The 461373-nt window shown below is 35.2% G+C and carries 454 protein-coding genes, 5 tRNA genes, 1 other RNA gene, 6 pseudogenes, 1 riboswitch and 1 other annotated feature (2 of these 468 only partly in view); of the genes and pseudogenes, 382 read left to right on the top strand and 84 right to left on the bottom strand.

Annotated features, from left to right (window positions below):
- Both pknB and rpsO read left to right on the top strand, forming a co-directional pair.
- Positions 1–844: the 3' end of a Stk1 family PASTA domain-containing Ser/Thr kinase gene (pknB, locus tag MKX45_RS10820; protein ID WP_340817196.1), read on the top strand. Its footprint begins 1040 nt before the window's first position; the window shows 844 of its 1884 coding nt (coding positions 1041–1884); its start codon lies beyond the left edge, outside the window; the stop codon is at positions 842–844.
- 181 nt (positions 845–1025) lie between these two features.
- Positions 1026–1295, top strand: a complete 270-nt coding sequence (gene rpsO / locus MKX45_RS10815) for a 30S ribosomal protein S15 (protein WP_015427039.1) — start codon at positions 1026–1028, stop codon at positions 1293–1295.
- A 77-nt stretch (positions 1296–1372) separates the two neighbouring features.
- Here rpsO and proC read toward each other — a convergent pair whose 3' ends face one another.
- Positions 1373–2161, bottom strand: a complete 789-nt coding sequence (gene proC, locus MKX45_RS10810; RefSeq protein ID WP_057720516.1) for a pyrroline-5-carboxylate reductase — start codon at positions 2159–2161, stop codon at positions 1373–1375.
- Between the two features lie 227 nt (positions 2162–2388).
- Here proC and glmU point away from each other — a divergent pair, with 227 nt between their 5' ends.
- The 21 genes from glmU to ileS all read left to right on the top strand — a co-directional run bounded on the left by glmU (position 2389) and on the right by ileS (position 23648).
- The gene (gene glmU / locus MKX45_RS10805) at positions 2389–3765 is read left to right on the top strand and encodes a bifunctional UDP-N-acetylglucosamine diphosphorylase/glucosamine-1-phosphate N-acetyltransferase GlmU (RefSeq protein ID WP_057720515.1); all 1377 of its coding nucleotides are present in this window, start codon (positions 2389–2391) and stop codon (positions 3763–3765) included.
- Between the two features lie 104 nt (positions 3766–3869).
- Positions 3870–4454: an NUDIX hydrolase gene (locus tag MKX45_RS10800; protein WP_057720514.1), complete on the top strand. Its 585-nt coding sequence runs from the start codon at positions 3870–3872 to the stop codon at positions 4452–4454.
- The gene (gene macP / locus MKX45_RS10795) at positions 4447–4725 is read left to right on the top strand and encodes a cell wall synthase accessory phosphoprotein MacP (RefSeq protein WP_015427035.1); all 279 of its coding nucleotides are present in this window, start codon (positions 4447–4449) and stop codon (positions 4723–4725) included. The genes MKX45_RS10800 and macP overlap by 8 nt, the downstream gene beginning before the upstream one ends.
- 31 nt (positions 4726–4756) lie before the next feature.
- Positions 4757–5437 (top strand): 5'-methylthioadenosine/adenosylhomocysteine nucleosidase, encoded by a 681-nt coding sequence (locus MKX45_RS10790; RefSeq protein WP_012898438.1) that lies wholly within the window; start codon positions 4757–4759, stop codon positions 5435–5437.
- Between the two features lie 114 nt (positions 5438–5551).
- Complete coding sequence (gene yqeK, locus MKX45_RS10785; protein WP_445667036.1) at positions 5552–6088, top strand: bis(5'-nucleosyl)-tetraphosphatase (symmetrical) YqeK; 537 nt, start codon at positions 5552–5554, stop codon at positions 6086–6088.
- Positions 6089–6216: 128 nt separating this feature from the next.
- On the top strand, positions 6217–7527 hold the full coding sequence (gene pepC / locus MKX45_RS10780; RefSeq protein ID WP_340817193.1) for an aminopeptidase C: 1311 nt from the start codon (positions 6217–6219) through the stop codon (positions 7525–7527).
- Between the two features lie 81 nt (positions 7528–7608).
- Positions 7609–8013, top strand: coding sequence for a MerR family transcriptional regulator (locus tag MKX45_RS10775; protein ID WP_003130788.1), 405 nt, complete (start codon positions 7609–7611; stop codon positions 8011–8013).
- Between the two features lie 15 nt (positions 8014–8028).
- Positions 8029–8907, top strand: a complete 879-nt coding sequence (locus tag MKX45_RS10770; protein WP_057720511.1) for a LysR family transcriptional regulator — start codon at positions 8029–8031, stop codon at positions 8905–8907.
- A gap of 165 nt (positions 8908–9072) precedes the next feature.
- On the top strand, positions 9073–10401 hold the full coding sequence (locus tag MKX45_RS10765) for an MFS transporter (protein WP_340817191.1): 1329 nt from the start codon (positions 9073–9075) through the stop codon (positions 10399–10401).
- An 11-nt stretch (positions 10402–10412) separates the two neighbouring features.
- A complete protein-coding gene (locus MKX45_RS10760) occupies positions 10413–11258 on the top strand; it encodes an aldo/keto reductase (RefSeq protein WP_057720509.1) in 846 nt (281 codons plus the stop codon).
- Between the two features lie 129 nt (positions 11259–11387).
- On the top strand, positions 11388–12506 hold the full coding sequence (locus MKX45_RS10755; protein WP_057720508.1) for an NAD(P)/FAD-dependent oxidoreductase: 1119 nt from the start codon (positions 11388–11390) through the stop codon (positions 12504–12506).
- 146 nt (positions 12507–12652) lie between these two features.
- Positions 12653–13381, top strand: coding sequence for a 23S rRNA (guanosine(2251)-2'-O)-methyltransferase RlmB (rlmB, locus tag MKX45_RS10750; protein WP_057720507.1), 729 nt, complete (start codon positions 12653–12655; stop codon positions 13379–13381).
- A gap of 112 nt (positions 13382–13493) precedes the next feature.
- Positions 13494–14363: a DegV family protein gene (locus MKX45_RS10745; RefSeq protein ID WP_042230783.1), complete on the top strand. Its 870-nt coding sequence runs from the start codon at positions 13494–13496 to the stop codon at positions 14361–14363.
- 160 nt (positions 14364–14523) lie between these two features.
- Positions 14524–15894 (top strand): cell division protein FtsA, encoded by a 1371-nt coding sequence (ftsA, locus tag MKX45_RS10740; RefSeq protein ID WP_003132393.1) that lies wholly within the window; start codon positions 14524–14526, stop codon positions 15892–15894.
- Positions 15895–15924: 30 nt separating this feature from the next.
- Complete coding sequence (gene ftsZ, locus MKX45_RS10735) at positions 15925–17178, top strand: cell division protein FtsZ (protein WP_057720506.1); 1254 nt, start codon at positions 15925–15927, stop codon at positions 17176–17178.
- A gap of 3 nt (positions 17179–17181) precedes the next feature.
- Entirely contained in the window at positions 17182–17859 is a 678-nt protein-coding gene (locus MKX45_RS10730) for a YggS family pyridoxal phosphate-dependent enzyme (RefSeq protein WP_015427025.1), read from the top strand.
- Between the two features lie 33 nt (positions 17860–17892).
- A complete protein-coding gene (locus tag MKX45_RS10725; RefSeq protein ID WP_003132390.1) occupies positions 17893–18483 on the top strand; it encodes a cell division protein SepF in 591 nt (196 codons plus the stop codon).
- On the top strand, positions 18483–18758 hold the full coding sequence (locus tag MKX45_RS10720) for a YggT family protein (protein ID WP_010906174.1): 276 nt from the start codon (positions 18483–18485) through the stop codon (positions 18756–18758). Before MKX45_RS10725 ends, MKX45_RS10720 begins: the two co-directional genes overlap by 1 nt.
- On the top strand, positions 18755–19546 hold the full coding sequence (locus MKX45_RS10715) for a YlmH family RNA-binding protein (RefSeq protein WP_340817190.1): 792 nt from the start codon (positions 18755–18757) through the stop codon (positions 19544–19546). The genes MKX45_RS10720 and MKX45_RS10715 overlap by 4 nt, the downstream gene beginning before the upstream one ends.
- Positions 19547–19602: 56 nt before the next feature.
- Positions 19603–20535, top strand: coding sequence for a DivIVA domain-containing protein (locus MKX45_RS10710; RefSeq protein WP_015427023.1), 933 nt, complete (start codon positions 19603–19605; stop codon positions 20533–20535).
- A gap of 314 nt (positions 20536–20849) precedes the next feature.
- Positions 20850–23648 carry an isoleucine--tRNA ligase gene (ileS, locus tag MKX45_RS10705; RefSeq protein WP_003132382.1) on the top strand — a complete coding sequence of 933 codons (2799 nt, stop codon included), beginning with the start codon at positions 20850–20852 and terminating at the stop codon, positions 23646–23648.
- A gap of 57 nt (positions 23649–23705) precedes the next feature.
- Here the strand turns inward: ileS and MKX45_RS10700 are convergent, their stop codons facing one another.
- Both MKX45_RS10700 and MKX45_RS10695 read right to left on the bottom strand, forming a co-directional pair.
- Positions 23706–23822, bottom strand: coding sequence for a DUF4044 domain-containing protein (locus tag MKX45_RS10700; protein WP_014570713.1), 117 nt, complete (start codon positions 23820–23822; stop codon positions 23706–23708).
- A 58-nt stretch (positions 23823–23880) separates the two neighbouring features.
- Entirely contained in the window at positions 23881–24063 is a 183-nt protein-coding gene (locus MKX45_RS10695) for an SPJ_0845 family protein (RefSeq protein ID WP_057720503.1), read from the bottom strand.
- 242 nt (positions 24064–24305) lie between these two features.
- On the opposite strand from MKX45_RS10695, the gene tuf reads away from it, so the two are divergent.
- Positions 24306–25493 carry an elongation factor Tu gene (gene tuf, locus MKX45_RS10690; RefSeq protein WP_003132374.1) on the top strand — a complete coding sequence of 396 codons (1188 nt, stop codon included), beginning with the start codon at positions 24306–24308 and terminating at the stop codon, positions 25491–25493.
- A gap of 94 nt (positions 25494–25587) precedes the next feature.
- Here the strand turns inward: tuf and MKX45_RS10685 are convergent, their stop codons facing one another.
- Positions 25588–25932 carry a DUF1831 domain-containing protein gene (locus tag MKX45_RS10685; protein WP_015427022.1) on the bottom strand — a complete coding sequence of 115 codons (345 nt, stop codon included), beginning with the start codon at positions 25930–25932 and terminating at the stop codon, positions 25588–25590.
- Positions 25933–25955: 23 nt separating this feature from the next.
- On the bottom strand, positions 25956–27083 hold the full coding sequence (locus MKX45_RS10680; protein WP_057720502.1) for a cysteine desulfurase family protein: 1128 nt from the start codon (positions 27081–27083) through the stop codon (positions 25956–25958).
- Between the two features lie 240 nt (positions 27084–27323).
- On the opposite strand from MKX45_RS10680, the gene MKX45_RS10675 reads away from it, so the two are divergent.
- Positions 27324–27755: a universal stress protein gene (locus MKX45_RS10675; protein ID WP_340817189.1), complete on the top strand. Its 432-nt coding sequence runs from the start codon at positions 27324–27326 to the stop codon at positions 27753–27755.
- A gap of 121 nt (positions 27756–27876) precedes the next feature.
- On the opposite strand, the gene MKX45_RS10670 is transcribed toward MKX45_RS10675, so the two are convergent.
- Entirely contained in the window at positions 27877–28842 is a 966-nt protein-coding gene (locus tag MKX45_RS10670) for a ribose-phosphate diphosphokinase (protein ID WP_012898422.1), read from the bottom strand.
- Positions 28843–29204: 362 nt separating this feature from the next.
- Between MKX45_RS10670 and MKX45_RS10665 the strand changes: the two genes are divergently transcribed.
- The 11 genes from MKX45_RS10665 to MKX45_RS10615 all read left to right on the top strand — a co-directional run bounded on the left by MKX45_RS10665 (position 29205) and on the right by MKX45_RS10615 (position 41312).
- Positions 29205–30350, top strand: a complete 1146-nt coding sequence (locus tag MKX45_RS10665) for a hypothetical protein (protein WP_010906169.1) — start codon at positions 29205–29207, stop codon at positions 30348–30350.
- A 283-nt stretch (positions 30351–30633) separates the two neighbouring features.
- Complete coding sequence (pnp, locus tag MKX45_RS10660; protein ID WP_047206815.1) at positions 30634–32952, top strand: polyribonucleotide nucleotidyltransferase; 2319 nt, start codon at positions 30634–30636, stop codon at positions 32950–32952.
- 207 nt (positions 32953–33159) lie between these two features.
- Positions 33160–33930: a hypothetical protein gene (locus MKX45_RS10655; protein ID WP_128267878.1), complete on the top strand. Its 771-nt coding sequence runs from the start codon at positions 33160–33162 to the stop codon at positions 33928–33930.
- A 106-nt stretch (positions 33931–34036) separates the two neighbouring features.
- A complete protein-coding gene (gene cysE / locus MKX45_RS10650) occupies positions 34037–34636 on the top strand; it encodes a serine O-acetyltransferase (protein WP_003132365.1) in 600 nt (199 codons plus the stop codon).
- Positions 34637–34649: 13 nt separating this feature from the next.
- The gene (locus MKX45_RS10645; RefSeq protein ID WP_340817188.1) at positions 34650–35243 is read left to right on the top strand and encodes a TMEM175 family protein; all 594 of its coding nucleotides are present in this window, start codon (positions 34650–34652) and stop codon (positions 35241–35243) included.
- Positions 35244–35255: 12 nt separating this feature from the next.
- Positions 35256–36602, top strand: coding sequence for a cysteine--tRNA ligase (gene cysS / locus MKX45_RS10640; protein WP_057720498.1), 1347 nt, complete (start codon positions 35256–35258; stop codon positions 36600–36602).
- Positions 36595–36996, top strand: coding sequence for a Mini-ribonuclease 3 (locus MKX45_RS10635; protein WP_003132362.1), 402 nt, complete (start codon positions 36595–36597; stop codon positions 36994–36996). Before cysS ends, MKX45_RS10635 begins: the two co-directional genes overlap by 8 nt.
- Positions 36997–37111: 115 nt before the next feature.
- Entirely contained in the window at positions 37112–37480 is a 369-nt protein-coding gene (locus MKX45_RS10630; RefSeq protein ID WP_012898417.1) for a DUF1033 family protein, read from the top strand.
- A 132-nt stretch (positions 37481–37612) separates the two neighbouring features.
- Positions 37613–38188, top strand: a complete 576-nt coding sequence (locus tag MKX45_RS10625) for a hypothetical protein (RefSeq protein WP_042230594.1) — start codon at positions 37613–37615, stop codon at positions 38186–38188.
- Positions 38189–38561: 373 nt separating this feature from the next.
- Positions 38562–40439 carry a tRNA uridine-5-carboxymethylaminomethyl(34) synthesis enzyme MnmG gene (gene mnmG / locus MKX45_RS10620; RefSeq protein ID WP_015427015.1) on the top strand — a complete coding sequence of 626 codons (1878 nt, stop codon included), beginning with the start codon at positions 38562–38564 and terminating at the stop codon, positions 40437–40439.
- A gap of 168 nt (positions 40440–40607) precedes the next feature.
- Positions 40608–41312, top strand: a complete 705-nt coding sequence (locus MKX45_RS10615; protein WP_340817187.1) for an HAD family hydrolase — start codon at positions 40608–40610, stop codon at positions 41310–41312.
- Between the two features lie 10 nt (positions 41313–41322).
- On the opposite strand, the gene MKX45_RS10610 is transcribed toward MKX45_RS10615, so the two are convergent.
- Both MKX45_RS10610 and MKX45_RS10605 read right to left on the bottom strand, forming a co-directional pair.
- On the bottom strand, positions 41323–41871 hold the full coding sequence (locus MKX45_RS10610) for a hypothetical protein (protein WP_139008772.1): 549 nt from the start codon (positions 41869–41871) through the stop codon (positions 41323–41325).
- A gap of 18 nt (positions 41872–41889) precedes the next feature.
- Positions 41890–42018 carry a hypothetical protein gene (locus MKX45_RS10605; protein ID WP_257590494.1) on the bottom strand — a complete coding sequence of 43 codons (129 nt, stop codon included), beginning with the start codon at positions 42016–42018 and terminating at the stop codon, positions 41890–41892.
- A gap of 250 nt (positions 42019–42268) precedes the next feature.
- Positions 42269–42394 (top strand) — a sequence feature (ribosomal protein L20 leader region).
- Positions 42395–42480: 86 nt separating this feature from the next.
- Between MKX45_RS10605 and infC the strand changes: the two genes are divergently transcribed.
- The 11 genes and pseudogenes from infC (at position 42481) to MKX45_RS10550 (ending at position 53214) form a co-directional block, all read left to right on the top strand.
- Positions 42481–42975 carry a translation initiation factor IF-3 gene (gene infC / locus MKX45_RS10600; RefSeq protein WP_003132354.1) on the top strand — a complete coding sequence of 165 codons (495 nt, stop codon included), beginning with the start codon at positions 42481–42483 and terminating at the stop codon, positions 42973–42975.
- A gap of 128 nt (positions 42976–43103) precedes the next feature.
- On the top strand, positions 43104–43304 hold the full coding sequence (rpmI, locus tag MKX45_RS10595; RefSeq protein WP_003132353.1) for a 50S ribosomal protein L35: 201 nt from the start codon (positions 43104–43106) through the stop codon (positions 43302–43304).
- 161 nt (positions 43305–43465) lie between these two features.
- Positions 43466–43825: a 50S ribosomal protein L20 gene (rplT, locus tag MKX45_RS10590; protein ID WP_003132352.1), complete on the top strand. Its 360-nt coding sequence runs from the start codon at positions 43466–43468 to the stop codon at positions 43823–43825.
- 225 nt (positions 43826–44050) lie between these two features.
- Positions 44051–45067, top strand: coding sequence for a murein tripeptide/oligopeptide ABC transporter ATP-binding protein OppD (gene oppD, locus MKX45_RS10585; protein ID WP_340817186.1), 1017 nt, complete (start codon positions 44051–44053; stop codon positions 45065–45067).
- A complete protein-coding gene (oppF, locus tag MKX45_RS10580; RefSeq protein ID WP_021468831.1) occupies positions 45064–46023 on the top strand; it encodes a murein tripeptide/oligopeptide ABC transporter ATP-binding protein OppF in 960 nt (319 codons plus the stop codon). The genes oppD and oppF overlap by 4 nt, the downstream gene beginning before the upstream one ends.
- Positions 46004–46963, top strand: a complete 960-nt coding sequence (gene oppB, locus MKX45_RS10575) for a murein tripeptide/oligopeptide ABC transporter permease OppB (RefSeq protein WP_021722649.1) — start codon at positions 46004–46006, stop codon at positions 46961–46963. The genes oppF and oppB overlap by 20 nt, the downstream gene beginning before the upstream one ends.
- 9 nt (positions 46964–46972) lie before the next feature.
- Positions 46973–47857 (top strand): murein tripeptide/oligopeptide ABC transporter permease OppC, encoded by an 885-nt coding sequence (oppC, locus tag MKX45_RS10570; RefSeq protein ID WP_340817185.1) that lies wholly within the window; start codon positions 46973–46975, stop codon positions 47855–47857.
- A gap of 105 nt (positions 47858–47962) precedes the next feature.
- Positions 47963–49760, top strand: a pseudogene (locus MKX45_RS10565) (oligopeptide ABC transporter substrate-binding protein).
- Positions 49761–49962: 202 nt separating this feature from the next.
- Positions 49963–50709, top strand: a complete 747-nt coding sequence (locus tag MKX45_RS10560; protein WP_340817184.1) for a tyrosine-protein phosphatase — start codon at positions 49963–49965, stop codon at positions 50707–50709.
- Between the two features lie 71 nt (positions 50710–50780).
- Positions 50781–51782: a choloylglycine hydrolase family protein gene (locus MKX45_RS10555; RefSeq protein ID WP_015427006.1), complete on the top strand. Its 1002-nt coding sequence runs from the start codon at positions 50781–50783 to the stop codon at positions 51780–51782.
- 139 nt (positions 51783–51921) lie between these two features.
- Positions 51922–53214 carry a hemolysin family protein gene (locus MKX45_RS10550; RefSeq protein ID WP_023189079.1) on the top strand — a complete coding sequence of 431 codons (1293 nt, stop codon included), beginning with the start codon at positions 51922–51924 and terminating at the stop codon, positions 53212–53214.
- 55 nt (positions 53215–53269) lie between these two features.
- On the opposite strand, the gene MKX45_RS10545 is transcribed toward MKX45_RS10550, so the two are convergent.
- Positions 53270–53707, bottom strand: coding sequence for a universal stress protein (locus MKX45_RS10545; protein ID WP_010906159.1), 438 nt, complete (start codon positions 53705–53707; stop codon positions 53270–53272).
- A gap of 228 nt (positions 53708–53935) precedes the next feature.
- On the opposite strand from MKX45_RS10545, the gene MKX45_RS10540 reads away from it, so the two are divergent.
- From MKX45_RS10540 to MKX45_RS10495, 10 genes are all read left to right on the top strand, one after another.
- Positions 53936–56311 carry an ATP-dependent DNA helicase DinG gene (locus tag MKX45_RS10540; protein ID WP_164875362.1) on the top strand — a complete coding sequence of 792 codons (2376 nt, stop codon included), beginning with the start codon at positions 53936–53938 and terminating at the stop codon, positions 56309–56311.
- A gap of 135 nt (positions 56312–56446) precedes the next feature.
- Positions 56447–56890, top strand: coding sequence for a cell wall elongation regulator TseB-like domain-containing protein (locus MKX45_RS10535; RefSeq protein WP_003130291.1), 444 nt, complete (start codon positions 56447–56449; stop codon positions 56888–56890).
- Complete coding sequence (locus MKX45_RS10530; RefSeq protein WP_057720492.1) at positions 56887–58068, top strand: pyridoxal phosphate-dependent aminotransferase; 1182 nt, start codon at positions 56887–56889, stop codon at positions 58066–58068. The genes MKX45_RS10535 and MKX45_RS10530 overlap by 4 nt, the downstream gene beginning before the upstream one ends.
- Positions 58065–58376, top strand: a complete 312-nt coding sequence (locus MKX45_RS10525; RefSeq protein WP_057720491.1) for a hypothetical protein — start codon at positions 58065–58067, stop codon at positions 58374–58376. Before MKX45_RS10530 ends, MKX45_RS10525 begins: the two co-directional genes overlap by 4 nt.
- Positions 58377–58585: 209 nt before the next feature.
- Positions 58586–59929 (top strand): asparagine--tRNA ligase, encoded by a 1344-nt coding sequence (gene asnS / locus MKX45_RS10520; RefSeq protein WP_340817183.1) that lies wholly within the window; start codon positions 58586–58588, stop codon positions 59927–59929.
- 166 nt (positions 59930–60095) lie between these two features.
- Entirely contained in the window at positions 60096–60527 is a 432-nt protein-coding gene (locus MKX45_RS10515; protein WP_012898401.1) for a hypothetical protein, read from the top strand.
- A 24-nt stretch (positions 60528–60551) separates the two neighbouring features.
- Positions 60552–60899 (top strand): nucleoside triphosphate pyrophosphohydrolase family protein, encoded by a 348-nt coding sequence (locus tag MKX45_RS10510; RefSeq protein ID WP_012898400.1) that lies wholly within the window; start codon positions 60552–60554, stop codon positions 60897–60899.
- The gene (locus tag MKX45_RS10505; protein WP_015426998.1) at positions 60896–61531 is read left to right on the top strand and encodes a thiamine diphosphokinase; all 636 of its coding nucleotides are present in this window, start codon (positions 60896–60898) and stop codon (positions 61529–61531) included. The genes MKX45_RS10510 and MKX45_RS10505 overlap by 4 nt, the downstream gene beginning before the upstream one ends.
- Before the next feature lie 31 nt (positions 61532–61562).
- Complete coding sequence (locus tag MKX45_RS10500; protein ID WP_015426997.1) at positions 61563–62480, top strand: Gfo/Idh/MocA family protein; 918 nt, start codon at positions 61563–61565, stop codon at positions 62478–62480.
- A gap of 429 nt (positions 62481–62909) precedes the next feature.
- Positions 62910–64259: an amino acid permease gene (locus MKX45_RS10495; protein WP_057720489.1), complete on the top strand. Its 1350-nt coding sequence runs from the start codon at positions 62910–62912 to the stop codon at positions 64257–64259.
- Positions 64260–64272: 13 nt separating this feature from the next.
- On the opposite strand, the gene MKX45_RS10490 is transcribed toward MKX45_RS10495, so the two are convergent.
- Complete coding sequence (locus tag MKX45_RS10490; protein ID WP_010906152.1) at positions 64273–64587, bottom strand: GIY-YIG nuclease family protein; 315 nt, start codon at positions 64585–64587, stop codon at positions 64273–64275.
- Entirely contained in the window at positions 64584–65108 is a 525-nt protein-coding gene (locus tag MKX45_RS10485; RefSeq protein WP_057720488.1) for a histidine phosphatase family protein, read from the bottom strand. The genes MKX45_RS10490 and MKX45_RS10485 overlap by 4 nt, the downstream gene beginning before the upstream one ends.
- A gap of 68 nt (positions 65109–65176) precedes the next feature.
- Here MKX45_RS10485 and MKX45_RS10480 point away from each other — a divergent pair, with 68 nt between their 5' ends.
- From MKX45_RS10480 to MKX45_RS10470, 3 genes are all read left to right on the top strand, one after another.
- Positions 65177–65815 carry a hypothetical protein gene (locus tag MKX45_RS10480; RefSeq protein ID WP_340817182.1) on the top strand — a complete coding sequence of 213 codons (639 nt, stop codon included), beginning with the start codon at positions 65177–65179 and terminating at the stop codon, positions 65813–65815.
- A 297-nt stretch (positions 65816–66112) separates the two neighbouring features.
- Complete coding sequence (gene uvrA / locus MKX45_RS10475) at positions 66113–68935, top strand: excinuclease ABC subunit UvrA (protein ID WP_057720486.1); 2823 nt, start codon at positions 66113–66115, stop codon at positions 68933–68935.
- 328 nt (positions 68936–69263) lie between these two features.
- On the top strand, positions 69264–69845 hold the full coding sequence (locus MKX45_RS10470) for a uracil-DNA glycosylase family protein (protein ID WP_340817181.1): 582 nt from the start codon (positions 69264–69266) through the stop codon (positions 69843–69845).
- 46 nt (positions 69846–69891) lie between these two features.
- Here the strand turns inward: MKX45_RS10470 and MKX45_RS10465 are convergent, their stop codons facing one another.
- The 3 genes and pseudogenes from MKX45_RS10465 to MKX45_RS10455 all read right to left on the bottom strand — a co-directional run bounded on the left by MKX45_RS10465 (position 69892) and on the right by MKX45_RS10455 (position 72084).
- Entirely contained in the window at positions 69892–70335 is a 444-nt protein-coding gene (locus tag MKX45_RS10465; protein ID WP_057720484.1) for a GNAT family N-acetyltransferase, read from the bottom strand.
- Positions 70336–70481: 146 nt separating this feature from the next.
- Positions 70482–70934, bottom strand: a complete 453-nt coding sequence (locus MKX45_RS10460; protein ID WP_340817180.1) for a site-specific integrase — start codon at positions 70932–70934, stop codon at positions 70482–70484.
- Positions 70927–72084 (bottom strand): annotated as a pseudogene (locus tag MKX45_RS10455) (IS3 family transposase). Before MKX45_RS10455 ends, MKX45_RS10460 begins: the two are co-directional and overlap by 8 nt.
- A 69-nt stretch (positions 72085–72153) precedes the next feature.
- Here MKX45_RS10455 and MKX45_RS10450 point away from each other — a divergent pair.
- From MKX45_RS10450 to MKX45_RS10440, 3 genes are all read left to right on the top strand, one after another.
- The gene (locus tag MKX45_RS10450; RefSeq protein ID WP_340817278.1) at positions 72154–73230 is read left to right on the top strand and encodes an SIR2 family protein; all 1077 of its coding nucleotides are present in this window, start codon (positions 72154–72156) and stop codon (positions 73228–73230) included.
- 579 nt (positions 73231–73809) lie between these two features.
- A complete protein-coding gene (locus MKX45_RS10445; RefSeq protein WP_012897999.1) occupies positions 73810–74235 on the top strand; it encodes a universal stress protein in 426 nt (141 codons plus the stop codon).
- Between the two features lie 750 nt (positions 74236–74985).
- A tRNA-Ser gene (locus MKX45_RS10440) sits at positions 74986–75046 on the top strand.
- A gap of 169 nt (positions 75047–75215) precedes the next feature.
- On the opposite strand, the gene MKX45_RS10435 is transcribed toward MKX45_RS10440, so the two are convergent.
- Positions 75216–75587 (bottom strand): membrane lipoprotein lipid attachment site-containing protein, encoded by a 372-nt coding sequence (locus tag MKX45_RS10435; RefSeq protein WP_015426971.1) that lies wholly within the window; start codon positions 75585–75587, stop codon positions 75216–75218.
- 1251 nt (positions 75588–76838) lie between these two features.
- Here MKX45_RS10435 and MKX45_RS10430 point away from each other — a divergent pair.
- The 8 genes from MKX45_RS10430 (at position 76839) to yjeM (ending at position 85858) form a co-directional block, all read left to right on the top strand.
- Positions 76839–76922, top strand: a tRNA-Leu gene (locus MKX45_RS10430).
- A gap of 329 nt (positions 76923–77251) precedes the next feature.
- Positions 77252–78367, top strand: a complete 1116-nt coding sequence (locus tag MKX45_RS10425) for an AI-2E family transporter (RefSeq protein ID WP_033899895.1) — start codon at positions 77252–77254, stop codon at positions 78365–78367.
- A 120-nt stretch (positions 78368–78487) separates the two neighbouring features.
- On the top strand, positions 78488–79825 hold the full coding sequence (locus tag MKX45_RS10420; RefSeq protein WP_015426970.1) for a hemolysin family protein: 1338 nt from the start codon (positions 78488–78490) through the stop codon (positions 79823–79825).
- A gap of 217 nt (positions 79826–80042) precedes the next feature.
- Entirely contained in the window at positions 80043–80837 is a 795-nt protein-coding gene (gene pflA, locus MKX45_RS10415; RefSeq protein WP_003130318.1) for a pyruvate formate-lyase-activating protein, read from the top strand.
- Positions 80838–81040: 203 nt separating this feature from the next.
- Positions 81041–81985: a manganese-dependent inorganic pyrophosphatase gene (locus tag MKX45_RS10410; protein WP_057720749.1), complete on the top strand. Its 945-nt coding sequence runs from the start codon at positions 81041–81043 to the stop codon at positions 81983–81985.
- Positions 81985–82782 carry a DUF1803 domain-containing protein gene (locus MKX45_RS10405; protein WP_057720748.1) on the top strand — a complete coding sequence of 266 codons (798 nt, stop codon included), beginning with the start codon at positions 81985–81987 and terminating at the stop codon, positions 82780–82782. Before MKX45_RS10410 ends, MKX45_RS10405 begins: the two co-directional genes overlap by 1 nt.
- A gap of 28 nt (positions 82783–82810) precedes the next feature.
- A complete protein-coding gene (gene pepT / locus MKX45_RS10400; protein ID WP_015426966.1) occupies positions 82811–84052 on the top strand; it encodes a peptidase T in 1242 nt (413 codons plus the stop codon).
- A gap of 279 nt (positions 84053–84331) precedes the next feature.
- Positions 84332–85858: a glutamate/gamma-aminobutyrate family transporter YjeM gene (gene yjeM, locus MKX45_RS10395; RefSeq protein WP_057720747.1), complete on the top strand. Its 1527-nt coding sequence runs from the start codon at positions 84332–84334 to the stop codon at positions 85856–85858.
- Positions 85859–85893: 35 nt separating this feature from the next.
- Here yjeM and recQ read toward each other — a convergent pair whose 3' ends face one another.
- Positions 85894–87672 carry a DNA helicase RecQ gene (recQ, locus tag MKX45_RS10390; RefSeq protein WP_139008520.1) on the bottom strand — a complete coding sequence of 593 codons (1779 nt, stop codon included), beginning with the start codon at positions 87670–87672 and terminating at the stop codon, positions 85894–85896.
- Positions 87673–87867: 195 nt separating this feature from the next.
- Here recQ and adhP point away from each other — a divergent pair.
- Positions 87868–88890 (top strand): annotated as a pseudogene (gene adhP / locus MKX45_RS10385) (alcohol dehydrogenase AdhP).
- A gap of 20 nt (positions 88891–88910) precedes the next feature.
- Positions 88911–89171 carry a hypothetical protein gene (locus MKX45_RS10380; RefSeq protein WP_012898367.1) on the top strand — a complete coding sequence of 87 codons (261 nt, stop codon included), beginning with the start codon at positions 88911–88913 and terminating at the stop codon, positions 89169–89171.
- A gap of 78 nt (positions 89172–89249) precedes the next feature.
- Here MKX45_RS10380 and MKX45_RS10375 read toward each other — a convergent pair whose 3' ends face one another.
- Positions 89250–90701, bottom strand: coding sequence for a UDP-N-acetylmuramoyl-L-alanyl-D-glutamate--2,6-diaminopimelate ligase (locus tag MKX45_RS10375; RefSeq protein ID WP_128267517.1), 1452 nt, complete (start codon positions 90699–90701; stop codon positions 89250–89252).
- A 209-nt stretch (positions 90702–90910) separates the two neighbouring features.
- Here MKX45_RS10375 and MKX45_RS10370 point away from each other — a divergent pair, with 209 nt between their 5' ends.
- Complete coding sequence (locus MKX45_RS10370; RefSeq protein WP_057720743.1) at positions 90911–92584, top strand: putative polysaccharide biosynthesis protein; 1674 nt, start codon at positions 90911–90913, stop codon at positions 92582–92584.
- Between the two features lie 69 nt (positions 92585–92653).
- Positions 92654–92959: an MGMT family protein gene (locus tag MKX45_RS10365; RefSeq protein WP_057720742.1), complete on the top strand. Its 306-nt coding sequence runs from the start codon at positions 92654–92656 to the stop codon at positions 92957–92959.
- Between the two features lie 53 nt (positions 92960–93012).
- On the opposite strand, the gene pepO is transcribed toward MKX45_RS10365, so the two are convergent.
- Positions 93013–94896, bottom strand: coding sequence for an endopeptidase PepO (pepO, locus tag MKX45_RS10360; RefSeq protein WP_340817176.1), 1884 nt, complete (start codon positions 94894–94896; stop codon positions 93013–93015).
- A gap of 112 nt (positions 94897–95008) precedes the next feature.
- Positions 95009–95683, bottom strand: a complete 675-nt coding sequence (locus tag MKX45_RS10355; protein ID WP_340817175.1) for a helix-turn-helix domain-containing protein — start codon at positions 95681–95683, stop codon at positions 95009–95011.
- Positions 95684–95916: 233 nt separating this feature from the next.
- Here MKX45_RS10355 and MKX45_RS10350 point away from each other — a divergent pair, with 233 nt between their 5' ends.
- From MKX45_RS10350 to sufB, 14 genes are all read left to right on the top strand, one after another.
- Positions 95917–96525, top strand: a complete 609-nt coding sequence (locus MKX45_RS10350; RefSeq protein WP_340817174.1) for a transcriptional regulator — start codon at positions 95917–95919, stop codon at positions 96523–96525.
- A 265-nt stretch (positions 96526–96790) separates the two neighbouring features.
- On the top strand, positions 96791–100381 hold the full coding sequence (rpoB, locus tag MKX45_RS10345) for a DNA-directed RNA polymerase subunit beta (protein WP_340817173.1): 3591 nt from the start codon (positions 96791–96793) through the stop codon (positions 100379–100381).
- Positions 100382–100489: 108 nt separating this feature from the next.
- Entirely contained in the window at positions 100490–104113 is a 3624-nt protein-coding gene (gene rpoC / locus MKX45_RS10340; RefSeq protein ID WP_340817172.1) for a DNA-directed RNA polymerase subunit beta', read from the top strand.
- Between the two features lie 144 nt (positions 104114–104257).
- Positions 104258–105166, top strand: coding sequence for a diacylglycerol/lipid kinase family protein (locus MKX45_RS10335; protein WP_128267519.1), 909 nt, complete (start codon positions 104258–104260; stop codon positions 105164–105166).
- 147 nt (positions 105167–105313) lie between these two features.
- Positions 105314–106000, top strand: coding sequence for an amino acid ABC transporter permease (locus MKX45_RS10330; protein ID WP_004255158.1), 687 nt, complete (start codon positions 105314–105316; stop codon positions 105998–106000).
- Positions 106000–106734 (top strand): amino acid ABC transporter ATP-binding protein, encoded by a 735-nt coding sequence (locus MKX45_RS10325; protein ID WP_004255171.1) that lies wholly within the window; start codon positions 106000–106002, stop codon positions 106732–106734. Before MKX45_RS10330 ends, MKX45_RS10325 begins: the two co-directional genes overlap by 1 nt.
- A 129-nt stretch (positions 106735–106863) precedes the next feature.
- On the top strand, positions 106864–107565 hold the full coding sequence (locus MKX45_RS10320) for an adaptor protein MecA (RefSeq protein ID WP_004255173.1): 702 nt from the start codon (positions 106864–106866) through the stop codon (positions 107563–107565).
- Between the two features lie 2 nt (positions 107566–107567).
- Positions 107568–108899, top strand: a complete 1332-nt coding sequence (locus tag MKX45_RS10315; protein WP_015426955.1) for a glycosyltransferase family 4 protein — start codon at positions 107568–107570, stop codon at positions 108897–108899.
- Positions 108900–109074: 175 nt separating this feature from the next.
- Complete coding sequence (gene sufC, locus MKX45_RS10310; protein ID WP_004255181.1) at positions 109075–109845, top strand: Fe-S cluster assembly ATPase SufC; 771 nt, start codon at positions 109075–109077, stop codon at positions 109843–109845.
- A 137-nt stretch (positions 109846–109982) separates the two neighbouring features.
- Entirely contained in the window at positions 109983–111239 is a 1257-nt protein-coding gene (sufD, locus tag MKX45_RS10305) for a Fe-S cluster assembly protein SufD (protein ID WP_015426954.1), read from the top strand.
- Complete coding sequence (locus MKX45_RS10300) at positions 111239–112456, top strand: cysteine desulfurase (protein ID WP_057720738.1); 1218 nt, start codon at positions 111239–111241, stop codon at positions 112454–112456. The genes sufD and MKX45_RS10300 overlap by 1 nt, the downstream gene beginning before the upstream one ends.
- Position 112457: 1 nt before the next feature.
- Positions 112458–112940 carry a hypothetical protein gene (locus tag MKX45_RS10295; protein WP_095348240.1) on the top strand — a complete coding sequence of 161 codons (483 nt, stop codon included), beginning with the start codon at positions 112458–112460 and terminating at the stop codon, positions 112938–112940.
- Between the two features lie 115 nt (positions 112941–113055).
- The gene (gene sufU / locus MKX45_RS10290; protein WP_057720737.1) at positions 113056–113514 is read left to right on the top strand and encodes a Fe-S cluster assembly sulfur transfer protein SufU; all 459 of its coding nucleotides are present in this window, start codon (positions 113056–113058) and stop codon (positions 113512–113514) included.
- A gap of 233 nt (positions 113515–113747) precedes the next feature.
- The gene (gene sufB, locus MKX45_RS10285) at positions 113748–115160 is read left to right on the top strand and encodes a Fe-S cluster assembly protein SufB (protein ID WP_004255207.1); all 1413 of its coding nucleotides are present in this window, start codon (positions 113748–113750) and stop codon (positions 115158–115160) included.
- A 140-nt stretch (positions 115161–115300) separates the two neighbouring features.
- On the opposite strand, the gene MKX45_RS10280 is transcribed toward sufB, so the two are convergent.
- Genes MKX45_RS10280 through MKX45_RS10250 form a run of 7 tightly spaced genes read right to left on the bottom strand, consistent with a single transcriptional unit; the run spans position 115301 to position 119904 of the window.
- Entirely contained in the window at positions 115301–116146 is an 846-nt protein-coding gene (locus MKX45_RS10280; RefSeq protein ID WP_057720198.1) for an NAD(P)H-dependent flavin oxidoreductase, read from the bottom strand.
- A gap of 22 nt (positions 116147–116168) precedes the next feature.
- A complete protein-coding gene (locus tag MKX45_RS10275; protein WP_240664825.1) occupies positions 116169–116750 on the bottom strand; it encodes an SDR family NAD(P)-dependent oxidoreductase in 582 nt (193 codons plus the stop codon).
- Complete coding sequence (locus tag MKX45_RS10270; protein ID WP_340817168.1) at positions 116722–116913, bottom strand: SDR family NAD(P)-dependent oxidoreductase; 192 nt, start codon at positions 116911–116913, stop codon at positions 116722–116724. Before MKX45_RS10270 ends, MKX45_RS10275 begins: the two co-directional genes overlap by 29 nt.
- Positions 116910–117203 (bottom strand): hypothetical protein, encoded by a 294-nt coding sequence (locus tag MKX45_RS10265; RefSeq protein ID WP_057720197.1) that lies wholly within the window; start codon positions 117201–117203, stop codon positions 116910–116912. Before MKX45_RS10265 ends, MKX45_RS10270 begins: the two co-directional genes overlap by 4 nt.
- On the bottom strand, positions 117178–117528 hold the full coding sequence (locus MKX45_RS10260; protein WP_057720196.1) for a hypothetical protein: 351 nt from the start codon (positions 117526–117528) through the stop codon (positions 117178–117180). Before MKX45_RS10260 ends, MKX45_RS10265 begins: the two co-directional genes overlap by 26 nt.
- A complete protein-coding gene (locus MKX45_RS10255; protein WP_128267520.1) occupies positions 117525–118673 on the bottom strand; it encodes an acetyl-CoA C-acyltransferase in 1149 nt (382 codons plus the stop codon). Before MKX45_RS10255 ends, MKX45_RS10260 begins: the two co-directional genes overlap by 4 nt.
- Positions 118663–119904: an AMP-binding protein gene (locus tag MKX45_RS10250; RefSeq protein WP_057720194.1), complete on the bottom strand. Its 1242-nt coding sequence runs from the start codon at positions 119902–119904 to the stop codon at positions 118663–118665. The genes MKX45_RS10255 and MKX45_RS10250 overlap by 11 nt, the downstream gene beginning before the upstream one ends.
- A 143-nt stretch (positions 119905–120047) precedes the next feature.
- Here MKX45_RS10250 and MKX45_RS10245 point away from each other — a divergent pair, with 143 nt between their 5' ends.
- The 22 genes and pseudogenes from MKX45_RS10245 (at position 120048) to MKX45_RS10140 (ending at position 141403) form a co-directional block, all read left to right on the top strand.
- Positions 120048–120617, top strand: coding sequence for a biotin transporter BioY (locus MKX45_RS10245; RefSeq protein WP_015426947.1), 570 nt, complete (start codon positions 120048–120050; stop codon positions 120615–120617).
- Positions 120618–120622: 5 nt separating this feature from the next.
- On the top strand, positions 120623–121594 hold the full coding sequence (locus MKX45_RS10240; protein ID WP_057720193.1) for a biotin--[acetyl-CoA-carboxylase] ligase: 972 nt from the start codon (positions 120623–120625) through the stop codon (positions 121592–121594).
- A gap of 16 nt (positions 121595–121610) precedes the next feature.
- Positions 121611–121916: a CHY zinc finger protein gene (locus tag MKX45_RS10235; protein ID WP_029344297.1), complete on the top strand. Its 306-nt coding sequence runs from the start codon at positions 121611–121613 to the stop codon at positions 121914–121916.
- A gap of 35 nt (positions 121917–121951) precedes the next feature.
- A complete protein-coding gene (gene tenA / locus MKX45_RS10230) occupies positions 121952–122608 on the top strand; it encodes a thiaminase II (protein WP_057720191.1) in 657 nt (218 codons plus the stop codon).
- 380 nt (positions 122609–122988) lie between these two features.
- Positions 122989–124167 carry an SLC13 family permease gene (locus tag MKX45_RS10225; RefSeq protein WP_015426943.1) on the top strand — a complete coding sequence of 393 codons (1179 nt, stop codon included), beginning with the start codon at positions 122989–122991 and terminating at the stop codon, positions 124165–124167.
- A 172-nt stretch (positions 124168–124339) separates the two neighbouring features.
- Positions 124340–124903, top strand: a complete 564-nt coding sequence (locus MKX45_RS10220; protein ID WP_057720190.1) for a GNAT family N-acetyltransferase — start codon at positions 124340–124342, stop codon at positions 124901–124903.
- Between the two features lie 103 nt (positions 124904–125006).
- Positions 125007–125405, top strand: a complete 399-nt coding sequence (locus MKX45_RS10215; RefSeq protein WP_057720189.1) for a hypothetical protein — start codon at positions 125007–125009, stop codon at positions 125403–125405.
- A gap of 104 nt (positions 125406–125509) precedes the next feature.
- Entirely contained in the window at positions 125510–126442 is a 933-nt protein-coding gene (locus MKX45_RS10210) for an ABC transporter ATP-binding protein (protein WP_015426941.1), read from the top strand.
- On the top strand, positions 126439–127800 hold the full coding sequence (locus MKX45_RS10205; protein WP_128267522.1) for an ABC transporter permease: 1362 nt from the start codon (positions 126439–126441) through the stop codon (positions 127798–127800). Before MKX45_RS10210 ends, MKX45_RS10205 begins: the two co-directional genes overlap by 4 nt.
- Positions 127801–127859: 59 nt before the next feature.
- The gene (locus MKX45_RS10200) at positions 127860–128507 is read left to right on the top strand and encodes a ComEA family DNA-binding protein (RefSeq protein WP_057720187.1); all 648 of its coding nucleotides are present in this window, start codon (positions 127860–127862) and stop codon (positions 128505–128507) included.
- A pseudogene (locus MKX45_RS10195) lies at positions 128488–130697 on the top strand (DNA internalization-related competence protein ComEC/Rec2). The gene MKX45_RS10200 and the pseudogene MKX45_RS10195 overlap by 20 nt, the downstream one beginning before the upstream one ends.
- Positions 130698–130981: 284 nt before the next feature.
- Positions 130982–131758: an alpha/beta hydrolase gene (locus tag MKX45_RS10190; protein WP_015426937.1), complete on the top strand. Its 777-nt coding sequence runs from the start codon at positions 130982–130984 to the stop codon at positions 131756–131758.
- 184 nt (positions 131759–131942) lie between these two features.
- Entirely contained in the window at positions 131943–132158 is a 216-nt protein-coding gene (locus MKX45_RS10185) for a F0F1 ATP synthase subunit C (RefSeq protein ID WP_004255250.1), read from the top strand.
- Positions 132159–132202: 44 nt separating this feature from the next.
- The gene (gene atpB, locus MKX45_RS10180) at positions 132203–132916 is read left to right on the top strand and encodes a F0F1 ATP synthase subunit A (RefSeq protein WP_004255255.1); all 714 of its coding nucleotides are present in this window, start codon (positions 132203–132205) and stop codon (positions 132914–132916) included.
- Positions 132917–132930: 14 nt separating this feature from the next.
- A complete protein-coding gene (gene atpF / locus MKX45_RS10175) occupies positions 132931–133437 on the top strand; it encodes a F0F1 ATP synthase subunit B (protein WP_128267525.1) in 507 nt (168 codons plus the stop codon).
- Position 133438: 1 nt separating this feature from the next.
- Positions 133439–133966, top strand: a complete 528-nt coding sequence (locus MKX45_RS10170) for a F0F1 ATP synthase subunit delta (protein ID WP_340817161.1) — start codon at positions 133439–133441, stop codon at positions 133964–133966.
- A 186-nt stretch (positions 133967–134152) separates the two neighbouring features.
- Positions 134153–135655: a F0F1 ATP synthase subunit alpha gene (atpA, locus tag MKX45_RS10165; RefSeq protein ID WP_004255265.1), complete on the top strand. Its 1503-nt coding sequence runs from the start codon at positions 134153–134155 to the stop codon at positions 135653–135655.
- A 15-nt stretch (positions 135656–135670) separates the two neighbouring features.
- The gene (locus tag MKX45_RS10160; RefSeq protein WP_128267526.1) at positions 135671–136540 is read left to right on the top strand and encodes a F0F1 ATP synthase subunit gamma; all 870 of its coding nucleotides are present in this window, start codon (positions 135671–135673) and stop codon (positions 136538–136540) included.
- A gap of 132 nt (positions 136541–136672) precedes the next feature.
- Positions 136673–138082, top strand: coding sequence for a F0F1 ATP synthase subunit beta (gene atpD / locus MKX45_RS10155; RefSeq protein ID WP_021469102.1), 1410 nt, complete (start codon positions 136673–136675; stop codon positions 138080–138082).
- 184 nt (positions 138083–138266) lie between these two features.
- Positions 138267–138692, top strand: a complete 426-nt coding sequence (locus MKX45_RS10150; protein WP_015426932.1) for a F0F1 ATP synthase subunit epsilon — start codon at positions 138267–138269, stop codon at positions 138690–138692.
- 116 nt (positions 138693–138808) lie between these two features.
- Entirely contained in the window at positions 138809–139456 is a 648-nt protein-coding gene (locus tag MKX45_RS10145; RefSeq protein WP_340817159.1) for a hypothetical protein, read from the top strand.
- Entirely contained in the window at positions 139457–141403 is a 1947-nt protein-coding gene (locus MKX45_RS10140; protein WP_336270280.1) for a hypothetical protein, read from the top strand. It abuts the gene before it with no gap.
- A 75-nt stretch (positions 141404–141478) separates the two neighbouring features.
- On the opposite strand, the gene MKX45_RS10135 is transcribed toward MKX45_RS10140, so the two are convergent.
- Entirely contained in the window at positions 141479–142222 is a 744-nt protein-coding gene (locus MKX45_RS10135; protein WP_003132766.1) for an amino acid ABC transporter ATP-binding protein, read from the bottom strand.
- 15 nt (positions 142223–142237) lie between these two features.
- Positions 142238–144382, bottom strand: a complete 2145-nt coding sequence (locus MKX45_RS10130; protein WP_340817157.1) for an amino acid ABC transporter substrate-binding protein/permease — start codon at positions 144380–144382, stop codon at positions 142238–142240.
- A gap of 380 nt (positions 144383–144762) precedes the next feature.
- Between MKX45_RS10130 and MKX45_RS10125 the strand changes: the two genes are divergently transcribed.
- The 19 genes from MKX45_RS10125 to recD2 all read left to right on the top strand — a co-directional run bounded on the left by MKX45_RS10125 (position 144763) and on the right by recD2 (position 164212).
- Positions 144763–145419 carry a VTT domain-containing protein gene (locus MKX45_RS10125; RefSeq protein WP_340817156.1) on the top strand — a complete coding sequence of 219 codons (657 nt, stop codon included), beginning with the start codon at positions 144763–144765 and terminating at the stop codon, positions 145417–145419.
- A gap of 166 nt (positions 145420–145585) precedes the next feature.
- On the top strand, positions 145586–146446 hold the full coding sequence (locus MKX45_RS10120) for a shikimate dehydrogenase (RefSeq protein ID WP_057720181.1): 861 nt from the start codon (positions 145586–145588) through the stop codon (positions 146444–146446).
- Positions 146443–147513, top strand: coding sequence for a 3-dehydroquinate synthase (gene aroB, locus MKX45_RS10115; protein WP_057720179.1), 1071 nt, complete (start codon positions 146443–146445; stop codon positions 147511–147513). The genes MKX45_RS10120 and aroB overlap by 4 nt, the downstream gene beginning before the upstream one ends.
- Positions 147514–147623: 110 nt before the next feature.
- Entirely contained in the window at positions 147624–148547 is a 924-nt protein-coding gene (locus MKX45_RS10110; protein ID WP_057720177.1) for a DMT family transporter, read from the top strand.
- 110 nt (positions 148548–148657) lie between these two features.
- Positions 148658–149257, top strand: a complete 600-nt coding sequence (locus MKX45_RS10105) for a DUF1054 domain-containing protein (RefSeq protein ID WP_015426925.1) — start codon at positions 148658–148660, stop codon at positions 149255–149257.
- A gap of 4 nt (positions 149258–149261) precedes the next feature.
- The gene (locus MKX45_RS10100) at positions 149262–149858 is read left to right on the top strand and encodes an HAD family hydrolase (protein WP_128267527.1); all 597 of its coding nucleotides are present in this window, start codon (positions 149262–149264) and stop codon (positions 149856–149858) included.
- A gap of 30 nt (positions 149859–149888) precedes the next feature.
- Positions 149889–151055 (top strand): chorismate synthase, encoded by a 1167-nt coding sequence (gene aroC, locus MKX45_RS10095; protein WP_015426923.1) that lies wholly within the window; start codon positions 149889–149891, stop codon positions 151053–151055.
- Between the two features lie 117 nt (positions 151056–151172).
- Positions 151173–151532 carry a YxeA family protein gene (locus MKX45_RS10090; RefSeq protein ID WP_340817153.1) on the top strand — a complete coding sequence of 120 codons (360 nt, stop codon included), beginning with the start codon at positions 151173–151175 and terminating at the stop codon, positions 151530–151532.
- Between the two features lie 188 nt (positions 151533–151720).
- Positions 151721–152500 carry an ABC transporter ATP-binding protein gene (locus MKX45_RS10085; protein ID WP_057720169.1) on the top strand — a complete coding sequence of 260 codons (780 nt, stop codon included), beginning with the start codon at positions 151721–151723 and terminating at the stop codon, positions 152498–152500.
- A complete protein-coding gene (locus tag MKX45_RS10080; RefSeq protein WP_015426920.1) occupies positions 152493–154496 on the top strand; it encodes an FtsX-like permease family protein in 2004 nt (667 codons plus the stop codon). Before MKX45_RS10085 ends, MKX45_RS10080 begins: the two co-directional genes overlap by 8 nt.
- Positions 154497–154676: 180 nt before the next feature.
- Positions 154677–155741 (top strand): VanZ family protein, encoded by a 1065-nt coding sequence (locus MKX45_RS10075; protein WP_340817150.1) that lies wholly within the window; start codon positions 154677–154679, stop codon positions 155739–155741.
- Between the two features lie 2 nt (positions 155742–155743).
- Entirely contained in the window at positions 155744–156415 is a 672-nt protein-coding gene (locus tag MKX45_RS10070) for a response regulator transcription factor (RefSeq protein WP_340817148.1), read from the top strand.
- Complete coding sequence (locus tag MKX45_RS10065; protein WP_003132784.1) at positions 156402–157277, top strand: sensor histidine kinase; 876 nt, start codon at positions 156402–156404, stop codon at positions 157275–157277. Before MKX45_RS10070 ends, MKX45_RS10065 begins: the two co-directional genes overlap by 14 nt.
- A gap of 2 nt (positions 157278–157279) precedes the next feature.
- Positions 157280–158344: a prephenate dehydrogenase gene (locus MKX45_RS10060; protein ID WP_340817146.1), complete on the top strand. Its 1065-nt coding sequence runs from the start codon at positions 157280–157282 to the stop codon at positions 158342–158344.
- A 125-nt stretch (positions 158345–158469) separates the two neighbouring features.
- Entirely contained in the window at positions 158470–159762 is a 1293-nt protein-coding gene (gene aroA / locus MKX45_RS10055) for a 3-phosphoshikimate 1-carboxyvinyltransferase (RefSeq protein ID WP_057720166.1), read from the top strand.
- Positions 159763–159785: 23 nt separating this feature from the next.
- On the top strand, positions 159786–160274 hold the full coding sequence (locus MKX45_RS10050) for a shikimate kinase (protein WP_340817145.1): 489 nt from the start codon (positions 159786–159788) through the stop codon (positions 160272–160274).
- A 1-nt stretch (position 160275) separates the two neighbouring features.
- Positions 160276–161115, top strand: coding sequence for a prephenate dehydratase (pheA, locus tag MKX45_RS10045; RefSeq protein WP_014570689.1), 840 nt, complete (start codon positions 160276–160278; stop codon positions 161113–161115).
- Positions 161116–161117: 2 nt separating this feature from the next.
- Entirely contained in the window at positions 161118–161711 is a 594-nt protein-coding gene (locus tag MKX45_RS10040) for a histidine phosphatase family protein (RefSeq protein ID WP_015426914.1), read from the top strand.
- On the top strand, positions 161708–164212 hold the full coding sequence (gene recD2 / locus MKX45_RS10035; protein WP_057720164.1) for an SF1B family DNA helicase RecD2: 2505 nt from the start codon (positions 161708–161710) through the stop codon (positions 164210–164212). The genes MKX45_RS10040 and recD2 overlap by 4 nt, the downstream gene beginning before the upstream one ends.
- 92 nt (positions 164213–164304) lie before the next feature.
- On the opposite strand, the gene rpsT is transcribed toward recD2, so the two are convergent.
- On the bottom strand, positions 164305–164538 hold the full coding sequence (gene rpsT, locus MKX45_RS10030; protein ID WP_010906113.1) for a 30S ribosomal protein S20: 234 nt from the start codon (positions 164536–164538) through the stop codon (positions 164305–164307).
- A 332-nt stretch (positions 164539–164870) separates the two neighbouring features.
- On the opposite strand from rpsT, the gene MKX45_RS10025 reads away from it, so the two are divergent.
- Together MKX45_RS10025 and MKX45_RS10020 are read left to right on the top strand one after the other, a co-directional pair.
- Complete coding sequence (locus MKX45_RS10025) at positions 164871–165383, top strand: HD domain-containing protein (protein WP_003132795.1); 513 nt, start codon at positions 164871–164873, stop codon at positions 165381–165383.
- Positions 165384–165539: 156 nt separating this feature from the next.
- Positions 165540–166454 carry a diacylglycerol/lipid kinase family protein gene (locus tag MKX45_RS10020; protein ID WP_057720162.1) on the top strand — a complete coding sequence of 305 codons (915 nt, stop codon included), beginning with the start codon at positions 165540–165542 and terminating at the stop codon, positions 166452–166454.
- A gap of 120 nt (positions 166455–166574) precedes the next feature.
- Here MKX45_RS10020 and MKX45_RS10015 read toward each other — a convergent pair whose 3' ends face one another.
- Positions 166575–167786 carry a tyrosine-type recombinase/integrase gene (locus MKX45_RS10015; RefSeq protein WP_340817143.1) on the bottom strand — a complete coding sequence of 404 codons (1212 nt, stop codon included), beginning with the start codon at positions 167784–167786 and terminating at the stop codon, positions 166575–166577.
- A gap of 74 nt (positions 167787–167860) precedes the next feature.
- Positions 167861–168358 carry a helix-turn-helix domain-containing protein gene (locus MKX45_RS10010; protein ID WP_163687300.1) on the bottom strand — a complete coding sequence of 166 codons (498 nt, stop codon included), beginning with the start codon at positions 168356–168358 and terminating at the stop codon, positions 167861–167863.
- A gap of 140 nt (positions 168359–168498) precedes the next feature.
- Between MKX45_RS10010 and MKX45_RS10005 the strand changes: the two genes are divergently transcribed.
- From MKX45_RS10005 to MKX45_RS09910, 20 genes are all read left to right on the top strand, one after another.
- The gene (locus MKX45_RS10005) at positions 168499–168690 is read left to right on the top strand and encodes a helix-turn-helix domain-containing protein (RefSeq protein ID WP_023164457.1); all 192 of its coding nucleotides are present in this window, start codon (positions 168499–168501) and stop codon (positions 168688–168690) included.
- Between the two features lie 98 nt (positions 168691–168788).
- Positions 168789–169529, top strand: a complete 741-nt coding sequence (locus tag MKX45_RS10000) for a Rha family transcriptional regulator (RefSeq protein ID WP_340817141.1) — start codon at positions 168789–168791, stop codon at positions 169527–169529.
- A 75-nt stretch (positions 169530–169604) separates the two neighbouring features.
- On the top strand, positions 169605–169799 hold the full coding sequence (locus tag MKX45_RS09995) for a DUF1655 domain-containing protein (protein ID WP_340817140.1): 195 nt from the start codon (positions 169605–169607) through the stop codon (positions 169797–169799).
- Between the two features lie 4 nt (positions 169800–169803).
- Positions 169804–170094 carry a hypothetical protein gene (locus MKX45_RS09990; protein ID WP_340817139.1) on the top strand — a complete coding sequence of 97 codons (291 nt, stop codon included), beginning with the start codon at positions 169804–169806 and terminating at the stop codon, positions 170092–170094.
- Between the two features lie 11 nt (positions 170095–170105).
- Positions 170106–170243: a hypothetical protein gene (locus MKX45_RS09985; protein WP_278217062.1), complete on the top strand. Its 138-nt coding sequence runs from the start codon at positions 170106–170108 to the stop codon at positions 170241–170243.
- On the top strand, positions 170240–170509 hold the full coding sequence (locus MKX45_RS09980; RefSeq protein ID WP_025016968.1) for a hypothetical protein: 270 nt from the start codon (positions 170240–170242) through the stop codon (positions 170507–170509). Before MKX45_RS09985 ends, MKX45_RS09980 begins: the two co-directional genes overlap by 4 nt.
- 9 nt (positions 170510–170518) lie before the next feature.
- Entirely contained in the window at positions 170519–172216 is a 1698-nt protein-coding gene (locus MKX45_RS09975; protein ID WP_340817137.1) for a hypothetical protein, read from the top strand.
- Positions 172217–172575: 359 nt separating this feature from the next.
- Positions 172576–172758, top strand: a complete 183-nt coding sequence (locus tag MKX45_RS09970) for a hypothetical protein (RefSeq protein WP_010906213.1) — start codon at positions 172576–172578, stop codon at positions 172756–172758.
- A gap of 37 nt (positions 172759–172795) precedes the next feature.
- Entirely contained in the window at positions 172796–172984 is a 189-nt protein-coding gene (locus tag MKX45_RS09965) for a hypothetical protein (RefSeq protein WP_278215642.1), read from the top strand.
- Between the two features lie 161 nt (positions 172985–173145).
- Positions 173146–173718: a hypothetical protein gene (locus tag MKX45_RS09960; protein WP_340817135.1), complete on the top strand. Its 573-nt coding sequence runs from the start codon at positions 173146–173148 to the stop codon at positions 173716–173718.
- 15 nt (positions 173719–173733) lie between these two features.
- Positions 173734–174096, top strand: coding sequence for a hypothetical protein (locus MKX45_RS09955; RefSeq protein ID WP_340817134.1), 363 nt, complete (start codon positions 173734–173736; stop codon positions 174094–174096).
- Positions 174097–174275: 179 nt separating this feature from the next.
- Complete coding sequence (locus MKX45_RS09950; protein WP_047686857.1) at positions 174276–174446, top strand: hypothetical protein; 171 nt, start codon at positions 174276–174278, stop codon at positions 174444–174446.
- A 173-nt stretch (positions 174447–174619) separates the two neighbouring features.
- Positions 174620–175864 (top strand): hypothetical protein, encoded by a 1245-nt coding sequence (locus tag MKX45_RS09945; RefSeq protein WP_340817133.1) that lies wholly within the window; start codon positions 174620–174622, stop codon positions 175862–175864.
- 225 nt (positions 175865–176089) lie between these two features.
- Positions 176090–176269, top strand: a complete 180-nt coding sequence (locus tag MKX45_RS09940; protein WP_340817132.1) for a hypothetical protein — start codon at positions 176090–176092, stop codon at positions 176267–176269.
- A gap of 198 nt (positions 176270–176467) precedes the next feature.
- Positions 176468–176920, top strand: a complete 453-nt coding sequence (locus MKX45_RS09935; RefSeq protein WP_230579356.1) for a Panacea domain-containing protein — start codon at positions 176468–176470, stop codon at positions 176918–176920.
- A complete protein-coding gene (locus MKX45_RS09930) occupies positions 176920–177303 on the top strand; it encodes an MAG6450 family protein (protein WP_029344147.1) in 384 nt (127 codons plus the stop codon). Before MKX45_RS09935 ends, MKX45_RS09930 begins: the two co-directional genes overlap by 1 nt.
- Before the next feature lie 73 nt (positions 177304–177376).
- A complete protein-coding gene (locus MKX45_RS09925; RefSeq protein WP_167593515.1) occupies positions 177377–177520 on the top strand; it encodes a hypothetical protein in 144 nt (47 codons plus the stop codon).
- A 751-nt stretch (positions 177521–178271) separates the two neighbouring features.
- Positions 178272–178925, top strand: coding sequence for a hypothetical protein (locus MKX45_RS09920; protein WP_340817131.1), 654 nt, complete (start codon positions 178272–178274; stop codon positions 178923–178925).
- Between the two features lie 208 nt (positions 178926–179133).
- Positions 179134–179217, top strand: a tRNA-Leu gene (locus MKX45_RS09915).
- A gap of 289 nt (positions 179218–179506) precedes the next feature.
- Positions 179507–180220 (top strand): Bax inhibitor-1/YccA family protein, encoded by a 714-nt coding sequence (locus tag MKX45_RS09910; protein WP_015426911.1) that lies wholly within the window; start codon positions 179507–179509, stop codon positions 180218–180220.
- 73 nt (positions 180221–180293) lie between these two features.
- Here the strand turns inward: MKX45_RS09910 and MKX45_RS09905 are convergent, their stop codons facing one another.
- The 4 genes from MKX45_RS09905 to MKX45_RS09890 all read right to left on the bottom strand — a co-directional run bounded on the left by MKX45_RS09905 (position 180294) and on the right by MKX45_RS09890 (position 184249).
- Positions 180294–180977: a LutC/YkgG family protein gene (locus tag MKX45_RS09905; protein ID WP_003130398.1), complete on the bottom strand. Its 684-nt coding sequence runs from the start codon at positions 180975–180977 to the stop codon at positions 180294–180296.
- A gap of 2 nt (positions 180978–180979) precedes the next feature.
- The gene (locus MKX45_RS09900) at positions 180980–182452 is read right to left on the bottom strand and encodes a LutB/LldF family L-lactate oxidation iron-sulfur protein (protein WP_015426910.1); all 1473 of its coding nucleotides are present in this window, start codon (positions 182450–182452) and stop codon (positions 180980–180982) included.
- Positions 182453–182461: 9 nt separating this feature from the next.
- A complete protein-coding gene (locus tag MKX45_RS09895; protein WP_023188577.1) occupies positions 182462–183232 on the bottom strand; it encodes a (Fe-S)-binding protein in 771 nt (256 codons plus the stop codon).
- Between the two features lie 180 nt (positions 183233–183412).
- Positions 183413–184249, bottom strand: a complete 837-nt coding sequence (locus MKX45_RS09890) for a Cof-type HAD-IIB family hydrolase (RefSeq protein WP_003130402.1) — start codon at positions 184247–184249, stop codon at positions 183413–183415.
- Between the two features lie 306 nt (positions 184250–184555).
- On the opposite strand from MKX45_RS09890, the gene MKX45_RS09885 reads away from it, so the two are divergent.
- The 17 genes from MKX45_RS09885 (at position 184556) to phoU (ending at position 203910) form a co-directional block, all read left to right on the top strand.
- Positions 184556–185977, top strand: coding sequence for an NCS2 family permease (locus MKX45_RS09885; protein ID WP_057720158.1), 1422 nt, complete (start codon positions 184556–184558; stop codon positions 185975–185977).
- Positions 185978–186186: 209 nt separating this feature from the next.
- Entirely contained in the window at positions 186187–187035 is an 849-nt protein-coding gene (locus MKX45_RS09880) for an alpha/beta hydrolase (RefSeq protein ID WP_128267530.1), read from the top strand.
- Positions 187036–187187: 152 nt separating this feature from the next.
- The gene (locus tag MKX45_RS09875) at positions 187188–188273 is read left to right on the top strand and encodes a YdcF family protein (RefSeq protein ID WP_057720154.1); all 1086 of its coding nucleotides are present in this window, start codon (positions 187188–187190) and stop codon (positions 188271–188273) included.
- A gap of 73 nt (positions 188274–188346) precedes the next feature.
- Positions 188347–189336, top strand: a complete 990-nt coding sequence (locus MKX45_RS09870) for a competence protein CoiA (protein ID WP_015426906.1) — start codon at positions 188347–188349, stop codon at positions 189334–189336.
- Positions 189337–189398: 62 nt separating this feature from the next.
- Positions 189399–191204 (top strand): oligoendopeptidase F, encoded by a 1806-nt coding sequence (gene pepF / locus MKX45_RS09865; RefSeq protein ID WP_340817130.1) that lies wholly within the window; start codon positions 189399–189401, stop codon positions 191202–191204.
- A gap of 2 nt (positions 191205–191206) precedes the next feature.
- Complete coding sequence (locus tag MKX45_RS09860) at positions 191207–191890, top strand: O-methyltransferase (protein WP_057720148.1); 684 nt, start codon at positions 191207–191209, stop codon at positions 191888–191890.
- Positions 191891–192043: 153 nt separating this feature from the next.
- Positions 192044–192970, top strand: a complete 927-nt coding sequence (locus MKX45_RS09855) for a peptidyl-prolyl cis-trans isomerase (protein WP_340817129.1) — start codon at positions 192044–192046, stop codon at positions 192968–192970.
- Positions 192971–193235: 265 nt separating this feature from the next.
- Positions 193236–195854, top strand: a complete 2619-nt coding sequence (gene alaS, locus MKX45_RS09850) for an alanine--tRNA ligase (RefSeq protein ID WP_057720146.1) — start codon at positions 193236–193238, stop codon at positions 195852–195854.
- A gap of 104 nt (positions 195855–195958) precedes the next feature.
- Entirely contained in the window at positions 195959–196516 is a 558-nt protein-coding gene (locus tag MKX45_RS09845; protein WP_042230561.1) for an SGNH/GDSL hydrolase family protein, read from the top strand.
- A gap of 31 nt (positions 196517–196547) precedes the next feature.
- Positions 196548–197015: an SsrA-binding protein SmpB gene (smpB, locus tag MKX45_RS09840; RefSeq protein ID WP_003130878.1), complete on the top strand. Its 468-nt coding sequence runs from the start codon at positions 196548–196550 to the stop codon at positions 197013–197015.
- A gap of 277 nt (positions 197016–197292) precedes the next feature.
- Entirely contained in the window at positions 197293–198189 is an 897-nt protein-coding gene (locus tag MKX45_RS09835; protein ID WP_015426900.1) for a phosphate ABC transporter substrate-binding protein, read from the top strand.
- A 346-nt stretch (positions 198190–198535) separates the two neighbouring features.
- Positions 198536–199387, top strand: a complete 852-nt coding sequence (locus MKX45_RS09830; protein ID WP_017864882.1) for a phosphate ABC transporter substrate-binding protein — start codon at positions 198536–198538, stop codon at positions 199385–199387.
- Positions 199388–199507: 120 nt separating this feature from the next.
- Positions 199508–200431 carry a phosphate ABC transporter permease subunit PstC gene (gene pstC, locus MKX45_RS09825; protein WP_015426898.1) on the top strand — a complete coding sequence of 308 codons (924 nt, stop codon included), beginning with the start codon at positions 199508–199510 and terminating at the stop codon, positions 200429–200431.
- Positions 200431–201324 carry a phosphate ABC transporter permease PstA gene (gene pstA / locus MKX45_RS09820; RefSeq protein WP_015426897.1) on the top strand — a complete coding sequence of 298 codons (894 nt, stop codon included), beginning with the start codon at positions 200431–200433 and terminating at the stop codon, positions 201322–201324. The genes pstC and pstA overlap by 1 nt, the downstream gene beginning before the upstream one ends.
- A 33-nt stretch (positions 201325–201357) precedes the next feature.
- Positions 201358–202167 carry a phosphate ABC transporter ATP-binding protein PstB gene (pstB, locus tag MKX45_RS09815; RefSeq protein ID WP_003130885.1) on the top strand — a complete coding sequence of 270 codons (810 nt, stop codon included), beginning with the start codon at positions 201358–201360 and terminating at the stop codon, positions 202165–202167.
- A 165-nt stretch (positions 202168–202332) separates the two neighbouring features.
- Complete coding sequence (pstB, locus tag MKX45_RS09810; RefSeq protein WP_003130886.1) at positions 202333–203094, top strand: phosphate ABC transporter ATP-binding protein PstB; 762 nt, start codon at positions 202333–202335, stop codon at positions 203092–203094.
- A gap of 162 nt (positions 203095–203256) precedes the next feature.
- Positions 203257–203910, top strand: a complete 654-nt coding sequence (gene phoU, locus MKX45_RS09805; protein ID WP_003130887.1) for a phosphate signaling complex protein PhoU — start codon at positions 203257–203259, stop codon at positions 203908–203910.
- A 94-nt stretch (positions 203911–204004) separates the two neighbouring features.
- Here phoU and MKX45_RS09800 read toward each other — a convergent pair whose 3' ends face one another.
- Both MKX45_RS09800 and MKX45_RS09795 read right to left on the bottom strand, forming a co-directional pair.
- Complete coding sequence (locus MKX45_RS09800) at positions 204005–204574, bottom strand: histidine phosphatase family protein (RefSeq protein ID WP_057720142.1); 570 nt, start codon at positions 204572–204574, stop codon at positions 204005–204007.
- Positions 204575–204595: 21 nt separating this feature from the next.
- On the bottom strand, positions 204596–205570 hold the full coding sequence (locus tag MKX45_RS09795; protein ID WP_340817128.1) for a S66 family peptidase: 975 nt from the start codon (positions 205568–205570) through the stop codon (positions 204596–204598).
- A 414-nt stretch (positions 205571–205984) separates the two neighbouring features.
- On the opposite strand from MKX45_RS09795, the gene MKX45_RS09790 reads away from it, so the two are divergent.
- From MKX45_RS09790 to MKX45_RS09775, 4 genes are all read left to right on the top strand, one after another.
- Positions 205985–206134, top strand: coding sequence for a hypothetical protein (locus tag MKX45_RS09790; protein WP_340817127.1), 150 nt, complete (start codon positions 205985–205987; stop codon positions 206132–206134).
- 140 nt (positions 206135–206274) lie between these two features.
- On the top strand, positions 206275–207435 hold the full coding sequence (locus MKX45_RS09785; protein ID WP_128267536.1) for a radical SAM/SPASM domain-containing protein: 1161 nt from the start codon (positions 206275–206277) through the stop codon (positions 207433–207435).
- Positions 207428–208612, top strand: coding sequence for an MFS transporter (locus MKX45_RS09780; RefSeq protein WP_128267537.1), 1185 nt, complete (start codon positions 207428–207430; stop codon positions 208610–208612). Before MKX45_RS09785 ends, MKX45_RS09780 begins: the two co-directional genes overlap by 8 nt.
- A complete protein-coding gene (locus tag MKX45_RS09775) occupies positions 208599–209276 on the top strand; it encodes a hypothetical protein (RefSeq protein ID WP_340817126.1) in 678 nt (225 codons plus the stop codon). The genes MKX45_RS09780 and MKX45_RS09775 overlap by 14 nt, the downstream gene beginning before the upstream one ends.
- A 155-nt stretch (positions 209277–209431) precedes the next feature.
- On the opposite strand, the gene serS is transcribed toward MKX45_RS09775, so the two are convergent.
- Together serS and MKX45_RS09765 are read right to left on the bottom strand one after the other, a co-directional pair.
- Positions 209432–210703, bottom strand: a complete 1272-nt coding sequence (serS, locus tag MKX45_RS09770) for a serine--tRNA ligase (protein WP_340817125.1) — start codon at positions 210701–210703, stop codon at positions 209432–209434.
- Between the two features lie 383 nt (positions 210704–211086).
- The gene (locus tag MKX45_RS09765) at positions 211087–211446 is read right to left on the bottom strand and encodes a DUF956 family protein (RefSeq protein ID WP_021722151.1); all 360 of its coding nucleotides are present in this window, start codon (positions 211444–211446) and stop codon (positions 211087–211089) included.
- A gap of 160 nt (positions 211447–211606) precedes the next feature.
- On the opposite strand from MKX45_RS09765, the gene MKX45_RS09760 reads away from it, so the two are divergent.
- The gene (locus tag MKX45_RS09760) at positions 211607–212302 is read left to right on the top strand and encodes a YitT family protein (RefSeq protein WP_340817124.1); all 696 of its coding nucleotides are present in this window, start codon (positions 211607–211609) and stop codon (positions 212300–212302) included.
- 24 nt (positions 212303–212326) lie between these two features.
- Here the strand turns inward: MKX45_RS09760 and MKX45_RS09755 are convergent, their stop codons facing one another.
- The 5 genes from MKX45_RS09755 to MKX45_RS09735 form a co-directional block, all read right to left on the bottom strand.
- Positions 212327–212710: a DUF956 family protein gene (locus tag MKX45_RS09755; protein ID WP_003130895.1), complete on the bottom strand. Its 384-nt coding sequence runs from the start codon at positions 212708–212710 to the stop codon at positions 212327–212329.
- A 142-nt stretch (positions 212711–212852) separates the two neighbouring features.
- The gene (locus tag MKX45_RS09750) at positions 212853–213776 is read right to left on the bottom strand and encodes a PTS system mannose/fructose/sorbose family transporter subunit IID (RefSeq protein ID WP_015426887.1); all 924 of its coding nucleotides are present in this window, start codon (positions 213774–213776) and stop codon (positions 212853–212855) included.
- 18 nt (positions 213777–213794) lie between these two features.
- A complete protein-coding gene (locus MKX45_RS09745) occupies positions 213795–214607 on the bottom strand; it encodes a PTS mannose/fructose/sorbose transporter subunit IIC (RefSeq protein ID WP_057720129.1) in 813 nt (270 codons plus the stop codon).
- Positions 214608–214685: 78 nt separating this feature from the next.
- Complete coding sequence (locus MKX45_RS09740; protein ID WP_340817123.1) at positions 214686–215675, bottom strand: PTS sugar transporter subunit IIB; 990 nt, start codon at positions 215673–215675, stop codon at positions 214686–214688.
- 268 nt (positions 215676–215943) lie between these two features.
- Positions 215944–216147 (bottom strand): ferredoxin, encoded by a 204-nt coding sequence (locus MKX45_RS09735; RefSeq protein WP_057720127.1) that lies wholly within the window; start codon positions 216145–216147, stop codon positions 215944–215946.
- Positions 216148–216193: 46 nt separating this feature from the next.
- Between MKX45_RS09735 and MKX45_RS09730 the strand changes: the two genes are divergently transcribed.
- From MKX45_RS09730 to arcC, 8 genes are all read left to right on the top strand, one after another.
- Entirely contained in the window at positions 216194–216712 is a 519-nt protein-coding gene (locus MKX45_RS09730) for an SAG1386/EF1546 family surface-associated protein (protein ID WP_128267539.1), read from the top strand.
- Between the two features lie 82 nt (positions 216713–216794).
- Positions 216795–217457, top strand: a complete 663-nt coding sequence (cmk, locus tag MKX45_RS09725) for a (d)CMP kinase (RefSeq protein ID WP_015426883.1) — start codon at positions 216795–216797, stop codon at positions 217455–217457.
- A gap of 77 nt (positions 217458–217534) precedes the next feature.
- On the top strand, positions 217535–218938 hold the full coding sequence (locus MKX45_RS09720) for an LCP family protein (protein WP_015426882.1): 1404 nt from the start codon (positions 217535–217537) through the stop codon (positions 218936–218938).
- Positions 218939–219266: 328 nt separating this feature from the next.
- Positions 219267–220097 carry a LuxR C-terminal-related transcriptional regulator gene (locus tag MKX45_RS09715; RefSeq protein ID WP_225513417.1) on the top strand — a complete coding sequence of 277 codons (831 nt, stop codon included), beginning with the start codon at positions 219267–219269 and terminating at the stop codon, positions 220095–220097.
- 233 nt (positions 220098–220330) lie between these two features.
- Positions 220331–221353 carry a putrescine carbamoyltransferase gene (gene ptcA / locus MKX45_RS09710; protein ID WP_057720121.1) on the top strand — a complete coding sequence of 341 codons (1023 nt, stop codon included), beginning with the start codon at positions 220331–220333 and terminating at the stop codon, positions 221351–221353.
- Between the two features lie 15 nt (positions 221354–221368).
- Positions 221369–222730: an APC family permease gene (locus MKX45_RS09705; protein ID WP_057720119.1), complete on the top strand. Its 1362-nt coding sequence runs from the start codon at positions 221369–221371 to the stop codon at positions 222728–222730.
- Between the two features lie 10 nt (positions 222731–222740).
- Positions 222741–223841, top strand: a complete 1101-nt coding sequence (aguA, locus tag MKX45_RS09700; RefSeq protein WP_340817120.1) for an agmatine deiminase — start codon at positions 222741–222743, stop codon at positions 223839–223841.
- Positions 223842–223865: 24 nt separating this feature from the next.
- Positions 223866–224813: a carbamate kinase gene (arcC, locus tag MKX45_RS09695; RefSeq protein ID WP_340817118.1), complete on the top strand. Its 948-nt coding sequence runs from the start codon at positions 223866–223868 to the stop codon at positions 224811–224813.
- Positions 224814–225123: 310 nt separating this feature from the next.
- On the opposite strand, the gene MKX45_RS09690 is transcribed toward arcC, so the two are convergent.
- From MKX45_RS09690 to MKX45_RS09680, 3 genes are all read right to left on the bottom strand, one after another.
- Positions 225124–226299: an NADH-dependent flavin oxidoreductase gene (locus MKX45_RS09690; RefSeq protein ID WP_340817117.1), complete on the bottom strand. Its 1176-nt coding sequence runs from the start codon at positions 226297–226299 to the stop codon at positions 225124–225126.
- Between the two features lie 91 nt (positions 226300–226390).
- Complete coding sequence (locus MKX45_RS09685; RefSeq protein ID WP_003130388.1) at positions 226391–226693, bottom strand: ArsR/SmtB family transcription factor; 303 nt, start codon at positions 226691–226693, stop codon at positions 226391–226393.
- 64 nt (positions 226694–226757) lie between these two features.
- Positions 226758–227576, bottom strand: a complete 819-nt coding sequence (locus MKX45_RS09680; protein ID WP_057720112.1) for an LssY C-terminal domain-containing protein — start codon at positions 227574–227576, stop codon at positions 226758–226760.
- 220 nt (positions 227577–227796) lie between these two features.
- Between MKX45_RS09680 and MKX45_RS09675 the strand changes: the two genes are divergently transcribed.
- Positions 227797–228072: a bacteriocin immunity protein gene (locus MKX45_RS09675; protein WP_003130384.1), complete on the top strand. Its 276-nt coding sequence runs from the start codon at positions 227797–227799 to the stop codon at positions 228070–228072.
- Positions 228073–228182: 110 nt separating this feature from the next.
- Positions 228183–228719 carry a YagU family protein gene (locus MKX45_RS09670; protein WP_012898278.1) on the top strand — a complete coding sequence of 179 codons (537 nt, stop codon included), beginning with the start codon at positions 228183–228185 and terminating at the stop codon, positions 228717–228719.
- A gap of 32 nt (positions 228720–228751) precedes the next feature.
- On the opposite strand, the gene MKX45_RS09665 is transcribed toward MKX45_RS09670, so the two are convergent.
- From MKX45_RS09665 to MKX45_RS09640, 6 genes are all read right to left on the bottom strand, one after another.
- Entirely contained in the window at positions 228752–229309 is a 558-nt protein-coding gene (locus MKX45_RS09665) for a hypothetical protein (protein ID WP_057720108.1), read from the bottom strand.
- A 1-nt stretch (position 229310) separates the two neighbouring features.
- On the bottom strand, positions 229311–230255 hold the full coding sequence (locus MKX45_RS09660) for a hypothetical protein (protein WP_057720106.1): 945 nt from the start codon (positions 230253–230255) through the stop codon (positions 229311–229313).
- Between the two features lie 5 nt (positions 230256–230260).
- Entirely contained in the window at positions 230261–231256 is a 996-nt protein-coding gene (locus tag MKX45_RS09655; protein WP_128267541.1) for a hypothetical protein, read from the bottom strand.
- Between the two features lie 160 nt (positions 231257–231416).
- A complete protein-coding gene (locus MKX45_RS09650; RefSeq protein ID WP_015426871.1) occupies positions 231417–232283 on the bottom strand; it encodes a sugar ABC transporter permease in 867 nt (288 codons plus the stop codon).
- Positions 232284–232288: 5 nt separating this feature from the next.
- The gene (locus MKX45_RS09645; RefSeq protein WP_081037435.1) at positions 232289–233671 is read right to left on the bottom strand and encodes a carbohydrate ABC transporter permease; all 1383 of its coding nucleotides are present in this window, start codon (positions 233669–233671) and stop codon (positions 232289–232291) included.
- Between the two features lie 77 nt (positions 233672–233748).
- On the bottom strand, positions 233749–234975 hold the full coding sequence (locus tag MKX45_RS09640) for an extracellular solute-binding protein (RefSeq protein ID WP_340817116.1): 1227 nt from the start codon (positions 234973–234975) through the stop codon (positions 233749–233751).
- Between the two features lie 367 nt (positions 234976–235342).
- On the opposite strand from MKX45_RS09640, the gene MKX45_RS09635 reads away from it, so the two are divergent.
- From MKX45_RS09635 to MKX45_RS09540, 20 genes are all read left to right on the top strand, one after another.
- Positions 235343–237097: a glycoside hydrolase family 13 protein gene (locus MKX45_RS09635; protein ID WP_340817115.1), complete on the top strand. Its 1755-nt coding sequence runs from the start codon at positions 235343–235345 to the stop codon at positions 237095–237097.
- Between the two features lie 236 nt (positions 237098–237333).
- Positions 237334–238929: a glycoside hydrolase family 13 protein gene (locus tag MKX45_RS09630; protein ID WP_340817277.1), complete on the top strand. Its 1596-nt coding sequence runs from the start codon at positions 237334–237336 to the stop codon at positions 238927–238929.
- Positions 238930–238955: 26 nt separating this feature from the next.
- Complete coding sequence (locus MKX45_RS09625; RefSeq protein ID WP_021470128.1) at positions 238956–239561, top strand: sugar O-acetyltransferase; 606 nt, start codon at positions 238956–238958, stop codon at positions 239559–239561.
- Positions 239551–241125 carry an alpha-amylase family glycosyl hydrolase gene (locus MKX45_RS09620; protein ID WP_340817114.1) on the top strand — a complete coding sequence of 525 codons (1575 nt, stop codon included), beginning with the start codon at positions 239551–239553 and terminating at the stop codon, positions 241123–241125. The genes MKX45_RS09625 and MKX45_RS09620 overlap by 11 nt, the downstream gene beginning before the upstream one ends.
- Before the next feature lie 42 nt (positions 241126–241167).
- Positions 241168–242877, top strand: coding sequence for an alpha-glucosidase (locus MKX45_RS09615; protein WP_057720097.1), 1710 nt, complete (start codon positions 241168–241170; stop codon positions 242875–242877).
- Between the two features lie 22 nt (positions 242878–242899).
- Complete coding sequence (locus MKX45_RS09610) at positions 242900–245155, top strand: glycoside hydrolase family 65 protein (protein ID WP_340817113.1); 2256 nt, start codon at positions 242900–242902, stop codon at positions 245153–245155.
- Between the two features lie 152 nt (positions 245156–245307).
- The gene (locus MKX45_RS09605; RefSeq protein ID WP_003130365.1) at positions 245308–246282 is read left to right on the top strand and encodes a LacI family DNA-binding transcriptional regulator; all 975 of its coding nucleotides are present in this window, start codon (positions 245308–245310) and stop codon (positions 246280–246282) included.
- Positions 246283–246459: 177 nt separating this feature from the next.
- Complete coding sequence (locus tag MKX45_RS09600; protein WP_021722129.1) at positions 246460–247128, top strand: response regulator transcription factor; 669 nt, start codon at positions 246460–246462, stop codon at positions 247126–247128.
- Positions 247129–247221: 93 nt separating this feature from the next.
- Positions 247222–248592 carry a sensor histidine kinase gene (locus MKX45_RS09595; protein WP_042230545.1) on the top strand — a complete coding sequence of 457 codons (1371 nt, stop codon included), beginning with the start codon at positions 247222–247224 and terminating at the stop codon, positions 248590–248592.
- Positions 248593–248739: 147 nt separating this feature from the next.
- Complete coding sequence (locus tag MKX45_RS09590; RefSeq protein WP_010906088.1) at positions 248740–250482, top strand: 1-deoxy-D-xylulose-5-phosphate synthase; 1743 nt, start codon at positions 248740–248742, stop codon at positions 250480–250482.
- 116 nt (positions 250483–250598) lie between these two features.
- The gene (gene yidD, locus MKX45_RS09585; protein ID WP_012898265.1) at positions 250599–250865 is read left to right on the top strand and encodes a membrane protein insertion efficiency factor YidD; all 267 of its coding nucleotides are present in this window, start codon (positions 250599–250601) and stop codon (positions 250863–250865) included.
- Positions 250866–250986: 121 nt separating this feature from the next.
- A complete protein-coding gene (locus MKX45_RS09580) occupies positions 250987–252420 on the top strand; it encodes a 6-phospho-beta-glucosidase (RefSeq protein WP_021722126.1) in 1434 nt (477 codons plus the stop codon).
- Positions 252421–252678: 258 nt separating this feature from the next.
- On the top strand, positions 252679–255384 hold the full coding sequence (locus MKX45_RS09575) for a YhgE/Pip domain-containing protein (RefSeq protein ID WP_340817112.1): 2706 nt from the start codon (positions 252679–252681) through the stop codon (positions 255382–255384).
- A 97-nt stretch (positions 255385–255481) separates the two neighbouring features.
- The gene (locus tag MKX45_RS09570) at positions 255482–256222 is read left to right on the top strand and encodes a demethylmenaquinone methyltransferase (RefSeq protein ID WP_015426856.1); all 741 of its coding nucleotides are present in this window, start codon (positions 255482–255484) and stop codon (positions 256220–256222) included.
- A 36-nt stretch (positions 256223–256258) separates the two neighbouring features.
- Positions 256259–257092 (top strand): Rgg/GadR/MutR family transcriptional regulator, encoded by an 834-nt coding sequence (locus MKX45_RS09565; RefSeq protein WP_057720087.1) that lies wholly within the window; start codon positions 256259–256261, stop codon positions 257090–257092.
- A 321-nt stretch (positions 257093–257413) separates the two neighbouring features.
- A complete protein-coding gene (locus MKX45_RS09560; protein WP_242404127.1) occupies positions 257414–257608 on the top strand; it encodes a lactococcin family bacteriocin in 195 nt (64 codons plus the stop codon).
- Between the two features lie 17 nt (positions 257609–257625).
- On the top strand, positions 257626–257940 hold the full coding sequence (locus MKX45_RS09555; RefSeq protein ID WP_340817111.1) for a bacteriocin immunity protein: 315 nt from the start codon (positions 257626–257628) through the stop codon (positions 257938–257940).
- An 81-nt stretch (positions 257941–258021) separates the two neighbouring features.
- On the top strand, positions 258022–258291 hold the full coding sequence (locus MKX45_RS09550; RefSeq protein ID WP_057720085.1) for a hypothetical protein: 270 nt from the start codon (positions 258022–258024) through the stop codon (positions 258289–258291).
- Between the two features lie 21 nt (positions 258292–258312).
- Positions 258313–258546: a hypothetical protein gene (locus tag MKX45_RS09545; RefSeq protein ID WP_128267548.1), complete on the top strand. Its 234-nt coding sequence runs from the start codon at positions 258313–258315 to the stop codon at positions 258544–258546.
- 168 nt (positions 258547–258714) lie between these two features.
- Positions 258715–260253: a ClC family H(+)/Cl(-) exchange transporter gene (locus MKX45_RS09540; protein WP_057720083.1), complete on the top strand. Its 1539-nt coding sequence runs from the start codon at positions 258715–258717 to the stop codon at positions 260251–260253.
- Positions 260254–260277: 24 nt separating this feature from the next.
- Here the strand turns inward: MKX45_RS09540 and menA are convergent, their stop codons facing one another.
- Positions 260278–261237: a 1,4-dihydroxy-2-naphthoate polyprenyltransferase gene (menA, locus tag MKX45_RS09535; RefSeq protein ID WP_340817110.1), complete on the bottom strand. Its 960-nt coding sequence runs from the start codon at positions 261235–261237 to the stop codon at positions 260278–260280.
- 657 nt (positions 261238–261894) lie between these two features.
- Between menA and MKX45_RS09530 the strand changes: the two genes are divergently transcribed.
- On the top strand, positions 261895–262494 hold the full coding sequence (locus MKX45_RS09530) for a transglycosylase (protein ID WP_003130347.1): 600 nt from the start codon (positions 261895–261897) through the stop codon (positions 262492–262494).
- A 136-nt stretch (positions 262495–262630) separates the two neighbouring features.
- Here the strand turns inward: MKX45_RS09530 and MKX45_RS09525 are convergent.
- Both MKX45_RS09525 and MKX45_RS09520 read right to left on the bottom strand, forming a co-directional pair.
- Positions 262631–262703: transfer RNA gene (locus tag MKX45_RS09525), tRNA-Arg, on the bottom strand.
- A gap of 57 nt (positions 262704–262760) precedes the next feature.
- A complete protein-coding gene (locus MKX45_RS09520; RefSeq protein WP_057720079.1) occupies positions 262761–263741 on the bottom strand; it encodes a Gfo/Idh/MocA family protein in 981 nt (326 codons plus the stop codon).
- Positions 263742–264038: 297 nt separating this feature from the next.
- Here MKX45_RS09520 and udk point away from each other — a divergent pair, with 297 nt between their 5' ends.
- From udk to MKX45_RS09505, 3 genes are all read left to right on the top strand, one after another.
- Entirely contained in the window at positions 264039–264659 is a 621-nt protein-coding gene (gene udk, locus MKX45_RS09515; protein WP_010906081.1) for a uridine kinase, read from the top strand.
- A 216-nt stretch (positions 264660–264875) separates the two neighbouring features.
- The gene (gene pta, locus MKX45_RS09510) at positions 264876–265856 is read left to right on the top strand and encodes a phosphate acetyltransferase (protein ID WP_003130342.1); all 981 of its coding nucleotides are present in this window, start codon (positions 264876–264878) and stop codon (positions 265854–265856) included.
- Positions 265857–265990: 134 nt separating this feature from the next.
- Positions 265991–266383, top strand: coding sequence for a hypothetical protein (locus MKX45_RS09505; RefSeq protein ID WP_003130340.1), 393 nt, complete (start codon positions 265991–265993; stop codon positions 266381–266383).
- A 44-nt stretch (positions 266384–266427) separates the two neighbouring features.
- Here MKX45_RS09505 and MKX45_RS09500 read toward each other — a convergent pair whose 3' ends face one another.
- Positions 266428–267213: a Cof-type HAD-IIB family hydrolase gene (locus MKX45_RS09500; RefSeq protein WP_003129459.1), complete on the bottom strand. Its 786-nt coding sequence runs from the start codon at positions 267211–267213 to the stop codon at positions 266428–266430.
- Positions 267214–267392: 179 nt separating this feature from the next.
- Between MKX45_RS09500 and MKX45_RS09495 the strand changes: the two genes are divergently transcribed.
- The 7 genes from MKX45_RS09495 to MKX45_RS09465 all read left to right on the top strand — a co-directional run bounded on the left by MKX45_RS09495 (position 267393) and on the right by MKX45_RS09465 (position 275633).
- Positions 267393–269672, top strand: a complete 2280-nt coding sequence (locus MKX45_RS09495; protein ID WP_057720075.1) for a DNA translocase FtsK — start codon at positions 267393–267395, stop codon at positions 269670–269672.
- Complete coding sequence (locus MKX45_RS09490; protein WP_057720073.1) at positions 269669–270244, top strand: hypothetical protein; 576 nt, start codon at positions 269669–269671, stop codon at positions 270242–270244. Before MKX45_RS09495 ends, MKX45_RS09490 begins: the two co-directional genes overlap by 4 nt.
- A 6-nt stretch (positions 270245–270250) precedes the next feature.
- On the top strand, positions 270251–271255 hold the full coding sequence (gene holA, locus MKX45_RS09485) for a DNA polymerase III subunit delta (RefSeq protein WP_340817109.1): 1005 nt from the start codon (positions 270251–270253) through the stop codon (positions 271253–271255).
- A gap of 52 nt (positions 271256–271307) precedes the next feature.
- Positions 271308–271694: a cell division regulator GpsB gene (gpsB, locus tag MKX45_RS09480; protein WP_003129453.1), complete on the top strand. Its 387-nt coding sequence runs from the start codon at positions 271308–271310 to the stop codon at positions 271692–271694.
- 134 nt (positions 271695–271828) lie between these two features.
- Positions 271829–272212, top strand: an RNA gene (gene rnpB, locus MKX45_RS09475) — RNase P RNA component class B.
- Positions 272213–272327: 115 nt separating this feature from the next.
- Positions 272328–273482, top strand: coding sequence for a THUMP domain-containing class I SAM-dependent RNA methyltransferase (locus tag MKX45_RS09470; RefSeq protein ID WP_003129451.1), 1155 nt, complete (start codon positions 272328–272330; stop codon positions 273480–273482).
- Between the two features lie 147 nt (positions 273483–273629).
- A complete protein-coding gene (locus MKX45_RS09465; RefSeq protein ID WP_139008505.1) occupies positions 273630–275633 on the top strand; it encodes a cell division site-positioning protein MapZ family protein in 2004 nt (667 codons plus the stop codon).
- Between the two features lie 200 nt (positions 275634–275833).
- Here MKX45_RS09465 and MKX45_RS09460 read toward each other — a convergent pair whose 3' ends face one another.
- Complete coding sequence (locus MKX45_RS09460; protein ID WP_057720067.1) at positions 275834–276922, bottom strand: M24 family metallopeptidase; 1089 nt, start codon at positions 276920–276922, stop codon at positions 275834–275836.
- Between the two features lie 214 nt (positions 276923–277136).
- On the opposite strand from MKX45_RS09460, the gene ccpA reads away from it, so the two are divergent.
- The 16 genes and pseudogenes from ccpA (at position 277137) to uriT (ending at position 293136) form a co-directional block, all read left to right on the top strand.
- The gene (gene ccpA / locus MKX45_RS09455) at positions 277137–278135 is read left to right on the top strand and encodes a catabolite control protein A (RefSeq protein WP_128267556.1); all 999 of its coding nucleotides are present in this window, start codon (positions 277137–277139) and stop codon (positions 278133–278135) included.
- A 138-nt stretch (positions 278136–278273) separates the two neighbouring features.
- Entirely contained in the window at positions 278274–279239 is a 966-nt protein-coding gene (locus MKX45_RS09450; RefSeq protein ID WP_057720064.1) for an NAD(P)/FAD-dependent oxidoreductase, read from the top strand.
- Positions 279240–279398: 159 nt separating this feature from the next.
- The gene (locus tag MKX45_RS09445) at positions 279399–279959 is read left to right on the top strand and encodes a CvpA family protein (RefSeq protein ID WP_057720062.1); all 561 of its coding nucleotides are present in this window, start codon (positions 279399–279401) and stop codon (positions 279957–279959) included.
- A gap of 44 nt (positions 279960–280003) precedes the next feature.
- Positions 280004–282334, top strand: coding sequence for an endonuclease MutS2 (locus tag MKX45_RS09440; protein WP_017864836.1), 2331 nt, complete (start codon positions 280004–280006; stop codon positions 282332–282334).
- A gap of 96 nt (positions 282335–282430) precedes the next feature.
- A complete protein-coding gene (trxA, locus tag MKX45_RS09435; RefSeq protein ID WP_003129442.1) occupies positions 282431–282745 on the top strand; it encodes a thioredoxin in 315 nt (104 codons plus the stop codon).
- Between the two features lie 243 nt (positions 282746–282988).
- Positions 282989–283192 (top strand): DUF2969 domain-containing protein, encoded by a 204-nt coding sequence (locus MKX45_RS09430; protein ID WP_010906074.1) that lies wholly within the window; start codon positions 282989–282991, stop codon positions 283190–283192.
- Between the two features lie 94 nt (positions 283193–283286).
- Positions 283287–283358 (top strand) — tRNA-Gln (locus MKX45_RS09425).
- 96 nt (positions 283359–283454) lie between these two features.
- The gene (aroD, locus tag MKX45_RS09420) at positions 283455–284135 is read left to right on the top strand and encodes a type I 3-dehydroquinate dehydratase (protein WP_015426838.1); all 681 of its coding nucleotides are present in this window, start codon (positions 283455–283457) and stop codon (positions 284133–284135) included.
- Positions 284136–284332: 197 nt separating this feature from the next.
- A complete protein-coding gene (gene purB / locus MKX45_RS09415) occupies positions 284333–285628 on the top strand; it encodes an adenylosuccinate lyase (RefSeq protein WP_015426837.1) in 1296 nt (431 codons plus the stop codon).
- Positions 285629–285761: 133 nt separating this feature from the next.
- Positions 285762–286745 carry a LacI family DNA-binding transcriptional regulator gene (locus tag MKX45_RS09410; RefSeq protein ID WP_039115737.1) on the top strand — a complete coding sequence of 328 codons (984 nt, stop codon included), beginning with the start codon at positions 285762–285764 and terminating at the stop codon, positions 286743–286745.
- Between the two features lie 10 nt (positions 286746–286755).
- Positions 286756–287658: a ribokinase gene (gene rbsK / locus MKX45_RS09405; protein ID WP_010906072.1), complete on the top strand. Its 903-nt coding sequence runs from the start codon at positions 286756–286758 to the stop codon at positions 287656–287658.
- Between the two features lie 21 nt (positions 287659–287679).
- Positions 287680–288078 carry a D-ribose pyranase gene (rbsD, locus tag MKX45_RS09400; protein WP_015426834.1) on the top strand — a complete coding sequence of 133 codons (399 nt, stop codon included), beginning with the start codon at positions 287680–287682 and terminating at the stop codon, positions 288076–288078.
- 18 nt (positions 288079–288096) lie between these two features.
- Positions 288097–289575: pseudogene (locus MKX45_RS09395) on the top strand (sugar ABC transporter ATP-binding protein).
- Positions 289576–289616: 41 nt separating this feature from the next.
- Positions 289617–290519, top strand: a complete 903-nt coding sequence (locus tag MKX45_RS09390; protein WP_003129433.1) for an ABC transporter permease — start codon at positions 289617–289619, stop codon at positions 290517–290519.
- Positions 290520–290530: 11 nt separating this feature from the next.
- Positions 290531–291505: a substrate-binding domain-containing protein gene (locus MKX45_RS09385; protein WP_057720056.1), complete on the top strand. Its 975-nt coding sequence runs from the start codon at positions 290531–290533 to the stop codon at positions 291503–291505.
- A 200-nt stretch (positions 291506–291705) separates the two neighbouring features.
- Complete coding sequence (gene uriT / locus MKX45_RS09380; RefSeq protein ID WP_340817108.1) at positions 291706–293136, top strand: uridine transporter UriT; 1431 nt, start codon at positions 291706–291708, stop codon at positions 293134–293136.
- A gap of 46 nt (positions 293137–293182) precedes the next feature.
- Here uriT and MKX45_RS09375 read toward each other — a convergent pair whose 3' ends face one another.
- Entirely contained in the window at positions 293183–293866 is a 684-nt protein-coding gene (locus tag MKX45_RS09375; RefSeq protein ID WP_340817107.1) for a GntR family transcriptional regulator, read from the bottom strand.
- 167 nt (positions 293867–294033) lie between these two features.
- Between MKX45_RS09375 and MKX45_RS09370 the strand changes: the two genes are divergently transcribed.
- The 16 genes and pseudogenes from MKX45_RS09370 (at position 294034) to dapA (ending at position 313178) form a co-directional block, all read left to right on the top strand.
- Positions 294034–295668, top strand: a complete 1635-nt coding sequence (locus MKX45_RS09370; RefSeq protein WP_340817106.1) for a mannitol dehydrogenase family protein — start codon at positions 294034–294036, stop codon at positions 295666–295668.
- Between the two features lie 288 nt (positions 295669–295956).
- Complete coding sequence (gene uxuA, locus MKX45_RS09365) at positions 295957–297033, top strand: mannonate dehydratase (RefSeq protein ID WP_015426778.1); 1077 nt, start codon at positions 295957–295959, stop codon at positions 297031–297033.
- A 184-nt stretch (positions 297034–297217) separates the two neighbouring features.
- The gene (locus MKX45_RS09360; RefSeq protein ID WP_057720051.1) at positions 297218–298744 is read left to right on the top strand and encodes an MFS transporter; all 1527 of its coding nucleotides are present in this window, start codon (positions 297218–297220) and stop codon (positions 298742–298744) included.
- Between the two features lie 59 nt (positions 298745–298803).
- Entirely contained in the window at positions 298804–299697 is an 894-nt protein-coding gene (locus tag MKX45_RS09355; RefSeq protein WP_057720049.1) for an aldose 1-epimerase family protein, read from the top strand.
- Positions 299694–301109 (top strand): glucuronate isomerase, encoded by a 1416-nt coding sequence (uxaC, locus tag MKX45_RS09350; RefSeq protein WP_340817105.1) that lies wholly within the window; start codon positions 299694–299696, stop codon positions 301107–301109. Before MKX45_RS09355 ends, uxaC begins: the two co-directional genes overlap by 4 nt.
- Complete coding sequence (locus MKX45_RS09345) at positions 301109–302059, top strand: sugar kinase (protein WP_057720045.1); 951 nt, start codon at positions 301109–301111, stop codon at positions 302057–302059. The genes uxaC and MKX45_RS09345 overlap by 1 nt, the downstream gene beginning before the upstream one ends.
- 2 nt (positions 302060–302061) lie before the next feature.
- Positions 302062–302703, top strand: a complete 642-nt coding sequence (locus tag MKX45_RS09340) for a bifunctional 4-hydroxy-2-oxoglutarate aldolase/2-dehydro-3-deoxy-phosphogluconate aldolase (protein WP_017864827.1) — start codon at positions 302062–302064, stop codon at positions 302701–302703.
- A 173-nt stretch (positions 302704–302876) separates the two neighbouring features.
- Positions 302877–304817 (top strand): BglG family transcription antiterminator, encoded by a 1941-nt coding sequence (locus MKX45_RS09335; RefSeq protein WP_057720041.1) that lies wholly within the window; start codon positions 302877–302879, stop codon positions 304815–304817.
- Between the two features lies 1 nt (position 304818).
- Positions 304819–305118 carry a PTS sugar transporter subunit IIB gene (locus MKX45_RS09330; RefSeq protein ID WP_012898229.1) on the top strand — a complete coding sequence of 100 codons (300 nt, stop codon included), beginning with the start codon at positions 304819–304821 and terminating at the stop codon, positions 305116–305118.
- 60 nt (positions 305119–305178) lie between these two features.
- A pseudogene (locus MKX45_RS09325) lies at positions 305179–306563 on the top strand (PTS ascorbate transporter subunit IIC).
- A gap of 180 nt (positions 306564–306743) precedes the next feature.
- Positions 306744–308720 carry a transketolase gene (gene tkt / locus MKX45_RS09320; protein WP_015426770.1) on the top strand — a complete coding sequence of 659 codons (1977 nt, stop codon included), beginning with the start codon at positions 306744–306746 and terminating at the stop codon, positions 308718–308720.
- A gap of 94 nt (positions 308721–308814) precedes the next feature.
- Positions 308815–309069, top strand: coding sequence for a hypothetical protein (locus tag MKX45_RS09315; RefSeq protein ID WP_038601548.1), 255 nt, complete (start codon positions 308815–308817; stop codon positions 309067–309069).
- 371 nt (positions 309070–309440) lie between these two features.
- The gene (locus MKX45_RS09310) at positions 309441–310304 is read left to right on the top strand and encodes an MIP/aquaporin family protein (protein ID WP_057720035.1); all 864 of its coding nucleotides are present in this window, start codon (positions 309441–309443) and stop codon (positions 310302–310304) included.
- 94 nt (positions 310305–310398) lie between these two features.
- Positions 310399–311475 (top strand): aspartate-semialdehyde dehydrogenase, encoded by a 1077-nt coding sequence (locus tag MKX45_RS09305; protein WP_057720033.1) that lies wholly within the window; start codon positions 310399–310401, stop codon positions 311473–311475.
- 10 nt (positions 311476–311485) lie between these two features.
- Positions 311486–311941, top strand: a complete 456-nt coding sequence (locus tag MKX45_RS09300; protein WP_057720032.1) for an NUDIX hydrolase — start codon at positions 311486–311488, stop codon at positions 311939–311941.
- Positions 311942–312008: 67 nt separating this feature from the next.
- A riboswitch (Lysine riboswitch) is annotated at positions 312009–312184 on the top strand.
- A gap of 100 nt (positions 312185–312284) precedes the next feature.
- Positions 312285–313178 (top strand): 4-hydroxy-tetrahydrodipicolinate synthase, encoded by an 894-nt coding sequence (gene dapA, locus MKX45_RS09295; RefSeq protein WP_057720030.1) that lies wholly within the window; start codon positions 312285–312287, stop codon positions 313176–313178.
- A gap of 39 nt (positions 313179–313217) precedes the next feature.
- Here the strand turns inward: dapA and MKX45_RS09290 are convergent, their stop codons facing one another.
- A complete protein-coding gene (locus tag MKX45_RS09290) occupies positions 313218–313889 on the bottom strand; it encodes an MgtC/SapB family protein (RefSeq protein WP_010906063.1) in 672 nt (223 codons plus the stop codon).
- Between the two features lie 347 nt (positions 313890–314236).
- Here MKX45_RS09290 and MKX45_RS09285 point away from each other — a divergent pair, with 347 nt between their 5' ends.
- The 3 genes from MKX45_RS09285 (at position 314237) to ffh (ending at position 320827) form a co-directional block, all read left to right on the top strand.
- A complete protein-coding gene (locus tag MKX45_RS09285; RefSeq protein ID WP_003129410.1) occupies positions 314237–315949 on the top strand; it encodes a ribonuclease J in 1713 nt (570 codons plus the stop codon).
- 48 nt (positions 315950–315997) lie between these two features.
- Positions 315998–319192 (top strand): leucine-rich repeat domain-containing protein, encoded by a 3195-nt coding sequence (locus tag MKX45_RS09280; RefSeq protein ID WP_340817104.1) that lies wholly within the window; start codon positions 315998–316000, stop codon positions 319190–319192.
- Between the two features lie 78 nt (positions 319193–319270).
- The gene (gene ffh / locus MKX45_RS09275; RefSeq protein WP_003129408.1) at positions 319271–320827 is read left to right on the top strand and encodes a signal recognition particle protein; all 1557 of its coding nucleotides are present in this window, start codon (positions 319271–319273) and stop codon (positions 320825–320827) included.
- A 28-nt stretch (positions 320828–320855) separates the two neighbouring features.
- On the opposite strand, the gene MKX45_RS09270 is transcribed toward ffh, so the two are convergent.
- Both MKX45_RS09270 and MKX45_RS09265 read right to left on the bottom strand, forming a co-directional pair.
- On the bottom strand, positions 320856–321398 hold the full coding sequence (locus MKX45_RS09270; protein WP_015426765.1) for a GNAT family N-acetyltransferase: 543 nt from the start codon (positions 321396–321398) through the stop codon (positions 320856–320858).
- Positions 321399–321479: 81 nt separating this feature from the next.
- Complete coding sequence (locus MKX45_RS09265) at positions 321480–322055, bottom strand: NADPH-dependent F420 reductase (protein WP_015426764.1); 576 nt, start codon at positions 322053–322055, stop codon at positions 321480–321482.
- A 174-nt stretch (positions 322056–322229) separates the two neighbouring features.
- Here MKX45_RS09265 and MKX45_RS09260 point away from each other — a divergent pair, with 174 nt between their 5' ends.
- Both MKX45_RS09260 and MKX45_RS09255 read left to right on the top strand, forming a co-directional pair.
- The gene (locus MKX45_RS09260) at positions 322230–322937 is read left to right on the top strand and encodes an AzlC family ABC transporter permease (RefSeq protein ID WP_057720022.1); all 708 of its coding nucleotides are present in this window, start codon (positions 322230–322232) and stop codon (positions 322935–322937) included.
- Positions 322924–323250 carry an AzlD domain-containing protein gene (locus MKX45_RS09255; protein ID WP_042230490.1) on the top strand — a complete coding sequence of 109 codons (327 nt, stop codon included), beginning with the start codon at positions 322924–322926 and terminating at the stop codon, positions 323248–323250. Before MKX45_RS09260 ends, MKX45_RS09255 begins: the two co-directional genes overlap by 14 nt.
- Positions 323251–323312: 62 nt before the next feature.
- Here the strand turns inward: MKX45_RS09255 and MKX45_RS09250 are convergent, their stop codons facing one another.
- The gene (locus tag MKX45_RS09250) at positions 323313–324347 is read right to left on the bottom strand and encodes an Ig-like domain-containing protein (protein WP_057720021.1); all 1035 of its coding nucleotides are present in this window, start codon (positions 324345–324347) and stop codon (positions 323313–323315) included.
- Positions 324348–324366: 19 nt separating this feature from the next.
- Positions 324367–328707, bottom strand: a complete 4341-nt coding sequence (locus MKX45_RS09245; protein ID WP_340817103.1) for a beta strand repeat-containing protein — start codon at positions 328705–328707, stop codon at positions 324367–324369.
- A gap of 230 nt (positions 328708–328937) precedes the next feature.
- Here MKX45_RS09245 and proB point away from each other — a divergent pair, with 230 nt between their 5' ends.
- A complete protein-coding gene (gene proB / locus MKX45_RS09240) occupies positions 328938–329744 on the top strand; it encodes a glutamate 5-kinase (protein ID WP_340817102.1) in 807 nt (268 codons plus the stop codon).
- A 17-nt stretch (positions 329745–329761) separates the two neighbouring features.
- On the top strand, positions 329762–331003 hold the full coding sequence (locus tag MKX45_RS09235; RefSeq protein ID WP_057720015.1) for a glutamate-5-semialdehyde dehydrogenase: 1242 nt from the start codon (positions 329762–329764) through the stop codon (positions 331001–331003).
- 82 nt (positions 331004–331085) lie between these two features.
- Here the strand turns inward: MKX45_RS09235 and MKX45_RS09230 are convergent, their stop codons facing one another.
- Together MKX45_RS09230 and MKX45_RS09225 are read right to left on the bottom strand one after the other, a co-directional pair.
- Positions 331086–332000: a cation diffusion facilitator family transporter gene (locus MKX45_RS09230; RefSeq protein WP_057720013.1), complete on the bottom strand. Its 915-nt coding sequence runs from the start codon at positions 331998–332000 to the stop codon at positions 331086–331088.
- Complete coding sequence (locus MKX45_RS09225; protein WP_003129394.1) at positions 331990–332289, bottom strand: ArsR/SmtB family transcription factor; 300 nt, start codon at positions 332287–332289, stop codon at positions 331990–331992. Before MKX45_RS09225 ends, MKX45_RS09230 begins: the two co-directional genes overlap by 11 nt.
- Positions 332290–332384: 95 nt before the next feature.
- On the opposite strand from MKX45_RS09225, the gene MKX45_RS09220 reads away from it, so the two are divergent.
- The 5 genes from MKX45_RS09220 to MKX45_RS09200 all read left to right on the top strand — a co-directional run bounded on the left by MKX45_RS09220 (position 332385) and on the right by MKX45_RS09200 (position 337502).
- A complete protein-coding gene (locus MKX45_RS09220; protein WP_042230483.1) occupies positions 332385–333083 on the top strand; it encodes a M50 family metallopeptidase in 699 nt (232 codons plus the stop codon).
- A 260-nt stretch (positions 333084–333343) separates the two neighbouring features.
- Complete coding sequence (pyrR, locus tag MKX45_RS09215) at positions 333344–333865, top strand: bifunctional pyr operon transcriptional regulator/uracil phosphoribosyltransferase PyrR (RefSeq protein ID WP_010906054.1); 522 nt, start codon at positions 333344–333346, stop codon at positions 333863–333865.
- A 94-nt stretch (positions 333866–333959) separates the two neighbouring features.
- The gene (locus MKX45_RS09210; protein ID WP_057720011.1) at positions 333960–335252 is read left to right on the top strand and encodes a uracil-xanthine permease family protein; all 1293 of its coding nucleotides are present in this window, start codon (positions 333960–333962) and stop codon (positions 335250–335252) included.
- A gap of 182 nt (positions 335253–335434) precedes the next feature.
- Positions 335435–336379 (top strand): aspartate carbamoyltransferase catalytic subunit, encoded by a 945-nt coding sequence (locus MKX45_RS09205; RefSeq protein ID WP_057720009.1) that lies wholly within the window; start codon positions 335435–335437, stop codon positions 336377–336379.
- A 49-nt stretch (positions 336380–336428) separates the two neighbouring features.
- The gene (locus MKX45_RS09200; protein ID WP_180305489.1) at positions 336429–337502 is read left to right on the top strand and encodes a carbamoyl phosphate synthase small subunit; all 1074 of its coding nucleotides are present in this window, start codon (positions 336429–336431) and stop codon (positions 337500–337502) included.
- Positions 337503–337607: 105 nt separating this feature from the next.
- Here MKX45_RS09200 and MKX45_RS09195 read toward each other — a convergent pair whose 3' ends face one another.
- The 8 genes from MKX45_RS09195 to MKX45_RS09160 form a co-directional block, all read right to left on the bottom strand.
- Positions 337608–338336 carry a tyrosine-type recombinase/integrase gene (locus MKX45_RS09195; protein WP_340817096.1) on the bottom strand — a complete coding sequence of 243 codons (729 nt, stop codon included), beginning with the start codon at positions 338334–338336 and terminating at the stop codon, positions 337608–337610.
- Between the two features lie 90 nt (positions 338337–338426).
- Positions 338427–338762 (bottom strand): hypothetical protein, encoded by a 336-nt coding sequence (locus MKX45_RS09190; RefSeq protein WP_340817094.1) that lies wholly within the window; start codon positions 338760–338762, stop codon positions 338427–338429.
- A gap of 114 nt (positions 338763–338876) precedes the next feature.
- Positions 338877–339689: a hypothetical protein gene (locus MKX45_RS09185; RefSeq protein WP_340817092.1), complete on the bottom strand. Its 813-nt coding sequence runs from the start codon at positions 339687–339689 to the stop codon at positions 338877–338879.
- A gap of 105 nt (positions 339690–339794) precedes the next feature.
- Positions 339795–340334 (bottom strand): PH domain-containing protein, encoded by a 540-nt coding sequence (locus MKX45_RS09180; protein ID WP_139917215.1) that lies wholly within the window; start codon positions 340332–340334, stop codon positions 339795–339797.
- A gap of 53 nt (positions 340335–340387) precedes the next feature.
- The gene (locus tag MKX45_RS09175; RefSeq protein WP_058205866.1) at positions 340388–340588 is read right to left on the bottom strand and encodes a hypothetical protein; all 201 of its coding nucleotides are present in this window, start codon (positions 340586–340588) and stop codon (positions 340388–340390) included.
- 14 nt (positions 340589–340602) lie between these two features.
- Positions 340603–341190 (bottom strand): hypothetical protein, encoded by a 588-nt coding sequence (locus MKX45_RS09170; RefSeq protein WP_340817089.1) that lies wholly within the window; start codon positions 341188–341190, stop codon positions 340603–340605.
- Positions 341191–341199: 9 nt separating this feature from the next.
- Positions 341200–341718 carry a helix-turn-helix domain-containing protein gene (locus MKX45_RS09165; RefSeq protein ID WP_254255734.1) on the bottom strand — a complete coding sequence of 173 codons (519 nt, stop codon included), beginning with the start codon at positions 341716–341718 and terminating at the stop codon, positions 341200–341202.
- A gap of 328 nt (positions 341719–342046) precedes the next feature.
- Positions 342047–342661: a hypothetical protein gene (locus MKX45_RS09160; RefSeq protein WP_128267992.1), complete on the bottom strand. Its 615-nt coding sequence runs from the start codon at positions 342659–342661 to the stop codon at positions 342047–342049.
- 155 nt (positions 342662–342816) lie between these two features.
- On the opposite strand from MKX45_RS09160, the gene MKX45_RS09155 reads away from it, so the two are divergent.
- Positions 342817–343062, top strand: a complete 246-nt coding sequence (locus MKX45_RS09155) for a hypothetical protein (RefSeq protein WP_128267650.1) — start codon at positions 342817–342819, stop codon at positions 343060–343062.
- Here the strand turns inward: MKX45_RS09155 and MKX45_RS09150 are convergent.
- On the bottom strand, positions 343054–343383 hold the full coding sequence (locus MKX45_RS09150) for a hypothetical protein (RefSeq protein ID WP_128267651.1): 330 nt from the start codon (positions 343381–343383) through the stop codon (positions 343054–343056). The two genes, MKX45_RS09155 and MKX45_RS09150, sit on opposite strands and share 9 nt — an antisense overlap.
- 131 nt (positions 343384–343514) lie before the next feature.
- Between MKX45_RS09150 and MKX45_RS09145 the strand changes: the two genes are divergently transcribed.
- The 4 genes from MKX45_RS09145 (at position 343515) to MKX45_RS09130 (ending at position 345227) form a co-directional block, all read left to right on the top strand.
- Positions 343515–343763 (top strand): helix-turn-helix domain-containing protein, encoded by a 249-nt coding sequence (locus MKX45_RS09145; RefSeq protein WP_021468383.1) that lies wholly within the window; start codon positions 343515–343517, stop codon positions 343761–343763.
- A 14-nt stretch (positions 343764–343777) separates the two neighbouring features.
- On the top strand, positions 343778–344521 hold the full coding sequence (locus MKX45_RS09140; RefSeq protein ID WP_254255735.1) for an ORF6C domain-containing protein: 744 nt from the start codon (positions 343778–343780) through the stop codon (positions 344519–344521).
- A gap of 13 nt (positions 344522–344534) precedes the next feature.
- Positions 344535–344873, top strand: coding sequence for a hypothetical protein (locus MKX45_RS09135; RefSeq protein WP_003130869.1), 339 nt, complete (start codon positions 344535–344537; stop codon positions 344871–344873).
- 150 nt (positions 344874–345023) lie between these two features.
- Positions 345024–345227 (top strand): Thoeris anti-defense Tad2 family protein, encoded by a 204-nt coding sequence (locus MKX45_RS09130; protein WP_340817086.1) that lies wholly within the window; start codon positions 345024–345026, stop codon positions 345225–345227.
- On the opposite strand, the gene MKX45_RS09125 is transcribed toward MKX45_RS09130, so the two are convergent.
- Positions 345220–345597: a DUF2513 domain-containing protein gene (locus MKX45_RS09125; protein ID WP_340817085.1), complete on the bottom strand. Its 378-nt coding sequence runs from the start codon at positions 345595–345597 to the stop codon at positions 345220–345222. The two genes, MKX45_RS09130 and MKX45_RS09125, sit on opposite strands and share 8 nt — an antisense overlap.
- Positions 345598–345704: 107 nt before the next feature.
- Between MKX45_RS09125 and MKX45_RS09120 the strand changes: the two genes are divergently transcribed.
- The 17 genes from MKX45_RS09120 to MKX45_RS09040 all read left to right on the top strand — a co-directional run bounded on the left by MKX45_RS09120 (position 345705) and on the right by MKX45_RS09040 (position 352683).
- Positions 345705–345932 (top strand): hypothetical protein, encoded by a 228-nt coding sequence (locus tag MKX45_RS09120; protein WP_340817084.1) that lies wholly within the window; start codon positions 345705–345707, stop codon positions 345930–345932.
- Entirely contained in the window at positions 345929–346105 is a 177-nt protein-coding gene (locus MKX45_RS09115) for a putative transcriptional regulator (protein WP_032943269.1), read from the top strand. The genes MKX45_RS09120 and MKX45_RS09115 overlap by 4 nt, the downstream gene beginning before the upstream one ends.
- Positions 346106–346208: 103 nt before the next feature.
- The gene (locus MKX45_RS09110; protein WP_340817083.1) at positions 346209–346604 is read left to right on the top strand and encodes a hypothetical protein; all 396 of its coding nucleotides are present in this window, start codon (positions 346209–346211) and stop codon (positions 346602–346604) included.
- Positions 346605–346614: 10 nt separating this feature from the next.
- The gene (locus MKX45_RS09105; RefSeq protein WP_340817081.1) at positions 346615–347226 is read left to right on the top strand and encodes an ERF family protein; all 612 of its coding nucleotides are present in this window, start codon (positions 346615–346617) and stop codon (positions 347224–347226) included.
- Positions 347223–347573, top strand: coding sequence for a single-stranded DNA-binding protein (locus MKX45_RS09100; protein WP_057720728.1), 351 nt, complete (start codon positions 347223–347225; stop codon positions 347571–347573). The genes MKX45_RS09105 and MKX45_RS09100 overlap by 4 nt, the downstream gene beginning before the upstream one ends.
- 133 nt (positions 347574–347706) lie before the next feature.
- Positions 347707–348507 (top strand): helix-turn-helix domain-containing protein, encoded by an 801-nt coding sequence (locus MKX45_RS09095; protein ID WP_340817079.1) that lies wholly within the window; start codon positions 347707–347709, stop codon positions 348505–348507.
- A complete protein-coding gene (locus tag MKX45_RS09090) occupies positions 348491–348763 on the top strand; it encodes a hypothetical protein (RefSeq protein WP_128268044.1) in 273 nt (90 codons plus the stop codon). The genes MKX45_RS09095 and MKX45_RS09090 overlap by 17 nt, the downstream gene beginning before the upstream one ends.
- A complete protein-coding gene (locus MKX45_RS09085) occupies positions 348753–349172 on the top strand; it encodes a RusA family crossover junction endodeoxyribonuclease (protein WP_340817078.1) in 420 nt (139 codons plus the stop codon). Before MKX45_RS09090 ends, MKX45_RS09085 begins: the two co-directional genes overlap by 11 nt.
- 322 nt (positions 349173–349494) lie before the next feature.
- Positions 349495–349788, top strand: coding sequence for a hypothetical protein (locus MKX45_RS09080; RefSeq protein ID WP_340817076.1), 294 nt, complete (start codon positions 349495–349497; stop codon positions 349786–349788).
- Positions 349781–349930, top strand: coding sequence for a hypothetical protein (locus MKX45_RS09075; protein WP_340817075.1), 150 nt, complete (start codon positions 349781–349783; stop codon positions 349928–349930). Before MKX45_RS09080 ends, MKX45_RS09075 begins: the two co-directional genes overlap by 8 nt.
- Positions 349923–350639 (top strand): DUF1642 domain-containing protein, encoded by a 717-nt coding sequence (locus MKX45_RS09070; protein ID WP_340817074.1) that lies wholly within the window; start codon positions 349923–349925, stop codon positions 350637–350639. Before MKX45_RS09075 ends, MKX45_RS09070 begins: the two co-directional genes overlap by 8 nt.
- Positions 350636–351055 (top strand): dUTP diphosphatase, encoded by a 420-nt coding sequence (dut, locus tag MKX45_RS09065; RefSeq protein WP_021722227.1) that lies wholly within the window; start codon positions 350636–350638, stop codon positions 351053–351055. Before MKX45_RS09070 ends, dut begins: the two co-directional genes overlap by 4 nt.
- A 2-nt stretch (positions 351056–351057) precedes the next feature.
- The gene (locus MKX45_RS09060) at positions 351058–351342 is read left to right on the top strand and encodes a hypothetical protein (protein WP_340817073.1); all 285 of its coding nucleotides are present in this window, start codon (positions 351058–351060) and stop codon (positions 351340–351342) included.
- Positions 351335–351721: a hypothetical protein gene (locus MKX45_RS09055; protein WP_340817072.1), complete on the top strand. Its 387-nt coding sequence runs from the start codon at positions 351335–351337 to the stop codon at positions 351719–351721. The genes MKX45_RS09060 and MKX45_RS09055 overlap by 8 nt, the downstream gene beginning before the upstream one ends.
- A gap of 11 nt (positions 351722–351732) precedes the next feature.
- Entirely contained in the window at positions 351733–352173 is a 441-nt protein-coding gene (locus MKX45_RS09050; RefSeq protein ID WP_340817071.1) for a hypothetical protein, read from the top strand.
- Positions 352174–352225: 52 nt separating this feature from the next.
- Positions 352226–352519: a hypothetical protein gene (locus MKX45_RS09045; protein ID WP_340817070.1), complete on the top strand. Its 294-nt coding sequence runs from the start codon at positions 352226–352228 to the stop codon at positions 352517–352519.
- The gene (locus MKX45_RS09040) at positions 352516–352683 is read left to right on the top strand and encodes a DUF1660 family phage protein (RefSeq protein WP_340817069.1); all 168 of its coding nucleotides are present in this window, start codon (positions 352516–352518) and stop codon (positions 352681–352683) included. Before MKX45_RS09045 ends, MKX45_RS09040 begins: the two co-directional genes overlap by 4 nt.
- 52 nt (positions 352684–352735) lie before the next feature.
- Here the strand turns inward: MKX45_RS09040 and MKX45_RS09035 are convergent, their stop codons facing one another.
- Complete coding sequence (locus MKX45_RS09035) at positions 352736–352945, bottom strand: hypothetical protein (protein ID WP_340817068.1); 210 nt, start codon at positions 352943–352945, stop codon at positions 352736–352738.
- A 317-nt stretch (positions 352946–353262) separates the two neighbouring features.
- Between MKX45_RS09035 and MKX45_RS09030 the strand changes: the two genes are divergently transcribed.
- The 28 genes from MKX45_RS09030 (at position 353263) to MKX45_RS08895 (ending at position 380672) form a co-directional block, all read left to right on the top strand.
- Positions 353263–353535, top strand: coding sequence for a DUF1359 domain-containing protein (locus tag MKX45_RS09030; protein ID WP_340817067.1), 273 nt, complete (start codon positions 353263–353265; stop codon positions 353533–353535).
- A gap of 22 nt (positions 353536–353557) precedes the next feature.
- Positions 353558–353956, top strand: coding sequence for a beta-sandwich lipoprotein (locus MKX45_RS09025; protein WP_010905370.1), 399 nt, complete (start codon positions 353558–353560; stop codon positions 353954–353956).
- Between the two features lie 327 nt (positions 353957–354283).
- Positions 354284–354709, top strand: coding sequence for a RinA family protein (locus MKX45_RS09020; protein ID WP_058211293.1), 426 nt, complete (start codon positions 354284–354286; stop codon positions 354707–354709).
- 474 nt (positions 354710–355183) lie between these two features.
- Positions 355184–355702 carry an HNH endonuclease gene (locus MKX45_RS09015; protein WP_340817274.1) on the top strand — a complete coding sequence of 173 codons (519 nt, stop codon included), beginning with the start codon at positions 355184–355186 and terminating at the stop codon, positions 355700–355702.
- A gap of 127 nt (positions 355703–355829) precedes the next feature.
- Positions 355830–356285: a phage terminase small subunit P27 family gene (locus MKX45_RS09010; RefSeq protein WP_340817065.1), complete on the top strand. Its 456-nt coding sequence runs from the start codon at positions 355830–355832 to the stop codon at positions 356283–356285.
- Entirely contained in the window at positions 356275–358185 is a 1911-nt protein-coding gene (locus MKX45_RS09005; RefSeq protein ID WP_340817275.1) for a terminase large subunit, read from the top strand. The genes MKX45_RS09010 and MKX45_RS09005 overlap by 11 nt, the downstream gene beginning before the upstream one ends.
- Entirely contained in the window at positions 358154–358363 is a 210-nt protein-coding gene (locus MKX45_RS09000) for a DUF1056 family protein (RefSeq protein WP_340817064.1), read from the top strand. Before MKX45_RS09005 ends, MKX45_RS09000 begins: the two co-directional genes overlap by 32 nt.
- A complete protein-coding gene (locus tag MKX45_RS08995) occupies positions 358360–359538 on the top strand; it encodes a phage portal protein (protein WP_340817062.1) in 1179 nt (392 codons plus the stop codon). Before MKX45_RS09000 ends, MKX45_RS08995 begins: the two co-directional genes overlap by 4 nt.
- 45 nt (positions 359539–359583) lie before the next feature.
- On the top strand, positions 359584–360294 hold the full coding sequence (locus MKX45_RS08990; RefSeq protein WP_340817061.1) for a head maturation protease, ClpP-related: 711 nt from the start codon (positions 359584–359586) through the stop codon (positions 360292–360294).
- An 11-nt stretch (positions 360295–360305) separates the two neighbouring features.
- Complete coding sequence (locus MKX45_RS08985; protein ID WP_340817060.1) at positions 360306–361547, top strand: phage major capsid protein; 1242 nt, start codon at positions 360306–360308, stop codon at positions 361545–361547.
- Between the two features lie 15 nt (positions 361548–361562).
- Positions 361563–361883 (top strand): head-tail connector protein, encoded by a 321-nt coding sequence (locus tag MKX45_RS08980; protein WP_340817059.1) that lies wholly within the window; start codon positions 361563–361565, stop codon positions 361881–361883.
- The gene (locus MKX45_RS08975) at positions 361861–362211 is read left to right on the top strand and encodes a phage head closure protein (RefSeq protein WP_340817058.1); all 351 of its coding nucleotides are present in this window, start codon (positions 361861–361863) and stop codon (positions 362209–362211) included. The genes MKX45_RS08980 and MKX45_RS08975 overlap by 23 nt, the downstream gene beginning before the upstream one ends.
- 1 nt (position 362212) lies before the next feature.
- Positions 362213–362719 carry an HK97 gp10 family phage protein gene (locus MKX45_RS08970; RefSeq protein ID WP_063282431.1) on the top strand — a complete coding sequence of 169 codons (507 nt, stop codon included), beginning with the start codon at positions 362213–362215 and terminating at the stop codon, positions 362717–362719.
- Complete coding sequence (locus tag MKX45_RS08965; RefSeq protein ID WP_340817057.1) at positions 362716–363111, top strand: DUF806 family protein; 396 nt, start codon at positions 362716–362718, stop codon at positions 363109–363111. Before MKX45_RS08970 ends, MKX45_RS08965 begins: the two co-directional genes overlap by 4 nt.
- Positions 363112–363141: 30 nt before the next feature.
- Positions 363142–363765 (top strand): phage tail protein, encoded by a 624-nt coding sequence (locus MKX45_RS08960; RefSeq protein WP_340817056.1) that lies wholly within the window; start codon positions 363142–363144, stop codon positions 363763–363765.
- A gap of 111 nt (positions 363766–363876) precedes the next feature.
- A complete protein-coding gene (locus MKX45_RS08955) occupies positions 363877–364293 on the top strand; it encodes a phage tail assembly chaperone (protein ID WP_021214451.1) in 417 nt (138 codons plus the stop codon).
- Between the two features lie 224 nt (positions 364294–364517).
- Positions 364518–369458, top strand: coding sequence for a phage tail tape measure protein (locus MKX45_RS08950; protein ID WP_340817055.1), 4941 nt, complete (start codon positions 364518–364520; stop codon positions 369456–369458).
- On the top strand, positions 369455–371101 hold the full coding sequence (locus MKX45_RS08945; protein WP_340817054.1) for a distal tail protein Dit: 1647 nt from the start codon (positions 369455–369457) through the stop codon (positions 371099–371101). Before MKX45_RS08950 ends, MKX45_RS08945 begins: the two co-directional genes overlap by 4 nt.
- Positions 371101–372870, top strand: coding sequence for a hypothetical protein (locus MKX45_RS08940; RefSeq protein ID WP_340817053.1), 1770 nt, complete (start codon positions 371101–371103; stop codon positions 372868–372870). Before MKX45_RS08945 ends, MKX45_RS08940 begins: the two co-directional genes overlap by 1 nt.
- A gap of 15 nt (positions 372871–372885) precedes the next feature.
- On the top strand, positions 372886–374007 hold the full coding sequence (locus MKX45_RS08935; protein ID WP_340817051.1) for a hypothetical protein: 1122 nt from the start codon (positions 372886–372888) through the stop codon (positions 374005–374007).
- Positions 374007–374180, top strand: a complete 174-nt coding sequence (locus MKX45_RS08930; protein ID WP_023189746.1) for a hypothetical protein — start codon at positions 374007–374009, stop codon at positions 374178–374180. Before MKX45_RS08935 ends, MKX45_RS08930 begins: the two co-directional genes overlap by 1 nt.
- Positions 374155–376224 (top strand): hypothetical protein, encoded by a 2070-nt coding sequence (locus tag MKX45_RS08925; RefSeq protein WP_445667038.1) that lies wholly within the window; start codon positions 374155–374157, stop codon positions 376222–376224. Before MKX45_RS08930 ends, MKX45_RS08925 begins: the two co-directional genes overlap by 26 nt.
- A 15-nt stretch (positions 376225–376239) precedes the next feature.
- Positions 376240–376476: a hypothetical protein gene (locus tag MKX45_RS08920; RefSeq protein WP_340817049.1), complete on the top strand. Its 237-nt coding sequence runs from the start codon at positions 376240–376242 to the stop codon at positions 376474–376476.
- Between the two features lie 119 nt (positions 376477–376595).
- Positions 376596–376946 carry a hypothetical protein gene (locus MKX45_RS08915; RefSeq protein ID WP_025016889.1) on the top strand — a complete coding sequence of 117 codons (351 nt, stop codon included), beginning with the start codon at positions 376596–376598 and terminating at the stop codon, positions 376944–376946.
- Entirely contained in the window at positions 376943–378232 is a 1290-nt protein-coding gene (locus tag MKX45_RS08910) for a LysM peptidoglycan-binding domain-containing protein (RefSeq protein ID WP_340817048.1), read from the top strand. Before MKX45_RS08915 ends, MKX45_RS08910 begins: the two co-directional genes overlap by 4 nt.
- Positions 378233–378332: 100 nt before the next feature.
- Complete coding sequence (locus MKX45_RS08905; RefSeq protein WP_340817047.1) at positions 378333–378803, top strand: hypothetical protein; 471 nt, start codon at positions 378333–378335, stop codon at positions 378801–378803.
- A complete protein-coding gene (locus tag MKX45_RS08900; RefSeq protein WP_340817045.1) occupies positions 378803–379147 on the top strand; it encodes a hypothetical protein in 345 nt (114 codons plus the stop codon). The genes MKX45_RS08905 and MKX45_RS08900 overlap by 1 nt, the downstream gene beginning before the upstream one ends.
- A gap of 1312 nt (positions 379148–380459) precedes the next feature.
- A complete protein-coding gene (locus tag MKX45_RS08895; RefSeq protein ID WP_340817044.1) occupies positions 380460–380672 on the top strand; it encodes a hypothetical protein in 213 nt (70 codons plus the stop codon).
- Positions 380673–380960: 288 nt separating this feature from the next.
- On the opposite strand, the gene MKX45_RS08890 is transcribed toward MKX45_RS08895, so the two are convergent.
- Positions 380961–381875: an LPXTG cell wall anchor domain-containing protein gene (locus tag MKX45_RS08890; RefSeq protein ID WP_340817043.1), complete on the bottom strand. Its 915-nt coding sequence runs from the start codon at positions 381873–381875 to the stop codon at positions 380961–380963.
- A gap of 683 nt (positions 381876–382558) precedes the next feature.
- On the opposite strand from MKX45_RS08890, the gene MKX45_RS08885 reads away from it, so the two are divergent.
- From MKX45_RS08885 to MKX45_RS08815, 15 genes are all read left to right on the top strand, one after another.
- Complete coding sequence (locus tag MKX45_RS08885; RefSeq protein ID WP_015426752.1) at positions 382559–383395, top strand: metallophosphoesterase; 837 nt, start codon at positions 382559–382561, stop codon at positions 383393–383395.
- Positions 383396–383507: 112 nt separating this feature from the next.
- Positions 383508–384419 carry a CHAP domain-containing protein gene (locus MKX45_RS08880; protein WP_128267568.1) on the top strand — a complete coding sequence of 304 codons (912 nt, stop codon included), beginning with the start codon at positions 383508–383510 and terminating at the stop codon, positions 384417–384419.
- A 226-nt stretch (positions 384420–384645) separates the two neighbouring features.
- A complete protein-coding gene (locus tag MKX45_RS08875; protein WP_057720003.1) occupies positions 384646–385008 on the top strand; it encodes a TIGR02328 family protein in 363 nt (120 codons plus the stop codon).
- 81 nt (positions 385009–385089) lie between these two features.
- On the top strand, positions 385090–385554 hold the full coding sequence (locus MKX45_RS08870) for a hypothetical protein (protein WP_029344120.1): 465 nt from the start codon (positions 385090–385092) through the stop codon (positions 385552–385554).
- A 155-nt stretch (positions 385555–385709) separates the two neighbouring features.
- A complete protein-coding gene (locus tag MKX45_RS08865) occupies positions 385710–385955 on the top strand; it encodes a type B 50S ribosomal protein L31 (RefSeq protein WP_003130760.1) in 246 nt (81 codons plus the stop codon).
- A gap of 130 nt (positions 385956–386085) precedes the next feature.
- Positions 386086–386616 (top strand): DUF177 domain-containing protein, encoded by a 531-nt coding sequence (locus tag MKX45_RS08860; RefSeq protein ID WP_057720001.1) that lies wholly within the window; start codon positions 386086–386088, stop codon positions 386614–386616.
- 155 nt (positions 386617–386771) lie between these two features.
- Positions 386772–387464: a response regulator transcription factor gene (locus MKX45_RS08855; RefSeq protein WP_003130756.1), complete on the top strand. Its 693-nt coding sequence runs from the start codon at positions 386772–386774 to the stop codon at positions 387462–387464.
- An 8-nt stretch (positions 387465–387472) separates the two neighbouring features.
- A complete protein-coding gene (locus MKX45_RS08850; RefSeq protein WP_057719999.1) occupies positions 387473–388948 on the top strand; it encodes a HAMP domain-containing sensor histidine kinase in 1476 nt (491 codons plus the stop codon).
- Between the two features lie 182 nt (positions 388949–389130).
- Positions 389131–390372 carry an ammonium transporter gene (locus tag MKX45_RS08845; RefSeq protein WP_057719997.1) on the top strand — a complete coding sequence of 414 codons (1242 nt, stop codon included), beginning with the start codon at positions 389131–389133 and terminating at the stop codon, positions 390370–390372.
- Between the two features lie 131 nt (positions 390373–390503).
- Complete coding sequence (locus tag MKX45_RS08840) at positions 390504–390845, top strand: P-II family nitrogen regulator (protein WP_010906046.1); 342 nt, start codon at positions 390504–390506, stop codon at positions 390843–390845.
- Positions 390846–391176: 331 nt separating this feature from the next.
- Complete coding sequence (gene murD, locus MKX45_RS08835; RefSeq protein WP_057719995.1) at positions 391177–392529, top strand: UDP-N-acetylmuramoyl-L-alanine--D-glutamate ligase; 1353 nt, start codon at positions 391177–391179, stop codon at positions 392527–392529.
- A gap of 209 nt (positions 392530–392738) precedes the next feature.
- Complete coding sequence (gene murG, locus MKX45_RS08830; protein ID WP_003130746.1) at positions 392739–393812, top strand: undecaprenyldiphospho-muramoylpentapeptide beta-N-acetylglucosaminyltransferase; 1074 nt, start codon at positions 392739–392741, stop codon at positions 393810–393812.
- Positions 393813–394991 carry a cell division protein FtsQ/DivIB gene (locus tag MKX45_RS08825; protein ID WP_057719992.1) on the top strand — a complete coding sequence of 393 codons (1179 nt, stop codon included), beginning with the start codon at positions 393813–393815 and terminating at the stop codon, positions 394989–394991. It abuts the gene before it with no gap.
- 149 nt (positions 394992–395140) lie between these two features.
- Positions 395141–396454 carry a GTPase ObgE gene (obgE, locus tag MKX45_RS08820; protein ID WP_057719990.1) on the top strand — a complete coding sequence of 438 codons (1314 nt, stop codon included), beginning with the start codon at positions 395141–395143 and terminating at the stop codon, positions 396452–396454.
- 27 nt (positions 396455–396481) lie between these two features.
- A complete protein-coding gene (locus tag MKX45_RS08815; RefSeq protein ID WP_012898204.1) occupies positions 396482–396652 on the top strand; it encodes a hypothetical protein in 171 nt (56 codons plus the stop codon).
- Between the two features lie 12 nt (positions 396653–396664).
- On the opposite strand, the gene MKX45_RS08810 is transcribed toward MKX45_RS08815, so the two are convergent.
- Positions 396665–397282: a hypothetical protein gene (locus MKX45_RS08810; RefSeq protein WP_015426742.1), complete on the bottom strand. Its 618-nt coding sequence runs from the start codon at positions 397280–397282 to the stop codon at positions 396665–396667.
- 346 nt (positions 397283–397628) lie between these two features.
- Here MKX45_RS08810 and MKX45_RS08805 point away from each other — a divergent pair, with 346 nt between their 5' ends.
- The 8 genes from MKX45_RS08805 (at position 397629) to MKX45_RS08770 (ending at position 407923) form a co-directional block, all read left to right on the top strand.
- Positions 397629–397934, top strand: coding sequence for a hypothetical protein (locus MKX45_RS08805; protein ID WP_057719989.1), 306 nt, complete (start codon positions 397629–397631; stop codon positions 397932–397934).
- Between the two features lie 60 nt (positions 397935–397994).
- Complete coding sequence (locus MKX45_RS08800; RefSeq protein WP_057719988.1) at positions 397995–398840, top strand: WxL domain-containing protein; 846 nt, start codon at positions 397995–397997, stop codon at positions 398838–398840.
- A 28-nt stretch (positions 398841–398868) separates the two neighbouring features.
- On the top strand, positions 398869–399660 hold the full coding sequence (locus tag MKX45_RS08795) for a WxL domain-containing protein (RefSeq protein WP_012898201.1): 792 nt from the start codon (positions 398869–398871) through the stop codon (positions 399658–399660).
- A gap of 37 nt (positions 399661–399697) precedes the next feature.
- A complete protein-coding gene (locus MKX45_RS08790) occupies positions 399698–400456 on the top strand; it encodes a WxL domain-containing protein (RefSeq protein ID WP_057719985.1) in 759 nt (252 codons plus the stop codon).
- A gap of 37 nt (positions 400457–400493) precedes the next feature.
- Entirely contained in the window at positions 400494–401249 is a 756-nt protein-coding gene (locus tag MKX45_RS08785) for a WxL domain-containing protein (protein ID WP_340817040.1), read from the top strand.
- A 36-nt stretch (positions 401250–401285) separates the two neighbouring features.
- A complete protein-coding gene (locus MKX45_RS08780) occupies positions 401286–406235 on the top strand; it encodes a beta strand repeat-containing protein (protein WP_340817039.1) in 4950 nt (1649 codons plus the stop codon).
- Between the two features lie 122 nt (positions 406236–406357).
- Positions 406358–407530, top strand: coding sequence for a DUF916 and DUF3324 domain-containing protein (locus MKX45_RS08775; protein WP_340817038.1), 1173 nt, complete (start codon positions 406358–406360; stop codon positions 407528–407530).
- A gap of 81 nt (positions 407531–407611) precedes the next feature.
- A complete protein-coding gene (locus MKX45_RS08770; RefSeq protein WP_340817037.1) occupies positions 407612–407923 on the top strand; it encodes a helix-turn-helix domain-containing protein in 312 nt (103 codons plus the stop codon).
- Positions 407924–407999: 76 nt separating this feature from the next.
- Here MKX45_RS08770 and queA read toward each other — a convergent pair whose 3' ends face one another.
- A complete protein-coding gene (gene queA / locus MKX45_RS08765; RefSeq protein ID WP_057719977.1) occupies positions 408000–409037 on the bottom strand; it encodes a tRNA preQ1(34) S-adenosylmethionine ribosyltransferase-isomerase QueA in 1038 nt (345 codons plus the stop codon).
- Between the two features lie 296 nt (positions 409038–409333).
- Here queA and MKX45_RS08760 point away from each other — a divergent pair, with 296 nt between their 5' ends.
- The gene (locus MKX45_RS08760) at positions 409334–410296 is read left to right on the top strand and encodes an alpha/beta hydrolase (protein ID WP_057719975.1); all 963 of its coding nucleotides are present in this window, start codon (positions 409334–409336) and stop codon (positions 410294–410296) included.
- A gap of 151 nt (positions 410297–410447) precedes the next feature.
- Positions 410448–411155 (top strand): glucosamine-6-phosphate deaminase, encoded by a 708-nt coding sequence (locus MKX45_RS08755; RefSeq protein WP_015426732.1) that lies wholly within the window; start codon positions 410448–410450, stop codon positions 411153–411155.
- A gap of 59 nt (positions 411156–411214) precedes the next feature.
- Here the strand turns inward: MKX45_RS08755 and MKX45_RS08750 are convergent, their stop codons facing one another.
- The gene (locus MKX45_RS08750) at positions 411215–412369 is read right to left on the bottom strand and encodes a hydroxymethylglutaryl-CoA synthase (protein WP_057719973.1); all 1155 of its coding nucleotides are present in this window, start codon (positions 412367–412369) and stop codon (positions 411215–411217) included.
- A 307-nt stretch (positions 412370–412676) separates the two neighbouring features.
- On the opposite strand from MKX45_RS08750, the gene MKX45_RS08745 reads away from it, so the two are divergent.
- The 20 genes from MKX45_RS08745 (at position 412677) to MKX45_RS08650 (ending at position 431281) form a co-directional block, all read left to right on the top strand.
- Positions 412677–413816, top strand: a complete 1140-nt coding sequence (locus MKX45_RS08745; RefSeq protein WP_010906036.1) for a thiolase family protein — start codon at positions 412677–412679, stop codon at positions 413814–413816.
- Positions 413817–413896: 80 nt separating this feature from the next.
- Positions 413897–415129, top strand: coding sequence for a hydroxymethylglutaryl-CoA reductase, degradative (locus MKX45_RS08740; RefSeq protein ID WP_057719968.1), 1233 nt, complete (start codon positions 413897–413899; stop codon positions 415127–415129).
- Between the two features lie 88 nt (positions 415130–415217).
- Complete coding sequence (gene rpsP, locus MKX45_RS08735; RefSeq protein WP_003130711.1) at positions 415218–415490, top strand: 30S ribosomal protein S16; 273 nt, start codon at positions 415218–415220, stop codon at positions 415488–415490.
- Positions 415491–415585: 95 nt separating this feature from the next.
- Positions 415586–415825 (top strand): KH domain-containing protein, encoded by a 240-nt coding sequence (locus MKX45_RS08730; RefSeq protein ID WP_003130710.1) that lies wholly within the window; start codon positions 415586–415588, stop codon positions 415823–415825.
- A gap of 261 nt (positions 415826–416086) precedes the next feature.
- Positions 416087–417031 carry a ferrochelatase gene (gene hemH, locus MKX45_RS08725; RefSeq protein ID WP_340817035.1) on the top strand — a complete coding sequence of 315 codons (945 nt, stop codon included), beginning with the start codon at positions 416087–416089 and terminating at the stop codon, positions 417029–417031.
- Positions 417032–417144: 113 nt separating this feature from the next.
- Positions 417145–417999, top strand: coding sequence for an alpha/beta hydrolase (locus MKX45_RS08720; protein ID WP_057719965.1), 855 nt, complete (start codon positions 417145–417147; stop codon positions 417997–417999).
- Positions 418000–418171: 172 nt separating this feature from the next.
- Entirely contained in the window at positions 418172–418687 is a 516-nt protein-coding gene (gene rimM / locus MKX45_RS08715; RefSeq protein WP_012898171.1) for a ribosome maturation factor RimM, read from the top strand.
- A 4-nt stretch (positions 418688–418691) separates the two neighbouring features.
- Positions 418692–419435: a tRNA (guanosine(37)-N1)-methyltransferase TrmD gene (gene trmD, locus MKX45_RS08710; RefSeq protein WP_015426727.1), complete on the top strand. Its 744-nt coding sequence runs from the start codon at positions 418692–418694 to the stop codon at positions 419433–419435.
- Positions 419436–419560: 125 nt separating this feature from the next.
- The gene (locus MKX45_RS08705) at positions 419561–419953 is read left to right on the top strand and encodes a DUF1149 family protein (protein ID WP_015426726.1); all 393 of its coding nucleotides are present in this window, start codon (positions 419561–419563) and stop codon (positions 419951–419953) included.
- Positions 419954–419970: 17 nt separating this feature from the next.
- Positions 419971–420816: a DegV family protein gene (locus tag MKX45_RS08700; RefSeq protein ID WP_015426725.1), complete on the top strand. Its 846-nt coding sequence runs from the start codon at positions 419971–419973 to the stop codon at positions 420814–420816.
- Between the two features lie 100 nt (positions 420817–420916).
- The gene (gene dapB / locus MKX45_RS08695) at positions 420917–421699 is read left to right on the top strand and encodes a 4-hydroxy-tetrahydrodipicolinate reductase (RefSeq protein ID WP_057719961.1); all 783 of its coding nucleotides are present in this window, start codon (positions 420917–420919) and stop codon (positions 421697–421699) included.
- A gap of 48 nt (positions 421700–421747) precedes the next feature.
- Complete coding sequence (locus MKX45_RS08690) at positions 421748–422284, top strand: GNAT family N-acetyltransferase (protein ID WP_015426723.1); 537 nt, start codon at positions 421748–421750, stop codon at positions 422282–422284.
- A 209-nt stretch (positions 422285–422493) separates the two neighbouring features.
- Positions 422494–423690 (top strand): CCA tRNA nucleotidyltransferase, encoded by a 1197-nt coding sequence (locus MKX45_RS08685; RefSeq protein ID WP_015426722.1) that lies wholly within the window; start codon positions 422494–422496, stop codon positions 423688–423690.
- Positions 423691–423805: 115 nt separating this feature from the next.
- Entirely contained in the window at positions 423806–425230 is a 1425-nt protein-coding gene (locus MKX45_RS08680; RefSeq protein ID WP_057719959.1) for a C69 family dipeptidase, read from the top strand.
- A gap of 114 nt (positions 425231–425344) precedes the next feature.
- Positions 425345–425881: a hypothetical protein gene (locus MKX45_RS08675; protein ID WP_057719956.1), complete on the top strand. Its 537-nt coding sequence runs from the start codon at positions 425345–425347 to the stop codon at positions 425879–425881.
- A 103-nt stretch (positions 425882–425984) separates the two neighbouring features.
- Positions 425985–427067: an iron-containing alcohol dehydrogenase family protein gene (locus tag MKX45_RS08670; RefSeq protein ID WP_057719954.1), complete on the top strand. Its 1083-nt coding sequence runs from the start codon at positions 425985–425987 to the stop codon at positions 427065–427067.
- A gap of 90 nt (positions 427068–427157) precedes the next feature.
- Positions 427158–428117, top strand: coding sequence for a LysR family transcriptional regulator (locus tag MKX45_RS08665; protein WP_015426719.1), 960 nt, complete (start codon positions 427158–427160; stop codon positions 428115–428117).
- Between the two features lie 103 nt (positions 428118–428220).
- Positions 428221–430092: an ABC-F family ATP-binding cassette domain-containing protein gene (locus tag MKX45_RS08660; protein WP_057719952.1), complete on the top strand. Its 1872-nt coding sequence runs from the start codon at positions 428221–428223 to the stop codon at positions 430090–430092.
- A 6-nt stretch (positions 430093–430098) separates the two neighbouring features.
- The gene (locus tag MKX45_RS08655; protein ID WP_015426717.1) at positions 430099–430281 is read left to right on the top strand and encodes a hypothetical protein; all 183 of its coding nucleotides are present in this window, start codon (positions 430099–430101) and stop codon (positions 430279–430281) included.
- Between the two features lie 25 nt (positions 430282–430306).
- Positions 430307–431281, top strand: a complete 975-nt coding sequence (locus MKX45_RS08650) for a Gfo/Idh/MocA family protein (RefSeq protein ID WP_057719950.1) — start codon at positions 430307–430309, stop codon at positions 431279–431281.
- A 9-nt stretch (positions 431282–431290) separates the two neighbouring features.
- Here MKX45_RS08650 and msrA read toward each other — a convergent pair whose 3' ends face one another.
- Positions 431291–431842: a peptide-methionine (S)-S-oxide reductase MsrA gene (msrA, locus tag MKX45_RS08645; RefSeq protein WP_003130680.1), complete on the bottom strand. Its 552-nt coding sequence runs from the start codon at positions 431840–431842 to the stop codon at positions 431291–431293.
- A 140-nt stretch (positions 431843–431982) separates the two neighbouring features.
- Between msrA and MKX45_RS08640 the strand changes: the two genes are divergently transcribed.
- The 22 genes from MKX45_RS08640 (at position 431983) to MKX45_RS08535 (ending at position 451281) form a co-directional block, all read left to right on the top strand.
- Positions 431983–432918, top strand: coding sequence for a dihydroorotate oxidase (locus tag MKX45_RS08640; RefSeq protein WP_057719948.1), 936 nt, complete (start codon positions 431983–431985; stop codon positions 432916–432918).
- Positions 432919–433034: 116 nt separating this feature from the next.
- A complete protein-coding gene (locus MKX45_RS08635) occupies positions 433035–433742 on the top strand; it encodes a putative ABC transporter permease (RefSeq protein ID WP_023164325.1) in 708 nt (235 codons plus the stop codon).
- 59 nt (positions 433743–433801) lie between these two features.
- Positions 433802–434071: a bacteriocin immunity protein gene (locus MKX45_RS08630; RefSeq protein ID WP_057719946.1), complete on the top strand. Its 270-nt coding sequence runs from the start codon at positions 433802–433804 to the stop codon at positions 434069–434071.
- A 111-nt stretch (positions 434072–434182) separates the two neighbouring features.
- Positions 434183–435229, top strand: a complete 1047-nt coding sequence (locus tag MKX45_RS08625; protein WP_057719944.1) for a zinc-dependent alcohol dehydrogenase family protein — start codon at positions 434183–434185, stop codon at positions 435227–435229.
- A gap of 179 nt (positions 435230–435408) precedes the next feature.
- Entirely contained in the window at positions 435409–437730 is a 2322-nt protein-coding gene (locus MKX45_RS08620) for a cell wall anchor protein (RefSeq protein ID WP_340817032.1), read from the top strand.
- Positions 437731–437772: 42 nt separating this feature from the next.
- Complete coding sequence (locus MKX45_RS08615) at positions 437773–438450, top strand: hypothetical protein (RefSeq protein ID WP_057720812.1); 678 nt, start codon at positions 437773–437775, stop codon at positions 438448–438450.
- A 40-nt stretch (positions 438451–438490) separates the two neighbouring features.
- The gene (locus tag MKX45_RS08610) at positions 438491–438892 is read left to right on the top strand and encodes a hypothetical protein (RefSeq protein WP_227150039.1); all 402 of its coding nucleotides are present in this window, start codon (positions 438491–438493) and stop codon (positions 438890–438892) included.
- Between the two features lie 193 nt (positions 438893–439085).
- On the top strand, positions 439086–439538 hold the full coding sequence (locus MKX45_RS08605) for a hypothetical protein (protein ID WP_057720811.1): 453 nt from the start codon (positions 439086–439088) through the stop codon (positions 439536–439538).
- Between the two features lie 95 nt (positions 439539–439633).
- On the top strand, positions 439634–440473 hold the full coding sequence (locus MKX45_RS08600; RefSeq protein WP_015426710.1) for a thymidylate synthase: 840 nt from the start codon (positions 439634–439636) through the stop codon (positions 440471–440473).
- Between the two features lie 104 nt (positions 440474–440577).
- Positions 440578–441024 carry a MarR family winged helix-turn-helix transcriptional regulator gene (locus MKX45_RS08595; RefSeq protein WP_015426709.1) on the top strand — a complete coding sequence of 149 codons (447 nt, stop codon included), beginning with the start codon at positions 440578–440580 and terminating at the stop codon, positions 441022–441024.
- Positions 441021–442394: an MFS transporter gene (locus tag MKX45_RS08590; RefSeq protein WP_057720810.1), complete on the top strand. Its 1374-nt coding sequence runs from the start codon at positions 441021–441023 to the stop codon at positions 442392–442394. The genes MKX45_RS08595 and MKX45_RS08590 overlap by 4 nt, the downstream gene beginning before the upstream one ends.
- Before the next feature lie 224 nt (positions 442395–442618).
- The gene (locus tag MKX45_RS08585; protein ID WP_340817031.1) at positions 442619–443371 is read left to right on the top strand and encodes an SDR family oxidoreductase; all 753 of its coding nucleotides are present in this window, start codon (positions 442619–442621) and stop codon (positions 443369–443371) included.
- 13 nt (positions 443372–443384) lie between these two features.
- On the top strand, positions 443385–443753 hold the full coding sequence (locus tag MKX45_RS08580) for a DUF2255 family protein (protein ID WP_340817030.1): 369 nt from the start codon (positions 443385–443387) through the stop codon (positions 443751–443753).
- A gap of 25 nt (positions 443754–443778) precedes the next feature.
- The gene (locus MKX45_RS08575; RefSeq protein ID WP_057720807.1) at positions 443779–444093 is read left to right on the top strand and encodes a carboxymuconolactone decarboxylase family protein; all 315 of its coding nucleotides are present in this window, start codon (positions 443779–443781) and stop codon (positions 444091–444093) included.
- Positions 444094–444105: 12 nt separating this feature from the next.
- The gene (locus MKX45_RS08570) at positions 444106–444399 is read left to right on the top strand and encodes an antibiotic biosynthesis monooxygenase family protein (protein WP_057720806.1); all 294 of its coding nucleotides are present in this window, start codon (positions 444106–444108) and stop codon (positions 444397–444399) included.
- Between the two features lie 15 nt (positions 444400–444414).
- On the top strand, positions 444415–444816 hold the full coding sequence (locus MKX45_RS08565) for a cupin domain-containing protein (RefSeq protein ID WP_015426703.1): 402 nt from the start codon (positions 444415–444417) through the stop codon (positions 444814–444816).
- A 143-nt stretch (positions 444817–444959) separates the two neighbouring features.
- The gene (purC, locus tag MKX45_RS08560) at positions 444960–445670 is read left to right on the top strand and encodes a phosphoribosylaminoimidazolesuccinocarboxamide synthase (RefSeq protein WP_057720805.1); all 711 of its coding nucleotides are present in this window, start codon (positions 444960–444962) and stop codon (positions 445668–445670) included.
- A 55-nt stretch (positions 445671–445725) separates the two neighbouring features.
- Entirely contained in the window at positions 445726–445989 is a 264-nt protein-coding gene (gene purS / locus MKX45_RS08555) for a phosphoribosylformylglycinamidine synthase subunit PurS (RefSeq protein WP_057720804.1), read from the top strand.
- Positions 445989–446660, top strand: a complete 672-nt coding sequence (gene purQ, locus MKX45_RS08550) for a phosphoribosylformylglycinamidine synthase subunit PurQ (RefSeq protein ID WP_029344078.1) — start codon at positions 445989–445991, stop codon at positions 446658–446660. Before purS ends, purQ begins: the two co-directional genes overlap by 1 nt.
- Before the next feature lie 219 nt (positions 446661–446879).
- A complete protein-coding gene (purL, locus tag MKX45_RS08545) occupies positions 446880–449099 on the top strand; it encodes a phosphoribosylformylglycinamidine synthase subunit PurL (RefSeq protein WP_057720803.1) in 2220 nt (739 codons plus the stop codon).
- Positions 449084–450547 (top strand): amidophosphoribosyltransferase, encoded by a 1464-nt coding sequence (gene purF / locus MKX45_RS08540; protein WP_340817029.1) that lies wholly within the window; start codon positions 449084–449086, stop codon positions 450545–450547. Before purL ends, purF begins: the two co-directional genes overlap by 16 nt.
- A gap of 110 nt (positions 450548–450657) precedes the next feature.
- On the top strand, positions 450658–451281 hold the full coding sequence (locus MKX45_RS08535) for an NAD-dependent epimerase/dehydratase family protein (protein WP_340817028.1): 624 nt from the start codon (positions 450658–450660) through the stop codon (positions 451279–451281).
- A gap of 32 nt (positions 451282–451313) precedes the next feature.
- On the opposite strand, the gene MKX45_RS08530 is transcribed toward MKX45_RS08535, so the two are convergent.
- Positions 451314–452654 (bottom strand): hypothetical protein, encoded by a 1341-nt coding sequence (locus tag MKX45_RS08530; protein ID WP_057720801.1) that lies wholly within the window; start codon positions 452652–452654, stop codon positions 451314–451316.
- 233 nt (positions 452655–452887) lie between these two features.
- Between MKX45_RS08530 and clpB the strand changes: the two genes are divergently transcribed.
- From clpB to MKX45_RS08510, 4 genes are all read left to right on the top strand, one after another.
- On the top strand, positions 452888–455491 hold the full coding sequence (clpB, locus tag MKX45_RS08525) for an ATP-dependent chaperone ClpB (protein ID WP_057720800.1): 2604 nt from the start codon (positions 452888–452890) through the stop codon (positions 455489–455491).
- A 182-nt stretch (positions 455492–455673) separates the two neighbouring features.
- A complete protein-coding gene (purM, locus tag MKX45_RS08520; protein WP_171052490.1) occupies positions 455674–456696 on the top strand; it encodes a phosphoribosylformylglycinamidine cyclo-ligase in 1023 nt (340 codons plus the stop codon).
- 28 nt (positions 456697–456724) lie between these two features.
- On the top strand, positions 456725–457273 hold the full coding sequence (gene purN / locus MKX45_RS08515; protein ID WP_057720799.1) for a phosphoribosylglycinamide formyltransferase: 549 nt from the start codon (positions 456725–456727) through the stop codon (positions 457271–457273).
- A gap of 167 nt (positions 457274–457440) precedes the next feature.
- Positions 457441–459030: an ATP-binding cassette domain-containing protein gene (locus MKX45_RS08510; protein ID WP_254255799.1), complete on the top strand. Its 1590-nt coding sequence runs from the start codon at positions 457441–457443 to the stop codon at positions 459028–459030.
- Between the two features lie 50 nt (positions 459031–459080).
- On the opposite strand, the gene MKX45_RS08505 is transcribed toward MKX45_RS08510, so the two are convergent.
- On the bottom strand, positions 459081–459611 hold the full coding sequence (locus tag MKX45_RS08505; RefSeq protein WP_057720797.1) for a TetR/AcrR family transcriptional regulator: 531 nt from the start codon (positions 459609–459611) through the stop codon (positions 459081–459083).
- A gap of 130 nt (positions 459612–459741) precedes the next feature.
- On the opposite strand from MKX45_RS08505, the gene MKX45_RS08500 reads away from it, so the two are divergent.
- Positions 459742–460779 (top strand): NAD-dependent epimerase/dehydratase family protein, encoded by a 1038-nt coding sequence (locus tag MKX45_RS08500; RefSeq protein ID WP_340817025.1) that lies wholly within the window; start codon positions 459742–459744, stop codon positions 460777–460779.
- Between the two features lie 136 nt (positions 460780–460915).
- On the top strand, positions 460916–461373 hold the 5' portion of the coding sequence (gene hpt, locus MKX45_RS08495) for a hypoxanthine phosphoribosyltransferase (RefSeq protein ID WP_003130055.1). 85 nt of this gene lie beyond the right edge of the window; the window shows 458 of its 543 coding nt (coding positions 1–458); its start codon is at positions 460916–460918; its stop codon lies off the right edge, out of view.

Genomic DNA, 461373 nt, shown 5'->3' with positions numbered 1-461373 from the left:
TTTAGTTGTTGGCGGTGCTACTTTGGCTTGGGTTGTCTCAACACCAACTAATGTTAAGATACCTAATGTGACAAACTCGACACTTAGCCAAGCAAAAAGCAAAATTAAAGATGCAAAACTTAAAGTAGGAACAGTTCATAAACAACAAAGTTCAACGATTGCTGAAGGAAATGTTATCAAGACTGTCCCAACTAGTGGAACAACCGTGAGATCTAATAGCTCCGTTGATATTTATGTTTCTACGGGAAATGAAGATATCATCAAAATGAAGGACTTTGTCGGTGAAAAGATTGATGAGGCGATGGCAACATTACTTAAGGATTATGGTATTGATGAAAGCCAAGTCACTCAAACTTCCGTTCCTAGTGATTCTTACCCAGCAGGTACAATCATTAAACAAAGCCCTAAAAAAGGTTCTAGTTTTGATACCAAAGGGAGTGAAAAAATTACCTTTGAAGTTTCAAGTGGAAAACAAGTTGAAGTTCCGGATTATAAACCGAACGGTCAATATATGACTTATTCACAGTATCAAGCTGCTTTAAAAGCTGCAGGATTCACTAATATTACACTAGACCCTCAAGCAACAACGAGTCAACAAGCTGACGGTTATGTATATTCTGTTTATCCGACTGTTGGAGCGTCTGTTGATCCAACTCAAGAAATTGTAGTCACTTATAGCGTCTATACTGCTCCAAGTTCAAGTTCAACAACTTCTGAATCAACAACGACGCCTGAAACTTCGTCAAGCACAACTTCAAGTACTTCAAGCTCTACAACAAGTCAGCCGTCAACAGATAACAACAATAGCAACAAAGAATCTTCAACAACGTCATCAAGTAGTTGAGAAAAATAGACTAGGAATCTCGTGTTCCTAGTTTTTTGATAAATAAGTTAATTTACAAGAAGCTTGTAAAATTAGGCAAAAAAGTGTATCATGGTAGAGTAGTTTTTTACAACCCGTTCTTGGTTTCATGCTTGCCAAGCTGTCACTCGGACTGGGCAATACAAATAAAGGAGAAAAACTCATGGCAATTTCAAAAGAAAAAAAACAAGAAATCATCGCTCAATACGCTCGTAAAGAAGGCGATACTGGTTCACCTGAAGTACAAATCGCTGTATTGACTTGGGAAATTAACCACCTTAACGACCACATCAAATCTCATAAAAAAGACCACGCAACTCAACGTGGTTTGATGAAAAAAATCGGTCACCGTCGTAACCTTCTTGGATACCTTCGTGAAAAAGACGTTCAACGTTACCGTGAACTTATCGCTTCATTGGGACTTCGTCGTTAATAAAAAATGCCATATGGCATTTTTTATTTTATAAAATAAAAACTAAAAGGAGCATTTTCCTTCTAGTTTTTTTATTTTTAAAGATTTTTTTCTTTTTCGATAGTAGCGCTAATAGCATCAATAACTGTTCCGATAAAATGGTTTTGTTCTAAACTCACTACACCAGCGACAGTAGTTCCACCAGGACTTGAGACTTTATCAACTAATGACCAAGGATTTTCACTACTTTGGAGAATCATTTCAGCTGAAGCGCGAACCGTTTCGGCAACAATTGCTGTGGCTTGATCTTTAGGAATACCATGCAATACACCGGCACGTGCCATGGCATCAATGAACATATAAATAAAAGCAGGGCTTGAACCGGCAATTGCTGCAAATGTTGAAAAATCTTTTTCAGCAATTTCATGGACAGAACCAGTTGATTTAAAAATTTCTTGAACTGTAGCATAAGCAGAATCATCAACAAATTCATTTTTGACAATGGCTGATGTTGACTGACCGATTTGTGCATTGATATTTGGCATCACTCGGATGATCGGTTGATTTTCTGAATCAGCCAGATGTTTCAAGTCAGATAAAGTGAGTCCCGCAGCAATTGAAATTAATGTTTTATCTTTAGTTAAATGATTGATTAATTTACTTAAAACAGAGGGAAGTACTTGAGGTTTAACTGATAGAATGATAAAATCAGATTCTTGAACAAGTTCTTCATGATTACTTGCAGCCGTAACATTAAGAGTTTCCGCTTGATTTCGAGTTTTTGTTAAATTGTGTCCGGAAATAATGATTTTGAATTTATTTTTGTCAAGTCCAGAAATAATAGCTGTTGCCATTTTTCCAACTCCAATAAAACCTATTGTTTTCATAAATAAAATCCCTTCTTTTCTTTTCGTCCATTTTATCATAAAAAGTAATAATAAATCACTTTAGTAGCATCGTAAAATAAATCAGATTTTTTTTAAATCTTAGTACTAGCCTGTATATTTAGCGCATATTGAGAGGATTTGAATTAAAAAGATAACGAAAATGCCCCTTGATTATGGTATAATTAGGTAAACATTTTATTTTATTTGTAATAATAAAGGAGAAATCTATGAATAAATTCGCAATTGTCCTAGCGGCTGGTAAAGGAACTCGTATGAAATCAGCACTTCCGAAGGTCTTACATCAAGTGGCTGGAAAATCAATGCTTGCTCATGTTCTTACAAGTGTTTCTGAAGTAGAAATTGCTAAAAATGTAGTGATTGTTGGTCATGAAGCGGCTCGTGTAATTGCAACTTTACCAAAAGGGACTCAATTTGTGAAACAAGTTGAGCAATTGGGAACGGGTCATGCCGTTCGGATTGCTGCGGATTTATTAGCAAATGAAGATGGAGCAACTCTTGTTATTGCTGGTGATACACCATTAATTACTGGACAAACGTTAGAAGCACTTTTTGATTATCACTTTGCACAAAATGCAACAGCAACTATCTTGACAGCAATTGCACCAAATCCAACAGGATATGGACGAATTATTCGTGATGAAAATGGCTCAGTAGAAAAGATTGTTGAGCAAAAAGATGCGAATGATTTTGAAAAATCAATTACCGAAATTAATACTGGAACTTACATTTTTGATAATAAGTCACTTTTCAAAGCCTTGAATGAAATCACAACTGATAATGCCCAAGGAGAGTATTATTTAACAGATGTCATTGAAATTTTCAAAAAAGCTGGTCAAACGGTAGCGGCTCATATTCTTGATGATTTTGACGAAAGTTTAGGAGTTAATGACCGTGTTGCCCTTTCACAAGCTGAGTTGACGATGCGCAAACGAATCAATCATCAACATATGGTCAATGGTGTAACGCTTATTGACCCTGCGACAACTTATATTGACAGTGAAGTTAAGATTGGTGAAGAAACTGTGATTGAAGCAAATGTAACAATAAAAGGAAATACCTTTATTGGTAAAAATGTTTTGATTACAAATGGTAGCCGTATTGAAAATTCAGAAATTCATTCAAATTGTGAGATTCGTAATTCAACGGTTGAAGAAAGCAGAATGAGTGTTGGAAGTAATGTAGGGCCTTATGCTCACTTGCGTCCCGGAACTGTTTTGAGCGAAGAAGTTCATGTTGGAAACTTTGTCGAAATTAAAGGTTCAACGCTTGGTAAAGGTACAAAAGCTGGTCACTTAACTTATATTGGAAATGCAACGGTTGGTGAGAAAGTGAACTTTGGTGCTGGAACAATTACAGCAAACTTTGATGGTAAAAATAAATTCAATACTGAAATTGATGACTTTGCCTTTATTGGTTCGAATTCAACAATTATTGCTCCATTGCATATCGGTAAAAATGCCTTAACAGCAGCAGGCTCTGTTGTAACAGAAGATGTACCAGATGAAGCAGTTGAAATTGGACGTGGAAAACAAGTGAATAAACTTGGACGTGCTAAAAAAATGCCACATTATCGTGGTCAATAATTAACAAATAAAAGAAAGAGTTTCTCCTGAAGCTCTTTCCTTCGATTTTGATGAGAAAACTATTCTTTAAATTCTTTAAAGAAGTTTTCGGAAGAAAGGACACAATGTTAAATTTTGATGATAAAAAATTTGAAGAAAAAACTTTAGCTAGAGAAGAAATTTTTAGTGGGAAGATTTTTCATGTTGTAAAAGATGTAGTTTCTTTGTATGATGGGCAAGAGAGTTTTAGAGAACTTGTTTTTCATAATGGAGGAACAGCGATTGCACCTGTTCACAACAATAAGATGATTTTAGTTGGTCAATATCGTAAAGCATTGGAAAAATTTATTTTTGAAATTCCGGCAGGAAAACTTGAAAAAGGTGAAGAAAAAGATCCCAAAGCTGCGGCCTTAAGAGAGCTCGAAGAAGAGACTGGATATCTGGCGCAAGATTTGACAGAAATTACAGCTTTTTATGGGACACCCGGTTTTTCATCAGAGAAAACATTTGTCTATTTCTCATCAAATTTAACAAAAGTGGAACATCCAAAACCCGCTGATGATGGTGAATTTTTGGAACAAATTGAAGTCACTTTAAGCGAAGCAAAAAAAATGATTGAACTTGAACAAATTGCGGATGCAAAAACAATTATGGCTATTTGGTATTGGGAAATGCAATATTTGAAAAAGGAGCTTGAAAATAATGCCTAAACCTCTTTTAACAGATGAAGTAATTGAACAAGCAAAACAGGATAAGAAAAATCTTGAACGCAGATTGCAAAGAGAGCTTGAAGAAGATACTGAAATCGCTGAAAAATACGATAGTATTGAGAAAAATTTAAGCAAAAATGCTGTTTATAAAAGTCGAAGAATTGAAAATGCCAAGGCTCAAAAACGTGGGAAAGTAATTAATAAATGGCTTTTCATCGTTACATTAATTGTTGTTCTATTGGCAGTAGCTTTCTTTTTGTACTACTTTTAGAGAGTAAAAAGATTAGAAAAAAGGTAAAAAAATGAAAATAGGAATTATTTGTGCGATGGATGAAGAAATTCGCATACTTGTTGAAAACTTAGAAAATGCAGAAAAACATACTCGTCATGGTTTAGTTTTTCATACAGGTTCAATTGGCCGGCATGAAGTGGTCCTTGTCCAATCTGGAATTGGTAAAGTGATGTCTGCTTTGGCAGTTGGATTTTTGGTTGACATTTTTGATGTCGACGCCATTATCAATACCGGCTCAGCGGGAGCAGTTGCTCAAGGTTTAGCAATTGGTGATGTTGTGGTTGCTGATAAACTTGCTTATCATGATGTTGATGTTACTGCTTTTGGTTATGCTTATGGGCAAATGGCTCAACAACCTTTATACTTTGAATCAAGTAAGTATTTTGTTTCTGAATTGAAAAAAGTTTTAGAAAATGTGCATGTTGGATTGATTACTAGTTCGGATAGTTTTATCAGTAGCTCTAGTAAAATTGCTGAGATTAAAGAGCATTTTCCAGATGTTTTAGCCGTTGAAATGGAAGGGGCTTCTATTGCTCAAGCTGCAACAGCACTTGGAAAACCATTTGTAATTATTCGTGCGATGTCTGATACTGCTGACCATGATGCTAATGTTAATTTTGATAAATTTATTATTGAAGCAGGGAAAAAATCAGCTGAGGGCTTGATTCGTTTACTCGAAGAAATGGTATAAAATTGGAATCTATCTTTTGATAGATTTTTCTTTTTATGAGAACTAAGAGGAAGTGAAATGTGAAAAATCAAGGATAAAAGGTTAGAACTCTTAATTGAGGAAGTTAATATTTTTTTGAATAATGACCAATTGTTTGAGCACTGTTTGGCAGTAGCAAAGACGGCTGAGGCACTGACAGAAGAATTAACTGATTCTAATGAAAGACGTTCGCAAGCTTTTATTGCAGGACTTTTACATGATATTGGTGGAATTTATCCAAATGATCAAAGAGTAGAAAAAGCAGAAATTTTTAATATCGAATTACTGACAGAAGAGCGTGAATTTCCATTAATTATTCATCAGAAACTTTCTAAGTATTTGGCGAGCCAACATTTTAAAATTACTGATGAACAAGTTCTGTCAGCAATTGAATGTCATACTACCCTAAGAAAAAATTTTACAGAATTGGACTTGATTGTTTTTCTTGCTGACAAAATTAGCTGGGATGGTGGAGATAATGCGCCATTTAGGCAGGGATTACTGACAGCTCTGTCAGTAAATTTGCAAAGTGCGGCACTTTATTATATTAATTTCATTATTGATGATGGATTGAAAGTTGCCCACCCATGGCTTTTAGAAGCAAAGAAAGATTTAGAAAATCAGCTTTACTAGCTGATTTTTTTGATAATTTAGATTATAATAGAAGAATATAAAAAATAATAGAATATCATTATTAAAAATTGATAATGATTATTTTTATCGAAACTTTTGTCAGAAGTTTCGATTTATTGGGAGGTATTATGACAGTAACATCAGATTTCACACAAAAACTATACGAAAATTTTGCAGAAAATACAAAATTGCGTGCGGTAGAAAATGCCGTGACTAAAAATGGTTTGCTTTCATCACTCGAAGTCCGTGGTTCGCATGCTGCAAATTTGCCTGAGTTTTCAATTGACTTGACAAAAGACCCTGTAACGAATCAAAAACAATCTGGACGTTGCTGGATGTTTGCTGCTTTGAACACTTTCCGTCATAAATTTATCAATGAATTTAAAACAGAGGATTTTGAGTTTTCACAAGCTTACACTTTCTTCTGGGATAAATATGAAAAATCAAACTGGTTCATGGAACAAATTATTGGTGATATTGAAATGGACGATCGTCGTTTGAAATTCCTTTTACAAACACCACAACAAGATGGCGGCCAATGGGATATGATGGTTGCAATTTTTGAAAAATATGGAATTGTTCCCAAAGCTGTTTATCCTGAATCACAAGCTTCAAGTAGCTCACGTGAATTGAATCAATACTTGAATAAACTACTCCGTCAAGATGCTGAAATTTTGCGTTATACAATTGAGCAAGGTGGAGATGTTAAAGCAGTTAAAGAAGAACTTTTACAAGAAGTCTTTAATTTCCTTGCGGTAACTTTAGGTTTGCCACCACAAAATTTTGAATTTGCTTTTCGTGATAAAGATAATGAATACAAAAAATTTGTTGGTAGTCCAAAAGAATTTTACAATGAATATGTTGGAATTGATTTGAATAATTATGTGTCAGTAATCAATGCTCCAACTGCTGACAAACCTTATAATAAGAGCTACACAGTTGAGTTTCTTGGAAATGTTATCGGTGGTAAAGAAGTGAAACATTTGAATGTTGAAATGGACCGCTTTAAAAAATTGGCCATTGCCCAAATGCAAGCTGGTGAAACAGTTTGGTTTGGTTGTGACGTGGGTCAAGAATCAAATCGTTCAGCAGGACTTTTGACAATGGATTCTTATGATTTCAAATCTTCATTGGATATTGAATTTACTCAAAGCAAAGCAGGACGTCTTGATTATGGTGAGTCGTTGATGACGCATGCCATGGTTTTAGCGGGTGTTGATTTAGATGCTGACGGAAATTCAACTAAATGGAAAGTTGAAAATTCATGGGGTAAAGATGCCGGTCAAAAAGGATATTTTGTTGCCTCTGATGAATGGATGGATGAATATACTTATCAAATTGTTGTCCGTAAAGATCTTTTAACTGAAGAAGAATTGGCTGCTTACGAAGAGAAACCTCAAGTACTTCTACCATGGGACCCAATGGGTGCTTTAGCTTAATTTGCAAACAAAGAACATTTAACTTTAGGTTAAATGTTTTTTTATTGACTTAAAGTTCACTTCAAGTGTTAAAATAAAAGAATGAATATAAAAAAAGCTGCTGAATTATCGGGGATAAAAACAGATAATATAAGGTATTATGAAAGAATTGGGCTGATTCCTAAAATTACACGGACAGAATCTGGAATAAGAAATTTTACAGAAGCTAATATTAGAACTTTGAAATTTGTCAAACACATGCGAGATGCAGGTGTGCAAGTTGAACCTTTGACCCGTTATATGGCATTAGTGAATGAGGGAAATCCCGAAACGAAAGAAGAAAGAATTGAAATTTTGAAGAACCAGGTTGAACAATTGAGAACAGAAATTATTGAAAAGCAATCTGCCTTGGATTATTTGACATTCAAAATTGAAAATTATGATGAAGTGATGTTGCCAAATGAAATTAATTTGAACCAAAGTTCAAAAGAAACAATCAAGATTTAAATAGGAAAAGAATAAATGGAACTTCGATTATTAAAATATTTTTGGACAGTTGCAACTGCTGGAACAGTATCCAAAGCTGCTGAACAGTTATATATTACGCAGCCAACATTATCTAGACAAATTAAAGAACTTGAACGCGAACTAGATACACAACTTTTTATGCGTGATGGGAAAAAACTGATCTTAACTGAAGATGGACAATTTCTTAAAATTAAGGCTGAGGAAATTTTACAGCTGACCAGTAAAACAGTACAAGTTTTTGAAGACCGAAAAAATGCAGAATTATCTGGTCATCTGACGATTGGTGCTTTAGAAGGTTGGACAACTTCCAGTATCGCTAAAACGCTCCAAAGACTGACAAATAAATATCCATCAATTACTTTTACAATTTTGTCAGGGAATGCTGATGATATCAAATGGAAGATTGACAACGGACTAGTTGATGTTGGTTTTTTGTTAGAGCCAACATCAACTGAAAAATATAATGTTGAAAAAATTGGCTTTCCTGAACGTTGGATGATGCTCACTCAATCCGATTCAGAACTTGCAGAATTAGATGAAGTAAGTCCAGAAATATTTAAAAAGCAAAGAATATTAATTTCAGAACGACCAGAAGTTCGTCAATTTATAGCCGATTGGGCAGACTGCCAAGTGAGTGATTTAGAAATTATTGGCGGCTTTAATCTCGGTTTTCATCTTTTTGAAATTGCTCGTGCAGGAATTGGCGAAGCAGTTGTTACAGAAGGGGCGCTTATTCGAGATTATCCTGATTTAAAAGCTATTCCATTGAGTCCGGAAGTGAAAACTTTAAGTGTGCTTGCTTGGAAAAAAAATATTCCACTGACTCCTCTTACAAGAGCATTTATTAAGCAATATCTTCAAGATAATGAATAAAAAGTTACTGACAGAAATTAGAGCATATTTGTAAAGACTAAAGTGTCAACAGCTATTCTCAGACAGCTCTGTCAGTAACTTTTTTGTCAGTATTATGCTTACAAAGCATAATAAGAACTAAAATAAGCATTTCTAATCAGTGAATTTTTATTTTAAAATAAATCTATGAAAAATAAAAAAACATTTGGTCTTATCCTTTTTATTATTTTGTTTTCCTATTTCCTTATTTTAATGGATAACTCAATAATATTTACAAGTAGCTTAAAAATTTCTCAAGATTTAAAAATGAATGAATCAACTTTATCTTGGGTTTCTAATGCTTATACGATTACGTTTGGTGGTTTTCTTTTATTAGCAGGACGCCTGGGTGATTTATTAGGGCGAAAAATAATTTTCCTTCTTGGACTTTTCATTTTTGGATTTTCTAGTTTAGTTGTCGGTTTGTCAACTTCTTCAGAAATGATGATTATTGCCAGAGCAGTTCAAGGGATTGGTTCGGCTATTCTTGCTCCAACAAGTTTAGCTTTATTAATGGATACATATAAAGGGGATTTAAGAGTTAGAGCTATCTCATATTATGGAGCAACTGCGGGAATTGGCTCAAGTTTTGGACTTATTCTAGGTGGCTGGCTCACTTCGGCTCTTTCATGGCGTGTTGGCTTTTTATTAAATGTTCCTTTTAGTTTATTATTAATTATCCTAACTCTTGTTAATGTTCATCAAAGCGATATCAAAGCTAGCAAAATTGACTTTTTGGGAAGTTTTCTGTCAGTCCTTATCTCAGTCCTATTTGTTTTCGGAATTACGGTAAGTAATTTGTTCATCATTATCCTCTCATTCATTTTAATTATCTTATTTATACTTTGGGAAAAAAAGTTAACTTATGCATTAATTCCTTTAGAATTATTTAAAAATAAAGTACGGTCGGGTTCGTATGTTGCACGCTTTGCCTTTATGATGGCAATGTTGACTTACTGGTTTATTCTGCTACAGATTATGCAAAAAATGTATCATTTTTCACCATTGCAATCCGGACTTGCTTTTCTTCCTTTAACAATCGTAAATTTTATCGCGGCTCTTTTTCTTCCTAGATTAACTAGAGCATTAGGAAATAGTAAAGTAATGATCCTAGGACAAGTGATTTTACTGACAGGAATGATTTTGTCATTAGTTTCGCAACCAGAATGGGGATATTTCTATGCGATGATTTTTCAAATGATGATTATTGGATTAGGGCAAGGTTGGCTTCTTGCTCCGCTGACGGCAGCGGGAGTAGAAGAGGTCAGTCCAGAATTATCAGGAGCTGCATCAGGTTTGACAAATATGATGCATCAACTTGGAGGACCTGTTGGTTTATCTATTGTTGTGTTATTTAGCTCAAATATTGTTGACTTAAGTGCTTATTATCATTTGGTCATGGGATTCATCACCGCTTTTCTGTCAGTAGGCCTTCTTGTCTTAATTTTTACTAGACCAGACAATAATAAAAAATAAAAGGAGAAAAAATGCAAACAAAATTAACATTAAATGATGGCAATGTCATTCCCCAATTCGGTTTGGGACTTTATCAGCTTCCAGAAGGAACAGAAACGCAAAATATTGTAAAAACTGCCTTGGAATTAGGTTATCGTCATCTGGATACGGCACACGCTTATCAAAATGAAGCTTCTGTCGGTCAAGCAATTCAAGACTCAGAAATTTTAAATTCTGAAATCTGGATTACAAGCAAGCTTTGGCCTTCTGATTATGAGCAAGCACAAGAAGCAATTGAGCGAATGTTAAAACGTCTAAAAGTTGAACAAATTGATTTACTCTTATTGCATCAACAGGTTGGAAATTATCGAAAAGCATGGATTGCTTTAGAAAATGCTGTAAAAGAGGGAAAGGCGAAATCAATTGGAATTTCAAATTTTGATGGAGAAAGATTAATTGATTTATTTAATTTTGCTGATATCAAACCGAGTGTCATTCAAGTAGAAACTCATCCTTATCATCAACAAGTGGAATTACGGGAATTTTTGAAACCTTATGGTACAAAAATTGAAAGTTGGTATCCTCTGGGACATGGCGATAAAAACTTACTTGAAGAAAAAATATTTAAAAAAATGGCTAAAAAATATAATAAAACAGTCGCACAAATCATTTTGCGTTGGCATATTCAAGAGGGAATTATTGTTTTTCCACGCTCAACGCAAAAAGAACATTTAGCAGAAAATATAAATATTTTTGATTTTGAATTATCTTGCTCCGAAATAAAAGAAATTCGTAAGTTAAATAAAAAACAACCTTATTTTACGATGACCTATGAGGAGCAAGAAAAAAACTTTTTGTCATGGAAACTAGAAGACTAAAGCACAGATTCTCATGCTTTTATGCAAAAGTGATATACTTTAGAGAGTTAGAACTTTTAAAACAAAAAATAAAATCAAGCCTAGATGGTCTTGATTTTTTCTATATTTCATTGAAAAAAGGAGAATGTGATGAAAAAAATTGCAATTATTGGTGGCGGAATAATCGGTATGACCTTAGCCAATTATTTAGATACTGATAAATTTGATATTAGTCTTTTTGATGATGAAAAAAATCAGGCAACTAAAGCAAGTGCTGGGATTATTTCTCCTTGGCTTTCTAAAAGAAGAAATAAAAAATGGTATCAATTGGCAAAAGATGGTGCAGCTTTTTTTGAAAAAATGAAAAATGATTTTGAGTTAACTGAAGATGTTTATGAAAAATGTGGCACTCTTTTTTTGCGACAAAAATCAGACTTAATTGAGTTAGAAAAGTTGGCAATTGAAAGAAAAAAAGAAGCTCCCGAGATGGGTGAGATTAAGAGACTCTCGGAGGAAGAAACTGTTGCTTTATTTCCATTATTAAAACCAAGAGAAAGTTTGTATCTTTCAGGAGGTGCAAGATTAGATGGAAAAGCTTACTTATCGTCATTAAAAAAGCGAGCTCAAAAAAGAGGGGTCAAATTTTATTCAGAGCGGGCAACAATTGCTCGAGCGTTAGATAAATGGCAAGTCATTCATGAAGGTGTGACGGAAGTGGTAGATGATTTAGTTTTATGCCCGGGGCCAGCTTTAAAAGAACTTTTGGAATCAATTGGCACACAAGTGGATGTCAAGCCACAAAAAGGACAATTAATTTCATTTCAAACGGATTTTGAAACAAAAAATTGGCCAGTTTTATTTTTAGAAGGGGCTGCAGATATCATTCCCTTTCAACATGGTCAAGTTCTTTTGGGAGCAACCCATGAAAATGAAGAGGGTTGGGATTTGTCAGAGAGTCAGGAAGCTTTTGAAAGTTTGACAGAGGGGGTCAAATCTTACTTATCGGATACAAAACTAATTGACTTTCCATATCATTATCGTGTGGGAACACGTGCTTATTCTTCTGACTTTTCGCCTTTTTTTGGTCCGCACCCTGACTTTTCTTCATTAGCTTTTGCTAGCGCTTTGGGGTCATCTGGATTAACTACTGGTCCTTACATCGCCTATTTACTTGCCCAATATTTTAATCATCCAGAAATTTCTTGGGATAGTTCAAATTATCAAAAAGACATAAAAAATTATATTAATATAGAAAAAACGAGCAATTAAAAGGCTTATTATCACACTAAAAAATTATGTAAATCATCAGAAGAAGAACTTTTGGTGTTTTACATAATTTTTTTTGTCAGATACATAATGATCCAAAGTAACGAATTGAGTCAGGTTTTTTTGTCTAAAAATGATATAATGATTTCATGGAAAATACAGATTTGATTTACGGACTACATGCGGTCACGGAAGCTTTAAATGGAGACCTTGTCAACAAACTTTACGTTCAAGAAGATTTGCGTGGTAAAAATGTTGAAAAAATAAAAGAATTAGCACGACTAAAAAAAGTTAATATTTCATGGACACCCAAAACAGAATTAAATAAATTAACAGAAAACGGTGTTCACCAAGGCTTTATGGCAAGAGTGTCCGAATTTGCTTATGCAGATTTAGAAAAGATTCTCCCAGCATTAGCCGAGAAATCTGATGCCACAATTTTAATTTTAGATGAGTTAACAGATCCTCATAATTTAGGGTCAATTGCTCGGACAGCTGATGCTACAGGAGTCGATGCAATTATTATTCCTAAACACCGTGCAGTTGGAATTACTCCGACGGCTGTCAAAGCTTCAACTGGTGCTTTACAACACGTCCCTATTGTCCGTGTTACTAATCTTTCTCAGACCATGGATAAACTTAAAGCTGCTAATTTCTGGGTTTTTGGAACGGACATGGACGGCACAGTTTACAGTAAGTGGAATACCAAAGGTAAAGTTGCCTTGATTATCGGAAACGAAGGGCATGGAATTGGTCAAAATCTTAAAAAACAAGTTGACGAAATGATTACAATTCCAATGACAGGACACGTTCAAAGTTTAAATGCATCAGTAGCAGCAAGTATTTTGATGTACGAAATTTTTAGAAATCGACTATAAAAATTACTGATGAAAGCTTTAGCGCTTGGAATCATTAAAGCCCAAACGTATGACTAATCTGTCAGTAAATTCAAGAAATTATCAGCAAGTTGAAACAGCAGAAAGGATTATTATGACTTTTCAAATCATGACAGACTCAACAGCAGACCTGAGTCCGTATTATATTAAAAAACATCATCTTACAGTTTTGGGAATGACTGTAACTGTTGGAGAAGAAACTTATGAAACTATAGGTGAAGCCGCATTAGATAATTCCACGCTTCTTGCAGCAATAAAAAAAGGAGCTACTGTCCACACGTCCCAAATTAATTCAGGACAATTTTTAGAAGTTTTTAAAAAATTTGCATCTGCAGATGAAGAACTCCTTTACCTTGCTTTTTCGTCAGGACTTTCTGGGACTTATCAATCAGCTCTGATTGCTCAAGATATGGTTTTAGAAGAATTCCCTTCTGCAAAAATCACTGTTGTTGATACACTGGCAGCAGCTTCTGGAGAAGGTTTTCTTGTTGAAGAGACTGTAAAGTTGCGTGACTCTGGAAAAACACTGACAGAAACGCTTGAAGTTTTGTCAGATATTATTCCACGTTTACAAAGTCGCTTCATGGTTGACGACTTAAACCATTTGGCAAGAGGTGGAAGAATTCCTAAAGCTGTTGCTCTCGTTGGAACAATGGCAAATATCAAACCTCTTCTTGATGTTGACCCTGAGGGAAGACTTCGGCAAGTGACCAAAGTTCGAGGAAAGAAAAAAGCAATTAATCAACTCCTTGAAAAGAGTCTTGATGAGATGGATACAGCCTATCCCCGCCTACTTATCTCTTATTCTGGAACAGATGAAATAGCACAAGAAATTAAAAAACAAGCCATGCAAAAAAAGGGGATTAGTGATGTCGATGTTCGTCCACTTAGTCCAACAATTGTAACTCATACAGGTGACGGGACAATCGCAATTTTTTCAATAAGTAGAAAAAGTAGAGAATAATTCAATAAAAAACGAAAAAAATCACAGCTAAACTCTTGTTTTACTGTGATTTTATGTTAAAATAATTAATGAGTGTAATTGTATACAAAATTATCTGTACACTTACCTAATTTATTAAAAAAATATGAATCGTGATGTGTGAGGGAAAGGAGTCGCTTTTATGGCCAAAAGTGGACTTTATACAGGCGTAGATATCGGGACAAACACAATAAAGGTGCTTGTTGCTGAATACGTCTCAGGTGAAATGAATATAATCGGTGTCGGAAATGCAAAATCCGATGGCCTTAAAAATGGAATTATTGTAGATATTGAGAAGGTGGCACAAGCATTGCGTAAAGCTGTAAATGCTGCCGAAGAACGCGCAGGAATCACGATTGACAGAATTAACGTGAGCATCCCAGCGAATTCCCTCGAAATGGAACCTTGCCAAGGAATGGTTCCTATTGTCAGTGATACTAAAGAAATCACGGATAACGATGTTATTCAAGTTGTTCAAAATGCTTTGATGCGTGGGATTGTTCCTGAAAGAGAAATTATCGCTGTTGAAACGAAAGAGTTTACAGTTGATGGATTTACAGGTATTTCAGACCCTCGTGGAATGTTTGGTGTACGTCTTGAGATTCGTGGGGTCGTTTACACTGGACCTAAAACTCTTGTTCATAATGTTCGCAAAGTTGTTGAACGCGCAGGATTGCTCGTTGACAATATTGTAATTGCTCCTTTGGCAATGGCACAATATGTGCTTACAGAAGGTGAACGTGAGTTTGGAACAATCATGGTTGATTTGGGTGCTGGACAAACAACAGTTAGCATCGTTAAAGAACAATCATTAAGATTTACACATACTAGCCCCGAAGGTGGCGATTATGTAACTAAAGATATTTCAACAGTTCTTAACACCTCTGTTTCTGCAGCGGAAGATTTGAAAGTCAACTATGGTGAAGCAAGTACAGAACGTGCTAGCCAAGATGAGTACTTCCTTGTTGATGTTGTAGGTAAAGAAGAACCAGAACAAATTACAGAATATTATCTTTCACAAATTATTGAAGCACGTATGACTCAAGTTTTTAATCGTGTACGTCAAGATTTGGAACACGGACATACTTCAGAAACTCCTGGAGGTTTGATTTTGGTCGGTGGAACGGCTGCAATGCCTGGTGTTGTTGATTTAGCAACAAAAATCTTAGGAATAAATGCTCGACTTTTTGTTCCAGGCGAAATGGGATTACGTAATCCAGCATTTGCTCAAGTGATTAGTGTTGTTAATTACATTGGAAATCGTAGTGATATTGATATTTTAGTATCTCAAGCATTTTCTGGTGATTATGCTTATACGACGACAGAAGAAACTTATGTTGCTCCTGTTCCAACAATTACACCACAAGCAACAACAGTTGCTGACGTAGAAAATGATTTCTACGTTGAACCTCAGGCACGTCCAGTAGTAGCTCAAAAAGCTTCTGAGCCTGAAGAAGAAAAAGAAGGTCTCGTTGACCGTGCCAAGAATTTCTTTGGCAATCTCTTTGATTAATCTGAAAGTAAAAAACGGAGAAATAAAAACATGGAATTTTCATTTGATACAGACTTAACTTCTGGTGCTGTAATTAAAGTTATCGGTGTTGGTGGCGGTGGTGGTAATGCCATCAATCGTATGATTGAAGAAGGTGTTTCTGGCGTTGAATTTATCGCCGCTAATACTGACGTACAAGCATTGCGTAGCTCAAAAGCAGATACAGTTATTCAACTTGGGCCAAAATTGACTCGTGGTTTGGGTGCTGGTGCACAACCTGAAGTTGGTAAACGCGCAGCTGAAGAATCAGCTGAAACAGTATCACAAGCCCTTGAAGGCTCAGATATGATTTTCATCACTGCCGGTATGGGTGGTGGAACTGGTACAGGTGCTGCACCAGTTATCGCACAAATTGCTAAAGAACTTGGCGCTTTGACTGTGGGTGTTGTTACTCGTCCATTTGGTTTTGAAGGATCAAAACGTTCATACTTTGCAACTGAAGGAATTGAAGCTCTTCGTGCAAATGTTGATACACTTCTCATTATTTCAAACAATAACTTGCTTGAAATTGTTGATAAGAAAACTCCTTTAACTGAAGCTTTGCGTGAAGCTGATAATGTTTTACGTCAAGGTGTTCAAGGGGTAACTGACTTGATTACTAACCCAGGAATGATTAACCTTGACTTTGCCGATGTTAAAACAGTAATGGAAAACAAAGGTGATGCCCTTATGGGTATCGGTGTTGCGACTGGTGAAGAACGCGTTATTGAAGCAACTCGTAAAGCAATTTACTCACCACTTCTTGAAACTACAATCGAAGGCGCAGAAAATGTCCTTTTGAATGTTACTGGTGGTATGGATATGAGTTTGATTGAAGCACAAGATGCTTCAGAAATTGTTATCCAAGCAGCTGGTAATGATGTTAATATTATGTTGGGTACAGCGATTGACCCTAACCTTAAAGACGAAATCCGTGTAACAGTTGTTGCAACTGGTGTTGCTAAGGAAGATGCTGACGAAGCTTTGGGTTTGCAACCTGAACCACGTCGTCAACCTAACTTGACTCACAATTCTAATATGCAACATGCTCAAACAAGCCGTCCAATGCAAAGTCAACAACAAACGCAAGTGTCTCCACAAGGGCAAAATCAATCTTCTGCATTTGGAGATTGGGATATTCGTCGTGAAACTTCAACACGTCAAAACGTAAGTAACACACGTGATACTTCTTCAGTAACAAGTTTCGGCGGAGTTCCAACAACAGATGAAGATCTTGACACACCACCATTCTTCCGTAAAAACTAACCAATGACGATTAAAGAGAATGTTAAAAGAATACTGAGTAATGTAGATGCGGCAAAGGCTGCGTCTTCTTATTCTAATCAGTCAGTTTCAGTCGTCGCTGTGACCAAATCTGTTGATGCTAATCTTGCACGTGAAGTTTTTGAAAATGGAGTTTCACATTTAGCGGAAAATCGAACAGAACTTTTTTTGGAAAAATACGAAGCTCTTAAGGATTTAGAAATTACTTGGCATTTAATTGGTAATTTACAAAGACGTAAGGTTAAACAAGTTATTAATTATGTTGATTATTTCCATGCTTTAGATTCTCTGAAATTAGCACAGGAAATAAATAAACGTGCTGAACACACCATTAAATGTTTTATTGAACTTAACATTTCTGGTGAGGAAAGTAAACATGGATTTTCTGTCAATGAACTTATGGAAATATTACATGAGTTTTCTGAATTGGAAAATATTGAGATTGTTGGTTTGATGACAATGGCTCCGTTTGATGCGACTGAAAGTGAATGTAATGACATTTTTGGACGAATGAAAAAATTACAAGTTGAAATATCCGAAATGAATCTTTCAAGAATTCCTTGTACTGAATTAAGTATGGGAATGAGTAGAGATTATGAGATTGCCATTAAAAATGGTGCAACTTTTGTTCGAATCGGTACAGAATTTTTTAAAAATCTATAAGTCTTAAGATTAACGTAAACAACGGAGGAAAATATGGCATTTAAAGATTGGATGAATAATCTACGTGATTATTTTGTAGAGGATGATGAAGAGTTCAATGAACCTGCACGTCCTGTGCAAGAATCTAGGCCAACGGTGGCATCTACGCCAAAACCAAAGGTTGAGGAACGCAAAGCACAGCCGGAATATCAGACTCGTCGTCCTGCACAATCAACTTCAAAAGCACAAACACAAACAGCAGCGCCAAAACGCGCTGGTTCAACATTCACAAAACCTATGCCTGAAAAAATCGTACAACAACAAACCGTTTCACAATCTCAATCAGTGGCTGCAACGGTTTCTACTATTGCAATTAAAGAACCACGTGCCTATGCAGACATCATGGAATCAGCACGCATCGTGAAAAACGGTGAATGTGTCCTTGTTAATTTTAAATTTATGGGTGACGCCCAAGCGCGTCGTTCAATTGACTTCATGACTGGGGTGGTCTTTACTCTTGATGGTGATATTCAAAATGTTGGTGGTCAAATTTTCTTGATGACTCCAGCAAATATCACAGTCGATGCAGCGAAAGAAATGTCTATCTTAGCTGGTCAAAATTTTGAAAGTTACGATATTTACTAATGCTTATTACACTTACAATAATAAATTGGCTTTTACGCTTACTTGATGTTTATTCAATTATTCTAGTTATTTACGCCTTAATGAGTTGGATACCAACTCTTTATGGAACTTGGTTTGGACGTATAATTGTTAAAGTTTCTCGTCCCTACTTAAGTTTATTTGAAAATTTACCTTTACAATTTTGGGGATTAGATTTTTCAATCGTTATTGCTTTTATTGTTTTGAAATTTATTCAAAGATTTATTGTTATTGTATTTAACGGAGTATTCTATTGATTACTGAAAATGTCTATCAACACTTTCAAGAAAAGGAAAGGCATTTTATTGATCGTTGTTTAGAATGGATAAATCGAGTAGAAGAATCTTATTCGGTGATAAGTACATTTTTTCTTAATCCCCGAGAAGTGGATATTTTAAAAACACTGGCAAATAAGAGAAATGTTCAGATTTTTTCTAGTGAGGAACTAGCAAGAACGGAATTAGTCAAAATAATTTTGGCGCCAGATTTTTATGTTCTTGACAGAGAAGACTTTGATATTTCTTTGCTTGAAATTAATTATGCTTCAAAATTTGTAGAACTTTCACATTCCCAAGTCCTTGGAACTTTTTTGGGACAGGCTGGTGTTAAACGGCAAGAATTGGGTGATATTATTGTTAGTGACAATAAAATTCAAGTTTTTGTCAGTAAACATCTTGTTGAGAGTTTTAAAGCAATAGAAATAATTGGGCGAGCAGCGGTCAAAATTCAAGAAATTTCTTTGGAAAGCTTAGTTGAAGAAACAGATAAAGCTGTCAGAGAAGTTGTTCTTGTGGATAACTTAAGAGTTGATAAAATGATTGCAGTCGCTTTCAAAATTTCTCGCAATATTGCTACAAATATGTTAGAATCAAAGAAGGTTAAGGTTAATTACCTAGAAATTGATAAAAAAGATTTCTCTGTTGGTCTTGATGATTTGATTAGCGTTCGAGGTTTTGGGCGTATCAAAATATTAAGGATTTTAAATTTTACTAAAAAAGGAAAACAGAGAGTTGAAATAGAACTTATAAGAAATCGAAAAAAATAGATTCTAAGATGAAAATCAGATTTATAAGATTTTCTAAGGATAAAGAGGAGTGATTGATGACATTAAATAGTTTAGATGTTCAAAACAAAACTTTTAATCCACAATTTCGCGGCTTCAGTAAACATGAAGTTGATGAATTTTTGGATATCGTTGTTCGAGATTATGATGAATTCGCTCAAACAATTAAAGATCAAGAACGAGAATTAAAGGCATTACGCGAACGCGTGAAATATTTTGATGACATGAAAGATTCACTGAACAAGTCAATTGTTGTTGCTCAAGATGCTGCTGATAATCTTCGTGAACAAGCCAAAAGTGAAGCTGATACGCTTAGAATTAATTCTGAAAAAGAATCTGCTGATATTATTGCAAATGCAGGACAAAAGAGTTCTTTAATTATTGAAGCGGCTAAAAAAGAAGCTGGATTTATTTTGAATGCTGCTTCTGATGATGCTCGTAAATTAGTACGTGATACTGATGATTTGAAACGTAAAATGCGTCTCTATCACCAACGAATGACTTCAATTATTGAAAATCAACTTGCGTCTATTCAATCGGATGACTGGGCTGAAATCTTTAGACCTACTCAAGATTATGCAATCAATCCTGAAGAAAAATTGCAATCAATCATTGAAGAACATTTGGAAAATGCTGAAACTACTTTGGCAAAAACCCAAGCAATTAAACCTTTAACAGATGAAGATATTGCACAAGCAAATGAAACATCTGATGAACCTGAAACAGAAACAATTGTTTCAGAGGAAATTGTTGTTGAAACCGAAGTACCTGACGAAGTAAAAGAAGAAGTAGAAATTACTGACGAAGCTAATACTACTGATGATTCTAACGAAGAGTCAGAAGTTGAAGCTCCAAAAGCAGATGATTCAGAAATTTTCCCAGAATTAGATTCAAAAGCACCAGCTGAAACAGCTGAGGTTGTTGAAAAAGATAATCAAGAAACAATTGATTTAAGCGAATTAAAAAATTAAAAATCAGACCAAGATAAGAAAAAATATAATTCAAGCAAGCGAGTGATGATGGAAGACTCGTATTCCCTATTTTTCTTATTATCAGCTGATTGGAATTCTAAAGTTACTGACAGAATTTATTTTCTCAAAGAATTTTTAGAAAAATCTTGGACTGAACTAAAAGTAAGTTCAAGCGTCTTGCACGTTACGCAAAAGAGTTTCTGTCAGTAAATTTTACTGACAGAAAAAATGAAGGTGGTACCACGGTTTTTCGTCCTTTGCGAAAAATCGTTTTTTTTATTCAATAAAAACAAAATCGAAAGAAAGAAGAAAATATGAAAATCAAAGATACTTTGAATTTGGGGAAAACAGCTTTCCCAATGCGTGCAGGCTTGCCAAATAAAGAACCAAACTGGCAAAAAGACTGGGCAGATGCGACACTTTATGAGAAACGTCAAGAATTAAATGAAGGAAAACCCTCATTTATGCTTCATGATGGGCCTCCTTATGCGAACGGAAATATTCACCTCGGACACTCTTTGAACAAAATTTCAAAAGATATTATTGTTCGTTATAAATCAATGGCAGGATTTCGTGCTCCTTATGTTCCAGGTTGGGATACTCATGGTTTGCCAATTGAGCAACAACTTGCTAAAGCAGGCATGAAGCGTAAAGAAATGGATTTGCTTGATTATCTTGAGGAATGTCGTAAATACGCGATGAAACAAGTAGATATGCAACGTTCAGATTTCAAATCCCTTGGTGTTCTTGCTGATTGGGACCGTCCATATTTGACACTATTGCCAGAATATGAGGCAGCTCAAATTCGCGTTTTTGGTAAAATGGCTGAAAAAGGATATATCTATAAAGGACAAAAACCAATTTATTGGTCACCTTCATCAGAAAGTTCACTGGCTGAAGCTGAAATCGAATATCAAGATGTTCGTTCAGCATCAATTTTTGTGGCATTTAAAGCTAAAGATACTAAAGGTAAATTACCAGAAGATGTAGAATTTGTAATCTGGACAACAACACCATGGACAATTCCATCAAATTTGGGAATCTTTGCTCATCCTGACTATGATTATTCAGTTGTAGCAGTTAATGGTCGTAAATTTGTGATTGCCTCAGAAATGCTTGAAGCTGTTGCTGAAAAATTAGAATGGGAAAATCCAGAAGTCCTTCAAACGATTAAAGGTTCTGAATTAGAATATATGGTTGCAAAACATCCATTCTATGACCGTGAAACTTTAATCATGAATGCAGATTATGTTACTCTTGATTCTGGGACTGGCCTTGTACACGTTGCCCCAGGACATGGTGAAGATGACTACTTTGCAAGTCGTAAGTATAAATTGCCTGTTCTTTCACCAATAGATAACCGTGGTTATTATACTGATGAAGCTCCTGGACTTGAAGGACTTTTCTACGATGAAGGAAATAAAGTTGTCAGTAAATGGCTAGAAGAAAAAGATGCTTTATTGAAACTCGAATTCTTCACTCACTCATATCCACATGACTGGCGTACTAAAAAACCAGTAATTTTCCGTGCAACACCACAATGGTTTGCTTCAATCGATGACTTCCGTCAAAATATTTTAGATGAAGTTGAAAGAGTAGATTGGGTAATTCCATGGGGGAAAACTCGTTTATTCAATATGGTTCGTGACCGTGGCGATTGGGTCATCTCACGTCAACGTGCTTGGGGGGTTCCATTACCAATTTTCTATGGTGAAAATGGAGAACCAATTATCACACCAGAAACAACAGAACATGTAGCTAAACTTTTTGCTGAATTTGGTTCAAAAGTTTGGTTTGAACGTGAAGCAAAAGACCTTTTACCAGAAGGATTCACTCATCCAGCGTCACCAAATGGTGAATTTACAAAAGAAAAAGATATCATGGACGTTTGGTTTGACTCAGGTTCTTCTTGGAATGGTGTCCTTAACGAACGTGACTACCTTAGCTTTCCTGCAGACCTTTACCTTGAAGGTTCAGACCAATACCGTGGTTGGTTTAATTCATCAATTACAACCTCAGTTGCGGTAAATGGCGTTGCACCATATAAAGCAGTTCTTTCACAAGGATTTGTTTTAGACGGTAAAGGACGTAAGATGTCTAAATCAATTGGAAATACAATCGTGCCAAAAGATGTCACTAAGAAATTTGGTGCTGACATTCTCCGTCTTTGGGTGGCCTCAATTGATACTGAATCAGATGTTCGGGTATCAATGGATATTCTCAGTCAAGTTTCTGAAGTTTACCGTAAAATCCGGAATACATTGCGTTTCTTAATCGCTAATACATCTGATTTTAATCCAAAAGAAGATGCAATTGATTTTGCAGAACTTCGTCCAGTAGACAAATATATGCTTGTGAAATTTAATGAACTTGTAAAACAAATTCGTACAGCTTATGATAACTATAGCTTTATGACTGTTTACAAATCAATCATTAATTTCATCACAAATGATTTGTCATCTTTCTATCTTGATTTTGCTAAAGATGTTGTTTATATTGAAGCAGCAAATTCACCAGAACGCCGCTCAATGCAAACAGTTATGTATGTTATTTTGAAAGATTTAGTGAAAATTCTTGTACCAATTTTGCCACACACGGCAGAAGAAACATGGACTTACTTGGAACATGAACCAGAAAATTTTGCTTATCTTGCAGAAATGCCAGAAGCAGCAGAAATTCCTGGAAGTGAAGAATTGTTAGGAAACTGGCAAGAATTTCTTGATTTCCGTGATAAGATTTTGAAAGCTTTGGAAAGTGCTCGTGAAGCAAAATTGATTGGTAAATCATTGGAAGCAACAGTAACTATTTATCCAAATGAAGTTGTGCGTACTTTATTGACGGCAATTGATGAAAATGTTGCTCAACTTTTGATTGTATCAAACTTTGTAGTTGCCAACGAACCAGTAAATAATGCCCCAGAGTCTGCAATGAAATTTGATGACCTTGCAGTTCTTGTTGAACATGCGGCTGGAGAAGTTTGTGATCGTTGCCGTAGAACAGATGAAACAGTTGGACACAATGCTAATGAACATCTCAAAATGCTTTGTGAACATTGTGCACACATCGTTGAAACAGAATTCCCTGAAATCCTTGAAGAAGGTTTTGAAGATTAATAAATAAAAAAAGTTACTGACAGTTTTGTCAGTAACTTTTTATTTTAAAATTAATAATTACAATACCGCAAGCATTGATGCAAGTACGCTGAAAAGCGTAAGAACAACCATGATAATCACAACGACCATGGTTACTTTTTGGAAAGTACTTTTTTGTGGTTTTTTATATGCCATAAGTTCCTCAATAAAAATATTTTTAACTAATTGTAACAAGAAAAAGAAGACTTTTCAATTAGTTTGAGTCTTTCTCCTTATTATTTTCTTTTGGAGTCAAAAATTTAGCAAATGGATCTTCCATTTTTTCAGGAGAAGGAACGCTTTTTTTATCATCATCAGTCACTAAATCAACAGTTGAGATGCCTAAATCGTCCATCATTTTATCAAAATCATCACGTTTTCTAAAAGTTAAGCCCATTGTGGTCTCCTTGAAATAAAATATTTAACAGTGCTCAAAAAGAGAAGAGCAATACTAGAACTATTTTACTACTTCATAGATAAAAAAGCTAGATATTTGAAAAAACTTCTTGAAAAAATGCGATTAAAAGCTGATAAGACTTGCATTTCAAAACTATTTTAAGTATAATGATAAAGAACGGTAGTTTGCTTTATGCAGACTACCTATAATAAAACAAATTCCCCAAAGGAGACATTTTTAAAATGGCTAAAGAAGTATACGACCGTAGCAAACCACACGTTAATATTGGTACTATCGGACACGTTGACCATGGTAAAACTACCCTCTCAGCTGCAATCTCTAAAGTATTGTCTGACAAAGGTTACTCTAAAGCGACTGACTTCGCATCTATCGATGCTGCTCCAGAAGAACGCGAACGTGGTATCACAATCAACACTGCTCACATCGAGTACGAAACTGAAAAACGTCACTATGCCCACATTGACGCTCCAGGTCACGCGGACTACGTTAAAAATATGATCACTGGTGCTGCCCAAATGGACGGTGCAATCCTCGTTGTTGCTGCAACTGATGGACCAATGCCACAAACTCGTGAACACATCTTGCTTTCACGTCAAGTTGGTGTTAAATACCTTATCGTCTTCCTTAACAAGGCTGACCTTGTTGATGATGAAGAATTGATGGAACTCGTTGAAATGGAAGTTCGTGACCTCTTGAGCGAATACGACTTCCCAGGTGACGATATTCCTGTAATCGCTGGTTCAGCACTTGGTGCTTTGAACGGTGAACCACAATGGGTTGCTAAAGTTGAAGAATTGATGGACATCGTTGATGAATACATCCCAACTCCAGAACGCGACACTGACAAACCACTCCTTCTTCCAGTCGAAGACGTATTCTCTATCACTGGTCGTGGTACAGTTGCTTCAGGACGTATCGAACGTGGTACTGTTAAAGTTGGTGACGAAGTTGAAATCGTTGGTATCAAAGAAGAAACTAAAAAAGCTGTTGTTACTGGTATCGAAATGTTCCGTAAAACACTTACTGAAGGTCTTGCTGGTGATAACGTCGGTGCACTTCTCCGTGGTATTCAACGTGACGAAATCGAACGTGGTCAAGTTATTGCTAAACCAGGTTCAATCACTCCACACAAACTTTTCGAAGGTGAAGTTTACGTATTGAGCAAAGAAGAAGGCGGACGTCACACTCCATTCTTCGACAACTACCGTCCTCAATTCTACTTCCACACAACTGACGTTACTGGTTCAGTTAAACTTCCAGAAGGAACTGAAATGGTAATGCCTGGTGACAACGTGCATATCGACGTTGAATTGATCCACCCAGTTGCGATTGAACAAGGTACTACTTTCTCTATCCGTGAAGGTGGACGTACTGTTGGTTCAGGTATCGTTGCTGAAATCAAAGCTTAATTATAAATCTAAGCAAATTGGAGCTGTCATTTATGACAGTTCTTTTTTTATTTAAAATTTTTCTTAAAATAAAAACTCCCCTTGGGGAGTTTTTTTAAATTTCTGATTTTGTAAATACACCGCGGTCAACAAGTGCATCCATTTGGAAGTAAAATTTATTTTGAATCATTTCACTCGCATTTTTAAAAATATCAACATTTCGTAAACCGGATTTGTCAGTAACTGAAAGTTTAAAACCACTTAAATCTGGATTAACAATAATTTTCAATAAAAATCCTTCGTTTGAATTTGGAACTTCTTCAAGAAGTCTTTTAAATTCAAAATTACCAATTTTAGTTTGAATAAAAGTTGTATCTTTTAAAGTGAATTTTTTAACAGTAGGCGCAAGTTGATAAACATATTTGCTACCTTCCAAATGTTTTTCGGTGATAAATGCCATTGTGAGTCTCCTAAATAAATTGTTTATTTTTTTAAAATAGAACTAAGTTTCTCAACGAAGAGATTAACTTCATCAATTGTATTCATTTCTGAAAAAGAAATACGTATGTTTTCTTTTAGTTTTTCAGAATTTTTCCCGTAAACAGCTTCAAGAACATGGGAAGGTTCGATTGTACCGGCTGTACAAGCAGAACCGGTTGAGATTGCGAAACCAGCTAAATCAAGTTTGGTCAAGAGTAAATCATGATTTTCATTCGGAAAAGCAAGATTTAGAACGTGAGGCATACTTGGACCAAAATTATTTTTATAAAATGAAATCTTTTGTTCTTCTAGTTTAGTTAGTAAAGTTTCATTAAGTTTTTCAACTGCTTGATAATTTGATTCAATATTTTCAAGGGCAAGTTCTAAGGCTTTAGCTAAACCAACAAGAGAATGGAGATTTTCTGTACCAGCCCGTCTTTTTTCTTCTTGTTCTCCCCCATGAATCAAAGCATCAAAATGTAGCTTTTCGTTATAGTACAAGAAGCCGACCCCTTTTGGTCCATGAAATTTGTGCGCTGATGCTGAAAGGAAATCAGCCGAAACATCCAGAGGATGCACTGAAATTTTTCCCATTACTTGAGTAGCATCAACATGAAAAACGGATTGATGTTGCTTCAAGAGCTCTCCGACTTCCTTTACTGGAAGAAGTTGGCCTGTTTCATTATTAGCCCACATCATGCTGACTAAAATTGTATCAGGACGCAAGTTTTCTTCTATAAGTGAAGCTGGGAATGTTCCGTCTGCTTTTGGTTTTACAAAGCTAACATCAAATCCATAACGGTCATGAAGATATTGAACAGTATTTAGAACAGAAGGATGTTCAATAGCTGTTGTGATGATATGATTTCCTTTATCTTTATTAGCCAGTGCATAACCAATTAAGGCTTGGTTATTAGCTTCGCTAGCACCAGAAGTAAAAATGATATTGCGACTTGGAACTTCTAGAGCATTTGCCACAGTTTCACGGGCTTTACGAACAATCTGACTTGAAGCACGTCCGAGGCTGTGAATACTAGAGGGGTTTCCAAAATTAGCGGATAAACTTTCTGAGATTGCGGTGATAACATCAGGAAGTAGAGGTGTTGTAGCAGCGTTATCTAAATATATAATTTGATTTTCCTACCTTTCATAGTAATTGCTGGATATTTTATAAGGAAATCATTTAATTCCATCAGGATTAAAAGTCCCCTTATCTGTAAGCTCTATTTTACCATTTTTTTATTCTTTTTATATGAAAAGCAATGAGATTATTATTTAAATATCTTATAATCTTATTCAGATCAATTAATGTGATTTATTGATGGTATATTTCTAATAATAATTATATAATATTCTTAGGGAGGTTTTATTATGGTTGAAGAATATAAAAATATCTTAGTTGCAGTAGATGGTTCAGAACAAGCTTATGATGCCCTTCGTGAAGCGATTGACACAGCAAAATTAAATCATTCACATCTGAAAATATTGTATGTTTTAAATGATAAGTTAGCAAATATTCCAGTACATTTAGACACAATGACCTTGTATAAAAGTGTACAGGAGCATTCTGATTATGTTGTAGAGCAAGTTCAAGAATATCTTAAAGGCACAGAAGTTGATTTTGAGATTGTACGTTTAATTGGCAGCCCTAAAAGAGAAATTATTAATTATACAAACGAAAATAATATCGATTTAGTTGTAATTGGGTCAACTGGTCTTGATGCGATTGATCGTTTTATCATTGGTTCAACAACACAGTATATTGTTAACCATGCCTCTTGCAACGTAATGGTTATTAAATAAAGAAAAGAAAAAGTCGTCAATTGAGATGACTTTTATTTTATAAATTAATATATCAAAAATAAAAATACCAACTTAGTGTTGGTATTTTTTAATTGCTTAAAGTGTTTCTATAAGAATTACTTTAATCTTGAGGTTTTTCATGTTCAAAAAGTGGAGAAACTGGGCGTCCTTCGTGGATACGAAGAATAGCACTGGCTAAGTATTCAGCTGCACTCAAATATTTTACGTTTAAAGGTTTGCGATGGTTTGTTACAACAGAATCTGTGACCAAAATTTCTTTGATATCTGCTTTTTCAAGAACATCAGCGGCTCCGCTAGTAAATAATCCGTGGCTGGCAACTGCATAAATTTCACTTGCTCCCGCTTCGCGTACAACATTTGCAGCGTTGGCAAAAGTGACCCCAGTGTTCAAAATATCATCGATAAGAATAACTTTTTTACCTGAAACATTACCGATAACATATCCGTTTTCACGGTTTTTGTCATCATCTTCATAGTCAACAATGGCAATTGCTGACTCTAAGTATTCAGCAAGTGAGCGTGCACGTTTAATCCCAGAATTTTTTGGTGCAACAACAATCACGTCATCACCAAATAATCCACTCTTACGGTAATAGTCAGCAAAAAGTGGGACAGTAAACAAGTTGTCTACAGGGATATCAAAGAAACCTTGTACTTGGACAGCGTGAATATCGAGGGTTAATAAGCGGTCAGCTCCAGCTTTAACAATCATATCAGCAACTAATTTAGCTGTGATTGGTTCACGAGAAGTCGCAGTACGGTCTTGACGAGCATATCCAAAGTATGGGATAACAACATTAATTGTACGAGCAGAAGCACGTTTACATGCGTCAATCATGATTAGTAATTCCCAAAGGTGATCGTTAACAGGGCAGCTTGTTGATTGAACAATAAAGATGTCTTGACTACGGACACTTTCTTCCATGTTAATCATAATTTCACCGTCGGAAAACTGTTTTGAAGAAAGTTTTCCTAGAGGAACTCCTGTAAACTGGCTAATTTTCTCAGCAAGACCAGGGTTTGAGTTTAAGGCAAAAAGCTTTAAGTGTGAATCAGAGTAAACCACGATTTCTCTCCATTTTCTTTTATGAAATAATATAGTTCTATTTTAGCAAAATAATAGTGATTTTCCTAGTCTATATCTGTAAATATCTTTGTGAATTAATTTGAAAATAAAATTTGAGAGTATTTTGAATAATTTTTTCAAGCAAAAAATTTTTCACAAACTTAAAATTCTAATAAATTACAAAAGCGCTTTAAAGGTTATGTGTATGTAATTGAAAACATTTTCAAAAAAACGAGAATACAAAGTTTGTGAAAGTTCATGCAAAGTCTTGCGTTTGCAAAAGCGAAGTGTTACAATGGTTCTGTAAGGTTCGTGAAAGCTAAGTGTTACGAACAAATTATTTATTTTTAGGGGAATTAAAAATGAAAAAAACAAAAGTGATCTCACTTCTTGCAGTTTCAGTACTCTCAGTTTCTTTACTTGCCGCTTGTGGAAGTAATAACTCTTCAAGTAGCTCTGATAAAAAAACAGAACAATCATCAAAAGCAGAAGTTTTTGCTGGTGCAACTCAAGGAACAAACAACTTCTCTGATTTGCAAAAAGGCTTTGCTAAAAACGGAGCTTGGTTGAATGCAACTAAAGGTGATATGGATGCTTCTGGGAAAACTTTGACTGTTGAAGGTCTTTTCTTAGGTGACGGACAAGTCGCTCGTAAATTGGCAATCTACAATCAAGATAGCAGCCACAAAATTACTGACCGTTATACTTTGACAGTTGATAAAATTGAAGTGAAATCTCCTGGTTTCTATATTTCAAATGGTACTGTTAAAGGGAATGTTGATGTATTTGCAACTGGCTTCCACGGACAAACCGGTACAGGTGTTGAAGGACAAGCAACAATTGATGGTAACTTGACTTTTGCTAGCCAAGACCTTCTTGATGCTTATAATAAATTACCAGATGCTCAAAAAGTTAAAGTAACTGGTACAACTTCAGTTGTTAAAGGCGATGTTGTTTCATTCAAACCTGGTGGAATTACAGCTGGTGCTCACGGAAATGTAACTTATTCATTTGAAGGAAATGGTACAGATACAGAAACTGGGGCAACAACTGGTACTGCTGATGTTTCAGTATTGAAAAAAGCACTCGGTAAAAATGGTGCTTGGCTTGTAGCTACTAACGCTGATGTTGATGCTTCAGGTAAAGACCTTACAATTGATGGTACTTTCCTCAATGAAAAATCAGCTGTTCAACGTACACTTGCAATGATTAAACAAAATGATCAACACCAAGTCACTAAATCTTATACTTTGACAGTTAAACGCTTGATTGTTAACTCACCTGCTTTCGATCTTGAAGGTGGTAATATCAAAGGTGACGTTTATGTCGGTAAAGATGCTTCAATTATGGCACGCGACATGAAAGGGACTGATGGTCAATCAATCCAATCTGAAATCACTGGAAATCTTTACTTTGCAACTCAAGAACAACTTGATACTTACAAAGCTCTTCCAGCTGCAAACCAATTTAAAGTCTCTGGCGAAGTTGCTGTAAAAGCCGCTAACTAATGAACTAAAAATTGTCTAAAAGGCTCTCTATGAGCCTTTTTTTCTTACTTAAAATATAGTATAATGGGACATACGTGTAGTTCTATACAAAAGTGAATCTGTCAGTAAAAAAGTTACTGACAGAAAATAAAAAAGTTTTTGTCAGTGAAAAATTACTGACAAGAGGTTCAGTAATGACAGATTGATTTTTGTTTAGAAAAACATAAAGCTAAAATATATTACAAAAGCAGGAGACTGGACTGTTAGAGAAAGTTCATAGCATTTCAAGTCAAGGAGAAAAACATTGGCAAAAGAAACATTTTCAATCGAATTTGCAGGTCGGACATTAACTGTTGAAACAGGTCAAGTTGCAAAACAAGCAAATGGTGCTGTTGTTGTACGTTATGGAGATACAACTGTTTTAACAGCCGCTACAATGGGTAAAATGGCTACAGGTGATTTCTTCCCACTTCAAGTGAACTATGAAGAAAAAATGTATGCTGCTGGTAAATTCCCAGGAGGTTTCAACAAACGTGAGGCACGTCCGTCGACTGATGCGACATTGACTGCTCGTTTAATTGACCGCCCAATTCGTCCTATGTTTGCTGAAGGTTTTCGTAATGAAGTTCAAGTCATTAATACTGTTCTTTCTTATGATGAAAATGCTTCTGGCCGCGTGGCAGCTATGTTTGGCTCTTCTTTAGCGCTTGCAATTTCTGATATTCCATTTGATGGACCAATTGCAGGTGTTGAAGTTGCTTATATTGATGGAGAATATATCATCAATCCAACTGTTGCAGAAAAAGAGGCATCAAGTTTGGAGCTCTCTGTTGCGGGAAATATCAACGCAATCAATATGGTTGAATCTGGAGCCAAGGAACTTTCAGAAGAAGTGATGCTTGGTGCACTTTTGGCAGGACATAATGCTGTTAAAGAATTAATTGAATTTCAAAATGAAATTGTTGCAAAAGTTGGAAAAGAAAAAGCTGAAGTTGAACTTTTGCATGTTGATGAAGATTTAAAAGCCGAAGTGATTGCAGCTTACAATTCAGATTTGCAAAAAGCAGTTCAAATTGAAGAAAAATTGGCGCGTGAATCTGCGACAAAAGCAGTTAAAGAGGCGATAATTTCTGTTTACAGTGCAAAATATGAGAACGATGAAAATCTATCAATCATTTTGCGTGATCTTGCTGAAATTCTTGAAGGAATGGAACATGCGGAAGTTCGTCGCTTGATTACTGAAGATAAAATCCGTCCTGATGGACGTAAGATTGATGAAATTCGCCCGCTTGATGCTGAAATTGACTTTACCCCACGTAATATTACACATGGGACAGGTTTATTTACTCGTGGTCAAACCCAAGCTTTATCAACATTGACTTTGGCACCAATGAATGAAGCACAAATCATTGATGGTTTGAATGATGAATATAAAAAACGTTTTATGCATCATTATAATTTCCCACAGTATTCTGTTGGGGAAACAGGACGTTACGGGGCACCTGGACGTCGTGAAATTGGTCACGGAGCGCTCGGTGAACGTGCTTTAGAACAAGTATTGCCTTCTTTAGAGGAATTCCCTTATGCCATTCGTTTGGTCGCTGAAGTTTTAGAATCAAATGGTTCGTCATCACAAGCTTCAATCTGTGCAGGAACACTTGCACTGATGGCTGGTGGTGTACCAATCAAAGCACCAGTTGCTGGGATTGCGATGGGCTTGATTTCTGACGGAACAAATTATACTGTTTTGACAGATATTCAAGGGCTTGAAGACCATTTTGGTGATATGGATTTTAAGGTTGCGGGAACTCGTGACGGGATTACTGCGCTACAAATGGATATTAAAATTTCAGGAATTACACCAGAAATTCTTGCCGAAGCTCTTGCACAAGCAAAAACTGCACGTTTCCAAATTCTTGATGTAATTGAAGCAACAATTGCACAACCTCGTGAAGAGTTGGCACCGTCAGCACCTAAAATTGATACAATTACAATTCCTGTCGATAAGATTAAAGTTGTCATCGGTAAAGGCGGCGAGCAAATCGATAAAATTATTGCTGAAACGGGCGTAAAAATTGATATTGATGACGAAGGACTTTGTTCAATTTTCTCTTCTGACCAAGCAGCGATTGATCGTGCTAAAGAAATTATTGCTGAACTTGTTCGTGAAGCAAAAGTTGGTGAAATTTACGATGCAAAAGTGGTTCGTATTGAAAGTTTTGGTGCTTTTGTAAATCTATTTGGTAAGCAAGATGCAATGGTGCATATTTCTGAAATGGCTTGGGCTCGGACAGAAAATGTTGAAGATGTTGTGAAATTGGGTGACACTGTCAAAGTTAAAATCATGAAAATTGATGACAAAGGTCGCGTAGATGCATCAATGCGTGCTTTAGTTGAGAAACCAGAAGGTTATGTTGAACCTGAGCGTAAACCAAGAGAACGCCGTGAAAATGGTGACCGTCGCAAAGGTAACGGAAATAACCGTGGTAATGGTTTTGACCGTCGTAATAATGACCGTAATAACCAGGGAAATAAAGTTGGAAACCACAGTTTTGAGCGCCGTGAACGTAAATCACATATTGATGAAGAGTTTCCAGAACTCTCAACTAAAAAACCAGAATAAGCTCAATCATAAAATGGAAAAGCTGTAAAAATAGACCTTGAAATAAAATAAAATTTACTGATAAAAATGCTAGTCTATCCAGAAGTCTTAGAGGGATAATGGATAGATGATAACCGAAATGTGATTATTCATGCTTGGATTTCTGTCAGTAAATTATTTGTTTATTTAGCTCGTAAATAATCACTGACAGGTCTGTCAGCAAAAAATATGTCAAATTATAATCTCAATCCAGAACTAGATGAACGTTTGCGAGTTTCATTAGCGAATCCAGGCTCATTTATGGAAGACCTCTCATTGGTCTATGCTTTTCATCAATTTCCAGTATTGGCACCAAAATCAGTTTTCTTCGTTCCGATTGAAGACCACAAGGCACTACCTGTTTTTACAACAGAAGAAGAACTTGAAGTTTTCCTGTCAGAACTGACAGACTTTGAGACGGAATGGGAATTGCACTCATTAATTGAAATTTTAGACCAATTAATGGAAACGGATATTGATATTTTAGCAATCAATCCTAAATTACCTCAAGATGAAGATAAAGGCAACACCGTTTACTTTGGGACACCAGAATTAATGCAATTTTTAGTTCATTATACTGAAATTTTGAATAAAGTTTTTAGTCCGGAAAATCTTGAGGCTGAACAAAGAGAAAAATATTATTTCGTCCCAGCTTTCGTCACAACAAGTGGTCAAAGAACTTTCCCTAATCTAATCAATCAGGACAATGAAGAATATCTTCCTTTGTTTGATAATTTAGATAGTTTGGCTAAATGGCACAATGAAGCCTACTTTAGCCAAGCCTTTAAGGAAAATAATGGACAAGTTCTACTTTTAAAAATTGATGAATTATTAAATGGAGAAGATGAAGTCATAAATGACTTAGGAAAAAGCCTAGGAATTACGGTAAATCCTTTGGACTACTCACAAGAAGAAGTTCAAAATTCAATGGTCACTTGGGAAGAATTAACAAGGGATTAAATCAATTGAAAGCTTGATTTAGTCAATTACACGTTTTTGAATCAACAAGGCCCACAATGCTTATGGTATAATTTACTATAAGTATTTTTTAACGAAGTAGGAAAAAATGAACGAAAAAAAGAAAGGTTTTTGGTCTGAAGCAATTCGAGTGACCAAAGAAAATGATCCGGCAGCTAGAACTGCCCTGGAAGTCTTTTTGACCTATCCAGGAGTAAAAGCTCTTGCAGCTCACCGAATTTCACATTTTCTTTGGCGTCATCATTTGAAACTTTTGGCTCGGATGCACTCACAATTTTGGCGATTTTGGACTCAAATTGAAATTCATCCAGGAGCAGAAATTGCCCATGGTGTCTTTATTGACCATGGTTCTGGATTAGTTATTGGTGAAACTGCCATTGTTGAAAAGGACGTCAAACTTTATCACGGAGTTACCTTGGGGGGGACAGGAAAAGATAAAGGGAAACGTCATCCAACAATTAGACAAGGGGCATTAATTTCTGCCCATTCTCAACTTTTAGGCCCTATTGAAGTTGGAGAAAATGCAAAAGTAGGGGCGAGTGCTGTTGTGGTAACAGATGTTCCGCCAGAAGTAACTGTTGTTGGAATACCTGCAAAAGTTGTTCGAGTTAAAGGTAAAAAAGATGTCGAGCGCATCACAAGCCTTGAAGAAAAAAGAGAAGCAAGCTATCATTCATCACATTTGTGAGGAGAAATGAGAAGTGAAAAAGAGAAAAGTAGCGATTTATGAGGGACATGTACTTGCAACTTTAAAATCATTTACAGATGCTGTTATGTCTATCATTGCAACGATTATGGTTTTAGAATTTCCTTTACCAAAACTTATTGGCAATAATCAGTATGATTTTCGTGAAACAAGCAGCTCACTCATTATTTTCTTTGTGAGTTTTCTGGTTGTTGTTTCTTATTATTTTCAATTTGGTAAGTTTTTTGGACGTATAAAGAAAATTAGTGGTTGGCAGATTTTTGCTTATACAATTTTTCTCATGCTTGTCTCACTTTTTCCCTTTATGACCCAAATTGATAATGGAATTCATCCCGCATACTTCACAATCATCTATGTTTTATATATTATTGTGACCTCACGGTTTGCTTCTTTGATTATCAAATATACTTACCGCCTGAATGAAATAATAATCAGTAGACATCAGTCACGAAAACCTTGGGATTTGATTGTGATGTCTGCTCTTGCTATTGTGATTTCGAGTATTGGATATCCTGCTTATACGGGGATTCCATTGCTCTATTTACCAATACGTTCTCTTATCACCTCTATTGTTTATGATGAAGATTAAGAAGGAAATAGAATGAAAATATATAATACTTATAGTCGACAGCTAGAAGATTTTCAGCCGATTGAACCTGGAAAAGTAAAAATGTATGTCTGCGGACCGACCGTTTATAATTACATCCATGTGGGAAATGCTCGTTCTGTTGTTGCTTTTGATTTGGTTAGAAAATATTTGGAATTTCGAGGATTTGAAGTTCAATATATCTCTAATTTCACAGATGTCGATGATAAAATTATCAACGGTGCAAAAGCTGCAAACATGACTACGACAGCTTTTTCTGAACGTTATATTGCTGCTTTTTATGAAGATACTGATGCTTTAAATGTTAAAAGAGCCAGTCAAAATCCGAAAGCAACAGAATTCATCGAAGCGATGATTGAGTTTATTCAAGAACTTGTGGATAAAGAATTTGCTTATGTTTCTCAAGGAGACGTATATTTCCGTGTATCTAAATCTAAAGATTACGCTAAATTAGCGAATAAAAATCTTGCAGATTTACTTGCAGGGGCTTCTGGACGTACGGATGAAGAAACAAAACTTAAAGAATCACCAGCCGATTTTGCTCTTTGGAAATCCGCAAAAGCTGATGAAGTTTCTTGGCAAGCGCCCTGGGGATCTGGCCGTCCAGGCTGGCATATTGAATGTTCAGTCATGTCAACTTCACTATTAGGCGAAACAATTGACATTCATGGTGGAGGAGCAGATTTAGAATTTCCACACCATACAAATGAAATTGCACAATCTGAAGCAAAAACTGGACAAAGGTTTGTTAATTATTGGATGCACAATGGATTCGTAAATGTTGATGGTGAAAAAATGTCTAAATCACTAGGCAATTTCACAACTGTTCATGAACTCCTTCAAGTAGTTAATCCACAAATTTTACGTTTCTTTTTAGCAACTACTCATTATAGAAGACCAGTCAATTTTACTGATGATGCACTGACAGAAGCTGAAAATAATATCAAAAAAATTGAAAATGCTTATCGTCATTTGGATGAGCAAGCTGAGTCTAATTTGTCAGCACTTACGACTTTCAGAAATGATTTTGTTGCTGCCATGGATGAAGATTTCAATATTGCCAATGGAATGACTGTTTTTTATGACTTTGTTTCTTGGGTTAATAAAGGAAACGGTGGGCCTGAGGTCAAAGAATTTTTTGACCAAGTTTTAGAAATTTTAGGGATTAAATTTAAATTTGAGCAAAGTTTGGACAGCGAAATTGAAGCCATGATTGAAGCAAGACAATTGGCACGAGAAGTCCGTGATTTTGCGAAGTCAGATGAAATTCGTGACGCTTTGAAAGCTCAAGGGATTGTTCTTGAAGATACAAAAGACGGGGTACGGTGGCATCGTGAATAAGCAACAAGCAGAACTTTTGAATGGTATTGCATTGGCCTATATTGGGGATGCGATTTATGAGGTCTTTGTGCGTGAGTACTTATTAGATAAAGGCCTGACAAAGCCCGCCATGCTTCAAAAAAATGCAACGAAATTTGTGTCAGCTAAAGCACAAGCAAAAATTATTTCTGCAATGGATGAAGTTGATTTTTTGACTGAATATGAATTGACTTATTTTAAAAGAGGGCGTAATGCTCATTCTAAAACGACGGCCAAAAATACCGATGTTGTTACTTACAGAATATCAACGGGTTTTGAAGCTGTTGTTGGAATTCTCCATTTAACGCAACAAAAAGAGCGACTTCAAGAATTTTGGGATTTTTCCCTTAAAACAATTGAAGCAGATCTGGTTTAAAGTTTATTAATTACAAAGATCAAAGTATTAAGCAAATTATTTTAAAAAAAGAAAAAAATCCGCTAGAATAGGTATGCAAAGATACAAAGAAAAAAATCAGCGGAAAGAAGAAGAGATGTATAGAGTAGTTACAATGTACGGCACCGATGAACCATGGTGGTTCTTCGACGGCTGGAAAGAAGATATAGTTTCAGTAGATGAGTTTGATGATTTTTATAAAGCTTTAAAATGTTATAAAAAAGAATGGTTTGAAATGGCTGAGAATTTTAAAGAATTCACTAGCAAGTCTGGCTTGCAAACAGCATTTTGGAAAAACGGAGATGAAGAATGGTGTGAAGACTGTGTAGGTTATTTACAGCGCTATCACAGCATTGCTTTGTTGGAAGACTGGCATGCGATTCCGCTAGAGAAAAAGCGCTCAGGTTATAGTAAAAAATCTGGAGAACTCCCAGAACGTTTCTGTTCAATGAAAACTGAAAATTAAAAAATGAGAAAGTTTACTGACTGAGTAAGCTTTCTTTTGTTCTGATAGAATAATCGTAAGCATTTCATTGGTAAGAAACTTGAAATTATATTATAATTATTTTATAATATAAATCTAATGTTAGGAGGCGCTATGAAGAAACCGTTAATTATATTAGATGGATTTTTAATATTACTTATCGCAGTTCTTGGACTGGCATTATTTCATAATGTTCAGGAACAATCTAAAGAGCATTCACTATCGAATTCAACAGCAAGCACACAAAATTCGACTGAAAATAAAACAGAAACAAATAATACAGGAATCAAAATAAACACCAAAGAAATCAAAAAAGAAAATTTTATGACACTATCAGGTCTTTGGAAGAATAGCTCAATTGCTAAGAAAACTAAAACTCTTGTTATTTCAGGTCCTTCGGCAACTTTTGAGGGTCAACAATATGACTTAACTTTGGAAGGCGTGAGTTCTGAAAATGAGCTACCTTATTTGAAGTTGATAGGTGAAGGAATTAACTCAGGGAAGTTTATAGGTATTTATCCACAAGGGAGTGCTATTCCAGTAAGATTAGCTAATGGTAAAATTGATTACGCAGGTCAATATGATCCTACTGACAAGAAGAAAGATCGTATCATTCTTTTTAATGATTATATGTCTGCTCAAGATATCATTGAGCAAGTTTTATACCGTGAATTGGAAGAAATCTTTTAAAAACAGTCTAAGATTTAAAATGATAAGAAAATAGTCTTGAAAAAATGTTTAAAATGAGTTAAAATATCATTATCTTAGATAAGAACTCGATGGTCAAAGCTCGGGAAAATATGACAAGGGACTTTTAAAAGTTACTGACAGAAAAATCAATTGTGATTATTTTCTGTCAGCAACTGATGAGAGGATTTTTTGACATATTTTTCACGGCTTTGGCTTTTTTATTTGCAAAATATTTACTGACAGCTTTTAACAAGGCTAATTAAGGACTATAAAAGCTGTCAGTAAAAGAATGATTAATAACTCTGTCAGTATTTTTGCAAGAACTTTTATCAAAATATAAAGAAAGGCGAATTTAAAAAATTCGTAGTAAAAAATGAATTTTCAAGAAAATTATGATGTTGTTGTCATTGGAGGAGGACATGCAGGGGTTGAAGCTTCACTAGCAGCTGCACGGATGGGCTCTAAAACATTACTCATGACGATTAATCTTAATATGGTTGCCTTTATGCCATGTAATCCATCAATTGGTGGCTCAGCTAAAGGAATTGTTGTCAGAGAAATTGATGCGCTCGGTGGTGAAATGGGTCGCAACATTGATAAGACTTATATTCAAATGAAGATGCTTAATACCGGAAAAGGTCCAGCAGTTCGAGCTCTTCGTGCTCAAGCCGATAAAGATGAATATGCCGCTTCAATGAAGAATACAGTTTCTGACCAAGAAAATTTGACACTCCGTCAAGGAATGGTTGAAGAACTTATTCTTGATGAAGAAAAGAAAAAAGTCATCGGAATCAAGACTTCGACAGGAACTAAATATGGTGCTAAGGCAGTAATTATTACTACAGGAACAGCTTTGCGTGGTGAAATTATTATTGGAGAACTTAAATATTCTTCAGGACCCAATAACTCTCTTTCATCAATTGGTCTAGCAGATAATTTACGTGAAATTGGATTTGAAATTGGTCGTTTTAAAACCGGAACTCCTCCACGCGTTTTGGCAAGTTCTATTGATTACGATAAAACAGAAATTCAACCAGGTGATGAAGCGCCTAATCATTTTAGTTTTATGAGCTCTGATGAAAATTATCTAAAAGATCAAATTCCATGCTGGCTCACTTATACTACTGAGAATAGTCATACTATTTTGCGTGATAATTTACACCGAGCACCACTCTTTTCAGGAATTGTTAAAGGAGTAGGGCCACGTTACTGTCCTTCAATAGAAGACAAAATTACTCGCTTTGCTGACAAACCTCGTCATCAACTCTTCCTTGAACCAGAAGGACGGAATACAGAAGAAGTCTATATCGGTGGCCTTTCAACTTCAATGCCTGAAGATGTCCAATTTGATTTAGTTAAATCAATTCCAGGACTTGAAAATGCTCAAATGATGCGTCCGGGTTATGCTATAGAATACGATGTGGTGATGCCTCATCAACTCCGTCCAACACTTGAAACAAAATTGGTTTCTGGACTATTTACTGCGGGACAAACCAACGGAACCTCAGGCTATGAAGAAGCAGCAGGGCAAGGCTTAGTAGCTGGAATAAATGCAGCCCTTAAAGTTCAAGGAAAGCCTGAATTTATCTTAAAACGTAGTGAAGCCTATATTGGGGTAATGATTGATGATTTGGTAACTAAGGGAACGCTGGAACCATATCGTCTTTTGACATCACGTGCAGAATACCGTTTAATTCTTCGCCATGATAATGCTGACCGCCGTTTGACTGAAATTGGCCGTCAAGTGGGCCTTGTTTCAGATGAGCAATGGGAACATTACCAAGCAAAAATGGCTCAATTTGATCGTGAAATGAAACGATTGAATTCAGAAAAACTCAAACCTTTGCCTGACACACAAGAAAAATTAGGAAAATTGGGCTTTGGACCAATTAAAGATGCGCTGACCGGTGCAGAATTTTTAAAACGACCTGAAGTTCACTACAATGAAGTCATCGATTTTATCGGACAAGCACCAGAAAAGATTGATCGTACCGTCATTGAATTGATTGAAACTGAAATTACTTATGAAGGTTACATCAAAAAAGCAATGGACCAAGTGGACAAAATGCATCGCTTGGAAGCGAAAAGAATTCCTAAAAATATGGATTGGGATAAGCTTGACTCAATTGCTACTGAAGCCCGTCAAAAATTCAAAAAAATAAATCCAGAAACGCTGGGACAAGCGAGTCGGATTTCAGGTGTAAATCCTGCTGACATCAGTATTCTCATGGTTTACCTTGAAGGAAAATAATTAAAAATTTAAATTTTACTGACAAAAAGTTACTGACAGAAAATTTTGGGGAGAGTCCTTGTGTTTTGGCACTGAGGAAGCAACTTAAAATTTTCGTCAGTAACTTTTTTTCTTGTGGAATACTTTAAAAGTTGATAAAATAGGCTTAAACAAGGAATGAGGAAAGAGATGACAGAAATAAAAAATATTATTTTTGATTGGGACAATACACTTTTCCCTTTTAAAGAAAAATATTGGGAATTAGCTCACCGCCAACTTTTTTCAGAACAATTAGGACCATTTACTGACCAAGAACTCAATCATTTCATGGAGAAATACCATGAATTTGATGAATTGCTTTGGCCACAAGTCCATCAAAGAAAAATGACGATTGAAGAGCTAAGAGAAGAAAGATTAAGTTTGACTATCGAATATTTTGATTTGAAAGTCGATGAAAATTATCTTACAGGCTTTTTCAAAAAATTCTTGAATAGATTGTTTGAATTGATAGAGCCTGATGAACAACTCATCCAAAATCTAAAAAACCTTTCCAAAAACTACAAACTTGCCCTATTAAGTAATGGGGGTCATGTGGAGCAGAGAGAAAAATTACGTCGTTCTCAAGTTGAAAAATTATTTTCGGTTTACATCTCTGGTGAAACAGGCTATCTGAAACCAGATGCGCGTGCCTTTAAAAATGTGCTCACTCAAGAAAATTTCCAAGCGTCTGAGACCTTAATGGTTGGAGATCTTCTCGAACATGACATCAAACCCACCCAAGAGTTGGGAATGAAGACAGCATATATTGGACCTGAAAAAGAAACGATTGCTGATTATGAATTTACAAACATTCAAGATTTTTTTGATTCATTTATAGAAAAAAACGGTGATTAACCGTTTTTTATTATTGGACTAGTTTTAAAGAGTCAGCAGTTAAATAAAGTCTGTCAATAGGCTTGTTAGACAACCGATAAATTCCATTTTTGTTAAAAGTAATCTTTTTTTCTTCAAAAGTTTCGTTAGGACTTTCAAGGTAAAAAGTAAAATCACCAACAAGATTACCAGTAATAACAAGAGCTATGTTATTTGAACCACGTATAACCTTTAACCAACTATTAGAATTTAAAATATATTGGATGCCCGCTTCGTCATCAAAAGATAGAATATGTGAAAATTGAATAGAGGGACAAGTTGTTTTATGATTTTCGACCATTTCCTCAAAAATCGAAATTTCATCATATTCAATCAGCTGGTCAAGAACTTCACTGACCAATTGCGCAGTTAACAAACGGTCACTTGCAGGAATAATTGAATGTTCATTTTCGTTATTTGAACCATCAGTAATATAAAGCTCATGCATTAAACCCATGGCATACATTCTTTTCCGATGAATTGACCAGTTTTTTGTTTTTTTGATATCTTCAGTAAGATGAGTTAAATCTAGTGGAGTCATAGATAATCCTTTCTATTTTTAATTTGATGCTGATGACACTTGAAAAAGTCGTAGAGAATTGTCATCCATCACTTGATAGGTTTTGAGTTGATTGGGAGTTTCTGTAGCACTGGTAATAAAAATTGTAATGAGTTGAATATCTGACATTTTATTCTCCTTTCGATAATTTTAGTTTATTATAATCATTTTATCATTTTATTTTCATTTTATTGAATGATATGGTGTTTGAAATTATAGAAAAAATGCTGAATTGACAAGATTAAAGCCATATTCTAAAATTGTATTCTATAAGTGTCAAAAAATTAGAATTATAATCAGAATTAGAGATAAATTTTACTATAAATAATTAAAAAAATTAGGACTTGACAAGTCTTTAAATAATTGATAGAATAATAGAGTTGAAAAGCAGAAGCACCCGCTTCTCGCCTTAGAGGTTATAGCCCTGGGCAAACGAATGGAATTATTCAAAAACGAATGTTTTCATGAGCGGGGCGAGATTGTCGTTCCGCTTTTGTTTTTCTTTAAAAAAGAAGTTGCCTAAATCTTAGTCAACTTTCACATCATATTAGAAGGAGAACGAACATAGCTAAACAAGACAATAGAAAACCTATGATGAACGGTGCAATCCGTGCTCGTGAGGTTCGTCTCATTGGCGCTGAGGGTGAACAATTAGGTGTCACACCAACGTCTGAGGCGCTAATGCAAGCTGAAAATCTTAACATGGACTTGGTTTTAATTTCAAACCAAGAACCACCTGTTGCAAAAATCATGGATTATACAAAATTCATGTTTGAGCAAAAGAAAAAACAAAAAGAAGCAAAGAAAAAACAAGCTGTTGTTTCTGTAAAAGAAGTCCGTTTGTCACCAGTAATTGACCAAAACGACTTTGATACAAAGCTTCGTCAAGCCATCAAGTTTCTTGAAAAAGGCGATAAAGTTAAGGTTTCAATCCGATTTAAAGGTCGGATGATTACTCACCAAGATGTGGGGCGTCAAGTAATGGACAAGTTCGCGCAAGCAACAAAAGAAGTTGCTGTTGTTGAACAAAGAGCCAAAATGGATGGTCGTCAAATGTTCTTGCAACTTGCACCTATTAAAAAATAGGTCTTAACAAGACAACCATCTGAAAGGTTAACCTTTCACCTCTCTATTCATTGAAAACGAATGTTTAAAATGAATAGAGGTGCAGAATAATTTTTTCTGCCAACTGATATAAATTAAGGAGAATTACAATGCCAAAACAAAAAACTCACCGCGCATCTGCTAAACGTTTCAAACGTACAGGTAACGGCGGTCTTAAACGCTTCCGTGCTTACACTTCTCACCGTTTCCACGGTAAAACTGTAAAACAACGTCGTCAACTTCGTAAATCTTCTATGGTTTCTAAAGGGGACTTCAAACGTATCCGTCGCATGGTTGCGACAATGCGTTAAGCGAACATTGTTCGCTGCATTGGAGCAATCCTCGCAGGAGCGTAAGCGACTAAGAGGGACAATGAAATAAGTCATCTAATTTTCTTGCTCCAGCTCAATAAAAAAATAAATTTGTCATTATGACAAAATTGAAATCTACTAAGAATTAAAGGAGAACACACATGGCACGTGTTAAAGGTAGCGTTGCAACTCGCAAACGCCGTAAACGTATTTTAAAGCTCGCTAAAGGTTACTACGGAGCTAAACATAAACTCTTCAAGACTGCTAAAGAGCAAGTCATGAATTCATACTACTACGCATTCCGCGATCGTCGTCAAAAGAAACGCGACTTCCGTAAATTGTGGATTGCACGTATCAACGCAGCTGCACGTATGAATGGTCTTTCATACAGCAAATTGATGCACGGTTTGAAATTAGCTGATATCGAAGTAAACCGTAAAATGCTTGCTGACATCGCAATCGCTGATGCTGCTGCATTTACTGCACTTGCTGAAGAAGCAAAAAAAGCTTTGGCTAAATAATTATCTTAAAAAATCTGCTGGTTTTCTAGCAGATTTTTTATATTTTAAGCAGACGCTCTCTTAATTATGACATTAGGAAAGTGTTTTTTTATTCCGAATATACTAAATTGTTGCAAAAATTAATAAAAAAGAATATAATACCATAAGTCCTTGTTTTGAAATAAAAGTAATTTGTTTTCAATAAAAGACATTTAGTATAAATAAGAATACAGGATGGAGGTAAATGTGGAAAGTGAAAATATTTTGGAAGCAAAACAAGTGAATGTTGCTTTTCGGATTGCTGGTAAATTTCAAAAAGCAATTTATGATATTGATTTAAGTCTTAGACGTGGAGAAGTTTTAGCCATTGTTGGGGAATCAGGTTCTGGGAAGTCAACTTTTGCAACTGCTGTTATGGGATTACATAACCCAAATCAAACTCAAATTACAGGCTCCATTTTATTGGATGATGAAGAAGTGATTGGTAAAACGGGTGATTCCATGGCAAATATTCGAGGAAGTAAAGTTGGAATGATTTTTCAAAATCCACTCACTGCGCTTAATCCATTGATGAAAATTGGGCAGCAAATCAAGGAAATGTTGGCCGTGCATGATGTTTATCCAGAAAATCAGTATGAAAGTAGAATCTTTCAACTTTTAGAACAAGTAGGAATTCCAAATCCTAAAAGAGTCGTTAATCAATTTCCCCACCAACTTTCAGGCGGGATGAGACAAAGAGTAATGATTGCAATAGCCATTGCCAATGACCCAGATTTGATTATTGCTGATGAGCCAACGACTGCTTTAGACGTTACCATTCAAGCTCAGATTTTAGACTTGATTTTAGAAGTACAAAAGAAGAAGAATGCTGGGGTTATTCTAATTACTCATGATTTAGGGGTTGTTGCTGAAGTTGCCGATACAGTGGCGGTGATGTATGCTGGACAACTCGTCGAAAAAGCTTCTGTTGAAGAGATTTTTCAAAATCCCAAACATCCATACACCCGGTCACTTTTGCGTTCAAATCCATCTGCCGAAACAGTTTCGGATGATTTATATGTGATTCCAGGGTCTGTGCCTTCTCTGTCAGAAATTGAATATGACAAAGATTTATTTCTCGCTCGAGTGCCTTGGATGAAAGAAGAAGCTCAAAAAGTAATTTCGGAAAAAATGACTGAAATTTCTCTAAATCATTTTGTTCGAGGTCAGGCTTGGAAAAAATTTGAATTTCCAGATCAAAAATTGAAAGGGGGTGAAAAGTGAGCGAAATTCTTAATTTAAAGGACTTAAAAGTTTATTATCCTATTCGATCTGGTTTCTTTAATCGAGTGACAGATAATGTTTTAGCCGTTGATGGAGTAGATTTAACGATTCATGAAGGAGAAACTGTCGGTTTAGTTGGTGAATCTGGCTCTGGAAAATCAACGATTGGCAAAACAATTGTTGGTTTAGAACAAATGACATCAGGACAATTGATTTACAAAGGACAAGATGTCAGCAAAAAAAAGATAAGAAACCACCTCAAATACAATAAAGATGTTCAAATGATTTTTCAAGATGCATTTTCGAGTTTGAATCCACGGAAAACAATTTACGATATCATTGCGGAGCCTATTCGAAATTTTGAAAAATTAGATGCTAAGACAGAAAATAAACGGATTCATGAATTATTGGATATTGTTGGACTACCTAAACAAGCTTTAGAACAGTATCCTTTCCAATTTTCTGGAGGTCAACAACAAAGAATTGGAATCGCACGGGCAGTTGCTACTAATCCTAAGTTAATTGTGGCAGATGAACCAGTTTCGGCATTAGACTTATCTGTTCAAGCTCAGGTTTTGAATTTCATGAAGCTCATTCAAAAAGACTTGGGAATTGCGTTTCTTTTTATTTCTCATGATTTAGGGGTTGTCCGCCATATGACCGATAATATTGCAGTCATGCACAACGGTCGAATTGTCGAAAAAGGAACACGAAGAGATATTTTTGATGAGCCACAGCACATTTATACTAAACGACTCTTATCTGCTATCCCTTCGATTGATGTTACAAGAAGAGCGGAAAATCGGAAAAACCGTCTAAAAGTTGAACAAGACTTTGAGGATAAAAAAGCAAACTTTTATGATAAAGACGGACACGCTTTGCCCTTACAAAAATTAAGTGAAAGTCATTGGGCTGCTTTGCCAAAAGGAGGGGAAAATGTGGAAAGTAATTATTAGACGTATTTTATTGATGATTCCTCAATTATTTATCTTGAGTATTCTTATTTTCTTCTTTGCTAAATTGATGCCTGGTGATCCTTTTTCAGGGTTGATTGGTCCTCATACCGACCCACATGAAGTTGAAGCATTAAGACGGGCAGCAGGTTTATATGACCCTTGGTGGGAGCAGTATCTCAGGTGGCTAGGGAATGCCATACATGGGAATTTAGGAATGTCCTATAATCTCAAAGAGCCCGTGATGACTGTCATTGGACATAGAGCGGTTAATACTTTTTGGATGTCACTTTTGTCAGTTATTTTAACTTACTTATTTGCTATTCCAATGTCGATAGTTGCAGCTCGAAATGAAGGAAAATGGCAAGACCAATTGTGGTTGACCTATAATTCAATTACTTTTGGTATTCCACCTTACGTATTCTATCTCTTGATTATCTTTATCTTTGGTTATAGTCTTAATTGGTTTCCGACAGGTGGGACGGTAAGTCCAAATGCGATGGGAACCATTCCTGTTTTCTTTAGTAAGATTTATCACATGATTCTTCCGGCTTTTAGTTTGGCGGTCTTTGGAACAGTTGGAATCTTTACTTACTTCCGGTCAGGAATTTTAGATGAACAAACACAAGATTATGTACGAACGGCTCGAGCCAAAGGGGTTAAGGAAAAAGTGATTTTTAGACGTCATATTTTGAGAAATGCCTCATTACCAATTGCTTCTAATTTTGGATTTGTGATTACTGGACTCTTGGGAGGAGCAATCTTTGCTGAAACAATTTTTGGCTATCCTGGCTTAGGACAACTTTTTATTACTTCAATCACTGGGCGAGATTATTCAATGATTACGGCTTTGATTTTATTAAATGGTTTTTTGGGACTTCTTGGAGCCCTCCTGTCGGATATTATCATGGCAATGGTTGACCCACGAATTCGGATTCAATAAGGAGTGAAAATGACAGAAAAAAAACACAAAAATTCTTTATCATTAGTTCACTCAATCAAAGAAGAACTAAAGAATGACAAATTAGCACTGATTTCAGCACTTTTCCTAGTTGCTGTCTTTCTAATCGTTTATATTTACTCGATGTTTTTAAAACAATCAAATTATGTTGATGTTAATATTATGGACCAGTATCTTGCACCACTGACAAATGGACATTTACTGGGAACTGATAATGGTGGTCGAGATATCATCATGATGTTAATGATTTCTGCACGAAACTCTTTCAATATCGCTTTTGCAGTTACACTTATTACTTTATTTGTAGGAAATATCTTAGGGGTAATAACGGGCTACTTTGGCGGGAGGTTTGATCTAATCTTCATGCGTTTCACTGATTTTGTCATGATTTTACCATCATTGATGATTATTATTGTTTTTGTAACTATCATCCCACGGTTTAATTCTTGGTCTTTGATTGGGATTATCAGTATCTTTAGTTGGATAGGGACAACGCGTCTGATTCGGGCAAGAACAATGACGGAAGTCAATCGAGATTATGTTCGAGCATCAAAAACTTCGGGAACCTCTGATTTTAAAATTATGTTTCGGGAAATATGGCCCAACTTGTCCACCTTAGTCATTGCTGAAGCAACGCTTGTTTTTGCTGGAAATATTGGTTTAGAAACAGGGCTTTCTTTCTTAGGTTTTGGACTTCCAGCAGGGACACCATCTTTGGGGACAATGATAAATGAAGCGACTAATCCAGAAACAATGACTGATAAGCCTTGGACTTGGGTTCCAGCAACAGTGGTCATCCTAATTGTGGTGCTTGCCATTATCTTTATTGGAAATGCGCTAAGACGAGTGGCTGATCAAAGACAAGCTACAAGATAAACAACATTCAAGAGTGATAAAAATGTTTATCTATTAAAAATGGATATGATAAATTAAATATTATATTGAAGTAAGAAATAAAAAGAAATTATTGGAGAAACTAAGATGAAAAAATTAAAAGTAACTTTATTGGCAAGTGGTGTAGTTTTAGCAGCTGCCCTCTTAAGTGCTTGTGGCTCTAACCAAAGCTCAAGTACAAGTACGAAAAAATTAAAAGCGGGGAATTTTGATGTTGCTTATCAAAACCCGGACAAGGCAATCAAAGGTGGAGATTTAAAAATCGCTTATCAAAGTGACTCACCAATGAAAGCTGAATGGTTGGCTCCACTTTCAGATGACGCTACCTTTGGTTCTATGTCTGGTCCTGGTGGTGGGCAAGATGGTCTCTTCTTTACCAACAGTTCATTTAAATATATCAATGGTGGGCCTGCTAATGTAAGTCTTGACAAAAATGCAAAAACAGCAACGATTACCTTGCGTAAAGATTTGAAATGGTCTGATGGCTCAGAAGTGACAGCTAAAGACTATGAGTTCAGTTATGAGCTTACCGCTAATCCTGCTTATGGTTCCGACCGTTGGACTGATTCTCTGGCAAATATTGTTGGCTTGAGTGATTATCATGCGGGTAAAGCTAAAACAATCTCAGGGATTACTTTCCCAGACGGTGAAAACGGAAAAGTCATCAAGGTTCAATTTAAAGAAATGACGCCTGGAATGAATCAAACAGGAAATGGTTATTTTCTTGAGACTGTAGCTCCTTATCAATATTTGAAAGATGTCGCCCCTAAAGATTTGGCTTCTAGTCCAAAATCGACAACAAAACCTTTGGTTACAGGCCCTTTTAAACCGGAAAATGTTGTTTCGGGTGAATCTATTAAATATGTCCCAAATCCTTACTATTGGGGTGAAAAACCAAAATTAAATTACTTATGAAATTGTATCAACCGCTAAATCAGTCGCGGCCCTTTCTGCTCACAAATATGATTATATCAATGATATGCGCGCAAGCCAGTATAAACAGGTGAAAGATGTCAAAGGCTATAAAGTTTTGGGTCAACAAGAATTATATATTAGTTTGATGTATTATAATCTTGGTCACTATGATGTGAAAAAGTCAATTAGTGTTCAAGACCGCAAAACACCTTTGCAAGATCAAAATGTTCGTGAAGCCCTTGGTTATGCTCGAAATGTCGCAGCAGTTCAAGCAAAATTCTCTAATGGACTTGCCACACCTGCTAATGGATTGATTCCACCAATCTTCAAAGAATTTACTAGCCCATCAGTTAAAGGTTATGAAAAACAAGATCTTGCTAAAGCGAATAAACTTTTAGATGAAGACGGTTGGAAATTGAATAAATCTACAGGCTACCGTGAAAAAGATGGAAAAGAATTATCGCTTGTTTATGCAGCTCGTGTAGGTGATGCAAACTCCGAAACCATTGCCCAAAACTACATCCAACAATGGAAGAAAATTGGTGTGAAAGTTAGTCTTTATCATGGAAAACTGATGGAATTTAATTCTTGGGCTGACCATATGATGACTCCGCCAGGTTCAGATGACTGGGATATCACTGACGGTGCATGGTCACTCTCAGGAGAGCCTTCTCAACAAGATTTGTTCTCAGCAGCAGCACCTTATAACTTTGGTCACTTTAATGACCCTGAAATTACAAAAGATTTGAATGATATTGACTCGACCAAAGCTGAGGATTCAACTTATCGTAAAGCTGCTTTTATTAAATATCAAGAAGATATGAATAAAAAGGCCTATGTTATTCCAACGGCTTATGCTATCAACTATACCCCAGTTAACAAACGGGTAGTTGGGATGACGCTTGACTATGGTGCAATGAATACTTGGTCAGAAATTGGTGTTTCATCTGATAAGATGGCAACCAAATAGTTTTGTTTAACTTTTGTTTACAAGTTTTTTTGTAAAAATACCCTCACTTTAGTTTTCGCAATTCTAAAGTCAAAGAAGCTCAAATTTATGATTTGAGCTTCTTTTTTTTGATGATTTTTAAGATTTGAACTTACGAATTTAAAAATTAATTAATTTAAAAATGCTATAATAAGCCTAACTAATAATTAATCGAGGGGGCAATATGCTAGTAAATTTTAGAGATATTCAGGCACAAAACTCAAAAGAATCCGGACTAAAAAAGAATATATTTTTTAGAGGAGGTCAGTTGACCGATTTAACAGCTGAGGATAAAAAAATTCTTACGAATAAATTCCAAATTGGGAAAATTTATGATTTTAGGGGGCAAGAAGAGGTCACTACTCAACCAGATGTTGAACTCAAAGGAATTAAATATGAAAATATAGATATTTTAGCTTCTGAAACTTCAGGAAATAATGGCTCTTTACAGGATATGATTATTAATGCCACAGATATTAGTGAAGCGATGATGAAAACTTATGAAAGTATCGTCATCAGTAAGTCTGCTTTAGAAGGATATCGAGCTTTTTTACTGGATCTTTTAGAGCAAAAACAAGCTGTTTATTTTCATTGTTTAGCTGGAAAAGATAGAACTGGATTTGCTGCTGCCTTGCTTTTAAGACTGGCAGGAGCTTCTGATGAGGAGATTCTGAAGGATTATCTCAAAACGAATATTGCTCGCAAAGAGGTGAATCAAGAAATTATCAATTCATTGAAAGAAAAACTCACTGAAGACCAAATCGAGGGATTACAGATTGCTCTTACTGTGGATAAGAACTATTTATTTCATGCCAGAGAAATAATGAATGAAAATTTTGGTTCTTTTGAGGGCTACTTAAGTGAAGGACTCTCACTTGAGAAGGATTATATCGAGCATTTTCAAAGCCTCTATTTAAATTATAAATTATAAAAAAGTGATTTTGAACTCTTTTGCTAATTGATGTATAATTAAGTTAATAGAATACATTGGAGGTACAAAAGATGATTGGATGTAGTAGTTTTACACTAGAGAGTCAAGATAATAAACATTTTCTTTCTCGTACAATGGATTTTCAAATAGAAATGGCGGAACAAATTCTTTTTATTCCAAGAAACAAGGAGATAGGAATTGCCCACTCTAATGAAGAGACAATTGAAACATCCTATGCTTGTTTAGGGATGGGTGCGATGGAAGAGGGGCATCCAGTACTCTTTGATGGAATCAACGAAAAAGGGTTAATGGGTGCGACTTTGTATTTCCCAGGCTATGCTGACTATAGTGAGAATATCCAAAAAAATCAAAAGGGAATTTCACCTGATATGGTTATTCCAACGGTCCTCACTCAAGCTAGTAATTTAGAAGAAATCATTGATTTATTTGATAAGAAATTTGTTATTATTAATGATACTAATCCAACCTTAGGTCTTACGCCTCCTTTACATTTTATTTTTTCTGATTCTAGTGGTCAAAGTTTGATTATTGAACCAAGGCAAGGTGGACTTTCAATTATAAAAGATTCAATTGGAGTGATGACAAATAGTCCAGATTACCAATGGCACGAAACTAATTTAAGAAATTATCTTTCTTTTACACCTAATCAAAAAGAAAGTATCGAACTATTAGGAAAGACATTAAAACCATTTAGTCAAGGTTCAGGTACTTTTGGCTTTCCAGGAGATTTTACGCCTCCTTCAAGATTTGTTAGAACAGCTTATTTAAAAAACTACGCTGAGAAACCAAGTAATGAATTAGCCGCTATTACGCTTTGTCATCATATATTAGAATCTGTAAGTATTCCAAAAGGAATTGTTATAACTGAGCATGGAGCAAATGATTTCACTTGTTATTCGGCATATATGTGCTCAGAAACTCTAAGTTATTATTTTTCAACTTATGGTAATCAAAGAATCAGGAAAATAAGTTTGTCAGAATCCTTGAAAAATGAGAAGGAATTTAAAAACTTTCCTATTGTCAATGAGGAAGATATTTTAGAGTTAAATTGATAAATATTTAATCGAGTAAATAGGAGGGATATTCATTAAGTTCTTTGAATTCAAGAAGTATTTTTTAAATATTAGTTTTAAGTATAGCAAACCTAAAAAGAAATTCGAGAAATAATAGAGAGAAATTAAGGAAAAAATAGTGATTTTAAATTTATTTATAATAGTTTTAATGATTTTTCTTACGGCATTTTTTGTTGCGGCTGAATTTTCGCTGGTAAAAATACGTAAAAGTCGTTTAGAAACATTAGAAAAAGAAAATAATAAAAGGGCAAAATTAGCACTTAATATCGTCAATCACCTTGATTCTTATTTAAGTGCCTGTCAACTTGGAATCACTTTGACTTCGTTAGCAATTGGGTGGGTAGGTGAAAGTACAATGCATAGTATTTTAGCTCCCCTCTTGTCTTATGTTCCTCTACCTTCTGCGTTATTAGACAGCTTGTCTATTATCTTAGCCTTTTTATTAATTACTTTTGTTCATGTGGTAATCGGAGAACTTATTCCAAAATCTTTAAGTATTACAAAAACTGAAGGAGTTGTCTTAACGGTTGCTGCTCCGCTCCATTATTTTTATAAACTTACCTATCCTTTTGTGTGGTTATTAAATGCTTCAGCAAGTTCAATTGGTAGATTGTTTAATTTAAGTTTGGCTACTGAAGGTGATGAAATCCATTCAGAAGAAGAGTTAATTTTAATTGCTAATCAAAGTTTTATTAAAGGGGAAATCAACGAAAAAGAGTACGAATATCTCAACAATGTCTTTGAATTTGATGATTTGATAGCTAAGGATATCATGGTGTCGAGATTAGATATGGAGACGATTCCCGTTGATGTTTCGATTGAAGAAGCTTTAAAATTTGCGATTAAAAAAGGGCACACTCGTTTCCCTATTATTGCTAAAACTAAAGATGATATTCTAGGCTATGTTACGCTCCAAAATTTGATTAAAGAGTATTTAACTGCTCCTGGTCAAGAAATAAAGAAAATCATGCAAGAACCTATTATATTTATTGATACTATTCCTGTAAAGTTATTACTCTCAGAGATGCAAAAAGAGCATAAACATTTTGCTATTTTATTGGACGAGTATGGTGGGACAAGTGGACTTGTGACAATTGAGGATATTCTTGAAGAGTTAGTTGGTGATATTCAGGATGAAGAAGATCATGAGAAAGAATTGGTAATAAAGCTTTCTCCGACTACTTATCAGGTAGATGGTAAATTGCTTTTATCTGAATTTGAAGAACTGTTTAATATTGATTTGGCTCAAAATAATTTAAGTAAAACGATTAGTGGGTTTATTACAAATTATTCACTAGAGCAAAATGAGCCACTTGAGGTAGGACAGACTTTCGAATTTGATAATTTAAAAATTACTATTATTGAAATGGATAAAATTACTCCTCATATTTTAGAAGTTAAACGAGTGTAGATTGTATTTGAGGTATAAAAAAACGGAGCTTTAAGAGGCTCCGCTTTTTTTTATTTTATTGACGAACGACGAGGACATCGCATGGTGCATTTTTGATAATGTAATCCGCCACTGAACCGATAAAGATACGTTCAATGTAAGAAAGACCAGTAGCTCCAAGAACAATGAGGCTAATTTCTTCTTCTTTTGGAAGAGTTTGGCCAAGCATGACTTTTGGAGAACCAAATTCAACACGAGTTTTGACTTTTTTAACGCCAGCTTTTTTTGCTTCGTCAGCAAAGTCATTAATGAGGTTTTCAGCACCTTTGTGTGTATCATCAGCAACAACTGAATCATAGGCTGAGATAGATTGGAAGGCACGAAGGTCAATGACGTTAGCGATAACGAGTTCAGCATCGTTACGAAGTGCTGTTGCAACTGCTTTGTCAAAAGCTTTAGTAGCTTCTACCGAACCATCAATACCAACAAGGATTTTCTTATAGTTATCTAACATAGGCGACTCCTTCATAAGTTTTTATCTATATTTTAATTTTACTCTTATTTTGTCAATTTGTAAAAAGAAAACTGTTAAAAAATAGTTTATGGTATAATTGATGAAGTGAATTTCTTTAAAATAGTGGAAAAAATTACTGACAGAAATAGAAGTTCTCTATTGAAAGTCTGTCAGCAAATTTTGATGACTTATGAACTTAAAGAAAACTGTAAGAAATAGGTGAAAAATATGACTCGATATGCTGTGGTGGATCTGGAAGCGACCGATGCTCATAGTAGTGAAAATAAAATTATACAGATTGGGATTGTTCTTGTTGAAGATGGAGAAATTGTTGAAACTTTTTCCACTGAAGTCAATCCACATGAACCTTTGCTTCCAAGGATTAGTGAACTGACAGGTTTGTCAGATAAACAGTTAAAGACGGCTCCTGAGTTTTCAGAAGTTGCTGCAAAAGTACGAGAATTACTGACAGACAGTGTTTTTGTTGCTCATAATGCTAGGTTTGATTATGGACTTTTAGAAAAAAGTTTTCTTAATGCTGGCTTGGAATTTAATGAAATGTTGCGTGTCGATACAGTCGATTTGGCGCGTGTTTTTTATCCAACTTTTGAAAAATATGGTTTAGAATCATTGAGCGAAAAGTTAGATTTGGCACATGACCATCCGCATGCCGCAGTTTCGGATGCGTATGCTACAGCTGAATTATTGCTGAAAATAGAAGCGAAAATCCAAAAGTTACCAAGAAGCGTTTTGGAAGAGTTGCTTAGACATTCGGACAATTTACTTTTTGAAAGTAAAACTTTTTTACAAGAGCAGTTGGATAAAACAAAAATTCGACCAGCTGGCTTTAAAGTGGTTCATAATATTGCGACACGTAAGTTTAGGGCTTCTGTCAGTAAAAAAAATCCCCTGACAGCCTTGTCAGCAAATTTTTCAGAAAATATCAGTAGATTGGGCTTGTCTTCTCGCTCAAAACAAGAAAAATTAGCTCATTTAATGGAAACAGAGCTTACACATTTACAAGCAAGTTTTATTGAGGCACCGACAGGACTTGGAAAAACTTATGGTTATTTACTGCCAATTTTGGCCTCAGGAAAAGGTTTGGTCGTTTCAACAGCAACCAAAGTTCTCCAGAAGCAATTAGTAAATGATGTGGCACCAAAACTTGGGAAAACATTTGGTTTAAAAATGGCCAAGATTGTTGGGACTAAAAATTACATTTCTCTGAGAAAATTTTCTGAGCTTTTATTAAATAATACTGACGGCAAAAATTTTGAAATTTTTAAAATGAAAATTTTAATTTGGCTGACAGAAACAAGGACAGGCGAATTGGATGAAGTTTCAAAAGTCATGACTAATGATGACTATTTTGAAGGCATTCGCCATGATGGCTATGTCAATACAAAACAGCTTCATTATGAACAAGATTTTTGGTTGAAAGCCCAAAAAGAAGCTGAACAGGCTGAAATTAAAGTGGTGAATCATGCCTATTTGATTGAACGTTTAGCTGACTATCCTGAAACTTTTTTGGAAAATCGTGTTCTTGTTGTTGATGAGGCTCAACAATTATTTCCTATCATGGAAAATGCGGGTCAAAAATCTTTAAAAATTACTGACGAACTGATAAAAATTGATGCTGAAACAAGTGAAAATCCCCAGCTGACCAAAAGGCTTCAAGAAAGTCTTGTTTTTCAGCTTAATAAAAAAGAGCTTGATTTAAATAAAATAAAGATAGATGCTGATGAACTTGGCTTGAGAAATCTGTCAGCACTTTTAGAAGCTGATAATCAAATTGTCTGGCGTGAAAATGGGATGCTTTATGCGAGTGACCAAGATTTCTATAATTTTGAACGATTGATTCCTAAAAATACCAAACTTTTTATGTTGGGAGCGACATTGTCATTATCTAAAGACAAACCGTCATTTCCTGACTTGCTTGGTTTTACAGACTATCGCTTTTTCAAAATTGAAGGAAATCAAGCCACTAATCAGCAATTGCTGACGGTGATAGATGCGCCTAATATCAAAAATCTAAGTTTAATTGATTATGCAGATTACACAGCAAATTCAATTGGAGAACTTTCAAAATTGAATTTGCCAATGGTGGTCTTATTTACTTCAAAAATGGCTTTGACTTTTGTTGCTGAGAAATTATCTGCTGAAGGGTTTGAGATTTTAGCACAAGATATTAATGGGAGTCCAGCCCAAATCAAGAAAAAGTTTGATAAAGGTGAAGGAAAAATTTTATTAGGTTTGGGTTCTTTTTGGGAGGGAGTCGATTTTGATAAGCAAAATCAAGTGATTCTTGTTATTCCAAGACTTCCTTTTGCAACGCCTGATGATATTTTAACTAAAAAATATGCGCAAAAGTTTGAAAATCCTTTCTATGATTTTAATGTTCCAATGGCAACTTTAAAATTACGGCAGGCCATTGGTCGGGTAAATCGTCGTAAAAATCAGTACTCAAGTATCGTCGTATTAGATAAAAGACTTGCAGGGAAATCTTACGCCAAAAGAATGCGAAAAAATCTTTCAGAAACTTTACCTGTAAAAATGCTGAATTTACTAGACACAATCAGCGAAATCAAGAATTTTTTGATATAATAAAACATGTTTAAGCAAAAACTTAAAATGGGAAATTGGACAAATTATTTTTTCCTAATCATGAGAAATTTTACTAATAAGCCTTCAAATAATCTTTGAAAAAAAGATTTTCTCAAATTTTGAAAGAAGAAAAATATGAAAAAGCGAAAAATGACTCGACATTCGCAAATTATAATTGGAATTTTAGTGATAATTTTAGCCATTTATTTGTCTATCAGTCTTTTCTTTTGGAAGAGTCTAAATCCCTATCATTCCGTTCGAGCGCAAGCGATTGACATTGCCACAGAAAAAACAGATTTAGTTAAAGCGACAGGATTTGATATTGCTGCAACTGACACCGTGACTTATTCAATTGTTGGCCTTAATAAAGCGAATCAAGAAATTGGAATTCTAATTCCAAAAAAATCTGGTAAAATTAAAGAAGTTAAATTATCGCAAGGGGTTTCACCAGCAAGCTTAACGACAAAAGATACGAAATCAGTTGTCTTAGCGCTTTACAAAGGGAAACCGGCTTGGGAAGTAAATAATAGCAATGGTTTTAAAGTTTATGACTTTGAGTCAGGAAAAGAGTTGATATGAAAAAAAATTCTGATTTTGTATTAAAAATGGATGAGTCCGTCACTCTTGCTGCGGCAAATCGCGCAAAAGCATTAAAAGCACAAGGGCGAGATATTATTGACCTGACACTTGGTCAGCCAGACTTTTCAACACCAAAAATAATTGGTCAAGCAGCTATTGAAGCAATCGATAATGGCAAGGCGAGCTTTTATACACAAGCTGGTGGACTTCCAGAATTAAAAAATGCAGTTCAACATTATTGGACGCGTTTTTATAATTATGAAATTCAACCAAATGAAATATTGATTACAGCTGGAGCAAAGTTTGCCCTTTATGCTTACTTTATGGCAACTGTTGACCCTAACGATGAGGTAATCATTCCTGCTCCTTACTGGGTTTCTTATGTTGACCAAGTGAAAATGGCTGGAGGAAATCCGGTAATTGTAGAAGCCAAGCAAGAGAATAATTTTAAAGTTACGGTTGAGCAATTAGAAGAAGCAAGAACAAGTAAAAGTAAAATTTTATTACTCAATTCACCTTCTAATCCAACAGGGATGATTTATTCTAAAGAAGAATTAACAGCCATTGGAGAGTGGGCTCTTGCTCATGATTTATTAATTTTGGCAGATGATATTTATCATCGTTTAGTTTATAATGGAGCGGAATTTACAGCAATTTCAAGTCTATCTGATGAAATTCGGAAAAGAACGACAGTGATTAATGGTGTTTCTAAAACATTTGCAATGACTGGTTGGCGGATTGGACTAGCTGTAGGTGATCCAGAAATTATTTCTGCGATGACTAAGATTGCGAGTCAAACGACTTCTAATCCAACTGCTGTTGCTCAATACGCAGCAATAGAAGCTTTTGAAGAAAGAGATAATAGTTTTGAGATAATGCATGCAGCATTTGAAGAACGTTTAAATATCATTTATGGTCAACTTTCTGAGGTTCCAGGATTTGAACTTGTAAAACCAAATGGTGCTTTCTATTTATTCCCGAAAGTGACTAAGGCAATGGCGATGAAGGGATATAGCGATGTGACTGATTTTACAACTGCTATTCTTGAAGAAGCAGGTGTAGCCTTGGTTACAGGAGCAGGTTTTGGTTCGCCAGAAAATGTGCGCTTGAGCTATGCAACAAGTCTTGAAAATTTAGAAGTTGCAGTGGCACGTTTAAAAGATTGGATGAATGAATGATCGATAAGAAAGAAGCAAAATTGGCCTATAAACTTTCAAAAAAAGTTGGAGCAGTTGTTGCTTATAAGAATCTCGAAACGAATGAACGCTATATTGATATAGCACCAGATTTAGCAGGTGTAAAAAATCGTTTTGAATTTGCCAAAAAAACGGGAATTGGCTTACCTTATGCCATTGAAAAAGCAGCGAAAACAGCTGATTTTGAATTGGAAGTTCTTGAAGAATTAGAAAAAGATGAGCTGCAAACCACTAAAGAATTCAAAGATGATTTAAAAACTTTAAAAGAAATCTGGGTTGAAAAGTTATAAAAGTATTAGTAAGGACCCCATTAAAAACTCAAATCTCCGCTTTGTGTCAGCTTTTTCTGTCTGCGTTGTCAGTCCTCCTAGACGGTGCCCGCACCGCCTTCGTCTGATTTACTACCAGACAAAAAAATCTGTTCACAAATCAAAAAAGCAGTTTTTAGAGGTTCCTAAAAAAAATTATAAAATAGAAATATAGATAGAAGGACTTATTTATGAAAGACTTAATTTCAATCATCGACGTCAAAGACCACGTTGGTGAAACGGTAAAAATCGGCGCTTGGGTTGCTGACAAATCAGGTAAAGGGAAACTTCAATTTCTTCAACTTCGCGATGGAACAGCATTTTTCCAAGCTGTTGTTTTCAAACCAAATATGATTGAAAACTTTGGTGAAGAAGAAGGAACAGCTAAATTTGATGAAATTAAACATCTCTCACAAGAAACTTCAGTTTATGTGACAGGTGTCGTTAAAGAAGATTCACGTTCAAAATTTGGTTATGAACTTGATGTGACTGATTTGGAAGTGATTGGTCAATCACATGATTATCCAATTACACCAAAAGAACACGGCGTTGAATTCCTCCTTGATAACCGTCATTTATGGTTGCGTTCAAAACGTCAAATGGCAATGATGCAAGTGCGTAATGCAATCATCTATGCAAGTTATGATTTCTTTACGAAAAATGGCTTCATTAAATTTGATAGCCCAATTCTTTCAGGAAATGCTGCTGAAAACACAACAGAACTCTTTGAAACAGATTATTTTGGTAATTCTGCTTTCTTGTCACAATCAGGACAACTTTATCTTGAAGCTGGAGCAATGGCTCTTGGACGTGTTTTCGACTTTGGACCAGTATTCCGTGCTGAAAAATCAAAAACTCGTCGTCATTTGACAGAATTTTGGATGATGGATGCAGAATATCCATTTGTTACTCATGATGAATCATTGGATATTCAAGAAGCTTATGTGAAAGCTTTGATTCAAGGTGTTTTGGATAATGCTGCTTATGCTCTTGAAACACTTGAACGTGATACAAGCATGTTGCAAAAGTATATTGATACACCTTTCAAACGTGTTTCTTATGATGAGGCTATTGATTTGTTGCAAGCACACGAAAATGATGAAGATACAGATTATGAGCATGTAGAACATGGGGATGACTTCGGTTCGCCTCATGAAACATGGATTTCAAATTACTATGGTGTTCCAACATTTATCGTCAACTATCCTGCAAGTTTTAAAGCTTTCTACATGAAACCAGTCCCTGGTAACCCAGAACGCGTTTTGTGTGCTGACCTTTTGGCTCCAGAAGGCTATGGCGAAATCATTGGTGGTTCAGAACGTGAAACTGATTATGATTTGTTACTTAAGAAAATTGCTGATTTCGGTTTAGATCCTAAAGATTATGATTGGTATTTAGAACTTCGTAAATTTGGTTCAGTTCCTCATGCTGGTTTCGGACTTGGTCTTGAACGTATGGTTACTTTTGTCTCTGGGACAGAACATATTCGTGAAGCAATTCCATTCCCACGTATGATTAACCGTATCCAACCTTAATAAAAATAAAAAACCTCTACTTTAAGAGGTTTTTTATTTTTACTATTAAGAGGTTTAATGCTAGTTTTAAAAGAATATTGTATGAAATGATTAATAAATTTGGAGAATGATAGCCTTTGCAAGACTGTGATATAATTAACTTATGAAAAATAAAGAGGAACCTCGGATGAAGTGGTCGGATGATGAATATGAAGCAATGATAGATTTGGCAACAAGGCAGTTAGCTGAGCGAATGGCTGAAAGAGCTTTGATGACTTATGAGATTTATAAATATGATTATCTTGATTCGCAGTTTGTGGCCGATTTTATTGCAGAGTTTGTCATTAGTGCTTATCGTTCATATTTAATCAAACCAGAAAATCTTGATGAAGAGGTGATGCTTTTACTATTTGTCAACATGGCTTATGAAAATATGCGAGGATTGCCAGATGAAGTGGCACAATACCACAGACTTTTTAGACAACTTTGTGACCTTTATTATGAACAAGGTTGTTTACGTCATGCTCTGATTGACGAAGCAGACTATCAGGAAATGGTTTTGGCAATTTTAGCTGATATTTTTATGGAAGTGAAAATGAGAAAAAAATTTAAAAAGTAATTTTGTAATCTTAAAGGGGAGAAAATGGATTTAGATGCTTACCAAAAAGCAATTATCAAATTTGATTTGAATGAAAAAATAGAGAGTCAAAATGAAGTAGATTTTGCATTTGTGGATAAAGTTTTGGGATTATCTGGTGAAGCAGGTGAAGTGGCTGACAAGGTAAAAAAAGTTATCCGCGACCAAGAGGGAAAGCTGTCAGTCAATGATAAAAAGGCCATCGGTCAGGAGCTTGGTGATATTCTTTGGTATGTAGCAACGAGTGCACGTTATCTAGGAATTTCTCTTGAACAAATTGCGAGTGAAAATATTGAGAAATTAGAGAGTCGATTGAGTCGTGGCAAGATTTCAGGCTCAGGGGATGAGAGATGAAAATATTGATTGTGGCTGGTTTGCCAGATTTTATACCTAATGAAAGTTTTGATAAATATATTGGTGTGGATAGAGGGTCACTATTTTTAGTGGAAAAAGGTTATCAATTGGCTCTGGCAATTGGTGATTTTGATTCTGTCAGTAAAACTGAACTTGATAAAATTTCTGTCAGTACTGACAGATTGATTAAATTGCCTGCTGAAAAAGATCTGACAGATTTAGAAGCAGCCTTAGATTTTATTTTAGAACATTTTGCTGATGCGGAAATTGTAATTGCTGGTGCTTTAGGTGGACGTTTGGACCATTTACTGACCAATGCTTATTTAGCAACACGACCAAAATATCAAGCCCTTGCTCCAAAAATGACTTTAGTTGACCAACAAAATTTGGTGACCTACTTGTTGCCTGGTCAGCATTTACTAAAGAGAAAGCCAACTTACCAATATGTTGGATTTGTTCAAGTAGAAACAAAGGATAGTTTAGCCATTGAAGAAGCAAAATATCCTTTGAAAGCAGAGGATAATTTTAGTCAAATCTATGCTAGTAATGAATTTATCAGTGACCAAATGAAAGTTTCATTCAATCAGGGAATGGTCATTGTAATTTATTCAGGCGATTCGCATAAAAAATAAATAATAAGAGGTTAAGGAGAACGGAAAAAGTATGATTATTGGAGTCATTGGGGCAACATCAAATATTGCAAGTAAGGCTTATTTACCAGTTTATGCGAAAATGCAGGCGGACCATCGTTTTATTTTGTATTCTCGTCAGTGGGAAAAAGCTGAAGAAGTTCGCAAACATTATAAATTTGAATATGCGACAGAGGACTTGTCAGCACTAGAAACTGTGGATCTGGTTATTATTCATGCGGCAACTTCCCAACATTTTGAGTTAGCTAAAAGATATTTGTCAGCGGGAGTTCCTGTTTTAATGGATAAACCTGTTTCAGAAAAATTATCTGAAGTAAAAGAATTGCAAAAAATTGCTGACCAAAATAATACCTTATTTGTCGTCGCTTTTAATCGCAGATTTGCACCACAAACAGCTAAATTAAAAGCTCTCCCAGATAAAAATATGGTGAAAGTAAGTAAAAATTTAGCAAATTCTGCCAGTGAAAAAATTACATTTTCAATGTACGATATTTTTATTCACCCTCTGGACACCTTGATTTATTTGCTAGATGATGAGATTTTAGAAGTCAATTATTCATTAAAGAAGAATCAAGACGGGCAATTAACAAGAGCAATTGTTATGCTAGAAACAGCGACAACGAGTGGAATTGCCACAATGAACTTAGAAGCTGGCGCCTTTACTGAAGAATTTACAGTAGAAAGTCCTAGAGAAAGCCTTCGCTTGTCAGAACTGTGCGAACTTGAAAAATTTACAGGAATTGACCGTCAAAAATTTGGAATAAGTGGTTGGCAAAGTGCGACATACAATCGTGGTTTTGATGAAATCATTTCTGCCATGGTTCTAGCGGTTGAAAAATTTGATGGTCAAAATCGTCAAGAATTACTGACAGAACTTAGACAAGAAAATATTCTAAAATCCCACGAAATCATTGACCAAATGTTAAAATGAAAAGTTACTGACAGAAATATTAGACTATCTTAAAATGACTGACAGAGTTAAAAAATTTCTGTCAGTATTTTTTTAGGCTGAGCCTTGCATTATTGTCAATAAAAAAGTATAATTATAAAAAAATTAAGAAAAGGAGTCCGCATGAAAACACAACAATCTACAGTCTTTTATTTTTGGTGCAGATAGTTTGTGTTTATGCAATTGGCGTAGATACAACTTTTGAGTATACTCAAGTTTCTGCGCCGGGATTCAAAGAAGACCGGATAGTAAAAACTATCTGGTCTTTCTTTTTTAATTTTTTTACCCTTTCTTTCGACTCTAAAGTAAAATTAATCGTAAAGACCGACTCCAAGCAGGGTTTTGCTAGATGAATGGAAGGGAACTTATAAAAGAAAGCTTTGCTTTCACACATTAGAAAAGAGGAATTTTATGGAAAATTCTACGGGCTTGAAGTCTTCTTTAAAGACTCGCCACATTGTTATGCTCTCACTTGGGGGAGCGATTGGTTCAGGACTATTTTTAGGTTCTGGAAAAGTCATTGCACAGGCTGGGCCAAGTGTATTACTCTCATACATCTTAGCTGGACTGACACTTTATGTTGTGATGTATGGTGTTGGGGAAATGGTCATCCATCAAGATGAACATAAGGCTGGAATGGCCGGAGTTGTTGCTCCTTTTATTGGGGACCACTGGGCGCATTTTGCGGACTGGGTTTACTGGGCAACTTGGATGGCCGTCCTAATTGCAGAAGAAGCAGGGGTATCAACTTTCCTTGCCATGCTAATTCCTGGAGTGCCATTATGGGTTTTCGCCCTGATTGTAGCAGTTCTAGGAACAGCAATCAATCTCTGGTCAGTTAGAGCTTTTGCCGAAACGGAATATTGGCTTGCCTTTATTAAAGTCGCTGTTATTTTAATTTTAATTGCACTCGGAATTTATTTATTAGTTATTAATGATGCTCATCTTGGTTTTGTTGCTGATACCGCTCAAAAAGTATCGACTAAAAGTACAGCACCAAGCTTTGCTCCTAATGGCTTTTCAGGATTTTTAACTTCATTATTGGTTGTTATTTTCTCATTTGGTGGTTCTGAATTGGCAGCAATTACAGTTGCTGAAACGGAAAATCCAAAAGTAGCGATTCCGAGAGCTATTCGAGGTGTTTTAATTCGGATTATTAGTTTTTATGTTATTCCAATCTTTTTATTCTTGCATTTATTACCATGGAGCGAAGTTTCAAATCCAGATGCAGCAAGTCCATTTGCTACAATTTTTGCTCGAGTAGGAATTCCACACGCTGATAAAATCGTTCTCGTAATCATTGTTATTGCAATTTTTTCAGCGGTTAACTCAGCAATTTATGCCACTTCACGCTCACTCTATTCACGCATTCAAGGTTCAAATTCTTATGTAGGTCAAAGATTGGGCAAATTATCTAAAAACCAAGTCCCAACGAATGCGATTTTAGTTTCATCATTTGTTTTGTTTATTGGTGTACTTTTGTCAGCAATTTTGGGTGATGGATTTTGGCAATTTGTGGCTGGTTCGATTTCATTTACGATTACAATCGTTTGGATTCTCCTTTTAGTTGCTGCTCTTGTTTTATATTTTAAACATAAAGAAGTAACGAATTGGCTTGTTAAGTTGGCGACACTTGTTGTGCTTATCGCTTTAACGATTATCTTCATCATGCAAATTGTCACTAATCCATGGACTTTGTCAGTCTTTGCTTTAGTGATTTGCCTCCTTTCTTACTTTACTTACCGAAAGAAAAAAGCATAATAATAAAAAACATTCATTTTAAATGAATGTTTTTCTTTTGTTTGAGTTCTAGGTATTCAATAAACTTTTCTTTGATTAAATCATTTTTGATAAGTGACAATTTTTGTTTGCGAACAAGTTTATGTTTAAACCACCATTCACAAGACATGGCATCATTTTTATTATCAAAATCAACAGAGGCAAGCAGCTTAACTGGCAATCTTGTTTTTGTGTATTTCGCCCCTTTACCAGAGTTATGAGTAGCAAGTCTTTTTTCTAAATCAGTGGTATAGCCACAGTAGAGAGTCTTATCTGAGCATTGTAAAATGTAAGTAAAATATTGGTTCATAAGTTTTTTTCTAAAATAGTGAGAAATTCAAAAGGAGTAAATTCATGAGTAGGCTCCCAAATCTTTTGAAATTGATTAATCATTCCATTGTGAGAAACAATGAGAATATTTTGAGCAGAAGGAAAAAGTTGAGGAAGTTTTTCTAAAAATATTTTAGCACGTTCATGAATTGAAGCAAGAGATTCAATACCTAAAGTAAGATTTTCTTCATTTTCTATATTAAGTTGTGCCCAATCTCGATTTTCTTTTGTTTGATTTTCCAATTTTCCAAGGCCTCGTTCACGTAATAAAGGTTCAAAGAGTAGTAAGGCTCCTATTTTATTAGAAATTATCATTGCAGTTTCCTTAGCACCTTGTAAATCTGATGATAAAATCAAGTCAAATTTTACTGACGAAAGTTTGTCAGCTAAAATTTCGGACTGTTGAATTCCTGTGCCAGTGAGAGGACTGTTCAACCAACCCATCAGCAAATTTTGCTGAATACTTCGCGTTTCACCATGTCTGACTAAATATAATTTCATAGTCAGATTATACCATTTAACGTAGCCAAAGTTAAGAGCTAGCTTGCCATTCGTGGTATAATAAGAGTATGATTACTTCACTTACGATTCTTTCAAGTCTTGCAATAATTGTAACCGCAGTTATTGCTTTTGCGGAATATCAAGCTGGAAAAAGACGTCATTCAACCACTCTATCTATCGAAATGCTTCATAAGCAAAAAGACGATTTTATTAAATGGTTTTATGATTATCTTCATATCTCACAAGTGTTGATGCGAGTAACAATTCAACTTAACATGGACCGCTTAGAACAACGTCATTTTGAAAGTACAAATGACTCTAGTAATCAGCGACGCATTATTCGTATTAATGAGAATACGATGTCAAGAGATCGTAATGCAGCAGATTTAAATTATCAAATGGTGCTTTTAAATCTGGTGATTGATGACCGTAAGCCTTATTTTGAAAATACTCAGATCAAGGTCCGCTCAAATTTTGAAACATTGATGCATGACATCAATGAATTTACAAGAAGAATTCATATAGAATATGATGAAAAAATGAAAGAAACGGATGATGCAGGTTGCCGTTCCATTATGAATGAAGCTCGAAAGATGGCTAGAAATACGATGGAAGCTATCGAAAAATCTAACCATGAAATGGGTGAGCAAGTCAAACATGATATTCAAGCACTCGAAGATGAAGTAGAACATTATTTTAAAAAATAAAGAAACATGGATGTACAAGATTAGAGAGTAGTTCATGGTGCACGTCCGACTCGACTAGTGGGTTTTGCCCACGTAGCGAGAGCCATTTCGTCTATTAGCACGAATGGATACCTGGTGTGTGGAGAATGCGCCAAAGTGTGCATTCAAAATAAAGTAAGCAAAGGAAACATAAATGCCACAAGATAAAATAGTAATACACGGTGCACGTCCGATTCGACTTGTGAGCTTTGCTCACTTAGCGAGAGTGGAGAACGTGCCCACCTATTCAGACCAAACAAAATAATAAAAGGAAAATAAATGCCACAAGATAAAATAGTAATACACGGTGCACGTGAGCACAATTTAAAAAATATAGATGTTGAAATTCCAAGAGATAAATTAGTTGTTGTTACTGGGGTTTCAGGGTCTGGAAAATCATCTCTGGCCTTTGAAACTTTATATGCAGAAGGTCAACGTCGATATGTTGAATCTTTGTCAGCTTATGCCAGACAGTTTTTAGGAAATATGGATAAACCAGATGTTGATTCAATTGATGGTTTGTCGCCAGCAATTTCTATTGACCAAAAAACAACTTCTAAAAATCCTCGTTCAACAGTCGGGACAGTTACGGAAATTAATGACTATTTGCGTCTATTATATGCCCGTGTTGGGACGCCATATTGTGTGAATGGTCATGGAAAAATTTCGGCACAGTCAGTTGAAGAAATTGTTGAACAAATTCTTGAGCTTCCTGAAAAAACACGTTTACAAATTCTCGCTCCTGTCGTGCGTACCAAAAAAGGGACTCATGTCAAAATGTTTGAGCGTATCCAAAAAGATGGTTATGTTCGTGTTCGTGTTGATGGCGAAGTTTATGATATTTCAGAAGTTCCAGAACTTGATAAAAATAAAAAGCACAACATTGAAATTGTCATTGACCGTATTGTTGTAAAAGAAGGAATTCGTTCGCGTCTGTTTGACTCTGTAGAGGCTGCGCTTCATCAGGCTGAGGGTTATGTTATTGTTGATAAAATGGATGGTTCAGAGCTTTTATTTAGTGAATTTTATGCCTGTCCAGTTTGTGGATTTACTGTTCCAGAACTTGAACCACGTCTTTTCTCATTCAATGCTCCTTTTGGCTCATGCCCAGATTGTGATGGTTTAGGAGTTAAATTGGAACCCGATGTCGATTTATTGATTCCTGATACAAGCAAAACACTCCGTGAGGGAGCAATTATCTATTGGTATGGGAAAGCCTCAACTTATTACCCAGCTCTTTTAGAGCAAGCAATGGAGCAATTTGGTATTGATTTAGATACACCTTGGGAAAAACTGTCAGAAAAAGAACAACAAATTGTTTTATATGGAAATGGAGATAAACTTTTCCATTTTCTTCACGAAGGAGATTTTGGCTTACGTGACCAAGATATGACCTTTGTTGGGGTCATTCCTAATCTTTGGCGTCGATATCGTTCGGGAATGAGCGAGTCAGCTAGAGAAATGGCGCGTTCTTACATGACTGAATTGACTTGTACGACTTGTCATGGTTATCGTTTAAATGATCAAGCACTTTCTGTTAAAGTGGGAGAGAAAAATATTGCTGAATTTTCAATTCTGTCAATTGGCGATACGCTTGATTATGTGAAAAGTTTAGTTCTTTCTGCAAATAATGAAATTATCGCAAAACCTATTTTGAAAGAAATTAAAGACCGTTTGACTTTCTTGAAAAATGTTGGTTTGGATTATCTCACGCTATCTCGTTCAAGCGGAACACTTTCTGGTGGAGAGTCACAACGTATTCGTTTAGCGACACAGATTGGGTCAAATTTATCAGGCGTTTTGTATATTTTGGATGAACCATCCATTGGTTTACATCAAAGAGATAATGACAGATTGATTGAGTCTTTACAAAAGATGCGTGATTTGGGGAATACCTTAATTGTCGTTGAACATGATGAGGACACGATGATGGCAGCCGATTGGCTTATTGATGTTGGGCCTGGGGCAGGTGATTTAGGAGGTGAAATTATTGCCTCTGGAACACCAAAACAAGTCATGAAAAATAAAAAATCACTGACAGGGCAATATTTGTCAGGAAAAAGAGCCATTCCAGTTCCCAAAAAACGTCGAGCCATTGATAAGAAAAAAATGGTTAAGATTACAGGTGCAAGTGAGAACAACTTGCAAAACCTTGACGTTGAGTTTCCAATGGGAGTTATGACGGCTGTAACTGGGGTTTCTGGTTCTGGTAAATCAACTTTAGTTAACAGTATTTTAAAGAAATCATTAGCTCAAAAATTGAATCACAACTCAGAGAAACCTGGTAAGCATAAAAAAATTACTGGTTATGAAGGAATTGAGCGTTTGATTGATATTGACCAAAGTCCAATTGGTCGAACTCCACGTTCAAATCCGGCTACTTATACCAGCGTCTTTGATGACATTCGTGATTTATTTGCCAATACAAATGAAGCAAAAATTCGTGGTTATAAAAAAGGACGTTTCTCATTTAATGTTAAAGGTGGACGTTGTGAAGCCTGTTCTGGTGATGGAATCATCAAAATTGAAATGCATTTCTTGCCGGATGTTTATGTTCCATGTGAAGTTTGCCACGGCAGACGCTACAATTCAGAAACTTTAGAAGTTCATTATAAAGGGAAGAATATTTCGGAAGTGCTTGATATGCGCGTGTCTGATGGCTTGGAATTCTTCCGTCATATTCCAAAAATTGAACGTAAACTCCAAACGATTGTTGATGTAGGTTTGGGATATGTGACGCTTGGACAACCGGCAACTACTTTATCAGGTGGGGAAGCTCAACGGATGAAATTAGCTTCTGAATTACAAAAACGTTCAAATGGTAAAGCTTTTTATATCTTGGATGAACCAACAACTGGTTTGCACAGTGAAGATATTGCGACCCTGATTCAAGTATTAGACCGTTTGGTTGAACAAGGAAATACGATTGTTGTCATTGAGCATAATTTGGATGTCATTAAAACAGCAGATTACATCATCGACTTAGGTCCAGAAGGTGGTGCTGGTGGTGGAACAATTCTTGCCAAAGGAAGACCAGAAGAAGTTGCAAAAGTTGCTGACAGCTATACTGGTCAGTATTTGAAAGCAAAATTGGAAAAATAAGACTGATGGAAATTTGACTTGTAATTAAAAGACTTGTCAGTAAATGTAGAGGGTTGATAAAACTGTCAGCATGTTCCTCTGTAATTAAAATACTTAGTTCAATAATCGAATTGACAGAACTGCCTAAAAAATGTTCACCTTTGGTTGCATTTGAAAGAAGTGCCAGCATAGCTGACAATTCCTTTATTCACCGATAAAATGTTTCCTCCGGTCGCATTTTACTGACAGGATTTATCTTAGAAATATTTATCAGATAAGCTTTCTGTCAGTAAATTTTACAATAAAAAGCGTAATCTATAAACTTAGATTACGCTTTTAAGGAAAGAAAATGGATAAATTTAAGGAAATTTTTGAAGCGATTAAAGCTGACCCACAGAACAAAAAATATACAAAAGAAGGGATAGAGCCGCTTTATTCTGTCCATAAAGAAGCAAAGATTTGTATTATTGGTCAGGCACCAGGCATTCGAGCACAAGAATCACGACTCTTTTGGAATGATCCGTCAGGTGACCGCCTGCGTGATTGGCTTGGAATTGACCGAACTACTTTTTATGAGTCAAATAAAATATCTATTTTGCCTTTAGATTTTTATTTTCCTGGAAAAGGAAAATCAGGTGATCTGCCACCTCGGGCAGGTTTTGTTCAAAAATGGCATAAAGCACTTTTAGAAGAAATGCCTGAGATTGAACTTTTTATTCTAGTAGGTTCTTATGCCATAAAGTATTATTTAAATTTAAAATCATCAGCAAAAACAACAGAAGTGATTCGTGATTTTGAAGCCTACTTACCAAAATATTTTCCGCTTGTTCATCCCAGCCCACGAAATAATATTTGGTTAGCCAAAAATCCGTGGTTTGAGCCTGAACTTTTACCAGAACTAAAAAAAAGAATTGCTCAATTAATGAAATAAATTACTGACAGGCTTTCAGTAACTTTTTTCATGGCTTAGTCTTCAATTAATGAATTGTTCTTTCCATTTGAATATGTTGAATTCCGGCTTCTTCAAAAACTTGTCCTACCTCATTAAAGCCGTATTTGCTATATAAACCTTTGGCAGAAAGTTGTGCATGAAGTTCTAATTTATTTAATTTGCTTTCTTTAGCAAATTCAATCAGACGGTCAATTAAAAGCTTTGCATAACCATGACCTCTTGCTTCTTTTAAAATAGCCATTCGTTGAATTAGCGCTGTTTTTTTATCCAAATCAGCAAGCAAACGAACGGTACCTTTGGCAAGACCATCGTCATAAAGAACGAAATGAACAGAAGAAGCCTCTTCAAGAGCGTTTCCAACTTCAAGTTCATAAGGAACGCCTTGTTCTTTGACAAAAACTTGATTACGAATTCGTAAAGCATCAAAATAAATATCAGACATAGTATCACGAGTTACTCTAATTTCCATAATTTCTCCTAAAGATTAGTTTGCTTAAAAGCCTTGGATTTATTATAAAGCTTTCTATAAACACTTGCAAGCATTGGAATTACTACATTTCAATGCTTTTATTTTTGTTCAAAAAGTAATTAACAGAGTTTTTAACAGAGTTCCAATTAAAAGTTGGCATACTTAGTAAATAGTTCAAGCTCTTTATTTTTCTTTTCAGGCTCGAGATGCGAGTATAGGTCCATTGTCATTTGTAAGGTTGAATGTCCTAATCTCTCTTGTATAACTTTATATGTCATACCAGCATTTAGGCATAAACTAGCGTGTGAATGTCTAAAACCATGAAATGATAAAGAAGTAAGTTTTGCAGCATCCTCTATCTTTTTTAGCCGGTAGTTTAGACCGTGGTAGTCCATAACATTACCTTGCCATGTCGGAAACACTAAAGATTGATGTGGATTTCCTAAGCTCATAAAATGTTTTTTCTGGAAGAAGTACCAACGTTTTAAAGTTGAAGCTGCTTTGGAATCAATGCTGATTACTCGATTACTTTTATTTGTTTTCGGTGTATCTTGTATAACAGTACGTTGTACTTGGACTAATGTCAAATATTTAGACACAAAATGAGCTATATTTTCTTAAAATAATTTTCTTCTTTCTGATTTGGAGTTAAACCATTGTTGGCGGAATGAGGATTATAATTGTTATAAAATTGTTCGATGTATTCAAAGCAAGAGAGTTGAACTTCTTGAATGGAGTGATAAGTTCTGCGATTAATTTCTCGTTGTTTAAGATACTTGAAAAAGACCTCAGTCACGGCATTATCATAAGGATATCCAGGCTTGGAGTAAGAAGCAAGCAATTGATGCTCATCTAATAGCTTTCTAAAGGAAGCTGACTTAAATTGACTGCCTTGATCAGAATGAAAAATGATTGGTTCTTTAGGTTTTCTTTTCTTTATAGCTATCTCTAAGGTATCACAGGCGAGTTTGGCATCAATTCGATCACTTACTTTCCACGCAATACATTTCCTTGAGTAGAGGTCAAGAATAGCACAGAGATAAATATGTCGTTTAGGTCCTATAGAAATATAAGTGAAGTCAGTTGTCCACACTTGATTTGGGGAGTTCGGGTTAAATTCTTGTTTCAGTAGATTATCAGAAGAAAATTCGGGCGATTTGTTTGAATAAAAACGAGGTTTAATGGTTGACATTTTAGGGAGTGTCATAGACTTGAGAAGTCTTAAGATACGCCCTTCAGAAATATTGACGCCATAATCACGCAGGAGAATAATTTTAAAAGCTCTTGTTCCGATTCTTTTCTTGGCTTTCATATAGATTTCAAGAAGTAATTTTCTCAAGCGTTGATTTTCTACTTCACGCTTCGAAGGCCTCTTGTTTATGAAGTTATAGTAGGTGGAACGATTGACATGTAAAACACGACAGAGCATAACTGTCGTGTGTTCAAATCGGAGTCTATAGATGGCTTTCAATCTTACTTGGAGTTTTGCATGAATATGGCACTCGCTTTTTTTAAGATCAGATTTTCTTCCTCTAGTTGGGCATTCCTTTTTTGTAATTTTTGAATCTGTTTAGCAGTCAACACCGTATTATCTTCAAGACGCACTTGAGAGTACTGCTTAATCCATTTTGCAAGTGCAGAAGAAGATACCCCATAATCTTTACAGAGTTCAGTTTGTGTTTTACCAGTTTGATAGAGATTAACGAGCGATTGTTTGAAATCCTCGTCGTAACGTTTAAAACCTGACATAAAAGTCCTTTCATTTTTGTGTCTTAATAGACAGATTATAACACACAATTTTCTGTCCACTTTTATAGTATAGCTCCAAAAACAAATGACTATGGAGAATTATACAAAATACATGGTTCAATAAAAGATATAAATTCAATTTGTATAACTGAAAAAGATTATAAACAAAATGAATCAAAACTTGCAATTGTTAATGCAAAAATTCTGTCAAACTTGACAGAAGCTCCAATATTATTCTTAGGTTACTCTTTAACAGATGAAAATATACGCTCATTGTTATCGGATTATTCGGAAAATATACCTTACGACCTGCAAGAAGCAGCAGCAAGGATAGGTGTTGTTGAGTATAAAAAAGGAGAACAAAGTATTCAAGATGTAGTTTCAAGTATTCCAGATTTAGGAATGCATTATACTAAAATAAGTACAGATAATTACAAAGAAATTTATGATACAGTCTCTAAAATCGAACAGGGATACCTACCTTCTGAGATTGCAAAATATGAGGGGCTTTTTAGAAAAATAATAGAAGTAAAAGGTCAAGAAAATCAGTTACAAAGTGTTTTAGCTAGCTTTGTCGATATAAGTCAAACTACATCAGAAGATCTAAAAAATAAAAATATAGTGGTAGCTTTTGGAGATGATAAATATATTTATAAAATCCCTAGCTATGTAGATTATATCAAGGAATATTTCAACTCAAAAAATGAAATGCCCCTGGAGATAGCTTTAACATTTCTTACTAATCAAAGCATGAGGACTGATATCCCCTTTAATAAATACTTAAGTAGAATTAATGACTTGATTGAAAATGCTAAACGTGATAAATATATACATAAACTAACAAAATGGGAGAAAAAGTATAAAGAGTCTGGCTTGGATAATTTTATTGAAATTTCTAAAACTAAGGTTAGTAAGATGTATTTACAAAGTTTGAAGACTGCACATTCGCCTCAAGAAGTCTACGATTTGACTGGAATTAAAGAGTACTCAAAAATATATTATATAATATCTAATATAAGAGATTTTGATGAAACTGAAATACGAACTTTTATAAATAATATTTTGGAAAAGAAATCCGATAATTCTTTGAATAAAACTGAATATCGAAAGTTATTTATGGCATATTGCTTATTAATTGAAAGATAAATAAAAAAGCTCCCGATGAAGGCTTACGCCAACGAGGAGCTTTTTATAGGCAGGGGATAAAGCGAACATTACAAGCGGGTAACTGTTTTTATCTTACTTACATTATAGATAAAAAATTTAATTAAAGCAAGTTTTTTCTTTAAAAAAATTAAAGCTTCATTTATAGATTTCGCCCTCCGGGGCGTTTTTCTTTTGCAAAAAAATCCTACTAGCAGCGGACTAGTAGGATGATTTTAATAATGAAGGAGGTGGGAATTGAACCCACTAAATAATAATATTCTCCCAACCATTTCGGGTTTCCTTCTTGATGATATCTATAGAATACCAATAAAAGATAACGCTGTCAAAAGAAATGCTTTTATCTGTTATAAATAATAAATATTCTTAAGCATTTTTATTATTCGTTTAAGAAAAGAAGAATATAATAAGTCTATTCCAAAAATAAACTTTTTCATAAAGTTTACTCCTAAGCGTCCCTCTCCTAGCTGGGGCGCTTTTTAATTCTAAGGTTTGCAAACGCATTCAAAAAATGATAGAATAAAATTGTGAAAATAATAACATTTACAGGAGGTGCCTGAGATGAAAGATGTTTACAAGAAAATTCTGGTTCCAGTTGATGATTCAAACCAAGCTATGAATGCGCTCCATGAAGCGATTGCAGTTGCAAAAAGGAATGAAGCTGAATTATTTATTCTGAATGTTAAAGATGAAACAAGGTTAAGAGGAACCTCAATTGCTTTAGCAATGAGCCTAGATGAGATTGAAGAAGAGTCAAAACAAATTATAAAAAACCTAACTAAAGATTTTCCTAAAGATGTCGCATTTCAAACGGTGACTTTTATAGGAAATCCAAAGAAAGATATTGTTAAATTTGCTGAAGATAATGCAATGGATTTAATTGTGATTGGGGCAAATAGTAAAAAATTAGTAGATCGTATTTTGATTGGTTCTACAACTTCTTATGTTGTTGAAAAATCACCATGCAATGTTATGGTTGTAAAATAATCTTCTATAATTATTGACAAAATCTAATCAGGGGGTTATAATAAGTTACCCTAAACAATCTTTGAGAATTTTTGCTGATAAAATGCTCAAGATAAAACTCCTAAGCGCCTAATTACCCTAGGCGCTTTTTTGTGCTACAATATATTCGGGATGTTTGTGGGATTTCATCCTATTTCTAGAGTTAAGCTGCTCTTCGGAGCGGCTTTTTTATTTATTTTATATGTTTAATTAGTATTCTTAAACATGGGTGTCAGCATTTTGCTGGCATTTTTCATAAAGTTTTAGTCCTAATGTCCCTCTGAACAAGGGTCATTTTTTGAATTGTCTATATAATTCTTGACAAAATAAAATGATAAGAGTAAACTAAGAAAATCAAGATCTAATCTTGATATCTCCTAATCTAAGGGTTCTAAAACTCTTAACAAATTATTTAACGCCCTTTATAGGGTGTTTTTTCATAAATTTATGCACAAAAAAAGCTCTAATCAGTAAATTTTAAAGTTACCAATTAGAGGATGATAGTGTTAGTACAAATTCAGAAAAAATTTCGTATATACAAAAAATAAGAGGTACTAACAATTTAAATATTATCAATTTTTCAGACAATTGTCAATTATTTATAGTAGTATGTTATAATGTATTTAGTGGATGAGAAATTGATTTCTTTTACAGTATCTTTGATAATCTGCAGTTCCATCCACATATATCTAATATAATAACCAAGATATGTGCTGCAGATTGTCATATTTCGGTTCTTTAGCTCAGTTGGTAGCTAACCGTTCGGTCGATGGTTCGAGTCCAGCAAGAACCATAAATATATAGTAGAAACTCCTTAAAAGGAGTTTTTTATTTTGACTCTTTTGTGCGTTTTAACAATAAAAAAATACCAACGAAAGGTTGGTATATATGAATTATTGATATATTTTATAAATAAATCACTGTTCCTCTTTACAACAAAAAGCAGGGATTGATCCTGTCTTCTAATATTGTTTTTTAACAAACTCCACTGCATCAGTAGTCCCTAATGTGCCATCTTTACTTACTTGTTGAAATTTTATATGGCTCTTATCAATTGGAGTGATATGAAATTCAATGCCCTTCTTATCAATAAGTAGAATTTCTTTACTATCTTTATCATCTATATATTCTTGTGAACATTTAGCGATAGGATGCTCTCCATCTCTAATTTCCCAGTCATTTTCATCTTGTTTAATGATAGTGTAAGTTACATCCCAGTCCTTACTATACCAGTCGCCTTGTAACCAATCCGAACTATCTTCTCTAGTTTGACAACCACTCAATACGATTAAACTAAAACCTAAAGCTAAAATTGTAAATAATATTTTTTTCATATTGTTCTCCAAGTATATTTTTAAAAAGAATATCAAAATGTAAATGATTATGCAAGGTATTTTAATCAAAACAATATTCTTTACAAAATAACGTGATGGTAATATAATAGTTCTACAAGTAGTATTTTAATAGTGTTTCAGGAAGCACCTTTTGGCGAGGGTGTTATTCTTGTTTGATATACTTTATTAAAACTGTTTAAAGGATTGACAAGTTTCAATGAGAGCGTTATAATATCTATATACTGCTGTGACGCCATTTCTTATTTAGGAGTGGCGTCCTCTTATTTTGGAACAAATAATTAGTAATATCTCTTTTTTAATAGTATATTTGCATTAAAGAGGTCACAGTCTCTTGTTATTCATAGCTATAGAAGTCGTGCGCTGCGGCTTCTATTTTATTTACAAAACAATAAGTTTATGGTATACTGATAGATGACTTTCTAGAGTTATCGCTCCTTATTTGGAGCGTTTTTCTTTACAACGAAAGCAGTAAATTGTATAATAATCTTACCTTTTACATTAAGGTTATAAATAACTCCCAAAGCATCGTTCTTGACTAAGTGACGGTGTTTTTTATTTGAAAACAAATACAAAAAGTAGTAGAATGAATTCATCTTACCTATATAAGATGACGTCTGCCCTTAAACAGGGCTTTTTGTTCTAGTTAAGGAAGTAGATATATACTATATTTACCCAAAAATATATAATTTTTCATAAATTTACTCCTAAGCGTCCCTCTCCTAACTGGGGCGCTTTTTTGTGCTATAATATTATTGGACATCGATGAAGAGTTTTACTCTCCTCATTAGCTGCTCTTCGGAGTGGCTTTTTTTATATCAAAAAAGCACTAGCATTAAGCTAGTGCCGAAAAGTGATTAGAGCAAGGTATGAATAATATAGTGCGGAACTAGATTAACTTGCAATAACTTTTATAATATTATCAATTTTATGAACAATTGTCAATAATAATATGTTATAATATAGTCGGGATGTTTGTGAGATTTCATCCTATTTCTAGAGTTTAGCCACCCTTCTGAGTGGCTTTTAAAATATAAAAAGACCGCTAACCCAGCGCTAGCGGAATGTAAACGTATTCCAAGAAATGGATAAGCCAAATCTTTTACCTACGAAAGTAATAATATCAGAAAAATTAATCATAGTCAAGTTTTTTGTATGCGTTTACTTATAATGTATTAAGTTCATACTATGCTATAATAATAGTGTCTCCGCTTAGTGTCTAGGCGGAGATTTGCTCGAATGGCGGAATTGGCAGACGCTGCGGACTTAAAATCCGTTGGTTATTAAACCGTGAGGGTTCAAGTCCCTCTTTGAGCATAGTAAAAAAGCACTAAACAAGTGCCTAGTCATGATTCTCAATTTTACGCACGGCGATGCAATGAATAATGTTTGTATATTTTTTTAACAGAGTTTTTAACAGCGTTACGATATTAAATCAGGTTAATTTAAATAACTTGAATTTTTGTTTGAATGCCTTTGTAGCGCAGTAAATCAGTTTATGGTATTATAGATAGTGTCCAAGTCATAAGCCTTGGATTTATTATAATATAAATAGTCTAAAAATAGCAGAAATAAGTTATTTAAAATAACAATTATTCAATCATTTATTTTAAGAAAGACAAAAATATATTAAATAAAGGAAATTTATGTTCAAAAATAGTAAATTATTCTTCTGGACAGTGGAAATATTAGCCGTTACTTTGTTAATCTTTCTCTTGTCTCAGATTGATTTTGTATTTCAACCCATTAAAACATTGTTGACGCTCTTATTTGTCCCATTTATTATTGCAGGTTTTTTATATTATGTTTTTAATCCTGTTGTTACTTTCATGGAAGAGAAGTTAAGAATAAAAAAGGTATTAGGAATTTTTATTGTTCTTTTATTAATCTTAGGAATGATTATTTTTGCAGTTGCCTCAGTCATTCCGAGCTTAATTTCACAGTTGACAAGTCTAATTAATGCAACTGGGAAAGCTTATCCACAAGTTAGGGCTTGGATTGAAGGGCTTCAACATAATCCACGATTCGCTCAAATCTACGACCAACTTGATGTTAATAGTCTTGTTGAGAAATTAAATCTTTCGTATACTGATATTTTGCACAATTTGCTTAATAGTATCACGGTTAGTGTTGGAAGTATCGTTGGTATCATTACAAGCATTGTTATGGTAATGATTTTGGTACCAATCTTACTTTACTATATGCTTAAAGATGGTGAAAAGATTATTCCGTTTTTGAAGGAAAATGTTTTGACCGAAGATAGATTGAATATCTTTGAACTTCTTGAAAATATGAATCATACGATTTCACGTTATATTTCAGGAGTTGCGCTTGATGCCTTGCTTGTCTTTATTGTCGTCTTCATTGGTTACATGGTTCTTGGAATTCCTTATGCCTTTCTTTTCGCACTCTTTGCTGGAGTAACAAATCTCATTCCTTATGCGGGTCCATATATTGGTGTTTTACCGATGATAGTAACGGTGGCCTTTAATCGACCAGTAACAGCACTTATTGCCGTTATCTATGTCCTTGTTTTGCAACAGCTTGATGGTAATCTGGTTTATCCTAAAATTGTGGGGTCAGCTGTTAAAGTTCATCCAGTAACCGTTATGATTCTCATGTTAATTTCTGGAAGTTTGTATGGAATTCTAGGAATGATTATCGCTGTTCCTGCTTATTGCTTAGTCAAAGAGATTGTTAAATTTGCCAATAGCCTTTATAATAATCATAAAGCCGAACAAAGAAAAATTATTTCAAAATGAGAACAAAAATATGATATAATAATTCTATCTAAATTGTTAACTCTCATTTTCATTAAATTTGAGTTGGCAAAGTTTTGAGTGTTAAAATAAACACTATAATATTTTTCTCAAGGAGCACTAATGTCAAACCCTGATCCCGAGAGTGTATCGATACTCTTGCAGATTCTTTTACTTATTTTTTTAACAGCTTTAAATGCCTTCTTTTCAGCCAGTGAGATGGCCATGGTCAGTCTCAGCCGGACGAAAGTAGAACAAAAGGCTAGCGAAGGTGATAAGAAATATATCAACCTTGTTAATATCCTTAATCAACCAAGTAATTTCCTCTCAACGATTCAAATTGGGATTACTTTGATTAATATTTTAGCGGGGGCTAGTTTGGCCGAAGCCTTATCTTCACGTTTAGCTCCACTGTTAGGTGGAACAGCTCTAGCTAAAACTTTGGCTCAAATTATTGTTTTAGCTGTCTTAACTTATGTCTCTCTCGTATTTGGTGAACTTTATCCGAAACGAATTGCCCAAAACCTCAAAGAAAAATTGGCCTTAAGAGTCGCACCACCTATCCAATTTTTGGGAAAAGTGATGAAACCTTTCGTTTGGTTTTTGGCAAGTTCAACAAATGTCTTAAGCCGATTGACTCCGATGAAATTTGATGATTTGGATGAAGGGATGACTCGAGATGAGATTGAGTATTTACTCAATACAAATGATGAAGCACTTGACGCTAATGAGCGTGAAATGATTACTGGCGTGTTCAGCTTAGACGAGTTGGTTGCGCGTGAAATCATGGTTCCAAGAACAGATGCTTTCATGATTGATATTAATGATGATTCACGTGAAAATATTACCGCTATTCTAAGTGAAACTTATTCACGGGTACCAGTTTATGATGATGATAAAGATAATATTCTGGGAATTTTACATGTGAAAAAACTTTTAAGATATTCTTTTGACCATGGTTTTGATGATATTGACTTACGAGAAATACTTCAAGAACCTTTGTTTGTTCCTGAAACAATCTTTGTTGATGACTTAATGCGTCAAATGCGTAAAACTCAAAATCAAATGGCTGTATTATTAAACGAATATGGTGGTGTTGAAGGCGTAGTTACCTTAGAAGATTTACTAGAAGAAATCGTTGGTGAAATTGATGACGAAACCGATATTGCTGAAGAAGAAGTCTTCAAAATCGGTGAAAATCTCTATGTTGTCCAAGGGAAAATGACCTTGAATGACTTCAATGAAGAATTTGATACACATCTTGAAAGCAATGACGTTGATACAATTGCAGGTTATTTCTTAGCGACAACTGGTAAAATTCCAGCCAAAGGACAACAAATTGTCTGCAAAGTGGACAATGATGAAGACCATTTTTCACTGACAAGTTTAGAAGTCTCTGGAAAACGTGTGGTTAAACTTCGTGTTGAATTTGATGTCGAACCAGAAGAAACAGAAATTTAAAAAAATTACTGACAGAAATTCTGTCAGTTTTTTTATAGAATAAAACTGATAATTATTTAGATAAGCCCTTACATTTAGGGGCTGACAAGAAATAATTTACTAAAACTTTTTACTGACAGAGCCCTTGTCATTAACTTTTACTGACAGAATTTGATTTGATAAAATCAATGAATTGCGGTATGATAGGGGTGTGAAATAGTGTTTTGAATTGGAGAAGATGATGTCAGAGAATATAGATGAACTTAAAAAAGTTACTGGACTGATTCATTCAACTGAATCTTTTGGTTCTGTTGATGGCCCTGGAGTCCGTTTTATTATTTTCATGCAAGGCTGTCGGATGCGTTGCAAGTATTGTCACAACCCTGATACTTGGGCATTAAAGTCAGATAAAGCGACAGAGCGTACCGTAGAAGATGTCATGGATGAGGCACTTCGTTTTAGAGGTTTTTGGGGAGAGAAAGGTGGAATTACCGTTTCTGGTGGTGAGGCGCTCCTTCAAATTGACTTTGTATTAGCTCTTTTCAAATATGCAAAATCTCTCGGTATTCATACAACACTTGATACAGCGGCTCAACCATATTTGACTGATAAATATGTAACCGAAAAAATTGATGAGTTACTAGATTATACCGACTTAGTATTATTAGACATTAAAGAAATAAATCCAGAACGACACAAAGAATTGACAGCTAATAAAAACGATAATATTTTAGCTTTTGCACAGTATTTATCAGACCGTGGTAATGCAATGTGGGTTCGTCACGTTCTTGTTCCTGGTGAAAGTGATTTTGATGAAGATTTAGTTCAATTAGGTGAATTTGTAAAAACTTTAAAAAATGTCTTGAAATTTGAAATTTTACCTTACCATACAATGGGCGAATTTAAATGGCGTGAATTAGGTTGGAAATATCCGCTTGAAGGTGTGAAACCTCCAACAAAAGATCGTGTTCATAATGCTAAAGAAATCATGAATACAGAATCTTATCAAGATTACTTAGAACGTATAAGATAAAAAATAAAAATGAATTTGAAGTTATTCAGATTCATTTTTTTGTTACAAAACGGACAATCGAATAAAATCAGTCCTAAATGAAAATGAAAATGTGCTTAATCAGCCATTTTTTGGTATAATTTAAGGGATGATAACCCAAATAATTTTTAGTTAAAACTAGAAGTTTAAGTGGGAAATTAAAATTTTTAAAATGAGGTAAAAAAATGTCTGATAAAATACTTGTTTTTGGTCATCAAAAACCTGATACTGACGCTATCGGCTCATCATATGGATTTTCATATTTGAGCAACCATCGTCCAAATGGTGCCCTTAACACTGAAGTAGTTGCCCTTGGAACTCCAAATGAAGAAACACAATTCGTATTGGATTACTTTGGCGTGAAAGCTCCACGTGTAGTAAAATCAGCAAAAGAAGAGGGTGTGGATACAGTAATTTTGACTGACCACAATGAGTTCCAACAATCAATCTCTGATATTGAAGACTTAACAATTTATGGTGTAGTTGACCATCACCGTGTGGCTAACTTTAATACAGCAGCTCCTTTGTTTATGACTGTTGAACCTGTTGGTTCTGCGTCATCAATTGTTTACCGTAAATTCCTTGAAGCAAATGTTGAAATCCCTAAAGAAGTTGCTGGACTTTTACTTTCAGGTTTGATTTCAGATACTTTGCTTTTGAAATCTCCAACGACTCATGTGACAGACCATAAAGTTGCTAAAGAACTTGCTGAAATTGCTGGTGTTAACCTTGAAGAATATGGACTTGCAATGCTCAAAGCTGGAACAAATTTATCTACTAAAACAGCAGAAGAATTGATTGATATTGATGCAAAAACTTTTGAATTGAATGGTTCAAATGTTCGTATTGCACAAGTTAATACAGTTGATATTCCAGAAGTTTTAGAACGTCTTTCAGATATTAAAGCAGCTATTAATGCTTCAATGACAGCAAATGGATACGATGACTTTGTCTTTATGATTACTGACATTGTTAACTCAAACTCTGAAATCATTGCTTTGGGTACACATCCAGAAAAATCAGAAGCAGCTTTCAACTTTACACTTGCAGATGACCACGCCTTCCTTGCTGGTGCTGTTTCACGTAAAAAACAAGTTGTTCCACAATTGACTGAAAGCTTCAATAAATAATGACTATTAAAATCTATAATGAAAATCGGCTGACAAGTCAGCCCTTTTTTAAAGATTTGATAGAATATTTAGCACAACATGATGAAGTCATGCTCAGACAGATTCATAAAGATTTTGCTGACGTAAAAAATATTGACCGGCAAATTGACTCATTTATTGCTGCTGGGTTAATCTTACGTTCTGATAAACGTTATTCGCTGGGCTTTCATGTTTTTAATGACAGTGAGTTTGATTGGGAAACTTTAAAAGACAAAATTGCTGAACCACAGAAAAACATCTACGAAGCTCCAATTTTTATTGAAAAGGAGTCACGGATTGAAAAGCTAATATCGCAAAGTATGCTTTATCAATCTTTGACTAATCAAACGAATCAAGTTATCTTGAATTTCATGACATCTTTTTCTTACAAAGAATATCCACAGAATACTGAAATTCCACAATCACTTGCCAATTATTTTGATAAAGTGGCCAAAAATTTACCTTTAACTCCGCTTGAAACAGAGGTTTATCAAATGATTGGCGATGTTGACCCAGAATATGCGCTTAAGTATATGACTACTTTTCTTTTGAAATTTATGCGTAAAGAAGTTGTCAAATCTAAGTCGGATATTTTTGTCAATGTGCTGGAGAAATATAACTATATTGAAAAAATTTCGGAAAAAGAATACAAATGTCTTTTGAAATTTTCAGAACAAGTGATTCCAGAGCAGAAATATGCTGATGCTAAATCTTTCATTATTGCTCAAATTCAACAAACCACAGCTATTGAGCCATTCATCTCACTTGGAGACAAATAGGCTATTAGAATAAATTTAAGGAGAACAAATGAAGTACGAAAAACTGTTACCACGTTTTCTTGAATATGTTAAAGTAAATACACGTTCAGATGAAAACAGCACAACAACACCTTCAACTCAAGCGCTCGTAGAATTTGCCCACAAAATGGGTGAAGATATGAAAGCCCTTGGTCTCAAAGATGTTCATTATCTTGAATCAAATGGTTATGTTATCGGTACAATTCCTGCAAATACAGATAAAAAAGTGCGCAAAATTGGACTTTTAGCTCACTTGGATACCGCTGATTTCAACGCAGAGGGTGTTAACCCACAAATTTTGGAAAATTATGATGGTGAATCTGTGATTAAACTTGGTGATACTGAGTTTACACTTGATCCAAAAGATTTCCCAAATCTTAAAAACTACAAAGGGCAAACTTTAGTTCATACTGATGGAACAACTTTGCTTGGTTCAGATGATAAATCTGGTGTAGCTGAAATCATGACTTTGGCTGACTATCTTTTGAATATTAATCCTGATTTTGAACACGGTGAAATTCGTGTTGGATTTGGTCCTGATGAAGAAATTGGTGTAGGTGCTGATAAATTTGACGTAGCTGACTTTGATGTTGACTTTGCTTACACTGTAGATGGTGGACCACTTGGAGAACTTCAATATGAAACTTTCTCAGCAGCTGGTGCAGTGATTGAGTTCCAAGGTAAAAATGTTCACCCAGGGACAGCAAAAAATACAATGGTTAATGCATTACAATTAGCAATTGACTACCACAATTCACTTCCAGAATTTGACCGTCCTGAAAAAACTGAAGGCCGAGAAGGTTTCTTCCATCTTTTGAAACTTGATGGTACACCAGAAGAAGCAAGAGCTCAATATATCATTCGTGACCATGAAGAAGGTAAATTCAACGAACGTAAAGCTTTGATGCAAGAGATTGCAGATAAAATGAATGCTGAACTTGGTCAAAACCGTGTGAAACCAGTTATTAAAGACCAATACTACAACATGGCTCAAATCATTGAAAAAGATATGTCAATTATTGATATTGCTAAAAAAGCAATGGAAAATCTTGATATTGTCCCAATTATTGAACCAATTCGTGGTGGAACTGATGGGTCTAAAATTTCATTTATGGGACTTCCAACACCAAACCTTTTTGCAGGTGGTGAAAACATGCACGGACGTTTTGAATTTGTTTCTGTACAAACAATGGAAAAAGCAGTAGATACTTTGCTTGAAATCATTCGTTTGAACAATGAAGTAGTAAAATAAAAGAAAAAGAGAGAGTAATTAGTTTTTTAGCTCGATAATAAAAGAACAAGTCGCCCAAGAAGGTTTTTGATTAAAAATCTTCATGAGCGGCTTGCTTTGCGCTTATCTTATAATTTTCAGACTAATTGCTACTTTTCGATAACTTTCTGCTACTGTATAAAATATTATTCTGTTTCTAAATATTTTACTGACAACTTTGTTAGTAAAATTGAGCTATTATTCAAGACTTTAAAAATAAAATTGACTGATTATAAGTCAATTAATGTAAAAGGAAAGATTATGTCACAAAACACAAAAGGTAAACTCTCACTCGTAGGACTCTCGTTGATGATATTTACGACGGTCTTTGGTTTTGGGAATATCCCTGTCGCTTTCTACCAAATGGGCTACGGCGCCATTCCTTGGTATATTATTGGAGCCCTGCTCTTTTTCCTCCCTTTTGCCTTTATGGTAACGGAAATGGGTTCAGCATTTAAAGATGAAAAAGGAGGAATTTATTCATGGATGAGTGAGGCGGTTAACCCCACCTTCGCCTTCGTTGGAACATTCATGTGGTATGCTTCTTATGTTATCTGGATGGTAAGTGTTGCCAATAAAATTTTGATTCCAACGGTCAATTTGATTTTTGGTAACTCAACACACACCCCTTCATTACTTTGGATTTCAATTGCAGCTGTAGTTTGGATGGCATTGATTACCTTTATGGTCTCAAAAGGTGTGGAAACAATTAAAAAATTCACCTCTATTGCGGGGGTTGCCGTTCTTTCACTCAATGTTATTTTAATTCTTGGTGCTGTTCTTGTACTTATTGTTAATGGTCATCCAGCAACACCAATTAATCTTGCTGCTTTTACTTCGTCTCCTAATCCAACTTTTGATGGTAGTATTGTTGCCTTTATTGCCTTTCTTGTATTTGCTGTCTTCGCTTATGGTGGAGTTGAATCAATCGCTGGTTTAGTTGACCAAACTCACGAGCCTGAGAAAAACTTCCCACGAGGAATCATCACATCAGCGCTTATTATTGCTGTGGGTTATGCTGTTGCTATTCTTAGTGTTGGTTTCTTCGTTGATTATTCACAATGGATTCCAGCCATTAAAGATGGATCAATGAACCTTGGGACTGTTCCTTACATACTTTTGCAAAACCTTGGTGAAGCAGTTGGTCATGCACTTGGACTTTCTACTCCTGGAGCAGATATGCTTGGTGGTATTTTCGCCCGTTATATCGGTCTTTCTATGCTTCTTGCTTACATGGGCGCTTTCTTTACCTTGACTTATAGTCCAATCAAACAGTTGATTACTGGTACACCAGAAAAACTTTGGCCTGGTAAATTAGGAAAACTTGATGAAGAAGGAATGCCAAAATTTGCAATGTGGATCCAATTTGCAATTGTTACCTTAATTATTGTTTTGAATTTCTTGACTTCACAAGGTGGAGCAAGTCAATTCTTTCTCATTTTGACTTATATGGCTAATGTTTCTATGACTTTGCCTTATCTCTTCATCGTTATTGCTTTCTGGTACTTCAAGAAGAATAAAAATATTGCTAAACCAATTGAATTCTTTAAATCAAATTTTGTTGTGAACTTCTTGACAATTTTGGTCTTGGTTGTTGTTGGTGGGGCTAACTTCTTCACAATTATTCAACCAATTGTGAATTATGTTCAATTACCAGCTGTTGACCAAACTGGTAAAGCATTATCTGAAATGTTGACATCATTTATTTCAATGATTGGTGGGCCACTTATCTTTGGTGTAATTGCCTACTTCATGATGCGCAACTATAGAAAGAAAAATAACTTGTAATAAAATTATTTTAAAAAAATAAAAGCTGAGTTTGCTCAGCTTTTTTTATATTCAGATATTTTGTCGATAAAAAGCCTTCCATATTTTTCGAGTTTAACAGGTCCGACACCAGAAATTTGTAAAAATTGACTTGGACTATCCGGCAGAACTTGAGCCATTTCTTTAAGGGCACTATCAGAAAAAATCATGAAAGGAGGGACGCCTTCTTCCTTGGCTAGTTCAAGTCGAAGTGCACGAATGCTTGCAAAACATTCTTCATCAAACTGATGTGAAACGGTTGATTTTGGTTCAATGAGTAGGCTGGCTCTGCGATAAACTTTGACTTGACCTTTGAGAACTTTTAAACCTTGAGGTGAAAGAAGTAACAAGGGGAATTTGCCTGACGTAATATTTAAATAACCTTCGGCTGAAAGAAAATCGATTAATTCGCCGACTGTTTTTTGCGAATAGTTTTTCATGATTCCAAAGGTAGATAAAGATTCAAAATTCCATTTGGCAATATTTTTATTTTTGGAACCGATTAAAACTTGTGCTACGGCTGTTTTCCCAAATCGTTCTCCCATTCTTACCACACAAGAAAGGACTTTTTGAGCATCAATCGTGATATCAAGAAGTTCTCTTTCATCAAGACAGTTGCTGCATTTTTTACAGTCTTCGCCTTCATCGCCAAAATACTGTAAAATATAGCGTTGCAAACAGGTTTCGGCACTTGTGTATGCTTGCATTTGTCGAAGCTTTTCGTATTCATGTTCCTTGTGCGCTTCATCACCTTCACTTTGCTCAATCAAGAAATTACGAATTCGTAAATCATTTGGTGAAAAAAGGAGGATAGCATCAGATTCAAGCCGGTCCCGTCCTGCTCGTCCAGCTTCTTGATAATAACTTTCAATTGTTGCGGGAAGGGCATAATGAATCACAAATCGAACATTTGGTTTATTGATTCCCATGCCAAAAGCATTAGTGGCAACCATTATTGGCACTTCGTCAAAGAGAAAAAGTTCTTGATTCATTTGACGTTCCTGTTCGCTCAATCCAGCATGGTAACGAACGGCTTTGAAATGATTATGGTTGAGCCATTCACAAATTTCTTCAACTTCTTTACGAGTGCTGGCATAGATAATTCCAGCAGCCTCACTTTCTTGATTTTTAAGATAATTTTTAAGAAAAGTTCTCTTATCCATCCCTTTGACTACTTCAAAACGTAAGTTTTCTCTAAGAAAACCGGTTTTAATAGTATGACTGGGGGAAATTGAAAGAAGTTTTTGAATATCATCTGCAACTTTTGGTGTCGCAGTGGCCGTAAGGGCTAAGACGGTAGGATTTGTTGGTAAATATTGGAGATGAGAGGCAAAATCGACATAACTGGGTCTGAAATCGTGCCCCCATTGTGAAATGCAGTGTGCTTCATCTATGGCAACTAAATCAATTGGAAGTTTTTGTAAAAAGGCATTGAAATAGTCTAATGAAAAACGCTCTGGTGCTACAAAAAGAAGCTTGATTTCGCCATTTTCAACCTGTCGCATTCTTTGATAAGATTCGGAATCCTCTAGGATAGAGTTAATAAATGTTGCTGGAATTCCGGCAATATTCAGCTGGTCGACTTGATCTTTCATCAAGCTAATAAGTGGGGAGATTACGAGAGTAAGCCCTGGTTGAATAAGAGCTGGTAACTGATAGCAGATTGATTTTCCAGCTCCTGTGGGTAAAATACCAAGAGTGGCTTGTCCATCTAGGACTTGTTCAATAATTTGTTTCTGACCATTTCGGAAATTGTCATAACCAAAAATTTCTTTTAATTTAGCTTCTAAATTCATTCTTACTATATTATACGTAAAAGAAGAAGAAAAATCACAAATGACTCATAAAAATTGATAACGAATGGTTCAAAGATTACATTAAAAGAACCAAGATGTTTTTGTTACTTTAAATGATACAAAATGAAGTTAAAAGTGATATAATAAAACAAAAGAATGCGTTTACAAAATTTTATATATAGAGGAGACTTTCTTATGAAAGCAGCAGTAGTAAGACACAATCCAGATGGTTATGCGGACCTTGTTGAAAAGGAACTTCGAGCAATCAAACCTAATGAAGCTTTGCTTGACATGGAGTATTGTGGAGTCTGTCATACCGATTTGCACGTTGCAGCAGGTGATTATGGCAACAAAGCAGGGACTGTTCTTGGTCATGAAGGAATTGGAATTGTCAAAGAAATTGGAGCTGATGTAAGATCGCTTCAAGTTAGTGATCGGGTTTCAGTGGCTTGGTTCTTTGAGGGATGTGGTCACTGTGAATACTGTGTATCTGGTAATGAAACTTTTTGTCGATAAGTTAAAAATGCAGGATATTCAGTTGATGGCGGAATGGCTGAAGAAGCGATTGTTGTTGCCGATTATGCTGTCAAAGTTCCTGACGGACTTGACCCAATTGAAGCTAGCTCAATTACTTGTGCTGGAGTAACAACTTACAAAGCAATCAAAGTATCAGGAGTAAAACCTGGTGATTGGCAAGTAATTTTTGGTGCTGGAGGACTTGGAAATTTAGCAATTCAATATGCTAAAAATGTTTTTGGAGCAAAAGTAATTGCTGTTGATATTAATCAAGATAAATTAAATTTAGCTAAAAAAATTGGAGCTGATGTGATTATCAATTCTGGTGATGTAAATCCAGTTGATGAAATTAAAAAAATAACTGGCGGCTTAGGGGTGCAAAGTGCAATAGTTTGTGCTGTTGCAAGGATTGCTTTTGAACAAGCGGTTGCTTCTTTGAAACCTATGGGCAAAATGGTTGCTGTGGCACTTCCCAATACTGAGATGACTTTATCAGTTCCAACAGTTGTTTTTGACGGAGTGGAGGTTGCAGGTTCACTTGTCGGAACAAGACTTGACTTGGCAGAAGCTTTTCAATTTGGAGCAGAAGGTAAGGTAAAACCAATTGTTGCGACACGCAAACTGGAAGAAATCAATGATATTATTGATGAAATGAAGGCAGGAAAAATTGAAGGCCGAATGGTCATTGATTTTACTAAATAAATATAAAAGAGGCGATGCAGATGAATTCAAAAAATTTGGTCAATTATTCAAGTGATGAATTTAACAATCTTTCGCAATTTCAACAAGAAGAAATTACAAACAATTTTAAAGAAGCTATTTTGTACAAAATGAAAGAAAAAAATTTGCATATTGATGAGGTAAGTGAAAAAGCTGGCTATTCTTCACGGGATCTTTCAGCATTACTTTATTCGGATACTGTAAGTTATGAAACTCATGCGGAATTACAAAGAATTCTTGCTGTTGTTAATTCTTTTGCCTAGTCAGAAGAAAAAGAAAAAACGACTCCTATTGAGTCGTTTTTTTATGATTAATTTACTGACAGAATTTTTGTCAGTAAATTAGAGATATTTTTGAGCAGCAGCTGTATCTCCAATATAAGGTTGACGTTTTCCGTCTTTTAATTGGAACATATCAGTTCCTTTTCCGGCGATAATCACAGCATCGTCAGTACTTTTAGTTTTACTGACAGCTTTTTTTATTGCCAATTCACGGTCAAGTTCAAAATCAAGTGTGCGACTGACAAAAGAAGCAATCTCGTCAGCAATTATTTTAGGGTCTTCTCGATTTGAATCATCAGTAGTTAAAATGACATCAAGTCGCGGATGTTTTTCAATCACTTGTCCGAAATCTTTCCGGCGACTTTCGCCTTTATTTCCGGTTGAACCAAGGACTAGAACAAGCTGACCAGCATGGTGTTCTTCAACAACTTCAACAAGATTTTCTAATGACAGGCCGTTGTGAGCATAATCAATATAGATGTGAGCGCCATTTTTGGCAGTAAGAAGTTCCATGCGTCCTGGAACAACAGCAAGAACTAAACCGTCATGGATATTTTCTAATGAAGCACCTAAAGCTTTAGTTGCTAATGCTGTAGCTAAGGCATTTTCTTGGTTGAAGCGTCCTAATAAGCGAATGTCAAATGCTCCACTGACAGAACCGTCAGTAACAAAATGAAGTCCTTTTGATTCAATAATTTTATTTTCAGAATCAGCACCATAGAAAGCATGTGGAATTTTACGTTCCTTAAGTTCCTCTTTAATGATAGCAAAGTGATTCATTTCGGAATTAGCAACAAAATAACGTGAATTTTTGAGAAGTTGACGTTTGCAGTAAAAATAATCTTCAAGCGTTGGATGTTCAACTGGGCCAATGTGGTCAGGAGAAATGTTTAAGAAAACTCCAACATCAAATGTTAAACCGTAAACCCGTTCTGTTTTGTAAGCTTGGCTTGAAACTTCCATGACCAAATGTGTCATTCCATTTGTCAGAGCTTTTGCCATCATTTCTAGTAAATCAAGACTTTCAGGAGTTGTCAATTCTGATTTAAAATAATTTTTTCCATCCAAAGTTGTTTGGGCAGTAGATAAAAGTGCAGTTTTGCCACCGTTCATTTTGTCAAGTATTGCTTTAGCAAAATAAGCAGAAGTGGTTTTTCCTTTTGTACCAGTCAAAGCTAAGGTTTTGAGTTTATTTTGTGGAAAATCATAAAAGCTTGCAGCGATTAAAGCCATTGCTCGTTTAACATCAGTGACAATAATTGCTGGGAGAGCTACTTCATAATCAAATTCTGAAACATAAAAAGCAGCTTCTAAGTCTGTTAAATATTCTTTTTTAAAATTCAAACCCTTGGCAAAGAAAAGGGTATTTTCTGTTGATTTTCGTGAATCATAAGAGAGTTGGTCAAAGTTTACTTCCTTTGGCCAGTTGAAATAATATTCGCCAGCAGAAGAAATCTCACGGAAATTATTATCTTTTTTTAGTATTTCTATAACTTGTTCAAGCCTAATCATGTGAGGAATGCCTATTTATCGCTAAATTCGCGATACCTTTCTAAAACAAGGAAACTAAGGGAAAAATCCCATTACCCTATATTATAGCACAAGCCAAGAGCTGGTGCATGTCCCATTTGTTTATAGATGGTAATAGATGACATCGTGAATTAATGATCTAAAACCATTCTTTTATTGTCAAAATACAGAACTTAGGGTAAAATGGAACAATGGAAGATTCAGAAAAAATAATGAATACAGGTCAGCAGTCACCAAAAACGGCTGCAAAATCAAAAGATCAGATGCTCTCTGGTGCTGCTTGGCGGACTGGTGCGGACATGATTGGGAAAATACTAGGGGTAATTTATATTATTCCTTGGTATGCTTGGATGGGGCGTTTTGGTAATGAGGCCAACTCCCTCTTTAGTATGGGTTATAATATCTATGCTCTTTTCCTATTGATTTCAACAGTGGGGATTCCGGCGGCAATTGCGCGTGAAGTGGCTCGCTATAATACATTAGATGACCCTAACATGGCTTACCGGCTCGTTCGGCAAATGCTCGGAGTGATGCTGGTTCTTGGAATTGTTGCGTCAGGGCTCATGTTCTTTCTTGCAGGTCCACTCTCAGCCCTTGTTGGCGGTAAGGATAGCGCAGATTTAATTCCAGTCATGAAAAGTTTAGCATTGGCTGTCTTGATTTTCCCTTCAATGTCAGTTATTCGAGGATATTTCCAAGGTCTGAATCAGGTGAAAGCTTATGCTATGAGTCAGCTTTTGGAACAAATTGTTCGGGTCATTTGGATGCTAGCAGCAACTTTTGCTATCATGAAGTTAGGTTCGCATAATTGGCAAAATGCCGTGACACAATCTACCTTGGCTGCTTTTATTGGGATGTTAGGTTCCTACGCTGTATTATTCTATTACTTACAGAAATCAGGAAATCTTAATAAATTAATTAATCCTGGTCCTGTAAAATCTAAAATTAATGCTTTAGAAATTTTTAGATCAACATTACACACAGCCATTCCATTTATTGTCATTGGTTCAGCTATTCAAATTTTTAAAATTATTGATAACTCAACCTTTATGAATATGATGCCTTGGGTAACAAACTATAGTCATAATGAATTGCTTGTTCTGATGAGTTATTTCTCAGCAAATACTGATAAATTAACGATGGTCTTGTTGGGTGTCGCATTGACGCTTGGTTCTGTTTCAGACCCTCTGATTACAGAGCATTATGTTCAAGGGAATCGGCGTGAACTTGCAACGTTAGTGGGTTATAATTTCCAATTATACGTTGGTTTTATGCTTCCTGCCGTGATTGGAATGTCATTGTTGACTAAACCGATTTATACAATCTTCTACCAAATTCCTTCTGGATTACAAAGTAGTTTGTTTGTCTTTGCTATTTTACAAACTTTCTTGTTAGGACTTTATATGATTGTCTATCCTCCACTGACAGTAATGGACCATAAACGTTTGGCAATGCGAATCTTTACCTTGACTCTTGTCATTAAATTAGTTTTGCAAGTTCCAATGATTCTTATTTTCCATACTTATGGACCTTTACTTGCGACCACTGTTTCATTCTTAGTTGGTGTTTTCTTATTCATTAGAAAACTACATGAGTTAACTCATTTTTCAATTAAGAATACTGTTCGCGGAATTCAAGGGGCAACTTTACTGACAGGATTTATGGCTATTGTGGTTATTATTATTGAAATCATTTTAGGTTTTATTTTCGGTAAGAGCCCAGGTCGAATTGCCTCAGTATTTATTGCTGCCATTGCCGGTGGTGCAGGATTTTATACTTATCTTTGGTTTGCTGCCAAACTCGGACTTCTAGAAAAATGGTTTGGTCCAAGAGGTTTGTCACTTCGTCGAAAATTACATATCTAATAAAAAAATAAGTCTGTCAGTAAAAAAGTTACTGACAGACTTATTAATAAGAGTTAAAAAGGATAATAAATGACAGAAATTACCGAAAATACAAAAAAGATTTTAGAAGTTATTCTAAATTTAAAAGAGGGGCAGGTCATGAGTTATCGAGATGTGGGAGCTTTAGCTGGATTGCCAAATGGTGCACGGCAGGTTTCTAGAATTTTGCATTCGATGTCTAAAAAATATGAACTGCCATGGTGGCGTGTAGTGCGTTCTGACAGAACAATTGGATTGCCAGAGCCTGCTAAAAGTGAGCAAATGGAACTTCTAAAAAAAGAGGGAATTTCTTTTACAGCTCAAGGGAAAATAATTATTGAAGATGAACTGCTCTAATAAATAAAAAGTACTTCTATATTTTAGAAGTACTTTTTGTATTCAATTAACTATTACCAAATTTTAAGACGATTTTCTGGTGCACGATACATCTTATCTGTTTCTTTAACATCAAAAGTTTCGTAAAATTCTTCGAGATTTGTTGGAGGAATATTGGCACGAAGTTTAGCGGGTGCATGAACATCCATTGACAAAAGCATTTGTTGGAATTCTTTACTTGCTTTCATGCGCCAAATCTTAGCCCACTGACTAAAGAATGCCTTCAAATCAACGTCTTTCTCATCTTTAGCTGCTGTCAGTGCCGCTGTAATTCCTCCTTGGTCAGCAATATTTTCTGACACAATGAGTTTTCCGTTTGCTGGACCAGCTTCGGTTTCTACGCCGTCAAAGAGTGCAATCATTTCTTTTTGCTTTTCTTCAAAAGCTTCATAATCTTTATCTAACCACCATTTGTTCAAATTTCCTTCTTTATCGAATTGGGCGCCGTTGTTATCGAACGCATGAGAAATTTCATGAGCAATGACTGCGCCGATTCCACCGTAATTTTGTGATGAAGATTGTTCAAGAGAGTAAAAAGGAGCTTGCAAAATTGCTGCTGGAAAAACAATTGTATTACTATCAGGACTATAATAAGCATTGACCATATGAGCAGGCATATGCCAGCTTGTTTTATCAACATCTTCTGAGAATTTTTCAAAAGTTCGAGCAGTCAAAATTTCATCGAATTTAAGGGCATCTTCATAGAGAGAGCCAGAAGTTGTTTTTAAACGACTATAAATTTCAGGCAATTTATCTGGGAAACCAATGAAAGGAGTAATAGCATCCAATTTTTCAATGGCTTTTTCAGCTGTTTCTTGACTGAGCCACTCATTATTAGACAAACGTGCTTGGTAAACTTTAATCATCGCAGTGACCATCCGTTTGACATCGGCCTTAGCAGCTTCACCAAAATATTTTTTACCATAGAATAAACCAATCACTTGGCTAAAATAAGACTCAGTCAAATCAAGTTGATGTTTTTCTTGACTTCTTGCTTCTTGAACATTTGAAAGGAAACGTCCGTAAGCTCCACCAAGAATTCTAAGGTCTTCATTGAAGAAAGAAGTAGCGCCACGTGCAATTTTTGTCAGCATCCAAGCTTTAATGAGCGACCAATTTTCTTCATTGATAAGTGAATCAAATGATTCGTAAAAACGGTCTTCATAAACAATGACTTTATCAGGTTCAGTTTTTACTAAATCTTTAATTAAAGATTTTAAATCCAGGTTTTTAACTTTACTGACAAAGTTGTCAGTAGAAATTGGATGATAAAGTTCAGCATATTTTGCCCACTCTTCAGAAGTATTTGCTGACGGAACTAAAAGAGCATCGAATTTAAGGGCAGACTTTGCAATCTCTTCTGCATTTTCAACATCAAATGTCTTTAAAATTTCGCTTGTATTTTTAGCCCAAAAATCAAGTAATTCTTTTTTTCTAGGGTGTTCATCATTATAATAAGTGGTATCAGGTAAAATCAAGCCCGGACCAGAGAATCCAAGAGAATAGTGAATAGCATCTTTCATATCAGGTTCAACACTAAAAGAAAATGGAAGAGGAGCCTGTGAATGGAAAACGAGTTGAGTCAAATTATTTTTAAAATCTTCAAAAGTATTTAAAGTTTCAACTTTAGCAAGTTCATTTTTTACGGCAGAAAAATCCGCTTTTTCTCTTGCTTGCCAATCTCCTGCTTTATTATAAAATTTGATTGCTTCAAGCAATTCTGGATTATCAGTAGGTAGGTTTTGTGATAACTCAGCTAAATCTTTAGCCAAATTTTTCTCATTTTTTAGTACTAATTCATCAAAAGCTGAAATTCTTGGTTTGTCAGCAGGAATTTCTGCATTTTCTAACCAATCAGCATTAACAGTAGCGAATAAATCATCTTGAATCCTTGTCATATCGACCTCCTATTATGGATATTTTTTATATTATATCACACTTACAAAAAAGCGCTGACGAATTCCATCAGCACTTTTTAACAGCAATTTGAAAATTAATGTAAACTCGTAATTAAATAGTTCTGAAACGATAAATTTTAGCAATTTTGCCAAAAAGTTCAGGGACTTCGGCAAGGCTTCCAGCATCACGGCTTAGACAAGTAAGCTTTTCATCTTTTACTGAAAGCTTGGCAAAATGGTCATGTTGCAACAAGAAATTATGGATCAGCTCTGCAAAATTTGCGTCAGTAAATTTTACAAAAAGTAAATCTCCATTACCAGGAGCTTCCGCATCTAAAGGACCCCCAACGAGTTCAAAAACTGCATCGTAATCATCAGGAAGTTGCTTTGTGAGCAGTTTGATTGTTTTGCGGCTTTCTTGTAGCGCCCAATTATTATCACCACAAAATACAAATTGTTCAGTACTCAAAGAAATGGGCTCTCTTTCAAGAAGTTCAAGCTCATCAATTCGATTTTGAATATAATTTAGCAAGTTTTGTTTATTATCTAATGTAAGATATTCAAACAAAAGCTTTGCCTTATTATAACTGTACTTGTCATCTTTACCAAGAAGGTATTCAGTTGTGACATTAAAATAATCAGCAATTTCTGTCAATCTTTTGGCAGAAGGTTCTTTTCCCAAGCGATAATTAGCAAGGGCGTTTCTGGGATATCTCAACTCTCTTTCGACCTGGTTGAAAGATTTCTGAGAATCAATAACTAAAGTTTTTAGACGGTCATAGAACATTAAAATCACCTCAACATGTATTGAATAAATATTTTTAATATTTGTAACAAATACATTATATCATATAGTTATTAGATATAAAATACCTAAAACTTAAAAAAATAGCAATATTTAAGTTAAAAAATTAATTGTTGCAAATTCTTTAACGAAATTGACATCTATAACGTCGTGTGGTATTATAAAAGTAATCATAGGAATACTCAATATGCTTTTTGAGAAGAGAAAGGGAAAAATTGAAAGAAATTTATGACAAAATCCAAGACATAAATATTATTTTGAAAAGATCATTTATTGACCTTGGAAAACCACTAGCTTATCAAGAGGTGGTAGAGAAAAGTGCCAAAGTTTTAGAGTCTAGCCTTTTTATCATAGATACCAAACGAAATTGTTTAGGTTATGGTTTTACTGATTCTGATAATTCTTATCAGGATGATATAAGCCTCCAAAATTTTTTTATCTATCAAAAAATATCAAAAGATATCTCTAGTCAACTATTAAATCACTACGAAATGAGCGCAAGCCTACCAATGGCCCAATCAATTTTAGAACCAGTGAAAGAAATTTCGAGCAAATTTCCAAATAAATTTCTCAGCTTTCTACCTATAGAAGGAAATCATTTGAGATTGGGAACCCTTTTTCTACTGACAGATTCTCCTCTGGAAGAAGAAAAGAGAATATTGGTAGATTTTTTATCAACATTTATAGGGAATCAAATGTCTTATATCATGTTGGTAGAACTGGAAGGGCAAAGACGAAATGAAACCTTTGTTTCTTTAGTTCAATCATTATCTCGTTCAGAATTAGAAGCATTTAAAAGCATCATTGAAAAAATAGACCGTTAAACTAAAAAAAACTTGAAAATTTTCATATAAAATAGTATAATAGAAATAATGGTTTGTCAGCAAAATCTGTGGGATATATTGTCCCCATAGGCTTTGTAAGCAACGAAACACTACTGTTTTCGTTGCTTTTTTGGCGTCTTTTATATTGAATAAACCAGAAAAGTTATAAAAAAGACAAACTACAGACTTTTCGGTTTTTTTAATTAAAAATTCATCAAAAACACAGACTTTTTTAATCAAATCTAAAAAATAGAGGAGAAAACACTTGGCAGGACATGACGTAAAATACGGTAAACACCGTACAAGACGCAGTTTTTCACGTATTAAAGAAGTAATCGGTTTGCCAAACCTCATCGAAGTTCAAACATTAAGTTATAAAAACTTCCTCGATGAAGGTCTTGCAAATGTCTTCAAAGAAATGTTTCCAATCGACAACTTTGCGGGTACAATGGAACTCGAATTTGTTGGTTATGAAATGAAAACCCCAAAATATACTGTTGAAGAAGCTCGCGCACATGACGCAAACTATTCAGCACCTATCTATGTAACCTTCCGTCTTGTAAATAAAGAAACTGGTGAATTAAAAACACAAGAAGTCTTTTTTGGTGACTTCCCACTCATGACTGAAATGGGGACATTTATCAATAACGGTTCAGAACGTTTGATCGTTAGCCAATTGGTACGTAGTCCTGGTTCATACTTCCATCTTAAAGCTGATAAAAACGGTCTTGAAAGTTTTGGACATACAACAATTCCTAACCGTGGAGCTTGGTTTGAGTTAGATACAGATGCTAAAGGCATTGGTTATGTTCGTATTGACCGTACACGTAAATTAACTTTTACAACTATGCTTCGTGCGCTTGGATTTGGTTCAGATGAAGAAATCCTTGAATTGTTGGGAGAAACTCAACTTTTAACAGACACTATTGCAAAAGATGTTCATAAAAACCCAGCTGACACGCGTGTAGAAGAAGCGCTCAAAGACATCTATGACCGCTTGCGTCCAGGAGAACCTAAAACAGCAGATAGCTCACGTGGCTTGCTTGTTGCTCGTTTCTTCGATCCAAAACGTTATGACTTCGCACCTGTTGGACGTTACAAATTTAACAAGAAATTAGCGCTTAAAAATCGTTTGCTTGGTTTGACTTTGGCTGAACCGATTGTTGACCCAGAAACTGGTGAAATTCTTGTTAATACAGATACTCTTGTTACTCGTGATGTGCTTGATTTAATCGAACCATTGCTTGATAACGGTCTTGGAAACTTTGTTGTTGAACCATCTGACGACGCTGTAATTCCAGAACCAATTACTTTGCAAAGTATCAAAGTTTATTCACCTAAAGATCCAGAACGTGTTGTTACATTACTCTCAAATGGTAATCCTGATGCAGAATGCCGTGTCTTGACACCAGCCGATGTGATTTCAAATATCAGCTACTGGCTTGGTCTTGCTGAAGGAATTGGTAAAGTAGACGATATTGACCACTTAGGTAACCGTCGTATCCGTTCAGTAGGTGAATTGCTTCAAAATCAAGTACGTATCGGTCTTTCACGTATGGAACGTGTTATTCGCGAACGTATGTCATCTTCAGAAAATGAAAATATCACACCACAAGGTTTGATTAACATTCGTCCTGTAACAGCTTCAATTAAAGAATTCTTTGGTTCATCACAATTGTCACAATTTATGGACCAACACAATCCTTTATCTGAGCTTTCACACAAACGTCGTTTTTCTGCCTTAGGACCTGGTGGTATCTCACGTGACCGTGCTTCATATGAAGTACGTGACGTTCACTATACTCACTATGGCCGTATGTGTCCTATTGAAACACCTGAAGGACCAAACATCGGTTTGATTAACAACTTATCATCATATGCCAAAGTAAACGAATATGGTTTCATCATGTCACCATACCGTCGTGTTGACCGTGTGAACGGTGTGGTTACTGACGAAGTTGAATATTTAACTGCCGATGAAGAAGACAACTATACTGTTGCCCAAGCCAACTCACCATTGACTGAAGATAGCCGCTTTGCTAACGAAACAGTTATGGCTCGTCATACTGGTAACAATATTGAAGTTGAAGCTTCAACAGCAGACTATATGGATGTTTCACCTAAACAGGTTATCGCCGTTGCTGCTGCATGTATTCCATTCTTGGAAAACGATGACTCCAACCGTGCCCTCATGGGTGCCAACATGCAACGTCAAGCAGTTCCATTGATTGACCCACATGCACCTTGGATTGGTACTGGTATGGAACATCAAACTGCTCGTGACTCAGGTACTGCGCTTATTGCAAAACATGCTGGTGTTGTTGAGTATGTTGATGGTAATGAAATTCGTGTTCGTCGTACTTCTGGTGAACTTGATATTTACAATATTACAAAATATCGTCGTTCAAACTCAGGAACTTCTTATAACCAACGTCCATTGGCTCGACTTGGAGAAAAAGTTGAGAAAGGGGACATCATTGCTGATGGACCTTCTATGGAAAATGGAGAAATGGCCCTTGGTCAAAATCCACTTGTTGCTTATATGACTTGGGAAGGTTATAACTTCGAGGATGCGGTAATCATGTCAGAACGTTTGATTAAAGACGACGTTTATACATCAATTGCCATCGAAGAATATGAATCAGAAACACGCGATACAAAACTTGGCCCTGAAGAAATTACTCGTGAAATTCCAAACGTTGGGGATGAAGCACTCAAAAACCTTGATGAATCAGGAATTATCCGTATTGGTGCTGAAGTTAAAGATGGTGACTTGCTTGTTGGTAAAGTAACTCCTAAAGGTGAAACTGATCCAACACCAGAAGAACGTTTGCTTCGTGCAATCTTCGGTGAAAAAGCTCGTGAAGTTCGTGATACATCACTTCGTGTTCCTCACGGAGGTGGCGGTATTGTTCATGACGTTCGTGTATTTACACGCGAAAATGGTGATGAATTGCCATCAGGCGTGAATAAACTTGTTCGTGTCTTCATCGCTCAAAAACGTAAGATTCACGTTGGGGATAAAATGGCCGGACGTCATGGTAATAAAGGGGTTGTTTCAAATATCGTTCCAATGGAAGATATGCCTTACTTACCAGATGGAACACCTATTGATATCATGTTGAACCCACTTGGGGTACCATCACGTATGAATATCGGACAAGTTATGGAGCTCCATTTAGGTATGGCTGCTCGTACACTTGGAATTCACATTGCAACTCCAGTGTTTGATGGAGCATCTGATGAAGATATCTGGGATACCGTTAAAGAAGCTGGAATGGCCGATGATGCGAAAACGGTCCTTTATGACGGACGTACTGGTGAACCATTTGATAACCGAATTTCAGTCGGTGTCATGTATATGATTAAACTTCACCACATGGTTGATGATAAACTCCATGCTCGTTCAGTTGGTCCTTACTCACTCGTTACACAACAACCGCTCGGTGGTAAAGCGCAGTTCGGTGGACAACGTTTTGGGGAAATGGAAGTTTGGGCACTTGAAGCCTATGGTGCTGCCAATGTTCTTCAAGAAATCTTGACTTACAAATCAGATGACGTGATTGGACGTACGCGCGCTTATGAAGCTATTGTTAAAGGAGAACGTATTCCTAAACCAGGTCTTCCTGAATCATTCCGCGTATTGGTTAAAGAGTTACAATCACTTGGTCTTGATATGAAAGTCCTTGATGCTGACCGTAATGTTCTTGACTTACGTGAATTGGATGAAGATGAAGTAATGACTCGTCCAGATAATACAGAAATTACTCCTGAAATGCTTGAAGCACAGGAAGCTATTGTTGCACAAGCAGAAGCTGAAGAAGAAGCTTTGATTAACGCTGATACTGAAAAATAAGATTTTGTAATTAATATTTTGAGATAGATTTACTGACAAAAATTTCTGTCAGTAAATCTCTAATCTCATAATCGTCTAGCGTTAAATTTATTAGAAGTGGAGAAAGAATTGGTTGATGTAAATAAATTTGAGAGTATGCGTATTGGTATCGCATCTCCACAAAAAATTCGTTACTGGTCATTCGGTGAAGTTAAAAAACCAGAAACAATTAACTATCGTACACAAAAACCTGAACGTGAAGGACTCTTTGATGAACGTATTTTCGGTCCTCAAAAAGACTGGGAATGTGCTTGTGGAAAACTTAAAGGTGTTTTCTACAAAAATCAAGTCTGCGAACTTTGTGGTGTTCAAGTAACAACTGCAAAATCACGTCGTGAACGTATGGGACATATTGAGCTTGCTGCTCCAATTTCACACATTTGGTACTTCAAAGGAATTCCATCACGTATGGGACTTGCTCTTGATATGAGTCCACGTGCACTTGAAGAAGTGATTTACTTTGCAAGTTATGTTGTGATTGATCCTAAAGAAACTGATCTTGAGAAGAAACAACTCTTGACTGAACGTGAATATCGTGAACAACTTTTGAAAAATGGTTTTGGTTCATTCGTTGCAAAAATGGGTGCTGAAGCGATTCAAGATTTGTTGAACGATGTTGATATTGATAAAGAAGTTTCTGAACTCAAAGAAGAGCTCAAAACAGTTACTGGACAACGTCGTGTAAAAATTATTCGTCGTTTGGACGTTTTGTCAGCTTTCAGAAAATCAGGAAATGCTTTATCTTGGATGGTCTTAAACGTATTACCAGTTATTCCACCAGATTTGCGTCCAATGGTTCAATTAGATGGTGGACGTTTTGCCACATCTGACTTGAATGACTTATACCGTCGTGTTATTAACCGTAATAACCGTTTGAAACGTTTGATGGAACTTAATGCTCCAAATATTATCGTTCAAAATGAAAAACGGATGCTTCAAGAAGCTGTTGATACTTTGATTGACAATGGTCGTCGTGGTCGTCCAATCACTGGTGCTGGTAACCGCCCATTGAAATCTCTTTCACACATGTTGAAAGGGAAACAAGGACGTTTCCGTCAAAACTTGCTTGGTAAACGTGTTGACTATTCTGGACGTTCAGTTATCGCTGTAGGTCCAACACTCAAAATGTACCAATGTGGTGTTCCGCGTGAAATGGCGATTGAGTTGTTCAAACCATTCGTAATGGCTCAACTTGTTAAGAAAGAATTGGCTGCTAATATTCGTGCGGCTAAACGTAAAGTTGAACGTCAAGATTCTGATGTTTGGGATGTACTTGAAACAGTTGTTAAAGAACACCCTGTTCTTCTTAACCGCGCACCTACGCTTCACCGTTTAGGTATTCAAGCTTTTGAACCAGTCTTAATTGATGGTAAAGCCATCCGTCTTCACCCACTTGCTTGTGAAGCCTACAACGCCGACTTTGACGGTGACCAAATGGCCATTCACTTGCCATTGTCTGAAGAAGCACAAGCTGAAGCACGTCTTTTGATGCTTGCTGCTGAACATATCTTGAACCCTAAAGATGGTAAACCAGTTGTTACACCATCTCAAGATATGGTCCTTGGTAACTACTACCTTACGATGGAAGAAAAAGGTCGTGAAGGCGAAGGAATGATTTTTGCAACTCCTGAAGAAGTTGAAATTGCAATGCGTAATGGTTATGTACATTTACATACTCGTATCGGTATCGCAACAAAATCACTCAACAAACCTTGGACAGAAAACCAAAAAGATAAAATCTTGGTAACTACTGTTGGTAAAGTTATTTTCAACTCAATCATTCCTGAAGGAATGCCTTACTTGAACGAACCAACTGATGTTAACTTGACAACTTCAACTGATGACCGCTTCTTTATGGATGCTGGTCAAGATATCAAAGAAGTTTTGGCTGGAATTGATACTGTTCGTCCATTCAAAAAAGGATATCTTGGAAATATCATCGCTGAAGTCTTCAAACGTTACCGTACAACAGCTACATCTGAGTACCTTGACCGCTTGAAAGACCTTGGTTACCACCAATCTACTTTAGCTGGTTTGACTGTGGGTATCGCCGATATCCCTGTTGTTGAAGATAAACATGAAATCATTGATGCTGCCCACAAACGTGTGGAACAAATCACTAAACAATTCCGTCGTGGTTTGATTACTGATGATGAACGTTATAACGCTGTTACAGGCGTTTGGCGTGATGCAAAAGAAGCCCTTGAAAAACGATTGATTGATGAACAAGATTTGACAAACCCAATCGTTATGATGATGGACTCTGGAGCCCGTGGTAACATCTCTAACTTCTCTCAACTTGCTGGTATGCGTGGTTTGATGGCCGCTCCTAATGGTAAAATCATGGAATTGCCTATCATCTCAAACTTCCGTGAAGGTCTTTCTGTCTTGGAAATGTTCTTCTCAACTCACGGTGCCCGTAAAGGGATGACCGATACGGCCCTTAAGACAGCCGACTCTGGTTATCTTACTCGTCGTTTGGTTGACGTTGCCCAAGATGTTATCATTCGTGAAGACGACTGTGGAACTGACCGTGGACTTGTAATTTCTGATATTGCTACTGGTAAAGAAATGGTTGAACCACTCTTTGAACGTTTGGTAGGTCGTTATACTCGTAAATCAGTGCTTCATCCAGAAACTGGTGAAATGATTATTGCTGACGACACTTTGATTTCTGAAGATGTTGCCCGTAAAATTATTGATGCTGGTGTTAAAGAAGTAACTATCCGTTCAGTATTTACATGTAAAACTCCACATGGTGTATGTAAACATTGTTATGGTATCAACTTGGCAACAGGTGATGCTGTTGAAGTTGGTGAAGCTGTTGGTACAATCGCCGCTCAATCAATCGGTGAACCTGGTACTCAGTTGACAATGCGTACATTCCATACGGGTGGTGTTGCGTCAAGTTCAGATATCACTCAAGGTTTGCCTCGTGTTCAAGAAATCTTTGAAGCACGTAACCCTAAAGGGGAAGCAATCATCACTGAAGTAACTGGTACAGTTGAATCAATCGTTGAAGATCCTGCTACACGTACTCGTGAAATTACTGTTAAAGGTAAAACAGACACTCGTAGCTACACTGTAGGTATGGCTGATGTCTTGATGGTTGAAGAAGGTGAATTTATTCACCGTGGTGCACCTTTGATTCAAGGTTCTATCGAACCTAAACACTTGCTTCAAGTTCGTGATGCCTTGTCAGTTGAAACTTACTTGCTCGGTGAAGTACAAAAAACTTACCGTTCACAAGGGGTTGAAATTGGTGACAAACACATCGAGGTAATGGTTCGCCAAATGCTTCGTAAAGTTCGTGTCATGGATAATGGTTCAACTGATATCCTTCCAGGTACTTTGATGGATATTTCTGACTTTGAAGCTTTGAATGAAACTGCACTCTTGAATGGTGAAATGCCTGCAACTGGTCGTCCAGTCTTGATGGGTATTACTAAAGCCTCTCTTGAAACAAATTCATTCTTGTCAGCTGCATCATTCCAAGAAACAACTCGTGTCCTTACTGATGCCGCAATTCGTGGTAAAGAAGATCACTTGCTTGGTTTGAAAGAAAATGTTATTATCGGTAAGATTATTCCTGCTGGTACAGGTATGTTCCGTTACCGTAACATTGAACCTTTAGCTAATTTAACAAATGCTCCAAAAGTAGAAGAAGTTGAAACAGAAACTGTGGAAAACTAATTTTAAATCTAGAAAATAAATAAAAATTACTGACAGAATTTCTGTCAGTGATTTTTTTATTTTTGTCAGTAACCTTTTTTATTAAATTTACTGACAAAATCATTAAAAACATAAAATCTCTGTCATTTTTGGTAAAATAATTCTATGACTTATTATCTCCTTGCAAATCCCAATTCTGGTGCAGGTAAAGGTGCTCGGACTTTGGAGACTTTGATTCCATATTTGGAAAAAAATAATTATGAATATCGACTTTTTAAAACTAAAGCTGCTGGCGAAGAAGGCGCTTTGGTCAGACAAATATTAGACCTTAAAAATCCGGATGACCACTTAGTTATTATTGGTGGGGATGGTACCATTTCACTTGTCATTAATGAACTTCCAGAAGAAGAGGCCTTTTCTTATATTCCTTCAGGTTCTGGCAATGATTTCGCCAGAAGCTTAAAGTTGAAACTTGACCCAATTGAATCTTTTGAAGCTGCTCGTAGAGGAATTAATCATGAGATTTTTATCATGAATTATCAATCTAAAGGATTGAGTGGCTATGCTCTAAATAATATTGGAATTGGTTTAGATGCAACTATCGTGAAATCTGCCAATGAAGGAAAGCTTAAACAAGTGCTTAACAAATTGAAATTGGGAAGTTTTTCATATATTTTGACTGCCTTGCACGTTTTGATAACTAAAAAACCATTTACAGCTTTAATTGAAGTAGAAAATCAAGAAATTTCACTAGAAAATGCCTTTCTGATGACTTTTACCAAACATCCATACTTTGGAGGTGGAGTAAAAATTTCTCCTGAGGCCACCAATGAAAATGCAGATATTCACCTTGTTGAATATAATAAACATCACTTATTACGGACTTTTTCATTAATTCCAAGTGTTCTTCGCGGAATGCATTTAAAACATCCCTTATTTTTACACCGAGTGAGTCCTCAGTTTTCTGTAGAATTAGCAGAAAGTCAACCAGTCCAAATTGATGGAGAAATTCATGAGTTAGTTGCTGCTGACAGACTTTCAATCAGTACTGAAAGAAGAATGATTATTTACTGACAGAATAAAAAAACTCCAATTATGGAGTTTTTATTTATTTTCAATTAATTATTATACAATAATTGTTGTATTTTTATACTTTTTATATTATAATTATGCTATTGTTTTTTTATAAAAATAGAAATTATAAAACAGAAAAGAGAAAATATGAACTTTGATTTTTTACCGAAATATCTGCCCTATTTTAATGATGGGATGATTGTCACAATTTTGATTTCAGCTTTCGTGGTTTTGATTGGAACACTCTTAGGGATTGTCACAGCCCTTGCCAAGATTTCTAAAATTGCTCCATTGCGCTGGTTGGCAAATATCTATATTGAAATTTTCCGTGGAACACCAATGCTCGTTCAAATTATGCTTGGTTTTGGCTTAATGGGAAGTCTATCTTTACCAACCTTTCAAGTTGGGATTTTACAACAAGATTTGGGGCGCTTGATTCCAGGGATTATTGTAATCTCATTGAATTCGGGGGCTTATATGGCGGAAATTGTTCGGGCTGGAATTGAAGCTGTTCCTCTTGGACAAAAAGAAGCAGCCTATTCATTAGGAATTCGCCCAAGACAAGCGATGGCAACCGTTATTTTACCTCAGGCTTTGAGAAACATTCTACCAGCCGTCGGCAATGAATTTGTGACAATTATCAAGGACAGCTCGCTTCTTTATACAATTGGAGTAATGGAAGTTTTCAATGGTGCACAAACAGTAGCAAATTTGACTTATCAAACCATTAGCCCGATGTTATTTGTAGCTCTCTACTATTTTGTAGTCACTTTTGTTGTCAGTCGCTTACTTGTTTTATTTGAAAAGAAACTCGGGAAAGGATATGCAAAATAATGAATGAATATTTAATCGAAATAAAAAATCTGCATAAATATTTTGGAAAAAATGAAGTCTTAAAAGGACTTGATATCCAAATAAAAAAAGGTGAAGTTGTTGTGATGATTGGCCCCTCTGGCTCTGGGAAATCAACTTTTTTAAGAACGATGAACTTATTAGAAAAGCCAACAGATGGTCAAGTCTATTTTGAAGGAGTTAATATTGCTGATAAATCAGTGGATGTCTTCAAACACCGAGAAAAAATGGGGATGGTTTTTCAACAATTTAATCTATTTCCTAATATGACAGTCCTTGAAAATCTATGTTTGGCTCCAGTTAAAACGGGTAAAATGACCAAAGAAGAAGCTAAAAAAACGGCGGAAGATTTACTTCAAAGAGTTGGACTCTCAGATAAAGCAGAGGCTTATCCACAAGCATTGTCAGGTGGGCAACAACAAAGGGTAGCTATTGCTCGTGCTTTAGCTATGAACCCAGATGTGATGCTTTTTGATGAACCAACGTCAGCACTTGACCCTGAAATGGTTGGTGAAGTTTTAGCCGTGATGCAAGAACTTGCCAAAGAAGGCATGACAATGGTCGTTGTAACCCATGAAATGGGATTTGCTAAAACAGTTGCTGACAGAGTTTTGTTTATGGCTGATGGAACAATTGTTGAGCAAGGAAAACCGGCACAAGTTTTTGATTCTCCAAAAGAAAAAAGAACACAAGACTTTTTAGCAAAAGTCCTATAATTTAAAAGCTTATAGTTAAAGAGAATATCAAAAAAACGGCATGTCTGCTGTTTTTTTTCTGGTCTGTGGTATAATACTAATAAGACTGGTAAAGTGATAGAAGACAAATTATAGAAAAGAGAAAACAAAATGAAATATGAGGATATAAACGAAAATACTATAAAAATCACCTTGTCTTTTGATGATTTGACAGATTATGATATCAAATTATCAGACTTTTTCGGAAATCAAGAAGTCATTGAACAATTTTTCTATGAATTGGTTGATGAGCTTGGTTTAGAAAATCGCTTTGGAAATGTGGGAATGTTAACTTTTCAAATCCAACCTTTTCCTCAAGGTGTTCATATGATTGTTCATGAAGAAGCGATGCTAGGTGAAGGTGGAGAAATTCCAGATGACCCAGAAGAGTTTGAAGAATTGATGACTGGTTTTTATAATAAATTAAATGAAATAGGGGCAGATATGGCGCGCGAGCGAGGAATTACTGATTTTAAACCTGGGCTTGGTTTACCAGGAACAAAAAAAGACGAAGCTGAACAAGAGCCAGATTTTATTTATTACTCTATTCGTTATGAAGATATTATGTCTGTCTTAACAGGAATAAAAAATGTGAAGTTTGCTGATGAAGAATCAGAGTTTTATCGTTATGATGGCAATTTTTATCTTGTTGTTTTGGATAATCAAAAAGAAAAAGGCAAGATGCATGTTGAAAGTACCCGTTCACGAATGATGGAATATGGGGAAGCAACAAAAATGAGTCGAGAATTTTTGCAGGAGTATGGTGAATGTCTTATTGCGACACGTGCTTTAGATGTTCTTAGAAAAATCTAAATATGGTTGATACATTAAAAGAAATCCCCTTTGCACTTAAGTTCCTAATTGTTATTATTATCACTTTTGGTATCTCTGTGATTTTAACGCCAATTATGACTTTTGTGTCCAAAGCAATTGGTGCGGTGGACAAGCCTAACGAGCGTCGTGTGAATAAAAAACCAATGCCCTCTGCTGGAGGTTTGGTCATTTTCATTGCTTTTGCGATTGCGACCTTGTTTATTCTGCCACATATTGTTCATAATCAGCCTCCCATTCATTCGCAACCTCCAGTACATGGCGCAAGTCATCAGCCAATTCAGCTAGTCAGCTATTTTAGCTACATTTGGCCCTTTATTGTTGGTGCTGGAATTGTTGTTTTGACTGGTTTGATTGATGATATAAAAGAAATTTCACCTAAAATGAAACTTTTAGGATTGACAGTTGCGGCGAGTTTTATCTGGTTCTTTACCAATGCCCGCTTTGATAATTTAAAAATTCCTTTCGGGGGGCCTTTACTAATCTTTCCTGCTTGGTTATCCTTTATTTTTACCGTTTTTTGGATACTTGCGATTACTAATGCAATAAATTTAATTGACGGATTGGACGGACTAGCAAGTGGAGTATCAATTATTTCACTGACAACAATGGGAATTGTTTCTTACTTTTTCTTACCTAATCCAAATGTATTTTTACCGATTACCATTTTTATAATGGTGGCTGCAATTATGGGATTCTTTCCTTATAATTATCATCCAGCGATTATTTATCTGGGAGATACGGGAGCTCTGTTCCTTGGTTTTATCATCTCGGTTGCTTCTTTGCAAGGATTGAAAAATGCAACGGCTGTAGCCGTTTTGACTCCTTTATTAATTTTAGGAGTACCAATTACGGATACAATTATGGCAATGATTCGTCGTAAACTTAATCGTCAATCAATTGCAACGGCTGATAAACGACATCTTCACCATCGCCTAATGGCACTTGGTTTTACTCATCGTGGAGCTGTTCTAGTCATTTATGGAATTGCATCGATATTTGCATTTATATCCATTCTTTTGCAATTTTCAAGTCGTATCGGTGGGATTCTCTTAGTGATTGCTTGTCTCTTTGGATTGGAAATATTTATTGAACTTGTTGGAATTTTAGGCGAAAATCGGCAGCCAGTCTTAAAAGCACTGAAATTTGTTGGAAATTCTAGTTATCGTGATAAAGTTCTCCATTCTGATGAAGATGCAGATACAGATGAAAATGAAGAAGATATTGAAAATCATTCAATGATAAATGAGGAAATTGATGAACCAACACAAGAATTCCCAATTCAAAATTATCGTAGAAGTCGAAATAAAAAATAAGAAAAACCTCTAATTTTAGAGGTTTTTTTGATATCTAAAAATGCCTGTAGTCATTTATTATTTATATTGCGATTAATAAAAATAATGTATGCGAAAATAACAAATTTTGTCAATTTTTTGTTAGAATAGATACTATAAATGTCAAATACAATTGACAATTCAAAGGAGCGAAAAAATGGCTACACTTGAAATTAAAAATCTTCATGTGGCGATTGAAGATAAAGAGATTCTCAAAGGAGTCAATCTAGTCATCAACACCAATGAAATCCATGCGATTATGGGACCTAATGGGACTGGTAAATCAACATTATCTGCTGCAATTATGGGAAATCCTAATTATAGCGTGACACAAGGAGAAGTTCTTTTTGACGGTCAAAACGTTTTAGAAATGAGCGTTGATGAAAGAGCTCGTCTTGGACTTTTCCTTGCCATGCAATATCCATCTGAAATTCCAGGAATTACGAATGCAGAATTTTTGCGAGCAGCAATGAATGCTAAACGTGCTGAGGATGACAAAGTTTCTGTTATGGAATTTATCAAAAAATTGGATAAAAATATGGAAGTTTTGAGCATGAAAGAAGAAATGGCTGAGCGCTATCTCAATGAAGGCTTTTCTGGTGGTGAAAAGAAACGTAATGAAATCCTTCAACTTTTGATGTTAGAACCAACTTTTGCCATTCTTGATGAAATTGACTCAGGACTTGATATTGATGCTTTAAAAGTTGTTGCTAAAGGTGTTAATTCAATGCGTGGTGAGAAATTTGGGGCATTGATTATTACTCACTATCAACGTTTGCTTGATTATATTACACCAGATGTTGTCCACATTATGATGGATGGTCGTGTGGTGAAAACAGGTGGCGCAGAACTAGCTAAACGTCTAGAAACTGAAGGATATGTCAATATCGCTGAGGAACTTGGATTAGAATATAAAGAAGAAGTTTAAGGAAAGGAGATAGTAAGTTATTTTTGCTTACTGACAGAGCTGTCAGTAAGTCTAAAGTTCATTAATTTACTGACAGAATGTTTTGTCAGCAAATTAATGAATTCAGTTAAGAAAATGCAAACTTGCTAATATTAATTATGAATCAAGAAATCTTAAACTTTTCACAAATGCATGCTGAACCAGCTTGGTTATCAGATTTACGTCAAAAAGCTGCACTTGAATTTGAAAATCTAGAATTACCTAATATTGAACGAGTAAAAATTAATCGTTGGGGCTTAGACCATTTAACAATTTCTGAAAACGAAGAAATTGGATCTGTTCCTACTTTTACGGAAATTCCAAATCATCCTTTGCTTGTTCAAGTCGGAAGTCAAACAGTTATGGAACAAATGACACCAAATTTGGCTGAACAAGGCGTAATTTTCACAGATTTCAATTCAGCTTTAACCGAAATTCCTGAACTACTTGAGGAAAATTTTGGTTCTGTGGTTCCATTTAATGAAAGTCGTTTAACAGCAGCAAATACTGCGACATTTAATTCTGGATTAGTTCTTTATGTTCCAGATGGTGTGGAAGTTCTTGAACCCATTGAATCAATTTTGATGCAAGAGGGTTCATCAGAAGTTCCTTTTAATAAACGAATATTAATTATTGTTGGGAAAAATGCCAAAGTTGACTACCTTGAACGTTTGGAAACAAGTGGAGAGCAAAGCTCAAAAGCAAAAGCAAATATTGTCGTTGAAGTAATTGCAAAAGCAGGAGCTCAAGTCAAATTTGCAGCCATTGACCGTTTAGGAGAAAATGTTACAGCTTCAGTTGTTCGTCGCGGATTGATTGGTGATAATGCAACAGTTGACTGGTCTGTTGGTGTCATGAATGACGGAAATGTTGTTGCTGACTTTGATAGTGACCTCAAAGGGAATGGTTCTCATTCACAAATTAAAGTGGTTGGGATTTCAACAGGTCATCAAACGCAAGGAATTGATACAAGAGTGACTAATTTTGGTCTAAATTCGGTTGGTCATATCTTGCAAAATGGTGTAATTCTTGATAAAGGAACTTTGACATTTAATGCCATTGGTCATATTATCAAAGGGGCGAAAAATGCGGATGCCCAACAATCTTCTCATGTTTTAATGCTTTCTGATAAAGGACGAGGAGATGCAAATCCAATTCTCTTGATTGATGAAAATGAAGTAACTGCGGGTCACGCAGCTTCTGTTGGTCAGGTAGATGAGGAAGATTTATTCTATCTTCAATCTCGTGGACTTGATGAAGAAACTGCTAAAAGACTTGTTATTCGAGGATTTCTCGGTTCAGTTGTCAGTGAAATTCCTGTCAAATCAGTCCAAGCAGAATTTATTGAAACTATTGAAAGAAAGCTGGGCATGTAATGCTTGAAGGCATCAAAAAAGATTTTCCAGTATTGAATCAAATTGTTAATGATGAACCTTTGGTCTATTTGGACAATGCGGCAACGACTCAAAAACCTTTGAAGGTTTTGGCTGCGATAAAAGATTATTATGAAAATGATAATGCTAATGTCCACCGTGGTGTTCATACTTTGGCAGAGCGAGCAACTGAAAAATACGAAGCGGCGCGTGAAAAAGTCCGTCATTTTATCAATGCTAAATCAACAAAAGAGGTTTTGTTTACTAGAGGAACAACGACTTCAATCAACTGGGTTGCTCAATTTGCTGGGCAAATCTTAAAAGCAGGTGATGAAATTGTCATTTCGATTATGGAACACCATTCTAATATTGTTCCCTGGCAAGAAGTTGCTAAGAAAACTGGAGCAATCTTAAAGTTTGTCTATCTTAAAGATGGTCAGCTAGATATGGCTGATTTACGTAAAAAAATCACTAATCAAACTAAATTTGTATCGATTGCTCATGTTTCTAATGTATTAGGGACAATTAATCCAGTAGAAGAAATTACCAAAATTGCTCATGAACACGGTGCTTACATGGTGGTTGATGGTGCACAATCTACACCACATATGGCGATTGACCTTCAAAAAATGGATGTCGATTTCTTTGCTTTCTCAGGTCATAAAATGATGGGACCAACCGGAATTGGCGTTCTTTACGGCAAAGAAGAACTTCTAAATCAATTTGAACCTGTCGAATTTGGGGGAGAAATGATTGATTTTGTTTATGAAAGTCATTCAACATGGACAGAACTTCCTTGGAAATTTGAAGCTGGCACACCTAATATTGCGGGTGCTATTGCTTTAGGAGCTGCGATTGATTATATTCAAGAGCTTGGAATTGACCAAATTCATCAACATGAAATTGAATTGATTGATTACCTCATGCCTAAACTTCAAGAAATTGAAGGCTTAACCATTTATGGACCGAAAGATAATGTAAAAAGAGGCGGTCTAATTACTTTTAATATTGAAGGACTTCATCCGCATGATGTCGCAACTGCCCTTGATATGGAGGGAGTAGCTGTAAGAGCTGGTCACCATTGTGCTCAACCTTTATTGAATTATCTCGAAACTCCGGCAACTGCTAGAGCAAGCTTTTATCTTTATAATACAAAAGCTGATTGTGATAAATTAGTTGAAGCACTTAAAAAAACAAAGGAGTTTTTCAACCTTGATTAATATGCTTAATTGGGTCGCCTCCCTCCCACTTTGGTTGGCAACCACATTTCTATTTGTTGTTGTTTTCTTTAGAGCTCAATGTACTTTTTGGTTAGGAAAATTGAGTTATCATGGAATTTTGAAAACGAAGTGGGGCAAAAAACTTGAGAAAAATTCAGAGACTTCCGCTGGAATTTTAGCCATTCAAAAAATGGGTTGGCCAATTATTCCTCTGTCTTTTTTAACAGTCGGTTTTCAAACTGCTGTTCAATTTGGCGCTGGTCTAACAAATTGGTCTTGGTATAAATACACATTGGCTGCGATTCCAGGTTACTTAGCTTGGGGATTTATCTATGCCTCAGGAGGACTAAGCCTATTTCGTTCACTCGTTCAGGGTTCGATTGACTTACTCATTCTATTTATCATCATCATTTTAGCTGTGGTAATTGCAGCAAATCTCGTCCTTCGTTATATTCGTAAAAATGGAATAAAAACGGATGATTAGAGAACAAGAATAATCAAAAAGTTACTGACAGAAATTTTATAAGTCATTAAAGAAGGCTGTCAGTAACTTTTAGAATTTATTTTTATCAATATTAAAATAAAGAAAGTGTGAAAATGTGGCTTTATCTAAATTAGATAATCTATATCGTGCAGTAATTCTTGACCACTCATCAAATCCACGTCATGCTGGAGAATTACAGACAGGATGTATGGTTGACCTCAACAATCCAACCTGTGGTGATGTGATTCGCCTGACTGTTGAATTTGAAAATGATGTCATTTCAAACATTGCTTTTAGCGGTCATGGCTGCACAATCTCAACAGCTTCAGCTTCAATGATGACCGTTGCTGTTCTTGGAAAAACAAAAGAAGAAGCAAAAGAGCTGGCAACTATTTTTTCAGCAATGGTGACTGGTGGAACTGACGAACGACAAGAAGAACTTGGGGATGCTCAGTTTCTTGCAGGGGTTAGTAAATTTCCAGCTCGAGTAAAATGTTCCACTCTGGCTTGGAATGCCCTAAAAAAAGCCATTGATGTTGGTGAAGCACAAGAAACAGTAATTCATGGCGAATAGCTAAAAGTTACTGACAGATTTTTTATCAGTAAATAAAAACTCGTCAGTAAAACTGAGGAGCCTGTCAGTAGCGACTGAAAAGAGTTTTTTGCCAATGAATGAAGGACTTGTCAGCAAAGCTGGAAAGTCTGTCAGTAAAAAGCGATTGAATTGAGCTTTTTATCAATGGATAAAGGATTTGTCAGCAAAGCTGACAAGTCTGTCAGTAATAAATATGCCAAAGAGGAAGAAAAATGACAGAAAATAGTACACAAGAAGTCGTCAAAGACCTCGAAGAATATAAATTTGGATTTCACGATAATGCAGAACTTGAATTCACAACAGGTTTAGGTTTGACCGAAGAAGTCATTCGCGAAATTTCTGAAACAAAAAATGAACCTGAGTGGATGTTAGAGTTTCGTCTGAAATCTTTTGAAGCTTTTAAAAAATTGGACATGCCAAAATGGGGCCCAGATCTTTCTGGTATTGATTTTAATGATATTGTTTATTATCAAAAACCATCAGCAAAAGCTGCGCGTTCTTGGGAAGACGTTCCTCAAGAAATCAAAGACACTTTTGAAAAAATTGGTATTCCAGAAGCTGAACGTTCATATTTGGCAGGAGCTTCTGCTCAATATGAATCAGAAGTTGTTTACCATAATATGAAAGATGAATTTGAAAAATTAGGAATTATTTTCACTGACACTGATTCAGGATTACGTGACTATCCAGAAATTTTCAAAAAATATTTCAGTAAACTGGTGCCACCAACGGATAACAAATTGGCGGCCTTAAATTCTGCCGTTTGGTCTGGTGGGTCATTTGTCTATGTTCCTAAAGGAGTCAAATGTGAGATTCCGATTCAAGCCTATTTCCGTATTAACAACGAAAAATCAGGACAGTTTGAGCGGACATTGATTATTGTTGAAGAAGGGGCGTCTATTCAGTACGTTGAAGGATGTACTGCACCAACTTACTCTGCAAGTTCACTTCATGCAGCAGTGGTTGAAATCTTTGTTGAAGAGGGTGGTTATATGCGCTACTCTACTATTCAAAACTGGTCAGATAACGTCTATAATCTGGTTACCAAACGTGCTGCTGCAGAAAAAAATGCGACGGTTGAATGGATTGACGGAAACTTAGGTTCAAAAGTATCCATGAAATACCCAGCCGTTCATTTGAATGGACCAGGAGCGCGGGGAACAATGCTTTCAATCGCTTTTGCTGGAGCAAACCAAAATCAAGACACAGGTGCTAAAATGATTCATAACGCACCAAATACTTCAAGTTCAATCATTTCTAAGTCTATTGCCAAAAATGGTGGAGCAGTCAATTACCGTGGACAAGTTACTTTTGGAAAAAATTCTAAAAAATCCGCTTCTCATATTGAATGTGACACAATTTTGATGGATGATTTATCAAAATCAGATACCGTACCATTCAATGAGATTCATAATTCACAAGTTGCCTTGGAACACGAGGCGAAAGTGTCAAAAATTTCAGAAGAACAACTCTATTATTTGATGAGTCGTGGACTTACAGAAAAAGAAGCAACTGACATGATTGTCATGGGCTTTATTGAACCCTTTACCAAAGAATTGCCAATGGAATACGCTGTTGAATTAAATCGTTTGATTTCTTATTCAATGGAGGGTTCTATTGGGTAAAATAAAAAATCTGCTCCCTTGATTTTGGGGAGTATTTTTTTATGATTTATATCTTACTTAGTTTGTGATATTAGAGAAAATAGGTACAATGAAAACTCTGATAGAATCACTTTAAATAATAAAGAGGATTAATCTAAATTTTATTTTTTCATAATTCGTTGAATAATAGTTTCAACAGGCTCAATTTTTTCAAGATAAGCAGAAGAGCTACCAGCCATAAATGCACCATTGATTAAATCACCTTTTTCTACTGCGGCTTTCAATGATTTATTTAAAGGATATTCTGATGAGATATTTAATAGTCTGGTCAGATGGCCATTCTTATCTGAGATTAAACTTGTTCCATTTTCTTCACTTTTGCAGATTAATTCTTGGTAAATTGGTGAAATTTGACATTCTTTTGCCAATAAAAAGGCGGTGCCAACTTGTACTCCATTTGCACCTAAAATATTAGCCAAAGAAGCAGTATGGTGATCATAAATTCCACCAGCAGCGATGAGCGGTAAGGGACAGATTGGAGCAATTTCTTTGAGAAGTGAGGCCAAGTTTTGGCTACCCACGTGACCTCCTGCTTCATTTCCTTCTACGATGATTCCGGAGATAGGAAGATTTAACATTTTTAGAGCAATTTCTTTATTGGGAACCACAGGGAAAAGTTTGATATTATTAGCAATTATAGTATCAATAATTTCTTTAGGACTCCCTGCACCAGTTGTCACTACTGATATTTTTTCTTCACAAATCACTTCTAAAAGTTGCTTGATATTTTTATCGAGTAACATTAAATTAACACCAAAAGGCTGTGAAGTGAGACTTTTTGTTTTTCTTATCATTCTTCTCAGCTCATTTGCTGTCCGTCCGCCACTACCAATAATTCCCAAAGCTCCATTGTTTGAAACAGCAGCTACTAATTCAGCATTAGAAGCCCAAGCCATTCCACCTTGAAAAAGAGGATATTTTATTCCTAATTCGCGATACCAAGTCATTTCATTCTCTTTCTATATTTTATTAAAGTTTATGAAATGTAGGTTCCTGCCAATAGCCAATCTCAGAGCCATTAACGGAAAAAATTTTGCCTGTCATTTCGCTTTCAATTAAATCATTAATAATAAAATTAGCGACATCAGAGCTTGAACCCATTTTCCATTCATCAGGGATATTCTGACCATAAGTTTCTTTTAAACTTTTTAATACTGGTAGAGTCATATCAGTTACGGCGGCAGGGGAAACAGAATTTACTCGTATCATACTTTTTTTCAATTCTTTAGCTAGTGTTTTCGTAAAAGCAATGATGCCGGCTTTGGACGCCGCGTAGTTTGCTTGCCCAAAGTTACCAAATAAAGCTGATTTTGAAGTTAGTGTAATGATTTGTCCGCCTTGATTGATTTTATCAAGCAAAGCGTGAGTACTATTAAATACACCAGTCAAATTGACAGAAATGACTTCATCCCAAATTTCTGGGCTCATTTTCTTAAAAGTACTATCAGCAGTAATTCCAGCATTATTAATTAGAATATCAATATCCTTTATTAATTTGGCTGCATTAGCAACGCTAGAGCGATTAGAAACATCTAGTGGAAAAGCTTGGATTTCTGTTTTGGGAAATTTTTTTCAATTCTTCAGCTCTACTTTTTAAACTAAGTGGGTCACGGCCAGTTAAAATGACTTTGTGATTGGCTTGAGCAGCTTTCTGAGCAATTGCCCAGCCGATTCCCCTTGTTGCACCAGTAATCAAAATTGTTCGTTTGTTCATTGCTTCCATTCTCCTTTTAGGATTAATGTTTGATTTCTGTCAGTAATTTGAAAAGCGTTTTGATTAAATATAAAACAAAAGCGTTCATTCAAATAAGCTGGTGAGCAGAAATTTGCTTTTAAGTATGATAAAGGCACAGAATAGAACTCTTGATACATCTCTTCTAAAATAAATAATAAAAAATTTCCAGGTATAATGGGATTTTTACCGTAGTGTAAAGAATTGGTATCTTTAACTGATTGAAGATAATCAATTAAATCAGCCTCATTGATTTTTTTGTATAATTTCATTCCAGGAATCCTCAGATAATAGACTTAGGTTAATTTGTGCCAATAACTTTGTATTGCTAGTTATTTCAAGACTTAGATTGATTATATATTTTTTTGAATGACGAGTGATGTGTTCACTTAGTAAATAAAGTTTCAGTTTATCAAATGAATAATTAGAAGATGGATAACGAATAATTTCTTCGGATAGTAACCAATTTTCTCCATTTTTAAGACTGTGGGGAATTCCTTCTAATTCTTGCCACAATTGTGGAAGTAAGGAGAGAAAATTTTTTTGGCCCTCTAATTTAAAATGTCTTGGAAGACTTTTTTGAGCGATTAAAATCATTTTTGATACCAGTGATTACCTATCAGTATACTGATTCCCATACCTCCAGCTACGCACAAAGTTGCGATGCCAAGACATGGTTTTTGCACTTGGTTTAGGCGATTTAAGAGTCGAGAAATTAGAATGCCACCAGTTGCACCGTAAGGATGACCAAATGCAAGGGCACCACCATAAGCATTTAATTTTATATCATCAAGCTTAAAATAATTTTGGAATAAAATGGCCTGACTGGCAAAGGCTTCATTTAATTCGATAGCCTCAATATCATTAAGTTTAAGGTTAAATTTCTGTAAAAGTTTTTCAGTTGCTTTTATTGGGCCTAATAAGAAATCTGATGGAGATAAAGCAATAGTTGTTTGTCCTAAATAATAGCCTTGAAAATCAAAAGGATTATTAGTGGATGACAATATGATTGAAGAAGCACCATCGTTTATTGGGCAAGAGTTTCCAGCAGAGGCTGTTCCGTTAGTGGTAAAAGCAGGGGTTAATTTGCTCAAAGCTTCCATTGAGGATTTAGGACGAACAGTTTGATCGCTACTTATTGTAAATCCTTCATCTTGATAGGGAAAAACTTCATTTTCTAAAAGTTTTCCTTCAATAGCTTGAGTCGCTTTTTTATGACTATTTAGAGCGTAAAGGTCTTGAACACTACGAGGAATATTGTATTTTAGGGCTGTCATATCGGCAATTGTTCCCATGTCGAAATCTTCATAGGGTTCAGGAGCCATTTTAAATCGTTTAATCGGCTGATAACTCTCTGAATCAAGCATAATATTGGCTTGAGATGTGCTTTCTACCCCTCCTGTACAAATAATGGAAGCTTCACCAGAAATAATGTAGTTTGCAGAGCTAATCATAGCTGTCAGTCCAGAACCGCACTGCTGGTCAATTGTAAAAGCTGGGACCTGGCTAGAAAATCCTGCTTTTAAGGCACAACGTCGAGCTAAATTTCCTCCTTGATTAGTCACATTTCCCAAAATAATATAGTCAATATCAGCTTTTTTGAGAAGTGGATTTTTATTAAACTGTTGTTTAATTAGACTTTGATATAAAGTTTCAGGAGAAATTTTTTTATAAAAACCATTGATTTTTCCTATAGGTAAACGGTTTGCTGCTATGATACCGACGGGATTTTTAAAGCTCATGATAGACACCTCTAAAATATTCTTTTTCTAATTCTTTTCTGGATATTTTTTGATTTTTAGTAAAATTAAGAGTAGGAGTTTCTAAATATATCTGAGGAAGTTTGTATTTAGGAAGTCTTTGAGCTAGTATTTTGATTAATTTCTCTTTCTCGATAGGGTTTAAGAGTAGTAGAGCAATTTTTTGACTATATCTTTCATCAAAAACTCCAAAAGCGATGCAGTCTTCACATAAATCTTTTGCCATACGCTCAATTTCTTCTGGAAAAATTTTATTTGCACCATGTTCGATAATGTCAGACCGACGTCCAAATAAATAAAGATGATTATTTTTTAAGGTTCCTAAATCATCAGTTGTCCATGATTGTGGATAAGGTTGATTAAGATAGCCAGAAAATAAATAAGGACTTTTAACTGTAAGACGATATTTTGGTCCTAAAGTGAGCTCTACGTGTGGAAAGAGTTTTCCTACAGATGATGTTTTTTTACCATCATTAACTACTTGCCATGAAATAAAACTTGTTTCAGAGCTTCCATAAAACTCAATCATTTGAGTTTGCGGAAGTTTTTTTCTTACTTTATTAATCGCCTCTGGGCTCAGTGTTCCTCCACCTAAAAAAATAATCTCTGGAGAAGTTAAAGCAAATAATTCATTGAGGTTATTTAAGAGGTAGGTTGGGACGGTAAAGAGAACATAGCTTTCCTTAATATTTATAAATTGTGAAGGATTTGTAATTGCTAGGAAGGTTTTTCCTAAATATAAAGCACACATGAGTGTGTGAAGTCCTAATGAAGTAGTGAGTGGGCTAGTAGTTGCAAGAGCTTGTGATTTGCTCAAATGAAATAAATCATCACAAACTTCAAAACCCATTTTCCAAGATTCCCAGTTACGATAATAGATTTTGGGCTGTCCAGTTGTCCCAGATGTGCTTGCTAAGAACAAAGTATCCTCAGGGATAAGTCCGAATTCAAAAGACTTTTTCTTAAAAGATTTATCCACGACAAGTGGGTAATTTCCACTTTCGATAATTGCGAGAAAATCAATAATAAAATTCAAGGGACTATCATTTATTAGAGTAATAACAGTTTTAGAGGAGTGGCTATAATCTGTTAATTTTCTTTGTATTAAATCATTGATTTGTTGGTAGCTATAGGAAGTTTCGTCTATTTTAAGAGCTGGATAATCAGTAAAAAGTGCGGTCAGTTTTGAAAAATTAAATTTATTTTTTTCCATCTAAAATTTTCCTTTGTGTGAATAAAAAGCAAACAATAAAATTAATAGTTAACCTAAATTTGATTTTAGGGTTACTATTTGATATGATATCAGTATAATAAAAAATTCTTTTATTGTAAAATATAAAATCAGGAGTAGCAAATATGACTAAGAATCAAAAAGTCAAAACATTAACGTATTCAGCCTTTATGACTGCATTTATTATTATTCTAGGATTTTTACCAGGAATACCAATTGGTTTTATTCCTGTCCCAATTATCTTGCAAAATATGGGAATAATGATGGCTGGGGGACTTCTTGGCCCCAAATATGGTACAATTTCGGTAGGAGCATTTCTTATTTTAGCTTTAATTGGCTTACCTGTTTTAACGGGTGGAAATGGCGGAGCAGCGAGCTTTTTAGGGCCTTCGGGAGGCTACCGAATGGCTTGGCTTTTTACACCATTTTTAATAGGTTTTTTCCTTAAGAAATTGCAAATTACAGCTTCAAAGAATTGGATTGGAGAATTAATCATTGTTTTAGTGTTTGGAGTTATTTTTGTTGATCTAGTCGGAGCAATCTGGCTATCTATTCAATCTAATATTCCATTAATTACTTCGTTGATTTCTAATTTAGTTTTTATTCCTGGTGATTGTATCAAAGCCATTTTGACTGTTCTTATCGTGCGACGTCTTAGAAAAGAAGGAGGCTTTGAAATGTATTTTAGAAAGTGATAATTATGCGAACAACAAAACAATTTGTCTTGTTAAAACTTCTTCAACAAAAAGGAAACTGGGTTTCGGGTGATGAATTAGGTGAGGAGCTAAAACTTAGTCGAGAAAGTATCTGGAAAGCAATTAATACTTTAAAGCGCAAGGGCAATCAAATCGAAAGTCGTAAAAATTTGGGCTATAAGTATGTTGGAAATGATTCATTAGATGAAGATACGATAAATTTTTATAGTGGAATGAAATTTGAAGATAAAATTTTTGTTTTTGATGAGGTGACTTCTACGCAAGAGTTAGCGAAGCAATATTTGTCTTCACATGAGGTCAAACAACCTCTTATTTTTGTTGCAAATAATCAAACGGAGGGACACGGTCGGCGTGGCCGAAATTTCTATTCTCCAAGTGATACTGGATTATATTTTAGTCTTATTTTACCCAACCCCAGTCATGATATTTTGAAAATAGGATTATTGACGACAAGTACGGCAGTGGCCGTTGTCAAGGTCCTTGAACAATTTTATAAAGATAAAAACTTTCAACTCAAATGGGTTAATGATATTTATTTGGGAACCTATAAAGTTGGCGGAATTATCACTGAAGCTGCTTTAGATTTAGAATCAAGCTCTGCTGGAAATTTCATTATGGGAATTGGCTTAAATCTGTCAACAAAAGATTTTCCAGCAGATTTATCCGAAAAGGCTCAGGGAATAAATCCTGAGTTTAAGATAGACAGAAATCAGCTTTTAGCAGAAATGGCTAAAGAAGTGATAAATAATTTCGCAAATTATAGACAGCCAGATTTAATTGATGAGTATCGCAAGAGGTCATTGTTGTTTGGTAAAAATGTGACTTTAAAATTGGGAACAAAAGCTGTTAATGGACAAGTAGAAGGAATTTCTGATGACGGAAGCTTGATTTTAAAAGCAAAATCAGGAGAATTACAAACTTTTAAAAGTGGCGAAGTTGTGAAAGTTGATTGGTAATGAAAGGTGAATTTTATTGCGAGAAAAAATCTGGGGGAAAGTGATAGATGAAGAAGGCAGGTGTACTCATTATCACCAAGAAAATGATATTGTCGCCCTAAAATGTTCAGATTGTGAAAAGTATTTTTCTTGTTATCATTGTCACGATGAATTAGAGAATCATTTATTTAGGGCTACTGATAAAGAAGACTTTCCAGTACTTTGTGGCCATTGTGGAACAAAATTAAATTTTAATGATTATTCGCGAGGAGAGTGTATCAAGTGCAGCTCCGCTTTTAATCCAAATTGCCATCGACATTGGCAAGTTTATTTTAAAGAATAGGCATATGCTTTTAATATTATGAAGGAAGAAATGAAATGTTATTTACTGAATTAGCAAGAGAAAAATCATCAATATTTTGGGAAAGAAGTTTTGAGCATCCTTTTATTCAAGGATTAGTGAGTGGAGAATTAGCTCCTGAGGTTTTTCGCTATTATTTGTTGCAAGACCGCTATTATCTCGAACATTTTAGTAAGTTATATTTTCTTATTGCCGAGAAATCTGATAGTGAAGAGATTCAAGCACATTTAAGATTAAATGCCGAAGAACTAAAAAATGGAGAGATTTTTGTTCGCGAGGGATTTTTTAAAGAATTAGAGATTGGTGAACGAGAAATTTTAGAAACGCCGGTTGCTCCCACTGCTTATCATTATGTTTCTCATATGTATCGTCAGCTTATTGATGGCACTGTTAATAGTGCAATTGCGGGAATGTTGCCTTGTGCTTGGCTTTATCATGAAATTGGTTTACGATTAATTGAAGTGGGGTCGCCCAATCCTTTGTATCAAAAATGGATTGAAACCTATGCGAGTGAAGAAGCTACCGTCCAAATCGCAAAAGAGTGTGATATTATTAATCGGCTTTATCAAGAAAGTGATGAACAAGAGCAAGAACAGATGATTGAGGCTTTTCTGATTAGTAGTAAAATGGAGGCTGATTTTTGGGAAATGGCTTTGGTCTTAGAAAAATGGTAGTTGAAATTTTTCTGTAAAAGTAAAAAAGTCTTATATGACTTCTAATATAAAAAAAGATTAAATCTATTTCAGTTAATTCTTGCAAACGGATACACAAAATGATAAAATATATTTATCCTTATAGGAAAGCGTTTACCTAAAAGTCATGGTTACGTAAATAAGCTATAGCGAGTAGCTTAATTTCTTTCAAATCCCTCCTAGTCAGGGGGATTTTTTTGATGAAATTTTATATGGAATCTATAGATAATAAATGTATTTTCTACTTGAAAAAGTCCCTTTGAAATTAATTTACTTTTATATGAGAAAAAGCTTGTCACTGTCATCTTTAGATGTTATAATTTATTGTGGTGCAAAATTTTATATGCTAGTTAGGAGAAGTAGTGGAACATTCAGCTACTCAGCGCGAATCCCAAAAAGTATGGACGGCTATTAAAAATTGGTTTCTAGTGGACAAAGTTTTTCTGATTTCGTTTATTATTGCAATTATTGCCATTAGTTTGGGTGGAGTGACAACGCGTTTCTTTAATTATCACGTCATCGTTACGGTTTCAGGTTTGATGCTTGTAATTGGTGGTTTTAAAGAAACAGGTTTGTTACAGTATTTGGGACAATCCTTAGTCAAAAGAAGTACAACAACGCGTCAGCTCGTTCGATTTACGACGCTACTTACCTTCTTTTTAGCCGTTTTTTTTACAAATGATTTAACAATTTTGACGGTTTTACCGCTCTATTTAGCGATTACTAAAGAAATTAAAAACCGAAAGTCAGTTTATATTGGAGCAGCATTGATTGTTCCGGCCTGTCACATTGGTTCTGCCTTACTTCCGCAAGGTAATCCGCATAATCTTTATTTGTATTCTTTTTATAAAGTAGCAGCACATCATGGTGGTGTCGCTTTAACTAATTTGGACTTTTTTAAAGGAACAGGCGCTTTATGGATTTTGGGTTTATTGATTTTGATGATTGCTTGTCAATTCATTGATAATGAGCCTTTGGTGATTGAAACTAAAGTGACGCAATTTAATAAAGTTGAAACTTCTATTTTTGTTGTTTTGATGTTGTTGATGGCAGCTTCTGTTTTTGGCTATGTGAATTTTTATCTTGCTGGAGCAATTGTTGCTTTAGTTGTGTTAATTTATCGTCCGAGACTTTTTAAAGGAATTGATTATCATCTTTTATTTACATTTATCTTTTTCTTTTTGATTGTAGGAAATATTGCTAATATCAGTGTGTTGACTGATTTTATCAGTAATACTTTAGTTGGACCGCAGGCTTCTTTTTTAGGAACTGTGATTATGAGTCAATTTATCTCTAATATCGCGGCCCCAATTTTGATTTCTCCGTTCACTCCTCATGCTGCTTCTTTGGTGCTTGGAGCTGATATTGGGGGAATTGGTACAATTGTTTCGTCAATGGCAACGCTGATTGCTTACAAAGTTATTAGAATGAATGCGCGTGGTGAAACGCGAGGATTTGTAAAATATTTTACAATTGTAAATGCAGGATTTGTTGTGATTCTAACTTTGATTGGTTTAGTTATTGTGACAATTGTTGGTTAAGATGTAAAAGTTGGAGCATCCAGCTTTTTTATTATGGAAAATTTTTACTGACAGGGCTGTCAGTAATTTTTTATTTATCTCTGATAAAAAAATGTTAAATAAAAATGTGTAGAAATTTCTGTCAGTAATTAATAAATGGTGTATAATAGTTAAAAATGTAAAGGAGAAGGAAATGGAGTTTAGATTAGCGAAAAAGTCTGATGCTAAAAGACTTTTAGAAATTTATAAACCTTATGTTGAAAAAACTGCCATTACTTTTGAGTATGAAGTCCCAACGATTGCAGAATTTGAAAAGCGAATTGAAAAAATAGGAAGTCGCTATCCTTATATTGTGGCGATTGAAAATGACAAAATCATTGGTTATGCTTATGCTGGCGCTTATCGAGAACGGGCAGCTTATGATTGGGTGGTTGAATTATCAATTTATTTAGATGAAAATGAACGGCAACATGGCGCTGGTAGTGCCCTTTATCAAAAGTTACTGACAGCTTTATCGGCATTTAATTATCAGCGTGCTTATGCTTGTATTACCTATCCAAATCCGGCAAGTGTTGCATTTCATAAAAAATTTGGTTTTGAACAAATTGGACTTTTTCCAAAAGCGGGTTATAAGTTTGAACAATGGTATGGTATTGTTTGGTTAGAACGCTCTCTCCAAACTACTGATAAAGTTTCTGCGATAAAATTACTGACAGATTTGTCAGAGAATGAACTAGAAAAAATCTTGGCTAATTAGTCAAGATTTTTTATTATTTTATTGAAAAAGTAAAACATTTTGTGTTTGGTAAGAAAAATATTAAAATAAAATTAAATAAATTAAAAGTAGAAAGGAAGAAAAAATGAACAAATTTATCTGGTCCATTTTTATCCCCGTCCTGATTTTTGCAGGACTATTGACAGTTATTGGTTTTACCCTTGAGAGTCGGCATTTTTACTGGCTTCAATCCGTCGAGCTCATTTATCTTTTTGGAAGTTTAATCTTTACTTTTGCTGCTTTTTGGATTTGGCATCTGGGGATAAAATCTCGAAAAATGAAAACTCTAAAAGTTTTATGGCTCATTCTGAGTTTAGTTTTTCTAATTGACCTAATCAACACAGGAGTTTATTTAGCTCAGGGTCAAGGATGGCTGTGGGGTATGAGTAGTTTTAGTTCTGCTGGACCTGCTTTTTTTGCAAGCATGCTCCTTTTGAGCCTAAGTTTTTTAGGATTTAGAGGTCAAATGAAGAAAGAAAATTAAAATGACAAAATTAAGACATTTTTTGTCATACCTAAGAGGGAAAAGGAGGTTAAAAGTGAAAATAAAATGATATAATTAGAAAAAAAGGAAGAGTAAGGAAAATTATGACATTAAAGATTGACAAAGTTCGAAAAAGCTTTGGTGATAAAATCGCTGTTGATAATCTCAATATGGTTGTTAAACCAGGTGAAGTTATGGGCTTAATTGGTCAAAATGGTGCTGGGAAAACAACGACTTTTCGGATGATTCTTAATTTTATATCAGCTGACCAAGGAAAAATTACTTGGCAAGATGGACCGATTACGCAAGAAATCAAGCAAAAAATTGGTTTCTTACCTGAAGAACGTGGTCTTTATCAAAAGATGACAGTTGAAGACCAAATTCTTTATTTTGCGGAACTCCATGGAATGAAACGAGCAGATGCCCGGATAAAGCTACAAGACTGGATGAAACGTTTAGAGGTCGTTGGTAAACCAACTGACAAAGTTCAAACCCTCTCTAAAGGGAATGCCCAAAAAATTCAATTCATTGCCACTTTGATTCATGAGCCTGAATTTTTAATTTTGGATGAGCCATTTACAGGGCTTGACCCAGTGAATACAGAACTCTTGCGAAATGAGATTAAACGGAGTCGTGATAAGGGAGCGGCGGTTATTTTCTCCAACCATAATATGAGTGATGTTGAGCTTTTATCTGACCATTTGTTAATGCTAAAAGGCGGTCAAACAATTTTAAATGGAACGGTTGAAGCCATTCGAGATTCTTATGGGCGTACCCGTATTTATTTGGAGTCTGATCTGCCCAATGAAGAGCTCTCTGTAATTACAGGAGTTGAATCAATTGAAAAAAGAGGAAGTGGTCGTTCAATAAAAATATCTGAGGCAGAAGTTGGACGTGAAATTTTCCAAAAAGTGGCTAAAGATGGCTATGTTCAAGCATTTGTTCAGTCTCCACCGTCACTAGATGAAATTTTCCGAATGGAAGCAGCTGAGAACAATCAAGAAAATTTAAGTGCAAGAAGTGAGGAAATAAAATGAAAAATCAAACTTGGCTTGTTGCAAAAAATATTTACCGAAGTCGTGTCAAAGGAGTGGGCTTTTGGGCACTTGTCCTTTCACCATTTTTGCTAGGAGCGATTTATTTAATTATCGGTTTAGTCATCAGTAGCGGGGCTAATCAAAGTCCAAAAATGGCTGTAGTCGATAATCCTGCTCTAACTCAGATTCTTTCTAAAAATGACACTTTAAAAGCAGATATTCGTAACGGGTCTTCTTTAGATGACGCTAAAAAAGACCTTTCTTCCGGAAAAATTGATGGATTTTTAACCGAAGATAATGGAGCTTATACCATTGTCACTGATAATAAATCGAGTGTCAAATTTGACCAATCAAGTTTTCAAACTGCGCTGACTCAAGTGAATATTTCAAAAATAGCACAACGTCTCAATCTGTCAGCCGCCGATGTTAAAGAACTTCTTAGTCCAGCTAAGTTTACAATGAAAACACAAACAAGTTCTGGACAAAAGTCAACAGGTGATGGACAGACTGGCGCGAATATCGCAATTGGCTCCATTGCCTCGATTTTAATTTTCACATTGATGATGATGTATGTGGGAATTATCGGACAGGAAATTGGTAACGAAAAATCTAGTCGAATTATGGAGACGTTACTCGCGGCCACTAGCTCAAACGTACAGTATTATGGGAAAATTATTGGTGTAATTCTACTATTAGCGACTCAGCTTGGAATTTATGTGCTTGGTTTTGGGATTGCTTATCCTTTTATCAAAAATTTAGATCAGATTAAAGCAATTGGTGCCATGCTTTCAGGGATTACTTTCGGTTTCGGAATTTATTTGGTAGCCATGTCTTTAATTGGGATTTTAGGTTATTTAATTCTCGCGTCAATTGTGGCATCTCTGGTTAATGAACAAGCTCAGGTGCAACAAGCTACTCAGCCAATTGCCTTTTTAGCGATGATTGGTTATATTGGGGGAATTGCTGGCTCGACTGTTCCGGGGAATATTGTTTTGAAAGTTCTTAGTTTTATTCCATTTATCAGTCCAACATTGATGACTAGCCGACTGGCTATTCAATATTCAACAACGACAGAAGCCTGGATTGCTCTTGGATTACAACTTTTAGCAACACTTGCCATAGCAAAAGCGGGTGAGAAAATTTATGCGCGAAATGTTCTTTCTTACAGCGACGAAAAAATTATGAGTCAACTTTTTAAAGGACTGACAGGTCGAAATTCAAAGAAAAAAACAACTGACAGACTGGTCAGTGAAAATGGTGAAAAGAAAAATCCATGGCGGAGAAATTCTCCATTGCGTCTGGCTCTTGTCATCATTATCATTCTAATAATTTTGGCTTATCGATTCATCTTTAAATAAAAAATATTTTATAATTCAACTCTTGGAAACTTTCCAAGAGTTTTTTCGTATATAAAAGTATGGATAAGATTTTAGAAAAAGTAAAAGAATATTGGAAAATGATTGTTTTAGTTGTTTGTGGGCTCATTGCTGGTGGGATTTTTTACGTTTTAACCAACGGTCAAAAGCCAACTACAAATCTGTCAGTAGAAAATTTAAGTTCTGTCAGCAGGCAAAGCTCTGTCAGTAAATTTAGTGAACCTAATGAAAAATCTGTCAGTAAAATTATGGTTGATTTAAAAGGTGCGGTGGCAAAACCTAATGTCTATCAAATTTCGTCAGATGAACGTCTAGTTGATCTAATTAAAGAAGCTGGTGGTTTTACTGACCAAGCTGACCAGAAATCAATTAATCTGTCAGCAAAATTAAAAGATGAAGAAGTAATTTATGTCCCAAAAATTGGTGAAAATTCAAGCACAGAAAATACTGACAGCTCTGCTAATTCGGTCACTAGTCAAGTCTCAACAACCACTGAAAAAATAAATATCAATCAAGCAGATTTGACTGAACTACAAAAATTAACAGGTGTTGGTCAGAAAAAAGCTCAAGACATCATCGATTTTCGGACGAAAAATGGTGATTTCAAATCGCTTGAAGACTTGGGAAAAGTTTCTGGTTTTGGAGATAAAACACTAGAAAAATTGAAAGATGAGTTGTGTTTTGAATAAAATTCCTTTGATATTTTTAGCTTATCTTTCTGTCATCTTGTTTTTTTTAATCTTCAATTTTAATTTACTTTGTCTCATTTTGTTCATTTTTTCAAGTTTACTTGCCTTATATAGAAAATATTATTTAGTCATCCCACTTTTATTAGCTATGGGAAGTTTTTTCTTAGTAGTAAAAATGGATACGATTAAGAATAGTGAAAATCAGCCAACCACTCTTTCCAAAATTACAATGATCCCCGACACTATCCAAGTTAATGGTGATTTATTAAGCTTTCAAGGAAAAGAAAGAGGCCAAAATTATCAAGTTTACGAGACTCTAAAAAGTAAAAAAGAACAAAAATTTTATCAAAATCTAAGTCAAAATTGTCAGCTGAGTTTCACAGGAAACCTTCAAATTCCAGAAAAACAAAGAAATTTTAATGGATTCGATAATCAAAAGTATTTAGCGAGCCAGAATATTTATCAGCAAATTACGATTGATAAAATTAATAAAATAGTTTTAAACGACACTTTTGACCTCCATGTTTTAAGACGAAAAGCAATTGTCTGGTCACAAACTCATTTTCCAAAGCCAATGAATGATTATATGACTGGCTTACTTTTTGGGTTTTTAAGTAAAGATTTTAATCAAATGGGAGACATTTACAGTTCATTAGGAATTATTCATCTTTTTGCCTTATCGGGAATGCAAGTTAATTTTTTCATTGATTGGTTTCGTAGAATTATTCTTCGACTAGGAATAACGAGAGAAAAATTAAATATTTGGCAAATTCCCTTTTCAATTTTTTATGCATTTATGACAGGATTTTCGGTTTCAGTATTACGAGCATTATTTCAAAAAAATATTCGTCTAAATCCTTTAGATAACCTAGCAGTGACAACCTTTCTTATGATGATTGTCAGTCCTAAATTTTTACTGACAACAGGAGGACAACTAACTTTATTTTATGCTTTTGTTATTTCAATGATTAGTCATAAATTTTCAGAACTAAAAGGAATAAGAAAATTACTGACAGAATCATCAGTGATTTCTTTGAGTGTTTTACCTTTACTCATTTTGGATTTTCATATCTTTCAACCTTTTTCAATTTTACTGACGATTGGCTTTGGCTTTTTATTTGATGTAATCTTATTGCCTTTACTATTAGGAACTTTTCTCTTGTCTCTAATTGGCTATAATTTTAATATAAATCATATTTTCAAATTCTAGAATGGCTAATTCATGAGGTTGATTTACCCTTACATTATCCTTTGGTTTTAGGAAATCCTAGGCCAATTGAATTATTAATCTTGTTTTTCCTAATCGGATTATTAATTGATAATCTCTTTAAGAAAAGAAGACAAATAATTTTTGCTGGCCTAATTGTTTGTAGTTTTTTTATTTGTAAAAATCTAATTTACCCCAGTATCACAGCAGTTGATATTGGCCAAGGAGATAGTATTTTTTTGCAAGATAAATTTAATAAAGAAACAATTTTGATTGATACAGGCGGACGATTAGCCCTTCCGCAAGAAAGGTGGCAAAAACCTCAAAGTCAAACAAATGCTGAAAAAACACTCATTCCATATCTTGAATCTGTTGGAGTGAGTCAAATCGACCAGCTCATTTTGACGCATACGGACGCTGACCATGTTGGAGATTTTTTGAATTTAGATGATAAAATAAAAATAAAAGAAATTTGGGTTAGCCCCGGTGAATTGACAAATAATCATTTTGTAGAAAAATTGAAGAAAGCAAATGTTACTATTCACATCAGCAAAGTTGGAGATAAAATTCCAATATTTGATAGTGCATTACAAGTTTTATCAAATGGTTATACAGGAAAAGGGGATAATAATGATTCTATCGTGACTTATGGAAATTTTTATCATACAAAATTTCTATTTACAGGGGATTTAGAACAAGAAGGAGAAAAAGAACTGCTCAAGAATTATCCTAAATTGAAAGTTGATGTCTTAAAAGTAGGTCATCATGGCAGTAAAACAAGTTCAAACCCTGACTTTATTAAAGAAATTAATCCCAAACTTGCCCTCATTTCGGTTGGCAAGGAAAATCGATATGGGCATCCCAATCAAGAAACGCTAGAAACATTAAAAAAATACCAAATCAAAATACTTAGAACCGATCAAAGGGGAGCGCTTAAATTAATGCAAATCAATCAACAGTGGCGAATCCAAACAGTTAGATAAATGAAAGGAAAAAGTGAGCAAAAGACATCTATAAAATGTTACAATAAAGAAGACGTTGAAGGCCTGTAGAAACGTAAAAATACTACCATTATTTGATTTCTAATGTACCCCAAAAATAAAATGGAGTAATGACTTCACAGCGCACACTTTGAAAAAAGTGAAAGAAGGTCAGAATAAAAGAGAAAGGAAATTTCAAAAATTAAGGGATTGAAGAAAATCCACTTTTAATAGGTAGAAAGTTGTCAACAAATGATAACAACATAAATTTATTAAGGAGATATTTTATGGCAATAATTAATATCGAATACTACTCAGAAGTTCTTGGGATGAATCGAAAAGTTAATGTTATTTATCCTGAATCAAGTAAAGTGGAAGATTTTACCCAAACAGATATTCCGGTGCTTTATCTTTTGCATGGAATGAGCGGAAACGAGAATTCTTGGATAATTCGTTCAGGAATTGAACGATTGATTCGGCATACTAATTTGGCTATTGTCATGCCCTCAACGGATCTTGGTTTTTATGTGAACACCACGTATGGTATGAATTATTTTGATGCGATTGCTCATGAACTTCCAAAAGTAATTAACAATTTTTTCCCAAATCTATCCACAAAAAGAGAAAAAAATTTTATCGCTGGTTTATCAATGGGAGGATATGGAGCTTATCGTCTCGCATTAGGAACTGACCATTTTAGTTATGCGGCTAGTTTGTCTGGCGTTTTAACTTTTGATGGAATGGAAGAAAATTTCAAAGAAAATCCAGCTTATTGGGGAGGAATTTTTGGAAATTGGGAAACTTTTAAAGGGTCAGATAATGAAATTTTATCTTTGGCAGATAGAAAACAAGAAAACAAACCCAAACTTTACGCTTGGTGTGGTAAACAAGATTTTCTTTTTCAGGGAAATGAATACGCGACAGCCGAGTTGAAAAAGTTAGGTTTCGATATTACTTATGAAACCTCAGACGGCGTTCATGAATGGTATTATTGGACTAAAAAAATTGAATCTGTATTAAAATGGCTCCCAATAAATTATAAACAAGAAGAACGCTTGAGCTAATCTAAAAAATTTTCTCTGTTTATTCAGTACAAAATTTAAAAATTTTGTCTATCAAACGCTTACAAAGACAAAAATGAGAGAAATGATGAAATTCTCATGCTTCTCTTTGACAAAAACTACGAATAGTAGTAGAATTTCTTAGTAAAATAAATTTGCGAAATCGCAATATAGAAAGAGGTCTATAATGACAATTACACTTGCCGCTCTTGGAGCAATTGCTATCGGTCTTGCAGCACTCGGAGCCGCTATCGGTGATGGACTTATCGTTTCAAACTTCCTCCAAGCCGTTGCACGCCAACCAGAACTTGAAGGAAAACTTCGTGGTTCAATGTTCATGGGTATCGCCTTCGTCGAAGGTACATTCTTCATCGCCCTTGCTATGGCATTCCTTTTCCGTTAAAATTTTTCTCAACAAAATTTTAAAAACAGAAAGGAAGAACAGGTATGGAATCAACATGGACCTTTAATATTGGGCCAATTCCATTTGATGGAACAATCACAGTAATGACTTTTGTGACTGTCCTCATTGTGTTCGGTCTGGTATTCTGGGCGAGCCGCAATATGCAGCTCAAACCCAAAGGTAAACAAAATGTTCTTGAGTGGGTTGTTGATTTTGTCAATGGAGTTTCCAAAGATAACGTCGGCCCTCATGAAGCACCACGCTTTGCGCTCATGAACTTTACCCTCTTTTCTTTCCTTCTTATTGCCAACTGCATTGGGCTAGTAACTAAAATTAGTACGCCAGGTGATGTTTCCCTTTGGAAATCACCAACTGCAAATCCAACAGTCGATTTGACACTTGCACTACTTGTTGTTGTAATGTCAAATACACTGGGTGTACAAAAATTCGGTTTTAAAGGTTACCTCAAAGTTGCCTTCTGGAAAGATCCGAAAGGTCTTCTTCCAATGAATATTCTGGAAGAATTTACAAATGCACTTTCACTTGGTTTACGGCTTTATGGGAATATCTTCGCGGGTGAAATCATGCTTGGTCTTATCGCCGGTATGATTCAATCAACCATGTGGATGCTTCCAGTTGCGTGGATTCTTGAAGTTGCATGGATTGGCTTTTCACTTTTCATTTCAGCCCTCCAAGCTTATGTCTTTGTCCTTTTGACAAACTTGTACATTAGCCACAAAATTATAGCAGAACATTAAGAAAGGAGTAGAAATTGTCAACATTATTATTAGAAGCTGCTCCGAATACCGTTCTCGGTAACATCATCGTTGTATCTGGTGCATTTATTATCTTATTGGTATTGTTGCGCCTCTTTGCATGGAATGCAATTACTAGTGTTTTTGCAAGTCGTGCGAAAAAAATATCTGATGATATCGATGCAGCAGAAGCGAACAACAAACAAGCTGCTGACTTGGTTAAACAACGTCAAGCAGAACTTGCAGGTTCAAAAGAAGAAGCTGCTAAAATCATTCAAGTTGCAAACGATACTGCCTCACAAAACCGTGCGAAAGTACTTGCAACAGCAAATGAAGAAGCAACTAGTTTGAAAAAACGTGCGCAAGAAGATATCGAGCAAGAACGCAAAGAAGCTCTTAACACAGTTAAAGGCGATGTTGTGGACATCTCAGTTCAAATTGCTGAAAAGCTTATTGGACAATCATTAGATGCTTCTGCACAACAGGAATTAATCGACTCTTATCTCGCTAAGTTAGGAGAATAAGATGACAAAAGTAAATTCACAAAAATACAGTAAAGCTTTACTAGAAGTTGCCCAAGAAAAAGGACAACTTGAAGCAATTCTTGCTGAAGTTAGCGAAATAATTCAACTTTTCAAAGAAGATAACTTGGCTGCTTTTTTAAGTAGCGAAGTTTATTCATTCTCTGCAAAATCTGAATTGATTGATACTTTACTTCAAACTTCTTCAGAAGTAATGTCAAATTTCCTTAATACCGTTCGTTCAAATGGTCGTTTAGGAGATTTGGGTGAAATACTTGATGAAACTAAAAATGCAGCAGATGATATGTTTAAGATTGCTGACGTTGAGGTGGTTTCAAGCATTGCTTTGACAAATGCTCAGATTGAAAAATTTACAGCTATGGCGAAAGCAAAATTTGACCTAAATGAAGTAACAGTAATTAACACAGTCAATGAAAAAATTATCGGTGGATTCATTGTGAATTCTCGTGGAAAAATTATTGACGCCTCACTAAAAACACAATTGGCTAAAATCGCCGCTGAAATCCTCTAATCAGGATAGGAAAATTTTCTTTCTCTGCTCAAAACTCAGTGGAAAATTTTTCAAACTCATACTGTTAAACTTTTGAGAACATGTAAAGGTGATTTCAAATCTTACCTATCATGCTTAAACGGTATAACTGCAGTTTAAAGCTAAATAGCCTTGAACTAGTAAAAATTTCTAGAAGGGAGCATATTTTTGGCAATTAAAGCTAATGAAATCAGCTCACTGATTAAAAAACAAATTGAAAATTTCACACCAGATTTTGAAGTTGCTGAAACTGGTGTCGTTACCTATGTTGGTGACGGTATCGCCCGTGCCTATGGCCTTGAAAATGCGATGAGCGGTGAGCTTGTTGAGTTTTCAAATGGTGTCCTTGGTATGGCGCAAAACTTGGATGCGACAGACGTTGGTATTATCGTACTTGGTGATTTCCTCTCAATTCGTGAAGGTGACACTGTAAAACGTACAGGTAAAATCATGGAAATCCAAGTTGGTGAAGAACTCATCGGACGTGTTGTAAATCCACTTGGACAACCTGTTGATGGACTTGGAGAACTTAATACTGGTAAAACTCGTCCTGTTGAAGCAAAAGCTCCTGGTGTTATGCAACGTAAATCAGTCTCTGAACCATTGCAAACTGGTCTTAAAGCGATTGATGCCCTCGTTCCAATTGGGCGCGGACAACGTGAATTGATTATCGGAGACCGTCAAACAGGTAAAACATCAGTCGCTATTGATGCAATCTTGAACCAAAAGGGTCAAGATATGATCTGTATCTATGTTGCGATTGGACAAAAAGAATCAACTGTTCGTACACAAGTTGAAACGCTCCGCAAACTCGGTGCGATGGATTATACAATCGTCGTAACTGCGTCAGCTTCTCAACCTTCACCACTTCTTTACATCGCTCCTTATGCTGGAGCTGCAATGGGTGAAGAATTCATGTACAACGGTAAACACGTCTTAGTTGTTTATGATGATTTATCAAAACAAGCGGTTGCTTATCGTGAACTTTCACTCTTGCTCCGCCGTCCACCAGGTCGTGAAGCATACCCAGGTGACGTATTCTACTTACATTCACGTCTTTTGGAACGTGCTGCCAAATTATCTGACGATCTTGGTGGTGGTTCAATGACTGCATTGCCATTCATTGAAACACAAGCCGGAGATATCTCAGCTTATATTGCAACAAACGTTATCTCTATTACTGACGGTCAAATTTTCCTTGAAAATGACTTATTCTATTCAGGTGTACGTCCTGCCATCGATGCTGGTTCTTCAGTTTCTCGGGTTGGTGGTGCTGCACAAATCAAAGCCATGAAGAAAGTTGCTGGTACTTTGCGTCTTGACCTTGCGTCATTCCGTGAACTTGAAGCCTTTACTCAATTTGGTTCCGATCTTGATGAAGCGACTCAAGCAAAATTGAATCGTGGTCGTCGTACCGTTGAAGTTTTGAAACAACCATTGCACAAACCATTGGCTGTTGAAAAACAAGTTTTAATTCTTTATGCATTGACTCATGGTCATCTTGATGATGTTCCAGTTGATGATGTTCTTGATTTTGAAACAAAAATGTTCGATTTCTTCGATGCAAATTATGCAGAACTCTTGAACGTGATTACTGAAACTAAAGATTTGCCAGAAGAAGCAAAACTCGACGAAGCAATTAAAGCATTCAAAAATACAACGAATTATTAATAAGGAGGCTAACTAATGGGAGCTTCACTTAATGAAATAAAAACTAAGATTGCCTCAACGAAGAAAACAAGTCAAATAACTGGAGCCATGCAAATGGTTTCCGCTGCGAAACTTCAAAAAGCTGAATCTCATGCCAAAGCATTTCAAATTTATGCTGAGAAAGTTCGTAAAATTACAACTGATTTAGTTTCCTCAGACAAAGAGCCAGCAAAGAATCCAATGATGATAAAAAGAGAAGTCAAAAAAACTGGCTATCTTGTAATTACTTCGGATCGTGGACTTGTCGGTGGCTATAATTCAAATATTTTGAAATCTGTCATGAATACTATCCGTAAACGTCATGCTAACGAAAGTGAATACACTATTCTTGCACTTGGCGGTACTGGAGCAGATTTCTTCAAAGCACGCAATGTTAAAGTTTCTTATGCCCTTCGTGGTCTTTCAGACCAACCAACTTTTGAAGAAGTTAGAGCGATTGTTACAGAAGCGGTAACTGAATATCAAGCAGAAGAATTCGATGAACTCTATGTTTGCTATAATCACCATGTGAACTCATTGGTAAGTGATGCACGTATGGAAAAAATGCTGCCTATTTCTTTTGAAGAATCAGGTCAACAAAAACCATCTCTTGAAATATTTGAATTAGAACCAGATCGTGAAACAATCTTAAACCAATTGTTGCCACAATACGCTGAAAGTATGATTTATGGTTCAATCGTTGATGCTAAGACAGCAGAACATGCTGCAGGTATGACAGCAATGCGTACTGCAACTGATAATGCTCACTCTGTTATCAATGATTTGACTATTCAATACAACCGTGCTCGTCAAGCATCGATTACGCAAGAAATTACGGAAATCGTTGCAGGAGCCTCAGCGCTTTAATTTACTGATAGAAATTGTGTCAGTGATGGCTTTGAATCTTAATTGTTTTTGTCAGTAAAATTTTTACTGACAAACATAAAAATGAATAGAAATTCTGTTCTTTGACAGAAAATAAAAACAGGAGGAAAAACATTGAGTTCTGGTAAAATTACTCAGGTTATCGGTCCCGTCGTTGACGTGGAATTTGGTTCTGATGCCAAATTGCCTGAGATTAACAATGCCTTGATTGTCTACAAAGATGTCAATGGCCTAAAAACAAAAATTACTCTTGAAGTTGCTTTGGAACTTGGTGATGGTGCAGTTCGTACAATCGCTATGGAATCTACTGATGGCTTGACTCGTGGACTTGAAGTCCTTGATACAGGTAAAGCAGTCAGCGTTCCTGTTGGGGAAGCTACTCTTGGTCGTGTTTTTAACGTCCTTGGTGATGTTATTGACGGTGGGGAAGAATTTGCTGCTGATGCAGAACGTAATCCTATCCATAAAAAAGCTCCAACATTTGACGAATTGTCAACTGCAAATGAAGTTCTTGTAACTGGGATTAAAGTTGTCGATTTGCTTGCACCTTACCTTAAAGGTGGTAAAGTTGGACTTTTCGGTGGTGCCGGAGTTGGTAAAACCGTCCTTATTCAAGAATTGATTCACAACATCGCCCAAGAACACGGAGGTATTTCTGTGTTTACTGGTGTTGGGGAACGTACTCGTGAAGGGAATGACCTTTACTGGGAAATGAAAGAATCAGGCGTTATTGAAAAAACTGCCATGGTCTTTGGTCAAATGAATGAACCACCAGGAGCACGTATGCGTGTTGCCCTTACTGGTTTGACAATTGCGGAATATTTCCGTGATGTTCAAGGTCAAGACGTATTGCTTTTCATTGACAACATCTTCCGTTTCACACAAGCTGGTTCAGAAGTTTCTGCCCTTTTGGGACGTATGCCTTCTGCCGTTGGTTACCAACCAACACTTGCTACTGAAATGGGGCAATTGCAAGAACGTATCACTTCTACTAAGAAGGGTTCTGTTACATCTATCCAAGCGATTTATGTCCCTGCCGATGACTATACTGACCCAGCGCCAGCTACAGCCTTCGCTCACTTGGATGCAACAACTAACTTGGAACGTCGTTTGACACAAATGGGTATTTATCCAGCCGTTGACCCACTTGCTTCATCATCACGTGCGCTTACACCTGAAATTGTTGGTGAAGAACACTATGAAGTGGCAATGGAAGTTCAACGTGTCCTCCAACGTTATAAAGAATTGCAAGATATTATTGCCATTCTTGGTATGGATGAATTGTCTGACGATGAAAAAATTCTCGTTGGACGTGCACGTCGTATCCAATTCTTCCTTTCACAAAACTTCCACGTTGCGGAACAATTTACTGGTCAACCTGGTTCATATGTACCAATTGACAAAACTGTCCATGACTTCAAAGAAATTTTGGAAGGTAAATATGACGAAATCCCTGAAGATGCTTTCCGTGGTGTAGGTCCAATTGAAGATGTACTCGAAAAAGCAAAATCAATGGGTTATTAATTCGATTTCTGATGAATTGAGAAAGTGAAAATACTCTATTGCCTAAAAAAATTACTGACAATAAATTTTGTCAGTAAAAGTTGATTGAATTGTAAAATTTGAGTGACTGTTAGAGTTTTGTTTTTAGAAAAGTATTTTTTATCTTTGTAATTTAAATTTTCATAGAAAAAATTGGAGGAATCGAATGTCTGAAAACGTCATGACACTTCAAGTAATTACCCCTGCTGGTATGATTTACGATCACCATGCAAATTACATTACTGCTCGAACTACGAATGGTGAAATTGGTATTTTGCCAAATATGATTTCAACTATTGCTGGACTTGAAATTGATGAACTTAAAGTTCGTCGTCCAGATGATGAAACACACGTGGATTATATTGCAGTTAATGGTGGAATTATCGAAATTAGAGATAGTCTTGTAACAATTGTTGCGGACTCCGCTGAACGTAATCGCGATATTGATGTTTCGCGTGCGGAACGTGCAAAAATTCGAGCTGAAAAAGCACTTGAAGTTGCTAAAGCTGAGAAGAAATCAGATGAAATAAATAGAGCGGAAGTAGCACTCCACCGAGCGCTTAACCGGTTGAATGTTTCGTCTCATAGATAAAAAGCACCTACGGGTGTTTTTTTATCTCAGATTAAAATATTGCAAAAAAAAAGACATTAATGTTAAAATTATAAACAGTAATGATTTGAGAATCTAAGAAATAAGTGAGGGAGAATGTGATTCTTGATTATTGTCGAGATCTGTTTGATATCCTAGAAAATTTAGAAGGACTTTTAAAAAGTTCAGAAGAATTAAGAGAGGATTATCGGCAAAAAATAACAGACCAGATAGCGCGTCAGGCATCGATTTTAGATATTCTAGTTTCAATTGGAATGATTGTTTATTTCATGCCAGACAAGACAGTATTTTTTAGTAATCTGATTCCAGCGACAGGGCCTGTTGACCTGTTTTTTAGAATGTCTGCAATTACTTTTCTCTCTTTAGTTTTGGGTTATGGTGCCAGATTAGGATTGACTTGGCTTTGGCAACGAAATTTTTTACCGGCTGGAAGAAAAGATATTGCACGGTTATTTAAAAAGAAATATTTAAGAAAACAAAAAGAGATAGTTGATCAGATTCAAAGAGTTTTGGACAGTGAAATGATAAAAGATTCAAAACTGCCGAGCGATTATATGAATACAAAAAGTCTTAATTACATTATAGATTGTTTGGAAGCAGGGGAAGTCAGTAGCTTAAAAGAAGCCATTGATTTATTAGAATTAGAATCGCGTGATTCACATGTCCATTCTTTAATTAAGACTGAAAATAATACTATCACAAGAGCATGGACCTTGATTAGAAATGACAAAGAAGAAAGGAGTTAAATGAAAAAAATTAAATTAATAATTAGAGAAAAAAATGTAATTTTTGGACTACTTTTAGTAATTTTTGTTGTTGGATTTTTTCCGAATATAAAATTTAACTCTGACTCTCTAAGTCATGGAAATGTAAAAATTGAAAATAGAGTTGCTGCGGATACGATAACTGATGTTGCTGAAAAAGAAACAGTAACAATTAATTTTTATGATTCGGTGAATCGCAACTCTAAAGTCCAAAGTTCAGAAACAATGACCGTTAATGTTGGTGAGTATGTTTGGCCCGTTAATTTGGGTGATACGGCAGATCAATCATTAAAAAATGTCTATCATATGTACCAAATTCCTCAAATTGCTAATTATACTTATCAGTCTAGTAATCAATCATCACCCTTACTTGTCACTGATAATCCAGCAAATAATGTTATAAATCTTTATTATAAGAATGATAAACAACAGAGTCAGGTAACGATTAATTTCTTTAATTCAGAAAATCAGTCCTCTAAAGTTCAAGATTCAGAAACAATGACCGTTAATGTTGGTGAATATGTATGGGCAGTTGATTTTGGTGCAATGGCGAATCAGTCGTTAAGTAATGTCTACCATATGTACCAAATTCCCCAAATTGCTAATTATACTTATCAGTCCAGTAGTCAATCATCACCCTTACTTGTCACTGATAATCCAGCAAATAATGTCATAAATCTTTATTATAAAAGGGATAAGAGTCAAGTAACAATAAATTACCTTGATTCTGATAGCGGTGAATCGATTAGTCCTTCTAAAAATGTAGACGTCAATGTTGGCGATTATGTTTGGATTATTTCTTTTGCTAATAAAAGTACAAAACAGTTCAAAATGGGAATTTATTGGTGTGTTGCTCCCCCGATTACAGGTTATTCCTTTGACCATGGAACACCAATTAAAGTAAAAGAAAATCCAGAAGAGAATGTGGTTAATCTCTACTATAATGCTGACCCTCTTCCTGCCAAATATACTTTTAATTATGAATATGCAAAAGATACACCAGATCAATCTGAGGCGCTTCCTCCGTCGCAAATAGTTGAAAAAGGGGATTCAGTTTCATCTAAGCTTCCCTACGGTTATTCAATTTCAGAAGTTATAGATGAGAATGGTAAAGTTTATTCAAGCCCAACAGAAGCACTTGAAAAGCAATCCGGAAGTAACCCAAAAACTTTTAGAATAATTGTTTCAGCAAATAAAAGCAGTTTAAAATTAACTGTTCATGAGCCAAATGGCGAAATTAAAATAGAGGATTTCTCTGGACTTTATGGGGCAACTTATCAGCTTCCAATTGAGAAAAAATTGATTTTTAATGGAAAAATTTATCATGCTATCATCACAATTACTAAAAGAGATTGGCGGATGGACACTAGTATCAGTCTTGCCCAAAGTCCTGATGAAATTGCTTCTTTATTAAAAGATAATATTTTAGTTGGAAAATATGACAGTTCAGTCATTTCAATCGATGTCTCTTATAAGGAAGAAGGAATAGTACCAATTCCTCCTTCTGATGGTGGAGATAATAGTAGCTCGTCAACTCAATCTTCAGAAAAAACTGCGGACAAAACGGATAATGAAAAAAATAATGAAGATAAAATAGTTTCTTCAACTACCACTCCTCCACCAGCAAGTAAAGAAAAAGAAAGCTCAGTAGAGAAGAAAAAAGAAGTCGAACAAGCTCATTCAGAAAATAAAGTCATACCTAAAAAAGAAATAAAAGTTCCCTTAGCACCACCAACTCCATCATTTTCTACGGCGGAAAAAGTGATAGCTAGCCCATCAGTTACAAGTGAAATCAACCAAGAAGCACACATTCTTAAAATGAGAATTGCAGGTGCAGCTGGACTTGCTACTGGTACTGTCTCAGCTTATGGGATTTTACGAGCTTTAAAAATGATGATTCAACATTTTGGTAAGCTAGGTAAATTTTAGATAAGTGAGTAAATTTCATCTTACTAAACTAAATTGAATATAAAAAAAGCACCCTGAGGTGCTTTTTTATTTTATTTATGCATTCAAAACTTTTGATAAGAAGTCTTGTAAACGGGGATGTTTTGGGCTATCAAAGAGTTCTTCTGGTGTACCATCTTCCAAGATAACTCCACCATCCGTAAAGATTACGCGGTTAGCAACTTTACGTGCAAAGCCCATTTCGTGAGTAACAATAAGCATTGTCATTCCTTCTTCGGCCAATTTTTGCATAACGGCTAGAACGTCACCAACCATTTCAGGGTCAAGTGCTGAGGTTGGCTCGTCAAAGAGCATAACGTCAGGATTCATTGCGAGGGCACGGGCAATAGCAACACGTTGTTTTTGACCTCCTGAAAGCATTTCAGGCATTGCATCTTTTTTATCTAACAAGCCAACTGTTTCAAGAAGTTGAATTGCTTTTTTATCTGCATCATCTTTTGACATCTTTTTCAGTTCAACTGGAGCATAAGTAATATTTTGCATCACAGTCATATTTGGGAAAAGATTGAAATGTTGGAAAACCATTCCAACGTTTTGACGAACAAGGTTAAGATTTGTATTTTTATCAGTAAGGTTAAATCCGTCAATAATAATATCGCCAGAAGTAGCTGTTTCAAGCCCATTTAAAGCTCTAAGAAAAGTTGATTTTCCAGAACCTGAAGGGCCAATGATGCAGACTACATCACCTTTTTCAAATTTTGTTGTAATTCCTTTTAGAACTTCGTTTTTTCCAAAAGATTTGTGAAGATCAGTGACTTCGATTTGAGTATTGATTCCCATATTAGTATGTTCTCCTTATTTCATTCTTTTTTCTACACGACGTCCAATCCACATCAAGAAGAGGAGGACAATCATGTAAACTAAACCAATTAATCCATAAACACGGAAGGCTTGGAAGTTACGTGCTACAATAATTTGACCTGTTTGGAGCAATTCAACAAGTCCGATAACTGAAACTAATGTTGTATCTTTCAATGTGATGATGAATTGGTTAATCAAACTAGGGATTGTAATTTTAATGGCTTGAGGTAAGATAACTTTGCGCATTGATGTCAGGTAAGTCACACCGAGTGAACGACTGGCTTCCATTTGTCCAGAAGGTACAGCTTGAACACCAGAACGAACGATTTCTGCAATATAAGCAGAAGAGTTCAAAGTAAGGGCGATAACACCCGCTGTAAATTCATTAAGTGGTGATTGATGGCCCGTAATGATTTGTAACAAGTTAGGAATTCCGTAGAAGATAAAGATTGTTAACACTAAAAGCGGAATTGAACGGTTAAGGTCAACATAAATGCGTGCAATTGTACGAAGAATCTTGCTTGGAGCTACTGAGAAGAGTCCAAAGATAATTCCGACGATCATTGCTAAGATAAATGAGAGAATGGCAAGTTCAAGTGTAACGAGTAAACCACGGCCAATTTGTTCCCAGTTATTTTTTAAAATACCAAAGAAAGTATTTTCTTTTGCACTTGATTGGATTGTTTTAGCATCACTAGCTAAATATTTATCAATGATTTTATCATATTCACCATTGGCACGGAGATTTGCTAAACCATTGTTAAACATTTCAATCAACTCTGGATTGCTTCCTTTTTTAACAGCGAATCCATATTGTCCGTCAGGAATTGGCTTAATTGGTGTGGCAAATTTTTGCCCTTGTTTAATGGCGTATTTAATGACGGGTTCGTCATCCATTAGAGCATTGATAGAACCGTTATTCAATGATGAATACATGGTTGTTGCATCAGTGAAAGTTTTTACAGTGTAGCCATATTCTTTTGCATGGGCATTAAGATAATCAAAAGAAGCAGTTCCGTTTTTAGCACCAAGTGTTTTACCTTTAAGGTCTTTCCATGACTTGATAGAGTCATCTGTACTTGATGTGGCAATAGTTAAGTTTGAAGAATAGTAAGGACTACCATAATCGAAAACTTGTTTACGAGCATCAGTGATTGACATTCCTGACATCATTCCGTCAGCATGTCCAGATTGAACAGAGTCAACAGCTGCTTGGAAACCAATGAAATTCCATTTTAGTTTGAAACCTTGGTTTTTAGCAATAGCGTTAAGCAAGTCAACGTCGATACCAGTGAATTGTTTATTATCATTTTGGAATTCAAATGGAGCGAAGCTATTATCTGAAGCAATGGTGTAAACATCTTTTTTAGGTGTTGCTTTTTTAGTGGCAGTAATCCCATATTTTTTGAGGATTTTATCATAATCTCCGTTTGATTTCATTTCAGCGAGTGCTTTATTGAAACCATCAACGAGTGTTGAATTTTTGCCTTTCATTACGGCAAAACCATAACCTCCTGGAAGGGAGATTGATGGGAAGTTCATTGCTAAATCTTGCCCTTGTTTCATAGCGTAAGAAATAACTGGAACTTCGTCCATTGCTCCAGCAATATTACCAGAGCTTAGAGCGGCAAACATATGAACACCGTCAGAATAGGTTTTGATTGTGTAACCGTATTTCTTTTGATTTTCTTGAAGCCATGTCTGTGCAGCAGTCCCATTTTTTGCTCCAACTGCTTTACCTTTAAGATCACTGTAATCAGAAAGTTTAGAGTCTTTAGTTGTAGCAATGGTTAATGCTGATGTATAGTAAGGATTTGAAAAATCAAAAGTTTCTTTACGTTCGTCAGTGATTGTCATTCCTGCAATTACACCATCTACTTGTCCAGCTTTAAGGTTTTGGAGAGCTGCATCAAAACCAGGATATGACATTTCTAATTTCCAGTCATTGATTTTAGCAACTTCTTGCATGATATCAACATCAATCCCTACCCATTTTTTCTGACCATTTTGAAATTCAAATGGAGCGTATGAGCTATCGGATGCAATTTTTACAGTTGTCTCGGCCTTAACCGAAGGTGCAACTAGGAAAGCTGTAACAGTGGCAATCATCATTGCCAGAGCGAAAAATAATTTCTTCATTTTGTCTCCTCGAATATGAGATTTGAGCTTGTCTTCTTTTAAATATAAAAAAATGAAAATTAAAAAAATGTTCTTCTAAATAAGTGTTGGAATAACATTCTTTTAGTTTCCTATATTTATTAGGAGCTAAGCTCAGTTTATTTTATTCTGGAAAAATTATACCACAAAACTTGTTTATAAGCAAGCTGATGTTAGGTTTTCTGACATTGTGTAACTGTTGAATTTGAGATTTCTCTGATAAATTATAAGAAAGTTGTTATTGTCAAAAAGGGCTTTTTGTTGTAAAATTGAACGAGTGCTTGAATGAATTCCTTATGTATGTATTCTATTTAAGTAAACAGAACTATTGTAAGAATTTTTAACTTTTGAAAAGGAATATTATGTTTGTACAACTTTCGATTTTTGGTTTCTTTAATGATTGGATGGCTAATTTTGCCCAGATGCCTAATGGTCATATTTGGATATATGTTGTTTTAGGGGCGATTATATTTATTGAAACAGGATTAGTGATTTTCCCCTTCTTGCCTGGGGATTCAATTTTATTTTTTGTTGGTTCTTTGGCAGCAATGTCAAACGGAAAATTATCCATTGGCTTATTGATTTTGGTGATGGGGATTATTGCCTTCATTGCTAATCTGTTAAATTATGAAATTGGTCGAAGATTTGGGGATGTCATTCCAAAACATAAATGGCTTTCTCGCTTCTTGAAACCAGAATACATGGAAGAAGCTCATCAATTTTTTGAAAAATGGGGTTCTTGGGCCATTTTCTTAGGGCGATTCATGCCAATCATTCGGACGATTGTTCCATTTACAGCTGGTGCTGGTAAAATGCCACATAAAAAGTTTATTTTCTTTAACTTCATCGGTGGTTTTGTTTGGGTTATTGTTGCCTTAGGTGCAGGCTATTTATTTGGTGGAATTCCTTTTGTTAAAAAACATTTTGAAATCATCATGATTGCCATTGTCTTTGTGTCACTACTACCGGCAATTATTGGCATTTTGAAACGCGTTCTTGGAAGTCGCAAGGAAGCTTAACTTTATGATAAAATAGGACTTACAAAACTGTCAGTCCTTTTTTTATCGATTGATATGTCAATGACAATAGAATTTACTGACAAAGACGCTAGTATAGCTGAGCCTTTTGCGTCTTGCGCAAATATGGATATATTAGTAGTTTCATCAGTAATTTTGGAGAATTTTTATGAACATTAACGGCTACACTCGTATGGCTGCTGTTGTAGCAAACCCAATTAAACACAGCTTGTCACCTTTTATTCATAATCTGGCTTTTGATTTAACGAATGAAAATGGTGTTTATTTAGCATGGGAAGTTGAGGCGGAAAAATTGCCAGCTATTGTGGAAAATGTTCGTACTTTGGACATGTATGGACTTAATATTTCAATGCCTTATAAAGGCGAAATCATCAAATTCATGGATGAATTGAGTCCGGCAGCTGAATTAATTGGAGCTGTTAATACGGTAGTTAATCAATCAGGGAAATTAATTGGACATAACACAGATGGTATAGGATTTTTCAATAGTTTAGAAAAATATCATTTCAATATCCAAAATAAACAAATGCTTATTCTTGGTGGAGGGGGTGCAGCAATTGCAATTATTGCTCAGGCGGCTTTGTCTGGAGCTAAAAAAATTGTGGTCGCAGCAAGAAAATCGGCCTCATATATTCCGCTAAAAGAGAAATTGGAAAAGCTGTCAGTAAAAACAGGGATTGAAATTTTACTGACAGACTTATCTGAAGCTGATAGATTACAAAAAGAGTTGAAACAGACCGATTTATTAGTAAATGCAACCTCAGTCGGAATGGATGGAGAATCTTTGCCGCTGGAAAAGAACTTAGTTCTTCCTGAAAAACTTTTGGTGGTAGATGCTATTTATAAAGTAAGAGAAACACCATTTTTACGTTGGGCAAAAGAGCAAGGAGCTCAAACTGAAAATGGACTTGGCATGCTCATTGGACAGGCGGCGGAAAGCTTTTATTTATGGACAGGTAAAAAAATGCCTGTTGCAGAAATTACATTAGAAATGGAGAAAGAAGCATGAAATTAAATGTGAATTTACCAGAACATCCCTATGATGTCATCATCGAAAATGGGGCCTTGGCTAATATTGGAACTTGGGTTTCTTCATTGTGGAAGAAGCAGAAAATTGTTTTGATTTCTGATAATCATGTCAATGGACTTTATGGTCAAAAAGTTGTTGACCAACTTGAAAAAGTAGGTTTTGAAGTGGCAACTTTTGAATTTCCGGAAGGAGAAGCCAGTAAAAATTTACTGACAGCCGAAAATGCTTGGAACTTTTGTGCCGAATTTGGATTGACTCGTTCTGACGGAATTATTGCACTTGGTGGTGGAGTAACAGGTGATTTAGCTGGTTTTGTAGCCTCTACTTACATGCGTGGTATCCATTTCTTACAAATTCCAACAAGTTTGACCGCCCAAGTGGATAGTTCTATTGGTGGAAAAACAGGAATTAATTCCAAAATGGCTAAAAATATGATTGGGACTTTTACACAACCTGACGGGGTTTTAATTGACCCAGAAGTTCTGCAAACGCTCGGTCAAAGAGAATTTCGTGAAGGACTGGGGGAGGTCATCAAGTGCGCCCTAATTGCTGACAAAGACCTCTGGAATTTACTGACAGACTTGTCAGCGGATAATTTGGTAGAAAAGCTTGATAAGATTGAAGAAATTATCTATCGGTCTTGTGAAGTAAAACGAAAAGTGGTTGTTGATGATGAATTAGACAATGGTGTACGGCTCTATTTGAACTTTGGTCATACAATTGGACATGCTGTTGAAAATACTGCAGGCTATGGCAAAGTGATGCATGGTGAAGCAGTTGCTATTGGAATGGTTCAAATCAGTAAAATTGCCGAACTCAAAGGTCTTATGCCCAAAGGGATTACTGACCAGATCCGAAAGATGGTCAAAAAATTTGGTTTACCTGACGAATATCAACCTTGGGATGAAGAGCTTTTATTTAAAGCCTTAACTCATGATAAAAAAGCACGAGGAAGAATCATCAAAACCGTTATTGTTCCTGAAATTGGCACCGCTAAAATTAATGAAGTGACTTTTGAAGAAATGAAAGATTATCTCCAAAAATAACTTGAGTTATTCTAAGAGAAACCCTATCTAAAAATTACAAAAATGTGGTAGCATTAAAAAACTCCCAGCTTTTATAAAAGCTGTAAAAACACTTATTTAAAGGAGAAACGATGTATATTTACCTAGCTTTTGCTTTAGTTGGCGGTTTTTTACTTGCTAATCAAAATCCAATCAATGCGGATTTACGAAAAATAGTTGGCTCACCATTTTTGGCCTCTGGAATTTCCAACTTTGTTGGTTCGATTTTTTTAGGAATTATCACTTTAGTGACAAGTCAAACACTTTTTCCTAGTTTTCAATTTGTTGGCTCACACCCAGCATGGATATGGATTGGTGGGGTTCTTGGTGGGATTTTCCTAACATCTAATGTTTTACTTTTTCCAAGATTAGGAGCTGTCCAAACAGTGATTTTACCTATTTTGGGTCAAATATTGATGGGGACACTTATTGATTCATTTGGCTGGTTTCATGCCATGCAACTTCCGATGACTCTGATGCGCTTTTTGGGAATTATCATTACTTTAGCTGGGGTTATTGTCGCGGTTGTTCTTCCTAATTTAAAAGAAAAAGAAGCAGAAACGCACCAAACTAACTTACTAGGCTGGCGAATTTGGGCGGTCATCGTTGGGGCAATGTCAGCTGCTCAACAAGCAATTAATGGCCGATTGGGAGTTTTACTTGAAAACACTGCACAAGCAGCCTTTGTTTCGTTCTTCATTGGATTTTTAGCTATTTTTATCGTGTCGCTTTTTATTGACCGCCGTTTGCCAAAAATTTCAGAATTAAAAAAAGCAAAACCTTGGAATGGAATTGGTGGATTTTTAGGAGCCTCATTCGTTTTTGCAACAGTCGTTGCTGTTCCGCAAATTGGTGCAGGGTTGACAATTATGATGGGCTTGATTGGACAAATTTTAGGCAGTATGTTGGTTCAACAATTTGGTTGGTGGCGCTCAAGTAAATATGGCATTCAAATTTGGCAAATTGTTGGGATTATAATTATGCTGACCGGAATAATATTCATTAAATTTTTATAAAGTAGCTAGTAATATGGAACAGGGCTTCACGCTCACTACCTTCCGTCTGCGTGTTCACTAAGCAGTAATACCTATAAAAGAACTTAGAAATTGAGGATAATCACTCTAAAATGTTTACTCAAAAATCATTTGAAATTTTTAAAATAGAAGGTTTAGAACCAAGAATGACTAAGATTCGTTCTGAAATTCAACCTGTTTTTTCTGAAATTGGTCAAAAGTTACTGACAGAGCTGTCAGTAAAAATTCCAAATCAAGAATTTTACTTTCACATCGCTCAACATCGCAGAAGAACAGCAAATGCGCCTGAAAATACTTGGTCAGCAATTTCCACAAAAGCCCGTGGTTATAAAATGGAAGCCCATTTTCAATTAGGAATTTGGGAAGATTACGTTTTTATTTATTTATCAATGATAGATCAGCCTAAAAAGCAAAAAGAATACGCCAACTTACTGACAAATCTGTCAGTAGAAAAGTTACTGACAGAAGATTACGTAATCTCAAAGGACCATACAAAAGCAGAAACTTATCCCCTGTCAGCATTTAGAGAAGCTGCTGAACGCTTAGGAAAAGTAAAAAAATCTGAATTGGAAATTGGACGGCTTTGGCCTAAAGAAAGATTTAACGGCAAAGAGGACTCAATAATTCTAGCGGAAATGATAGAAACAATTGACCAACTCCTACCGATTTATCAAAAATTAATGGAGGCCTAATCTAATGACAACATTTATTTGGGATTTAGATGGAACACTAATTGATAGCTATGAGGTGTTTTTAGAAGCCTTGTCCGAATCATTTGCAAACTTTAACCTACCATTTGACCGAGAAACAGTATATAATTTTATAAAAGGTCAGTCAGTCAATGCTTTACTAAAAGAACAACCCGTTCCTTTTCAAGAAATAAAAGAAGATTTCACGACAAATTCAACAGCTAAAAATGACAAAATTAAATTAATGGTTGGTGCAAAAGCCGTTTTAGATTGGACTCAAAAAGAAAAGATTCAAAATTTCATTTATACTCACAAAGGGAAAAATGCTTATGATTTGCTTAATCAGCTGGAAATTTCCCCCTATTTTTTAGAAATAGTCACTTCTGAAAATGGATTTAAAAGAAAACCTCATCCTGAAGCAATCAATTATTTACTTGAGAAGTATAAATTAAAGCCTGAAGAAACCTATTATATTGGTGACCGAATCCTTGATATTGAAGCTGCCCATAATAGTGGTATTCATTCAATCAATTTTCTGTCAGCAAAAAATTCACAGCAAATCAATAAATTAACAGATATTATTCAAATTTTTGAAATGAAATAAGTAAAAAGTTACTAAAAATGGAGGTATAAAATGCGTTATTTTACAGCGGGAGAATCCCACGGTCCAAGACTTACAGCAATTATTGAAGGAGTGCCAGCTGGTCTCTCATTGTCAGCAGAAGATATTAATATTGAACTTAAACGTCGTCAAGGTGGCTATGGCCGTGGCGGACGGATGAAAATTGAGTCTGACCAAGTTGAAATTACTTCAGGCGTTCGACACGGAAAAACAATTGGTAGCCCGATTACACTTAATGTTACAAACCGTGATTTCAAGAATTGGGAACAGATTATGGCAGCCCAAGATGTTGAAGATAAAATTAAAAAACAACGTCGCTTGACCAAACCACGCCCAGGACATGCTGATTTAGTTGGCGGAATGAAATATGAATTTAAAGATTTACGAAATGTTTTAGAACGTTCGTCAGCGCGTGAAACAACAATGCGTGTTGCGGTTGGAGCTGTGGCAAAAAAACTACTTCACGAATTAGAGATTGAAATAGCTAATCATGTCGTAAATTTTGGCGGACGAGAAATTACAAGTCCAGAAAATTTAAGTGTTCAAGAGATTCGTCAGACAGCTGGCCTTAGCGATTTATCTATTTTTGATGAGAGTCAAGCAGAAGAATTACGCAATTACATCGACCAAATAAAAAAAGCTGGAGATACAATTGGTGGAATAATTGAAACCAGAGTAGAAGGAGTTCCGGCTGGTCTTGGTTCTTATGTCCAATATGACAGAAAGTTGGATGCAAAAATTGCTGCTGCGGTTGTTTCTATCAATGCCTTTAAAGGAGTTGAATTTGGACTTGGATTTGAAGCAGGAAAACGACCAGGAAGTCAAGTGATGGATGAAATCATCTGGTCTGAGGATAAAGGCTACACTCGTTCAAGTAATCAGTTAGGCGGTTTTGAGGGAGGAATGACAAATGGTGAACAAGTCATCGTCCGTGGAGTCATGAAACCTATTCCAACATTGTATAAACCCTTGATGTCTATTGATACCGAAAGCCATGAACCCTACAAAGCAAGTGTAGAACGTTCTGACCCAACCGCTCTTCCAGCAGCAGGAGTTGTGATGGAAAATGTAGTAGCAACGGTAGTCGCTCAAGAAATCTGTGATAAATTTAATTCAGATACAATGAATGAACTGAAAATTGCTGTGGATAACTACAAAAAACGTTTATCAGAATACTAAAAAAAAAGCCAGTCTCTGGCTTTTTTTTTATATAATAAATAACTTACGAATTTGTAAGTTTTCAGACGAATATTTCTTGTTACAATGAACTTATCAAGAAAAGTTAAGGAGAACAAAATGAAAAAAATACTTTTTGGAATAATAGCACTTATCATCCTCATCGGTGGATCGGGATTTGCATGGTACAAAGTAACTTATGGTGGAGGAACTTACTACGTTCAATTCACTAAAGACGGAAAAGAAAAAGAAGTCAGTGACGATTCAGGAAAAAAATTCAAAGAATATGATTATGATATAAAATCATATCAAAAAAATGGGAAAGAAAAGAGAGTTACATTTATGGCAGACCACAATCTCCGTAAAGAAGCTTACCTGAAATTAACAGTTAATTCCGTTAAAGGCGTAACCTCTTGGGAAGAAGTAAAAAAATCAGAGGTTCCTAAAGAAGCTCTTAAGAAATTAAATAATAACTCATAAAAACAGTCTCAGAAAGAAAGAGGAAAGAACATGACATTTTTGCAAATTAATATTATGCTAATGACCATTACAGTTATTTTGGCTTCACTAATGGGCGCTTGCCTCCTTTATTCCATGAAGACAATGCGAACACGCTTAGCTAAAATAAATAAAAAGAACGAAATCGAAAGATAAGATAGGAGAAAAACATGTTACTCGAAGTAAAACATCTCAAGAAAATTTTTAAAACAAGATTTTCAAAAGAAGAAACCACAGCCCTAGTTGACATTGATTTTGGTGTAGAAGAAGGCGAATATATTGCCATTATGGGGGAATCTGGTTCAGGAAAAACAACCTTGTTGAATATCCTATCAACTCTTGAAAAACCAACTTCTGGACAAGTACTCTTAAATAAAGAAGACATCACAGCTATTAAAGATAAAGAAATTTCTGCATTTAGACGTGATCATCTTGGTTTTGTCTTCCAAGATTTCAATTTACTTGATACCCTTAATGTCAGAGACAATATTTATCTTCCACTCGTTTTATCAAAATCAAGCGTAGAATTAATGAAAAGTAGACTAAAAATTCTCGCACCTAAACTAAACATTGAAAATCTCTTAGAAAAACAACCTTTTGAACTTTCAGGAGGACAAAAACAGCGGGTTGCTGTAGCCCGTGCCTTGATTAGCCAACCTGATTTAGTTCTTGCCGATGAACCTACAGCTGCTTTGGACTTTAAAAACTCAGAAGACTTACTCAATCTTTTTGAAGAAATTAATGATAGTGGTCAAACTATTATCATGGTTACTCACTCAAGTTTAGCTGCAAGCCATGCGAAACGTGTTCTTTTTATAAAAGACGGTGTCCTTTACCACCAACTTTATCGTGGAGAAAAAAGCTCAACTGAATTTGCAAAAGAAATCACTCTTTCAATGACTGCTTTTTTGGGAGCAGCAGAGGATGAGGAGGTGCCCTTGAATGCTTAGTCTAAAGCTTGCGGCCAATAATATTAAAAAAGGTTTTAAAAGTTTTGCTCCTTTTTTAATGGCCTCTATTACGATGTTCGTAATGATTTTCGTTACCGCGTCAATCGCTTTATCTCCCTCAATTAGTAAATTAAAAGGAGGGAGTTCTCTTTCACAAGTGATGGGATTTGCATTAATTGTTTTATCTATTTTTGCAGTTCTTATCTTAGTTTACAGTTATCGCTTTTTACAAACCCAACGTTCTAAAGAATTTGGACTCTATGATATTCTTGGGTTTGGTAAAACAAGAATCGTAGGAGTAGCATTTTTAGAATTACTCTTAAGCTATATCATTACGGTTATTGTTGGAACGATTTGTGGGATTGCTTTTTCAAAATTCCTCTTCTTAGTGTTTGTAAATATGATTGGAGGAAATTATTTTAATCTAGTCATTAGTCCCACAGCGATTTTATTACTTGCCATTCTCTTCTTTGTTTTCTTTTTAGTTTTGATGATGATCGGAGTTTGGATTATCTGGCGTTCTTCAAGTCTTGATCTTCTAAGAGAAGAATCAAAAGGTGAAAAAGAACCAAAATCAAATTTATTTTTCGCCATTGCTGCAGTCATTCTTTTAGGAGCTGGTTACTATATCGCTTTAACGGTTGAAGACCCAATGGCAGCAATAATGAAATTCTTTATTGCCGTTTTACTTGTTATCTTTGGTACTTATCTTTTCTATATTAGTTTTACCGTTTGGTACCTTAAATTGAAAAAGAAACGTCCAAGTTACTATAAACCAAATAATTTCATTACAACAAGTTCTATGCTTTATCGAATGAAAGCAAATGCTGTTGGTCTAGGGAATATCACTATTTTGTTATCTATGACAATCGTGACCGTAGTTGTCAGTTTAGGAGTTTTTCTTGGAACTGAGAACTCAGTAAAAACTTACTATACCAGAGAAGCAAAGACTTTTTCTGTTGCAAATAATACAGATACAAAACAAGATATTGAACGAATTAAAAGTGCCGCAGCTAGCAAAAATATAGATATCAAAAATATATCTGATATGTACTTTGCTCAAGATCTACAAGCCGATAGAGTCAAGTCGTCTAAAGATCAATTTATTACTGCAAATAAGCAAGGAGCAATGTTTGATAAAAATTCATATTTTGCAACCTTAACAACCGCTCAAACACTTAAATCATTAGGAAATAAAGATATTCCTTCTTTAAAAGATAACGAAGTCTTACTTGTAGATATATCGAAAAATAAAACTTCATTTGATAGTAAGATTAAATCAATTCAATGGTATGGAGAAACTTATCAAGTTGCAGACACGCTTAAATCAGTCAAAGATTTTCCAGCAAGTGGTGTAACAACAATTTCTTCTAAAGTTATGATGATTGTGTTTGCTAACAATCAAGCTTTTGATAAAGGACTAGCTAATTTCAATAAAACAATTAGTGGTAATCAAGGATTTTCAAATCTTGCATCAACATCAATCATCTTTGATATCAAACCTGTTGATGAAAAACGATTTACTAAAGCTTTCAAGGAAGAGTTTAAAGATAATAAAGATTTATCGATTTCATATAGAAGTGAAGCTTTGCAAGATCAACGCGCTCAAATTGGAGGATTTGTCTTTGTTGGATTTGTTTTAGGAATTAGTTTCATTCTTGGAGCTGCATTAATTATCTACTACAAGCAACTCTCGGAAGGGGCACAAGATAAACGCTCATTCAAAATTCTACAGGAAGTGGGACTTTCAAAAGAAGAAGTTCAAAAAACAATCAAATCACAAGTTCGTTTGATATTCTTCCTACCATTAGTTATCACTATCGCCCATTTTGCTGGTGCATATCTTATGATTGAAAAAATAGTAATGTTGTTTGATATTAAAGACCGTTCAGTTATCTTTACTATTTCTTTAGCAACAATTGCAATTCTTGCCCTTATTTATTATCTCATTTATAAGGCAACGAGTCGTGTTTACTACAAAATTGTTGAAAGATAAAAAAGAAGGCATAAATATGCCTCTTTTTTTGTTTAAATCCATATAGAAGAAACAAGGGAAGGAAAAAGCTACAAAAGAGAGCTACTTTTGATATAATAAAAGGAACAAAAACAATGGTTTTCTCGGCACTAAATGTATCTTTTGTTAGAGAAAAATAGTTACCTTTAGGGAAAGGAAAATATGACGATCTATCTTCATTCAATTCAAATTGGAGTTCTTCTCTTTTTTATATTTTTATTTATATCATTAATTCCATATTTGATTGTACAATATCGTCGGTATGATCGGATTAATTTTTGGCGCTTTTTTGTCAATTTTTCATTTATTCTTTATCTCATTTGTGCTTATGCCATGACAATTTTCCCTCTTCCTCCTGTGAGTGAGGTAGCAAAAATGACAGGTCCAAAGCAAAACTTAGTTCCATTTGAGTTTGTTCGTCAATTTATTTTATATAGTCCTTTTAATATAAATGAGCCTTCAACTTGGCTTGCAGCTCTAAAAGATTCAACATTTATCCAACCATTTTTTAATCTACTTTTAACCTTGCCTCTTGGCCTTTATTTAAGATATTTATTTAAACGCTCATTTAAACAAACTTTTATTTTAAGTTTTTTATTAACTTTATCATTTGAACTTATCCAAAGGTCAGCCCTTTTTGGACTATATCCTCGACCTTATCGTTTGTTTGATGTTGATGATTTAATGATTAATACACTTGGAAGTTTAATTGGATTTGGAATTGCGGTTATTTTTAGTCGATTTTTACCAGATTTGGATGCAACTAAGGTTGAAAGTTCAAGAGTTAGTCTTTCAAGACGTTTCATTGCCTTTTTAGTTGATTTGGTTCTTATTTTTATCATTGGAAGTCTTTTTCTACCAATAGGCTATTATTCAGAATTAATAATTTTAGGACTTGTCCCGCTAGTTCTTAAAGCAACACCAGGGCAATTATTATTGAGAATTGAAATAAAAGCTAAAAATCGTTTCAGAATTGCTTTGCGCCAATTTTTATCTTTTGGAAACTTTGCTTTGATTATCGCAGCAGAATATTTTCTTCAACGTTCAGCTACCATAGCTCAGGATCAATTGGGACAAAACTTTTTACTTATTTTACTCTTTTTAGGATTGAGTCTTTTACCTCTACTAGATGTTTTAATTGCTTTTCTCTCGAAAACAAGAAAACTTTGGTATGAAAGAGTGAGTGATACAGAAATAATAGCAAAATTGAAAACAAATGAGGAGTGAATATGACTAAAATATTTATTGTAGAAGATGATGAAATTATTGTGAAAGCAATTAAGATTGCCTTAGAAAAAGAATTTCAAGTCAGAAGTGTTTCCAATTTTCGAGCAGTAAAACAAGAAATTATGGAATTTGAAGCAGATTTAGTATTAATGGATATTGGGCTACCATTTTATAGTGGTTTTTATTGGACAAATGAATTAAGAAAGCTTTCCCAAATTCCTATTATCTTTATTTCTTCGGCGTCGGATGACATGAATCAAGTAACCGCCATGAATCAAGGAGCTGATGATTTTGTAACCAAGCCATTTTCATTAGAAATTTTAAATGCAAAAATAAAAGCTTTACTGCGCAGAAGTTATTCTTTTTCAGGGATTGAAAAGTTAGAATTTGCTGGTTATGTTTTATCTGAAAATACTTTGATTTCAACTCAAGAAGGTAAACGCGAAGAAATTGAGCTAACAAGTTCTGAAAATAAAATTTTAACTCTTCTTTTTCGTGGAAATGGTGAAGTGGTGACCAAGGAAAAAATTTTACAAGAGTTGTGGCAAACAGATGAATTTATTGATGCAAATACTTTAAATGTAAAAATGACTCGTTTACGCAAAAAACTTGGTGAAATTGGCTTTGATAAGCATATTATGACAAAAAGAGGAAGTGGTTATGCTCTGGTTTAAATTTTTTAAGTCTAAAATTCCACAAATTGGTGTCTTTTTGCTTATGTCAGCTATTTATATTGTGACATTTTGGCTTTGGCATCTACCAATGATGGCATTTGTTAACAGTACTTTATTTGCTGTCATTATTTTTATTATTTACCTTATCTCATCCTATTTTCGCTGGAAAGCAAACTGTGAAGCTATTGAGAGAGTAGTGAAAGACAACGAAGAGTTGCAAAAAAAGTTAGAACAACAAAATCTTGCTGAGCGTGAAATGGAAGATATTATCAGAGTCTGGTCGCACCAGATGAAGGTCCCTTTGGCAGCTATTGATTTAATGACTCAAACTCAAGTTAATAGTGAGGAGCTGAAGAATCAGGTTTTTTCTTTAGAAAATTATCTAAAAATTCTTCTGGAATATCAAAGAATCAATAATTTAGCTACTGATTTCAGATTTGAAAAAGTGAGTATGGCTTCACTTGTGAAAGAATTAGTCAAAAAATATAGTAGCTTTTTTATTCAGAAAAACCTTTCAATCCAAATTGAAGGAGAATGGTTAGTCAATAGTGACCAAAGATGGTTGAGTCTGGCTGTTGAGCAATTACTGAATAATGCTGTAAAGTATACCAAAGAAGGTGGGATTCTAATTAAAATTAAAACTGGTGAATTAATCATTCAAGATAGTGGGATTGGGATATTAAAAGAAGACCTTCCTCGCCTTTTTGAACATGGATTTACTGGATATAATGGTCGGATTCAACAAAAGTCAACAGGTCTTGGACTTTATTTATCTAAATTAATTTTAGATAAATTAGAATTTGAAATTTCAATTAACTCTGAAATTGGAAATGGGACGTCTGTGACAATAACGAAAGAATAAAAATGAAAAAAATATTAATCATTGGACTTGGTCTCATTGGAAGTTCAATTGCCTTAGGGATAAAAAGAGCTCATCCTGATTTTGAAATTCTTGGCTCTGATCGTCAGGAAATTCAAGAAATTGCTCAAAAGCGTGGAATTATTGATTCTAAAGTTAGCTTAGTTGAAGGAGCTCAAAAATCAGATATTATTATTTTGGCTGTTCCAATTATAACCACTTTGGAGCTTTTGAAAAAGCTAGCAACTTTGAATTTAAAAAAAGGTCTTTTGATTACAGATACGGGTTCAACCAAGAGTGAAATTGTTGAACTGGCAAATCAACTTTTTGATGAAGACAAAGTACGATTTATCGGTGGACATCCGATGGCTGGCTCTCATAAATCAGGAGTAATGGCGGCAGATATTAATTTATTTGAAAATGCTTATTATGTTTTGACCCAAGAAAACCAAGAATTACGTGATTTACTTAAAGGACTTCATGCCAAATTTATTATTTTAGATGCAAAAGAGCACGACCGAGTCACTGGGCAGGTTTCTCATTTCCCGCATATTTTGGCTTCGGCCCTTGTTTGGCAGTCAGATGATTTTTCAAAAGAACATCCTTTAGTGAAACATTTAGCGGCTGGTGGTTTTAGAGATTTAACTAGAATTGCAGAGGCTGACAGTTTGATGTGGACAAGTGTCTTATTATCAAATCCAGAAATTACGATTGATAGAATAGAAAATTTCAAAAAACAATTAGATGAAATTGCTTTAAAAATTGCTAATAAAGATTCTGCAGCTATAGAACACTTTTTTGAACAAGGTAAAAAAATTCGTCAAGCCATGGAAATTCATAAAGGGGCTTTGCCAAACTTTTATGATTTATTTATTTCGGTTCCCGATGAAAAAGGAGTTGTTTTAAAGGTTTTAGGCTTACTAGAAGATTTCTCAATAACAAATGTAAAAATTAATGAAGAAAATCGCGAAGATATTCATGGTCAACTTCAAATTTCATTTAAGAGAGCGGAAGATTTAAAAGAAGCACGAGAAATTATTGAAAAAGCAACTGATTTTACAGTTGTTTGATAAAGATTAAAGATAGGACTTTCTTAGTCTTAAAATCTTAGGAAAAATTGTTGAAAATAAAAGGGCTCTGAGCGCCCTTTTATGCTATAATAAATACTAAAAAATGTTTAGGATAATATAATATAATGAAATTAAAGATAAATTCGCAAGGTTTAAAAGGACGTTTAAAAGTTCCAGGAGATAAATCAATCTCACATCGTAGTATTATGTTTGGCTCTATTGCTAAAGGAAAAACTGTTATTTATGATATTTTACGTGGAGAAGATGTCTTATCTACTATTGAAGCTTTCCGTGCGATGGGAGTTGAAATTGAAGATAAGGGTGAGGTGATTACTGTCCACGGTAAAGGAATTTCAGAACTTAAGGCTCCTGAAAAAGCACTGGATATGGGAAATTCCGGAACTTCAACTCGTCTTTTATCGGGAATTTTAGCAGGCCTTCCTTTTGAAACTACTTTGTTTGGTGATGACAGTTTATCAAAAAGACCAATGGATCGTGTAGCAACTCCTTTACAATTGATGGGGGCAGAAATTACTGGTCAAACCGATAAGGTTAAATTACCGATGACAATTAAAGGAAGCACGCATTTGAAGGCAATTGAATATGTCCTTCCGGTGGCTTCGGCTCAGGTAAAATCAGCTGTAATTTTTGCTGCTTTGCAGGCAGAAGGGCTGACGAAAGTTGTTGAAAAGGAAAAAACACGCTCACATACGGAAGAAATGTTAGTTCAATTTGGTGGAGAACTAAAGGTTTCTGATAAAACAATCCTTGTACCTGGTGGACAAAAACTTGTGGGTCAAAAAGTAGTAGTTCCTGGAGATATTAGTTCGGCAGCTTTTTGGTTGGTTGCGGCCTTGGTTGTTGAAAATTCAGAACTTATTTTAGAAAACGTTGGAGTTAATGAAACAAGAACTGGAATTATCGAAGTCATTCAAGCAATGGGTGGACAGTTGGAAATTTTAGAGCAAGATGATGTGGCAAAGGCTGCAACTCTAAAAGTAAAAGCTAGTCAATTGAAAGGAACTGAAATTTCAGGTGATTTAATTCCTAGATTAATTGATGAATTGCCAATCATTGCTCTCTTAGCCACGCAAGCTCAAGGCGAAACAATTATTCGAGATGCGGCTGAGCTTAAAGTAAAAGAAACTGACCGAATTGCTGTTGTCGCGAATGCTCTTAATAGTATGGGGGCCAAAATTCAACCAACAGATGATGGAATGATTATTCAAGGTGGAACGAAACTCCATGCTCCAGAAAATTCAATTAATACTTTAGGGGACCATAGAATTGGAATGATGGCTGCAATTGCAGCACTTTTGGTTGAAAATGGGGAAATTGAGCTTGAACGTGCCGAAGCAATTCAAACAAGTTATCCAAGTTTCTTTGACGATTTAGAACAATTGTCGGAAAATATTTGAACTTAAGTGATTGGAAATAAAAAATGAGTATCATTTTAATTGGATTTATGGGTGCGGGAAAGTCCACAGTAGCAAAACTTTTAACAGAAAATTTTACTGATTTGGATCAATTAATTGAAGAAGAAATTGAGATGCCAATTGCTGAATTTTTTGAATTATTTGGGGAAGCTGATTTTCGTAAAATTGAAAATGGGGTTTTTGAGCTTGCGCTTCAAAAGAATATAATTATTGCAACGGGCGGTGGAATAATTGAAAATCCAAAGAATTTAGAGGCCCTTGATAGAGAAACTGGAGTTGTCTTTTTGACCGCTGATTTTGAAACGCTTTGGGAACGAATTTCGATGGATTTGCAGAATGTTCGTCCTCTAGCGCAGGATAAAAAGGCCGCTCAACTTTTATTTGAAAAAAGAAAAAATGACTATGCAAAAGTGGCCGATTTAACGATTGATGTTACTGATAAAAGTCCTGAGCAAATTGTAGAAGAGATTCGTGAAAAATGGGGGATAAATTAAGATGAAAATTGCGTATTTAGGACCTCGTGGCTCTTTTTGTTCGGTGGTGGCTGAGACAGCATTTGTATCAGAAGAATTATTTGCTTATGATAGTATTCTGGATGTTATCGAAGCTTATGATGAAGGAAAATGTGATTTTGCTCTTGTTCCTATTGAAAATTCGACTGAAGGAACTGTGAATATGAGTATTGATAAAATTTTTCATGATTCTAAGGCGACAGTTGTGGCTGAATTTGTTTTGCCAATTTCACAAAATTTGCTGGCTCTTTCAAAAGAGGGGAAAATTGAACATATTTATTCCCACCCTCAAGCGCTTGCACAAACACGAAATTATTTACGAGAGCATTATCCACAGGCAAAGGTTGAAATTACTGATTCTACTTCAGCAGCAGCTGAATTTGTGAAAAATCATCCAGATTTGCCAATTGCAGCTGTTGCTAATTCTTACGCGGCTAAAATGTATGATTTAGAGATTGTAGCTAAAAATATTCAGGATTTAGCAGGAAATTCTACTCGGTTTTGGTTATTGGGAAAAGAGAAAAAATCATTTGATTTACTAAAAACAGGTGAGAAGGTGAGTTTGGCTTTGACTCTACCTGATAACCTGCCAGGAGCGCTTCATAAAGCGATTTCTGTTTTTGCTTGGCGTGATATTGATATGACAAAAATTGAATCACGTCCTTTAAGAACAAGGCTAGGTCAGTACTTTTTTAATATTGATTTAGTAAATAATGAAAAAAATAATTTAAAAATTCCTTATGCTCTTGAAGAACTATCAGGTTTGGGAGTAAAGGTTCGTTTATTAGGAAATTATGCAGTCTATTCATTGGGAGAGGTGTAAAGGTGAGAATTTATTTTGTACGACATGGTAAGACGGAGTGGAACTTGGCGCGACGTTTGCAAGGACAAAAAGGAGATTCACCTTTATTACCAGAATCTTATGAAGCGATTGAACGAGTTCATAAGTTTTTAGAACCAATTGAATTTGACAAAGTTTTGTCGAGTCCACAAAAAAGAGCTTTGATTACGGCAGATTTACTGACAAATCAAAGTGTGAGTACTGACAAACGATTGTCAGAATGGAATTTTGGGGAATTAGAGGGTTGGTTCATTAGCGATGCAATTGCTAAATATCCTAAAGAAATGCATGATTCACGCTTTGAGTTGGATCAATTTGATGGAAGTGCTTTTGGAGCTGAATCTGTGAGTTCTGTCTTGAATCGCTTTGATTCTTTGGCTCAGGATTTGTTGAATTCTAAAATAGACAATGTACTTTTGGTTGGTCACGGGGCTTCTGGAACGGCTGGAATGCGTCATTTAGCTGGCTTTCCAATTGCTGAATTACGTTCAGTTGGTGGTTTAGCTAATAATACGGTCACTGTTTTAGAATCAAATGCTGGCCATTTTGACTTAAAAATTTGGGATAAACAGCTATGATTGAAAAAACTTATTTTACTGGTTCGATTGAGGCAATATTTTTCTCCAATCCCAGTAATTTTTATAAAGTTCTACTCATTGAAATTGATGAAACTAATGCTGAATATGATGATTTTGAAATTGTAGTTAACGGGACAATTGGGGATGTGGTTGAAGGAGATTCTTATACTTTTTATGGTCAATTGACGCAGCATCCTAAGTATGGGGAACAATTACAGGTCAGTCAATATGAAAAAGCAGTGCCGACTTCTGGTGCTGGTTTAGTTAAATATTTTTCTTCAGATAAATTTCCTGGAATTGGTAAGAAAACGGCAGAAAAAATTGTTGAAACTTTTCCTGAAAATACGGTAGATTCAATTTTAGAAGCGCCGGAAAAATTGGATGGCCTATTGACCCTAGCCAGAAAAAATTCATTTATCAAACGATTACGTGAGAATCATGGAATGGAAAAAGTGCTGACCAAGCTTGCAGAATATGGCTTACCAAGCAAAATCACTTTTCAAATTTATGAACTTTATAAAGAAGAAACGATTGAAAAAATTGAGGAAAATCCTTATCAGCTTGTGGAAGATGTTAAGGGAGTTGGTTTTAAAACAGCTGATAAGATTGCAAGTAGTTTAGGAATTGAAGCGGATAGCCCTAATCGATTTCGAGCGGCATTGATGCATGAGGTCAACACGCATTCGCAATCAACAGGTGATACTTACATTGAAGCCAAAAATTTACTTGAGATGACGATAGATTTACTTGAAGAAGCTCGTAATGTCGAGGTCAATCCGTCTGCTGTTGCGGAGGAAATTAATGGTTTAATTGTTGATGGAAAAGTGCAACAAGAAGGGACAAAAATATTTGAGAATTCTTTGTACTTTGCTGAGGACGGGATTCGGAAATCACTGACAGCATTAACTAATCGTTCTGGTAAAGATTTTGCTGATGAAAAGTTACTGACAGTATTGGCTGAAGTTGAAAAAGATTTAGAAATTACTTATGATGATTTGCAAAAGCAAGCCATTATTGGTGCAATGAATCAGCAATTTTTCATTTTGACTGGTGGACCAGGAACTGGTAAAACAACAATCATTAATGGTTTTATTGAAACTTATGCCCGTCTTCATCAGCTAAATTTGGACCCAGACCATTATAATGATGACGTCTTTCCTATATTACTGGCAGCACCGACTGGTCGAGCTTCAAGACGGATGAATGAGTTGACTGGTCTTCCAGCAGCGACGATTCACCGCCATTTGGGTTTGGGACAAGATGAAGCAGAAGATGCTCTTGGAAATGAATTGTCTGGTGCTCTTTTGATTGTTGACGAATTTTCTATGGTTGATACTTGGTTAGCTAATAAACTTTTTCAAGCGATTCCTGGTTCAATGAAAGTTCTCCTTGTTGGAGATGCTGACCAGCTTCCTTCTGTGGGGCCAGGACAAATTTTTGCGGATTTACTAAAAATTCCAGAAATTCCGTCAGTAAAATTGGATAAGATTTTTCGTCAAGGGGATGATTCTACCATTACTGATTTAGCTCACCATATCAAAGATGGGCAATTGCCAAGTGATTTCACGGCGAAAAAACCTGACCGTTCTTATTTTGAGGTCAGTGCTAATTTTGTTCCTCAGATGGTTGAACAAATCGCAAGTGCATGGCAAAAAAGAGGGAATAATCCTTTTGAATTACAAATCTTAGCGCCTATGTATAAAGGAATGGCCGGAATTAATGCAATGAATGTTCTTTTGCAAAATCTCTTTAATCCGCTTAATGATCGACTTGAATTCGCTTTGGGTGATATGAAATTTCGTGAAGGAGATAAAGTTCTTCATTTAGTAAATGATGCTGAGGCCAATGTATTTAACGGAGATTTGGGACAAATCGTAGAATTGATTGCAGCAAAATATACTGACAGTAAACAAGATGAGTTGGTGATGGATTTTGATGGTCAAGAATTGACTTATCCAAGAGCGGAGTGGTATAAAATTACTCTGGCTTATGCTATGTCCATTCATAAATCTCAAGGTTCGGAGTTTTCCACAGTTATTGTGCCAATGGTTTCTTCGTATTCACGCATGTTAGAGCGAAATTTGCTTTATACGGCAATTACAAGGGCTAAACAAAGTCTGATTTTACTTGGTGAAGAACGAGCTTTTGCACAAGCGGTGGCGCGTGAAGGGGCGAATCGAAAGACCTATTTGATTGAGCGATTTATGGGAGAAAATCCAGCGGCTAAAAATCTGTCAGTAGAAATTGTGAGTGAAAAAGTTACTGACAAAAAAGAAAGATCTGACAAAGAGAAGAAGCCTGCAGCGCCAGTAGAATTACAAGGGCAAATTCGTTCTGTCAGTAAAAAAATGCCAGCACAAGTAGAAGAAATTTCTTTATTTGAAGATGAAGAAATTGCAACACTGGATCAGGGAAGCTTGACAGAAGCACTTATTTTGTCAGGAAATTTTGACCCTTTAATTGGTTTAACTCAACAAGACTTTTCAATCTTTAATAAATAAAAAATACTGACAGAAATTGCTGTCAGTATTTTTTTGTTTCTATCAGTACTTTTTGATATAAAAAAATCTGCCAAAGAGACAGACATTTTTAATTAGCCAAGTTTAGCAGCAAGACGTGCTTTATCACGTGATGCTTTGTTAGCATGGATAAGGCCTTTTGAAGCAGCTTTATCAATTGATGAAGAAGCAGCTCTGTAAAGTTCTTCAGTAGGTGCAGCTTCAAATTTTTTGATAAGAGTACGCATTGCAGATTTTTGTTGTGCGTTGCGTTCGTTTGCTACTTTATTCAATTCAGCACGTTTGATTGCAGATTTAATGTTTGCCATTTTTTGTCTCCTTTTATTACTTTTCATAGAAAAGCGGTTGATGTGATGTCCCAGGTGGGCACACTACACCCTCCAAGATTTTTCTAATACCTATCAATTATACAGGAAATTTGAGTTTTTGTAAACTATCGGCCTTACTTTTTTAGAAAAAATAGAAAAAATATTTTTTACTAAAATAATAAATAAATAAAAATGGAAATCAAGTAAAATAGCAAATTTTCAAAATTTTACAAGCATTAAAAATAAATTTCTAAGCATTTAAAAAGAAAAATTTAATCTAAAAACTAAGTAAATCGTATTGACAAAGAGAATTATCGTGTTATAATCAAGTCATGAATTTAGAAGAAAAGCCGTGGTTTAACGACGCAGAATATATGAGTTATGTCGGTCATCTATTAGAAATGGATGAGCTTAAAAAGCTTGATGGGATTACACATCACTATACTTCAACACGCTTGCAACATTGCTTAAGAGTAAGTTATGTCAGCTATCTCATTGCGAAAAAACGTGGCCTCAATGCTAAAGCTACAGCTAGAGCTGGACTTTTGCATGACCTTTTCTATTATGATTGGCGCAATACAAAATTTGCTAAGAGCCATGCCTATGTGCATCCTCATATCGCCTACCGTAATGCGCGCAAACTGACAACCTTGTCAGCTCTTGAAAAAGACATAATCATCAAACATATGTTCGGTGCGACAATCAATCCGCCACGCTATAAAGAAAGTTGGATTGTTACTGCTGTTGATAAATATGTAGCTACCCTTGAAGGGTCAGTTAACCTCAAGTACAAATGGAATCGCCGTAAGCATTTTAAACGTTTACCTTATTTCAGTATTGATTAAAAAAGTAAAAAATAAAACCTATCCATTGATAGGTTTTTTTATTTAGAAATAAGTCTGTCAGTAAAATAAAGCAAGTCTTGTCAGAGATTTTTCATAATATGATAAAATTAGTATGTAAGCAATAAATTCCATTGCACTAAAATAAGGAGGTATTTTATGAAAAATGTAAAAGTATTTTATAATGAAAAATCTGGTAATAATGATGAAGACAAAGTTTTGAAAACAATTAAGGACTTTTTTGCAAGACCAGAAAATTCAGCCTCTAAACTTGAATTTATCAATCCAGAAAGCCCAGAGGATGCAATCCGTCTTGCTAAAAAAGCCAGTCAAGACCAAACAGACCTTGTGGTTGCTTTAGGTGGCGATGGAACAATTAATAAAATTTGCGGAGGAGTATTTGAAGGAGGAGCAAAACCGATTCTAGGCATTGTTCCTAATGGTACGGTTAATAATTTATCAAAATCACTTCATATTCCGCAAAAATTAGAAGATGCACTTAATAATTTAAGGCAAGGCGAAATTCAAAAATTTGATATTGCCAAAGTCAATAATGATTATATGACATCAAGTTTAACATTAGGGATTTTAGCAGATATTGCCCAAAATGTCAGCGGCTCTGAGAAGAAAAAATTTGGACCTTTAGCTTATCTAAAAGATGCTTATAAAGTTATCCGCTATAATAAAACCTATCGAATTAAAGTAAAATATAATGGTAAAACCAAGTCATTAAGAACAAAATTATTATTGATTACAATGACAGATACAATTGGTGGAATGCAAGCTTTGGCCCCCACAGCTAAAGTTGATGACGGACTTATCCGTGTTTATTCATTAAAAGAAATCAATTTATTTAATATCCTTTTTCATTTGAACAAACTTCGCCGAGGAAAATTTGATGATTTTCTTGAAATGACTCATTTTGATACTGACCATTTAGAGATTCTCACACATTCAAAGAAAAAGAAAGATAATCCATATTCAAGAATTGATGGGGATAAAAGTGATCCGCTTCCATTAGACATCAAGGTTTATCGAAAAGCACTGACAACCCTTGTTCCTAAAAGTGAATAAAAGGCTGTCAGTAAATAATAGAAATAAAAAATCAGACCTAAGACTTATGATATAAAGTCTGTATGAGCCTGATTATAAAAGGATTAAAGAGTTTCTTGGGAAATAATGTTACGTTTTTTGTTACGCTTGGTTTGAATAATTAAGGTATTTCTCAAATAAGCTTAGTTCATTTTTAGCTGTTTCAGGTTCAAGATGAGCGTAGATATCCATAGTCATTTGTAACGTTGAATGTCCTAGCCTAGTTTGGATAGCTTTATAACTCATTCCTGCGCTTAAACAGAGCGTAGCATGAGTATGTCTAAAGCCGTGAAAGCCGATATTTGGTAGGCCCACATTCTCAAAACAATCAAGTAAAGTATTTCTAAGTAGTCGACTATTAAGCACAGAGCCATTGAGATTTGGAAAAATCAAAGATTGATTGGGGTTTCCATATTTGAGGAACTCTTTTTTTATTTCAAGCTGCCATTTAGATAAAAGATTTAGTGTAGATTTATCTATATCTATTGTTCGGTTACTTGTTTCTGTTTTGGTAGAAAATTGAATTTGATTGCTGTCATTTACCGTTTTTGATACCGTAACAGTTCCCTGTTTGAAATCAATATCAGACCAGCTCAATGCAACTGCTTCGCCAATTCTGAGACCGGTTGAAGCTAGAAAAGGTAAAAGATTTCTTAATAGCCGCATTTTCCATTGAGGGGAAGCCTGATTATCTAAATAATCAAATAAACTTTGAAGTTGAGATTTAGTAAAAAACTTGATCTCTTTTTTTGTAGATTCTACTTTGACATTAGGCATCAGAACAGTTAAACATGGATTGGATGAAATAAGGCCATTTGAAATAGCATACTTCATAATTCTATTGATTATAGTATATAATCTCTTATAATCGCTCATTTCGCCTTTTTTTCGTGCCTGACGCCCGTTTAAAGGTTTACTAGCGATAGTTGCCCATATATTAATTTGATGCTGTAAAATGGCAGTTGTGAGTTTATCTATCTTATACTTCCCAAATGCTGGGATAAGATATAATCTTAAATTTTTTTCAGTTTGTTTGACAGTTGCTGATTTTCTATTTATTTTATAAAAATCAAACCATGCTGCAGCAACTTCATCGAAAGTTTTTAAGACTTTAACTTTTTTAGTACAACCATTTTTTATAAAATCATTTTGAAGTCGTGAAAGTTTAACTTTTATGTCTTTTTTTGTACGTCCAGTAATAGATGTTCGCACTTGTTTACCTGTCAACACATCAGTGCCGATATAAGCCCCACGGAGAATATATCGCACCTCTCCGACTTTTGTTTTGTATTCTTTTATATTTAGTTTGTTCATGTTGATTTGTCTTTCTAGCACCGCCAAGCGCAAAAGTCAAAACATGAAATTTTTTACAAAAATAAGATGAAATATTATTTTAAATCTTCATTTCTATTTTGCTCTTGAATAAGTAATCGCCCATACTCGAGCCATTTTTCGTTGTTTTCATCTGAGAGATCTGTAGCCAAATTGTTTGCTACTTCCTTATATCGTTCATGCATATCTATTTTTATGAGTTCTATGTTATTTAATTTTTTCCCAGCTCCAAAAGATTGTTTGAGGGTAGAGCCTATATTTGGATTATATCTATATTCGTTAAAAATTTGTTGACGTCGTTTTTCAAAGTATCCTGGAGAATCAAAGCCTAAAAGTTCTTCATTTTTATTAGTGGTATAGCCAATTAAATATGGTATTGAAACTTCAAAAATTTCTGACAGCTTTTGTAATTTATCAGCCTTTGGAACCACTGTTCCCTTCTCCCAGTTAGTAATTGTTGATTGAGATTTCACCCCCACCTTTGAAGCAAGTTCTTTTCTATTTAAACCTTTATTTATACGTTCTTGTTTAATTCTTTCAGCAGTGATATTCATGGAAAACTCCTCCTTTTCAATGATTGTACCATAATTAAAAATTTTATTCCAATTTTTTTGGAGTTTAACGCTTGACATTCCAAAAAAATTGGAATAAAATGAACTTATCCAAAAAAAATGGAGTTTGAGAGGGAGGATCCATGAACTATATTACGACGGATATTGCAAAAGCTATACGCAGAAAGCGTGCGGATTTGGGATTGACAAAAAAGCAAGTCTATACTCAATTAAATATTTCTTTTAAAACTTATAAAAAAATTGAAACCAGTGGTTCTAAAGTAAAAAGTAGTGTATATCAAAAAATAACAAATTGGCTTGCTAAAGATTACTAAAATTATAAATTAAGAAAAACTAGAACGCACCGCCAGCGCAAAATTGAAAGCAAGAAAAAGACCGCGATTGTCGATAAACTACGTAGAAATGAGGATAAATGAATGAAATTACAGTAAGCCTTGATGTCATCATCAAAAATAAAAATGTGATTGTCAATAGTCTAAGTGTCGCTAAAGCATTTGACAGACAACATAGTCATATTTTAAGAAGTATTGAAGATATTAAACGAGATTGGGATAGTTTAATTCAGTCCAAAAATGGATTGAATAGAAATATAATTTCCCTGAAAAGTCAGGGCAATAAACAAGTTATTTTTACTGACTATTTTAAAGAAAGTGAATATATCGCGGAGAATGGACGTTTAGTTAAATTCTTTGAAATGAACCGTAACGGCTTTATGTTATTAGCCAATTCTTTAAACGGTAAGCGAATTTTACCAATCAAACTAGCTTTTATTGAAAGGTTTGACGAGTTAGAGCATATAACCATAGAGCAAGCCAAAGAAACAGAAAAGCGTAAAAACCTTAATCAAGCTATTAAACGAAGTCCACATTTCAAGCCATTTTACTACTCACGATTTTCTGACTTCCTTTGCCAACTGATTACACATAACAAATATAAAACTGTCAAAAAATTGAGAGAGGACAAAGGATTTTACGGTAAGCAATATAATAAAATTCCCCTGAAGTCATTACTTGATTCAGAGGAAGATTTAAAAAGATTGCAGAAATTAGAAAATAGTATTATTGCATGGCTTGAACTTGACTACAGTTTTCGAGAAATCAAAGAATTTTTGACAAAAGAAAAAGCCCAACCGCTACCAACGAAAAAGGCTTAATTCAAAACTTAGCATGATTCACGAGCTAACGTGATTTTATGCTCTTATTTTACCATAATGAGAGGAATTTTCAACATGAACACACCAACAACCAAAGAAACTTATATCTTAGATGACACCGTAGCCTTTGAACTCATGGACTTATTAAAAGCCAAAGCAAGACATTTTATCCAGCTTAATGAGTATGTCTACCGCTTGTTTGACGGTCAATCAGTTGTGACTTTCACAACTTTAGAAAATGACATTCAAGTAGAAATGGTTAAGGGGTAAGAAAATGGCAACAATAGATATTACTGAAAAAGCCACAGGCATGCAATCATCTACTTTCAAAATAGAAGATTTAGAGAAAGCACGAACTTTTGAAAATAAACATTTTGTAATTCTCTCTGTAAAAATGAATTCTGAAATTGGACATCAAGTTTTTTTAAAAAGCGTAAAAAACAAAAAAACAGTAATTATTTTCAATCAAAATAAAGCTCCTCTTTGTATCAAAGTATCTCGTGAGTTTGCACAAAGTTGGAAACTGAAAAAACAAGCCGAAATTAAGAAAAGAGATAAAGTATGAAATTTATAAAAATGGATGTTGTTAGAAGCGATAAACTTAATGATTGGTGGATAAAATTTAGTGGTTCAGAATTTAAACGGGCATTAATTGTCAATGAATCTAAAGCGCCAAAGTGGCATCTACGTCTTAAACGAGGAGGAAAATCATGAGTATCTTATCATTTGAAGCAGAACAAGAGCTAACACAATCAGTATTAAGCCATGTTGATAAATTAGTTGAGGCAAGAATTGAACAAAGTCGCTTGTTCCCATATGTGCAACAAGCTGAATTATTGAAAGAACTGAACATTTCAACCACATATTTAGCTAAACTTCGGGCACACGGATTAAAGCAAGTGGTTTTAGAAGATGGAGATCGTACTGTTTGGTATAAAAAAAGTCAATTGGAATCCTTGATGGATTCATTGGCTGAATAGGGGGAAGAAGTGACAGAAGTTAAAACTGATTACGGAGATTTGGAAAAACAACGCAAAGCATGGGAACGGTTAGAAAATAATCTAAAAAAGGTGATTAATCTTCCCTGGGAAAAATTTGGAAACATTGATGGCGCTAAGATTCCTCAAAGTCTTGATTTAGTCCATATCTTGTATCGTGATATTTATGAATATCCTTATCTGTCAGTAAAGTCTACAGGAGAAAATAAAAGAATCAAAAGACCTAGTTTGCATTTAAACAATGGTCAAAATACTGTATCTATTTTCTACGGTGGAGTTAATAAAAAAGCTGAAAAAACTGACGATGGAGAAGATAAAGAAGTAGTTACATTAAAATCAAGTAAAAGTATTCCTCGTTTTGTCAATGTGATTTTAGATTATCTATTTGGAAAGATTGCTTTGCATCATGGATATTTATATGATATTTCAACCTCACAATTCAAACGATTGTCAGAGATGGATATTGCTCATGAATATAAATTAGGGAAACGTTCTGACTTTACAGCTAGTGAAGTTGTAGAAATTATATCTTTTATAGATGAACAGATAAGCTTAAAACCTCTTAAAGAAATAAAAACATCTATTATTGCTTGTCATGACTTTCAATTGGATTTACATCAAAAGAAAATTTTAAAAGATTGTTCTATCAAAGACAATGAATGTTATTTTAAAGTGTTTGATTGCCAACTCTCTGATGTAATTGAGATGTCAATCTTGAACGCTAATTACTTAGGAATGGTGATAGATGATGCAGATAGTTTGCATAATGCGCAACTACAGCCAATCTATCAAATGCTAGTGGCATGTCGTGAAATTACTAAGACAAGGTTCTTTGTGAGTAAATCTGGAACACGTACTGGTAAAGGGTTGCGCCATAAAGTAATTTCATCAATTTTTGATACGAAACATGTCAATCTAGACGAACTCTCAAATAAAGCAACGGCTGCAATGGCTTGGGCTGGATTTGATGGCGGAGAAATGTTACTGGTGACTGAATCAGGAGAAATCGGAAAGAGCTTAGAACGTTATTTGAAAATACTGGCTACTGAAAGCACATATCGTGGTCGAGGTATTGGCCAAAACTATGCGGATATTAATCTGACTGGTGTACTGTCTATTGATTCAAATGAAAAAGTATTATTTTCTTCTGAGATGAATAGCAGGGCTGTGAACATTGCTTTTAAGAATCGTCCTAAAGGGGAAACTGATAGCGAACGTGAATCAATCTTTGCACCCTACTGGGAAGCATTCACTGAACAACGAGTATCTGAGACCAGTCGAGAAGCAAGGGCGCTTGCAGGAGTCGCTGCTTTGTATTCTTCATTTGTCTATTGGAGACAGAATAAATTTAAGTTCAATTTTAAGCAAGTGGAAATGGACAATTTCAGCAGTGATCACTTTGATTTTGATGATGTACAAATTTATATTATAGAGGAGCATATCAAAGGTAACAAGACAATAATCAAAACGGATGAGGTTCAGAAGTTATTGAAAGAAACCTATTATGGAGCTGGAAGTCCTAAGCGAAGAAAAGAAGCCCTTGATATTATTGGATATTTTGAAACTACGAGAAAATTTCCAACAAGAGATGGTAATCGAAAAACTTTTAGAGTAATTGCAATAGGGAATCCTCGTCGAGCATCAAAAGCAGTCACAGTATTTCTTGAATCAATGTATGAGCCACCTTAGTGACCACAATTTGACCACATATTTACCACGTTTTATTAATAGCTATAAATAGCAGTATTAAAGGAATGACCACGTAAAATACGCAAAAAACGTTTTTTGTTTTGATTAATATTTTTATAGAGTTTATATACAGGTTTTAGTTATACCAATTTTAAAGGTTGATTAGAGTATATATTATTACTTTATAGGAAATTCATAAAAAAACGTGTCCTCCGTGTCAATGGCTTAGTAGAGCTATTTATAAGCGTGGTAAATATGTGGTTGACCACGCAAAAAAAGTGTGGTCTAGATAACGATTTTAGAAACCTATAGTTAGCAAATGAAAAAAACTATACCAATTTAGAAAAAGAGGTTTGATAATGAGTTTTAATTTTACAAAGACAGTAGTCTTTACAGTCAAAGAAAAAATGCCATTTAATATTCCTTATGATGAAGAGGAATTTGAGAAATTTAGTCATGCACTTTTAGTCGATAAAAATGCGGAGTGGCTAGGTGGCTACTTATTTAACATAAAAAATATTGTTTCAATAAAACGAGTTTAAACATAAGGAGATAAAAATAATGAGCGATAAAGTAATTATGGTTTACACAGTAAATGATGCATCAGCATTTGTCTTTAATCAGACACTGGATAATATGAAAGTCATTGGCAAATGGCAAGATAACCCTGACCAGTTATTTAAACTAGGCACTACCGTATTTAATGGAAGTCATGTTGTGGCGATTAAAGTCGCAAAACGTGGGCCACTTGGTACAGTACCAGAATAATAAAGGAGAAATAATGAGGGTAAGACACCCACCAAAATCAGTTGTTTTAACTATTTTACAAAAATAGTTATCAACCTAATAAACACAAGGGATTACAGGGACTATCAATAGTTCCGATTATAATATATATTTACTAACAAATAAATACAGGAGAAACCATAATGAAAACATTTGAAGAAATTGAAGCAGAACTTATCAATCAAAAAGACGGTAATTTATTGGAAATTGAGAAGTTTAAAAATAATAAAGAAAAAGCGGAAAGAACCTTGAAAATCGCTAATGAGGAATTAATCAAAGCCGAGGAGACCGCTGACTTAGTAGCTTATGATAAAGCAAAGGGGGATATATGGACATCACAACACGCTATTGAATTGTATCAAAAACAGTTAGACAAATTGGAAAGCACTCCATTAGTGACCAAAGATGATTATAATCAATTGGTCTCAGATATTGAAAAGGCTGCCGATAAGTTACAAGATGAGTTGAATATTAAGGGCGCTAAGCTAATGGCAGAACTCAAGGCATTGGCTGATGAGTCTAACTCAGTCTACCATAAAGCTGATGAGTTGTTACGCATTGCACAATATGATGTTTATAAAGACGCCGATTGTTTAGTAGCGTCAAACGGTACCAGAATAACGCGAGCGGTAGAATATAAACGCACCAACTCAGTCCGAAATGTTTATAACTTTAAATATCTTGGCAACACATTTCTTGATGATATGAACGCATAATAAAGGGGGGACACCATGACAGAAACAATCAAAGACAACAGCCAACAACATACAGGCAATTGGGTTGAGGACATCCGAAAAGGCGCAGAGATTGAACGCAAAGAACGAGAGGAGACAAGCAGACAGCGGAGCAAAGAAGCCTTTAACAAGATGAGAGATAAGGCGAACGCCGAACGTGATGAGATTAATGGATTGATGAAACAAGTTGCTGAAAGAAACTACAATGATAATAAGTTACAGCGTGACAAAGAAATTGAAACTGCTAAACAAAAAGCTATGCAACAGATTGAATCTGAATATGAAAGCAAGCACGGAGTCGATACCGACAAGACGGAACGAACTAAGCAAGCATTGAGCAACTTACTAAAAGGTTTATGATTAATAAAAAAATATTTATATTAATTTATTATTTATTAATTTTATTTTTTAAATCTGAAAATATTTTTAAAGAAACTATGGGGGGGATGAGACCCCCTCAGCGGGTAACTCCGTACTTCACGCCGTCACTGTACATTTTTTCTCGTGTATGTGTTTAACAAGCAGAAAGGAGGGGAGAAATGAGCGTTATTCGGTGCAAAACTTGCAAAAATTTGTTCAATACCGCCAAGCAAGAAAGATATTGTAGCGAAGAATGTAGAAAAGAAGCTCGTAAGAAAGTTCGTAAAAAATGGGAAACAAAGAATCCTGAATATATGAAAAATTATATGCGAGAGTATCGCGAAAAATAATCTCGTAAGTTTAGTTTAAGTGTAGTACAAAATACAAAACAAATAAAAAGTCCCCTAAAGGGCTATGATATAATAGTAGTTAAGAAATCAGTTTTTAAAGCCCATTGCAGTGGGCTTTTTTTGTTTATATTCTAGTGATATAATGATAATAATCACATGTAGAAGAGGAAATTATGGGAAATAAAATTCAAGATAATGATTCTATAAATGAGTTAGGAAAAATTATTAAAACAACAAAGGTTTTGAATCCTATTTTAAAGTTATTAAATATTGATTCTGGAATAGACATCAATAAGATAACAAAAGAATATGCTGATTTATTGACATTAAACGATGACTTTAATACGTACTATCATGATAGGGGATGGATTGCTCATGAATCACTTAACATAGATGTTTTGAAATTCTGTGTTAGTACCGCAAAAGCTGGGGATATTGATCGTGGTGAAGAAACTCTGATAGAGTATTATGAAGGTGAATTAAAAAATTTTGAGAAATATTCTTATAGAAAGCATTTTTATGATAGACAGGAGCTATTAAACCTTGCGATAGAAGATTATTTTTCTGGACGATACCACTCTTCTATACCGATAGCATTATTAAGTGCTGATGGAATAATAAATGATATTGAACCAACGGGACTATTTGCGAGAGAAACTGACTTAGAAGTTTGGGACAGTATCTCTGGTCATGGGAGCGGATTAAAGTCTTTGGTTTCGCTATTAAGTAAAAATCGAAAAAAAACTAGTACGGATTCTATATCTCTTCCATATAGAAATGGTATTTTGCATGGAAGAGATATAAATTACTATAACAAATTCGTTGCCATTAAATCTTTTGCATTATTAATATATTTAGCAGATTGGATAAGAGAGAAATCTAGTGAAGCTGATAGGATGAGAAAAAAAGAAGAGAAGGAAACAAAAACATGCGGAGAATTTTTTAAAAGCATAGTCAACACAACTAGGGAACAAAAAGAAAATGAAAAGTTGCTAAAGGAATGGGAACCGAGAGTTTTTGAAGTAATTCCATCTACCTATGAAAGTAATTCTCCAGAAGAAAAGGTCTTTGAGTTCTTAAAATGTATAAAAAATAAAAATTATGGCACACCTACCTCTATGTACCCAACTTTTATTCTAGGGAGTTCCTCAAGAAAATCAAAAGCTGGAATACTTAGAGAAAATTTTAAAGATATAACGATTACTAATTATGAAGTAGTTAAAATTAATGATAGTGCAGCAGCAGTCACTATGATAACGGTGAAAATAGCTTATGAATATAAAGGAATGTTAAAAGAAAAAAATGTAGATTTTAGAGTAATATATGAAGTTAACGGAGAAGTAAATAATCGACTTAAATTAAATGGTAGCTGGAAAATTACAAATATAGAAGGTATTAGCTACATGATGATAGAATGACAAAAAGTAACTAATTTTTTCTCGATTAATAAAGTTTTTCAGTTCAGAAAAAAGTAATGTGAAGAATGCGACGAAATAAAGTATTCTTTGTTGCTTGGAGGTTTTTTGGATATGGTAACTTAATAAGAATGAACTATAAAATTAACCCTGACTTCGGTCATTACTTTTTTTATTTTTCAGAATATGATATACTATTTAATAAAACTAAAAAATGGTGGTAGTAGTATGAAATTTGAAGGAACTTGGCTTGTTGTTATTATACTAAGTATTGAGGTTTTAGTTTTCGGCGAATTTGAGCAGTCTAATCAAATTCTTTTGATAGGGGGAATTTCTTTTATATTATCTACACTATTTGAAGCTTCTACTTTAATTAGACACTTTATTAAAAAACAAACTAAAGTATAACCCCGCTTCGGCGGGTGTTTTTTGTTACATATATATTAAAAAAGCTATAATTCATAAATTCCAGTTTTTTTGATAAGAATTTATGGTATAATAAACAAGTTTGTCTAATAACTTGACATTTCACTTACTTTCAAGTACAGTATAAGTGTAATTGAAATAAACATTTTTTGATTTCAGTAAATCTAAGGAGGTATGATCATGGCATATTCTATTTTTGAGATAGCTGACTGGTTTTTAGCTAAAGAATCTATGACACCAAAAAAACTCCAAAAACTGGCATATTATGCAGAATCATGGAGCCGAGCATTGTTAGATCGTTCGATTGTTCAAGATACTGAGTTTGAAGCATGGGCTCACGGACCTGTTTCTCCAGAATTATACGATAAATATCGTGATTATGGGTGGAACGATATTCCTAAAAATAATAAATTTGTCGATATAAGTGATGAAAAAGATCTAGATTTATTAGAGTCTGTCTGGCTAACTTATGGAGAAATGTCAGCGAATGCTCTAGAAGCTCAAACACATGTGGAAACACCTTGGAAAAATGCTCGATTCAGAGGTCAAGCTGACGAAGGGGATTTTTGTAAAGAAAAAATATCTAAAGAAGATATGGCTAATTTTTATAAAAGTATATATGCTGGTGACTAATGCCAGTAATATTAGCTAATAATGTTGCACCTAAAAGCGCAGGGACAAAATTAGATAAGAATCAATTAAAATTTAAGATTGCTTTAACAGGTAACTTATTTAATAATTATGGATTTAAAGATTTAAAACCTGAAGCTATTAGAGCATTTCATAAATTTATTGATGAAACTGTCGGTAAAAAACTAACCATAACAAATGCAGAGAGTAAATTATTAAGAACAAAAGGTAAACCAAGCTTTAAAGAACTAGTAAATGGGAAAAAGCGGGATATAGTACATTTTGGGCAAGGTAATACTCCATTTAGAGTATTTGGCTATTATAACGATGATGGCTATTTTGTTATTTGTCGTATTGATCCAAGCCATAAATTCCATAAAACATAATTATTCTCGCCCTCCGGGGCGTTTTTCTTTCGACATTATTATGATATAATTTTCGTAAAGAGAGGAACAGCTTATGAAAAAAGGTAGTAATGGATTAGGAATCGAAACAGGTTTGTGCTTAGGGGTGGCATTTGGGATTATTTTTCATAACTTAGCTATGGGTATTGGTATCGGATTGTTATTTGGGCTTGCTTTTGATTACAGGAAAAAGAAATAATACTGGTTCTAGGACATTTTTCTTTGTTAAAGTTAAGAAGTTTGCTATAATTAAACTTCTAACACTGATCCCCCTTAATTGGGGGGTCTTTTTTTGTTAATAAATGTTACTGTTTTTCTTAAGATAAATTAGTATAATATCCTTATCATAAATGCTATTCCAAATACAAGTACAAATAACTAAGTGTTTCGGGAGAGATAAAGCGCCCTTTTCCAAAGCGAGGGCGTTTTTCTTTACAACGGAAAGCAGTAAATTGTATAATGATCCTACCTTTTAAATTAAAGTTATAAATAACTCCGAGAACATCGTTTTGACTAAGTGACGGTGTTTTTTATTTGAAAACGAATACAAAAAGTAGTATAATGAATTCATCTTACCTATATAAGATGACGTCTGCCCTTAAACAGGGCTTTATGTTTTAGTTAAGGAAGTAGATATATACTATATTTACCCAAAAATATATAATTTTTCATAAATTCATTACTAAGCGTCCCTCTCCTAACTGGGGCGCTTTTTTGTGCTATAATGTATTTGGGATGTTTGTGAGATTTCATCCTATTCCTAGAGTCAAGCCATTCTTCGGAGTGGCTTTTTTATTTTGTTTTATATGATATAATGAGGATCTTAAACATGGGTGTCAGTAAACCGCAGGCTTTTTTTATTCGATCTAATAAATTATTTTAACTAAGCCATTTTTAAGATATCGCATATGATATAATATCTTTAGAAATATTAAATGAATGGATAATTTATGTTGGAAAATTGGAATTGGTCTACTATTTTTACGGGTTGTGCTGTGTTAGTATCGATATTAGCGTTATGGCTTCAAAGAATAGATTTAAAAAAACAGGCAAAGTATCAAAGAGATACATTTGAATTACAAAATATAATAGATTCAAATAAAACTATAATACAACTTATAGGCGAGATTAACAGCATGGCTAATGACCAAGTCAATGTGCTTGTCTCTTTACCTGAAAAAATATTTTCTGAAAGCTATTATCACGAAAAATATATACATACAGAGGGTGACGGAAAAATATATCATAATACTTATAAAACGTATTATGATAAAGTTATTGATGCTAGAAAAGAGTTTAAAGAAACTCAAGCAATAATAGTAGGAAAAATGGATTTAATATCTATCTTAACTGAACCAAAGTATTATTCTAAAGACATTTATAATTATCTTAAGGAGCTTTTTGTGTTTTTTAATACTAAGCATAATGAAACGAAAGAGTTTGATGTGAAGAACTCTGAAAAAAATGAAGAACAAATAAAAGAAGAAATAGAAAAATGGAAGATTACATTATTTGAAGGATCAGGGAAAGTAAAGGAGAAGATAGTAAACGAAGCAAAAAATATTCAAGTTAAAACTGAGGCAGAGAAGGGGAAGCTTTTGTAGCGTAAAATTATACTTATATTTTATAGTATTTATCATATGATATAATGAAACTATTAAACATGGGTGTCAGCAATTTGCTGGCATTTTTTATTTTGAAAACTTAACATATTTATCAAAAAAAGGTAAAAAGTTAACATGCATACCCTATGTAACCATTTCACCTTTTTTCTTTAAAAACGTCAACTTTTCGTGTTATAATATATTATCAGCTCGAATGGCGGAATTGGCAGACGCTGCGGACTTAAAATCCGTTGGTTATTAAACCGTGAGGGTTCAAGTCCCTCTTTGAGCATAATAAAAAAGCACTAAATAAGTGCCTAGTCATAGTTTTCAATTTTACGCACGGCGGTGCAAGTTATAGCGAACGTAACATTTTCTAAGTGTTACGTTTTATGTTACGTTCCAAAATTTGGTAGAATATAGTTAGATTAATAGAAATGTTGATATCAAGGTATTTAATTGTATTAAATCAGAGTAAATAACCATATATTATTAAAAAATAGGACCTAAGACTGATGACAAAAAGCCCAATTTTTGGTAAAATAGTCTTAGAATTAAATTAAAAAGGGAGGCCAAATATAATGAAAAATATGAATGATAATGATGTTATCTTTGACCAAAGAAGCGATGGATTGAATGCATTTTTCAGTAAAATTTATGCGTTGATGGGAGCAGGAGTATTAGTTTCTGCACTCGTTTCTTGGATAATGATTACATTTTTCTTAGATAACATGACAGCAATTCTCCAAAGTGGAAGTTTATTCTTCCTTGTACTCTGGATTATTCCTTTAGTGATGGTAGTATCACTTCAAGGGTTAGCAATGAAAAACTCAAAAATGGCACTACCGATTTTTATCGGTTATGCGGCATTTATGGGATTCTTGATTAGCTTCACTCTTTTGATGTATACCGCCACTGATATTACTTTAGCCTTTGTTACGGCAGCAGCAATGTTCTTTGGTTTATCTGTTTATGGACGATTTACTAAACGTAATTTATCGGCAATGGGTAAAGCATTTGGTGTTGCAGTCTGGGGCTTGATTATTGCAATGCTTCTTAATCTCTTCTTTGCAAGTTCAGGACTTACAATCCTTATTAGCCTAGTAGGTGTTGTGATTTTCGCAGGGCTAATCGCTTGGGATAATCAAAAAATTACACAGGTTTATAATGCAAACAATGGACAAGTAAGTGATGGTTGGGCAATTTCAATGGCACTTTCACTCTATCTTGACTTCATCAACATGTTCCTCTTCCTGCTCCGTCTTTTCGGTATCGCAGGTGGAAATCGCGATTAAGCGAAAATTACTGACAACACATCTGTCAGTAAAATAATAATAAAAACTCTGCTGTCAGCAGAGTTTTTTCCTTTCATAAATCTTTGACAATCACATAATTAATTTCCAAAGGACCATGAAGTCCAACCACAAGTTGCATTTCAATATCACCAGAATTTGAGGGGCCAGAAATAAAATGAAGGGTTGACCCAGGCTTCTTATGTTCATCAAACCAAGCCGCAGCTTGGGTAGAACGAGGAACCATACGACTTAGTGGAATTACAGAAATATAATGAGTGGGTAAGAAGTGTAGAGAACGACCTTGGCCGGCTTCTGATTCGACTACAATCGTTGCTGATTCAGCGAGGAAAAATTTAGGAACAGCCACGACGACATTAGAATTTTGAGCGGCATTAATATTTTCATCACGATTTTCTTTACCAATTTTCCACTTCACCAATTGGTCTGAAATAACATTCACTCCTAATTTTTCAAATTCATCTGTTGAAGGAATCATGACTTGTCCACCACCAGATTTTTCAATTAATTGGCGAATCACTTCATTCATTTCAAAAGAAGAGGTTTCGATTAAATTAGCAGAAACTCGACTGGCTTGCTCCTTGGCAATATCCAATAATTCCTCAGTAGTTAAATGAGCCAAATGTGTCTCAGGCAAATCTGAAATTGGAACATAAGGTTCAAAAGGAAGTTCTACACCCCCACGTTTTTCAAATAAAGTTTCTAAAAATTTACTTCGATTTTCAATAGTTCCTGTCATGTTTATTTACCTGCCTTATGTTTTTTATACCACTGACGAAATTGTTCTTTATGTGGCGGAGCAATTGGTAAATCTCGGACATCTGTCCAACCTTTAGCTAGAGCAGGAGCTTTTCTAACGGCGCCATAGTTAAATAAAGAACCCTCAACGCTGACTTCCTTAGCTTTGGGTAACATATTAAGACCAGTGTGAGCCATATTTATTGCCATCCCAAATAGTGCTGGGCTACTTGTTCCTTTCCCAATCGTATTCATTTCAAAATTGACAAAAGAGCCATCATGATGCATTGAAAGATCATCTTCCATCACTTTGCGATGTTCAATTAAAAGTTCATGCAAAGGAATTTTTACCGGACAAGTTTCAGTACATGCACCACATAAGGTTGAAGCATAAGGTAAATCACCATATTGTTCATAACCTCCTAAAACGGGAGAGAGAACTGAACCGATTGGTCCAGGATAAATCGAACCATAAGCATGCCCACCAATTTGACGATAAACTGGGCAAACATTCAGACAAGCACCACAACGAATACATTGTAAAACAGCTTCAAAAGCAGTTCCAATCGCATTTGAGCGTCCATTATCAACAATGACAACATGAAAATCCTCAGGACCATCGGATTCGTCGTCGGCCTGCTGACCGGCAAAAGTGACATAAGTTGTCAGTTTTTGACCAACGGCCGAACGAGCGAGCATATTATCTAAAATTTCAGCTTCTTTGATTGATGGAACAATTCGTTCCATTCCCATCAGAACAATTTGTGTCTTAGGAATTGAAATTGTTAAATCAGCATTTCCTTCATTGGTAGATAAATTAATGTCACCAGTGTTGGCAATGGCAAAGTTACAACCGGTAATTCCGACTTCAGATTTTAAGAAAAGCTTACGCATGGTATCCCTAGCACAGCGAGCCAAATTAACTGGATCATTATCACCTTCATAGCCTAATTTTTTAGCAAATATTTCACGAATTTGATCACGATTTTTGTGTAAAGCTGGAAAAACAATATGTGAAGGCTCATCCCAATCAGCAACTTGCAAAATAAATTCAGCCAAGTCTGTTTCCAAAATATCCATATCATCAGAAAGCGAAACGAGCATTGGGTCAATGTCAACTTCCGTGGTCACCATTGATTTTGATTTGACAATCTTTTTCGCGTTTTTTTCAAGAACAATCCGTTTAACATAATCATTGGCTTCTTTAGCATCAGCCGCAAAGAAGACATGACCGCCACGAGCCGCAACATTATCTGAAAACTCTGTCAGATAATGGGGTAAATATTTTAAAGTATGTTGGCGAATGGATTCAGCAATATCACGCCATTCTTGCCAATTTCCAAGCTCATCACGCGCAGATTCTCTTTTCTCCCATTGAGCATCCTGCGCTTTGGCTACCGCAGCTTTAGCAAACTGGTCTTTTTTACTCTCTTCTAAACGTTCAGCGAAAGTTTTTGTACTTGTAGAAAGTCCCATTTTCTCCCCCTATGCTTTGATAAATGCTGGGTTTTTCACAGCATCTATTCTTTCTAAATCGACATTCGTGTTTAAAATTTCAGCAATATGCATCACTCTTATTTTTTTACCTTCGCGATTCAATTTTCCACCAATATTCATCAAGCAGCCTAAGTCAGCAGAAATTAAGATTTCAGCACCAGTTGATAGAATATCGTTTGTTTTTTCAGTGACCATCATCTCTGAAATCTCAGGAGATTTAACTGAAAAAGTTCCGCCAAAGCCACAACAATTTTCCAAATGAGGAAGAGGAAGAACTTCAAGCCCTTTGACTTTATCCAATAAAATGAATGGAGCTTCTCGTTCACCCAAAATTCTAGTCATGTGGCAAGAACGATGATAAGTTGCTTTTTCGCCATTAAATGTGGCACCAAGATCTTCAAGACCTAAAACCCGATAAAGAAATTGGGTGAATTCATAGGATTTATTCGCTAAATCAATTGCTTTTTGCTTATAAGGGTCACCTTCATCGAACATATGGGGATATTCTGTAAACATCCCTGAGCAAGAACCAGCAATCCCAACGACATAATCAGAAGATTCAAAAGCATCAATCTGATTTTTGATTGTTGGCATGGATTCTTTAACTAACCCTGAATTATAAGTAGGTTGTCCACAACAAATTTGTTCTTCTGGCAAATCTGTTTCAATCCCCAAACGTTCAAGGACTTCAACCATGGCAATTCCAACTTGTGGAAACATCAGGTCCATCACACAAGTGGAGAATATTGAAACTTTCATAAGCACTCCTTAGTATTTTGAAATCTTTGTTAAAAACTAGACATCTCCTAGAGATGTATGCTCTTTCATTATAAGCCGATTTATTTACATTTTCAAAAAAAGGAGCTGTCAAAAGAATTTGACAGACTGTCGTTTAAAAATTATTTTGTAAAAATAAAAATACCAATCATCGATTGGTATTTATTTATTCGGGGTTAAAAAAAGTTTTTCAAGCTGTCTAGCTACACCATCCTCATCATTTGTCCAAGGAAGAATTTCACTGGCGTAAGGTGTGAGTCTAGCAGAGGCATTTTTCATAGCATAAGCATTGGGAGCTAATTTAAACATCTCAATATCATTATGTTCATCTCCAAAAGCAATAAGATTCTCTAAAGGAATATCAAGAACTTTAAGCAGATGATTAAGTCCAGAGGCTTTGGAAATTCCTTTAGGAACAACTTCTAATATGCCGTTCGGTCCACCCCAAACGCCGACATCTATCTTGCCATTATAATGACGTTTCATTTCCTCTGCCAATGCTAATTTATCTTTTTGGCGAGTGGAAAGGAGTACTGCATGAGGATTTTCAGTAACTCGGTCTGCACGAAGTCGATTATAGGGTTGAAATTTTTCTACACCAAAGAGCTTGGGCTCGACATTACGGAAAGTGTTTAGAAAGAATTTTCGACGATATTCAACGGCAAAGAAATGGAGATTAAAGTTTTGTTGGTGCCTCAAAAGGTCAAAAATGAAGGAACGATCAATATAATAAGATTTTGTATGTTCCCAGTTTTTATCATTAGGCATTGAAATCAAAGCCCCATTAAAATTAATGACTGGACTTGTCAACTCAAGCTCACGATAGACATCTAAAGACATTCTAAAAGGGCGTCCGGTTGTGATACAGATAATATGTCCGAGTGATTCTACCTGTTTAAAAATATATTTGGTATAACGGCTGATTGAACGTCCATCAGACTGCAAAGTAGTACCATCTAAATCAATTGCAATCAGTTTACGTTCTTTGTAGTTCTCCATTCAAACTCCCCTTATTCTAAAATTTATTTGTCAATTCATTCATTATATCATAGTTAGAAGCAGGAGCGGAACTCTACCATGTTCTACGAACAAGAAATTACTTTTTGAAAAACTTGTTCGTCATTACCGAACAATTAATGGATTTAGAGTAGTTTTTATGCTAAATTTCTTGTTTCCTTAACTAAAACTGATTAGAATAATAATATAATGTTTTTTATTTTATGACGTGTTTGCTTAAAAAGCAAAGACAACTTTTTATCAAAGGGTTGAAATTTTAATCACAGACCCTAAAAGGAGAAATTATTCGTGAACAAGTTCTTTAAACTTGAAGAAAACGGCACAACAGTTGGCCGTGAAATAATGGCTGGTTTGACTACATTCTTTGCTATGAGTTATATCCTCTTTGTTAACCCACAAGTTTTGGGTACAACAGGAATGCCTGTCCAAGCAGTTTTCTTAGCAACTATTTTGGCCTCTATTGTTGGGACACTTGCAATTGCCTTAATCGCTAATGTTCCCTACGCTTTGGCACCTGGAATGGGCCTAAATGCATTCTTTGCTTACACTGTTGTATTATCGCTTGGTTATACTTGGCAAGAAGCTTTGGCAATGGTCTTCATTTGTGGGATTATCAATATTATTATTACTTTTACTTCCATTCGTAAAGCAATCATTCTTGGAATTCCTGAAAGTTTACAACACGCAATTGGTGGTGGTATCGGTATTTTCATTGCTTATATTGGGATTAAAAATGCAGGAATTTTGCGTTTTATCGCTGACCCAGGAACTTATGTGAACAACCATGGAACTATTACAGCAAATTCATCAATTGTTCCAGAACTTGTAACTTTTAATAACCCAGGTGTATTAGTCGCACTTGTTGGGATTGTAGTGACAATGTTCTTTGTTATTCGTAAATGGCGTGCAGGAATTTTACTTTCAATCTTAGTAACAACTATCTTGGCCCTTTTGACTGGTGTAGTTAAAGTTGATGTGAATACTTTATTTGCTGAAAACAACTTAGGAACAGCTATCAATCAAATGAGAACAACCTTTGGTGCTGCTTTTGGTCCAAAAGGTTTTGGCTCTTTATTCTCAGACTCATCACGTTATATTGAAGTTTTGATGACAGTCCTTGCTTTCTCATTGACATCTATCTTTGACCCAATTGGTACCTTTATCGGAACAGGTCGCGCAACAGGAATCTTTACAGATGAAGATTTGAAAGATATGGAAACAAGTCATGGTTTCTCTTCTAAAATGGATAAAGCCTTGTTTGCTGACATGATTGCCACTCCAATCGGAGCAATTTTCGGAACATCAAATACAACTGTTTATGTGGAATCTGCTGCCGGAATTGGTGCAGGAGGACGTACTGGTCTTGCATCTGTTGTAACAGCAATTATGTTTGCTATCTCAAGTTTATTCTTGCCACTTCTTGCAATTGTTCCAACACAAGCAACTGCGCCAATCTTGATTATTGTTGGGATGATGATGCTTGGTTCATTTAAAGAAATTAAATGGGGTGATTTGACTGAAGCAATTCCTGCTTTCTTTGCCTCAGTATTTATGGGACTTGCTTACTCAATCTCTTATGGGATTGCAGCTGGTTTCATCACTTACATTCTGGTCAAACTGTTCACAGGAAAAGTGAAAGAAGTAAAACCTGTCATTTGGGTTGTTGCACTTTTATTCTTGATTAACTTCGCTGTTTTGGCAGTGCTATAAACATTGAAAACTCATCAAAAATTTTTGATGAGTTTTCTTTTTAGAATTTCTGGATTATAATGCTAGAAGTATAATCATTCTTTCAAATAAAACAAACTTACTAGTTATTGGAATCTGATAAAATTGAAATGGAAAGAAAAGACAAATAGGATATTCAAAATAAAAGTAATAAATTACGAATATTTAATAAATTGTGTTAAAATCTAATCATGAAAAAAATTATTTCTCTTATCGTGAGTTTTTTTGCAGTCTTTGTTATCGGTATATTCATAGGCCATTCTATTCTTCCACCACACCCCCTTGTAGCAGCAAAAGACCGTCCTATTTATCCGACGATTTATATTACTGGCTCAAGTGGTTATGCGTCAACGATGGATACAATGATTAATAGCGTTACTGCAGACAAAGACACCCGTGCTAAAAAAGGGCTGACAATTGTCGTTGATACAGAGCATAATTATTCGCTTAAAGTGACTGGAACAATTGACAAACGTAATTCCTATCCGACAATTGAGGTCGGAATGGTCAAAGGAACTAATAATTCCAATAAATATGAAAAATCATTAATGGCTATCATGTCTTATCTGGGTAAGCAGTATAATGTTGCTTATGCCAATGTTTTGGGTTACTCAGCTGGTGGCGGTGGTGTTTACCATTATTTAATTGACCATGGTTATGACCGGAGCCTTCCGCCAATTAAAAAATTTGTTTCTCTTGATGGTCAGTACAATGCTTGTACAACACAACCTGACCAAACGCTGGCACAAGTTCTTGCTGATGGACCAAAAATAAAAACAAAATACTATGATTTTTGGTTACAAAATTATGAACGTGTGGATAAAAATATCCAAGTTGTTCTACTAGAAGGAGCTTATGATACTAAGAAAGAAACTGACGGTACAGTTCCTTGGGCTGACGGCTTCTCAATTTATCCTTTATTGATAAAAAATGGAAATTCTGCTACTCATTATCTAATTGAAGGACCGAACACTAACCATACTGCAATGCCAGATAATCAAAAGGCAATAGGCTATGTCAAAACCTTCTTTTATGAATAAGCCTGATTTAAAAATGCTAAATTGTCCCTATTTGGGGACAATTTTTTTATAATATATTTACTATAAAATGTCAGGTAGTCAGCAAATAGTTTATTTAAAGCATAGAGCCTGATGTATTGACAGTTGGCTTTAAGTAACGGTATAATAAAATTATGGATTTGGAAAATGGAATATTTATTTTTGGAACAGTTCTAACAATATTTTTTGCAGGATTGACCTTGATTTTTTGGTGGAAAATCAGAAAACTGAAAGATTTAAGAACTTTACGATTAGGGCGTTTATCTTTTTTTGCTTTACTTTTTTTGTGGGTGACTATTAATGGAATTATTGGTTCAGGATTAGTATTAACCGAATTGCATCAAAATGTACTTTTATTATTACTCATTGCTGAAGCAGTTGTGATGTTCTTAATCATACCAATGATAATCGGTATTATTGTACCTATAAGTATCGTTGTGTTAACAATAAAGATGTGGCGCAGAGAATCAAAATCGATAGGGAATCTTTTATTGCCTATTGTTGTGTTGACCTTTTTAGTAGTTGACTGGATTCATCTTTCAATGGGGAGATTACCGGATAGTTGGATTTGGTTAAAAATATTAGGAATGGTTTATCCCGTTCTTTCAATTTATCTTGCTTGGCAATTTGGAATTTTCTTTTTATCAAGTTGGGTCTATGGTCGGCGTGTTCGAAAACAAAGAGCAAATTACTATGTTGTCCTAGGCGCAGGGTTAATTCAGGGAGAACATGTGGGTAAATTGTTAGGAAATCGAATTTTGGCAGCGGTCAAAGCTGTCCGCGATAATGAAACAATTTTAGTTTTTTCAGGTGGACAAGGTCCTGATGAGAAAGTTTCTGAAGCTAGAGCTATGCAACGGTATGCGGTTGAAGTTCTTGGTTTTCCGATTGAGCGGACAATGCTTGAAGATCAATCAAGAACAACATATGAAAATTTAGTTTTTTCTTCTCAATTGATTAAGGAAAAATTTATTTTCTTCACTTCTGATTACCATGTTTTTCGAGCAGCTCTTTTTGCAGCAATGTTAAAACTTGAAGCTCAAGGTGGGAAGGGTGGAAAGACAGCTATGTATTATCGTGTTCCAGCTTTTATTCGTGAATTTATTGCTGTTTTAAATTATGAAAAGAAAAAACATATGATACGAGTAGGAATCATTGTGGCTATCTTTTTGAGTATTGCTATTGTTTCACAAATTGGCTATTTTTGGAATCAAAGATAATAAAAAGTTACTGACAACTTTCTGTCAGTAACTTTTTTGGTTACAAATAAATACTTTTTTCGTATAGTAAGATATGTTGACAGCAATTGATGAAAATGGACAAGTAGTAAACTTATTAGAAATAGAAGTAAAAGAACTGACAGGAAAATATTTTTGTCCTTCTTGTAAATCAGAGTTATTTATAAAAAATGGTGAAATAAAGATGCCTCACTTTGCTCATAAATCTCTCAAAGCTTGCGACTTATGGCTTGAAAACGAATCTGAACAACATTTAGGATTAAAAAAAGCACTCTATCAATGGTTTAAAAAAACTGATAAGGTGGAAATTGAAGCTTATATTCCTGAATTTAAGCAGAGGCCAGATTTATTGGTAAATGATAAAATAGCTATTGAAATTCAATGTTCTCATCTTTCTATGAAACGTTTAAAAGAAAGGACAGAGAATTATCAAGTCCACGGTTTTACGGTGCTTTGGCTTATGGGGCAAGATTTATGGTTAAAAGACCAAATAACAGAACTTCAAAAAAATCTAGTCTATTTTTCAGAAAATAGAGGTTTCTATTATTGGGAGTTAGATTTCAAAGCTCAGAAGATGAGATTAAAATCCCTGATTCATGAAGATTTGCGTGGAAAAATTATTTATTTACAAGAAGAAATTCCTTTTGGGGAAGGACGACTTATTGAGCAATTACGACTGCCTTTTTTATCACAAAAGTTACTGACAATACCACTTATTGTTGATCTTAAACTAGCGGAATTTATTCGTCGGCAACTTTATTATTGTTCACCAAAATGGTTGAAACTTCAGGAAAAATATTACCAGAGAGGTGAAAATTTGTTGAATTTGACTTTTGAACGTTCTTTTATTGCGCCTTTGGGATTGAACTTACTTGAAGTTTTTGATGATAAAATTCCTTTACATAAATTTACTCAAATTAAGCAGAATATTAACCTCTATTATGAAAACTTTTTAATAAATTTTCAGCAAAATAGCTTTAAGGCAGTCTATCCTCCCCGTTTCTATGCTATAATGAAAAAGCAGAAGAAGGATATGAATAAATGAAATTCTGCTAATAAGTTTTTAATGTGAATAAAAATTATTTTGAGTAAAAAGGAGTGATCTTCATGGCTAAGAACAGAAATGAAATTCCTGAAAAATTAACTTGGGATTTGACAACAATTTATAAAACAGATAAAGAATGGGAAGCAGAGCTAACTAGAATAAAAAGCGAACTTTCACTCGTTGAAGAGACGGATCCTGGTCATTTACTTGATTCAGCTGAAAGTCTTCTGATAATTACCGAAAAAATGCTATCCATTTCTCAACAAGTTGAAAAACTATATGTTTATGCTTCAATGAAAAATGACCAAGATACCAGAGAGGCTAAGTATCAGGAGTATCAGTCAAAAGCAACAGCCCTCTATGTGAAATTCGGAGAGGTCTATGCCTTCTATGAACCTGAGTTTTTGAAAATTTCAAAAGAAGTCTATAACAAATGGTTGGGGGAACTTAAAAAATTAAAAAACTATGACCATATGTTTGAGCGACTTTTTGCTAAAAAAGCTCATATTCTTAGTCAAAAAGAGGAAAAGTTATTGGCTGCGGCTGGTGAAATTTTTGAAAGTCCTTCAGAAACTTTTGAAATTTTTGATAATGCAGATATTAAGTTACCTATGGTCAAAAATGAATCTGATGAGATGGTCCAACTCACACATGGAAATTACTCTTCCTTAATGGAAAGTAAGAATAGAGAAGTACGAAAAGCAGCCTACAAAGCACTTTATAGTAATTATGAACAATATCAGCATACTTATGCAAAGACCTTACAGACTAATGTAAAAGTCCATAATCTTAATGCCCAAATCCGCTCTTATGATTCAGCCCGTCAAGCTGCTCTGGCTAATAATTTTGTTCCAGAAAAAGTTTACGATGTTTTGATGGAGGCCATTCATCAACATTTGCCACTTTTACATCGTTATATTGAACTACGCAAGAAAATTTTAGGAATTACTGATTTAAAGATGTATGATATCTATACTCCATTATCTAATTTAGATTATAAATTTAACTATGAAGATGGAGTGAAAAAAGCAGAAGAAGTTTTAGCGATATTTGGTAAAGAATATAAAGGAAAAGTTAAAGCAGCTTTTGAACAAAGATGGATTGATGTCGAAGAAAATATCGGAAAACGTTCGGGTGCTTATTCAGGTGGATCTTATGATACCAATGCTTTTATGCTTCTCAATTGGCAAGAAACGTTAGATGATCTTTTTACTTTAGTTCATGAAATGGGGCACTCAATGCATAGTGCTTTCACGCGTGAAAACCAACCATATGTTTATGGGGATTATCCAATCTTTTTAGCTGAAATTGCCTCAACTACAAATGAAAATATTTTAACTGAAACTTTATTAAAGGAAAGTAAAGATGATAAAGAGCGCTTCGCCCTTTTGAACCACTGGCTTGATAGTTTCCGTGGAACTGTTTTCCGTCAGAGTCAATTTGCCGAATTTGAACAAAAAATTCATGAAGCAGATGCTGCCGGCGAAGTTTTAACAAGTGAATACTTAAACTCACTTTATGGCGAAATAAATGAAAAATACTATAATTTAGCAGCCAAAGAAAATCCAGAAATTCAATATGAATGGGCTAGAATTCCACATTTTTATTATAATTTCTATGTTTTTCAATACGCAACAGGTTTTGCTGCGGCAACTTTCTTAGCTGAAAAAGTTGTTCATGGTTCAGATGAGGATCGTCAAAAATATCTTGAATATTTGAAGGCAGGTTCCTCAGCTTATCCTTTAGAAGTAATTGCCAAAGCTGGAGTTGATATGGAATCTACCGATTATTTAGATGCCGCCTTTGAGCTTTTTGAAAATCGATTGAGTGAATTAGAAAAATTAGTTGAAAAAGGAGTTCATCTTTAAAAATGGTTGAAACATATAAACGTACAAGTAACCCCATGATGAATCGACCAGTTGTCAAAGCAGAATTAGTAGAATGGATGCGTTCAAGTCAAACACAAATAACCGGAGAACTTGCAGAAGTACTGAAATTTGCTAAAGAAAATAATATTCCAGTTATCCCACATGAGACAGTTATTTATTTTCAAATGTTGTTGAGTTTGTTGCAGCCAAAAAGAATTCTCGAAATCGGAACAGCAATTGGTTTTTCGGCTCTCGTGATGGCTCAAGAGGTTCCAAATGCGGAGATTGTAACAATTGACCGTAATCCTGAAATGATTGAGTTAGCCAAAAAAAATCTGGACAAGTATGACCATCGAAACCAAATTATTCTTAAAGAGGGCGATGCTGCAGATATTTTGAAAGAGTTATCGGGCTCATTTGATGTAATCTTTATGGACTCAGCTAAATCAAAATATATCGAATTCCTACCAACTGCTCTAGATTTACTATCTGAAAATGGAGTGATTTTAATGGATGATATTTTTCAAGGTGGAGAAATATTGACCCCAATTATGGAAATCAAAAGAAATCAGCGGGCGCTAGAGCGTGGCTTACGCAAGCTTTTTGATGAGGTCTTAGATAATCCGAAATATTTAACAAGTATTCTCCCGCTTGGAGATGGCTTGTTGATGATAAAAAAAGCATAAATTAAACTTTTAGGTTGTCAATTCGCTGATTCATTTTTTGGTGTATTTAAAGCTTTATTTAATTTTTTATGATATAATTGCAACAAGTTAAAAATAAAAGGATGTTTTAGGACATATTAACTACAAACATCGAATCATGCGAAGGAGAATATCTTGAAACTCAAAAAACTCGGATTAGTTATGACTACTGTCTTTGCCGGAGCCGCATTGGTAACCTTATCTGGTTGCTCAAGTAGCGATTCAGCAAGCAAGGATATCATCACAATGAAAGGTGATACCATTCGCGTTTCTGATTTATACAAGGAAGCCAAACAATTTCCATCACAACCGACAAATACATTACTTCAAAATTTAACTTTTGACAAAATTTTTACTAAAGACTTTGGAAAAGAAGTAACTGATAAAGATGTCAGCAAAAAAGTTAAGTCAATTAAAGACCAATATGGTAGCCAATTTTCATCTGCTTTGCAACAACAAGGCTTGACTGAAGCAAGTTTCACACCATACATGCGTACACAAATGCTTGAACAAGCAGCGATTGACCATGAAATCAAAGAAACTCAATATACAGATGCTAACCTTAAAAAAGCTTGGGAATCTTACCATCCAGATGTAACAGCTTATGTTGTTTCTGAAACATCAAAAGATGCAGCAACAAAAGCGTTGGATGCCGCTAAAAAAGATGATGCTGGTAAAGCAAGCTTTGAAAAAACAAATGCTGAAAGCAAAGTAACATTTAATTCAACTTCAACAAGTGTTCCAACAGAAGTTCAAACAGCTGCTTTCAAATTGAAAAATGGCGAGTTTTCAGATGTCATTGAATCTACAAGTTCATCAACAGGTGCTACTTCTTACTATATTGTCGAAATGGTAAAAACATCTGAAAAAGGAACTGACATGAACAAGTACAAAAAAGAACTTCAAAATGTCATTAAAACTGAAAAAGAACAAGATACAACATTTGTAAGTGGAGTTATTGCTAAATACCTCAAAAAGAATAACGTAACTGTGAAAGAATCCGCATTTGCATCACTCTTCTCACAATTTACACAAACATCAAGTTCTTCATCATCTAAATAATTTAGATAATAGAAATTAACTTTAAAGAGAGCTCTAAATGGTGAGAATGAGCAAGTTAAAAAAAGTGCTTATAGCAGCGATAACTGCTTTAACAACCGAACTAAGATGATAGAAATTCTATCGTGAATAAGGGTGGTACCGCGGTATAACTGTATACGCCCCTTTGTTTACGGTAGAATTTTATTGTTTTATTGTGAAAATATTAACAAAGTATATGAAATAAGTTTATTGTTAGACTTTAAACTTTATATAAAAGGAGAAAATAATGAAAACCATGACTTCCGCAGAAGTTCGCCAAATGTTCCTCGACTTTTTCAAATCAAAAGGTCACACTGTGGAACCTTCTCAAAGTCTTGTTCCTGTAAATGACCCAACTTTGCTTTGGATAAATTCAGGAGTAGCAACGCTAAAAAAATATTTTGATGGTTCAGTAGTGCCAGAAAATCCTAGATTGACTAATGCTCAAAAGGCTATCCGGACAAATGATATTGAGAATGTTGGTAAAACAGCACGTCACCATACTATGTTTGAAATGCTCGGTAACTTTTCAATTGGTGATTATTTCCGTAAAGAAGCGATTGCTTTTGCTTGGGAATTATTGACAAGTTCTGAATGGTTTGAATTCCCAGCAGAAAAACTTTATATCACTTATTACCCAGCTGATAAGGATACTTATAATCGTTGGGTTGAGGTTGGGGTAGACCCAACACATCTTGTGCCAATTGAAGATAACTTCTGGGAAATTGGTGCTGGTCCTTCTGGTCCAGATACAGAAATTTTCTTTGACCGTGGAGAAGTTTATGATCCAGAACATGTGGGCTTAAAATTGTTGGCAGAAGACATTGAAAATGACCGTTATATTGAAATCTGGAACATTGTTCTTTCACAATTTAATGCCGATCCATCAATCCCTCGTTCAGAATATCCTGAATTGCCACAAAAAAATATTGATACGGGAATGGGACTTGAACGAATGGTTTGCATTATTCAAGGCGGAAAAACAAACTTTGATACAGACTTATTCTTACCAATCATTCGTGAAATTGAAAAACTATCTGGAAAAACATATAGTCCAGACAGCGAAAATATGAGTTTCAAAGTGATTGCTGACCATATTCGCTCACTCTCATTTGCTATTGGTGATGGTGCTTTGCCAGGAAATGAAGGACGTGGTTATGTTTTACGTCGCTTACTTCGTCGTGCGGTTATGCATGGTAAAAAATTGGGAATTCAAGGGAAATTCTTGGCTTCACTCGTTCCGACTGTTGGGAAAATCATGCAATCCTATTATCCAGAAGTGCTTGAAAAAGAAGACTTCATCATGCAAATTATTGATCGTGAAGAAGAAACTTTCAACCGCACGATTGATGCGGGTCAAAAATTGATTGATGAACTTTTGGTAAATCTTAAAGCTGAAGGAAAAGATAGACTTGAAGGAGCAGATATTTTCCGCCTCTATGATACTTATGGTTTCCCTGTGGAATTGACAGAAGAATTGGCAGAAGATGAAGGATTCAAAATTGACCACGAAGGATTCAAAGTAGCCATGAAAGCTCAACAAGAGCGTGCACGTGCTGCTGTTGTCAAAGGTGGTTCAATGGGCGCTCAAAATGAAACATTGTCATCTATCGAAGTAGAATCAGAATTCCTTTATGAAGATAAGACTGCTCAAGGAAAATTGCTTGTTGCTATTCAAGACGATGAAATTGTTGATGAAGTTTCTGGGAAAGCTCAACTTGTTTTTGATGTGACTCCTTTTTATGCTGAAATGGGTGGTCAAGTGGCTGACCATGGAGTAATTAAAGATGCTGAGGGTCAAGTTGTGGCTAATGTATTAGATGTACAACATGCGCCTCATGGCCAAAATCTTCATTCTGTTGAGACTCTTTCACCACTTAAAGTTGGAGAAAGCTATACTTTAGAGATTGACAAAGAACGCCGAGCTGCTGTTGTGAAAAATCACACAGCGACTCACTTACTTCATGCTGCTTTGCATAATGTTGTTGGGAATCATGCATTACAAGCAGGTTCACTTAATGAAGTTGAATTCTTACGTTTTGACTTTACTCACTTTGCACAAGTGACTAAAGAAGAATTGGCTGAGATTGAACGTCAAGTTAATGAAGTAATTTGGCAATCATTAAAAGTTGAAACAGTTGAAACTGATATTGCTACAGCCAAAGAAATGGGAGCGATGGCCCTCTTTGGTGAGAAATATGGGAAAAACGTTCGCGTTGTAAAAATTGGTGACTACTCTATCGAACTTTGTGGTGGAACACATACACAAACAACTTCTGAAATTGGTTTATTCAAGATTGTTAAAGAAGAAGGAATTGGTTCTGGTGTTCGCCGGATTATTGCTGTAACAGGTCAAAAAGCTTATGAAGCCTTTAAAGATGCTGAAAATACTTTGAATGAAGTAGCAACAATGGTTAAAGCGCCGCAAACTTCACAAGTTTTAGCAAAAGTTACTAGCTTACAAGATGAGCTTAAAACAGCTCAAAAAGAAAATGATGCTTTGGCTGGAAAACTTGCAGCAAGTCAATCAGATGAAATTTTCAAAAATGTGCAAACAGCTGGTTCTCTCAACTTTATCGCCAGTGAAGTCACTGTTCCTGACGCTCATGGTTTGCGTAATTTGGCAGATATTTGGAAACAAAAAGAACTTTCAGATGTTCTTGTTTTAGTTGCTAAAATTGGTGAAAAAGTAAGTCTTTTAGTAGCTTCTAAGTCATCAGATGTAAAAGCAGGTAATTTAGTTAAAGAATTAGCACCTTTTGTTGATGGTCGTGGTGGTGGAAAACCAGACATGGCCATGGCTGGTGGTTCAAAAGCAGCAGGAATTTCTGAACTTTTGGCCGCAGTTGCTGAAAAATTAGCCTAAAAAGATAAATATCGTAGATTTTCTACGATATTTTTTATTTTCTGGATATGAGTCAGTAAATTTTTATGGTAAAATGATGAAAATACTTGAAAGAGATGCCTAAAATGAAGATTACAATTTTTGGAGATTCAATTACCAATGGTTTTGGAATGGATGAAGGGGGTTCGTCAAATATTATTGCAAGATTAATTGAGAAAAATGAGCCCAAGCTGAAAGTGGTACTTCATGGAATTAATGGAGATGATACTTATGGTGGACTTCTACGTCTAAAATACGTTCTAGAGGAAGAAGCGGACTTAAATTTTATTTTTTTTGGGGCAAATGATGCTTCACCTTATCATTTGATTCGACCGGCAGAATTTCGCGAAAATTTATTAAAAATGATTTCGCAGTTGGGTGTAGAAAGAACGGTTCTAATTACTCCTCCTTTTTATAATGATGATGAACCAACACATTATAGTAAGCTTTCCGAGGTTGAACTTTTTAGAGAAGTCACATTAAATTTAGGCAAAGAAAAATCGCTTAAGGTGATTGATATTTTTCAGATAATGAAGAGCTCTGAAAATCCTAAAAATTTGTTGAGAGCTGATGGTTTACATTTTACATCAAGGGCTTATGAGTTGTTGGTCAGAGAGATTTTATCTGTCATTAAAAATCCTTAAATAAATGTTCATTTTGTGGTAAAATGAGGGCATGGTAAAAAATACAGAAGATAAGCCTTTAGCTCAGAACAAAAAGGCTCGGCATGATTATGAAATTTACGAAACTTTTGAAGCAGGAATTGTGCTGACAGGAACGGAGATTAAGTCTGTTCGTCAGGCAAAAATTCAATTAAAAGATGGATTTGCCAGAGTTCGTAATGGAGAAGTTTGGTTATCAAATGTTCATATTGCTCCTTTTGAGCAGGGCAATATTTTTAATGTTGAAGAATTGCGTACGCGAAAACTATTACTAAATAAAAAAGAAATTGCTAAGATTGATAAGGAATTATCAGGGACAGGAATTACTTTTATTCCTTTAAAAGTTTATTTGAAAAATGGCTTTGCTAAGGTTTTGATGGGGCTTGCCCGTGGTAAGAAAGATTACGATAAACGTGAAACGCTCAAACGTAAAGAACAAAATCGGGATATTGCAAGACAAATTAAAGCTTACAACCGTTAAAAAAATCACTGATAAATCTGTCAGTGATTTTTTTACTGACAGAATTGGCATCTTGCTGATAATTCTTTTATTTACAGCTAAAATATGCCTTCTTTGTCATATTTTATTGACAGATTTACCGTCAGTAAAAAAGTTTTCAAGATAAAAATATCGTTTACAATCCATTTACCTTGTATTTACTAAGTGTTTACACCCAGTGCCTTCTTTCGATGATAGAATAGTTTTGTAAGCAAAAACGCTTAACAACTTATTTAGAAATTAATTGGAGAAACTTCTCATGAAAAAGAAAATTCTTGTTGGTCTTATTACTGCTGGTGCATTGTTAACTTTGGCAGCTTGTGGTTCATCAAACGGCTCATCATCAAGTAGCTCAAGTTCTTCTGACAAAGCTCTGTCAGGAAAAATTATTGCTGGAGGTTCAACTGCTCTTCAACCATTAGCACAACAATCGTCAACAGAATTTATGGCAAAAAATACTGGTGTTCAAGTGACTGTGCAAGGTGGTGGTTCTGGTGTTGGTTTGACACAAGTTGCAGCTGGTTCTTTCCAGATTGGGAACTCTGATATTTTTGCTGAAGAAAAATCAGGAATTGATGCTTCTGCAATTACTGACCATAAAGTAGCAGTTGTTGGTTTTGCACCGATTGTTAACGCAAAAATTGATGTTAAAAACTTAACTTCTCAACAATTGCAAGATGTCTTCACAGGTAAGGTGACAAACTGGAAAGATGTGGGTGGTTCAGACCAAAAAATTACGGTTATCGGACGGACTGAGGGTTCTGGAACTCGCGTAAACTTTGATAAATTCGCACTTGGTGGAGCAACAGAAGTTAAAGGCCCAACACAAGATGCTTCAGGTTCAGTTGTTCAAATGGTTGGTCAAACACCAGGAGCGATTTCATATGTGGCACTTTCTTATGTTGATACAAGTAAAGACATCAAAGATATTTCAATTGATGGTGTTGAGCCAACAGAAGCAAATGTCGTAACTAATGACTACAAAGTTTGGTCTTACGAACATATGTACACCAATACTAAGAAAGAAACTGCAGCAGATAAAGCTTTCATTAAATATGTGGCAGAAAACAAAAAAGACATCAAAAAATTGGGATACATTCCAATCAGTGACATGAAAGTTGAACGTGACGCTGACGGAAATATCACTAAAAAATAACACTGACAGTAAGTCAATTTCAAAATAATTTATGTCTGTCAGTAAATTTAACAATTAATAAATTAGTTTATAACCATAGGATTCAAAGCAATAAAAATTTTCTTCTTCATAAATTAAAATTTAAAAGTTTGACTCCTTTTTTATAAAAATTTTATCAGTGAACATAAACAGGATGAACTGATGAAAGACTATCTTTAAATTTTTCTTCATAATTCTTTCCCTAAAAGACAGGAAATTGCTCACTCTTTTTCAGAGTTGGGCATTTTCCCGTATTATTTACAAAACATTTACATAAGAACGCTATCATCAACCGCTCATTGATAGGTCATTATGGTATAATTAATCTATGAAGAAGAAAATTTTTATTGCTTTGATGGCCAGTGTGAGTTTATTTGCATTGGCAGCTTGTGGTTCTGGAAATAAACAGGTCACAGCGGGTGGCTCAACTGCCTTGCAACCCATGGTTGAACATGCTTCTATGGCATATATGAAGCAAAATCCTGATGAAATTATTATGGTTCAAGGTGGTGGTTCTGGTGTCGGATTGGCTCAGGTTGCGGCTGGTTCTTTCCAGATTGGGAATTCTGATATTTTCGCTGAAGAAAAATCAGGAATAGCAGTTGATAAAATTATTGACCATAAAGTTGCTGTCATTGGTTTTGCACCAATTATCAACAAAAAGTTAAAAGTTTCAAATTTGACTCAACAAGAACTGATTGATATTTTCACTGGTAAAATTACCAACTGGAAAGAAGTAGGAGGTCAAGACCAAAAAATAACGGTCATTGGTCGTACTGCTGGTTCAGGAACGCGAGTAAATTTTGATAAATATGCTTTGAATGGTGCCACAGAAGTGAATGGTCCAACCCAAGATGCTTCAGGTTCTGTTGTTCAATTAGTTGGGCAAACGCCAGGGGCTATTTCATATGTTGCTTTCAGTTACACCAATAAACCTGGTGTAAAGGCGGTTAATGTTGATGGTGTTGCGCCAAACTATGATAATGTAAAAACTAATGCATGGAAAATTTGGTCATATGAGCATATGTACACCAATAAATCTCGTAAGAACACAATCGAAAATAAATTTATCGAATACGTTCAAAATGATAAGAAAACCCTAGAGCAGCTTGGTTATATCCGTGTTTCTGAAATGAAGGTTGACCGTGATGCTAAAGGAAATGTTGAAAAAATTAAATAATTACTGATGGAAATTAAACTTATCCTCCGTCAGTAAAAAAATTAGTCAAAATAAGTTTAATCAATAACTTCATTTGCATTAATCAGATAGATGCAAATTAACAAAAATAGTTAGGTCCCTATGGAAAATTCAAAAATCAAAGAAAAATTGCTTTCAAGCAATAAAAATTCAAGACTTGAAAAATTTGGTAAGAGTTTAACTTTCTTATGTATTGCCCTTATTGTCTTCGTTGTAGGTGCAATTCTTGTCTTTGTTGCTCAAAAAGGTCTGTCAACTTTCTATTCAGATGGTGTTAATCCTTTCCGTTTCCTTTTTGGAACAAATTGGTCACCGGGTAATCTTGGCCCTGACGGTAAACCCGCAGTTGGCGCATTGCCGATGTTTACGGGGTCATTGATTGTTACTGTACTTTCAGCCCTTGTTGCCACTCCATTTGCGATTGGTGCGGGAATTTATATGACAGAAATTTCACCAAAATATGGTAAGAAAATTTTGCAACCTGTCATTGAACTTCTTGTTGGTATTCCTTCAGTTGTTTATGGCTTCATTGGTTTGACTGTTGTTGTTCCAGCCATTCGTAATGTTTTTGGTGGAACTGGTTTGGGTCTCTTGTCAGGTGTGTTTGTACTCTTTGTCATGATTTTACCAACTGTAACTTCAATGACTGTGGATGCTATGAAAGCTGTCCCTTCTTATTATAAAGAAGCGTCACTCGGACTTGGTGCAACGCGTTGGCAAACAATTTGGCGTGTTCTTCTAAGAGCCGCAACACCAGGGATTTTGACCGCTGTTATCTTTGGAATGGCGCGTGCTTTTGGTGAAGCTCTTGCTATTCAAATGGTTGTTGGTAATGCCGTTACCATGCCAAAAGATTTGATTTCACCAGCTTCAACCTTGACTTCAATCTTGACATCAGGAATTCCAAATGCAACACCTGGTATTCAATTGAATGCACTTTGGTCACTTGCCTTACTCCTTTTGATTATGTCACTCTTTTTCAACCTCGCAATGCGTGCTATTGCTAAGAAAGGAAGTCTTAAATAATGAACGCTAAACGCTCTGACAAGATTGCCACTGGTGTCCTTTACGTCCTTTCTGGCATCATTGTTCTTATCCTCGCTTTTTTACTGGCTTATATTTTAATTAAAGGTTTGCCAGTTCTCTTTAAAGACCCTAAATTTATCATCACCGCGTCAAATCCATTGACAGGTGGTGGGATTGCAGTCCAACTTTTTAACTCTGTTTATCTTTTGATTGTCACTTTGATTATTTCTGTTCCTTTATCACTTGGCGCAGGAATTTATCTGTCTGAATATGCGAATCAAAAACATTGGTTAACTGGTGTTGTTCGCTCAGCTATTGAAGTTTTATCTTCACTTCCTTCAATCGTTGTTGGACTTTTCGGGATGTTAATTTTCGTATTACAATTTGGTCTTGGTTTCTCAGTTCTATCAGGTGCCTTGGCACTAACTGTGTTCAACTTACCATTGATGACTCGGAATGTTGAAGAATCACTTCGAGCAATTCCAACTTCACAACGTGAAGGTGGTTTGGCACTCGGAATGTCACGTTGGGAAACGGCAACACAAGTCATTTTACCAGCTGCTGTGCCCGGAATCATTACTGGGGTTATCTTATCTTCAGGACGCGTTTTTGGTGAAGCTGCGGCACTGATTTACACTGCTGGACAAACGAACCTCCCAATTAACTGGGCAAACTGGAATCCGATGAGCTTGACTTCGCCACTCTCACTTTTCAGACCAGCTGAAACTTTGGCTGTTCATATCTGGGCACTTAATACCGAAGGAACGATTTCAACAGCACAACAAATTTCTGCAGGAGCTTCAGCAGTATTGATTATCTTTGTTCTCCTCTTTAACTTGGGGGCACGTTTCCTTGGAAATCGAATTCACAAGAAGTTAACATCTTCTAACTAAGAAAATCAAAGATTTTATAGAGAAAGAATAATTATGGCAACAACATATGACTGGTCTCAGCGCAAAATTATGGTGCCTGAGAAAGAAGAAATTGCATTATCAACAAATGATTTGCGTGTTTTCTATAACGGAACAAAAGAAGCAATCCATGGCGTGACAATGTCTTTTCCTAAAAATGAAATCACAGCACTTATTGGCCCTTCAGGTTCTGGTAAATCAACCTATTTACGTGCTTTGAATCGCATGAATGACACGATTGATGGCGCTCGGGTGACTGGCGAAATCAATTATGAAGGGGTCAATATTAACGAAAATAAAGTGAATGTTTTTGAAGTTCGTAAGCAAATTGGGATGGTTTTCCAAAGACCTAATCCATTTCCAAAATCAATTTATGAAAATATTGCCTTCATTCATCGTCGTGATGGCGTGAGAGACAGAAAAAAACTGGATGAGATTGTTGAAACTTCATTGAAGCAAGCTGCTTTGTGGGATCAAGTAAAAGATAATCTTAATCAATCCGCACTTGCCATGTCCGGTGGACAAGCACAGCGCTTATGTATTGCAAGAGCATTGTCAGTAAAACCAGAAATTATTTTGATGGATGAACCAGCGTCAGCTCTTGACCCAATTTCAACAATGCAAATTGAAGAAACAATGATGGAACTTAAAGAAAATTATACGATTATCATTGTGACTCACAATATGGCTCAGGCTTCTCGGGCCTCTGACAATACAGCTTTCTTCTATTCAGGAGATTTGATTGAGTATGATAAAACAAGCACAATTTTTACTCAACCTAGTTTGCAATCAACAGAAGATTATGTTTCTGGTCACTTTGGTTAAGAGAAAATAAAGTTTAAAATTACTGACGGAATTTTCGTTAGTAAAAAAACTACTGACGGATTCTTGATTTGTCGAAAAACTTGTCCGTCATATGACAGTCGTTTGTACTTTAGTACATTACGAATGTGCTAGTAGTTCTATCAGTAACTTATAAAAAGGTAAAATATGGAAAAAGAAGCAGTTTTAACCGTCAGCGACTTATCGCTTTATTACAGCAAGAAAAAAGCGTTGAATACGATAAACATGACATTCTATAAGAATGAAATTACAGCGCTCATTGGTCCCTCAGGATGTGGAAAATCAACGCTTTTACGTTCAATCAATCGAATGAATGATTTGATTCCGACAGTAACAATTACTGGAGCCATTGATTATAAAGGTAAAAATATTTACAGTCCTAAAGTTGATACTGTTGATTTACGTAAAGAAATTGGCATGGTTTTCCAACAACCCAATCCCTTTCCATTTTCAATTTATGAAAATGTGGTTTATGGATTGCGTTTAAAAGGAGTGAAAGATAAAGCACTTCTTGATGAAGTGGTGGAAAATTCACTCAAAGCAGCAAATATTTGGGATGAAGTTAAGGATATTTTGCACAGTTCAGCACTTGGACTTTCAGGTGGGCAACAACAAAGGGTTTGTATTGCCCGTGTCCTTGCTGTCAATCCTGAAATTATCCTAATGGACGAACCAACATCAGCCCTTGACCCAATTTCAGCGGCTCGTGTCGAAGAAACCATGCTTGAACTTAAAAAAGATTATACAATCGCGATTGTTACACATAGTATGCAACAAGCATCACGAATTTCAGACCGTACCGCCTTTATGTTAGACGGAAATCTGATTGAGTATAATGATACGAAAAGTATTTTCTTAAATCCAGAAAAACAAGAAACTTCTGATTATATTTCTGGTAAATTTGGATAAATTTTACTGACAGCCTTTGATGCTGACTTTAAAATGGAATGGACCGTCTAGCCAAAAGGTGAAGCGAGATATTTCATTAGCATTCATTAAAGAAAGCGAAATAGCATTGATTTAAATGAATGTATCATAATAACATTACTATAAAAACAAAGAGGGGTAATTATGTTGCGTACACAATTTGAAGAAGATCTTAATAAACTTCATAATCAATTTTACTCAATGGGCACGCAAGTTTCTGCTCAATTGAATAAGGCCGTTCGTGCCTTTGTTAGCCATGATCGTGATTTGGCTGAACAAGTCATTGAAGGCGACCATGCCATTAATGACCAAGAAAAAAGTCTTGAAAATCAATCATTAGAAATGATTGCACTTCAACAACCGGTTTCTAGCGATTTAAGAACAATCATCACCGTTCTAAAAGCATCATCTGACCTTGAGAGAATGGGTGACCACGTTGCATCTATTGCTAAGGCAACCATTTCACTTAAAGGTGAAGAAAGAATTCACGTGGTTGAAGAAGATATTAGCTTACTCGGTGAAAAAGTTAAATCTATTGTTGATGCTTCACTCAATGCTTATATTCAAGGCAATGATAAACGGGCTCATGAAATTGCTGAACAACAATATGTCATCAAAAGCATGAGTCATGAAATTCAAGAAAAAATTCTTGACGGAATGAAAGAAAACTCTGAAACAGTAACAACAGGTAAAGAATACTTGTTGACACTGGTTTACTTAGAACGAATTACCGGTTATGCGGTCAATCTCTGTGAGTGGATTGTTTACTTGAATTCTGGAAACATTATTGAACTGTAAAATAAAAAGTTACTGACAAGAATTGCTGTCATAGGATAGTCGTTTGTACTTTAGTACATTACGAATATCCTGGCAGTTCTGTCAGTAACTTTTTTTATTGCTCATAATCAATTTCAATGACTTGGTGGGTCAGATATTTATTTTCAGCAAAGTCCATTTTGATGACATAGGGCATCTTTCCAGCTAAAGATTGAAAATCTTGAAACTGAAAGTCTGGTTGATAAAAATTTAAAATGGTAGAAAGAGAAGTACCATGTGTTCCGATTGCAACTTTTTGATTGTTAGAAGTTGCTAAAATCTGTTCAAGGGCTGAAATATTACGATTTTGAACTTCACGTAATGATTCTCCGTCAGCAAATTTATAATCAAAATCATTCCATTGTCGCTTAGCAAAGGGCCAAAAATCAGCTATTTCATGGCCAACATTTCTTTCTCTAAAATCAGAAATGAGTTGAATTTCAAGATTTTTAGAGTGAGCAAGAGGATTCAGGGTACGAATAGAACGTTGAAATGGACTGGAAAAAATTTGCTCGATTGATACATTTGCAAAAGCATCGGCCAAGATAAGTGCGCGTTTTTCACCCTCGGCAGTCAGCGGAACATCCATATCGTCATAGGCTGCATTATCTCTAAGAGAATGTCGAATAAAATAAACTTCAGTCATGTGACTCTCCTTTTTGATGTTCTAGCCTTCTAAGATTTCAATTTTTAAAGGCTGTGTGGAAATTTCTGCTTGCCCTCCCAGAGGAAAAGTAAAAATCGGTTGAGTATGTCCAAAATCGACATCATAGACGACTGGAATTGTTTTTAAATGAGGATATTTATCTAAAATAAAGTGTAAAATTTCCTCGGTCATCCCCTCTTCCTTAGGAAAACGACCAATGACTAAAGCGGAAATGTTAGGATAAACTTGTAAAAAATGAGCTAATTCTCGGTCCCAATCATAAAAATCTTCACCTTCAGCGTTTTCTAAAAAAGCAATTGGTTGATTGGATTTGACCTGAGCATTGGTTCCTGTCACAAGCATCAAGGTATTTAGATTTCCGCCAATAATTTCCCCTGTCGCTTTGCCATGGTTATATATTTTCCAGGCAGCAGGCAGAAGATGACGAGCTTGAGTGGGGTCATACCAAGCATCACTCGTGTAAAAATCGCAGGCATTTAAAGAATAAGTTGACTGACCAGCGACTGCATTTTGCCAAGAATCAGTTTGAAAGTCTTGTAATTCATCCATTAAAAAGGCGATATAACCTGGCCCATAGTAAGTGACTAAGCCGGTTTTAGCGAAGATAGCTTGGTGAAGAACAGTGATATCAGAAAATCCACAGAAAATTTTAGGATTATTTTTTACAATGTTCCAATCAATATAAGGAAGAAGTTCATTTGAGTTAAAGCCACCAATGGTACATAAAACAGCTTTAACATTAGGGTCTGAAAATGCTGCATGGAAATCTGCAAGTCGTAAATTAATCGAACTTGATTCAAGCAAATCATTTTCTAAAATATGCTGACCAAAAGTAACCTGATAACCAAGTGCTTCAAGACGAGCTTTTGCTTTTAATTTATCTTCAAATTTTCCAGTCCGAGTCAAAGAAGAACTAGGTGAAATCACACGGATTTCATCCCCCTCTTGTAATTTTTTAGGAAATATTTTATTCATTTATCAAAGCCCTCCGTCAGTAAATTGAACTAATTATAGCATTTACTGACAGCATTGTCATCAAAAATATTTAAAGATTTTAATTTAGGATTATATTTTGAAAGTTGCTGACAGAAATTTCTGTCAGTATTTTTTTATGTTCGATTAACTTTTGGAATATATGACAAAAGAAAAATAAATACATTTTTTTTAAGTCGTTAACCAAAGATACTGTGTAAGAACTGACGATAATATAAGAAAATAAAAAAACTAAGAAGACGTTATAATCCAAGGCTTTCGAGCAATAAAATCATCTTTTGGCATATATTCCAAAACTTTTTCACAGAATTTTCAGAGTGCTATAATGAAGTTGCCAGTTTAAAAACTGGAGATAAATTTAATATTAATCAACTACCATAAAAAGAAGGTAATAAAATGAATAGTAAAAAAATAATTGAAAACCCCAAAATTAAGGAATTAGTGCAAACGGACAAAATTCTTGAAGTCTTTGCCTGTTCGGCGGCTAAAAAAAGTGTGCAAAATTTACCTATGGCCGTTGTTAAGAAAGAAGAAATTGGCGCCTAAATAATAAAACAAGAAAATGTAAAAAGAGATATTTTTACTTTTGAATAAAAAGGTTGATTAATATTCTGAGTTTTATTGTAACGCTAAGAGCAAAAATAACTTTATTTTCACATTTTCTTGTTAGATTTTAAGGAGTAGGTATGTATAGATATAATAGAAAAGACGGAAAAATAGTTTTAGTAGATGAATTCACAAGAAACTATGTTTCTTGTTCAGATGTTTCAAGGGGGGAGAAAAAACTTGATTCTCAACCTAGAATATTTAATAATTATAATTCGTATAATGCATACATTAACCAAATTGATACTTTAAGTACTGTCTACTATAATGTTACTTACTCATGTAATTTACATTGTCCTTACTGTTATGCACCCAAAAATAAAAATTATATTTCTTTAGAAAATAATAGATTATTTTTAAATAAACTGGTGAAATTAAATACTCAAAATATTGTTCTTATCGGTGGAGAACCGATGATGCATCCCTATTTAGATAAACTTATTGATGATATCTATAAGGCAGGTATACATTCAATTTCAATAATTACAAATGGCACTATATTAAAAAAGGAAGTTCTTGAAAAAATCATAGAATATAAGATAGATATACAAGTATCAGTTGACGGACACACGGAAGAATTAAATTCCCCAACCAGAGGTAAGGGTAGTTTAAAAAAAGTACTATCAAACATAAAGATTTTACAAGATAATAGTGTAAATTATGCGGTAATGCAAGTTTTAACAAAAGAAACAATAAAATTTTCAAAAGAGTTTTCTGATTATTTTTCAAATATGGGAATAGCACACGGATTTTTTCTTGTAAAACAGGCAACTGATAAAGAAAGACCCACCTTAAAAAGTATTGTTAATTTATACGATTTTTTATTAAAAAAATATGGAGAAGTACAAAAAGTTTTTGATTGTGCGAAGTCTTCCGACCAAATGCAATTTGATAAAACAGGTTTTCCAATAACACATTGTGGTGCAGGAATAACGATGTTAAGTATAGATCCACTTGGGAATGTCTATCCTTGCGTTAAATTACACCGTTCATCATTTCTTATCACGAATTTATTAAAAGAAAATTCGGGAGATGAAATACTTATGAATAGAAAAAGAGTAATTACTGAAGAATTAGTGGATAATTTGGATAAGTGTCAAAGTTGTAATATTAAATACATCTGTGGGGGAGCTTGCAGAGCAGAAGAGTATTATCAAAGCATTCATAGTGAAAATAAATATTCTCAGTGTGACTTACAAAAAACTAACTTAGAATATTTCATGGAGCATACCAATGTATAAAAAAATGTCTTTATTTCTTGGAATAAATCTACTAGTATCATTTGCTGGCACTTTGTTTCAGATGAATATTCTTTGGAGAATTTTTACCAATCATGAGCAACTTCAGACCATTGTTCTTGTTTTAAGCTCATCTTTTATTCTTCAATCCATTTTTTCACTTGTAGCTGGTGTAATTGCTGACTCCTATCCTAAAAAGAGATTATTATTGATAAGTATTGTCAGTTTTATTTTGGTTGTTATTGGAGTTTATTTCATAAAATTTGATAGTGCTCGAATTATTTTTTATCTCATCTTTTCGGCAATTAGTACCTTATTCCAGCGTGGAATCATTACCCTTGTTGTCTCAGCTCTATCAACGAATGAATATATAAAATATGACTCTATCAGCGTTTTATCCACACAGGTCACAGCAGTTTTAAATAATATTTTAGCAGGTCTTATTATTACTTTTCTTGGACTCAATTATATTTATCTTTTAGTGTTCTTGCTATTTATTTTGTCCCTATTTGTGACTTATTTCTTTATTCCTAATGAAAAAAAGCAGGAGATAAAGAAAAAAGAAAATACTTTTCCTCTCTCGTTTATTAAAGAAAAAATATTGTCAGATAAGAAAATAATTATTTTCATGATTCTTCTATTTTTCTTAAATTTAGATTATGGATATATTCCAAATGTCCTACCTTTTTTCATGTTACAAAGTACAAAAAGTCTTTCTCCCTTGTTTTTATCATTATTAAAGTCCTCCACTAATATAGGCGAAAGTTTGGCATCTATCGTCATTATTCGCTTTAGTAAAAAAGTCTCACAAATGACGAAAATTGGTCTTTTAGGTTCAGCTTTTTGTTTTATTTTTTTGCCAATGATTAATAAATTTATATTTGTTACCTTTCTTGTTCTCCTTTTTTATGGATTTTTTGATACCTTTACTCAACCCTTGTTTAGCTATTTTGTAAGTTCTATTGATTCCTCCGTTCGTGGGCGGATTATTGGGGTCATTGATTGTGTCGTCTATATTGCAGCCCCTATTGGAATGATTCTTGGAAATGCAGTTAGCCATTTTGGTTTGATTCCACTTGGAGCTGCAATAGCGACTGTATTTTTACTGACCTACCTGATACTAGTTCAGACAAAAATTTATCGAAATATTGATTTAGAGGCAAATAATGAATCTGAATAAAAAGTTCCTAAAAAACGAGTTAATTTGGCTAACTTCTATAGGCTGTGAAATTATTGAAACTGATTCTTATATTATCGTGAAAAATAAACTGATTAAAACAGAGGATTTTAATTTCTTATTATTGAAAAGAATAATTCCTGAGATAAAAATAATAAAAATAATGAAAAATCACCATTTACAATTTTTAAAAGTTGCTGAGAAGATTGTATCATATACGAATTTTATTAAAGAGCGGACTGAAGACATTAACTATGTCTCAAATTATAATAGAGAAGCTTTAGATTTTCTAATGAAAAAAAGTGATAATTTGTATATATCCTCAGAAAAAAAGTGGGCGGTCATATTTCCACAAGAAAGATTATTTTCAAAAACTATTGTTCCTTATACGATTTGTTGGGGAAGTGATAGGATAGGGAAAATTTGTCTAGTATTTTTAGATGATATCATTGGAATTTACGATTTTGAAATTTATCCTCCATTTAGAAATAAAGGGTACGCTAAGCAGTTCTTTAGTTCCTTATTAGATAAAGGTAGTAGTAGTCAAACACATCAAGTCTTTATTCAAACTTGGCGTGAAAAAATTTCTGCTAATAATTTATATTTCTCTCAGGGTTTCAAAGTTTTAGATAAATACTATTATTTCAAACTTAAGAATTTTTATTAGCAATAGTTGAATCACAAGATTACTGACAGAAATTTTGTCATAGGATATTCGTTTGTACTTTAGTACATTACGAATATCCTAGTAGTCCCATTAGTAATCTTCAACAAAAAAATCTACTAACAAGTCCAAAAAATTTCTGTCAGTAGATTTTTTAATTATTTAATCACTTCAAGTCCACCCATATAAGGACGAAGGACTTCAGGAACAGTGATTGAACCATCTTCATTTTGATAATTTTCAAGAATAGCAGCCACAGTACGTCCAACAGCAAGTCCAGAACCATTCAAAGTGTGAACAAGTTGAACTTTACCCTCTTCGTCACGATAACGAATTTGGGCACGACGGGCTTGGAAATCTTCACAGTTTGAACATGAAGAAATTTCACGGTAAGTATTTTGTGCAGGAATCCAAACTTCTAAATCATAAGTTTTAGCAGCAGAGAATCCCATGTCACCAGTTGACAAAGCCACAACACGGTAAGCAAGCCCCAATTTTTGCAGAATATTTTCAGCGTTTGCTGTCATTTTTTCAAGTTCATCATAAGATTGGTCAGGTTTAGCAAATTTAACCATTTCAACTTTATGGAATTGGTGCAAACGAATCAAACCACGCGTATCACGACCAGCAGAACCAGCTTCAGAACGGAAAGAAGGACTCATTGCTGTGAATTTGATTGGCAATTCTGCGCCATCCAAAATTTCCCCACGGTAGTAGTTGGTTAAAGGCACTTCAGCAGTTGGAATTAAAACAAAACCACGGTCATCTTTCAATTCAAAAGTGTCTTCTTTAAATTTAGGATATTGACCCGTTCCAAACATTGATTCTTGATTAACCATATAAGGAGTAATCATTTCGGTATAACCTTCTTTACCGTGCTCATCAAGCATGAAGTTATAAAGTGCACGTTCAAGTCTTGCGCCAGCACCTTTGTAGAAAAGGAAACGTGAACCAGTGACTTTACCACCACGTTCCCAATCCAAAATTCCTAAATCTTCACCCAAATCCCAGTGAGCTTTAGGTTCAAAATTGAAAGTTGGAGTTTGACCAACACGACGAACCTCAACATTATCATCTTCATCAGCACCAATTGGTGTACTTTCATGAGGAAGATTTGGCAACATGATAATGATTTCATTCAAGTTTTCTTCGATTTCAGCAAGTTCAGCATCAATGGCTTTGATTTCAGCAGAAACTTTTTGCATTGCAGCAATTTGTGCGCTGGCATCGCCTCTTGCACGTTTTACTTGAGAAATTTCATCAGAAACGCTATTACGTTCAGCTTTCAAAGCCTCAGATTTTACAATGAGTTCACGACGTTTAATGTCTAAGTCATGAAGTTTTTCAAGTTTCTCTTTTTCAACACCACGAGTGGCTAATTTTGCAGCAACACCGTCAAAATCAGCACGAATTTTTTTAATATCAAGCATAAGCTCTCCTTTATTTTTATATAAAACTTACTGACAAGAATATTTTAGAAAAAGTTCTGTCAGTAGAAAAAAAGCGCCCAAATTCAAAAAGAATTAGGGCGCGGTAATCGCACGGTTCCACCTAAATTATCTATTTATTTACTGACGAAAACTGATATTCAAGCTGTCAGTAAAAATAGAACTCAAGTCGCTTGTAACGTAAGCAGACGTTCTCATTTTCATAAGAAAATTAACAGAAGTAGAAAGTCATTATTTCATTTTACTTGTTTTCAGCACCACAAGCTCTCTAAAAAAATTTAATAAGACCCATTTCTAGATTTATTTTACCATTTTGTGAATTACTTTGTCAAAAATTTTTAAAATCATCATTTTAAAATCAATCATTACTTTTTGAAAGCGCGACGGAAAGGGTCAAGCAAACTAGGTGCTCTGACAATATTTTCTTTACCCACATATTCAGCAACTTTTTTCAAAATAGATCCGGAATCCTTAGAAGAAAATCGTACCTTAGCTTGAGTGTCTAAAATCAAAGAAAACTGCTGACCAAGTTTTCCACTGATTGAAACATCAACTTCGGCGCTTTTAATACTTGACCAAGTAAAGAAAATATTTTGTCCTCGGCGTGGATTTTTATATTCAAATTCAAAACCAGCATCACCCAAGATAATTTTTCCATTTTCAACCACACCTAAATAGGCTGTTCCTTTTGTTTCATAAAAAATTTCAGAATTATTAGTTGCCAAAATCGCCCTCATTTCGTTTATACCTGTATTATAACATATCTATATTATATCAAGAACTAAAGAAGATAATAAAAATAGGCCCAACGAGGGATATGGTTTAAAGAATAAATATAAAAATGTTATCATTAGATTATAAGAAAAAACTAATAAAGGAGGTAAAATGACTTTAATCGGAGTAAAAATTGATAGACTATTTCTCAGAGATCTATTCATACTATTAGTTGGTGTAGGCCTTTATATTCTCTCTATTCAACTTTTTGTCGTTCCTAACGCGATGGCTAGCAATGGAATCGCAGGATTTTCAGTATTTATTCACTTTGTTTTCGGAATGAATCCAGCTTTGACTTTTTTTGCAGTCAATATTCCACTCTTTCTTTTGAGTTGGAAACTACTTGAGCAGCGGGAATTGTTACTGACCATTCCTGGAGCGCTGGCCATGAGCGGATGGATGATGATTTATGAAGCCATAGGAATTACTGGTTTTCAAATGGACTCATTGATTACTGTGGGAATTATAGACGGAATCCTCTCAGGAATTGGTGCAGGTTTAGTTGTTCTATCACAAGGAACATTTGGCGGCTCTATTCTACTTGCGCGACTTTTCGAAAACAAGTGGAAAGTGCAAATAGATAAAACGCTCTTTGGTATTGATATTGTAGTTATGCTATTAGCAGTCGTGACTTATCTTGCCATTCCAAATTTTTTTGTCACACTCTTATCTTGTTATATCTTCAGTAAAGTCACACGTTTCATCGGACGACCCTCATACCGCCAACAAATTTTACAAAAAGTTGGATTAATAAAAAATGAGTCAAACTGTTCTTGCACAACTAATGAATGTTCTTGCTCTAACTAACAAAAAAATCCCAGATTGGGATTTTTATTTTTTCTTCTTTCTCTTAAAAGCATTTTTAAAAGTTCCGAGGAAACTAGGGGATTTAACCACTTTATCGTTTCCTAAATAATGACGAATCCATTTTAAAACAGTTCCTGAGTTTTTCGATGAGAATCGAACCTTAGAGCCATTTTGTAAAACGATTGAAAATTGTCGACCAACTTTTACCTCACCTTTGAGGGATTTTGAAACATCACCCTCAACACGAGCCACTGCCGTCCAAGGAAAAGTCATATTTTTTTCAACATTTCGGTCATTATAAAACTCAAAAGCAACATCACCAATCAGAATTTTTCCATATTCAGCAAAACCTAAATAAGCAATTCCTTCTGTTGAATAATCAGCCTTAGTATTTAGTGATTGAGCCACAGATTCTCTCCATTTCCTAGATTAATAATCTAAAAACCATTATACCATAAAAACGCTTTACTTGCCTTAAATACTTCAATTTATTAGAGAAAAATAAAATAAAAAAACCAATCCAAAGATTGATTTTTTTATACCAAATCGATTACATGATTTGAGCCCAACGACCGAGGATACCCACGACGAAGAGACCAAAGATAATAACGATTGGAGAAACTTTTTTCTTAAGCAACCACATGCAAAGGAATGTGATAAGCAAACCAGCAAGACCAGGAATCAATTGATTCAAGTTATCTTGAAGGTAAGTTACTTTTGTAGGATCAAGAGAAAGTTTGTTACCAACTTGACCAAGAATATCATGAAGTTGTGTACCAGATACAGAACCTTTAGGGAATTCTACATAAGCACCTTTTTGTAAAGGAATTTTTGAAACAACGGCGTTAGGACCATTAAAGTTAATTGTTACCCAACGTTGAATCAATACACCAAGGACGAACATACCAAGGATAGATGCACCTTTAGTAACAGTTTGGAGAAGTCCTCCACCAAGGTCTTTAGTGATTGCAGAACCTGATTTATAACCAAATTCTTGAGTGTACCACAAGAAAGCGATACGGATAGCGTTCCACACGATGAAGAAGAAGAGTGGAGCGATAATTGATCCACCAGTAGCCAATGAAGCTGCAATCGCACCAACGATAGGACGTACTGTAAACCAGAAGACAGGGTCACCGATACCGGCAAGAGGACCCATCATACCAACTTTAACCCCTTGAATAGCGGCATCATCGATATCAGCACCGTTAGCACGTTCTTCTTCAAGGGCAAGAGTTACACCGATAATAGGAGCGGCAACGTATGGGTGAGTATTAAAGAATTCCAAGTGACGTTTCAAAGCTTCTTTAGCTTCTTCGCCAGAAGGGTAGAGTTTTTTCAATGCTGGAATGAGCGAGTAAGCCCAACCACCATTTTGCATACGTTCGTAGTTCCAAGAACCTTGGAGGAACATTGAACGCCACATAACGCTACGACGGATTTTCTTATCAAGAGTTACTTTATTTTCAGACATTTTTTAGATCCTCCTTTCTTAGTAGTCGTTCAAGATGTCGCCAATTGGGTCACCTGATGAAGATGCAGTACCATTTCCAGAACCACCAGAAGCTTGGAGGTTAAGGTAAACGATAGCGATAACAACACCGAGGACACCAGTTGCAATCAATGTTAATTCAGAGATTGGTGCGAGAGCGAAACCAAGGAAGAAGAATGGCCATACTTCACGAGTAGCCATAAGGTTGATAACCATTGCATAACCAACGGCAACAACCATCCCACCACCGACAGCAAGACCGCCAGAGATAACTGGAGGAATAGCAGCAAGTGCTTTTTGGATAGCATCTGGTGAGATAACCAAAAGAAGTCCAGCAGGGATAGCAATACGCAAACCTTGACAGATAAGCGCGATGAAGTGCCACATTTCAACACCTGAGTATGAACCTTTTTCAGCAGCACGGTCAGCTTGGTGAACGAGCACAACTGAAAGCATACGTACAAGAGTAGTCAATACAAGACCAGCAGTTGCAAGCAAGATAGCAGCAGGAACGATAGTACCCATGATGTGAGTCAAGTCAAAGTTATTTGATTGAACCATCAAGATAGATGATGCGACAGAGGCAAGGGCAGCATCGGGTGCGACAGCGGCACCAACGTTAGCCCAACCAAGAGCGATCAATTGGAGTGAACCACCGAGGATAATCCCTGCAGAAGCATGACCGGTAACAATACCGATGAGCGAGCAGGCGATAATTGGTTGGTGGAATTGCCATTGGTCAAGGATACCTTCAAGACCAGCAAGGAAGGCAACAACAATGACCAAGATTACAGATAAAACACCGTATTCCATGTTTTTTATATCTCCTTAATTATTTGGCTGCCTAATATTCAATTTTAGTAATCAGAATATCAGACGAGCTTATTCTGATTATTGTACGTCAGCTTTGTTAATCAAACCAAAGAGGTCAGATTTAGAGTCAGCTGGAACTTTACGTACGTCGAATTTAACTCCGAGGTCACGCAATTTTTCAAAAGTAGCAACGTCATCTTTGTCCATAGAAAGAACTTTGTTGAGCATTGTTTTACCAGTTGAGTGAGCCATAGAACCAACGTTCAATGTTTCAATTGGTACGCCACCTTCGATTGTTGCAAGAGCGTCTTGTGGAGTTTCGAAAAGAAGAAGGGCTTTAGTGTCACCAAAACGTGGGTCTTTAGCAACTTCAATCATTTTCTTAATTGGTATAACGTTAGCTTTTACACCAGTTGGAGCCGCTTGTTCAATGAGTTTCTTACGAAGTTCATCTTTAGAAACGGTGTCAGAAACGACGATGATGCGGTTTGCTCTTGAGTCTGGAGTCCAAGCAGTTGCAACTTGTCCGTGAAGCAAACGTGAGTCAATACGAGCGAGGTTAATTTTAATTTTACCATCACCGATGACTGTTCCTTCAGGAATCGCACCTTGAACAGCAGCCGGAGCAGCTGCAACAGCAGTTTCTTCAGCAGGTTGAAGTTCTTCAGGTAGTACTTTAATACCGCCTTTGGCTTCTTTCATAATATCTGCTACGACTTTATCCACCCCGGCAGACGCATCCATCATGCGTTCTGTGTAGGCTTGGATAAGCATAGGCAGGTTGAGGCCTGTGATGATAGCAATCTTGCGCTCTGGATTTTCACCCATCACTGCACTTGCTTGATTAAATGGAGAACCGCTCCATAAGTCAGCAAGGACAAGTACTTCATCTTCAGCATCAAATGTTGCGATGGCAGCTTCGATTTTAGCATGCAAATCAGTTGGTCCTTCGCTAGGCATAAAAGTAACAACTTGTACTTTTTCTTGCTCTCCGAAAATCATAGAACCAGATTGTTTGATGCCTGCGGCGAATTCACCATGGCTCGCAATAACAATTCCGATACTCAATGTGAGTAACCTCCTATATAAGATTATAATAAAAATTATTACTTAGTTATTATACTACTTCAAATCAATATTTGCAAATGTTTTCATAAAAATATTACACTTGTTTTTTAAGGAATGGAAACCCTTTATAAATAATTTGTATAGATAGCTTTATAAAGCGTTTTTTGGGTCGTAAATAAAAAAAGATTATCAAAGTAAGATAAATCTTTTTGAAAAGTAACAGGAATCGAAAAACTTATGGTAGAATAGTAGTTGATAAAATAATACACTAATCTCTCTCGATTTTAAGTGCTCCTGTAGGACAGGATTTTATAGCTAAAAGAAGTGAATTATCATCGGAAAATTCTTTTTGAACTTCCTCCGTATCATAAAATTTGACGATTCCATTATCGTGATAATCAAAAACTTCTGGCGCATGGAGATTACATAAACCACATGCGATACATTTGTAGGGAATTATTTTTATCTTCATATAGGAAATGATAATAAAAAAATAGTAAAATTGAAAGGAAAAGGTCGTGTCAACAAAAGAACCCTGGAATAATGAAATTTATCGTGCGATGAAAGAAGAATCGACTGAAATGAAAAGACATGATAGAGGTAGAGATGAAAGTAAACGTCCGTTAACGACGCGTTTTTTGACTTTTCTCGTTATCCTCATGTTTATTCTTGTTGGGCTAGGTATTGGCTTTATTTTATGGAATAACCAAGTACGAAATACAGCTAGTATCGCAAAAAGTTTTCATCAATCTTCATCAGTAGCTAAAACCGAAGAATCAACCAGTCAAGCCGCGACCTCTTCCTCAACAGAAGCGACTCCACCTGCTAGTAGCAGCAGCACAGTTGCCTCATCCTCTAGCAGTAGCGTTGAGTCTGGAACAACTTATACAATTGCTACCGGAGATTATCCAAGTACGATTGCAGCTAAGACAGGAATTCCTTGGGCAACGATTGCTAGTTTGAATGGAATTACAGCTGATGGATATAATGCTGATGGATCAGCTATTCATGCTGGACAAGTTTTAAAATTAAAATAAAAAATCACTGACAGACCTTTTTACATAATTCTGTCAGTAAAAATTGAACTAAAATAGGAAATAAGGTAAATAAAGAGATTCTATGAAAAAGATTCAAATTGCAATTGACGGTCCAGCGTCAAGTGGAAAATCAACAGTTGCTAAAATTATTGCACGAAATCTTGACTTAATTTATTTGGACACGGGCGCTATGTATAGAGTAGCTACTTTTGTTGCCTTGCAAAAGGAAACAGATGATGCAAAAGAAATCATTGAATTTATTGAAAAAAATCCAATTTCTTTTATGAATGGTCAAAAAGGTCAAGAAGTTTTAATGGGCTCAGAGAATGTTACAGAAGTGATTAGAACAAATGAAGTTACAAATACTGTTTCTAAAATCTCAGCTATGACCGAAATTCGTGAATTCATGGTTGCAGAACAACAAAGAATTGCTAAAAATGGTGGAATTATCATGGATGGACGTGATATTGGAACAGTTGTTTTACCGAAGGCAGATTTGAAAATTTTCCTTGTTGCTTCAGTTGATGAACGAGCTGAACGACGTTATAAAGAAAATCTGTCTAAAGGAATTCCAACCAATCTTGAGCGTTTGAAAATTGAAATTTCGGAAAGAGACCGCAAAGATAGTACACGAGCAATTTCTCCTTTGAAACAAGCAGAAGATGCGATATTACTTGATAGTACTGGAAAAACAATTAATGAAATTGTTCAATTTATTGAAGACAAAGCTAAAGAACTCATGTAAATGAGTTCTTTTTAATTATTAGATAGTCTAAAGATTGGTAAGATTTTGCAGGAATTATCAAACTTTGATATAATAATATGACAATGAATGAAAAAAAGTATAAACGCTTAGAATATTTGAGACATAACATCAATTATCTCACAATCCGAGAGCGTCAAGAGTACTATGACTTACTCAATGAACTAAAAAAAGCTGGAAATCAATCTGAACCCGAAGAATTCGAGGAATTTGAAGAATACGTCGAGCCAGAATATGGATATTCCGACTATGAACCAGAAAGCTTTCAAAAAAATACTTCCTCTTCTAATGGTAGAAATGCTAGTCGAAGAAATACGCGAGAAAGTTTTTCAAATCAAGAAAACAATAGAAATAAACCATCAAAAAAAGAAAGTAAATCTTCTAAAAAAGCTAAATCTGGCAAGAAGAAAAAACGTCACTGGTTAAGAACAATATTAACAATTATTGTTGTGATTATTGCAGTCATGATTGGTTTCTTTGTTTATGGATATCAAAGGGGCGTTAAACATGAGGGAAGCGTCGCTAAACAAGAAAAGTTCACAAGTTTAAAAAATTCGGACGGTTCTGTAAATATTCTTTTGTTAGGAGCAGACCAAAGACCATGGCAATCATCAGGTGTTGCTCATACCGATACTATTATGGTTTTACATGTCAATGGTAAGAATCATCAAACACAAATCGTGAGCTTTATGCGTGATACCCTTGTCAATATTCCTGATGTCGGCTCAAGTAATACTCCAGACTCAAAAATAAATTCTGCCTTTACAATTGGAGAACAATACAATAAACAGGGTGTGAATTTGATGAGTGAGACACTGAAAAATAACTTTGGCATTAATTGTCAATATTACGCAGTCGTCGATTTTTCAAGTTTTGCAACGATTATTGATTCTTTGTTCCCAACTGGCCTAAAAATTGATGCAAAATTTTCGACAGTGAATGGTGAGAATCTTTCTGCCGTACCTGTTCCCGATGATTTAGCTGCAACAGAAGGAAAAGTTTCAAGTGACAAAGACTTGACAGCTGAAGAAGCAGCCGCTTTAGGTTATCCTGATGGTGGTGGAACATTTATGATGATTAAACCAGGAACTCAAAAAATGGATGGACGAATGCTCTTGAATTATGCCCGATTCCGTCATGATGATGAGGGAGATTATGGACGAGTAAAACGTCAACAACAAGTTTTAGAAACAGTAATGTCTAAAATGAAAAATCCACTCTCATTGTTTACTGCTTCAAGTGCGTTGGGAACAACAAGAGCAGTTACAATGACGAATATTCCAAATTCATTTTTCTTAACTAAAGGAATTACAGCTCTTCTGGATATGAAAAATGGTATAAAATCAACAACGATTCCAGCTAATAATGACTGGGAGAATGCCTATGATATGTATGGAGGTCTAGGACTTTCAATTGATATGACAAAATACAAAGCGAAAGCCCAAGAACTTCTTGGTCAATAAAGAGAAAATTACTAACAGTTTTGTTAGTAATTTTTAATTTTAAATATTCATATGAAAAAAATGATGACAATTTTTTTCTTTAGTTATTGATTAATGGCTTATAAATAAATTATAAATTTGTATTTTTATGATATGATATGAGTATGATAATAAGATAAGTAGGTCTAATCCAATGATGTTTAATTATATTTATACTACTTTTTTGACAATTTTATACACAGTCGTGATGTCACTTTCTCTAAGTTTGTATCTAAAAGAACGAAAAAAGAATTATTTATTGGTAAGTCTTTATTTTTTGCTCCTTATTTTAAACGGTTTAATAGTGACCATGTCCGAAACTTTTCAAATATTTGCAAATGACTATAATCGGCAATTTATGGTTAATCCAATCATTGAAACCATTTATTATTTGGCAACTTTTGGTATTGCCTTAAAATTAGTGACCGAATTATTTGAAGAAAAAATAAAAACTTATCAATATGGTATTTATATTGCTTTTGCTTTATGGCTTATTGTTGTTCCTTTTATGGCAAATTCAGCGCTAAAGGTCTGGCTCTATTATTTTCCAAGCCAACTACTAATGGTCTGTTTTGGAATTTATTTATTAATCCATAATCGAAAAATGATTCCTAAAAGCAGTTTAGGAAAGTATGTGAAATTAATTGGAAGCCTAGCGATAATTTTTGGATTAGCTATAGTAGTAGAAGATACTTTTATTATTTATTTTAGAGATATTTATCATACAAATATGCTTAAAATTCATAATAGAAATGTTTCAGAAGACATTTTTCATATCTCACTTTGCCTTATTGCTATTAAATATTTTCTAACCAATTATCAAAAAGGCAACGAAGAAGTTGCTGTCATCGGTTTCAAAAATGAAAAAAATGAGACTAATGATTCTGTAAGTAATTTTGAAGAAGATGAATATTACTTTGAAAGATTTATGGATAAATATGGAATCACTCAACGGGAAGGAGAAATTCTTGAACTTCTCCTTCAACGTAAACACAATCAAGAAATAGCCAATCAATTATATCTTTCTCTAGGAACAGTCAAAACCCACACTCACAATATTTTTATAAAACTCCAAGTTGAAAAACGTTCAGAAGTTTGCGAAGTCTGGGAAGCGTTTGAAAAATCAGAGCTTACTCAATAATCCTAAAACTCCATTTTTTAATGGAGTTTATATTTATTTTGATTAAGAAAGCGGTTAAAATAGTTCTAAACCTTACTAAACCTTTTTACTCAACCCTTTGCTATCAAAGGGTTTTTGGCTTTTTTAAAAGATTAAATCCTAGAGTTGATTGTTTTATATTTTTGCTCTTGATATACTGAAATCGTTCCCAAGAGGGAAGTCAAATAACTATTTTATTCAGGAGGAATAAAGAAATGGTAACAACAAACAAACGTGATTTCATCACAACAGAAGATTACACTAAAGAAGAAATTCTTGATATTGTAACACTGGGCTTAAAAATCAAAGCAGCGATTAAAAATGGCTACTATCCACCACTTCTTAAAAACAAATCACTAGGAATGATTTTCCAACAAACATCAACTCGTACTCGTGTTTCCTTTGAAACAGCTATGACTCAATTAGGAGGACATGCGGAGTATTTAGCACCTGGTCAAATTCAACTCGGTGGTCATGAAACAATAGAAGATACAAGCACAGTTCTTTCTAGATTGCTTGATATCATCATGGCGCGTGTTGATCGTCATGAATCAGTTAATAACCTTGCAAAACATACAACCATTCCAGTTCTTAATGGGATGTCAGACTATAATCACCCAACACAAGAAGTCGGTGATTTGACTACAATGATTGAACATTTACCAGCTGGTAAAAAATTAGAAGATTGTAAAGTTGTCTTTGTCGGTGATGCGACTCAAGTTTGTTTCTCATTAGGTTTAATCGCAACTAAAATTGGAATGCACTTTGTTCATTTTGGGCCTAAAGGCTACCAACTTAATGAAGAACATCAAGCAAAATTAGCTGCAAATTGTGAGGTTTCTGGTGGTACTTATGAAGTAACAGACGATGAAGAATCAATTGTTGGTGCAGATTTCCTTTATACAGATGTTTGGTACGGTTTGTATGATGCAGAACTATCAGAAGAAGAACGTCTAGCAATTTTCTTCCCTAAATATCAAGTGACACCTGAGATGATGGCAAAAGCAGGAGTACATACAAAATTTATGCATTGTCTTCCAGCTTCAAGAGGTGAAGAAGTTGTTGATGCGGTTATTGATGGTCCACACTCAATTTGTTTTGACGAAGCCGAAAATCGCTTGACTTCAATCCGTGCCCTCCTTGTTTGGTTGATGTCTGATTATGCTGAAAAAAATCCTTATGATTTGAAAGCACAAGCTAAAGCTAAGGCTGAGTTAGAGGCTTACTTAGCAAAATAAGAAAGAGTATCATTTATGGAAAATGGAAAGAAAAAATTTAGTCTGTTTAGTGCTATTCTTTCTGTCATTTGTGTTGTTTTTGTTGCCGAAGCAGCAGCACCGGTTGCTGCTATTGGTAACTCGCAGTTCTTTTGGTGGATTGTTCTCATCGTTGCTTTTCTCTTGCCTTATGGTCTAATTACATCTGAACTTGGAACAACTTATACTGGTGAGGGTGGACTGTATGATTGGATTACAAAAGCCTTTGGACATCGTTGGGGAGCGCGTGCTTCATGGTTTTATTGGGTAAACTTCCCATTATGGATGGCTTCACTTGCTGTACTTTGTCCTGATTTATTGCATACAATGTTTGGCTTTCAATTAAATACAGGTATTTCACTATTAATTGAATTAATTTTCATCTGGGTTATTGTTTTGATTAGTTTATATCCAGTAAGTGATAGCGTTTGGATTTTAAATGGCGGCGCAGTAATTAAGGTATTCTTAGCATTAGCATTAGGAGGCTTAGGAATTTATTCAGCTTTGACTAAGGGAGTAGCAAATCATTATACTTTAGCATCATTATTTCCAAGTTTTGATTTGCATAGTCTATCATTTATCTCAGTAATCATTTTTAACTTACTGGGGTTTGAAGTCATTTGTACTTTTGCTGACAGTATGGAAAATCCTAAGAAACAAATCCCACAATCAATCATCATTGGTGGGATTGTAATTGCAGCGATTTATATGTTTTCGGCCTTTGGGATCGGTGTTGCTATTCCAACCGATAAATTATCGACAAGTTCGGGATTAGTAGATAGTTTCCAAGTGATGCTAGGTACACCAACAGGTTGGTTCATTAGTTTAATTGCTTTCTTGTTTATGCTGACTTTAGTGGGTAATATGGTTTCTTGGTCACAAGGGGTTAATAATATTGCTAGTTATGCTGCTGATAATGGCGACATGCCTAAATTCTTCTCAAAAAGACGTGCTTCTAATGGAATTTCTTGGGGTGCAGCTTTGATGAATGGGATTGTAGCGACATTTATTGTTGTGATTGCTCCATTATTACCCAATCAAGATTTGTTCTGGTCATTCTTCTCATTAAATTTAGTTCTATTTTTATTGAGTTATATTCCGGTCTTCCCTGCCTTTTATAAATTACGCAAGATTGACACTGAGACTCCACGTCCATTTAAAGTGAGTGGGAGTGACGGAATCTTGAAAGTATATATGGTCTTACCAATGATTATTATTATCATATCATTAATTTTTACAGCCATACCTTTGCAATATAATAAGGCATCATTGACAGAACAATTACCGATTACAATTGGCGCAATTATTTTTATTGTGATTGGTGAATTAATTATTAAATTTAAAAAAATAAAAAAATAGGAGAGAAAAAATGGCAAAACGTATTATTGGTACAACACCAAAAGAAGATGGTTTTCGGATGCCTGGTGAATTTGAAGCTCAAGATCAAATTTTTATGATCTGGCCCGAACGTCCAGATAACTGGCGTGATGGAGCAAAACCTGTTCAGATTGCCTTTACTAATGTTGCTAAAGCAATTAGTAGATTTACACCAGTAACAATGTTAGTTTCACAATCCCAATATCAAAATGCTCGGTATCAATTACCCGCTGACGTGCGTGTGCTTGAAGTTTCTAACAACGACTCTTGGGTTCGTGACTGTGGGCCAAGTTTTGTAATTAATGATAAGGGCGAACTTCGAGCAAATGACTGGACTTTTAACGCTTGGGGTGGACTTGTTGATGGTCTATATTTTCCTTGGGATCAAGATGATCTAGTGGCACAAAAAGTTTGTGAATTAGAACGTGTTGACTCTTATCGGACAGATGATTTTGTTCTTGAAGGAGGTTCATTCCATGTTGACGGTCAAGGAACAGTTTTGACTACTGAAATGTGCCTTTTATCTGAAGGACGCAATCCTCACATGAGCAAAGAGGGCATTGAAAATAAACTTAAAGAACATTTGAATGCTGAAAAAATTCTTTGGCTTGGGGATGGAATTGACCCAGAAGAAACAAACGGTCACGACGATGATGTTGCTTGCTTCGTAGCACCAGGGGAAGTTGCATGCATTTATACTGAGGATGAGAAGTCACCTTTTTATGAAGCAGCACAAGATGCCTATAAACGCTTGAGCCAAATGACAGATGCTAAAGGACGTCAACTCAAAGTTCATAAATTGACTTGTCCAGCTAAAAATGTAACGATTAAAAAACAATTTAGAATTGATACAGTTGAAGGAACAATGCCACGTGAAGACGGAGATATTTGTATTGCTTCATATATGAATTTCTTGATTACAAACAAAGGAGTTATCGTGCCACAATACGGTGATGAAAATGATGCTCTAGCATTAAAACAAGTTCAAGAGATGTTTCCAGACCGCGAAATAGTTGGCGTGAACACTGTTGAAGTAGTTTATGGTGGAGGAAATATCCATTGTATTACTCAACAACAACCTAAAGCCAAATAAGGAGTAGAGAGGATTTAACAGAAAATGGCAAAACGTATTGTAGTTGCTCTAGGGGGGAATGCTATTTTAACTAGCGACCCTACAGCGCAAGCACAATCTATGGCACTTAATAAGACTGCCGAACAATTAATGCCTTTAATAAAAGACAATGATGTTGAAATGGTTGTCACTCATGGAAATGGACCGCAAGTTGGTAATTTACTTTTGCAACAACTTGAAAGTAATTCAGTTAAAAATCCGGCAATGCCACTTGATACAGCTGTTGCTATGACCCAAGGACAAATTGGTTATTGGATGGCACAAGCTTTTACAGAAGCTCTTGCTAATAATGGAATGTCTGATGTTCCATTTGTTTCTGTAGTGACAAGAACAGTAGTTGATGCTAATGATGAGGCTTTTAAAAATCCGACAAAACCTATTGGACCTTTTTATAGCCAAGAAGAGGCTAAAAATATTCAGACTCAATATCCTGATTGGAAATTGATTGAGGATTCTGGACGAGGTTACCGAAGAATAGTTCCTTCACCTTTACCTCTCAAAATTGTTGAAGCTAACGCAATTAAACCATTGTTAGAATCATCAGCTTTGGTTACAGTATCTGGTGGCGGAGGAATTCCTGTTATTGAAAAAAATAAGGGATATCAAGGAGTTGAAGCGGTAATTGATAAAGATTTTTCGGCAGCAAAATTAGCAGAACTTGTTGATGCTGATGAACTAGTTATTTTTACCTCTGTCGGTGATGTCTTTTTAAATTTTGGTAAACCCAACCAAAAAGCGTTAGGAGTTGTACCAGTTAGCGAAATGCGTCAATATCTAGAGGAAGGTTATTTTGCGGCAGGTTCTATGAAACCAAAAGTGGCAGCAGCTGTCGCTTTTGTCGAAAATACTGGTAAGCAAGCCACGATTACTTCACTTGAAAATGTGGAAAACTTTGTTAAAAGTGGGGCAGGAACACGGATTCTTCCTGATTGATTAAAAATATCATTAAAAGGTTACTAGGAAGAAAGAATTCTAGCAACCTTTTTTAAAGGAAATTGGCCTAAATAATAGAGCTTGTTAAAATTTTTTTGTAAAGCGCCAGTATGATTTGTAATCACCTTTCTATCTAGGATATAATATAAAAGTACCTCTTAGCGTTGGGGTACAAAAGCAAATTCTACGGAGCTTCTCGGATATTGGAGTTCCAAAAAAAGTTCCTGTTAAGTCAGGAACTTTTTTATTTTAAAAGAAAAAACTACTGTAAAGTTACAATAGCTTTTAATATATATTAGTCATCAAAAAACTAGATATCATACTTTCCTGTATGCAAGTGTCTAATAGTTTCGCCTCCGGGTAAAGGAGGTAAGCCAAGAGAATCTTCACGGCTAAAGGCTTCAAGTAATCCAGGAGTTAAGTGAGAATACTCAACTGTTTCCGGACTAATCTTATGAAGAATTGTGTCCCCTTTTCCTTCAGTAACTTTTTTAGCAAAGTTAGGGTCAATCAAAGTTCCACGAGCAACAGCAATTAAATCAGCATAGTTTTCAATCGCATCAGTCGCTGTATCCTCCCCAAAAATACCACCGACAATAAGAAGTTTTGTTTTATCATCTAAGATTTCTCTAAAAAGTTCAGCATAAGATTTTTCGCTATTTTCAGGTTTAGAATTGTATCCTGCCCATAATGAAAGATGGATATAATCAAGTTCATATTTAATTACTTCAGAGATAAGTGAGAGAGCTTCTTTATAATCATAGCCAACATTTTTTCCATGAAGTTCTTCAGGAGAAATACGGTAACCAATGATAAAGTCTTTAGGAGCATATTCATCAACGATTGCTTTTACTTCTTTAACAACAGCTAGCGGAAAGGCCATTCGATTTTCCAGTGAACCACCCCATTTATCTGTGCGAAGATTAGAAAGTTTTGAGAAAAATTGTTGAATTAAATAATGATTGGCACCATGAATTTCAACACCGTCAAAACCAGCATCAATTGCACGTTTTGTGGCTTTACCAAAATCAAGAATGATATCATCAATCTCTGTTAGTGTGAGTTCAAGAACAGGGTAATCTAAGAAAGAAAAATCGATAGCAGAAGGAGCCACCACATCTAATCCATTAACATGACGTCCTACAGCGGCTCGCCCAGCATGATGAATTTGAAGAATAGCTTTATTTCCATCTTTTTTTAGAGCCTGTGCAGTTTTTCGTAGTCCTTCAAGATGAGCGTCAGAATAAGCTCCTAATTGTTCAGGATATCCTGGCACATATGCTGGTCCACCATTTTCACTCACATAATGGAATTCTGTAATTAACATACCTGCCGCTTGTGAACGGGCAGAGTAATATTGAATAGTATCATCAGAAGCGAAACCACCTTTTAAACCAGAATGAGTTTGCATTGGAGACATTACAATACGATTGTTTAAAGTTGCCCCATGACGTAAGGTAACATGATCAGTTAATTGATTTGACATATTTTTATCCTGTTATTATTATATTTGGAAAGTATATTATTAAAACTATAATTCGAGAAATATCGATATTAAGAAATAAAAAGAAAGTTAATTATAACTCTTCTAATATGAAATTTTTAAAATCGGAAATCATCTCCTCGTTTCGACGATAATAGGTCCATTTACCAATGCGAGTAGCAATTAATAAATTGTCTTTTTCTAACATAGATAAATAATGAGAAGTAGTAGACTGAGTTAAGTTCAGTAATTTTTGGATTTCACCTACACAAACACCCGTTTCAACTTCATCTACTTTAGTTTCGTTGTAGAAATGTTTTTTTGGTTCTTTGAGTAAAGTAAGAATCTTCAATCGATATTCATTTGATAGGGTTTTAAAAGTTTCTACATTTTCCATAAATCTATTATATCGAAAAAATACGATATGTCAATATAAAAGATTTTGGGAGTAAGTTAAATACCTATCGTTTGTTGGTTTTTTTTCTTAATTTCAAATAAACTAAAGAACCATCTGTAGAAATCTTATCTCCCCCACCATTTCTACTTCGATAAGGATTTGTGAAATGAGTATATAGCTTCCTTTCTTCAACTAGTCCATGCTCGATGAGTTCATTTGCGATAAGATTTCTTTCTTCATCTATATTCTCATCAATACGATGAGTAATTTGTCCTGTAAATAAAGAAAATCTAATACCAATATCTAAAGAAGCGGCACAGACCCAATCAGACTTTACTCCCCCAGGGAGGTAATAATCTTGTGGAGTTTCCCATAATCTGATATGATGCCTTTGTTTAGGACTGCCAGCAATTTCTTTTTCAAAGGCGAGGTCTTGTTTTTTAGAAAATAAGAAGAGAGAGCTAACGGGTGCAGTGGGATAGCTTTGATGTAATAAGCTTGATTTTATAATTTTGAGAGATGACCTTAAAGTAATTTTATCTGATTTTGTCCACCCCATTCTTAAAAAAGCAGCTTCTATATCCTCTTTTGAACCGTCAATTAATAAATTTACCGAATCACCTAATACACCATCAGAAGTTCTGGACCTTCCAATAAAGTATTCCGGTAGATAAATTTTTGTGATGATTTTTGTGATATTCGGAATAATCAGATAGGACAAAATTAGCCATGTGACAATATATAAAAAAATATGAATCTTACGAGTTAATATATCTCTGAAAAATAAATCATAAATGGTATATCCAAAGACAACTGCTACTAAAACACGAAAAGTACGAGCGGTGAAATTTATAATTTTAGTTTTTTGATCCATCGATATCATCTTTCTTATTTAGAGGTTAATGAATATTTTTTGATAAAGTATTATAGATTTTTTTGACACAAAATCTATTTATATATCTATTCTAATTTAAAAATGACTAAAATACTAGAGAGAGTATTGACCAAAGATTTAGAAATAAATAAAATAGATTCGGAAGAAATTGACTATATTATCAGAAAATTATAAAATAAGCTATCTGAAAGGTTAAAGGAGTGAATAAATGGTCAAAAAAGCGAGTGAAGCAGAAATCTTAGAAGAACTTTATGATTTAATTCTTAGTAAAACATTGAATAGCAAAGAACGTGAAGTTTTAGTGAAGAGTAAGAATAATTTAGAAAAGGGAAATTATACTCCGAAGGTAATCAACGATCTCCAACATTCTCTAGCGCCTCTTGCTAGAAAACAGGAATTATCTAGTGAAGTTGTGAGGTTTTATCTTCAGTTGTCGCAACAATTTATTGAAAGAGGTCAACGTGGAAGTTGGCTTTCGCTTTAATGATAATAAATCTTTCCTTTAGAATGAGCAAACAATTCAATACACTTTATAATAAATTTTTTATAAAATAAGAGTAGTTTTTATTTTATATATTATAAGGAGATTTTGAAATGGTAAAAAATATATCGTTGGATTGGTTTTTGGGAATTTTATTGCCTTGCTTATGGATTGGTATTGTTTCTGGACTAATTTCTGGAATGGTAAAAATTGGTTGGGAAGCCATTCTTCCTCCTCGTACAAAAGAGCGAGATGAAACAAATCCTCCTCAAAAACTTATGCAACAAATTGGCTTTCCCCAAAAAATTACTCATGCTTACTTTTTGTATTCTAAAGACCAAAAAGTGTATTGGTTTGCCTTGATTCTTCATTTCAGTTTTTCAATTGTTTTTTCATTTATTTTTGTTGTCTTATCACAAATATGGAGTGGTATAAGCTTAGGCGAGGGGGCTCTTTACGGTATTATTATCTGGTTTTTATGGCATATTCTGTTAATGCCTATTACTAGAACGGTACCACAACCTTGGAAACAACCTTTTTCAGAACACTTTTCAGAATTTTTTGGACACATCGTCTGGGCTTGGTCAATAGCTGCTGTGAGTTTTTATATGATTGCTACTCACTATTCAGATGTTCTTTCACTTTTCTAAAATAAAAAGAGCCATTCTTAAGAGGGCTTTTTTTATTTCAGATTTGATGAGAATTTATTCACTTTAAAGAGATTTTCTTCAATAACAAATTCCCACTTTTGTACGTCTTTTTGATATGTTTGTCTATCAGGCAGGGGATCTTTTAGCATTTCATTATATCTGGACATTGACCTTGAGGTGACAAGGTACATAAGGCTATCATTTTCATCAAAAGATAGAGAATATTTCGCTTTAAGGGAAATTTCCACAGTAATTTTATTCTTGAATTGGTGTAGGTTGTTTATTCCTTCAATCTGAATATCAAAAATGGATTCTTTTTTTCCATACATATCATTGTATACAATATGTTTATCCTGTTTTTTTAGTAAATTTTTACTGTAAAATTGGCTGTTTTGATATAGTTTTGACTGATTCCATGAGCTAAGAACAGCTAAAACAAGAGCTTCAATCTCATCAGCCTTAATCACGTCTTCTGAGATATTTTTAGCGGTAATATATTTTTTTTTAGTTAATTTTTCAATTAACAATAAGGCAAGTGGTGATAAAACTAGAATAGGGATTAGAAGTAGTTTCAGGGAAAATAGATTCATATTAATTTGTGGTCTCTACGGGGCTTAAATAAGCTTTAAATTCGTGATCTGTTGAAATGTCTCTTGTTGTGATAGTGCACTCATCAAATTGAGTGAGAGTTGATGAAACTGTAGCTCTATAGGCAGAAACAGTAATCTCTTGACTTAATGTTGAGTCGGGAATGCTATATGCTAAGGTCACTTCTTCCAAGTCCATAAATAAATCTCTGAAAGTTAATTTTTTTATTTTTACTTTTGTTTCGTTTAAATTTTCTGAGGCACTCCATCCAAGACCTAAAAGAGTGTCAAAATCGGAATATGAAAGTTTTATTGCAGCATCAGAGATATTTTTGTCTTTAAAGTTGACTGACATCGTTTTATCCCGAGCACCTCCAGTAAAGGAAATATCAAAGAAGAGAAATTTAGGTGTGGAGATGGTTAGAGTGGCATCAGGATCCGGAGAATCATGATTTAAATTAACTTGGGCATTTCCTTTGGCATTCGACCAGTTTCCTGCAATTGCCTCTTCAAAATCCTTTAAAAAAGATTGATTTTGAGCTTTCCATGCTTCATTAACTGAAGTCATATTATTTTTAATTGGAGTTATTGCTTTTTTATACTGAACGGAATTTTTCCGATAGTAGATCATCTTTTGCTTTTTATTGCTTAGTGTCAAAATGTTTCCCGAAATATCAAAAGATGTTTGATATTTGTAGGAGTTGAGATAACTTAATTCATGTTTCTTTTCATTAAATTGATAATTTTTTTCTTTAGTGAAATTAACGATAGAAGTACTCTTATTGGGAAAATCTAATAATTTGAGATTACTTGTTACTTGTGTGGGTTCTTGTAAGAGTTCCCACTGACCTTTTATTAGTGTACTTTCTGACTTTGTTAGTTTGCTACATGCTGAAAGAGAGAAAAAAGTTGTTATTAGTATAGCTACTACGATAATTTTATTTTTCAATTTTTTTACTCCGTTTTAGAAACATCTCCAGAAATTTGAACCCCTTCATTACCACATTGTGTGATGAGTAAGGCAGTATCAAATGATAATTTTCCGTTTTTATATGAAAGTTCGGAAGGGGAAAAGCTTTGAGAAATCGTGCCAGTATCAGTTGTTACATCATAGGAAAAAGCAATATATTTGATACGGCTAAACATTTGTTCGGCTGTGAGGTCTTTAATGATATTTAAAAGTTTCTTAGGATCTACTGGAATATGATCTGAAGGTTCTAATCCTAAAATGCCATTAGGTTGATAAGAAGCATAAGCGTTGTGAATTACTTTCTGGTCAAAATTTGTCAAAGAATCAGAAGAGGCGTGAAATGAAAGATTAGTTCCACCATCGAAAGTTAATGTTTGCATTCCGGGCGCCCAAGCCACACCTTGCCCAGTAGTTGTTACCGACTTAAAGTGGCCTGCCCATGTTCCAATCATTGCTACCTTGAGTGATTTTTCAATGATGTCTGTTTTTGCTTTCCAAACTTCATTCAAATGAGTCACTGATTTTTTCTCTTTGGCTTCTTTGTCGTTAATTTCTTTGGTCTTTTCTTTTTCAAGCTTACTTCCTACTCGATAATAAACATTTCCACCAATATCTGAACTCGTCGTATCAAATTTTAAAATATCCTGACCGTGTTCTAACTTATAATCATAACTGTATGAACCAATAATAATTTGTCGACCTAGCTTATAGTCGTATTCATTAGTAGCAAGTGTGACTTTTTTCTTATCAAACTTGATTTTTTCACTGGTAGATGCGGTTAAATCTAACAGTTTATGTGCATCTGCAGCACTCGTTGTTTTCGGAAGATTGATTTTACTTTCGGAATACGAAATCCATTCTCCTTGAATAGCTTGGTGAGGAGTAGTATTAGTTTTAACGCTATCTTTACTTGAAGTTTTACAGCTGCTTAAAATTCCAATAGAAAAAATAGCAAAGATGATAATAAAAAATTTTTTCATAAATTTATATACTCCAATTTTGGTGACATTACGGCTTAATTATAGCATATAAAATTTTTATTTATGAATATAATTAGAATATAAAGAAGAGATAAAAAAGGGCGCCGATAATTATTATTATCAGTGCCCTTTTTATCTTGTTAATGAAATATTTACTTTTTTATCCTTTATCTGCACCAGCTGTGATTCCATTGACGTAGAATTTTTGCATGATGACAAATAGGATTGTGATTGGGATGGCAATGATAACACAGCCTGCAATAAATTGTGTGAAGAAGGCTGTGGCAGCTCCTTTTTGCGAGTGAACCATGCTATATAAACCATAGGCAATTGTAAAGGTTTCTGGATGGGCTTGATTATTTCCTAAAATGATTCCAGAAAAGATGAAGTCTGTCCATGGGGCGATGAATGCCATTAAAGCAGTATAAACAATGATTGGGCGAGAGAGAGGCAAGGTGATATGCGTGAAAACTTGCCATTTGTTTGCTCCATCAATTGTTGCAGCTTCATCAATTGAACGTGGGATGGTGTCAAAGAACCCTTTAGCGATGTAGAAACCTAATCCAGCTCCACCAACATATACCAATATCAAACCACCGAGGTTTAACATGTTCATTGCTTTTAATATATAATAAAGAGCAATCATTGACATGAATCCAGGGAACATTCCGAGAACGAGGGCGATTTGCAAGAATGGTTTACGGAAAGCAAAACGTAAACGGGAAAGTGTATACGACATGATAATCGTAATAAATGTAGAAAGTGTAGCAGAGATAACGGCTACAATAAAGGTGTTAATAATCCATGAAACGAAGGGGAAACTACCACTTTTATTTTGGAAAAGTTGGATATAATTCTCAAAGGTAAATGTTTTTGGGATGATTGTTGAGACAAACCCTGTATTGTTTTGAGTCAGACTGGCTAAGACAATCCAAATAATAGGGAAAATCCAAACAATTGCTAAGAGAGCGAGTAGAATATATCTCAAACTTAATGAGATACGGCGTTGCGTTTTATAAGATTTCATTTCAATTAGCCCTCCTTAAATGCATTTGTACGACGGTATGCTACTAATGAAATTGATGCATTAACAATGAAAATTAAGATACCAAGAACAGCGGCTGCGTTATAACGCTGAGTTTGACCGAATACGAGGTTATAGAGCCAAGTAACAAGAAGATCGGTTGAACCTGCTCCTTGGTAGTTTGGATTCATTGGCCAACCACTAGTCAAGAGGTAAATAACGTTGAAGTTATTGATATTACCAATAAACTGTTGAATCAATGCAGGAGTCATAACAAAGAGAATCTGAGGGAAAGTGATAGAGCGGAAGATGTTCAAACTATTTGCTCCGTCAATACGAGCAGCTTCTATTTGATCTTGGGGGAGATTTTGGATAATTGCAGTAGACACAAGCATTGAGACAGGAATACCAATCCACATATTAACAAAAATTACCGTAATCCGTGCGACCATTGGGTCAGAAGCTGCACCAATAAAGTTTATTGGATTAGAAATAAGATGAAGATTCATCAAGATTCCATTTAAAGCTCCTTGTTGGTCCAAAAATTGTGCCATCATCAATAAGGTTACAAATTGTGGAACGGCAAATACGATAACAAAAATGGTTCTCCAGAATCCTTTAAATTTAATTCCAGTAGATTCAATGAGAAGAGCTAGTAATACACCTCCAAGGAATGTTGTAGCTGTTGCAACAATTGCCCATACTAAGGTCCATCCCAAAACTGGGAAGAATGTGCCAGCTAAATCACCGGTTAAAACATTAGCAAAAGCTTGGAATCCAGTCCATGAGAAAGCAGTAGCATGAAGGCGATCATAGTTTGTGAACGCCATTGAAATCATATATACAGTAGGTAATACGGTAAAAGCTAATACACCAATCAATGGAACAGCCATCAAAGTTGCATAAAGTTTTTCGTCAAGTAAAGAAGCGAGTTCTTCTTTATTTGTTGGGATATGTTTACCTTCTCGTTTTAAATAATAAAGATGCTTATTTGAGCGGTAGTTGAACCAATAAAGCAGTATAAATAAAATCACAACAAGACAGGCAATAAGTCCCCAAAGTAGAATTAAAACAGAGTTATCTGGCTGTAAAGTTTGTGGAAAACCAGAGGCATCGGTAATTGTTCTTTTTATTTTATTTGGGCCTAAGCTACTAAGAAGAGAGAAGGCACTGATTCCAGAGAAAAGAAGCCAGCCAATAAATGCAATTTCAAGAATTAAAAGTGTGAAGCCTTTTACCCATTGTTTATTTTTAATTTGGTTCAAACCCATAACAAAGAAGGTTAATTTTGTTACTGTGTCCCCTTTTGAGAAAACTTCGCCTAATTTAATTGATTTTTCTTCAGGAGAAATCGTGCTTTCAGTGAGTTTTCTTTTTTTCTTTTTAGTCATAATATTTCCTTTAAAAATTAAGAGGTTAGGCTGAAGGAGCCCAACCTCTTATTCACATATAACCATTAGATTGTCTCTTATTTAGAGATGCTGTCTTGGAATTTTTGTAATTGAGCTTGATAGTCAGCTGGTTTGATAGAGCCAGTGTAAGCACCGTTCATCAAAGGACCAGCATTATTCCAGAAAGTTGCCATTTGTGGAAGTTTAGGCATTACTACAGAATTTCCTTCTTTAGACATTGTAATAACTGCTTTGGTAACGTCTGAATTCTTCACAGCGTCATTCATTTGAGCGTCGTTATTTGTAGGAACATCTCCTTGAGAATTAAAGAGTTTCAACTGAGCAGATTCACTTGAGAGATATTGAGCAACTGTTTGAGCAGCAGCTTGACTCTTAGAAGCTGAATTGACTGCAAATCCTTTAATACCTTGGAATGATTGGAGTTGTTTAGCTTGTCCATCAATGTTGATTGTTGGGTAAGGAGCAACTGCGAAGTTATCACCTAAAATCTTTTTAATGTTAGCAGTATCCCAAGGACCGTCAAACATGGCAGCAACTTTACCGGCTTGGAGTTGATTTAAGGCATTAGTTGTTTGAATTACATTTTTATTTGATTTTTGTGCAGCAATCCATTCAAGTGCTTTAACACCATTTGCCGATGCAACATCAGTAGATTTCACATCTTCGCCTGATTTACCGAAAAGGGTTGTGCCAGCTGTAAAGAATACTGGATAAGAGTAGTAAGGGTCGGTGTAGTTAGCAGCAAATCCAGCTTTAGCAGTCATTCCTTCCCAAGTTTTGATATCGTCAGCTGACAATTTAGACTTGTTATAGAAGAGGACAAGAGATTCTGTTGATTTAGGGAATGCATAAATCTTGTCTTTGTAAGTTACACCATTAACAGTGACATCAGAGTTGTCTTTTTTGATTTCGTTAGCGAATTTTGTAGCAACTGGATTGATATAACCTTTATCAGCCATATCACCAAGTTGGTCATTTGGTACAGCGAAGACGTCAGCATATTTAGAAGGGTCTTTAGCGATATCTACTTTAGCATTTGCTGAACCAGATGCATTGGCAATAATTTGAACTTTAAGGTCTGGGTATTTTGAAGCCAATCCTTTAGCAACGTCTGTATATGTTGCTTTTTGTTGTGTGTCTACATAAACACGAACTGTTCCTTTAATGCTGTCTGAGCTAGAAGATGATGATTTGTTAGAACTTGCTGATGAACCGCAAGCTGCGAGGGTTGCGAGGGCGAGTACAGATGCTCCACCAAGAGCAACTTTTTTCCATGATTTCATTTTGTGTTTCCTCCTAATGAAAACGGTTTATTTTATACACTCCTCATTTTACGCAACCGTTTGCTTTTTGTCAAGGAAAAAAATATTACATTTTGATTACTTAGAAATTGGTTTATACCGAATTTTTAGCGTATTCTTTAGAATGAAAAATAAATGTTTTAAAAAATAATATACGAAAATTGTCGCAAACGGTTGCGTCAATGAAAGCGTTATGATAAAATATGATTAATGTGAGATTTATCTTCTCCAGATGTGGTGGAAATGACACTATCGAAAAGCGACGGAAAAGGTGCTTTTCGCTGTCCTTGAGATTAATTGAAAATAGTTTAAGACAGTACAGCCATCAAAAAAATTTGGAGGTTCTATTATGAACAAAGCTGCAATTTATCATCGTCCTGAGTCGGAATTTGCTTATCTTTATGCAAAAAATCTGATGCATGTTCGTCTGCAAACACAAAAATCTGATGTGGAAAAAGTCGAATTATTTTATGGCGATCCTTATTCGTGGGAAGGGCTTGATAACCCTAAAACACAGTATTGGGCTAGTCAAAAAGTAGAGATGAAAAAGTATCTTTCTACTAATATCAGCGATTATTTTGAGGCCGAAATTACTGTTGCAACGAAACGAGTAGATTACTTATTTGTCATTACAGGTTTGGATGGAGAAAAAGTAGTTTACACAGACCAAGGAATGTTTGATTACGATGAGAGCTTGGTGACTAAAAAATATGGGGCTTTCCGTTTGCCTTATTTCCATGAAAGTGATCGTTTTAAAGCACCTGAATGGGTCAAAGAAACGGTTTGGTATCAAATTTTCCCTGAACGTTTTGCCAATGGGGATACGAGCAATGATCCTGAGGGTACAAAAGCTTGGAATCCACAAGATGTTCCTGACCGTCAAGATTTTTATGGGGGAGATTTGCAAGGGGTGATTGATCATTTGGAACATTTGACTGAACTCGGTGTGAATGGCATTTACTTTACTCCTATTTTCCAAGCTTTTTCTAATCATAAATATGATACAGAAGATTATATGGAAATTGATAAGCAATTTGGGGATAAGGAATTGTTTAAAACTTTGGTGAAAGAAGCACATGCGCGTGGTATTAAAGTCATGTTAGATGCGGTCTTTAATCACATCGGAGATACGTCTGCTCAATGGCAAGATGTATTGAAAAATCAAGAAAAATCAAAATTTGCGGATTGGTTCCATGTTAATAGTTGGCCAGCAACTTATACTCCAACTGATGATTTTGAAAATGCTGAGAATGCAACTTATGATACTTTTGCCTTTACTCCACACATGCCAAAACTCAATACGGCTAACCCAGAGGTTGAAGCTTATCTTTTGAAAGTAGCTGATTATTGGATTTCTGAGTTTGATATTGATGCTTGGCGTTTGGATGTGGCGGATGAAGTGGATCATACTTTCTGGAAAAAATTCCGCACAACTTGTGATGTGGCAAAAGATGATTTTTATATTTTAGGTGAGGTTTGGCATTCTGCACAACCTTGGTTAGTTGGCGATGAGTTTTCTGCCGTTATGAACTATGCTTATACCGATGCGATTAAAGATGGTTTGATTACGAAGAAGATTTCTTTGGAACAAATGGTTTCTAATATTAATACGCAGCTGACATTATACCGTAAGCAAGTGAATCAAATGATGTTTAATGTTTTAGATTCTCATGATACACCTAGAATTTTGACTGTTGCAAAAAATAATAAAAATTTGATGAAATTGGTTGAAACATTCACCTTCATGCAACCAGGTGTGCCTTGTATTTATTATGGGGATGAGTATGCGGTGACAGGTGGGATGGACCCTGAGTGTCGTAAGGTGATGCCTTGGGAAGAAAAAGATCAAGATTTAGAGATGTTTGAATTCTTTAAAAATCTGATTGCTCTACGCAAACAATATCAAGGAATTTTAAGTGATTCAGAAGTAGAATGGAAAATCGTAGATTCAGAAAATGGCATTGTGAAATTTGAACGTGGATCTCTGAAAGCTATTTTCAATATTGGCGAAAAACCGGCTTATTTTTCAGCTGATGAGGTGGTTTTCTCTAATTTGGTTGACCAAAATAATATTTTACAATATGGTTTTGTAATCTATAAATAGAAAATGGATTCTGTCAGTTCACTGCGACCGAAAGAGTCATTGAATCGGTAAATAAAGAAACTATCGGCTTTGCTGATAGTTTTGTCAGTAAAAATTGCTGACAGAATCTTTGGTTTAGTGAGTATTTTACTGACGGGATTAGCTTATAAAGCAGTCAGTAAAATTTTAATTGAGTTCATTCTCCTATATCCTGGGAAAATAGGAAAATGAACTCACATCTTAATGGAGTAGTTAATATGAAAGAAAATTGGTGGCAAAAAACAGTCGTTTATCAGATTTATCCGCGTTCTTTTATGGATGCTAATGGTGATGGTGTTGGTGATTTGCAAGGAATTATCTCTAAATTAGATTATCTTGAAAAACTTGGGATTGGTGCAATTTGGTTGAGTCCAGTTTATCAATCGCCAATGGATGATAATGGTTATGATATTTCTGATTATCAAGCAATTGCTGATGTTTTTGGGACGATGGCGGATATGGATGAATTGCTCAAGGAAGCTAAAAAGCGAAACATTCAAATTGTTATGGATTTGGTAGTTAATCATACTTCAGATGAACATAAATGGTTTGTGGAAGCTAGAAAATCAAAAGATAATGCTTATCGTGATTATTATATTTGGGCTGATGAACCCAATGGTTTGCAATCTACCTTTTCTGGTTCTGCTTGGGAATTTGATGAGGAATCGGGCCAATATTTCCTTCATCTTTTTAGCAAGCGTCAGCCAGACTTAAACTGGGAAAATACTCAGGTTCATCAAGAAGTTTATGACATGATGAATTTCTGGATTGATAAGGGAATCGGCGGTTTTCGCATGGATGTGATTGACTTGATTGGGAAAGAAATTGACCAAGAAATCACAGGAAATGGGCCTAAATTACATGAGTATTTGCATGAGATGAATCAGGCAACTTTTGGTCAGAAAAATTTGCTGACCGTAGGTGAAACTTGGGGAGCAACACCAGAGATTGCGGAACTTTATTCTGATCCTAAACGTCAAGAGTTATCAATGGTTTTCCAATTTGAACACATCACAAATGCTTATCTTGATGAGGGTGAAAAATGGGATAAAAAGGAATTTTCAGTTTCAAAACTTAAAGAAATTTTAGCCAAATGGCAAGCTTTAGAAAAAGGTTGGAATTCACTTTTTTGGAATAATCATGATTTACCACGGATTGTCTCAAATTGGGGAAATGACGGGAAATATCGTTTGAAATCAGCTAAAGCTTTTGCGATTTTATTGCATTTGATGAAAGGAACGCCTTATATTTATCAAGGTGAAGAGCTTGGAATGACGAATTATCCTTTTGAATCAATTGAAGAAGTCAATGATATCGAGTCACGGAATATGTTTGCTGAACGCTTAGCTGCTGGTCATTCTGAAAATGAAATCATGGATTCAATTCGTCGTGTTGGTCGTGATAATGCAAGAACACCGATGCAATGGACGGCTGGAGAAAATGCAGGTTTTACTGATGGAAAACCTTGGCTCGCTGTCAATCCTAATCATGAAGAAATTAATGCTGATCAAGCCATGAGTGATCCTGATTCTGTTTTTTATACTTATCAAAAGTTGATTGAACTTCGTAAACAACATGATTGGGTCATTTATGGGGACTTCAAGTTGATTGATTCTGAGGCTGATGTTTTTGCATATTTGCGGACTTATAAGGGCAAGAAATATTTGGTCGTTGCCAATTTATCTGATGAAGAAAATCAATTTAAAACAGGATTTGTCTGTCGTGACTTATTGATTCACAATGAAAATTTCCTGCCTGAACTTTCTCAGATTAAATTAAAAGCTTGGGAAGCCTTTGCTTGCGAAGTGGAATAGTTAAAGCGCAAAAGGGTGAGGTGAAAATGAGCGAATTTAAAAGAATGGTTGCTGGCAAACTCTATAAAGCAAGTAAGGTTGAACCAGAATACAAACCTGATAATAATCGAGCATTAAATCAAGAAATTAACCAACTCAATCTACTTGATACAGAAAAAATTGTGGCACTTGAAAAAGAACTTTTTGGTCAAACTGGCGATGAGTTATTTGTAAATCCACCGCTTTACATCGACTATGGTAAAAATACAAGAATTGGTCAGCGCTTTTATGCCAATATGGACTGTATTTTTCTGGATGTTGCACCGATTACGATTGGCGATGATGTGATGTTTGGACCTCGCGTCAGTCTGATTACGGCTTCTCATCCAATAGATGCCGGAGTTCGACAGCGTGGACTAGAATATGGAAAAGCGATTACGATTGGTAACCGAGTTTGGCTTGGTGCAGGAGTAATTGTTAATCCGGGCGTTACGATTGGCGAAAATACAATTGTGGGTTCGGGAACGGTAGTGACGAAAAATTTGCCAGCAAATGTGATTGCAGTAGGTAATCCAGCACGAATTCTCCGCGAAATTACTGATTCTGACCGACTTTACTGGGAAGAAAAAGAGAACGAATATTATGAAAAATAAGCTTTTACTTCTGTCAGTAACTTTACTGGCGACGTGTACTTTAAGTGCTTGTCAAAAAGCAAATTCAAAAGATTCATCAGTAAAAAAAGCGGCTGTCAGCCAAAAGGTTGATAGGAGTTTGTATCGTAATTTTTATGAAATATTTACGAGTTCATTTGCCGATTCAAATCATGATGGCGAAGGTGATTTAAATGGGGTCACGCAACATTTAGACTACTTGAATACTGGAAAATCCAATTCTACAACGGATTTGAAAGTGCAAGGACTTTGGATGACACCGATTTTTGCTAGTCCTAGTTATCATGGCTATGATGTCACTAATTACGAAGAAATTAATCCTAAATTTGGGACAATGGCTGATTTTGAAAATCTGATTGCTCAAGCTAAAAAACGAGGAATTGCTGTGATTTTAGATATGCCATTTAACCACACGGCGACTGATAATGTTTGGTTTCAAAAAGCACTAGCTGGCGACAAAAAATATGTGGCTTATTATAATTGGTCGGATACAGCAAAAGAGGGTTATAGTTTAGCCAGCAATGGCAAATACTATGAGTCAGAGTTTGATAAATCAATGCCAGACCTCAATCTTGCCAATCCTGAGGTCAAAAAAGAAATTGCAAAAATTACGAAATTTTGGTTAGACAAAGGTGTTTCTGGTTTTCGTTTGGACGCTGTCGGTTTTTATTTCTCAAATGATGACAAAAAAACGACGGTCTTTACCAAATGGCTGACAGACACGGTCAAAAAGCAAAATCCAAAAGCTTATTTAGTGGGCGAAGTTTTTTCAACGGCTTCTGTAATTGATGATATTTATCAGTCAGGTATTGATTCATTATTTGACTTTCCGAATGCTTTGCAATCGAGTTCAAGTCCAATTAATTCGGCTTTAGTCTTAGGTGAAGGTTCTTTATTTGGTCAACAAATTGAAGCATGGGACCAAGAAATTCATGCGGATAACCCGAAAGCCATTGACGCTCCTTTCTTGAGTAATCATGACACAGACCGATCTGCAACCCTTTTAAGTTCTTTATCCATGCAGAAAATGGCTGCTCAAACTTATCTTTTGATGCCGGGAAATCCATTTATTTACTACGGTGAGGAATTGGGGCTGACAGGTTCTGGCATTGACCAAAATAAACGTTTGCCAATGTCGTGGAATGCTGCTGGGACAGATTCTCCCAAAGCGGATATTTCTGTGCCAGGTGCGACAGAAATTGCCACAACTGACGGAGGCTCAGTAGCTCAACAAGAAGCCAATCCAAATTCGCTGCTCAATTGGTACAAAAAAATCTTGCGGGTCAAAGCAAAATATCCTGAAATTGCGACTGACAGATTGAAAAATATTTCTGTCAGTGAAGAGAGCTTGTCTGTCATTAATTATGGAAAGGATTTGACTATTATCAATAATTTTTCCGATACAGAAAATGTGACAATGAAACTCCCAAAAAGCATTGTTGGGACAAAAATCACTGACCAACTTTCTGTCAGTAGTTCTCAAGCAAAATTAACTGATAGAAAATTGACAATACCAGCTTACAGCACCGTTATTTTGAAAAAATAAATAAGTTCAGTTTAGGGACTTTAAAAATGAAAATGTAAAACTATGAAAAAAATAAAAACAAATGATTTTCACAAGATGGTAGGTTATCAGATTTATCCAAAATCTTTCAAAGATAGCAATGGAGATGGCATTGGCGACATCAATGGCATCATTGAAAAAATTCCTTATCTACGTGAATTGGGGATTGATTTTATCTGGATAAATCCAATTTACAAGAGTCCACAAGTTGACGGGGGCTATGATATTTCTGATTATCAAGTCATTGATGAAATGTTTGGCTCACTTGAAGATTTTAAAAAATTACTAGATAAAGCGCATGAAAATGGCTTGAAAGTCATCATGGATTTGGTAGTCAATCATACATCAGACCAACATCCTTGGTTTTTAGAAAGTCAAAAATCAAAAGATAATCCTTACCGTGATTATTATTTGTGGGAAGACGCTAGCCCTAACCAAATGCCAAATGATTGGATTTCCTTTTTTGGTGGTTCAACTTGGGCTTATGATGAAAAAACAAAACAAGCTTATTTTCACGTTTTTGCCAAAGAGCAGCCTGATTTAAATTGGAAAAATCCCAAAGTCCGGCAAGAAATTTATGACATGATTCGCTGGTGGTTAGATTTGGGAATAGATGGCTTCAGATTAGATGCGATTTCACACATTCAAAAAATGCCATGGAACTATAAAATTAAATCTTGGAAAGGCGACGGCCCGTGGGTGCCTTTCATGAATGTTGCTGGGATTGAAACATATATGTCAGATTTGAAAGCTATTTTTGATGAATATGGTGCTTTGACTGTTGGGGAAGCTTCAGGGGTTCGCTCCAAGCAAGCGCCCGACTGGACCGATGAAGCTGGCTATATCAATATGATTTTTGAATTAGAACATAATGTCAGAAAATCAAATGGCAATGGTCAGGGCAGTATTTATGGCTACAAAAAAGTCATTATGCGTTGGCAAGAAGATTTGCTTGAACGGGGTTGGAATGCTTTGTATATTGAAAATCATGACCAACCAAGAAGTATTGATACTTTTGGCGATGGTTCAATAGAATCAGCAAAAGCGTTGGCTGTCAGTTATATGCTCTTAAGAGGAACGCCTTTCATATATCAAGGGCAGGAATTTGGGATGACTAATTTTCCATTTACTGACGCAAAGCAATTACGAGCTGATGAGATTAAAAAGAAATATGAAATGTTAATGACAGAATTGTCAGCAAAGCTGTCAGTTCCTCAATCTGCCGATTCAACATCTTCCGTTGGTCGCGTTGAACTGACAGAACTGTCAGCAAATCAAGCACTAGCAGAAGTCACCCAAAATAGTCGTGAGCACTCAAGAACACCAATGCAGTGGGACAATTCTAAAAATGCAGGATTTACAAGTGGACAAGCTTGGATGGAAATGAATCCAAATTTTTCTGTTATTAATAGTCAAACTAATCAAGAACTCATTGAACTTTATAAAAAATTGATTGAATTACGGCATCAAGAACCAGCGATTTCAGAGGGTTCAATTAAATTTCATTTTAAAAGACATCCTCAAGTTTTAGTTTATGAACGAGCTGAATTTTTAATTATTGTCAATTTGGCTGACAAAAAAGCTCATTTAGATTTTACAAAACTTGACAGTTTTACTGACAGCTCTGCTGAAAATTCTGTCATTAATTATCAACAAGTCTTGGGCAGTTCAAATCAAAAATTTCAAGAAAAAATGGTTCTGTCAGCCTGGGAATATCGGGTTTATAAAAAATAGAAGGTGAGAACAAGATAACACTATGAAACAAATCAAAAGAATTATGGGCATTGACCCTTGGAAAATTACATCAAATCAGATTGAAAAAGAAGACCGTCGTTTGCAAGAATCACTTACTTCTATTGGAAATGGTTACATGGGAATGCGCGGAAATTTTAGTGAAACTTATAGTGGCGATAGTCACCAAGGAACTTACATTGCAGGGGTTTGGTTCCCAGATAAAACACGTGTAGGTTGGTGGAAAAATGGTTATCCTGAATATTTTGGTAAAGCAATCAATGCCCTCAATTTTGCTTCTGTCAGAGTTTTTATTGATGACAAAGAGGTTGATTTAGCCGCAAGTCATGTGACTGATTTTAATCTGTCGCTTGATATGGAAAAAGGGGTACTCACCTATACTTATGTAGCTTATGGAGTACGTGTGACTGCCGAAAGATTTTTCTCAATTGCTCAACAAGAACTTGCGGTTTTTGCTTTCATGTTTGAAAGCTTAGATGGTGAAATTCATCAAATCCGTACAGCCTCAATCATTGATGCAAATGTTCGTAATGAAGATTCCAACTACGATGAAAAATTTTGGACAGTAAAAAACCTTGATAATACAGCTACAGGTTCATTTATTGTCACTGAAACAATTCCTAATCCATTTGGAGTTGAACAATTTACGGTAGCAGCTAAACAAAGCTTTGCAGGCGATTTTACTCGAGTTAAGCAAGAAACAAAAGAAAGTTCTGTTTTAGATGTTTACGAAGCAAAATTAATAGAAAATGCACCACTCACCTTTATCAAAAATGTTTTAGTTGTCACAAGTCGTGATATTGAACCCTCGAATTTAACAAAGGTGCTATCAAATTTGACCCTTGAAATTTCTAAGAAAACATATCATGAATTTTATAAAGAACAAGAAATCGCTTGGAAAAAACGTTGGGAAATTGCTGATGTACAAATTGACGGTTCAGCAGAAGCTCAACAAGGGATTCGCTTTAATCTTTTCCAACTTTTCTCTACCTATTACGGCGAAGATGAACGTTTAAATATTGGCCCTAAAGGATTTACTGGAGAAAAATATGGCGGAGCAACTTATTGGGATACAGAAGCCTATGCCGTTCCATTATACTTGGCGCTTTCTGATGAAAAAGTTGCTAAAAATCTTTTAAAATATCGTCATAATCAATTGCCGCAAGCACAACATAATGCCCGTCAACAAGGACTTAAAGGTGCTTTGTATCCAATGGTTACTTTTACAGGTGTTGAATGTCATAATGAGTGGGAAATTACATTTGAAGAAATTCACCGTAATGGAGCAATGGCTTATGCGATTTATAACTACAGCAACTACACGGGAGATGAAACTTATCTTGCTCATGAAGGCTTAGAAGTTTTGATTGAAATTGCTCGTTTTTGGGCAGATCGTGTGCATTATAGTAAACGAAATGATAAATACATGATTCATGGAGTCACAGGCCCAAATGAGTATGAAAATAATATCAATAACAACTGGTACACTAATAAATTGGCAGCTTGGGTTTTGACTTATACTGCTGAAAGTTTAGCGAAATATCCACGCCCAGATTTAATTGAAGGAGCTGAAATTGCTCACTGGGCAGAAATTGTGGATAAAATGTATTATCCAGAAGATGAAGAATTGGGTATCTTTGTTCAACATGATGGCTATTTAGATAAAGATTTGACTCCAGTGGCTCAACTTGACCCTAAAAATCTTCCATTGAACCAAAATTGGTCTTGGGATCGAGTGTTACGTAGTCCATATATTAAGCAAGCAGATGTGCTTCAAGGAATTTATTTCTTCGGCAATCAATTTTCATTAGCCGAAAAACAACGAAATTTTGATTTTTATGAACCATTAACTGTTCATGAAAGCTCACTTTCTCCATCAATTCATGCGATTTTAGCAGCAGAGCTTGGCATGGAAGACAAGGCTGTTGAAATGTATGAAAGAACAGCTCGTCTTGACTTAGATAATTATAATAACGACACAGAAGATGGACTTCACATCACATCAATGACTGGCTCATGGTTGGCGATTGTTCATGGTTTTGCCCAAATGAAAACCTGGGATGGTCAATTGAGTTTTGCCCCACTTTTACCACAAGCATGGACGGGTTATGCCTTTCACATTAACTATCGCGGACGTTTATTAAAAATTTCTGTTGGTCAAGAAGTGAAACTTGAATTATTACGTGGCCAAGCCTTAAATCTTGAAATCTATGGTGAAAAAATTGAATTAAAAGATTTTTATGTTACAAAAACAAAGTAATTTGATGTCTTTAAATGACTTTTTTATCAAAAATCTAAAAAATAGTTGAAAATTAATCGAAAATTTGGCAAAATAAAATTTCAGAGTGTCAAATAAAAGAAAGAGAAAGGAGCGCTGAGTTGAGCTGGGTTTAGCTAGTCTCAAGTGAAAATATGGCAGTTACAATTAAAGATGTTGCAAAAAAAGCTGGTGTTAATGCCTCAACGGTCAGTCGGGTCATTAAAGATAGTTCAGAGATTTCGGACAAAACAAAAGTAAAAGTTCGCAAAGCCATGCATGAATTAGGTTATCGAAGGAATGCAGCGGCTCAGATTCTAGCTTCGGGAAAAACAAATACAATTGGTGTTGTTTTCCCGCCAGTGGCTGACAAAGCGAGCCAACCTTTCTTTATGAAAATATTGACCTCAATCAATGAAACAGCTCGTGATTACGATGTTTCAATCGCTATTGCGACTGGCCATTCAGCCAAAGAGTTGAAAAAACAGATTGAACTTCAATATTCAGAAAAGCGAGTTGACGGATTTATCGTGCTTTACGCTGGAAAAAATGATGAAGTTCGCGATTATTTATTAGAAAATAAAGTTCCTTTTGTTTTAGTTGGAACTCCGGCTGAAGGAAAAAATGAAATTACCCATGTGGATAATGATAATATGCTGCTTGGACGCGAGGCTGTTCGTCATTTAGCACAATTAAAACATCAAAATATTTCATTTGTGACCGATACGAAAGAAACAGAAGTTTTTGAAGAACGTTATCAAGGTTTTAAAGATGAATCCGAGAAACTTGGGCTCAATCATGACCTCTTGTTTATGGATGCTAATTTTTCCTTGCGAAACGAAACAGCTCTTGTAGTTATGGATGATGTCTTGTCTTTAAAAGTTGTGGAACGTCTAAGAAGTCAAGGTTTAAATGTTCCAGAAGATGTGAGTTTAATTACTTACAACAACTCTATCTTTGGAGCAATGATTCATCCTTATTTAACAACTTTTGACATTCATATTGAGCAATTAGGGGCAAGTGCAATTAAGAAAATCTTGGACTTACGAGATAAGAAAGAAAATTTGCCAGAAAAATCAATTATTCCTTTTGAATTAATTATTAGAGAATCAACAAAAGCTAGAATTTAAGTTCTAGCTTTTTTAGTTTTGTTTAAGATAAGGTTAAGCCTAGTACAAGACAAAAATATGATAATAGTGTAAAATAATAGAAAGGGATGGGCGCAGTTTTATTGACTTTCCAAGCAATTTAACTAAAAATAATTTATAAATTATGAGCCCTAAAAAAAGTGAAAAGGGATGGATTCAATGATTAAAATTTTATTAGTGGAGGATGATTTATCACTCTCAAAATCTGTTTATGATTTCTTAAAATCATTTGCGCAAGTCAAACAGGTTTATGATGGTGTTGAAGGACTCTATGAGGCAGAATTGGGAATCTATGATTTAATTTTGCTTGATTTAATGCTTCCAGAAAAGAATGGTTTTGAAGTCTTAAAGGAATTACGTGAGCAAAATGTAGATACGCCAGTCTTAATCATGACTGCTAAAGAATCTTTGGATGATAAAATGCACGGATTCGACATTGGAGCAGATGATTATTTAACAAAACCTTTCTATTTAGATGAACTAAAAGCACGTATTCAAGCACTTTTGAAACGGACAGGTAAATTAGAAGATTCAAACGGTTTGACTTATGGAAATATTCGTTTGAATTTATCAAATAAATCAACTTTAGTTGATGATCAACCTGTTGATTTAATCGGAAAAGAATTTGATTTAGTCGTTTATTTAATGCAAAATCAAAATGTTATTTTGCCAAAAGAGCAAATTTTTGACCGGATTTGGGGCTATGACAGTGATACAACAGTTACTGTTGTTGAAGTTTATATGAGTAAAATTCGGAAAAAATTGAAAGATACAGAATTTGTCAATAATCTTTCAACCTTGCGAAATGTTGGCTATATCCTGAGATAAAATTTTACTGACAGCTTATTGTATAGAGGTGAAATTCATCTATTAAATTAACAAAAAGTTCTGTCAGTAAATCTATCTAGAAATGAGACCTCTTTGAAGAAAATAATTAAAAAAATTAAATCTTCAGCTATTGTAAAAAATGATGGGAAAAATTTCCTTCATTTTTTTCTAGCTTTTACAGTCATTTTTGTTGCTTTAGCCGTGATTATTATTCAAGTCATGCAATTAGGAATGTATCGAGCGACTGACCAAAATTTACACAATTTGGCTCAAAACCGAGTGTTTTTGGAAGAAGCAGCGAATAATCAATTAGGAACAAATAATTCACAAGATAGTGGCTTTTATGGACCAAATAATAGTGTAATTTTTTATGATTCAGAAGGAAAAAACTTTATGCCATCAACGGGCTCAAATGCAAATATAAGTACAAACTTTGGCATGAGTCTTTTGCAAAAAGCAATGAAATTTAATGAAAAACATATAAATACAATTCAGACAGTATCTGTAAAAAATCCTTATGGAGATAATTTGCACTATCGTTATTACACAACATCGCAATTTATCATTACAAATTCTGATGGTACTGTGACGCCAGTTTATATGCAAATTTTTTCAAACGTTGACCAAATTCAAGATGCCATGAGCCGGGCCATGTGGGTCATTGTGACAACAATGATTACTTTCTGGCTACTATCAATAATTATTAGTCTATATCTTGCAAACTGGACTTTAAGACCTATTCTGGCTGCTTATGAAAAACAAAAAGAATTTGTTGAAAATGCTTCACATGAATTGAGAACACCTCTGGCAATCTTGCAAAATCGTCTAGAATTACTTTTCCAAAAGCCGACAGCAACAATTATTGATGAATCAGAAAATATTTCTGAAAGTTTATCAGAAGTTCGTAATATGCGATTATTAACAAGTAACTTACTGAACTTAGCTCGTCGAGATTCTGGAATCAGAATTGAGCCAGAGGCGACTACGGCAACTTATTTTGAGAATATTTTTAATAGCTATGAAATGCTTGCTGAAAACGCAGGTAAAAAGTTTTCAGGCCATTTGAAATTAGATGGAACGATTAATTTGGACCAAGCCCTGATTAAACAATTGCTAACCATCTTATTTGATAATGCTCTTAAATACACGGGTGATGAGGGTGAAATCTCTGTAGATGTTCAAAAAAATGGAGGATTCTTAGTTTTTGCTGTCGCCGATAATGGTGAAGGAATTTCTGATGAAGATAAGAAAAAAATCTTTGACCGCTTTTTCCGAGTAGATAAAGCAAGAACACGTCAAAAAGGTGGCTTAGGTTTGGGTCTTTCTCTGGCCAAACAAATTGTTGAAGCTTACAATGGGAAGATTACAGTTGAAGATAATAAACCTAAAGGTACAAAATTCATTGTTAGAATTCGTGTGGACAGCACAATTTCAAATCCTGCAAAAATTTTCCAAAAGTTGTAAAATATGATAGGAAAAAATTACTGACAAATTATGATAAGATAATAGTAACATTCAAATTATGACAATTTTGTCAGTCGATTTACTAGTTTTTAAAGACAATTTCTGTTAGTAAATAACTAAGTAAATCTAAAAAGGAGAAAATCAGAGATGTCAGTGTTAGAAAAAATAGACAGCCCAGCGGATTTAAAAAAAGTATCAAATCAAGAACTAGAAGAATTAGCTTCAGAAATTAGAACAGCAGTTCTTCATAAAGTATCAAACATCGGTGGACACGTTGGCCCAAACTTGGGTGTGACTGAATTAACAATTGCCCTTCATAAAGTTTTCAATTCACCAATTGATAAGTTTATTTGGGATGTTTCTCACCAAACTTATCCACATAAAATTTTGACTGGACGTAAAAATGGATTTACTGATGGACATTTCCATGACATCACACCTTACACCAGTCAAAGAGAATCAGAACACGACTTTTTCACAGTTGGCCATACCTCAACTTCAATTGCTAATGCCTTAGGTTATGCCAAAGCGCGTGATTTGACAAATGACAAAGGCAACATTGTTGCAGTCATTGGTGACGGTTCACTTTCTGGGGGACTTGCTATGGAAGCCCTCAATAATGCCGGAGATTTCAAAGGAAACCTCATTATTTTAGTTAATGATAATCAAATGTCAATTGCTGAAAATCATGGAGGACTTTACCGTAACCTTGCTGAACTTCGGGCGACAAATGGTCAAGCCGAAAATAACTTCTTTAAAACTTTTGGTTTAGATTATAAATATCTTGAAAATGGAAATGATATTGAATCTTTAATTCACCTATTTGAAGAAGTAAAAGATATCGACCATCCAATTGTCCTTCATATTCATACTGAAAAAGGACGTGGTTATCAACCAGCTCTTGAAAATAAAGAAGCTTTTCACTGGCACATGCCTTTCGATTTAGAAACTGGTCAATCAAAAGTGATTGATTCTGGTAAATCTTATAGTTCAGTTATGTTGGATTACATGGATAAAAAGGTTTCAGAAGGCCTTCCTCTTGTTGCCATCAATGCAGCAATTCCAGGAATCTTTGGACTGAAACAATTTGCAGCTAAATATCCTGACCGTTATATTGATGCAGGAATTGCTGAGCAATTTACCATTACTTTTGGTGGTGCAATGGCTGCGGCAGGTGCTCGTCCAATTATTTTCCACAATTCTACTTTTGTTCAACGTGCTTATGATCAATTTTGGCATGACTTAGCAATTAATGAAGAACCAGCAATTGTTATTGTTAAAGGTGGAGTTATTTCAGGTTCAGATGAAACACACCAAGGCTCATCAGCCATGACTTGGATTTCAAACATTCCAAATATCAAATATCTTGCTCCAACTTCTGAAGAAGAATTTATTTCAATTCTTGATTGGGCTCTTGAGCAACATGAAGAACCAGTTGTGATTCAAATGCCAGAACACGGCTTAGAATCACGTCCGACTGTTCTCACAGATTATTCAACCCCTTCATATCAAATGACAAAATCAGGCGAAAAAGTTGCCCTCTTGGCACTTGGCGGCCTTTATTCACATGGTGAAAAAGTAGCTAAAGTTTTGGCTGAAAATGGAATTAATGCAACCCTAATAAATCCACTTTTCATCAACGATTTGGACCAAGCTTTCCTTGAAAACTTAGTTGAAAATCATCAAGTTATTGCAACGATCGAAGATGGAATTCTTGACGGAGGATTTGGTCAAAAAGTTGCTTCCTTCCTTGGTAAGTATGATGTTAAAGTTTTGAACTTTGGTGCGAAACGTGAATTTAATGATTCTGTTCCAGTGACAGAACTTTATAATCGTTATCATTTGACACCAGAACTTATGGTTGCTGATATTCTTAGTCTTTTGAAATAAAAATTTACTGACAGATGTTCCAGAATATTTCTGTCAGTAAAAATAAAGAACTGATAATGTCTGTCAGTAAAACTAGCAAGAATGATGATAAGTTCTTACTTAATAAAGTGAAATAGATGAAAAAAGTATTAGTAAAAGCAGTACATGGCTACCAACGCTGGATTTCTCCAGCCTTGCCACCAGCCTGTCGCTATTATCCTACCTGCTCCAATTACATGATTCAGGCCATTGAAAAACATGGACCAGCCAAGGGTTTGGCAATGGGGACAGCACGTATTTTACGTTGTCACCCATTTTGCCAGCCAGGATATGATTTAGTTCCAGACCATTTTAGTTTGCGAAGAAATTGGGCAGAACCAGAAAAAGAAGAAGACTCAAATTAATTTGAGTCTTTTCTATTTATAAAATTATAGAAAACGCTCCAAAAAATAGATGAAATCGCTATCAAATGTCATAAAAAAATGTTAAAATTAAAAAAAGAATAAAAAAGGAGTGTCATCTATTATGCCATTTAGTAAAGATTTTCTCTGGGGCGGAGCAACTGCAGCTAATCAATGTGAAGGCGGCTATAATCAGGGAGGACGTGGGCTTGCCAATGTCGACCTTGTTCCACACGGAAAAGACCGTTTTCCAATTATTACAGGGGAAATGAAGCACCTTGAATTCGATGAAGACCATTTTTATCCAGCAAAAGAAGCGATTGATATGTATCATCATTGGAAAGAAGACCTCGCACTTTTTGCTGAAATGGGATTTAAAACCTATCGAATGTCTATTGCTTGGACAAGAATTTTTCCAAAAGGTGATGAACAAGAGCCAAATGAAGAAGGCTTGCAATTTTATGAGGATATTTTTAGAGAATGCCAACGTTTAGGAATTGAACCCTTAGTAACCATCACTCACTTTGATTGCCCTGTCCACCTAATTAAAGAATATGGTGGCTGGCGTAATCGAAAAATGGTTGGTTTCTATGAAAATTTAGCCAGAGCAATTTTTACTCGTTATAAAGGATTAGTTCGCTATTGGTTGACATTTAATGAAATTAATATGCTCCTACATGCTCCATTTATGGGAGCAGGACTTGTTTTTGAAGAAGGAGAAAATAAAGAACAAGCCAAATACTTAGCCGCTCATCATGAACTATTAGCATCGGCTTTAGCAACAAAAATTGGACATGAAGTTGACCCAGAAAATAAGATAGGCTGCATGTTAGCTGCTGGAGATTACTATCCATTTGATTGTAATCCAGAAAATGTTTTTGAAGCTCAAAAACAAAATCATGATAATCTCTTTTTCATTGATGTTCAATCACGTGGAAAATATCCAAACTACCTTTTAAAGAGATTAGAGCGTGAAGAAATTACACTTCCGATTGAAAAAGGCGACTTAGAAATCCTTGCTGAAAACACAGTTGACTTTATTTCATTTAGTTACTATGCAAGTCGAGTCGCTAAAGTCAAGGATGAGGATGCAGATAAATCAGCTGGAAATATCTTTGAATCTGTAAAAAATCCTTATTTAGAGGCCAGTGAATGGGGTTGGCAAATTGACCCACTTGGTTTAAGAATCACAATGAATTCTATTTATGACCGCTATCAAAAACCATTATTTATTGTAGAAAATGGTTTAGGAGCAGTAGATAAACCTGATGAAAATGGATTTGTAGCTGATGATTACCGAATTGATTACATGGCTGCACACATCAAAGAAATGAAGAAAGCAGTTGAACTTGATGGCGTTGAACTATTAGGTTATACTTCTTGGGGATGTATTGACTTAGTATCAGCAGGAACGGGTGAGATGAGCAAACGTTATGGATTCATCTATGTCGACCGAGATGATTATGGTAAAGGAAGTTTGAAACGGACGCCTAAGAAATCATTTAACTGGTACAAGAAAGTTATTGCAAGCAACGGTGAAGATTTAACAAATGAATAATTAAAAAGGGGGGCTTTCCTCCTTTTTTTATCAAACAAAACATTTCTTTGATTTAAGATTTTTATCTAGCAAGAAAAATTTACAATAGTTAAGCAAGTGTCCATTAAAAGGAAGCAGTGCTAGAACTTTTTTATGAAATATGATAAAATCGTGTATTGCGTAATTTTTAAATCCGCAGTCATGAAGTATGAAAAAGCCTCGATGATATTTAAGAAATTTAAAAAGTTACAAGTGAGATAAGAATGATGAGGATAAGAAGTGAAAAGTATTAAAAATACATGGAAGTTGTTTGCCCTAGACTGGAAGCGAATATTTAAAAATCCCGTGGCGACTTTTTTAATTGTCGCCCTAATGATAATTCCCTCTTTATATGCTTGGTTTAATATTAAAGCCCTGTGGGACCCCTATGCCAATACTTCGCAACTGCCAATTGCGGTCTATAGTGCAGATAAATCGGCAAGTTTTCAAGATAAAACCATCAATATTGGTGATGAAGTACTGAAAAATTTAAAGAAAAATCACCAATTAGGCTGGAAATTTGTTGATTCCAAAGCAGATTTAGATAAAGGTGTGAAATCTGGGAAATACTATGCTGGGATCTATTTACCAAAGGATTTTTCAAAGGATCTCTTAAGTTTCACCACGGGTGATATTAAAAAACCACAAATTGTTTATTCAATTAACGAAAAAATCAATGCCATTGCTCCCAAAATAACATCAAAAGGAGCCTCTTCTCTACAATCGCAAATTTCTGAAGAGTTTATCAAAACGGCAAGTAGTACCCTTTTAAAAACCTTCAATACAATTGGTTACGATATTGATAAAAACATGATAAGTATTCAGAAGGTTAAATCAGCGATTTTATCAACTAATGATAATTTAGGAACCATTGATAAATACACTCAACAAGTTGTTGACCTTCATGGAAAAATGCCAGAAATTAAAGAAAAACTGGCAAAAGCTAATGAATTTATCACTTATTTACCAGAAGTAGATGCTTTAGGTCAAAAGGTCATTAAATTAAATGATAAAATGCCAGAAATTGATAAAAGTTTTTCACTCGTTTTGACCCTTCAAGAGAAAATACCTGAGATTCAAAATGCTGGAAAACAAATCTCGATGATTGATGATGACTTTGCGTCAGTAGAAAGTACCATGACTCAAGGTATTCAAGAAGCCAAACAAGGTTTACAAATTATCAATCAAGTCCAAAAATCAATGCCAGACATTAAAAAATTGGGACAAGATGCTGATAGTTTGGGGACTATAACCTTGGATGCGGCTAATAAATTACAAACAGCACTGCCAGCAATTACAAGTAGTTCTAAGGTTGCATTAGAATCTATTAAAGATTTTTCTAATGATACTTCGACAATTATTGGTGTGATTGAAAAAGCGATTGATGACAATCAACTTACTCCAGAAGAAAAACAACAGATTAATAGTCTTATCACTACTTTCGTCACTAATATCAACCAACAAAGACAGTCAATCAAAACAACGGTTGACTATCTCAAGCAAATTCAAGAAAGTAACGGAAGTCATGATTTAGATTCAGTAATTGAAAATCTAACTAACTTAGAATCATTACTTTCAAGTCTTAATGACAGAATGAATCATCTTAACGATTTGATTCAAACAGGGGATGTTTCTGATGTCAAAAATTATTTTGATGAAATTAATAGTTTAGCCACTAATATTTCTAATATAGCAAGTCAAATCAATGTAGATGAAATTAATTCAACTATTAAGCAAGCTCTAACAACCTTAATTAATACCATAACAGACGCTAAAGGTTTATTAAATCAAGCTCAACAAATCGACTTTGATGCCTTACTAAATTCAACAAGTCAAACAGTTTCTAATGCTATTACCATTTTAGAAAAATATCAAGGCGAAATGCCAGCCATTAAACAAGAAATTCATGATGCGAATGTAATGTTAAATGGCAATATGACAACGATTGTTAATGCAATTAATGAAGGAGCTAATCTCTATAAAAATGAGTTTCCTACTCTTAAAACTAAGTTAGGGACAGCTTCTGATTTCTTTAAAAATGATTATGCTGGTGTTCGTAAAGATTTGACAGATACCTTAACAATGGCAAATGATAAAATGCCTGATGTTGAGTCTGCTTTGAATCAAGCCAATGATTTAATCCAAAATGATTGGCCTGAAATCAAATCAGGAATTCAAAAAGCAGCCGCAGCCATTCAAAAAGGTGAAAAAGAAGTTGACTTAGGTGAAATCGTCAAACTCCTAAAATTAGATGCAACCAAAGAAAGTGACTTCCTGACACAACCAGTTGAAGTCCAAGAAAATCAAATCTACCCGATTGCCAACAATGGTTCAGCAAGTACACCTTTCTATACTGCGCTTTGTCTGTGGGTCGGTGCAGTCTTACTTTCAAGTTTGGCAACAACGGAGGTTCACTTATCAGATAAAGATAAAAAACGTTATTCTAAACGTGAACAATTCTTTGCTCGAATGGGAAGTTTCGTAGCCATTGGACTTGCTCAAGCCTTGATTGTAACGCTTGGAAATTATTTTGGTTTAGGAGTAGATGTAAGAGATCCATTCTACAGTGTTCTCTTTGCCTTACTAATATCCATAGCCTTTATGATAATGGTTTATGTTCTGGTCGCACTGTTTGGCAATGTAGGTAAAGGAATAGCGATTATCATCCTGGTTCTTTCCATTTCTGGTGGTGGTGGGAACTATCCAATCCAAGTTTCTGGAAAATTCTTCCAAGCCATTAATCCTTATTTACCATTTACTCACGCTGTCAACCTTTTACGAGAATCAGCGGGAGGAATTTACTGGCCAAATGCTTGGTTTGCGATAATTATCCTTGTAGCAGTATCAATTGTGTTTGTTGCAATAGGTGCCTTCCTCTTCCCACACTTTGAAGATAAAACGAAGAAGATTTCCGAAATCGGAAGCAAGAGTCATTTCTTCCATTAATGTTAAGAAAACTACTGACAGACTGGTCAGTAGTTTTTCTGTTATTTATAATCATAATGAGCAAATAGTAAGGGAGAACTTGTGCTATAATATGTCTATGACAAAAGTAAACGAAGAACGTGTACAAGAAATTTTTAATAGTATTTCATCAGATTATGATAAAATGAACGCCATTATCAGTTTTAAACAACATGATTTATGGCGTGCTAAAACAATGAAAAGAATGGGAGATTTAACTGGTCTGTCTATTCTTGATTTGTGTTGTGGAACTGGAGACTGGACTTTTGATTTATCTGAAAGTGTCGGCCCTTCTGGTAAAGTAATTGGTCTTGATTTTTCAGAAAATATGCTCGAAATTGCTAAGGCTAAACTCAAAGAGGAAGCGAAGAAAAATATTGAATTTCTCCAAGGAAATGCAATGGCATTACCTTTTGAAAATGAAAGTTTTGATGTAGTTACGATTGGTTATGGTTTAAGAAACACACCTGACTATCTTACTGTATTAAAAGAAATTTTTCGTGTATTAAAACCAGGGGGCAGAGTAGTTTGTATCGAAACTTCACACCCCACATTGCCAATTTATAAACAAGCTTTTGAACTTTATTTTAAAAATGTCATGCCCTTTTTTGGTAAAGTTTTTGCCAAATCTTTAAAAGAATATCAATGGCTTCAAAAATCAGCAGAAGATTTTCCAGATGCCAAGACACTTGAGGAACTTTTTAGAAAAGCTGGCTTTGTTGCCGTAGAATATCAAAAACATGGCGGTGGAGCAATCGCAAGTCATTTTGCCACTAAATCCAAAAAACCTAAATCAAATATTCGTATTGGTAAAAAGTAATCGGTCAATAAAAAATAAAAATTTCGAGGAAAAAATATGCCTTATAAACGTTATGGGGAAATTTTTAAAAAACTACGAGAACAAAAGAATTTTTCGCTTTCTCATTTTTCAGAAATAGGAATCTCAAAAGCGAGTTTATCAAGATTTGAATTAGGTCAAACCATGATAAGCTTTGAACGCTTGGATAGTGCGCTGCAAGAGATGAATGTGACTTTAGCTGAGTATGAACATTTTATCAATAATTTTTCAATGGATTATAAAGAAGAATTTTTAGAAGATATAATTCTTGCGGATATTGCAGATGACGTCGATAAACTTCACAATCTCTATCTAGAAGCTATGGAATATGATTCAAAAATGCTAGCTTATTGTGCTAAAAGTCGTTATGAAATCCTGACACAAACGGAAGCTGACGATGTGGTTGAATATCTCTATGATGTTGGAGAATGGGGCTATTTTGAGCTTTCGATTTTTTATCTGACTTTGGATAGTTTCAGTGAACGAGAAATTATGTATTTGATGAAAGAACTCTGGGGGAAGAGTAAACACTTATATGGTGTTTTTAAATATCGCAGAAGAGTTCTTCAATCTTCGTATCGAGCGGTCGTTTTGCTTTCCTCAAAAGGAGCTCGTGACTCAGCTAAAAGTATCTTGCAAAAAAGTTACCCTAAAGATGATTTCTACGACCTCTATGTTGAAAATCTAAGAAATCTGGCACATGGTTTTTATAGCTATTGTTTCAAAGACAAGATAAGCGGTGAAAAGCAAATCAAAAATGCCATTGAAATTTTTCGACAAGTTGGGTATAAAGATTTAGCAGATTATTATCAAAAACGCTATCAAAAGCTTTTAGGAAAATTATTAACATAAAAAAGTCTCCAGATTACTTCGTTGCATTTCTGCAATGATTTAAAAATGAGGCTTTTTTTCTGCTAAAATAAAATTAAAGATAAAAGAAAGCGCGCTTGAAAATTAATGGAAAGGAGAAATATATTAAAAAAATTTAATAGGATGAACAAAATTGCACAAAAATATAATAGAAAGAAGGAAATTCTTATGAAACCAAAACAAATTTAAGTAATCCTAATAGCTTTAGCAGTTTTTTCAGAATTTTACTCAATATCAGTGTCTGCCGATTCAGTTGTTTCGAATTCTCAAGAAGTAATAGCTCCTTTAAGAATACTACCACGGATGAATATGGAATTTGAAGGTGGTAGTTCAGATAGTGGATATTGGACCAATACTTCTAATCTAACATTTATTCAAAACACTGCTTCTGGAGTACTTTATTATGATCAAGTAAATCATAAGTATGTTTTTGCTCAAACGAGAGGTCCAATGGGAGCCGCAATTTACGTATTTAATGCTCAAGGAGTAAACTGGTAGAAAGGAGAAAATATAACATGTTTAAAAAGGAGAAAGAAAATAAAGAAAAAATCCTAAAACGAATTGATGAACTTCTGAAAAATAAGTCAGAACTTAAATCACCTGAGAAAGAAATATTATTGGATTTTCGCGAACGAATTGAAAAAAGTAAAAACCTTGAATTTGAATTAGTTCATTTTAGAAATGCTTTACTTCCCTTGGTTATTAGTTCTCAACTTTCTCAAGAAGTCTTGAGTTTTTATAAAGAACTTCGAGCTGAAAGAAAAGTAGCTTGGGGAGAAGGAAGTTCTTTGTTGACAGGAATTTCTCAATTTCCACAAAAAAGAAAGTGATGTAGATTATTAGAGAAAAACTCAGATGAATAATTCTATTTACGCTGTATAATCTGATTATTTTAAAAAAGAGGTATTAAAATGTTACTTAGTATCGCTATACTATTGATAATCTGGGGGGCTTATTTAATAGGAAAAAAATATAAAGATTCTTTTTTAATCAGCTATGGCCGAAGGAAAAGAGGATTGATTATCATTGTTTCGTCGTTGTTACTGCTTAGTTTCTTTGTTTTTGTAAAAAATGATGGCTTGTTCCCAGTAGTTTTATTCTCTATTCTTTTAATTGGCTTAGGTATCTATTATTTAATACATGATAGTAAACGAGATTCTGAGGGAAAAAAAGAGAATTAAACTTAACAAGGAGGTAGAGTGATGGTTTTAGTTTTATGGTTGGTAGTGATTGTCATTTCATTTCTTTTACAAATCTATGTTTGGCCACGAATTCCAAAATCAATTTTTAAGTATAGAGGTTTAGTCTTATCTCTCTCTCTCATTATTCTTATTTTTGTTGTAAGAATACCACTAGAAATTACTGCATTGACACTTCCATTTTATTTGATGATGTTTTTCGGGCTCTTTCTTTTTTGGAAAGATAGAAAACTTTAAGTAAATCTGTAGTTAAAAAATTAAAGGTACTCGATTGAGTGCCTTTTTGAGTAAATTTATACAGGTGATGTGTATATTATTAAAAGTACAAAACATAAGAAATCTATTTTATGGTATAATAATCTTGCTTAAAAATTTATTAAAATAAGCGTTAGTAGGGAAGTAGTAATGAAATTAAAAGATATAGAGAAATCAACAAATAAAAATCTTTATCTGCTTTTTCTAAGTGTACTCGTGGGCTTGACTGCGGGTTTTTTGGCCAGTCTTTATCGGTTGACACTGGAAAAAGCTGAAACTTGGGGCTTGAGTATTTATCGCTTCGTTAGCTCACACCTTATTTTTATTCCCCTCCTTATTTTGGGTTTGGCTTTCTTAGCGTTTGTGGTTACTTACTTTATGAAGAAATACCCGATGAGTTCAGGTTCTGGGATACCACAAGTTAAAGGGCAATTACAGGGTTATTTTAAAAATAATTGGTTCACGACGGCTTTTGCTAAATTTATCGCTGGGACTTTAGCAATGTTTGCAGGTCTATCACTGGGGCGTGAGGGTCCCTCAGTTCAACTTGGGGCTTCAATGGGTCAGATGGTTTCTAGCCGGTTGGCTGAAACTGAACGTCATAAAAGAATTCTAATTGCTTCTGGGGCATCTGCTGGTTTATCTGCTGCTTTCAATGCACCTTTGTCAGGTGTCATGTTTACTTTGGAAGAAGTATTTAAATACTTTTCTCCATTGATTTTATTAACTTGTATGACCTCAGCAATGGTTGCTGATATGGTTGCACGAATAATGTTTGGGAGTGGTCCAGTTTTTCATTTCCAAATTGTTGGTTCAATTGAACTCTCAAATTATTGGCTACTTATTATTTTAGGAATTATTTTAGGATTTTTCGGTGCTTTTTATAACTGGACACTCCTCACAAGTCAAAATTTGATGAAGAAAATAAAAAGTCCATTTCTTCGTGTTTTACTTACTTTTTTAGTGGTTGGGGCAACTGGTTTATTGTTTCCTAATATAATTGGGAGTGGCCATCGTTTAATGGATTCCTTTAGTTTAGGAATGGGATTAGCCTTTCTATGTTTGATTCTCATTGGGAAATATCTGATTTCAATGGTATCTTATGCTTCGGGGGTGCCAGGAGGAATTTTCTTTCCCCTATTAGTTTTGGGTGCTAGTCTTGGAGCTGTTTTTGCGACAATTGTCATTTCACTTTTTCATCTTCCAAGCCATTTGTTTGCCAATCTAGTAATTTTAGCGATGGCTGGGACTTTTACAGCAATTGTTCGAGCACCGATGACTGGAATCCTTCTTTTGGTGGAAATGACTGGTTCATTTGACCATTTACTTCCTTTGGCTCTTGTCTCTTTAATTGCCTATGTCGTTGCTGATTTATTACAATCTGAGCCAATTTATGATTCTTTATTAGAGAACATGTTGAAAGAAAAAGAAATTGATGTTGATGATTCGGATAAGCAGATGATGTTTGAAACAATTGTTCAATTTGATTCAGTTGCGGATCGTAAGAAGTTGTCAGAGATACATTTACCAGAAGGATGTTTGCTTGTTTCGGTTCATCGTTCAGGTAAGGATATTATTCCACACGGGAATACCGAATTACAAGCAGGAGATTATTTGACCTTTTTGATTAGACGAGAAGATGAAGTGATTGCTAGAGAACAGCTTCGTCAGGTTTTAAATGAAAAATAAAAAAGTGATATTCTATCACTTTTTTTAGTTGCTTAAATATTGCCAAAGGATTGATAAAAACAGACTCACAGCATAAGCGCTGTTAAATAGAACCATATTTCTCAGTGAATAAACAAAGCTGCGAGGACTTGGAACTTGACTAGCATGAGATTTTAGATTCTTTCTGATAATTGGAAAAGTGAGTAAACTAAGTAAAGTTGGCCATTCAAATATTCTAAAGATAAATCCAAGAATAATAGCTAAATAGGAAGAATACATCAAAAGTTGAAAAAGTTTGATTCCGTTTGAACGACCGATATAATAAATTAATGTGTAACGATGATTTTTTATATCGCTATCTAAATCACGTAAATTATTGGCCAGCATGATGTTTGCAATGGTAAAAATGAGTGGTAAACTTGCAATTATCATGGCGATGGCTGCAAAAATACTACCAGTAAAGCTAAAAGAGTCGTTTGTAAAATCAAGATTTAGGTTAAAAATAGGTGATTGAGCGCTGTTGATTAAGATGATCATTGCAAAAATTCCAAAGCCCATTGTCCCACCAGAAAAAATTTCTCCTAAAGGCATACGTGAAAGTGGAATAGGACCATAAGTATAGAAAACGCCAATAAAGAAGACGATTCCACCAAGAATAAAGAAAAGCCAGCCAACAAAATAAGCGAGGAGAAATCCTAAAAAAAGGCTCAAAATAAGCATAAACAAGATAATTGAAGCTATCAATCGGGTGGAAAGATTGGCTTGACCAATGATGCTTTCTTGCTTTTTGTATTCTTCATCTTTGGCTTTTTTGAAATCTTGATAATTGTTAATAGCAGTTACGGTCATATCAAAAAGGAGCATAGCTATTAAAAATAAGAGAGATAGGCCAATATTTATCATTTTAAAATAGCTTAAACTAAAAAGTAAACCAATAATGTAAGGGAAAATACTGGCGATTTTAGTTTTAATTTCGACGAGTTCTAAAAAATTTTTGAGGGACATAACTACTCCTGAAAATATAATTTGAATAAAAACAGCCGTTATTTTACGGCTTTTACTTATTTATTTTTTGAGAAAATAATTCTCTATTTTTTAATCATATTAAAAATATTTAAGCAAAAATGTTAACAAATGTTACTCATTTTACTGAAGTGCTTTCATTTCTATTGTAATTATAACTGATTATAGGTTAAGAATCAACATAGACTTGAAGATTATATTTAGTAATCTTTGTTAAGATAAATATAAAATATGCTAATTTTAATTGATTTGTGAACGGTTTAAGTCTCCAATAGTTCGTACTAAAGATACTACAATATGAGAATAAGATTTGAAGGAAAAGACTTTATAATCAGTTTTGTGAGGGATTCTTAGCATTTATTTTAAGGTTCGGTTAAGTAATGGATAATATAATCATCTCTCATGAGTGGTGGAGAAAATTTACTACTGATGTTAAATTGTTTTTTAACTCACAATAAGTTGTGAGAAATGAGTTTTTAAACGTCCATAGCGTGCAATGACGTTAAACTGCTTACGGTAATCCTACACAAGCGTTCGGACTTTATGATGTGTATGGGAAGTAACCATGTTAATAGAAGATAGACTGGATTCAGTTTGAATCCTATGGAATGTTCTTAGTGGCGAAATCGAAAGGTCTAAATGAAATTAAGTAAAGTTGCTATTTCAACGGGATTAGTTGCATCATTCATGTTTATTGGGGGCGGAATCGCTCATGCGGATACACCTAAATCAACTCATGAAGTTGCTATAGAAGTAATTAACGGAAACTACGGAAATGGAGATACTCGTGTCACTAACCTTCAAAGTAAAGGTTTTGATGTGAAAGCAATCCAAACAGAAGTTAATAACATTCTTACAGGAACAACAACTCAAGTTTCTGCAACAACTAAAACTGCTGAAGAACAACCTACTAAAGTTACATCAGTTGCACCAACTCAAGCAACACAAAGTGTTTCTGGTGGGCTTAATATGAGCCAAACTTCTGGACAAGTTGACATCCAAGCTCTTGCTAATTATATGGCATCGAATACAGCTAATGCAGCGGGCTATTCTGCTAGCGAATGGGCTTATATCATTACTCACGAATCAAATGGTGGGATTGATAGTGTGAATTCAAGTTCAGGTGCTTATGGTGCTTTCCAATTGCTAGGCCATGGCGAATATGCTGGAATGACTTTGGCAGAACAAATTGCGATGGCAAGTAAACTTCCTGCTGGTAGCTGGGTTGTTTATAACTAAGCATTGATTAAACCTCGTCTTAAAATCTTTGATAAATAAATCAAACTTAGTGGCTCATAGCAATCAACTCTCAAGTTCGTTTGGGATTGATTGAGTATAAAAAAGAACACCGAATTCGGTGTTCTTTTTTATTAGATGGCCCCTGCCAGAATCGAACTGGCAATCACTGCTTAGGAGGCAGTAGTTATATCCAATTTAACTAAGAGACCAGAGATAAATTACTGACAGCCTTACAAAATATTTCTGTCAGTAACTTTTAATGAGCTTTATTTATTGTCAGCATCAAAAACAATGCCAGCACTTTGACGCATTTGGTATGAAGTTTCTGAAACTTCTTGGGCAAATTGATGTAGGTCATAACTTGCAGCAAAATCATTATTTTCTAAGATTTGGGCAAAGTCAACAGCTTCATCATAAAGAGAGTGTTTTGGAGCTTCAATGTCGATTCTAGTTTCTGAACCATCCATAGTAATGAATTTGGCAGAAGTAATCGCATTAACACCATCCAAAATTAAAGTTCCATCAGTAGTATAGATTTCACTAGGAAGATATGAATTCACATTTCCTGCGCATTTAATCGAAACTTTGTAATCTTGATAGTCAAGAATTCCAACACCAGCTAAATCAACGCCTGACGGAAGTAAAACTGCATCATAAGTTGCTTTTTTTGGTTTGCCAAACCAAAAGATTGCAGCATACAAAAGATATACACCAAGATCGGCTAAAAGTCCACCAGAGAATTTTGCATTAAATTTATTAGGGATTTCACCGTTTAAAAGAGCAGGCATTTTTGATGAATATTTTGAATAAGTAAAGTCTGCCCCTTTGACTGTTTTGTCAGCAAGAAAGTCTTTAATAATCGAAAATGAATGTTCATGAATATTTCTGGCTGCTTCAAAGAAGAAGACCTCATTTTCTTTAGCAAGCTTAATAATTTCTGTCAGTTCTTTAGGATTTGAAAAGGCAGGTTTTTCAACAATGACATTATGTCCGGCTAAAATTGCGGCTTTAGCTTGCTCAAAGTGGAGGGCATTTGGACTGGCAATATAGATAATATCAAGTGAAGCTTTAAAAAAATCGTCAAGATTATCGAATTTTTGGATGTCTTTAAAATCGGCAGAAAACTGATCAGCAGATTCGAGCCGACGGGAATAGACCGCAGAAAACTGAAATTTTTCAGTCATATGGGCAGCATCAATAAATGAGCGAGCAATCCAGCTCGTACCAATTACTCCAAGTTTTAGCATCAAATTCTCCTTTATAGGTGGACAGAATCATTCGTTAGAAGATTCTAAAATTCTGTTAAAAGCTTGTTCTATTATATCAAATTTTTTCTTAAAGGTCATTGCTCTACTATTGAATTTTCAGTAAATAAATTATAAAAATAAGAATTCCAAAGATTCCATGTCACTTATTAAGAGCTTTTGTCAGTAAAATTAAGAGTTTTTGATGTGAACGCTTAAAAAGTAAAAAAATTGTCAGTTGATGACAAAAAGCTCAAAAATTGTGGTAGAATATATAGAAGAAAATTTGGAGAATTAATTTTGAAGAAAACGTTGATTATTGGTGTCACTGGTGGGTCAGCAAGTGGAAAGACAAGTGTTTCACATGCTATTTTAGAAACTTTTTCAAATGAACGAATTGCAATGATTGAACATGATAGTTACTATAAAGATCAATCGCATTTGACTTTTGAAGAACGGACAAAAACGAACTATGACCATCCATTAGCCTTTGATACAGATTATTTAATTGCTCAATTAAAAGAGCTTCAATATGGACGAGCGGTTGATATTCCGATTTATGATTATGCAAAACATACGCGTTCACAAGAAACTTACCGTCAAGAACCTGTTGATGTTTTAATCGTTGAGGGAATTTTGGTTTTAGAAGATGAACGTTTGCGTGATTTAATGGATATCAAAATATTTGTTGATACAGATGACGATGTGCGGATTATCCGTCGAATTCGCAGAGATATTGAAGAAAGAGGAAGAACTCTTGATTCAGTAATTACACAGTATTTAGATGCTGTTAAGCCAATGTATCATCAATTTATTGAACCCACAAAGAGATATGCAGATGTGATTATTCCTGAAGGGGTATCAAATACTGTTGGTGTTGATATTATTACGACGAAAATCGCTAGCATTTTAAACGACTAAAAAAAGCTGTCTATGACAGTTTTTTTGTTTTTGGCTAGTGAATCTCGTGAAAAATTGGAAAAATAAAAAGGCTAATTGTCCTTAAATAGCAATAATGGTAATGCTTACTTTTTTTGTGAAAGTATGATATACTTAATTCGTAACAATTGCAGAAAGGAAATCCGCAACTTAAAGCGGTGGGTTATGAGAAATTTGTAACCAAGGGATTTTGTCAAAATGGAACTTTTTGAATCACTGAAACAAAAAATTAGTGGAAAAGGCTTAAAAATTGTCTTTCCTGAAGGAACTGATGCACGTATTTTAGGTGCTGCCAATCGTCTTAACGCTGATGGACTAATTACACCTGTCTTTATTGGAAATGTAAAAGAAGTCACTGAAACATTGATTTCACGTGGAATTAATCCTGAAGGCTTTGAGATTTATGACCCAGAAAATTGTGGACGTTTTGAAACGATGACGGAAACTTTTGTGGAACGTCGTAAAGGTAAAGTTACAGAAGAACAAGCAAAAGAGCTCTTGAAAGACCCAAATTATTTTGGGACAATGCTTGTTTATATGAAAATTGCTGACGGAATGGTTTCTGGCGCAATTCATTCAACTGCTGATACTGTTCGTCCGGCCCTTCAAATCATTAAAACGAAACCAGGAGTAAAATCTGTTTCTGGTGCTTTTATTATGGTTCGTGGTCGTGATGACAATGAAAAATATATTTTTGGTGACTGTGCGATTAACATCAAACCAGATGCACCAACTCTTGCCGATATTGCTGTAGCTTCAGCCGAAACAGCAGCACTCTTTGATATTGACCCCAAAGTTGCCATGCTTTCATTCTCAACTAAAGGTTCTGGGAAATCAGAAGATGTTGATAAAGTAGTAGAAGCGACAAAACTTGTTAAAGAAGATTACCCTGAAATTGAAATTGATGGTGAACTTCAATTTGACGCTGCTTTTGTTCCAGCGGTGGCTCGTCAAAAAGCACCAGATTCAACTGTTGCTGGTCGTGCCAATGTCTTTATCTTCCCTGATATTCAATCAGGAAATATTGGATATAAAATTGCTCAACGATTGGGTAATTTTGAAGCGATTGGGCCAATTTTGCAAGGTTTGAACGCACCTGTTTCTGACCTTTCTCGTGGAAGTAACGAAGAAGATGTCTATAAACTTGCAATTATCACAGCTGCCCAAGCTTTAAAATAAATAATGATATTCTGTCAGTAAATTTGTAAATGAATAATTACTGACAAGTCTGTCATTAATCCGCCATTTGAGGCGGATTTTTTTGTTGGTCTAAAAATGTTATAATTAAAGAATCAAAAAGGAAATGAGAAAAAATGAGAAAATCAAAAATTTTTGCTCTAGTAGGGTCGATTATTTTTTCAATTTTGGCACTTGTTGGGCTAATTAGTTTTTGGGCCATTATTTATATGCCAGAGAATTCAGAAATTATGACAGAACTTCAAGATTCAGGATTTGATAAGCAATTATTGTCTACCGCAGCAATGATTGCAGCTCTGATTTTAATCGCTTTACTAGCTTTAAATTGGGTGGCTTTTGCAAGATTGACAAAAGAAAAAGGTTGGGGAATTTATTTCTTAGTTGTTGGTATCTTTTATTGTGTAGCCTCTGTTTTTAACGGTGTTGGCTTAATTTTGACCTTACCAGTTGCCCTCTGTTTCATTCTTGCTTATGTCTATCGAAGACGAGAAGTCCTTGAAAATAAATAAAAAAATTACTGACAGACTTTCTGTCAGTAATTTTTTATTAGACTTTACATGATGCCCCAATGATTAAAAGCATTGATGATTCCGTGGTTAGTATTTTCTGTAGAGATAAAATCGGCTAACTCTTTTAATTCAGGAACAGCATTTCCCATTGCCGTTCTGTGGTCAGCTGCTTTGAATAAATCTAAATCATTGCGACCATCACCAAAAGCAAAAGTTTGACCAGTGAAATTTAGCACCTCTTTGACATGATTAATTCCTGTCCCTTTATTAGTTGTGCTGTTTGTAACATCAATCGAACTTGGAGAGTTCATGAAAAAGTTAAGTTCAGGAACGCGTTCTTTATAATAATCAACTTGGCTGAGTTGATTGGTCAAAACCAAGAGCATATTGACTTCCTGAGAGAGGTAACGTCTAGCATCTGCCTGAGGCATTGGCATATGAGTGTAAGCATAAGCGGTTTTAGCTAAGTCAGTTAATTCACTCACCCAATAACCTTGACTGTCATAAAAAGAAAGAGCTTCTGAGTGAGGACTTGCTGCCTCAAGTAATTTTTCAACACTACTTGTCGGAATTTCTTCTTTATATATTGTTTCACCATCTAAAACAATATACTGTCCGTTCATGGCAACCGCTCCACTAATCCCAGTTAAACTCATGATTTCATCAAGTTCAAAATGTCCACGGCCAGTAGCAATGAAAGGTAAAACACCATTTTCGCGAATCCGATGAATTCCTTCAATAACTTCTTGGTCAAGTTTACTTTGACTGTTAAGCAACGTTCCGTCTAAATCGAAGAAGGCTAAAGCCTTATAATCATTGATATTTTCCATAATTTTATTGTATCAAATTTATGATATAATTGTAAGTGGAATTATCCATTCTTTTATAAAGAATTTAAATGACTGACAGAACTGTCAGTTTGTGTTAACTATAAAAATAAATAAATATAATTAATATTGTTTTACTGACAAACCTGTCAATATTATTAAAAATGAGTGAAAGTAAAAAAATGCCTGCAAAGAAAAAAACAACCAGAAGAAATACTAAAAAAGAACAACAGAAAAAGGCCGCAACACGCAAAATGATTGCTTTTTTTGTTGGGCTTCTTTTAATCTTATTTGCGCTTGCTCGCCTAGGAATTGTCGGAGTCTTACTTTACAACATTGTCCGCTTATTTGTTGGTTCTCTTGCGATTATTTTTCTTCTCTTGCTTGCTGGACTAATGATTATTTCCGTCTTTCGTAAGCAAGTTTTAAAAGAAAATAAAAGAATTATTCCAGCCATTATTTTAACTTTTATCGGCCTAATGTTTGTCTTTCAAATTCGATTTCATCAAGGATTTAATGAAACTTTTCATCTTATCTGGTCTGATTTAATGGCTGGCCGTGTCATTCATTTTGTCGGCTCAGGTGTCATTGGAGCATTAATCACCGAGCCTGCTAAAGCCTTGTTTTCAGTCATTGGTGTCTATATTATTGCTGCAGTACTTTGGTTAGTTGCTATTTATCTCATGATTCCAAGACTTTTCCCTAAAATGCGTGAAGATTTACATCAACGTTTAGCGAAATGGAAAGAAAAGCATGCCGAAAAAGCAGAAGCTAAAAAAGCAGCGAAAGCACTTGCTGAGCTAGAAAAAAAACAAGCAGTAGCCGAAAGAGAAGAGCTTCCAGAGGCAGCAGAAAATTCATTATTTACCTCAGCACCTACTGAAATTCCAATTAATATTCCGGAAGCGCCTTTTGAAGAAAATGAAAATGAAACTGAAAGTCCAGTTTTAGCAGAAGTTCCTCTTGATGATGAACCTGTCAATTTTTCAAATACTAATAACTACAACGGTAACTATAAATTACCAACTATTGATTTACTGGCAGAAGTTCCTGTCAAAAATCAATCAGGCGAACGTGAGAATGTTCGTAAAAATATTGGTATTTTAGAAGAAACTTTCAAATCTTTTGGGATTGGTGCCAATGTTGAATCGGCAGTCGTTGGTCCATCAATTACAAAATATGAAATCAAATTAGCGACTGGAACAAAAGTTTCACGCGTTGTTAATTTATCAGATGATTTAGCATTAGCCTTAGCTGCCAAAGATATCCGAATTGAAGCACCAATTCCTGGGAAATCTTTAGTCGGCGTCGAAATTCCTAATGCCGAAGTTGCAATGGTTGGTTTCCGCGAAATGTGGGAGGCTGGCAAAACTAATCCAAGCAAATTGTTAGAAATTCCTCTTGGTAAATCATTAGATGGTGGAATTCGCACATTTGATTTAACAAGAATGCCTCACTTATTGGTTGCAGGATCAACTGGTTCAGGTAAATCAGTGGCGGTAAATGGTATTATTACTTCAATTTTGATGAAAGCTTTGCCTAGTCAAGTGAAGTTTCTGATGGTTGACCCTAAAATGGTCGAACTTTCTGTTTACAATGATATTCCTCATCTATTGATTCCAGTCGTAACAAATCCACGTAAAGCTTCACGTGCCCTTCAAAAAGTTGTTGACCAAATGGAAGAACGCTATGAACTCTTTAGTCGTTATGGCGTCCGTAACATTGCTGGATATAATGAAAAAGTACAAAGATATAATGCAGAATCAGATGAAAAAATGCTTGAACTTCCTCTGATTGTAGTCATTGTTGATGAATTAGCTGATTTAATGATGGTTGCCAGTAAAGAAGTGGAAGATGCAATTATTCGTTTGGGACAAAAAGCTCGAGCAGCAGGGATTCATATGATTCTTGCAACGCAACGTCCATCTGTTGATGTCATTTCTGGACTAATTAAAGCAAATGTTCCTTCAAGAATTGCCTTTGCTGTTTCATCTGGAACAGATTCACGAACAATTTTAGATACTAATGGGGCTGAAAAATTACTAGGTCGTGGGGATATGCTCTTTAAACCTATTGATGAAAATCATCCGATTCGTTTGCAAGGGGCTTTCTTATCTGACGATGATGTCGAATCTGTTGTGACCTTTATTAAAGACCAATCAGAAGCTCAGTATGACGAAAGCTTTGACCCCGGTGAGGTAGATGAGAGTCAAGTTGGTACGGGCGCTTCAAATACAGGTTCTGGTGACCCCTTATTTGAAGAAGCACGAAATATGGTTATTATGGCTCAAAAAGCATCAACGGCTCAATTGCAACGAGCTTTAAAAGTTGGATTCAATCGCGCCTCTGACTTGATGAATGAGTTGGAAGCGCAGGGAATTGTTGGTCCTGCTAAAGGAACGACTCCTCGTAAAGTCCTTGTTAGTCCAGATGGAGAATTTATTGGAGGAGTAGAAGAGTGAGTGAGGAACTATATTATCGACACTATTTTCTACAAATCTATGAAATCTTACGAGAAGATGAGCAAAATAAAGAACTTTCAATCAAGGAAAAAAATGTTTTAGCTGATTCTTTGGTTTTAAATGAACGCAAAGAACCAGTTTTACAAATATTAGGTCAGCTTTATATGCGCTTAGAATTTTGGAATCGGCCTGCTGATGATGAGATTTTAAAAGGCGGCATGAAAGCCCCAGTCAGAACACTTTATGAAGAATTAAAGGCAGATAAAAATATCACTTCTTCACAAAAATTTATTCCAGGAGTTGAAGCGTATCGACCGATTACATGGAATGACGCCTTGTATGGAAATAAAATGACGGAAGATGATGGCTTTATCGGTGGGGGCTATGTCACTTTTGACTCTAATGAAAAATATAAATCAATGGAAGAAAGAATAGCTGTACCTGATAATGAAATTGTTAGAAATGCAAAATCAAGTTTTGCTAAACTCTTTCAAGTTGGTTGTTTAGGTTTTGCTTTGCTCATCCTGCTCCTTGTTCTCTTGGGGTTTGCTTTAAAAATGGTAACGAGGTAGTTAAAAATGACAGTATTTGATGAATTTAATGAAATCAAAAGAAAAGGACTCCCTCAAATTTTAGTAATTTTTGGTGAGTCAAGGGAACTAGTTGGAGAATTGAAAAATCAGCTCTTAACAGAGGTTAATTTCGAGCCAACGGATTTGAGTCAGGCTTATTATGACTTAACTCCTAGTAATAGTGATTTAGCCCTTGAAGATTTGGAATCTCTCCCTTTTTTCTCAGATTCTCGGTTGGTAATCCTAGAAAACTTGGTTAATTTAACAACGGCTAAAAAAAGTGTTTTAGATGAAAAACAGTTGAAGCGCTTTGAAAATTTTTTAGATGATCCGCCGGAAACTACGCAACTTGTTTTAATCCTTTATGGAAAATTGGACAGTCGTCTTAAAGTTGTTAAAAAATTAAAAGCTAAAGCAGCTTTGCTTGAAGCACAAGAATTAAAGAGTCAAGAATTAATTCAATATTTTAGTCGAATAAGTCCTTTACCAAAGGCAGTTTTGAGTTTAATCGCCGCCAAATCAAATGATAATTTTTCAGTAATGAAGCAAAATATTGACCTCGTTCAAACTTATGCACTAGGGCGAGAAGTGACACTTGATGATGTGGAAAAAGTCGTCCCAAAATCGCTACAAGATAATATTTTTGCCTTAACTGATTTAATTTTTAAAGGAAAAATTGATGAGGCGCGTGATTTAGTACATGATTTGACCTTGCAAGGGGAAGATTTAATTAAAATATTAGCTATTTTGACAAATTCTTATCGTTTGTATTTACAAGTCAAACTTTTCCAATACAAAGGTTGGCAAGAAAATCAACAAGTTGCCTTTTTAAAAATGCACCCTTATCCTGTAAAATTGGCCAATCAATTGGTTAGAAAATTAAACGTTAAATCCTTAAAAAATGGACTTTCTGATTTAATTAAACTTGATTTTGATATAAAAACAAGTGCAGCTGATAAATCCTATCTTTTTGATATCACTTTAATCAGGTTGACCTTGAAAAAAAACTGAAAATCTGTTATCATAAGTATGGACATTTTATAATGATGATGAAGAGGTAAAAATGCCGACATTTAAATTTACGCCTAAAGATATCTATGAAGCAGACTTCTCTACAAAGATGCGTGGTTACGATAAAGAAGAAGTCGATGAACTCCTTGATGATGTTATTGCTGATTATGAAACTTATCAGACTGAAAACTTGCGTCTTCAAGAGGAAAATGAGTTTTTGAAGAAAAAGATTGCTGAATTAGAAATGCAAGTTTCTAAACCAAATCAAGCAAATCTTGATGATACACAACGCTTTGACCCTAACCAAATTCTTCAAGCACGTTCAAGTAAACCAAAAGTGGAAATGCGTAATCCAAGTAATTTTGATTTACTCAAACGAATTAATCGTTTAGAACAAGCTGTATTTGGACCTAACGGCATTGCTAGTGAAAACAACTAAGAAAATATAAAATTGAAATGTTTTATGTTCTGCATTAGGTTTAGCAATGAGCCTATTTGCAAACTTCACAAGATGTGAAGGCAAAGATTTTGGTAAATGAACTTTATTGTTCTGCTTAATTTTTGATAAAAACAGTTTTCGGATAATCGCGCGATTTTTTTGTAAATCGTGAGGAAAGTCCATGCTCGCGCGTTGCTGAGATGCACGCAGTGATTGTGCTAGGTCAAACAATAAACCTAGGTAGGAGCGTCATGCCTAACGGCTGGCCAAAACGCTAAGTCTTTTGATATGCGTGAGTAGCCTGTAAAAGTGCCATAGAGACGAGTCTTAGAGGAAACTCTAAGAATGGAACGTGGTAAACCCCTCAAGCGAGCAACCCAAACTTATGGTCGGGGCACTTGACTAGCCAAAATGAAGGCGTGGTCGAGGCTGAAATTAAGAATTTTGGCAGACAGATGATTATCGAAGGGGAGATTCACGAATGTGAATTGAACTGGAACAAAACATGGCTTATAGAAAACTGTATGACACAGGCTGGGGCTTTTAGCCTCGGCTTTTTTTGATAAATAATGTTTAATTGAAATAGATAGAATTATCTCTGCTCATTTTATGCAGAGAATGGAAAGTTAAAAAATGCAAAAGAAATTCAAGTTATTAGCAACTTCTTCAAGTGGTTTAGAGAGTTTAGTTGCTCGCGAACTTCGTAATCTGGAAATTGAAAATGTTTCAATTGACGACCGTTCACGTGTCTTCTTTGAGGGAAATTTGGCAACAATTGCTAAGGCGAATCTTTGGTTAAGAACGGCTGACCGTGTAAAAATTGTAGTTGGGGAATTTAAAGCTAGAACATTTGATGAATTGTTTGAAAATGTTTATGCGCTTCCCTGGGCGGAGCTTATTCCTTTTGGAAGCCAATTTCCTGTCAGCAAAGCTAAAGCAGTGAAATCAACTTTACATAATGAGCCGTCAATTCAAAGTATCACTAAAAAAGCGATTGTCAAAAAATTACAGACGACTTATCATCGTCCTGAAGGTGTTCCAATTCCTGAAAATGGAGCTAAATTTTCAATTGAGATTGCTTTACACAAAGATATGGCAACTGTATTGATTGATACGACTGGCGATTCTTTATTTAAACGAGGCTATCGTTCAGAAAAAGGAGAAGCTCCTTTGAAAGAAAATATGGCAGCTTCGATTATTTTATTAACCAATTGGTTAGCAAATCCTCGTCGTGCTTTTGTTGATCCTACTTGTGGTTCTGGAACATTTACAATTGAAGCAGCAATGCTGGCTTTAAATATGGCACCAGGAATGAATCGTCCATTTGCTTTTACTGCATGGCCTTGGTTTGATGAAGAAATTTTGAAACAAGAAAAAGCTTTGGCCAAAAAACAAATTCGTACAGATTTAGAATTGGATATTCAAGGTTTTGACATTGATGGAAAAATGATTGAAATTGCAAAACATAATGCACTTGCGGCAGGCCTTTCAGATGTGATAAAATATAAGCAAATGCGACTTCAAGATTTTAGAACTGATAAGCTTGACGGTGTCTTAGTTTCTAACCCGCCTTATGGAGTGCGTTTGGAAGATGAAGAAGCTGTTGCAGCTCTTTATGGTGAAATGGGTAAAACTTTTGCGCCACTAGAAACTTGGAGTAAATACATTTTGACGAGTGATGTCGCTTTTGAAAAGCATTATGGGGCAAAAGCAACTAAAAAACGCAAACTATATAACGGAACACTTAGAACAGATTTGTATATGTATTTCGGAAAACGTATGAAATAAATTTAACTGACAGAACAAAAAGCTATTACTAAAACAAAAAAATTTTAGTGATGACGGCTGTCAGTAAAAATTCAGACGAGTTTGAGCAACTCTCGTTGTCTGATTCACCATTTTATTGGAATTGTGGGAATCTTATTCGGAGGAAAAATGTCAAACAAAAATAAAAAAAATAGAAACAAAAATAAAAATAACAATAATAAGCCAAAAAATGAGCAACAAATTGGTGAAAAAACTTTGAAACTTCAAGATTTACAAGATTTTACCGTAGGGCAAATTGTTGAAGAATCAAAACGTGTTGATAAAGAAAATGAAGAAAATGAGTCTGTTTTAGATAAATATATTCGTCAGCACCGTGGAGAAATTGAAGAAGCCAAAAGTAAAAATTTGGATGAATTCATTCAGGCAGAACGTACAAATATAGAAGTTCCGGTTGAAGAAGAAAAAGAAGCTAAGTCAGAAAAACTTCAAGAAGTTTCCAAAGAGGAAATCGACGAGAATGATGAATTAGCAGCTTCAAAAATTGAAACTGAAAAAGTTACTGACAGTTCTGGTTCTGATTTGTCAGCAGAAAATAAAGACTTAGAAGTTGCTGACAAGGAAAGCGAAGAAACTAAAAAATCAAAAAATGATTTAGTTTTAGATCCAGTTGTGATGGTCGACGCTCCTGTCAGTACTTTGCCAGAGCAAAAAGAAGCTCCACAAGTTGAAGAAGTCAAGAAAACTGAACCAACTGACGAAGAAGAAGCCGAAAGTCCACAAGATGAGAAGGTAGTTGCTGCACCAGTTATGATGTCAGCAAACGAAGTTCCAATGGACGAGCCAAGTGAACCAGAAATTTCTGAAACTGACGCTGACACTAAAACTGATTCAATAATTGACGAAAAATCAGAAATTGAACCAAAAGTAACAGAAGAACCAGCAGAAGAAATTAAATCTGATTCAAAAGAAGATTCTACTGAAAATAATCAAGTCCTTGAATCGGGAGCTGAGGAAAAAGTGACAGAGTCACCAAAAGAGACAAAAAGTGATATTCCTGATAAAGTTATTACTGCTGAATCAGTTTCACCTCACTTACTAGCTGAAACAACATCCTTTAAAGCAGATAAAGTAGAAGAAAATGCGGCAAAAATTACTGACGAAAAGTCAAAAAATCGTAAAAAACCAATCATTATTGGTCTATGTGCAATTGTCTTAATTGCAGCTGGAGCGATTGGGTTTGCTCAATATAATAGTCATCAAAAAGGGAAAACGGTTCAAACTTCTCAAAGCAGTCAGAGTGATTTAGATAAATATCAGAAACAATACGATGCTTTTTTCATTGACAAATCACATACTATTTTGAGAAATAGTCAATTTAGCAAGTTATCAGCTCTTGAAACTTTAGTTGATGCTCACAAAAATTCCATGGCATGGTCAAATGCAGTTTCTGATACAGAAAGCCTAAAAGACCAAATTAATGCGATTAAGAAAGTGAATGCTCTCTTTACTAGCGCAGCAATTACTGACGGAAAAATTGATTCAGCAGCTAAAGTAGTGGCAAATGTAAAAGTTCCAGAAACTCCTAAAACAACCAATGAAACCCTGAATAAATTACTGACACAAGCCATTGATTTAGCTAAGAGCCAAGTTGCCAAGGAAAGTTCAGCTAAAGCGTCTGCAAGTGCAGCAGAAGCTAAAGCGAATCAAGGAGCTACTAGCCAAAGTTCTACATCAAGTACAGCTAGTCAAAGCAATTCTACGACGACTCCTTCGTCAGCAGCTTCAGCAGGTTCAAGTACAAATGCCAGCACAAGTAGTAATACTAATGGTTTGAGTAGCAACGGAGTTAATTTAGAAGTATCAGCAGCACGTGTCCAACCTCAAGCTGGAGTCAACACGAATGATCCTGCTTTCACATGGGGAGCTGGAATTAAAGAAATGGTTCTGAATAAAGCCCGTGAACGCGGCTATATTACAGGAGATAATTATATTTTAGTTCCAACAGCGATTCATACAACCAATGGTTCCCAAGGTTTCCCAGCCGGAATTGTTAGTGGTTATTACAATCTTTATGCACCAGATGGTCGGTATTTAGTATCAATCAATGCTAAAACAGGTTTCTTTGTTGGTAATGGTTCTGGTCATGCTGATAACTTAGATTATGACGCTTAGAAAATAAAAAATAATCATCATTCAGATGATTATTTTTTTTACTGACAGAAACTTACTGACAGAAACTTACTGACAGAAACTTACTGACAAAAAACTTACTGACAAAAAACTTACTGACAAAAAACTTACTGACAAAAAACTTACTGACAAAAAACTTTCGCCAAAATCAGCGAAAGTTTTTACTTTTATCAATTAATCGATTAGAAAATTAATAAGTCATGGTCAGTATGAGTGAAACTTTCACAACCATTTTCTGTTACGTAAAGACAGTCTTCAATACGCACACCTACTTTACCAGGAATATAAATTCCAGGTTCGTTAGAGAAACACATTCCTTCTTGAATTACGAGGTCATTTCCGGCAACAATAGATGGATATTCGTGAACGTCCATTCCGATACCATGTCCAAGGCGGTGATTGAAATATTCACCATATCCTGCTTTAGTAATTAAATCACGAGCAACAGCATCAACTTCATGTGCAGTTACACCAGGTTTAATGAAGTCCATGGCTGCTTGTTGAGCTTCCTTAACGATTTTATGGATTTCAGCATCAAAGTCATTAGGTTGACCAATTGCGATGGTACGTGTCGCATCAGAAGCATATCCGCCACTCATGACACCCAAGTCAAAGAGCAAAAGTTTATTTTCTTGAATTTCAACATTTTCAGGTGCACCGTGTGGATTAGCAGCGCGAGCTCCTGATAAAACAAGCGTGTCAAATGACATCTGTGGAACACCCATACGTTTCATTTCGTATTCAATTTTTGCAACGATATCAGATTCAGTCACACCATGACGTTCAGCAGCAGTGGCAAAACCAATTTCAAAACACTTGTCAGCAAAATCACCAGCAACTTTCATTTTTTCAATTTCATCTGCTGACTTAATCAAACGCATTTGTTCAATCAAAGGAGTCAAATTCACAAAATTAACATTACCAAATTGTGCTTTTAAGCCTTCAGTTTTAGCTAAAGGAATATCTGAAAATTCAACCGCAATTGATTTAACTTCGGATTTCACATGATTTTTAACAACTTCCCAAGGGTTTTGAGAATCTTCGTATCCGAAAATATCCAGACCACTTGTGTGTTCTTTAGCTTTTTCCACTTCCAAAGCAGGAGTAAATAACATCGGAGTTGAATCTCTAAAAATCATCAGCCCAGCAATTCGTTCATGGGGATCAATTGCTAGCCCTGTTAGATAATTTAGAGTTGTCGGATTAGTGATGAAAGTCATATCGACTTCCTTGTCATTCAGAAAAGCTGAAATACGTTCAATTTTGCTCAAAATGGTTCCTCCAATATTTATGAAAATGAGTTTCTTAAATTCTCGTGAAAATAAAAAACACTATATCCCCTATTCTACGCTATTTTTATTAAAAAATCACGTAAAAAAACATAGCTGAAGGTTGAAAAGGTTTACAGTTAATGATATAATTTGTAAATGAAAATGGTTTTCATAAATACTATGAATAAAAAGAAAAGAAAGAGGATAGCCAATTATGGTAGAATCAACAACAACAATTTATGATGTGGCACGTGTCGCCGGAGTGTCAATGGCAACCGTTAGTCGTGTTGTAAATGGAAATGCAAATGTAAAGGAAAAGACGCGCCAGAAGGTCTTAGACGCTATTGCTGAGCTTGACTATCGTCCTAATGCAGTTGCGCGTGGACTTGCAAGTAAACGTACAACAACAGTTGGTGTTATCTTGCCAACCATCACTTCAACTTACTTCGCAGCGATTACTCGCGGAGTCGATGATATCGCTTCCATGTATAAATACAACATGATTTTAGCTAATAGTGATAATGATGTTGAAAAAGAAGAAAAAGTTTTAGAAACTTTCTTATCAAAACAAGTTGATGGAATCGTTTATATGGGTTCATCTTTAGATGAAAAAATTAGAACTTCCCTCAAAAATTCAAGAACACCTGTTGTTTTAGTTGGAACAATCGATGGAGATAAAGAAATTCCATCTGTTAATATTGATTACCATTTGGCTGCTTATCAATCAACTAAAAAATTGATTGATAGCGGAAATAAAAAAATCGCTTATATCATGGGTTCATTGAAAGACGTTGAAAATACAGAACGTATGGTTGGTTATCAAGAAGCTTTGCTTGAAGCAAATATTGAATTTGATGAAAACCTCGTTTTTGAAGGTAATTATAGCTATGAACAAGGAAAAGCACTTGCTGAACGTTTACTTGAGCGAGGAGCAACTTCTGCAGTAGTATCACATGATACAGTAGCCGTTGGACTCTTGTCTGCAATGATGGATAAAGGAGTGAAAGTTCCTGAAGATTTCGAAATTATCTCAGGTGCAAATTCACCAATTACTCAATATACATATCCAACTTTAACTTCTGTTAACCAACCCCTTTACGATTTGGGAGCAGTAGCAATGCGTCTTTTGACAAAATTAATGCTTAAAGAAGATGTTGAACAAAATCAATTAGTTTTGGATCATGAAATCTTTTCTCGTCGTTCTACCAAATAAAAAATCAAGCCCTTTTGAGGGCTTTTTTTATTTAAAGTAAAAAGTATTTGACATTTGAGAGAAAAGTCGCAATAATAGAGAGATGATAAAAAGAATTTATTCAATAGATTAAATGAATAAATTGTTAAGGAGTTTGATATGCAAGAATTAGATTTAATTATTGTTGGAGCAGGTCCTGTTGGTCTATATGCGGCTTTTTACGCAGGAATGCGCGGTTTATCAGTTGCAATAATTGAATCAGCGCAAGTTCCAGGTGGTCAACCCCAAAATCTTTACCCTGAAAAATTAATCTACGATATTGCTGGCCTACCAGCAGTGACAGGGGCAGATTTGACAAAAAATCTTTTAGAACAACTAGCACAAATCTCTCATCGATTATTTCTTGGGGAGAGCGTTCAAAAAATTGAAAAAGAAGAGGGGATTTTTTCTGTAACTACTGATAAATCAACCAGAAGAGCCAAAGGCGTTTTGTTGACGACTGGTGCCGGCCTTTTGAAACCTCGAAAGTTAGGAATTGATAACGAAGAAACTTTAGCCAATGAAGGAAAAATATCTTACTTTATCACTTCTCTAAAAGAGTTTGAGGGAAAAAATGTTGCGGTTTTTGGTGGAGGAGATTCGGCTTTAGATTGGTCATTAATGCTTGAAAAAGTAGCTAAAAATGTTCATTTGGTTCATAGAAGAACTGCTTTTCGTGGTCATGAAATTACAGTTGACCGAGTGATGAATTCTAATGTTCAAGTTCATACGCCTTATACTTTTTCAAATTTGATTGAAAATGAATTAGAATTAAAAAAAGTAAAATCAGAAGAAAGCTTGAACTTTTCGATTGATAAAATTTTGGTTAATTATGGTTTTTTAACAAATCAAGTGACTTTAGCTGAGAACTTAGAAGTCAGTCGTAATGGTCGTGTTAAGGCCGATTCAATGATGCAATCCAATATTGAGGGACTTTATATCGCAGGAGACGCAAGTGATTATCCGGGGAAAATGCCCTTGATGTCCGTTGGTTTTGGTGAAGCAGTCCATGCGATTAATGCCATGACGAAAAAACTTGAATTTGACCACCCACTTAGAGGGGGACATTCTTCATCCATTTTTTAAAATAAAAAGCGTATTCTAAATAGGGGTACGTTTTTTTTATGAAATACGGTATAATAGAGAAAGAAAAATGACTTGAACTTAGCTTCATTAATAAAAATGAGCCAAGTTTTATGAGTGCTTTGTTTAAAAAGCAAAATAAAAGTAAATTGGGAATGTTTGATGATATTAAATTTGATTATTTTAGTAGCCTTGGTTTGGGCTTTCATGGTTGGTTACTCACGAGGCTTGATTTTACAAGTCATCTACAGTTTTGGTACGATTATTGCGGCCTTCATTGCAGCCAGTAATTATAAAGAATTAGCACAAAAATTGAGTATTTGGGTTCCTTTTTCAAATGCCACAGAAAACTCACATCTCTTACTTTTTAGTGATAAACTTCTTTTTCAACTCGATGATGCTTTTTATGCGAGCATTTCGTTTTTAGCAATTTTTATTGTCGTTTATGCTATTATCCGTCTTATCGGTTTATTTTTACATTTTGCACTTAGTCCTCTGGGAAGAAATGGAAAAATCATTGCTGGAATTTTAGGATTTGCGGCGACTTATTTTGGTTTACAAATGGTCTTGATGGTCTTGAGTTTGGTTCCTATTGCAGCGGTTCAAAGTCAACTTGATGCTAGTATTCTAGCTCGTTTTATGGTTTTACATACACCGATTTCATCAGGAATCTTGCAAAACCTTTTTATTGAAAATATTGTCCACATTAATCCTCTAGGATAGTGCTAGGGGAGAAATCTACAGATACAACTTGAAATTTAAATAGAATGAATAAAAAAATTCTCCAAATATTGGAATATGATAAAGTCAAAGAACAGTTCATGAATGCTTTGACGACAGCGCAGGGTCAACAAGAATTAAAAGATTTAAAACCTTTGACAGATAAGGAAAAAATTCAGCTCCTTTTTGATGAAGTTGCTGATTTTCGCTTATTGACCCAAGAAAATGGCCTATTAAATTTAGGAAAAACAAATGATTTAACAGAAATACTCAGACGTCTAGAGCTTGAAGCCAGTCTTTCAGGCAAGGAATTCGTTGAAATAAAAAAAGTGATTCAATTAGGAATTAATATTCAACGCTTTTTTGATGAAGCTGAAAATGTTGAAACACCTTCACTAGCTATTACTTTGGAAAAATTGGTTGATTTATCAGCATTAGTCAAAAAATTAGAAATTTTTGATAATGCGGGAAGTCTTTATGATAATGCTAGTCTCGAATTGATGCATATCCGTGCTTCAATCAAGAGTCATCAATCAGAAATTCGGAAAATCATGCAGGAAATGCTGACCAAAAATCTCTCATCTTTGAGTGAAAATGTCATCACTATCCGAAATGACCGACAAGTGCTTCCTGTAAAAGCAGAAAACAAAAATAAAATTGCTGGTGTAGTTCATGATATGTCTGCTTCAGGTCAAACGCTTTATATTGAACCAAATGCGGTTGTTTCATTAAATAATAAACTTAATCAAAAGAGAATTGAAGAACGCCAAGAAATCACAAGAATTTATCGTGAGCTTGCTAGTCAATTAAAACCTTATAGCTTTGATATAAGACAAAATGCTTGGCTGATTGGTCATATTGATTTTGTTCGTGCCAAGTATCTTTATTTAGCAGCGAATAAAGCGACACTTCCAGAATTAACAACCGATAAAGATATTACCCTTTTTGCAGCTCGCCATCCTTTGATTGAAGCAAAAATAGTTGTGGCAAATGATATTAAATTTGATGCAGGGCTCAATACGATTGTTATTACCGGTCCAAATACGGGTGGGAAGACCATTACTTTGAAAACAGTTGGTCTGTTGACAATATTGGCTCAATCCGGTCTGCCAATTTTAGCAGCTGATGGCAGTCGAATTCATCTTTTTGATGATATTTTTGCCGATATCGGTGATGAGCAATCCATTGAGCAAAGTTTATCAACTTTCTCAAGTCATATGACTAATATTGTTCATATTTTAGCTCAAGCAGATGAAAATAGTTTGGTCTTGTTTGATGAACTTGGGGCAGGAACTGATCCAAAAGAAGGAGCGGCTCTTGCAATTGCTATACTGGAAAATTTACGTGAACGAAATGTGAAAACCATGGCAAGTACTCATTATCCTGAGTTAAAAGCTTATGGGGTCGAAACGCAACGAGTAATCAATGCAAGTATGGAATTTAACATTGATAAAATGCAACCCACTTATCATTTGCAACTGGGAGTGCCTGGGCGTTCAAATGCCTTGGAGATTTCTAGAAGATTAGGTCTGCCAGAAACTATTATTTCAGTAGCCAGTCAACAAATTTCTGACAGTGAGCATGATGTCAATCAGATGATTGAAAAGTTGGAAGAAAAAACGCGTGAAGTGATTGAAAGTTCAAGAAATATAAAAAAAATTGAACGAGAAAATCAAAGTTTACATAAAGATTTGACGAAAGTCTATAATCAAATTAATCGCGAGCGCGAGTTTGAATTAGAAAAAGCACAAAAAGAAGCTCAAGAAGTAGTTAAAAAAGCGAGTCTTGAAGCGCAAGAAATTTTGAAGAATCTCAATGATAAAGCAGCGTTGAAACCACATGAAATTATTGCTGCTAGAAAAGAACTTGAAGGTTTGGCTCCAACCATTGATTTTTCTAAAAATAAGGTTTTGAAAAAAGCGAAAGCACAAAGAGGACTTAAGCAAGGGGCTGAAGTTAATGTCACTTCTTATGGTCAGCGTGGTAAATTGATTCGTTTAGAAAAAGATGGACGTTGGACAGTTCAAATGGGTTCAATCACGACTCGTTTAAATGAAGATGAATTTGAAGTGATTGAAAGTCCAGAACAAATTCAAGCCAAAACTAAAAATGTCAGCAAGAAGGTGACTTCTAAAGTCAAAGCTCAACTTGATTTACGCGGGATGCGTTATGAAGAAGCAGAACTGGAATTGGATAATTATATTGACCAAGCTCTACTTGCAAATTTGATTCAAATTACGATTGTTCATGGGATTGGAACGGGTGTTATTCGAGAAATGGTACAGAAAAAACTTCAAAAACACCGTCATATTAAATCTTATGAATATGCACCAATTAATGCTGGTGGCTCTGGAGCAACGATTGCTATTTTGAAGTAAAATAATAAATTTCTCAAAATCTATTTTCTTGAAATTTTAAGTGAATTACACTAGAATAGTCTTACTGAAGAAAATTATTTCAATGAAGGAGATAAAATGGAATATAATATTACTGATGCAACGTTTGATGAAGAAACAAAAGAAGGGCTTGTTTTAATTGACTTTTGGGCAACTTGGTGTGGTCCATGTCGTATGCAAGCGCCAATTTTGGAACAACTTTCAGAAGAACTTGACGAATCAGAACTTAAGATTTGCAAAATGGATGTTGATGAAAACCCAGCAACAGCTCAAGGATTTGGCATTATGTCTATCCCAACATTGATGTTCAAAAAAGATGGTGAAGAAGTAAAACGCATTGTTGGTGTTCAAACAAAAGCACAACTTAAAGCCGTTATTGCTGAATTATCATAATAAAAATTACTGACAGAACTTTTTTCTTCTTGAAATAAAGTTTGTCAGTATTTTTTTATATTCAATTCTAGTGAAAAGTTCTGTCAGTAAAAGAGAGTGGAAGTATGGTACATACTGACAAGTCTGTCAGTAAAATGAGCGTGACAAAAAGCTTTTAAAATGATATGATTGAGAAAGAAAAATTTCAAAGAAAATAGGGATTTGGAAGGTCAAAAAGACTTTTCAAATTTTGAGGAGTTTAATATGTCAAAGAAAAAAGATACTGAACTTGAAATTATTGATACAGCTGACGGAGCTGTCATTAAAAGTGGAAAAAAAACAATCGCCGAAATTAAAGAAAAATCAGGAAATTTTGTCATTGTTTTTTCAGGTAAAGAAATTGCTACAGTGACTTCTTTTGAAGCAGCTCTTGAGGAAGCAATTATGGCCTATAATCTTTCGATTTAAAGATTTATTTGTGATTGATTTGAAATTTCTAAGTTATAACTTGAAATTAATAAGATAATTTGTTAAAATATTTCTTGTCGTCATAAAACAATCTTGGGGTATAGCCAAGCGGTAAGGCAAGGGACTTTGACTCCCTCATGCGTTGGTTCGAATCCAGCTACCCCAGTAAAAAAACGTAAAAGGAAACGCCGTTTCCTTTTTTCTTTTTGCGAAAATATGCTAGAATAGGGGAAAGCATTTATGAAAATGTAAGGAGAAGTTTATGAGAAAAACAAAAATTGTTGTTCCAATCATGCTGACAGAGTTAGCAGAGCTTGAGAAAGTTTCTGTCAGTGATTATCGAACAGCAGATATTGTTGAATGGCGTGCCGATTTTTTGTCAGCAGATGAAATTTTAGAGATGGCTCCTAAATTCTTTGAAAAATTTAAAGAAAGTAAGATTTTATTTACTTTAAGAACAGTCAGAGAAGGCGGAAATATTCAAGTTTCTGAAAAAAAATATTTACAGATTTTACAAGAAATTTTGACTTACAATCCCGCATATATCGATGTCGAATTCTTTACGCACGGCCCTTCATTTGCCGCTTTGAAAGATTTTCGGGATAAAATGGTACTCTCTTATCATAATTTTGATGAAGTTCCGTCCGATTTAACCAATCGGTTGATTAAAATGCACGAAGAAGGAACTGCCTTTGTTAAAGTTGCTGTGATGCCAGAACGTGAATGTGATGTTCTTGATTTATTACAAATCACTCGTGATATGACTTTAGAATACGGTGAACATTTTATCAGCATGGCAATGGGTGACTTAGGGCGACTTTCAAGAATTTCTGGTTATTTGACTGGTTCTTGCTGGACTTTTGCAAGTTTAGACAATTCTAGTGCGCCTGGGCAAATTTCTCTCAAAGAAACAGAGTATATTTTGGATATCTTAGAAAAATAGAAAAATGATCTGGTCAGAGATATTGTTCGGTTATGACAGATAATTTTTTTACTTTTATTTGGACCAGTAGAATGGACCAAATGCTTTGTCAGTGAAAATGTTATAATAGATAATGAAAAAGGACGCTTTGTTCATTAGAAATTAAAAATAGGATTAATTTACTGACAGCTATTCTGTCAGTAAAAAAGGAGAAAAAAGTGGTTATTAGCCGTTATTCACGTCCAGAAATGGCAGAGATTTGGTCAGAAGAAAACAAGTATAAAGCATGGCTTGAAGTCGAAATTCTTGCAGATGAAGCTTGGGCAGAGCTTGGGGAAATCCCAGCAGCAGATGTGAAAAAAATTCGCGAAAATGCAACTTTTAATGTTGAACGCATTCTTGAAATTGAAAAAGAAACACGTCATGACGTGGTAGCTTTCACACGCTCTGTCAGTGAATCATTGGGTGAAGAACGCAAATGGGTTCATTATGGTCTGACATCAACAGATGTCGTTGATACAGCTTATGGTTATCTTTATAAACAAGCTAATGATATTTTGCGCAATGACCTAAAAAACTTCGCAGAAATTGTTAAAAATAAAGCTTTAGAGCATAAATACACAGTAATGATGGGTCGAACTCACGGCGTTCACGCTGAACCAACAACTTTTGGCTTGAAATTAGCCACTTGGTACAGCGAAATGAAACGAAACATTGAACGTTTTGAACATGCTGCGAAAGCTGTTGAAGCTGGGAAAATTTCTGGTGCTGTTGGAACATTTGCTAATATTCCTCCATTTGTTGAAGCCTATGTTTGTGAAAAATTAGGGACTCGTCCACAAGAGATTTCAACGCAAGTCTTACCACGTGATTTACATGCAGAATACTTCCAAACGTTGGCACTCATTGCGACATCAATTGAACGCATGGCAACAGAAATTCGTGGATTACAAAAATCTGAACAACGTGAAGTTGAAGAATTCTTTGCTAAAGGTCAAAAAGGATCGTCAGCAATGCCACACAAACGTAACCCAATTGGTTCTGAAAATATGACAGGTTTAGCCCGCGTCATTCGTGGACATGCAATTACAGCTCTTGAAGATGTTAGTCTTTGGCATGAACGTGACATTTCACACAGTTCTGCTGAACGTATCATTGCACCTGATACAACAGAATTATTGGATTATATGTTGAACCGCTTTGGGAATATCGTTAAAAACTTGACTGTTTTCCCAGAAAATATGAAACGAAATATGGATGCGACTTTTGGCTTGATTTACAGCCAACATGTCATGTTAATGTTGATTGAAAAGGGAATGACGCGTGAAGCAGCTTACGATTTAGTTCAGCCTTTGACTGCACAATCTTGGGATGAACAAGTGATGTTTAGACCATTGCTTGAAGAAAATGAACAAATTCGTCAGTATTTGAATGATGAAGATATTGATAAAGCTTTTGATTACAATTATCATTTAACAAGAGTCGATGAAATTTTTGACCGTGTCTTTGATTAATAAGAAAGCCTACTAAAAAGTAGGTTTTTTTGTTATTAAAACGAAATATAAAAAGGATTGACAAATTTAATGAAAACGGATACAATTGTAAATGTAAATATGAGAACGTTCCCACATGTGAAAGGAGGAAGTAATGACAACCATCAAACAAGTTGCGCTTGAAGCAGGAGTTTCAAAGTCCACTGTTTCACGTTTTATTGCTCAGAATGGCTATGTAAGTGATGAAGCCAGAGAAAAAATTGAACGAGCAATTAAAAAACTAAATTTCAGACCCAATCTTTCTGCCCAATCTTTAAAAACGAAAAAGAATCAGCTTGTTGGACTATTATTGCCAGATATCTCCAATCCTTTTTTCCCAATGCTAGCCAAAGGAGCAGAGGAATTTTTAAAAGAAAAAGGTTATCGTGTGATGCTCGGAAATATTGGTGAAAAGAATCAATCTGAGCAAGATTATTTGAAAGTTTTGATTCAAAGTAATGCTGCTGGCATCATTTCAACCCATGATTTTAAAGAAGACTTTCCTGATTTGGATATTCCAACTGTAATCGTGGACCGAGTAGGCCATAAAAGTAACTATGGTGTTTTTTCGGACAATGAGTCAGGTGGACGATTAGCAGCAAAAGTGATTGTAACAGCAGGAGCAAAAAAAGTTGCTGTAGTCAGCGGTCCTTTGAATGCCACAAATATCAATAATCGTTTTAAAGCAAGTATTGCTTATTTAAAAGAAAAACAAGTTGATTTTAAAGCTTTTTACAGTCAAAGTTATGATTTTGAAGAAATTCAGAAAGAGGCGAGAGAAGTGCTTGCCAATGAAGAAAACTTTGATAGTATCATTGCACCATCGGATATTCATGCCATGGCTTATATCCACGAAATTCATCGGTTAAATAAGAAAATTCCTGAGGATATTCAAATTATTGGTTATGACGATATTCAAATGAGCCAATTCATTTATCCAGCACTCTCAACCATTCATCAATCTGCTTATCAGATGGGGCTTGAAGCTGCTCAACTTATTTATAAAATCGCGACTGACCAAGTAATTGAGAAGTCTAAAATTGAACTCCCTGTTCATTATGTAGCGCGTGAAACAATTCGACAAAAGAGAAAAGAATGAGGAAAAATTAATGACAAAAGTAAGTGTTATAGGAAGCATTTCAATGGATTTAGTCACAAGGACTAACCGAGTGCCAAATGCTGGAGAAACAGTATTTGGTGAAGATTTCGCTATGGTTCCCGGTGGAAAAGGAGCGAACCAAGCCGTTGCTTTTGCCAGACTTTCTCCCAATGAAGTAAGTATGATTGGAGCAGTAGGCAAGGATGCTTTTGGTGAGAGTATTTTGCAAAACTTCAAAGAAAATGCAGTTCTTTTTGAAAATGTGGGAACGGTACCACAAACAACAGGGATTGCTCAAATTACTCTCTATGATGACGATAATCGTATTATTATTATTCCAGGTGCTAATAATGAAGTTCTACCAAGTTATCTAGCAGACCTTTGGGAGAAAATTAAAGAAAGCCAACTTGTTATTCTACAAAATGAAATTCCACATGAAACAAATCTAGCGATTGCTAAATTCTGTAAAGAAAATGCGATAAAAGTTCTTTATAATCCAGCTCCAGCAAGAAAAACAGATTTGGAAATGATTGATTTTGTTGATTATATCACACCGAATGAACACGAATGTAAGGAACTTTTTCCGAATTTAGCACTTGAAGAAATTCTCAAAAAATATTCAAATCGTCTGATTGTCACCTTAGGAAGTGAAGGAGTCATTTTCCACGATGGAGAGACTCTTCAAAAAATTCCTGCCATAAAAGCTAAGGTTGTAGATACAACTGGTGCAGGAGATACATTCAACGGAGCCTTTGCCTTTGGTTTGACTGAAAACTTATCAATTAGTGATTCTATCAGATTAGCTGTCGTTGCTTCTCATTTATCTATTCAAAAATTTGGTGCACAAGGCGGGATGCCAAAGCTATCAGAAGTTAAAGCAAAATTAAAAGAACTTGAAATTAATCTCTACTAAAAAAGAAAGAGAGTTAAATTTATGAAAAAAGAAGGAATACTTAATAGTGAATTAGCAAAAATTGCTGACGATTTGGGCCATACTGACCAAGTTTGTATAGGAGATTTAGGACTACCAGTACCAATAGGTACCCCCAAAATTGATTTAGCCCTGACCAGAGGAAAACCCAGTTTTCAAGAAGTTCTGGACATCTATTTGGAAAATATTTTAGTTGAAAAAGTCTATCTTGCTGAGGAAATAAAAGAAAATAATCCTGAACAGTTAGCGATTTTACTGACAAAATTATCAGCAGATGTTGAAATAGTTTTTGTCAGTCATGAGACCTTAAAATTAATGAATCATGAGGTCAAAGCAGTGGTGAGAACAGGAGAAAATACACCTTATTCAAATATTATTTTACAATCAGGTGTCGCTTTGTGAAAAAGGAGGAGGTCAATTTTGAAAATAGAAATGAAGAACATTTCTAAATCATTTGGAACGAATAAAGTTCTTGAAGCAATTGATTTAACGATTAATTCAGGAGAAGTTCATGCCTTAATGGGAGAAAATGGGGCTGGAAAATCTACTTTGATGAATATTCTAACTGGTCTATTTCCAGCTTCTGGTGGGGAAATTGAGATTGACAGTGAAAAGAAAATTTTTAAAAATCCTCAGGAAGCAGAAGGATTTGGAATTAGTTTTATTCATCAGGAAATGAATACTTGGCCTGATTTAACAGTCTTAGAGAATCTTTTTTTAGGACGAGAGATAAAAAATAAATTTGGTATTTTAGATACGAAGGCCATGCGAAAAAAAGCAAATTTTGCTTTTGAACAGTTGGGAGTAAAAATTGATTTAGACAAAGAAATTGGTAATTTATCAGTTGGTCAGCAACAAATGGTTGAAATAGCTAAAAGTTTTTTGTCTGATTTAAAAATTTTGATTATGGATGAACCAACAGCAGCATTGACCGAAAGAGAAACAGAAAGATTGTTTTCAGTTATTGCTGGTCTTAAAAATCAAGGGGTTGGAATTATTTATATTTCTCATCGAATAAAGAAATTTTTAAAATCACAGATTGTGTAACTGTCATGCGTGATGGTCTAGTCATTGATACGCAAAAGACGAAAGAAACCAATGTTGATGAATTAGTTAGAAAAATGGTTGGTCGGTCAATTACAGATTACTATCCCCAAAAAAATGCTGAAATTCGAGAAATTGTATTTGAAGCCGACCATTTATCGGCAGAATTTTTTAAAGATATTTCATTTTCAGTTCGTTCAGGTGAAATTCTCGGATTTGCAGGACTCATGGGAGCTGGTAGAACTGAGGTCATGCGAGCAATTTTTGGAATTGATAAGCTAAAAATCAGGCACGATAAAAATTAATGGAAAGAGTCTAACTATCAATAACCCGGCACAAGCAATCAAAGAAGGAATTGGCTTTTTAACAGAAGACCGAAAAGATGAAGGACTTGTTCTTGATTTCTCAATAAAAGATAATATTACTCTTCCGAGTACAAAGGATTTTATTCATCATGGCCTCTTTGACGATAAAACAGCAACAACTTTTGTTAAGCAACTCTCTGAGCGTCTTAATGTTAAAGCGACAGATGAAGAACAAATAGTTGGTTCTCTATCTGGAGGAAATCAACAAAAAGTTGTCCTCGCCAAATGGATTGGCATTGCGCCAAAAGTTTTAATCTTAGATGAACCAACACGAGGAGTCGACGTGGGAGCCAAGCGTGAAATTTATCAATTAATGAATGAACTTGCTGAACGTGGTGTTCCAATTATTATGATTTCAAGTGATTTACCCGAAATTCTTGGTGTTGCAGACCGAATTGCAGTGATGCATGAAGGAGAAATAGCAGGAATTTTAGCCAAAAATGAAGCAACACAAGAAAATGTGATGCAGCTCGCAACAGGAGGACAATAAGTGTGAAAGCTCTATCTCAAAAATTCAGTTCTTTAACGACAATGATTGCTCTGATTGTTTTGATGATTATCATTACGTGTATCAATCCCAACTTTATGACGGCAAACAATTTGCTAAATTTACTCTTACAAGTCACGGCTAATGGATTTATTGCCTTTGGGATGACCTTCGTAATTCTAACTTCAGGAATTGACCTGTCAGTTGGCGCAATTTTAGCCCTTTCAAGTGCAGTGTCCGCAGGTTTTATAGCCCAAGGAATGCCTTTACCGCTAGCAGTAGTCTGTGCGTTAATCATTGGTGCTTTTCTTGGAGCGATCAATGGTGCACTTATTGCCTATGGGAAATTGGCCCCTTTCATTGTAACTTTAGCTACTCAAATGGTTTACCGCGGAGCAACCCTTGTTTTTACTGATGGTAATCCAATTACTAAACACATGGATGGCTATTTCTTAGCCTATATTGGACAAGGTTATTTACTGGGTATTCCTTTCCCTGTTATTTTAATGATTCTTGTTTTCATTGTTTTATGGATTTTGCTTCATAAAACAGCCTTTGGTAAATCAGTTTATGCTTTGGGTGGTAATGAAAAAGCTGCTTATATTTCAGGAATTAAACTAAATAAAGTAAAAATTGCCATTTACACTTTATCTGGAGCAATGTCCGCAATTTCTGGTTTAATCATCAGTTCTCGTTTGTCATCAGCAACGCCACAAGCAGGATCTGGCTATGAAATGTATGCAATCGCTGCCGTTGTCCTTGGGGGAACCTCTCTAATGGGAGGGAAAGGGCGAATGTTTGGAACAATGATTGGGGTATTAATCATTGGTGTTCTAAATAATGGCTTAAATATAATTGGTGTGTCAGCCTTTTGGCAACAAGTCATCCAAGGATTAGTTATTCTCGTTGCAGTTCTTATCGATGTCATTCGTAGCAAACGGAAATAGGAGAGTTGAACATGAAATTAGTAAAAAAATTAACTTTTGCTTTTGTAGCTACTTTAGCAGTCTCAACTTTGACCGCATGTAGTCTTTATACCGGCATTCCAGGCCGTGATGGAAAAGAAAAAGTAGAAGAGGTAACGCATAAGAAACCAAATGAATTAAATATTGGTGTTTCTATTTCGACAACAAACAATCCTTATTTTGTTTCAATGAACAATGCGATTAAATCAATGGCCAAAGAAAAAAATACAAAATTAACGGTTTCTGATGCCCAAAATGATTCTGCAACACAATTAAATAATGTTCAAAATTTCATCAGCCAAAATGTGGATGCGATTTTAATTAATCCTGTAGATTCTGATGCCATTGTTCCAGCCATTAAAGCAGCCAACAATGCGCATATCCCAGTGATTGCAATGGATAGAGGTTCAAATGGTGGAACAGTTTTAACAACCGTTGCCTCTGATAATGTGGCCGCTGGAAAAATGGCAGCTCAAGCCGTTGAAAAATTGGTTGGGAAAAACGTAAAAGTTCTGGAACTTTCTGGAACACCAGGAGCTTCGGCAACAATAGACCGTGGTAAAGGATTTAATAGTGAAGCTAAGACCTTAGGTTTAAATATATTATCCAGCCAATCAGCTAATTTTGACAGAACAACTGGTTTAAATACCACTCAAAATATGCTCCAATCTCATAAAGACGTCCAAGCAATCTTTGCGCAAAATGATGAAATGGCACTGGGAGCAGCTAAAGCTGTGCAAGCCACCGGACAAAAAATAGCCATTTTTGGAATTGATGGTGAGTCTGAAACACATGATGCTATAAAAGCAGGGACAATGACCGCAACGATTGCTCAACAACCGGCTAAAATTGGTGAAATGGCTTTGCAAGCTACCTATGATTATTATCAAGGTAAAAAAATAGCACATATGATAAATTCGCCAATCTATCTTGTGGATAAAGATAATGTTGATGAGCACCAATGGTAGTATAAAAACAAAAATTCTGTCGCTAGGACAGAGTTTTTTTATTTTTAAAAATAAAGATGAATAATGAATAAAAATATAAATTTGTCCAAGTGACATTTTTAAACTTCGCAAAAAGTAAAATTTATAATATAATAGATAGCTGGGGCTCTTTTAGGTTTGTAAAACTAAAAAGAGTTTATCCTCTAAAAAAAGGAGAAAAAATGGGAGAAAATACTGTTCCTCAAAAATCTAGTGATAATGCGGGTTCAATAGTGGCTTTAATGGTGGCCCTATTGGTAGCAATCTTTGCTTTTCAGCTCAATGCTTCAATGCTCTCGCCTGCTTTGGTTACCATGCAGACCCAATTACACACGACAGCTTCGTCTATAGCACTAACACAAACCATCTTTTTTACAGCTGCGGCCTTATTTGCTCTATTTTTGCCTCGTTTGGCGGATTTGATTGGACGAAAAAAAGTTCTAATTGGAATGCTTACTTTGACAATGATTGGTTGTCTTATCTCAGGATTTGCTACAAATGTGGGGATTTTGATGATTGGTCGTATTTTACAAGGTGCTGCTGGCCCTGTGGTTCCGCTTTGTTTAATTATTCTGCATGTGAAAGTGCGTGATGAGAAGAGATATGCAAAATTAATGGCCATACTCACTTCAATCAATGGTGGAATTGCTGGGGTTGATGCATTAGCAGGTGGTTGGCTAGTAAGTCATGGTGGATTTCGTTCTGTATTTTTTGTTATGGGAATTACTGCGGCACTTGCTATTCTTTTAGTAAGTTTTGGAACGCAAGAGTCAACTGCAAAAGATAGACCAAAAATGGATTGGAGCGGAGTCATTCTTTTAGTATTGGCAATGGGTGCGCTCTTGAGTGCGGTGAATGCCTTGCAAGGAAGTTTTGGAAATCTTGGACTTCCTAATTGGCTTTTAGCTTCAGTCTTGGCTCTTTTAGGTTTGATTTGTTTTGTTGGATTTTGGCAAGTTGAAAAACGAGTGAATCATCCAATGGTTCCTATTCATTATTTGAAACAAAGAAGAACTTGGGGGTTATTAATTACAACTCTCCTAACGATGACTGGTGTCTTTGCAATTATGAATGGTATTATTCCAGCTTTGGGTCAAGATGGTAAGTTTGGTTTGGGACTTGGGGCAGATATGGTTTCTCTTGTTACCCTTACTCCTTATGCGCTTGCTGGCTTATTCTTTGGACCTGTTTCAGGATTCTTGGCTGCTCGCTTTGGCTTTACAAAAGTCCTTCGGGTTGGACTTTTAACGACGATTATCGGTATTGGTTTGGCCGTTGTTGGAGTGCTACAACCTTCAATCTGGCTTTTATTGTTGGTATCTACCTTCATTGGGATTACCTATGCTGGAATAACAAATATTATGTTAAATGGTCTGGGAATCGTGCTTTCACCAGAGGATAATCCAGGTTATCTTCCGGGCTTAAATGCAGGAATGTTTAATTTAGGAGCTGGTATCAGTTTCATTATTTTGTACGCAGTGCCAACGCTTTTACATACCAGTGTTGGTGGAAGTAGTTCTGGTTATATTTCTGGAATTGTCACAGGATTGATTCTTGTTATTATTGCTTTCTTTACTTCATTTTCAATTCCAGATTCTAAAAATGTAAAATAAATTAGTTACTTATAAAAAACTCTGTTGGAATTCCGGCAGAGTTTTTTTATTCGGGTAAATTATCAAAGTATTCAGGAAAAGCTTGTAAAACTGCCATTTCTTCGTCAAACATCAAGTGCAAATGCTTGGCAGCCGCTGTGACAGTTTTTTCTCCATCATGATTTTCAACAGCGGAGAGTATTTCCTTGTGTTGCTCAATCAAGGTATTCCATGGTAAATCAGAAATCGCAAGACGTAACCAACGGAAACGATTGAACTGAATATTAATGGTTTGAAGCCAGTCCCAGACTTGGGCATGGTTAGTCATTAAATAAAAAGTTTTATGAAATTCTTCATCAGCGTTAAAAAAATTGTGATATTCAGCTTTAGCAGCATATTGTTCTTGAAGTTCAATTGCATCTCGTGCTTGGTTGAGTAAAAGATTATTATTCTCTAAAGCCGCAGCTTCGGAAACAATTTTGGCTTCTAAATTTTCTCGAATGAATCGAGCATTGATGGCAGCATCTAAATCAATTTTTGTGACGAAGGTCCCTGATTGAGGGATGCTATAAATGAGTCCATCACGACGTAAACGAAGAAGTGCCTCTCTGACAGGAGTTCGGCCTAATTGCAAATCAATTTCGATATTTTTTTGTGAAATTTTTTGTCCAGGACGATATTCATTCCTGAGAATTTTGCCTGTAATTTGTTTATAGGCCTGATTCTGTAGATTAAAATTCAATTCATTCATTCTGTAATTATAGAGCAGAGGGGCGGTAAAGTCAAATAATAAAGGTATTCTTTTAAAATAATGTCTTTTTTTTAATATATTCTTGACAACGGTTTCTTAAAAGTGATATACTAGTTTTCGTAGAAGAAAAACTGATATATCACTTTTCGAGATTTAAAGGAGAAATCATGGTGAAATTGCTTGATGATTATTTGATAAAGGGTGAGGAATTTAAAAAAGCAAAAATTAAAATTCCTAACTTTAATCAAGACAAAGTTATAGAGTCAACAGCTGATAATCCAGTCTGGGTCCACTTTGGTGGAGGAAATCTTTTTAGATGTTTCCATGCGGTTGTCGTCCAAGACTTACTCAATCAAGGAGAACTCAACTCAGGTCTTATTGTGGCTGAAACTTATGATGATGAGGTAATTGATAAAATCTATCGGGCCTATAATAATCGTTTTCTGTCAGTGACAATGAAAACAGATGGAGCTTTTGACAAAGAATTGATTGCGAGTGTTGCTGAAAGTTTTTATTTTAATGCAGAAAATACCGAGGGTTGGGCTCATTTAACAAAAGTCTTTGAAAATCCATCTTTGCAATTGACAACTTTTTCGATTACAGAAAAAGGTTATTCACTACGGGATTCAAAAGACCAATTGACGCCTTTGGCACTTGAAGATATGCAAGGAAGAAGCAAGCCTAAAACCAATATGGGGGCCGTTACTTATCTCCTTTATGCAAGATTTAAAGCTGGTAAATTTCCGATTGCCATGGTCAGTACAGATAATTTTTCAGAAAATGGTTTGAAATTGCAAGAAGCGATTTTGACCATTGCTAAAGCTTGGGTGGAAAATGAAATCGTAGAACAAGATTTTTATGATTACCTTATCAATCCTAAAAAAGTTAGTTTCCCCTGGTCAATGATTGACCGAATTACACCCAATCCGTCTGAAAAAGTTGCAAAATTACTGACAGCTGATGGTTTTGAGGATACAGAAATTTTACATAGTCAAAAACATACAAATATTGCTCCTTTTGGTAATACGGAAGAAGTTCATTATTTAGTGATTGAAGATACTTTTCCAAATGGCAGGCCGGCATTAGAAAAAGCTGGAGTTATCTTGACTGATCGTGAAACAGTCAATGATGCTGATCAGATGAAAGTTACCGCTTGTTTGAACCCCTTGCATACCGCTTTAGCTATTTTTGGAAGTTTATTAGATTATCATTCAATTTGGGAAGAAGTTGCCAATCCAGATTTGTTAGCACTTGTTAAGAATTTGGGGTATGGCGAGGCTTTGCCTGTGGTTAAGAATCCGAAAATTATCAATCCGAAAGATTTTATTGACCAGTTATTGACTAAACGTTTACCAAATAAAAATATTCCAGATACACCACAGAGAATTGCGGCAGATACGTCACAAAAAATTCCTGTTCGCTATGGCATAACGATTGGACACTATATTGCCAATCCAAGATTTTCTGTTAAAGAATTGGAATTTATTCCATTAGTCATTGCTGCTTGGTGCCGTTATTTAATCGGAATTAATGATGAGTTAGAAAGTTTTTCTCCAAGTCCTGACCCTCTTCTTGAAGAGTTGCAAGCTTTTGTTGCCGAGGTAAAATTAGATGGTAGTCAGCAAGAAATTCATGATATTCTAAAACCTATCTTATCTAATCACCAAATTTTTCCAAATGAGATGTACCAAACAGGGCTAGCTCAAAAGATTGAAAATTACTTTAAGCAAATGCTTCAAGGCAAAGGAGCAGTGCTTAAGACGCTACAAAATGTCCTAAAGGAACACGGAAAAAATTACTGACAGACTACTTATTTAGAACTGTCAGTAAAAAATATCTGAAAATTTACTGACAGAATGTTTAATTTTGAGCTGTCAGTAAAAATACTGCTATCAGTTTTCCATTTCTGCCAAATTGTGAAAAGAAAAAACTGACCAACTTTTTAATCAAGCTTTAAATAAAGTTTTGGCAGATTTGCAAAATCAAAATTACGAAATCATTGACGTAAAACTTTCAGCAGGTCTTACCGCTTGGTGGGAAGCTATAGCACGCTATTTGATTTTATATAAATAAGATAAAGGAATAAAAAAATGGAAATGACAATGCGTTGGTTTGGTTCAAATGCAGATAAGATAAAACTTTCTGAAATTGCCCAAGTTCCAGGTGTTAAAGGAGTCGTTGGAATGATTATGGACATTCCAGCGGGAGAAATTTGGCCAAAGGAGAGAATCAAAGCACTTAAAGAAGAAATTGAAGCCGCAGGTTTAAGTTTAAAAGTAATTGAATCTGTCAATATTCATGATGATATCAAAATTGGTTTGCCAACTCGTGATAAATATATTGAGAATTATAAAGAAACGATTCGAAATCTTGCTGAGTTTGGGATTGAAGTGATTTGCTATAATTTTATGCCTGTATTTGACTGGTTGAAATCAGATTTGGATTATCGTTTAGCTGATAATTCACAAACAATGGCTTTTATTGCTAGGGATATTCCAGCAAACCCTCAGGAGATAATTGACCGCGTTCAAGCAGCGGATGGTGGCTTTTCACTCCCAGGTTGGGAACCTGAAAGATTATCAGAAGTCAGAGGACTCTTTGAGGCATACAAAAATGTCGATGAGCATAAATTGCGTGAAAATTTTGCTTATTTTCTAAAAGCAATCATTCCTACATGTGAAGAAGTTGGGATTAAAATGGCGGTTCACCCTGATGACCCTCCTTATCCGATGTTTGGGCTTCCTCGGGTGGTGAAAAATCGGGAAGATTTAGATTGGATATGTAATGTTGTAGATAGTCCGTCAAACGCGATTACGCTTTGTACGGGGTCGATTGCTGAAGATCCAGCTAATAATGTCTATGAAATTATGGCTGAATTTGTCAAAAGAGACCGAATTCCTTTTGCACATGTGCGGAATATTAAATTTTTGCCAAGTGGTGAAAAAGATTTTTATGAAGCTCCTCATCTGTCGGAGTATGGTTCGCTTGATATGTATAAAATAATGAAAGCCATGTATGATAATGGTTTTGATGGCTATATTCGTCCAGACCATGGTCGAATGATTTGGGGAGAAACAGGACGCCCAGGCTACGGTTTATATGACCGAGCACTTGGAGCAAGTTATCTTAATGGGCTTTGGGAGGCGCTTGAGAAAACGAATCAGTAAATAAAAATGATATGAAGAAATCTATTTTAAAGAACTTTTTGTGAAAAAATGTGCGGAGAATACTCTCCGCTAAAATTAAAACGTTGGAGTAAGCGTTTCACAAAGTTCACAAATTAACAAAGTTTATGGAAAAATTTGTCAATTTTCACTGACAAAAATATAAAAATAGGAGAATCTGTTTAAAATGGCAGAAAAACAAAAAACTTCATGGGTTTATACCCCAAAAGCAATCAATACAAGGCGTGGTCTTCTTTACGGTTTGACTGATTTAATGGGCGGAGGCTGGAATAACATTGTTTCAGGAGTCATCTTTGTCTTTGTTCTTTCACAAGGAATTAGTCCTCTTTTTACAGGAGCAGTTTTGGGAATTGGTCGGATTATTGATGCCATCTGGTCCCTCTTTTTTGGGGCAATTACTGACCGTTTTTATCGAACAAGATTAGGACGAAAATATGGCCGACGTCATTTCTTTATTGCACTTGGCGGAATATTATTTGCGATTTTATTTCCAATGTTTTGGATTTCAACTAGCAGTTGGCAATATTATCTTTGGGTTTATGTTGCTATTGAGGTAGCGATTTCCATGATTTTAATTCCTTGGGAAACCTTGCCTACGGAAATGACGCCTGATTATAAAAAACGAACCACTCTTTCAGGGAGTCGAATGTTTATTTCAGCAACTGGAACGGCTATTGTCTTCTTTACCTTAGCTGTACTTAAGTCATTTAATAATCCTAATGCTTATCTTTATACGGGAATTACTTGGACGGTCATTTTTGTCATTGCCATTTTCACTTCATGGCGAGCAAGCTGGGAGCGTCCTTTAACTCCAGAATTTCTAGCAGAATTAGATGCTCAACCACGACTTGGATTTAGTGGATTTATGAAAAAAACAGTGACAGATTACTTTGGCACTTTCAAAAATAAATCATTCAGAAAACATTTATTGGTTTATCTCCTCTCATTTACAGGAAAAGATTTCTATTCTACACTGCTCCCAACTTTTATCGTGATTGGATTGTCCGGAACATCGGCAAATGCTCCGTGGGTTCTCCAAGCACTCTCAGCATTTGGTATTCTATCAACCATTGCCGCAGTAAAATTAATGGTCACTCGTGGTCCGAAATATTTATTTACTTTGAGTTATTTGGCGATTATAGTGGCCATGTTAGGTTATTTTGTTATCTATTTGACAGGGATTAATAATCCAATGTGGATGCTTGTGATTGTTTCCATTATTTATCAACTTGGACGAGGAATTTTAGAATTTACTCCTTGGAATGTTTTCCCTTTTATACCCGATGTTGACCGAATTTTTACACATGGTGATAAAGCAGGCGTATATGCTTCTGTCATGACTTTCTTTCGTAAATCAACAGGGGCACTTGCAACATATATTGCTGGTTGGGCTCTTGAAGAAATTGGATTTAATTCCACAACAATGACGACTCATGCAAATACACCATTAGGTATTCAACACGGAATTATGTTGATTTTCATCTTTGTTCCAATTGGCTTGTTAGCAGCCGCATTGATTGCAGCTCGCACCTTTAAACTTAATCGAGCCAATCATGATATTTTAAAAGCAGAATTGCAACGTCTTGAAGAAGGAGGCTCAAAAGTTGATGTAACTCTTGAAACACGTCAGGTCGTTGAATTACTGACAGGTCACTCTTATGAAAAATGTTGGCCTGACCAAGCAGACATTTAATGACAAAAGCTTAAAAGTTTACTGACAGGCGCTGTCAGTAAATTTATCGGAGAAAAACGATGGAAAATCAATTGTTAACACTAAAAAATAATGAGCTTACTGTTCAAATTAATCCAAAAGGGGCCGAATTAACTCATGTAATTGAGAATAAAAATAAATTTGATTTTATTTGGAATGGCTCTGAGTGGCCAAAACATGCCCCAATTTTATTTCCGGCTATTGGACGTTCAACTGATGATGAATATTTGCTGAACCAGAAGATTTATCCGATGCAACAACATGGTTTTGCTTCAGATTATTTCTTTGAAATTATTGACCAGAAAGAAGACCAGATAAGTTTGTCATTAAAAGATAATGAGGAAACTTATCAATCCTACCCTTTTCAATTTGAATTAAAAGTCACTTATCAACTGGTCAGTAAAAAATTGAAGATTCAATTTGAAATAAAAAATCTGTCAGTAAAAAAATTGACATTTGCCTTAGGATTTCATCCAGCTTTTAACCTATCAGCAAATTTTGAAGATTACCAGATTTCCTTTGAAACTAAAGATAGGACTTTAAAACAATTTGAAATTGTCAAAAATCCATTTCCTTATCGTTCGGGAAAAATCATAGAAATTAATAAAGCTGTCAGTAATTTTCCACTTGAAAGAGAATTCTTTGAAAAAGGGCTCGTCATTTTTGACAATAAAATCGAGAAGGTAAAACTTTTTTCACAAGATACAGATTATCAAATGACCATGAAAATGGCGGATTTCCCTTATCTTTGCTTGTGGACAAAAGAAGACGAAAATCTTTCTTACCTCTGTATTGAACCCTTCCAAGGACTGCCTGATATTCTCAATCAAAAACAAGAACTCTTGCAAAAAGAAGGAAATATCAGCTTAAAATCAAATGAATCAAAAACTTACGAAGTTGAATTAACTTTTAATAGTAATAAAGGAGAATCATGAAATTTTTATCAGAAGATTTTTTACTAACGAATGAAAGTGCCAAGATGCTTTTTCACAAACATGCAGAAAAAATGCCAATTATCGATTATCATTGCCATCTTGAACCCGCAGAAATTTATGAAAATAAAAAATATGAAAATTTAACACAAATTTGGCTAGGTGGGGATCATTATAAATGGCGTTTGCTCCGTGCGAATGGCATTCCTGAAAAATTGATTACTGGAGATGGAGAGGATTATGAAAAGTTTTTAGCATTTGCTAAAACACTTGAAAAATCATTTGGTAATCCAATTTATGAATGGACTCATCTGGAATTAAAACGATTTTTCCATATTAATAAGTTGATTTCAAGCGAGACAGCCAAAGAAATTTGGGATGAAGCGAACCAAATGCTTGCCACAGATGATTTCAGACCACGCGCATTGATTAAAAATTCACAGGTAAAAGTTGTTTGTACAACAGATGACCCTGTTTCAACGCTTTCTTATCATAAATTATTAGCCAAAGAGGAAAAAGATTTCAAAGTTTTACCAGCTTTAAGACCAGACCATTTAATTTCGATTACTGACGGACATTTTGCAGACTATTTGACAGAGATGTCAGCAGTTTCTGGAATTGAAATAAAAGGTTTTAAGACGATGATTAAGGCACTTGAACAAAGATTTGAATTTTTCACAAGCCTTGGTGGACGTTTGTCTGACCACTCCTTATCTACCTATACTTTTGCAGAAACTAAAAACGTGGATTTAGATTCTATCCTTCAGAAAGCCAAAGAAAATCAAACTTTAACAGACCTAGAATATAATCAATACATTACGGCATTAATCCTTGAAATTATGAAATTAAATAAAAAATTTGAATGGACAATGCAACTCCATGTTAACGTCAACCGTTCTATCAATGGCCCAGCCTTAAGTAAAATTGGTGAAAATACTGGATTTGATAGTATGGGTACTCAAGCTAATATTTCTGAGGAATTAACCAAACTCTTTAGCAAAGCAGCAGAACTTGAAACCATACCAAAAACCATTCTCTACTCCCTTAATCAAAACGATTGGCTTGAATTAGCCACATTGATTGGCTGTTTTCAAGGTGAAGGAGTGCAACAGTTACAACTTGGAGCTGGTTGGTGGTTCAATGACACCAAAAAAGGAATGGAAAACCAATTAGAGATTTTTGCTTCACAAAGTTTATTGTCCAATTTTGTCGGAATGTTGACAGATTCACGGAGCTTTTTAAGTTATCCACGTCATGAATATTTCCGTCGCGTCCTCTGTAATTTTGTTGGACAGTTGATTGAAAACGGTAGAATCCCTGATAATGAAGCACTTGTTGGAAAAATGATTGAAGATATTAGTTATAATAATGTGCATGATTATTTTGGATTTTTCAAAGATGAGGACTCTAAGTAATGACTGAATTTATAACACTTGGCGAACCTTTAGTAGTTCTTGCCTCAGAAAATCAAGATATAAGTTTAGATGCAGCTGAGCATTTCAGCAAATATTTAGCTGGTGCGGAGCTAAATGTTGCGATTGGTTTGAGTCGTCTAGGACATAAAGGAATTTACCTTTCTAAAGTCGGAGAGGATTCATTTGGGAATTTTATTATTGAATCAGTCAAAAAAGCGGAGATTGAAACGACCTATCTCACCAAAGATAAAAACTATTCAACAGGCTTTTATTTAAAACAAAAAGTAAGTGAGGGCGACCCAAAAGTTGATTATTATCGCAAAAATTCTGCAGCGGCCAATTTATCCATTGCTGAACTAAAAGCTCTAGATTTATCAGGGATAAAAATTGCGCATCTCTCAGGAATTTTTCCAGCCCTTTCAGAAACTAGTTTAAAAACTTTTCAAGCATTCAATCAAAAATTAAATGAAGCAGATATTTTAACCATTTTTGACCCTAATTTACGACCTGTACTTTGGGACAATCAAGAAAAAATGATAAGAACAATCAATGATTTAGCAAAGCAAAATCAAGTCATTCTGCCAGGAATAAATGAAGGTGAAATCTTGACCGGTTCATCTGAACCAGAAAAAATCGCTGATTTTTACCTTGAGCAAAGCCCTCTCACAAAGATTGTAGTTGTCAAATTAGGTGCTGACGGTGCTTTTGTAAAATTAAAAAATGGTGAACAATATTTTGTTTCTGGATTTAAAGTAGCAAAAGTTGTTGATACGGTTGGAGCAGGAGACGGATTCGCCGTTGGTCTTGAGTCTGCCTTACTTGAAGGAAAAACCTTAAAAGAAGCCGTCAAGCTCGCCTGTGCCGTTGGAGCATTAGCAGTTCAAAGCTCAGGAGATAGTGAAGGTTATCCCACAAAAGAAGAACTAAAAGCATTTTATGAGGAGATGTAGTCATGCAAAGAGCAGAATTATTAAATAAAGTGATTCAATCAGGAGTCGTCTCGGTCGTCCGAGCTGAGAGTGGCGAAAAAGCATTAAAAATCGTAGAAGCTGTCGTCTCAGGAGGAATCACTTCTATCGAATTGACCTATTCAGTTCCGCGAGCTAACGAAGTTATTTCTGATTTGGTAGCCAAGTATCTAGGAACAGATGTAGTGATCGGAGCGGGGACAGTTTTAGATCCGACCTCTGCTCGTTTGGCCATTGTTGCAGGGGCTCAATTTATTGTCAGTCCAAGTTTTAACAAAGAAGTCGCAAAGATATGTAATCTTTATCAGATTCCCTATGTTCCGGGAATTTTAACTCCACTCGAAGCTCAAAAAGCTTTAGAATATGGGTCAGAGTTAATCAAACTTTTCCCAGGTGATATTACAGGTCCCAAAATGATAAAAGACTTAAAAGGTCCATTTCCTTATATTAATATCCTTCCATCGGGAGGAGTAAATGTTGATAATGTTGCTGAATGGTTTGCAGCAGGAGCAGTAGCTGTAAGTGCTGGAGGTGGGGTTACAGCTCCAGCAGCCAACAACAATTATAGTGGGGTTACTGAAAATGCAAAGAAATTTATGGCAGCATTTAAGGCAGCTAAGAAATAAAAATTAGCTATTAATTTTCCCTCTTGAATAATAAAAAACTTCATTTTTTGGAGTTTTTTTATTTTCTAAAGTTCAGTCCAATTATTTTTATTAAGTAAAAGTAATTTGGGCTGTAAGCGCTATATTTTGGTAAAATAATTGAGTTATAATAAAAAATACAAGGGAGCGTTTTTATGATTAATTATGATTTAGACATTCTCTTTTTTTCAAAACATAAATTATGGAAATTAGAGCGAATATTGGAGGTCACTAATCTAGATAAAGAAAAATTTTATCGAATATTGGAGGAATTTAATCAAAAATTAGAAAATCAAGGTTTAAAAAAATTAGATTATAAAAATGAATGCTTAGCAATTTTTGATAAAATAGAAAATTTTGAAGAAACTCGTTATTCTATCAATCAAAAGACATTTATTTTATCAGAAGTTGAAAGACGTTCCCTTATATATCTACTTATTTTTACAAATGAATCTTCCCTCTCAATAGCTCTTTTTCAAAAATATCTTCAAGTAAGTAAAAATACGGTTTTAAGTGATTTAAAAAAACTTAGAGAGGAGCTTATGAGCAAAAATATTCAGATTGAATATTCAAGAAAAAAAGGATTTTACCTTAATTTTGAGGAGAAAATTTTACAGGAGAAGGCTTGGTATTATTTGCAAAATTTATCTGAGGACGCAGGATTTTATACCTTATCAAAAGTTTTAAATGATAAGGATCCATTAACTATTTTTAAGAATAATCAGCTATTGAAAAAGATAATGCAAGAACTACAGATTGAGATTGTTTATAGTCGATATCTTTCGACATTACTGTTTGCAAGTCTGCTCAAGTGTAGAGGTTTTGAAAAGGGGAGTGAAAATATTAATGAGCTACTCAAATCATTAATTATTGGGATGTCGGATGGAAAAAATACAATTGAGCAAGACAATGGTTTATACCGAATGGCCTTTAACATTATGGAAAATGTTATGAAATTAGCAGCAATTGAATTCGATGATTTCACAAAGACCTTTATGGCACTATTAGCTCACCTAACTCCTGCATACTATCGATTAAAAAATCATTTTGAATTAAAAAATGTCCTGCTTGAACGGATAAAAAAAGAGTACTACTCCTTGTTTTTACTGATGGATAACGTCCTTCAACCATTAAAAGAAGAGGTCGGTGAAATTTCAGAATCTGAGAAAGCTTATTTTGTTATTTTATTTGGTGGAGAGATTTATAAAAATAAGTACTCAGGTAAATCATTAAAAGCAATTGTACTCTGTGTAAATGGAATCAGTTCGAGTTTAATTATGCAAAAAAGACTAGAGAGTTTATTCCCGACAATGGAATTTATTCTGAGTGCTCGAGTCTCTCATTTTGAAAAATTACCTATAAATTCATATGATATTATTTTTTCAACGGTTCCTGTAAAGTCAGACAAAAAAGTTTATCTTATGTCAGCTTTTCCAGAGCAGCGTGAAGAAAATAAGCTCTATAATCAAGTTTTACAAGATTTTCAGCTCCCAGGTTTTATAAAACCATCTGCTCAAACTATTTTAGATTCAATAGAACCTTACATTATTATAAAAAAACCAGCAAGTAAACTGGATTTAATAAAAATTATTGAAAAAAAATTAAATCGTACTAGAAAAGAAGGGAAACTATCAGGAGTTATGCTAACAGATTTACTTACAAAAGAAAAAATAAATTTTACCAATAGAGAATTGACCTGGCAAGAAGCAATTGAATTAGCTGCACAGCCCCTTCTTGATAAACATGAAATTGAAGAGCGTTATATCAAAGCTATTATTGATAAAGTAGAAGCTTTCGGCCCTTATATTGACTTAGGATTGGGAATTGCCCTTCCTCATGCTCGTCCAGAGGAAGGGGTCAAAAAATTAGGAATGTCATTTTTAAGATGTGAACATCCAGTAAAGTTAATGAACGATGATAAGCATGAAATTAAACTTTTTATTGTTTTAGCAGCTATTGATAATGAGACCCATCTTAGAGCTTTGTCAACACTTACTAAGATATTATCAAATAAAGAACGCTTGGGTCAGTTACTTGCAGCAACAAATGCAACAGAAGTTGAACAAATACTTTTAGAAGAAGAAGGAGAAAAATAATATGAAATTTGCATGTGTATGCCAATCTGGGTTAGGAACGAGTTTTATGGTTCAAATGAACATTCAGTCATTATTAGAAGAATCAGGAGTAAATATTGATAATTTCGAATTGGAGCATATGGATGTTGGGTCAGCAACACCAGATGCAGCGGATTATTTTTTTGTTGAGGCAACATTAGTATCTGCTCTTCCTAATATTCCAACAGAAAAAATTATGCCACTTCAGTCAATTATTGATAAAGAAGTTGCGCGTGAAGCACTTTATAAAGTGCTTGATGAAAATAACATAAGTCATCAATAAGAAAAAATAAATCGAATCTATAAAGTACAAAATTTTTCTAGACTAGAGGAGAAAAATAAAATGAATGGTATTTTAAACTTTATTGTATCAGTCGCAACTACTCCAGCGCTTTTAGTTGGATTAATTGCAATGTTGGGATTGATTTTGCAGAAAAAAACAGCAAGTACAGTTATCCAAGGTTCAATTAAAACATTTGCAGGTTTTTTGTTTTTGACCGGAGGTGCGGGGATATTAGTTACCTCATTGAATCCCTTTGCAACGATGTTTCAACATGTCTTTAATGCTAAGGGAGTTGTGCCCTCCAATGAAGCGGTGGTTGCTTTAGCATTAGTGAAGTATGGAACACCAGCAGCCTTAATTATGATTGTGGGATTTATTGTTAATGTAATACTTGCACGTTTTACAAGATTTAAATATATTTTCTTGACTGGGCAAGCAATGCTCTATGTATCAACAATGTCAGCTGTTGTACTTATTTCTGCTGGACTAGGAAATGGTTGGTTGACAATCTTGTTAGGAGGAATATTTGAAGGAACATTGCTGACAGTCACACCCGCTCTAACTCAACGCTATATGCGGAAGATCACTAGTAATGATGGAGTTGCAATGGGCCATACTGGCAATATAGGCTATGCTCTATCCGGTTGGCTTGGAGAAAAATTTGGAAATAAGGATCCAGAAAAATCAACTGAAAAATTAAATATCCCTAAAAACCTTGGGTTTTTGAGAGATTCTACTGTTTCTATTTCTCTAGTAATGATGGTTGTCTATATTATTTTAGCTTTAATTGCAGGTCCTCATTTTGTTGAAAGTCCAGCTTTGTCTGCTGGAACTAATTATATTGTCTATGCGGTCATTCAAGCAGGGACTTTTGCAGCAGGATTTGTGGTTGTTCTTCAAGGTGTTCGTATGATTTTGTCAGAAATTATTCCAGCATTTCAAGGGATTGCTAAAAAGCTTGTTCCTAACTCCAAACCAGCATTAGATGTTCCAATAGTATTTCCTTATGCGCCCAATGCTGTTTTAATTGGATTTTTTGTCTCATTTATTGTTGGAGTTATTTCTATGCTAATAATGCTTGGCTAGGAACAACTGTGATTATTCCTGGTGTTGTTGGTATCTTCTTTTGTGGAGGAGCAGCAGGAGTTTATGGCAATGCTTTTGGAGGTTTGCGTGGGGCGATTATCGGCTCAACAGCGAATGGATTACTGTTAGCTTGGGGTCCACTTTTAATTCTGCCTGCTTTAGGTTCGTTTGGAGCGAATTCTGCATCGACCTTTGCAGATTCAGATTATATTGTTTCAGGAGGATTGCTTGGGGGAATTGGCAAAGCTGGATCAATAGCATTAATTTCCTTTATAATAATTTTTCTCTTGATTGTATTAATGACGAGTTTGATTTTGAATAGAAGAGATAAAATTAATTCAAAAAGCAAAGAATTATAATTGAAAAAATAAATTTTTTGAAGATTTATAAAACAGGTCAACCGCAACCTTTCCCACCAAAATTAAAAAGATTTTCATATAAAAACATAAAAAAAGAAAAAAATTTTAATTTCAGAGAATGAAAACCGTTTCTAACTTGTGTTATAATGTGAGTATAAATAAAAAATATGGAGAAATCTTATGTTTGATACTACTGATCAATTGGCTGTAAATACGATTCGTACTCTATCATTAGATGCGATTCAAAAAGCAAATTCAGGACATCCTGGACTTCCAATGGGCTCTGCACCAATGGCTTATGTACTTTGGAGCAAATTTCTTAATGTGAACCCTAAGACAAGTCGTAAATGGTCAAATCGTGACCGTTTTGTCTTGTCTGCTGGTCATGGTTCTGCAATGTTATATAGTTTATTACATTTGGCAGGTTATAATGTAACGACTGATGATTTAAAAGGTTTCCGTCAATGGCAATCAAAAACACCGGGACATCCAGAAGTTAATCATACAGATGGTGTTGAAGCAACAACAGGTCCTTTAGGACAAGGAATTGCCAATGCTGTCGGAATGGCAATGGCTGAAGCACATTTAGCAGCACAATACAATAAACCTGGTTTTGATATTGTTGACCATTACACTTACGCCTTAAATGGTGATGGTGATTTGATGGAAGGTGTTTCACAAGAAGCAGCTTCACTTGCAGGTAAATTGAAACTTGGTAAATTGATTCTTTTCTATGATTCAAATAATATTTCTCTAGATGGTGACTTATCAATGTCATTTATTGATGATATTCAAAAACGTTTTGAATCATATGGCTGGCAACATTTATTGGTAAAAGATGGAAATGATTTAGAAGAAATCGCAGCAGCTGTTGAAGTGGCTAAAGCTGAAAAATCTAAACCAACAATCATTGAAGTTAAAACAGTCATTGGTTTTGGTGCCGAAAAACAAGGAACTTCAGCAGTTCACGGAGCTCCTCTTGGAGCTGAAGGTGTTGCATTTGCCAAGAAAGCATATGGTTGGGATTACCCTGAATTTACAGTTCCTGAAGAAGTATCAAAACGCTTTTTAGAAACGACAGTTGCGCGTGGTGAAGCGATGGAGCAAGTATGGCGCAGTACTTTTGATGATTATTCTGAAAAATACCCTGAGCTTGCTGAGCAGTATGCAAAAGCTTTTGAAAATGAGACACCAGAGCTTACTTTGACCAAGCATGAAATGGAAACAAGCAAGGCCAGCCGTGTAACTTCACAAGAAGCTATCCAAGAATTATCAGCTCAAATGCCAAATCTTTGGGGTGGGTCTGCTGACCTTTCGGCTTCAAATAATACAATGGTTAAAGTTGAAGAAGACTTCATGCCAGATAACTATGCTGGACGTAATATTTGGTTTGGTGTACGTGAATTTGCAATGGGAGCCATTATGAATGGGATTGCTTTGCATGGTGGAACTCGTGTCTATGGCGGAACATTCTTCGTCTTCTCAAACTACATGCTTCCTTCTGTTCGGATGGCTGCTCTACAAAGCTTGCCAGTCACTTATGTTTGGACACATGATTCCATTGCTGTTGGTGAAGATGGTCCAACTCACGAACCTGTTGAACAATTAGCTTCTGTTCGCTCAATTCCTAATTTGGATGTAATTCGTCCAGCTGATGGAAATGAAGTAGTGGCTGCATGGCGTCGTGCTGCATCAAGTAAAAGCCGCCCAACCGCACTTATTTTGACTCGTCAAAATCTTCCAGTTTTACCTGATACTTATGAATTGGCTGAAGAAGGTCTGAATCGTGGGGCTTATATTCTTTCCAAAGAAGAAGGAAAACTTGAAGGAATCATCATTGCGACTGGTTCAGAAGTAGCATTAGCTCTTGAAGCTAAGAAAACTTTAGGTTCTGGCATTCGTGTCGTTTCAATGCCTTCAATGAATATTTTTGACGAACAAGACGCAGCTTATCGCGAAGAAATTTTACCAAAAGCTGTAAGACGTCGTTTAGCGATTGAAGCTGGTACAAGTTACGGATGGGGTAAATATGTTGGACTTGATGGTGCAACAGTTACAGTAGATACTTGGGGCGCTTCGGCACCAGCAAATATCGTTCTTCCAGCTTACGGATTTACTGCTGAAAATGTAGTTAAAGCATACAAAGAGCTTGACTAATATTGAAAAAGGAGTTCTGATTTTTTGTCAGAGCTCTTTTGATTACAAACAAGTCTGTCAGTAAATTTTAATTAAAAAATAGAAAGGAAATAAGATGGGGATTTTACTTGCAATTGTTGTGGGAGTAGCTTCAATTTTGAACTTAATGTATGGACAAAATCAGCCAATCCAATATTTACTGACAGTTCTGTCAGTAATATCTTTAATCATTTATCGTGGGAAAAGAACTAAAAGGGTTCATTATAATGGATATGGTCAGAATTATTTTACGATAGGATTTACTATTTGTATCCTTAGTTTTGTGGGAACGGTAGGAATTTTGATTGGCTTCTTGTTTCATTTAGCATAATATGTTAAAATTTAACTATGCGATGAGTCGAATAATTCTACTTTGTAGAATTTCGAAGCTAAGGAATACTGGGAAATTGGGTTTTCCGCGCAGGAAGCGTGAGTATTTGTCAAATTGTGTGAACCTTTTTGACACACTTTTAGTGCCTTTAAAAGCCCTCGAAAGAGGGCTTTTTTTACGTAACGATTAAAATAATTAATAAAAAAATCTTGTTATAATCAGATGAATACAATGCTGAAAAAATATATAAACAATCTATTGTAGGAGTTAATTATATTTTCGATGTTATTATTAGCAAGAGTTAAGAAAAATATGATAAAATTGAAGTGTCAACATCTTTATATATTTTTTAAAATAGAAAGGAAATTATCATGGATGTTTCATGGATGACAAAATATATTGCTGAGGGATTGGGAACTATGCTTCTCGTCTTGCTTGGTAATGGTACAATTGCTGGGGTAACCCTCAAAGGCTCTAAAAATGAGGGCATGGGTGGTCTTGCAATTGCATGGGGATATGGAATTGCGATTTTAGTTCCTGTACTTGCTTTTGCAAATGTTTCAGGTGCACATATTAACCCAGCAATTACAATTGGACTCGCTTCAGCTGGCTATTTCCCTTGGGCACATGTTGCACAATATATTTTGGCACAACTTATTGGTGCAATTATTGGTCAATTACTTGTTGTAGCGATTTATAAAGAATACTTAGCTAAAACTAATGACGGAGCAATTTCTTTAGGCGCTTTTTCAACAACTAACGCTTTGGATAATGGTTCAAATCGTGGAAAAGCAATTTTTAACGGATTTATCAATGAAGTAATCGGTATGTTTGTATTTGTTTTCGGAATTCTCAGTTTTACAACGAACTTCTTTGGTGCAGAATCAATCAAATGGATGACAAGCTACGCTCAACAACAAGGAGCTGATGTTACAGCGAATGCAACAGTAAGCCAAATTTGGGCTTCTGTTTCAGGCGCTTCATCATCTAAAATGATTGGTGCGCTTGCTATTGGTTTGATGTTTGTTGGTTTGGTTACAGCATTTGGTGGACCAACTGGTGCAGCATTGAATCCAGCACGTGACCTTGGTCCTCGTATCGTTTATAGCTTCTTACCACAATCAGTTGTTGGTGAAAATAAAGACGCTAAATGGTGGTACGCTTGGGTTCCAGTTGTTGCCACAATCGTTGGTGCAGTAATTGCAGCTACAGTCTTTAAACTTATGTTTAAATAAAAACAAAAATTTCTGTCGAAAGGCAGATTTTTTCTTGCCCTTATAACTTAAAAGCGCTATAATAATTATAATTTACTGAAAAGGACAGACAATTATGACACAATATAATATCGCCGTCGTTGGTGTTACTGGTGCCGTGGGTACACGTATGCTTGAACAATTAGAAGAATCTACACTTCCTATAGAAACCGTACGTGCGCTTGCAAGTAAACGTTCGGCAGGAAAAATTGTTGAATTTAAGGGGCAAGAGCTTGTTGTAGAAGAATTGACTGAGGAGAGTTTTGAAGGCATTGATATTGCTCTTTTTTCAGCCGGAGGCTCAGTATCAGAAAAATATGCCCCTTATGCTGTAAAAGCTGGAGCTGTTGTCGTAGATAACACCTCATTTTTCCGTCAAAACCCTAATGTCCCCTTGGTTGTTCCAGAAGTTAATGCACATGCTTTGGAAAAACACAATGGAATAATTGCCTGTCCTAATTGCTCAACGATTCAAATGATGGTTGCTTTAGAGCCGATTCGTCAAGCTTATGGGCTTGAGCGAGTAATTGTCAGCACTTATCAAGCGGTCTCTGGTGCGGGTCAATCAGCAATTAATGAAACAAATCGTGAACTCCAAGAAGCACTTGATGGAAAAGCACTGACAGAATTGTCAGCAGAAATTTTACCGTCTGCTGGAGATAAAAAACATTATCCAATTGCTTACAATGCGCTTGCACAAATTGATGTATTTACTGACAACGATTATACTTATGAAGAAATGAAAATGACAAATGAAACCAAGAAAATCATGGAAGATGATTCAATTGCGGTTTCGGCAACTTGTGTCAGAATTCCAGTTCTTTACGGTCATTCTGAGTCAGTTTATGTTGAAACGAAAAAAGTAGCAGATATTGCTGAGGTTAAACGTTTGATTTCTGAATTCCCAGGAGCTGTTTTAGAAGATGATGTTGCTCATCAAATTTATCCACAAGCCATTAATTCAGTTGGTCGTCGTGAAACTTTTGTGGGTCGTATTCGCCGTGATTTGGATGCAGCAAATGGGATTCATCTTTGGGTAGTTTCTGACAATTTACTCAAAGGAGCAGCTTGGAATTCTGTTCAAATTGCTGAAACGCTACATGAACGTGGCTTAGTTAGACCAACTCATGAGTTAAAATTTGAACTGAAATAAGCTCTGTTAAATGAGTTATATCAGTAAAATTCGTGAAAAAATTGGTCATGAGCTTTTGATTTATCTGGGAGCTGGCGTTATTGTCTATTCTGATGAAAAAATTCTCTTACAAAAACGTAAAGATAACGGAACTTGGGCTTTACATGCGGGTGGTATAGAAGTTGGTGAAGAACTTGAGGAGACTGCTCGCCGAGAATTATTTGAAGAAACGGGACTAAAAGCAGGTAAACTTGAGCTTTTAGGAATTTATTCAGGACAAGACCGTTTTATAACTTATCCCAATATGGACCAAGTTTATATGCCAGGCATTTATTATATTTGTCGAGATTTCACAGGGAGTTTAAGACCACAAATGAGTGAAGTTGAAGAGCTGAAATGGTTTAAATTTAAAGAAATTCCAAAAAATATTCATGAGCCAAATCGCCGTGTTATCAAAGATTTCATCCAATTAATTGCGAAAGAATAATAATAAATTAGACTGTATAAAAATAAAATTTTTGACCTCGTTTACTAAAGTATGCTATAATGGGTCAAATAAAATTAGAGGTTGCGAAGACGAAGAAGTTAGTGGAGCGGTGAACGCACTGAAGCTGATGGCGGCGTTCTTTGCCGAAAGAAAAATTGTCACAAAATTTTTCTTGGGCTGTGTGGTTAAATCCTACAGACTGTCTTTCTGTCAGTACTGACAGAAAGGAGAGCTAATCAAAATCATTTTTGACGAACTTTTGAGAGCCTCTTTTGCATAAAAAGAGGTTCTTTTTGACCTCTTGACAAGAGCTTGTCAGTAAGCTCACACATAAGGAGAAATTATGTCAGCAAAAGAAACAATTGAAAAATTACAAAATGCACGTATCATCACGGCCCTAGTGACCCCTTTTAAAGAAAATGGCCAAATTAATTTTGGAGCATTTCCTAAGCTCATTGAGGATTTACTTGCTAATCATACGGAAGGCCTTATCTTAGCTGGAACAACGGCTGAATCGCCTACTCTTACTCATGATGAAGAATTGGCAATTTTTGCTGCGGTTAATAAAATAGTGGCTGGCCGTATTCCATTAATTGCGGGTGTTGGGACTAATGACACACGTGATTCGGTTGAATTTGTCAAAGAAGTTGCTGAACTTGGTTATATCGATGCGGGACTTGCAGTGACTCCTTATTACAACAAACCTTCCCAAGAAGGAATTTATCAACATTTTAAAGCCATTGCTACTGCGAGTGATTTGCCAATTATTTTGTATAATATTCCAGGAAGGGTGGTCACTGAAATTCAGGTAGAGACCATCTTACGTTTAGCAGAACTGGAAAATGTAATTGCCATCAAAGAATGTACAAATACTGATAATCTGGCTTATCTCATTGAAAAGCTACCCAAAGACTTTTTGGTTTATACTGGAGAAGATGGGCTAGCTTTTCACACTAAAGCTTTGGGAGGTCAGGGTGTAATCTCGGTTGCCAGTCATATCCTAGGTCAAGAATTTTTTGAAATGTTTGCAGAAATAGACCAGGGCTCTATTCAAAAAGCAGCGGCTATCCAAAGAAAAATATTACCCAAAATAAATGCACTTTTTAGTGTCACAAGTCCGGCTCCAATCAAAACGGTTTTGAATGCAAAAGGATATGAAGTTGGTGGCTTACGTTTACCACTTGTAGTTTGTACTACTGAGGAAAGTAAAACAATTCTTGAAAAAATTGGAAATTAAAAAATACCCTTTTAGGGTATTTTTCTTTATAAAAGTTGGTCAATATTCAATTGATTTAATCTTATCATTCGATTCCAAAAGACTCATTAACGAAGCGACTTCATAAGCTTTTGGTAAGTTCAAATATAGCTCTGTTTTTAAAGAATTATTTGATTTTTTTTCAACTTTTATACTAAGAATTTTGACATCTTCCTCTTTCAGCTGTTGTTGCAACAGTTGAAGACCTTCAAAATCTTCTAATTGAAGAATAAGATGATCGCTTGTCGCTGATTTTATCCATCGATAATTTTGGTGTAAAATAATTTGAAAAAGTAAAATAAGTAAAGTAGCTACAATACCTATAAAATATAATCCAGAACCGATAGCCATCCCAATACCAGAAGTTGCCCAAATTCCAGCCGCAGTAGTCAATCCATTAACGGATTGATTGTGAACAAAAATCATTCCAGCTCCTAAAAAGCCAATACCACTTACAATTTGAGCCGCAATTCTGGAAGGATCAAGATTGACTCCATGGGTACTGATGATGTCCATAAAACCATATTTTGAGACAATAATCATTAAAGCAGCACTCAAAGCAACAATTAAATGAGTACGTGTACCAGCATTTTTGGAACGGCTATTTCTTTCATAACCAATGGCATATCCACATACCCCAGCTAATATTAATCGAATTAACCAATCAAGTTGTGTTAAGAAAGTAATCTGCATAAAATTTCCACCTTGTCATTTAAAACTTACCTTCCATTATATCGCTATTTTGATTAGAAAAAAAGTAAGACCCATAAAAAATGAAACTGACTTGCTTTTTTACTTGCTTTGGGTTAAACTTATATTAGTGTATCTCGGTAGAGATTGGAATGCCAATCTCTTTTATTTTAATTCTAAGTAGAATTATCTTTTCAATATCGCTTGTCCCACTCGACCGATTTCGAGAGTGAATATGGCAAGGAAATTGCTAAAAACAGGACTGTAAATTTACTGACAGAATTTGTCAATAACTTACAGATTCTTTTATATCGAAAAAATTATAAATTACACTGACAAGAAAGGTTTTTATGTCTAATATTAAAATCACTCCATTAGGTGGTGTGCGTGAATTTGGTAAGAACATGTATTTAGTTGAGGTTGAAGAGCAAATTTTTGTGCTTGATGCAGGACTTAAATATGCTGAAATGGATCAACTTGGTGTTGACTTTGTTATTCCTGATATTACATATCTTTTAGAAAATGCGGATCGTGTCGCAGGAATTTTCTTGACTCACGGACATGCTGATTCAATTGGGGCTTTGCCTTATATCGTTTCTGAATTAAAAGTTCCTGTTTTTGGTTCAGAATTAACAATCGAACTTGCAAAAATTAATGTCAAAAATTATGCTGACAGTCGCAAATTCAACGATTTTCATGTTGTAACTGAAGATACAGAAATTGATTTTGGTAAAGCCGTCATTTCATTCTTCTCAACAACACATACAATTCCAGAAAGCTTAGGAATTGTGATTTCTACAAATGACGGAAACATTGTTTATACAGGCGATTTCCGTTTTGATCCAGCTGTTGCAAAAGGCTATCGTACCAATATGCGCCGATTGGCTGAAATTGGAAATAGCGGAGTCCTTGCTTTACTTTCGTCATCACCAAATGCTTTGTCAACAATGCAATCTGCTAGCGAGCATGAAATTTATGAAAAAATTTATGACTATATTGATGACAACGAAGGACGGGTCATTATTGCTTGTAACGCAGGTAATTTAGGTCGAATTCAACAAACGATTGATGCTGCCATTAAACTTGGTCGTCGTGTTGCTTTTACAGGCGAAGATATGGACCAAATCATCGAAACAGCAACTCGTCTTAACAAATTACAAATTGTTGATAAAAAATCAATTATTAAACCAGCAGAAATTAAAAAATATGCTGATAATGAGTTAGTTATTTTAGAAACAGGACGAATGGGTGAACCACTTAAATCTCTTGGAGACATGGCTCATCGTCGTCATAAATACGTTAAAATTAAAGATGGAGATTTAGTACTTGCTGTTACAAGTCCATCTGTCTCTTATGAAACAACAATTGCTCGTATTGAAAATGAAATCTATAAAGCTGGCGGAGTCATGAAAATGTTGGCTTCAGATTTGAAAATATCTGGTCACGCGAATGCTCGTGATTTGCAATTCTTACTTGATATCTTCCGTCCAAAAAATTTGATTCCAATCCAAGGTGAGTATCGTGAACTTAGTGCCCATGCTGATTTAGCAATGGAAATGGACATTTTACCAGAACATATCTTTATCGCTAAACGTGGTGAAACAGTCAGTTTAGAAAATGGAGACATGATTCCATCTGGTGTTATTCAAGCTGAAAATGTTATGATTGACGGTTCAGGAGTTGGAGATATCGGTTCAGTTGTTTTACGTGACCGTAAAGTGTTATCAGAAGATGGTATTTTCATTGCCGTTATCACAATTTCTAAGACTGAACGTAAAATCGTCAGTAAATCTCGTGTTCACACTCGTGGTTTTGTTTATGTTAAAACTTCACGTGATTTGATGCGTGAAGCTGGTGAGTTGGTCAACGAAACTGTTGATAAATATCTTTCTGGAAAAGAATTTGATTGGGCAGAAATCAAAGGTTCTATCCGTGATGCTCTTGGAAAATTTTTATATGAGCAAACAAAGCGTAAACCAGTGATTCTTCCAGTAGTTATGGAAGCGCGTCAACCTCAAGATTTAAATAAACGTTACACTAAAAAAAATCATAATAAAAAATAAAAGTTACAAAACCTCCATTTTTTCGTATAGAAAGTTAGGAGGTTTTTTATGTCTCAAAAATCAATAAAGAAAATAACGATGACTGTTGGAGTGGGATTACTGACAGCCACTCTTAATCCCACCTTCTTGAATCATCAGTTGCTGACAGAATTGCCGGTGGAGGCCACGACAAGTAAAATTACATATACTGATGAGCAAAAAGTTACTTACAATCTTGATAAAGTTTCAATGACAGCTGAAGTTTCCTCCTATGCTGGCTTAGCGGGAGCTGATATTGTAATTCCAGATATCATTGTAAATAACGGTCAAACCTATGCAATAACATCAATTGGAACTTATGCATTTTCAAATAGTGGAATTCATTCGGTTATTATCGGAAATAATGTTGTAGATATTAATACGAGTGCCTTTCAAACAACAACAGCTTTTCCTGACTATTATAAGAAATCACTGACAGAAGTAGTTTTAGGAGCAAAAGTCCAAAATATAAAAACAGATGCTTTTGCTGGAAACGCCATAAGTAGTATAGAATTTCCAAATTCTGTCCTAAAGATTGCGACAAGAGCTTTTGCAAATAATAATTTAACAGAACTTTCATTGGGTCCAAATATCACAGAAATTATGGCCAAAGCCTTTCAAAGTAACCAAATTACTACAATAGAATTTGCTGATGAATCATTGACAATAGTAGATTCAGCAGCCTTTTCTGGGAGTCCCGTTCAAAGCTTGACTTTGGGAATTGGAGTGACTTTGGCTGATGACGTATTCAATAAAACGAGTCCTTTATTTGGTCAGTTATCAGATTTACCGACAGATGGAATTCGGACAATTTCTGTCAATTCTAGTGGTCTTTTGGATAAAAGTTGGATAAATTCTGACAGTTCAAAGTCGGCTTCTGTGATTACAGAAAATGCAGATACAGCCCCTGTCTCTTCTTCCAATTCAGTAGAGCAAGTTGATGTTGCCAGTTCAGAATCAACACAAGAGGCAAATTCGGCTTCACTCTATCCAATATCTGAAGCGAGAAGTGTTACAGATAATACTTTAAATTCAATCTCTTCTTTAGACAGTAGTATTTCTAGCTCACAAACAGAGAATAGTCAGTCAGGAGCTTCCAGTACAGCAGAAATCAGTTATGATTCAGAAAACTCAAATAGTTTGTCTTCTTCAAACCAAATCAATTCCAATTCAAATAGTGAAAATGATTCAAACCAATCCTCATTAGGTTCGAGTATGTCCTCTAACGAAGAAAGTGAGCATTCTAATTCTTCCAATATCAACGAAACGAATAATAGTTCAGAAATAACCAATATTTTACCATCATCAAATCCGGCAGAAAGTAATTCAGTATCAGATCAAACAAGTTCTGAAGCTTCAACCAATTCAAATAGTAGTATCAGTTTATCCCCCTCAAACATAAGTTCGACTTCTGATTCAGAATCAGCAATTAATTCGCCTGATTTCTCTAATGTAGCAGAAGTAGCTAATAATTCCTTAGCTTCCATAAACAATAGTTCAAGTTCAGTTTTATCCAGTACAAGCACAGCTGATAATTTAGAAATCAATCAATCTAGTTCTGATAATCTTACAAAGGATAGCACGGAAATATCTACTTCAGGAGCCGTTTCGACTTCAAATCAAACAAGTTCTGAAGCTTCAAGCAATTCAAATAGTAGTATCAGTTTATCCCCTTCAAACATAAGTTCGACTTCTGATTCAGAATCAGCAACTAATTCGTCAGATTTTTCTAATGTAGCAGAAGTAGCTAATAATTCCTTAGCTTCCATAAACAATAGTTTAAGTTCAGTTTTATCCAGTACAAGCACAGCTGATAATTTAGAAATCAATCAATCTAGTTCTGATAATCTTACAAAGGATAGCACGGAAATATCTACTTCAGAAGCCTTTTTGTCTTCAAATCAAACAAGTTCTGAAGCTTCAAGCAATTCAATGAGTAGTATAAATTCACCATCATCAAGTATGAGTTTAACTTCCAACTCAGAATTAGCAACTAATCAGTCTAATTCTTCCGAAGCAACAAAAGTAGATAATAATTCATCAACTCATTCTTCAGATGTTTTAAATAGTGATTCAAATGATAGTTTAGGTTCAGATTCTTCAAACCTTAGTAGTATCCCTAATTTGGAAACGAATCAAACTATTTCGTCCAGACCAAGTGAAGTAAATAATATATCAGAAAACCCTAAGAAAGTTTCTTCTTCAAATTCAGTTCAAGAAAACTCAACAAACCATGAGATGTCTACTAACCCAAAAAGTAGCATAAGTTCACCTGTCAGCACAACTTCTAGCTCACAACCAAAAGAGAGTCAATCGAATCTACTTAATACAACAGAAGGAATCAACAATCCAATAACTTTTAATAATTCTTCATCAGAAAATTCTGCTGCCTCTATTCTAACTAGTTATTCAAATAATAACTCAGAATCATCAGAAACAGGATATTTAAATATATCTAATAAGGCACAAAGAGACAATCATTCAGAAGTTTCTCATAGTTTGACAACTTCAAATTCAAATGAAAACAACGTGTCTTCAATACAATCACAAGCAATTTTAGAAAGCTCTAAAAGCTCAACAAATAAGAGAAGTTCATCATTATCAATTATAAACTCAACTTCTCACCCACAAAAAGAAGATAATCAGGCAAATTCTTCTGATGAAGTAAAATCAAATAATAATATAGAGTCAATTATAGGTCAATTAAATTCCATAAGTAACAAAACTCATGTGAATTTTTTGACTAGCCAAAAACTATCAGTAATTTACACCTTACCAAGCAAATCGAAAGTGATGAATGAAAAAAATAAAAATTCAAATACAATAAGCGAAGAAAAACTCATCAGAACTCCTCAAAAAAATGATGAAAGTCAAAATTTAGGACAAATAACTGCTCTTGACTTATCTTTTAACAAAGAAGCAGAGACTATGAAAGATTTTAAAACAGTTGCGACTAAAGTTCCTGATAATGAAAATGGTGATCGTAGTCAAAATAATAAAACGAATAGTATTGATAAAGGTAAAGGTTTTTTCAAAAGGTCTGAATTTAATTATAAATTACTTGATAGCGACAATCATATTTTAAAGGAAAATGTTCTTTTAAAAAAACATGGTCTTATAAGTGACAATTTTTTCATTGGTCTAATAACAATTTTAGGAGCTTGTTTTATTTTCATATTTATATTATTTAAAAAGAAAAAAAGAGTGAAAAAAGATATCGACTAGAACTTTTGATGTATTCAATTTTAGCTAAAGAAATGTTATAATGAAGTAATTGTAAAAAATAGAATTGGATTATAAAATATGGCATTTGAAAACTTAACTGAACGCTTACAAAACGTTTTTAAAAATCTACGTGGAAAGAAAAAAATTACTGAGACAGACGTCACAGAAATTACAAAAGAAATCCGAGTTGCTCTCCTTGAAGCCGACGTTGCTCTCCCAGTTGTCAAGAAATTTATTAAGGCAATCCGTGAACGAGCTGTCGGTGTTGAAGTATCAGAAGCATTAAACCCAGCTCAACAAGTAATTAAAATTGTTGATGAAGAATTAACAGCTATTTTGGGTGGTGGCGAAGCTGAATTACTTAAATCTCCTAAAATTCCAACAATTATCATGATGGTTGGGTTGCAAGGGGCAGGGAAAACAACTTTTGCTGGTAAACTAGCCAAAAAGCTCAAAGAAGAGCAAAATGCCCGCCCTTTAATGATCGCAGCCGACGTTTATCGTCCAGCAGCGATTGACCAATTAAAAACCTTAGGTGAGCAGCTTGAAATTCCTGTCTATGATGAAGGAACTGCTGAAAAACCAGTTAATATTGTTCGTAATGGTCTCTTAAAAGCTCAAGAAGAACGTAAAGACTATGTTTTGATTGATACTGCAGGTCGTCTTGAAATTGACGACACTTTAATGAACGAATTGCAAGAGATAAAAGCACTTGCTGAACCAACTGAAATTTTGCTTGTTGTTGATGCAATGACTGGTCAAGTTGCAGCACAAGTTGCTAAAACTTTTGATGAAAAATTGGACATTACAGGTGTGATTATCACTAAACTTGATGGTGATACACGTGGTGGTGCGGCATTATCAATCCGTGAAATTACAGGAAAACCAATTAAATTCACAGGGACTGGTGAAAAATTAACAGACCTTGAAGTTTTCTACCCTGATCGAATGAGTTCACGAATTCTTGGAATGGGTGATATGCTCACCTTAATTGAGAAGGCTCAAGCAAATTATGACGAAGAACAATCAGCAAAACTCGCTGAAAAAATGGCTGAAAATCGTTTTGATTATGAGGACTTTGTTGAACAACTTGATCAAGTGACAAATATGGGACCAATGGAAGATATTATGAAAATGATTCCAGGAATGTCACAAATGCCTGGTTTAGATAAGGTTAAAGTTGATCCTAAGGATGTTGCTAGAAAACGAGCAATGGTCTTGTCAATGACACCGGCAGAACGTCATTTAGAGGCTGAACTGTCACCAGCCCGTCGTCGTCGGATTGCCGCAGGTTCTGGAAATTCATTTATTGAAGTAAATAAATTCATTAAGCAATTTAATCAGTCCAAAGAAATGATGCAAGGAATCATGAATGGTGATATGAATGCTATGATGCAAAAAATGATGGGTGGAGCCGGTGGACAAATGCCGAATATGCCTGCGGGTTCTGGAATGCCCGATATGTCATCTTTGGGTGATTTACAAGGGATGATGGGTAATGGTTCAGCAAATGGGATGCCCGATATGAGTTCTATGTTTGGCGGTGGTTTAAAAGGTAAAGCAACTGAGTTTGCTATGAAACAAGCCATGAAACGTGCTCAAAAGAAAATGAAAAAAGGTAAGAAAAAACGCTAAGTAAAAAAACAGGAGAAGTCCTGTTTTTTTACTTAACCGCTTTTTCTCTTTGAGTATATTCAGATTTAAGAATCCCCATAAAATAGCTATCATGATATCTACCGCCAGCAAAGAATTGTTCCTTAATCGTTCCTTCAATTTTGAAACCTAATTTTTTATAGATATGAACAGCAGGAGCATTATCAATATCTACCCATAAATAAACTTTATGCATATTTAGAGTGTTGAAAGCATAGTCAACACCTGTTTTTAACGCTTTTTGAGCGTAGCCTTTTCCAGAAAAACCTGAAATGATAATGATTTGAATTTCGCAGGTACGATGAATGTAATCAATAGACATAAGTTCCACAATTCCAATAAAAGTATCATTGGCTTCAATTACAAAGCGACGTTCAGTATTATCATGGATATGTTTATCATAAAGACTGCTTAACTCGTCTAGTGATTCATAAGGTTCTTCAAACCATAGCCGCATTGTTTCAGCTTTATTATTGATGATATGGATATTTTTTAAATCTGTTCGTTCCAATGCTCTGATTTTCATTGTTGGTTCATTTGTTAATGTAGTCATTATTCTACTCCTTGATGATATTTCTTTATAAAATAAAAAGCCTTGTTATTTAATTATAACAAGACTTAAATTTTTAAGCGACTATTTGAAAATCCCAAAACCGCCGTCCCAAGAAATTTTTTCAGAAGCAGCTAAAGTAATTTGCAGAAAACCAATAGCTTCTAGTTCGCGAGCCCTTTTTAGTGAACCAGCGTCTAATAGACTCAAACCACTATTTTCAAGAGATTTAATAATGGTCTCTTTTGCTTCCTGACTATCACTAGCGAGTAAAACGGTTGTTTGATGTTCATTTGCCACTTTTTTTGTTGCCAATGTATCGGAAAAAGTCGTATTAAAAGCCTTAACAATCATTGAATTTGGGAGTTGTTTAGCAATGAGAGCCGCAGCAGAAGTATCCGAAGGCACTAATAGACTATCAAATGTTGTGAAATCAACGGGATTTGTAATATCGATAATTATTTTTCCTTGTAAATCAGTCGAATATTCTTGGATGATTCCGGCAATTGCGACATAAGGAACAGCTAAAACAACAATTTCACCCAATTCTGTTTTAGCTGAGTTTGATAAGATATAGTTGACTTTATTACCAGATGAACTAAAATTATCACCGATTGCTTTTCCCATTTTTCCTTTACCAAAAATACTAATTGTTGCCATAGTCTTCCTCCTCTAAGATTGATATTGTTATTAATTTGATTATATCATTGAAAAAATGAAATCTATAGCAATATACCTTGCAAAAATTAAGTGATTAATAAATTTTTATTGACAGTTAGTTAATATTTATGTGATAATGGTTAGATACACTCTTTTAGAAAGGGAGCTAAGGTTATGAATTCAGAATTGACCTTTAAACAAGGTTTAAAAGATACATTACCAACAGTTTTTGGCTATATTGGAATTGGAGCAGCATTTGGAATGATTGCTCATAGTGCTGGTTTCAATCTTTGGACGATATTATTACTATCATTAATTGTTTATGCAGGATCAGCACAGTTTATAATTATCACCATGTTAACGGTTCATAGCCCACTTTTATCTATTGTTCTAAGTGTATTTTTAGTGAATTCTCGAATTATTCTGATGTCAATGACAACAGCAACCTATTTTAAAAATGAAAGTTTACTAAAGAATATTTTTATTGGAACTTTGTTAACTGACGAAACTTTTGCTTTGGGCATGAATAAGCAAAATTATACGGATGGAAAATTAAGCTTTTCTTGGTTTAATGCGTCAAATTTACTGGCCTATTCGGTTTGGGCTTTTTCTAGTCTTTTGGGAGGACTTTTAGGTAATTTATTAACTGATCCACAAAAGCTTGGCTTAGGTTTTGCAATTATTGCGATGTTTATCGGATTGCTTTATTTACAACTTATTGGTGATAAAACTTTAGGATTTAAATTACAATTAATCATCGTTGGAATTACTATGGTTTTATTTTATTTTGGTTTAACCATTATTCCTAGTAATTTGCTAGTTTTGTTTGTTACTTTGGTAGTTTGTGCAATAGGGGTGGGGGTAAAACATGTATTCTTTTAATTTTATCTTATTGACAATAATTATTTGTGGTTTGGTAACTTTACTTTCACGAATTTTACCCTTTATTTTACTCAAAAAAGTTAACCTCCCTCAACCGCTTGTCGAATATTTGAGTTTTGTTCCAGTCGTTATTATGTCAGCTTTGTGGGTTTCCAATCTTTTTGTTCAACATTTGGGGCACTTGCCTTCAATCAATTGGAATAATTTATTCGCTTCACTTCCGACAATTCTTGCCGCAATTTTGACGAAAAACTTATTAATCATCGTTATTGTAGGAGTTCTCTCCCTAGCGTTTATTCAAGTATTAATGTAAAAAATCAATCTTTAAATAATATTTTTTAAAAATAAAAATAACCAGAGCTTTTTGAACTTTGGTTATTTTTGTTTTTTTGAATCTGAAAATTTGAGCAATATAATCGTCAAAAGTAATCCTATGATGATTAGAAGGAGAGGTTTATAACCGTCACTTCCCGTAAATGGAAGGCTCCAATTTGTATTTGAAAGAACGCTTGTAGTTAATGCTTGACTAATCGTTTTATCGGGTTCAATTTGAGTTGCACTGATAATATCCTTGGGATTTAGACTTATTTCTGATGGAATTGATAGGCTAAATTTACCATTAGTATCAACGCTTGTTTGAGAAGTTGTTCCATTTGGGAAAGTGACAATAATTGTACTTCCAGTAATACCTGTTCCAGAAATAGTTGAGTCACCAACACGTACAGTATCGAGTGTTGGTGGGGCAGATTGAAGTTGTGAGCTATTTACAAGAGTTGTTACTTGTGCACTATTTTCCAAATTAGGAGAAATTTGAATAGCTGTGAGCTGGTTACCTGCGACCAAGTTTATATTTCCAGGTACCGTTACTGACCAAGTTGAATCAGGATTAACTGATCCTCCTACATTATTTCCATTTGGAAATGTGACAATCACACTGCTTCCAGAAACATAAGAGGGGACAGTTCCTTTAATAGTTGTTGCATTAGGTGAAATCGTATCGAAAGTTGGACTTTGAGCAGTACCAGAATTATTTGGAATAACAGTTATTGTTGAAATTGTACTGACTGATTCGGCACTTGCTCCTGTTCCAACAATTTGTGTTGCAGATAGTTGATTGCCAACACTTAATATAAGATTAATTGGGAGGGCTATAGACCAAGTACCGTCATTTTCTACGGTAATTGTTTGGATACTGCCATTCGGAAAAGTTACCGAAACGCTTGCCCCAGTTACACCAGTTCCAGAGACGACAGTATCAGTAGCTTTGACGGTATTGAAAAGTGGAGCTGGAGATTGTAGGGTATACATAAAACTGGCTTTTGAAGTTGTATCAGCGATTACAGTTTCTATTTTCAAATATCCAGTAATCAGAACACTCATAGCGAGAGTTAGGAAAAATATTTTTTTCACGAAGTACATCTTTCCTTTCTTATGGGGCTGATGTTAATGTCCAAGTTAATTTATCTATTGCCCAGCCATTAGTAGTTGTCAAAAGAGGGCTTGCAAACGAGAGTTTGAAGACGGGCATGATATTAACGGTCTCATAACCTGTATTTGTATTTCCACCTTGCGGATTAGTATTGGTAAATATAATTGATGGAGTAGTTGATAATTGTTCTTGATTGGTATTTTCCTGCCCACTTGAAATACCTGCTGATGAAGTTGCAGAACTTTTTATCAAAGTAATGTTTCCACCAAATAAATTTCCGCTATCTGATAGTGATAAAGACCAAGTTGCAGGAGTTGAGCGGGTATCATATATTTGTGCGTAGATATTGGGGTCTTCTCTTGTAACTGCTGTCCCATTTGAATTTAGCATTGGAATATTTGTCCAGTCAGGTGGCTGATTTGCTGTGCTATAAATTCCAAAGTTAAGGTCGGGCACTGATTTTATTGTCAAAAGTCCTGCTGGTAAAACGGAGAGTGAGACCGTTGTTGAGATACCATATTGAAGCGTTGTGAATGTCAGGTCGATTGTTTGGGTTGTTGTTGCGGAACCATCCAAGGATTTCAGCCAATTAAAAACACTGGTTGCATTTGAGAGAGAAGTTGTTGCGGAAGAAGAAGCGATTGTTGCTGAAACATTAGCACCAGCTGCTCCTGTTGAGGTGATAGGGTTCATTAGGTCAGTACTTAGGGCCGCTGCTGTAGAATTATTAGTTAGTAACGTTTTAACTTGAGACATAGTTAAAGTGACATTTTGTGCTGAAATTGTTCCTGGGATAATTAATATTTGTACTGTTTGACTATTTGTTCCTCCCATACCATCAGGAGCCGAAAAAGTAAGATTAAAGGTGGTTCCTGAAGGGATGACTGTCGCGGATAAATCTGAAATGATTTGATTGTAGAGTTGAGTGTTAGTGTAGTTATCAGAGAGCATGTAGCTTGCTCCTGCATCAGCCCACCCACTAATTTTTATATTACTTGAAATATCAGTATTAGTTGCGTCGGTTGCAGTAGCTCCTGTTAATTGAAGCAAATCTTTAGCGATTTCATTATCAAAATTACTGTCAGCAGCATTTTGTCCTTTGATAGTATTCATGTCCTTAGCAATACTATTAACAACTTGAGTAACTGTGGTTACATTATTGGCAGAAAGACTTCCAGCAACGACCGTTATTGTGCCTGAGAAAAGAATTCCGTCGGCGGTAATATATTTGATAGTGATTTTAGTACCAAGTTTTTGATAGTTAATGCCATTATTGATTGTATTGCTTGTGGTGGAAAGGGCGTTTGAAAGATCGGCAGCAAACTGACTTTGTGAGTTGTAAACGATTGGTGTGATTGAGTTTGTACCATTAGTTATATCTGCTTCAGTTGCTTTAACAATATTGTTTGAACCATCATAATATTGGGCAGAAGGTTTTAGATAAGCAGCTAAAGCCGAGTAGACGTCGCTTGTACTAGCAATTGCAGTAAGTTGGCTGACTGATATGTTTGGATTTGAAATGTTTGTTGTTGAAGTTTCAAGTGGGGGTGGTCTAGTATTACCATTATCGGTTACAGAATCATTAGGTTTAACATTATAAATTAGAAAATTAGTCCCTGTTTGTCCACTATTACTAATCAGATTGTTCCAATTTGTTGGATTAAGGAAATTGCCAGATTGACTTGTTCCATCTGACCCATCAAACCAACTTCCTGGGAAAAATCCCCAGTTATGTCCAGCTTGATTTGTAAACATCCAACTTGAAATGGAAGAGGTAACCGGATAATTTAAGGAAAGACTAGAGTCTGAAATTTGGCTTGCTGGTCCATCACTTCCGCCAGGAACATAAGACGTATAGAGCGTATTGCTGTTATAAATGGGAGAATCATTACTTGCTAGAACAGCATTGGTGCTTGGACTGGTTGCTGTATGATTTGGCCATTCCCAATCAATATAAGAAGGTGTAGCTCCAACGGTTGGTGTGCGGACTTCTGCATGGCGGATATAATTCCCTGTGCCAATGGTAAGAAAAGAAGCGGGAGAAATTTGAGCATTTACTGTCCAACCAAATGTTGAACTTGCAGGATAAATTAACTCTGCAAGATTATTATAAGTTGTGCCGTTGACACTATTGCTAAAATAAGAGGCATAGGCATAATTTTTGTCTAAGCTAGAACCAATAAATCCATTTGTGCCACTGCTTGATGACAAACTAGGGTTAATATTCCATTGTCCGGCACCTGTCGAGGTATTTGTTCCATTGATTTGGAATTGACGGATATTACCAAGAATACAAACAACTTGATTGGCGGAAATACCGTTTATTGTGGTTGGAGAATAATCTCCGATATAGGAGAGACCTGTTTGTTGGTCATAACCATTGATTTCAACGGGGTTAATCTTTGTTGCTGTTTGACCTGAAACTGGAATAATCAGCATCATATGTTGAAAATTTGAACCAGTTGAACCCCAAATTGCCGTTGTTGATTTAAGATTGTTCTCATTGATATTTAGCCCGCGACTAATAAGTGGTTGCCAAGTTAGAATGGATTGGCTAGTGTAATTTCCACTAGCGTTTTGTGTTTCTTGGAAATAGGTAGCTTTTGTTAATTGAGAAAAATTCGATGAAATGATTGGAGCGTAATTATTTGCCCAAGACCAATTGTTACTGAAATAATAGTCTTTGAGATAGGTATTTGGAGCGACATTCCATGCACCGACTTGAATTAAGATATTTGTGGGTTGTAAGCCAGCAGTTGGAGTAGTTGAAATACCTCCTTGACTTTTATCAACAATCCCTGAACCTTCATACATGTTTAAGCTTCCAAAATTAGCATAGTTATTTTGATAATTGCTTGCATTCGTTTGAATTCCGCCACCATTATAAATGTAGCCTGTGGCACTTAAATCAAGTTCGTTGTAGGGTAAAATATTTAAGTTGGTAAAATTGTGAACAAGGTTGGTTGCTAGTATCACTTGATTGGAACTTGAAGCAGAGCTGGAGCCAAGGTTTATCGTTGCTGTATTTTGGGTGGTTGTTGCGTTTGTGAAATTATCGTTTCCGTCTGCACCAGCTGAAATTTGTTTCACTCCTGCAGCATTGATATTCATGATTGTTGTGGCTAATAAGCCATTGGTCGTTGCCAAGTTATATGCTGTGGCGTTAATATCATTACTGAAAGTATAATCTGGGCTGTTAACGGTCACTTTGATGATACGGGTTGTTGAGAGAGGAGGTGGACTTGCTTGACCGTCTCCATAAATGGTGTTCACGCTTGTATTTCCTGAAATTCCTGAGATTCCAACATTGATATCTCCTGTTATTGCTCCACCTGTTGCTGAATTCCCCATTAGTGTTAAAATGCCGCCATTTGTTCCGGTAACATCAACGTTGACAGTTCCTGTAATTTTATCTGTGCTTGTTTGTCCACCACCATAAACTTGAAAAATACCGTTTGTGCTGTTTGTATTGAAGGCGACGTTTGTATTTCCGTTGACTGTGCTTGTATTATTTCCACCACCGTAGACATTGAGATTGTTTCCAGAAGTGTTTGTGACCGTCAGGGATGTATTTCCAGTGACAGTTCCTCCATCAGAACCGCCATAGATATTAAAAGTACTCGAGCCAGTAGCTCCTATCCAAATATTTGTATTTGCTACGCTTGCTTGTTTTGCCCCGCCATAAAGATTGATTGCACCAGTGAAAAACGCGCCTGAACGAATGGCAAGATTATTTCCATTGGCATAAATGCTACTTGAACCAGCGAGAGTAATATTACGAAAAACGGTTGGAACGGATAGATTTAGAATTGATGGAAGTGTAATTTGATTAGCATTTGGATCAAGATTGGCAGTAGAAGTATTAAGGTTATCGGTTGAATCCGAAATAAAAGTGAGGCTTTTCGCATTTACAGTGGTCACTTTTGATAATTCTTCTTGGTCAGTACTGGTTAAGCTATATGCAGATCCAAAATAAATAACATAGTCAATTGGGTTTGCAATAGTATCATCGAGAGCAGAAGCAAGGCTTGAATAATTAGTTTTGGTGCCATTATTGCTGACAATGGAAATGCTCGTTCCAGAAACTTGTCCTGAAATTGATTTACTGTAACCAAAACTATTATTGGCTAAAATTAGTCCGGGAATGTCTGTGGCAGCATAGACTTTGTTTAAATTTGATAAATTGGAAATTGCAGGTTTGAATTGATTAGGAAGGAAATTATTGGTGATTTTTTCAAGTGGCGAAAAAAGCTCTAATAAAAAATTTGCTGGAGTTAGAATTAAAAATATTAAAAGAAGAAAATTGAGAATTAATTTTGATTTTATAATTTTTTTAGGCATAGAATTAAATTTATTAGTGTGGATGCTTTTTAAAAAACGTAGAAAATAGTGTATTATTAAAATTACGTTTTTTAAGTTTCTTTTTCAATTCATTATATCACAGAAAAGAAATATAAAGATAAGAATTGATTATTTATATTTTTAGGAATTTGATTTTATTAATAAAAATTTATCAATTATTTGTAATTCCCTCTCGTATTTGTCGACATATCTTGCTATAATAAATGATTATGATAAGAAAAAATATTTTGAAAGTTCAACGAATTGTAGTTAAGATTGGAACGAGTTCGTTGATTTTGCCAAATGGAAAAATAAATTTATCAAATATTGACGAGCTGGCTTTTGTTTTATCTGATTTGAATAACAAAGGATATGAAGTGATTTTGGTGACTTCTGGAGCGATTGGTGTCGGTTTGAATGTGCTTGGTATGGATAAACGTCCCAAAGGAATTGCTGACCAGCAGGCTTTGGCTTCAATCGGTCAGGTTGAATTAATGAGTCTTTATACGCAAATGTTTCGTCGTTATTCGCAAAAAGTTTCTCAGTTACTTTTGACACGTGATGTGACTGATTTTCCAACGAGTCGTGATAATGCTGAAAATGCACTAAATGCATTACTTGGGCTTGGAATTATTCCAATTATTAATGAAAATGATGCTATTGCGGTTGATGAAATGGATCATCAAACAAAATTTGGTGATAATGATAAATTGGGAGCGATTGTTTCTAAATTGGTGAATGCTGATTTATTGATTATGCTGTCAGATATTGATGGACTTTTTGATAAAAATCCAACAATTTATGATGATGCGAAAATTTTTAATGAAATTCATGAAATTACTGATGAATTACGTCAAATGGCTGGTGGTGCCAGTTCGCGTTTTGGAACTGGCGGTATGACTTCAAAATTGGCGGCTGCACAGATTTTATTTGAAAATGGTCAAGAAATGGTTCTGACCAATGGCGAACGGATTCGAGATATTAAAGAAATTATCGAAGGACGTGAGATTGGGACTTATTTTCATCAAAAATCTTGAGAAAGAAGGATAAAACGATGATTGAAGAACTTGGATTAAAGGTTAAAAAGGCGAGCAAAGAAGTAGCAAAGCTATCAACTGCTGACAAAAATGTTTTTTTGCAAAATTTAGCTGACAGCCTTATCGAAAATACTGACAGAATTATTTCTGAGAATGAAAAAGATTTGGCTAACGCTCTGGAACATGGAATTTCTGAGATTATGGTTGACCGTTTGCGTCTAAATGCGCAAAGAATTTCTGATATGGCAACAGGGTTGAGACAAGTTGCGGAACTTCCTGACCCAATTGGGCAAGTATTGCAAGGTTTCACTAATCTTGATGGACTTAAGATTTTGCAAAAAAGAGTGCCACTTGGCACTGTTGGAATGATTTTTGAAAGTCGTCCAAATGTGACTATCGATGCTTTTTCTCTTTGTTTTAAAACAGGAAATTCTGTTTTGCTACGCGGTGGGTCTGATGCGATTTATTCTAATATGGTTTTAGTTGAAATTATTAAGGAAAATTTGTTGTCAGCAAAAATTACTGACGGAGCAGTTGAATTGTTATCTGACACAAGTCATGCTGAAGCAGAAAAAATGATGCAGGCAGATAAATTTTTAGATGTTTTGATTCCGCGAGGGTCAGCGCGATTGATTAACCGTGTCAAAGAAAAAGCAACGGTTCCTGTCATTGAAACTGGGGTGGGTAATTGTACAATTTTTGTTGATGAATCTGCTGATTTAGAAATGGCGACAAAAATTGTGATAAATGCCAAAACGCAGCGTCCTAGTGTTTGCAATGCAGCCGAAAGTTTAGTAGTTCATGCAAAAATTGCTGACGAATTTTTACCAAAGTTGGAAAATGAAATCAATAAAGTTCATGAAATTGAATTTCGTGCTGATGAGCGTGCGCTGAATATTCTGTCAGCTGGAATTCCTGCAACTGACGATGATTTTGGGACAGAATTTTTAGATTATATTCTGTCAGTAAAAACGGTTGATAATTTGGATGAAGCAATTGAGCACATTAATACTTATTCAAGTCGTCATTCAGAAAGTATTGTCACTCATGATTATTTCAATGCGCAAAAATTTCAAGATGAAATTGATGCGGCAGCCGTTTATGTTAATGCGTCTACAAGATTTACTGACGGTTTTGTATTTGGCTTAGGTGCTGAAATTGGCATTTCAACTCAAAAACTTCATGCCAGAGGGCCAATGGGCTTAGAGGCTCTAACCTCAACAAAATATCTGATTGATGGCACAGGACAAATTCGTTAAAAATAATAAAAGACTCGGCTTATAAAAAGTCGAGTCTTTTAATTCATCAGTAATTTTATAAATTGACAAGTTCTGTCAGTAATTAAATTTCATATTGAACATGTTTTTTATGTTCGTCAGTAGTTTCATCAAGTTCAATGGCTGAGCGACAAACTTTCTCACTTTCTAAAAGCTTACGAACAGCGATTTTTGCATCTGAGAAATCTTGATTTTCGGGAATCACAATGTGAATCATTGCTGCATTTTGCTCACCGTCAATTGACCAAATGATAAGTTGCGTGACAGCAAGTACTTCAGGAAGTTGTTCAAGGGATCTTAGAAGATTTTTGTAATCAATATCTTCGGGGACTGATTCAAGAAGAATACGTAAAGTTCCCCAGAATTTTGGAATGGCTTTGGATAAGATGAACAAAGCAATTAGAATAGAAAGAAGTGGGTCGAGCCAGTACCATTTTACAAAATGAAGGACGATTGAAACAATGAGAACTCCCAGCCAACCTAAAACGTCTTCGAGCGCGTGAAGATTTAAAATACTTTCATTTCGTGAGGAACCACGAGCCAAAAGCCATGCACCAAAACCATTGGCGACGATTGCAAAAATAGCCAAACCAAGCATACCTGTTGCTTCTACAGGTTGAGGGTTGAAAAATCTAGGAACGGCTTCGAAAAGCACAATGAAACTCCCCGTAATTAAAATGACACTTGTGAGTGAGGCGCCGAGTAAACTAAAACGTTGATAACCAAAAGAGAAGTGTTTGTCTTCTTGTTTTTTAGAGAATTTTTGGAAAAACCAGGCTAAACCGATAGCAACGGCATCACCTGTGTCATGGACGGCATCAGATAAAATAGCCGTAGAATTAAAGAGCACCCCAAAAATAAATTCTAAAATCGCAAAGAAGAGGTTTAAAGCAAAAACGATTGTGACGTTTTGTGAGACAAGTTTATCCAGATGATTATGGTCATGCTCGCTTTTTATTTGTTTATTTTTAAGGCTCATGATTTCCTCCCTCTTGTTCATCCAAATGTTCTGCAACATCTTTCAAAAGATGTAAAATATGGCGGTCATAGATACTGTAAGTGACCGTTTTTCCAATTTTTTCATTCGTTAAAATTCGTGCATTTTTTAAAAGTTTTAGTTGTTGACTGACAAGAGATTGAGAAAGTTGTGTTTTTTCAACAATCTCATTTACGGTTAGGTTATCAGTGGCTAGGCTGGAAATAATTTTTAAACGTCCGTCGTTAGAGAAAAGTTTAAAAAATTCAGCAATATCTTTTTCGTTAATCATATTATTATATTATAATTTTATAATATATTTGTCAAGCTTTCTTTAAATATTTTATTTTAAGTTATTTTTGTTATGATAAACTGAAAGGAGAAGTTTTGCAAGATTTTATCCAATATATTTATTCTGCCTTTGAAAGAATCGCAGACTTTAGTGACCAGCAAAAAATAATTTTATTAGGTTTGATTTGTGGGCTTTTAATAGCTATCTTTCTTTATCCCTTATTAAGAATTTTAGTGACGCTTTTACATGAATTTGGTCATGCTCTGGCGGCGAAAATTACTTTTGGTAAAGTTTATAGAATTCATCTTAATCATGATAGTTCCGGCCTCACCCAAACAAGTGGTGGTGGGAGAAGCTTCTTTGTTTTATTGATGGGCTATCCAATGCCTTTACTTTTTGGCTGTCTCTTTAGCTGGTTTTTGATTATCAATCATCCAGAATTCATTCTTATAAGTCTGTTGATAGTCAGCCTTTCTGTTCTAATCGTCGTTAAAAATTGGTATGGCTTTTTGATTTGTTTGCTAGGAATTTTAATTACAGGGGCTTTGCTTTATTTTGGTCAAATTCAGATTTTTAATTTTATGGGTGGAGCTTTAATTGGTTTTCTGATTTTAGGGGCATTCATTGACCTTAAAGTAATTTTTCATAAAAATGAAGAACTTTCTGATGCAGATTTACTCCATGAGAAATTTCAAATAATCCCTGCTTTTGTTTGGAAATTAATTTTTCTTTTAATGATGTCATCTTGTCTATTTTTGATTATAATCACTTTCAAGACTTTATTCTCTAAATAAAAAATAATTTTTGACAAGTGACGAGAACTTTGCTATAATCTATCTAACCTTTAAGATTGTCCAGAGAGGCAGGCAAGGTCAGAAATTAATAATGTAATAATATGATGGATACTGTCCATTTTCTGATACCTACCTGCATTCTCTTTTGAGTGCAGGTTTTTTGTATGTTAATGGACAACTTAGAAATGGAAGCTAAATCGCCAAATGAAAGATTTGTTAGTTTACTGACCAATTGATCATCAAGAATGAAAGGAGCCACAATGGCTAGAAAAGAAATTATTGACGAAATCACAATGAAACGTGCAATTACACGTATCACTTACGAGATTATTGAACGTAATAAAGAGCTGGACAAATTGGTTTTGATTGGGATTAAAACACGTGGTGTTTATTTAGCAAAAAGAATCCAAGAACGTTTGCAACAATTAGAAGGTTTGGAAATTCCTTTTGGTGAGTTGGATACACGTCCATTCCGTGATGACAAACAAGCTCAAGAAGACACTACAGAAATTGACATCGATATTACAGGAAAAGATGTCATTCTTGTCGATGATGTGCTCTACACAGGTCGGACAATCCGTGCGGCAATTGATGGAATTGTAAAACTCGGTCGTCCAGCTCGTGTTCAATTGGCTGTATTAGTTGACCGTGGACATCGTGAATTGCCAATTCGTGCAGACTACGTTGGGAAAAATATTCCAACAGGTCGTGATGAAGAAATCATTGTTCAAATGTCTGAACACGATGGCAATGATAGTATTTTAATTAAACGTGAAGATTAAAAAATTTCTGTCAGTAATTTAAAGTAAAAAATATGCTGTCAGTTACTGACGAAAGAATTAACAAATATTCAACTTAGAGTTTTAGGAGAAAAAAGTGCACGATAATGATATTATCTTAAAAGTTGATGAGAAACCAGCTGCAAGTCAGTGGTTTGGTCTCTCATTTCAACATTTGTTTGCCATGTTTGGCTCAACGGTTTTGGTGCCAATTTTAGTTGGGATTAACCCAGCCATTGCCCTCTTGAGTTCTGGACTTGGTACACTTGCACACATGAGTGTTACAAAATTTAAAGTGCCAGCATACATGGGTTCAAGCTTTGCCTATATTGGTGCGATGACTTTACTGATGAAAAACGGTGGAATGCCAGCCATTGCTCAAGGGGCAATGACCGGTGGATTGGTTTATCTGATTGTCGCTTTAATTGTAAAATTTGCAGGTAAAGGCTGGATTGACAAAGTTTTACCGCCAATCGTCGTTGGGCCAATCGTTATGGTCATTGGATTATCACTTGCTCCAACAGCAATTAATGATGCCATGTACACGGACGTTGCAAATTTAAAAGGATACAGTTTAGCATATATCATTATTGCCCTCATCACTGTGTTATCTATTGTCATTTACAGTATCTATGGCAAAGGATTTCTGTCAGTTGTTCCCATTTTACTTGGAATCATCACAGGATATGTTGCAGCAATGATTATTGGTAAGATTACAGGGATGGACATTGTTTCATTCACTGGAATCTCACATGCTAAGTGGCTGACCATTCCACCAATGGAAATTCCATTTGCCAATTACAAGTGGGCCTTCTATCCGTCAGCAATTTTGACAATGGCACCGATTGCTTTTGTCACAATGACTGAGCATTTTGGCCACATTATGGTTTTGAATTCATTAACTAAAAAAGATTACTTTAAAGAACCAGGATTAGAAAAAACATTAACTGGTGATGGTCTAGCTCAAATCATCGCCGGATTTATTGGTGCACCGCCGGTGACCTCTTACGGTGAAAATATTGGAGTTATGGCAATTACAAAAATTCATTCGATTTATGTTATTGCTGGAGCTGCCGTTCTTGCTATCGTTGTCTCATTCATTGGGAAAATTACAGCACTCTTGCAATCAATTCCAGCACCCGTCATCGGGGGAGCATCAATTGCCCTTTTTGGAGTAATTGCAGCTTCTGGTTTGAAAATTTTAGTTGAAAATAAAGTTAATTTTGATATCAAACGAAACTTACTAATCAGCTCAGTTGTTCTTGTTATCGGGATTGGTGGAATGATTATTAATATCACTCAAAATTTACAAATTTCATCAGTAGCCATTGCAACAATTCTCGGAATTGTTTTAAATCTTGTCTTGCCAAAAGATCCTAGCGAAATTTAAAAGATTCAAAATTACTGACAGAATCGTCAGTAATTAAAAAAGTGAACTTATAACTGATAGAAATCCTATCGAGATTTCCATCAGTAGATAAAAATTTTGTCAGTTTACTGACAAAACAATCAAATATATTGTCAATAAAACTGTTGTGACAGAGAGCACACAGTCAGGGTAAAGGAGACCTCATGTCAGTAAAAAATGGATTAGTTCAACTCGAAAACCTCACAAGTATGGAAAAATTGAGTGTTGATGAAGTCATGGGACTTATCAAAAGAGCCTCAGCTTTCAAAGCAGGAACAGCAGAATTTGATTTAGAAAAACAAACTTTTGCTTCAAATCTTTTCTTTGAAAATTCTACAAGAACGCACCATAGTTTCCATATTGCTGAGCGTAAATTAGGCTTGGATGTTCTTGAATTTGATGCGCAAGCAAGCTCAATTAGTAAAGGGGAAACTCTTTACGATACCGTCTTAACACTTGATGCACTTGGCGTTGATATCTGTGTTATACGTTCAGGAGTAGAACATTACTATGAAGAATTAGTGAATTCAGATAATATTCATTGTGCGATTGTTAACGGTGGAGATGGTTCAGGGCAACATCCAAGTCAATGTTTACTTGACTTGATGACCATTTATGAAGAATTTGGCAAATTTGAAGGTTTAAAAATCGCAATTTCCGGAGATTTAACCCATTCACGTGTCGCCAAATCTAATATGATGATGCTCCAAAAATTAGGAGCTAGACTTTACTTTACAGGCCCAGCAGCATGGTATAGTGAAGAATTTGATGATTACGGGCATTATGCCAACCTAGACCGAATTTTGCCAGAGCTTGACGTTCATATGCTCTTACGCGTTCAACACGAACGTCATGATAGTGGCGAAAGCTTTTCTAAAGAAGGTTACCATAATCATTTTGGACTGACAGAAGAACGAGCAAAAATGTTGAAACCAACAGCCATTATCATGCACCCAGCTCCAGTCAATCGGGATGTTGAAATTGCTGACAGCCTTGTGGAAAGCCCACAAAGTCGGATTGTTCAACAAATGAGCAATGGTGTTTATACTCGAATGGCAATTCTTGAAGCAATTCTTGCTGGAAAAAAGCTAAATAATTCAAAGCGCTGACAACAAGAAAAAATAATTGCTAAAGCAAAATTCAAAGGAAATATTTATTATGAGCAAAAGACTTTTAATTTTAGAAGACGGAACCATTTTTGAGGGAGAATCTCTTGGTGCAAACTTGGATGTTACAGGTGAACTTGTCTTTAATACAGGAATGACAGGCTATCAAGAATCAATCACTGACCAATCGTATAACGGACAAATTTTGACCTTCACTTATCCAATTGTTGGAAATTATGGGGTCAACCGAGATGATTATGAATCAATTCATCCAACCTGTAAAGCCGTAGTTGTTCATGAAGCAGCGCGCCGACCTTCAAACTGGCGGATGCAAATGTCTTTTGATGAATTTTTAAAAGCAAAAAATATTCCTGGAATTACAGGTGTGGATACTCGAGCGATTACTAAAATTGTTCGAGAACACGGCACTATGAAGGCCTCACTTGTACAAGCAAGAGATGAAGTAGAGCATCAAATGAGCCAACTTCAAGCGACAGTATTACCAACAAATCAAGTTGAAACAAGTAGTACGACGACCGCTTATCCATCACCAAATACAGGCAGAAAAGTTGTCGTTGTTGACTTTGGCTTGAAACACAGTATCCTACGTGAACTCTCAAAACGGGAATGTAATCTCACCGTTGTCCCATACAACACCAGTGCTAAAGAAATTTTGGAAATGGAACCTGATGGTGTTATGTTGACTAATGGTCCTGGGGACCCAACAGATGTACCAGAAGCAATTGAAATGATTAAAGAAATTCAAGGTAAAATTCCAATTTTCGGTATTTGCTTAGGTCATCAATTATTTAGTCTTGCAAATGGAGCAAAAACCTACAAAATGAAATTTGGACACCGTGGATTTAACCATGCCGTTCGTGAAATTGCAACAGGACGAATTGACTTCACCTCACAAAATCATGGATATGCCGTTTCATCAGAAAACTTACCTGAAGACCTAATGATTACCCATGTTGAAATCAATGACGACTCAGTTGAAGGAGTGCGTCACAAACACTTCCCAGCTTTTTCAGTCCAATTTCACCCAGACGCAGCTCCTGGACCTCACGATGCCAGCTATCTTTTTGATGATTTCATGGATCTCATGGATAACTTTGAGAAATAAAGTGTTGGTATAACCGGCTTTACAAGCGTTAATGTTCCGTATATTTGCCAAAAGTAGCAAAAAAGTAGCAAAAATAAAAAACCTGTTTTATAGCAGGTTCTTTTTTTATAGATTATTAAGTGCATCAACAATATCTTTCTTTGCCTTTTTAGTAACGTGATTATATATTTTAAGAGTTACTTTTGCATCAGAATGTCCAACTCTTTCCATGATAGATTTTAATGGCATACCGAGTTCTGAGAGAAGTGAAACATGAGAATGCCTAAAAATATGAGATGAAATTTCTTTGTCGATATGATTCGCTTTTGCAGCTTCTTTTAATTTTAAATTAAATGAGTTCAATACTAATGGATTTCCTCTACTGGATAAGAAAATATAGTCATCATCTTCAGCAGAGAAATGAATTAAATCGAACTGTTTTCTCTCTTCAATTATTTCTATGGCCCTATCTGGCAAGTCAACTACACGGAAACTGGTAGAAGTCTTAGGCGATGTTTTTTCAGCTTCTGTGATACTTCGCATAAAGCTATCAAGCGTTCCCTCAACTCTTATTGAACCGTCATGATAGTTATTCCACTTTAAGGCTTGAAGCTCTCCATATCGCAAACCAGTAAGCCATAGGAACTCTGACATCCTAGAATGAAGCAAACATCTTTTTTTATTAGCTAAATATGATATTATTTTTTCTGCTTCATCTCGTTCAAGATATTTGTTCTCTATCTTTTCACGCTGTTTATTTTTATCCTCTATTTTAAGAGCTATTTCAGTGTCTTTTACAGGATTATTCTGTAAATAATTTCGACTGATCGCAAATTTGAAAATTGTTGAAATCAAAGCGCGGATTTGACTAGTATAATTATAAGAGTACGTCCCAAATGTGTACATTTCATCAATAAGTTTAGTTATCAGTTTTCCATCAATATTTTATATAAGCATATCATCAGAGATTACCGTATGTATTCTCTTTAAATTACCGTCAACTTGCTTCCAAGTTTTTCTCTTGTTTTTTGCCTGGTAGTAAGGGAACCATTCATTTAGAAGTTCGCCGAAAGTTATATTTTTTTGAGCTGGGTCAGTAGTAGTGATAGCTTCTATTTTTTCAGATAAGAGTTTTATCGCTTGTTTCTTAGCTTGTGGTGTATCTTTTTCTAGAGTTACACTTGCAGTCTTTGTTTTCTCAGAATACGGGTCAATATATCTCTCACAATATTTATATTTTCCATTTTTTAAGCTGACTATCCACATTTGATTTTTACTCACTTTCTTGCTAAAATTGAGTACAGTAAAAGGGCTTCTTTTGAAGTGTTTATACTGTATTTGAGATTAAATCCACCCTGGTCCGACCAAAGATAGGGTGGATTTTTTGATTAAAATTTACCAAACTAGTCCTGCAGCAGCAATTTCTTTTTTTGAAGCAAATTGTCCGTTAGAACGGTGCCATCTGCCATTTGCATCCCGAATATAACCACTAGAATTTCCATTTTGTTCAGTTTGAGCAGCAGCTTGTGCTTGAGCAGCAGCTTCGGCTTGTCTAGCAGCTTCGGCTTGTTTAGCGGCTTCGGCTTGTTTAGCGGCTTCGGCTTGTCTAGCAGCTTCGGCTTGTCTAGCAGCTTCAGCTTGTCTAGCAGCTTCGGCTTGTTTAGCAGCTTCAGCTTGTTTAGCAGCTTCGGCTTGTTTAGCAGCTTCGGCTTGTTTAGCAGCTTCGGCTTGTTTAGCAGCTTCGGCTTGTTTAGCAGCTTCGGCCTTTTTAGCGTCCTCAGCTTTTTTAGCTTTGGCAGCTTTTTTAGCGTCCTCAGCCTTTTTAGCTTTGGCAGCTTTTTTAGCGTCCTCAGCCTTTTTAGCTTTGGCAGCTTTTTTAGCGTCCTCAGCCTTTTTAGTTTCGGCAGCTTTTTTAGTTTCTTGCTGTCTAATTCTACTTTGTTCCATTTCTTCTGGATGTGTCTGAGCATACCCATATCCACCCATGATTGTTAAGGCAAGGAAACTAAGAAGTATATAACGTACTTTAAATCTGGTATTTTTTTTTAAAATATATTTTCTAATAACTGTTACGATAGCATAAATGAATAAAATAAATCCTAAAAGTATTGCAATGATTCCAAACCAGTAGCTTAAAGCTAATATAACAACAATTACTAGTATTTTGAACCATAATTTGTCATCCCACAAGTTTTTTAGTTTTTCCATAAATTTTCTCCCAACCTAGCTTTTAACGAGATTCAAGACATTGCTCGTGGTTTTATAAGTTCAATCCGGCCCGTTCGTCCACCAAACTTGGACGGATTTTTTATTTTACGAATTTATTTTTTGTCTATTCTCAATAGATAATTGAACTAAAAATCTATAAAAATCTGATACATCTAGTTTTTTAGGAAAAGAGAATTCATGGGTGGAAAGGGTAGTGGTTAAAGCTTTGTAGTACGGATTGGAAAGATAGGTAATGTACATATTTGTATCATCAAAACCGAATCCAGCCGCAGTGTAACGGACATCGACAATGCTGTCTAAGAAAATTTGTGTGATAGCTTTTTTCTGTCCAGTAACTCCTTGAGCATCAATAAACAAAAGTCGGTTATTGGTTACAATAATTTCATCCCGAATTAATTTATAAGATGAAATTATTTGCTCATTTTCAACGAGCATATGTGACCAATTATCTGTTGCCGTTTTGGTACTTTGTGCTGATGCATTACCCAACATTCCTTGCAAGAAACTCCCAGAATCAGCACCAGATACAGCCTTATCAACTTTGCGAGTAGTATCTGAAATTTTATCAGATGCGACTTTTGCAGCTTTGTCAGCGACCTTATTCAGATTATCTAATAATCCCATAAAAACCTCCTGTCCAGCTTTTATTGAGGTTCAAGACATTGCTCATAATTGTTTTATTTAAACAAATCCCAAATTGAGAAAGTTGTTTTCTTATAAACTTTGTTGTAAACTGCTTTTTTCGGATTTTTAATCATCCCCATGCCTTTTTTTCCATAACCAGGAATAAGGGCTTTTTTCACTTTACGTTTATATTTTGCAGTTGTTCTAGCTTTAAAACTTTTTGCTAAGCTAGGCTTTCTCATTCCAAATTTCATATTTTCTCCTAAAATTAAACAGTACCCAATAAATGCTGAAACTCTATTTCTGCCATATTATAGAAATTATGGCTTAGATGATAACGATCCAGAAATTGATAAATATTAACAGCTTCAATTACATCAAAATAACTAATGTAATCTACGATATAATCATGCATTTCTTGCTTATTTATACTAACTTTTATTTCATCTTCAAATATTTCAGTGATAGCTTCATGCAGCTCTAAATATTCATTTTTGATGATTGACTCAGCCAATTCAAAAGGTGCATCTGTTGTATTCACAAATACATTGAAATATTCATAGCTTCCCCCATTGGCTTCAAATATTTCCCAAAGCAGAAGAATCGCTTCGTGGTTAGCTCTAACTTCTTGTGGATTGATTGCATCAAAATATTTTCCACGATGGTTATCTTTATTAATGATATGAATCAATTCATGAGCAACTTCGAAAGGAGTTGCTTCATCAGAATTATAAATCATTACCCTAGCATCAACATTAACAACTGCCGGTAGTGGCATAGATTTAATATCACATATTTTAAATCCACATTTTTCAATTTCTTTAAGGAGATATTCTAAAAGCTCCTGTCTGCTCATAGAAACCTCCTATTTATCTTCTAGCTCTTTTCCTAGAGCTTTTTTCATAGCTTCTTTTACTTCATCAGTTAGAGGTCTGCCATCAAATGAAACCCACTTGTCCCAATCAACTTTACTATCGTCTACTAAATCGGCAAGGTCAAATTTTTCTTGTTCGTTTTTAATGGAAACAATTTTAGATTTCTGCTCTTCTTGTTCTTTCAATTGAGAAGAAGCAGTATCAAGAACTATTTTTTGACGAGGTTCGTCAAGTTCGGAGCTAATTTGATTTATTTTATCCAGAATCGTAATTGACTGTTCTGATAAATTTTCATTCATCAATTTACTTAATGGAATAGAAAATATTTTTGCGATGTCATTTAAGACACCCGCTTTTGGCGTGTACTTGCCTTTTTCCCATTCACTTACAGATGAAGAACTTTTTCGCCCAAGTAAATTAGCAAGTTCTAATTGCTCCATATTATTTTTTTGTCTAAGATATTTTAAATTGATAGCAAAATAATTTTCATTACTATTATTCTTTTTCATAGATATATAATAACACATGTTTCGGTAAAAGTGAAATATATTTCTTGTTTTTTATATTATTTTTCGGTTTTTGTGAAGTTTACTCTTGACTTCGGAAAAACCGAAGTGTATAATTAACTCATAAAGTCAAACAAGCGAACAAACAAAACAGTTGCGAAGCTTCTGTGAATGTAGTTACACGTTGTATTCAACTCAGCGTAAGTAGCAAGTTTGGCAAATAAAAAGCCCCAGAGGGGCGGGAGGAGAGAATATTATGGATAATAACTATGGCTCTAACACAGGAGTGCTTTTAATAATTAGCGTTGTTTTGGCAATTTTGTCTATTATTTTAGTCTTCATGTAAATAGGCTTTATATTCTATTGTATCAGCTTTTTTATAAGTCTGATAACTTTGTATCAAGCTATTGTCGTTTCTGGTTTCATAGCACTTATTACCAAAACTTATTGGATAATAAAATGAACCTTCAGTAGTCTCTATATAAACAAAAAGATTATCTTGTTCAGAAATGCTACTCGGTGTAAAATCACCAAAGTAAAACGAATAGAAATCGGATGCTTCGGAGTAAGGGGCTATGGTTGTGGGAATTGTAGAAGTAGAATAAGTGCGGTGATGATTCTTGAATTTGAAATCAGCTAAAATTTCTTGTGAAATTGGTAAGCAATCTCCTTCGTCATATCTATATTTATTAGGGTGAGGTAATCCGTTGAATGTTGATTTGTTTTTATCAAATAACTTCATATGTTTGATGGTTATTGGTTTAGATGAATGATTAATAAAACTCATTCTAACAAAAAGAGTGTTTTGTTCGTTAGAGTCAATACAAAAATCAGAATTTACTCCGAGATTCATCTTAGCTTTTCTATAATTCTGAAAATAAATCCAAAACGAAATTAATAATGATAGACCTGACATTGTTATTGTTAAAAAATCTTTAAAGTTCATAAGAACCTCCAATATAATTTTAGTTTAGTCACTTACATTATAGCACGGAGTTATGATATCGCTCACAATGAGCAGGGAAGACTGGCGAACAGGTTCGATTCCTGAACTTCCCTTACTGCGTATGCAGAAATTTAATAAACAGAAAGGATAATAATATGAACATTATCGAAGCAACAAAAAAAGCCTTAAAAGAAAATAAGGCAATTACAACTCCTGAAGACAAAGAACATGGTACTGTTTTTGTTCCAACAAATTCAATGCCGCTTGGTATCGTTATTGTGCCAACAGAGCCTGGTCTTGAAAAAGTTGAAGGAATTTATAAAGAAAAATGGACTTCAGCTTGTAAGTTTTGGAACCCTAAAGCTGAAGACCTCTTAAGAGATGATTGGGAGTTATTTTAATTTTAAAATCCAATCTGCAATTGTCTTGATAGTATTAATATTTTTGTTTTCAAAATATATTATCGTCTTATCAAGCAAATAGGAATCAATAATGGTATTGTTTCCATACTTATTAAAAACATATTCAGACCTAGATAATTCATTCATAGTTTCCAGAACATCATCTGGTAACCAATCAGGTACTAATTCGTAGATGTCAGAGATATGTCCAATTCTCTTTGCAGAGTTTTTCGAAACACCATTATTAATTTTACTAAGATACTCTTTATAAATTATTGCAAGTAGTTGTTTAGAGTCTTTAGTTAATTGAATATCATCCATATCGCCTACCTCCTTTCTATAATATTTTAGGGTTAGCACTGTTAGAGGTAGCGCTTACTCTAAAGATATTATAGCACCGAGGTTAATAACAAAAACATTAAATTTAAACTACAATTAAGAAAGGAGCCAGTATGGCAACAGCAATTACAGATTTAAGAAAACTAAATCGTTTATCGCAAAGTCAACTCGCAGAAAAGGCAGGATTGACTCAGAAGACAATCGGTAACTATGAAAAAGATATTAGCTTTATCCGAAATGCTCAATACAAAAATATTGAAAAAGTAGCAAAAGCATTAGGAGTATCTGTTGATATTATTTTTTTAGAAGATACTTCGGTTTTTCTGAAACGGATTAATCAACAAAATACAAAAGTAAGCTAAGAAAGGATTCAAAAATGAACGAATTACAAATTACAGAATTAAATGGTCAAAGAGTTTTGACTACTCAACAAATTGCTGATGGTTACGGAACAAAAAAACGGACTATCGTTGATAATTTCGGAAATAATAAATCACGATTTAAAGAAGGTAAGCATTTCTTTTTATTAGACGGAGAAGAACTGAAAAAATTCAAAGACAACAACGAAAATTTCGGTGTAGTCGGAAATCGAGCACCTAAACTTTACCTTTGGACAGAAAAAGGAGCATTACTTCATGCGAAATCTTTAGGAACTGATGAAGCTTGGGATATGTACGATATTTTAGTTGATACTTATTTCAAAGTTCAAGAAGAAAAGCAATTACCACAAACTCCTGAACAACAAATCGCATTACTCGCTCAAGGTAATGTGAACTTGAATAAAAAAGTCGAACAAATCGAAAATTCAGTTCTTGATTTGACTGACCGTTTCGGGCTCCCTTCAAATAAAGCTAAAGTTTTGCAAAAGAAAGTAGCAAGCAAAGTTTATATGTTTACTGGTGGTAAATATTCAAATGCTCATAAGAAGTTAGGAGCTAAGGTATTCAGAGAGTTTTATAAAGATTTGAACAATCGCTTCGATGTTGTGAAATATAGCGATATTTCATTAAGTCGTTATGATGAAGCGCTAGAATATCTTGATATGTGGCAACCCTCGTTCAATACAACGCTTGAAATTCGTGGATTGAACTCACAAACCAGTTTTGATTTTGAAGCTTAGAAAGGAAACAGAAATGACTACAATCGGAAAAGTTAAAATAGTTGAAATCGAAGATGGACCATTCATGACAGACGGAGAAATTGCTAAGTATCTGTATAAGACAGAAGTGTTAGATGAAAAAGGGAATATCGACAAAAAATCTAATGCTTATCTTCGGGCGCAAGGTAATATCAAAAAATTTGCTGATAATGCTCCTGATGGTTTTGTGATTGATGTTGACGGACGACTTACTCACTTGATTGCCTTCTTAGCATGGTCAATTTGGAGCAAGAAGTATCGAGGAATGTCTAGGGCGCCTAAGTTTATTGATTATTTTACAGAAAATAAAAATACACTAACTTCAATTTTATAAAGGAGCTGTGATGACCTACACATACATAGTCAACCCAGAGACGGGTGAAATCCTGTTTGACCTGGTACACGACTTAATCACACAAAACATCAGAGCAATCAAGCTCATTGCAAAGAAATTAAATGCGGTGCTCCGCTAGAAAGGTAGAAAATGAATATTATCGAAGCAACAAAAAAAGCAGTAGATGAAAATAAAGCCATCTACCGCAAATCACTTCCACATATTAAGTTTGTTCCGACAAACTCAAAAAATGTTGCATTTATCGTTTTTTCAGACAATGATGATAGAGCTGGGGGAATGTGGAATCCAATGGCAAAAGACATATTGTCTGATGATTGGGAAGTTCTTAATTAAGTCCAAGAGACTTAGTTATTACTGAAGAAGCGATTGTTGCCAACATTGATAAAGAAACACTACCAACCTTAGATGCAACTACTTTTGTTTCACTCCAAACCTTGGAGTCTCTAACATTATCTAGAAACTCATGGCCTTTCCAAGTTAGACTGCCAACAGAAACATAAAAAGGCCTTGCATTAACCCAATCAATTGTTGCAATGATAAATCCAGCTTCTTCTAGTCGAATAATAGTATATTCTATTTCCTCTTTAGAGAACTCAGAAGATTGACTTTCTTCAAAATCTTTCAGATGAAGGAAACTACCAAATTGATACTTATTCTCCACATCTAGAAGCACAGCACGGACACATTCTTCATTTAATTTCAAATCAACTTTCCTCCTTTCCATAAAACTAAGCAAATACCGCAAATATCTGCTCACAGTAATTATAGCACTCGGAGGATTAAAACGCATACATAGAAAGGGCATTAAAAATGTTCGGATTTAAAACAGAAGAAGAAAAAGCAATTCTTGCTGATTATGACAGGCTTTTAGCTGAAAATAAAGATTTGCTAGCTCATGATAAAGCGATGGAAGAAAACCGCAATGAGTGGATGGATTACGCTAAAGCCATTGAAGCTAAACTTGAAGCAGTTGAAACAGAATTAATTATTCGTCGTAAGAATGATGAATTTCGTCAAAAGTTGGCGGTGATGAAATGAAAAATCAAGTAAAAACAATTAATCATCTTGGACAAGTAGTTTATCAAGAGTCAGTCGAATTTTATAAAGAAAAACTCTCAGTTTACTCAAAAGATTTTCTTCAAAATTCGCTCATCCCTCAGCTTTATGAATGGTCAAATGCTTATAAAGCAGCGGTTGAACTGACAAAATAAAAAAGCCCGCACTGGCATGCGGACTAAGACGTGATATACATCTTTATATATTTTTATATCTAGATTATATCACGTTTCAACAAAAAAAGAAACGGAGAACATTATGGAATTACAACTTATACCAGTAGATGCAGATGGACAAAGGGTTGACTTGAATCCATCAGCTATAAAAGATATGGATAATGCCACACTTACAGGGTTCTTAGCTCAGGCCAAGATTATAGCTGACCTTTATAAAAAGGGCGAAACTGAGGTTAAAAAACGGCTTGATGAAGGTCAACAATTCAATCGTTTGAGTTATGGCAAAGCAGCACAACAAAAAGTCTTAACCATGACTAATAAACAGAAATATGACTTAGTTAAGGCTCATGGTTGGGATTGTGTAGAGCCAATTACTTTAACTAAGCTCAAGAGCAAGTTTGGAGATGGAATAGAACAAGAGCTTGAGCAGTCCGTTGTTTATAAAGATAAGAAAGCACCTCTTAAATGGGATGCGTGAGGTTCGATAAATGAAGAATATAACTCAAAAGCTTATCAAAGTTCAATCTGAGTTAAAAGCACCCAAAGGACAGAAAAATACTTTTGGTAATTATAACTATCGGAGTGCAGAAGATATTCTTGAAGCTGTAAAACCGCTTTTGTCAGAACAAGGTCTATTGATGACAATCACAGATATTATTGAGCAAGTAGGAGAACGTTACTATATCCAAGCGAAAGTTACCATTACTGACGGTGAGGATATGGTAGAGGTTACTGGATATGCTAGAGAATCACTCAATAAAAAAGGAATGGATGATAGCCAGATAACAGGAACGGCTAGTTCATACGCTCGTAAATACGCCATGAATGGCTTGTTCTTGATTGATGACACAAAGGATAGCGACAGCAACGAAAATCGCACAGAACGCGAAAATAGGGCTAAAAAAGTCGATGTGGAAGCGGAACGAGAAAAGCAAGCCAAAATTGCAAAACTTAACACCCAATTTGAAAATGGGCTGAAAGCAGCAAAAGAAAAAGGTGCTCCAATGGAGCTTCTAACTGAGTGGAATAAATTGCAGAAAGTGCAAGCCATTAAAGAAATTGCAAAATGGATTAATGAAAATACGGAGAAAAAATCATGAGTATTATAACAACAGTAGTTCAGGTCAATGATAAAAATACTAGAACAGTCAACACTCAAAAAGGGGAAAAGCAAGTCATCAGTACTCCTATTATTAAAGATTCAACTGGTAAATGGGTTTATGCATCAGCGTTTATTAATTTTAGAGTTGAAAATGGAGATATTTTGACGATTAGTGGACGAATTGAGCAAAAAGAAGATGGTCAGTATTTGAATAATAACTTTGCTTTCCCTACGGTGGAACGCTTGTATAAGCCCAAAGGAGCTGCTTCAAATTCATATCCTGCTAAAGATATTCCAAATATTGGCGAAGATATGGAAATCAACGACGAAGACCTACCATTTTAATTAAGTTATTGCTGGAGGGTGGCGGAACGAGCCGTAAAGTCAATGAGTATTTAGTGTTTACACATAACCACTCATCGCCAGCTTTTAATTTGAAAAATAAAACTTGAAATAAATATAGAAGAAAGGAGAAAGTTTGGAACAAAGTACAAAATTCTTCAATCAAATCCCAGTCCCAATTATAGAGGCTGATGATTTAAATGATTTTGAAAAACTTCTTTTTAGTGAAATATACACGATGGCTAATTCATTTGGAAGTATCTTTCCTTCAAATGCTTATCTTGCTAAAAGATACGGCAAGACAAAAGGAACTGTTTCAGCTAATCTGAAGCGTCTTGAAGAAAAAGGATACATTAAATTAGAATATGAGTTTGAAAATGGAGAAGTTAAAAAGAGATATATTTATCCCTATGTTGATAAATCGGTAGGGGGTATACCGAAGAATCCGCATACCCCTACCGAAGAATCATTAGAGGGTATACCGAAGAATCGTAAGTATAATATATCAACTAATAAATCAATTAATAAATCAAATAATAATATATCGGACAAGTCCGATAAAGAGTCTGATTTAGAAACTAGGTTTAATAATCTTTGGAAAATATATCCTAACAAAAAAGGTAAACCTAAAGCTCTATTAGCTTATAAAAGAGCTGTAAAATCTGGAACGACAGACGAAGAGATTAAAACGGGTCTTGAAAACTATTTGTCAGAAATTAGAGTTAAAAATACCCAACAGAACTATATAAAACATGGTAGCACATGGTTTAACGGCAAAGGTTGGGAAGATGACTATGATTTAACGCCTATTCAAGGATTTAAAAATAGCAAAGTTGTCAAATCTGCTCCTAACTGGTCTAATCAAAGATTTGAAAAAGACGAAGAAACGCTGACAGCGGAAGAATTCGAGGAATATATGAATGGCTTGGACTCTTAAAAAACGTGCTCTTGATGAGGGGCTATCAGAATATTACCGTAGCTTTATTCCTGGGATTACCCATAAACAATACTGCAGATATGTTGAAAAAGCTTATGAAGAGGAAATAGTATTAAGTCCTATCACTTTTATCGCAATAGTTAAAGGTATTGATAATGAAAAAGCAACCGAAATATTTTTTGAAAAAAATAAAGAACTGACAGATTCAGGAGTAATTCCTGCAATTGCTAGATTTGGAGAAGCAAGTGAAGTTTGAAATAGCAATAGAGCCAATGGCAAGCCCAAGACCTAGATTTAGCAGTAAAGGCGGATTTATAAAAGCTTATATGCCTAAGGAATACATGGCTTGGAAAGCTCAACTCTTGTTCAAGTGGAAATTGCTGAAATTGAAACAGGAAGTTTCAGGAAAACCACTATTTGTTAAATTGGGCTTCTATCTTGAGCCACCAATAGCAGTATCAAAAATAAAAAAGAATCAAGTAGCACTTAAAGCAGAAGCAATGCCAGTGGTTAAAAAGCCAGATATTGATAATTTGCAGAAATCTGTACTTGATGCACTAAATAAACATGCATGGCCAGATGACAACCAAATCAGTGATATCTATGCTAAGAAGCGCTACAGTTTGCGACCGCGGATAGAAATTGAAGTTACAGAAGTAGAATAGCTATAATTCATGAAAAATACGGTTACATTGAGCGCTTAAACCATTTCATGGATAATTTATCACGAACTAGCTAAAAGCGCTTAGAAGCTAAAATATGAGGTAGTAATATGTTCAGCAAAAATGAAATAAGGCGTGGAGATAAAATATGCTTCCGCGACACAAAATTCTTAAAAGTTATCGAAGTTACTGACAAATACATAACGGTTGAAAAAGACCAGTTCACTAAAAAATCAGTTAAGCGTGATGATTTTAGAATTGTAAAAATAAATGGAAGATACCATGCATGTGAACTCTTTGACAGAGTTGTGAAGTGAGGGATGAGATGAAACTAAGCGAGATTGAAGCGGTAGCGAAAGTCGTAAAAGAGGAAACTTCTCTTGAATATGGTGAATTAATATCAGAAGATAGCCAAGGATTACCAAATTTGCCAGTAGGGACAATGCTTTATAGTGCAGAGCAAATGCAAGCATTCGTGCTTATAAATGTGAGTATTGCTCTTGCTACGCATGAATTATATGAAGCGGAAGTATGTGGATTCCATTTGAACCAATTGGAAAAAGAAGAAATTGGAAAAATTATTCAAGAATTATTTACGGAGGACACGAAAAATGACTAAGGAATGGGTCGTCCAAGCAGAAGTAAACGGCAGATTCGGAGTAGTAAGACGTAGTGATGCTAACGGAACACGCAGAGCTTTTGATACTCGTGAAGCAGCGCAAAAATATTGTGATATGAGAAATGAGGAGAAAAATGATTAAGTTTGAAGAAGAAGCGATTAAAGAAGCTAAAAAAAGTAAATTTATAATGAACTCTTATGATGGAGAATTTACTGCTTCTGATATTGGGTTAAATATAAAGTTAGGGAGAGTCGCTTTCAACTTTCCGTGGTTAGAATTTGCTAAAAACTGGCACTCAGAAGAAGAGTTTCAGGAGCTATTGGATAAATATAGTAGCCTCAATGATAACTATGAAAAAGAAGTAATTAAAAGTTCTATACTAGAATCGCAAATCATTGGTTTAAAATCCCAACTCCAACAGCAAGCCCTGCCAGTCGTGCCTGAGTGTGTGGGTATTTGGATAAAAAAATGCCAAGAATTAAACTGGATGATTACTGACGTGTTAGCACCAGAAGGTTGGTCATCAGACTTTGCTAAAGATACTGAAAAATGGTTGAAAGAAAGTAAAGAAAACTTTAATTTGCTTGCTCTAGCTTTTATCACTGGCAAATATCAAGTCGAAAAACCGCAGCTGTTCAGACTGAAATTAAAAAATGCACCAATTAGTAATTACTATTTATGGCTAAATCAGGCTACGGGTAAAGTTTTCGTTGACAAAAAGTTCCTTGATTGGACTAACCATGACAATGTAAAAAATATATTTACAGAACAAGAAATTGCTAAAATTTCAGACGGTGCTTTTGTAAATAACGAAGCTTTTGAGCTTGTGCCTGTGGAGGACGGAGAATGAAAAGACAATTTGTAAAACTAAATAAAAATGCGACACTTCCAGAAAGAGCGACAAAACACAGCGCAGGTTATGATATTTCAGCAAGCGAAACAGTTACGATTCAACCTGATGAAATAAAAATGGTAAGTACAGGTCTAGCTGTTCAACTCGGACATGACGAAGTACTGAAATTATATGACCGCTCAAGCAATCCAGTTAAGCGTGGCATTGCATTGATTAATTCAGTAGGAATTATCGATTCAGATTATTATCCTAATGAATTCAAAGGCTTGTTTATGAATATCTCAAAAGAGCCTGTAACGATTGCTAAAGGACAACGAATTATGCAAGGTGTATTTGTCAAATACCTTACAACAGACGATGACAACGCAAATGGAGAGCGTACGGGCGGATTTGGCTCAACTGGGGAGGTTTGAGAATGAAAATTGATTTACCAGAACTTGAGAGAAAGTTAAGCTATGGAATAAATTTAACCATCAAAGAATCAACTATTTTGCTTGAAAGCATGGAAGGTTTTATTGATGACAAAATCGAACTCCAAGAACAGCTTAACACTGAGAAAAAGAAGCTGACAGAAGAGATAGAATCAATAGAAAAATATCTAGATAAATATGGAATGTCATCTTATGGTGCTAATACTCGTCAAGCCTATCTTGAGGGATTGAAACAAGCACTCGCAGCGATTGGAGGGGATGATGAGTGAAATTTATATCGAAGGTAGATTTAAAATGCCAGTTGTTAATACTGACGAATTTGGCTATGACGAAGAAGAAGTTAAAAAGTTTGACTGGGAAGATTTTGCAAAAGATGAATTCTGGAACAGTTGTGATTATATGGGCGAACTAGAAGATAAGTATGACATTACTTTTCATAAGGTCCAACCCCAGCTCACGATTCCGAAAAGCATTGCAGATTTACTTGATAAGTTTATCGAAATTGATTTTGATGATATGGGTCACGAAGATTGGTGGATTCAAGAAAACGGGCTTATTGAGTGGTTTAGTAAAACCCCTAATTGCTATATAAAAGATGCCTACCTCGCAGGCAAAGCCCTCGGAGTTGATTTAGTGAAAGTGATTTAAGGAGAATTGAAATGAAAATTGTATTAAATAAATGTTTTGGCGGATTTGGTTTGAGCCATGAAGCTAAAATGATGATTTTTGAAAAAAGAGGAATCAAAGTATTTCCCTATCTATTCAAGTTTGGTGATGAAGAGTTCTTATATGAAAAATTATCTAAAGAAGAAGCGGTTTCTATTACTAGAGACATAACCTATTTTCAAAAAGACCCTCAGCTTGATAGTTTTTCCAAAGATTGGGGAGAAGAAGATGAATTTGACTCTATTTATTTAGGCTTTGATGATGATAGAGGCAATAAAGACCTCGTAGAAGTTGTAGAAAAACTTGGTAAAAAAGCAAGTGGTAAATATTCAGATTTAAAAGTTGTTGAAATTCCAGACGGTGCAAGCTATGAAATTAGCGACTATGATGGAATCGAAACTGCTCACTATGGCTTTCAAACAGGAAGTGTTTAGAATGACCGACAAACTAATATCGCTGGTCAATGACTGGTGGGGGAGGGATTGAATGTACGAAAAAAAATCATTATATATTAAACCAACAAATGAGATACACGATAGTGGTTTCAAAATGTTAGAAGTTGGCTATGTAAATAATGGAGAATGCAAATCCATAGGACGATGTTCTGATGTTATAAACTTTGGCTTTTGTGGGATGGATATTATGCCAAAAGACTTAAATATTGATGTGAATCCAAACGGAGCAATAAATATTTGGTCATTTAATGACGAACTTGAATGGAAAAGACCTATTTTATCTAATGCTCAAGTGATTGTTAAAAACAAGGAGGACAACCAATGAAACTTTTGTGTAAGCTGTTCGGGCATAAGTGGACGTTTGAAGATAAAAAATTGCTTCTATTGCCATATGGAAAGCATCACTGTGAGCGTTGCGGATTGCTATATAAATATAACGAATCAGAGTCTGATACATACGTTAAATGGCTTGATAAACATATGGATTGAACGCAAAAAAAAGCCCAAATCAAAGATAAGGGCTTCGGGGGATTAACAAAAATTAACGTGATGATATGTCCATGCAAGATAAACAAGGTCTAACCTGGAGTGATGGATATATTTCTTTAACATATTCCATGGCATCAAGGTCATTTTCAAATTGTTTATTAATAAGATACGAATCAGTGACTGTCGGGCGATTAGGGCAAGCACCTTTGTGTACTTCATGATAACCGCTAAAGTCGCCAGTTTTATTTACAACATAACTCATGATTAAATCCTCCTTCAAATAGTTATATTGTATTATTTTAAAACTTTTATTAGTCTAGCACAAGGAATATGACTTGAATAAAGGAGATAATAAAAAGCCCAAGCTGACCAAGCTTGAGCGAAATACTGAACAATATTGCGAATTTTTTTGGTCATCAATATTATAGCACATATAACTATAATTCATACCAAAATAAAAATACCCGAACTGACCAAGTTCGAGCGGGTGTGATAAAAAATATTTTCTATATTTTTTTGTGGTCTAACAAATTATATCATATTGAGCTAGGAACTCGCTAAACTCAACTGGAGGAGAAAATGTCACAAGAAATTACCGTTGATTTTTCAGAACTAATCGCTAAAGCACAAACTAAAATTGATAGACTGCAAGCCATGATTCATGATGTTAGAGGTCAAAAGATTGTTTTAGATGATATCAAAAATAATCATATACCTAGGGATACAAAACTTGGATTCAACTTAATGGGAGTTTATAAATGTTTTATTAAGATTGATGTTGGCACACTCATCCCTTTGTTGGAACAAAACATTGAAGATAATACATCTCTTATTAATGAGTTGGCTAAATAACTAGGAATTGAGGTTGAATAGAATGAAGAAAATCAAAAATATAGCAATTTCCACTGTTTTAGGTGCTTCAGCGCTTATCGGACTATCAGCCTGTTCACAAGCTGATAAAGTGAGCCAAAACGTAAGCAATGATGCAGATAATTTTAAAGTTGAACGCAGAGTGGTTATTATCAATACTCGCACAGATAAAATAGAATTTGTTGCTAAAGGGCTTATCTCTGTTAATACTGAGGACAGTAAGAAACTAGTAATTCTAGCAAAGGTAGGGAAAAGTCAGTACAAAAAAGATATTATTAATTTAACAAATAACAACATGTATACCGTTGAGGACTTATCAGGAGCGAACGTAAACAGTTATAAATATGAAGTGACGTGGTTACCTGAGTCAGTTGTTCCTGTGAAAATTGTTGGAGAAAAATGATGGGGATTTCCATAGCAAACTTTTTAATTACATTACTGACTTATCTTTCAATATGGTCAGTAATTGTAGTTATATTCATTGGACTGATGAGCCTGATAGCTTACTGGGCTTATTTAGTATATAAATTTCTAAGAAAGATAGGAAAATAAACAGCAAAAAAAACTCCACACTTGGTCAGTAGTATGGAGCAACTAATTATCAACTTAGTTTGTGTAATATTTTTGACCAATGTATATTATACACTATTAAACAAAAAAAGCCCGCTGGGAACGGGCTTCGTCAACTGAATTTCTAACTTAATTATACCACAAAAGGAGATTTTGATGAATGGCAGATAAGTTAGATAGAATTATAGGAGATTACGTGAATGGCAGACTTGAAGCCAGAATAAAATCAATTGAAAGCAGATATCTTTATAAGCAAAAAGTAGATAACTTAGGCATTCGCACAGCTTACTCTGGTGGTTCTGAACAATTGAGCCATGTTATAAATCAAGAAAAGCTTGAGAGTGACGAAGAATACCTTAAACTTAAGGAGCAACTAGAGATATTAGACTTTTGGTTTAAGCCTTTGATACCAGATGAAAAAAGAGTTATTGAACTAAAATATAGCGGTTATGCTGGCTTGTACTGGTACCAAGTAATGCAATATTTAGATATCGAAGGAATTAAAGATATTGGCTTGAAAAAAGCTAAGACGATATTCTATAAGTTCAGAAATGATATCTACCGACAAATGCAACACTGTTTTTAGGGCATATTTTTGGACAAAAATTGGCATGAAATTGCCTAAAATTGGCACCTCAACCCTTGTTTTTGCTGATATACTTGTATTATGAAGTAAAAGGCAAAAACACAAATATCATAAGTATCGGTTTGAATTTGCTTCATAAGCTTGTTAGGGTTCGACTCCCTGACTTGCTATATCTACATTTGTTCTATGTCTGATTATACTAGTCCAGTCATGAATAATATAAATTATTAGTGCGGTTGGAACTAATTAGCAAGAGTAAACGTGTGTGGCAACGTTACAGCGAGGTGGATACCTCTATGCTGTATGGATTCAAGACCCTGACTTGCTATTCGATTGCATTGCTTAATACCGGTGCATGGAAAATATAGTGTGGCGAATGAAGTCCATTAAATGCAGAGAGGGATGCAGCTATTATATTTTATTACAGGTTGTCCACTGGGCAGCCTTTTAATGTTGATGAGAGGAGATGCTATCTTGCCAATGACTGGACGTTGTCGTGAGACTAACTGCCACGCTATGGTTATTAGACCACTACACTATTGTACTAAGCATGCTGATAAAGAAGCAGCATATCAAGCAAGCAGAGAGCGATGGGCTAATCGTACTGATAATACTAAAAGATATAAGGACTATAATAAGCGCAAGCGTGAGTATAGCGACATTAAAGTAGAGCAGAATAAGTTCTATCAAAGCAAGCAATGGAAGTCTATACGTGATGTAGTAAGACGTAGAGATAACTTCCTTTGTCAGTACTGTAAAGCACATAACAGAGTAAGAACTGGTAAGATTGTGGACCACATCGTGCCTGTTGAGTTTGACTTGAATGGTAAGACCGTCATGGATAACTTGGCTTTCTGTTGTAGCAAATGCCACACAAGGAAAACTAAGTGGGAACAAATTTATTATGGAACTGGTTACGGAAATCAAATTAAAAATGTAATCCCCATAAAAAATGTAAAAGATGTCCCTGATTTTCAAAAAAATGAACGATAATTTTTAACAACCCTCCCCCCTATCTTTTCACAGGGAAAGCACACACATAGGTCTCATCTTATATCAAAACCCAATTTTTAAAATTTTTATATAGGGGGGGTCAAAACACTAAAAGAAAGGAGAAAAAATGACAGCTAAGAAGTTCAAAGACAGTAATGACGGGAAGTTGTCCTATCGTGCACCTAAGCACCTTTCTCCTCTCGCAAGTGCTTGTTGGCGTAAAACTGTTCCCTTTCTTGATGAACAAAAGCCAGTTGATAAGATTGATTCGTTTTTAGTTGAAATGTACTGTACTCAGTATGAAATTTATAGAAATTCATATGAACATCTAAAAAAACATGGTGAAGTTCAAGAAATTTATAAACCAGTTCAAGATATGACTGGTGAAATTATTGACAGACAATTTCAAGGTTTCAAACGTAATCCAATGACTCAAATTTACTCAGATGCAATAAAAAATCTTACAAAAATTGGTTCTGAGTTAGGTTTATCTCCAAAATCACGTTCTGAATTGATGGAACTTAATATGCAAACAAACGAAAATGAAGATGACGGAATGGGGGATTTCTTCGATGAAGATTGATTTAACTCAAACCCATGATGTTATCGGTACATATCATTCGATAAATTATGAAGATATTAGAGAAGAATATCAAGACCCTGCTACAAAATATGCTTTTGATGTCTTAGATGAAAAGTACACAACAGGATATTTAATGAAGTTAGCATGTTTTAGGCATTTACAGGACTTAAAAAGGATAGGAAATGAAGATTTTCCTTTTAATTACGAAGTAAAACATGTAAAAAGGTTAATGAAGTTCTCTAAAATGGCCCCAAACGTTGATACGATGGAACCAACTAAATTAATGGAGTGGCAGAAGTTTATGTTGTCTCTACTAATAGGTTGGAGGAATAAAGAAGGTGGGAAACGTTTCAGCCGTGCAATTATATCTGTAGGACGTGGTCAAGGGAAAACTTATATGTTAGCCATATTAATGGCTTATTCATTTTTTGTAGAAAGTCGTGGTTTAAGTAACCAAGACTTTTTAGTTTCATCAATTAATGCTAAACAAACAGGTAAATTATATGGCTATTTAAAATCGATGATTAATGTTCTTAGAACAATTAATCCATGGAAAAATATAGCTGATAAAACTGACCTGAGTTTACAAGCTGACAAGATTATTATGAGGAATCATAATAATGTCATTCGTCCAATCTCTCATGAAGCTGGACAATATGATTCATATCACTTTACAACAGCTATCTTCGATGAAATAGGCGAAGTAAAAAGCCGTGATAAGATTTCTAAGATTGTATCAGGGCAAGTTAAAGTTCCTAACCGTCAATTTGTTCAAATTTCAACAGCATATCCTGACCCTACAGTTCCCTTTCATGAAGATGAGAAGATGCTGCAACAAGCTATGGAACAAGACTTTTTAAGAGATGCTGATACTTATCTATGTTTAATTTGGAGTAATGATAGTTTAGATGAAACTTATAAGCCAGAAACTTGGGTTAAATCAAACCCTTTATTAGATTTAGCTTCAGAACATGATAACCTCATGCAAGGACTGCTTGATAAGCGTGATAATGATGTACTTACAGGTGCTGTTCATGATTTCCAATGTAAGAATCTTAATATGTGGCTTTCATCAGATATAGACAGTTATTTAAACCTAGCAGATGTTGAAAAAGCGATTGTTCCTGAATTGAATATCTATGGTCAACGATGTTATGTTGGTGTTGACTATTCTATGTCATCAGATAATACAGCAGTTGCTTTTGTTTACCCGTATGTAAGCGAAGAAGGGCAGGCAAAATGGCATGTTGAACAACATTCGTTTATTCCTTTTCAAGCTGCAGGGTCAATTGAAGCCAAAGAAAAGCAAGATGGTATTAACTATAGAGAACTTGAAACTAAAGGATTCTGTACAATCACAAGTCATCAACAAGGATTAATCAATGATGATGAATTCTATGAGTGGATTGTAAATTATATAGAAGAAAATTCACTTGACGTTTTATTTTTTGGATATGATGCAATGGGAGTGACTAAAGTTATTCAAATGCTGCTTAATAATACTGGATTTAATTTGCAACCTATTAGGCAACGGACAGGAGAACTGGCAAAGCCCACTAAATTCTTACAAAAGATATTTGTTGAAGGAACAATTAGCCGTCTGGATGACAAAATAATGGAAAAAGCATTATTAAATGCTGTTTTGCGTGAAGATTCAGTTGGTATTCAAGTAGATAAGCGAAAAGCTACACTTAAAATTGACGTTGTTGATGCAATTATAGATGCTCTATATCAAGGTATGAATCATTTTGAAGATTATGGAATGGCAAATGATAAAAGCTGGCAAGTTGAGCATATGACACCAGAACAAGTAAAAGAATGGGTTACTAGCCAAGAATCTGGCTTATTAGACCTTGATGACGAAATAGATGATGATTGGGGATTTGATGAAGATTTTTAAAAACTTATTTTCTTTAATTTGGAAAATATTTGATGTACTTATGTTTATTGCTTTTGCAGTAACCATAACAGTGACAATGTTTATGTGGAATATAACAGCTGGTGGCGTTGCTTTATCAGTTGTTTTTATTTTAGCCGGATTAGTTTCTGAATCTATAGAAAAGAAGGGAGGTGATTGATTTTGCCAATATTAAACTTTATCAACCAAACAAATGATCCGCCAGAAGTTGGTAGTGTTCAAAGCTATTTTCCAGATGGAAATGATGCTCAAATAATGGAAAGTTTGCTTGGTGATAATAATGAATGGGTTTCAGCTCGGGCAGTATTAAGAAATTCAGACTTATTTTCTATTATCTTGCAACTATCTAGTGATTTAGCAATAGTTAAAATCAATGCTGAAAAGAAAAAGAATCAAGGAATCATTGATAATCCAAGTACCAATGCTAACAAGCATGGATTTTGGCAATCAATGTTTGCACAGTTACTTTTAGGAGGCGAAGCATTCGCTTATCGTTGGAGAAATGCTAATGGCGCTGATATGAAATGGGAATATTTAAGGCCATCTCAAGTAAATACTTATTATTTCGAGTATGAAAACGGAATGTATTATAACATCACTTTTGATGACCCTAAAATAGAGCCTATTTTACAAGCTCCACAGAGCGATTTGATTCATATGAAACTACTATCAATTGATGGTGGTAAAACTGGAATTAGTCCACTTTACTCTTTAAGACGTGAATCAAAAATCCAAAGAGCATCTGATCGATTAACACTTAGTTCATTGAATAGTTCATTAAATGTTCCTGGTGTACTTACTGTTAAAGGTGGTGGACTTCTTAGCGATAAAGATAAAGCATCTCGTTCTCGTTCGTTTATGAAACGTTCAAGAAGTGGTGGTCCTGTAGTATTAGATGACCTTGAAGAATTTACTGCACTAGAAATTAAATCAAATGTAGCTCAATTATTATCACAAACAGATTGGACTTCTAAGCAATATGCTAAAGTATATGGATTATCTGACAGCTTTGTTGGCGGTCAAGGAGACCAACAATCATCAATCCAAATGATGACTGGGCAATACGCAAGCGCATTAAATCGCTTTTTAAGACCTGCCATAAGTGAATTGGAGTATAAGTTAAGCGACCATATAAGCGTTAATATGAGACCGGCTATTGACCCTCTTGGCGATAATTACTTATCTACTATCAGTACTGCTACAAGATGGGGCGCTGTAGCTGAAAATCAAGCTACATATATCTTGCAAGAAGCAGGATATATTCCTAAAGACCTACCAGCCCCTGAAAATACAAATAAAAAGACAACTGGCCAAAGTAATGAGCCAGTACCATAGGAAAGGAGGTGGTCATGGTGATTATTCTTAGAAAGGAGGTAAATGATGACAGTAATCGAAATCAAAGGAACAATTGTTGGTGATGAATATGGCATGATGTATGACTATTTTGGACTAGGAGATTTATTAACTTGGCCCTCAAAGGTTAAAAATATTTTAAACAGTTCCGAAGATGAAGAAGTTATTTTAAACATCTCATCAAATGGCGGTGATGTTTTTTCTGCTTCTGAAATTTATACGAAGCTTAAAAATTCAAATAAAAATGTTGTTGTAAATATTGAAGGAATCGCAGCATCAGCGGCATCAGTAATTGCAATGGCTGGAGATACAGTAAATATTTCTCCCACGGCACAATTGATGATTCATAAAGCTAGTAGTGGCGGTCAAGGGAATGCTGATGACTTTGAGCATGAAGCTAAAGTTTTAAATGGTGTTGACCAATCTATTACTGCAGCTTATGAATTAAAAACTGGTATGAAACAATCTGATTTGTTGCAGTTGATGTCTAATGAAACATGGATGACAGCACAAGAAGCTGTAGATAAAGGATTTGCAGACAATATTATGTTTGTGGATGCTAATAAACCAGTATTTTCTAACTCAATCGGCAATATTCCAACTGCTGATAAACTTAATGAATTTATGAATTTCATGAATTTCAAAAATCGGAATAACCCTCCGAAAGAAGAACCAATTATAGAAAACAAACAAGCCGATTTACGTTCTCGTAAGTTGGCTATTTTATTAGAAAAATAAAGGAGACTCAAATGGGAGTTAAATTAACAGTAAATCAATTGAACGAAGCATGGATTGCTTCAGGAGATAAAGTCACAGACTTTAATGACCAAATCAACATGGCTCTTAATGATGATAATTTTTCAGCAGAGGCTATGTCAGAATTAAAAAATAAACGTGATAATGAAAAAGTTCGCCGTGATTCATTGAGAGAACAACTTGTTGAAGCTCAAGCTGAGCAAGTGGTTAATATGCGTGAAGAAGATAAAGCGCCGCTTACTAAAAAAGAAAATAATCTTAAAGAACAATTTGTTTCAGATTTCGTGAATATGGTTCGTAACCCTATGGCATTTATGAATACTGTATCTTCAAATACAGACAATGGGTCTGATGGAAACGACAGTGCTGCTGGGCTTACTATTCCACAAGATATTCGTACAGCTATCAACACATTGGTTCGCCAATATGATTCATTGCAACAATATGTCCGTGTTGAAAACGTTACTACACTAAGCGGTAGTCGTGTATATGAAAAATGGACTGATGTTACTCCGTTGACCAGAATGGATACAGAAGATGGAAAAATTCCTGATCTTGATAATCCACGTTTGACAATCATTAAATACTTGATTGGTCGCTATGCAGGTATTATCACAGCTACAAACTCTTTGCTTAAAGATACTGCTGAAAATATTCTTGCTTGGTTATCTTCTTGGATCGCTAAGAAGGTAGTTGTTTCTCGCAATAAAGAAATTATTGCATTGATGGGTGCAGTTCCTAAAAAAGCAACAATCGCCAAGTTTGATGATTTGATTGATTTGGCAATCACAGGAGTTGATCCTGCAATTGTTGCCACTTCATTTTTCTTGACAAATGTTTCAGGATGCAATGAAATCTGTAAAGTCAAAGATGCTTTAGGAAATTATCTTGTTCTGCCAGACCCTAAACAACCAGACCAAATGGTGATTAAAGGCAAACGAATCGTTGTAATTGCAGATCGCTGGCTTCCAAATGGTGGAACAACAAATGCTCCAGTTTATCCACTTTATTATGGAGATATGTCACAAGCTATTACATTGTTTGACCGTGAAAACATGTCATTACTTCCAACAAATATTGGTGCTGGTGCATTTGAAACTGATACTACTAAAATTCGTGTAATCGATCGCTTTGATGTTAAAGTTACTGACTCAGAAGCTTTAGTTGCTGGTTCATTTACTACAATTGCTGACCAAGTAGGAAACTTCAAAACTACAACAACTACTGCCGGATAATCAGGAGGGATTTAAATGAGCGTAACTGTTGATGACTTACTAGATCAGTTATCAGAAGATGATGATCGCAAACCACAACTTCAAATTTATTTTGATACAGCAACAGCATATGTGAAAAATGCAGTGAGTTCTGATACAGTTGACGCTCCATTTTTCAGTGTAGAAAATGTTTCTCCGATTTATGATGTAGCTGTTCTTAGTTATTCAATGGATTTGTGGATTAATCGTTCTACAACTATGCCGCCTACTACTGCTGTAGATCATATGGTTGGGCAGTTGAGAGGTCTTTATTCTTCATGGAAGGAGGTGCAGGATGGTCAAAACTTACAAACCTAATGATTTTAATAGAAAGTGCCAGATTGGAGTTACTAAAACAGTAACTACTCCTACTGGAGGTAAGGTTGAAAAAATTGACCCAGCAACGGTTTTAAATGTTCGATTCGCAGCTAAAATGAGATCACTTGCGCTTCAATTTCAGATAATTGGTACAACTACGGCTGATACATTCGACATTGCAATTAGACATAATAAGCTAGTTACAAAGAAAATGTGTGTTCAAATAGATGATGTTCTTTACAGCATTATTAATATTTCTTCAGATGAATCTGCAAAGCTTATTAAATTTGATATTTTGACTCTTCAAGCGAAGAAGAAAGGAGCTTAATATGGCTACTTTTGAGGAAGCAATGCAACTAATCATTAATCAAGCAGAATCATTAAGCACAAAGATGACTGTAGAAGATAAAGCCGAAGTTACTAAAGCTGGCGCTAAAGTATTTGAGCAAGCATTAGCTTATGAAGTTAGAAATAGACACTACCGTCATCGTGATACTGGAGAAGACCCACATTTAGCAGATAGTATTGTTATGAAAAATAAGAATATTGACGGAGTTAAAGATGGTCAAAGTGTTGTAGGATGGGAAAGAAGTACGGAAAAAGGCACTCATACAAAAGGCTATATCGCTAATATCATTAATAATGGTAGTCGTTTTCCTCAGTTTACAACACGTTCTGGAAGAAAATATAAAAAGCCTGGTGAAGTTGCAGTTCATGCAGATCATTTTATTGAAGAAACAAGAAAAAATCCTATTGTTCAGCAAGGAATATTAAAAGCTGAAGCTGAAGCAATGAGGAAAATAATTAATAGAAAAAAGAAGGAGAATAACTTATGAAAAGACCAGTTGAAATTGTTCAAGATATAATTGCAGCCAGCGGCTTTCCATACAACGAAATCTTTCTTGATTCTATTCCTAGTGAAAAATTAGATTCTAGTAATGAAACGCAAGTTTTATTGACAGAATCTGATAATGGACCAAGTGATTATGGTAACTCAGATTTTATTTCACTCATGTATGGTGTTTATATTCAAATCTTTTACTCGAACGCTGAAGATTCAGATATAAATATTGTTCAAAGCGAAATTAATCTGATGAAATCATTTATAAATAATGATTGGCTTATTGCACAGTCAAAAAGTCACTATATAGACCCTGACACAGGTCAAATTATTAAAAATTTAACGGTGCAACGCATCATGACGTTAAGCGAGATAGCAAATAGCTAACTCGTTTTTTATTTAAGAAAGGAAATTAAAATGGCAACAAAAGGTTTGAAAATGGTAACTCTCGCTCTTTTAGATGATACTGGAACGATTGTAAAAGGAGCTGGCGGTTTATCAACTGATGGTACTTTCCCAATCACTGATGAAATGTTAGGTACAAAGACTGCAAATATCACTAATGTATCAAGTGCTCCAACAATGATTTATGGTAATGATGGTCAAGTAGATGCAGATATTGCAAAAGGCACTCCTTCTGTAGCATTCGACTTCAATGGTTTGCCTTTTGATATCAAACAAAAACTCCTTGGACGAGTTAATGATACTAAGGGTGGATATACTCAAGGTCCTGTTCCTAAAGTTGCGGCTTTGATTCAAACGACAACAATTGGTTCAGCCTCTCCTCAATATATTGGATTTGCTGCAGGTAAAATGAATGAAACTGCATTGAACTTACAAACAAATACCAATGCGGTTGTACGTGTGGATGATGCATTGACATTTACTGCATTCTCTGTAAGCCGTTGGGGTGGAGAAGCTATCAAATTCTTTGATGGTGGAGATGCTAAATTTACTGAAGCTGCAATGTTAGCAGATGTATTTAACGGTTATACTGCTCCGACTACTGGCGGTTCAGGTTCAGTAACTGGTGGACAATAATAATTAAAGGCGGAGCAATCCGCTTTTTATATGGAATAGATAGAAGGTCTATTATATTAGGTTCGATACCTGACTATTCCTTTACAAAAAGTAAAATAGAGGAGAGTTACAATGAAATTATCATTACCAGAAATTAGAGAAGAATCATTTGAAGTTAAAACTTCAATTAAGAACATTAAAAAAATGCATGCCTACCAATTGGAACTAGCAAAAAGCCAAGAAAAACTTGCTTCAGTTCAGGATGGAACACTAGAAGAATTAACAAAAGCAATCGCTCTTGATGATATGTCAGTAATTAATAATGCCGAAAAATTTATTACTGAAATTCTAGGTTTAAATAAAAAAGAAGTAGATAAATTAGAAGAATTTGATCGTGGTCAATTTATGAATTTGCAGTCTAAACTTGTTCTTTCACTTCAAGGGTATGATGATGATCAAATCGATACTATGTTTACTGAGGAGGTTGACTCTGCCGAAAAAAAAGTTCAAGCATTGAAGAACGAAAAGTCTACCACCACAACCAATTAATAGATTTACAACTATTTGAAAAAAATATTATCGAAAATTGGCACTGGACATTAGAGCAAGTAGATAATCATGATTATTATGACTTAATTGATGTATTTAAAGCTAATGAAGATAATAAGATGGCTTCATTCGATGATTTGAAGAAGATGTTTGGACAATAATATTCATGTCAATACCTAATGTTTAGGTATTTTTTTATACTCAAAAATTAGAAAGGAGTAAAAATGGCAGATATAATGGTTGATTCAGTCACCACAGGGATTGACTTGAATGAGACAAAAGCTGTTGAGGCTATTAACCGCTTAAAATCAGCAGTTAAAGATAGTACTCGTGAATGGCAGATTAATGAAACTTATGCAAAATCAGCAGGGGAAACAGTTTCTGCAGCTAAAATTCGTTATGAAGGTTTAAGCGATGCTATTAATAAACAAGAAAAATATATAGCAGATTTGAGCAAGGGCTTAGAATCTATTAATAGAAATAGTGAACAAGGCGAAAAATCTTACCAAAAATACAATAAGCAGTTACTCGATGCATCTAGAAATTTAACATCAATGAATGCACAATTAAATCGTGCTAAATCAGCTTATGAGTATCAACAAACAGGTATTGAAGATTTAAATAAATCTCTCAGTGCTAATGACAAACTCATGCAGTCTCAAATTGATTTATATGAGAAGACTCGTAATAAAATGGGAGCTGCTAAAGCCGAAGTTTCTGGTCTATCTACTTCATACGCAAAGCAAACTGAGATTTATAGGGCCCAAGTAACTGAGCTTAAACGATTAGAAGCTGCCGAGGGTACAAGTTCAGAAACGCTTGTTAAGCAAAAAACAAGGGTAAATGAAGCTGCTTCGTCATTATTGAACTACAGAAATAAACTTTTAGAAGCTAACTTGGCAGTCACAAAGATGCAACCGTTTAATTCTGAGTCTCTCATTGGTAAAGGTTTAAATACTGTTTATCAAACAACTGAGAAAGCTACCGATGTAATGGCAGCAGGATATCAGAAAGTAAAAAGTGCAGCTTATCAAAGTGCTTTTGGGATTGCTGCAATTGGTGCAGCTGCAGTTAAGGGGGCACAAATGGCCTCTGAACTTCAAAACCAATATAAAACAACTTTTAACTTATTAGTAACTGGCGGCGAACAAGCTAAAGAAGCTCAAGAAAATGTTAATAAAATGCAAGAGCAAGGTTCGGAACTTTCTGTTAAGTATGGTAAAACTCAAAAAGAAATAGCAGATGGATATCAAGAACTTGTAAAACGTGGATATACGAGTGCTCAAGCTCTTGGTGCTTTGCCCACCATGTTGCAAGCTTCGGTAGCTTCTGGTGATGATTTTACTGATGTTGTACATAACTCAACAGCAGCGCTTGAAAGTTTTGGTAAACGAGCTGATGATGTTACTGGAATGACAAAAAATACAAAAGAAGTTGTTAACCAGATGGCCTATGCAGCAGATATGACAGCAACTGATTTCCAAAGCATGGGTGTAGCAATGGAATATGTAGGGGCATCGGCTCATCAAAGCAAATTAAGCTTGTCAGAAACAGCATCTGCAATTGGTATTCTTTCTAATAATGGTCTTGAAGCTGATAAAGCGGGTACTGGACTTAGAAAAGTGATTGTTTCGCTACAATCTCCAAGTAAAGATGCTGCTGAAGCACTAGCTGGAATTGGTTTAAGCACAAAAGATTTTGTAGACCAAAACGGAAATATGAAGTCAATGACGGAAATTTTCGGATTGTTAAACCAACATACAGAAAAACTAAGTTCATTCCAAAAAGGACAAATCTTCCATGCTTTATTTGGAACTACTGGTCAACAAGCGGGTGCAATTCTTTCTGAAAACGTTAAGCAGTTAGGCGAACTCGATGATAAGGTGAAAAAATCAGCTGATGGCCAAGGGTATGTTGTTAATCTTGCAAATAAGAATATGCAATCTACTCAAAATGAATTAAAACAATTTAAAGCAGCCGGAGAGGCTGTTTTAATTATGATTGGTCAAAGGTTCTTGCCAGTTCTATCTGATGCAGCCACTTCAATGGCTAAGGCATTTAATTCTAAAGAAGGTAAGCAAGGCCTTGAAGAAATAGCTAAATGGATTGCGGAAATATTCCAAAAGCTCGTTGATACTGTCAAATTTATCGGGGAACATAAAGATTTTGTTGTAAATACAGCTAAAGTTTTCGCTAGTATTTGGGCAGTTAATAAAATCGGCGATGCTCTAGCGATGGTTAAAAAAATTAATAATGAGCTTAAAATAATGTCAGGTATGAATGCTTTATCTGATGCTTTATCTGGAGGAGGCATTAAATCTTCTGTAGGTAAAGGTGTTGTATCTGAAGCTGGAACAGTTGCTTCAACAGTAACAAAAGGTAGCGTAGCTGCTGAAGGTGAAGCGCTTGTTGCCTCTGGCGGTTTATCAAAAGCAACTTCCTTAATTCCAAGATTATTAGGGATCATTGGATCTGTTGGCGGAAGTACAGTCTTGTCTGGCGGAATAAATGCAGGAGCTGAATTACTCAGTAAAGATAGTACAGCTCAAAAAACTGGCGGAGTTGCTGGCTCACTTGGTGGAGCAGCGGCAGGAGCAGCGATTGGTTCTCTTATCGCTCCTGGTATCGGTACAGCAATTGGTGCAGCTATTGGCGGGATGGGTGGTAAAAACTTAGGCAAAAAACTTGGAGATTTGATTAATGATGGTTTAAAAGAATCTTCATTAAAAAGCGAAAAGTTACCAGTTGTTAAGTTCGACCCTAAAGCACCAACAAAAGATATGAAAGAGTTCTCTAAGGACTACCAAGGCTTCTTGGATAAAATCAAAAAATCAGCAACTATTGATATTGTAGATGAGAAATCACTTGAAAAAGCTAAGAAAGCAACTGCTGATGCTTATGCGAAGATGTCCAAAGATATTGATAAGTTTTATCAAAATCAAGAAAAGGATTCTAAAAAGCAAGTTGACCTTCTAGTTAAAAACGGTGTATTGAGCCAAGCACAGGCTGACAAATTAAACAAAGGCCAAAAAGATTCAGATGAGAAACAAAAAAATGCTCAGAAGAAGAATCTTGATGAGATGAAGAAAAATACTGATAATTACTATGCTAGTGTTTCTAAAGAGCAAAAAAGAGCTAATGACGCTAATACAAGATTAACTAAAGATCATGATGCTGAAATTAAAAAAATTAAATCTGGAAGTACCGACGCTCTTTTAGCATTGGAAAAGAAATACGGTAAAAATTCACCTCAATATCAAAAAGAGATGATGGCTGAAATTTTAAGAGCAACAAATTCTTTTGATAATAAGCAAGAGCAAAATAAAAAAGAGCATAGTAACAATATGAATAAGATTGAAAAAGACTATGCTAAAACGCAAACTAAAGCTGAAGAGCAGATGAATAATCAAATCAATACTGCTACTAAAATCGCTCAAAATAAACAGCTTGATTTACTTGATGATTTAAAAAATAAAAAAGGAAAATTAAATCAAAAACAATTAATTGATACCCTTGAAAAGGCTGATGATGAATATAAAGGAGTTAAGGATAAGGCTCAAAAACAAAAAGATGATGTTGTAAAAGCAGCAAATGAACAATATAAAAAATCCGTTGCAGCAATTGATAAACAACGTGCAGAAAATAGTTCTATAACAAAAGCTCAATATGATGAAATGATAAAAACTGCTAAAAAGCAACGTGATGATTCAATTGGTCATGCTAATGAACAATATAAAGGCGTAGTAGATAAGGCACAAAAAACTCATAAAGAAACAATTGACTTTGCTAATGATAAGGCTGACAAAAATGTAAAAGCTGCTGCAGGAGAACAAAAACAAACGGTAGAACAGTATACAAAAGGATTTAGAGATTCAAGAGACTTAATTAACTCATTTGTTGACGGGATTAATGGCGTTCTTAACTTCCTGCACAAAGGGTGGGGGAATATCGGTCACGTTAGCCTTAAAGGATATGCTGTAGGTACTCGTGGATTAGCTCAAGATGAAACAGCTCTAGTTGGTGAAGAAGGATTTGAACTTGCTCACCATCCAAACCATGGTATTTTTGCGGTTGGCCAACAAGGACCTGAAATCCGTAATCTGAAAGCTGGAACTTCAATTCTCCCTCACTCAATGTCAAAAGAGTTTCTATCATTAACAGCTAATTTGCCAGCTCATGCTGACGGTGTATCTGGCTTCTTATCAGATGCACTTGGATGGGTAAAATCAACATACAAGGATGTTACTAGCGTTATTTCAAAAGGACCTAAAGGTGTTGTAGAAGCTATTTATAATGGCTTAGGATTAGATAATTTAGAAAATGACTTTCCGCCAGTTGTAACTAGGATGGCAAAAGGTTCTGCTCAAACTGCTGAAGATAATTTTATTAAATTCTTACAATCATTCTTCAAAAAAGCTGAATCAGATGCAGGAGGTTCACAAGGTTCGCCATCTGGTTCTGGTGTTCAACGTTGGGCTGGGCAAGTTAAACAGGCGCTTGCGGCTAACGGATTGAGTACAAGCCAAGACATGGTTGACCGTGTCCTTCGCCAAATAGCTACAGAATCAAGCGGTAATGAAAAAGCTGTACAAGGAAATATTGGAGATATTAATAATATTACTGGTGATCTTGCCAAAGGATTGATGCAAACAATTTCAGCAACATTTAACGCATATAAATTCCCTGGACATGGCGATATTTTTAATGGATATGATAACTTATTAGCTGCTCTTAATTATGCTAAAAGCCGTTATGGTTCAAGCTTATCATTCTTAGGAAATGGGCATGGTTATGAAAATGGCGGAGTCATTGATGCACATGGATTTTATGAAATAGCTGAAGGAAATCGTCCTGAAATGGTTATTCCGCTTGATCCTCAAAAGAAGTCAAGAGCGAGTCAACTTTTGAACCAAGCAAATAGAACTATTAACGCTAATAATTATGAAAAAAATTCTAATAGTAATATGGAATTAGCTTTAACTCAAGCTGTTAATCTACTTTCTCAAGTTCTAGGAGCGACAAAAGAACAAACAACAGCTCTTAAAAATCAACCTGCACCAATTATTGATGAAAATAGTTTCTTTAAAGGTGCAGCTCCAACAATTAAAAAAACACAGGATTCATACCAAAATAGAAAAAATAGATTAGGAGGTATTATGATTTGACATTTACGATAAGTTTTAATGGTCAAAATATTTCCGACTTGGTAGATGGATTTACTTCAATCGAACGAAATTTTGGCTCAACATGGACAAATAATCTTGGACCAGAAGGAACTACAAGATATGGTCAAGAATTTATTAATAATTATATTAATGCGAAAACAATTACAATTTCTTTCATTAAAGATGGTATTCCGAAAGATTGGGTTAATATTCGCCAACAAATTGCTAGTGTTTTAGATGTTTCAACTCCTTCACCATTAATTTTTAGTGATGAGCCAAATAAAGTTTGGTATGCATTGCCTGATCAATTACCTACTTTTTCTGAAGATATATCTTCTTTAAGGGCAACAGGAACTTTAACATTTATTGTACCGTCAGGTGTTGCTATCTCAAGCTATACACAAGAATTGAATTCAAATAATTCAGGAGGAACAAATGGTTCCATTATAGTTAATTCAGATAACTCAGTAGATGTTTTGATTAATAATCAAGGGACTATTCCTGCATATCCTACGTTTAAATTTACTCATAAATCTGATAATGCATTTATAGGTATTGCAGGTCAAAATGGAGTTGTTGGATTGGGAAGTCAGGATCAAACTTTGATTGACTCAAAAACAACTGAAACAACAAGAGTAGAATCTCAATGGCTTTTAAACCCATCTGGTATAAGCCAAAATAGTAATTTTAGTGGACATTTTAATGTGGCTAATGATGTTGGCAACCCTCAAAATGGTCAATTATTAACTGCAGGAAATCTTGTTTTTAAAAATGATGGATTAAGATTACAAGATGGTGGTGATCCTCCGTCTAGCGGAACATGGTCAATGCAAGGGGCTATGCAAGTCTATAATGTTCCAGCTGATAAAATAGGAAATGTTGGAACAGCTAATTTTACTTCAACTTTTAATATTTGGGCGCAAGCAACAAAAATGGGGCAAACTGGGCTAATACAAGTTTTATTTTGTGATTCTAACAATAAACTTATGGCTGGATTAGGAATATATAAAGATGATACAAGAGGAAATAGCTTTAGAACTCAACTTTATATTGGTGGTAATCATCCCAGAACATGGAAAACATTTGGGCCAGGAGGACAAGAATTAAATAATGGTGGTCATGGAGATGGAAAAGTTCCTAATCCAAACTTATATTTTAATTCTACAACTGGATATTTTACAATTCAAAAGAAAGATAGAGTTTTCAATTTTACATTTGGCAATAGAGGAGGAAATTACCCTATTACTATTCCAGAGCTTGGAAGTACTAAATGTACAAAAGTATTTGTATATATGGGTCAATTAAAAGGAAGAGATGTCAACACACAATATATAACAAATCTATCGCTTAGAATGTTTAATTTTCAAAAGAATGATGTTACCAAAACAATTGATAGCAATACAGATGTTACAACATTTATTCCAGCAGACAATCATCATTATGGTAATAGTGAAGTTGTTGTGGTAAATATGAGCAGTTCAAAAATATATAGAAGAGAAGGACTTACAATTGCTAATGATGAGATGATTACTGGTTCAGAACCATTTTCAGTTCCTCCGGGTCAATCAATTGTTAATTGCTCATTTGGAGATAATACAGTGCCTCCTGATATTGATGTAACTTGGAAAGAAAGGTATCTATAATGCAATTAAACATTCATGACTCAACATTAAAAAGAATTGGTTTTATCAATAATGATCTACCAGATGCACTTCACTATTTTAATGATAATTGGCATCGTTATTTAGCGGAGGGAACATCTACTTTTGACTTTTCTGTTAATAAGGTAAATCCTGATTATGCCTTGTTGACTTTACAAAGCTATATAAGCTTTAGTTACGATGATGAAGATTATTTATTTAATATAATTAATATTCAACAAGATCATTATTCAATGCAATTACAATGCGAAAATTTAAATCTTGAACTGATTAGTGAGGATGTAGAACCATATAATAATAATCTTCGCCATAGTATTGTTTGGTATCTTAAAAATGCAGCTAAAATTACAGATAATGTTGTTGAAATAGGTAATAATCCTTTTTCAACTATTGATGAAGATACATCTAATCCAATACTCTCTTTTGATAGTACCGAAACAAAACTAGCTCGTATAATTTCTATTTGTAATAGTTTTAAGGCTGAATTTCAATTTAAAACAAATCTAAAAGATGACGGAACACTTCAAAATATAACATTAGATTTATATCAAACTGGAGGAGTTGGGCAATTAAGAAAAGATGTAACGTTATATTATGGTAAAAATATTGATGGTATAACCTCAACTGGAGATAGAACATCTACATTTTTTAATTCAACTACTGTTACTGATTCAAACAACAAATATAATTGGTTATCAATAGAAGGAAAATATTATAATTCTGATGGTCAATTAGAATTTTATAAAGATGCTGGTAGTAATACAGCATATGCTCCTTTATCAAGAGATATGTTTCCTTCTCAAATCCTATCTCCATCTTCAGATCAATATACTAATAAAAATATTCAAACATCCGCAAGTTCAAATGATGATTTATGGGATTATGCTGTAAGTCAGTTTAAACTTTATGCTTATCCTCAAATGACTTATGAAGTAATAGTATCAGTAAATGCTGTTACAAGTGCTCTTGGAAATAACAAAAAGCTAAATATTGGGGATACAATAATTGTTCAAGACTCAACTTTTGACAAGTCAGATGGTGGATTAATTTTATCAGCAAGAGTATCTGAACAAGAAATAAGTTTTACTAATCCTTTAAATAATAAAATTACTTTTACTAATTTTGTTAAATTAAAAAGTGATATCTCTGCCGATTTATATGGCAGAATGAAAGAGTTGATTGACCAAAGCACTCCATATAGATCGGATTTAGAAACTACTAATGGGGTACAGTTTAAGAATGGTACGGGATCAACTGATTTGTCAGCTCATATCTATTTTGGCTCAGATACCACTGAAACTATTGCAGACAGTTATGAATGGTCGAAAGATGGAACAGTTGTCGCTCCAACACAGACTATTACAGTTGATGCAAGTGGAGTTGCGGATAAAGCAGTCTATAGCTTTAAAGCAACAATTGCGGGTAAAGTAGTCGCAAGTCAGTCGGTTACTATCACTAATGTGGATGATGGAACTAGCCCGATTAATCTAGTTATTGATTCATCTAATGGCTATCAATTTAAAAATAATATCATTAATACAACTTTCACTGCGATACTTTATCAAAATAATAAAGAAATTGATAGTGAGGGAACAAAATTTGCTTATATATGGTCTAAAACTAACTCTGATGGAACAGTAGATACCGCTTGGAATCTTGCTCATCAAACAAGTCAGAAATCAATTACAATCACAAATAGTGATGTTTGGCAGAGAGCTACATTTGATTGCACTGCAGAACCACTTAATTAATAGGAGGAACAAAATATGTCAATTGTCTCAAGTGGACAAATCACAATCACAGATTTATCAGATGGGATGCAACTCAATGCTTTCATCACAGCGAGTGGGGTGACTACTCAAACTTATGATGCAACAGCTCAAACATGGTCACCAAGTTATGCGACTACTCCACAAGTTTTAACGCTCAACCTTACTAAAGCAGGGAGTACAACTTCTGTTATTAGTGGGATTTCAGGAACTATTACTTGGACACGATCAGATGGAACCACAACAACAACTATCACTTCAACTACTAATACTGACACTCAATATATGAGCGGAACTTCAAATAGTGTGTTGACAACAAAAGTCAATGTTCCAATTGCTAACTCAGCATCACGATTCACTGCTTCTGGATTATGGGTTGACCCTAATACAGGTTTAAACGTTCCATTCTCAGCTGTTTTAGATTTAACGGTTGTGCAACTTGCTAAATCAGCAGTCCTTGCAAATGTTTATGCTGGAAATGGTGGAGCATTCTATAATTCTAAACCTGCAAGCTTAACAGTTAACGCTGATTTGTATAAAGGGGGGCAACTTTCTGCAGGGAACAAGCAAATATTCTTCGGTTATGCAGATAGTACTGTAACTACAACTGGTTCAACTGGTTATAACTCAAACCTTGGATTAGGTTGGCATTTATGTACTTCATCTACAACTGGTCAAACTCCTAATGTAGCAGCAGGAACAAATACTACTTCTCAAGGGATATTAACAGTTCTACCAACAGCTGTTACCAACTCACAAACTTTTAAGGCAGTAATCATTGACCAAGTAGGTGGTACAGCAGGAACTGCAGTTAGTGGCATCGTTACACTTCTTGATTATACAGACCCATTAACTTGTACGATTGATAGTACAGCAGGTAGCATTTTTAAAAATGGTTCTGGTACAACAACACTTACTTGCCGAGTATTTCAATCTGGTGCTGAAATTGATACAGCTGGAACAACCTATACTTATAAATGGTCTCAACGTGACCAAAATGGCGTATTAAATGCTAATTTTGGCGGTACAGGAAATCAATATAAAACTGGTAAAACAATTAGCGTTGCGGCGACTGATATCAATGTCAAAGCTCAATATACATGCGAGGTGAATCAATAATGAAAAGTACATTTTATGCCAATATCGAACTTGGGGGAGAAATCACACAAGTTAGCTTTGAAGCAACAAGCGCAAGTGATGTGATTGAACAAATCTGGCGGACTTATGGTATCTCCACTCCAATTATTGAAATTTGGGCGGAGGTAACTGATGACGATAGTAGCAAGCAATAGCACCACTGTAAGTAACGTTTACGATGGGACAATAACTCATTATGCATATGCTTATAGTGCTGATGGAACAGATAGATTTACGACTGTTTATCCTAACTTGAATTTGTTAGTTAATAGTTCTGCTAAGACCAAAGCTGGATTCTTTAAAAACTTTGACAAAGTAGAAAATGACTATGGTGAAATGACAATAAAGGGTACTAATACCTATGTCAGCAGAGACCTTTGGGATGGTTTCTCTATTTTACCTAGGGATTATAAACCAGGTGATAAATATACAATGAGTATGGATGTCATGTTTACAAGCTGGAATCTTCCTGCTGGAACGACTCTTACAGAATTTTGGTTTGGTCAGCGATACCTTGGTCCAATATGGAAAACAATATGTTCTATAGATTTACCTAAAGACCCTAGTCAAATGCTGAATCAGTGGATAAGAATAACACAAACTTCAACGATACCTCCTTATCCAGACCCATCCGTAAATGCACAAGCCATCTTTCAGACTAGATTCACTGGTGCAAGTGAGGGTAGTTTTACATTTAGAGTTAGAAAACCGAAACAAGAACCAGGTTCAACCGCAACTCCATACATGCAATCAGCTACAGAAGTCACAACTGCTGACTGGCCAAGCTATATCGGTCAGTACACAGACTTTACATCTACAGCATCCACAGACCCTGCTAAATATGCACCTTGGACTGTATTTAAGGGAAATGACGGTAAAGATGGCGCAGATGGTAAAGACGGAATAGCAGGTAAGGACGGTGTTGGACTAAAAACCACTGTTATCACTTACGCTATTTCAACAAGTGGAACGACAGCACCAACTACTGGTTGGACGAGTTCTGTTCCCAGTCTTATAAAAGGTCAGTATCTCTGGACGAAAACAGTATGGAACTACACGGACAACTCATCTGAAACAGGTTACTCAGTAACTTATATTTCTAAAGATGGGAATAACGGTAATGATGGAATTGCTGGTAAAGATGGTACTGGTATCAAAACTACGACCATTACATATGCAGGTTCTACAAGTGGAACAACGGCACCAAGTAGTGGATGGACTTCTACAATTCCGACAGTTGCAGCAGGTAGTTATCTGTGGACTAAGACTGTTTGGACTTATACGGACAATACCAGTGAAACAGGGTATTCAGTTGCTAAAATGGGAAATGATGGAGCAACTGGACCTGCTGGTCCTGCTGGTCCTCCTGGAAGTAATGGTAATCCAGGTAAAGTTGTTTCTGATACTGAGCCTACAACAAAATTTAATGGGCTAACATGGAAATACTCCGGAGCAAATGATATCACTGCTAGTGATGGTACAAATATATTAGCTGGAACAGAATACTACTGGAATGGGACAGTTTGGGCTTTATATGAAATTAATGCTCATAATATCAATGGAGATAACCTATCAGTAACTAACGGAACATTTAAAGATGGGAAGATAGAGAGTGTCTGGGGAAACAATGATGTAAATGGGACAACTACTATTGAAAAAAATCATTTAATAATTCACTCAAAGAATCCTGCAGAAAACAATGAAAATTCAATAGGTCTTGATAATACTCAGGGCTATGCTCACCAGTATATTGATAATAACACTGGACGAACCCGTATAGTTCAAGTTTCATTTCAAGGTTTTTCTATTACTGACAGTGTTGGAAAGTATGTAAACATAACACCAGAAGGCGTGGATTCTTCGGAAAAACATACTAAGGAAGTTCCGCTAGGTTGGGGTCGTACGGCAACGCTAACTCGCGTTGGAAACATAGTTACATTATCCTCAGAGAAACGTTTTACCTCTACTCCACCAAACGGGAGTTGGCAGACTGGTGTGGCTATTCTTCCTATAGGTTTTCGGCCTATTGTAACTACTATGATATACAATCACGATTTAACTTCCCCCTCAAAATTTGGTTGGTACAAATTTAATACAGATGGTAGCGTAAACTTAATGAGTTTAGGAAACGTTACAACCAGCGACTATATGATAACATTCTCTCAAATGTGGTTTACCAAGGACCCATTCCCAAGTTAGAACTAAGGAGAAAAAATGAAAAAGAACAAACAAACTCAAGAAACTACCGACATTCTTATCGGTGAAAACATTGTTGCCAATTTAAGCTTTACCGCTTATGAAGCAGGAGATTTACAAGTTCAGCTAACAATTAATAACCCTCAAGATTTTCATAATTCAGAAGAAGCTAAAAATGATATGAACGGTCTTATGGAAGCAGCACTTCAAGCTTCAAAAGATAAATTGAGCACTTATGTAGCGACAGAAAAATAGAAAGCAGGTATTATGGAGGAACAAGCATGGCGAGAAGCACTCGAACGACTTATAAATAGTAAGTAAAATGACTTACTTATCAATGGATAGGTTTTTATTATGGAAAGGAAAAATACAAATTGGAGTATCAATTATTAGGAGTTTCAGGGCTAATCTTAATTATATTAGGATTGACATGGTTAAAAGATGGGGAAAAAATGGACCCACCTTTGAGAAAAAGAATCATTATTGATTTAACAACAATCGCTTTGTTTTGGATTGTTTTTGAGTTTTGGCATTTCTCAAGCTCAAGAGCTTATGAAAATGAAGTAAATTGGATTATCAATGGTTCGCTGGCTTTCTTTGGGGCACGAATGATTCAATTGATTTGCCAAGTTAATCCAATGTTTCAAGAGTTGGTGAATTACTTGAAATCTAAAAATGGCAAAACAGATGTTATTGAAAATGAAAGTACAGAGGAAAACAAATGAAAAAAGTAATCAAAAAAGCTGCCATTGGAATGGTAGCTTTCTTTGTTGTTGCAGCAAGTGGACCTGTATTTGCAGCAGTTGGTGACCAAGGGGTGGACTGGTCAAAATATAACGGAACTTACGGTAATTTTGGTTATGCTCATGATAAATTTGCTTTTAGCCAAATCGGAGGAACTTACGGTGGAACCTTTGTAGACCAAGCGACTTATTCAACACAAGTTGCATCTGCGATTGCTCAGGGTAAACGAGCGCACACTTATATTTGGTATCAAGTCGGAGGTTCGCAAGAAGTAGCAAAAGCGGCACTTGATCGCTATTTGCCCAAAATTCAAACACCTAAAAACTCTATTGTTGCCTTGGATTATGAAAGTGGAGCAAGTGGAGATAAACAAGCGAATACTGATGCGATTCTTTACGGAATGCGACGTGTAAAAGCTGCTGGATATACTCCAATGTATTATTCTTACAAGCCGTACACTTTGGCCAATGTCAATTATAAGCAAATCATCAAAGAATTCCCTAACTCATTATGGATTGCGGCTTATCCAAATTATGAAGTGACACCAGTTCCAAACTATAGCTTTTTCCCAAGTATGGACGGAATATCAGTATTCCAGTTCACATCAACTTATGTTGCTGGTGGACTTGATGGAAATGTAGACTTAACAGGAATCACAGACAATGGCTATGGAGAACAAAAAGGGCAAGAAGTTAAACCCGATACTGTTACACCGGCCATTAATAATGGTAAAGAAGCTAATGAAGTTAAAGGAAACGATGTAGAAGTTGGCATGACTGTTAAAGTAAACTTTGGAGCTAAAAATTATGCTACAGGACAAACAATTCCTCAATGGGTAAAAGGTAAACCACATAAAATCATCCAGAAGAACGGTGATACAGTCTTGCTTGATGGTATTATGAGCTGGTTATCTGTTCATAATGTTGAAACTATTGATGCATCAACTAGCCAACCCGCAACAACCTCAAAAAGTTACATTGTAAAACAAGGTGATACACTTAGTGGAATTGCTTCAAATTGGGGAACAAACTGGCAAGAATTAGCACGTCAGAACAGTTTATCTAATCCGAACATGATTTATACTGGTCAGGTTATTCGCTTCAAAGGAGGCCAATCTGGGGCTACAGCACGAACTTACACAGTGCACTCTGGCGATAATCTTTCATTAATTGCAAGTCGTTTAGGAACAACTGTTCAAAGCTTAGTTTCAATGAACGGTATTTCAAACCCTAACTTGATTTATGCTGGTCAAACTTTAAAATATTAAAATTAACCCTGACTTCGGTCAGGGCTTTTTTCGTGTTTGTGTTTTATATAGGTAATTGCTATAATTAATTCAAATTAGATTTTAAAACTAGGAGGAACTTATGGAAAATTTGACAGAAGAAGAGATAAAAAGACATATAAAATTAAGCAATAGTGGAGAAATATCTAAAGCGGTAATATTTGATTTGAAAATTAAGGAAGTAAAAGAAGCAGTTCTAGAGATAAGTCATGACTCTAAGTTTACTCTCAGATTTAAATTAGCAAATCTAGACCCCGAGTTCAGGTATGTTATCTTTACCCATATAAACAAATCCGAAGAACCTCAAAGCACTGTATTTGAACATATTATAGAACCTTTTGATAAAAATATTATGGTTGAAGAATCTGGTGATTTCAAAGCTGAGGGCCTTATGAAATTTCCTACTGATAATTTGTCGGAAGGAAATTACTTCTTAACTTTGACATTAGCCAAAGTCTTGTCTGTAGTTGAAGTAAAAGAATTAAATGATGAAAAATTCAACGGTCTTATTCAAGACTCAAAAAAATTAACATTTGAAGTCAAGGAGAAATGATGGAAAACCGAGATTTAATAGTATTCCCTATTGATAAAAATGAAAGATCGAGCGTAAAATGGGAAAGAACTGATGAATATGATATAATGAAAACAGATACAAAATTAAGAGGAGGAGATAATATGCATCAAGAAACTTATTCTAAAAATGAAATTGATTTAAAATTTGAGAATTTGAGCGATAGAATGGATAATAAATTTGAGCTGTTATCTCAAAAAGTTGATAATGGTTTTTCAAATCAAGTTTTACAAATTAATAACTCCTTTTCGGAATTCAAACAGGCGTTGAAAGATGAACAGAAAAAGAACGCAAAGAACGTGAACAAGCTAAAAAAGAATCAATAAGATGGTATGTGGGAATAATATTTACAATAATTGGGACTGGCATAGCTATTGCTGGTACAATTGCTGCATTTCTTGCATTGACATAGCATATTCTCCGCCCTCCGGGGCTTTTTTCTTTGTTCTCGTTAAGAAGTTTGCTATAATTAAGTTTCTAACACTGACACCCCTTAATCGGGGGTCTTTTTTTATTAATAAATGTTACTGTTTTTCTTAAGATAAATTAGTATAATATCCTTATCGTAAATGCTATTCCAAATACAAGTACAAATAACTAAGTATTTCTGGAGAGATAAAGCGCCCTTTTCCAAAGCGAGGGCGTTTTTCTTTACAAGGAAAGCAGTAAATTGTATAATGATCCTACCTTTTAAATTAAAGTTATAAATAACTCCGAGAACATCGTTTTGACTAAGTGACGGTGTTTTTTATTTGAAAACGAATACAAAAAGTAGTAGAATGAATTCATCTTACCTATATAAGATGACGTCTGCCCTTAAACAGGGCTTTTTGTTCTAGTTAAGGAAGTAGATATATACTATATTTACCCAAAAATATATAATTTTTCATAAATTCATTCCGAAGCGTCCCTCTCCTAACTGGGGCGCTTTTTTCTTGACAAAAAATGATGATAGCGCTATAATTAGTTACCATAAATAATCACTGAGTATTTTAATCCATGAAATACTCACTGCATATTTTGCTAAACGCCTCACTCTCGTGGGGCTTTTTTTATATCAAAAAAGCACTAGCATTAAGCCAGTGCCGAAAAGTGATTAGAGCAAGGTATGAATAATATAGTATAGTATAAAACTAGATTAACTTGCACTAACTATTATAATATTAACAATTTTATGAACAATTGTCAATGATATTATGTTATAATGTAGGCGGGATGATTGTGGGATTTCATCCTATTTCTAGAGTTAAGCTGCTCTTCGGAGTGGCTTTTTTCAAATAAAAAAGCTCTAGCTGGATGACTTCAAGGAGTCCAACTAGAGGATGATGTGTGTTAGTACAAATTCAGAAAAAGTTTCGTGTATACAAAAAATAAGAGGTACTAACAATTTAAATATTATCAATTTTTCAGACAATTGTCAATTATTTATAGTAGTCTGTTATAATATATTTAGTGGATGAGAAATTGATTTCTTTTACAGTATCTTGATAATCTGCAGTTCCATCCACATATATCTAATATAATAACCAAGATATGTGCTGCAGATTGTCATATTTCGGTTCTTTAGCTCAGTTGGTAGCTAACCGTTTGGTCGCTGGTTCGAGTCAGCAAGAACCATAAATAAACGGAGAGTGAAGCGTGAATGTAAAACAAGTATTAGAGCTAATTGCTGACGGGAACATAGTAGTATTAAAATTTAAAGATAGTGACGAAATTATGGTAAAAGACTATAAGAATTCCGATATATTTGATGATTTTATGAATTGTAAAGTCATTGAGGTGAATACTGCCCGTGTTATAAACGAATTTGAAGAAGAAGAGATAGAGATTACAGTTGAATTAGAACGCTAGAATTACTTTCGCTGAGTCTAGAAAGAACCATAAATAATTAGGTAGCAAAAAAGTAGCAGAAATAGTCTAAAACCGTAAAAAAGTAAGTATATCTAATTTCATTAAAAGTGCTGTAAACCCTTTGAAATAGGTGTTTTAACAGTTTTGTAAGATGATAAAAAACGTCGGTAGTGCATGGATCTCATGGATAACTTCAAAAAATAAAGTGTTGATATAACTGATTTTGAGTGTGTGACAGTATACTGCTCATTGGATAATAAAAAAACTCAGAACTACTGAGTTTTTTTATTATCTATTTTTGTATAAGATTGTTACTGCTGAACTTATTATTATGATTCCGATTAGTACAAAACTAAGATCAGTATTGCTATTAACACCAGTTTCTGGTAATATTTTTATATTTCCTTCTTCTGAAGCTTTTGTGATCTTGTTATCCAAGACAATAGAATCTTTTGAAACATTTAATGTATTTTTATTTATAGAGTGAGCAGGTTCAGGATTTGGAGCAGGTTCAAGATTTGGAGTAGGTTCGGGATTTGGAGTGGGTTCAGGGTCTGGAGTAGGATCAGGATCTGGAGTGGGTTCAGGGTCTGGAGTAGGATCAGGGTCTGGAGTAGGATCAGGGTCTAGAGTAGGATCAGGATCTGGAGTGGGTTCAGGGGCTGGAGTAGGGTCTGGATCTGGAGTAGGGTCTGGATCTGGATCTGGATCTGGATCGGGCTTAGGTGCCTCATTAATCTGAATCATATTTGTTATTGAATAGGGAGTTACATGCCGATCATTTTCAGGAAGTGCATCTGTAACGTTAAGTTGAAATGTCTGGTTTCCAGAACTAATATTAGAAGTATCTATGATAATATCAAAGGTACCCGTATGGGAATTATTATCAATAGTGATATTTGAAATAACTACATAGTCAAGGTTAGAGTTCACAATTATGTCTTGAGTTGTAAGGGAGTCACCACCATAATAACCGAAGGTAGCCCTCCCAGTGATAATGTCACCTTGTGTTACATCAACAATTCCAGAGTCAAGTCCCATATTGAAAAATTCAATCGTTGAAATACCATACCATTCTTGTTCGGCTTTTGCAGAAATATCCGATGATGGAGTATCAAGTTGGTCCGCCATTGAAGGTGAAGTAGTGAATAGTATACATGTTAAAAGAGTACATGTAGATAATGCAACAATTAATTTTTTCATTTTTAAAACTCCTGTAAGATATAAAATACATTTTAACACATTATTTCAATAATTAAAAAGACACTTTTACAAAATTGTCTATTATTTTACTAAAAATACTTTGAGGTTATTGAAAATATAGTCTTAAATTAGAGAATTTCAGTTATAGGGAACTTGGATTAGTTGTTAATGATTCTTATTTTCTCCGAAGCCGAAGATTCAAACAAAGTATAAGTTATTAAATATTTTTTATTATTCATTTAAGAAATAAGTTCTATAATAAATCTATTTCAAAAAAATAAACTTTTTCATAAATACTTCTAAAGCGCCTACTAATCTAGGCGTTTTTTCATCGTCTCGTTTACAAGTTTTATTACTTCAGAAAGTGAATAAAATATTTTTAGAGGCATTATCAAGCATACAAAGTAATTTTAGAAGTTGAGGTTCAAAGTTATACTCAAAATATTAATAATAAAAAAGCATAATGATAGGTTTTTTCTAAGTTAGTTTTTATCGAGAAGAAGATGTTCCTCACTTATTTACTGGTAAAATAATCAAATTTCCTCATGAATTTTTGTTTATAAACTTTAAATTTCAACCATCTATTGATTACGCATTTCTATAATTATATGTAGCATGCACTTATAAAAAGTGAATTCTTTTTGTAAGTTTAAAAAATACGCAATATGTTATAATCTAGAGATATGAAAATTAAAAAAATAGTATTTTCACTTATTATTCTTATAATATGTACTTTTATAGGAGTCTTTTACTACGTTTTTAAAGTTGAACCTTATCGTTTAGTAGTCAATGAGCATCAAGTGAATAATACAAATTCTAAAGAAAATTTGAAAATTGTTCAGTTGTCTGATTTACATATAAAAAAAGATTTTAATGCTGATCGATTAGATAAAGTGATTCAAAAAACAAATGAACAAAATCCTGATTTTATTATTTTCTCGGGAGATTTATATGATAATTATTCACAATACAATGAAAATGAAGCCGTTATTTCTAAGTTAAAAAGTCTGAAAGCAAAATATGGAAAAATTGCAATTTGGGGCAATCGAGATTATGGTGGGGGAGCTGTCAGAGAATATGCAAATATTATGGCTGAATCTGATTTCTCTCTTTTAAGAAATGAAAATCAAGTTTTTACTTTGGATAATGGTAAGAAAATTTTATTCACAGGTTTGGATGATGCTTTGTTAGGAAATCCGCAATTTCCCTCGCCAAATCAAATGGCTGAAACGAGTTATGATATATTATTGACTCATGAGCCGGATGAAGTTAGCCAATATCAAAATAAGGGTTATGAATTAATTCTTTCTGGTCATAGTCATGGCGGTCAAATAAACATCCCACTTATTCCTCAAATTCAAAAGAAAGCTACGGCATTGATGAGCCATGCGAATAACTATACTGGTGGACTTTATCAGTTAGGAGCAAATGAAAAACTTTATGTTAATACCGGGATAGGAACGACTCATTTATCAGCCAGATTTGGTGTAGCTCCTGAAATTGCCGTTTTAACTTTTTAGATATCTAGATTACTAAATGAAATCGCTTGACATTTTAGGTGACCTATTATAGAGTTTAAATAGAATACATTAGTTTAGATAGCATAAGGCTAGGCTAAAATGGAGGATTTGGATGCAAGGAAAAAAGGTTTTTTTGCTGCTTGGTATTATAACAGCAGTGGGTGCTTGGAATATCGCTAATGGAACTCAGGTGAGAGCAAGTTCGAAAAGCCCAGTTTATCGACTTTATAACCCTAATAGTGGGGAACATTTTTATACCACAAATTTTTATGAAGGAAATTCTCTTAAAAATTTGGGTTGGCGTGACGAGGGGATTGGTTGGCAAGCAGCAAATTCTGGTGAACCAGTTTATCGGCTTTATAATCCCAATGTTAAAGGTGGGGATCATTATTATACCTTGAGTAAATATGAAGCGCAAACTTTGGTCAATCTAGGTTGGCGTTGGGACAATAATGCAAATCCTGTCTTTTATTCAGCTGGAACAGTCAATCTTTATGTTTCTTATAATCCTAATGCTCAGTCAGGTGCACATAATTATACAACGAATATATTTGAGCAGAATAGTTTATTATCTGTAGGTTGGAAATATGGAGCTATTGCTTGGAAAACAATGCCTTCTGACAGTTTGCCTGGAACTCCAGCGGGTTGGACGATTGATAGACCAATGAATATTGATAATTATTCAACCCAAACTTATGCTTATAAACAATGTACTTGGTGGGTCTATAATCGAGCGAAAGAGTTTGGGATTAACTATGGCCAATATATGGGGAATGGTAAGGATTGGCAAAATCAAGCAGGTTATCAAGTTACATCAACTCCTCAACTTCATAGTGCCGTAAGTTTTAAGGCAGGGCAAGACGGAGCTGATGCCACTTATGGTCATGTTGCCTTTGTAGAAAAAATTCGTTCTGATGGTTCAATATTAATTTCGCAATCAGGAACAGGTTATAGTACTTTATTTTCTTATCAAGTTTTAAGCAAAGATCAAGCTAGTCGCTTACGTTATGTAATTGGAAAATAGGTTTCTTTAAAAAATCAACTAATCAAATTACTTGAGGGCATCCTTTTATCAAGGTATAATAGATATATCTTTATTTCAGATATTAATTGTTAATTCTAGAACTCATCGGTTGAACAATCGGAAATCAACAATTAATATCTGATTCAAATAGGGAAAAGAGAATTCTCCTTCGGGAGGATTTTTTAATAAAGAAATTTTTTGCATTCTAAGTATGAAAGGGGAGAATATGAGACTTTGGCATGAAGCTTTAATCAAAAAGCTTCCAAGACAGCAACTTTTGGGACAGCATCGTGAATGTTGTGCCCTTCGAGGAAAAGGCTGGGGGAAACCACATTCAACAGTTAATTATGTTTTTTATTATTCGCCCTATAAACTTTTTCAATATCATTTACAAGTCATGACTGAAATGAGAAAAAGAGGCTATCATCCGGATGAAAAATGGCTAAATCCTTTATATCGGGGACAAACTTCTAAAGTATATATAGAACTAGAAGAAGTGGTTCAAACCTTCCCGATCTATCCTGAACATAATAATGATTATCTTGAAGACTGTAAAGAAAATTTGAGAGAAAAGGGAATAATAATCTAGAAAATAAAAAGAGGATTTCCTTTGAAAAGGCTAAAATGATATGATAAAATCATGAGTATAAAATGAGAAAGCGAGTGACTCATGATTATCGATTTAGGAAATGTCTGGGATGCCTTGAGTGCGATTGGAACTATAGCTGTAGTTATTGTTTCGCTTTATTTGGCAAGAAGAGACTATCGAAAAAAATTAGAAGTTGACTATTGGATTTCTTATAAAATATTCTCTGGAGAAAAAATATCTTTGTGGTCTATTGATCTTGTAAATATTGGATCCGTTCCCGTAAAGATTTATGAAGTCGGTCTTTATCAAAAAAGTTGGTTAAGAAAAAGGCGGAAAAAAATAATATTTATGATGCCTAGAGATTTCGAGTACGAAAGTGCCAAACTACCAATTTTACTTAATCCGCAAGAAGATGCAACTTATTTCATAGCTAAAAATGAGTGGATAACTAAAATAAAAGAACTCGGAATTAATCAACGTAAGATTGGACTTTATGCTAGAGATACTACTGGAAAATATTATTATAGAAAATTTTTATTGGAGTAAATTTACTTTTTTTAAGAATTGAAAAGTTTGTAAAGTTTTTTTCTTGACAAAAGAAAATTTTAACTTGAAATTTATCTATAAATTTGATAGAATATTTAAGTATTCGTACAACTTTGGTCTGGCAAACAGTCCAAGGCAGAAAGGAAATTCTAACGATGAAACAAAATATCCATCCAAATTACCAACCAGTAGTCTTCATGGACACTACAACTGGATTCAAATTTTTGACTGGTTCAACTAAAGGTTCTAAGGAAACTGTTGAATGGGAAGACGGAAACACTTATCCATTGATCCGTGTTGAAATCTCTTCAGATTCACATCCATTCTATACAGGTCGTCAAAAATTCCAAGCAGCGGACGGACGTATCGCTCGTTTCGAAAAGAAATACGGCAAACAATAATAGAAATGGTCATTCGACCATTTTTATTTTTACCTGTAAAAGTTGTCATTTGACAGCTTTTTATTATGAAAAAATATAGAAATAAGATAAAATAAAGAAAAATAATTAAATTGTGGGAGAATATTAAAAGATGAAATGGTCTTTAAATGAATTAACGAAAAAAAAACAGATTAGTTTCAATGAAGAATTAGATCTACGCGAAGAGTTGCTCAAACGTTCACAAGAAATTTTGGATTGTCAACCAATTGAGGTTAAAGGTGAAATTGCTTATGATGATGATTTATTCTATTTAGATTATAAAATTAAAACAGTATTGACATTGCCTTCGTCAAGAAGTTTAAAACCAGTCGAGTATCCAATTGATCTTCTTGTCAATGAAATTTTTGCGACTGAAGAGAGTTTGAGAGGGAATCAAGAATTATTAGACAATGATTTGATTATTGTTTTGGATAAAGATTTAATCAGTTTAGATGAATCAATCACTGATAATCTTTTATTGGAAATTCCTTTGCAAATTTTTGCTGAAGATGAAGAGGCAGAAGAGTTGCCGGCTGGTAAATTCTGGTCTGTTTTGAGTGAAGAAGATTATGCCAAACAACAAGAAGAAAAATTGGAAGAAAAGAAATCCCCTTTTGATGGTTTGAATGGATTATTTGATTAGACAGCTCTCATTTTCAAAGGATTTCAGCCTTAAAGCATAAGAAAGCGAAAACAATTTAAAAAAAGCGTCAAATAGTTTGTACATAAATTAAATTTATCTTATAATAGTATTATAAGAAATCGAATTATACAGTTTTTTTAACAAAGGAGAATGATATGACTTCAAAGAAAATTTTGATTATTGAGGATGAAAAGAATTTAGCGCGATTCGTCTCATTAGAATTAGAACATGAAGGCTATGCGACTGAGATTAAAGATAATGGTCGTTCCGGTCTTGAAGAAGCAACTTCAAAAGATTATGATTTAATCTTGCTTGATTTGATGCTTCCTGAACTTGACGGTTTTGAGGTAGCCCGTCGTTTACGAAAAGAAAAAGATACACCAATCATTATGATGACGGCGCGTGATTCAACGATGGACCGTGTTGCTGGTCTTGATATTGGGGCTGATGATTATATCACTAAACCTTTTGCGATTGAGGAACTTTTGGCGCGTGTTCGTGCTTTCTTCCGTCGTGAAGAGCATGGTCATGCCGTTGAACGTGCTGAAAATACTTCTTTCCGTGATCTTGTGATTGATAAAACGAATCGCACAGTTCATCGTGGTAAAAAAGTAATTGATTTAACACGTCGTGAGTATGACCTCCTTTTGACATTGATGCAAAATGTTGGCGATGTTGTGACTCGTGAACATTTAGTTTCACAAGTTTGGGGATATGAAGAAGGAACAGAAACAAATGTTGTGGATGTTTATATTCGTTATCTTAGAAATAAAATTGATGTTGAAGGTCAAGATAGCTATATTCAAACTGTTCGTGGCTTAGGTTATGTAATGCGTGAACGCAAATAAAAAATAATATGAAAAAATTATTTACTTTCAATAAGAAAAAAGAGACGGTTGAGGAAAGTTCGGCTAAGCGGTCTATCATGCTTAGGTGGGCTTTTGCTAACACCGTTTTTTGTTTTATTACTTTTACTTTGTTTGCTACTTTGACTTATCAATTGACAATCAGTTCTTTTATTAAAGAAGAACAACAATTATTAACTCGCTCTATGGATAGTGTTGAGGAAGTCTTAGAAAAAGCAGATGCTCCTTTGAATTCATCGAATTTGAACACATATATTGAAGCGACATCAAAGATTCAAAATGGTGAGTCTGAAGGAATGAGTTTGGGTAGTATCATTGGCACACGGAAAGCATTTTATATTTATGATTTAAATCATAAATTATTGTATTCAACGAATCGACATACTTTTGGTTTTCAGAATCAGGCTAATAATGAAATGAAAGAGATTCGGGGAGAGAATCCAGGTTATTTAGTTCAGAGAAAAATTATTTCTAAGTCAACAGGACAAGTTGTAGGATACTTACAGGCTTTTTATGATACGACGACTTATCATCGAATTTCTAATCTTCTTTTGATTGTCTTGTTAATTTTAGAAATTGTTGCCTTGATTATCGCTCAGTTGATTGGTTATTTCATGGCTAATTACTTTATGAAACCATTGGAAAAGCTTTATCAGGGCATGCAAGAAATGGCAAATGATCCAACAAATGATTTTGAACCGATTGAAATTCAAAGCGGAGATGAAATCGAAGAGTTGGCTCACGTTTACAATGATATGATGTTGAAGATGAAGGCATATCTTGAACAGCAAAATCGCTTTGTTTCTGATGTTTCTCATGAATTAAGAACACCTTTAGCTGTCTTGGATGGACATATTAACTTGCTGAATCGGTGGGGGAAAAATGATCCAGAAGTACTAGATGAATCATTGCAGGCAAGTTTAGATGAAGTTGATCGAATGAAGAAAATGCTTGAGGAGATGTTGGCTCTTGCTCGTCTTGAAAATGTTGATTTATCAAGTGAAGAACTGGATTGTGATGTTGGAAAAGTTTGTAATCGGGCCCTTAAGAATTTTCAGCTTTTGCATGATGATTTTGAAATAGTGCTTGATAACCGGCTTATTTATCCCACTCATGCGCGAATTTCAGAAAATCATTTTGAACAAGGCTTAAGAATTCTGTTAGATAATGCTGCTAAATACTCTCCTGATGATCGTAAAGAAATCGTGATTACTGTTTATGAGGATGAACAGTTTGTGATTACGAGTGTATCTGACAAAGGAATTGGAATTTCAGAAGAAGATATTGATCATCTTTTTGAACGTTTCTTTAGAGCGGACAAGGCTCGCAATCGAGAAATTGGTGGAACTGGTTTAGGTTTACCAATTTTAGCTCGATTGGCAGAAAATTATCAAGGGGAAATTGAGGTAAATTCAGAACTGGGTCTTGGTTCAACTTTTACACTAAAATTCCCGAAAATAAAATAAAGAATAAGAGAATTGCTAAAAGGCAGTTCTTTTTTTGTGGCATATGTTATATTTTATAACATCAAATATAAAAACAATTGACTTGTTTAGAAAGTTGTGTTATATTTTATTACATGATTAAATTATCAGAAAATATTGATAAATATTCTGTTTTAATCTCGAACTTTTAAAGGAGAAATTTTATGGACACAGGCTCAATTGCATTTATTTTAATTTGTGCGGCATTGGTATTTTTGATGACGCCTGCATTAGCATTTTTTTATGGGGGACTTGGACGCCGAAAAAATGTGTTAAACACAATGATGATGTCTCTCGCACCAATGGCTCTGGCTTCTATTTTATGGATAATTATTGGCTTCTCATTTTCATTTTCAGGAAGCAATAGTTGGATTGGTGATTTCAACCATTTGTTTATGAATGGTGTGGATATGGCTAAAAATTCACTTTTCCCTGCTAATCATATTCCAGATGGACTTTTTTCTGGTTTTCAAATGATGTTCTCGATTATCACAGTAGCTCTAATTACGGGATCTGTTGTTGGAAGAATGAGATTTACACCAATTTTGATTTTTATGACTGCTTGGTTAATTTTAGTTTATTATCCTTTGGCTCATATGGTTTGGGGCGGTGGATTTTTGGCTCAAATTCATGCGATTGACTTTGCAGGTGGAGATGTTGTTCACATTTCAAGTGGGGTGACAGGACTTGTACTTGCGTTAGTGCTTGGAAAGCGTCGAGATTATGAGCGTTTAGATTATCGTCCACATAATATTCCTTTTGTTGTTTTGGGCGCTGGTCTCCTATGGTTTGGTTGGTTTGGCTTTAATGCTGGGTCAGCACTTGCTGCCAATGGTGTGGCAATTAATGCTTTTATGACGACTAATACAGCAGCTGCAGCAGCAATGTTTTCGTGGATGATTGTTGAAAAAATATTGATTGGTAAACCTTCAATTGTGGGTGCTTGTTCTGGTGCGGTAGTTGGTTTGGTGGCTATTACTCCAGGAGCTGGTTTTGTTTCTTTATGGTCGTCATTGATTATTGGTCTTTTGGTTAGTCCTTTGTCATACTTTATGATTTCTGTAGTTAAAAAGAAATTGGGATATGATGATGCTTTAGATGCTTTTGGTTGTCACGGTATTGGCGGGATGTTTGGCGGAATTATGACAGGAATTTTTGCAACGCCGGCTTTGGCACCAGAAAAAGGATACGCTGGTTTGATCTATGGCTCTGGGAAATTACTTTTGGCTAATGTATCTGCGGTTGTTTTCACAGTTATTTTCACTGCTCTTGTGAGTTGGGTCATTATTAAAGTAATTGCCTTGTTTATGCCAATTCGTGTATCTGACCGTGCTGAAGCTATTGGACTTGACGACAGTGAGCACGAAGAAACTGCTTATCCAACCTTCTTAGGTTTGGATTCTTAAGTTTAATTTTACTGACAGATATTTCTTATATAAAATTGTGAGTTTGTCAGTAAAATCAATTTTGAATGATGTCTTTGAAGTATGCTGACAAGTCTGTCAGTAAAAATGTAAGATACAAAGAGAGAAAAAATATGAAAAAAATTGAAGCGATTATTCGGACAGATAAATTAGAAGATTTGAAAGCAGCCCTATCAGATAATGGCTTGGTGCATGGGATGACAGTTTCTCAAGTTTTGGGTTATGGTGAACAAAAAGGATTTACAGAATATGTTCGTGGTCAACGAATTGAAACTACTTTACTTTCAAAGTTAAAGATAGAAATTGTATCAATCGATGAAAAAGTTGATGATATTGTTAATGTAATTATTAAAGCAGTTCAAACGGGCGAAGTGGGAGATGGTAAAATCTTCATTCAACCAGTTGAGCGTGTAATTCGAATTAGAACCTCAGAAGAAGATGCTCAAGCGCTCTAAGTCTCATACTTTATAACAGGATAAAGTGTAGATGCTTGGAGACTACCTTTCCAGATTCACTACTGCTGACTCTCGGTGTAACAAATAGTATATTTGTAAGTCAGCAAAGCTAACAATGACTTTTCTAGGTTGGAAATGATTCTTCTTGATGAGTTCTATATTATTAAAAATTAAGCTGACAAATAGGTCAGCTTTTTGTGTTTTTTTGAAAAAATTACTGACAGACTTGTCAGTAAATAAGACTGTTGAAAAAAAGCCCGATTAGGGGTAAAATAGATTAGATAAAGTCGTCAGTGAAATATTTTACTGACAACTTAAAAAGGAATAGAAAATGAAAAAAATAACGAAATTTAAAGATCAAAAAATCTTAGTTCTTGGACTTGCCCGTTCTGGAATGGCTGCTGCCCTTGTGCTCAATGAGTTGGGTGCGATTGTTACGGTCAATGATGGCAAACCTTTTGAAGAAAATAAAGAAGCGCAATTACTTTTAGAAGAAGGAATTAAAGTCATCACAGGGAGTCATCCTATTGATTTATTGGATGAAGATTTTGCACTAATGGTTAAAAATCCAGGAATTCGTTATGATAACCCAATGGTTGAACGAGCTGAAGCATTGAAGATTCCTGTAATTACTGAGGTTGAACTTGCTTATCTTATCAGTGAAGCTCCAATTATTGGAATTACCGGAACCAATGGGAAAACAACGACGACAACATTGATTGCTGATATTTTAAATGCCGATGGTCAGTCAGCAAAATTGTCAGGGAATATTGGTTTTCCAGCGTCAGAAGTAGCCGAAAAAGCGAGTGCTTCTGATACATTAGTGATGGAACTTTCAAGTTTTCAATTGATGGGCATTGATAGCTTCCGCCCTAAAATTGCCTTAATTACAAATTTATTTTCAGCTCACTTAGACTATCATGGTTCGCAAAAGGCATATGAATCTGCAAAATGGCGAATTCAAGAAAATATGACCTCAGATGATTTCTTGATTCTCAATTTTAATCAAGAAAAATGTCGTAATTTGGCTGACAAAACGAAAGCGACTGTTCTTGCTTTTTCAACAAAAGAAAAAGTTAATGGTGCTTATTCTAAAGATGGAAAAATTTATTTTAATGATGAATATATCATGGAAGTTTCTGAACTTTCACTTCCTGGTGAGCACAATCTAGAAAATGCTTTAGCAGCCATTGTAGCTTCAAAATTACAAGGGACAAAAAATGAAGCGATTGTAGAAGTGCTGACAAGTTTTGCTGGTGTAAAACATCGTCTGCAATATCTTGGTGAAATTGAGGGTCGTAAAATCTATAACGACAGCAAGGCTACCAATATTTTGGCTACTCAAAAAGCACTTTCTGGTTTTGATAATAGTAAACTTTGGCTTTTAGCTGGCGGACTTGATCGTGGAAATGGTTTTGAAGAGTTAGAAAAAGATTTGCAAGATTTGAAAGGAATGGTTGTTTTTGGTCAAACAGCAAATAAATTACGTTTGACTGCAGAAAAATTGAATATTCCCGTTTTTGATAGTGAAAATGTTGCAAAAGCCCTTGAAGAAATTCTACCTCAAACGCAAGCAGGAGATACAATTTTACTTAGTCCAGCTTGTGCAAGTTGGGACCAATATAAAACTTTTGAAGAACGCGGTGATTTATTCATCAAAGCCTTTGAAAATTTGAAAAAATAAAAGTACTGACAACTATTGAATTAATTTATGTTAAAATTAATTTTACTGACAGAAAGAATAATTACGATTCATCTTGCTGACAGCTATCAGTTTTAATTTGTACTTTATTTCTATCATTATTTTCTTGTTTATTAGAGAACAGGATTTAATGAAACTTGGGTACAAAAATATTTGTCAGAGAATCCCCAAACTATTGGAGAAAAACAAACATGCGAATTATCATTACAGGTGGCGGCACAGGCGGTCATATTTATCCAGCGCTAGCTTTCCTTAAGTATTTGGAAAAAGTAGAACCAGATACAGAAGTGCTTTATATTGGAACGAAAAAAGGCTTGGAGGCAAAAATTGTCCCTCAAGCAGGAATTAAATTAAAAACAGTTGATATCCAAGGATTACGTCGTTCACTTAGTCCGCAAAATTTAAAAACAGCTTATAAGTTTTTTAAATCTGTCTCAGATGCTAAAAAAATTATGAAAGAATTTAAACCGGATGTTGTTTTGGGAACTGGTGGATATGTGGCAGGGCCAGTTGTTTATGCTGCTGCGCAATTAAAAATTCCAACAATTATACATGAAGGAAATTCTTTCCCAGGAATAACTAATCGTTTTCTTGCTAAAAAAGTTGACCGAATTGCAGTAGGTTTTCACGCAGCAGAACAATATTTTCCAGCGAGCAAAACGACTTTTACTGGAAATCCAAGGGCACAAGAAGTTGCAGATGCAGCGGCTCAAGTAGAAAAATTTGAAGAGCCAACGGTTGTTATTTTTGGTGGCTCACGTGGCGCTTTAAAACTTAACAATGCTTTTATTGAAGCCCTTCCTGAATTAGCACAACGTTCATTTAAAACCGTTTATGCTTCAGGAGAGATTTATTATGATGATTACAAGGAAACTTTTAATCAATATAAAGAAAATTCTAATTTAGATATTCGTCCTTATATTAATAATATGACAGAACTTTTGGCAAAAAGTCAGCTCTTTTTAGGACGGTCTGGTTCAACAACTATTGCTGAAGTTACCGCTTTAGGCTTACCAGCCGTTTATGTCCCAAGTCCAAATGTGACAGCTGACCAACAGACTAAAAATGCTCAAGAATACGTTGACCAAGGTGCAGCTATTATCATCAAAGACGAAGACCTAACGGGTCAAACTTTGGTTGAAGCTATTTCAAATATACTCGAAAATAATGAGAAGTATCAAGAAATGCAAGCAGCTAGTCTAAAAGCGGGCGTTCCAGATGCTAGCCAACGCCTTTACAATCTAGTGAAAGAAATTAGTAAATAAATGAGTGAAAAAGATAATAACTTAACCCCTTGGCAGCAAAAACATCTTGAATATCAGAAAAGAAAAGCAGAAGAAGCCAAAAAAGAAAAGAAAGCAAATCAACCTAAAAAGGTTCATTTTTCTTCACCTTTTCTTAAAAGTCTCCCAAAAACTGAAAAAAACTTTGATGACACTAGAGACGAAGCTGAGTCAGCTGAGTTGTTAGAAGAAGGCTTTGAGACTAATAACGAAGAAACTCAATCAAGCGAAGCTCCGATTGAAAATGAAAAAATTATTGCTCAGTTAGAACAACTTTCTCAAGAGAATGAATATGAGTATGAAGAAGAGCAAATCAAAAGACCTTCGAGATTTTCTTCTTTATTTAAAGGTTCAGCTCCACTTTTAAAGAAAATGTGGCCAGCCTTAGCAATTGTTGTTCTGGTATTCGTTGGCTCTCTTTATTTGATTTCACCTTTAAGCAAAATATCAACTTTTAGTGTTTCTGGAAATGCGAATGAAAGTAGCGAACAAGTTGCATTAGCTTCTGGAATTCAAACAAGTGATAGTATTTTTAATATCCTAAATAATAAGGAAAAAATTGAAGCGACAATTGAACAAAAATTCCCTAGAATTTCTGCCGTTACAATCAATTACCATTTTCCTAATCGCTTTGAGGCCATTGTAAAAGAACATACAAACAGTGTCTATGTCAAACGTAATGATCAAACTTACCTTGTCTTAAATAACGGTTACGTGATTACAACACCAGTTGATGCAACTAAGCTTGAGAAATTGCCAGTTTTACAAAATTTTAATGATGAAGAAGTTAAAACTTTTGTAAATGCTTATGAAACGCTTAAACCAGCAATAAAATCACTGATGACTAATGTTACTAAAACTCCTACAGATGCGACGAAAGATTTCATTGCCATTGATATGAGTGACGGGAATCAGGTTCGAGTTTCATTGAGTCAATTAGCTGACCGCCTGCCATATTATCCAAGTGTTGCTAAACAAGTTCAAGCACCACAAGTTGTAGATATGGAAGCTGGTATTTATACGAAGCCAAAAGCTGCTTATGATGCTTATCTTTCAAAATTATCTACCTCAAAATCAGCATCTATTTCTGCTCAAAATGCGAAAAAGACTGATGCAAGTAGTGAAAATACTGCTCAAAGCACAACAACAAGTTCAAATTAAAAATAAAAAAAGTGATAATTTAGGATTGTCACTTTTTTAGCACAGAGTAAGCTATAAAAAAAGCTGATAAAATGCTATAATAGATAGCACGCATTTTTGTGGAAAAATAATAAATAAACTATATAAAGAAAATTTAGAGGAGAAACTGTATGTCTTTGTTTTTAGATACAGCACGAATTGAAGTAAAAGCTGGTAAAGGTGGCGATGGTGCAGTTGCTTTTCGCCGTGAAAAATATGTTCCAGATGGTGGACCTGCCGGTGGTGACGGGGGAAAAGGCGGTTCTGTAATCTTTAAAGTTGATGAAGGAATGTCAACTTTAATGGATTTCCGTTATAACCGTATTTTCCGTGGTAAACCAGGTGAAAAAGGGATGAACAAAGGAATGCACGGTCGTGGAGCCGAAGATTTGATTGTTCATGTTCCTCAAGGAACGACTGTTAAAGATAACGAAACTGGTGATGTTTTAGTTGACTTAATCGAAAAAGACCAAGAATTTACGGTTGCTAAAGGCGGTCGCGGCGGTCGTGGAAATATTCGCTTTGCCACACCACGTAACCCAGCACCTGAGGTAGCAGAAAATGGAGAACCAGGAGAAGATAAAATTCTACTTTTAGAACTTCGTGTTTTAGCAGATGTTGGTTTAGTTGGTTTTCCATCTGTTGGTAAATCAACATTATTGTCAGTTGTTTCAAATGCGCGTCCTAAAATTGGCGCTTACCATTTCACAACAATCACTCCTAATATTGGAATGGTTCAAGTAGGTTATGGAGATAGTTTTGTTATGGCAGATATGCCAGGATTGATTGAAGGAGCGCACTCTGGTGCAGGACTGGGAATTCAATTCTTGCGTCATATTGAACGTACACGTGTCCTTCTTCATGTTCTCGATATGTCAGAACTTGAAGGACGAGATCCATACGAAGATTACAAAACAATCAATGATGAATTAGAATCTTACAATTTACGTTTGATGGAACGTCCACAAATTATTGTTGCAAACAAAATGGATATGCCAGAAGCTGCCGAACGTTTAGCTGAATTTAAAGAAAAATTAGCTGCTGATTTAGGTTTTGATAAAGAAATGCCTGAAATTTTTGAAGTTTCTGGCCTGACTAAAACAGGACTTCAAGGTTTGCTTGCACGCACAAGTGAATTACTTGCACAAACACCAGAATTCTTACTTTACGACGAAGATGAATTAGCGGATGAAACAGCTTATTACGGCTTTGAAGAAGAAGAAAAACCATTTAAAGTTTCTCGTGATGATGATGGTGGATGGCGCTTATATGGTGATAAGATTGAAAGACTCTTTATCATGACTAATTTTGATCATGATGAATCAGTTATGAAATTTGCTCGCCAAATGCGCGCGATGGGTGTTGACGAAACACTGCGTTCAATGGGAGCCAAGGATGGCGACTATGTTAGAATTCAAAAATTTGAATTTGAATTTGTAGATTAAAAATTTCAATATTTTCGGAGATTAAAAATGGGATTTAAAATTATTGGTGACCGTGACAAAGACGGAAATTTTATTGCCTCAGCCGATTATTGGACCGATGAACGGATTGATGACTTGTTAAAGAAATACAATCCTCATGGTAAATTGACTTTATCAAAGGCTAATCAAAAGAAAAACGATGAAAAAAAGACTGATTAATTCAGTCTTTTTTTACTGACAGCTAGAATAGTGACTTCTGTCAGTAATTTTAGGTTCAATTATTTCTTGAAAAATAACTTTATTGACCGTTTTGGATTGGTCAGCAACTTTATAAAGTGCATTACGTTGAAGGGTTTGAACTTGAAAAGTTGGAGTGATATTCAAAGATTTATTCAGATTATCAGTAATAATTTGATTGGGGTTAAAAGAAATATCATCGGGAATCAAAGAAAGAATTGCCGATTTTTCATAGTAGCGTTCCGAAATGTTTTGATTTGCAACATGAAAACTTAAAGCTTTAGGGACTTTGGGGGTTTCAATAGGAAATCCCGCAATGACAGCATTAAAAGAAATATGTTGACCAAAATTAACTTGCTTACTTTTATATTTTTCAAGCTCAGTCCTAAGCAAAAGTTCAGCTTCCTCAAAATTTAAATTAGGTTGATAATAAAATTTCTTGCGAATATTATTGGTAATCAATTCAAATCCGGTAATTCCAACAACGAACCCATTTGGATTACTTTCAAATTTTTTAAAATGACTTTGGGTAAGAACTTCATTGGTTGTAATTTGTCCATCTGAGATAATACTGATGAAATCAGGCAACATAACAATATTTATAAAACTCATGGCATAAAATCCTTAAAAAATTCTGTCAGCAAAGTGTTCAGTAAATTTTACTGATAGAAGAGGTCTTGATTTTCAAATGTTTCTTATCATTGTATCACTTTTGGTAAATTTTGTACTATATTTTCTCATAATAAAAAAACAATTTATAAAGTAATAAATTGTTTTTTTAGTAAACATAAAGATTTATGGAAAAAAACAGCAGAAAATTCTTTTTTATTAGCGGTGTTCTTTCCGAAAAATTGAAGTTTTTCTGAAAATTACATTAGAATTTATAGAGAAAGAGAGGTCTTTTATTGATTACAAAGATAAAAATTTGTAAATGTAAAGATTAAGAAAGGAAAGAATATTGAAAAAATTAGTATTAATTATTTTATTGCTATTCTCATCGTCAAATTTATTGACGACCATGGGTTCAGCAGATACAACAAGTTATGATACAAAAGGTCAAGTAGGATTTACGGGAAATTGGGTAGGACCAGAATCAAGTTCAAGTAGTAAAGAGAATCCTAAAAAAGACCTTCCAATTACTCAGACCATACTCCCAAAAACAGGAGATATGGAATTCTCATCAATGGTAACTAGTTATGTTGGCTTATTAATTTTGGCAAGCATAATAGTTTATAAAAAAGAAAGAGGGAGGTTAACTTTATAAAAAATAAATAATAGTCGATTACTGCACCTTTTTTAAGGATAAAACAAATGGAGAAACTTAATGGATAAACTAATTTTAAAATCAACAACACTTCTTGCCGGCATACTGATTTCTGCCCCTATGATAATCACAACCGCTAGTGCGGCGACTACAGGTGGGGATTACACTTCAAGTGCAAATTTGACTTTACAAGCAGGAACTGGTCCAGTCGACCCTCTTGATCCAACAGACCCAACTAATCCTGTAACACCAGTAGACCCAGGTACTCCAGGTGCTTCTGGAAATCTTACTGTCGATTATGGTTCAACCCTTTACTTCGGAACCCAATCAATTTCCACTCAATCTAAAACTTATTATGCACATCCTGATATGGTAAAAGATCAATCTAACGCTGTAAAAGTAGTGCCTAACTATGCTCAAGTAACAGACCAATCAGGTGAGCTATCAGGTTGGACATTAAGTTTAACACAAGTTTCAGATCTTCATATGACTACTGGAACATCAACAGATCCTGGATATGCACTTAGTGGTGCACAAATTAGCTTTACCGGAGGCACTCTCCTTGGAGGAAATGGTATTACCGCTGGGAAGCCAAGTGATGTTGTCGCTTCAGGAACGCTCACACCAGGAGTAGCAACAAAACTAGTTTCAGCTGCAAAAAATGAAGGAGCAGGAACTTGGTTATATAATTTTGGTGATGTAGATGCCTATGATGCAAGTTCAGTTGATACAGCCAATACCACAGATCATACTAAAGTGGCAACAAAATCAGCAATTAGTTTGGCTGTTCCTGCAGGTTTGATTGAGAAAGCGGCACCATATACTACAGATTTGTATTGGAGCTTGCAAGCCGTTCCAGGAAATGATTGGGATGGAAATACATCTGCGGTTACACCAGCACCATAAGTCTGATTTTGATAAAAGGAGAGAATAAATGAATAAAATTTTATTAAAATCAACGGTACTACTAACTGCTGCATTAATCGTGGGACCAATAATTGCCAGTGAAGCCGATGCCGCAAGCACCGGTGGAGATTATACATCAAATGGTTATGTTAACTTTGCTGAAGGGGACAATACTGGAATTAACCCCGTTGATCCTTTAGACCCCTCTGTCCCTGTAGGACCAACAAATCCTGATGGTACCGACCCAACACCCGGAACAGGAGGAGCACTTTCAATCGATTTTGCTTCAAGTCTAAGTTTTGGAACACAAAAAATTTCTTCAAAGGATGCCACATACTTTGCTCATGCACAGTGGATTAGCAAAGATAAAGATGGAAGTGCAGTTGATATGACACGTCCTAATTATGTTCAAGTTACTGATACACGCGGAACCTGGGATGGATGGACCTTGACTGTTGCAGAATCCGATCAATTTCAAAATACTTCAGGAGAAAAGCTAACCGGAGCAGAACTATCTTTTAGTAAAGGTTATACCGATGGAACCACTGCTGCAAAACCCGGTTATATCAATAACACTAATTTTGTTGTTAGTACAGCTGCTAGCAAAATTTTAGGAGCTGGTCCAAATCAAGGGATGGGAACTTGGGTATATGGTCTAGGAGCTAATGCAGATTACCAAGAAAATGGTGGAGCGCATCTGGGTAATGAAGCAGTTTCTACAGCATCACCAATCAGTCTTAAAGTTATTGCTGGTACAAATAAAGCGACGTCATATACGACACAATTAATTTGGTCCTTAACGAATACCCCAGGAAATTAAATGTTTATAATTTCTAAACTATGAAAAGGAGGGTACTGTGAAAAAAATAAGATGGTTAAGTATACCTCTCATCTTAATGACATTAGGATTGGAAATTCGAGTTAATGCAGCAGAGGTCCAAAGCTATAATTCGCAAGGAATAGTTGGTTTTGGTCCAGGTAGCGGAGTTCAACCCCCTGTTAATCCTAACAAACCTGATCCAACTTTACCTGTATTTCCACAAAATCCAGATGGTTCAAAGCCTAATCCAGGGGGAAATGGCTCACTGACAATTGATTTTGCTTCAAGTTTTGACTTTGGAAATCATAAAATTTCTAATAAAGATCAAACATATCTAGCTAAAGCCCAAAAGTATTTTGATTCTGAAGTTTTAACACCGAATTATGTTCAAGTAACCGATCGTCGAGGAACATTTGCCGGTTGGAACTTAAAAGTAGTCGAGAAAACACAATTTACTCAAATTGACTCAGGCCCTCAGAAGTACAAAGTACTTAAAGGAGCAACGATTAATTTAAAAAGTTCAGAAACAGCTTCTTTTACTAATGAAAAATCTCCCAAAACACAAACAATTTTGGGACTTATTCCCGGTGTTGAAACTCAAGTAGCTCTTGCCTCAACCGGCGAAGGAGCTGGAACTTGGGTAATTCGCTGGGGAAACGATTCAATGGTCACTGAAGATGGCTTAACAACAGCAGTTTCATTATTTGTTCCTGGAGATACCCCCAAGGATGCGACTGCTTACACTACAACTTTAAATTGGATATTGTCTGATTTACCGACAAACGTGCCAAATTAATTTGTAACACACATTATTATAGAAAAGAGGACATTATATGTCTAAATCAGTAACAAAATATCTCTCTCTAGCAACTTTAGGGATATTAGCAACATCAGTAACTCCACAACTTGCCAGTGCAGCTACAACACAATCATATGGCACGCAAGGAGAGGTGACTTTTACCGCCGGAACAGATACCACAGGTCCAGTTGACCCGCAAGACCCAACTGTTCCAGTAAAACCAACGGAGCCAGATGGTGTAAATCCAGTAGGACCGACAATGCCAGATAGTGGTTTAACTATTGTCTATGCTTCAAGTTTTGATTTTGGAAGTCATCCTATAAGCAATAAAGCAGAAGTTTACAACGCTGCTGCACAAAAATTAGACGATAATACGACACGTACCAACTATGTTCAAGTTGCAGATAATCGTGAGACTTTCTCAGGTTGGAATTTAAAAGTTCAAATGACCGACTTCACAACAGCAGATAGTAATTTAGTAGCGAACGGTCATGGTACATTAACAGGAGCAACAGTGACTCTAGGTGATGCTGAGATTCAAGGAGCTGGTACAGCAAACCCAGCAGATATCTCTTCAGCTACTACAGATTTGACACCTGGAGTACAATCAGCAACAATATTGGGAGCGACGGCTGGTCACGGCTCTGGTAATAGTTTACTTGACTTTGGGGGGAAAGATGGAGCTACAAAAGACACAGCCATCAAACTTTCTGTTCCAGCAGGTGTGGCAGGTGCAGCCAAGTATACAGCAGATTTAACCTGGACACTTGACGATACACCATCTAATTAATATTTTTAGTGGTGAGAAACAAGCAAGGGAGATTTCATGCAAAGAAAATATAAATTTAAACTTGTGACTTTTATAATGTTGCTATCACTGTTACCGACTATAAATTTTAATGGATTTTCTTCAGAAAGTAAAAAAGAAAATGTTAAGATAAATTCTCTTGAAAAGATGCTTTCTTCTCAAGGGGTGTCAGCAGCAACTCAGACACTTATAAATCGTCAAAGCGTGAGTCCCAGTGGCACTACTTTCAATGGAAATTCAGTTTCACAACCAAATCGTACTCCACTTCCACAAAATTCAGTTGAAGATGCGATAATGCCTAATAACTTTAGATGGCAACAAACTATCGCTAATCTAACGTTACCAACCAATCAAGTTACTGCTGTACAAAATGGAACAATTATAGGAAGTTATCCAACTACAGATGCTGGTGTTCAACAAGCGCTTTATGCAATGTATAGTGCAACTAATGCTAGCACTTCGGATTTTGTCTTATACTATGGAGCTAATACAACACTGAGTAATTCAGTCCTAAAAGCAGTAGTTTCTAATCCAAGCGCGACTAATATGACATTTTGCACACTAAAAGGGCATGCTAAAAGTTTAACCTGGATTTCAAATCCAGCCGATCTACTTACGAGCTCAAATAGTTCTCAGCCCTCAGGAACAAATTATACTGTAACCTTACCTTCAAATGTCTATTTTGGAGTTCCAACTATTTTTCGCAATGTAACTGTGGCTGCAAGTGGGGATAATATTTATGCCCAAGGGAACGCATTTGCAACGACAAATGGCTCATGGATAACTGGTGCTCCTAACATTTATGGTGGAACGGACAATAGTGATATATCTGGAAATACAAACCTATATATTGGAGCAACAGGAAGTACTGCGGGCTGGAATATCTATGGTGGTAATGCATCGGCTGGAACAATATCTGGTAATACTCATGTTACGATTGCCCAGTCATCATCTACTATAAATAGTGTAACTGGTGGAAGTGCATCAGGAGCAACAATTTCAGGAAATACAAACCTTGATATAAGTGGAGCTATTGCTTCTCAGATAACAAATATCTACGGTGCTGGAATTGGTACTTCTAATTCTCCTGTTAATGTGAATGGGAATGTTACAACTTATGTTAACTCAACAAATGGAAGTGCAAGATACCAACTTTATCAAGGTGGAACAGTTTATGGAAATATAAGTGGTTCAATCTATAATACTTTAAGTGGGGCAGGAGGATGGACTGGCGCAACTAGTAATATAAATGGTGCTGGTGGTCCAGCATCAACTTTTAACGCAGGTTCATTCCAAGGGAATATAGGGACATCTGGTGCCGGAAATGTTATCTCAAATAGTTACAATACATCATCCTTCACAACAGGTCAAGCTTTATTTACAGGTGGTAATGCTGGAACAGGCGCTTCATATGCTCAGGCAACCAACGCCACTACCGCGGCTCAAGGGATATTATATGCTAATATTACTAACTATATTAAATCTGCTTTTACAACTGGAACAGCTGGGGCAGTTTATGGAATAGTTGGTGGTAATGGTCATGATTCTCTAAAAATTTCTCCATCACAATGGGGACTTGGAAGTCAGACTGGTCTTGATAGTGCAGTTGGTGTAACAGATGCTAAAGCTTATGCACAGATTCCATCTACTACTGTAGTTTCAAATGCCCAAAAAATTACTAGTAATGCAATTTATGGCGATGTTTATACTTGGTTACAATCAGGTGTTATGTCAACAACATCGGGTGGTGGAGCAAACGATTGGACAGGTTATTCATATGGTGCAAGTTCAAATGGGTATCTACAAGGACAATCAGTTTTAGAAGCTGGAACGGCAAATGCTGATAATTCTGTTGGAGGTGCCGGAGTAGTATATTGTAGTGCAATGGGAGGTACCGCAGAAACAACTCTTGCAGCCCAAGGAACAGTTGCTTATGGTAAAACTGATACAAGTTCTGCCATTAATTCCGGCTGGGATTTATGGGGAGGCGGAGGAACGGTATGGACCTATCGTCAAGCCTTTTTACAAAACGGTAATTCCTATCTTATTCACAATAATGATATTGCCCGTTGGACCTATGGAGGTCAATCTAATGGTAGTCAGGTCGGAAATTCATACAATATTTTGAATGGGGCTATTGTTGATACTCTTGAAGGTGGTGGTTATACCGCAACTACAAAATGGGGAAATACTACAGCACAAGTCAATCAAGGGCAAGTTAATTGGTTCTTGTCAGGCGGTTCTTGGGGAGATTTGTATAATACTGGAAGTGCAACAGTAAATGTTTACAACGGATATATCAACGCTATTACCGGTGGAAACTATGGTCAAGCTGGAGTAGAGACAATTGCTGGTGATTCTACAGTCAATGTTTATGGAGGTGATTTCTCAGGTTCGCCAAGAACAGGAACAAAACAACTTTGCGGAGGTCCGTTCTTTAATGGGGCATCCTCGATTTTAGGAAATACAGCTTTAAATGTTGATTTGACAGGTTCAACTGGCTCAAGCTTCCAACTTCCTTCTGGTACATATTTATCAGGAGGAGCAGGTTATAACAATACTGTGACTCACGTTGGTTCTGGAGTAAATAACAGTATTAGTGTCAATATATCAGCAAATGCTGCATCCGGAAATGTCTTAAATGGTGCTGTTATTTACGGCGACGGGCAGTCAACTGGTTCAAATAGTACATATACAAATGTTGGTACAATCAACATGACCATTAACGCAGATGGCAACACTGTAGGTTCGGTTTATGCAACTAATTATGTAGCCATGCCAGCTTCAGGTCAAAGATACAATACGAATATAAAAATTGGGGATGGTACTACCATTTCTGGTACGATAACATCCGGAGGAAGTAGTGATAATCTAACTGATGCGATTGCCGCAGCTAATAACAATAAATCGGCTATTACATTAGGAAATAGTACTTCACATAACCCAATTACCATAAATGGTTCACTTATCAATTTTAACAGTGCAGAAATTACTGAAAAAGCAGTAGTGAATGTAGCAGGTTCTTTTAAAAATGGAGGTGGAGCTACAGCAGCAAACCACGCTGCAACTTACTCCAAACATGGTTCGATTCAAATGGATACTGATTCTACTCTTGGAATTACTTCAACATCATCCGTTGTATCAGCAAGCCAATTAGTTGCCTATCCAAATGCAATACTTTCTACACCCTATGTCCAAACATCTGGATTGATTAATTTATCCGATTTAGATCTTTCAACCAATAAGGGTAATCTATTTTGGAAGCCGATCGGTAATCCACCAACAAGTATTAGTAATACCTATAATGGAGCCTATTGGGGAACACAAGCGGCATTCCCAATTTTGACGTTTAATGGTGGAGATACTTCTACAAAATCTGGTGCAGTAAATATTAGTCCTAATAATTTTTCTGGTGTAGATTCAGCCAAAAATTATGCATTTTTAGGGGATTATACAATGTCTTCCCTCTCCACCCCAAGTAATCCAACTTGGATTGGTTATGTTGTTCCAGGGCAGGTACGTGTATATAATACAACTGGTGATGCAGATTCAGGAAATTGGCAACATCATTTAAAATCTAATGTTACAACAGGGAATCCCGTTGCTGGTCAAACGATGCAAGCATGGGCCTCGGTAGCATCTGATACTGATGCAAGTTCGATCAAAGTAATGTATGTGATGGGATATAGTGATAGCACAACAGCTCCCTTTAGCTTCACCGCTAAAGCACCATATTACATAAAATCTAGAACAGCCACGGCATTTGATGGAAAGATTTTAAATAATTATCCATCAACTAATCCTAATTTTGATGTCAATGCTGGAACTACTGGTGCTACACGTAACTTTGGTACGAGAGACTATTTTGTAGGAAATCAACAAGATGGCACAAACGATCAAGCAATATATGGAAGTTATATTGTACAAAATGTGGTTACTGGTAACACCACTAGTCTAAGTGCTGGAAACTATATCCTACCGAATAAAGGTTCGGCAATAAATGCATCATCATTGACTCAAGCACAACTCCAAAAAATTGTTGGTTTAAAAGGAGTGGGTGTAATGACAGATATTACGACGAGTGGTGATCCATTAAGTTCAATAAATAATGCAGGTAATACGATTCAAGATCCTACAACTAGTGATACTAATGTAAAAGATAAATCATATGCAGAAATACCTGTGAGCTGGACTTTGGGAAAAAGTTCAACTAATAGTAACATTGTTGTTGTACCACAGGCAGCAGTTATTTCATCAGATAGTCAGACAGCTCTTAATGTTTATGATGCAAGTATGACAAGTGATGATGCACACGATTTAAAAGATCAAAAAGATCTGGATGGTAATTGGACCTATGCTTTAGCTTTTAAAGCGGATGGAACGATAGAAGAACCAGTGATTAGCAGTCCGTCAAATTTGGTTACAACCTTGCAAACTATACAAGCCAATAATCCAATCATTGATGGAGATGGTAATATTCGTCCTGTTACTTATACTTATAATGGATTATCAAAAGATATTACACTTAATTTAACTTTTGGCTCTATAAGTCTTTCTACACCAAATTCTTACGACTTTGGTACATTAGACGTAAGTCCTAAACCATTAATTTCATGGGCCACAAGTCCTGCCAGTGATGTGATTGTTACGGACACACGGACAGGTTCTGCCTTGAAGCCATGGTATGTGAGTGTCGCACAAACTCAAGATTTAAAAGGTTTGACAAATAATAATAATTTGGCTTCATATCTTTTCTTCAAAGACAGTACAGGAAGTAAAGTAATTACAAGTGATGCCTTACAGATTTATGCCAATACTTCACCAACTACTGGTACTTTTAAGTTAAATCAAAACTGGAATTCAACCTCTGGTGAAGGAATCCAATTGAATATTCCGGTTGATCATCAAGAGAAGGGAACCTATGAGGGACAATTAACTTGGTCTTTAAATAATGTACCTTCTAATTAGTTGCGTATAGCAATTTTATACAAAGTGGGATTAGTCCTACTTTGTATAACGGACTTATTTTAATTTTATTATAAGATTTTAATCAAAATACTACAGAGATGTAGTTCTAGAAAGAGTACATAATGAAAATTTATCAAAAAGTTTTACTGATCATTGCCACTATATTTACTTTAGGGACTGTCAGTAAAGAAGTTCATGCAAATGAATTTAATTTTTCTGTGAACCCGGTTCTTCCAGAAAACCAAATTGGCGAGAGCGGATACTTTAATTTACAAATGAGTCCAGGACAATCGCAAACTTTGACGATTACTCTAAAAAATACTACTGACAAAACAGTAGTGGTTGAAGAAGAAATAGCTAGTGCGACAACAAATATTAACGGTGTGGTTGAATACTCACCAAATAAAATTAAAGCAGATTCAACACTAAAGTATAATCTAGTAGACTATGCCTCAATTCCAAAAGAAGTATCACTACAACCAAACTCTTCACAGCAAGTAAAAGTGAGTGTTACTATGCCAAAGGAAAATTTTAATGGTGTAATTGCTGGTGGAATTACTTTTAAAGAAAAGGACTCAGAGAAAACAAATTCAAATTCTAAGGGATTAAGTATTCAAAATAAATATGCTTACGTTGTTGCTTTACTGATGCAACAAAATAAAAATACTGTTGCGCCTGACTTGAAATTAAATAGTGTAGAGCCTAGTCAGGTTAATTATAGAAATGTAATCAATGCCAATTTACAAAATCCAATGGCTGGATATCTAAATCAAATGTATGTTCAAGCAGAGGTCAAAGGTTTAAGTAATTCTAAATTATCTTATAAGTCAAACAAAGAGATGCTGCAAATGGCACCAAATAGTAATTTTGATTATCCTGTTTCTATTGGTGATGGAAATAAGCTTGAAGCGGGTAAGTATCGTCTGTCGATGACAGTATATGGGCAAAAAAATAATGACGGAAAGTTCACTTATGTTGATTCAAAAGGAAAAAAACAAAAATTTGATTATCAATGGAAATTTACAAAAGACTTTACAATATTAGGTAAAACAGCAAGTAAATTGAATTCAAAAGATGTAACTGTTAAAAAGACTCCATGGTATGAAAATTGGCTTATCTGGTTAGGTTTATTATTAATTCTTTTAGCTCTTTTCTTCTTGTTCTTTATTTTATGGAAGAGACGTAAAAAAGAAGAAGAGGAGCAAGATTTAGAAAAAGAAAAATTAAAAGCTCAACTTGAAGAAATGAGAGAGCAAATAAGTAAAGAAGATAATTCTGATGAGATAGATGTTTAGGTTCTACTTAGATTTTTGAATCATGATTATTTACATTTATTAAAGTTAAGTAAAAGTAAAATAAATTGGAGGAGGTTTTTTATGGCCGAGAATCAGCTATTCTATCCACGGTTAGAAGAATTAATAAGAATATCAAAAAAATCTTTTAATCAAGTTGAAAGAGATCTAGGATATCCTAGAAATGCGCTTCATAATTATAAAAACGGTGTGGAACCTTCGGGAATTCGATTGATTGAATTGTCACATTATTTCGGAGTAACACCTGAGTATTTGCTAGGAATAAACAATGACCCAAAAAATAACGGAACCAGAATTATTTTTGAAAGTCTTAATGATTATCAGAAAAAAGATTTATGCATTATTTGTCAAGAATGGTTGTTGTCTTCAAAATAGAGTAAAGAAAGTATAAACTATAAATAAAAAAAGCCTTATAAGGCTTTTTTATTTATAAAAATTAATTAGAATTTAATTATTTTTTGGGGCGAACGAACATTGCATCCCCAAAACTGAAGAAACGATATTTTTCATCAATCGCATGTTGGTAAGCGTCAAGAACAAAATCACGGCCAGCAAAAGCAGCGACTAACATGACCAAAGTTGATTTTGGTAAATGGAAATTGGTGTTAAAAGCATCAACAACTTTCCATTCATAGCCAGGTTTAATGAAAATGTCAGTCCAGCCAGAATCGGCTTGGATATCCCCATCAAATTTACTACCGATGGTTTCCAAAGTACGGATTGATGTTGTTCCAGAAGCAACAATTTTGTGTCCACTAGCCTTAACAGCTCTCAATTGAGCAGCCGCCTCTTCAGTTAGACGATAAAATTCGCTGTGCATTTGATGCTCATCAACATTATCCACACTGACAGGACGAAATGTTCCCAAACCAACATGAAGTGTTAATTCAACAATTTTGACTCCTTTGTCAGCAATTTTTTCTAACAATTCAGGTGTATAATGTAGGCCAGCAGTTGGAGCAGCAGCAGAACCATTCTCTTTTGCAAAAACTGTTTGATAACGTTCTTGATCCTCGAGTTGTTCGTGGATATAAGGAGGAAGTGGCATTTCGCCTAAGCTTTCCAAGATTTCAAGGAAAATTCCATCGTATTTGAATTCAACAATTCGTCCACCATGATCAAGGACTTCTACAACGACAGCTTTCAAACGACCATCACCAAAAATGACTTCCTCACCAACTTTCATTTTGCGAGCTGGTTTTGCCAATGTTTCCCAACGATTTTGCCCCATATCTTTAAGCAAGAGGAGTTCAATATGTCCACCTGTTTCAGCGCGTTCACCGTGGAGACGGGCTGGGAGTACCCTTGTGTTATTTAGGACAAGAGCATCGCCAGCTTCAAGTTCATCAATAATATTATAGAAATGTCTATCTTCAAGCTCTTCAGTTTTAGGATCAAGAATCAACAAACGTGATTCAGAACGTTTTTCCAAAGGAGTTTGGGCGATCAATTCTTCTGGCAAATCAAAATCAAAATCATTTATATTCATAAGTTGTTTTTATTTTACTCCATTCCGTAAAAGGATTCTAAAATACATTTATTTCAAATTAGTTTAGTTGATTTATAGGTAATTTTTCTCTCAAATCACTAAATCAATTGGTTGATAAAAAAAGCAATGCATATTGTTTTATTATATCATTTTTTGGATAGACTAGCTTTAGGAAGAACGAGATTTATTGTATGATCAAAACACCGTTTTTGTAAGATTATTACTAAATAATATAAGAAGTTGTAAAAAAGAAATTTTAATATTACAATGGTAAAATAAAAATTAAAAGGAATTTTATGAAAAAAAGGAAAAAAATGATTGCTTGGATTTTAGTAGTTTTATCCGTTGTTTTGGTCGGTGGCTATTTTGCAATAGGAAACTATTTTTATGACTTAGCTGTTAACGCACGTACCAATAAATCTTTTTTAACTGCCGGGAGCAAACAGAAACCTCTTTCTAAAAAAGAAGAAGAAAGAAAAAAGGAAAATAAAATATTTTTAGCGGATGTAAAATCCGACGCTTGGTATGTTACCTCCTCTGATAAGTTGAAGTTGAAACTCTATGCTGCAGATTATAAGCAACCAACTAAAACAAATAAATGGGCTATTGTTGTTCATGGGTATGGTGGACAATCGACCGATATGGCAAGTTGGACACGTCATTTTTACAATAAGGGTTATAATGTTGTTACACCAGATTTAAGAGGGCATGGTAAAAGTCAAGGGGATTATATCGGTATGGGCTGGGATGACCGTAAAGATATGTTGCTTTGGATTGCCAAAATTATTCAAAAAGATCCACAGGCAGAAATTGTCCTATTGGGCGTTTCTATGGGAGGAGCAACGGTGATGAACACTTCAGGCGAAAAACTTCCCTCTAATGTCAAAGCAATTGTGGAAGATTGTGGTTTCACATCAACAGGCGATGTTTTTGCCTATCAATTAAAACAATTATATGGATTACCAAAATTTCCAGTTCTTTATGCGGCAAATACCGTTGTCAAAATGAGAGCTGGTTATGATATCTTTAAATCTTCGGCAATTAAACAAGTAGCCAAAAGCAAAATGCCAATTTTGTTCATTCATGGTGATAAAGATACTTTCGTTCCATTTAAAATGTTAAATCCTCTCTATGATGCAGCAAAAGTTGATAAAGAAAAGCTGATTGTTCATGGAGCGGGTCATGGAGAATCAGAAAAAGTTAATCCAGACTTATATTGGAGCCATGTTTGGAATTTTGTTGGAAAATATATGTCTTAATTGATTACAAGAAAGTCCTTTTTTAAAAGGACTTTTTATTTTTGTTAATGTATTTTTTGAAGACAATTTTTAGTTGACATGGAGATAATTTATGATATAATGAAAGTGTAGAAAAATTGATATATACCAATTTAGAAATGGAGCATATAAAATGAAAGTTATCGTAGTAAAAAATCAACTTGAAGGTGCAAAAATCGGACTTGACCTTCTTAAAGAATCAATGGCTAATGGCGCTAAAACATTGGGACTTGCAACAGGCTCAACACCAGTAGAATTTTACAACCAAATTGTTAACTCAGACCTTGATTTTACAGACATGGTTTCAGTAAACTTGGATGAATATGTTGGACTTGACGGTTCAAATGATCAATCTTACCGTTACTTTATGACTAAACATTTGTTTGGAGAAAAACCATTTAAAGAAAACTTCTTACCAAATGGTAAAGCAGCTGACCTTGAAGCAGAAGCAAAACATTATGACCAAATTATCGAAGAAAATCCAATTGATTGGCAAATTCTTGGAATTGGTCAAAATGGACACATTGGTTTTAATGAACCAGGAACACCTGCTGAAATTACAACTCATGTTGTTGACCTTCAAGAAAGCACAATCAAAGCCAACGCACGTTTCTTTGAATCAGAAGCAGATGTACCACGTAAAGCAATTTCAATGGGACTTGCTTCAATTATGAAATCAAAAAATATTGTTTTGATGGCTTATGGTAAGGAAAAAGCTGAAGCAATCAAAGGAATGGTTGAAGGAGAAGTGACAACAGAGCTTCCAGCATCAATTCTTCAAAACCACGATAATGTTACTGTTATTGCTGATGAAGCAGCTGTTTCATTGTTGAGCAAATAAAATAAAAAAAGTCCTGTCAGGACTTTTTATTTACTGACAGAAATTCTGTCAGTATTTTTTTATCTTTTTTTATACTTACGGTGATTATCAACGACTTCTGAAACGGAGTAATCTGTCTCATCATTGAAAGAAATATTATGATTCAAATCTAAATATTGATTGAACATGTTTTCGTATTCAGGAATTGATAGACGTGTTCTTGCATCCAACATTGATTGATGCTCGATTTTAAGTAAATGATTTTCGTAACCTTCAACAAGTTCACCAGAGAAAAATTCAGCAACAGTACCAGAACCATAACTAAAAAGCCCAATACGCTGACCAGCACTCAATTTATCAGAGTTTTCCAAAAGTGAAATCAAACTCAAATAGAGAGAACCGGTATATAGATTACCCACACGACGATTATAAACGATACCATGTTCAAATTGTTCCATTAATTCTTCAGCATTGGCTGGCTTTTCTGATTCAAGCATTGGCAATAAAGCTTTTTTACCCATTTTAGTATAAGGGGTATGAAAAGCGATAGCTGTAAAGTCTTCAAACTTTAAATTTGTTCTATGGCTATACTCTTTCCAGATTTTAGCAAAAGCATCGATATATGTTTCGTTTGAAAACTTACCATCAACAGAAGGATAAGCCTGACCAAAAGGACGCCAAAAATCATAGATGTCTTGAGTTAAAGCAACGTTATCATTATTTAAGGCCAAAATTTTAGGATTGGCCGTGATAAGCATTGCAACACTTCCAGCTCCCTGAGTAGGTTCTCCACCAGTATTTAGCCCATATTTGGCAATATCAGAAGCAATAACTAAAACTTTAGTATCAGGATTCAAAAGAACATGGTCGCGAGCAAGAGCAAGGCCAGCAGTAGTTGCATAACAAGCCTCTTTCATTTCAATGCTTCGAGCAAAAGGTTGAATGCCAAGCAAATCGTGAACAACAACGGCTGAGGCCTTTGATTCATCAAGACTTGATTCAGTACCAACGATGACCATGTCAATGGCATTTTTATCTTCCTCAGTCAAAATACTTGCTGCCGCGTTAGCAGCAAAAGTAATAATATCTTGAGTAGCAGGATTGACTGCCATTTCATCTTGCCCAATACCAATTTGGAATTTTGCAGGGTCAACATTACGAGCATTTGCTAAATCCCTCATATCAACAAAAGTATTTGGGACAAAAAATCCAAGTTTATCTATACCGACTTTCATATTTTAAAAATTTCCTCACTTATTATTATAAAAGAAAGGAACTCCTTTCAATGTCTTTGGAATGCTTTAATTTTATCATAAAAATACGTTAAATTCTTTGCTAAGATGTTTTCTTTCTATAAAATACACACATTTAATTTTTTGTTTAATTAATAAAAAATGGAATTAAGTAAATAGTATGTATTTTAAATAGTACAAAAAATGCTTGAATAGAGTCATTGATTAGATATTGTTTATTAATTTAATGTAAAGAGACTTTGACAAAAGTAGTTTAAAATATGCTATAATGGCTTTCGGAGGTTCATTCGTGAAAGAAATTGTAATCATTGACGCCTTAAGAACACCAGTTGGAAGATACGACGGTGCTCTTGCTGAATATTCAGCAGCAGAACTTGGAACACATGTTGTTTCAAACTTATTGTCAAAACATGAAAATATAAAATCAGATGTTGAACAAGTTATTTTTGGAAATGTTCTTCAAGCTGGTAATGGTCAAAATATAGCACGTCAAATTGCGATTCATAGTGGTTTATCTAATACAGTGCCCGCTTCAACAATCAACGAAGTTTGTGGTTCAGGAATGAAAGCAGTGATTTTAGCCAAACAACTTTTACAGCTTGGTGAAGCAGAAGTTGTAATCGCTGGTGGGACAGAATCTATGTCTAATGCCCCAATTATAAAGAATCGAAAAACTCAAGAAGAAACATTAAGTATGTTAAATGATGGCTTAGTTGATGCCTTCTCAGGAATTTCTATGGGAATTATTGGTGAAACTATTGCTGAGCAATTTGATATAAGTCGAGCAGACCAAGACGCTTTTGCACAAAACTCTCAAGAAAAAGCGGTCGCTGCAAGTCAAGCTGGAATTTTTAAAGAAGAGATTGTTGCGATTGGAGAAGTCGGAGTCGACGAAACACCACGTCCTTCTTCTAGTTTAGAAAAATTAGCCACTTTAAGGACAGCTTTCAAAGAAAATGGAACTGTGACAGCAGGTAATTCTTCTCCTGTTAATGATGGAGCTTCAGCTGTCATTCTTGCAACAAAAGACTATGCTGAAAAACATGGGATTCCGTACCTAGCAGAATTAGTTGATAGTACAGAAGTTGGAATTGACCCTGCTATTATGGGAGTTTCACCAATTGAAGCTATCAAAAAATTAATTAATCGTTCAGAGCTTGAACTTTCAGATATTGACCTGTTTGAAATTAATGAAGCATTTGCAGCATCAAGCCTTGCTGTCAATCGTGAACTTGGTTTAAATGAATCACAAGTTAACATTTATGGTGGTGCAATTGCACTAGGTCATGCTATCGGTTCAAGTGGTTCTAAAATTCTCACGACTTTGTCTTATGCCTTAAAACGTGAGCAAAAACGCTATGGAATTGCAAGTCTTTGTATCGGTGGAGGCCTAGGTTTGGCTGTTCTTTTAAAAAATCCTAACCTTTAAAAATGATTGTGGTTTAAACAAGTAATTTTTAAGAAATTAATGGAGGAATTGCCCAGCTTATCTGGGCATTTTTGGAAAATATGAGAAAAAAATTTTATCAAATGTCGCCCAAAGAGCGATTAGATTCATTGAATCTGTCAGGAGATACTCAGGAAATTTTGAGTGAAATGGCTTTAGATACAAATATTTTAAACAATCTAATTGAAAATCAAATTTCCGAATTTGAATTGCCGATGGGACTTGCTCAAAATTTTGTCATTAATGGAAAAGAATACATCGTTCCGATGGTTACAGAAGAACCATCAGTTATAGCTGCTGCGAGTAATGGAGCAAAAATAGCGGAAAGTTTTACGGCTAAAATAGATGAACGGTTAATGCGTGGGCAAATTGTATTTTATGACGTAAAGAAACCAGAAGAAATTATTAAGAAAATATCTGAATGCAAAAATGAAATATTTGAACAAGCTAAGCTTTCGTATCCTTCAATTATTAAGCGTGGGGGCGGTTTGAGAGAAATTTCGAGCAGACTTTTTTCAAGTGAGAAATTTATTTCAGTTGATTTCAAAGTGGATGTCAAAGATGCAATGGGTGCCAATATTATTAATTCTATATTGGAAGGTGTAGCAGCACTTTTTCGTGGCTGGTTTTCTGAGGAAAAAATTCTGTTTAGCATCCTTTCAAACTATGCAACTGAATCTTTAGTAAAGGTGAGCTGTGAAATTCCAGTTGATGCTCTTTCAAAAAAATCAAATGGTTTAGAAATTGCTCAAAAAATTGCAGTTGCTTCACAATACTCAAAAATTGACCCTTACCGTGCTAGCACACACAATAAAGGAATTATGAATGGGATTAATGCTGTAATTCTTGCGACAGGAAATGATACGCGAGCTATTTCAGCAGCAATTCATGCTTATGCAGCAAAAGAAGGGACATATCAAGGTTTGGCTAAATGGGAAGTTCATGCCGAAAAGTTATTTGGAGAGTTAGAAATTCCTTTACCTGTGGCGACCGTTGGTGGTGGGGTGAAAGTCTTACCTAAAGCACAAGCGGCAATGGAAATTTTAGGAATCACAGATGCTAGAGAACTGGCCAAAGTTATCGCCGCAGTTGGTTTAGCACAAAATTTAGCAGCTTTGCGCGCACTTGTTTCAGAAGGAATTCAACAAGGACATATGAGCTTACAGGCTCGCTCTTTGGCATTATCCGTGGGTGCAAAAGCAGATGAGATAGCAGTCATAAGTCAGCAACTTCGGCAGGAAAAAGTGATGAATCAAGAAGTAGCTCGCCGTTTATTAAATAGTCTCAGAAACTAAAAAAGAACTGTCAAGATTTTTTCTTGACAGGGCGAAATTAGTCTGCTATAATATTAAATATAATAAAAATAGAAATAGGAAATATAAAATGTCTGTAAAAATTCGTTTGACTCGTATGGGTTCTAAGAAAAAACCTTTCTACCGTATCAACGTTGCTGATTCACGTGCTCCACGTGATGGTAAATTCATCGAAACAGTTGGGACTTATAACCCACTTGTAACTGAAGAACAAGTAACTCTTAAAGAAGAACGCGTATTGGAATGGTTGAGCAAAGGAGCACAACCTTCAGATACAGTTCGTAACCTTCTTTCAAAAGCTGGCGTTATGAAAAAATTCCACGAATCAAAACTTTCTAAATAATTTTTGAGATAAGCTGCTTTTTAGCAGCTTTTCGTGAATAAAGAAATCACATATATTGAACTTGAAGATTTTTCAAGTTAGAGTAGAGGTAAGAAATGCAAAAAGATGTGAAAGAATTAGTTTTAACAATTGTTAAACCATTGGTTACTCAACCAGATGAAGTCTCTTTGGAACTCATTGAGGGTGAGGAATTTATGGAATATCACCTTAAGGTTGCAGAGGGTGATATCGGTCGAATTATCGGACGTCAAGGTCGGATTATTCAAGCAATTCGCACAGTGGTTTACTTTGTTCCTGTAGAAGGGAAAAAAGTTCGACTTCTTGTTGATCAATAAGAATTAGAGGCTCACTTAGTGGGTCTTTTATTTTTGTTACTGATTCGGCTTTTAATTATTTTAAAGTAAATTAAATATTAAAAGAGTTGGAAGAGTGAGGTTTTTTAGATTAAACGAATATTTCTAATAATAATCAAAGACTTCTTTAAGATTCACTTTAATTGTATGAAAAATTATGTTAGAATGAAAAATATTGATTAACAATTGTAGAAACAATCGGTTATAAATATAAATAAACTGATTTTTTATATAGGTGGAATAATGGATAAGAAAAAAGGAATCTTATTAGTAGCTTTGGGAACTCCGCGCTCATGTGAAGCAGATGATGTGAGGGATTATTTAAAAGAATTTTTGGGTGAGCCTCTTGTTATACAAAAACCAAGATGGCTTTGGTTGCCAATTTTAAATGGAATTATTTTAAAAGTTAGACCGCAAAAATCAGCAGAGATGTATAAACAAATCTGGACAGATGAAGGTTCCCCTTTGATGATTTACACAGTAGCGCAAGCAAAACAACTACAGGATATGCGCGAAGATTTTGATGTTCGTTTTGCCATGACTTACGGAGAGCCACGCATTGATAAAGTAATCGCTGAGATGAAAGAATCTGGTGTTGAAGAAATTACTGTTCTTCCACTTTACCCTCAATATTCTTTAACAACAGTTGAACCTGTAATTCAACAAGTTAAAAAAATTGATGATAAGATAAAAGTAATTAGAGATTTCCACAAAGTAGAATCTTATAGCGATTTACTGGCAGAGTCTATTAGAGAAAAGTGGCAAGCAAATGACTATGATAAACTGGTCCTTAGCTATCATGGAATTCCCTTGTCCTACGTGACCAAGAAAAAAGATGCTTATGAAGAGCAATGTAAAGAAACAACACGTTTGGTAGTAAGTAAACTTGGCTTGAGGGAAGAAGAATACGAGCATACTTATCAATCAAAATTTGGTCCTGAAAAATGGTTAGAACCTGCGACTATTGATAGAGTTGCTGAACTTCCCAAAGAAAATGCTAAAAAAGTATTGATCTGTTCACCAGCATTCGTTGCAGATTGTTTAGAAACTTTATTTGAATTAGAAATTGAAAATAAAGAAGTATTTGTTGAAAATGGCGGAGAAACATTTGATTTTGTTCATCCTTTTAATGACTCTTTAGACTTTACTAGAGTATTAAGTGAAGTAGTTGAGCAAAATAGACTCTGAGAAATAAAATCATTATTTTATTAGTTTTGGCCTTTAAATTTTATAACATTACTAAAGAGAAATAGGATTTGTTATAATGGTTCATAATATGCTAAAAATAGTAAGGAAATCCAATGAAAAAACAGTATGAAATTGTTTCAATGAAAGACCATTACCGAATTCGCCTTGGAATTTTTGAGCCAGACCAAAAAGCAAAAGCGGTAGTACAATTAGTTCATGGATTTGGTGAATACACAGGTCATTATCTCTATTTAATTAATGAATTAGTCAATGCTGGTTTTGTTTGCCTAATGCACGATCAGAGAGGACATGGCGTTTTAGCAGCTGCTAACCCAAAACTTCAAGGACGAGCTAGAGCTTACGAGAGCCTAATTAGTGATGCCTTAGAAGTGAGGAAGATAATTGGTAAAAAGTATCCAAAACTTCCGGTTTATCTGTTTGGACATAGCATGGGTGGAAATATTTCACTCAATGTTCTTCTGAGAAATATTGAAAATCAAAAACTTTACCAAAAAGCAGTAATTGAATCTCCTTGGCTAGCGCTGACAAATCCACCAGCCGTGCCGCTTCAAAGACTGGCAGGTTTTTTAGGAAAAATAAGTCCAAAAATTCGAGTTCGTACAGGTTTAAAAGTTGAAGCAATTTCTCACCGAAATGATTTAGTAGATTTAGTAACTAAAGATGGAATCTACCACGAACTTCTTTCTTTGCGACTCTTTTCACAGATTATGGAAGCGGGGCGTTTTGCACAAAGTCAGGCTGGAAATTTGAAAATACCAACTTTATTATTCTGTGGTGAGTCAGATCAGATTTGTTCGCCCGTGGTCATTCGTTCATTTGCAAACAATGCTGGGAAAAACTTAGAATTAATAGAGATTGCAGATGGTTACCATGCACTCCATTTAGATACAGAGGCAGAGAATTTTATTGAAAGAACTAAAGATTTTTTTCTAAAAGAAAATTTTTAATTAGTATCAAAATAAATATAATAAAAGAGTCATTCAATTTGATTGGCTCTTTTATTAATTAAACTAAGGGGGAATTTTTTTCATTCAAGGAAAAGATAGCTTTCCTTGAATAATAGACTTAAAAAATAGTTTTATTTAAATCAGGACTTATTAGGTATGGTATAATTGTAGAATGGAAAAATTTTACAAGGTAGGAACAATTGTTAACACACAAGGACTTCAAGGAGAGGTTCGCGTGATGCCATCGACAGATTTTGCTCAAGAACGCTTCTCAAAAGGTTCAGTTTTGGCACTTTTCGATGATAAGGATAATTATATTCAAGATTTAAAGGTGAAGTCTGGTCGCCCACAAAAGAATTTTTATGTCGTTAAATTTGAAGGATTTTATCATATTAATGACGTTGAAAAGTATAAAGGATATATTGTCAAAATTGCAGAAGAAAACCAAGAGGATTTAGATGATGGCGAATTTTACTATCATGAAATCATTGGCAGTGATGTTTATGAAAATGATGTCCTAATTGGTCAAATTTCTGAAATACTTCAACCAGGGGCTAATGATGTTTGGGTTGTTAAACGTAAAGGAAAACGTGATTTATTATTGCCTTATATTCCGCCAGTTATCTTAAATGTAGATGTGAGTCAACACCGAGTGGACGTATCTATTATGGAAGGATTGGATGACTAGAAATATGAGAATTGATATTTTAAGTATCTTTCCGGAAATGTTTGGCCCACTTAATCAGTCAATCGTAGGTAAAGCTCAAGATAAAGGTATTTTGGAGCTACATACACATGATTTTCGAGAAAATGCAACGAATAAACAACGTCATGTTGATGATATGCCTTATGGTGGTGGTCAAGGGATGTTATTAATGCCACAGCCAATCTTTGACACAATGGATAAAATACCTCAGAAGTCTGAAAAACCTGCGCGTGTTATTCTTTTAGACCCAGCTGGGAAAAAATTTGACCAAAAAATGGCCGAAGAATTATCTCAAGAAGAGCAATTAATTTTTATTTGTGGACATTATGAAGGCTACGACGAACGTATTAAAACATTGGTGACGGATGAAATTTCATTGGGAGATTTTGTTTTAACTGGTGGAGAAGTTGCAGCAACGGTGATGGTTGATGCGGTTGTGCGTTTAATTCCGGGTGTTTTAGGAAAAGTAGCTAGCCATGAAGATGATTCTTTTTCTAGTGGACTTTTAGAATATCCGCAATATACTCGCCCAGAAGATTTTAGAGGGATGAAGGTTCCTGAGGTATTAATGAGTGGTCATCATGAAAATATTCGTAAATGGCGGTTAAAAGAATCTTTGAGAAAAACCTTAGAACGCCGTCCAGATTTATTGGATAAATATCAAGCTAATGAAGAAGAGTTAAAAATGCTACAATTATTGCGTGAAAATGTTCAAGATGTGGTAGAATGAAGTAGTGTTAAGATTTTAGTTGAATATTGGGGAATATCCTTTAAATTTGGATGATGAAATCTTTGTTCTTATTGTTCATATCTGGATATAACTAAATTTATAATAAAAAAATAGGGGATTTTAAAATGGCTTTAACGATCGAACGAGAACAAGAATTTGTTAACCAATTTCATTATGATGCTCGTAATTATGAATGGGAAAAAGAAAATGGAACACCTGAGACTAATCTAAATGTTCAATTTCAACTTGTTCCCAAAGAACAACTTGAAAAACTTGGTGAAGGTGACACTGGTATTCACGCTGTTTTGACTTACTTGATTGTACTAGATAATATTGTACTTTCTGGTTTTGTGAGTCAATTGAACTATGTACGTGGTCAAATTATTAAGGAACAAGAAGAACTTGAACAAGAGGAATTAGCCCAACTTGCGGCGCCTTTGTTTGAACTTCTTAAACGCTTGGTCTATGAAACAACAGAGGTTGCCTTAGACCAGCCTGGAATAAACTTGGAATTTTAATTAATAGAATAGAATTTATGAAATTAGCTGTTATTACTGACTCTTCGGCAGATTTTGCTGAAAAATATAAAACTTACGAAAATCTTTTTGTCTTAGATATTCCAATTTCCATTGATGGAGTGGATTATGATTTGCAAAAAATTTCTCATGAAGAATGGTACGATCTTATGGCGGAGGCCCAAGAAGTACCTAAAACTTCGCAACCTAGAGTTGCTGAACTTGATAGACTTTTAAAAGACTTAGAAAAACAAGGGTATACTCATGTTTTAGGTCTGTTTTTGCCAGCAGCAATTTCTGGATTTTACCAAAATATTTTTTACTTACAAAGTGAATATGAGCAAATGAAAGTAGTATTTCCTGAAACTTTTATTACCTCAAGTCCGTTGGGCTATATGGTGGAAACAGTATTGGATTTGGCAGAAGCTGATGTCGAATTTGAAGAAATTATCGCAAAGTTTGAAGAACAAAGAGACGGTGACCGTGCTTATATGCTTGTCGATGATTTGCATTGGTTAGCAAAAGGTGGACGTTTGTCTAATGGTGCGGCTGTGCTTGGGACTTTATTAAATATTAAGCCTGTGCTAACTTTTAGTACTGAAGGTAAGGTTGAAGTTTTTGAAAAAGTTCGGACTGTGAAAAAAACGATGAGCCGGATGAAGGAACTTTTGTTAAAAGATGCCAAAGATCCTTTGGCATACAAAGTTTATGTTATTCATACTAGAGCTGAAGATCGGGCACAAGAATTATATGATTATGCATTATCTCAAGGTTTTGATGATGTGGAAATCGTCACTTTTGGGCCTGTTATCGCAACTCATTTGGGCTTGAATACAGTGGCTTACGGTATTTCACCAAAAAAATAAAGCACGTTTTTACGTGTTTTTATCTAAAAATAAATATTCTGAATAATAAAAATAATAGCTACTTCTATAAAATACTAATTTCTTTATAAATGAATGGGGGATGAAATTGAATAAAATTAAAGTGATTGTTGCTGGATTTCGTGGAAAAATGGGAGTTACTGCGGTACAAATGATTCTGAATGCTCAAAATTTTGAACTTGTGGCTTTATTAGGAAAGAAAGAAGAAGTCTCAGAAGCGTTTGGAGTTCCTGTTTTTAGTCGAAAAGAGGATTTGATTGGATTTGATGCTGATACTTGGCTAGATTTAACGGCTCCTGAAGTGGCTTATGAGAACACTCGTTTTGCTTTAGAAAATGGTTTTAGACCAGTGGTTGGAACGACTGGGTTTACCGATGATGAAGTAGCAGATTTAATTAAATTTTCTAGAGAAAAAGAATTGGGTGGTCTTATTGCACCAAATTTTGCCTTGGGTGCGGTTTTATTGATGCAATTTTCTAAGCAGGCTGTTAAATATTTCCCAGATGTGGAAATTATTGAATTGCACCATGACGGGAAAAAAGATGCTCCTTCTGGAACCGCTGTGAAGACAGCAGAATTGATGTCTGAGGAACGTTTGGCTCATCATCAAGGGGCAGTGGATGAAAAGGAAGCTTTAGCTGGTGCTCGTGGTGCCGATCTTGAAGGAATGAGAATCCATTCGGTTCGTTTACCTGGTTTGGTGGCTCATCAAGAGGTTATTTTTGGTTCAAAAGGTGAAGGGCTGACTTTACGTCATGATTCTTATGATCGTTCAAGTTTCATGACTGGTATTGCTTTGGGAATTCGTAAGGTAATGACGGTGTCTGAGTTAAAATATGGTTTGGAACATTTTTTGGATTTATAATATTTACTGACGAAATAGACTGTGACCGAATGATTAGTGAGGGATTTTATGAGTGAATTAGAGATTCGTAGATTAGAATTAAGTGATGCAGAAGCTTTTATGGTTTATATTGCCAATTGGGCAACAGATACAAGTCCTTTTAAAATCGATGCTGTTAAAGCTTATGCGGAGCTTTCTTTGGAAAATTTTTCGGACTATGTGGAAAAAACTCATAGAGAAGAAACTTTTGCTGAAAATCCCGATTGGTCAACAGCAACTAAATATTTTGCTTTTATTAATGGGCAAATCGTTGGTGAAATTTCTTGTCGTTGGCAAATCGAAAAAGGAATTTTGTTAGAATGGGGTGGTCATATTGGTTATGGTGTGGCTCCTGATTTTAGAGGGCATCATTTTGCTGAAGAAATGGTTAGATTTGTTCTTCCTAAATATCGGAAACGTAAGATTTCTCAGGTAATGATTTCTGCTGACAAAGAGAATTTGGCGAGTCGTAAAAGTATTGAAGCAAATGCGGGTATTTTGGAAAATATTGTAGATATTGATGGTGATGAAATTTGTCGTTACTGGATTAATTTAGAAGAACAATAGGATAAAATTACTGATGGATTGCTAGGGTTAATCTGGCAGAGCGTCAAGACAAATTCACAGGTGAATGATACAGGGCAAAGCTTAAGAAACAGAAATTGATGAGAGCTAAAAGTGCTGACAGGTCTGTATAAACTTTCTGTCAGTAAAATTTTAAGGTGTACAATGGGGCTATGCCCCGTTTTTGTTTAAAAAATGATAAAATAATAGATATGAAATTAGAAAAATTACCCGAGGAGTTTGTACAGGCCAAGCCGGTTTTAGAAAAAATAATCGAGCATGGGTTTGAAGCTTATTTTGTGGGAGGTTCTGTACGTGATATATTGCTTGGGCGAGAGATTCACGATGTGGATATTGCAACAAGTGCATATCCAGAGGAAATTAAAGATATTTTTCCTTATACCATTGATGTGGGAATCGAACATGGAACAGTACTTGTTTTAGCGGGAAAATCAGAAGCTGAACATTATGAAATTACTACTTTTCGGACAGAATCAAAATATACAGATTACAGACGGCCAGATCATGTGGATTTTGTCAGAGATTTACGAGAGGATTTAAAACGTCGTGACTTCACGGTCAATGCTTTTGCTTGTGATGTTAACGGGCAAATTATTGATTTGTTTGCTGGACTGACGGATTTGAAGGAACGCAGGCTAACAGCGGTTGGTAGCGCTTTGGAACGTTTTAATGAAGATGCTTTACGGATTATGCGGGCCATGCGATTCGCAGCAACTTTAGACTTTCAAATTGAAAATAATACTTTCTTAGCCATGTGTGAGTCGGCTCACTTACTGGAAAAAATCTCAGTTGAACGAATTTTTATTGAATTTGATAAGTTGTTGTTAGGTCAGGATTGGCGAAATGGTTTGACCTTACTGCTTAAATCAGGGGCTTATAAATATTTACCAGATTTGCAAGATTCGGCCTTGAAAAAAGTACTGACAGACTTGTCAGTAGATTTCCATTTTCAGAATTCTGAGCAAGCATGGGCAGCTTTACTGACTAGATTTTCCAATGTTGATGTGAAAACATTTTTGCGAAAATGGAAAGTGTCCAATGAATTTGCAAAATTTGTAGCAGACCTTGTATCAGCTTATGAACTTGACTCTTGGGATTTGATGAGTCTTTATCATTTTGGTTTAGAAAAAGTGCTTTTGGTTGATGAATTGAAAGTGGCTTATGGTTTGAAGATTGATAGAGAACAAGCTGTCACTATTAATAACCAACTTCAAATTCATGATAAATCAGAGATTGTCATTGCTGGAAAAGATTTAATGGAAGAATTTTCGCTTGAACCTGGTCCAGAACTTGGTAAAATTTTAAAAATTATTGAAGAAAAAATTGTCAAAAATGAATTGAAAAATGAGCAGGCTGCTATTTTTGCAGAAGTTAAAAAAATGCTCTGATTAAATTTTACTGACAGAAATTTTGGCAAATAACCAATTGAAATTTAGTATTTATTATAAATACAATTTCTTGGTTTCTAAGTAATGTATTTTATAGATTATAAAGGAGAAATAAATGAAAATTGAAAATCGCCGTAAAGGCTCATGTACAACAGTTCTTGTGGGAAGAAAAGCATCAATTGATGGTTCAACCATGATTGCTCGTAATGATGATGGACACGAAGCTTTGGATCCACAACGCTTTATTGTGATTCAACCTGAAGAACAACCTCGTCATTATAAAGCTGTTTTATCTGGTTTAGAATTAGATTTACCTGAAAATCCATTACGTTATACTTCAACGCCAAATGCAGTTTTAAAAGAAGGGATTTGGCCAGCGGCTGGGATTAATAGTGCTAATGTTGCGATGTCTGCAACAGAAACAATTACTACTAATCCAAGAATCTTGGGTCTTGACCCTTATGTGGAAAATGGGATGGGTGAAGAAGACCTTGTAACACTTGTTTTGCCATACATTAAAAGTGCTCGCGATGGGGTTGAGCGTTTGGGACAATTACTTAAGACTTATGGAACTTATGAGCCAAACGGGATTGCTTTTGCTGACAAAGAAGAAGTTTGGTGGTTAGAAACAATCGGTGGTCATCATTGGGCAGCAGTTCGTATTCCTGATGATTCTTATGTTGTAGCGCCAAATCGAATGAATATTGATGAATTCAAATTTGATAATGATGATTATATGTGTTCAAATGATTTGAAACAATTAATTGACGCAAATCATTTAAATCCTGATTTTGAAGGTTATGAAAGTCATTATAATTTGCGTCATATCTTTGGTTCATCTTCAATCAAAGATTCTGTTTATAATAATCCACGAACTTGGTATGGTCAAAACTTCTTGGGGAATCCATCTGAAGATCCACAAAATCAAGAACTTCCATTCATTTGTGAAGCCAGTCGAAAAATTACTGTTGAAGATGTTAAATTTGTTTTATCAAGTCATTTTGAAAATACAAAATATGATCCTTACGGCAGCACAAATAGTCCAGAAGAAAGAAAACTTTTCCGTCCAATCGGAATAAATCGTAATCATAGTGTTCATATTTTGCAAGTTAGAAATAATGTTCCTGATGAATTAGCAGGAGTTCAATGGCTTGCTTTTGGAGCAAACACTTTCAATCATGTTGTACCATTCTACACTGCAATTAATGATACGCCAGCTTCTTATCGTGATGCTAAGGGAGAATATGATCCAACAAATATGTACTGGTTGAGCGCAACAACAGCTGTTCTTGGTGATTCTAATTATGATTTATTTGTTGATTTACGAAATACTTTTGAATTAAATACCATGGCAAAATTCCATGAAATTCAAAATGAGACAGATAAGAATTTTGAAACAGCTGAAGATAAAATTGCTTATTTGACTCAAGCAAATGAAAAATTAGCAGAGGTAGCGTTTAAAGCACAAACGGAACTTTTGGGACGTATGGTCGTTCTTGGTTCAGCTAATATGAAATTGCGTTTTGATTTTAATGACTAATTTATTTTAAAAAAAATTGTAAAAAAGTAGTTGAAAAGCTACTTTTTTTAGTTTTCTTTAAAGTACAAAATGGTATAATACTAAATAAGTCTCAAAAATAGAAAAGGGAAAGAAATGAATTCTAGAAAAAGTAAAAAAGTGAGAAAAGGCCGAGGAGGTAAAATTTTTGCGATTTTATTATCCATTGTTATATTTTTTGCTTTAATTATTTTTGGAGTAGTCATGATTGGTCGGCAAGTCATTTCAAGTCAAACGGATAATATTGCTGCTAAATTTTTACCAAGCTCAGGAAGCTCAGAAGGCGCAGATAGTGTGACTGATGCAGTGAGTCAAATGGGATCGGCAACACCATCAGCTATTGCCACAAAATTAAATGAAAATGCAGATGTAATTAAGAGTCAATCGCAAGGAATGATAAGTTCAGCAAAAGCAACGAGCACTGGCTCTAAAGTGACTTACACCTTGGAATCCTCTAAACTCAATAAAGCAACCGTTGGCGCCCTTTTATTAGCAAGTGGTGACCAAGTTGAAGAAGTAGCGGATAAGGTGTTAGATTCAATGAAAAAAGCTGGGGTTGCTCAACCTAAATTGCAAGTTGATTTGACTGATGATAAGGGGAATGTCATCAAAACGTTGAATTATAGTGCTTAAAATTGGATTTTACAATAAAAACAACATTTATTCAGTTAAATGTTGTTTTTTGGAATCTTAAGTGATAGAATATTCTAATAATTACTTAATTAGGAGGAAAATTATGAATATCTCAGAAGAAGTACGTCCCGGAGCCAATAGATATGTGAGTGGTCAAGGAATTTTGCAAGATTTAGAAAGCTATCTTGCGTCTTTTAATAAACTTGCGATAATTACTGGGGAAAAATCTTTTCAGGTTTTTCAAGATTTTTATCCTAAAGACTTAAGTTATCCTGTTTTTCATTATGATGGCTCGGCCTCTATCGAAAATGGGAAAAAACTGGCCAAAGAAATTGGTCAATCCGATGGCCTTCTTGCAATTGGCGGAGGGCGTTTGATTGATACCTGTAAAGTTGTAGCACAGGAGCTAAACTGTGAGTTAATTATTATTCCGACCTTGGTTTCTAATTGTGCTCCTTACACACCGGTTGCAGCTCTTTATCACCCTGACCATACTTTTGATAAAGTGGGTTATTTAAATAAAGTGAGCTATTTAACTTTAGTTGATTATGATTTTTTATTGGCAACACCTCATGATTATTTTGTTGCTGGAATCGGGGATACACTCGCCAAATGGTATGAAATGGAAGGAATCGTTCGTCAGGTTTCACAGGAAGAACTTACAGCCTCAGTTCGTTTGGGATTTGCGAGTGCAAAGGAAATTTTTAAAATATTATTTGCTGATTCTAAAGCAGCACTTAATGATTTGGCTGAACAGAAAGTGACGCCAGCTTTTGGGCGAATTGTTGATACAATCATTGAACTTTCAGGAACAGTTGGAGGTTTTGCTGGGACTTATGGACGGATGTCAGGGGCTCATGCGCTTCATAATGGCCTATCACTTTGCTCAGAGACACATCCTATTTTACATGGCTCAAAAGTCGCTTATGGAGTCTTGGTACAATTGGCTTATACGGGAGATACTTCAGAAATTGAAAAACTCTTGCCATTTTATAAGGAAAATCATTTACCTGCTTCTCTAGCAGAAATTAATTTGCCATTTGATTTGGAAAAATTGCAAGCAGTAGCAAAATTTGCAGCCAGTCCTGTAGAATCTTATCGTTTGATTGATTCAAAAGTTACTGACGAAAAAATCATAAGTGCCATCAAAGCCTTAGAAGCTCTTGTCAGTAAAAATAAGGCTTGACATTCTGTCATTGAATCTAAAAGTTACTGACAGAAATTTTGAAAAATAGAATCAAAGTTTCAAGGTCAAAAATGAAATAAGGAAAAAGGAATGACGATAAGTTTACAACAACTCAAATATTTTATTGAAGTAGCAAGAGTGGGTTCAATTAATCAAGCTGCTGAAATTCTTTTTATTACACAACCTTCATTGTCGAAGGCGATTAAAGACATTGAAGCGGAAGTTGATTTGTCGCTTTTTCAACGGTCAAGTAAAGGAATTTCGCTGACAGCAGATGGTGCAGAGTTTTTGGGATATGCACGACAAGTTGTAGAACAATCTGATTTATTGGAAACACGGTGGTTGGACCGAAAGCCCTCTCGAAAACTTTGTGCGATTTCGACCCAGCATTATGCTTTTGCGGTGAATGCCTTTGTCAATATGGTCAAAAAAACAGAAAGTCAGGGGATTGGAGAATACGAATATACTCTGCGAGAAGCTAGAACTTATGAAATTATTGAAGATGTAAAGTCACTGCGCAGTGAGTTAGGAATTCTTTATAAAAATTCATACAATGCAAATGTTATGGATAAGATTTTAAAAGAAAATCGATTAACTTTTCATCCGCTTTTCTTGGCGGAGCCGCATATCTTTGTCAGTTCAACAAATCCTTTAGCTCATAAAAAATTTGTAACATTAGAAGATTTAGAAGAATTTCCCCGCCTATCCTATGAACAAGGAGAACACAATTCTTTCTATTTTTCAGAAGAAATTTTATCTACGGTTTATGCTAAAAAAGACATTAAAGTAGGAGACCGAGCCACCATTTTCAATTTGATGATTGGATTAAATGGATATACAATTTCAACTGGAATTGTCAGTCAAGACTTGAATGGTGACAATATTGTAGCCATTCCCTTAGCAGTGGAAGATAATATTGAGATTGGTTGGATCTCACTAAGTGAACTTCAATTGACCAATCAGGCTGAACTTTATTTAAAAGAATTGGAAAAAATTGTACATCCTTTTGATGTTCGTGAAGGTAAAAAAAATACTGACAGAAATAAGTAGTTTACTATCCAGCTTTTTTATCAGTAAAAAATTAAAGCCGTCATTACTGACAGGCTTTTTTGTGGTATAATCAAAGGTAATATAAGAGAAATTAGGACGAAAAATGGCAGACTTCATCGCACAAAATTTAAGTAAATCAGTTGGAGAAAAAACGGTTTTCAACAAAATCAATTTTATCATTCATGATCTTGACCGAATTGGTCTTTTGGGAGTTAATGGTACGGGTAAAACAACGCTCCTAAATGTTATTTCAGGACTTTCAGGATTTGATGGAGACCGCACGCCCTTTGATCATCCACAAAATTATAAAATTACATACCTTACTCAGGAACCTGATTTTAATCCAAAAGCTACAATTTTAGACACCGTCTTAGATGATTCGCTTCCGCAAATGCGAGCAATTAAAAATTACGAAGCAGCCCTTTTAGATTATGAAAATTTATTTAAGTTAGAACGTGCCCAATCAGAAATGGATGCTTTGAATGCTTGGCAAGTAGAAGCAGATGTCAAAACAATTTTGACTAAACTTCAACTTCCTGACCCTGCCACTCTAATCGAAAGCCTTTCAGGTGGACAAAAAAGACGGGTTCAATTGGCTCAAGCTTTAGTCAATGATTCCGATTTATTATTACTTGATGAACCAACCAACCACCTCGATGTTGAAACCATCGCTTGGTTGCAACATTATCTAAAAAATTCTCGAAGAACCGTTCTTTTTGTCACGCACGACCGCTATTTCTTAGATAATGTTGCAACACGAATTTTTGAACTTGAAGATGCGGGGCTTAAAGAATACCAAGGAAATTATCAAGATTATCTTGCAAAAAAAGCTGAAGATGAAGAAAGAGAAGCCGCAGCAAGTCACAAGGCAAAACAACTTTATCAATCTGAATTAACTTGGATTCGTAAATCACCTCAAGCGCGTGCTACAAAACAACAAGCACGGATTGACCGCTTTGAAGACCTTAAAGATTCTATGAAAACTAGTAAAAATCTAGGAGATTTAGAACTCAACATTGCGAGCAGTCGCTTAGGAAAGAAAGTAATTAATTTTAAAAATGCCGCTTTTTCTTATCCTGACCGACAAATTTTTAAAGATTTTGAATTAATCGTTCAAGGGCATTCGCGCTTGGGGATTGTTGGTGATAATGGCGTCGGAAAATCAACCTTACTCAATATCATTGATGGTGAGCTAGCATTAACTGACGGGATTTTGGAAATTGGTGAAACAGTAAAAATTGGATATTTCAGTCAAGAAATTCGAGGACTTGATGAAAATAAACGCATGATTAACTTTCTTGAAGAAGTTGCATCTGCTGCACATAACAGCAGCGGTGAAAATATTTCAATTGTTAATTTATTAGAGCAGTTTCTATTCCCAAGAAGTAGTCATGGAACACTGATTTCTAAACTTTCAGGTGGTGAGAAAAAACGACTCTATTTACTTAAAATTTTATTATTACAACCCAATGTGCTTTTGCTTGACGAACCAACCAATGACTTGGATATTGCAACCTTAACCGTACTTGAAAATTTCCTAGGCTCTTTTCCGGGTGCTGTTTTGACAGTTTCTCATGACCGCTATTTCCAAGATAAAGTGAGCAACGAATTACTTGCCTTTGAAGATGGGCAAATTAATCATTATTTTGGGGCTTACAGTGACTATTTAGCCGTCAAAATGGAAGAAAAATCTGCTGACAAAGCTGTCAGTAAAATTGAAAGTCCAATAAGTACTGACAAAACTGAAAATACTGACAAAACGAAACTGACCTATATGGAAAAGAAAGAATGGGAAACCATTGAAAGTCAAATTGCTGAAATCGAAGAGCGAATTTCTGAGATTGACACAGAAATGAATGAAAATGGTTCAAATACAGAACTCCTACTGAACTTACAAAAAGAATTAGACAACAAAACAAAAGAACTTGAAGAAAAATATGAACGTTGGGAATATCTATCAGAAAGGGCCGACTAAAACATTATGACAACGCAAGAACTTATTGAAACCTTACAAAAATTTCCGGCAGAAGCAACTGTAAAAATCATTCAAAACGATATCAGTGGTGACCGCTTTTTTGATGTTAATACAGTAGAAAATCTGGCCAGAGTCCGTGTTACCACTGAAGGAGTTGAAACCGTAGATACCGTGATTATTGGTATTTAAACCCAGAGACGAAAGAAGGATCCAAATGTTAAAAATCGGAATTATGGGTGCCGCTAAAATTGTTCCAAGATTTGTAGCAGGTGTAAAAGAGAGTGGTCAAGCTGAAGTTATTGGGATTGCCGCCAGAAATAAGGAAAAAGCACAAAAAGCCGCTTTGGAATTAGAAATTCCACAAGTTTATGATGATTATGCAAGCTTAGTAAATGCAGCAGAAATTGATTTAATCTATATTCCACTCATCAATAAACAACATTATCCTCAAGCAAAAATGGCTTTAGAAGCAGGTAAAAATGTACTTCTAGAAAAACCATTTACCTTGACTCTTGAAGAAAGTCAGGAATTATTCAAGATAGCAAATGAAAAAAATCTTTTTTTGATGGAAGCTCAAAAATCTGTTTTCCTACCTGTGATGGCCCAAATCAAAAAATGGCTTGATAACAATGAAATTGGTAAAATATCTCGTCTTGCAATAAATGATTTCAGACCCCATACCAACCGGGAGAGCTGGGCCTTAGACTTAAAAGAAGGCGGTGGCGCTTTTATCATGCATGCCAGCTATCCACTCTCTGTCTTACAATTCTTATTTGGAACAGGTTTTGATGCAGCAAAAGGAATTTATTGGTCTTCTGAAGAAAATAAAGCAGATTTAGATTACGAAATTCTCTTAAAAAAAGCAGAAATTATGATTAATATTTCACTTAGCACGCGCTTAGATAAACCAAATACATTTATCATTTACGGTGAAAAAGGAGAAATTTCAGTTCCAAATTATTGGAAATCAAACCAAGCCAGTCTTATTAAAAATGATGGAACGGTTGAAAAATTTTCTCATCCAATGCCAAGTGAATTCAGCTATGAGATTGATGAAATTGCTGAACTGATCAATAAGGGCAAGAAAAAAAGTGAAAAACTTTCCCCAGAAATGACAATGACGACAGTCAAAATTGTGGAAGACCTATACCAAGAATGGTTTGGTAAAGAGTGGCCAAATATAAAATAAAAACACTAGTTATCTAGTGTTTTTTCTTAAAAATTTAAATTTCCCTTTAAAACGTTGTAAGGCTAAATAACGTTCACGTGCTTTGTGCATCGCTTGGTAACGTTTAGGATCTTTTTTATAGTATTGTTGATGATATTCTTCAGCTGGCCAAAAAGTTTTTGCCTCTTCAATCGGAACAACAATTGGTTTATCCCAAATTCCAGATTTCTCTAAGGCAATTTTACTTTTTTGAGCAGCAATTCTTTGTTCTTCACTTTCAACAAAAATCACTGGACGATAATTTGCACCTCGGTCATAAATTTGTCCGTCAGCATCAGTGGGGTCAATCAATGACCAATAAATATCTAATAGTTCATCATAAGAAATCAATTCATTATCAAATAAAATTTCAACTGCTTCCGTATGGCCAGAAGCTTTTGAGAGGACTTGGTCATAAGTAGGGTATTCGATATGTCCACCAGTATAACCACTAGTTACAGCCAAAATACCTGGACGTTCTTCAAAAGGTTCAACCATACACCAAAAACAACCACCAGCAAAAATAGCTCGTTCTGTACTCATTTTACACCTCCATTTGCTCTAATTTAATTATATCATGTGAAAAAAATGCCACCTCATCATTTGACTCGAACTTTAAAAATTTTGAATTTGCCTTTTTTGTGATAGAATAGTTAAAAATAGAAAAGGGGAACGATTTTTTAATGCTAAAAACAACTTTTGCAAATGCGGAATTCGCTAATCCATTCATGAACGCTTCAGGAGTCCATTGTATGACAACTGAGGATTTAGAAGAATTAAAAGCCTCTCAAGCAGGGGCCTATATCACCAAAAGTTCTACATTAGAAAAAAGAGAAGGTAATCCACTCCCACGTTATGTTGACTTAGAATTAGGCTCAATTAATTCTATGGGTCTGCCTAACCTAGGTTTTGATTACTACTTAGATTATGTTTTAAAAAATCAAAAAGAAAAGGTTCAAGAAGCGCCAATCTTCTTTTCCATTGCTGGTATGAGCGCAGCCGAAAATATCGCTATGCTTAAGAAAATTCAAGAAAGTAATTTTTCAGGAATTACAGAATTGAACCTTTCTTGTCCAAATGTCCCTGGGAAACCACAGCTTGCTTATGATTTTGAAGCCACTGAAAAACTCCTAAAAGAAGTTTTTACCTTCTTCACAAAGCCTTTAGGTGTAAAACTTCCTCCTTATTTTGACCTCGTTCATTTTGATATCATGGCAGAAATCCTCAATCAATTTCCGTTGACTTATGTTAACTCAGTCAATAGTATTGGGAATGGACTTTTTATTGATTCAGAAGCAGAAAGCGTAGTTATTAAGCCTAAAGACGGTTTTGGTGGAATTGGTGGAGCATACATCAAACCAACAGCGCTTGCAAATGTTCGTGCTTTCTATACTCGACTCAAACCTGAAATTCAAATCATTGGAACAGGTGGTATTGAAACAGGACAAGATGCCTTTGAACACCTCTTATGTGGAGCTACAATGCTTCAAATTGGTACAGCTTTACACAAAGAAGGCCCTGCAATCTTTGATAGAATTATTAAAGAATTAAAAGAAATTATGGATAAAAAAGGCTATCAATCAATTGCTGATTTCCATGGAAAATTAAAATCATTATAAAAAATTATCATAAAAAGCTGAATTTAAACAGCTTTTTTCTTATCTTATAAAAGAAATTTAAAAATTACTAAAAGAGATGATATAATGTAAAAGATTAAACAAACAAGGAGAAATATATGGAAATTTTTATGACTTTTATCGTTTATTCTTTTATTGGTTGGATATGGGAGACCTTTTATTGCTCATTTAAAGACCGGCATTTTGTTTTTAGAGGTTTTTTATTAGGCCCTTATTGCCCTGTTTATGGTTTTGGCGTTTCTGCCGTCTTACTTTTAGTTCCAGATACCGGAAATTTATTCAGTCTTTATCTTAATACGATTGTGATTGTGACAGTCGTTGAATTCATTGGAAGTTGGATTTTAGAGAAATTCTTTAATATGAAGTTATGGGACTACTCAACTCTCCCTTTCAATATTGAAGGAAGAGTAGCTGTTCCCGTTTCATTATTTTGGGGTGTAGGTTGTATTATCTTAATTAAATTAGTTAATCCACCTGTTCAAAATTGGATTCATGATTTTAATGAATTAACCCACAGTTGGGGTGTGATTTTGATATTAATTATCTTTCTGGCTGACCTTGTTTCAACATTTATTTTTACGATTTCAACCAAAAAAGAAGTCTTGGCTACGATTGATGATTCTGACAAAGAAAATGCAGCAATCAAAGAATTTCGTCTTAAACATCTCTTTGCAAACCATGAAACAGCAGCAAATCGGATAAAAGTATTAGAATTACTTAAAAATAAACCTCTAAAATTAAAACATTATAATTTGCGCAGAATTCTCAAAAACTATCCAAATATGAATTTGACCAAAAAACGATAATTTAAAAATCGTAAGCGTTTTTAGTAGCCTTAGAAATAAATTCGTGGCATAATGAGGTCATGAATAAAACATTTGAAAAAGAAGAAATTTTAAATGAACTCTATAATCTTATATTAGACCGAAATATTCGTGAATGGGAACGCCAGTGTTTACTTCATACGAAAGATCAATTAGAAAATCAAGGTCAACTTGCAGATGAGTTAGCAAAATTAGAAGTGACCTTAAGACCACTGGCATTACGCTATAATCTTACACCAAAGGTCGCTGAATTTTATCAAAAAATTTCCAACAGCAAACTCTTTGGTCGAGGAGTTGGTGGCATTATATAAGCCCTTAGTTCTCCTTATGCTTTAAAAGCATAAGGAGTTTTTAAAAAAGTATTTTAAAAAAAGTAAAATTCATTTTATAATAAATTCAATAAAAGAAAAGGAAGTAAAAAAATGAAATCAGCTTATTTTGTCGAAAAAAATAAAATGGAAGTTAGAGAATTTCCCAAAGCGCAACTTGTAAAAGAAACAGATGCTATCATAAAAATTGTTCGTGCCTGCGTATGTGGTTCCGATTTATGGTGGTTCCGTGGGATTTCTGAACGTCAGCCTGGACCGGTAGGGCATGAAGCTATTGGTCTGATTGAAGAAGTAGGCACCGGAGTTAAAAACTTTAAAGTAGGAGATTTTGTCATTGTTCCCTTTACGCACGGTTGTGGACACTGTCCAATTTGTTTGGCAGGCTTTGAAGCCAATTGTCCAAATGCAAAAGATGGTGTGAATGGCGGCTATCAAGGAGAATTCTATCGGGCGATTAATGCTGATGGTGCACTTGTCAAAATCCCGGGTCAACCAAGTGATTATTCTGATGACCAGTTGGCTTCATTGACGACTTTAGCTGATGTCATGCCTACAGGTTTTCATGCAGCCAAAGCAGCAGATGTCCATGAAGGTGATACGGTGGTTATCTTTGGTGATGGAGCAGTTGGACTTTGTGCAGTGATTTCAGCTAAACTTTTAGGAGCAAAACGGATTATTGCAATGAGTCGCCATGAAGACCGTGCAGCACTTGCGCGTGACTTTGGTGCAACAGATATTATTGCTGAACGTGGTGAAGTAGCGATTCAAAAAATTATGGACTTAACCGATGGTTATGGTGCTGACGCTGCCTTAGAATGTGTCGGAACAAAACAAGCAATTGAATCTGCTTTTCAAGCGGTAAGAGCAGGCGGGCGAGTAGGTCGTGTGGGAGTTCCTCATGATGTTAATTATAATGAATGGATTGATTCTCTCTTTTGGAAAAATATTCAACTTGGAGGTGGAGTAGCCTCTGTCGCACGCTGGGATAAGGAAATCTTACTCGAAGCAGTTTTAAGTGGAGAGATTAATCCAGGCCGTGTCTTTACAGCAGAATTTATCTTAGATGAAATTCAAGAAGCATACGAAGCAATGGATCAACGTACAGCAATTAAATCTCTATTGAGAATTTCAGAGGGATAAATAAGAAAATAGTAAATAAATCAAAAGTCTACCAAAGTTGGTGGGCTTTTTTGTATTCTAAAAGTCTTGTTTTTAAATTAAGTTAAAACGATTACTTTATTTTTACTAAAGTTTCTAATTAAGCGTATAATGTTAAATAATCAGAAAACAAAAAACATTCACTAAAAGGAGGTTTTGCATTGGAAAATCAGAAAAAGCACTTTCAGATGAAGTCATCAAGTAAATTTTGGTTACTTAGCACTGGAATTCTTTTAAGTTTGTTAGTGATTAGTCACCCTTTAGCAGTAAAGGCTGATGAAAATTCGGCTGTTACCCCACCAAACCAAACAGAAGCTGTCACCAATCCAACTGTAAATTCTTCTCTTGCCGTGTCTGATTCGACAACCGAAGGAAATACAGAAAGTTCACAGGCAGAAATGCAAACTAAAGCGGCAAGCTCAATCACTTCACAGGCAAGCACCGCTCCAAATGCCAGTTCAGTTTCATCATCTTCAACCAGTTCGGCTCAGACTTCAAGTGTAGAAGCAAGCTCTAATTCTTCAGAGGTTTCAGCTTCATTGAGTTCAAAGGCCTTAACTTCAAAAGCCCCAAGTGTTCCTCTTGATTCATCAAAAGCAAATGTCACAATTGCTTCAAGCCTATCGGCGAGCGGAAAAATCATAAGTCCTGCTCTCACAAATGGTTCAATTGCCAGCCAAGCCAATGGTCAAGACCCTGTCATAAGCTCGATTTCTGCGACAGGTTCAGTCGCCAATGATATTACGGGTCCGTCCACACTGGATGATGTCAGTATTACAATCAAGGCTAACAACCTTGTGCCAAATAACTTTTTAACGCCTGATGGTCTTCATTGGTCGGCAAATACAGAGGTTATTCCAATCACAGGTCAGGTAACAGATCAAATCAGTACTGAAAACTTTGGACAAACGGATGGCCCGACCATACCTGCGACCACTTATACTATGAATGCAGGAGATTCTGGACGAATTACTAATGTTGGAAGGACCCTAGCCGGAACCAATCTAGATTTGATCTACAAAGTCATTTCAACAGATGAATCAAGCTGGCAAGCCCCCAAAGAAAGTACGTCTGACTGTCCGATTGGATTGGCTTTTACAGGCGAACAAAACATTGCCAACTCCGACGGAAACTCGATTGTCGCCCTCTACTACGGGGCAAATAATGTCAACCTCAATTATCAAATCGTCGCCCATAACACGAATTTTCAAATCCCTGTTCTCGCCTCTTTTATCACAACGGATATTGATATGGCACAAGGATTCAAGACCAATCTTGCCAACCTTTTAACGGTCATTCCAAAGACCACTAATCTTGCGACCGATTCAAGTGGTGTTATTTATGATACGACAAGCCCTGATACCGACTTGAATGGTCAAGCTAGTCTCCCTTATGGCGGTTATCTGGGTGTCGGTTTTCTGTCAAACTTTGACTATGATTTTTACAGCCCAGCACCAGTACGTAGTGGAGATTCTTATCAATATTCGCAAGGGGTTCGCTATGACCTCTTTGGTTCGGCGCTTCAAGCGCATTTAACCACACAAGTTCGTGATATTGTTTATCTTAACTATTATGATGCGGACGAAAACAATCAGCTTATCGTTCCCCAACATCAATTTATCTGGTTTCCAAATGTTTCTTGGAATGTTCCAGTAAGCACTTTTCCACATTATCAATACGGTTGGCAAAACCAAAAGACCAAAGGAAACACGATAAGAGTTGGTGATTATTATCATATCCAAAGTACAGTTACGTATGATTATTACGGGACAGACGGGGTTTATCTCGGTCAAGAATCCACCACGGGACTTTATGGACACGCTTATTCGGTGAAAGTTCCTTATCAATTTGGCAATTACTTTATCGAAGGAAGCACTACGCGCTCAGGACTTTATCCAAAACACGATGAAACGCTTGATGTTTACTATAAATACGTCCCACCAATCGTTTATTATAATACGAGCAATCCTTATGCGACGACTTACTATGCCAATGGTTATGAGTATGTGCCGAATTACATTGCGCCAGTTGTTTATTATGCACCAACTTATGGCTATTACGGTGGAGGCTACTCTTACTCTGGTGGTTATGGTTATTCATCAGGAGGAGGATATAGTAATTCTAACGGAACTTACTATCCGACTTATGTACCACAACCTGCTTATTATACAAAAGAAGCACGACTTGTGGCAGAAGATAATTATTACAGTGGAGGTAATGGTGGAAATGATGGAAACTGGGGGTCAGGCTTGTGGGACGCAGAAAAGTGGGGATTGATAAATTATGGATTGACAAAAGGAGTTAATGCTGCCACTTACGGAATGTTCCATGAGAATCCTATTGGTGCCGTACTTGATGCTGGAGAAATGGCTATACAAAGGAAACCAGTGGATGAAATTGTTGCTAAAACATCAGCGCACTTGGGAGTAAGCTTGCTACCGCAGGAGTTGCTGCCGCATTCGGAAGTGTGGGCGGACCGTTAGGTGCACTAATTGCTGTTGGTGTCGTTCTCATAGGAGGTTGGATTGATTCTCAATATGATAAAGCTTATGATAAAGTATCTGATAAATCAAAGAAAAAGAAAAAATAGTAATACCTATAACTTTATTTTTCCAATTGTGAAAGTACCGAATTTCTTTTACTATACTGAAATAGATGATAGAAAACTTTATAAAAAAAGTAAAAATCAGGAACAATTGAATGAAGATGATGAATTATATAGGGTTGATCCATTATCAATTGGAGGAAGCTCTAAGTCTTCAAGCTACGGAATGTTGTTAGCTCTTATTCCTCTGAGTATTCCATTTTTTACAGAGAAAGTTGTTGAAAGAGAATTAAAGTTGCTCAATCTACTTTTGGTTTTCGTTATAGTTTTGTGTATGCTTCTTTTTTGGTATTTAAATATTTTGTATTTTGAATATAAAACAGTAAAATCTTTTGAAAAAAGTACAATGAAAAAAGTTCCTGTTGATGAAGGAGAAAAAAGAAATATGAAGAAGAATTTGTTAAGAACGCGCCTTGTTTTTCTTATCATCTCTATTTTATCTTTAGTTCTGGCAATATATATAGGGGTTAGATTTTTCCTTTTTTCTGATATTAAGTATTTGTGGATTTTCGGATTTGTAACGTTTTTTGGTACATTCTTTATTTCTGAGTACATATCAATAAAAAGAAATTTAAAAATATTGGACAGTTGTTTTTGATTATAGATGATTGGCTATACGACCATAGAAAAGGGAAGAAATGAAAAATAAAAATTTTCCTCGAATAATCACTATTGCAGGAGATATTGAAAATATATATGGGTATGATGTTAAAAATAAGGAACTATATATAAAAAGTAAGTCAAAAATGACGGGTATGGAAATACTTCCTATTTTCGTAATATCTGGTGCATTTCCAGCTTCTGTAATGAATTTTGTAGAACATCATTCTATAAATATTTCTCCTGTAAAATGGTTGGTTTTGACAACAGTTGTCTGTGTACTCTTATCTTTTGTCCTAGCGAGAATTTTATTATATCTTTCGGAAAACTTTTTTAATTACAGAAACTTTGAAAAATTAGAAGATAGTAAAAAGGTAGAAAAACTTTATCAAATGCAGGACAGTAAAACAGGGGAAATCATTCTGATAGTTTTGCTGTGATTTGTGGAAGTGTGGGGATAACGTTAGCCGGTCTTTACATCGACTCAGGTGATGTAGGAATTTGGTTAATCTATATTACTGATTTAATTCTTGTGAATTTACTTGTGTATATCTACTGGATTTACATCAGGAGGGCAAGAAAATTTAGAACTTTAGCTCTCATGGAATTAAAAAAAGAACAGGAAATTGAAAAATGAAAGAAGAGATTGACGAAAATAAAGAAAAAGAAGTGATTCAAAAAGCATATAAATATAATATCTTTCTTGGAATCTGGATTATCGCTGTATTCATCATTTTTTTGCTACAAATAACAAAAATTATTACAGACCAATATTTAACTTTAGGTTTTGGTTTAATTATTTTAATTTATGCGATTGCTCTTCATACCCAAAATCATAAATTAAAAATAAAAAGTATTGCTTCGATTTTAGTATATGGTCTTAATATCTTGAGTGTTATTGGTGTTGTTTTGATTATTTTAGCAAATCAGGCGCATAATCTTTTGGAGTTAGCGGTAGGGGTCTTATTGGGATTGGTGTCGCTTATCTTACAAGTTTTAGCTGCTATTTTTGCACTATTGTCAGCGAGAAAATTGCGAAAACTCTATCCTGATATTCTTGATAATAGAAGAAAGAATACAAATTAGTATCTTATTTTTTACAAGTAAATATTTGATAAATGCTATTGAATCAAAATAGCAGACTGTGTTATAATGAAAGGAATAAAAAGATAGGAAGATTCATGACTTACGCAGACAAGATTTTTAAACAAAATATCCAAAATATCCTTGATAATGGTGTTTTTTCAGAAAATGCACGTCCCAAGTATAAGGATGGTCAAACCGCAAATAGTAAGTATGTAACAGGTTCTTTCGTTACTTATGATTTGCAAAAAGGTGAGTTTCCAATTACCACTTTGCGTCCAATTCCAATTAAATCGGCAATTAAAGAATTGATGTGGATTTATCAAGATCAGACAAGTGAACTTGCTGTTCTTGAAGAAAAATATGGAGTCAAATACTGGGGCGAATGGGGAATTGGCGACGGTACGATTGGACAACGCTATGGGGCAACAGTTAAAAAATATAATATTATCGGAAAATTATTGGATGGTTTAGCTAAAAATCCTTGGAATCGCCGTAATATCATTAATCTTTGGCAATATGAAGATTTTGAGGAAACTGAAGGACTTTTGCCTTGTGCTTTCCAAACAATGTTTGATGTTCGCCGTGAACAAGATGGTCAGATTTACTTGGATGCGACTCTTATTCAACGTTCAAATGATATGCTTGTTGCGCATCATATTAATGCCATGCAATATGTCGCTTTACAAATGATGATTGCAAAACATTTTTCTTGGAAAGTTGGAAAATTTTTCTATTTCGTAAATAATTTGCATATTTATGATAATCAGTTTGAACAAGCAAATGAGTTAGTTAAGCGAACAGCTTCTGACAAGGAGCCCCGTTTGGTGCTTAATGTTCCTGACGGAACAAACTTTTTCGATATTAAACCAGAAGATTTTGAGCTTGTGGACTATGAACCGGTAAAACCTCAATTAAAATTTGATTTGGCAATTTAGATTAACTAAAAAGTTACTGACAGAACTCTGTCAGTAACTTTTTATTGATAAAATTTAAATATTGTTCGTTGACGAACAAAAAAGATTGTGTTATAATGGTTCGTATGCGAACTAAAAAAGAAGCAATTGGACGACTTTTAAAAGTTGCCAGTAATCAAATGTCACGAGAGTTTGATAATTTTGCAGCTCAGCTTGATTTGACGGGTCAGCAAATGTCAATATTAGATTTTCTTGGAAACCAGAGTGAAGAAGACTCAGAAAAAGAAATCAGTCAGACGATGATTGAATTAGAATTTAATATCCGACGTTCTACAACAACGGAAATTTTGCAACGTATGGAAAAACGGCAGTTGATTAAGAGAAAAGCGAGTCCAACAGATGCTCGTCAGAAATCGGTTGAATTGACTGAAGAAGGCAAACAATATTTACCCGAAATTAGAACATATATCCAAGGACATAATCAAAAAGCTTTAGCGGGTTTGTCGGCAGAGGAGATTGCTGCAGTTGAAAAATTTCTTAATAATTTTAGCATGCAGAAAGGAAAAGAATGAACACAGAATTAGAAACAAATACAGCCAATCATAAAATTAGCGCGAAAACGCGCTTTTCAATTGTCGCCGTGGCCCTTGTGGCTTTTATGGGGATATTAGCGGAAACAAGTTTGAATGTCACGTTTCCAACGCTTGAAAAGACCTTCGGACTTCCACTGAGTACGGTTCAGTGGGTAACAACTGCTTATTTATTAGTTGTTGCGATTGTAATGCCAACAAGTTCATATATTAGTCAACGTTTTCAAAATAGGACTTTATTTTTTTCAGGATTAATCTTTTTTACCCTTGGGGATTTACTGAGTTTAATTTCTCCGAATTTTACTATTTTAATGGCGGGACGCTTAATTCAAGGAATCGGGACTGGTATTGCCATTCCATTGATGTTTAATCTTGTCTTAACTAAAATTCCGCGTGAGAGAGTAGGACTTTGGATGGGATTTGCTGGGATGATTTTGAGTATTGCCCCAGCGCTTGGACCAACTTATGGTGGACTTTTAACAGGAACTTTAGGTTGGCGAATGATTTTTGCAATTATTTTGATTATCCCAATCTGTCTCTTTCCTTTAGGAGCTTGGGCTATTGAGAAAAGTGAAAAAATACGTCCAGGCAAATTTGATTTTATTGCTTTTATATTTTTGTCATTAGTAATGACCAGCGCTCTTTTAGCTTTAGATTCACTTTCGAGTGCTCATTTTTCATGGATTTGGTTAGTGGTCTTTATCTTGGGGTTGATTGCTTTTATTTGGCGTTCAAAAACAAGTACGTTGAATTTTATTGATATCAATGTTTTTAAGAGCCCAACTTTTACTTTGTCTGTCCTAGTTTATTGTATTTTACAATTTGTCAATTTGGGAATTAACTTTATCATTCCTAACTTCTTACAAGTTTCGTTAGGAGCTACAAGTACATTAGCAGGTTTTGCTTTATTGCCTGGTTCATTAATTGGTTCAGCAGCTCAAGGTCCAATTGGTGCGCTCTATGACCGCAAAGGGGCCAAGGGAATTTTATATAGTGGAAATACTGTATTCTTTATCGCTCTTGTTTTATTAACGATTTTTACTAAGAATCTGACTTTACTGGGTGTGATGGGACTTTATGTTGTATTCACAATCGGTCGTTCTTCAAGTTTTGCAACAACCATGACCAATAGTTTAGCTCAACTTCCTCATGATAAAGCTGCCTCTGGTAATGCTTGGTTTACTACAACTTCTCAATTTGCAGCGTCAGCAGGAACGGCTACAGCTAGTCTTATTGCAACAAAATCAAGTAATTTAACAACAGGAACTCAACATGTATTTATGTTTTTCCTTTGTCTTGCTTTGCTTAATTTTGTCTTCTATACTTTGATTTTGAACAAGAAGATAAAATAAATCTGATTAAAAAAAGTTTCGTAATGATACGAAGCTTTTTTTATAGTTTAATATAGTATGCTTAAAAAGCATAATTATTGATATAAAAAGCATTTCACGGCAGCTAAAAAATATTTTATAATAAAATCATCAAAAAGATAAAGCGATGTGAAGCTTTTGAGTTGACTTGAAGTGAACTTCAAGGAATATAATGAAAATAGAAGTTAAAAATGAATGGAGAAAAAATGTCAAATAATATTGAAAACAAAGTCGTCATAATCACAGGAGCCTCAAGCGGTATTGGCCAAGCAACTGCTGAATTACTTGCTAAAAAAGGAGCCAAAATTGTACTAGCAGCAAGACGTGAAAATCGTTTGCAGGAGCTGGCTGATAAAATTAAAAAGGCTGGTGGCCAAGCAATCTATCAAGTGACAGATGTAACTAATCCAGAAGATAATAAAAAGTTGGTACAATATGCGAAAGAAAATTTTGGAAAAATTGATGCTATTTTCTTGAATGCAGGAATTATGCCAAGTTCCCCTTTATCAGCTCTTCATGTTGAAGAATGGGAAAATATGGTAGATATTAATTTAAAAGGTGTACTTAATGGGCTCGCTGCTGTACTGCCTGAATTTACAGCTCAAAAATCAGGACATGTGATCACAACGAGTTCAGTTGCTGGCCTAAAAGCATATCCCAATGGTGGTGTTTATGGGGCAACAAAATGGGCGGTTCGTGAATTAATGGAGGTACTCCGAATGGAATCCGCTCAAGAAGGAACTCATATTCGGACAGCGACTATTTATCCGGCTGCTATAAATACTGAGTTATTGAATACAATCACTGACAAAGCAACAGCAGAAGGAATGACAGCTCTTTATGAACAATATGGGATTAGTCCAGAGGCAATTGCTCGCATTGTTGCTTTTGCTCTTGAACAACCTGAAGACGTTAACGTCAGCGAGTTTACTGTTGGACCTACAACACAACCTTGGTAAAAAAGGAGAAAAAATGGAAATTGATGTAAAAAAGTTTTCTAAGCTACAAGATATTTATATTAGCCCAGACCCGCAAGAACATCGTCCTGCTTGGATTTGGTTTGCTTATATTGATGATGATTTAGCGGTAGCAGCAGGTCGTGGGACGGCGTCAAGTTGGTGGAATTCGGCAATGATTTCACGTAAGGGGCAAATTCACATTGACGGGAAAGTCTATCAAGTGGAATTTGGACCTGTGACGGATAAAGAAAATATTGATAAATTTATTGCTTCTTATCGACAACGTGCGGGTCAGAGCTGGGATCCTGCTTGGGAGAAAAATTTTAGACCAACAGTGATGCGCCTAACATTTTTGAAGGAACTTGGAAAAAGTACAAGATAAAATAATTAAAAATTTGGAGGTTAAAATGGAAAAACAAACCGCAGGACATGAACAACTTGGAGAATTTGCCCCAAAATTTGCTGAATTAAATGATGAGATTCTTTTTGGAGAAGTCTGGAGTCGTGAAAAAGAACTTTCAGCACATGAGCGTAGTGTCATTACGATTACTGCTTTGATTGCAGGTGGAAATTTTGAACAATTAAATTTTCATATGGCAAAAGGAAAAGAAAATGGAATAAGTCAGGAAGAAATTTCAGAAATAATTACGCATCTGAGCTTTTATGTGGGGTGGCCAAAGGCTTGGTCGGCTTTTAATATGGCTAAAAAAATTTGGGGATAAGAGGGGAAAGCTATGACAATTACGGTCAACATTTTGTACCAAGGTAAGGGTGAGAATGCCCGTCTTTTTGCTGGCGAAATGGTCAGTTCTGGACTCGTCGATAAAATACGTCAACAAAGCGGAAATTTACGTTATGAATATTTTGTCCCTTTGGATAATCAACACGCAATTCTATTGATTGATGAATGGGAAAACCAAGAAGCAATTGATCTTCATCATAAAAGTCCGATGATGGCAAAAATTGCTGAATTGAGAGAAAAATATCAACTGCGCCTAAAGGTAACTCGTTATCAGCAGATTGATTAGAAAAGAGAGAACGAAATGGATAAAAAAGAATTAGACAATGCACTTATTTTTCCTCAGGGAGAAAAAAATCCTTATGGTGCTTATTTTACTGGTCAATCTTATTTAGAAGGAATGATTGCAGATAAGGACTTGCCCTTTGGTGTTGGAAATGTGACTTTTGAGCCGGGCTGTCGTAATCATTGGCATATTCATAAAGAGGGTTATCAAGTTTTATTGGTTACAGCCGGTGAGGGATGGTATCAAGAAGAGGGGAAGGAGGCCCAACTTTTACATGCGGGTGATACGATTGTTACTCATGCAGGAGTTAAACATTGGCATGGAGCGACAAAAGATAGCTGGTTCAGTCATGTGGCCATTACCGCGGGAGAAGCAGTTTGGTTAGAAGAAGTTTCTGATGAACAATATGAAAACTTATAAAATAAAAGAGTATTTCCGAACATTCAGCAAAACCGAACAATAAATTGAAAAAGTTCTAGTTTTATCCGCTAGAGCTTTTTTTATTTGGCTCATTAGAATAGAATAAGAAGCATAAAGAATTCCTTAAATGGATGGAGGATATTGTGGAAAAAGAAAAGTTGCTCTATGAAGGAAAAGCTAAGAAACTGTATTTTACTGATGATTCAGAGGTGCTCTGGGTGGAATATTGTGATCAAGCGACTGCATTAAATGGTGCTCGTAAAGAACAGATTACGGGAAAAGGTGCTCTAAATAATCAAATTACTTCATTAATTTTTGAAAAATTAAATGCTGAAGGTTTAGAAACGCATTTCATAGAAAAGATATCAAAAACCGAACAATTGAATAGAAAAGTTTCAATAATTCCTTTAGAAGTTGTTTTAAGAAATGTTGTTGCTGGTTCTTTTGCCAAACGATTTGGTCTTGAAGAAGGAATTGTTTTACAAGAACCAATTGTTGAGTTTTACTATAAGGATGATGCTTTAGATGACCCATTTATTAATGATGAACATGTTAGATTCCTGAACATTGCAACTTATTCAGAGATTGAATTTTTAAAGAGTGAAACGCGTAAAATCAACGAGATTCTGAAAAAAATCTGGGCTGAAATCGGCTTAACTTTGGTTGATTTCAAACTTGAATTTGGCCGTCTTGCTGACGGAAGAATTATTCTTGCTGATGAAATTTCACCTGATACTTCACGTCTCTGGGATGCGAATGGTCAGCATATGGATAAAGATGTTTTCAGACGTAATATTGGCGATTTAGTTGAAACTTATACTGAAGTTTTGAATTTGTTAGAAAATGCGAAATAAATGAGTTCTAGTTTTTAGGACAGTTCCTCACATCTTATATAGAAAGAATTTTAAAATGACTAAAGTACGTGTTTACGTGGCTTACAAAGCCTCAATTCTCGACCCTCAAGCCCAAGCAATTAAAGCGGCAACTCATAAAATGGGTTATCAAGAAGTTACAGAATTAAATGTTGGAAAATTTTTCGATTTTGAATTTGATGCAGAAGCTGAGATTGCTCGCGCAAAAGCAATTGAAATTGCCAATGAATTGTTGGCAAATCCAAATATGGAAACTTATAAAATTGAAATTTTGAATGAACAAAGCGAAGGAGCTAATTAATGAAATTTGCAGTCATTCAATTTCCAGGGTCAAATTGTGATTTTGATTTACTTTGGGCAATTCGTGATGTTATGGGAGCTGAGGCAGAATTTGTCTGGCATGATGAGAAGTCGCTTGCAGGTTTTGACGGAGTGTTGATTCCAGGGGGCTTTTCTTATGGTGATTATTTACGCTGTGGTGCGATTGCGTCATTTGCCAATATTATGCCGGAAATCAAACGTTTGGCTAAAGAAGGGAAACCTGTTTTTGGCACTTGCAATGGATTTCAAATTTTGGTTGAATCTGGGCTTTTACCGGGTGTATTGATTCGCAATGAGGGTTTGAAATTTGTTTCCAAATGGCAAGCTCTTAAAGTTGAAAATAATCAAAGTAATTTTACGACTGAATATGCCAAGGACGCTTTGATTAATTTACCAATTGCTCACGGTGAGGGGCAATATGTTGCTGACGAAGCTCAGCTTGCTGAACTTAAAGCAAATGGGCAAATTATTTTCACTTATGCTGACGAAAATCCTAATGGGTCAGTTGAAAATATTGCTGGAATTGTCAATAAAGAAGGAAATGTGCTTGGGATGATGCCTCACCCTGAGCGGGCCATGGAAGAACTGCTTGGTGGCGCTGATGGAGTACATTTGTTTGCTTCTGTCTTGAAAAACTTTGTTGGAAAATAAAAAAATTACTGACAGAATTTAGATTTTAAAAAACGAATCTGTCAGTAAATTTGTAATTTGAAATAATTGAATTCAGAGCGCTGAAAGCTTTTAAAGTAGAGAATATACAAGTTGCATTTCTATTGGAACGTATATTCTTTAGACTACTAATGCAGTAAATTGGGCTGTAGTTTTCTACGTTTTTAAGCAAGCGTTTCTCATATCTTATAGGAGAATAACATGACTTTGGAGATGTCACCAGAACAGATTCAAGAAAGCAAAATTTACCGTGAGTGGGGACTGACGGATGAAGAATATTTGAAAATCAAGGATGAGATTCTTGATGGCCGTTTGCCAAACTTTACGGAAACTGGAATGTATGCCGTGATGTGGTCAGAACATTGCTGCTACAAAAATTCAAAACCTGTCTTAAAAAAATTTCCGACGACTGGGCCACAAGTCTTGATGGGGCCTGGTGAAGGAGCTGGGGTTGTGGATATTGGTGATGATTTGGCGGTTGTTTTCAAGGCTGAATCTCATAATCATCCATCTTACGTTGAACCTTATGAAGGTGCAGCAACTGGTTCTGGTGGTATTATTCGTGATATTTTTTCAATGGGAGCTCGTCCAATTGCAATTTTGGATAGTTTACGTTTTGGGCCAATTGACAATGGTAAAACACGTCATATTGTGGACCAAGTGACAGCCGGGATTGCAGGATATGGCAACTGTATTGGAATTCCGACGGTTGGTGGCGAAGTAGCCTTTGATGAATCATACGCTGGAAATCCTTTGGTGAATGTCATGTGTGTGGGCTTGATTGAACATAAACATATTCAAAAAGGACAAGCTAAAGGTGTGGGGAATTCTATTTTTTATGTCGGAGCGAAAACAGGACGTGACGGCATTCATGGGGCGTCTTTTGCTTCTAAAGAATTTGGTTCTGGTTCAGAAACACAACGTTCAGCGGTTCAAGTCGGTGATCCATTTATGGAAAAATTATTGCTTGAAGCTTGTATTGAAGTCATCCAAAATCATGGCGATATTTTAGTCGGCATTCAAGATATGGGAGCAGCTGGATTGGTTTCATCTACATCAGAAATGGCTTCAAAAGCGGGATCAGGTCTGCGTCTTAACTTGGATAATGTGCCTCAGCGTGAAACAGAAATGATTCCTTATGAAATGATGTTGTCTGAGTCACAAGAACGTATGGTTTTATGTGTCAAAAAAGGACATGAACAAGAAATTATTGATTTATTTAAAAAATACGACCTTGATGCTGTGAATATTGGGCAAGTGACTGATGATGGCTTTTATACGCTTTATCATAAAGGGCAAATGGTTGCTCATGTTCCAGTTGATTCATTGGCGGAAGATGCTCCAACTTATTACCGTGAGGCAAAAGTCCCTGAGCGCATTCAAAAATTTGCTGACAGCGAGAAATATCTCCCAGAAATTACTGACAGCGCGGTCAGTGAAATTTTCAAAAAAATTTTAGCTCAACCGACAATTGCCAGCAAGAAATCAATTTATGAAACTTATGATTCGCGCGTGATGACCAACACTGTTGTTGCACCAGGCTCAGATAGCGCAGTTTTACGCGTGCGTGGCACCAACAAAGCACTTGCGATGACAACGGACTGTAACGCGCGCTATCTCTATCTTGATCCAGAAAAAGGAGGGGCAATCGCCGTTGCTGAAGCGGCTCGTAATATCGTGGCCTCTGGTGGAAAACCGCTTGCGATTACGGACTGTTTGAACTTTGGAAATCCGGAAAAACCAGAACAATTTTGGGAATTAACAACAGCCGCTGACGGAATTTCACGTTCATGTTTGGCCCTTGATACACCTGTCATTTCAGGAAATGTCAGTCTTTACAACGAAACAAACGGTTCAGCGATTTTGCCAACGCCGATGATTGGCATGGTGGGCTTGATTGAGGATGTGAAAAATATTACGACTCAAGAATTTAAAAAAGCAGGGGATTTGATTGTGCTAGTCGGTCAAACCTTTGATGATTTTTCAGGTTCTGAACTTCAAAAAATGCTGACCGGCGAAATTTCTGGCACCATTGATTTTGATTTAGAAACTGAAAAATCCAATCAAGACTTTGTTTTAAAAGCAATTACTGACGGATTGGTCAGCTCAGCACATGACTTGGCAGAAGGCGGATTGGCGATTGCTCTAGCTGAATCTGCTTTTGCAAATTGCTTAGGCGTTGATGTAAAAGTTAATTTGACCAATGCCCAACTCTTCTCAGAAACGCAAGGCCGCTTTGTCCTCTCAATTTCACCAGAAAATCAAGCTGCTTTTGAAAAATTACTGACAGAAAGTTCGGTCAGCGGCGAAGTAATCGGAAAAGTTACTGACAGCGGAATTTTGGAAATGAATGAACTTTCTATTTCTACTGACGAAGCTGTCAGCATTTATGAAGGAGCACTCCCATGTCTGATGAAATGACAAGCGCAACATTTACTGAGCAAGAGTGGTCGCATTTTGAATCGAAGACATTAAATGAAGAATGTGGACTTTTCGGTGTTTGGGGACATCCTGATGCCGCTCGCCTGACCTATTTTGGACTTCATGCTCTCCAACATCGCGGGCAAGAAGGTGCAGGGATTTTGGTCAATAATAATGGAAAACTCAATCGTCATCGTGGTCTGGGTCTGGTCACAGAAGTTTTCCGTGACGAAAAAGATTTAGAAGAGCTGACAGGCTCAGTAGCCATCGGTCACGTCCGTTATGCCACGGCTGGTTCAGCAAATATCAATAATATTCAGCCTTTCCAGTTTGAATTTCATGATGGAGCACTTGGGCTTGCCCACAATGGAAATTTAACCAACGCCCAATCATTGCGCTGTGAACTTGAAAAATCAGGGGCAATCTTCTCCAGTAATTCAGACACAGAAATCCTCATGCACTTGATTCGCCGTAGTCATCATCCAGAATTTATGGGCAGAGTCAAAGAAGCGCTCAATACGGTCAAAGGTGGCTTTGCCTATCTCATTATGACTGAAAACTCAATTGTCGCAGCCCTTGACCCTAATGGATTTCGACCACTATCAATCGGAAAAATGAGCAACGGTGCACTTGTTGTGGCCTCAGAAACCTGTGCTTTTGATGTCGTTGGCGCCACTTGGATTCAAGATGTTCAACCCGGTGAAATCATTGAAATTAATGATGACGGCATTCATGTGGACCAATTTACTGACAGCACCAACATGACCATTTGTTCAATGGAATACATCTATTTTGCCCGTCCTGACAGTAATATTGCTGGAGTTAATGTTCATACTGCCAGAAAACGTTCAGGAAAAATTTTAGCCCAAGAAGCCCAAATTGATGCTGATATTGTCATCGGTGTGCCTAATTCATCACTCAGTGCTGCTTCAGGCTACGCTGAAGAATCTGGCTTGCCTTACGAAATGGGCCTGATTAAAAATCAGTATGTGGCAAGAACTTTCATTCAACCGACTCAAGAACTTCGTGAACAAGGCGTTCGCATGAAATTAAGTGCTGTTCGAGGCGTTGTAGAAGGCAAACGCGTCATTATGGTTGATGATAGTATTGTGCGTGGGACAACCAGCCGTCGCATTGTCAAACTGCTCAAAGACGCAGGCGCAGCCGAGGTTCATGTGGCAATCGCCAGTCCCGCTCTCAAATATCCATGTTTTTATGGCATCGACATTCAAGACCGTGACGAACTCATCGCAGCCACACACACGACAGATGAAATCAGAGAAGCGATCGGAGCGGATAGTCTGACCTATCTCAGCCAGTCAGGACTTGTTGAAGCAATCGGTCATGATAAGCTTTGCTTGTCCTACTTTGATGGCGAATATCCAACGCCGCTGTATGATTATGAAGCTGACTATTTGGAATCTTTAGCGAAAAATAGCGTGAAATAAAAAAACTAGAGTACTCACTCTAGTTTTTTTTGCTAAATTCTAAAGCGATTATTTTAGATTACTCCTTTTAATATGTTAGGATAAGAAATAAAAGCAAGTGAGGTGAGCAAATGATTATTACAATAGTTGGAGGAACTGGACTAGTTGGTCAAGGTATTTTCAAGGAACTTGCCCAAGTTGCAGATTATGAATTACACAGTTTATCAAGAAATGGTAAATCTAAAGCTCATCTCGCTGAGCCAGTCATTTACCATGCTACTAATCTAATCGAACCTGGGGATTGGCAAGATCTTTTACAAAAATCAGATTGGGTGATTGATGCGGTAGGAATTCTATTTCCAAGTAAATCAAAGGGAACAACTTATGAAAAAAATAGTATTCAACCAGCAAAAATAATTATTGATACAATAGTTAACTCAGAAAATCAATGTCTTTTTATTTCGGCAAATGATGGTCCTTTTTTTATGAATGACTATATGAGAGCTAAAAAAGAAGTGGAGGCTTATGGTCAAAAACGTTTGAAATCAAGATTTGTTTCTGTTTTTCCAGGAATTGTCTATGATGCTTCACGAAAAAGCAGTTACTTTCCAGCACGCCTATTGGAGCCACTCATAAAAATTCCGATTTTTTCTTTCTTAAAAAGTTATCGTCCAATTAAACGAAGCCAATTTGCTAAAGAGATTCATAAAATTATCGAAGGAAAAGAAAGTTCACTGACCACTCGTATTAAATAAAAGACTCATGTTTAGACATGAGTTTTTCTAATTTACTTTGATTTTTTAAGAAGTGGAACTATTTTTGGATAAATAAGATAGGTGATGATAATTAAGATAATCAATGATGTAGCAATAAGATTCCATGATTTCATTAGTTCAATACTTCGAGCCGTAGGAATAGGGGTTGAAGTAATAACGAACAGGGTCTTGATAGATAAGCCGTTTTTCATGATGATGAGTGAACCTAAAAGCATCAACAAAAATTGGTGAAGAATACTTCCGATATTTTGAATGGTATATTTTACCCAGATACGTTTATCTTCAACGATATTAACAGTACTTTCATAGTCTTGAGTTAAGCTTGAATTTAAACTTCCTTTAAATAAGCTAGTAAGGAATAAACCTAGAGCAAATAGAGGACTAAAAACAATCAAAAGTAAACCTAGAAAAATGCCGATTAAAGAGTAGGTTTTGACATTATTTCCAAGTAAATTTTTGACCTTAGAGGCAAAGACAATTCCTAAAACATAAGGAAGATAAAACTGTAAAAATAAATGCTGATGACCATAAAAACCAGCGACATACAAAGAACAAAAAAGAAATAAATAATTTCCCACTGCCCCATTAATAGCTGTCAAATATGATAATTTACGAGGGATATTTCTTTGAATTTTATTTTTGAAAAAATTCGTAGCGACAATATATAGGATGACCAAAAAGAAAAATCCGAAAATGAAATAATCAAATTCTAAACTATTGGCAAGTAATCGACTTGAACGTAATAGAAAGAGGCAAACAAAAAATAAAGCAAATAAAATAAGATATTTATATGAAGCTTTTTCTAAATCATTTGGATCAACTTTGTAATTATCCAAATTTCCAACTAATTGGAAGGAGAGAAGATAAACTATTCCATAGAAGACAAAGAATAGGGGATATTTTAGAGAAGGGGATAAGACAAAAGAAAAGCCAAGGGCTAAAAACAAAAGTAAGCTAACTAAGGTTTTTCCTTTGATAAGCTGGTTAGTATTTTTTAGATAATAATTTACCGAAGTGTTTGACATCGGTAACCAAGCTGCACTGACTCCTAAAAGGATACCGGATAAAGTATAGAAAGGAAAGTAGAAAGAACCCATAAATCCTAACAAGGAACCAAGTAAACCGGCATACAATGAAATTTTTAAAAGACTATAGCTGTTAATTCTTGTTTTTATTCCCCTTATAAAGAATACGCCAGTCATTCTGAAAGTATAAAAGAGCAAAAAAGGAAGGAGGGCAAGAAGCGAGGTTCCTTTTGCAATTTGAATAAAAATCATGAATGGAAGGACAATAATTGTATTACTTAATATTAAGAGGGCAGACTTTCCCAAAGAATTTAGATGTTGAGTCATTTTTCTCCTATCTTTTCTATTTTGACATCTAAATCCATTATAAGGCAAAGTGTATTAAAAAGACAGCTTCACTATGATTAGTACATAAATAATTCATTTAAAAAGTGTAAATAATTTTTTATAAATAACGAATCAAAAAGTTTGACCATTACTGACCAAAGTATTATAATTAGAATGTAGTGAGAAAAAGATAATAATCACTACTAACTATGAAATCGAAATGAGGTGTTTTTATGGACATCGAAAAAATGACAACAACGATGCAAGAAGCACTTGGTTCAGCGCAACAAATTGCGCAAGTTCGTCATCACCAAGTGATTGAAGTTCCACATTTATGGCGAATTTTTGTTCAACCTAATAGTTTTGGGGCGAACTTTTATAAAGATTTAGGGATTGACCTAGATGACTTTACAAATTTAATTGAAAAAGAAATTGACAAAATTAATTCAGTAGAAGGTTCAAATATTACTTATGGTCAAAACCTAAGTCCAGATTTGTTCCAAGTATTTACTGAAGCAGACAAAATTGCGCAAAAAATGGGCGATGAATATCTATCAACTGAGATTATTCTCCTTGCCCTCTTTGAATTAAAACAAAATCCATTGACCAGTTATTTGGTTAGCCATGGACTAACAAAAGCAAAAGCGCAAGCTGCGATTGAAAAATTACGCGGAGGTGATAAAGTGACCAGTCAAAATGCAGAAGAAACATACAAAGCACTTGAAAAATATGGGGTAGATCTCGTTGCTCAAGTTAAATCAGGTAAACAAGATCCTGTCATTGGACGTGATGAAGAAATTCGTGATGTCATTCGAGTGCTTTCTCGTAAAACAAAAAATAACCCCGTTCTTATTGGTGAACCTGGGGTTGGTAAAACAGCCATTGTTGAAGGATTGGCACAAAGGATTGTCAGAAAAGACGTTCCTGAAAATCTGAAAGATAAAACAATCTTTTCACTTGATATGGGTGCCCTGATTGCAGGAGCGAAATATCGTGGTGAATTTGAAGAACGTTTGAAAGCAGTCCTTAATGAAGTGAAAAAATCAGATGGACAAATTATCCTCTTTATTGATGAACTTCATACGATTGTTGGTGCAGGTAAGACCGAAGGCTCTATGGACGCTGGGAACCTTTTAAAACCAATGCTTGCACGTGGTGAACTCCATTTGATTGGGGCAACTACCTTGGATGAATATCGTAAATACATGGAAACAGATAAAGCACTTGAACGTCGTTTCCAAAAGGTATTGGTTACTGAACCTACTGTTGAAGATACAATTTCAATCTTGCGTGGTCTAAAAGAACGTTTTGAAATTCACCATGGAGTGACCATTCATGATAATGCTTTAGTCGCAGCAGCAACCCTTTCAAATCGTTATATTACTGACCGATTTTTACCAGATAAAGCCATTGACTTGGTTGATGAAGCCAGTGCAACAATTCGTGTAGAAATGAATTCACTCCCAACTGAACTTGACCAAGCTAATCGTCGCTTGATGCAATTAGAAATTGAAGAAGCGGCCCTCAAAAAAGAACGAGATGATGCTTCTAAGAAACGTCTTGAAATTATACGTGGTGAAATTGCTGAACTTCGAGAAGAAAATAATCAACTCAAAGCCCAATGGGAAGCTGAGAAAAAAGAAGTGGGCAATATTTCTGAAAAACGAAATGAATTAGAACATGCTCGCCACGAATTGGAAGAAGCTCAAAATGAAGGAAACTTAGAAAAAGCAGCAGCCCTTCGTTATGGTAAAATTCCTGAAATTGAAAAAGAACTCAAAGCTATCGAAGAAAAAGCAAAATCAGATGATTTATCCTTAGTTCAAGAATCAGTCACTGAAGAACAAATCGCCGAAGTGGTTGGACGCATGACAGGCATTCCAATTACCAAGTTGGTTGAAGGGGAACGTGAAAAATTACTTCACTTGCCAGAAACACTGCATCAAAGGGTCGTTGGACAAGATGAAGCTGTTGAAGCCGTATCTGATGCCATTATCCGTGCGCGTGCAGGAATTCAAGACCCTAACCGTCCACTTGGTTCCTTCCTCTTCCTTGGACCAACTGGGGTAGGTAAGACGGAGCTTGCGAAAGCTTTGGCTGAAAATCTCTTTGATTCAGAAGAGCATATGGTTCGGATTGACATGAGTGAATATATGGAAAAACACTCTGTCTCTCGTTTAGTTGGAGCACCTCCAGGATATGTCGGTTACGATGAAGGAGGCCAATTGACTGAAGCCGTTCGTCGTAATCCTTATACAATCATCTTGCTTGATGAAATCGAAAAAGCACATCCAGATGTCTTCAATATCTTGTTGCAAGTTTTGGATGACGGCCGTTTGACTGACTCTAAAGGTGTTCTCGTTGACTTTAAAAACACAGTGTTGATTATGACTTCAAATGTCGGTTCTCAATATTTGCTTGATAATGTTGGAGAAAATGGTGAAATTTCGGAAGAAACAACTGAAAACGTGATGTCTCAACTTCGGGCACATTTCAAACCAGAATTTCTAAATCGAATTGATGATACCATTCTTTTCAAACCATTGGCACTTGAGGATATTAAGAATATTATCGTTAAAATGACTAGCCAACTTTCACATCGTCTTGAAGAAATGGATGTTCAACTTGAGTTGAGTGAAGAAGTAAAAGTTTGGATTGCCGAAAATGCTTATGAACCAGCTTATGGTGCACGTCCACTCAAACGTTATTTGACAAAAGTCATCGAAAATCCATTAGCTAAGCTGATTATCGGAGGAAAAATTCCACCAAAATCAAAAGTTATTGTAACACTTGTAGATAACAAGATTGACTTTGATATTCAAACGATTGCTGAATAAATAGAAAAAAACCGTTAGCTGATGCTGGCGGTTTTTTATATTTGATAGACAATTACAGTTGAAATGATTTGTTATTTCCGAACGATTCAATCGAAAAGTTTCAGTACTACCCGCTGGAACTTTTTTTATGTTTGAAAATCATTTAACATGGAAGTAGAATAAAATAAATCAGAAAATGGAGAATGACAGTGTCTGAGAATGCGTATGCAAAATCTGGGGTAGATGTAGAAGCAGGATATGAGGTGGTTTCTCGTATTAAGAAGCATGTAGCTAAAACCGAACGTTTGGGTGTGCTTGGGGCACTGGGTGGTTTTGGTGGAAGTTTTGATTTATCCGTGCTTGATGTAAAAGAGCCTGTATTGATTTCAGGGACAGATGGTGTGGGAACTAAATTGATGTTAGCCATTCAAGCAGACAAACATGACACGATTGGGATTGATTGCGTAGCCATGTGCGTCAATGATATTATTGCTGCTGGGGCTGAACCACTTTATTTTTTGGATTATATTGCCACAGGGAAAAATATTCCTGAAAAATTGGAGCAAGTTGTGGCTGGAGTGGCCGAAGGTTGCTTGCAAGCAGGAGCAGCGTTGATTGGTGGAGAAACAGCTGAAATGCCCGGAATGTATGATGAAGATGATTACGATTTAGCTGGTTTTGCTGTGGGTGTGGCTGAAAAATCACAATTAATTGATGGCGAAAAAGATGTGGAAGCGGGCGATGTTTTGCTTGGTCTTGCCTCATCTGGGATTCATTCTAACGGATACTCTTTGGTTCGGAAAGTTTTTTCTGACTTTGATTTGAATGAATCGTTGCCTGAACTTGACCAATCTTTGATTGATACTCTTTTAACTCCGACAAAAATCTATGTCAAAGAGCTTTTACCTTTGATTAAACAAAATAAAATAAAAGGGATTGCTCATATTACAGGCGGAGGATTCCATGAGAATTTACCAAGAATGTTCGGAAATAGCTTGTCAGCTGAAATTGTTGAAGGTTCCTGGAATATTTTACCAATTTTCAAAGCTCTTGAAAAATATGGGGATATCAAACATGAAGAAATGTATGAAATTTTTAATATGGGAATTGGAATGGTAATCGCTGTTGCTCCTGAAAATGCCGAAACTCTCAAAAAAGAGTTGAATGCATTTGAAATTGGTAAAATGGTCAAAAGACAAGATTCAGCAGTAGTGATTAAAAAATAAATTTTTTTCATTGAGAATAGGGGATAGCATGAAAATTGCAGTATTTGCATCAGGAAATGGCTCAAACTTTCAAATACTAGCTGAACAATTTCCAGACCAAGTGAAATTTGTTTTTTCAGACCATCATGATGCTTATGTACTTGAACGTGCTGAGCGATTAGGGGTGGCAAAGGCGAGTTTGGAGTTAAAAGAATTTTCTTCAAAAGTGGATTATGAAAAGGCCTTGGTGGAAATTTTAAAAGATCAAGAAATTGATTTAATTCTCTTGGCGGGCTACATGAAAATTATTGGTGCGACGATGTTATCAAAATATAAGGGAAAGATAATCAATGTTCACCCTTCTTATCTTCCCGATTTCGCTGGTTCACCTCATGCGATTGAAGAATCACATGAGGCAAAAAAGGGGTTGGGAATCAGTATTCATTATGTTGATGAGGGTGTTGATACTGGGGAATTGATTGCTCAAATCCCGCTCGCTTATCACGAAGATTTAGAAGTCTATGAGCGTTCTGTCCATGAAGCAGAGCACAAGCTCTATCCAGAAGTCGTTCGCCAAATTATACTTCATCAGCAATGATGAAGTTTTTTTTCTTACGTTTTAGCTTAATAAAAATAAGAGAAAATTTTCAGTTCTTTTAAGAAAATAAAACATCTAAAATACTTTTGTAAGCGCTATTTACTTTTGAAATTTAAATGCTAAAATGTAGTGGTAACATAATCTTAAGTAAAATAAGAGAAGGAAAAATGGTAAAGTATCTTAAAGAATTCAAATTTGAAAATTTTATGGTTTTCTTACTTATCACGATTGATATTGCTCTTGCGGTCTTGAGTTCGGTCTTTTTAGCAAATGTGCTCAATTCTTTGATTGCAAAAGAGATGAATCAATTTTTCTTATGGTTAGCTATTGATATTATCCTTTGGGTAGTCGATAGTTTTGTTCAAGGAGCGCGTGATGTTTGGAAAGAAATTGCCATACAAAAACAGCTTAATGCTGTACGCCGAGATATCATTGAGCCTCTGACGGAAATTTCTTATTCTGATTTTGAGAAAAATAGTAAGGAAGATTATAATTCGTGGTTAAATAATGATACAAAACTACTTTATGATAATGGTTTCCACCAGATTTATTTTGTTTATACGGGAATTGTTGCGATGCTATTCTCAGGCATTGCTATTATCTTTTTCCACTGGGTATTGCTTTTGACAACTCTTTTGGTTGGAGCGCTTTTGTTCTATTTTCCAAAAATGTTTAAAAAATCAGTGGAACGAGATACGGAACAAGTGTCGGAGCTTGCTAATGATGCCTTAGCGACATCTACGGATTACTTGCGTGGTTATGAAGTGCTCTATCATAATAAACAATTGGGACTTATGCAAGAGCGAACCATGGGGAAATTTAATCAATTAGCTACGGCGAATGTGAAATTAATTTTTACCCGTGCTTGGATGCAGTATTCTTTATTAGGGACAAGTATGTTAGGGCAGTTTTTGATTTTAGCTGTGGCTGGTTTTCTTATCATGAATGGGCAAATTGGCATTGGTGTTGTCATGAGTGTTGGAAATTTGTCAGGAACAGTAACTAATTACTCAAAAAGTGTAGCGAATAGTTTAATATTGCTCAATGCAACGGGAAAGCTGTTAGAGAAATATGGAAAAATTACTGACGAATCAAAAGTTACTGACGGAGAAGAAGTGACAGCTTTTGAAAGTAAGTTAGAATTAAAAAATCTGGCTGTTGCATTTCCTGATGGGCAAAAAATTGAGTATCCAGAAATTGTCATTGAAAAAGGGAAAAAATACGCGATTATTGGCGATAGTGGAAGTGGAAAATCAACCTTGATTAATTTGCTGGTTGGGAATAAGCAAGACTATGAAGGAGAAATTTTATTAGACGGGAAAGATTATAAAGGAATTAATCGAAAATCTTTGCCTCGTGTGATGAGTGTGATTATGCAATTTCCCTATCTTTTTAAGGAAACAGTAGAAGAAAATTTGACTTTAGGGCGTAAAATTTCGCCAGATATCTTTGATAAGTCGATTAGAATTGCTTGTGCTGATGACTTTGTATTTAATAAACTTGATACGGTTTATGATAAAAATTTATCAGGAGGTCAGCAAGAAAGATTATCTGTTGCTAGAGAATTAATGGGCAGTAAGCCAATTTTAGTGATGGATGAAAGTACGGCGAGTGTTGACAAAAAAACAGCTCTAGCTGTAGAAAAAAATATTTTAGAAAATCCTGATTTGACGGTGATTATGATTACACACCATCTATATGATGAAACTCAAAGTTATTTGGATGAGGTGATTCATTTAGGACAGGAAATTGCTTAAAAAATAAATTTATATTAAAAAGACACGTGCAAGTGTCTTTTTATTTTTACTTAAATTGTAACAATTTTTCTAATGAGTTCATGTATTTCTTCAATTGACTTATCTTGACCGTTCATTAACCATTTACGCCAAAGAGCATAAACTCCATTTGCGACAAAAGTAATGAAATATTCGTCATTTGTTTTTTCATAAAATTTCTCAATTTCTTCAATATAAATCTGACGAATAATTGGTTCGTAACCTTGACTTTCAGAAAGGAAGAGGTCATTTTTGAATTCTTCAAAGAATTTTAATTGGTTTTCAATTTTTGAACTGGCAGAAACATTCTGACGAATGATTTCAAAACTTTGAGAAATTTGAGGCTGATAGTATTGATAAATGACCTGGTCAATGGACTCAAAGTTACGATAAAAAGCCATTCTGCTAACTCCGGCTCTTTTACAAACGTTTGAAACGGTGAGTTGAGCAAGAGTTTTCGGTTTTTCGGATGTTTTTTGAATTCCTAATAGTTGCAAAATTGCTGTAGTAATAAAATCTTTTGTATCGTTTTTGATAGTTTGGGAATAGTTTGTCGCTGCCATTACACTTCTCCTGATTGTGTCACACAAGCTTTTCAAAGGCTTGTATTTTTTACACTTCTATCGTACAATAATTTTACATAAGTTTCAAGTGTAACAGATGTGAATTAAGAAAAATAGAGGAAAAAATTAAATGACAAATACAAATAAAAAAACAATTCTTGTAACAGGTGGTTCTGGATATATTGCTATGTTTATCATGATTGCTTTATTGAAAAAAGGCTATCGAGTACGGGCGACATTGCGGACGATGTCTCGACAAGAAGAAGTGAAAAAAATGATGGCACAAGGCGGAATTTCAGATTTTACAGATTTAGATTTTGTCCACACTGATTTGACAAAAGAAGAAGGATGGAGTCAAGCCATGACTGGTGTTGATTCTGTGATTCATGTGGCTTCACCAACACCTTTGCAACGTCCTGACGCTGATGATTTAATGGTGAAAATGGCTATAGATGGAGTTAAGTTTGTGATGAAAGCGGCCAAGGAAGCAGGAGTTAAACGAGTGGTTTTGACCTCAGCATCGGGAGCAGTTTTAGCGGGGCATAAGGATCATCCAGAAATCTTCACAGAGAAAGATTGGACAAATCTTGATGCTCCAATTAATGCATATCAACGTTCTAAAACGATGGCGGAAATGGAGTTTTGGAAACTTGCAGAAGCTTATGGTATTGAAGGAGCATCGGTTTTACCTACAGCTGTTATGGGTCCAATTCTTGGAAATGATTTTTCACATTCTAGTGCGGCTATAAAAAATATGTTTGAAGGTAAAATGTCCAGACTTTTAAATTTAGCATTTGATTATGTTGACGTTCGTGATGTTGCTGATTTACATTTGCTAGCTCTTGAAAAAGATGAAGCGATTGGTCAGCGTTTCATTGCAACTTCAGGCCAAAATATTACTTACAAAAAGCAAGCCGAGTTTTTGAAAAAGGAATTTGGTACAAAAGCTAAAAAAGTATCTACTCAGGTAATTCCCGACTTTTTAGTTAAAATTTTAGCTCGATTTGATAAAAGTTTGGCGATGCCAGCTACATTTTTGGGGCAAAACACAGCTTGTTCAAATGAAAAATCAATTAAACTTTTAGGCTGGAAACCACGTTCAGGTGAAGCAGCGATTATTCAAACGGCACAAACGATGTTGGATTTGGGAGTTATTAAAGTTGATTAAGAAAATTATGGTTTTGAAAATTTTCTATTTCCGAACGTTGTAAGCTAAAAAAGACCAAAGTCAGACTTCTGGTCTTTTTCTTCTCTCTAAAAAAGTCTAAAATAGAAACATATTGTGAAAAAAATTGGAGAGAAAAATGCATCCACATTTAAAAGAAGTTTTATTTACCAGAGAACAAATTGCCGAACGTGTCAAAGAGCTTGCGGAAGTTGTTTCACGCGATTATGAAGGAAAAAATCCACTTGTTGTTGGAATATTAAAAGGGTCAATCATGTTTACGGTTGATTTGCTTAAAGAATTATCAATTGATGCTGAAGTTGATTTTATGGATGTTACCAGTTATGGTTATGGGATTTCATCTTCTGGAGAAGTTAGAATTTTGAAAGATTTATCAACCGTGGCTCATGGACGTGATATTTTGATTGTTGAAGATATCATTGACACTGGAAATACTTTGCTCTATCTTAAAAAATTGCTGACAGGACGTCAAGCACATTCAGTAAAAATTATCTCTTTATTAGATAAACCAAGTGGTCGTAAAGTTGATATTGACGCTGATTATGTTGGCTTTGAAGTACCGGATGCCTTTATTGT

The organism is Lactococcus sp. FSL W8-0209, assembly GCF_038006585.1.
GTDB lineage: Bacteria > Bacillota > Bacilli > Lactobacillales > Streptococcaceae > Lactococcus > Lactococcus lactis.
The sequence above is the reverse complement of the archived record's forward strand: the minus strand, read 5'-3'. Positions and strand labels throughout refer to the sequence as shown.

Coding starts and splice junctions, on each gene's coding strand:
- rpsO (WP_015427039.1), top strand. CDS start 1,026: ATGGCAATTTCAAAAGAAAAAAAACAAGAAATCATCGCTCAATACGCT.
- proC (WP_057720516.1), bottom strand. CDS start 2,161: ATGAAAACAATAGGTTTTATTGGAGTTGGAAAAATGGCAACAGCTATT.
- glmU (WP_057720515.1), top strand. CDS start 2,389: ATGAATAAATTCGCAATTGTCCTAGCGGCTGGTAAAGGAACTCGTATG.
- MKX45_RS10800 (WP_057720514.1), top strand. CDS start 3,870: ATGTTAAATTTTGATGATAAAAAATTTGAAGAAAAAACTTTAGCTAGA.
- macP (WP_015427035.1), top strand. CDS start 4,447: ATGCCTAAACCTCTTTTAACAGATGAAGTAATTGAACAAGCAAAACAG.
- MKX45_RS10790 (WP_012898438.1), top strand. CDS start 4,757: ATGAAAATAGGAATTATTTGTGCGATGGATGAAGAAATTCGCATACTT.
- pepC (WP_340817193.1), top strand. CDS start 6,217: ATGACAGTAACATCAGATTTCACACAAAAACTATACGAAAATTTTGCA.
- MKX45_RS10775 (WP_003130788.1), top strand. CDS start 7,609: ATGAATATAAAAAAAGCTGCTGAATTATCGGGGATAAAAACAGATAAT.
- MKX45_RS10770 (WP_057720511.1), top strand. CDS start 8,029: ATGGAACTTCGATTATTAAAATATTTTTGGACAGTTGCAACTGCTGGA.
- MKX45_RS10765 (WP_340817191.1), top strand. CDS start 9,073: ATGAAAAATAAAAAAACATTTGGTCTTATCCTTTTTATTATTTTGTTT.
- MKX45_RS10760 (WP_057720509.1), top strand. CDS start 10,413: ATGCAAACAAAATTAACATTAAATGATGGCAATGTCATTCCCCAATTC.
- MKX45_RS10755 (WP_057720508.1), top strand. CDS start 11,388: ATGAAAAAAATTGCAATTATTGGTGGCGGAATAATCGGTATGACCTTA.
- rlmB (WP_057720507.1), top strand. CDS start 12,653: ATGGAAAATACAGATTTGATTTACGGACTACATGCGGTCACGGAAGCT.
- MKX45_RS10745 (WP_042230783.1), top strand. CDS start 13,494: ATGACTTTTCAAATCATGACAGACTCAACAGCAGACCTGAGTCCGTAT.
- ftsA (WP_003132393.1), top strand. CDS start 14,524: ATGGCCAAAAGTGGACTTTATACAGGCGTAGATATCGGGACAAACACA.
- ftsZ (WP_057720506.1), top strand. CDS start 15,925: ATGGAATTTTCATTTGATACAGACTTAACTTCTGGTGCTGTAATTAAA.
- MKX45_RS10730 (WP_015427025.1), top strand. CDS start 17,182: ATGACGATTAAAGAGAATGTTAAAAGAATACTGAGTAATGTAGATGCG.
- MKX45_RS10725 (WP_003132390.1), top strand. CDS start 17,893: ATGGCATTTAAAGATTGGATGAATAATCTACGTGATTATTTTGTAGAG.
- MKX45_RS10720 (WP_010906174.1), top strand. CDS start 18,483: ATGCTTATTACACTTACAATAATAAATTGGCTTTTACGCTTACTTGAT.
- MKX45_RS10710 (WP_015427023.1), top strand. CDS start 19,603: ATGACATTAAATAGTTTAGATGTTCAAAACAAAACTTTTAATCCACAA.
- ileS (WP_003132382.1), top strand. CDS start 20,850: ATGAAAATCAAAGATACTTTGAATTTGGGGAAAACAGCTTTCCCAATG.
- MKX45_RS10700 (WP_014570713.1), bottom strand. CDS start 23,822: ATGGCATATAAAAAACCACAAAAAAGTACTTTCCAAAAAGTAACCATG.
- MKX45_RS10695 (WP_057720503.1), bottom strand. CDS start 24,063: ATGGGCTTAACTTTTAGAAAACGTGATGATTTTGATAAAATGATGGAC.
- tuf (WP_003132374.1), top strand. CDS start 24,306: ATGGCTAAAGAAGTATACGACCGTAGCAAACCACACGTTAATATTGGT.
- MKX45_RS10685 (WP_015427022.1), bottom strand. CDS start 25,932: ATGGCATTTATCACCGAAAAACATTTGGAAGGTAGCAAATATGTTTAT.
- MKX45_RS10675 (WP_340817189.1), top strand. CDS start 27,324: ATGGTTGAAGAATATAAAAATATCTTAGTTGCAGTAGATGGTTCAGAA.
- MKX45_RS10665 (WP_010906169.1), top strand. CDS start 29,205: ATGAAAAAAACAAAAGTGATCTCACTTCTTGCAGTTTCAGTACTCTCA.
- MKX45_RS10655 (WP_128267878.1), top strand. CDS start 33,160: ATGTCAAATTATAATCTCAATCCAGAACTAGATGAACGTTTGCGAGTT.
- cysE (WP_003132365.1), top strand. CDS start 34,037: ATGAACGAAAAAAAGAAAGGTTTTTGGTCTGAAGCAATTCGAGTGACC.
- cysS (WP_057720498.1), top strand. CDS start 35,256: ATGAAAATATATAATACTTATAGTCGACAGCTAGAAGATTTTCAGCCG.
- MKX45_RS10630 (WP_012898417.1), top strand. CDS start 37,112: ATGTATAGAGTAGTTACAATGTACGGCACCGATGAACCATGGTGGTTC.
- MKX45_RS10625 (WP_042230594.1), top strand. CDS start 37,613: ATGAAGAAACCGTTAATTATATTAGATGGATTTTTAATATTACTTATC.
- mnmG (WP_015427015.1), top strand. CDS start 38,562: ATGAATTTTCAAGAAAATTATGATGTTGTTGTCATTGGAGGAGGACAT.
- MKX45_RS10615 (WP_340817187.1), top strand. CDS start 40,608: ATGACAGAAATAAAAAATATTATTTTTGATTGGGACAATACACTTTTC.
- MKX45_RS10610 (WP_139008772.1), bottom strand. CDS start 41,871: ATGACTCCACTAGATTTAACTCATCTTACTGAAGATATCAAAAAAACA.
- MKX45_RS10605 (WP_257590494.1), bottom strand. CDS start 42,018: ATGTCAGATATTCAACTCATTACAATTTTTATTACCAGTGCTACAGAA.
- infC (WP_003132354.1), top strand. CDS start 42,481: ATGATGAACGGTGCAATCCGTGCTCGTGAGGTTCGTCTCATTGGCGCT.
- rpmI (WP_003132353.1), top strand. CDS start 43,104: ATGCCAAAACAAAAAACTCACCGCGCATCTGCTAAACGTTTCAAACGT.
- rplT (WP_003132352.1), top strand. CDS start 43,466: ATGGCACGTGTTAAAGGTAGCGTTGCAACTCGCAAACGCCGTAAACGT.
- oppB (WP_021722649.1), top strand. CDS start 46,004: ATGTGGAAAGTAATTATTAGACGTATTTTATTGATGATTCCTCAATTA.
- oppC (WP_340817185.1), top strand. CDS start 46,973: ATGACAGAAAAAAAACACAAAAATTCTTTATCATTAGTTCACTCAATC.
- MKX45_RS10560 (WP_340817184.1), top strand. CDS start 49,963: ATGCTAGTAAATTTTAGAGATATTCAGGCACAAAACTCAAAAGAATCC.
- MKX45_RS10555 (WP_015427006.1), top strand. CDS start 50,781: ATGATTGGATGTAGTAGTTTTACACTAGAGAGTCAAGATAATAAACAT.
- MKX45_RS10545 (WP_010906159.1), bottom strand. CDS start 53,707: ATGTTAGATAACTATAAGAAAATCCTTGTTGGTATTGATGGTTCGGTA.
- MKX45_RS10540 (WP_164875362.1), top strand. CDS start 53,936: ATGACTCGATATGCTGTGGTGGATCTGGAAGCGACCGATGCTCATAGT.
- MKX45_RS10535 (WP_003130291.1), top strand. CDS start 56,447: ATGAAAAAGCGAAAAATGACTCGACATTCGCAAATTATAATTGGAATT.
- MKX45_RS10530 (WP_057720492.1), top strand. CDS start 56,887: ATGAAAAAAAATTCTGATTTTGTATTAAAAATGGATGAGTCCGTCACT.
- MKX45_RS10525 (WP_057720491.1), top strand. CDS start 58,065: ATGATCGATAAGAAAGAAGCAAAATTGGCCTATAAACTTTCAAAAAAA.
- asnS (WP_340817183.1), top strand. CDS start 58,586: ATGAAAGACTTAATTTCAATCATCGACGTCAAAGACCACGTTGGTGAA.
- MKX45_RS10515 (WP_012898401.1), top strand. CDS start 60,096: ATGAAGTGGTCGGATGATGAATATGAAGCAATGATAGATTTGGCAACA.
- MKX45_RS10510 (WP_012898400.1), top strand. CDS start 60,552: ATGGATTTAGATGCTTACCAAAAAGCAATTATCAAATTTGATTTGAAT.
- MKX45_RS10505 (WP_015426998.1), top strand. CDS start 60,896: ATGAAAATATTGATTGTGGCTGGTTTGCCAGATTTTATACCTAATGAA.
- MKX45_RS10500 (WP_015426997.1), top strand. CDS start 61,563: ATGATTATTGGAGTCATTGGGGCAACATCAAATATTGCAAGTAAGGCT.
- MKX45_RS10495 (WP_057720489.1), top strand. CDS start 62,910: ATGGAAAATTCTACGGGCTTGAAGTCTTCTTTAAAGACTCGCCACATT.
- MKX45_RS10490 (WP_010906152.1), bottom strand. CDS start 64,587: ATGAACCAATATTTTACTTACATTTTACAATGCTCAGATAAGACTCTC.
- MKX45_RS10485 (WP_057720488.1), bottom strand. CDS start 65,108: ATGAAATTATATTTAGTCAGACATGGTGAAACGCGAAGTATTCAGCAA.
- MKX45_RS10480 (WP_340817182.1), top strand. CDS start 65,177: ATGATTACTTCACTTACGATTCTTTCAAGTCTTGCAATAATTGTAACC.
- uvrA (WP_057720486.1), top strand. CDS start 66,113: ATGCCACAAGATAAAATAGTAATACACGGTGCACGTGAGCACAATTTA.
- MKX45_RS10470 (WP_340817181.1), top strand. CDS start 69,264: ATGGATAAATTTAAGGAAATTTTTGAAGCGATTAAAGCTGACCCACAG.
- MKX45_RS10465 (WP_057720484.1), bottom strand. CDS start 70,335: ATGGAAATTAGAGTAACTCGTGATACTATGTCTGATATTTATTTTGAT.
- MKX45_RS10445 (WP_012897999.1), top strand. CDS start 73,810: ATGAAAGATGTTTACAAGAAAATTCTGGTTCCAGTTGATGATTCAAAC.
- MKX45_RS10435 (WP_015426971.1), bottom strand. CDS start 75,587: ATGAAAAAAATATTATTTACAATTTTAGCTTTAGGTTTTAGTTTAATC.
- MKX45_RS10425 (WP_033899895.1), top strand. CDS start 77,252: ATGTTCAAAAATAGTAAATTATTCTTCTGGACAGTGGAAATATTAGCC.
- MKX45_RS10420 (WP_015426970.1), top strand. CDS start 78,488: ATGTCAAACCCTGATCCCGAGAGTGTATCGATACTCTTGCAGATTCTT.
- pflA (WP_003130318.1), top strand. CDS start 80,043: ATGATGTCAGAGAATATAGATGAACTTAAAAAAGTTACTGGACTGATT.
- MKX45_RS10410 (WP_057720749.1), top strand. CDS start 81,041: ATGTCTGATAAAATACTTGTTTTTGGTCATCAAAAACCTGATACTGAC.
- MKX45_RS10405 (WP_057720748.1), top strand. CDS start 81,985: ATGACTATTAAAATCTATAATGAAAATCGGCTGACAAGTCAGCCCTTT.
- pepT (WP_015426966.1), top strand. CDS start 82,811: ATGAAGTACGAAAAACTGTTACCACGTTTTCTTGAATATGTTAAAGTA.
- yjeM (WP_057720747.1), top strand. CDS start 84,332: ATGTCACAAAACACAAAAGGTAAACTCTCACTCGTAGGACTCTCGTTG.
- recQ (WP_139008520.1), bottom strand. CDS start 87,672: ATGAATTTAGAAGCTAAATTAAAAGAAATTTTTGGTTATGACAATTTC.
- MKX45_RS10380 (WP_012898367.1), top strand. CDS start 88,911: ATGAATTCAAAAAATTTGGTCAATTATTCAAGTGATGAATTTAACAAT.
- MKX45_RS10375 (WP_128267517.1), bottom strand. CDS start 90,701: ATGATTAGGCTTGAACAAGTTATAGAAATACTAAAAAAAGATAATAAT.
- MKX45_RS10370 (WP_057720743.1), top strand. CDS start 90,911: ATGGAAGATTCAGAAAAAATAATGAATACAGGTCAGCAGTCACCAAAA.
- MKX45_RS10365 (WP_057720742.1), top strand. CDS start 92,654: ATGACAGAAATTACCGAAAATACAAAAAAGATTTTAGAAGTTATTCTA.
- pepO (WP_340817176.1), bottom strand. CDS start 94,896: ATGACAAGGATTCAAGATGATTTATTCGCTACTGTTAATGCTGATTGG.
- MKX45_RS10355 (WP_340817175.1), bottom strand. CDS start 95,683: ATGTTCTATGACCGTCTAAAAACTTTAGTTATTGATTCTCAGAAATCT.
- MKX45_RS10335 (WP_128267519.1), top strand. CDS start 104,258: ATGACTTATTATCTCCTTGCAAATCCCAATTCTGGTGCAGGTAAAGGT.
- MKX45_RS10330 (WP_004255158.1), top strand. CDS start 105,314: ATGAACTTTGATTTTTTACCGAAATATCTGCCCTATTTTAATGATGGG.
- MKX45_RS10325 (WP_004255171.1), top strand. CDS start 106,000: ATGAATGAATATTTAATCGAAATAAAAAATCTGCATAAATATTTTGGA.
- MKX45_RS10320 (WP_004255173.1), top strand. CDS start 106,864: ATGAAATATGAGGATATAAACGAAAATACTATAAAAATCACCTTGTCT.
- MKX45_RS10315 (WP_015426955.1), top strand. CDS start 107,568: ATGGTTGATACATTAAAAGAAATCCCCTTTGCACTTAAGTTCCTAATT.
- sufC (WP_004255181.1), top strand. CDS start 109,075: ATGGCTACACTTGAAATTAAAAATCTTCATGTGGCGATTGAAGATAAA.
- sufD (WP_015426954.1), top strand. CDS start 109,983: ATGAATCAAGAAATCTTAAACTTTTCACAAATGCATGCTGAACCAGCT.
- MKX45_RS10300 (WP_057720738.1), top strand. CDS start 111,239: ATGCTTGAAGGCATCAAAAAAGATTTTCCAGTATTGAATCAAATTGTT.
- MKX45_RS10295 (WP_095348240.1), top strand. CDS start 112,458: ATGCTTAATTGGGTCGCCTCCCTCCCACTTTGGTTGGCAACCACATTT.
- sufB (WP_004255207.1), top strand. CDS start 113,748: ATGACAGAAAATAGTACACAAGAAGTCGTCAAAGACCTCGAAGAATAT.
- MKX45_RS10280 (WP_057720198.1), bottom strand. CDS start 116,146: ATGACTTGGTATCGCGAATTAGGAATAAAATATCCTCTTTTTCAAGGT.
- MKX45_RS10270 (WP_340817168.1), bottom strand. CDS start 116,913: ATGAACAAACGAACAATTTTGATTACTGGTGCAACAAGGGGAATCGGC.
- MKX45_RS10265 (WP_057720197.1), bottom strand. CDS start 117,203: ATGAAATTATACAAAAAAATCAATGAGGCTGATTTAATTGATTATCTT.
- MKX45_RS10260 (WP_057720196.1), bottom strand. CDS start 117,528: ATGATTTTAATCGCTCAAAAAAGTCTTCCAAGACATTTTAAATTAGAG.
- MKX45_RS10255 (WP_128267520.1), bottom strand. CDS start 118,673: ATGAGCTTTAAAAATCCCGTCGGTATCATAGCAGCAAACCGTTTACCT.
- MKX45_RS10250 (WP_057720194.1), bottom strand. CDS start 119,904: ATGGAAAAAAATAAATTTAATTTTTCAAAACTGACCGCACTTTTTACT.
- MKX45_RS10245 (WP_015426947.1), top strand. CDS start 120,048: ATGACTAAGAATCAAAAAGTCAAAACATTAACGTATTCAGCCTTTATG.
- MKX45_RS10240 (WP_057720193.1), top strand. CDS start 120,623: ATGCGAACAACAAAACAATTTGTCTTGTTAAAACTTCTTCAACAAAAA.
- tenA (WP_057720191.1), top strand. CDS start 121,952: ATGTTATTTACTGAATTAGCAAGAGAAAAATCATCAATATTTTGGGAA.
- MKX45_RS10220 (WP_057720190.1), top strand. CDS start 124,340: ATGGAGTTTAGATTAGCGAAAAAGTCTGATGCTAAAAGACTTTTAGAA.
- MKX45_RS10215 (WP_057720189.1), top strand. CDS start 125,007: ATGAACAAATTTATCTGGTCCATTTTTATCCCCGTCCTGATTTTTGCA.
- MKX45_RS10210 (WP_015426941.1), top strand. CDS start 125,510: ATGACATTAAAGATTGACAAAGTTCGAAAAAGCTTTGGTGATAAAATC.
- MKX45_RS10205 (WP_128267522.1), top strand. CDS start 126,439: ATGAAAAATCAAACTTGGCTTGTTGCAAAAAATATTTACCGAAGTCGT.
- MKX45_RS10200 (WP_057720187.1), top strand. CDS start 127,860: ATGGATAAGATTTTAGAAAAAGTAAAAGAATATTGGAAAATGATTGTT.
- MKX45_RS10190 (WP_015426937.1), top strand. CDS start 130,982: ATGGCAATAATTAATATCGAATACTACTCAGAAGTTCTTGGGATGAAT.
- MKX45_RS10185 (WP_004255250.1), top strand. CDS start 131,943: ATGACAATTACACTTGCCGCTCTTGGAGCAATTGCTATCGGTCTTGCA.
- atpB (WP_004255255.1), top strand. CDS start 132,203: ATGGAATCAACATGGACCTTTAATATTGGGCCAATTCCATTTGATGGA.
- MKX45_RS10170 (WP_340817161.1), top strand. CDS start 133,439: ATGACAAAAGTAAATTCACAAAAATACAGTAAAGCTTTACTAGAAGTT.
- MKX45_RS10160 (WP_128267526.1), top strand. CDS start 135,671: ATGGGAGCTTCACTTAATGAAATAAAAACTAAGATTGCCTCAACGAAG.
- MKX45_RS10150 (WP_015426932.1), top strand. CDS start 138,267: ATGTCTGAAAACGTCATGACACTTCAAGTAATTACCCCTGCTGGTATG.
- MKX45_RS10140 (WP_336270280.1), top strand. CDS start 139,457: ATGAAAAAAATTAAATTAATAATTAGAGAAAAAAATGTAATTTTTGGA.
- MKX45_RS10135 (WP_003132766.1), bottom strand. CDS start 142,222: ATGGGAATCAATACTCAAATCGAAGTCACTGATCTTCACAAATCTTTT.
- MKX45_RS10130 (WP_340817157.1), bottom strand. CDS start 144,382: ATGAAGAAATTATTTTTCGCTCTGGCAATGATGATTGCCACTGTTACA.
- MKX45_RS10125 (WP_340817156.1), top strand. CDS start 144,763: ATGTTTGTACAACTTTCGATTTTTGGTTTCTTTAATGATTGGATGGCT.
- MKX45_RS10120 (WP_057720181.1), top strand. CDS start 145,586: ATGAACATTAACGGCTACACTCGTATGGCTGCTGTTGTAGCAAACCCA.
- aroB (WP_057720179.1), top strand. CDS start 146,443: ATGAAATTAAATGTGAATTTACCAGAACATCCCTATGATGTCATCATC.
- MKX45_RS10110 (WP_057720177.1), top strand. CDS start 147,624: ATGTATATTTACCTAGCTTTTGCTTTAGTTGGCGGTTTTTTACTTGCT.
- MKX45_RS10105 (WP_015426925.1), top strand. CDS start 148,658: ATGTTTACTCAAAAATCATTTGAAATTTTTAAAATAGAAGGTTTAGAA.
- MKX45_RS10100 (WP_128267527.1), top strand. CDS start 149,262: ATGACAACATTTATTTGGGATTTAGATGGAACACTAATTGATAGCTAT.
- aroC (WP_015426923.1), top strand. CDS start 149,889: ATGCGTTATTTTACAGCGGGAGAATCCCACGGTCCAAGACTTACAGCA.
- MKX45_RS10090 (WP_340817153.1), top strand. CDS start 151,173: ATGAAAAAAATACTTTTTGGAATAATAGCACTTATCATCCTCATCGGT.
- MKX45_RS10085 (WP_057720169.1), top strand. CDS start 151,721: ATGTTACTCGAAGTAAAACATCTCAAGAAAATTTTTAAAACAAGATTT.
- MKX45_RS10080 (WP_015426920.1), top strand. CDS start 152,493: ATGCTTAGTCTAAAGCTTGCGGCCAATAATATTAAAAAAGGTTTTAAA.
- MKX45_RS10075 (WP_340817150.1), top strand. CDS start 154,677: ATGACGATCTATCTTCATTCAATTCAAATTGGAGTTCTTCTCTTTTTT.
- MKX45_RS10070 (WP_340817148.1), top strand. CDS start 155,744: ATGACTAAAATATTTATTGTAGAAGATGATGAAATTATTGTGAAAGCA.
- MKX45_RS10065 (WP_003132784.1), top strand. CDS start 156,402: ATGCTCTGGTTTAAATTTTTTAAGTCTAAAATTCCACAAATTGGTGTC.
- MKX45_RS10060 (WP_340817146.1), top strand. CDS start 157,280: ATGAAAAAAATATTAATCATTGGACTTGGTCTCATTGGAAGTTCAATT.
- aroA (WP_057720166.1), top strand. CDS start 158,470: ATGAAATTAAAGATAAATTCGCAAGGTTTAAAAGGACGTTTAAAAGTT.
- MKX45_RS10050 (WP_340817145.1), top strand. CDS start 159,786: ATGAGTATCATTTTAATTGGATTTATGGGTGCGGGAAAGTCCACAGTA.
- pheA (WP_014570689.1), top strand. CDS start 160,276: ATGAAAATTGCGTATTTAGGACCTCGTGGCTCTTTTTGTTCGGTGGTG.
- recD2 (WP_057720164.1), top strand. CDS start 161,708: ATGATTGAAAAAACTTATTTTACTGGTTCGATTGAGGCAATATTTTTC.
- rpsT (WP_010906113.1), bottom strand. CDS start 164,538: ATGGCAAACATTAAATCTGCAATCAAACGTGCTGAATTGAATAAAGTA.
- MKX45_RS10025 (WP_003132795.1), top strand. CDS start 164,871: ATGAATTTAGAAGAAAAGCCGTGGTTTAACGACGCAGAATATATGAGT.
- MKX45_RS10020 (WP_057720162.1), top strand. CDS start 165,540: ATGAAAAATGTAAAAGTATTTTATAATGAAAAATCTGGTAATAATGAT.
- MKX45_RS10015 (WP_340817143.1), bottom strand. CDS start 167,786: ATGAACAAACTAAATATAAAAGAATACAAAACAAAAGTCGGAGAGGTG.
- MKX45_RS10010 (WP_163687300.1), bottom strand. CDS start 168,358: ATGAATATCACTGCTGAAAGAATTAAACAAGAACGTATAAATAAAGGT.
- MKX45_RS10005 (WP_023164457.1), top strand. CDS start 168,499: ATGAACTATATTACGACGGATATTGCAAAAGCTATACGCAGAAAGCGT.
- MKX45_RS10000 (WP_340817141.1), top strand. CDS start 168,789: ATGAATGAAATTACAGTAAGCCTTGATGTCATCATCAAAAATAAAAAT.
- MKX45_RS09995 (WP_340817140.1), top strand. CDS start 169,605: ATGAACACACCAACAACCAAAGAAACTTATATCTTAGATGACACCGTA.
- MKX45_RS09990 (WP_340817139.1), top strand. CDS start 169,804: ATGGCAACAATAGATATTACTGAAAAAGCCACAGGCATGCAATCATCT.
- MKX45_RS09985 (WP_278217062.1), top strand. CDS start 170,106: ATGGATGTTGTTAGAAGCGATAAACTTAATGATTGGTGGATAAAATTT.
- MKX45_RS09980 (WP_025016968.1), top strand. CDS start 170,240: ATGAGTATCTTATCATTTGAAGCAGAACAAGAGCTAACACAATCAGTA.
- MKX45_RS09970 (WP_010906213.1), top strand. CDS start 172,576: ATGAGTTTTAATTTTACAAAGACAGTAGTCTTTACAGTCAAAGAAAAA.
- MKX45_RS09965 (WP_278215642.1), top strand. CDS start 172,796: ATGGTTTACACAGTAAATGATGCATCAGCATTTGTCTTTAATCAGACA.
- MKX45_RS09960 (WP_340817135.1), top strand. CDS start 173,146: ATGAAAACATTTGAAGAAATTGAAGCAGAACTTATCAATCAAAAAGAC.
- MKX45_RS09955 (WP_340817134.1), top strand. CDS start 173,734: ATGACAGAAACAATCAAAGACAACAGCCAACAACATACAGGCAATTGG.
- MKX45_RS09950 (WP_047686857.1), top strand. CDS start 174,276: ATGAGCGTTATTCGGTGCAAAACTTGCAAAAATTTGTTCAATACCGCC.
- MKX45_RS09945 (WP_340817133.1), top strand. CDS start 174,620: ATGGGAAATAAAATTCAAGATAATGATTCTATAAATGAGTTAGGAAAA.
- MKX45_RS09940 (WP_340817132.1), top strand. CDS start 176,090: ATGAAATTTGAAGGAACTTGGCTTGTTGTTATTATACTAAGTATTGAG.
- MKX45_RS09935 (WP_230579356.1), top strand. CDS start 176,468: ATGGCATATTCTATTTTTGAGATAGCTGACTGGTTTTTAGCTAAAGAA.
- MKX45_RS09930 (WP_029344147.1), top strand. CDS start 176,920: ATGCCAGTAATATTAGCTAATAATGTTGCACCTAAAAGCGCAGGGACA.
- MKX45_RS09925 (WP_167593515.1), top strand. CDS start 177,377: ATGAAAAAAGGTAGTAATGGATTAGGAATCGAAACAGGTTTGTGCTTA.
- MKX45_RS09920 (WP_340817131.1), top strand. CDS start 178,272: ATGTTGGAAAATTGGAATTGGTCTACTATTTTTACGGGTTGTGCTGTG.
- MKX45_RS09910 (WP_015426911.1), top strand. CDS start 179,507: ATGAAAAATATGAATGATAATGATGTTATCTTTGACCAAAGAAGCGAT.
- MKX45_RS09905 (WP_003130398.1), bottom strand. CDS start 180,977: ATGACAGGAACTATTGAAAATCGAAGTAAATTTTTAGAAACTTTATTT.
- MKX45_RS09900 (WP_015426910.1), bottom strand. CDS start 182,452: ATGGGACTTTCTACAAGTACAAAAACTTTCGCTGAACGTTTAGAAGAG.
- MKX45_RS09895 (WP_023188577.1), bottom strand. CDS start 183,232: ATGAAAGTTTCAATATTCTCCACTTGTGTGATGGACCTGATGTTTCCA.
- MKX45_RS09890 (WP_003130402.1), bottom strand. CDS start 184,249: ATGGAGAACTACAAAGAACGTAAACTGATTGCAATTGATTTAGATGGT.
- MKX45_RS09880 (WP_128267530.1), top strand. CDS start 186,187: ATGAAAAAAATTATTTCTCTTATCGTGAGTTTTTTTGCAGTCTTTGTT.
- MKX45_RS09875 (WP_057720154.1), top strand. CDS start 187,188: ATGGATTTGGAAAATGGAATATTTATTTTTGGAACAGTTCTAACAATA.
- MKX45_RS09870 (WP_015426906.1), top strand. CDS start 188,347: ATGTTGACAGCAATTGATGAAAATGGACAAGTAGTAAACTTATTAGAA.
- pepF (WP_340817130.1), top strand. CDS start 189,399: ATGGCTAAGAACAGAAATGAAATTCCTGAAAAATTAACTTGGGATTTG.
- MKX45_RS09860 (WP_057720148.1), top strand. CDS start 191,207: ATGGTTGAAACATATAAACGTACAAGTAACCCCATGATGAATCGACCA.
- alaS (WP_057720146.1), top strand. CDS start 193,236: ATGAAAACCATGACTTCCGCAGAAGTTCGCCAAATGTTCCTCGACTTT.
- MKX45_RS09845 (WP_042230561.1), top strand. CDS start 195,959: ATGAAGATTACAATTTTTGGAGATTCAATTACCAATGGTTTTGGAATG.
- smpB (WP_003130878.1), top strand. CDS start 196,548: ATGGTAAAAAATACAGAAGATAAGCCTTTAGCTCAGAACAAAAAGGCT.
- MKX45_RS09835 (WP_015426900.1), top strand. CDS start 197,293: ATGAAAAAGAAAATTCTTGTTGGTCTTATTACTGCTGGTGCATTGTTA.
- MKX45_RS09830 (WP_017864882.1), top strand. CDS start 198,536: ATGAAGAAGAAAATTTTTATTGCTTTGATGGCCAGTGTGAGTTTATTT.
- pstC (WP_015426898.1), top strand. CDS start 199,508: ATGGAAAATTCAAAAATCAAAGAAAAATTGCTTTCAAGCAATAAAAAT.
- pstA (WP_015426897.1), top strand. CDS start 200,431: ATGAACGCTAAACGCTCTGACAAGATTGCCACTGGTGTCCTTTACGTC.
- pstB (WP_003130885.1), top strand. CDS start 201,358: ATGGCAACAACATATGACTGGTCTCAGCGCAAAATTATGGTGCCTGAG.
- pstB (WP_003130886.1), top strand. CDS start 202,333: ATGGAAAAAGAAGCAGTTTTAACCGTCAGCGACTTATCGCTTTATTAC.
- phoU (WP_003130887.1), top strand. CDS start 203,257: ATGTTGCGTACACAATTTGAAGAAGATCTTAATAAACTTCATAATCAA.
- MKX45_RS09800 (WP_057720142.1), bottom strand. CDS start 204,574: ATGACTGAAGTTTATTTTATTCGACATTCTCTTAGAGATAATGCAGCC.
- MKX45_RS09795 (WP_340817128.1), bottom strand. CDS start 205,570: ATGAATAAAATATTTCCTAAAAAATTACAAGAGGGGGATGAAATCCGT.
- MKX45_RS09790 (WP_340817127.1), top strand. CDS start 205,985: ATGAATAGTAAAAAAATAATTGAAAACCCCAAAATTAAGGAATTAGTG.
- MKX45_RS09785 (WP_128267536.1), top strand. CDS start 206,275: ATGTATAGATATAATAGAAAAGACGGAAAAATAGTTTTAGTAGATGAA.
- MKX45_RS09780 (WP_128267537.1), top strand. CDS start 207,428: ATGTATAAAAAAATGTCTTTATTTCTTGGAATAAATCTACTAGTATCA.
- MKX45_RS09775 (WP_340817126.1), top strand. CDS start 208,599: ATGAATCTGAATAAAAAGTTCCTAAAAAACGAGTTAATTTGGCTAACT.
- serS (WP_340817125.1), bottom strand. CDS start 210,703: ATGCTTGATATTAAAAAAATTCGTGCTGATTTTGACGGTGTTGCTGCA.
- MKX45_RS09760 (WP_340817124.1), top strand. CDS start 211,607: ATGACTTTAATCGGAGTAAAAATTGATAGACTATTTCTCAGAGATCTA.
- MKX45_RS09750 (WP_015426887.1), bottom strand. CDS start 213,776: ATGTCTGAAAATAAAGTAACTCTTGATAAGAAAATCCGTCGTAGCGTT.
- MKX45_RS09745 (WP_057720129.1), bottom strand. CDS start 214,607: ATGGAATACGGTGTTTTATCTGTAATCTTGGTCATTGTTGTTGCCTTC.
- MKX45_RS09735 (WP_057720127.1), bottom strand. CDS start 216,147: ATGAAGATAAAAATAATTCCCTACAAATGTATCGCATGTGGTTTATGT.
- cmk (WP_015426883.1), top strand. CDS start 216,795: ATGAAAAAGATTCAAATTGCAATTGACGGTCCAGCGTCAAGTGGAAAA.
- MKX45_RS09720 (WP_015426882.1), top strand. CDS start 217,535: ATGACAATGAATGAAAAAAAGTATAAACGCTTAGAATATTTGAGACAT.
- MKX45_RS09715 (WP_225513417.1), top strand. CDS start 219,267: ATGTCCGAAACTTTTCAAATATTTGCAAATGACTATAATCGGCAATTT.
- ptcA (WP_057720121.1), top strand. CDS start 220,331: ATGGTAACAACAAACAAACGTGATTTCATCACAACAGAAGATTACACT.
- MKX45_RS09705 (WP_057720119.1), top strand. CDS start 221,369: ATGGAAAATGGAAAGAAAAAATTTAGTCTGTTTAGTGCTATTCTTTCT.
- aguA (WP_340817120.1), top strand. CDS start 222,741: ATGGCAAAACGTATTATTGGTACAACACCAAAAGAAGATGGTTTTCGG.
- arcC (WP_340817118.1), top strand. CDS start 223,866: ATGGCAAAACGTATTGTAGTTGCTCTAGGGGGGAATGCTATTTTAACT.
- MKX45_RS09690 (WP_340817117.1), bottom strand. CDS start 226,299: ATGTCAAATCAATTAACTGATCATGTTACCTTACGTCATGGGGCAACT.
- MKX45_RS09685 (WP_003130388.1), bottom strand. CDS start 226,693: ATGGAAAATGTAGAAACTTTTAAAACCCTATCAAATGAATATCGATTG.
- MKX45_RS09680 (WP_057720112.1), bottom strand. CDS start 227,576: ATGATATCGATGGATCAAAAAACTAAAATTATAAATTTCACCGCTCGT.
- MKX45_RS09675 (WP_003130384.1), top strand. CDS start 227,797: ATGGTCAAAAAAGCGAGTGAAGCAGAAATCTTAGAAGAACTTTATGAT.
- MKX45_RS09670 (WP_012898278.1), top strand. CDS start 228,183: ATGGTAAAAAATATATCGTTGGATTGGTTTTTGGGAATTTTATTGCCT.
- MKX45_RS09665 (WP_057720108.1), bottom strand. CDS start 229,309: ATGAATCTATTTTCCCTGAAACTACTTCTAATCCCTATTCTAGTTTTA.
- MKX45_RS09655 (WP_128267541.1), bottom strand. CDS start 231,256: ATGAAAAAATTTTTTATTATCATCTTTGCTATTTTTTCTATTGGAATT.
- MKX45_RS09650 (WP_015426871.1), bottom strand. CDS start 232,283: ATGAAATCTTATAAAACGCAACGCCGTATCTCATTAAGTTTGAGATAT.
- MKX45_RS09645 (WP_081037435.1), bottom strand. CDS start 233,671: ATGACTAAAAAGAAAAAAAGAAAACTCACTGAAAGCACGATTTCTCCT.
- MKX45_RS09640 (WP_340817116.1), bottom strand. CDS start 234,975: ATGAAATCATGGAAAAAAGTTGCTCTTGGTGGAGCATCTGTACTCGCC.
- MKX45_RS09635 (WP_340817115.1), top strand. CDS start 235,343: ATGAACAAAGCTGCAATTTATCATCGTCCTGAGTCGGAATTTGCTTAT.
- MKX45_RS09630 (WP_340817277.1), top strand. CDS start 237,334: ATGAAAGAAAATTGGTGGCAAAAAACAGTCGTTTATCAGATTTATCCG.
- MKX45_RS09625 (WP_021470128.1), top strand. CDS start 238,956: ATGAGCGAATTTAAAAGAATGGTTGCTGGCAAACTCTATAAAGCAAGT.
- MKX45_RS09620 (WP_340817114.1), top strand. CDS start 239,551: ATGAAAAATAAGCTTTTACTTCTGTCAGTAACTTTACTGGCGACGTGT.
- MKX45_RS09615 (WP_057720097.1), top strand. CDS start 241,168: ATGAAAAAAATAAAAACAAATGATTTTCACAAGATGGTAGGTTATCAG.
- MKX45_RS09610 (WP_340817113.1), top strand. CDS start 242,900: ATGAAACAAATCAAAAGAATTATGGGCATTGACCCTTGGAAAATTACA.
- MKX45_RS09605 (WP_003130365.1), top strand. CDS start 245,308: ATGGCAGTTACAATTAAAGATGTTGCAAAAAAAGCTGGTGTTAATGCC.
- MKX45_RS09600 (WP_021722129.1), top strand. CDS start 246,460: ATGATTAAAATTTTATTAGTGGAGGATGATTTATCACTCTCAAAATCT.
- MKX45_RS09590 (WP_010906088.1), top strand. CDS start 248,740: ATGTCAGTGTTAGAAAAAATAGACAGCCCAGCGGATTTAAAAAAAGTA.
- yidD (WP_012898265.1), top strand. CDS start 250,599: ATGAAAAAAGTATTAGTAAAAGCAGTACATGGCTACCAACGCTGGATT.
- MKX45_RS09580 (WP_021722126.1), top strand. CDS start 250,987: ATGCCATTTAGTAAAGATTTTCTCTGGGGCGGAGCAACTGCAGCTAAT.
- MKX45_RS09570 (WP_015426856.1), top strand. CDS start 255,482: ATGACAAAAGTAAACGAAGAACGTGTACAAGAAATTTTTAATAGTATT.
- MKX45_RS09565 (WP_057720087.1), top strand. CDS start 256,259: ATGCCTTATAAACGTTATGGGGAAATTTTTAAAAAACTACGAGAACAA.
- MKX45_RS09560 (WP_242404127.1), top strand. CDS start 257,414: ATGAATATGGAATTTGAAGGTGGTAGTTCAGATAGTGGATATTGGACC.
- MKX45_RS09555 (WP_340817111.1), top strand. CDS start 257,626: ATGTTTAAAAAGGAGAAAGAAAATAAAGAAAAAATCCTAAAACGAATT.
- MKX45_RS09550 (WP_057720085.1), top strand. CDS start 258,022: ATGTTACTTAGTATCGCTATACTATTGATAATCTGGGGGGCTTATTTA.
- MKX45_RS09545 (WP_128267548.1), top strand. CDS start 258,313: ATGGTTTTAGTTTTATGGTTGGTAGTGATTGTCATTTCATTTCTTTTA.
- MKX45_RS09540 (WP_057720083.1), top strand. CDS start 258,715: ATGAAATTAAAAGATATAGAGAAATCAACAAATAAAAATCTTTATCTG.
- menA (WP_340817110.1), bottom strand. CDS start 261,237: ATGTCCCTCAAAAATTTTTTAGAACTCGTCGAAATTAAAACTAAAATC.
- MKX45_RS09530 (WP_003130347.1), top strand. CDS start 261,895: ATGAAATTAAGTAAAGTTGCTATTTCAACGGGATTAGTTGCATCATTC.
- MKX45_RS09520 (WP_057720079.1), bottom strand. CDS start 263,741: ATGCTAAAACTTGGAGTAATTGGTACGAGCTGGATTGCTCGCTCATTT.
- pta (WP_003130342.1), top strand. CDS start 264,876: ATGGAACTTTTTGAATCACTGAAACAAAAAATTAGTGGAAAAGGCTTA.
- MKX45_RS09505 (WP_003130340.1), top strand. CDS start 265,991: ATGAGAAAATCAAAAATTTTTGCTCTAGTAGGGTCGATTATTTTTTCA.
- MKX45_RS09500 (WP_003129459.1), bottom strand. CDS start 267,213: ATGGAAAATATCAATGATTATAAGGCTTTAGCCTTCTTCGATTTAGAC.
- MKX45_RS09495 (WP_057720075.1), top strand. CDS start 267,393: ATGCCTGCAAAGAAAAAAACAACCAGAAGAAATACTAAAAAAGAACAA.
- holA (WP_340817109.1), top strand. CDS start 270,251: ATGACAGTATTTGATGAATTTAATGAAATCAAAAGAAAAGGACTCCCT.
- gpsB (WP_003129453.1), top strand. CDS start 271,308: ATGCCGACATTTAAATTTACGCCTAAAGATATCTATGAAGCAGACTTC.
- MKX45_RS09470 (WP_003129451.1), top strand. CDS start 272,328: ATGCAAAAGAAATTCAAGTTATTAGCAACTTCTTCAAGTGGTTTAGAG.
- MKX45_RS09465 (WP_139008505.1), top strand. CDS start 273,630: ATGTCAAACAAAAATAAAAAAAATAGAAACAAAAATAAAAATAACAAT.
- ccpA (WP_128267556.1), top strand. CDS start 277,137: ATGGTAGAATCAACAACAACAATTTATGATGTGGCACGTGTCGCCGGA.
- MKX45_RS09450 (WP_057720064.1), top strand. CDS start 278,274: ATGCAAGAATTAGATTTAATTATTGTTGGAGCAGGTCCTGTTGGTCTA.
- MKX45_RS09445 (WP_057720062.1), top strand. CDS start 279,399: ATGATATTAAATTTGATTATTTTAGTAGCCTTGGTTTGGGCTTTCATG.
- MKX45_RS09440 (WP_017864836.1), top strand. CDS start 280,004: ATGAATAAAAAAATTCTCCAAATATTGGAATATGATAAAGTCAAAGAA.
- trxA (WP_003129442.1), top strand. CDS start 282,431: ATGGAATATAATATTACTGATGCAACGTTTGATGAAGAAACAAAAGAA.
- MKX45_RS09430 (WP_010906074.1), top strand. CDS start 282,989: ATGTCAAAGAAAAAAGATACTGAACTTGAAATTATTGATACAGCTGAC.
- aroD (WP_015426838.1), top strand. CDS start 283,455: ATGAGAAAAACAAAAATTGTTGTTCCAATCATGCTGACAGAGTTAGCA.
- MKX45_RS09410 (WP_039115737.1), top strand. CDS start 285,762: ATGACAACCATCAAACAAGTTGCGCTTGAAGCAGGAGTTTCAAAGTCC.
- rbsK (WP_010906072.1), top strand. CDS start 286,756: ATGACAAAAGTAAGTGTTATAGGAAGCATTTCAATGGATTTAGTCACA.
- rbsD (WP_015426834.1), top strand. CDS start 287,680: ATGAAAAAAGAAGGAATACTTAATAGTGAATTAGCAAAAATTGCTGAC.
- MKX45_RS09390 (WP_003129433.1), top strand. CDS start 289,617: ATGATTGCTCTGATTGTTTTGATGATTATCATTACGTGTATCAATCCC.
- MKX45_RS09385 (WP_057720056.1), top strand. CDS start 290,531: ATGAAATTAGTAAAAAAATTAACTTTTGCTTTTGTAGCTACTTTAGCA.
- uriT (WP_340817108.1), top strand. CDS start 291,706: ATGGGAGAAAATACTGTTCCTCAAAAATCTAGTGATAATGCGGGTTCA.
- MKX45_RS09375 (WP_340817107.1), bottom strand. CDS start 293,866: ATGAATGAATTGAATTTTAATCTACAGAATCAGGCCTATAAACAAATT.
- MKX45_RS09370 (WP_340817106.1), top strand. CDS start 294,034: ATGGTGAAATTGCTTGATGATTATTTGATAAAGGGTGAGGAATTTAAA.
- uxuA (WP_015426778.1), top strand. CDS start 295,957: ATGGAAATGACAATGCGTTGGTTTGGTTCAAATGCAGATAAGATAAAA.
- MKX45_RS09360 (WP_057720051.1), top strand. CDS start 297,218: ATGGCAGAAAAACAAAAAACTTCATGGGTTTATACCCCAAAAGCAATC.
- MKX45_RS09355 (WP_057720049.1), top strand. CDS start 298,804: ATGGAAAATCAATTGTTAACACTAAAAAATAATGAGCTTACTGTTCAA.
- uxaC (WP_340817105.1), top strand. CDS start 299,694: ATGAAATTTTTATCAGAAGATTTTTTACTAACGAATGAAAGTGCCAAG.
- MKX45_RS09345 (WP_057720045.1), top strand. CDS start 301,109: ATGACTGAATTTATAACACTTGGCGAACCTTTAGTAGTTCTTGCCTCA.
- MKX45_RS09340 (WP_017864827.1), top strand. CDS start 302,062: ATGCAAAGAGCAGAATTATTAAATAAAGTGATTCAATCAGGAGTCGTC.
- MKX45_RS09335 (WP_057720041.1), top strand. CDS start 302,877: ATGATTAATTATGATTTAGACATTCTCTTTTTTTCAAAACATAAATTA.
- MKX45_RS09330 (WP_012898229.1), top strand. CDS start 304,819: ATGAAATTTGCATGTGTATGCCAATCTGGGTTAGGAACGAGTTTTATG.
- tkt (WP_015426770.1), top strand. CDS start 306,744: ATGTTTGATACTACTGATCAATTGGCTGTAAATACGATTCGTACTCTA.
- MKX45_RS09315 (WP_038601548.1), top strand. CDS start 308,815: ATGGGGATTTTACTTGCAATTGTTGTGGGAGTAGCTTCAATTTTGAAC.
- MKX45_RS09310 (WP_057720035.1), top strand. CDS start 309,441: ATGGATGTTTCATGGATGACAAAATATATTGCTGAGGGATTGGGAACT.
- MKX45_RS09305 (WP_057720033.1), top strand. CDS start 310,399: ATGACACAATATAATATCGCCGTCGTTGGTGTTACTGGTGCCGTGGGT.
- MKX45_RS09300 (WP_057720032.1), top strand. CDS start 311,486: ATGAGTTATATCAGTAAAATTCGTGAAAAAATTGGTCATGAGCTTTTG.
- dapA (WP_057720030.1), top strand. CDS start 312,285: ATGTCAGCAAAAGAAACAATTGAAAAATTACAAAATGCACGTATCATC.
- MKX45_RS09290 (WP_010906063.1), bottom strand. CDS start 313,889: ATGCAGATTACTTTCTTAACACAACTTGATTGGTTAATTCGATTAATA.
- MKX45_RS09285 (WP_003129410.1), top strand. CDS start 314,237: ATGTCTAATATTAAAATCACTCCATTAGGTGGTGTGCGTGAATTTGGT.
- MKX45_RS09280 (WP_340817104.1), top strand. CDS start 315,998: ATGTCTCAAAAATCAATAAAGAAAATAACGATGACTGTTGGAGTGGGA.
- ffh (WP_003129408.1), top strand. CDS start 319,271: ATGGCATTTGAAAACTTAACTGAACGCTTACAAAACGTTTTTAAAAAT.
- MKX45_RS09270 (WP_015426765.1), bottom strand. CDS start 321,398: ATGACTACATTAACAAATGAACCAACAATGAAAATCAGAGCATTGGAA.
- MKX45_RS09265 (WP_015426764.1), bottom strand. CDS start 322,055: ATGGCAACAATTAGTATTTTTGGTAAAGGAAAAATGGGAAAAGCAATC.
- MKX45_RS09260 (WP_057720022.1), top strand. CDS start 322,230: ATGAATTCAGAATTGACCTTTAAACAAGGTTTAAAAGATACATTACCA.
- MKX45_RS09255 (WP_042230490.1), top strand. CDS start 322,924: ATGTATTCTTTTAATTTTATCTTATTGACAATAATTATTTGTGGTTTG.
- MKX45_RS09245 (WP_340817103.1), bottom strand. CDS start 328,707: ATGCCTAAAAAAATTATAAAATCAAAATTAATTCTCAATTTTCTTCTT.
- proB (WP_340817102.1), top strand. CDS start 328,938: ATGATAAGAAAAAATATTTTGAAAGTTCAACGAATTGTAGTTAAGATT.
- MKX45_RS09235 (WP_057720015.1), top strand. CDS start 329,762: ATGATTGAAGAACTTGGATTAAAGGTTAAAAAGGCGAGCAAAGAAGTA.
- MKX45_RS09230 (WP_057720013.1), bottom strand. CDS start 332,000: ATGAGCCTTAAAAATAAACAAATAAAAAGCGAGCATGACCATAATCAT.
- MKX45_RS09225 (WP_003129394.1), bottom strand. CDS start 332,289: ATGATTAACGAAAAAGATATTGCTGAATTTTTTAAACTTTTCTCTAAC.
- pyrR (WP_010906054.1), top strand. CDS start 333,344: ATGGCTAGAAAAGAAATTATTGACGAAATCACAATGAAACGTGCAATT.
- MKX45_RS09205 (WP_057720009.1), top strand. CDS start 335,435: ATGTCAGTAAAAAATGGATTAGTTCAACTCGAAAACCTCACAAGTATG.
- MKX45_RS09200 (WP_180305489.1), top strand. CDS start 336,429: ATGAGCAAAAGACTTTTAATTTTAGAAGACGGAACCATTTTTGAGGGA.
- MKX45_RS09185 (WP_340817092.1), bottom strand. CDS start 339,689: ATGGAAAAACTAAAAAACTTGTGGGATGACAAATTATGGTTCAAAATA.
- MKX45_RS09180 (WP_139917215.1), bottom strand. CDS start 340,334: ATGGGATTATTAGATAATCTGAATAAGGTCGCTGACAAAGCTGCAAAA.
- MKX45_RS09175 (WP_058205866.1), bottom strand. CDS start 340,588: ATGAAATTTGGAATGAGAAAGCCTAGCTTAGCAAAAAGTTTTAAAGCT.
- MKX45_RS09170 (WP_340817089.1), bottom strand. CDS start 341,190: ATGAGCAGACAGGAGCTTTTAGAATATCTCCTTAAAGAAATTGAAAAA.
- MKX45_RS09165 (WP_254255734.1), bottom strand. CDS start 341,718: ATGAAAAAGAATAATAGTAATGAAAATTATTTTGCTATCAATTTAAAA.
- MKX45_RS09160 (WP_128267992.1), bottom strand. CDS start 342,661: ATGAACTTTAAAGATTTTTTAACAATAACAATGTCAGGTCTATCATTA.
- MKX45_RS09155 (WP_128267650.1), top strand. CDS start 342,817: ATGAACATTATCGAAGCAACAAAAAAAGCCTTAAAAGAAAATAAGGCA.
- MKX45_RS09150 (WP_128267651.1), bottom strand. CDS start 343,383: ATGGATGATATTCAATTAACTAAAGACTCTAAACAACTACTTGCAATA.
- MKX45_RS09145 (WP_021468383.1), top strand. CDS start 343,515: ATGGCAACAGCAATTACAGATTTAAGAAAACTAAATCGTTTATCGCAA.
- MKX45_RS09140 (WP_254255735.1), top strand. CDS start 343,778: ATGAACGAATTACAAATTACAGAATTAAATGGTCAAAGAGTTTTGACT.
- MKX45_RS09135 (WP_003130869.1), top strand. CDS start 344,535: ATGACTACAATCGGAAAAGTTAAAATAGTTGAAATCGAAGATGGACCA.
- MKX45_RS09130 (WP_340817086.1), top strand. CDS start 345,024: ATGAATATTATCGAAGCAACAAAAAAAGCAGTAGATGAAAATAAAGCC.
- MKX45_RS09120 (WP_340817084.1), top strand. CDS start 345,705: ATGTTCGGATTTAAAACAGAAGAAGAAAAAGCAATTCTTGCTGATTAT.
- MKX45_RS09115 (WP_032943269.1), top strand. CDS start 345,929: ATGAAAAATCAAGTAAAAACAATTAATCATCTTGGACAAGTAGTTTAT.
- MKX45_RS09110 (WP_340817083.1), top strand. CDS start 346,209: ATGGAATTACAACTTATACCAGTAGATGCAGATGGACAAAGGGTTGAC.
- MKX45_RS09105 (WP_340817081.1), top strand. CDS start 346,615: ATGAAGAATATAACTCAAAAGCTTATCAAAGTTCAATCTGAGTTAAAA.
- MKX45_RS09100 (WP_057720728.1), top strand. CDS start 347,223: ATGAGTATTATAACAACAGTAGTTCAGGTCAATGATAAAAATACTAGA.
- MKX45_RS09090 (WP_128268044.1), top strand. CDS start 348,491: ATGGCTTGGACTCTTAAAAAACGTGCTCTTGATGAGGGGCTATCAGAA.
- MKX45_RS09080 (WP_340817076.1), top strand. CDS start 349,495: ATGAAACTAAGCGAGATTGAAGCGGTAGCGAAAGTCGTAAAAGAGGAA.
- MKX45_RS09075 (WP_340817075.1), top strand. CDS start 349,781: ATGACTAAGGAATGGGTCGTCCAAGCAGAAGTAAACGGCAGATTCGGA.
- MKX45_RS09070 (WP_340817074.1), top strand. CDS start 349,923: ATGATTAAGTTTGAAGAAGAAGCGATTAAAGAAGCTAAAAAAAGTAAA.
- dut (WP_021722227.1), top strand. CDS start 350,636: ATGAAAAGACAATTTGTAAAACTAAATAAAAATGCGACACTTCCAGAA.
- MKX45_RS09060 (WP_340817073.1), top strand. CDS start 351,058: ATGAAAATTGATTTACCAGAACTTGAGAGAAAGTTAAGCTATGGAATA.
- MKX45_RS09055 (WP_340817072.1), top strand. CDS start 351,335: ATGAGTGAAATTTATATCGAAGGTAGATTTAAAATGCCAGTTGTTAAT.
- MKX45_RS09050 (WP_340817071.1), top strand. CDS start 351,733: ATGAAAATTGTATTAAATAAATGTTTTGGCGGATTTGGTTTGAGCCAT.
- MKX45_RS09045 (WP_340817070.1), top strand. CDS start 352,226: ATGTACGAAAAAAAATCATTATATATTAAACCAACAAATGAGATACAC.
- MKX45_RS09040 (WP_340817069.1), top strand. CDS start 352,516: ATGAAACTTTTGTGTAAGCTGTTCGGGCATAAGTGGACGTTTGAAGAT.
- MKX45_RS09035 (WP_340817068.1), bottom strand. CDS start 352,945: ATGAGTTATGTTGTAAATAAAACTGGCGACTTTAGCGGTTATCATGAA.
- MKX45_RS09030 (WP_340817067.1), top strand. CDS start 353,263: ATGTCACAAGAAATTACCGTTGATTTTTCAGAACTAATCGCTAAAGCA.
- MKX45_RS09025 (WP_010905370.1), top strand. CDS start 353,558: ATGAAGAAAATCAAAAATATAGCAATTTCCACTGTTTTAGGTGCTTCA.
- MKX45_RS09020 (WP_058211293.1), top strand. CDS start 354,284: ATGGCAGATAAGTTAGATAGAATTATAGGAGATTACGTGAATGGCAGA.
- MKX45_RS09010 (WP_340817065.1), top strand. CDS start 355,830: ATGACAGCTAAGAAGTTCAAAGACAGTAATGACGGGAAGTTGTCCTAT.
- MKX45_RS09005 (WP_340817275.1), top strand. CDS start 356,275: ATGAAGATTGATTTAACTCAAACCCATGATGTTATCGGTACATATCAT.
- MKX45_RS09000 (WP_340817064.1), top strand. CDS start 358,154: ATGATGATTGGGGATTTGATGAAGATTTTTAAAAACTTATTTTCTTTA.
- MKX45_RS08990 (WP_340817061.1), top strand. CDS start 359,584: ATGACAGTAATCGAAATCAAAGGAACAATTGTTGGTGATGAATATGGC.
- MKX45_RS08985 (WP_340817060.1), top strand. CDS start 360,306: ATGGGAGTTAAATTAACAGTAAATCAATTGAACGAAGCATGGATTGCT.
- MKX45_RS08980 (WP_340817059.1), top strand. CDS start 361,563: ATGAGCGTAACTGTTGATGACTTACTAGATCAGTTATCAGAAGATGAT.
- MKX45_RS08975 (WP_340817058.1), top strand. CDS start 361,861: ATGGTCAAAACTTACAAACCTAATGATTTTAATAGAAAGTGCCAGATT.
- MKX45_RS08970 (WP_063282431.1), top strand. CDS start 362,213: ATGGCTACTTTTGAGGAAGCAATGCAACTAATCATTAATCAAGCAGAA.
- MKX45_RS08965 (WP_340817057.1), top strand. CDS start 362,716: ATGAAAAGACCAGTTGAAATTGTTCAAGATATAATTGCAGCCAGCGGC.
- MKX45_RS08960 (WP_340817056.1), top strand. CDS start 363,142: ATGGCAACAAAAGGTTTGAAAATGGTAACTCTCGCTCTTTTAGATGAT.
- MKX45_RS08955 (WP_021214451.1), top strand. CDS start 363,877: ATGAAATTATCATTACCAGAAATTAGAGAAGAATCATTTGAAGTTAAA.
- MKX45_RS08950 (WP_340817055.1), top strand. CDS start 364,518: ATGGCAGATATAATGGTTGATTCAGTCACCACAGGGATTGACTTGAAT.
- MKX45_RS08940 (WP_340817053.1), top strand. CDS start 371,101: ATGCAATTAAACATTCATGACTCAACATTAAAAAGAATTGGTTTTATC.
- MKX45_RS08935 (WP_340817051.1), top strand. CDS start 372,886: ATGTCAATTGTCTCAAGTGGACAAATCACAATCACAGATTTATCAGAT.
- MKX45_RS08930 (WP_023189746.1), top strand. CDS start 374,007: ATGAAAAGTACATTTTATGCCAATATCGAACTTGGGGGAGAAATCACA.
- MKX45_RS08920 (WP_340817049.1), top strand. CDS start 376,240: ATGAAAAAGAACAAACAAACTCAAGAAACTACCGACATTCTTATCGGT.
- MKX45_RS08910 (WP_340817048.1), top strand. CDS start 376,943: ATGAAAAAAGTAATCAAAAAAGCTGCCATTGGAATGGTAGCTTTCTTT.
- MKX45_RS08905 (WP_340817047.1), top strand. CDS start 378,333: ATGGAAAATTTGACAGAAGAAGAGATAAAAAGACATATAAAATTAAGC.
- MKX45_RS08900 (WP_340817045.1), top strand. CDS start 378,803: ATGGAAAACCGAGATTTAATAGTATTCCCTATTGATAAAAATGAAAGA.
- MKX45_RS08890 (WP_340817043.1), bottom strand. CDS start 381,875: ATGAAAAAATTAATTGTTGCATTATCTACATGTACTCTTTTAACATGT.
- MKX45_RS08885 (WP_015426752.1), top strand. CDS start 382,559: ATGAAAATTAAAAAAATAGTATTTTCACTTATTATTCTTATAATATGT.
- MKX45_RS08880 (WP_128267568.1), top strand. CDS start 383,508: ATGCAAGGAAAAAAGGTTTTTTTGCTGCTTGGTATTATAACAGCAGTG.
- MKX45_RS08875 (WP_057720003.1), top strand. CDS start 384,646: ATGAGACTTTGGCATGAAGCTTTAATCAAAAAGCTTCCAAGACAGCAA.
- MKX45_RS08870 (WP_029344120.1), top strand. CDS start 385,090: ATGATTATCGATTTAGGAAATGTCTGGGATGCCTTGAGTGCGATTGGA.
- MKX45_RS08865 (WP_003130760.1), top strand. CDS start 385,710: ATGAAACAAAATATCCATCCAAATTACCAACCAGTAGTCTTCATGGAC.
- MKX45_RS08860 (WP_057720001.1), top strand. CDS start 386,086: ATGAAATGGTCTTTAAATGAATTAACGAAAAAAAAACAGATTAGTTTC.
- MKX45_RS08855 (WP_003130756.1), top strand. CDS start 386,772: ATGACTTCAAAGAAAATTTTGATTATTGAGGATGAAAAGAATTTAGCG.
- MKX45_RS08850 (WP_057719999.1), top strand. CDS start 387,473: ATGAAAAAATTATTTACTTTCAATAAGAAAAAAGAGACGGTTGAGGAA.
- MKX45_RS08845 (WP_057719997.1), top strand. CDS start 389,131: ATGGACACAGGCTCAATTGCATTTATTTTAATTTGTGCGGCATTGGTA.
- MKX45_RS08840 (WP_010906046.1), top strand. CDS start 390,504: ATGAAAAAAATTGAAGCGATTATTCGGACAGATAAATTAGAAGATTTG.
- murD (WP_057719995.1), top strand. CDS start 391,177: ATGAAAAAAATAACGAAATTTAAAGATCAAAAAATCTTAGTTCTTGGA.
- murG (WP_003130746.1), top strand. CDS start 392,739: ATGCGAATTATCATTACAGGTGGCGGCACAGGCGGTCATATTTATCCA.
- MKX45_RS08825 (WP_057719992.1), top strand. CDS start 393,813: ATGAGTGAAAAAGATAATAACTTAACCCCTTGGCAGCAAAAACATCTT.
- obgE (WP_057719990.1), top strand. CDS start 395,141: ATGTCTTTGTTTTTAGATACAGCACGAATTGAAGTAAAAGCTGGTAAA.
- MKX45_RS08815 (WP_012898204.1), top strand. CDS start 396,482: ATGGGATTTAAAATTATTGGTGACCGTGACAAAGACGGAAATTTTATT.
- MKX45_RS08810 (WP_015426742.1), bottom strand. CDS start 397,282: ATGAGTTTTATAAATATTGTTATGTTGCCTGATTTCATCAGTATTATC.
- MKX45_RS08800 (WP_057719988.1), top strand. CDS start 397,995: ATGGATAAACTAATTTTAAAATCAACAACACTTCTTGCCGGCATACTG.
- MKX45_RS08795 (WP_012898201.1), top strand. CDS start 398,869: ATGAATAAAATTTTATTAAAATCAACGGTACTACTAACTGCTGCATTA.
- MKX45_RS08785 (WP_340817040.1), top strand. CDS start 400,494: ATGTCTAAATCAGTAACAAAATATCTCTCTCTAGCAACTTTAGGGATA.
- MKX45_RS08780 (WP_340817039.1), top strand. CDS start 401,286: ATGCAAAGAAAATATAAATTTAAACTTGTGACTTTTATAATGTTGCTA.
- MKX45_RS08775 (WP_340817038.1), top strand. CDS start 406,358: ATGAAAATTTATCAAAAAGTTTTACTGATCATTGCCACTATATTTACT.
- MKX45_RS08770 (WP_340817037.1), top strand. CDS start 407,612: ATGGCCGAGAATCAGCTATTCTATCCACGGTTAGAAGAATTAATAAGA.
- queA (WP_057719977.1), bottom strand. CDS start 409,037: ATGAATATAAATGATTTTGATTTTGATTTGCCAGAAGAATTGATCGCC.
- MKX45_RS08760 (WP_057719975.1), top strand. CDS start 409,334: ATGAAAAAAAGGAAAAAAATGATTGCTTGGATTTTAGTAGTTTTATCC.
- MKX45_RS08755 (WP_015426732.1), top strand. CDS start 410,448: ATGAAAGTTATCGTAGTAAAAAATCAACTTGAAGGTGCAAAAATCGGA.
- MKX45_RS08750 (WP_057719973.1), bottom strand. CDS start 412,369: ATGAAAGTCGGTATAGATAAACTTGGATTTTTTGTCCCAAATACTTTT.
- MKX45_RS08740 (WP_057719968.1), top strand. CDS start 413,897: ATGAGAAAAAAATTTTATCAAATGTCGCCCAAAGAGCGATTAGATTCA.
- rpsP (WP_003130711.1), top strand. CDS start 415,218: ATGTCTGTAAAAATTCGTTTGACTCGTATGGGTTCTAAGAAAAAACCT.
- MKX45_RS08730 (WP_003130710.1), top strand. CDS start 415,586: ATGCAAAAAGATGTGAAAGAATTAGTTTTAACAATTGTTAAACCATTG.
- hemH (WP_340817035.1), top strand. CDS start 416,087: ATGGATAAGAAAAAAGGAATCTTATTAGTAGCTTTGGGAACTCCGCGC.
- MKX45_RS08720 (WP_057719965.1), top strand. CDS start 417,145: ATGAAAAAACAGTATGAAATTGTTTCAATGAAAGACCATTACCGAATT.
- rimM (WP_012898171.1), top strand. CDS start 418,172: ATGGAAAAATTTTACAAGGTAGGAACAATTGTTAACACACAAGGACTT.
- trmD (WP_015426727.1), top strand. CDS start 418,692: ATGAGAATTGATATTTTAAGTATCTTTCCGGAAATGTTTGGCCCACTT.
- MKX45_RS08705 (WP_015426726.1), top strand. CDS start 419,561: ATGGCTTTAACGATCGAACGAGAACAAGAATTTGTTAACCAATTTCAT.
- MKX45_RS08700 (WP_015426725.1), top strand. CDS start 419,971: ATGAAATTAGCTGTTATTACTGACTCTTCGGCAGATTTTGCTGAAAAA.
- dapB (WP_057719961.1), top strand. CDS start 420,917: ATGAAATTGAATAAAATTAAAGTGATTGTTGCTGGATTTCGTGGAAAA.
- MKX45_RS08690 (WP_015426723.1), top strand. CDS start 421,748: ATGAGTGAATTAGAGATTCGTAGATTAGAATTAAGTGATGCAGAAGCT.
- MKX45_RS08685 (WP_015426722.1), top strand. CDS start 422,494: ATGAAATTAGAAAAATTACCCGAGGAGTTTGTACAGGCCAAGCCGGTT.
- MKX45_RS08680 (WP_057719959.1), top strand. CDS start 423,806: ATGAAAATTGAAAATCGCCGTAAAGGCTCATGTACAACAGTTCTTGTG.
- MKX45_RS08675 (WP_057719956.1), top strand. CDS start 425,345: ATGAATTCTAGAAAAAGTAAAAAAGTGAGAAAAGGCCGAGGAGGTAAA.
- MKX45_RS08670 (WP_057719954.1), top strand. CDS start 425,985: ATGAATATCTCAGAAGAAGTACGTCCCGGAGCCAATAGATATGTGAGT.
- MKX45_RS08665 (WP_015426719.1), top strand. CDS start 427,158: ATGACGATAAGTTTACAACAACTCAAATATTTTATTGAAGTAGCAAGA.
- MKX45_RS08660 (WP_057719952.1), top strand. CDS start 428,221: ATGGCAGACTTCATCGCACAAAATTTAAGTAAATCAGTTGGAGAAAAA.
- MKX45_RS08655 (WP_015426717.1), top strand. CDS start 430,099: ATGACAACGCAAGAACTTATTGAAACCTTACAAAAATTTCCGGCAGAA.
- MKX45_RS08650 (WP_057719950.1), top strand. CDS start 430,307: ATGTTAAAAATCGGAATTATGGGTGCCGCTAAAATTGTTCCAAGATTT.
- msrA (WP_003130680.1), bottom strand. CDS start 431,842: ATGAGTACAGAACGAGCTATTTTTGCTGGTGGTTGTTTTTGGTGTATG.
- MKX45_RS08640 (WP_057719948.1), top strand. CDS start 431,983: ATGCTAAAAACAACTTTTGCAAATGCGGAATTCGCTAATCCATTCATG.
- MKX45_RS08635 (WP_023164325.1), top strand. CDS start 433,035: ATGGAAATTTTTATGACTTTTATCGTTTATTCTTTTATTGGTTGGATA.
- MKX45_RS08630 (WP_057719946.1), top strand. CDS start 433,802: ATGAATAAAACATTTGAAAAAGAAGAAATTTTAAATGAACTCTATAAT.
- MKX45_RS08625 (WP_057719944.1), top strand. CDS start 434,183: ATGAAATCAGCTTATTTTGTCGAAAAAAATAAAATGGAAGTTAGAGAA.
- MKX45_RS08610 (WP_227150039.1), top strand. CDS start 438,491: ATGAAAAATAAAAATTTTCCTCGAATAATCACTATTGCAGGAGATATT.
- MKX45_RS08605 (WP_057720811.1), top strand. CDS start 439,086: ATGAAAGAAGAGATTGACGAAAATAAAGAAAAAGAAGTGATTCAAAAA.
- MKX45_RS08600 (WP_015426710.1), top strand. CDS start 439,634: ATGACTTACGCAGACAAGATTTTTAAACAAAATATCCAAAATATCCTT.
- MKX45_RS08595 (WP_015426709.1), top strand. CDS start 440,578: ATGCGAACTAAAAAAGAAGCAATTGGACGACTTTTAAAAGTTGCCAGT.
- MKX45_RS08590 (WP_057720810.1), top strand. CDS start 441,021: ATGAACACAGAATTAGAAACAAATACAGCCAATCATAAAATTAGCGCG.
- MKX45_RS08585 (WP_340817031.1), top strand. CDS start 442,619: ATGTCAAATAATATTGAAAACAAAGTCGTCATAATCACAGGAGCCTCA.
- MKX45_RS08580 (WP_340817030.1), top strand. CDS start 443,385: ATGGAAATTGATGTAAAAAAGTTTTCTAAGCTACAAGATATTTATATT.
- MKX45_RS08575 (WP_057720807.1), top strand. CDS start 443,779: ATGGAAAAACAAACCGCAGGACATGAACAACTTGGAGAATTTGCCCCA.
- MKX45_RS08570 (WP_057720806.1), top strand. CDS start 444,106: ATGACAATTACGGTCAACATTTTGTACCAAGGTAAGGGTGAGAATGCC.
- MKX45_RS08565 (WP_015426703.1), top strand. CDS start 444,415: ATGGATAAAAAAGAATTAGACAATGCACTTATTTTTCCTCAGGGAGAA.
- purS (WP_057720804.1), top strand. CDS start 445,726: ATGACTAAAGTACGTGTTTACGTGGCTTACAAAGCCTCAATTCTCGAC.
- purQ (WP_029344078.1), top strand. CDS start 445,989: ATGAAATTTGCAGTCATTCAATTTCCAGGGTCAAATTGTGATTTTGAT.
- purL (WP_057720803.1), top strand. CDS start 446,880: ATGACTTTGGAGATGTCACCAGAACAGATTCAAGAAAGCAAAATTTAC.
- purF (WP_340817029.1), top strand. CDS start 449,084: ATGTCTGATGAAATGACAAGCGCAACATTTACTGAGCAAGAGTGGTCG.
- MKX45_RS08535 (WP_340817028.1), top strand. CDS start 450,658: ATGATTATTACAATAGTTGGAGGAACTGGACTAGTTGGTCAAGGTATT.
- MKX45_RS08530 (WP_057720801.1), bottom strand. CDS start 452,654: ATGACTCAACATCTAAATTCTTTGGGAAAGTCTGCCCTCTTAATATTA.
- clpB (WP_057720800.1), top strand. CDS start 452,888: ATGGACATCGAAAAAATGACAACAACGATGCAAGAAGCACTTGGTTCA.
- purM (WP_171052490.1), top strand. CDS start 455,674: ATGACAGTGTCTGAGAATGCGTATGCAAAATCTGGGGTAGATGTAGAA.
- purN (WP_057720799.1), top strand. CDS start 456,725: ATGAAAATTGCAGTATTTGCATCAGGAAATGGCTCAAACTTTCAAATA.
- MKX45_RS08510 (WP_254255799.1), top strand. CDS start 457,441: ATGGTAAAGTATCTTAAAGAATTCAAATTTGAAAATTTTATGGTTTTC.
- MKX45_RS08505 (WP_057720797.1), bottom strand. CDS start 459,611: ATGGCAGCGACAAACTATTCCCAAACTATCAAAAACGATACAAAAGAT.
- MKX45_RS08500 (WP_340817025.1), top strand. CDS start 459,742: ATGACAAATACAAATAAAAAAACAATTCTTGTAACAGGTGGTTCTGGA.